Genomic DNA, 452,198 nt, shown 5'->3' with positions numbered 1-452,198 from the left:
GCGGCTCTCCGGCGGTGCGTGGATGGACCCGATCGGCGGCACCGACCAGCTCTACGACGACTGGGACATCTGGGACGCGTGGCCGACCAAGTACACGCAGAACAAGCTGGTCGAGAAGCGCTGGGTGCTGGCGATCGCGCACAGCCCCGAGATCAGCGTCGACACCGCTCAGCCGTGGAGCGAACCGCAGAAGCGCTTCCCGCGCATCAACATGGCCGAGCCGCCGTTCGCCAACCCCGCCAAGGACGTCGAATGGGAGCCGCGCGAGGTGTATGTCGTCGAAGGCACGCCGCCGGCCGAGCACCCGTACAGCAAGAAGGTCGCCTACATCGAGGTCGATTTCCCGCGGCCCTACCTGGGCTACGCGCTCGACCGCAAGGGCGAGTTCTGGAAGATGTTCATCTTCCAGAACCGGCCCGACACCGGTGACGACGGCTACAAGGCGGTCATGCCGGTGGTCGGCCACATCATCGACGTCAAGCGCGGCCACGCGACCAACTGGTCGTCGAACATGAAATCGAACCCGAAAGGCGTGAAGGACACCGACGTGTCGCTGAACGTCCTGGAGGAGGTCGCGACCGGGGCGGGCAGCCGCTGAGGCCGCCTTCCGCCGCCCGCGCCGGTACCGCAGTCTCCCCCTTGGTCCGCCCCAGCCCAACTTCGGGGCGGACATTTTTCTCGCGGGGGCGGGGCCGGCGAAGCGGGCGGTGGCGATCAGGACAAGGGAGCACTTCGACATGCAGACATACCAGGCCACAGGCTGCGAATGGCGCACGACGCAGCTGGCGCAGTTCATCGCGCGCCACGGCGACCGCGACCTCGACGCGTTGCGCGAGCGCGCCGCCCGGGACCCTCGACGCTTCTGGGACCAGGTGCTCGACGCGATCGATCTGCGCTGGGTGACGCCTTACCGGCAGACGCTCGACCTTTCAGGCGGCGTCATGTGGCCCAAGTGGTTCGTCGGCGGGCGGCTGGACCTCGTCGACAACCTCGTCGGCAGGCATGCCCGCGCGACGCCGACGAAGATCGCGATCCGCTGGGAGGGCGACCGTGGGGAACTGCGCACGATCAGCTATGCGGAACTCGCGGCCGAGGTCGAGCGCGTCGCGGCGGGCCTGCGCGCGCTCGGCGTGGGCGAGGGCGACCGCATCGCGCTCTACCTGCCGATGATCCCCGAAGCGGCCGTCATGATGCTCGCGGCGACCCGCATCGGCGCGATCTTCATTCCGTTCTTCTCCGGCTATGGCGCGGACTCGGTGGCGCAGCGCGTGCAGGACTGCGATGCGCGGCTGCTGGTGTGTGCGAACGGCTACTACCGTCGCGGCAAGCGCGTCGACATGCTGGCCGACGCCCGCGCCGCGGTGCGCGAGTGCCCGTCGCTGCGTCACCTGGTGATCGTCGACCGCCTCGGTACGGGGCTCCGCGCGCAGGAGGGCGAGGCGTCGGGCGACTGCATCGAGTTCGACTACCGCCGCCTGCCCGTGTCGGTGTCGACCTGCCCGCTGACGGCCTTTCCCGCCGACCAGACGCTGATGCTGATCTACACTTCCGGCACGACGGGCAAGCCCAAGGGCGTCGTGCACACGCACGCCGGATTCCCGGTGAAGGCCGCGCAGGACCTGATGATGGCTTTCGACCTGCGGGCCGACGACACGCTGATGTGGGTCACCGACATGGGCTGGCTGATGGGGCCGTGGATGGTCTATGGCGGCCTGATGCTCGGCGCGACCCTCGTCTTTTACGAAGGCACGCCCGACTACCCCGACGCGGGCCGCCTGTGGCAGGTGGTCGAGCGCCACGGCGTCACGCACTTCGGCCTGTCGCCGACACTCGTGCGCCTGCTGATGGCGAAAGAGGGCAGCGTGCCGGAGCCGGCCGCGATCGAGCGCCTGCGCGTCTTCGGCTCGACCGGCGAGGCGTGGAACGAGGCGCCGTGGCTGTGGCTGTTCGAGCAGGTCGGTCGCGCGCGCCGCCCCATCATCAACTACTCGGGCGGCACCGAGATCGGCGGCGGCATCCTCGCCGGCTTCCCCGGCCTGCCGCAGAAGCCGGGTTCGTTCAACGGACCGATCCCGGGCGTGGCGGCCGACGTGATGGATGCGGACGGTCGTTCCTTGCGCGGCAGCGTCGGCGAACTCGCGATCCGCGCGCCGTGGCCGGGCATGACCAACGGCTTCTGGCACGACCCCGCGCGCTATCGCGAGGCGTACTGGTCGGTGTGGCCGGACGTGTGGGTCCATGGCGACTGGGCGCGCGTGGATGAGGACGGCCACTGGTTCGTGCACGGGCGCAGCGACGACACCATCAAGGTCGCCGGCAAGCGCGTCGGCCCCGCCGACTTCGAATCGGCGCTGGTGTCGCATCCGCTCGTCGTCGAGGCCGTCGCGGTCGGCGTGCCCGACGAGATCAAGGGCGAGGCGGTGGTGTGCTTCGTCACGGTCGCGGATTGCGCCCGCCCTTGGCCGGAGCTGGAGGCCCAACTCATCGAACACGTCGGCCGCCAGCTCGGCAAGCCGCTGCGTCCGGCACGCGTGCACCGCGTCGAGGCGATCCCCAAGACGCGCAACGGCAAGACGGTGCGGCGCGTGATGCGCGGCGCCTATCTCGGCACGGGACTCGGCGACCTGTCGTCGATCGAGAACCCCGGGGCGATCGACGCGGTGGGGGCACTCGGACGCGCCCTGCGCGAGGCCTCCGCTGCAGTGCAGGCATGAGACATGACTATCAAGAGGAGGACATCATGAGCAAGGTATTTGCGGACGCGGCCACCGCCTTGGCCGACGTCGTGCGCGACGGACAGACCGTCGCGGTCGGCGGCTTCGGACTGTGCGGCATCCCCGAGATGCTGATCCACGGCCTGCGCGACTCGAAGGCGAAGGACCTGACGGTCATCAGCAACAACGCCGGCGTCGACGGCATCGGCCTCGGCCTGCTGCTCGGCACGCGCCAGATCCGCAAGATGGTCGCGTCCTACGTCGGCGAGAACGCCGAGTTCGAGCGTCAGCTGCTCTCCGGCGAGCTCGAGGTGGAGCTCACGCCGCAGGGCACTCTCGCCGAGAAGCTGCGCGCGGGCGGTGCCGGCATCCCGGCCTTCTACACCCGCACCGGCGTTGGCACGCTCGTCGCCGAAGGCAAGGAGGAACGCGACATCGACGGCAAGCGCTACCTGCTGGAGCGCTCGCTCACCGCCGACATCGCCCTCGTCAAGGCGTGGAAGGCCGATCGCGCGGGCAACCTCGTCTATCGCAAGACCGCGCGCAACTTCAACCCGGTCGTCGCGACGGCCGGCCGTGTCACCGTCGCCGAAGTCGAGGAACTCGTCGAAACCGGCACCCTCGACCCCGACCACATTCATACCCCCGGCGTCTTCGTCCAGCGCATCGTCGTCAATCCGCGCCCGGCGAAGCACATCGAACAACGCACCACACGGCAGGAGTGAACCATGGCCTGGACACGCAATGAGATGGCCCGCCGCGCCGCGCAGGAACTGCAGGACGGCTTCTACGTGAACCTCGGCATCGGCATGCCGACCCTGGTCGCCAACCACATCCCCCCGGGCATGAATGTGTGGCTGCAATCGGAAAACGGCCTCCTGGGCATCGGCCCCTTCCCGACCGAAGCCGAGGTCGACGCCGACCTCATCAACGCCGGCAAGCAGACCGTCACGACGCTCGCTGGCAGCAGCATCTTCAGCAGCGCGGACTCCTTCGCGATGATCCGCGGCGGCCACATCGACCTCGCGATCCTCGGCGCGATGCAGGTCAGCGAGCATGGCGACCTCGCCAACTGGATGATTCCCGGCAAACTCGTGAAGGGCATGGGCGGCGCGATGGACCTCGTCGCCGGCGTGCGTCGCGTGATCGTGATGATGGAACACTGCAGCAAGGATGGCGCGCCGAAGATCCTGCGCCGCTGCGAGTTGCCGCTCACCGGCGTCGGCGTCGTCAACCGCATCATCACCGACCTGTGCGTGCTCGACGTCACGCCGGACGGATTGCGCCTCGTCGAGACAGCGCCGGGCGTCGACGTCGCCGACGTCATCGCCTGCACGGGCGCGCCGATCGAGTCGGGCGAACTCGTATCCGGCTGAGCCGTCCGGACGACCGTCCGATTTCCGGACGCCGCCCGGACGAAATCGTCCGGAAATCGGACGGTCACGGCTACAGGAATGCCTCCGCGCGAGCAGGAGTCGCGTCGGGGATGGCTGAAATCCCCCATGTTTGCGTTCCGCCCGGCGGATGAAAAAGAACTTAAGCAAACACTGTTTCTGGCATCCGCTTTGCTATGCTTTGTAGGCGCGAGCATTTGTTGCACGCGCATTCTTGCCGGAGATCTTTCGCACCGCAAAACACACACACACAACGCTTTCGCGAGCAGAACTTACAGGACACCGTCCAACCGGCCGCGCACGACGCGGCTCGCAGCGAACAGCGTCGAAGGAGGAGAGACTAGATGACACGGGTGCCCGAAGGGCCGATGTTTTCCGACCCGGGTAGTGATGCGGCGGTGATGGCCGCGTGGGAACGCTTTCTCGATGGTGAAAGCCGTCCGTCCGATTCATTGCGCGCGCTTGTCGATCGTTCCTGGCAGCGCTGCCAGCAGCACAACGTCGACCCCGACAAACGCAGCGCGCCGCCACCGGTCGGGGAATCCGCACTCGAGTCCCTGAAGGAGCACCACGGCGAACTGCTGCAGGCCAGTGCCCCGATCATGGCCTATGCGCGCGATTTCCTCGCGGAGACCGGCACCGTGATGGCGCTGGCCGACACGAGCTGCACGATCCTGACGATGGAGGGCGACAATCCGACCATCGGGACTGCCGAGAGCATCCATTTGTTGCCGGGCGTCTCCTGGAGCGAACGGGTCTGCGGCACGAACGCGATCGGCACGGCGCTGGCGGTCGGGGAACCGGTGCAGATCCACTCGGCCGAACACTACTGTGCCGGCATCAAGCGCTGGACCTGTTCGGCCACGGTCATCCGGCATCCGCACGACGGCGAGATCATCGGCGTCGTCGACGTCTCGGGTCTTTCCGAGAGCTACAGCCGGCAGAGCCTCGCGCTGGTCGTCACGACCGCCAGCCGCATCGAGAACAAGATCGCGATGCGCGAGATGGAGCGCCGTTACCGCCTCCTCGAAGCCTCGCTGCAGCGCTGGTCCAACGGCACCGACGGCCTCGTGCTGTTCGACCGCCGGGGCTACCCGGTGCGGGCGAACGAGATCGCGCAGGCGGCGATGACCACGCTGGGCGCCGACCTCGACCTGTCCGCGCCGCGTCGTGTCACCGCGCTGGCGATCGGCGAGAACGGCGAGTTTGTACATACGCAGGCCTTGCCTGCCTGGCTGCGTGCCGACTGGCTGGAGCCGGTGTACGGGGCTCAGGGGCAGCGCCTGGGCACACTGCTGGTATTGCCCCTGCCGCGCCTCGGGCGCGCGATTTCCGGGGAAGGCGTGCGTCGCCTCGTCAGCGAGCCGGCAGTGGCGGCGAACGACATGCCCTCCGGCTTCACCTCCATCATCACGCGCGACCCGGCGCTGCGCGAGGCCGTGCGCAAGGCAGACCAGCTCGCGCGCTCCAAGGTTCCCGTGCTGCTGCTGGGCGAAACGGGGGTCGGGAAGGAGGAATTCGCCCAGGGCCTGCACAAGGCCAGCCCCTTCCGCGACGGTCCCTACGTCGCGCTCAACTGCGGCGGCCTGTCGCGTGAGCTCCTCGCCAGCGAGCTCTTCGGCTATGTCGATGGCGCCTTCACCGGCGCGCGCCGCGGCGGCATGGTGGGCAAGATCGAGGCTGCCAACGGCGGCACGCTGTTCCTCGACGAGATCGGCGAGATGCCGCTCGACCTGCAGCCGCACCTGCTGCGCGTGCTCGAGCAGAGCGAGATCTACCGCCTGGGCGAGAACGTGCCGCGCAAGGTCAGCTTCCGCCTCATCGCCGCGACCCACCGCGACCTGCGCCAGGAAGTCGCCGACGGCCGCTTCCGCATGGACTTCTTCTACCGCGTCGCGGTGACCTCGATCCGCATCCCGCCGCTGCGCGATCGCACCGGCGACGTGCGCGAGCTCGCCCGGCACTTCGTCGAACGCTTCTCGAAGCAGCATGAACTCGGGCCGCGCCGTCTCGACGAGGCGCTGCTCGCCCAGCTCGAGAGTTACAGTTGGCCGGGCAACGTGCGCGAGCTGAGAAACGTCGTCGAGAGTGTGTTGCTGATGAGCGAGAGCGAGAGCGTCGGCATCGACGCGCTGCCGCCGGAGTTGCTCGGCATCGCCGATCCCGCCGTCAGCGCGCCGGTCGCGACCGCTCTTGGCGCACTCGCGACGAACGTGCCGGTCGGCAGCATCGCGGAAGGCGAGGCGGAGCTCATCCGCCGCGCGATCGCCGCCACCCACGGCAACCTCACGCGCGCCGCACGCGAGCTCGCCATCGCCAAGAGCACGCTGTACCAGAAGGTGAAGCTGTACGGACTGGAGCGCGATATCGGGCGGGTGCGCGCGGGCTGAGCAGCGCGGCTAGGCCCGGGCCGCGTGGCGGGCATGCAGCGCGCGCAGCATGCGGTGCAGCGCTTCGTCGAGCAGCGCGCGCGGGCAACCGAAGTTCAGGCGCACGAAGCCGGGCATGCCGAAAGGGGCGCCGTCGGACAGGCCCACGCCGGCGTCCTCGAAGAAGCGCATGGGGTTCTCCAGACCGCTGCCGCGGCAGTCGATCCACGCGAGGTAGGTTGCCTCCGGTCGCGTGGTCGTCAGTCCCGGCATTGCAGCGACGGCGTCCATCACGAGGTCGAGGTTGCCGCGCAGGTAGTCGAGCAGGGCGGCGCGCCACGGGCCCCCGTCGCGGTACGCCGCCTCGGCGGCGACGAGGCCGAGCAGGTTGTTGTGCGGGACCACGCCGCGCATCTCGTGGCGGAAGCGCCGACGCAGCACGGGGTCGGGGATGATCGCCAGTGCGCAGTAAAGCGCGGGGATGTTCCAGGTCTTGGACGGCGCCATCAGCGTGATCGTGCGCCGGGCGGTCGATGCGTCGAGCGCGGCGATCGGGATGTGCGGCGTGGCCGGGTCGAGGACCAGGCCGCAGTGGATCTCGTCGGAGCAGATCACCAGGTCGTGCCGCTCCGCGAGGCCGGCGAGCCATTCGAGCTCGTCGCGGTCGAACACGCGGCCGACCGGGTTGTGCGGGTTGCACAGCATCAGCAGGCGCGTGCGCGCGGTGATGGCATTTTCCACGTCCGCGCGGTCCCATCCCCAGCGGCCGTTTTCCTGCCTGAGCGCTCGCGTGACCAGGCGCCGGTCGCTGTTTGCCGGCGCGGTGAGGAAGGGCGGATACACGGGCGTCGCGGTGAACACCTCGTCGCCCGCTTCGCCGGTCGCACGGCACGCCAGGTTGAAGCCGGTGACGACGCCCGGCAGCCACACGATCCAGTCCGCCTCGATGTGCCAGTCGTGGTCGCGGGCGATGCCGTCGATGACAGCGTCCGACAGACCGGGCCAGGGATCGGTGTAGCCGAACACGCGATGGTCAATGCGTGCGCGGATCGCGTCGATGACCGGCGGCGGCGCGGGAAAATCCATGTCCGCAACCCACAGCGGCAGCACGTCGCGTCCGGCGTAGCGGCCCCATTTCTCGCCGGGGACGGCGCTGCGGTCGGGGACGTGGTCGAAATCGAATGACGCGGGGCTCATGGTTGCGGCTCCTTGGTGGCCGGATGGGCAGGTTGGGGAAACCCCGGCGGGAATTGTCCGCGGGCGAGGGATACAATTACACAAAACGTTCCGCTGGCGTTGGAGGAAGACAATCGTGCAACACCTGACGGCCCACCCCGATGGCATTCTCGCGGTGGACTCCGGCTACTGCCACCCCGGCCTTGCGGCCATTCATCTGATCATCCACGACGGGCATGCGGCCATCGTCGATACCGGCACCAATGCCTCGGCGCCGCGCGTGCTGGCGGCGCTGGCCGCCGCCGCGATTCCGCCCGAGCACGTGCAGTGGGTGATTCTGACGCACATCCACCTCGATCACGCCGGCGGCGCCGGCAGCCTGATGTGCGCGTTCCCGAACGCGAAACTCGTCGTCCATCCGCGCGGCGTGCGCCACATGGTCGATCCGGCGAAGCTGTGGGAAGGCACCTCGGCGGTGTATGGCGCCGAGCGCGCCTTCGCGCTGTACGGCCGGCTGGCGCCGGTCGAGGCCGAGCGCATCGTCGCGACCGAGGAGGACATGGTGCTCGAGCTGGGCACGCGCAAGCTGCGCATCCTGCACACCCCGGGGCACGCGAAGCATCACATCTGCATCTGGGACGAGACCGCGCGCGCCTTCTTCACCGGCGACACCTTCGGCCTGTCGTACCGGGAGTTGGACGTCGATGGACGGCCTTCGGTGTACCCGACGACGACGCCGACGCAGTTCGATCCGGATGCCCTGCACGAGTCGATCGACCGGCTGGTGAGCTATCGCCCCGATGCGATGTTCCTGACCCATTACAGCCGCGTGACCGGCGTGGACCGGCTGGCGGCCGACCTGCACCGGCTGATCGACACGCAGATCGCCGTGGCGCGCGCGGCGCGCGGCGAAGGGGTCGCACGTCATGTCGAGATCCTCGCCGGGCTGGAGCAGATCGTGCGCGAGGAGGCCGAGCGCCATGGCTGGCCGCTGCCGGAGGAGGAAATTTTCAACCTGCTGCGGACCGACCTCGAGCTCAATGCCCAGGGCCTGGGGATCTGGCTCGACGACTGCGCGCTGCGCGAACTGAGCACGGCCTGAGCGGGAGCCGGTCCGGGGGCTAGGGTGCGGCGTCGCCGGGCCGGGCCTGCAGTGCTTCGTATTTCGCCTGTGCGGCGATGTCGCCCTGCAGTGCGGCCTGCGCATACCAGTGCTCGGCCTGCCGCAGGTCGGCGGACACGCCGTCGCCCGTTTCGTACATCGAGGCCACGATGTACTGCGCGCCGGCGTGCCCTGCGCGGGCTGCGGCGAGGTACCAGCGCGCGGCCGCGGCGGCGTCCCGCGGCATGCCGTGGCCGACGTAGTACATGGTTGCGAGGCTGACCTGGGCCTCCGTGTGACCCTGTTCGGCCGCACGACGGTACCACTCGGCCGCAGTGGGCAGGGACGTCCGTACCCCGCTGCCGCGGTCGTACAGCAGCGCGAAGTTGTACTGCGCCTGCGCGAGGCCGGCGCCGGCCGCGCGCCGCAGCCAGCGCCACGCGGCATCCGGTTCCGGCGCCACCGTTTCCTTGCGGAACAGCATCATCGCGAGGTTGAACTGCGCCAGGCGGTTGCCCGCGCGTGCGGCGCGATCGAAGAGCCGTGCGGCCTCGTCGAGGTGGCCCGCCTCGTACGCGGTCACCGCGCTTTGTGCGAGCGCGGCGGCCGGCGTGCTGTCGGCTTGGGCGGGCGCGGTCCCGAGCAGGCCGGCGGCCAGCAGCGTACGGCATGCCAGATGGCGCATCGTGAATCCTCCATTGGCCCGTTGGAGCGCCGCCTCGCCGGCGAGTTCATCGCGGCTGCGCTGCGGTAACATCCGCGCTTCTGCGTGCAACGGTAATTACCATGTCCGGCCAGAGTCCCGAATCCCCTGTCGAAGTCGATCGCGAGCGCCGTTTCGGCGGCATCGCCCGCCTGTACGGCGCCGATGCGCCCGCGCGCCTGGAAGCGGCGCACGCGTGCGTGATCGGAGTGGGGGGCGTGGGCTCGTGGATCGCCGAAGCCCTGGCGCGCAGCGGGGTGGGGCGCATCACGCTGATCGATCTCGACCATGTCGCCGAGTCCAACATCAACCGCCAGATCCATGCGCTGGACCCGACGCTGGGGCAGGCCAAGGTGCTGGCGATGGCCGAGCGCATCCGCGCAATCAACCCGCGTGCGTGCGTCGACGTGGTCGAGGACTTCGTCACGCCGGACAATGCGATGGACCTGTTGCAGGGCTTCGATGTCGTCGTCGATGCCATCGACAACGTGCGTGCAAAAGTCGCGATCGTGCTGGTGTGCCGCCGGCGGCGCATCCCGCTGATCGTCGCCGGCGGGGCCGGCGGCAAGACCGACCCGTCGCGCATCCGCGTCGACGACCTGTCGCGCACCGAGCAGGACCCGCTGCTCGCCAAGGTGAGGAAGCGCCTGCGCAGCGAGCATGGCTTCCCGCGCAATCCCAAGCGCCCCTTCGGCATCGAGGCGGTGTATTCGTGCGAGCCGCTGCGCCTCGACGACCTCGCGTGCGACCTGCCGCACGGTCCCCAGGGGCTGGCGTGCGCGGGCTACGGTTCCAGCGTCGCGGTGACGGCTTCGGTCGGCATGTTCGCGGCCGCGCGTGCGATCGAACGTCTGCTCGCGCCGCCGGTCGACGCCACTTCCGAAACTGTCGAGAGCGAAACATGAGCAATGCACATGCGGTGGTGCTGTTCGGGCACGGCGCCCGCGATCCCGAATGGGCGCGGCCGATGCGGCGCACGCGCGACCATCTGCACACGCTGGCGCCCGGGCTGCGCGTCGAACTGGCCTTCCTCGAATTCATGACGCCGACGCTGGACGAGGCAATCGCCGCGCTGGTTCATGACGGCGTCCGGCACATCACCGTCGTGCCGATGTTCATCGCGCAGGGCGGGCATCTGAAGAGCGACGTGCCCCGACTCATCGGCGCCGCGCGAGAGCGTCATGTGGGCTGCGAGATCGCGCTCGCGCAGGCGGTCGGCGAGGCCGACGGCGTGATCGCCGCGATGGCGGAGTACGCGCTCGCGTCCAGCGGGGCATCGGCCGCCTGAGGATTTCCCGCCCCTGCGCTTGACTCGGCTGAATATAAGAATAAACTTATATTCATGACGAGATATTCCATCATCCGGATCGTGTTGCCCGCGCTTGCGCTGGCCATTGCCAACCCCTTGCAGGCGCAGGTTCCGACGCAGCGCATCGAGGCGCGGTCGGTCGGTCTGACCCATCCCGCGGAGGCCACGCTCGAAGCGGTGCGCCAGGCCACGCTCGCCGCTCAGGTGCCCGGCCGCATCGTCGAACTCAAGGTCGATGCCGGCGATCGTGTCGCCAAGGGGCAGGTGCTGCTGCGCATCGACGCGGCCGAGGCGAGCCAGGCCGTCGCCGGGGCGGAAGCCGGTATCGCGCAGGCGCAGGCCAACCAGATCAACGCGAAGGCGGCCTACGAGCGCACGAAGAGCCTGGTCGAGCGCAAGTTCGTGAGCCAGTCGGCGCTCGACCAGGCGAAGGCCTCTTTTGATGCGGCCGAGGCCCAGCTGCGCGCGGCGCGCGCAGGCCGCGGCCAGGCCGCGACGGTGCAGGGCTACACGACGATCGTCGCGCCGCTCGCGGGGCTGGTCGCCGCGCGCCACGTCGAGCAGGGCGAGATGGCCCAGCCGGGCCGCCAGCTCGTGACGGTGTACGACCCCGCCGCGATGCGCGCCGTGGTCGATGTGCCGCAGCAGCGCCTGGCGGGCCTCGCGTCCGGGCAGATCAAGGCGCGCGTCGAGCTGCCCGACACGGGCCGCTGGCTCGAGGCCGCGGGTGTCACGGTGCTGCCGGCCGCCGATCCGCGCACGCACACCGTGCGCGTGCGCGTGGACCTGCCCGCGAACGCCGAAGGGCTGGTGCCGGGGACCTTCGCGCGCGTGTATTTCGCCACCGGCGAGGCGCCGCGCATCGCGGTCCCGGCCGGCGCGATCCTGCGTCGCGGCGAGCTCACGGGGGTCTATGTCGCCGACGGCAAGGGTGGCTTCGCGCTGCGCCAGATCCGCGCCGGCGAGCCGCTCGCGGACGGCAGCGTCGAGGTGCTCGCTGGGCTCGTGGGCGGCGAAGAGGTCGCGCTCGATCCGGTGCAGGCCGGCATTGCCGCGCGCGCGGCGCGCTGACGGAGGGCGACCATGAGCGCTCCGCTCGGCATCTCCGGCCGCATCGCCGGCGCCTTCCAGCGCAACGCGCTGACGCCGCTGCTGGCGCTGATCCTGCTGCTGATGGGCGTGTTCGCGACGCTCATCACGCCCAAGGAGGAAGAGCCGCAGATCGACGTGACGATGGCCAACGTGCTGGTGCCTTTCCCCGGGGCGTCCGCGCGCGACGTCGAGGCGCTGGTGGCGCGCCCCGGCGAGCAGGTGCTCGCGCGCATGGCCGGCGTCGAGCACGTGTATTCCGTGTCGCGCCCCGGCATGGCGGTGATCACGGTGCAGTTCGAGGTCGGCGTGCCGAACCAGGACGCGCTGGTGCGCCTCTACGACACCGTGCATTCGAACAAGGACTGGCTGAGCCCGCAGCTGGGCGTCGGCGAGCCCATCGTCAAGCCCAAGGGCATCGACGACGTGCCGATCGTGAGCCTGACCTTCTGGACCGCCGACTCCGCGCGCAGCGGCTTCGAGCTGCAGCAGGTGTCGCGTGCGGTCGAGCTGGAACTGAAGCGCATCGACGGCACGCGCGACGTGACGACCCTCGGCGGCCCCGGCCACGTCGTGCGCGTGCTGCTCGACACGCAGCGCATGAACGCCCACGGCATCACCGCGCAGGACGTGCGCGCCGCGCTGCAGCTCGCGAACGCCTCGCAGCCGGCCGGCAGCCTGGTCGCGGGCAACCGCGAGGTGCTGGTGCAGACCGGCACCTATCTGGAATCCGCGGAGGACGTGCGCGGCCTCGTCGTCGGGGTGCAGGAGCGCAAGCCCGTGTACCTGCGCGACGTGGCGCGCATCGAGGACGGCCCGGAGCAGGCGACACAGTACGTGTGGTTCGGCACCGGCGCAGCGGCGGCGCAGAAGGGCATCGCCGAGCAGGGCGCCTTCCCGGCGGTGACGCTGGCGGTGTCGAAGAAGCCCGGCGCCAACGCGGCGGACGTCGCCGATGCGGTGCTCGCGCGCGCCGACGGCTTGCGCGGCCAGCTGATCCCCGAGGGCGTCGAATTCACCGTCACGCGCAACTACGGCCAGACCGCCAACGACAAGGCCAACACGCTGATCGGCAAGCTGGTGTTCGCGACGGGCGCGGTCGTGCTGCTGGTGTTCTTCGCGCTCGGCCGGCGCGAGGCGCTGATCGTCGGCGTCGCGGTCGGCCTCACGCTCGCGGCGACGCTGTTCGCCTCCTGGGCGTGGGGCTTCACACTCAACCGCGTGAGCCTCTTCGCGCTGATCTTCTCCATCGGCATCCTTGTCGATGACGCGATCGTGGTGGTCGAGAACATCCACCGCTGGCACACCCTGGAGCCCGACACACCGCTGTGGCAGCTCATCCCGCGCGCCGTCGACGAGGTCGGCGGGCCGACGATCCTGGCGACCTTCACGGTGATCGCGGCGCTGCTGCCGATGGCCTTCGTCACGGGGTTGATGGGGCCCTACATGAGCCCGATCCCGATCAACGCGTCGATGGGCATGTTCATCTCGCTGGCGGTCGCCTTCGTCGTCACGCCGTGGCTCGCGCAGAAGCTGCTGAAGTCGGTGGACGCGCATCACCACGAGGGCGAGGACAGGCTCACGGCCTGGCTCGACCGCCTGTTCCGTCGCACCATGACGCCGATGCTCGACCCGCTCAAGGGCGGCCGCGCGCGGCTCAAGCTGTGGCTCGTGGTGTTTGCGCTGATCGGCGTGTCGGTCGCCTTGCCGGCGGTGCAGCTGGTCGTGCTGAAGATGCTGCCCTTCGACAACAAGAGCGAGTTCCAGGTCGTGCTCGACATGCCGGTCGGCACGCCGGTCGAGGAGACCGCCCGCGTGTTGCGCGAGATCGGCGAGCATCTCGGCACGGTCGAGGAGGTGTCCGACTGGCAGGCCTACGCCGGCACCGCGAGCCCGATCAACTTCAACGGCCTCGTGCGTCAGTACTACCTGCGCAGCGCCCCCGAGATGGGCGACATCCAGGTGAACCTCGTCGACAAGAAACATCGTCACCGCAAGAGTCACGAGATCGCGGTCGCCGTGCGCGACGAGGTCACGCGCATCGCACGGGCGGCCGGCGGCAACGCCAAGGTGGTCGAAGTGCCGCCGGGGCCGCCGGTGCTCTCTCCCATCGTCGCGGAAGTGTACGGGCCCGACTACGCCGGGCAGACCGCCGTCGCCGGCAAGGTGCGCGCCGCCTTCGAGGGCACTGCGGACATCGTCGGCGTCGACGACACCGTCGACGAGGCGGCGCCCAAGCTCGTGCTGCGCGTCGACCAGGCCAAGGCCGCGCGCATGGGCGTCGCGCAGGCCGACATCGTCGAGGTCGTGCGCCTGGGGCTGGCGGGCGAGGACGTCACGCCGATCCATGGCGGCGACAACAAGTACGAGATCCCGGTGCGCATCCAGCTGCCGTCGGAACGGCAATCCAGCGTCGATGCGCTGCTCGCGCTCAAGGTGCGCGCGCGCGACGGCACCCTGGTGTCGGTGTCGGAACTCGTCACCGTGCAGGACACGACGCGCGAGCAGGTGATCTACCGCAAGGATCTGCTGCCCGTGGTGTACGTCACCGGCGACATGGGCGGACGGCTCGACTCGCCCTTGTACGGCATGTTCGACATCCGTTCGCAGATCAACGGCATGGCGCTCGCGGGCGCTCCGGGCCTCGCCGGCACGCTCGGCGAATGGTTCATCCGCGCCCCGGACGACGCCTTTGCGGGCTACAGCGTGAAGTGGGACGGCGAATGGCAGGTCACGTATGAAACCTTCCGCGACATGGGCGCGGCCTACGCGGTGGGCCTGATCCTGATCTACCTGCTGGTCGTCGCGCAGTTCAGGAGCTACCTCGCGCCGCTCATCATCATGGCGCCGATCCCGCTCACCATCATCGGCGTGATGCCCGGGCATGCGTTGCTCGGGGCGCAATTCACCGCGACCTCGATGATCGGCATGATCGCGCTCGCCGGCATCATCGTGCGCAACTCCATCCTGCTCGTCGATTTCGTCAACCAGCAGGTGCGTGGCGGCATGGAACTCGGCGAGGCGGTGATCCGCGCCGCCGCGGTGCGCGCGAAGCCGATCGGCCTGACCGCGCTGGCGGCGATGATCGGCGCGCTCTTCATCCTCGACGACCCCATCTTCAACGGGCTGGCGATCAGCCTCATCTTCGGCATCCTGGTGTCCACGCTGCTCACGCTGGTGGTGATCCCGGTGCTGTATTTCGCCGCGATGCGGGGCCGCATCGCGCAACTGCAAGGAGAAACACCATGACGCTGACCGTCAACCAGTTCGTCCGCATCTTCGCCGGCGCCTTCGTGCTGATCTCGCTCGCGCTCGGCGTCGAGGCCTCGCCGCTGTTCGTGAACAAGAACTTCCTGTGGTTCACCGCCTTCGTCGGCGCGAATCTGTTCCAGAGCGGCTTCACGCGCTTCTGCCCGCTGGAGATCTTCCTGCGCAAGGCCGGCGTGCCGGACGGCGGCAGCTGCCGCTGATCCTCCGCGTGCCCGCAGGGGCTGCGAAAGGAATCGGCGCGGATGACGGCGGGAGGCTACAATCGGCCTGTCATCGAAGCGGAAGCCCCTCCGGCCCATGAACGATCGCGCATCCCACGTTGAACGGCGGCTCGACCGCCGCATCCCGCTCGGCTGTCCGGCGGTGATCCGCCTTAAGACGGGCGAGACGATCCGTGGCGAATGCGTGGAGATCGGCGTCGGCGGGATGACGCTGCGCGCGCCCTACGTGCCCGGGCAGGCCGAGGTGCTGGAGGTGATGGTCTCGGTGCCCGGCAACGGCTCCGTCGCCCGTCCGCCGCTCGTGACGCGGCTGGAGGTCAAGCGCTGCCACGCGCTCGGGCAGGGCATGTACGAGATCGGCGGCACGACCGTGCGCGTCGTCGGCTGAAGCCGCTCCCCACGCTCCCCCGTCAGCCCGTCGCGTGATGGCCCCGTCGGCCGAGGGCGGGCTTTGGCAGTGTCAACGTCCCTTTGCGCGCACGATCACCGTGATCGCCCCGACCGTGACCAGTGTCAGCATCACCAGCGACCAGTTGGCGATCGACAGGCCCAGGAAGCTCCAGTCCACCTTCGAGCAGTCGCCCGCGCCCTGGAAAATCATCGGCAGCGCGTCCGCCAGCGGGAAGCTGCCGAGCATGAATTCGAGGTCCGGCCCGCATTCCGCGACTTCCGGCGGATAGATCTGCATCCACGTCTGGCGTGCGGCGACACCTCCGCCTGCGAGCGCCGCCACGAGGATCAGCCCCGAATAGAGGCGCGTGCCGGTGCGCCCCGGATTGTGGAGGCCTGCGACGAGCGCGAAGAGCGCGATGGCGATGAAGGCATAGCGCTGCATGATGCACATCGGGCAGGGCTCGAGGCCGACGTAATGCTGGAGGTACAGCCCGAACCCGAGCAGGCCGACGCAGGCGGCGAAGAGGCCGAGGAAGAGAGCACGGGAGGGTGGGGTGGATGTATTCATCATGAGTACGGACGGGTGAACGAGGCGCGATTGTAGGTCACGCGTCGCCATTCGTCGCCGGGGGCGGCGAAAAGTTCAACGCCCGCCCCGGTGCCCCTCACACCGTGAAACGCCCCACGGCATCCTCGAGCGCGCGCGACAGCCCGGCCAGCTCGTGCGCGTGGCTCGCGGAGCGCTCGGCCGCCTCGTGGTTGCGCGCGGCCACGTCGGCGACCTGCTCGACGTTGCGTGCGATGTCCTCGCCCGCGGCGTCCTGCTCGTCGAGGGCATGCGTGATCTCCGCGACCGCGCGGGCGGCAGTGCCGGCGACATCGGCGACCTTGCGGATCGCATCGCCGGCGGCGCGCGCGAGCCCGACGCCGTCGCCGACATGCTCGACGCCGTCCTCCATGCAGGCGACCGCGCTGCGCGTGCCGTTCTGGATCTGCGCGACGATGCCGGCAATCTCGCGCGTCGATTGCGTCGTGCGTTCGGCGAGCTTGCGCACCTCGTCGGCGACGACCGCGAAGCCGCGCCCCTGTTCGCCTGCGCGCGCGGCCTCGATCGCCGCGTTCAGCGCGAGCAGGTTGGTCTGGTCGGCGATGTCGTTGATCGCGTGCACGATGCCCGAGATCAGCTGGGCGTCCTTGCCGAGCGCCGCGACCGTCTCCGATGCGCTGCGCACGTCGGAGGCGATGCGCTGGATCGCCTCCGACGCATCGGTCGCGACGGCGACGCCTTCGCGCGACAGGCGATCCGATTCGGCGGCGGCGCCGGCCACCTCGCGCGCGTGGTCGGAGACCTGCCGGATGCTGACCGCCAGCTGCTGGACGGTGGCAGCCATCGCGGAGGCCGCCTCGTTCTGGGTCGCGCTGGTGGCGACGGTCGTGCCCGCGACGTCGACGAGGCGTTCGCTGTGCTCGTGGATGCTGGCACCGCTCGAGCGCACGTCGCGCACGATGGCCTGCAGGTTCTCGAGCAGGTGGTTGAAGGCCGCGACGGTGCGGCCGATCTCGTTGTCGCCGCCCGCAGGCGCACGCAGCGTCAGGTCGCCGCTGGTGCGGATGCCGTGTGCGGTGTGTGCGAGCGCGCTCAGTGGCGGCACGATGTGGCGGTAGGTGAGCCAGCACAGCATCCCGATCACGAAGGTCGCCGCGATCACCGCCGCAGCCATCGCCCACTGGCTGAAGCGCAGCGTGTCGCGCGCAGCCTCCCGCCGGGTCGCGGCCTCCTCCGCGATGTGCGCCGAAAATCGCGCCATCTCGTCCTGCAGCGCGGCATAGTCCTTGGTGAATTCGACCAGCAGCGCGCCGGTGTCGCTGTAGCCGCCGACCAGCTTGCCGACGATGCGCTTGGCGTTGTTGGCGTAGCGTTCCAGGGCCGGGCGCATCGCCTCGATGCCTGAGCGGATCTCGGGGCTGAGTTCCTGCTCGGCAAGCTTGCCGAACGCCTCCTCGAGCAGGGCGACGTCCGCATGGAGCTGACGCCCCGATTCCTCGATCGCGACGTAATCGCGCCGCTCGGTCGCGAGCAGCGTGGTCAGCACGTCGCTGCGCACCGTGCCCCGCAGCAAGTCCGCTTCCATCTGGCGGCCGACTGCGTTCGCCGCCTCCTGCCCGCGCGCGACGGACGCTTCCAGGCTCGCGACACTGCGCAGGCCTATGCCTCCCACGATCGACAGCGTCGTCAGCACGACGAGCGACAGCGCGATCAGGGCAGCCCTGATCGAAAGGGTCTTCGACTGCATGTCTCCTCCGTTCCTTTTCGGATTTTGTGATACGGCTTTCGCGTGTCGCGAACCGTTTTTTGTAGTGAATCGTTAACGTCTCACAAGCGGGGCGACTTGAGGAGAATTTCCCGCCCAAGCGGAACGGCGGGATGGTGTTCCGGTGCGATTGGTGCAGTTCGAGGAACAGTGAGATCCGTGGATGTGGCTTTTTTCGCAATAGTTTGTCCCCTAAGGTACGCACACCAACCGCACACATGGAGATGCCCACGATGAACATCCTGCAAATCAATTCCAGCGCCCGCAGCGAAGGCTCCGCTTCCACCCGTCTCGCCAACAGCATCGTCGTGCGCCTGCGCGCCGAGAACCCCGGTGCCAGCCTGGTCGTGCGCGACCTCGCCCGCAACCCGCACCCGGTCCTTGACGAAGCGGCCCTCGGCGCGCTCTTCACCCCCGCCGAACAGCGCACCCCGGCGCAGGCCGAGCGCGTCGCGCTCGACGACGTGCTGATCGCCGAGATCAAGGCGGCCGACGCCGTTGTGCTGGGCGTGCCGATGTACAACCTGGGCGTGCCGGCGCAGCTCAAGAACTGGATTGACGCGATCGCCCGTGCCAAGGAGACCTTCCAATACACCGCCAACGGTCCGGAAGGCCTGCTGAAGGGCAAGAAGGTGTATGTCGCGCTGACGCGCGGCGGCAAGTATCGCGGCACCGACTGGGATTCGCAGGTGCCCTACCTCAAGATCGTGCTCGGCTTCCTCGGCATGACCGACATCACCTTCGTCTATGCCGAAGGACTCGCGATGGGGCCGGAGGCGGAACAACAGGCCTTCGCCGAGGCCCAACGCGACATCGAGGCCGCCTTCGCGTAAGCGACTCGCAGCCGTGCATACCCGGACGCCGGACGCATCGATCCGGCGCCGGAGGAATACAGAGAGCACCCCCGACCCCGACACGGAGGACCACACCATGTCCGTCACGCAACAGCAACGCAACAGTGAAGACGTCGCCCGCTCGCGCAGCGTCGAGCGTCTCGTGGCCGGGCAGGCCACGTCCGACGGCGCGGGCGTCAAGCTCACCCGCGTGCTCACGCAGCCGCTGCAGCGCCGCCTCGATCCCTTCCTGATGCTCGACGCCTTCGGCAGCAACGACCCGGGCGATTACATCGCCGGTTTCCCGGACCATCCGCACCGCGGCTTCGAAACCGTCACCTACATGATCGCCGGCCGCATGCGCCACCGCGACAGCGCGGGCCACGAGGGCCTGCTCGAGAACGGTGGCGTGCAGTGGATGACGGCCGGCAGCGGCGTGATCCACTCCGAGTTGCCCGAGCAGGAAGAGGGCGTGATGGAAGGCTTCCAGCTGTGGCTGAACCTGCCCGGCGGGGACAAGATGTGCGCGCCCTGGTATCGGGACTTCACCGCCGGCGATCTGCCGTCCTTCACGACCACGGCGGGCGCCGAGGTGACCGTGATCGCCGGCGAGAGCCACGGCGTTGCGGGCGCGGTGAGGCGCGAAGCGACCGCGCCGCTGTATCTCGACATCCACCTGCCGGCGGGCGCGCGTTTCGCGCAATCGCTGCCGGCCGGGCACAATGCTTTCATCTACGTGTATCGCGGCGCGGTCACGGTCGCCGGTACGCCGGTGGCGGTGCAACGCATGGCGATCTTCGCCAATGACGCCGCCGCCGATGGCGTCGTCATCGAAGCGGGCGAGGCGCCGGCGCGCGTGCTGCTGATCGCCGGCCGGCCGCTGGGCGAGCCGATCGCGCAGTACGGACCCTTCGTGATGAACACGCAGGCCGAGATCCACCAGGCACTCGCGGACTACCGGGACGGACGGTTCGCGCCGATTGCCGGCTGACCCGGAACCGTACTGCCCGATCTGCGCCCGACAGGAGAGGCTTCAACTACGGCGGGAGTCTCCCCTCCCTGGGCTTTCGTCGTGGTCGAGGTCTCGCCTGTCGGGCGCAGAGCTTACAGGTCGCGTCAGGCTTCGGTCGCGAGCCGCACGAGCAACGCGGCCTGATCGAGCACCGGTTGCGGCACGGGAACCTTGCCGGCCAGCATCGCCCGGATGAGCGCCGCGTTCTCTTCCACGCCCGGTGCATCCGGCAGCCCCTCCAGCGGCGGCGCGCCGCCTTCCTCCGCGGTCCACGCGAGTTCTGCGGCGCCATCGCGGAACGCCTGCATTGCCGGCCGGCGGCGCGGATTCGCGTAGGCTTCGCCTTCGGTGCCGCGCATCAGCATCGCCCGCCCGCCGTCCGCGACGAGGAACTCGTGCATGCGCTCGAGATACTCCGGGTGCGTCACCGCGACCACCCGCACGCTGCGGCCGATGCACGGGTCGACGAGCTTCGCCATCGTGTGCCCGCTGCCGCGCACGCCCAGGCGCAGGCGCAGGCTCAACAGGGCATCGAGCCCCGGCACTAGCTCGTCGAGGCGCAGGCAGGCGATGCGCTTTTCCGCGAGTTCGCGGTGCGCCTCGCCGACTCCGAGCGCCGGATGGATGCCGAGCGCCGCGAGCAATTCGAACGGACTCACGCGTGACTCGAAATCGTGCCGCCCCTGGATCAGCACCGGCACGCCTTCGCGTGCGAGCAGCAGCGCGACGAGCGGCATCAGGTTGGCCTGGCGGCGCGCGCCGTTGTAGGTCGGCAGGATCACGCAGCGCGGCCCCGGCGGCACCGCGACTTGAGCACAGCGGGCATCCATCGCGCGCTTGAAGCCCAGCAGCTCGTCGCGCGACTCGCTCTTGATGCGCAGCGACACGATGACGGCACCGAGCTCCAGGTCCGGCACCTTGCCGTCCAGCATGTCGCCGAAGAGCGCTTCCGCCTGGGCAGCGTCGAGATCGCGCGCGCCCTTGGCGCCACGGCCGATTTCCTTGATGATGGGGGCGTAGGTCATGGCGGCGATTATGCGTCGCCATGCGCGTTCCAGCCACAGGAGAATCGAAATGGAAGTCGGATTCGTCGGCCTCGGCCTGATGGGGCGCCCGATGGCGCTGAACCTGATGAAGGCCGGGCACAAGGTGCACGTATGGAGCCGTCGGCGCGAGTCGATGCAGCCGCTGCTCGACGCCGGCGCGGGCGACTGCGCGAGCGCGGCGGAGGTGGCGTCGCGTGTCGAGGTCGTCATCACGATGGTCGCGGATGCGCCCGACGTCGAGCACGTCGCGCTCGGCCCGCAGGGTGTGGCCGACGGGGCCCGCGCGGGCCTGATCTTCGTCGACATGAGCACCATCGCACCCGCCGCCGCGCAGGCCATCGCGGCGAAGCTCAAGGCGCGCGGCATCGAGATGCTGGACGCGCCGGTGTCGGGCGGCGAGATCGGCGCGATCAACGCGACCCTGACGATCATGGTCGGCGGCGACGCGGCCGCGTTCGAGCGCGTGAAGCCCGTCTTCGAGGCGATCGGCAAGACGGTGTCGCTGATCGGCGCGAGCGGTGCCGGCCAGGTCGCCAAGGCGTGCAACCAGATCCTCACCGGCGTCGGCGTCGCCGCGGTGGCCGAGGCGATGAACTTCGCGCAGAAGAGCGGGGTGGATGCCGCGAAGGTGCGTGAGGCGCTGCTCGGCGGCTTCGCCTATTCGCGCGTGCTGGAGAACCACGGCCAGCGCATGCTCGACCGCAACTTCAAGCCCGGCTTCAAGGCGTGGATGCACCAGAAGGACCTGCGCATCGTGATGGAAGAGGCGCACCGCCTCGGCCTCGCGCTGCCGACTTCCGCCGCGACCGCGCAGATGCTCAATGCGATGGTCGGCAGCGGCCTGGGCGAGAACGACTCGATCGCGATGCTGAAGCTCCTCGAGCGCATGAGCGGCGGGGAGGGCGACGACTGATGGAGGTCGGATTCGTCGGTCTGGGTGCGATGGGGCGCCCGATGGCGCAGCACCTGCAGCGCGCCGGCCACCGCCTGCACCTGTGGGCGCGGCGCCCCGAAAGCGTCGCATCCTTCGAAGGCACGGGCGCGGTCGTGCATGCGACGCCGGCCGAGCTCGCCGCGGCCACGGACGTCGCCTTCACGATCGTCACGACCAGCGAGGACGTCGAGCGCGTCGCCTTGGGCGAGGGTGGCTTTGTCGAAGGCGCGCGGCCGGGCTGGGTGCATGTGGACATGAGCACGATCGCCCCGGGCACGACGCGCCGCATCGCCGCCGCGCTGGCCGTGCGCGGCGCAGCGATGCTCGACGCCCCGGTGTCGGGCGGATCGGTCGCCGCGGAGGCGGGGACGGTGGCGATGATGGTCGGCGGCGATGCGGCGGTGCTCGAGCGCGTGCGCCCGCTGCTCGCGACCTTCTCCCGCGCAATCGTGCATGTCGGCGACAACGGCGCCGGCGAGGTCGCCAAGGCGTGCAACCAGATGGTGATGGTCGCGGCGATCCAGGCCTGCGCCGAGGCCATGCTGCTCGCGCAGGCGCACGGCGTCGATGCCGCCAAGGTGCGCGAGGCCCTGATGGGCGGCTCGGCATCGTCGCGGATGCTCGACGTCATGGGTGACCGCATGATCCGGCGAGACTTCGCCGCGGGCATCGAGGCGCGCCTGCATCACAAGGATTTCGGCATCCTGATGGACGAGGCCGCGCGCCTCGGCACGCCGCTGCCGGTCGCGGCGCAGGTGTGGCAGCAGCTCAACGCGCTGATGTCACAGGGCGGCGCGCACGACGACACGTCCGGTCTGCTCCGCGTGGTGGAGCGCGCGTCCGGGCGCGGCGCCGATTGACCTGGCCGCTGCCGGGCTGATGCCCGGCTAGGAGCCTGTCTGATTTGCGGAATCGAAGCGAAAATTCGGCTGGGCGAGGACAGATTTTGTCGATATTGCAGGTCAATAGTTATTCTATTGACCAAGAAGGCGGCGAAATATGGACCGCCCAGGCGGACTTGCAGCCGATTTCCTTCGAGTCCCACAGGCTCCTAGGCCGCCCGCGGCTTGCCGTACCAGCGGAAGCGCTCGATGACCTCGGCCATCTCGGCCTCCGACAACAGCACCGGCTCGCCGAGCTGGCGGCTGCGCCAGTACTGTTCGCACAGCGTCTCGAACTCGATCGCGAGGTCGAGCGCGTTGTCGAGATCGCGGCCGAACACCAGCATGCCGTGGTTGGCCATCAGGCAGGCGGAGCGCCCGTCCATCGCGGCGAGGATGTTGTCGGACAGTTCCTGCGTGCCGAAAGTCGCGTAGCGCGCGCAGCGCACGGTGTTGCCGCCGAAGCGCGCGATCATGTAGTGGAAGGGCGGGATCTCGATGCGCTGGCATGCGAGCGAGGTCGCGAAGGGTGCATGCGCGTGCAGGATCGCGCCCGCTTCCGGGCGTCGTGCGTAGAGGTCGTGGTGGAAACGCCATTCGCTCGACGGCGCGAGGCGTCCGCTGGCGCTGCCGTCCGCAGCGACGATCACCATGTTCTCGGGCGTGCAGGCGGCGGGGGGCATGCCGCTTGGCGTGATGAGCATGCCGCCGTCGACGCGCACGCTGACGTTGCCGGCGGTGCCGGTGTTGAGTCCGGCCGTGCTCATCGCGTGCGCGGTCGCGAGAAGTCTTTCGCGTACCGCGAGGTCGACGGAAAGGCTCATCGCGTCGCTTCCGGATACAGGTCGCGCAGTCGTCCGGGGGCGCACACGCCGCGCTCGGTGATGATGCCGGTGATGCAGCGGGCGGGCGTCACGTCGAACGCGGGGTTGGCCGCGGCGGTGGTTTCGGGCGCGAGGCGCAGCGTCTTCACCGCGCCGTCGCCGTCCACTCCGAGCACCGTGCACACTTCGCCCGGGCCGCGGTCCTCGATCGGGATCGCGCCGCCGTCGGCGCAGCCGAAATCCACGGTCGAGAAGGGCGCGGCGATGTAGAAGGGCACGCCGTGTTCGCGCGCGGCGAGCGCCTTCAGATAGGTGCCGACCTTGTTCGCCGCGTCACCGTTGGCGGCCACGCGGTCGGCGCCGGTGATCACGACGTCGACCTCGCCGCGCGCGAGCAGGATGCCCGCCGCGTTGTCGGCGATGAGGCGCAGCGGCACGCCCGCTTCGCGCAGTTCCCATGCGGTGAGCAGTCCCTGGTTGCGCGGGCGCGTTTCGCTGACCCACACCTCGACTGCGAGACCGAGCGCCTTTGCCGCATACACGGGGGCGAGGGCGGTGCCGGCGCCGCAAGTGGCGAGCCAGCCCGCGTTGCAGTGGGTCATCACGCGCAGCGGGCGATCGAGTCCGGCGGCGAGGCGTTCGAGGATCGCGAGGCCGTGTCCGCCGATCGCGGCGCACATCTCGGCGTCGTCGCGGTGGATCGTCTCGGCTTCGCGCCAGGCCGCGGCGTGGCGCTCGGCCGGGGTGACGAGGGACAGGCGTTCGCGCATCTTTCCGAGCGCCCAGTGCAGGTTCACGGCGGTCGGGCGGGTTGCAGCCAGTGTCGTCAGTGCCTGCTCGAGGCGGACATCGCTCGCATCGGCCGCGAGGGCGATCGCGACGCCGTAAGCTGCCGTCGCCCCGATGAGCGGGGCGCCGCGCACCTGCATCGCGTGGATCGCGGTCGCGACCTCGTCGAGCGAGGTCAAGCGGCGCAGCTCGCACGCGTGCGGCAGCAGGGTCTGGTCGAGGATGACGACGGCGTCGCCGTCGCGGCGGATCGTGGGAATGGGCTGGGTAAACATCGCGCCATTTTATCCGCGCGGCGGGTCTGCGAGAATGTGACGCTCCCAGGCCCCAACCGAGTTGCCATGCCCCACTTCCCCGCCCCGCTCGAATCCCGCCTGCCGAATGTCGGCACGACGATCTTCACCGTGATGTCGCGCCTCGCGCAGGAGTGCGGAGCGATCAACCTGTCGCAGGGCTTCCCCGATTTTAACGCCGAGGACGTGTTGTTCGAGCGCGTCGCGCACTGGATGCGCACGGGACACAACCAGTACGCGCCGATGGGCGGCGTCGCGCCGCTGCGCGAGGCGATCGCGCGCAAGGTTTCCACGCTCTACGGCACCGCGTACGACCCCGAGACCGAGGTCACGGTGACGGCCGGTGCGACGCAGGCGCTATTTACCGCGGTCGCGGCGCTCGTGCGACCGGGCGACGAGGTCATCGTGTTCGAGCCGGTGTACGACTCGTACGCGCCGGCAATCGAGCTGCAGGGCGGGCGCGTCGTGCGCATGCAGCTGGCAGCGCCGGACTACCGGCCGGACTGGGGCGCGGTGGCCGAGGCGATCACGCCGCGCACGCGCATGATCATGATCAACAGCCCGCACAACCCGACCGCCACGGTATGGACGGCCGGCGACATGGCGCGGCTGGCGGCGCTGACGCACGGCACCGGCATCGTCATCGTCTCCGACGAGGTGTATGAGCACATCGTCTTCGACGGCCTGCGCCACGAGAGCTGCGCCCGCCATCCGGAACTGGCCGCGCGCAGCCTGATCGTGTCGAGCTTCGGCAAGACCTACCACATCACCGGCTGGAAGGTCGGCTACGTCGTCGGGCCGCGCGAGCTGATGGCGGAATTCCGCAAGGTGCACCAGTTCAACGTGTTCACGGTGAATACGCCGGTGCAGCTCGCGCTCGCGGACTACATGGCCGATGCGTCGCGCCACGAGAAGCTCGCGGCCTTCTACCAGGGCAAGCGCGACTTCTTCCGTGAAGCGCTCGCAGGTTCGCGCTTCGCGCTGCTGCCCTCGTCTGGCACCTATTTCCAGCTCGCGCGCTACGGCGCGATCTCGGACGAGCCCGATACCGTCTTTGCGCAGCGGCTCACGCGCGAGACGGGGGTGGCCGCAATCCCCGTGTCGGCCTTCTTTGCCGACGGGCGTGACGAGCGCGTGATCCGCTTCTGCTTCGCGAAGAACGAGGCGACGCTGGCGGCAGCGTGCGAACGCCTGCAGAAGGTCTGATGCGGAGCGCGTGCTAGACTCTCCCGCTTGGTATTCCCGTAACTGGTCCGGCAACCCGCTACCGTTCGGGCTGAGCCTGTCGAAACCCTGCTCATGCCCTTCGACAAGCTCAGGGCGAACGGTGGTATCTGCCAGCCGTCTTGGTAAATCCGTATCGTGCGAAACCTGCTCCTCTTGGTCCTTGCCCTGGTCGGCATCTGGTGGGTGCGCCGCGCCCTGAACCGGCCGGGCGACGGTGACACGCCGGCAGGCAAGCAGACTGGCGAGCGCCGCAAGGGCGTGCCTGAGCGCATGGTCGCCTGCGGCTATTGCGGCGTCCACGTTCCCGAGAGCGAGGGCGTGCGCGACGGTGAGCGCTTCTTCTGTTGCGAGGAGCATCGCCGGCTAGGCACGCAGCGCCAGGAACCCTGAATATGCGTGCCGCCGCGGACGAACGCCGCGACCTCGCGCGCCGGGGCCCCCTGCGCTACCTGAACCTCTTCCGCCTGATCCTCGCGGGGCTCTTCCTCGTCGCCGGCCTCGAACTCAATCTGGGCGCGGAGGCGCCGCAAGTCTTCAACGCCGCGGCCTTTGCCTACCTCGCCGCGGTGCTGGCGCTGGGATTCCCCGACGCTGCACGCCGCTTCGGCGTAGACCGCATCATCACCGCGCAGGTTGTGATCGACATTGCCGTCCTCGCGGTGATGATGTGGGCCAGCGGCGGCTACCGCAGCGGCATGCCCGTGCTGATGATGGTCGTCCTCGCCGCGGCAGGGCTCGTCGCCGAAGGGCGCATGGTCCTGTTCTATGCCGCGCTCGCGACCGTCGCCGTACTGGGCGAAAACGTCTGGCGTTTCGTTGCCGGCGAGCGCGCGGCGGACTTCCTGCAGGTCGCCTTCGTCTGCACCGCCTTCTTCGGCATCGCGATCACGGCGCGCTTTCTCGCGCTGCGCGCCAAGGCCAACGAATCGCTCGCGGTGCAGCGCGGCGAGGCGCTCGCCAAGCAGCAGGCGGTCAACGAGCGCATCATTCATGACATGCAGGACGGCGTGCTGGTCGTTGCGGCCGACGGCATCGTCCGCCAGGCCAATCCGCGCGCGGCGGAGCTGCTGGGCTTGAGCAGCGTCGACGGCCTGCGCCTGACCGACGTCGATGAGAATTTCGCCGATGTGCCCGCCTGCTGCAGCGTTCCCGAAGGCAGTCTGCGCCGCCTCGGGCCAGCCGGAAAACTGCTGCGCTGCCGGGCGGTCGGCGCGCAGGAGGACGCAGACGGGCGCAGCGCGGAGGGCGGCGAGACGGTGATCTATCTCACCGACTTCGAGGAAATCCAGACCCATATACAGCAGCTCAAGCTGGCCGCCTTGGGACGCCTCACGGCCAGCATGGCGCACGAGATCCGCAATCCGCTGTCGGCCGTCACCCAGGCCGCCGAGCTGCTGACGGAGGAAAAGCGCGGCGACGTCCAGGTCCGCCTCGTGCGCATCATCAACGACAACGCCCGCCGCATCGAGCGCATGATCCGCGACGTGCTGGCGCTCGGGCGGCGCGATGAAATGCTGCCCGAGGCATTGCCGCTGGCGTCCTTCGCGTGCGCGCTGCTGGACGAGTTCGCGCTGCGTGGCGGCGCCGAGCGCGCAGTCTTCGCCCTCGACATCCCCGAGGATGCCAGCTTCGCGATCGACCGCGCGCACCTACACCAGATCCTCGACAACCTGGTCGGCAACGCGCGGCGCTACTGCTCCGGTGCGCCCGGTTCCGTGCGTGTCTTCGCCAGTGCGGAAGCGGGTGGGCGGGTGGCCGTGCACGTCATCGACGACGGCCCCGGCATCGCCGAGTCCGACCGCCCGCGCATGTTCGAACCCTTCTTCACGACGCACCCCAAGGGCACCGGGCTGGGCCTCTACATCTCCCGCGAACTGGCAGAAGCGAATGGCGCGACGCTCGAATTGCGCGACAATGCGCCGGGCGCCCATTTCGTGCTCACCGGACGGAGTCAGCCATGAATACATCCGAACGACGCAACCGCCCCGCGGGAATCGACGTCCTGGTCGTCGACGACGAGGAGGACATCCGCGAAGTTCTGGAACTCTCGCTGCTACGCATGGGCCTCGCCTGCGATAGCGCCGGAACGGTCGAGGATGCGCGCCGCCTGCTGGCCGAAAAGAGCTACCGCCTGTGCCTCACCGACATGCGCCTGCCCGACGGCGACGGGCTCGACCTGGTCGCGCACATCCAGTCGCACTCGCCGGGCCTGCCCGTTGCCGTCATCACCGCCTTCGGCAGCATCGAGACCGCCATCCGCGCCCTGAAGTGCGGCGCTTTCGACTTCGTCACCAAGCCGGTCGAGCTAAAGGCCCTGCGCGAGCTCGTCAGCCACGCGCTGAAACTGCAGACCGCTGCCACCCCGGCACCCGGTGCCGGCGGCGCGACGCGCACCCTCATCGGCAGCTCCCCGGCGCTCGAGCACCTGCGTGCGCAGATCGCCAAGCTCGCGCGCAACCAGGCCCCGGTCTTCATCCAGGGCGAGTCCGGCACCGGCAAGGAAGTGATCGCGCGCCTCATCCACGACCTCGGCCCGCGCGCGTCCGCCCCCTTCGTGCCGGTGAACTGCGGCGCGATCCCGCCCGAACTCATGGAAAGCGAGTTTTTCGGCCACCGCAAGGGTGCCTTCACCGGCGCCGTGTTCGACAAGGACGGCCTCTTCCAGGCCGCGCGCGGCGGCACCCTGTTCCTCGACGAGGTGGCCGACCTGCCGCTGGCGATGCAGGTCAAGCTGCTGCGCGCGATCCAGGAACGCGCCGTGCGTCCCGTCGGCGCCCATGCCGAAGAATCCGTCGATGTGCGCATCCTCTCCGCGTCGCACCGCGACCTCGCCCAGCTCGTGGCAGGCGGCAAGTTCCGCCAGGATCTCTATTTCCGCATCAACGTCATCACGCTGCGTGTGCCGCCGCTGCGCGAACGCCCGGAAGACATTCCCGAACTGGCCGTGCACATCCTCGCGCGACTCGCTGAGCGCGATGGCGTCCCGCCGCACCGCCTCGCGCCCGACGCCGTCGCCGCCCTCAGGCAGCACTCCTTCCCCGGCAACGTCCGCGAACTCGAGAACCTGCTTGAACGCGCGTGCGCGCTCTGCGACGGCGATGAGATCCGTGCCGGCGACATCGACCTGCATCCAACGGAAGGGATTGCCCAGGCCTTGCTTCCGTTTTCCGCAGCCGACTCCTTTGCCGTGGAGACGGACGTCGAGCCCGGCGGGGATGGGGAGGACGAGCGCGTCCGGATCCTGAGGATGCTCGACGAGACGCGCTGGAACCGTTCCGAGGCGGCGCGGCGCTTGGGAATGACGCTCAGGCAATTGCGGTATCGGTTGCAGAAGTGGGGGATGGAGTAGGCCGAGGTGGCGGGAAAGGTAAATCCTTGAAGATAGGATCGGGTAGGCTGCGCAGCGTGTGGGCATAAATATTACACGGACTCACTTACGACAAGACGTGCTGCAGTATCCGGCCCAGCTATCGCTGGAATGTGTTTTCGAACGTTTGCGCGGGCCATGCTATGCGCTCACTTGGCGGTAATTTTTCCTGGTTTTCGGCCCATTCGTTCTTTGCCATCTCGCAAATCTTCGGATGAACTAGTCCGCAGGTGCGACGTAGCCAGTTAATCGCGTCCTGCTTCCTTCCATTAAGCGCATATGCGCTAGATAATTTATAAAGATTCGAGGGGCTCGGAAAATTTGTCGTTGCCTTTCTGACCCAATCTAGCTCTTCGGAACTCATCTCGGAGTGTTCTGCGAATCGGCCGAGCTGGATAGCCTCCCGGAGCTGGGTTAGAAGGAAGATATTTCGTGGATGTTTATCACCTTTCTGGATGCCGGGCCAGCTCTTTTCGAGTGTGAGTTCGGCCATTTCTGCTTCAATTCTGAAATAATCAGATATTGAAAGTGCAAGAAGGCTGCTTGTTACCAGTAGGGCTGTTAGGAATGCGTGGCGCGAGCTGCGAAGAATTATTCCTCGACCATTTTCGCGATTTAACATCCCAATAACCATTCCAGTGGGGAGCAGAAAGTAGGCATAGTGAAGAGGTAACTCCAGTAAGGAATGAACCCCAATAACTATTGCAAAGAGAGCGAGAACCCCGTCCTCTGGTCGCTTGATGGCGCGAACCGATGTCACAAACCAAAGGATTAATAGAACGCTCGCTATGGCTCCGATAGGAACCCCAAACCAGAGCAAGAGGTCAATAAAGATGTTGTGGGAGTGACCGAAAGCAGTGCTAAAGGCTTCAGGGTGCTCGAGCATTTTCTCTGCTTGCGCATGGAGCACCTGATTCATTCCATAGCCCGATAAGGGGTGGACGGATACGGCGTCAATAAACATGCGCCATATTGCCGGACGGAGCATTATTCCTGCGGAGAGACGCTCGGTCGGGTTTTCATCCTGCTCCAGTTGTAAGAACTCGCATGCAGGGGAAATTGAAAAGGCGAATGCTATATAAACGATAGTAAGCGAGAGAGTGGCAATGAAAGTCCTTTGCGGTAGTGAGCGGCGCCAGTAAACGGTTGAGGCAGAGATTATCAAAATGGCGAGGGCTCCCGTGCGGGATTGTGTGAGAGCTATTCCTGCCACGAGAAAACATGCGAGTAAGAAGGCGAAGCTGCCACGCAGGAAGCCACGATAGAAGCCCCATGCGGACGCAAGAACTCCCCAGGTCAAAAGCGTGGAAAGTTGATTAGGTTGCGCGAGATTGCCGTAAGGTCGCGAGCCAATCTGTTGATGCATCCAAAGACCAAGCTGCGAGTCTTGAGTAACCAGTCCCAACCATTGATGAAGCTGTATTCCAACGGACGCCGTTCCGGCTATTCCGATGGACAAAAACAGGATGTCGCCGAGCTCGTCGCGTCTACACTGTTGCCAGCGGTGGCCGGCTTGAACGGACAGCGCTAGTCCGAAAAGATATATTGTGCCAATAAGTGCTGTGCCGGAAAAATCAATTAGTCCGAGCCATAGCTGCGTTATTGGAACAATTGCGAGGGCTCCAATTGCTAAAGTGAGCCAGTGCCAATCCGTGAGTTCGCGGTAAATAAGAAAAGGTAGTGCTGCGAAAACGCAGAGGACAATGGAGACCCACGCCTCGGAGTGGAATGAGACCCAAGGTTGGTAATGATTGGGTAGCAGCCAGCCGAGTGCGAGGATAAAGGACGCAATGACATGGCTTATACTCGAAGGGGAGGCGCTCAATTTAAAAGAGGGGGAAGAAATGGTCACGTTGTGTTCATTGTGCGGTGCTATAGCAGAAATAAAAAGGCCCCTGCAAAGGGGCCTTTTCTGCCAAATCTATACTCGCGCGGGTATCAGCGGCATTCGGAGGGGAGGAACTTGGAGTTGATTGCAGTAGATGCGCAGGCCCATTTCAGTTGACCGCCGCCAACAACCGTCGGCGTCATCGTAAGGTCGCCTGTTGCGCCCGGCACCGTCGAGGTGACGGTGACAACGCCGGTGGTATCGGCAATCGCGATGTTACTGACGTACTTCGTAGCGCCCGGGAAGGTGTATCCGCTATTAGATGCGGTTACAAGGGCAAGTGATCCAAGGGACGACGCCGTTTCCGACACAGCAAGTTTGGCAGGGGCGCTCATAACGATGACTTCGCTGACCTTTGCCCGGGTCGTGTAATCCTGATACGCGGGCAGTGCGACGGCAGCCAAAATACCGATAATCGCCACGACGATCATCAGTTCGATCAGGGTAAAGCCTTGTTGAACCTTTTTCATGATGCGCTCCTTGATGGAAACCACGGAAAATCCGCTTGGATTCCCTGTCGCAATCAGCGTGCCAATTCTTACGGCTTTAACGGCTTGCGAAGCATGCGGTTAGAAGACAAACAAAAACAGTGTCTTACAGAATGTTTACCAAGCCTTCGCCACAGACCTCCACTCCGGCGCGTGACAATTGTCACAAAGTGCGTCAACAGCAGACGCGATGACAACGGAAAATGTCAAATGTTGACAGTGGCGCAGAGGATGGGCGGTGTCATCGGCAACTCATAGGGGCACGGGCGCCGCGGGGGGGCTTGCGCCGCCGCAGTTCCCACTCCTTCACCAGCGCATAGATCGCCGGGATCACCCCCAGCGTCAGCACGGTCGACGACAGCATTCCCCCAACCATCGGTGCAGCGATGCGACTCATGACTTCGGAGCCGGTGCCGGTGCCCCACATGATGGGTAGCAGGCCGGCGATGATGGCGACGACGGTCATCATCTTGGGGCGAACGCGTTCGACCGCGCCTTCCATGATCGCGTGGTAGAGATCGGTGGCGTCGGGCTGGCGGCCTTCGGCGAGGCGCTTGGCGCGGATGGCTTCCCACGCGTGGTCGAGGTAGATCAGCATCACCACGCCGGTTTCGGCCGCGACGCCGGCCAGCGCGATGAAGCCGACGGCGACGGCGACGCTCATGTTGTAGCCCAGCCACCACATCAGCCAGATGCCGCCGACGAGGGCGAAGGGCACGGACAGCATGACGATCAGGGTCTCGGTGAGGCGGCGGAAATTGAGGTAGAGGAGCAGGAAGATGATCGCGAGGGTGAGCGGGACGACGACGACGAGCTTTTCCTTGGCGCGCTCCATGTATTCGAACTGGCCGCTCCAGGTGGCGTAGTAGCCGGGCGGGAAGTCGACCTTCTCGGCGACGGCGCGGCGCGCGTCGGCGACATAGGAGCCGATGTCGCGGTCGCGGATGTCGACGTACACGTAGGCGGTGAGGAGCGCGTTCTCGGTGCGGATCGCCGGGGCGCCCTTGGCGAGCGAGACTTTCGCCAGCTGGCCGAGCGGGAGGTTGCCGCCGGCGGGCAGCGGCACGAAGACTTCCGCGGCGATGCGGCGCGGGTCGTCGCGCAGGTCGCGCGGGTAGCGCACCGTGACGTTGTAGCGTTCGAGGCCTTCGACGGTGGTGGTGACCGGGTCGCCGCCCAGGGCGGTGGCGACCACCATCTGGAAGTCGTCGACGGTGATGCCGTAGCGCGCGAGCTGGGCGCGGTCGGGGACGATGTCGAGGTAGAAGCCGCCGGTGACGCGTTCGGCGTAGGCGCTGGTGGTGCCGGGGACCTCGCGCACGGCCGCTTCGACTTCGCGGGCGAGGCGTTCGATGACGGCGAGGTCCTTGCCGAAGACCTTCACGCCAATCGGGGTGCGGATGCCGGTGGAGAGCATGTCGAGGCGGGCCTTGATCGGCATGGTCCAGGAGTTGGCGACGCCGGGGAATTTCAGCGCGGCGTCCATCTCGGCGATCAGCTTGTCGGTCGTCATGCCCGGGCGCCATTCGGATTCGGGCTTGAGGTTGATGACGGTCTCGAACATCTCCAGCGGCGCGGGGTCGGTGGCGCTGTTGGCGCGGCCGGCCTTGCCGTACACGGAGGCGACCTCGGGGAAGGTCTTGATGATGCGGTCGGTGGTCTGCAGCAGTTCGCCGGCCTTGGTGACCGACATGCCGGGCAGCGACGCGGGCATGTAGAAGAGCGTGCCTTCGTCGAGCGTGGGCATGAACTCGGCGCCGATGCGGCTCGCCGGGAAGATCGTGATCGCCATCGAGATTGCGGCGGCGATCAGGGTGAGCCAGCGGTGGCGCATGACCCACGCGATGATCGGGCGGTAGAGCCAGATCAGCGCGCGGTTCACGGGGTTCTTCGCCTCGGGCAGGATGCGGCCGCGGATGAAGAGCATCATCAGCACCGGCACGAGCGTCACGGAGAGCAGCGCCGCACCGGCCATCGCGAAGGTCTTGGTGAAGGCGAGCGGCGAGAACATGCGGCCTTCCTGGCCTTCGAGGGTGAACACGGGCAGGAAGGAGACGGTGATGATCAGTAGTGAGAAGAACAGCGCGGGGCCGACTTCCTTGCACGCGCGGATCATGGCCTCGGTGCGGTCGGCGCGCGTGGCGTCGTCCGGGAGGTGTTCCAGGCGCTTGTGCGCGTTCTCGATCATCACGATCGCGGCGTCGACCATGGCGCCGATGGCGATGGCGATGCCGCCCAGGCTCATGATGTTGGAGCCGAGCCCGAGCGAGCGCATGGCGATGAAGGCGATCAGGATGCCGATGGGCAGCGTGACGATCGCGACGAGCGCGCTGCGCACGTGCATGAGGAACACGATGCACACGGCGGCGACGATCAGGCTTTCCTCGAGCAGCGTCCATTTGAGGTTGGCGATGGCGCGCTCGATCAGCGCGGAGCGGTCATAGACGGGGACGATGGAGGTGCCTTCGGGCAGCCCCGCCGAGATCTCGGCGATCTTGGTCTTGACGTTGGCGATCACCTCCAGCGCATTCTGGCCGAAGCGCGCCATGACGATGCCGGAGGCGACCTCGCCCTCGCCGTTGAGCTCGGCGATGCCGCGGCGTTCGGCGGGCACCATCTCGACGCGCGCGACGTCGCGCACGAGCACGGGCGTGCCGCCTTCGCTCTTGAGGACGAGGTTGCCGATGTCCTCGGCATTGCGCAGGTAGCCGCGCCCGCGCACCATGTATTCGGTTTCGGCCATCTCGACGACGCGGCCGCCGACGTCGCGGTTGGAGGCGCGGATGACCTGCGCGACGCGGTCGAGGGGGATGCCGTAGCTCGCGAGGCGGTGCGGGTCGACGGTGACCTGGTATTCGCGCACGAAGCCGCCCAGGCTCGCGACTTCAGCCACGCCCTGCGCCTTGGTGAGCTGGTAGCGCACGTACCAGTCCTGCAGGCTGCGCAGCTCGGCGAGCGAGCGGTCCTTGCCGGTGAGGGCGTATTGGTACACCCAGCCGACGCCGGTGGCATCCGGCCCGATCTGCGGTGCGACGCCAGTCGGCATGCGGCCGGCGGCCGACGACAGGTATTCGAGCACGCGCGAGCGTGCCCAGTAGATGTCGGTGCCGTCCTCGAAGATCACGTAGACATAAGACGCGCCGAACATCGAGAAGCCGCGCACGACCTTGGCCTTGGGCACGGCCAGCAGCGCGGTGGTGAGCGGATAGGTGACCTGGTCCTCGACGACCTGCGGCGCCTGGCCGGGGTAGTCGGCGTAGACGATGACCTGCACGTCGGAGAGGTCGGGCAGGGCGTCGACGGGAGTCTTCTTCAGCGCATACACGCCGCCGGCGCTGACGAAGAGCGTCGCCAGCAGGACGAGGAAGACGTTGCGTGCGGACCAGTCGATGAGGCGGTCGAGCATTTTTATTTGTCCGGTAATCGAATAGCTAAGGTCTGCTCGGGCACGAAGTTCCACCCTTTGAAGGGGAGGGGGCGCAGGACTCAAGCTGAAATCAAGTAACTGCTCCCGCGCCCATCAATGTCCCTTGTGCCCTGCCGCAGTGCTCGGCGTGATGCGCGTGATGGCGAATTCGCCCGGCGCGCGCTCCTCGAACTCGAAGCGGATCGCGCTGCCCGGGGCGACGCCCTTCACGACGTCGGGCGAGGCCAGGTTGAAGTCCATCGTCATCGGCGGCCACTTCAGCGCGGGGATCTCGCCGTGGGTGATGCTTGCCGAGTTGGTGGAGAGGTCGATCGCGTCAAGCGTGCCTTCGGCCGCGTAGGCCTTCGCGGTGGCGGCGGCGTCGTCCTTGCCCGCAGTGAAGCTCGCGAGCGCCGTGCGCAGGTTGCTCTCGGCGTCGATGAGGAAGTTGGCCGAGACGACGACGCGCTCGCCCGCCGCGATGCCGTCGAGGATCTCGATGTGATCGCTGCCGCGGCGGCCGACCTTGACGGCCTTGGGCAGGAAGCGGCCTTCGTCCTGAGCGACGAGCACGACCTGGCGTTCGCCGCTGTCGATCAGTGCGGAGGCGGGCACCGTCAGTACGGGGGTCGCCTTGCCGGTGTCGACCTCGGCGTGCGCGAAGAGCCCGGGGCGCAGCAGGCCGTCGGGGTTCGCCAGTTCGAGGCGGATCGGGGTCGTGCGCGTCGCGGCGTCCAGCGTCGGGTAGAGGTAGGCGACCGCGGCGTCGAAGCTGCGCCCGGGGAAGGCGTCGAGCGTCACGGTGGCGTGCTGGCCGGGTTTCACACGCGCGAGGTCGCGCTCGTACACGTCGGCGAGCACCCACACCGTGGAGAGGTCGGCGATGCGGAAGAGGGCGTCGCCGGGCATGAAGCGCATGCCTTCGACGGCCTTCTTTTCCATGACGATGCCGTTGGCGGGCGACGTGAAAGTGAGCCGCCCGCTGCCGGCCTTCGTTCCCTCCGGGAGCTTCATCTGCCAGTTGGAGACGCGCGCGCGGGTCGCTTCCGCGAGGCGTTGCGCGGATGCGGCGGCGGCAGGGTCGCTGCTCGCGTCGCGCTGCAGGCGTTCGGCGATCTGCAGCTCGGAGCCGGCCGAGACGAGTTCGGGGGAATACACGGAGAACAGCGCCTGGCCGCGGCGCACCGGGTCGCCGCTGGCATTGACGTGCAGGCGTTCGATCCAGCCCTCGAAGCGCGGTGCGACGTCGACGACGCGGCGCTCGTTGATCGCGACGCGGCCGACCGCGCGCACCGGTTCGTCCAGCGTGCGCGGTTCCGCGAGCGCGGTGCGCACGCCCAGCGTCTGCAGGCGGGCGGGGCTCACGGTGACCGCGCCGGTGTCGTCGGGGCCGGCGTCCTCGCCCTCATAGACGGGGATGTAGTCCATGCCCATCGAGTCCTTCTTCGGCACGGGTGAGGTGTCGGGCAGGCCCATCGGATTGCGGTAGTAGAGGATCTTCTTCCCGCCTGTGCCTGTGCCTGCGGTGGCGGGGCTCGCGTCAGCGGCGGGGGAGGCAGCGGGATGCCCGGTCTGGCGGGTGCCGGCGAAGTAGCCGGCGGCGAGCGCGAGGGCGACCGCGAGGGCGCCGAGGGTCAGTTGCGCGGCGGGTTTCACAGGGATTCTCCGACCAGTTTTTCGATTTCGAACAGGGCCATGCGGGCTTCGACTTCGGACTGCAGCAGGTTCATGCGGGTGTCGACGAGCTGACGTTCGGCCTCGAGCACGGCGTCGAAGTCGGCGCGGCCGGTTTCGAAGGCGGCGCGGGTCGCGTCGCGCGTAGCCTGTGCCTGCGGCAGCAGCGTGCCGCGGAGGAGGCGTTGCGTCTCCCGCGCGCTGGTGAAGTTCGCCCAGGCGGCGCCGATCTCGCCGGCGAGCCGGCTGCCGGTCGCTGCGCGCCTGGCGTCGGCGGCGGTGACCATGTAGGCGGCTTCGCGCTCGCGCGCGCGGCGGGCAGATTGCTGCAGCGGGATCATGACTTCGAACATCAGGTCCCACGACTGGTCTTCGCCGCGCGGACGGTTGTTCGTGACGCCGATGCTGTAGTCGGGATAGCGGTCGGCCCAGGTGCGTTCGCGTTCGAGGCGCGCGGCCTCGATGCCGCGTTCGTCGGCCGCGAGGGCCGGGTTCGCGGCGCGGGCGCGGGCGACGAGGGCAGCGAGGTCGAGCGCCGCGGGCAGGGCCGACGGTTCTCCGGGTGCCGCGAGCGGTTCGTGCGGGGCACGGGCGAGCAGGCCGTTGAGGGCGGCGACGGCGCCGCGGCGGCGTTGTTCGATGCCGACCTGGGCGAGGCGCTGGCTGGTGATCTCGCGCTGCGCGCGCAGCACCGCCTGCTGCGGCGCGAGGCCCTGGCGGTAGCGCGCGAGCGTGGCTTCCTCGAGGCCGCCGAGGAGCGCGAGGGTTTCGCGTGCGAGCGCGGCCTCGCGGTCGGCGGCGTAATAGCGCAGCCAGGCCTGCTTGATCGTGAGCGCGAGGTCGAGCCACGCGGCATCGAGCCCGGCCGTGGCCTGCTCGGCCTTCGCGGCCGCCGTGCGGGATTGCAGTTCGCGTTTGCCCCAGCCCGGCAGCGGCTGGATGAAGCGGTAGCGCGTCTCGCCGACGCGGCCCGGCACGAGGGTGGTGCCGCCGCCGCGCATCTCGTTGGTGAAATCCATCAGTTCGACCTGGACGTTCGGGTCGGGCAGGGCGCCGGCGGAATCGACGCGCTCGCGCGCGGCCGCGGTTTCGGCACGCTGGGCGGCGAAGGACGGGTTGGTGTTGCGCGCGTGGTCGAGGAGGCCGCCGATGTCGGCGCCGAGCGGGGTCGCGGTGGTTGTCGGCGCCGTGACCGCGGTGGCGTGCGGCAGCGGCGCATCTCCCTGCGCATGCGCCGGGATGCCCGGTATGGCGAGCGCGGCGAGGAGGAGCAGGGAACGCGGGACGTGCATGCGCATTCCGCCCGAGGACGCTTTCATCGTCTGGACTCCGGTATCACGTGTTGTTCCTGGCGGCGGGTGTGTCGCTCGCCGCGAAGCAGGTGTGCGGACGGCCCGGGACGCGTGGCCCCGGTGCGTCTCCCGTTTAATTCACGATCTCGACCTGCTTCACGCCGAATGTGCCGTCGACGCGCTCGGCGACGAAGCGGATCTTGTCGCCGACCTTGAGCTTGTCGAGCACTGCGGCTTCGCTTGCGCGAAACGCCATCGTCATGGCTGGCATGCTGAGGTTCTCGAGCGGGCCGTGTGCGATGGTGATCTTGCCGGCCGCCTTGTCGATCTTGCGCACGGTGCCTTCACTCGGGGACGCGGACTTCGCGGGGGCGTCTGCCATGGCATGCCCGGCGTGGCTGCCGTGGTTCATCTGGGCAAAGGCCGCGGGGGCGGCGAGGGCAATGGTGGTGACCAGGAGAAGGGATTTCATGTTCATGATGCAAGTCTCATTCGTGGGTTCTGCGGGATTCTTGGGGCAAGGTTCAGCGTACGGTTGCGGATTCCTTCGCCAGTGCCTGCGTAAAGGCCGGCTTCACATCGATCGCGCCGATCATCCCCGCTGCAAAATGGCCGGCAAGCAGGCAGGCGAATTCGAACCGGCCCGGGCGGTTGAAGGTCCATACGATCTCGCCGCTGCGTCCGGCGGGCACGTGTGCCATCCAGGGCTCGTCGTGTTCCATGTCGGGAAACCGCTGCATCAGTTCTGCGTGTCCGGAGAGCGCGGTGGAAGTGCCGATCACCAATTCGTGCAGGGCGCCGCCGCCGTTATGCACGACCAGACGGACCGTTTCGCCTTCCCCGACGTCGATGCGGTCGGGCGTGAAGCGCATCCGGTCGTCCATGCGCACCGTGATCGTGCGCGTGACCTCGCGCTGCAAGCCGGCGATCCCCCAGTCCTGCTGTTCGCGCACCGCGGGAACCATGGCGGCGGGGCTGTGCGTGGAACCGCCGTGAGCGCCGGCGGCGAGGGGGAACCATGCGACGATCATGGCGGCGAGCAGTTTTGCGAAGTGGGGCGGCGGTCGGCGCATCGTACTGAATACCCGGAAGGATGGAATGTCTGGAGGCGATGATGAGGGGGGGCTGGCGACGCGATGCTGACGCGGAGATTACATCTTTGTAATCTTGTGCGGGAGTGCCGGGGGCGGGGCACAATGCGGCCGCATGAGGATGCCCGGGACAGGCGCTGGCAGACGGCCGCCGGTGCGGGTGAGGAGTGGACGTGAAAATCCTGATCGTCGAAGACGAAATCAAGACGGGTGACTACCTGCGCCAGGGCCTGGCCGAGGCGGGCTTCATCGTCGACCTCGCGCGCGACGGCATGGACGGGCTGCACCTCGCGCTCACCGGCGACTACGACCTCGTCATCCTCGACGTGATGCTGCCGGGCCTCGACGGCTGGAGCGTGCTGCAGACGGTGCGGCGCGCGGGGCGCGAGATGCCGGTGTTGTTCCTCACCGCGCGCGACCAGGTCGAGGACCGCGTGCGCGGACTCGAGCTCGGCGCCGACGACTATCTGGTGAAGCCCTTCGCTTTTTCCGAGCTGCTGGCCCGCGTCCGCACCCTGCTGCGACGGGGCAAGTCGAAGGAGCCGGACGTGCTGCGCGCGGCCGACCTCGAGCTGGACCTGATGCGCCGGCGCGTGACGCGCGCGGGGCAGCGCATCGACCTCACCGCCAAGGAGTTCGGCCTGCTGGAGCTGCTGCTGCGACGCCAGGGCGAGGTGTTGCCGCGTTCGCTGATTGCATCGCAGGTGTGGGACATGAATTTCGACAGCGACACCAACGTGATCGAGGTGGCGGTGCGCCGCCTGCGCGCCAAGGTGGATGATCCGTTCGAGCCCAAGCTGATCCGCACCGTGCGCGGCATGGGCTACGTGCTCGAGGCGCCGTGATGCCGCGGCTGTCGCTGACGCTGCGCCTGACGCCGTTCTTCGGCGGGCTCTTCGCCGCGGTGCTGCTCGGGCTGGGCACGTACATTTCGGCGACGGTCGAGCGCCATTTCGAGGAAGGCGACCTCGTCGAACTGCACGGCAAGCTCGAACTGGCGCGCTCGGTGCTCGCGCAGGTGCGTGAGGAGGCGGATTTCGCGAACGTCGCGCAGCAGCTCGACGCAGCGCTCGTCGGGCACCACAGCCTGTCGATCGCAGTACTGAGGGGCAGCGGCCGCGGCGAGATCCTGTTCGCGTCGTCGGGGGCGGATTTCCCGGAGCCGGCGACGCGGATCGATCCCGGTCCGGACGTGGCGGCCTTTCCACCGGCGCACACCTGGGAGCAGGGCGACCACGTCTACCGCGGGGTCGTCGCGAACGCACGCACGGGTATTGCCGGTGCGCCCGCGGCCCGCGTCGTGGTGTCCATGGACATCGAGCATCACCGCACTTTCATGCGCGAATTCGAGCGTTCGCTGTGGTTCGCGGTGGCGCTGGCGATCGTCGCGACGGGCCTGCTCGGTGCGTTCGCGGCCCGCGGCGGTCTCGCGCCGTTGCGCAAGATGGCGGAGGTCGCACGCGGCGTGTCGGCGCAGCATCTGACCGCACGCATCGACACGCGCCACCTGCCGGTGGAGCTGGAGGCGCTGGCGGGCGAGCTCAACGCGATGATGGCGCGCCTGGAGGACGGTTTCCGACGCCTGAGCGAGTTTTCGTCGGACATCGCGCACGAGCTGCGTACGCCGGTGAGCAATCTGATGACGCAGACCGAGGTCGCGCTCGGGCGTGCGCGCGACGCCGACCAGTATCGCGAGATCCTGCTGTCGAATCTCGAGGAGTACGAGCGGCTTGCGCGCATGATCGCCGACATGCTGTTCCTCGCGCAGGCCGACAACGGCCTGCTGCCGCGGCCGGCCGAGACGCTGTCGCTCGCCGGGGAGGCGGGCGCGCTGGCGGAATTCTACGAGGCGTTGGCCGAGGAGAAGGGCCTGCGCCTGGAGGTCGGCGGCGATGCGTGCGTGCAGGGCGATCGCCTGATGCTGCGACGTGCGGTGTCGAACCTGCTGTCGAACGCGCTGCGCCACGCGGCACCCGGTGGCGTCGTGAGCATTGCGATCGAGGCGGCCGGGGGCGAGGCGCGGCTCGCGGTGAGCAACCCTGGCGAAACGATCCCGCCGGAGCATCTGGCGCGCGTCTTCGACCGCTTCCATCGCGTCGATCCGGCGCGCACCCGGCAGGGCGACGGCGCGGGGCTGGGGCTCGCGATCACACGCTCGATCGTCGAGGCGCACGGCGGCCGCATCGGCGTGGAATCCGCCGGCGGCCTCACCACTTTCACGCTCTACCTGCCGCGCGCGTCGGCCGATGCGCGCATCGCGGCAGCGGGGACCCGCGGGGCGGACCCTTCGTCTCCCGCGTCGGGCCAAACATCGGCAATCGTCTGATCCAGAGGAAAACATGAAGTCGCACAATCCTTCCCGTTCCGCTCGCCGTCCCCTCGCCCTGGTCGCCACCTTGGCGCTGGCCGCGGTTCTTGCCGCGCCGGTACTCGCGGCCGGCGAGGAGGTGGTGATGTACAAGGATCCCAACTGCGGCTGCTGCGGCAAGTGGGCCGAGCACATGCGCGCGGCGGGTTTCTCCGTGAAGGAGATCAAGAGCACCGACATGGGCGCCATCAAGCGCGCGGCGGGCGTGCCGCAGGCCCTGAGCTCCTGCCATACTGCGAAGGTCGGCGGGTATTTCGTCGAAGGGCACGTGCCGGCCGCCGACGTGAAGCGCCTGCTGGCGGAGAAGCCCAAGGTCGCCGGCATCTCGGCGCCGGGCATGCCGCAGGGCTCGCCGGGGATGGAAGGGCCGTACCCGGCGGACCGCTACGACGTCGTCAGCCTTACTGCCGACGGCAAGACGCAGGTCTTCGCCAGCCATTGAGACTTCGTTGGCCCCGGAGACTCCGGGGCGCGGGAGAACGAAACATGCGCAGGAAGCTTGTCGCCGCCCTGGGGGCGGCCGTGTTGCTGACGACGAGTGCGGGGGTGTCCGCGCAGCAGGCGGGGACCGTCACCGGCGATCGTGCCGGCGACATGACGGCGGATCTGCTCATCGTGCGCCCGCTCGGACTCGTGGGCACGGTGATCGGTGCGGCGGTGTTCGTCGTCGCGCTGCCCTTCACGTTGCCGACGGGCTCGGCGGGCGATGCCGCGCACGAACTCGTCGGCAAGCCCTTCGAATACACCTTCAACCGCCCGCTCGGCGACTTCCAGCACTGTGGGGCTGACCGCCACCCCTGTGGCGACCGGCGTGATCCGTAAGGCAGTCTGCCGTCTGGGTGTCGCTGCGCTCGTCTTCCCTGCCGGCTGTGGTGGCGGGGCCGACGGCAGGATCGACCCGACGGACGGCGCGCAGGTTGCGCTCGGCGAGGAACTGTACCGGAAGCACTGCGCGAGCTGCCATGGTGCGAAGCTCGAAGGGCAGCCGGACTGGCGCCAACGCAAGGCCGACGGGCGGCTGCCCGCGCCGCCGCACGATGCGTCCGGCCATACCTGGCACCATCCGAACGAGCTGCTCGTGAACATCATCCGCGACGGCATGGTACCGCCGTGGGCGCCCGAGGGCTACGCGAGCGACATGCCGCGGTTCGCCCGCGTGCTGTCCGACGACGAGATCCGCGCCACGCTGGCCTTCATCCAGAGCACCTGGCCCGCCCAGGTGTGGGCCGCGCGCGCGCAGATGGCGCAACAGCGGCGCTGATCGCGCGCGGGGCGGTGCGAACATTCCCCGTGCCGGTGCGGTGCCGGGACTGGTATGCTAAAGCGCTTTCCCGTTTCGGGTGAGTTTCCCCAATGAATGAATCCTTCAAGCGCGGCGCCCGTGAGGGCCTCCGGCTGATGCTGCCGATGTCCGTCGGCCTCGTCCCGTGGGCCATCGTGACGGGGGTCGCGATGCGCTCGACCGGCCTGTCGGTGGGCGAGTCGCTGGGCATGAACCTGATTGTCTATGCCGGCACGGCCCAGCTCGGCACCTTGCCCCTGATCGCAGCCGGTGCGCCGCTGTGGCTGATCTTCGTCACCGCGCTGGTGCTCAATCTGCGCTTCGTGATCTTCAGTGCGGCGATTGCGCCGTCCTTCCATGGTACGTCGTGGTCGAAGCGTCTGCTGTCGGGCTACCTGCTGGTCGACGGCCTCTTCGTGCTGTGCGCCGATCGGCTGCTGCGCGCCGACGATCCGCACTGGCGCTGGGGTTTCTATGTCGCGCCGGCGCTGTTGTGCTGGAGCATGTGGCAGCTCGGCGGCATCGCCGGCATTCTGGGTGCGGGTGTATTTCCGAAGGACTGGTCGCTGGAGTTCATGACGACCATCGCGTTGATGGTGATGCTCGTGCCGATGGTGCAGCAGCGCGCGATGCTCGTCGCGACTCTGGTCGGCGGTCTCGGTGCCGTATTGCTGCGCGGCTTGCCGCTGAGGCTTGGCGTCATCGCCGGGATCGCCCTCGGGATTGCGGCCGGATTCCTTGCGGAGCGCTGGACGGAGCAGCGGAGGCAGTCATGGTAGAAGGCACATGGCTGTGGCTGACGCTGCTGGCGATCGGGGCGACGACGATTCTCACGCGCGGCAGCTTCGTGCTGAGCGGGGAAGGGGCGAGGTTGCCGCCGGCACTGCAGCGCGCGCTACGCTATGCGCCCGCAGCGGCGCTGTCCGCGCTGATCATGCCGGACCTGCTGCTCGATGCGGGCGCTTTCGATCCGGCGAATCCCAAGCTTGTTGCGGGCATCGCGGTTGCGTTCGCCGCGCTGCGGTCACGCAGCCCGTGGTTGCCCTTCATTGCGGGAATGGGTGTGTTGCTGGTGCTGAGGAAGGGGCTGGGCTGGTAGCGCGGTGACGGGCGGCGGCGAGCGCAGCGCTGCGGTGATGCAGGGGGCGGGCTCGCTCGAGCGCCGCATGACGGGATACGCCTTCGGCTCCTCCCGCCCCACGATCCGGGGGGCGATCGCGGCGGTCGGGCCCGGCGCTCAGGTCAGCAGGTAGTTCGCGTCGGGGACGGGGGCGGGCGGGGGAATTTCGCCGAGCATTTCGCGCAGGCTCGCGTCGATGCCGGCTACCAGCGCGTCGAGCGCGAGGTCGTTGGCCATCGTCCCGAACGGGTCGTCGATTTCGTCACTGAGGGCCTCCAGCGCGAAGAAGGTGTAGGACACGAAGCACACGATCAGCGGTGTCATCGAACCGATCGAATCGACGAGGCCGAAGGGCAGCAACATGCAATAGAAATACGCGCTGCGGTGGAGGATCACCGAGTAGGTGAAGGGCAGGGGCGTGCCGGCGATGCGCTCGCAGCCGCCCAGCGCGTTGGAGAGTTCGTTGAGGGACTGCTCCATCTGCTGTGCGGTGATGGCGTCGAGTTCATCGGCGGCGCGGCGTTCGCGCAGCCATTCGCCCAGCCACAGCAGGATCAGTGCAGGGCCGAAACGCGCGGTGCCTACGCGTTCGATCAGCTCGGGCGGGAGCAGTCCGGCGAGATCGGTGTCGCGCGGCTGCCCCCGCAGCTGGTTGCGCATCGCGGTGGCAAATCCGACCAGGCCCAGCACAAAGGTGCGCTGCGATTCACGCGGCGTCGCGAGGTTGAGGGCCTGGCGGGCAAGGTTGCGCGCTTCGACGAGGACCGTGCCCCACAGCTTGCGCGCTTCCCAGTAGCGATCGTAGCTCGCGTTGATGCGGAAGCCGAGAAAGATCGCGAATGCGACGCCCATCAGCGAGAACGGCGTCGCCGTCAGCGTGACCTTCCAGTGGAACAGCTGGCCGTGCAGCAGCACGACGGCGCAGGACAGCGCGAAGATGAACAGTTGCTGCGAGAGGATACGCTGGACGAGGGAACCGCGGCGTACGAAGAGCAGGCGAGCCCAGTGAGGGCGGGGGCGGAGGATCACGGCGGGGGCGGGTGGGTCGCGGATGCGACGGGAGGCAAGATTCTCGCAGGTTTTCTGTGCCTCTTGGGTGAAACTTGCTGCAGTGCAGCGAATGTGCGACGGAGCCGTTGCCCACGGTTCCGTCGATGTCCGTTCAGCACACCTTGCAGCGTTCGACCGGCAGGCCGCTTCTGATCCAGCCCGGACCTGCAGTGCTGCCGCTCATGCCTTCGCGCACGCTGACCACGTTCGTGAAACCTTGGGCGGCGAGCAGGCGCTGCGCCTGGCCGCTGCGGTTGCCGCTGCGGCAGATGAAGGCGATGGGCGTGTCGCGCTTTCCGCCGACCTTTGCGACCACTTCCTTGACGAAGCCTTCCGCTCCGCCCGGATGGTACAGGTTGATCGGCGTCGCGCCCGGAGCGACGCCGGTTTCCCGCCATTCGTCCGGGGTGCGCACATCGATGAGCGTGATCCTGCCGGCCTTGGCCTGCGCCTGGGCCTCCGCAGGCGTGATCTCGGGCACGCCGCCCTGCTGGGCGTGGACGGCCGCGAAGGGCACGAGGGCGGCGGTTGCGGCCAGCAGCAGCGCGCGCCGGGTAAAGCGTAGGGCGGGGAATGTCATGACGGACTCCGGGGACGGATGAGGCTGACGGGAGTGTTGGTGAGACCGGCGATCGGCAGCCGAGTTCGTCATATTAGCATGTGCTTTTATTGTGGCGGCGAGAGGGCGATGACGACCGGCCGGTCCGCGACGAGGAGCCGAAGGCGCATCCCGCCAACGATGGTGGGACACATCCAGGCGCGACGTTCGGCGGGATACGCTCCGTTCCTCCCGCCCTGGATCAGCCCGCGAACCACGCCAGGGCGGTGGCGGTTGCGAGGCCGCCGCTCGCCAACAGCGTGAGCCGCCGCGGCGAGCCGTGGAGCCGCCCCCACAGCCAAAACCCGGACAGGCCTAGGAAGGCCAGCCCGAGTGCGGCGGCGTCCGAGAACAGCACCCATGCCGGGCCGGTGCCGATCGACATGTGCAGGCGAGCGAGGTAAAGCCACAGGTTGGGTTGCGTGCGCTTCACTTCGGCCTGGCGGCTGCCGACCCAGTATTCCACCTGCACCGACTCAGACGGCGTGTCGGCGCGGAGCGTCCAGCGCTCGGGCTGGCGGATCTCGCCGTTGCCCCAGCTCACCGCTCGTGCGCCGTCGATCTTGGGCTTGAGCGCGGACGGATCCAGGCCCAGCGCCGGCGCCAGCGCCGCCGCGAGCGCGGTGGGGGCCGCCGGGCTGGCTTCGACGGACAGCAGTTGCGTGACTTCCTTCCGGTCGAGTGCGGGGATTTTCATCACCGCGCGGTGGTTGAGCAGGAAGCCGGTGGTCGCGAACAGCAGCAGCATCGCGGCGAGCGCGAGGCCGAACCAGGCGTGGATGCGGCGCAGCCACTTCTGCGAATTGCCGCGATGGCTGGGGGGGCGGGGGTGGAGGTGGATCACGGCGGGCTCAGAAGCTCAATTTCGCGGAGAGGCGCAGTGTACGCGGCATGCCGACCGCGAGCAGCGGGCTGTTGGAGTTCACGCGGCTGTCGCCGGCCGCGGCCCAGTAGCGCTCGTCGGTGACGTTCTCGAGGTTCGCGACGAGATCGAGCTGCTTGCCGTCGAGCCTGGTGCGGTAGCGTGCACCGAGATCGTAGCGGGTGAAGGCGTCGACCTGGGCCTGGTTGAGCGGGTTCACCTCGCGCTCGCCGGTGTAGTAGGCGCCCGCGGAGAGTGCGAGGCCCGGCAGTGCGGCGAGGCTGTGCTCGACGAACAGGCTGGCGGTGACGCGCGGTGTGTTGGCCGGGCGCTTGCCGACGAGGCGCGGGTCGTTCTCGGCGTCGGTGAATTCGGCGTCGAGCCACTGGGCGGAGGCGAACAGGCTCCAGCGCGGCGCGATGCGTCCGCCGGCGGAGAGTTCGACGCCGCGGTAGCGGCCTTCGCCGAGGCGCTCATACACGTCGTCGGCGGTGCTGGTCGTGCCCTGCGAATTGACGCCGTTCATCGGGCGTTCGATCTGGAACAGCGCGGCGTTGGTCTTCAGGCCCCGCCACTCGCTCTTGATGCCGCCTTCCCACTGGCGGCTGACGATGGGCTTCAGCGAGTCGCCTTCGTTGACCGTGCGCGCCGGCGCGATGCCGCCGTCCTCGAGGCCTTCGAGGTAGCCGGCGTAGAGGTTGGTCGCCGGCGTGAGCTTGTAGACGGCGGCGATGGTCGGCGTGACGCGGCGCTTGGTGTAGTCGAGCGTGGAATCGGTCGCGTGCTCGAATTCGAACTCGCTGCCGCGCGCCCCCGCCATCAGCAGCCAGTCGCCGAGCGCGATGCGGTCGAAGGCGTACCAGCCCTGGTCATAGGTGCGCGAGTGCAGCGCACGGGCGGGATAGCTCACCGCGGTCTCGGGGATGTCGCGCGGATCGTAGAGGTTCTGCGCGACGGTGATCTGGCGCGTCGCGCCGGCCGTCTGGCTGAGCACGTTGCGGGCATAGCCGAAGGTCAGGTCGTGCGTGACGGTGCCCGTCTCGACGCGCCCGGCGAATTCGGTGCGCTGGCTGCGGTTGATGTATTCCTGGCCCTTGGTGCGCGAAATCTGCAGCGTGCCTTCGCCGGTGGCGAGGTTGTAGTTCTGCAGCTGCGAGAAGTTTCGGTCGCGTTCCAGCCAGGAGCGCCCCATCTCAACGGTCCAGATCCAGTTGTCGTTGAGCGCGAAGTCGCTGCGCAGCTGCACGTTCTGTTCCTTGGCGTCGTAGTTCGCCCACTCCGGGGCGATGAGCTTGCGCGGGTCGGGGATCTTCGGCAGCGGGATTTCGCCGTTCACGGCGCGCAGCGCGAGGATGCTCGACTGCTCGACGACGTCCTTGGCGATGTCCTCGACATCGAGCTTGAGCAGCCAGCGGTCGGTGACCTGCCAGTCGAATGCGCCGGCGTAGAGATGGCGGTCGCCACCGGCATCGCGCACCGGGCTCTCGAGCTGCCCGCCGACGATGTTTACGCGCGCGCCGAATTCGCCGTTGGCGCCGAAGCGGCGGGCGACATCGAGGCCGGCGACGGCGCTGCCGTTGTCGTCGGTGGAGAACTGCACGGCGGTGACGGGCGTCTTGCCGGCGCGCTTGGTGACGAGGTTGATGATGCCCGACGGCGGCACGAAGCCGTAGTACAGGCCGCCGACGCCCTTCAGCACTTCGACGCGCTCCTTGTTCTCGAGCGGCAGGTCGATGAGGTTGACGATGGGCAGGCCGCCGTTGAGGCGGTAGTTGGAGCGGTTCTCGACCAGCAGGCCGCGGATCGACAGGTTGTCGTAGGCGGTCGCGCCGAGCTGGGCGCGGGCGACGCCGGCGGTGTTCTTCATCGCTTCATACAGGCCGTTGGCCTGCTGCGCGTCGAGGAGGTCGCGGTCGACGACGTTGATCGTCATCGGCACGTCCTTGGCGGGGGTGTCGCGGAAAGTGCCGACGCCGACGCTGCCGGTACGCCAGCTCGATTCGGTGGCGAAGACTTCGACGGCGTCGAGTTGTTTTTCCTGGGCGTGGGCGCCGCCGTAGGCGGCGAGGAGGGCGGCGGGGATCAGGCGGGCTAGGAGTCGGGTGCGCATGGCTGGCTCGGTCCGGGTGAAGGGGGATCGGATTGCGGGATGAAAAGGGAAACGCAGCCCCGGCCGTCACGTGGCGGCCGGGGAAAGGCGTGGATCAGAAGCGGAAGGTCGCCGTCGCCTGCAGCGTGCGCGGCGCGCCAGGCTGGTTCAGGCCGTTGACGCCGCCGTGGGCGGTCGCCCAGTACTCGCGGTCGAAGGCGTTCTTGAGGTTGAACGCGAGGTCGTAGGCCTTGCTGCGATACAGCAGCGCCGCATCGAACACCGCGAAGCCGGGCAGGCGCACGAGGTTGTCGGGCGAGGCGTATTGCGAGGCCTGCGCGCGCATGCCGCCGCCGAGGCTCCAGCCACGGCCGAGTTCGCGCACGACCCACACGGAGCCGCTGTGGCGCGGCGTCAGTGCGGCGTCCTTGCCTTCGAAGGGGACCGTGACGCGGCGGGTGCCGAAGTTCGCGCCGCCGGTGGCGGTGGACTTCACGATCTCGGTGTCGAGGAAGGCGTAGCCGGCATGCACCTGCCAGCCGGGCGCGGGGCGGCCGGAGATGGAGAGTTCGAGGCCTTCGGTGCGTTGCTTGCCGGCGTTGATCGTCTGGCGCGTCGCCGGGTCGGTGATCTTCATGTCTTCGCGCACGAGCTGGAAGATCGACGCGCCGGCCGACAGCGCGCCGCCGAGGAAGTCCCACTTCGCGCCGATCTCGTGGTTGGTCGTGATCTCGGGATCGGCGTCGACGTTCGACGCCGAGAGCTGGAACTGCTCGGCCGAGGGCTGGAAGGAGCGCGACACCGAGACGTAGTAGGCCTGCGTCGCGTCGGGCTGCCACACCAAGCCGGCGCGCGGGCTCCATTCGCGGTCGGTGCGCTCGAAATCGGGCTTGCCCGGTTCGGTGGTCTTCTGGCGGTACTCGTCGTGCCGCACGCCGACCAGCGCCTTCCATCGCTCGCCGAGCGCGATCTGGTCCTGCACGTAGAAGGCGGTGCTGTCCTGCGTCGTGACGTTGTCGATGGTGCGCGAGTTGGGCGCCGTCGTCGTGTAAGGCGGGGTCGCGCCGCCGGGCGTGTAGAGCGGCACGCGGTCGATGCCGATCCAGTTGTCGATGTCGAGTGCCTTGTCCTGCGTGCCGACCTCGAGACCGTACAGCAGGGTGTGCTGCAGGCCACCGAGCTTGAGTCGTTGCGTGAGTTCGAACTGGTTGAACCAGCCGCCCTCGTCGCGCACGACATGGCCATGGGTGCGCTGCATCATGAGCTGGCCGTTCTGCAGTGTGTAGGCGCTGCCCGAGCGGTACAGCGTGTTGTCGCGGTCGAGCTTGAAGTCGTAGTAGCGCAGCACGTTGCGCAGCGACCAGTCGTCGTTGAATCGGTGCGAGAGCGTCGCCGTCGCGGTGTTCATGGTCGCCGTGGTGGTGTCGTCGCGTTCGGCGTCACCCGAACCGTAGTAGGTGTCGTGGTCGACGTCGAGCGGGCGGCCGTTGTTGTCGGGGATGCCGAAGTCGGTCGGGCGGCGGTCGCGGTTGTGCGCGAGCTGCAGCAGGAGGCGCGTGCCTTCACCGAGCTTGAGGTCGAGCGACGGGGCGATGGCCTCGCGCTTGAGGAAGGATTCGTCGCGGAAGCCGGTCGAGTCCTCGAACGCGCCGGTCAGGCGGAACGAAAGACCGCCCGTTCCCAGCGCGCCGGCGGTGTCGAAGCTGATGCGCTGTTCGCCTTCACTGTCGAGCTGCAGGGTGATTTCGCGGATCGTCTGCGTCGTCGGCAGCTTGCTCACGCGATTGATGATGCCGCCCGAGGAGCCGCGGCCGTACAGCATGGCGGCGGGGCCTTTCAGCACCTCGATGCGCTCGGTGTTCGACAGGTCGCGGTAGTACAGCGCGTCGTCGCGCACGCCGTCGAGGAAGGTGTCGCCGATCGCCGTGAAGCCGCGGATCGCGAACTGGTCGCGCTGGCCGTCGCCCATGTTGAGCGTCACACCGGGGACGTTGGTGAGGGCGTCCGCGAGCGAGCGCACGCCCTGGTCGGCGATCAGCTCGGGGCCGACGACGTTCACGGTCTGCGGGATGTCGCGCAGCGGCGCGGTGCCCTTGGTCGCCGAGGATGAGACGAGCGGGTTGTAGGACTGCCCGGCGGCGCCCTGGTTGGCGGTGACGGTGACGGTCGGCAGGGTGGCCTGGGCAGCGGCGAGGGCGGGCAGCGCAGCAGCGATCGCCACGGCGAGGGTGGTGGGACGCATGGGGACTCCGGTCGGGGAAGGTTGCTGGCTGGCGATCCGGCCGGAGGCGGCGGAGTGGCTGGCTGGGTTTGCGTCGGATTGTATTGCGGTGCGTAAATGCGAATCAATCGCAAATAAGAATCGTTGTATCCGCGCCACACGCGCGTTGGGCAATGTACGCCGATACATTGTGTTGCGAACGCTTCTTATTTACGATGCGAATCGTTCTCAAGTGTGACGTCCGCAAACCGGCGATATCCGATCGGCCACGGCGGGCGCACACCGGGTCCGCAGCGTTCCGAAATTTCTTCCACGGCAAGCCAGGCATCTTCCTACCCAGCCAGCCAGGGTTCATACAGGAGTAGAAAGATGTCCTTCCGTCCCCGGCTGAAGCCGGTCGTGTTTGCCATGCTCGCCGCCAGCGCCTGCGGCAATGTTGCAGTTGCCGCCGATGCGGTGCTTGCCCCGGTGCTCGTCCAGGACCAGGTCGAGCGTGCCGACGGGCCGGTGCAGGGCTACCGCGCCACGCGCTCGGCCACTTTCACGAAGACCGACTCGCCGCTGAAGGAAGTGCCGGCGTCGATCACCGTCGTGCCCGAAAGCGTGATCGAGGACCAGGCGATGCGCAGCATCTCCGACGTGCTGCGCTACGTGCCGGGCACGACCGCCGCGCAGGGCGAGGGCAACCGCGACCAGATGGTGATCCGCGGCAACAACACGACCGCCGACTTCTTCGTGAACGGCATCCGCGACGACGCGCAGATCTTTCGCGATCTCTACAACGTCGAGCGCGTCGAGGTGCTGAAGGGGCCGGGCGGCATGACCTTCGGCCGCGGCGGCGCGGGCGGCATCGTCAATCGCGTGACCAAGCGCCCCGTGTTCGGCCATGTGGGCGAGGCGAGCGTCACGCTGGGCAGCTTCGACCAGTTGCGCGGCACCGTCGACGTCGGCGACAAGCTCGGCGACAAGGCGGCATGGCGGCTCAACGCGATGGCCGAGCGCGCCGACAGCTTCCGCGACGGCGTGGATGCGAAGCGCTATGCGTTCAACCCGAGCGTGACCTTCACCCCCGGCGGCAACACCGCGCTGACGCTTTCCTACGAGCGCCTGTACGACGAGCGCACCGCCGACCGTGGCATCCCCTCGCAGGGCGACCGTCCCTTCGACACGAAGCGCAGCACCTTCTTCGGCAATGCCGACCAGAGCAAGTCGCGTGCGATGGTCGATGCGCTGTCCGCGGTGCTGGAGCACGATTTCGGCGGCGTGCAGCTGAAGAACAGCCTGAGCATCACGCAGTATGACAAGTTCTACCAGAACGTCTTCGCCGGCGGGGCCGTGAATGGCGCGGGCACTGTGCGCATCTCGGCCTACAACAGCTCCAACCTGCGCACCAACGTGTTCAACCAGACCGACCTGACGACGAAGTTCTCAACCGGCACTCTCAAGCACACGCTGCTCGCGGGCATCGAGCTGGGCCACCAGGACAGCGACAACGAGCGCAACACCGGCTTCTTCGGCAATTCGACGAGCGCGACCGTGTCGGCCGCCAACCCGGTGGCGACTGCGACGAGCTTCCGCTTCAACGGCTCGGATGCGAACAACACCGTCACGTCCGACACCGTCGCCGCCTACCTGCAGGACCAGATCGCGCTCACCGAGCAGTGGAAGGTGCTCGCCGGCCTGCGCTGGGACCAGTTCGAGGTCGATCTCGACGACAAGCGCACGACCACGACGCGGCAGGACCTGTCGCGCACCGACACCGAGGTGAGTCCGCGCTTCGGCCTGATCTGGATGCCGACGCCGGCGCAGACCTACTACGCGAGCTACAGCTACGCCTTCCTGCCCTCGGGCGAGCAGCTGAGCCTGGCCGCGAACACCGAAGATCTGAACCCGGAAAAGGCGATCAACCACGAGATCGGCGCGCGCTGGGACCTCAACCCGGATCTGACGCTCTCGGCTGCACTGTTCCGCCTCACGCGCGAGGACGTGCGCACCGCCGATCCCTTGAATCCGGGCTTCTTCGTGCAGACGGGCGAGCAGCGCACCGAGGGCGTCGAGATCGGCCTGCAGGGCAAGATTACGTCCTGGTGGCAGGTGTTCGCGGGCTACGCGAACCTCGAATCGGAGATCACGAAGACGACCTCGAGCGCGCCCAAGGGCCGCAAGGTCGGCCTCGTGCCCGAGCAGATGGCCTCGCTGTGGAACCGCTTCGACCTCGGCCACGGTTGGGGCGCGGGCCTCGGCGTGGTCCATCAGGGCGCGAGCTACACGTCCTTCAACAACACCGTGAAGCTGCCGGCCTTCACGCGCGTCGATGGCGCGCTGTACTACAGCTTCCCGGGCGGCAAGACGCGCGTCGCGCTCAACGTCGAAAACCTCGGCGACAAGGAGTACTTCCCGACCGCGCACAGCGACAACAACATCAGCCCGGGTGCGCCGCTCAACGCGAAGCTGACGCTGACGCACGCGTTCTGATCGCGTGAGGTGAAGGGGACGGGCGCCTCGCCAGGCGTCCGTCCTTTTCCCATCAAGCCTTCAACTGTTCCCCGATCGGCAGCGTGCGGATGCGCTTGCCGGTCGCGGCGTACAGCGCATTCACGAGCGCCGGCGCGATCGGCGGCACGCCCGGTTCGCCGACACCGGTCGGCTTGGCGGCGGAAGGCACGATGTGTACCTCGACCGCCGGCATCTGGTCGATGCGCAGGATCGGGTAGTCGTGGAAGTTCGACTGCTCGACAACCCCGTCCCTGAGCGTGATCGCCCCGGAGAGCGCCGCGGCGAGCCCGAAGCCGATGCCGCCTTCCATCTGCGCGCGGACCACGTCCGGGTTCACGGCGATGCCGCAATCGACCGCGCACACGACGCGATCGACCTTGAAGCTGCCGTCGTCCGCAACCGTGACCTCGACGACCTGCGCGACGTAGGTGTTGAAGGACTCGTGCACCGCGACGCCGCGGCCGCGTTTGCCGGCCTTCGCCGGGGCGAGCGGCTTGCTCCAGCCGGCCTTGTCCGCGGCGAGTTTGAGCACGCCGGCGTGACGCGGATGCGCGCCGAGGAGGGCCTGCCGGTACGCGACCGGGTCGGCGCCCGCGGCCGTGGCCAGTTCGTCGAGGAAGACTTCGGCCGCGAACGCGGTGTGCGTCGAGCCCACCGAGCGCCACCACAGCACCGGCACCTTCACGTCCTTGCTGGTCGTGTGCAGCTCGACCTGCAGGTTGGGGATCGCGTAGGGCAGGTTGGCGGCGCCTTCGACCGAGGTTCCGTCGATGCCGTCCTTGACCATCGCGCTCTCGAACGGCGTGCCGGCGATGATGGACTGGCCGACGACGCGCTGCGCCCACGCGAGCGGCTTGCCCTGCGCGTCGAGCGCGGCGCGCAGGCGGTGCAGGTACAGCGGCCGGTAGTAGCCCGCGCGCATGTCATCCTCGCGCGACCACACCAGCTTCACCGGCGCTTCGCCGCGGATCGCCTTGACGATGTGCGCCGTCTCCAGCACGTAGTCCGCGGCCGGGTTCGCGCGGCGGCCGAAGCTGCCGCCCGCGTACAGCATGTTGAGCTTCACCTGTTCGGGCTTGAGGCCGAAGAAGGCGGCCAGCGTGTATTGGTCCCCGGTCTGGAACTGCTCGCCGTTCCACACCTCGCAGCCCTGCGCGTCGACGCGCATCACGCAGTTGAGCGGCTCCATCGGCGCATGCGCGAGGTAGGGGAAGGCGTATTCCGCCTCCAGCGCCTTCGCGCCTTCGCCTAGCGCCTTGTCCGCGTCGCCGTCGCGGCGCGCCACGAGGCCCGGTGTCGCGGCGAGCTTGCGGTAGTCGGCGAGGATCTGCTCCGAGCTGCCGCGGTAGGCCGCGCTGTCGTCCCACTCGATCTGCAGCGCGTCGCGGCCCTTCTTCGCGGTCCAGTAGTCGTGCGCCAGCACCGCGACGCCCTGCGGGATGCGCGTCACACGAACGACGCCCGGCACCGCGCGTGCCGCCCGTTCGTCGACCGTGCGCACGGTCGCGCCGAAACGCGGCGGGTGCGCGACCACCGCGACCAGCATCCCCGGCAGCTTCACGTCCTGCGTGAACTGCGCGCGGCCGGTGGTCTTGTCGACGCTGTCCTTGCGCGGCACATGGCGTCCGATCAGCGTGAACTCCTTCGGATCCTTCAGGCGCACCTCCTGCGGCACCGGCTGCTTCGCCGCGGCCTCGGCCAGTTCGCCGAAGCTCGCCTTGCGCCCGCTCTTCGCGTGGCTGACGACGCCCGCCTTGACGCGGAGCTCGCCCGCCGGCACCTTCCAGCGTGCGGCGGCCGCCTGCACCACCATCGCGCGCGCGCTCGCGCCCGCCTGGCGCAGCTGTTCGAAGGAGTTGGCGATCGCGGTGCTGCCGCCGGTGCCCTGCGACGGCCCCCACAGCAGGTTGTTGTAGCGTTTCGCGTCGGCCGGGGCGCCCTCGACGACGACCTGCGCCCAGTCCGCGTCCAGTTCCTCGGCAACCAGGGTCGCGAGGCCGGTGTAGGTGCCCTGGCCCATCTCCAGATGCTTGGCGACCACCGTCACCCGGTTGTCGCTGCCGATGCGCACGAAGGCATTGGGCGCGAAGGCGGCTTCGTCGCCATGCGTCTCCTTGGCCGCGGCGGCGAGGGCGGAACCTGCGCCCGGCAGCACCAACCCGAGCGTCAGGCCGGCGCCGGCCTTGAGGAAGTCGCGGCGCGACACGTTCTCGATGCGAGTCTTCATGCCGCGCCCCTCCCCGCGAGATTCGTCGCGGCTTCGTGGATCGCGGCGCGGATGCGCACGTAGGTCGCGCAGCGGCACAGGTTGCCGGCCATCGCCGCGTCGATGTCGGCGTCGCTCGGCTGCGGCGTCTTCGCCAGCAAGGCGGTCGCCGCCATGATCTGGCCCGACTGGCAGTAGCCGCACTGCACCACGTCGAGTTTTTGCCATGCCGCCTGCACGGCGGCGCCGACGCGGTTCTTGTCGACATGCTCGATGGTCGTCACGTGCTTGTCGGCGACGGCCGACACCGGCGTCGAACAGGACTTCACCGCGGTGCCGTCTACATGCACCGTACATGCGCCGCACAGCCCCATGCCGCAGCCGAACTTGGTGCCGGTGAGTTCCAGCCCGTCGCGCAGCACCCACAGCAGCGGGGTGTCGTCGGGCATGGGGGTATTCACCTTCTGCCCGTTGAGGATGAAGCGGGTCATCTGCAATCTCCTGTGGGGGCGGCCCCGGTCTCGCGCCGGAATGCCGATGCCCACAGGGTAGATTATTTATCTTGCAAGATCGACCCTGCGCGCATTACCAGACGTAATACATCAGCACCCAGGGCAGGACTGCCGCGGCGGCGGCGGCGGCGAAGGCGAGCAGGGCGCCGAGCTTGCGCGCCCTGAGTGCCGTGCCGCGGCGGACGTGGATGGCGGCCAGGGTGAGGCTCGCCAGCGTCGCCGCCGCGAGCAGTGTGCCGCGCGCTTCGGGCAGTGCTGTGAGGGTCACGCCCTCGGCGGTGAGCAGGGTCACCGTGAGGCCCGAGAGCCCGAGGAACACGCCGGCGCCGCCGAGCGGGATCAGCGCATAGGCGAGCCGCAGACGCGCGGCCGCATCGCCCAGCAGGCCGGCGGCGGCGCGCAGCCACAGCGTGATCCAGCCGCCCAGCAGCAGCGCGGTGACGCCGATGTAGGCGAGGATCAGGATGCCGTCGAGCCACGTGAACACGTCGTTCGCTTCGGGGTAGTGGGTCAGCAGCCACCACGGGATGTCGTCGCCGAGCAGCGCGAAGGCGTCGCGCTCGACCAGCCACTCGGCCGCGGCGAGTTTCACCCGCACGAACCACGGCGAGGCCGACCACTGGAAGGCGCCGATCGCCGTGCCGATGATGCCGAACACCAGCAGGCGCACTTCCCATTGATCCGCGTCCCGCGCGTCGAGCCGCGCGACCTCGCTGCCGGGCGCGCGCGCGGCGAGGCTCACCGCGTCGCGATGCCCCGCGCAGCGCCCGCACATGTGGCAATCGGCGGCGCTTTCCATGCGCCGGATGTCCACCAGCGGCGCGCAGTTGATCGGGATGACCTTCTTCGCGCCGTAGGCCTCCCAGGCCGCGCGGTCGGTGCGGAAATGCATCGGCGCGAGGCGCGACAGCAGGCCGAACACGCCATTGACGGGGCACAGGTGGCGGCACCACACGCGCTTGCCGCGGCCATAGACCAGGCCCACGGCGATGGCCGCGACGGTGGAGCCGCCCAGCACCAGCAGCGCCGCCTTGGGGTACTCGTACACGCTCACGAGCTGGCCATACACCGTCGTGCCGAGGAAGGCGACGAAGGGCCAGCCGCCCCACTTGATCCAGCGCGGCACCGGGCGGCCCAGCCCGAAGCGCGATACCTGCTCCGAGACGAAGCCCTCCGGGCACATCACGCCGCACCACACGCGCCCCATCAGCATCATCGACACCAGCACGAAGGGCCACCAGATGCCCCAGAACGCGAACTGCGCGAACAGCGTGAGGTTGTTCCACAGGTGCGCGTCCGAATCCGGCAGCGGCAGGAAGGCGGGCGTGATGACGAGGAAGAGGTAGGCGGCGAGGATCGCCCACTGCACGCCGACGATCCACGCACGGTGGCGGCGCATCAGGTCGCCGACCCGGGCGAGGCGCGGGCGGGCGGGAGCGGCCGAGGCAGGCATCGTGCAGGTGTTCATGCCGCGGACCTCCGTTGCAGGCGCCCGAGCAAGGCGACCATCCCCCAGTAGCCGAGCCAGGCGATCAGCACCATCAGCGAAGGTTGCGCGCGATAGCCGGCGAAGGCCGCGGCGATGCCGCCCGCCGTGCTGCCGTCCTCGAGCAGGGCGGAACTGTCCCACACCGGCTCCATGAGCGGCGGCAGCCACTCCAGGTCGATCAGGCGCTCGACTCCGGACACCAGCAGTGCGGCGGCGAGCAAGAGGAGTACGACCTCGCTGGCGCGGAAGAACACGCGCCCGGGCAGCCAGCGTGCCCCCGAAAGGATCAGCCACGCGGTTGCGAGCGCCAGGATGAAGCCGATGCCGGCCCCCGCGAAGAGCTGTGCGAGCGTGCTGCCGGATTGCTCCATCGCCAGCCCGTAAAGGAACAACACGGTTTCGGCGCCTTCGCGCCCGACCGCGATCGCGGCGAGCAGCGCGACGGACGCTCCGCCGGCCGTATCGGCTGCGCGCGCAAGCCCCGCTTCGAGTTCGCGCTTCATGTGGCGCCCGTGCGAGCGCATCCACAGCACCATGTGCGTGATCAAGGCGGCCGCGGCGAACACGATGGCGGTCTGGAAGAGGTCCAGCGCGTCGGCCGCGAGCCAGCCGTGCACCCCCAGCATCGCCAGCGCGATGAAGCCCGCGAGTGCGAGGCCGCCTCCGACCCCCGCCCACAGGTGGCGCACCCCTACGTGCGCATCGTCGCGGTCTCGGATCCACGCGAGCAGGATGCTGATGATCAGAATCGCCTCGACGCTCTCGCGCCACACGATGAACAGTGCGTTGCCCATGATGCCAGCCTCCGGAAAGCCTTACTTCGCGACGAAACGACCCTTCGCCGTCTCGGGATGGAATTCGCCGAAGAAGGGGTAGCTGCCCGGCTTCAACGGCGGAAAGATCGTGCTGCGCGTGACCCCCGGCCCCACCACCAACTCCTTGAACGGCGTGCTCGTTTCGAACTCCTCCGGCCCCACGTTGCGGTTCGTCAGTTGCAGGCGGAAGCGGGTGTTGGCGGGGACCTCGATCGTCTCGGGCGTGAAGCGGCCGTTCTCGGCGACGACCTCGAAGGTCGGCATGTCGGCGCGTGCAGTGACGGGAGCGAGGAGGATGGCAGCGGGGACGACGATGCCGAGGACGGAGGTGATCAGGCTGGCTGGAGTTTTCATGGCTGGCGGGTTCTCACCGTGGACATGCAAAAGCCCCGCCCGGCGGGAAGCCGGGTAGGGCGGAAGGGAGTGTGCGTTCAGAACGCATACAGCGCGCGCACCCCGAACGCGGTCATGTTTTTCGCGTCGCGGTTGGCGGCGGCGCGACGCACGTACTGCAGGTCGGGCGTCAGCGACAGCTGGTCGTTCAGGTGCCAGCGGTAGTACAGCTCGGCGACCTGCTCGGCCCCGCTCGGGGTGTAGCCGAAGAGGAAATTGCCCTCGTCGTCGAGCAGTCCGGCAGCTTCGCGGCGGAAGTCCTTGCTCGCGCGCAGCCAACCCCACGCGAGGCCGATGCTATCGGCGCCGCGGCCCCACGCGTTGCCCGTCAGCTCCGCGCCCACCGTGACGGCGCGGTCGAACGGCGCCTTGCCCGAGGTCGCCTGGCCGTAGCGCGCGAACAGCGTGACGTCCTCATGCACGCGCTGGTCGATGCTCGCGCCCCAGCCGGTGGCCGGGGCGCGCGAGCCGTCGAAGCCCTCGTACTGGCCGTTGCGCCACGCGTACAGACGATAGTTGCCGTCGAAGCCCTGGTCCTTGCGGCCGTATTCGAGCTGGCCGATCACGAAGGGTTTGTCGAAGCTGCGTCCGAACTTCGCGCCTTCGCCGGCGCCGAAGGCCGCGAGCGAGATCTGCCACCAGTCGGGCTCGTCCATCTCGTTGCGGTAGGCGAGGCGCATGCCCGGCGTGAAGCCGTAGTTGTCGGCGCCGACCGCGCCGCCCGAGTCGAGCAGCGGGTTGTGCACGAAGACGTTGTTGAGGAACTTCTCGGCCTCGTTATCGGCGATCGTGTTCTGGTCGAAGAACACGAAGGGGTCCATCTTGCCGGCCGTGAACTGCACGCTATGAGGCGAATTCGCGCTGTCCCCGAGCGGCGTCGTGAGCTGGTACCACGCCTGCGCGACGATCGCGTAGGTTTCCTCCGAGCCGCCCCCGGCCTGGAACGCGAGGCTGTTGAAGGCGCCGGTGAAGGTCGGATTCAGGCGCGTGAAGCTGTCGCCCTGACCCATGCGCAGCTGGGTGAAGAACTCCCCGGTCCCGCGGCCGATATCGCCGGCGGGCAGCGTAATGCCGAGGTCGCCGCGCCACGACAGCTGAGATTCGCGCTCGCCGTTGTCGCGTGCTCGCCCGTTGACCTGCTGGGCCACGGCGGCGACGCTGCCTTCGATCGTGATCCCTTCGAGTGCGCTCGCGAGCTTGGTCGGCGCGCCCATCGAGTTGGTCCGCTCCTCGACGGCCTTGAGCCGGATCGCGAGCTCGGGTTCGTTCTCGCTGATGCGGTCGCTCGCGAGGCTTGCGTTCAGCTCGTGATTTGCCTGCTCCAGCGCCTGGACGCGTTGCGCGAGGGCCGCCGCCGGCGCCGCCGCACCCGCGGCGAGCTTGGTCTCAAGCTCGGTGTTGCGCTTCTCGAGCTTCTCGATGCGCTCGGCCAGACGCTTCAGTTCGGCGAGGAGTTTATCCTGCGCCGTCGGCGCCGCCTGGCTCGCGCAGGACAAACCAGCCACGACGACCGCGATCGCCGTGCGTGCGATGCCTGCGGCCCGCATCAGTAGCCGCCCTTCTTGCCGATGCCGGCGTAGGTGAATTCGTTCTCGACCTCGAAGGCCTTGAACCACGGGCGCACGCCGGTGCCGCGGTCGGTGTGGCGGCCGAAGTGGCTGCCGTGGTTCGCGCCCGGCGGCAGAATCGTGTATTTGACCTTGTACTTGCCCGGGCCGGCGAGCTTGATGTTGTCGCCGTAGTGCGGACCGTCGCTGGCGACCATGGGCATGAACTCGCCGGCGAGCTTCCAGTCGCTGCCGACCTTGGCGATCTCGAACTTCACCGTCAGGTAGGGGATCCAGCTGCCTTCCTCGAAGCCGTTGGGGTTGTTCGCCAGCGCGCGGACGTCAGCCTCGATGTGGATGTCGGACTCCGCCGCCTTCTTCATCATGCCTTCCGGTTCCATGTCGATCGGCTGCAGGTAGACGGCCGCGATCTCCATGCCGTTGCGCTGTTGCGGCGTGCCGATCGGATATTCGAGGGCCTGTGCCGAAAGCGAAAGGGCGGCGAGAGCGGCTACAGTCAAGGGGCGGAGCGGAAGGCGGAACATGAGGTTTCCTCTATCTGGCGGATGCTGGAAATGATCGGGAATACGCTGATTGGTTGAATGCTGTTGCAAATAATAACGACAATGAGAATTAATCGCAATAAAGATTGTGACGACGGCGCGATGGCCGAACGAGATCGGCGTTCGGGCGCTCCGTGGGGCGTGCTGCGAGATGCTCGTCAGTCGTGCATCAGGGCCGGATGGCCTGCCTCGGTCCGTGCGGTCGCAATGGCGTCCGCGCCGGGAACCGGTTCGAGCGTCGTGCCGGATTCGCCGGACGACACGTCGTGGGTGCCGACACGCTCGAGATCCAGGTGCATCAGCACGGCGGGGGCCTCCACGCGCGGGCACTGGCGGACTTCGCCGATGCGGCGGAAGCGGAACAGTCGCTCGTAGAACCCCGCATGACGGGGATTCACCTCGATGAAGGCGTCGCTGACGCGGTGCCGCGTCCGTCCGTACAGGTACGCGAGATGGAACAGTGCGGAGAGCACGCCCTGCGAGCTGTACTGAGGGTCGACCGCGAAGGCCGACAGTTCGCAGATCCGGCGCTTCATCCGGCGGAACACGGCAATCTCCGTGCCGTACAGCTCGTCGACGAGCAGCCCGGCGGGCGAATCGAGCCCCAAGGTGATGGTCGCGATCACCTGCCCGCGGTTGGCGCCGGCGAACACGAGGCGGTGCGCCGAATCCACGTGCGACGTCGTCGAGGACGTCCGATAGCCGCGCCGCGCGTACAGCCGTTCGACCAGGGCGCGCACCTGGGCAAGCACGCTGCATCCGGCGACCCCGTAGCAGTACCGGCCGCACTTGTAGCCGCATACACCGGAACTGATCGCGGCCCGACACGCAACCTTGTGCGCAGCACTCGCCGCACAGGGAACCGGAACGCTGCCCGGCGAATGGTGCGTGCCGCGGTAGCCGGAATCAGCGAAAGCGGATGCCCACATGATGCCCTCCCCATGTGTTCGCAACGCGTGCCGCTGGCCGGTGAGGCCAGGGGCACGCCTACGACCAACAGGGTATGGCCTGGCATGGCTCGCTACAACGGCATATGCTCCCATCTTGTGCATGACAATCGTCATGATCCGCGCCGAAGGCGCGGGGAGCTGGCCGGCCGGGGACGTGCGATCAGCCCGGTACGGACCAGCCGCCGCCGAGCGCCTTGTAGAGGTCCACGGTGCCGGTCAGGCGGGCGAGCCGGAGTTGGGCGAGCTGGTCCTGCGCCTGGAACAGCGTGCGTTGCGCGTCGAGCACCGTCAGCAGCTCATCCGCCCCTTCGCGGTAGCGCAGCTCCGCCAGCCGCAGGCTGCGTGCTGCTTCGCGCCGGATCTCCTGCTGGCTGTCCTCGAGGCGGCGGTCGCGGTCGGCGCTGCCGAGCGCATCCTCCACTTCCTTCAGCGCGACATGCACCGCCGAACGGTAGTTCTCGACCAGCGCGCGTCTCCGCGATTGCGCTGCGTCCACGTCGCTGCGCAGGCGCCCGCCGTCGAACAGGGTGTGCGCGAGCCCCGCGGTCAGGCCGAGGGTGCTGGCGGGATTCGCCAACGACAAGAGGGCGGTGCTGGCCAGGCCGGCAGAGCCGGAAAGTTCGATCCGCGGCAGCAGCGCTGCACGCGCTGCCGCGACGTCGGCGTCGGCCGCGAGGAGCTGGGCCTCGGCGCTGGCGAGGTCGGGGCGGCGCGCGAGCAGTTCGGCGGGCAGACCGGGCGCGACCGACGGCACGGCGAGCGATGCGAACGCTTCTTCCTCGACGTGGAAGTCCTGTGGCGGGCGCCCCACGAGCAAGGCCAGCGCGCTCCGGGTCTGTCGCTCCAGCGTCTCGAGCGGCAGCAGGGCCGCGCGCTGCGCGAGCACGGTGCTGCGCTGGCGGCTCACGTCGAGGGCCGACGCCGCGCCGTTGCGGTAGCGCGTCTCGACGATGCCGAACACGCGCTCGGCGATCGCGAGGTTGTCGCGTGCGATGACGAGCCGCTCGCGCGCGGCCAGCAGCTCGAAATAGGTGTTCGCGACGCCCGCGACCAGCGTCAGGCGCGCCGCATCGTGATCGTGACGGCTGACTGAAAAGCTCGCCTCCGCGCCGCGCACGCCTGCGGCGAGCCGCCCCCACAGGTCGACTTCGTAGCGGATGACGAGGCTCGCACCGGACGATTCGCTATCGACGGCACGCGCGCCGTCGCCCGCATCGCTGCGCCGCCAACCGGAATCAGCGCTCACGCTCGCAGCCGGCAGCAGGGATGCGCCGGCCACGCGCAGCGCGATCTCGGCCTGGCGCACGCGCTCGACGGCGGCGCGGAAATCGGGGTTGTCCGAGACGGCCGTCGCGATCAGCGCGGCTAGTTCGTTCGAGCCGAAGCTGCGCCACCACTGCGGATCGGGGCGCTCGGTGCCGTTGGCGACTTCGCCCCATGCGGCCGGGAGGGCCATGTCGGCGCGCGTCGCCGGCTCGGTGACCGCGCATGCGGACAGGGCGAGGCAAGCTGCGAGCGCCGGCACGAGGCGGCGCGAACGGACGGAAAAGGAGAGGGGGCGACTCATCGAGGGATCACTCCGACGCAAGGGCAACCACCGGGTCGAGGCGGGCTGCCTTGCGCGCGGGCAGGTAACCGAAGATCAGGCCGGTGGCGAAAGCGCAACCGAAGGCGAGCAGTACGGGGGGCAGCGAATACACGACAGGCTTGTCGAAGGCCTCGATCACTGCCGCGGAGCCGAGGCCGACGACCACCCCGATCAGCCCGCCCAGCGCGGACACCACCAGCGCCTCGATCAGGAACTGTTGCAGGATGTTCTTCATGCGCGCGCCGGTCGCCATGCGGATGCCGATCTCGCGCGTGCGCTCGGTGACCGACACCAGCATGATGTTCATGACGCCGATGCCGCCCACCAGCAGGGAAATCGCCGCGACGGTGCCGAGCAGCACGGTCAGGGTGTTCTGCGTTTCCGATACGTTCTCGATCACCTGCGCCATGTTGCGGATCTGGAAGTCCTCGACGCCCGAATGGCGCGTCTGCAGCAGCGCGCGCACGGCCTCCTGCGTGTCGTCGATCTGGTTGACGTCCTCCACCGCGACGATGGCACTGCGCAGGTGGCGCTGGCCCGTGAGGCGCAGGCTGCCGGTGGTGAAGGGCACGAAGATCACGTCGTCCTGGTCGGAGCCCCACGGCGTCGCACCCATCGGCCCCATCACCCCGACCACTTGGAATACGAGGTTGTTCACGAGCACGTATTTGCCGATCGGATCCTCGTCGCCGAACAGGGCCTTCGCCACCGTCTGGCCGATGACGGTGACCGTCGCAAAGCGTCGCTCGTCGGCTGCACTGAAGAAAGTGCCCTGCGCGAGCGGCCAGTCGCGCGCGATCGTGTAGTCGGCGCCCGTCGCCGTGGCGGACGTGCGGTGGTCGGCGTTGCCGTGGCGCACTGTCACGCCGGTGCTCTGTTCCGGCACTGCGGCGAGGACGTTGGGAAGCTCGAGGATGGCTTCCACGTCCTCGCGCACCAGCGTCGCGGTGGTGTCCCGGCCGCGCTGGTTCGGTGCGCCCGGCCGCACCGTCAGGAGGTTGGTGCCCATCGAGCTGATGCGGTCGATGACGTCCTGCTTGGCACCGTCGCCGATTGCGAGCATCGCGATCACCGCGGCGACGCCGATGACGATGCCGAGCAGCGTCAGCGCGGCGCGGAACAGGTTGGCGCGCAGTGCCCGCAGCGCCGTGCGCGTCGCTTCGACCAGGTCCGACAGGTGCGAGGTGCGGTCGATGTGCGGCGCGAAGTCGGGTTCGGGGCCCGCGGGCGGACGCGGGCCCGGGTCGGACACGACGTTGCCGTCACGGATCTCGATGATGCGCTGTGCCTGGTCGGCGACCTCGCGTTCGTGCGTGATCAGGATGATCGTGTGCCCCGCCGCGGAGAGCTCGCGCAGCAGCTGCATCACCTCGGCGCCGCTCTTGCTGTCGAGCGCGCCGGTCGGCTCGTCGGCGAGGATCACGCGCCCGCCGTTCATCAGCGCGCGCGCAATCGACACGCGTTGCTGCTGGCCGCCGGAGAGCTGGCTGGGGCGGTTCTTCGTGCGTTCGCCGAGGCCCAGCGTCGTCAGCAGTTCCGTCGCGCGCGCGTGGCGTTCGGGCGGCGGCATGCCGGAATAGACCGCCGGCACCTCGACGTTCTCGCGCGCACTGGCGCCGCCGATCAGGTTGTAGCTCTGGAACACGAAGCCGAAGGTCTCGCGCCGCAGGCGTGCCAGCTCGTCGCGGTCGAACCCGGCGACGTCCCGCCCCATGAACCGGTAGGTGCCGCTGGTCGGGCGGTCGAGGCAGCCGAGGATGTTCATCAGCGTTGACTTGCCCGACCCCGAGCTGCCAACGATGGCGACGAACTCGCCCGGATAGATCGTCAGGTCGATGCCGTGCAGCACCTCGACGGCAAGCTCGCCGGTGCGGAAGGTCTTGGTGATGCCCGACAGCTCGATCAGCGGCTCGCCTGAGGGCTGGCGCCGTGGCGAATCCGCATCCAGGCCGGCGATCTGCGGTTCGGCTTTCATATGCGTGGCGTGCGGCGCGGCCCGCTGCCGTTGCCGCCCTTGTCCGCGGGGGCCATGCCGGACACCACCCGCTCCCCTTCCTCGAGGCCGGACAGCACCTGAGCATGGATGCGGCTGCGCACGCCGATCTCCACCTGGCGGTCCTGCAGCGGCCCTTCGGCCGGGGCGATCTTGATCGTCACGGTACGCGGCGCGCGCCCTGCGCCCTTCTTCGCGTCGGGCGCTTTCGGCGCGTCCGCCGCGGCCTTGCCGGCACCCGGATCTCCCGCGGAGCGTGCCTCCCCGCCCGTCGCCGCCGTCTTCAGGCGTTCGCCGCGTCCCGCCGCGAGCGCCGACATCGGCACCAGCAGCGTGTCCTTGGCCGATGCGACGATGAAGAACACCTGCGCCGTCATCTGCGTCATCAGCGCCTGGTTGGGGTTGGAGACGTCGAACAGCGCGTTGTAGAGCACGACGTTGTTCTGCACCACCGGGGTGGGTTCGATCTTGCGCAGCTTACCCTCCCAGCGTCGCCCTTCGCCGCCGAGGATCGTGAAGTAGGCGTCCATGCCCAGGCGCAGGCGGCTCACGTCCGCTTCCGATACCTGGGTCTGCACAGTCATGGTCGACAGGTCGGCGACGCGCAGGATGACGGGCGCCTGCTGGCTCGCGATCAGCGTCTGGCCCTGGCGCGCGGTGATTGACACCACGGTGCCCGCCATCGGCGCGTAGATGCGTGCGTAGTTCAGGTTGGCCTCGTCCGCGCGCAGGTTCGACTCGGTCTGGTCGATCTGCGCCTTGATCGACTCGACCTGCGCCTGAGCCGACTGCAGCGCCGCTTCGGCATTCTGCAGACTCTCGCGCGTGGTGGCGTCCTCGGCCATCAGGTTGCGCTGGCGCTTCACCTGCACATCGGCGAGCGTGCGGCTCGCCTCGCGGTCCATCAGCTGCGCGCGCAGGTTGCGCAGTTGTGCGCGGGTCGCATCGACGCGGCTCTGCAGCACGATGGGGTCGATCTCGGCGAGCAGGTCGCCTGCCTTCACCTCCGAGCCGACCTCGACGTGGATCTTCTTCAGCTGGCCCGACACCTGGGCGCCGACGTCGACATAGTCGCGCGGCTGCAGCGTGCCGGTGGCCGTGACGACATCCTCGATGTCGCCGCGCGTCACGGTCGCGAACTGGTAGCGCGCCGATTCGTCCGGTGGCGAGAAATACTTGGTCCATGCAAACCAGCCGCCCGTTCCGAGCACGCCCAGGGTGACCAGGGCAATCACGGCGCGGCGCAGTCGGCGCGGCTTGGACGCGGGGGATGAAGTCATGTTTTCGTTCGACAGGTACTTTGATTGTGGCGGATTGTGGCGCATCGCGGCGAATCTTCCCCCGCTGCGCCACGGGTTGGCAAATGGATATCCGGATATTCCGCTGCGCTGGAGTCGCGGGGATCCGGCATGCAGCTCGGCGCAAGCATAGCGAATGTGCGCTGCTGCTTTGTATCGTATTGCAGCGCAGGGTTCCCGGCAGCAGCTTCTGCTGCGAGACGGGGGCTTGCGGGAGAGGGGGCGGGGGTGAAACGCGCGACGGGGGCCTGGCGGCCCCCGTCGGTTAGTGCTCGGGAACGGTGATGAAACCCATCTTCTGGATGCCTGCGGTGCGTGCCGCCGACATGATCTCGGCCAGTTTCTGGTAGCGCGTCTCGCGGTCGGCGCGCAGATGCAGCTCGGGCTGCACCGGCTGCGCTGCAGCCGCTGCGAGTCGCGCGGCGAGTTCGTCGTCGCCGATCTTCTGGTCGTTCCAGTACAGCGCGCCGGCTGCGTCGAGCGCCAGCGTCACCGTGTCTGGCTTCTCGTTGCTGGCCTGGCTCGCCGCCGTCGGCAGGTCGATCTTGACCGAATGCGTGAGCAGTGGCGCGGTGATCATGAACACGATCAGCAGCACCAGCATCACGTCGATGAGGGGGACCATGTTGATCTCGCTCATCGGGGCTGAGCCGCCCTGCTCGTTGAAGCTGCCGAAAGCCATCACGCCGCTCCCGCGAGCTTGGCCGCGGCGGCGGGCGCCGCGGCGCGCGGAGTCTGTTCGGCCGGCGCGCTCGCAAGGCGCGTCCCGGTCGTGAACCACGCCAGCAGGTCGTGCGCAAAGGCGTCGAGTTCTGAGAGTTCGAGCCGGTTCGCTCGCGTGAAAGCGTTATATGCGAGCACGGCCGGGATCGCGACGAACAGGCCGAAGGCCGTCATGATCAGCGCCTCGCCCACGGGGCCGGCAACCTTGTCGATCGTCGCCGCGCCCGAGGTGCTGATGCCGATCAGGGCGTGGTAGATGCCCCACACCGTGCCGAACAGGCCGATGAAGGGCGCGGTCGAGCCGATGGAGGCGAGCACCGTGAGTCCCGATTCGAGCTGGGCGGTCGACAGGGCGATCGACTTGCGCAGCGCGCGCGTGACGAATTCGTCGGCGTCGAGCTTGCCGCCCAGCGTGTCCGCGGCCGTGTGGCGACGCAGGTGCTCGGCGGCCGCCGCCCCCTGGCGCGCAAGCGCCTCGAAGGGCGAGTCCGGCGCGATCTGCGACACGCGGCGCAGGCCGTCGTCGAGATTGGCCGCGCTCCAGAAGCCCTCGACCGCGCTGTCGAAGCGGCGGGCGCGCAACTGGCGCGTGGTGCGCACGGCGATCAGATACCAGCTCGCCACCGACATCACCACGAGGGTGAAGGCAACGAGTTTGATGACGATATCCGACTGGGCCCAAAGGTGGGACAGCCCGAAAGTGTCGGTGAGCATGTTCAGTTTCCTTCGAGTTTGAAGACGATGGGGACGATGACCGCGGCGGCGACGGGCTGCGCGCCCTGTTTCGCCGGCACGAAGCGCCAACGCTGCACCGCTTCGCGGGCAGCGGCATCGAGGCGTGCGAAGCCGGAACTTTCCGCCAGATCGACCTGTGCGGGCAAGCCCTCCGCCGTGACCTGCACGCGCAGCATCACCTTGCCCTCCTCGCGCATGCGGCGCGACAGGGGCGGGTAGGCGGGGGCGGGGTTGTTCAGGTAGGCGGCGTCGAAGCGCGCGGCGATGACCGCCGGCGGCGCCTCGGGGGCGGGACGCGCCGGTGGCGCGGGCGGCGTCGGCGCGGCAGCCTCGCGAACCGGTTCCGGGGGTGCCAGTGGGGGCGTTTCGGCACGAATCGCAGTCGGCGCCTCCGTCACCACCTTGGGCGCGGGCTTGGGTGCGCGCGGCTGCGGGCGCGGGGTCGGCTTCGGCGGCGGTTCGACGACCGGCCGGGGCGGAGGCGGCGCCACGGTCGGCAAGGGCACGGGCAGTTCGATCAATGCCACCGAGATCGGAGTTTCCTTCACGGTGTCGGGTTGGCGGACAAGCTGCGCCACGGTGGCGAGGCCTGCGACGTGGGCAAGCACGACCAGCACCAGGAGCAGCGTCCGCTCGCGGCGGCCTCCGCGTGCTACGCGCGCGGTGGCGGGTGCAAGGGGCGGCGTTTCGCGCGGCGGCGCGAAGCTGAGCGGCCGACGCCCAGAGGGGGACGCTGGCGGCGTGAAGGGCGCCGAAGGCAGGGCGTGGGAATGGGCCATGTGGTGCTGGACTGGTCCAGCGGTCAGCGGATCAGCTGATCGATGAGCAGCGCTGCGAACGCCACGTACAAGGCCAGGCGGTGCGCGGCAAAGGCGGGGCCGTGCCGCTGCGACGGATCGGTGAATTCACCCCCGGTTCGGGTATGCATGCTTGCCAGTTCTCCGTTCGATCATTGACGCTGGCTCGTTCTGCGGGAGAACTGGCTTGCGGTGTTGGTGCGCGCCGACACGGCGGTGCCGGCGCGCATGGCGGTGCGTCAGCTCGCGTCGCCCATCTGCGACTGCAGGTAATTCTGCAATCCGACCTTGTCGATCAGCTCGAGTTGCGTTTCCAGGTAGTCGATGTGCTCCTCGGTGTCCTCGAGGATCTCCTCGAAGACCTCCCGCGACACGTAGTCCTTACAGGACTCGCAGTACGCGATCGCCTCGATCAGCTCCGTGCGTCCGCCCTGTTCGAGCTTGAGGTCTCCCTGCAGGCATTCGGGAACGTTCTCGCCGATCAGCAGCTTGTTGAGGTTCTGCAGGTTGGGCAGTCCCTCGAGGAACAGCACGCGCTCGATCAGCTTGTCGGCGTGTTTCATCTCCTCGATCGACTCTTCGTACTCGTGATGGCCGAGTTTTCCCAGGCCCCAGTTCTTGTACATGCGTGCATGCAGGAAGTACTGGTTGATCGCCGTGAGTTCGATGGTCAGCTGCTTGTTGAGGTATTGAATGACTTTCTTGTCGCCTTTCATACGGCCTCCACTGCCAGGGAATACGAGGGCACGAACGCGGCGATGGCCGGTTTCGCGGTCGTCGTCTGTTCCGCCATCGCAGTACGCAGGCAGTCGCGCGCGCAGGTTGCACAACGCCCGCATTCGCCTGCGACGCCCAGCCGGGTCCGCAGTTCGCGCAAGGTCGAGACGCCTTCGCTGACGGCCTCGCCGATGTGGCGCTCGGTCACTGCGTTGCAGATGCAGACATACATAGTCTAGCCTCGTTGTTCCGTTTGTCGTGGTGTTGGATGCCGATTACTTCGTCAGGATCAATTTGCCGGCACGCGTCGCGCGCAGCACGTAATGGGTGCCGTCATGGTCGATCGTCACGCAGGACTGACCGAGGAGCAGCCGTTCGCTGGGGATCACCTCGCCGCCAGATTGACGTACGTCGCGGATGTGCGGCGCGGCGTCGGCGGAAAGTGAAGCGGGGCAATGCGGATCGTCCTGTGCCTGCATGGTGTGAGCGATAAAGCAAATAGGAACGATTCGCATTACAACATCGGACGCTTGCCCGGTCAACTCCCCTGTGTTCTGATCGCCACCCGTCATGTGTCGACCCCGGGGCCTTCCATTCTCCGTTCCCCGGTCGGGGGAGGGGGGCGGAAGTCCGCGGCAGATTATGGAGAAACGAGAGATGTCCGAAACCTATGTGATCGAGCCCGCCCCGCGTCCCGCCATACCCGTCGCGGGGGGCGGACTGTTCCCGGTGCGGCGCATCTACTGCATCGCTCGCAACTACGCGGCGCATGCGCGCGAAATGGGCGGGGATCCGACCCGTGAGGCGCCGTTCTTCTTCACCAAGCCGGCCGATGCCGTGTTGCCCGTGGCCGCAGGCAGCTGTGGAAAATTTCCCTATCCGCCGGCCAGCAGCGACGTGCACCACGAAATCGAACTGGTCGTCGCCCTGGGGGCGGGAGGCAGCAACCTGACGTCAGAAGCGGCGCGCGCCTGCATCTGGGGTTACGCCGTGGGGCTGGACATGACGCGTCGTGACCTGCAGGCCGAAGCGAAGGTGCTCGGTCGGCCGTGGGACAGCGGCAAAGCCTTCGACTGTGCGGCGCCGATCTCGCAAATCGTCCCGGCCGCGGGGCGGATCCTCGAGGACGGCGAGATCCGTCTCGACATCAACGGCGAGACGCGGCAGCGCGGCGACCTGTCCGACATGATCTGGACGATCCCCGAGATCATCGCCTTCTTCTCGCGCTATTATCGGCTGGAGGCGGGCGACCTGATCTTCACGGGAACGCCGGAAGGCGTCGGGCCGGTCGTTGTCGGCGACCGCCTGCATGGCGTCGTCGCCGGCGTCGGTGAGTTGACGCTCGAGGTCATCGCGCCGCGCTGATCCGCACGAGCCCCGGCGTCGGGGCGTCCCTGCGGGAAGGTCAGGGCAGGCGCAACAGCACCTTCACGCGCCCGTCCGCGTCGGCGGCGGGCATGTAGCCGATGAGATTGGGCTGCGACGCCAGCCACTGCCGCAATTGCGCCATGCTCTCCGCCTGCTGGGGGGGCAGCGCACGCCCGGTGAACACCATGCGCGACCAGTGGGCGCGAATCTGGCTCGGGTTCTTGCGGGTGAGCTGCTGGTAGAACTGATCGCGGATCGATCCCGGGGGCAAGTCCGCCAGCGTCACGACGCTGCCGTCGGGCAGCGTGTGCCCGTGGCCGAGGTAGAACTGCTCCGCCTGCTCGCGCGTGAGCGCCGGCAGCGGGCTGTGGGCATCCGCGACGATGACAGTCTGGGCGAGCACACAAGGTGCGGTGAGCAGCGGGAGGGCGAGGAGGAAGGCGCGAAACAAGCGAGTCACCGGCTCCCCCTCAGAAACTCAGGTCCAGCGAAAGGCTGAAGGTGTTCAGCGTGCGGCCGCCGATGCGCGTCGTCTGCGCATCGCCCGATGGCGCATACGAGCCCCAGGCGTCATCGTCGGGCGTTGCCCGCGTGACCTCGGCCTTCACCGCGGCGTAAGCGGCGAGTTCCCAGCGTGCGCCCAAGGTAAGGCTGCGCTGCGCGTTGTTGCGCGACCCCAGGAACAGATCCCAAGCGGCTGCGAGCCGCCCTGGAGGCATGCGGGCTTCTGCAAACTGCTCGTCCAGCGTCTGGCGCGCGACCACCACGTAGGGCATCACCGGGCCGAAGCGGCGGCCCAGACTGAGGTACCAGCCGTGCGCGCTCGCGGCATAGCGGTTGGTCTTGCGCCGCGCATACTCGCCGATGAACTGCCAGCTGCCGTCCTCCCATTGCACGCCAACCGAGTCGAAGCTCGTCCGGCCGTGCGTGCCCGACAGGTCGGCGATCACCCCCCCCTGGCCGGTCCGCTGCAGGATGTCCGCAACCGCGAGGAACAGGGTGTCGCCGCGCTCGAGCGTGAAACTGCCTTCACCGTGGCCCAAGTGCAGCGAGAAATCGCCCCGGCTCAACCCGAGATTAACGCCAAGGACTTCCTTCAGCCGCGCCTTGCCCAAGGGAAACGGAATGCGGCCGCCGCCGTAGTAGGGATGGACCTCGATGTCGTAGCTGCCGAGCCGCGCGTGGTAGATGAAGTCGATGCCGTCGAGATCGTTGAACGGATTGAGCCCATACACTTCCACAGGAGGCCGCACCCAGAGGTTCGCGTAATTGACGTAGAGCGAGTCCGACAGCATGAAGAAGGGCACGCGAACCCGGCCGATGCGCATCGAGAGGCCCGGGGCGAGCGTCTGGCGGAAGAAGGCTAGCGTGAGCTGCGGATCCTGGCTCGCGTCGCCGTCCTCGCGCACCAGGCCCTGTAGCGTGATGTCGTTGTAGGGCGTCAGGCGGAGGCTGCCCTGGATGCCGACCAGACTGTCCGGACTGAAATCCGGATCCTTCTCCCCCGGGAAATTCACGCCGTAGCGTGTGAACCAGACGTCCTTGTCGTCCGTGGTCACGGCGCCGAGCGTGCCGAACCCCGAGAGCTCGAAACGCGGTGGGTATGCCGGTTCGTCCGAACCCGCATGCACGCTGGCGACAAACGCCAATGACAACATCGCGGCGCTGCCGCGCAGCACGTTCGTCAAGTTCATGCACGGGCCTCCTGGGCCAACTGGTGGCCGAACAGCAGTTGTTCGACGGCGTCATCATCGAGGGGGCGTGCGAACAGGTAACCCTGGCCGTAATCGCAACCCATCCCGAGCAGCAGCTCGGCCTGACGTGTCGTCTCGATGCACTCCGCGACCACGCGCATCCCGAGGTCGTGGGCGAGTTCGATGCTGCGTGCGACGATCGTGCGCAGGCGCACGTCATTTTCTAGCGAGCGCACGAAGGAGCCGTCTAGTTTCACGAGGTCGCAGGGGATCGTGTGCAGGTAACTCAGCGCCGAGTAGCCCGTGCCGAAATCGTCGATCAGTACGGACATCCCCGCCGTGCGCAACTTTTGCAGGATCTCGGCTGCGGGGCCTTCCGGCTGGGCGAGCACGCTCTCGGTGACCTCGAAGCGCAGCATGTCGCGCGGCAGGCCGTGACGGTCGATCTCGGCGATGATCTCGCCGGCGAGGTCCGGGCGCGCGAACTGCGTCGCCGATAGATTGACGCTGACCATGGGCACGGTGGCGCCGCTGCCGGCACGTTCCCGCCACTGCGCGATGCGCTCGCAGGCTCGCGTCAGCACCAGCATGTCGAGTTCATGGATGAGCCCCAGCGTCTCGGCCAGCGGCACGAAGAGGTTGGGCGGCAGCATGCCGCGGGTTGGGTGGCGCCAGCGCACCAGCGCCTCGAAGCTCTTTATCGATCCGCTGTCCAAGGCGACGATGGGTTGGAAATGCACGCTCAGTTCGTTGCGCGCCAGCGCGTCGCGCAGGTCGCCCTCCAGTTGCAGGCTTTCCAGTGCCTGCGCGTGCATCGAGGCATGAAAGATCGCCACCGAGTCCCCGCCGCGCTGGCGCGTGCGCTGCAGGGCGTTGTCCGCATCGCGCAGCATCGTGTCGCCGTTCTCGCTGTCCTGGTAGTCGCTGCTGAGGGCCATGCCGATGCGGAATTTCGGGTACAGGATCTGGCCGGCGACGCTGGTCGGCTTGGAAAGGCGCTCGCGCAGCCCCTCGGCAAGGCGCAATGCCTCGGCGGGGCTCTCGATGCTGTTGAGCAGCAGCGCGAACTGGTCGCCGCCCACCCGTGCGGCGATGTCGCCGTAGCGCAGCGTTTCCTGGAGCGTGTTCGCGACGTCGCGCAGCAGCGCGTCGCCGGCTTCGTGGCCGAAGCTGTCATTCACCAGCCGGAAGCGCTGCAGGTTGATTGCCAGCACCGCGAAACCCTGCCGGCCGACGCGGCGCTGCTGCCCGAAGGCGCTTCTCACATGCTCCAGGAACAGCGCGCGGTTCGGCAGCCCGGTAAGTCCGTCATGGAGCGCGTCATACTGCAGGCGCACCTGCGCGAGCTTGTGGTCGTGTACGTCGCTGATCGATCCGGCCATGCGCACGGCGCGATCGTCGACGCCGCGGACCGCAACCCCGCGCGTCATGACCCAGCGGTAGCTGCCGTCCTGCTGGCGTGCGCGGTATTCGCACTTGAACTGGGTGCTAAAACCCTTCAGATGCTCGATCATCTTCGCCCGGTAGCCTGGAGCATCGTCGGGGTGGATGCCGGTTAGGACCTCTTCCGGGCTGTAGTAGAGGCGTCCGGCCGTCAGTCCCGCTATCTCGCAGTAGCGCGGCGAACAGTAGACCTGCCCCTCCGCGACGTTCCAGTCCCACAGGCCGTCGTGTGCGCCCTGGATCGCCAGTTCGTAGCGCTGCTCGCTGATCTTCAGGCGCTCGGTCGAGTCCTGCAGGTCGCCGATGCGGTCCTGCAGATTCGCCGCCATCACGTTGAAACGCCGCGCCAGGCGGGCCAGTTCGTCATGGCCGTTCTCGGGCAGGCGGTGGTCCAGCTTGCCTGCGGCGATTGCCTCGCTGCCAGCGAGCAGACGGCTCAGGTTGCGTGTCAGCAGGTAGCCGATGCCCGACAGTAGACCGAAAGTCATCAGGATCTCAGCCAGCGCGATTGCCGCGCCCTGCTCGGTGATCGCCTTTCGTGCCGCTGCCAGCACCGACACGGACACGCCGAATTGCAGGGCCCCGACCTGGTTGCGCTCCAGCAGCAGCGGTCGACGCACGTGCATCACCCCGCCGCCGCCGGCGACGCCGCGGGAGTTGACGTGGTCGACCTCCGGCAATGGCTGCGCCTCGGGCAGACCGGCATTGACGAGCACGCGCCCGTCGGGCGCGACGATGCGCACGTAGATCAGGCCTTCGTCGGCTTCACTCAGCAATTCCCCGAGCACGTCCTGAAGAGCGTCGAATTCGCCCATGTCGCCATACGCCACCGCCATCGCATGCAGCATCGTGGCGTTCTGGTTGACGAGCGTGTTGAGGCTCGCATTCGTCGCCTGGTTCATCAGGCGGACGCTGTTCGCGAGCAACAGGGTCAACAGCACGACCTGCACGACGGTGCTGGCGAGCAACAGCCGCATGCGGATCGAGCTGAAGCGAAGCGAGAATTTCACGATCGCGGCCGGTTCCGTTGCCTATCGTCGAGCGAGGCGTCGGACGCCCGCGGCGGCGTCGATGCGCCCGGTGTCGACGAAGGACTCGACATTATCGACGATGCGGTCCGGGTCGTACAGATAGTTGACCATCATGCCCCAGGACTGGACCAGTCCCTTCTCCGAAGTGTCGGCGAGCCAGTTGAGCCGCTCGACGCGGGCGCCGTTGCCGAGGTGGAAGCGGGCGACGGGGTCGAGCGGCAGCTTGTCGCGCTTGGCTTCGAGCAGGTAGGCGGCGGTCGCCTTGAGCAGTGGATCGCGCAGTGCGCGTGCAAGCACCGGGTCGCCCGACCAATCGGCCTTGCCCGCCAGAATGTCTGCGAGGCGCGGCGATTCGGGTCCCTCGATGCCGGCGACGGCGAGGCGCTTCCAGTCCTCCTCGCCGAAGGCGGCGCTCACTTCTCCGGGATGCTTGTGTGCCCATTTGACCAGGCCCGGAATCGGCGACAGCGTTGCAAAGGTTTTCAGGCGCGGGAAATCGCGCTGCAGGTCGTCGACCACGCGCTTGAGCAGGAAATTGCCGAAGGACACGCCGCGCAGCCCGTCCTGGGTGGCGCTGATCGAATAGAAGATCGCGGTGTCCGCCCGTTCGGTGTCCGCCGCCGGTGCGTTCTCGTCGAGCAGCTTCTGGACGTTGTCGGCGAGGGTGTCGAGCAGCGCGACCTCGACGAAGATCAGCGGCTCCTGCGGCATGCGCGGATGGAAGAAGGCGTAGCAGCGGCGATCCGAGCCGAGACGGTTCTTCAGATCCTTCCACGAGCGGATCTCGTGCACCGCCTCGTACTGGACAATCTTCTCCAGCAATGCCGCGGGCGAGTTCCACGTGACTTGGGTGAGTTCGAGGAAGCCGACGTCGAACCACGCCGTGAGACGCGCCTCGAGCTCGCGGTCGAGCGACTTCAGTTCCTTGTCGTTATCGAGGAAGCGCAGCAAATCGGCGCGCAGGTCCACAAGAAACTTCACGCCTTGTGGGATGGCGTTGAACTGGGTCAGGATGCGGATGCGCGACGAGCGCATCGCCGCGCGCAGTTGGGCCTCGGCATCCCACTGCTTCGGCGTGCCGACGGCGGCTTGATAGGCCTCGTGCGCCTTGGCGATGCGCGCAGGTTCCGGGCCGAACTCGAGCGCGATGATGCGCAGGAAGGCGTGCCGTCCGGCGTCATCGAGCTTCAGGTAGGTGTCGGCCAGGCGTGCCGCGCGGACGCGCGTCGACACCTCGCCGCCCCGGCTCTCCGCACACTCGCGCAGCTGGCGACGGATCCGGTCCAGCTGCTTCTCGGTCGGTTCGCCGTTGCGGCCGGTTGCGCCGGCGACGATTTCGCGGACTTTCGAAAGACTGCGCGATACCAATCCGGGTGCCATCTGCACTCTCCTTTGCGTCATCGTGCCAGAAATGAGCATGTCATCATGCGAACTTTCGCACGCAGTGCGTTCACAGACCATGTCATCCGGTTAACTTGTCGCGCCCGTCTGCGCGGGCGTCGAGCACTTCTCAGTGGGCGCCGGGCCCTTTGTCGCGACTTGCCGCGAGCAGCCACGCTCCGATCGCGAACATCGGCACACATAGCCATTGCGCCGTCGACAATCCCATGGAGAGAATGCCGAAAATCCCCGGATCCGGGGTACGGAAGAATTCCGCCGTGAAGCGCAATACCGCGTATCCGAGCAGGAACATCGCCGATACCGCCCGCGCGGGGCGTGGCTTGGCCGCATACAGCCACAGCAGCACGAACAGCAGGAGGCCCTCGCCGGCCGCCTGATACAGCTGGGACGGATGGCGCGGCAGGTTGTCGACCCACGGGTAGATCATCGCCCAGGGCAGGTCGCCGTCCACCGGTCGGCCCCACAGCTCGCCATTGATGAAGTTGCCGATGCGCCCCGCGGCGAGGCCGGTCGGCACCAGCGGCGCGATGAAATCCGTGACGTTCCAGAATCCCTTGCCGGTGCGCCTGCCATACAGCCACATCGCCACCAGCACGCCGAGGAAGCCGCCGTGAAAGCTCATCCCGCCCTTCCACACGGCGAGGATCTCGGCCGGATGCGCGAGATAGTAAGCGGGCTGGAAGAACAGCACCTCGCCCAGCCGCCCGCCGATCACGACCCCCAGCATGCCGTACATCAGCAGGTCGTCGATCTGCTGCGGCATCCAGCCCATCTCCGGGCGGCGGCGCGCGTGGATGCGCCCGAGCAGCATGAACAGCACGAATGCGGCGAGATACATCAGCCCGTACCAGCGCACGGATAGCGGGCCGAGCGAGAGTGCGACGGGGTCGAACTGCGGATGGATCAGCATCTTATTGCCAGCCGCTCCGGGTCAATCGAACTGGGCGCGGAACGTGTCGAACTCGCTGCGCAATCGATCGAGTTCCTCGCGCAGCCGGCGCACTTCTTCTTCCAGCTCGCTTGTGCGTCCGCGTGCCGCACCCCCGGATGGTGCCCCGGCCAGTGACTCGCCCATCGCCTCGAACGCCGCGGTGCCGCCGAGCAGGTGCGCGTAGCGCGTCTCCTTGGTGCCCGGTGCGCGCGGCAGGGCGTCGGCCATGGGCGGGTATTTCTCCGCGAGATGCTCCAGGACCGACTCGACCGCGGCGATGTCGTCGAAGCGGTGCATGCGTTCGGCACGCTGGCGGATTTCTCCCGCCGTCTGCGCGCCGCGCAGCAGCAACACCGCGAGGACCGCCTGCTCGGCCGGTGGGAGCGAATGGCGCAGGCGCACGAGATGCTCGTATTTCGCCACGCGTCCGCTCGCCTGGTCGCGTCGCGATACCAGCTTGCGCGTCATCAGGCTGTCGACCGCGGCCTGGACTTCTCCGTCCGACAGGCTCATCACCGGGTCCCGCCCGGTCAGCTGGTTGCAGCCGGTGACGATGCCGTTCAGCGACAGGGGGTAGGCGTCGGGCGTAACGAAGGCCTTTTCGATCAACACGCCCAGTACGCGGATTTCTATCGGATCGAAGTCGAAGCCGTCAGTGGCGGAGTCGGGGGCGCTTTGCTCGGTCATGGTTATCGTTGGTGTCGGGAGCTCGGGTGGGCAATGATAGCCGAGCGTCGTTTCCCTTCGGTTAGAATTCCAAGACTTGATTCCGCGTGACGCACCGCCGAAGCAGCGTGCGCCCGAACCCTGAGCCGAGGACACCATGCCCCAATACCGTTCCCGTACCTCCACCGCCGGCCGCAATATGGCGGGCGCCCGCGCTTTGTGGCGCGCCACCGGCATGAAGGACGGCGACTTCGAAAAGCCGATCATCGCCGTCGTCAACAGCTTTACGCAGTTCGTGCCGGGGCACGTGCACCTGAAGGATCTCGGCCAGCTCGTCGCGCGCGAGATCGAAGCAGCAGGGGGCGTCGCCAAGGAATTCAACACCATCGCCGTCGATGACGGCATCGCGATGGGTCACGGCGGGATGCTGTATTCGCTGCCCTCGCGCGAGCTGATCGCCGACAGCGTCGAATACATGGCCAACGCGCACACCGCCGACGCCCTAGTGTGCATCTCGAACTGCGACAAGATTACCCCGGGGATGCTGATGGCTGCGCTGCGCCTCAACATCCCCGCGATCTTCGTCTCCGGCGGCCCGATGGAAGCAGGCAAGGTCAAGTGGGAGGCCAAGGTCATCTCGCTCGATCTCGTCGACGCGATGGTCAAGGCCGCCGACAGCCACTGCTCGGACGAGGAAGTCGACGCCGTCGAGCGTTCCGCCTGTCCCACCTGCGGTTCCTGCTCCGGCATGTTCACGGCCAACTCGATGAACTGCCTCACCGAGGCACTGGGCCTGTCGCTGCCGGGCAACGGCACCGTGCTCGCGACCCACGCCGACCGTGAGCAGCTGTTCCGCAAGGCCGGTCGCACCATCGTCGACATGGCACGCCGCTGGTACGAAAAGGACGACGCCTCGGTCCTGCCGCGCTCGATCGCAACCTTCAAGGCCTTCGAGAACGCGATCAGCCTCGACGTCGCGATGGGCGGCTCGACGAACACCGTGCTGCACCTGCTGGCCGCGGCCCGCGAAGCGCAGGTGGATTTCACGATGGCCGACATTGACCGCGTCTCGCGCAAGGTGCCCTGCCTGTGCAAGGTCGCGCCCGCGGTCGCCGACGTTCATATCGAGGACGTGCATCGCGCCGGCGGCATCATGGGCATCCTCGGCGAACTCAACCGCGCCGGGCTGCTGCACGCCGAAGTGCCGACCGTGCATAGCAAGACCCTGGGCGAGGCGATCGCGCGCTGGGACATCATGCAGGCGCACGACAACGCCGTGTTCGAGTTCTACAAGGCTGCGCCGGGCGGCGTGCCGACCCAGGTCGCCTTCTCGCAGAACCGCCGCTGGAACGAGCTCGACATGGATCGCTCCAAGGGCATCATCCGCGACCGCGCCAATGCCTTCACGCAAGACGGCGGCCTCGCCGTGCTGTACGGCAACATCGCCGAGAAGGGCTGCATCGTGAAGACCGCCGGCGTCGACGAGTCGATCTGGAAATTCACCGGCAAGGCGCGCGTGTTCGAGAGCCAGGAAGATGCGGTCGAAGGCATCCTCGGCGACAAGGTCGCGGCGGGCGACGTCGTGATCATCCGCTACGAAGGCCCGAAGGGCGGCCCCGGTATGCAGGAGATGCTGTACCCGACCAGCTACCTGAAGTCCAAGGGGCTGGGCAAAGAGTGCGCGCTGCTCACCGACGGCCGCTTCTCCGGCGGCACCTCGGGCCTCTCGATCGGCCACGCCTCGCCCGAAGCCGCGTGCGGCGGCGCCATCGCGCTGGTCGAGGAGAACGACACGATCGAGATCGACATCCCCAACCGCAGCATCCGCCTCGCGGTGAGCGACGAGGAGCTCGCGCGCCGCCGCGCCGCGATGGAGGCGAAGGGCAGCCAGGCGTGGAAGCCGGCCAATCGGCAGCGTGTCGTGTCGGCGGCGCTGCAGGCTTACGCGGCGCTCACGACCAGCGCCGATACCGGTGCCGTGCGCGACGTCACCCAGGTGCAGCGCTGACACGATGACCCGGCGTACCGCGGTAGCGACGACCCTCGACGGCGGCAGGTTCTGAGATGCTCGGCTGGCTGAAGCGTCTCTTCGGCATCGAGCCCGGGCCGGCAGCGTTCTCGCCGGCCATTCCCCCTCCGCCGCGCGAGCCGCAGCCGCCGCCCGTGGTCGCGCCCGAGACTCCGCCGCCCGCCGACGTCCCGGCTGCCGCGCATGGCGCGCCGTCCGCCGTCGACGAGGAGCTTCGCAGTGCGAACGCCTCGCTTTCGCTGTTGTGTCGCAGCGAGGTGCTGGACCGCGAGCAGAACCTCACCGGCTATGCCTTTGAACTGCGCGAAGACGTCGCCGGGCGTGTCCGCGCCACCGGGCGTCGCGCGCGCGATTTCATGGACGGCCTGCTGGTCGAGCAGATCGACCGCTACGGGCACGGTGCGGCGCTGAAGGCCCGTCGGCTGTGCCTGAGGGTGTGGGAGGGCTTCCTTGCGCATCCCGCGCTGGCGCGGCTGCAGGGGCTTGATGCGACCCTTCTGGTGCGCCCCGAATTGCCCACGCGCGTGGCTTCCGCCGAAATGCTGGCGAGCGCGGCGCGCCTGCGCGAGGCCGGGGTGCAGATCGTGCTCGATCACGGCGAGCCCGGGCCGTGGCTCGACAGCGCGCTGCCGCAGGCCGATGCGGCACTGTTCCGCATGGGATTCTGTCTGCCCGAAGACCTCGGTCTTTACATCCGTGCGGTGCGGCAGCAGCGTGCCGATCTGCCCGTGTGGGCCTGGGAGGTGGGCACGCCAGACGACTTCGAGCTCGCCGCCAGGCTCGGTTGCACCGCGCTTTCCGGCGCATTCGTGACGCGCCGCGAGGACTGGAAGGGAAACTCCCTGTCGCCGCACGGCATGCGTCTGGCGTCGCTGCTTCAGCGCCTGCGCAGCGGCGTCGACACGCAGGAGATTGCCGTCATCCTCAAGCACGACCTCGCGCTGGCGTATCGCCTGCTGCGTTACGTAAATGCGGCCGCGTGGGGCCTGAACCACCACATCAGCTCGGTCGAGCAGGCAATCCTCGTGCTCGGGCAGCAGCCGCTGCAGCGCTGGGTGTCCATGATGCTGCTGGGAAGTGCGCGCAGCGCGCCGGGAGCGGCGGTGGTGATGGAGGATGCGCTCGTGCGCGGCCGCCTGCTGGAACTCCTGGGTGGGCTGCGCGGCGAACGCGACCCCGCCGCCCAGCTTTTCGTGCTGGGGCTGTTTTCGCTGCTCGACGTCGCGCTCAAGGTGCCGCTCGAGGACGCGATCCGCCCACTCAAGCTGCCCGACGCGATGCAGGATGCCCTGTTGCACCAGCGCGGGCCGATGGCACCGTATCTCGAACTGGTGCTCGCGTTCGAGCGCGGCGATGCGCCGCGCGTGACTTCGTTTGCCGATGTGCTGGGCATCGATGTCGGCGAGCTGAATCGGCTGCAGTTCGAGGCGCTCGACTGGGTGCATTCGGCCGAAGCCTGATCGCATACCGTTTGCCTTGACCGTCCCGCGGTCGGCCTCTACCATCCCGCCGATGGACGCAGAACTGAACAAGCTCGAGAACCAGGTCGAACAGATCGTCGGCCTGCTCGAATCGTGCCGCGCGGAAGGGCGCGAGCTGCGCACGCGCGTCGTGCGCCTGGAGGCGGAAAACCGTGTGCTGGCGGACAAGGTCCGGCTCGCAACGGAAAAACTAGAAGCCCTGCTCGCGCAGTTGCCGGAATCCTGACATGGCCACCGACACCCTCGACATCTCCCTGCTCGGGAAGACCTATTCCGTCGCCTGCCGGCCGGAAGACCGCGAAGGCTTGATCGCGGCCGTCGTCTTCCTCGAAGAGAAGCTCAACAGCCTTGCGGCGCGCACCAATGCGTCCGGCGAGAAGCTGGCTGTCATGACCGCGCTGAATATCGCGCACGAATTTTTGCAGTTTCAGCGCTCCGGTGGGTTTGACATGCAGGCCGCGAAGCGTAGAATCGGTCTCGTGAATGCGCGACTCGATGGAGTCCTTGCGCAGCAGGAAAAGCTTTTCTAACAGGTAGTTAGCGCGGGTTGGCGCGTATGTAAAGTCAATCCCCGCTGTGTCGTCGAAGTCGTAGATTCCTTGGACCAATGTCGAGAGACTTGGTCGCGGACCATGGATGCCGCAGGTGTGCACGCCCCTCGCCGGGTGAGCCTGATGCGGAAGGAAAGCGACCTCCCTGAACCCCAGGTTCAGGATGCCGGCGGAGGCGACACTGCGGGGGCCAAACGAGAGAGGCGCGGATTTCGGTCCGCGCCTCTTTTTGCTTTCGTTCTTGCCTTGTCCGGCCGGGGAGCCGGAGCGCCGCGGAGCGGGTTCCGCGCAGGTTTTGGAAGGAAATTGATGGATTTCGATGTGTGGTGGCTGAGCTACCTCGCGCTGGGGGCCTTCGTGGGATTCTTCGCCGGCCTGTTGGGGGTCGGCGGCGGGGGCATCATGGTCCCGGTCCTGGCTTCGCTGTTCGTCGCGCAGGGGATGCCGCGGGACAACGTCGTGCATCTGGCGCTCGGCACCTCGATGGCGGCGATCGTGATGACCTCCATCGCCAGCTTGCGCGCGCATCACAGGCATGGCGCGGTACGCTGGGACATCGTGCGCTTCATCGCGCCGGGGATTGTTGTCGGCACCTTCGCGGCGACCTTCATCGCCTCGCGGATCGAGTCCAAGCCGCTGGCTATCTTCTTCGCCTGCTTCATGGCCTACGTGTCGCTGCAGATGCTGGCCAACGTCAAGCCCAAGCCCTCGCGCGAGCTGCCCGGGCCGGTCGGGATGAGCGCGGTGGGGGCCGGCATCGGGGGGATCTCCGCGCTCGTCGCGATCGGCGGCGGTTCGTTGTCGGTGCCCTTCATGACCTGGTGCAACGTGAAGGTGCATCACGCAATCGGCACCTCCGCGGCGATCGGCCTGCCGATCGCGCTGGCTGGCACGGTCGGTTATCTGGTGAACGGCTGGGGCAGCACCGGGATGCCCGCGCACAGCCTCGGTTTCGTCTACCTGCCCGCGCTGGTGCTGATCAGCGTCGTGAGCACCTGGACCGCGCCACTGGGCGCAAGGCTCGCGCACCGCTTGCCGGTCGCGGTGTTGAAGAAGATTTTCGCCGGCGTGCTGATGCTGCTGTCGGCGAAGATGTTGCACGCGCTGTTCTTCTGAGCGGCGGCGTGGAAGCTATGGAGCGAATGCAATGAGCTGGAACATGTGGCTGGCCTTTCTTGCCGCGGCAGTCGTGATCGCCGTGTCGCCGGGACCCGGCGCGGTGCTGAGCATGGCGACCGGACTGCGTCACGGCTATGCGGTGGCGCTGCGCGCGATCCTCGGGCTGCAGACGGCGCTGCTGATCCAGCTCGCTATCGTGGTGCTCGGCCTCGGCGCGGTGCTGGCGGCGTCGGCGACGGCCTTCCTGACCGTCAAGATCGCCGGGGCGGCCTACCTGATCTGGCTGGGCGTGCGTAAATGGCGCGCGCCGGTGGAGCTGCTCGAAGAGGGTGCCGAGGCGCGCGAGGCCCGCGGCGTCTACCTGCAGGGGCTGCTCGTGAATCTCACGAATCCCAAGGCGATCGTCTTCATGGTCGCGCTGGTGCCGCAGTTCATCGACCCGCAGCTGCCGCAGTGGCCGCAGTTCTTCATCATCGCGGCGACGATGGTCGGCACCGACATGGTGGTGATGTCCTCCTATGCGCTGCTCGCCGGACGCTGCCGGCGTTGGCTGCGCAGCCCGCGCATGATGAAGGCGCAAAACCGCGTGTTCGGCGGAATGTTTGTCGCGGCCGGCTCGTTGCTCGCCGCGTCGTCGCGCTGAGCCTGTCTGGGCCAGTAGCTGCATCGGTGCGCCCTGAGCCTGTCGAAGGGCGGTGGCAGGGCTTCGACACGCTCAGCCCGAACGGTGCTTGGTTATCGGGTCCTGTCGTCTCGGGGAGTCATTCCGTCCAGCAGGGTGCGCAGGTTGTGGCGCATCATCGCGACGTAGGTCGGGGCCGGCCCGTCGGGGCCCGATAGCGCATCCGAGTACAGCGTGCCGCCGAGGCGCGCGCCGCTTTCCTTGCGGATGCGCTCGATCAGACGCGGGTCGCTGACGCTCTCGACGAAGACGGCGGGCACGTTCTCGCGCCGCAGCTGGCGGATGAGCTGGGCGACGCCCGCCGCAGAGGGTTCCGACTGGTTGCTGACCCCCGCCGGGGCAAGGAAGCGCACGCCGTAGGCGTGGGCGAAGTAGCCGAAGGCGTCGTGGGCGCTGACGACCCTGCGCCGTTCGGCGGGGACCGCGGAAACGGCGGTGCGGATGTCTCTGTCCAGTGTCTTGAGCTCGGCCGCATAGCGGGCGGCGTTGTCACGGTACACCTTGGCGTTCGTCGGATCGGCCTGCGCCAGGGCGTCGGCGATGTTGGCGACATAGCGCAGCGCACGCACGACGTCCTGCCAGGCATGGGGATCGACGGCGTCCTGATGGGAGCCCTTGCCGTGACCGTGCGCGTCGTCGTGGCCGTCGTCGGCGGGGATGGGCTCCACGCCCTGGCTGGCGACGAGGAGCGGGCCCTTGTAGCCGGCGGTCTGGGTGAGCCGTTCGAGCCAGGGGTCGAAGCCCAGGCCACCGACGACCACCAGTTGCGCGGCGCCGATGCGGCGGGCGTCGGAGGGGCGCGGCTGGAAGTTGTGCGCGTCCTGGTCCGCGGCGACGAGCGTCGTGACCTTGACCCGGTCCCCTCCGACCTGGCGGATGAAATCGCCGAGGATGCTGAAGCTCGTGACCACCTCGAGGGGGGCAGCCCGGGCGGGGAGGGAGGCGATGCCGAGCAGCACGAGGAGTGACGCAACGAGAGGGGCAAGCAGGCGCTGGAGGAGGTGGCGCATGGGAAGCGTTCGGAAGGTCAGGATTCGAGGTGGGGGCGGCGGTCGAGGCGTGCACCCAGCATGCCGCCGGGGGCGAGGATGAGCGAGATCACGTACACGATGCCGGTCACGAGGATGATGGCCGGGCCGGCCGGGACGTCGGCGTGAAAGGAGGCAAGCAGCCCGCCGATGCCGCTGGCGAAGGCGATGAGGACTGCGAGGCCGAGCATTGCGGGCAGGCGCTTGACCCACAGGCGCGCCGCGGCCGAAGGCAGGATCATGATGCCGACCGCCATCAATGTGCCCAGCGCGTGGAAGCCGGCGACGAGGTTCAGCACCACGAGCACGAGAAAGCCGTAGTGCGCGATCGGGCTGGCTGCGCTGACGCCGCGCAGGAAGGCGGCGTCGAAGCATTCGAGCACCAGCGGGCGGTACAGCAGCGCCAGCGCGACGAGGGTTGCCGTGGTGATTGTGCTGATGAGCAGCAGCGAGGCGTCGTCGAGCGCGAGCACCGAGCCGAACAGCACGTGCAGCAGGTCGAGGTTGCGTCCGCGCAGCGACACGATCATCACGCCGGTGGCGATGGAGAGCAGGTAGAAGGCAGCAAGGCTGGCGTCCTCCTTCAGGATCGACGAGCGCGCGACCAGTCCTGCCGCGAGCGCGACGACGATGCCGGCGATGATGCCGCCGACGGTCATTGCTCCGAGCGACAGGCCGAAGGCGAGGTAGCCGAGTGCTGCGCCGGGCAGGATCGCGTGCGCCATCGCGTCGCCCATCAGGCTCATGCGCCGCAGCAGCAGGAACACGCCAACGGGCGTCGCGCCCAGCGCGAGCGCGAGGCAGCCCGCGAGTGCGCGGCGCATGAACTCGAAATCGGCGAAGGGGCTGAACAGGGCGTCCGCGATCATGCAGCCTCCGCTTCCGGGCGGTGGCACACCGGAGCGGTGGCGTCGAACTCGCCGGCGAGGCGGCGGGCGGTCGCGAGGCGTTCGGGGGTGAGGATCTCGCCGGTCGCGCCGAAACCGAGGCATTCGCGCGCGAGCAGCAGGGTTTCCGGGAAGTGCTGCCGCACCAGTGTGAGGTCGTGCAGCACCGCGAGGATGGTCCGCCCTTCGGAATGCCACTGCAGGATCAGCGCGATGAGATCCTCGATCGTGCGTGCGTCGATGGCGTTGAAGGGCTCGTCGAGCAGCAGCAGGTTGGCATCCTGCAACATCATCCGCGCGAAGCGTGCGCGCTGCAGCTGGCCGCCCGACAGCGTGCCGATCTGGCGCGCCTCGAAGCCGGACAACCCTACCGCGGCGAGTGCCGCGCGTACGCGTTCCGCCTGGCTGCGCCGAAGTCCGCGGAAGGGGCCGATCTCGCGCCACAGTCCCATCGACACCATGTCGAACACGGACACCGGAAAGCTGCGGTCGAGTTCGCTCTGTTGCGGCAGGTAGGCGATGCCTTCCTTGCTCGTGTGCACGAGGAACTGGCCCTGCAGGGGCTTCAATTCGCCGGTCAAGGCCTTGAAGAGGGTGGACTTCCCGGCGCCGTTGGGGCCGACGATCGCGACCAGCGCGCCGCGGGAGATGCGGCAGCGGAGGTGGTGGATTGCCGGGTGGCGGTCGTAGCCGAGGGTCAGGTTGTCGAGTTCGAGGATGACGTTGGGTGTGGTCATGCGAGCGCCCAGCCTACGGTGAGCCATAGCACGGCCGCGGCAGCGGCCGCCAGGGTGATGCGCGCACCGACGCCGAGTTGCAGCGCGGTGCCGGGGAATGCGGTGGTCGGTGCGGCGCCGTGCGCGTGGTCGCCGTCGTGATCATGATGGTGATGCACATGCGACAGCGCGCTGCTCGATGGGGAGGACATATTCTCTTCGTGTCGGGGCATTATTGTTTTGAGGGGCGAATGCTTGTGGGGCTCAGGCCTTCCCCCCGCGCTGGCGACCGCAATCGGCACAGGTGCCGTGGAACACCAGTTCGGCGCGCTCCGGCTGGAATCCGACCGGCAGCGCGAATTGTTCTTCGGGGCGGATCGATTCGAGGCACAACACGTGCCCGCAGCGGTCGCAGTGGAAGTGCGCGTGCTGGCTGCGGGTCTCCCCGCCCGCCTTGAAGCGGCGTGCGCGGTCGGGGCCGATGACGCGATGCGCGAGCCCCTGTTCGACGAGCCAGTCGAGCGTGCGGTACAGCGTTACGCGGTCGTGCGGCATGCCGTCCGCGGCGAGCTGTGCGGCGATGTCGTCGTGGTTCAGGGAACGCGGGCTGTCCTGCAGGATCTCGAGTACGGCGATGCGCGTGCGCGTGACGCGGCCGCCGCAGGCGGCGATCAGGAGTGCGGCAGGGGGAACGTCGGGGCGGGGCATTGCGGGCAGGAACTGGGGCGGCTAATGCAACATTGTAGCATTAGCCGCCGGTGACCCGCTGTCGCGTTGCTCAGCTTTCCTGCAATGCGCCGAGCTCGCGCTGCAGCAACTCCGCGTCGCCGAGATTGAGTTCCAGCAGTCGGCGCAGGTGGGTGACGCTGTCCAGGTCGATCTCGCGGCAGGCGAGTCCGATGCAACCGCTCCCGGCGTGTGCGACGTCGCCCTCCATGCGGATCGTCGCGCCTTCGTCGTTCAGTGCAATCTCGAGCAGACAGCGTTCGCCGAGGCTTGGGTGCAGGTCGTTGGCGGTCCGGATCAGGGCCCCTTTGAGCGACAGGTCGCTGACTTCGCACGGAGCCTCGCGGTTGCCGACGAGCAGGCGGGCGCCGCAATCGAAGCGGATGCGGGAGAAATGCCGGCGTTGCGCTTGCGGCATGGCAGGGTCCTGGCAAGTAAGATGACGGCGGCACGAAGATGGGTGCCGACGCACGATTCTGGGACGGAGTTGCCCTCCCCGCAAGCAGGAACTGCGACGCGCCCGCCCGCGCCGGTTCCTGCTTGCGCGGTGCGAAGTCTGAGCAGCCTGTCACGTACCGGTTTTTGGGGAGGTGGGAAAATTCACCCGGATGAAGCATCCTGTTACGCTTGCTGAGAGAATGGCTGGCGCGACCCGGTGCGGGTCATCGTGATCACAGGGCGGGAAATTGCGTGGCAGAAGTGTTTGAACTCAACGGCGTGTTCGCGCGCCCGGAAAACGATGCGAAAGAAAGGCGCGCGGACGCCGATGCGCTGCTCGATTGCCTTCTGCTGATTGCGAGGGCGCACGGTGCAGCGACGACGCGGGATGCCGCGCTGGCCGGGTTGCCGCTGGAAGATGGGCGGCTCAATCCCGCCCTGTTCGCGCGCGCGGCGAGGCGTGCCGGGCTGAGCAGCAGGCTCGTCCGCTGCGCGCCTGAGAAGCTGAATCCTTCCCTGTTGCCCGCCGTGCTTCTGCTCAAGGGCGAGAAGGCGTGCCTGCTGCTCGGTTGGAGCGAGGACGGCGAGCGCGCCCGGGTGGTGTTTCCGGAACTGGGTGAAGCCGCAGTGGAAATGACCCGCGCTGAACTCGCCGCGCGGCACGAGGGGCACGCGATCTACGCCCGGCCCACGTTCCGCTTCGACGCGCGTACGCCGGAGGTGAAGTCGGTCAAGCGCCACCACTGGTTCTGGGGGGTGATTGCGGAGAACGGAAGCCTGTACCGCGACGTGCTGCTGGCGGCGTTCATGATCAACCTGTTCGCGATCGCGATGCCTTTGTTCGTGATGAACGTCTACGACAGGGTGGTCCCCAACCACGCGATCGAGACTCTGTGGGTGCTCGGTGTCGGCGTGCTCATCGTGCTTGCCGGCGATCTGATCCTGCGCACGATGCGCGGCTACTTCGTCGACCTCGCGAGCAGCCGCGCGGACGTGAAATTGTCGGCGGCGATCATGGAGCGCGTGCTCGGCCTGCGCATGGAGCAGCGGCCCGAGTCGGCCGGCTCCTTCGCTGCCAACCTGCGCGCCTTCGAGTCGGTACGCGACTTCATCAGCTCTGCGACCGTGGTGGCCTTCATTGACGTGCCGTTCGCGCTGGTCTTCCTGCTCGTCATCGGCTGGATCGGCTGGCCGCTGATGCTGCCCTTCCTCGTCGGCGTCGTCCTCCTGATCGTGTATGCGATGACCGTGCAGGGGCGGATGCATGAGCTCGCGGAAACGACTTACCGCGCGGGTGCGCAGCGCAACGCGACGTTGGTCGAAGGGCTCGTGGCGATGGAGACGGTGAAGGCGGTCTGTGCCGAAGGGCCGATCCAGCGCAAATGGGAGAAGAGCGCGGCCTTGCTGGCGCGCGTCGGCACACAGCTGCGCCTGCTGTCGTCGAGCGCGATGAACGGCGCCGCGTGGGTGCAGCAGGCGGTCAGCGTCGCGATCATCATCCTCGGCGTCTATCTGATTCGCGACAACGAACTCAGCATGGGCGGCCTGATCGCGTGCTACATGCTGTCCTCGCGTGCGATGGCGCCGATCGGCCAGGTCGCGGGTCTGCTCGTCCAGTACCACAACGCCTCGACCGCGCTGAGCTCACTCGACAAGCTGATGAATCAGGAGGTGGAGCGCCCGGACGACACCAGCTTCATCAGCCGCAAGAGCTTTCGCGGCGAGATCGAGTTCCGCAACGTCGGCTTCCAGTATCCCGGCCAGGAAACCCCGGCCCTGTCCGACATCTCGCTGCGCATCCGTGCCGGCGAGCACGTGGGTATCATCGGTCGTGTCGGTTCCGGCAAGACGACGCTGGAAAAACTCATCCTCGGGTTGTACCGTCCGACGTCCGGCGCGATCCTGATCGACGGCATCGACCAGCGCCAGCTCGATCCCGCCGAGCTGCGCCGCCACATCGGTTACGTGCCGCAGGACGTGACCCTGTTCTACGGCACCCTGCGCGAGAACATCACGTTGGCCACTCCGCTTGCGGACGATGCCGAGGTGCTGCGCGCCGCGGAGACCGCGGGCGTCACGGAGTTCGCCAACACCCATCCGCAGGGCTTCGACATGCAAGTCGGCGAACGCGGTGCATCGCTGTCGGGCGGGCAGCGCCAGTGCGTGGCGATCGCGCGGGCGGTGATCCACCAGCCGCCGATGCTGCTGCTGGACGAGCCGACCGCGTCGATGGACTTCACCAGCGAGGAGGAGCTCAAGAGCCGCTTGCGCGGCTTTGCGCAGGGGCGGACGATGATCGTCGTTACCCATCGGACTTCACTGCTGGAGTTGGTCGAGCGCATCGTCGTCATCGACGGCGGGCGGATCGTCGCCGACGGACCCAAGGACCAGGTCGTCGATGCCCTGCGCCAGGGGCGGGTCGGGAGGGCCAAGTGATGAGCGAGATCGGTCAGCGGTCCTTCGAGCGCATCGGGAATGTATCGGAGCGTGTCGGCAAGCCCCTGAGGCCCTGGTTCGACCGGCTGTTCGCGCGCTTCCTTCCCGAGACCTCGGTGAACGGGCGCCTCGACTGGGCAGCGGACGCAGACTGGGCGCTCATCCAGGAGGAGCCGCTGCGCGCGCGCATGCTGCTGCGCGTTGTGGCCGTTGTCCTGCTGCTGTTGCTGCTGTGGTCGGCCTTCGCGCCCATCGATGAGGTCACGCGCGGCGAGGCAAAGGTAATCCCTTCCTCGCAGGTGCAGATCATCCAGAGCGTGGATGGCGGCGTGGTCGAGGAGATGCTGGTGCGTGAGGGGCAGACCGTCGAGGCCGGGGATCTGTTGCTGCGCATCGATTCCACGCGTTTCGTTGCCTCGTTCGCGGAGAACCGCTCGCAGTACTTCGCCTTGCGCGCCAAGGCCGCGCGGCTGGAGTCCCTGACGTCGGGCACCCCCTTGAACATGCCGCGCGACGTCTTGCGCGAGGCGCCCGAGATTGCCGACCACGAGCGGCGCCTGTACGAATCGACGGTCGCGGAGCTTGACGCCCAACTGTCGATCGCGCGACAGCAGCTCACTCAACGCCAGCAGGAGCTCAACGAAGTGCGTGCACGCCACGCGCAGAGCAGCAGCGGCCTCGAACTGGTGCAGCAGGAGTTGAACGTCACCCGGCCGTTGATGAAGTCCGGGGCGGTATCCGAGGTTGAGCTCCTGCGTCTGCAGCGCGACGTCGCACGCCTGCGGGGCGAGCGCGATCAGGCTGCAGCGCAGATGTCGCGCATCCATTCCGCGATCTCCGAGGCCACGCGCAAGATTCAGGAGGTGGAACTGACCGTGCGCAACGTGCAACGCAACGAGCTTTCCGACACGATGGCCAAGCTCGGGGCCCTCACCGAGGGCGGCCGTGCGCTGGAGGACCGAGTCAAGCATGCGGAGGTGCGCTCGCCGGTGCGCGGCACGGTCAAGCGCCTGCTCGTGAATACGGTCGGGGGCGTCGTGCAGCCGGGCAAGGAGGTTGTCGAGATCGTGCCTTTGGACGACGCGCTGATCCTCGAGGCGCAGGTCAAGCCCAAGGATATCGCCTTCCTGCGTCCCGGCCAGAACGCCCTGGTGAAGTTCACAGCCTACGATTTCGCCATCTATGGTGGCCTCGATGCGGTCGTCGAACACATCGGCGCGGATACCGTCACCGACGAGAAGGGCAATGCTTTTTACACTGTACGGGTGAGAACCCTGAAGTCGAGTCTTGGCGAGAGCCTGCCGATCATTCCGGGCATGGTGGCTGAAATTGACATCCTCACCGGCAAGAAGACGATTCTTTCCTACCTGCTGAAGCCCGTCCTGCGGGCCAAGGCCAATGCACTGTCCGAACGATGAGCCAGAACATCTTTCTCTGCTCCGAAACGGTCCGCCCATCGGCGCGTTGGCTGGATGCGTTTCCCGAAGGGGTCTGCCAGGAGCAGGCCGACCTGGTAGCGGCAGTCCGCCCGGGTGACGTGGTCTGGGTCGAGGCGGCCGACGGCGGCTGGCTGGACAGGCTCGGTGCCCTCGTGAAGCTGCTGCCCGATTGTCGCCTCGTCGTCGTCAGCATGACGCCCGACAGCGCGGAGGCGCTGGCTGCTCTCGATCGCGGTGCGCGCGGCTACTGTCATGCGCTGGCGGTGCCATCGATGTTTCGGGACGTCGAACTGGTGGTCCGCCACGGCGGTCTGTGGGTCGGCCCCGAACTGATGGCTCGGGTTGTCGGCGCGGCCGGGCGTGCGCTTGCGCCGCAGGCGACGCTGCAACAACCGCTCCTGTCCGAACGCGAGGCCGAAGTGGCGCGTGAGGTGGCCAACGGCATGAGCAACAAGGAGATCGCCGCGAAACTCGGTATTACCGAGCGCACGGTGAAGGCCCACATGGGCGCGATCTTCGAAAAGCTCGGGGTGCGCGACCGGCTGCAGCTCGTGTTGCGTCTGTCCGAGCATCGTGATGTCTCGCTGCCGGTGCATTGATGATGTATATCAGACGCGATACCGAAGGGAAAATCGTTGCCGTCAGCCGCGAACCGGTCGATGGTGCCGGCTGGAGCGCCGCTGGGGTGGAGGACGCCGACCTGCTCACGTTCGGGCGCGACATCGTCGAAGGCACGAACCCGATGGGGGCCACGGACCTTGGCCTCGTGCGTGTTCTCGAGGATCTGATCGAACTCCTCGTCGAGCGCTCGCTGATCCGCTTCACCGACCTGCCGGCGCCCGCGCAGCGCAAGCTCATGGAGCGCCGCGGCGCCCGCGAGGCGATGCAGCACCTGAGCCTGCTCGACGACGATGGCGTGATCTGAGCCGCCCACGCGGCCCTCGTCCCGTGACCGCGCCTCAAGCGAGGCTATCCCTCGCGCACGGCTGGTCCCGTCATACCGTCGATGCCGAGGTCCGACAAGGCCTCCTGTTCCGCGGCAGACCCCACGCCTTCGGCGATCGTCATCAATCCGAGCGAGTGCGCGATCATGCACAGCCCGCGCAGGAAGGCCTGGTTGCCGGCATTCGTGTCGATGCCGCGGATGATGGCCGAGTCGATCTTCACGTAGTCGAGCCCGAGTTCGTGCAGGTCGCCCAGTTCGCCGAAATGCGCGCCGACATGCTCGATACCGACGCGGCAGCCCAAGGGCTGCAGGGCGACGCACAGCGTGCGGAACTCCGCCAGGTGGCGCAGCGCACCGTATTCCGGCACCTCGATCCAAAGCAGTTTCGCGGTTCCAGCGTCTGCCTGCAGCAGGGAGAACAGTTCCCCGCGGAAGTTTGCGTCGCGCAGCGATTCGGCCGATAGGTTGATCCCGCGCTCCCTGCCGTCCTGCGCAATGGCCCGCAACGCGGCCCGCAGCACCGCGATGTCGAAGCGCGGCATCAGTCCCAGCCGTGCGGCGTGCGGCATGAAATAGCCCGCGGGCTGCCAGGTGCCATCGAGCTGGATGCGAATCGGCGCTTCGTCGTGGAGCAGGCGCCCTCCGTTGGCAACCACCGGATAGGCACCCAGGCGCACGCGGTCGTGCTCGAGCGCCGACAGCAGGGCCACCCGCCAGGACTGGAGATCCGGGTAGGGCGCAGGGGTGCCGCCGCTTTCCACGCGCAGACTGCGATCTCCGGCCTGCTCTGCCGTCGCGAGCGCGCGGTCCGCACGCGCGAGCACCTGAGAGCGGATTTCGCCTGCGGCATAGTTCGTCGCCGCGACGGGCAGCGCTATCCGCACCTCCCAGCGGCGCGCGTCGAGCGTGTCGTAAAGCTCGCGCGTCAACTCGTTTGCCAGCGCATCGGGATCCTCGCGGCCCGGGGCCAGCAATGCGAAGTCGCTGCCGTTCATGCGCCCCGCGTCCCAATTAGCGTTGCCCGCTGCGAAATCGGAAAACCGTCCCGCCAGGTCTCTCAGCAGCCGGTCGGTCGCCTCCCTGCCGATGCGCTGATTCAGCCCCGCCAAGTCGCCCACGCGCGCTAGCAGCAAGGTTCCAGCCGCTTGCGCGTCGTCGCGGGCAAGCGCGGAATCCAGCTGGTTCAGGAACTGGGCTCGGTTCAGCAGCCCGGTCATCTCGTCGTGCTGCGTCTGGCGCCGCAGCTGTTCGAGGCGCCGCGCCTCCTCCGCGAGAATGGTACGCACGCGGTCCGACAGCGTGTTCATCGCCCGCACCACGCTGCGAAACTCGCGCGTGCTGGGTTCGGGGGTGGTGACGAATCGCCGTCCGCCGATCGCTTCCGCCTGTTCGACGACGCGGCCGAGGGGGCGCGTGATGTGCTTGATGATCAGGGTGCCGATCAAGCCGGTCAGTACCCCACCCAGCACGAACCATCCCAGCAGTTGCAGCGTGCCCTGCCACAGGGCCGCATAGGCATAACGTTTGTGGCTTTCCAGTGTCAGCGTGCCGAACTGGCGCCAGCCGTCCTGCACCTGTGCGACACCGGCATGTGCTTTGATCGGAATCAGGCGGATGAACCAATCCGGCGCGCCGTCGAGCGTGCCCGCATATTCGCGCTCCGCGATCATCTCTCCGGTCGGGCTGGTCAGCCGGATCAGGCGGTAGTGTCCGGCGTCGAACTGGGCCGAGATCTGCAACTCCACGGTCACTGCGTCTTTGGGCATCTGCGACAGCGACAACGCGAGCGAGGTCGCATTGTCGAGGTTCTTCACCTGCAGTTGCTGCTCCAGATAATGCCGCGCGGACAGCGTGCTCACGACCAGGCTGCCGCCCAGGGCGATGAGGGTCACGATCGCGATGGCGATCCACAGCTGCTTGATCAGGGACATGACATGGGTTCTCCGGAAATCCTGGCCGAGGCAATCATGGCAAACCGTCCTCGCGCATGCGCTCGAGCACGCTGCGCCAGCGCGACAGCCGCGTCGTCGGGTCGGCGGACGAGCTGCTGGCGCCGCTCACCCACAGGCCTTCCGCATTGAAGCTGAAGATCGGGAACAGGTCGGGCCGGCGCGACGCGGTGCGGATGTCGCCGATGAGGTTGTCGAGCACCAGCGGTTCGTCCGCGGGCGAGGGGTAATAGCCGAGCACCATGTGCGCCTGCGAGATGCCGCTGCCCGGTGCGCCCATGCTGGCGCGGACATAGATCAGGCGCAGCTTGTCGGCCGGGATGCCCAGCAGGCGCAGGCTCATGTACTTGGCGATCGAGAAGTCTTCGCAGTCCCCGGCTCTGCGACCGAGGGTCTCGAGGGGAGTGGCCCAGTAATCCTTCTGCTGCCAGATCACGCTGTCGTCTTCAAAGGCGGTGCGGCGGTTGAAGAAGGTGTTCACGCGTTGCAGTTTGTCCTGTTCGTCGAGTGCGGCCGCGTCGCCGAGCATCTGTCGCCATGCGCCCACCGACTCCGCCGCTTCCGCGCCATAGCGCTCACGCGCTAGCCTCAGCATGCGGTCCAGGTCCGGTGCGGCGAACGACAAGCCGAACACCAGGCTCGCGATCGCCGCGAGGCTGAACACGACTGCAGAGAGCACACCCGGAAAAGCGTGCTGTCTGTGCGGGCAAGAGGCTCCTGTCATCGCGGCGGTGGGCATGGTGTCATGCGCATTATCGGCGACCAATGTCATCGGGCGCGTCGTCTTGCAGACCGTTTGGGCATTTTCCCCCCGCCAGTGTTGCGTATTTGGCGTCCTGCGAGCGTTGGTCGGAAGTAATATTCACTTACAAGATTAATTATGCAGCTGACGCTGCGCAGGCCGGCGAGGAATATGCGTATATTTCATATGCATGCCCGCCCCTCTGACTGGAGAAAATATGAAAAAGTGTCGATCCGTGATTGCGATGGCTGTGCTGGCTGCGCTCCCGTTTGCTGCAACGGCGGCGGGACCGGATGCCCTGCGCGATGCGGCGCGCAAGGCGGTAGTGGCCAATCCAGAAGTTCAGGCAACCTGGAACGCGTTCCGTGCGGCACGCGAAGATCAGGAGGTCGCACGTGCCGGCTACCTTCCTCAGGTCGATGCCGTCGGCAGCATCGGCCGTGAGCAGCAGCATCGCTCGGGCGAAGGCGCCGATGGCACCGATACCTTCACCCACCGCAACCTCACTCTGTCGCTCAACCAGATGGTGTATGACGGTTTCTTCACCCGCAGCGAGGTCGCCCGCTTCGGGTATGCGAAGCTGACGCGCTACTACGAACTGGTCGACGCCTCCGAAGGGGCTGCACTGGAAGCGGTGCGGGCGTATGGCGACGTCATGCGCTACCGTGAGCTCACCCGCCTCGCGCAGGCCAATTACGTCCAGCACAAGCAGATCTACGACCAGATCGCCGAGCGTGCCGGTGCTGGAGTCGGCCGCCGCGTCGACCTCGAGCAGGCGACCGGACGCCTTGCGCTCGCCGAATCCAACCTGCTCACCGAAGTGTCGAATCTGCATGACGTTAGCGCGCGCTACCTGCGCATCGTCGGCGAGGTGCCGCAGGACGCCATGCCCGGCCTGCCGGTCGGTACGTCGCTCGGGCAGATCCCGCCGACCGCCACGGACGCCCTGCGCACAGCCTTCAATACCAGCCCCGCCCTGAATGCCGCGGTCGAGAATGTGCGCGCCAGCCAGGCTCTCATCGATTCGCGCCGTGCCGCCTTCCACCCGCGCCTCGACCTGCGCGCGCGTCAGGCGCTCGACTACAAGCTCGACGGTTTCGACGGCCATTCGCGCGAAGCGGTGGTCGAACTGGTGCTCAGCTACAACATCTTCCGTGGCGGCGCCGACGATGCCCGGCTGCGCCAGGCCGGCGACCTGAGCAATCAGGCCAAGGACCTGCGCGAGAAGGCTTGCCGCGACCTGCGCCAGACCCTCGCCATCGCCTACAACGACGTGCAGCGCCTGCAGGAACAGATGCGCTACCTCGACCAGCATCAGCTGTCGATCGAAAAGGCCCGCGAAGCCTATCGTCGCCAGTTCGACATCGGCCAGCGTACCCTGCTTGACCTGCTGGATACCGAGAACGAGTACTTCCAGGCTCGGCGTGCCTACGTGAACGCGAGCTACGACCAGATCATCGCGCAGGCCCGCGCGCTTTCGGGCATGGGCCAGCTGATGGGCACGCTCGGCGTCGCACGCGAGGATCTGCCGACGCCGGCCGATCTCGGCCAGGACCGTAGCGGCATCGACCCCGAGACGGTGTGCCCGCCTGACGCGCCGGTGCCGATGAGTATCGACAAGGCTGCGTTGCTGTCGGAAGCGATGAAGGCCGTGGGTTCGGCGCCGCCGGCCAGCACCACGGGCAAGTAAGCAGGTAACTGCCGACAGACGCCGATTGTGCCGCCGGCCTCCTCACGGAGGCCGGCGGTTCTGTTTCGCGTGCGGCGCTGCGCGGCGTGCGGCAACGATCCCTCGCGCGCTCGGTCCATCGGGCGCCATCCCGTACAATCCCTCGCATGAATCCTTCCGCACCCCTCGCGCACGGGGCCGAATCTTCGCCGCTGGGCAAGCCGGCCGACTACTGCGACACCTATTCCCCCAGTCTCCTGTTTCCGATCGCGCGCCAGATCAAGCGCGACGAGATCGGCATCGTTCCCGGCAAACTGCCCTTCGTGGGCGAGGACCTGTGGAACGCATACGAATTGTCGTGGCTCAATCCGCGCGGCAAACCCGTCGTCGCGCTCGCGACCTTCCGCGTGCCGGCCGATTCACCGCGCCTGATCGAGTCGAAGTCGCTCAAGCTCTACCTCAACTCCTGCAATCAGACGCGCTTCGAGAGCGCAGAGGTTGTCCAGGCGACCTTCGTGCGCGATCTCTCCGACGCCGCGGGCGCGCCCGTCGCGGTGGAAATACAAGCGCTGGGCACGACGCCCGTGCGCGTGATCGCCCCGCCGCCGGGCGAGTCGCTCGACGAGCTCGACATCGACATCGATACCTACCAGCCCTGCCCGGATTTCCTGTCCGCAGCCACTGGCGGGGAAGAGGTCAGCGAAACGCTGCACTCCCACCTGCTCAAATCCAACTGTCTCGTTACCGGCCAGCCCGACTGGGGGTGCATTGTCGTGCGCTATGTCGGGCCGAAGATCGAACGCGCGGGGCTGCTGCGCTACATCGTCTCGTTTCGCAAGCACAACGAATTCCACGAGCAATGCGTCGAGCGGGTCTTCTGCGACATTCTGCAACGTTGCAGGCCGCAGGCGCTTGCGGTGTGGGCGCGCTACACGCGCCGCGGCGGCCTCGACATCAATCCCTTCCGCTCGACCGGATTCTTCCTCCCGCCGCAAAACGAAGCCGAAATCCGCCAATAATCCCCTGCCTGCCGGTTTCTCGCGGCCGCACGGATCGGCATCGCAAGAGTACGCTAGCATCATGGTTTTCATTCAGGGGGAAGGGTATGGCGAGGGTGCAGAATACCGGACCCAAGGGCGCCGGCATGCGGCAAATCGCGCTTATTGGGGCCGCGCTCATCGTGACTTGCGCAGCCGCTCCCGCACTGGCCGAGCGGCCGATGGCGGTGGACGATGCGGGCACGGGCGAGAAGGGGGGGCGAAGCTCGAATTCGGCTGGGTGCGCGACGACAAGGAGCGCGGCGCCGAGGCGTCGATTGCTTATGTTCCGTTCGGCGGTCTCGAGATCGAGCTCGGCTACGTGCGCACGCGCGATCCCGATCCCGATCCGTCCCTCTGGGCGCACGGCCTGGGCGTGGCGGTGAAATGGGTGCCGCTGCAGGCGGAGTCCGGCCTGTCGGCCGGTCTCAAATACGAGTACGAGCGGGCACGCGTCGATCTGCGCGGGCAGTCGGATGAGATCGCCCGTGCCAACGGCGTGACCGGCCTCCTCAGCTGGGGCTTGGCATCCGGACAGCACGTGCACCTGAATCTCGGTCGCGAGTGGGTGCGTGTCGAGGGCGAGAACGAAGTCGCCAACACCTGGGGGGTCGGTTTGGAGCAGCCACTCGGCGAACGGCTCACGCTTGCTGCCGAGGTGTTCGGTGCCGAGGATGCACGTCCGGATCGCCAGATCGGCCTGCGCTATGAAGTCGTCGACGGCTTCATCGTGTCCGCCGCGGTCGGGCGGGGTAGCGACCGCAGCATCGCCAATGTGGGGTGTGCCTGGGAATTCTGAGGCGCGCGCATTCGTGTCAACGCTCCTTCGTGGAGGGGCGTTAAATGCATGGGTCGGACGATCCGGCGAGGCGGCCCGAGGCGCCAATGTGCAAGAGGCGCTTTCCGGGTAGTCAAGGCGGGGATGCTTGGTTTAATATCCGGCCGGTTCTACACCACCATCTAAAGGAACAGAGCATGAAAGTTTTCGTTGCTGCCGCGGTTGCCGCGGGCCTTCTCTCCGCCGCTCCGGCTTTTGCTTCCGCTGACCTGGCCAAGGCCAAGAACTGCCTCGCCTGTCACGCCGTAGACAAGAAGCTGGTCGGCCCGGCCTACCAGGAAGTGGCCAAGAAGTACGCTGGCGACGCTGGTGCCGTTGCCAAGCTGGCCGAGAAGATCCAGAAGGGTGGTTCGGGTGTTTGGGGCACGATGCCGATGCCGGCCAACCCGCAGGTCAACGCTGAAGAAGCCAAGACCCTGGCTACCTGGGTTCTGTCGCAGAAGTAATCGACTCTGGTCGATGCAAGAAAGCCAGCCCGCGGTTATATGGAGTCACTAAGCACTCATATTTGACCGCGGAAAGTACCGCTTCTGACTTCAGGAGCGGTATTTTTTTGCTTGACGATGTACTTGGTGTGGAGTATTTTTGAACACATTATGAGTGCAGTCAACAATCTTTCCGGCCTGCAGAAGGCGGACCAGAACCTAGCCATCTTCGTCTCCTGGGTCGCCAGCAAGACCGACGCCGACTATCGGGAGATGGTCTTGCGCGGGCAGCTCAACCGCAAGGAGATCGCCAGGGAGTGCCAGTTTGCCAAGAGCGTCTTGCTGCAAAATCCGCGCGTCAAGCAAGCCCTACGCGATCTCGAAGCGCAACTGCGCGAGCGCGGCATCCTGCCGTCCATTGCCGACCCCGCGACGCCTGCGCCGGTGACCGACGCACCCAACCCACGCGCCGCCGCTGACAAGGCCCGTCTGAAACGTCTCGAAGCAGAAAACGCCGCCCTGCGGGCCGAGGTGATCGAACTGCGCGGCCAGCTGGAGCGCTACCGACTGATGGACGACGTGCTGGCGTCGACGGGGAGGCTGCCCCGGTGAGTCTGCCCAGCTTCACCGTGCGCGTCAGCGCCGTGCGCAGCCAGAGTCCACAGGGCCTGGGCGGGGCGATATTCACCGGCGTCGAGGTCGACGCCGGTGGCGGCCGACGCGACGCCAAGGCGCATCTGGTGGTCAAGGCCCCGCACTGGCTGCTCAACACCTCTATCGAAGTCGGCCAGCTCTGGCGCCTCACCGGCGAAGCGACCCCCAACACCATCGTCGTGAATGGCTATCGCCTGACCGAATCGACCCTCACGCCAGAAACGATGGAGCTGCTGCGCCCCTCGGGCGAGCATATCGTCACGCTCCTTGCCGAGTGCAGCGCCTTCGCCGGCATCGGCATGGTCAAGGCACGTCGCCTGTGGGACCGCTTCGGGGAGGACCTGTACGCCATCCTCGATAACGGGGACGTGAAGCGGCTTGAGGAAGTGATGACCGCCGAAGCGGCGGCGAGTCTTGCCGACGCATGGCATCGTTGGGGTGACACCTTCACCCTGCAATGGCTCCAGTCCAAGGGTTTCCCGGTCGCCCTGGGGCGCAAAGTCATCGACCATTTCAGCCCGCACCCCGCCGTCAAAATCGAAGGCAACCCCTATCGACTCATCAGCTTCGCGGCCGATTGGACGGCCACCGACAGGCTCGCTCGAGAGTCGTTCGGCATTGCCGAGGACGATCCAAGACGGCTCGCCGGAGCCGTCGAGGAGGCCCTGTACGGGGCGTTTGATGCCGGACACACCTGCATCACCCGCAGCGAGGCAGCGCAGCGCGTAGGCGGCCTATTGGGTCGTGGTGATGCCAGCCTGATCGACCGCGCGCTCGCGGAGGCCGAAGCGCGGGGATGTTTCCTGCGTCGTGCCGAGCGCCTGCATGCCGTGGGGCCGTATGTCATGGAGCGCGGCATTGCCGAGTCCATCGCCCAGCGCGCGGCACAGCCGGACCCGCTGCTGATGCGTGCTGATCTGTCGGCGCTGCTGGTCGAATATCAGACCGAGTCAGGCATTACGTTGGAGGCAAGTCAGATCGAGGCGCTGGAAGTGGCCAATGCCCACCCCATCGCCGTCATCACCGGCGGCGCTGGCACGGGCAAGACAACGGTGCTGCGCGCCTTCTTCGGCATGTGTGGTGCGGCCGGATGGCCGGTCTGTGCCATGGCGCTCGCCGGGCGTGCCGCACGCCGCATTGGCGAAGCGACCGGGCAGTCCGCGACCACCATCGCCGGCTTCCTGACCCGGTTCGATCCCAGGACCGCCCCCGAGCGTGCCGTCGTCGTCATCGACGAAGCCTCGATGCTCGACCTGCCGGCGGCCTATCGCCTGATCCGCCATCTGCCCGAAGCCTACCGTTTCGTGCTGGTGGGCGACCCGCACCAATTGCCGCCCGTGGGGCCGGGGCTGCTCCTGCACGAACTCGCGCACCAGGCCGGCATCCCGCGCGTCGAGCTGCAACAGGTCAAGCGCTATGGGGGCAGCATTGCCGAAGCCGCCCACGCAGTCCGGCAGGGGCACTGGCCCGACCTGCCCGATGATCCGTGGGGCGACATCGCCTTCCTGCCCTGCGCTCTGGCCGACATCAACGATACCGTGCTGGACCTGCTGAACGACGATCCGGACGCCACGCAAATCCTCTGCGCCACTCGCACGGCAGCAGCGGGAGGCGTGAAGGCGATCAATGCCCTGTGCCTGGCGGCCCGCCATGCCGGCAATGCAGAGCTGCTGCGCTGGAACCCTGAATTCGAGGCCGTGCAGGGCACCGGCTTCCGGCTGGGTTCGCCGGTCATCTGCCTGGTCAACGATTGGGAGAAGAACCTGCAAAACGGCTCACTCGGCGTGATCGTATCGGTGAAGCCACCCTGCCGCGATGCCGAGCCGGGGCAGAGTCTCGGCCGCATCCGGTGGGATGACGGACAGGAGCGCGACCTGACCCCCGACCTGTTGCCGCATCTGGAACTGGCCTACGCCATCACCATCCACAAGGCGCAGGGCAGCCAGTTCCCGCGCATCATCGTGCCGGTGCGCCAATCCCAATTGTTGGATCGCACGCTGCTCTATACGGCGATCACCCGCGCCCAAAAGCAGGTGATTTTGGTGGGCGATGTGGCCGCCGCCAAGGCCGCCGTTGAAGCGCCGCCCCATGCCTCGCTGCGTCAGGTGGCCCTCGGATCGATGCTCACCGACATACTGGAGGGCATGGCGTGACCCATACCGTCGTCCGCTACAAGGTCGTGCGCGACAACACCGGCATCCATGAGGAAATCCCGGTGATCCTCACCGAGTTCGGCCCGCTGCAACCGCTGATCAAATACGTCCTCAGGCAACGGCACCTGATGTCGGAGAGCAGCATCGACAAACTGGTGCAGGCAGTGGGCCTCCTGATCGACTACACGGAGGCCAATCATCAATCCTTCGACGACCCGAAGGAGCTGTTCGAGGTGTTCGTGCAGCGGCTCTACAGCGGCACGGTAGGCGTCGACGGCAATGACCCGAGCGACCTGTACTGGGATGCCCGCTCGCCGGCCGTGGTGCGAGTGCTGGTCAATCACCTCTCAAAATTCAGCGACTGGATGGCGCAGGAGCAAGGGACGACGCCGCTCAACCCGTGGCGGCAGGCGACCCGTGCCGAAGAGCGCCTGGCGTGGGCGGCATGGCACCACCAGCGCAGCCGCGCCTTCCTCTCGCACACCATGAGCGTCGATGTCGCCAGCCTCAAGGTCAGCCGGGCGCGCACGGCCCTGCTCAAGAATACCCCGGTCATCGACCACGGGCCGGTCAAGTATTTCCCGCAGGATCGCATGCACGATCTGCTGTTTCGCGGCTTCATCGTGCCCGGCAAACAGAGGAGCCCGCGCGTCGAGGAGCGGCTGAACCTGCGCGACATCCTCATCACGATGCTGCTGCACTACGGCGGGCTGCGCATGAGCGAGCCCTTCCACCTCTATGTGCATGACGTCATTCACGACGACACCGATCCGGGCTGCGCCCTGGTGCGGGTGTTTCACCCGAGCTACGGCCAGGCGCCCGCCGACCTGTTCGACGCCAAGGGCAAGCCGGTGGCGTGTGACCGCGCCACCTACCTGCGCGACAGGTATGGCCTGCCGCCGCGCACGGAGTACAAGAGCACGCACACCCTGCACGCCGGGTGGAAGGGCAACGCACTCGACAGCAAGCGGCACTTCATGGACGTGCATTGGGTGCCGCGCTGGGCAGGCCGGTTGTTCTGGAAACTGTGGGTGTTCTACATGGCGCAGCGGGATCAACACACCCCGGACCACCCCTACGCCTTTGTGACACGCGAGGGCAAGCCCTACAGCATCGATGCCTTCGAGGACGCGCACGCCAAGGCCGTCAGGCGCATCGGTCTGGTGCCGGCCAAGGCGGCGGGCACCACGCCGCACGGACATCGTCACGCCTACGGCCAGCGATTGTCCGACCTGCACCTCGATGCGACCTTCCTCAAGAAGGCGCTGCACCACAAGTCGCTGGAGTCGCAGGTGGTCTATACCGAGCCGGATCGCGTGAAGCTCAACCGGGCGATTGATGCCGCGCTGGCCCGCGCGGAAAAGGCCGAGGACGGGACGGCCCCGCCGCCGCCCGACTTCCTCGCGTACGGCTTCAAGGACGTCGATCCGCTGGGGCTGCTGTCCGGTCCGAACCGGAGATTGCTGAGGAGAAGTTGATGCCTAAAGGGAAAAGGACTGTCGAAAAAAAATTCGACGCCGACTTCCGCTTCGTGCTCGACCTCGATCAGGCCATGGAAGGTTGGCGCGTGTGGGCGGCGGAGTATTGGGCGGGGCTGCCCAAGACCCGCCCAAACATGATGCAATCCGCCCTGACCGCGTTTCTGGTCCACTACCTGCACGGCCAACAACTGCATGCACCCCCGCTCGACGCGTTTTTTGCCGCTAACCGTTCGCTTCCACCACTCGATACGGCGCTGGGCCTCGAGTTGCTTAGCTCCGAGCGCGTTGCCAACCAGAAGCACGATACCGTTAGCGACTTCCTCGACTGGGTATTGCGAGAAAAGCTCGCCGCACCTGATGCCGACGGCCATCGCGTGGTGCCGCCGCGCCTCGCCCACCCCTTCCCGAGAAGGGGAGCCAAGCGTCACGGCAAGACTTCGGACCTGAGCTTCGCCCATGTGCTCAAGCTCGACCCCAGGCTGGAGGAGTGGCGCCAACTCGCCGCCGACTGGCTCAAGGACCAGAAAGCCGACGTCTCCAACCGCCGCGATTCCCTGGACAGGTTCCTCATTCACTACATCCACGGCCAGAACTTGGAGCACAATTACGGACGCTTTTTCCTGCGCGAGACCGAAAAACCGGACCTGGCTCCGGTGCTCATCAGCGCCAAGCGCAAGGGAGCGAGGAAACTCCTGAGCCAAGACGTGAAAAATAACAACATCATCGCCGACTTCCTCGACTGGGTGCTGGCGACCCGGCTCTGCGATCCCGAGACCGGCGAATGGGATCGCTCGCGCTTTCACAATCCGGTACCGCGTCTTTCTAAAGCCGGGCTGCCGACGAACAGCCAATCCGACAAGGCGTCCCTCTCCATCCGCTACATCCGCGAACTGCGCGGCATGCTGGCCGAGGGGCGGAACCTCCAGGACTGGAAATGGGCGCAGGCGGCGATGGAGGATGGGCGATATGGCGGCGACTGGTTCGTGGTCGATCCGGCGATCATCGACCCCGACGACCCCGATTGCGTGGCCCGGTGCCGCGCCGCGAGCAAGCACGAGATGGAGCATAAGGGCTACCCCGCCGAGGTGTGGGAGATGTGGTCGCCGGTGCGGGCCGTGACCCTGTACCTCAAATTGGAATTGCCCCTGCGCACCTTCCAGGTCCGCATGCTGGATTCTGGGGAAGCCGACACCTGGCGCTACGTCCATGCGCCAGGCGGCGGGGGCTTCATCCTCAACCGCGGCCCGCTCGCCACCGGCAGCGAGCAGCGGCCCTCTCAGCGCGGGGTCTTCCACCGCAGCGCGAACGAGAAGGAAGCCGGCTTCTACATCAACACCAACAAGACCGCCGACATCGACACGACCGAAAACGAGAAGGGCTACGTCATCCCGTGGGCCAACGACGAGGCGCTCTACTGGCTGGAGAAGCTGCGCACCTGGCAGGAGCGCTACAACCCGATCCCGGCGCCGACACCCTGGACGGCGCTGGAAGCCAAACACTTCGGAAGGACGCCCCCCCATGCCGAGGTGCTGGCGCAGCGCGGTTCCACCTGTTTCCTGTTCCGCGACCCGACCGACGGCGAGGGTGACAAGCCGCTCGTTAAAACTGCGCTGGACCGCGTCTGGTACAAGCTGCTCGCCCGGCTGGAGCAGCGCTGCGCCAACCGGGGCGAGACGCTGGATGACGGTACGCCGATCCGCTTTGTCGATCCGGATTCCTCCACAACGACGCGCTTCCCCCTGCATGCCCTGCGCGTGTCGCTGATTTCTTACTACATTCTCGACCTCAAGCTGCCGATCGCCGTGGTGTCCAAGATGATCGCCGGTCACGCGACCATCATCATGACGCTCTACTACACTAAGTTCGGCAAGGCATACATGCGTGAGGTGCTCTCCGAAGCGGAAAAGAGCGACCTCGAAGCCGAGCAGGCCAACCACCGCCGCTTCCTGATGGAAGAGAGCTTCGAGCAGGTCTCCCAGCGCTTTGCTTACGTGTCCGAGGATGCCGTGCGCACGGCGGCCAACAACCGCTCGGCTGCCGCCTTCGTCTTCGACGACAATGGCATCTGTCCCAACGGCGCAACACTGTGCGATGTCGGTGGGGATAAACTCACCGACCGCCAGACTGAGCAGTTCTATGCTCCCGTCCCCGGCTTCCCGCAGGAGCGCAACTGCGTCTGCTGCCGCTTCTTTCTGACGGGCCCCGCTTTCCTGCCCGGCCTGATCGCGCACTTCAACACCGTCAGCGAAAAGACCCACCGCCAGAGCGACCGCTATAGCGCCCTGAATGACAAGCTGGTCGATCTAGAAGACCGCCAGCGGGCCTGCGAGCGCGAAGACCAGCCCTTCCTTCAAGTGCGGGAACTGGATCAATTGTCGAAGTATGTCGAGGCCGAGGCGATCACGCTGAACGGGTTGATGAACACCCTGCAAGCCACGCACCACCTGATCCAGCGCGCCATCCAGATCGCCGGCGACACTCAGAAGGAGGGCGTGAAGCTCGTCGCCAAGGGCAGCATGACCGATCTCAAGGTGGGCTTCATCGAGTCGCAATCGGTGTTGCACCAGCTCGAAGTGGTGTGCGAGAACGCCGTGATCTACCCGTCCATCGATGCCGGCTTCGCCACGATTCGGCGCGCGCAGATGCTCGATGCCATGCTGCGCTACAACGGCATGGATCCAGTGCTGATGTATCTGACGCAGGAGCAGCAGCTGCATGTCGGCAATGCCGTGATGCAGCTCATCCAGGCACGCACCGGCTCGATCGAGGGCGCGCTGCCCTACGCCGAGTGCCGTCTCCGGCTCAAGGACATCGGCCTGCTCAAGGACGAGGTCATGACCGAGATCGCCCACGTCAAGGCCCAGAGCCTGATCGACCATGCCAAGGCCAAGCGGGCGCTGACTCCGCCCAGGGAGGATTCCAATGACCATGCATCCTGACGATCTGCTGGAACAGCTCAAGAAAACCGCCACCGCGCGCAAGAAGCGTAGTCTGGAACTCATCTACGAGATTTGCCGCGAGCAGTACGAGCGTGGCAGTAGGGACTTCTCGGTGGCGACCATCGCCCGGATTGCGGCGGATCGGGGCGGCCCGAGCAAAGGTGCGATCCACAACAAGACTGGCGATGACTACAAGGGCCTGATCAAGGCTTGGGCCGAGCACACGGGTGGCGTGACCCGCAAGGTGCGGCAGGTCAGCGAAAACCCCTACTCTGCCCTGATCGAGAAGATCGAGAACCCGGCGCTGCGCTCCATGATGGCCGGCCTTCTCGCCGAGAACCGGCAGATGCGCCGTGAAATCACGCTGCTCAAGGCCGAAGGCAACCGCGTGATCGACATGCGGCCGCGCTCTGCGGAGCCGCGTGAGGCGATCCAAGTTCTTCCGGCCACGACCGGGCTGTATCCCTCGGAGATCGAGGCCCTGCGCCATGCCGTCAGCGACAGGCTGCTCAAGAATGAGGGCTGGTCCTGCGATGCCGAGGGGCGCGTCCTCAATGAGGCCGGGCGCGTCATCTTCAAAGCCGGCTATGTGTCGGCTATCCGAAAGATCATCGGCGAGAAGGCATCAAGCGAAGGCAGCCCGGCGAACCGGATCGGCGTCAACAACGGCAAGCTCGATGTGACGGACGTTGAATGAGCGGAGGCGGAATGGGGTTAGGTTTTGTACCCCGCCCTTGCCACGCGGCGCGCGCGGGGTTTGGGGCGGAGCCCTGAGGTCTCTGTTCGGCCAATAGCGGCCGTTTAAGCTTATGGCGTCCGTACACTTGCTCAGCCTCGCGGCGTGGCTTACGGTTGGTCAAGTGTCAGCGCCCGTCATTGGACGCGCGCAACCGGACGAGGCCATCTCGCGCGAGTTGTTCGAGCGCGCGGCTTATGAGATTTGCCGCAACCTCGGGCGCACTTTTTTCCGTAGAGCCCCACCGGCACGGGGGGGCGTCAAGGTATTGTTGCATCTGTGGCGGCACGTTCAGAACCAACGTTTCCGAAAGCTGCTACTGCTTAGGACGTGTCACTGTGGATTGCGATGCGAATGAGGGCCAATTATGCGATATGCGTGGCGTTTTTATAGTATCTTTTAGGGATCATGCGAACCCTCGTTAAACGCTTCTGCGAACGTCTCGGTTACGACGGCGACAGCGGCCTGATCGAACCCAAGGAATTTTCACGAGTGGCCGGCGTTGCGCAGGCGCTCTGGGCGGCGCACGATCAAGCGAAATTGCAGGCGTGTTTTGGCGCTTGGGAGGACCATTGGGTCCCGGACAGCTCGCAGCGTTTCACTCCCTTGGTTTACATTGCCTTGGCAGACGATGAGCACGATGCCCGACGCATCCATCGCTGGGTTTGGAGTCAGGGCAAAGCGCCGTGCTTGGTCATCCTCTGTCCCGACGAAGTGATCGTCTGCAGCGGCTTCCACTTTTTGACTGACACTCGCTGGAACGACGCGGTGCAACGGGAGCCGTTGCCTTGGCCGACCGAAGGCGATCTCGCGCCTTTGCTGCGGGACCTTGCGCCCGACCGATTGCATGCGTCCATCACATGGCGGGACTTTACGAAGTCGGGGAAGGTTGGGGTGGATACGGCTTTGCTAGAGGGTCTCGAAGGGCTGCACGAGTACCTTGCGGATAGCATCAAGTCAGAGAAGCTGAAGATCCCGCCAGACCTGATCAATCGACTCATTGGCAGACTGATCTACACGTACTTGCTCACCGACAAGAAGGTGATCGAGGTCGACGGTTGGGAGTGTGATGCTGCGGGCGGCAACAGATTTCTCGAACAGCAGTCGTCAGGTTTTTGGACGCTGCAGGACCGAATTGATGAAATCTTCAACGGCGGAGTTTTCCAGATCAGCGAGCACGAACGTTCACTGATCACGCCTTCCCTTTTGGATCTCGCCATCGGCTTCATCCGAAGAGGCGAGAAGTTCGATGGCAACTATCGACAAACTGCGCTGTTCTCGATCGACCTTTCTGCCATTCGCATCGAGACCCTGTCGGCCGTTTACGAGAAGTTCCTCCGGACGGAGTCCGTCGAAGACGCCAATCGCGACGGCGTCGTGTACACACGCCCGTTCCTAGCGGACTTCATGTTGAATCGGGTCGCAGACAGCTGCAAGTTCAACAGCGACACGAAGGTGCTGGATCCGACGTGTGGCTCGGGTGTCTTCTTGGTTGCAGCGTTCCGCCACATTGTTGAAAGCGAGCTTGCAGGGGGAGTACAGCGGGGCCGTCGATACCTCTCCCTGCGGAGATTGCACGAACTGCTCAAATGTTGCATTTATGGGGTGGAGAAGTCTTCTTCGGCGGCGCAGGTTGCCACGTTCAGTTTGTACCTGAATCTCCTGGACTACCTCGATCCCGCAGATCTTGCGTTCCGCATCAACGGGGGGAGCGCTGAAAAGGTGTTCCCTCCGCTGCTTGGGTCGAATATCCTCGCGGCGGACTTCTTTTCCAAGAAGCGCTTTTTCCCAGAAGTCAGTTTCGACGTCACCGTTGGCAACCCGCCATGGAAGAAGTTGGCCGACGTCACTAAGCACAGCGGCGACGTGGAGAAATACGAGATTGAGTGGCACGACGCCTCCCAGCACGTGGCGTGGGGCCTCGTGAAAAAGTACCTCAAGGTCGGCGGACGGCTTGCTTTGGTGCTGCCAGCCAAATCCTTTGCGGCGCCGGCCGCAGGCCGTTTCGTTACGGCCTTTGCACGAGAGGCCGACATCGATTTGGTTGTGAACATGTCCAGTTGGCGGCGTTACCTCTTCGTGGGCGCTGAGGATCCGGCAGCTCTGATGTTTGCCACCAATCGACCTCCGAAGGCAATGGGACGCACCTGGTTCTACATGCCGCGGCTGTGGTCTCAGCCCTTCAAGCCCGACGCCATGTGGATGCTCGCCGTTGATCGAGCCGACGTGAACAGTTTGCCCAGCGCCATGGCGTTTGCCAACCCCGAAAGCGTGTTTGATGCTTTTGTCCTCAAACCATACGACCGCAGGGTCAAGCAGCGGCTCATCGGCCTATATCACGGAGATAAAGTCACCTCTCTTCGGGGGTTGTTGGACGATGCGGGTTTGGAGCTTGCGCGGGGAGTTACCGCCACAGAATTGCAAATCCCCGGCGCTGCAAGAGCTGCTGCTGGGCAACTTGATCCAAAGCGGCGAGATGAGAGGCGTCCGGTCATCACGGATCTGACGTCCGTCTTTTCCGCGCACCCGGATCTTCAAGACCTGTCGATCAAGCAACTGCCGAAGAACTCCGTCGGTGAACGCTGCAAAGGGCCTCGGCTGATCCTGGCTCGCAGCATGCAGTACTGCTACTGCACCTCGCAGGTTTTTGCGGTCAATCCGACTTTCAATTTGATCTTCTCGATCAAGCCAACGCCCAAGCGCGACGAGGCGGGTCTGCTTGAGCTGCTGTCCCGTCTGGGCCAGTATCTGATGAGCGATTTTGCGCGGTACCAATTCGCGTTGTTCGGCAAGCTTTGGCAGATTGATGGCAAGCGAGCGGAGAAGCTCGATTTGGAACGCATCGTGGTGCCTTCGCTTGCTTCGTTGCAGAGCCATGCCGATTGGGATTGCTCGGACTCCAAAGCGAGAGACGTCCTGAAGCGGATGGAGATGGAGGAATTTCTGGCACCTCTCGAGGACTACGCAAGCTTTCGCAGTGAACTTGAGAACGCTCGCTGGCCCACGCCGCGTCCGCTAGGAGACGCAAGCGTGCCGAAGACCTATTTGGCCATGCTTGGAGACGTGTTGGGTAGCCGCCTGAACGAGCAAGTGGAAGTCAAAGCCGGTAAAGGAAACTCGGTGATGACCGAGATCGTGCTCGGTTTCCAGAGCGACTTGGAAGATTCTGCAATGGGGGCGTTGAGCGATGGTGACGGATTCCAGTTCTTTGACTCGGCAAGACTCAAGCGAGGCAACGGACGATCACAGGTCATCATTTGTAAGCCTAAGGGCTCTGAACACATGACGCTCGAACGCGCGTATGCCGACGGTCTGCACGTGATCAACCGCTTGTTTCTCCATTGACGCGCGATGCACAACCCATTGCTCGTTGACCTTCAGGTGGCGCTTCAAAATTGCGTCCGCGACAAACGCCGGTCTGCCATGATCGGAAAGTTCGTAAGCGCGTGCGTGGGCCTCGCTCATGCTGCTCACGACAACCTGATCGGTCCCAACTGGACCATGTTCTTGACGAAAACGGGGGCCCTTTCCAAGACAAAGACCGGTGCTCCTCGCGTGAAGGAAACGGCGCTGTCCGCCGACATTGCGCTTGAAGCACAGGCGCTGCTAATAAAAGGCTCACAGCAGCAACGCGCAATGGCATCCCCGGGCTTTGTGCCCTCTGATGCGATCTCCTTTGTTCAAGCGGATGCGCTCATGCCCGGCAAGAAGACCACGGGCAACAGTTCAAAGCGTCCCGACCTAGTCTTCATGCCGGCCGATCCCGAACTGAACCTGGCATTCGCAGTTGAGGCAAAGGTCCTTGAAGGTCATAGCGACTGCAAGGATTTGCTCTTGGGGCCCGAAGGGATTGGTTGCTTCACGCGGCCAAATGATCCCTACGAGACCAGCGGTGTCATTGGCTTGTTTGGCTACGCGGACCACGCGTCCGTTGCGCAGCATCAGGCGGCCCTGCACTCGGCCATGACCACTGACACGGTGACGGGATTTCTCAGCGTGGCCACTGCGCAGCGCAGCTGCGTCTGGGACAACGTCACCATCGCCCGAGCAAGTACTTTGGCGACGACCAAATCCTCAGGGTTGCTCTGCTTGGGCGTCGTGTTCGGTTTTCCGAGCATTCGCCAAACCGGCGCAACACCAGCGAAGAAACGAGCAACGACCGCAAAGGCTGGAACAAAGGTTCCCGCAAGAATGACGACGTTGACCTCGTCCGCAACGCACGTTGGACCGGGCACGGTCCGTCCCCCACTGGCGATCAAGCGAAAAACGCCTTAAAGCGCTAACCATACCGTGTCATTGGCCACTCGCCGCAGTCTAGTGTCGAGAACCAAGCGCTTGCCGGGTAGGTGGTGGCCGTCGTGCACGAACGTCGGACCTTTGACTATCGGTGTGTGCAAGACCTGCTGCGAGCGCGGTTCTGCAAAGCCACGAACTTCCGCTTAGGGTCGGGGGCGGCCGGTCAGGCAATGCGATAGCCGGACGAGGTTGCTGCCAGCCAAGCATCAAGAAAAAACGCCCAGGCCAAAGCCTGGGCGCAGTATTACAGTTAACAATCTAAAAGCCTTGCGCTTACTCACTCATGCGCAATTAGTTGCGCTTTTACTCCACATAGTTCAGGGCTGGCTTTTTTTTCGTCCGCCTATCGGGCGCTCAGGACTGCAGGCTGTCCGCGAAGCCGAGCGCGCCGACGATCGCGCGGTTGATCTGCTCGGGCGCGAGCTGCAACTCGGTCGCCTGTATCTGCAGTTCCGTTGCGTCGAAGGACTCGCACAGGCGCGCGAGCTTGAGAAAGGGGGCGTAGGGGCCCTGCTCGAGCAGCAGCGCGTCGGTGATCGCCGAGGGGAGGTGCATCTCCTCGAGCACGCTTTGCATCGAGGTGCCCAGCAGGGCGTTGAGCAGCGAGAACGCGCCGGTGATGAACAGGTTGTCGAGTTCCGACTTGTCGAAGAAGGATGCGCCGATCTGCTCCATGAAGCGCCCGCGCGCGATGGAGGTCTGCATCATCGCCGGCGCGCCCGGATCGCGGCTTGCGCTCACGAGCAGCAGCGACAGCCACTTGTTCAGGTTGGCGTAGCCGAGGATGGTCACCGCGTGGCGGAAGGACTGGATCTCGCAGCTCAGTCCGAAGCCCGCCGAGTTGATGTAGCGCAGCAGCTTGTAAGACACGGCGACGTCCTGCCGCAGCACCGCCTCGATCTCCTTGATGTCCGCGTTGTTGCGCACGAGGTTTAGGAGTCGCACGATCTGCGCGTGCGCGGGTGACAGTTCCTTGGCGGCCGGGTTGCCGTACAGGAAGAACCAGCCCGAGGCGCCGTCGAAGCCTGCCTGCACGGATTCCTGGAAGGCATTGACGTTGGGCAGCCCCCAGGCGAGGGTGATGCCGGGCGAGCCGGCCGGGGTCGCGTGTCGGCGACGATCCATCAGCACGAAGCGCCAGTCGATGTCGGGCGGCAGGGCGGCTCCCGGGGCGTACCAGCTCAGGCACATGCTGACTCCGGCGTCGCGCAGCTGCGGTAGCAGCGCTTGCGTCTGCGGATGCGCGAGTGCCTGCGCGGGGATCTCCACCATCGCGTTGGGGGGCGCCTGCCAGTTCATCAGCTCGGGCGTCGGCACGAGCCGACCGAGACAGACGAATACCGTGTGATGGGTCGGCCAGATGTCCGCGAGGTTGTTCAGGGTCTCGACCACCGCGCCTACGTTTGGCCCGTGGGCGATGAGCCGGTTCGCCGTGATCGCACGATTCCGGTTGACGACGGGTTCGCGGGTAAGGATGGTGGTCTGGGTCATGAGTTCAGGGGGCGTCGGTGGCGAAGGTGAAGGCGTCAGCGAAGAACGCGTCCTGCGGTAGCCCGCACTGTGCGGTAAATTCGCTGCGCGCGGCGTCGATCATGGCCGGTGATCCGCAGGCATAGACTTCGTGCGCGGACAGGTCGGGCAGGTCCTCGATCACCGTGCGGTGCACGAGGCCGGTGCGCCCGTGCCAGGCATCCGCGGGTCCTGCCTCGGACAATACCGGAACGTAGCGGAAACCGGGCAGGGACTGTTCCCACGAGCGTGCGAGTTCGTCCATGTAGAGGCCGCCACGGTTGCGCGAGCCCCAGTAAAGCGTCATCGGCCGCGCGATGCCGGCATGGAGCGCGTGCTCGACGATGCTCTTGATCGGCGCGAAGCCGGTGCCGCCCGCGAGCAGCACGATCGGCGCCCGCGACTCCTCATGCAGGCCGAAGCTGCCGAGCGGCCCCTCGAAGCGCAGGATGTCGCGCTCCTTCATGCCGTTGAAGACGTGTTCGGTGAAGGCGCCGCCGGGCACCAGGCGCACGTGCAACTCCATGGCATCCTCGCGATGCGGCGCGTTGGCGATCGAGAAGCTGCGCCGGCGACCGTCGGCGAGCAGGAAGTCGATGTACTGGCCGGCGCGGAAGCGGAAGGGCTCGCTCGCGGGGAGCTTCAGTTCGATCACCATCACATCCGGCGCGGCACGGGTCAGTCGCTGCACGCGGCACGGAAGTTTCTTGATCGGGATGTCGCCGGCGCGGCTCACATTGCGCGCCTCGAGGACCAGATCCGAATGCGCATGGGCGCTGCAGAAGAGCGTCATGCCGGCGGCGCGGTCGGCGTCGCTGAGCGCGGTCGCTGCGCCGGTGAGGGCGACCTCGCCGCGGATCACCTTGCCCTTGCATGCGCCGCAGGCGCCGTCACGGCAGCCGTAGGGAAGGACGAGACCTGCGGCGAGGGCGGCCTCGAGGATGGTCTGATCCGAATCGGCCTGGAATTGCTGGCCGCCTGGCTCGAGTGAAATCTGGAACGACATCGGGCGTGAGATAATCCGTCGATGAAAAGAATATTGATCGTCGGCAGCGGCGACGTGGCCCGGCGCGCGATTCCGTGGCTCATGCGGCGCTTCAGGGTGTTCGCCCTGGTGCGCAGTGCAGAGGGGCTCGCCGGACTGCGCGCGCTCGGTGCCACACCGGTATTTGCCGACCTCGACGACCGTCGTAGCCTGCGGCGCCTGGCCGGAATCGCGGATGCTGTCCTGCATTTCGCGCCTCCCCCCGACCGCGGCACGCGCGATACGCGTACGGCAAGACTGCTGGCGGCACTTGCGTGCGCGACGAGTCTACCACAGCGCATTGTCTATATAAGTACGACGGGCGTGTATGGCGATTGCGGCGGACGGGCTGTCGACGAGACCCATCCATGCCGTCCGCAGACGGCGCGGGCGCAGCGTCGTGTCGATGCGGAAGGCCGCTTGCGGCGCTTCGGGGCTCGCTGCGGCGTGAGGGTGTGTGTGCTGCGTGCGCCGGGTATCTACGCGAGCGACCGCCTGCCGGTGGCGAGGCTGGGGCGCGGCGATCCGGTGCTGCGCGCGGAAGAGGACGTCCACACCAATCACATCCACGCCGACGATCTCGCGCACCTGGCATGCCTCGCGCTTTTTCGCGCCGGGGCGGGACGCGTCTACAATGCCGTCGATGATACGCGCATGAAGATGGGCGATTATTTCGATTTCGCCGCCGACACCTTCGGCCTGCCGCGGCCGCAGCGCCTTTCGCGCGCGGAACTCGCGTCACGCATTTCGCCGATGGCCCTGTCCTTCATGGGCGAGTCGCGACAACTGGACAATCGCCGCATCCGGCGCGAGCTACGGGCGCGTCTGCTGTACCCGAGCGTGCGCGAAGGTTTCGCCGCGGCGCTCAACGTGAAACATTCAAGCTAGGAGTATTCGATGCTGGTAGTGAAAGCCCTGCACATTTCCTTCGTCGTTGCGTGGTTCGCGGGCCTGTTTTACCTCCCGCGCCTGTTCGTGAATCACGCGATGGTGGAGGACGCGGCGACGCGCGAGCGGCTGGCGCTGATGGAGCTCAAGCTCTACCGCTTTATGACACCGCTGGGGATTCTCGCCGTCGTGCTCGGCTTCTGGCTGTGGTTCGGCTATGCGGACATGATCGTGATCGGCGGCTGGCTCCACCTCAAGACCGCCCTGGTGAGCTTCCTGATCGTCTATCACCTCTACTGCGGCAGGCTCATGCGTGACTTCGCCGCCGGACGCAATACGCGGAGCCACAAGTGGTACCGTGTGTTCAACGAGGTTCCGGTGCTGGTGCTGTTCGCATCCGTGTTCCTTGTCGTGCTGAAGCCCTTCTGAGGCCCCAGGCCTGCGCCGGCATCGCTCCAAGTCAATTCCAAGTCCGTCCGCCTTCCACTCTCTTCGTCCCCTATGTCCGAATCCTTCTTTTCCCCCTGTCCGCGCGGTCTCGAGCCGATGCTTGCCGAGGAACTCGCCGCGCTCGGGGCGCGGGACGTCGAGGCAACACACGGCGGTGTCGGTTTCTCGGGCGACTGGCAGACCTGCTATCGCGCCAATCTTGAGAGCCGTCTCGCCACTCGCGTGATGTGGCGCCTCGCGCAGGGACGCTATCAATCCGAGGAGGACATCTACCGTCTGGCCTACGGAGCGACCTGGGCCAAATGGTTCACCGTCGACGACACGATCCGCATCTACGTGACGGCGAAACAATCGCCGTTGCGCAGTCTCGAGTTCATCACGCTGAAGATCAAGGATGCGGTGTGCGACCACTTCCGCACCGTGACCGGCAAGCGCCCGAGCGTCGATACGGCGAACCCTGCGGTCCGCATCCATGCCTTCCTGACGCGCGACCGTGTCACGCTCTATCTCGATACTTCCGGCGAGCCGCTGTACAAACGCGGCTACAAGCCTGCCGCCGTCGAGGCGCCGCTGAAGGAAAACCTCGCCGCCGGCATCCTGCGCATCAGCGGCTGGCGGCCGGGGGAGGCGCTGATCGACCCGATGTGCGGCAGCGGCACCTTTCTCATCGAGGCGGCGCAGATTGCGCTCGACATTGCCCCCGGACTCGGCCGCAGCTTCGCCTTCGAGCGCTTCCGCCATCTCGACCGCGCAGCCTGGGCGTCGATCCGCAAGGCGGCGGAGGGGCGGCGCAAGCCGGTGCGGCCGCTGCGCATCTACGGCTCGGACGTGGTCGGCGAACAGGTGCGGCGCACGCGCGTGAATCTGCAGTCTGCCGGGCTGGCCGACTGCGTGACGCTGGATCGAGCGGACTTCCTGACGCGCGATGCGCCCGCCCCCGAAGGCGTGATGGTGACGAACCCGCCCTACGGCGTGCGCATCGGCGAGGCGGAGGAGCTGGCGGCGCTGTATCCGCAGTTCGGCGACGCGCTGAAGAAGCGCTGGAGCGGCTGGCGCTGCTACTTCCTGTCGGCGGACCCGGCGCTGCCCAAGCTGATCGGCCTGAAGGCGAGCAAGCGCACGCCGCTCTTCAACGGCGCGCTGGAGTGCCGCGTGTTCGAGTACAAGATGATCGCCGGCAGCAACCGGCGGAAGGCGCCCGACGACGGATCAGAGTTTGTGAAGTAATCGTAGCGAGCGACCCGAGTCCGCTCCGAGAGGCGCAGCCGTACAAATGGTGCGGCGACTTATTTGCCAGCTCCGACAGGGGCGGAATCGGGCGCACAGTAAATTTATTCGCAAACTCAGACGATGTCGAGGTGCTGGATGCCAGACACGAGATCCTTCTCGCCGAGCTTACTGTTGAGCTTGATCTGCAGGCGCAGGTCGTTCACCGAGTCGGCGTTGCGCAGCGCGTCTTCATAGGTGATTCGCTCCTCCTCGTAGAGATCGAAGAGCGCCTGGTCGAAGGTCTGCATGCCGAGTTCGCGCGAGCGCTTCATCACTTCCTTGATGCCCGGCACTTCGCCCTTGAAGATCAGATCCGAGATCAGCGGCGAGTTGAGCAGCACCTCGACGGCAGGCACGCGTCCCTTCTCGTTTTTCTTCGGCAGCAGGCGCTGCGAGATCAGTGCGCGCAGGTTGAGCGAAAGGTCCATCAGCAGCTGCTGGCGCCGGTCTTCGGGGAAGAAGTTGATGATCCGGTCGAGCGCCTGGTTCGCACTGTTCGCGTGCAGCGTGGCGAGGCACAGGTGGCCGGTTTCGGCGAAGGCGATCGCGTAGTCCATCGTCTCGCGGTCGCGGATTTCGCCCATCAGGATCACATCGGGGGCCTGACGCAGGGTGTTCTTCAGTGCCGCCTCCCAGCCGTCGGTGTCGATGCCAACCTCGCGCTGGGTGACGATGCAGTTCTTGTGCTGGTGCACGTATTCGATCGGGTCCTCGACCGTGATGATGTGGCCGTAGGAGTGCTCGTTGCGGAAGTCGACCATTGCCGCCAGCGAGGTCGTCTTGCCGGTACCGGTGCCGCCGACGAAGATCACGAGGCCGCGCTTGGCCATCGCGACGTCGCGCAGCACCGCGGGCATGCCCAGATCGTCGAAGGTCGGGATCTTCTGTGCGATCGTCCGCAGCACGAGGCCGACCTTGCCCTGCTGGATGAAGGCGTTGGCACGGAAGCGGCCGATGCCCGCGGGCGAGATCGCGAAATTGCATTCCTTGGTCGATTCGAACTCGGCCGCCTGGCGATCGTTCATGACCGCGCGCGCAAGCTCGGCGGTGTGCTGCTGCGTGAGCGACTGATTGGACTGCGGGATGACGCGTCCGTCGATCTTGATCGCAGGTGGAAAGCCGGCGGTGATGAAAAGGTCGGAGCCATTCTTCTGCACCATCAGCCTGAGCAGGTCGTGCATGAATTTGAGGGCCTGATCGCGTTCCATGTGTTGCGCTCCAGCGGAATTTCGGGGTGCTGCGAAAGGGAATTATGTTCCTCACGCGCGCCGGGGGGGACGGCGCCGGGGGCGGGATGCGAGGGCGAGCGTGATCTAGTGGACGTCCCGCTGCGCGGGGCGGCGATCAGCCGAAGTTGTCCTTGTTCTGCGCCTTCATCTTGGCTTCGGCGGGCGACACGATGTTGCGGCGCACGAGGTCGAGCAGGCACTGGTCCAGCGTCTGCATTCCGACGTTCTGGCCGGTCTGGATCGACGAGTACATCTGCGCGATCTTGTTCTCGCGGATCAGGTTGCGGATCGCGGGGGTGCCGATCATGATCTCGTGCGCGGCGACGCGCCCCTGGCCGTCCTTGGTCTTCAGCAGGGTCTGCGAGATGACGGCGCGCAGCGATTCGGACAGCATCGAGCGCACCATTTCCTTCTCGGCGGCGGGGAAGACGTCGACGATACGGTCAATGGTCTTGGCGGCCGACGAGGTGTGCAGGGTGCCGAACACCAGGTGGCCCGTCTCGGCGCCAGTCAGCGCGAGGCGGATGGTCTCGAGGTCGCGCATTTCGCCGACAAGGATTACGTCCGGGTCCTCGCGCAGCGCCGAGCGCAGCGCGTTGTTGAAGGACAGCGTGTCGCGCGCGATTTCGCGCTGGTTGATCAGGCAGCGTTTGGACTCATGCACGAATTCGATCGGGTCCTCGATGGTGAGGATGTGGCCGTATTCGTTGTCGTTGATGTGGTCGATCATCGCCGCGAGCGTGGTCGACTTGCCCGAGCCGGTCGGGCCGGTGACGAGCACGATGCCGCGCGGCTGGTTGGAGATGTCCTTGAAGATCTTGGGGCAGTTGAGCTCTTCGAGCGTCAGCACCTTGGACGGAATGGTCCGGAACACGGCTGCCGCACCGCGGTTCTGGTTGAAGGCGTTGACGCGGAAGCGCGCGAGGTTGGGCACCGCGAACGAGAAGTCGCACTCCAGCACTTCCTCGTACTGTTTGCGCTGCTGGTCGTTCATGATGTCGTACACCATGGAGTGCACGTCCTTGTGCTCCATCGGCGGCAGGTTGATGCGCCGCACGTCGCCGTGCACGCGGATCATGGGCGGCAGGCCGGACGAGAGATGGAGGTCAGAGGCCTTGTTCTTGACCGCAAAGGCCAGCAGTTCGGTGATGTCCATGGATTCTTCGAAGGAATTCGGAAGGGTGCGCGCGGAAAGGCAGGTCGGTGCGCGGTGCTATACTCGCCCGGGCCGGATTTCCGAGACCATTGCCGTCGCTATATGACAACAATCGCCGCCAACTTGCAAGCCGTGCGCGAGCGCGTCGCCGATGCCGCGATCGCTGCGGGACGGCGGCCCGAAGAGATCGCGCTGCTGGCCGTCAGCAAGACCTGGCCGGCACATTGCGTGGCCGAGGCGGCCGATGCAGGGCAGCGCCTGTTCGGCGAGAACTATGTGCAGGAAGGCGTGGCAAAGGTCGCCGAACTGCAGGCGCGTGGATTGGAATGGCATTTCATCGGACCGCTGCAGAGCAACAAGACGCGACCCGTCGCGGCGCACTTCGACTGGGTGCATTCGGTCGATCGCCTGAAGCTCGCCGAGCGCTTGTCCGAGCAGCGCGCCGCGGAGTCGGCGCCGCTCAACGTGTGCATCCAGGTGAACGTGAGCGGGGAGGCGAGCAAGAGCGGGGTCGCGCCCGACGAAGTGGCGGCGCTGGCGCGGCAGGTGGCGGCGCTGCCGCGGCTGCGCCTGCGCGGGCTGATGGCGATTCCAGAGCCGGACGGGGACGAGGCGTTGCTGCGCGGCCGCTTCGCGACGCTGCGCCGGTTGCGCGACGAACTCAATGCCGCCGGTTTCGCGCTCGACACGCTGTCGATGGGGATGTCGCACGATCTCGAACTGGCGATCGCCGAGGGGGCGACCATGGTGCGGGTGGGCACCGCGATTTTCGGAACACGCAAGCTGCGTGAGGAACGGATATGACGGGGAAGGACGTGGCGGAACGGATCAGGATCAGTTTCCTGGGGGGCGGCAACATGGCGTCGGCGCTGATCGGCGGCATGCTCGAACGCGGCTTCGCCGCGGCTGACATCCAGGTGGTGGAGTTGCAGGAAGAAGGGCGCAAGCGCCTGGCGGAGCGTTTCGGCGTGCGCACCGTGGGCGCGGTCGATGACGCGCTGCTCGATTGCGACGTGCTGGTGCTGGCGGTGAAGCCGCAGCAGATGAAGGCGGCGCTCGCGCCGCTGGCGGGTCGGCTGGCGCGCCAGGTGGTGGTGAGCATCGCCGCCGGGCTGCGGCTTGCGGACATCGGCCGCTGGCTGGGCGGCTACGCGCGGCTCGTGCGGGTGATGCCGAACACGCCGGCGCTGATCGGGGCAGGCGTGTCGGGCCTGTATGCGGACCCGTCGGTGGACGCCGCCGGGCGCGCCGCGACCGAGCGCGTGCTCGCTGCGGTCGGCAGCACGGCGTGGATCGCCGAGGAGGCGCAGATGGATGCGGTGACAGCGGTGTCGGGCAGCGGTCCGGCCTATGTCTTCCACTTCATCGAGGCGCTGGAGGCGGCCGGCGCTTCGCTCGGCTTCGATGCGGCCACGGCACGCAAGCTCGCGATCGACACGGTACTGGGCGCGGCGAAGCTCGCGGCCGGCTCCGACGAGGCGCCGGGCGTGTTGCGCGAGCGTGTCACCTCGAAGGGCGGCACGACCGAGGCGGCTCTCGCGAGCATGCAGGCATCGGGCTTCTTCGATACGATCGTCGCCGCGGTGAAGGCCGCCGAGGTGCGCGGGCGGGAACTTGGTGAACAACTGGGCAGGGACTGAGCGCGATGCTGGGCAACGTATTGCTGCTGGTTCTCGACACGGCCTTCGGCTTCATCACCCTGATGCTGCTGGCGCGCTTCTTCATGCAGTGGCAGCGCGTGTCGTTCCGCAACCAGGTGGGGGCTTTCGTCGTCGCCACCACCGACTGGCTCGTGCGGCCGCTGCGCCGCGTGATCCCGGGCGTGTTGGGGCTCGATCTTGCGAGCCTGCTGCCGGCGTGGGTGCTGCAGACGCTGTTTGTGTTCATCGAATTGTCACTGCGCGGCGCCGCCCTCAATGGTAATCCCGGCGCCCTGATCCTCGGCCTGTGGGGGCTGGGGCTGCTGGAAGTCGCCCGCATGGCGATCTATCTCGTGTTCGGCGTGGTGCTGATGTCGGCGATCCTGTCGTGGGTGAGCCCGCATGCGCCGGCCGCCCCCGTCTTTCACAATCTCTCCGCGCCTTTCCTGCGTCCGTTCCGGCGCATCCTCCCGCCGATCGCCAATGTGGACCTGTCGCCGCTGGTGCTGCTGCTGGTGCTGCAGATCGTGTTGATGCTGCTCGGCGGGCTGCGCGGGAACTTCGCGTCGCTGCTGGTCGGATGAGCGAGACCGTCTGGCTGCGCGAGGCGGCCGATGGCGGCCTCGTGCTGACGCTGCACATCCAGCCGGGGGCGAAGAAGACCGAATTCGTCGGCCTGCATGGCGAGGCGATGAAGATCCGCCTCGCCGCGCCGCCCGTGGACGGGAAGGCGAATGCGGCGTTGTGCGCCTTTCTGGCGGATTTCTGCGGCGTGCCGAAATCCGCCGTGACACTGATCAGCGGTGAGACCTCGCGCGCGAAGCGGGTGCGGGTGGACGCTGCGAGCGCCGCAGCGCTCGCGCGCATGCGGGCGCTCGGCTGACGCGGGCGGCCCCGCGGGGCGTTTTCAGCCCAGTTCGTGCATGACCTGGCCTTCGACCAGGGTGTAGTGCACGCGGCCGGGCAGTTCCAGCCCGAGGAAGGGCGTGTTCTTGCCCTGGCTGCGCAGGTTGTCGCGGCTCACGGTCGTGTGGGCAGCGGGGTCGAACACGCACAGGTCGGCGCGCGCGCCCGGCGTCAGGTGGCCGGCCTTGGTGATGCCGACGATGCGCGCGGCATCCGAGGTCACCCGCGCCAGCGCCTTCACCAGCGGCAATCCCGTCTCCTGCGCCCACTTGAGGGTGAGCGGCAGCAGCAGCTCGAGGCCTGTCGCGCCCGGCTCCGATTCGCTGAACGGGGTGAGCTTGCCGTCATCGTCCACCGGCGTATGGTCCGAGCAAAGCGCGTTGATGCGGCCGTCGGCGAGCCCTTGGCGCAGCGCGTCGCGGTCGCGCTGGCTGCGCAGCGGCGGCACGAGGTGGCAGTTGCTGTTGAAGTAGCCGATGTCCATGTCGGACAGGTGCAGGTGGTTGATCGACACGTCGCAGGTGATGTCCATGCCTTCGGCGCGGGCCTGTTCGACAAGCGCAAGGCCTGCCGCGCTCGACAGGCGGGTGACGTGGAGGCGTGCGCCGGTCGTGCGGGCGAGCTGGATGTAGGTGTACAGCGCGATCGTCTCGGCGGCGACGGGAATGCCCGGCAGGCCCAGGCGTGAGGCGATCTCACCGTCGTGCGCGACCCCATTGCGACCGAGGAAGGGCGCGAGTGGCTGTAGCCAGACGCGGAAGCCGAAGGTCGCGGCGTATTGCAGCGCGCGCAGCAGCACGTTGTTGTCGACGATGGAGACATTGGCCTGGCTGAAGGCGACACAGCCGGCTTCGACCAGCTCGGCCATCTCCGACAGGCGCTCGCCCTTGAGGCCGATGGTCAGCGCGCCGACCGGATAGACGTGGGCGCGGTTGAGCTTCTTCGCGCGGTAGCACAGCATCTCGACCAGGCCCGGCTCGTCGAGCACGGGGTCGGTGTCGGGCGGGATCGCGAGGCTGGTGACACCGCCGGCCATCGCCGCGTCCATCTCGGATTCGAGGGTGGCGCGGTATTCGAAGCCGGGCTCGCGCAGGCGCGCGGCGAGATCGATGAGACCCGGTGCGACGACGAGCTTGGCGGCGTCGATCGTGCGTTCCGCGGCGAAGCCGTCGGGGGCCTGGCCGGTCGCGACGATCTTGCCGTCGGCGAGATACACGTCGCGCTTGTCGTCGAGGCCGTTCGCCGGGTCGATGACGCGGCCGTTGGTGATGCGGATCTTCATTACTTGTAGCTCCCTTGCTGGCCGGCCAGCATGCTCATGACGGCCATGCGTACTGCGATGCCGAAGGTGACCTGGGGCAGGATCACGGCCTGCGCGCCGTCGGCGACGGAGGAATCGATCTCGACGCCGCGGTTCATCGGTCCCGGGTGCATGACGATGGCGTCAGGCTTGGCCAGCGCCAGTTTCTCGGCGGTGAGGCCCCACACCTTGTAGTACTCCTGCGGGGTCGGCAGCAGCGCGCCGTTCATGCGCTCGTTCTGCAGGCGCAGCATCATGACGACGTCGACGTCCTTGAGGCCTTCGCGGATGTCGTGGAAGACGCGCACGCCCATGCGCTCGACCTCGGTCGGCAGCAGCGTCTTCGGGCCGATCACGCGCACTTCGGGCACGCCCAGCGTGGTCAGCGCACTGATCTGCGAGCGCGCGACACGCGAGTGCAGCACGTCGCCGACGATCGCGACGGTCAGATTGGTGAAATCGCGCTTGTAGTGCCGGATGGTGTACATGTCCAGCAGGCCCTGCGTCGGATGCGCGTGGCGGCCGTCGCCGGCATTGACGACGTGGATGTGGTCGCGCCCGGTGGCGAGCAGGTGCTGTGCGATCAGGAAGGGTGCGCCGCTCGCGGCATGGCGCACGACGAACATGTCGGCCTGCATCGCGCACAGGTTGTCGACGGTGTCGAGCAGGCTCTCGCCCTTGGCGGTGGAGCTGGTCGATACGTTGAGGTTCACGACGTCGGCCGACAGGCGCTTCGCGGCGATCTCGAAGGTGGTGCGGGTGCGCGTGGAGTTCTCGAAGAACAGGTTGAAGATGCTCTTGCCGCGCAGGAGCGGCAGCTTCTTCACTTCGCGTTCGGCGACCTCGGTGAACGGGGCGGCGGTGTCGAGGATCGCGGTGATGACGTCGCGCGGCAGGCCGTCGATCGTCAGCAGGTGCTGCAGTTCGCCGTGTTTGTTGAGCTGGGGGTTATGCATCGATCAGCCTCAGGGTGAAAACGCCGGCAGCATCGGTCTCGAGCTGCAGGCTCTGGCTTGCGGGCAGGGGTTGGGGCAGGGTGAGGGCGCAGTAGCGTGCGGCGATCGGCAACTCGCGGCCGCCGCGGTCGACGAGCACGGCGAGGTCGACGCCGGCGGGGCGGCCGAAGTCGAACAGTTCGTTGATCGCGGCGCGCGTCGTCCGTCCGGTGTAGAGGACGTCATCGACGATGATGACGTGGGCGCCTTCGACGTCGAACGGGATCTCGGTGCGCTTGGGCTGGGGATGCAGGCCCTTGGAGCCGAAGTCGTCGCGGTAGAAGGACACGTCGATCGAGCCGGTCGGGTGCTTCAGGCCCAGGGCCTGCTGCAGACGCTCGGCCAGCCATACGCCGCCCGTGTGGATGCCCACCAGCGCGGTGTCGGGCGTCACGTGCGGCCGCATCTGCTCGACCAGGGTCTGGAAGAGCGCTTCAGCATCAAGCTTTTGCATGTTGGAGGGCGTCCAGGAAGTGTTGCAGGAGGATCTGGGCGGCAACCGCGTCGAGCACCGGTTTGCGTGCTTGCCAGCTGCGCTGCCCCGCTTCCTCCAACGCGGCTTCGGCCGCGGCGGAGGACAGGCGTTCGTCGCTTTCCATGACCGGCAGGCGATAGCGGCCGTGCAGCTGGTTCGCGAAGCGGCGGCAACGTGCGGTCATCTCGTGCGGGGTGCCGTCGAGGTGGCAGGGGATGCCGACGACGAGGCCGACGGGGCGCCACTCGGCGATGAGCTTTTCGATCGCGGCGAAGCGCGGTGCATTGGCCTCGCCGCTGATGGTGACGAGCGCGCTGGCCCGGCCGGTCTCGAGTTCGCCGACGGCGACGCCGAGGCGCACGAGGCCGAAGTCGAAGCCGAGCAGGGTGCCGCGCGCGGGGAGGTCCGGGGTTGGCCGGGGTTCGGGCGCGGCCGCCTCAGGCATGCCCGGCCGTCTCGCTGAGGTTGGTGAAGTCGATGCCGAGCTTCTGCATGGCGGCGGCGAGGCGCTCCTCGGGCGGGAGGTCGAAGACGATGGAGAGATCGGCGCGCACGGTCAGCCACGCGTTGTCGGCGATCTCCTGTTCGAGCTGGCCGGCGGTCCAGCCGGCGTAGCCCAGCGTCACGAGCACGTCGGAGGGCTGGCCGGTGCTGCCGATGGCCTGCAGGATGTCGCGCGAGCTGGTCAGGCCGGCTTCATCGTTCACGTTCAGCGTCGAGTGCCATTCGCCCGCGGGCCGATGCAGCACGAAGCCGCGGTCGGTCTGCACCGGGCCGCCGAAATACACCGGCTGGTCGGCGAAGCCGGCGGCGTCGAGCGGCAGTTCGACGCGCTCGAAGAGCGTGGCGAGCGTCATGTCGATCGGCCGGTTGACGATGATCCCGAGCGCGCCCTGGTCGTTGTGCTCGGCGATGTAGGTCAGCGTGCGCGAGAAATTCGGATCGGCCATGCTGGGCATGGCGATCAGGAAATGATGCGTGAGGTTCGACATGATTTCGCTCATGGCTGCATTTTAGCCTCTCGCGCGCGGCATGGAGCAGGAACCTGCGCGGCATGGGTGCGTCAGAATGCGACTTTCCGAATTCCCGGGTTTCTTCATGTCCTCAGCTCTCGTGTGGTTTCGCCGCGACCTGCGCAGTTATGATCACGCGGCGCTGTATCACGCGCTGCGTCGCTTCGGGCGGGTCCATTGCGTCTTCGTGTTCGATAGCGGGATCCTTGATGCATTGCCGAGCCGCAGCGACCGGCGCGTGGAGTTCATCTGGCGCAGCGTGCAGGAGCTGGACGCTGCGCTCGATGCGGTGTCGCGCCAGGCAGGCGGGAGCGGGGCGGGCTTGCTCGTGCGGCACGGGCGCGCCGACGAACTGATCCCGGCCCTGGCGGTGCAACTGGGGGTGGCGGCGGTGCTGAGCAATCGCGACTACGAACCGGACGCCATCGCGCGCGACCGGCGCGTCGCGGAGCGGCTCGCCGACGCGGGAATTGGCTTCGAGGACTTCAAGGACCAGGTCGTCTTCGAGCGCGACGAGATCCTCACCCAGGGCGGCCAGCCGTACAGCGTATTCACGCCGTACCGGAACGCGTGGTTGAAGAAGCTGGACGGTTTCTACGTGCAGGCCTATCCGGTCGAACGCTACGCCGTGCAGCTCGCGCCCAAGGCCGAGGGCGAGCGCGTGCCCGGCCTCGACGAGCTGGGTTTCGCGCCGACCAATCTCGCCGACTTGCGCATGCCGACCGGCATGAGCGGCGGCCGGTCGCTGTTCGTGGACTTTGCCGTCCGTATCGGGCGCTATCGCGAGGCGCGCGACTTTCCCGCCGTGAAGGGGGTGTCCTACCTGTCCGCGCACCTGAGATTCGGCACCGTGTCAGTCCGCGAACTGGCGGCGTTCGCGTCGGCGGACGGCGGGGCCGGGGCGGAGAGCTGGCTCGGCGAACTGGTGTGGCGCGACTTCTATCACATGATCCTGTGGCACCACCCGCGCGTCGTGACGGCGAGCTTCAAGCCGGAGTACGACCGGATCGTGTGGGACGCGGCGCCGGAGCTGTTTGCGGCGTGGTGCGAGGGGCGCACGGGCTATCCGCTGGTCGATGCCGCGATGCGCCAGCTCCACTCGACGGGCTACATGCACAACCGCCTGCGCATGGTCGTGGCGTCCTTCCTCACCAAGGATCTGGGCATCGACTGGCGGCGCGGCGAGCGCCACTTCGCCGACCATCTGCTGGACTACGACCTCGCGGCAAACAACGGCGGATGGCAGTGGGCGGCGTCGACGGGCTGCGATGCGCAACCTTATTTCCGCATCTTCAATCCGGTGACGCAGTCGGTGCGCTTCGATCCGGAGGGGCGCTTCATCCGCCGCTACCTGCCGGAACTCGCGCGCGTACCGGACAAGTATGTCCATGCGCCGTGGAAGATGGGCGCGGCCGATCAGGCGGCTGCGGGGGTGCGCATCGGCCGCGACTATCCGGGCCCGGTCGTCGATCACGCCACCGCGCGCGAGCGCACCCTCGCGCGCTTTGCCGTGGCGCGAAACTGATCGGCACCGTCAGGCCTCCGCGCGCGCCTTCCCGGTGTAGTGCTGGAGCAGGGCCAGCAGTTCGCCTTCCTCGTAGGGTTTGCCGAGGTACTCGCTGGCGCCGATCTTCTCGGCGAGCTGGCGATGCTTGTCCGCCAGGCGCGAGGTGATCATGATCACCGGCACGTCGCGCGTGCGCTCGTCGGCGCGGATGTTGCGCAGCAGGTCGAAGCCGTCCATGCGCGGCATCTCGATGTCCGACAGGATCACGTCGGGCACCGACTCGATCAGGCGTTCCAGCGCCTCGACACCGTCCTTGGCCGTAATCACGCGATAGCCTTCGCGTTCGAGCAGTCGGCCGGTGATCTTGCGCACCGTCAGCGAGTCGTCGACGACCATCACGGCCGGTTGGTGGACCAGCGCCGCCGCGACCGGCACGGTGGCGCCCGGGGCTTCCGCCTCCGCGAGGCTGCGGCTGGCGAGGGCGACCGGGTTGAGGATCAGCACGATCTCGCCGTCGCCCAGCACCGTCGCGCCGGAGATGCCGACGACGCGCGCGAGCTGCGGGCCGGCGTTCTTGACGACGATTTCCTGGTTGCCGCGCAGCGCATCGACGTGCAGCGCGAGCGTCTGGGCGCCGGCGCGCAGCAGCAGCACCCAGTTGAAGCGCTGCTCCTCGGGCTGCGTCGTCGCGTCGCCGAGCAGGCGCGGCAGGTAGCGATAGTTGAAGTGCATGTCCTGCCAGTCCGTGCCGCCGGCGGCGCGCAGTTCGTGCAGTGCCGCAGCCTTCAGCTCCATGACCTGGGCGACCATGCTCGAGGGGATGGCGTAGGTGCGGCCGCCCGCGCTCACCAGCAGGGCCTGCGTCACGGCCAGCGTGAGCGGCAGGTAGATGCGGAATTCCGTGCCGGCGCCGCGCGTCGAGCGGATGTCGATGCGCCCGCCGACCGCTGCAGTCTCGGACTTCACGACGTCCATGCCGACACCGCGGCCGGACACCGTGGACACGTTGCTGGCGGTGGAGAAGCCGGGGAGGAAGATCAGGTTCGTCAGGCGGCGCTCGTCGGCGATCTCGGCCGGTCCCAGCAGGCCGTTCGCGCGTGCCCGTTCGGCAATGCGCTCGTAGTCGAGGCCGGCGCCGTCGTCGGCGAGGCTGATGGCGATTTCGTTGCCTTCCTGGCTGACGCTCAGGGTGATCTGGCCGATCTCGTTCTTTCCGGCGGCGCGGCGCGTTTCCGGGGTCTCCAGGCCGTGCGCGATGGCGTTGCGCAGCAGGTGTTCGAGCGGCGCGGTGATGTGCTCCAGCACGCTGCGGTCGATCTCGATGCGCCCGCCGCGCAGGTCGAGGTTGGCGCGCTTGCCGAGGTCCTTGGCCGTCTGGCGCGTGACGCGATAGAGGCGGTCGGCGAGGCTGTCGAAGGGCACCATGCGCACCTGCATCAGCGCCTGCTGCAGGTCGCGCGACAGCCGTGCCTGGCTGTTCAGCGCGAGTTCGGCACCGTCGAGGTTGCGCAGCAGGCTCTGCTGCACCGTCGTGACGTCGCCGACGCTCTCCGCCATCATCCGCGTGAGCTCCTGCAGCCGGGTGTAGCGGTCCATCTCGAGCGGGTCGAAGTCGCCCTCTTGGGTGCCGGTATGGGCGATGCGCGACTGCATCTGCACGTCGGCCTGGATCTCGACTTCGCGCAGCTGGTTGCGCAGGCGGATGACGTTTTCCGTCAGGTCCAGCAGCGAGCGGCGCAGCGTGCGCAGCTCGCCGGCGATGCGGGTGCGGGCGATGCCGATTTCGCCCGCTTCGTTGACGAAGCGGTCGACAGTGTCGGCGCGCACGCGCAGCGTCGCCGTCGCGCTGGTTTCGACCTCGGCCGCAGCAGCTTCCGGCACGGTGATGGAGACCGCGGCTTCGGTCGCGCCAACGGCTGCCGGCGCGGGGGGGCCGGTGAGCGTGCCCATCATCTGCTCGGTGCGGTCCAGACCGCCCACGAGTTCGTCGATCATCTCGGCGGCGTCGCGCCCCGCTTCTCGGCCGGCTTCAAGCTGCGATTCGAGCTGGTGGACATGTTCGCCGAGGCTCATTGCCCCGGCCATGCGCGCGCTGCCCTTGAGCGTGTGCAGCAGACGCGCCGTCGCCTTGGCGTGGTCGGCCGAGGCGTCGCCGCTGCTCCAGCGTCGCAGCGTCGCGTGCAGGTCGGCAAGCAGTTCGGCGCCTTCCTCGAGGAACACCGGCAGGAGCTGCTCGTCGAGGTCGTCGGCGACGGTCGCAGCGCGGGCTGCGACCTCGGGGACTTCCGCAGCGGCGGACGGCCGTTCGGGAGCCGTCTCCTCGATGACTGCGCCTTCCGGCTCGAAGCCGATGTCGAGGGCAAGCGTGCGACCGATGCCGTCGAGCTGTTCGATGAGCTCCGGCACCTCGAGCGGCATCTGGCGCAGTCCGACCTGCGCGACCATCGCCTCGAGGGTGTCGTTGGTGCTCTTCATGACCGCGGACTGCTCGGCGGTCGGCGGGTGGGCGCCCTCGCGCAGGCGCTCGATCGCGTGTTCGAGCGCGCGAGCGAGGCCTTGCACGCTCATCAGGCGCGTGGTCCCCGAGATCCCCGCGAGCGTGTGCGCGGCGCGCAGCGCGGCTTCGGCAGGGACCAGGGTGGGGTTGGCCGCAAGGCGGCGGAGTTCGTCGCGCAGGGTGCCCAGGTGGTGCCGCGCCTCGCCGAGATACAGGTCGTAGAGCGGGCGGCTGATTTCGTTGTCGCCGACGTGGACGACGTCGCGTTCGATCGGCACCTCGAGTTCCTCGAGGTCAACAGTCGCCTCCTCGATGTCCTCAGTGGCCGGTGGTGCTTCGCCTGCAGCGGGAACCTCCTCGGCAGGGGGCGTGGCGAGCACGCGGGTCTCTTCCCGTTCGAAGGTTTCGGGGGCGGCTGGCGTCTCTTCTTCGAGCGGAACTTCCAGTTCGATCGCTTCTTCGAGGTCGATCGTGTCCTCGAGATCGATCACCTCCTCGAGTTCGGCCAGTTCCTCGAGCCCTTGCGACTCCGCCTCCATCGGTGCGATGGGTGCCTCGAAATCCGGCGGTTCGGTCGTCGGAGGTCGTTCGACTTCGGGCAGGGCTTCGAGTGTGATCGCTTCTTCGGTCGCGCCGGTGAACTCGATCGCAGGCGGGAGTTCGACCGTCGTCGCGAAGGGCATGTCGCGGGAGGGTTCGGCGGTCGTATCGTCGACGGCGTCGAGCGGGAAGCGGAACTCGTCGCCGATCGCGGCCGACGGCGCCTCTTCCAGATCCTCGAGTGCGAAGGTCTCGGCTGCGGCGGGCTCGAGCGACAGTTCCTCGCCGATCGCGGTCTCATCCGGCCGGGTGGCTGTGCCGGTCGCACCGAACTCATCGAGCGGGCTCGTCTCGGGTGCGTACTCGCCCGCAGCGGCAGCTTCGAAGGCTTGCTCCTCGTCGAGCGCGATTTCCTCGCCGAGGGGCTCGATTTCGAGCCCCTCGAGGGATTCCTCGACGATGATCTCGTCCTCCTCGGGCGCGGGGCGCGCGACGGGCAGGATCTCGCCGGTTGCGGCCTGTTCGAGCGTCGCGAAGGCGAGGGCGGACTCTTCCGTTGCCGCGGGCTCTTCGGGAGACGTCACCACTGCTTGCGGCGCCGGTTCGCTGATCGGTGTGTCGCTGCTGCGCAGGCGCTCCGATTCGGCCATCAGGGCTGTGACGTCGCGAGCCTGGCTGCCTCCGGCCTCCAGATCCGATACCCACTCGGAGAAGGTCCCGTTGGCGTCGCCGATGAGATGGTGAAGGGCCGGCGTCGGCGGCCACTCCAGCTGGAGCCAGCGGTTGAGGGTTTGCTCCAGCTCCCATGCGGCCTCGCCGAGATCGCGCAGGCCGACCATGCGGCCGCTGCCCTTGAGGGTGTGGAAGCCACGCCGGATCGACGTGAGGTGCTCGACGTTGCCCGGCGCGGTGCGCGACAGTTCGAGCTGTTCGGCGATGCTGGCGAGGACTTCGTGAGCTTCCTCGATGAAGATCGCTAGCAGTTCGGCATCGATCTCAGCGGCACTTGGGGCCGGTGCGGCCGGTTTCACCGGCGCAGGCGTCGACGCCGGAGTCTCTTCGGGCGGCAGCTCGATCGGAGCAAACTCGATCTGGATTTCGGGCGGGCTCGGTTCGGCCGGTTCGAGCGGGGGCTGGAAGTTGAGGTCGGTTTCGACTTCCTCGATCGGAAGAGGCTCCTCGTTTGCAGCTTCTTCGATGGCGGGAGCCGCGGTCGCGGGAAGTTCTTCGGGTGCTGCTGTGGCGGGTTCCAACTCTTCGACCGTGGGCGCCGCGGCGGTGGGGGGCGGCTCCGCCGCGGAGATCACCGTCGCTGCGCTGGGCGCAGCGGTCGAGGCGGGTGTCGTGGCCGGCTGAACCACTTCGGCGAAACGCGGCAGCTCGATGGTCAGGGCGGGCGTTTCGATGCTTGCCTGCGGGCGGCGCGCGGTCGGATCGAGGAAGGTCTGCAGGTTCGCCGGGCCGTGCTGCAGGGCCTGGACGTAGAAGCCGAGGGCCGACAGCCGCTGCGCAAGGCCTTCGAACTGGCCGGCTTCAGGTTCTGCGTCGCTCGCTGCGAGTCGGGCAACGGTGCTTGCAGCGTCGTGCACCAGCGCGATCGCGTCGGGGTCGCCGATCAGGGTCAGCGCCCCTTCCACCTGTTTGAGCGGGGTCGCGAGGCTCTCGAGCGGTGCGCGCTTCTGCTGGTTGCGGAAAAAGTCGTCGAGGATCTGTTCGACCTGCGCGAGGCTCGAGAGGATCTCCCGCGTCAGCTGACCGACCGCTTCGCGTTCCTGCAGGCGGCGCGCCGTCTCGACCGTCGGCGAGTGCTCGGCGGGCTCGACCGCTTCGCCGCGCGTGACCGCGCCCAGGCGGCTGATGGTGTCGGCGACCTGCGTCGAGAAGCCCGCGTCGGGGACGACGCGGTCGAGCGCCCCTTCCGCCAGCAGCAGGGCGGTGGCGACCTCGATGGCAACCTTGTCGGTGTTCTGCAGCGGATCCTTGCGCAGCCAGCGGACGAACTCGATCAGGGCTTCGAACAGGCGGTCGAGCGCGGGACGCCCGAGCTGGGGCGCCTGGGCAGCGAGATCCGCGAGACTGCTCGCAAAGCGCGGCAGGGCTGCGGCGTGGCCCTCCGAGAACTCGTCCCACGCGTGCTTGGTTGCGGCCATCGAGGTCTGCAGCGACTTGAGCAGCGGCGCAAGCGGCGTCACGCTGACCGTCGAGCCGGCCTCGGGAATCAGTGCATGCGGGTGCCAGGTGTCGCGCACGGCCTGCTGCTGAGCGGTGCGTGCGGGGGCCTGCGCGACCCAGTACAGCAATTCGCGGATGAAGCGGTCCGGGACGGCCGCGGGGACCTCGGCCAGTCGCTTGAGCTGTGCGTCGAGCTGCGAGCACAGTCGCTTGACCTCCGGCTGAGCCGGCACGTCACCGTGCACCAGGGCTTCGAGGAAGGCCTGCGCGGCGTACCACAGGTTGGTGACGGGGGCGCCGGTATGCAGCACCTCCATGCCCTTCACAGCGTCCAGCATGGCCGTTGGGCCGGCTGCGTCACTTGGCGTGCGCAGCCACTGCAGCAGGCCACGCTGGAACAGGGCGCGCTGCGCCCGCAGCTGTGCCTGGCGGGCTTCGTCGGTCAGCGTGACGCTGGCGATCTGGCGGCGCGGCGGACGTTGCGTGAGATCGGGGAAGAACAGTTCCGCCGGGGCGACCGGGTCCGCGCTGCGGATGGCGTTGATTTCCCGGTACAGCGGCAGCAGGCGCAGCGGCTGGTCGGGCGTGCCATGCACCAGCTCTTCGATGTAGTTGCCCATCGTCGCGAGCGCGCGCCGCGCCAAGGCGATGGTCGCCGCGTCGATGGCGCGTTCGCCGCGGGCGAGCAGCCCGAGCGACTGGTCGAGCGAGGAGGCGAACTGGGTGAGACCGTCCAGGCCGACGATCGAAAGGGCTCCGCGCACCTGGTGCAGGTGGGTCTGCGCGAACTGCACGCGGCTCGGTGCATCGGATGCGGCTAGCGCCTGTTCGAGCGATTCATCGGCGCGCGCGAGAGCGAGGTCGATTTCGTTCTTGACCCAGGTGAGCGGGCCCAAATCCAGTTCTGAAGGGTGCGTCATGGCCGGTTCCCGAGCGAGGGGCGAGTGCGTCAGACCTTGAAGCCCGACACCGAACCCTTGAGTTCGACAGCGAGGTCGGCGAGCTGGCCGACCGATACGGCGGTCTGGCGCGTGCCGGTTGCGGTCTGTTCGGTGATCGCGAGAATTTCCTTCATGGTCGCGGCGACGCGGGTCGCGGTGGCCGCCTGATGTTGCGTGTCGCTGGAGATCTGTTCGATGAGGCGTGCCGCCTCGGTCGACACCTCGCCGATCTCGGCCAGCGCCTGGCCTGCCGCGTCGGACAGCTGCGCGCCTTCGACCACGTCGCGGGTGGCGTTTTCCATCGAGCCGACGGCATCCTTGGTGTCGGTCTGAATCGTCTTCACGATCGCCGCGATCTGCTTGGTCGCCTCGGCGGAGCGTTCCGCGAGGCGCTGAACTTCTTCTGCAACGACGGTGAAGCCGCGGCCCGCTTCGCCGGCGGATGCTGCCTGGATTGCTGCGTTCAGCGCGAGGACGTTGGTCTGCTCGGTAATGTCGGAAATCAGTTCCACGATCTCGCCGATCTCCTGTGAGGATTCGCCCAGGCGCTTGATCCGCTTCGAGGTTTCCTGGATCTGCTCGCGGATGCCGTTCATGCCCTTAATGGTGTTCTCCACGGCACCCGCGCCCTTGCGCGCGGACTCCAGCGAGCGGCGCGCGACCTGTGCGGAGCGCAGCGCGCGTTCGGAGGATTCCGTCATGGTCTTGGCCATCTGCTCGACGGTTGCGCCGACCTCCTCGATTTCGCGCGATTGCCGTTCGGTCGCGCCGAGGAGCTCGGTGGAGGTCTTCTGCGCGGATTCGGTCGCCTGCGTCACGCGCGTCGCGGCATCGTTGATCCGGCGCACCAGCACCGAGAGTTCCTCGATGGTGTAGTTGACCGAGTCCGCGATCGCGCCCGTGATGTCTTCCGAAACGGTGGTGCGTACGGTGAGGTCGCCGTCGGCGAGGTCGCCCATCTCGTTCATCAGGCGCAGGATCGCTTGCTGCGCGAGGTTGCGTTCGTTTTCCGCTGCGCGCTGGTGTTGCTCCGCCTCGAGCTGACGTGCGGCGAGTTCGCGGTTGTTCACCTGCGCCATGCGGCTCAGGGCCATGAGACCGACGATCGCCGCAAGCGCGATGCCGAGCGTTGCCGGCGACAGGCCGCCAGTGGCGCCGGACAGCGCGGCGGAGAGCTCGCTTGCGCTGGTCGACAGCGGCTCGGACGCGCCGAAGATGTCACTGCCGGCCTTCTTCGCCTGCACGAGGGTTTGGATGTGCTGCAGGATGTCGTCGACGGCGTCGAGGGTTTCGGTGGCTGCGGTCGCGAATTCATTGACGCGTCGCCGCCCTTCGGGATCGGCGGTGGTTGCGCGCAGCTCGTTGATCACCTCGGTGAGCGACTTGGCATCCTTGCCCAGCGCGAAGGCCGTTTCCGGGTCGATCGCATTTGCGACCAGCAGCGCGTTGGCGTTCTTGGCGATGCGCTGCGTCAGCACGACGCTGTTGGTGGCGGCGGTGATGTCGCGCGCGTTGCCGCCGACGCGAGTCTGCACGATCTGTCGCGCCTGTTCGTACAGGGACTCGTTCTGCTGGTTGATCGTGGCGACCGAGCGGTTGAGCACGAGGAGATTGTTTTCCTGGGCGATCAGTTGGTTGGCGAGCTCCGCAGTGGGGCGCCATTTCGCCGCGAGGTCGTCCACCCGTGGCTGGGCATCCGTGGGCGCGGCCGGGAGGCTGCGACCTTCGATGTTGCCGCCGTTCGCCACCGCGTCCAGCAGGGCGGTGAAGCGGTTTGTGCTCGTGCGCAGTTCGGCGAAGGCCTGTGCGTTGCCCTGCAGGGAAAGCTGGGCGGCCTTGGCGATGCGCTGCGCGGTGGTTTCCATCTCGCCTGCCGCGGCGATGTAGGCCGTGGCGTTGCCCGACTGGCGGTACTGGTAGTAGAGCAGGCCCAGACCCACCATGGATGCCGCGGCGAAGACCGTGGCGAGCATGCCGAAGCGGTTGGCGGCATTGCCTGCCTGCTTCGCGCCGTTCTTGGCGGCGGCCGGTTCGGGGCTGCGCCGCGGCGGGGCCGCCTCCATGATGGTGGTGGCGAGCGTCTCGCCTTCCGGGTCGGCCTTCTTCTTTTTCGTGAAGTTCAGCGTCGGAAGCTTGAGGGCCATGGTGTGTGCTCCGCGAGATCGGATGATGGGTTGCCGTGAAGGTAGGCGATAAGGGGCGCGTGCGTGCTCACTCGAGGCCGGCCTGCAGGAAGCCGCGGTGGGCGAGCAGCGTCGGCACGTCCAGCCGCAGCCAGTGCTGGTCGCGGCTGTCGAGCAGGCGTTCGGCGACCCAGGGGCGCTCGTCCATGCCGCCGTCGGGATCGGTATGGAAGTCGTCCGGGTTGCGCAGTCCGAGCGCGCTCGAGATCAGCAGCGCGCAGTTCGTGCCGTGGCGTGCACCGACCAGGAGCAGGCGCGCGGGTCCGCCCGGCACAGTGAGCGGTCCGTCATGAAAGGCAGAGAAATCGACCACGCTGAACAGCGTACCGCGCACGTTCGCGAGGCCGCGAAACCAGTCGTGCGTGAGCGGCACGGGCGCCAGCGGCGGGGCAGGCAGGATCTCGCCGCTGTCGGTTAGGTTGACGAGCCAGTTCTCGCGTCCCGCCCGCACGCCCAGCAGTGCGCGGCGGTTGCCGCTCTGTGCTTCGGCAAAGCGCCTCACCAGGTCCTCCTGGAATTCGCGCAGGCTGAGTCGCTTGGTCATCGGGCGTCAACCCAGCGCCTGGATGCGCGCGAGAAGATCTGCGGGATTGACGGGCTTGACGAGGTAGTCGTGCGCGCCCTGGCGCATCCCCCAGATGCGATCGGTCTCGAGCCCCTTGCTGGTGCACATGATGATCGGGATGGCGCTGGTGGCTTCGTCGCGCGAGATGGTGCGCGTGGCCTGATAGCCATTCATGCCGGGCATGACGACGTCCATCAGGATGAGGTCGGGTTTTTCGCTCTTGCTGCGCGCAATGGCGTCTTCGCCGCTTTCGGCGGTTACGACCTGGTAGCCTTTCGCGGTCAGCAGCTCGGTCAGGGCGAGGCGTTCGGTCGGGGAATCGTCGACCACCAGTATCTTCTTGATCGGCATTGCGATGAGTCTCCAGTCAAAGACCCGTGCCGGCCTTGCGCGCGGCATGGGTGGCGACTGCCTTGAGCAGGCTGTCCTTGGTGAAGGGCTTGGTGAGGTATTCGTCGGAGCCGACCATGCGGCCGCGTGCGCGGTCGAACAGGCCGTCCTTCGATGACAGCATGATCACCGGGGTCGCGGCGAGCTGCGGATTCTTCTTGATCAGCGCGCAGGTCTGGTAGCCGTCGAGGCGCGGCATCATGATGTCGACGAAGATCACGTCGGGATGATGGTCGGCGATCTTCGCGAGCGCGTCGAAGCCGTCTTCCGCCAGCAGTACCTGGCAGCCCGAGTTGGTGAGAAAAATCTCGGCGCTGCGGCGGATGGTGTTGCTGTCGTCGATCACCATCACCTTGAGTCCGGTCAGATCCATGGCTTCAATCCTTGCTGACGTGATCAGCGTGGCGGCTGCGCACGCGTTGCAGCGTCGCGTACGCGCTGCGGTACGCCGCGTGCTCCGCTACGGCGACGCATCCACATGTCGATAAGAGCATGCGGCGAAGGCGCGGTCGCGGACGGATGGCATGCCGTCTGCATCCGCGTGTTCTGCCCGGTGGCCGGGGCGCGCCCGCGCAAGGCGGCGTTGCCTCGGGCGCAAGCGCCCCCTTCAGGGTGGCCGATGAGCGCGCGCGCCGGATGCATCCGGTATTGGGGCGCGTGTGGGCCATCTGTAGGCATGCTCCGGGCAAATTGGCTGTAAAATCCGCCGCATCTTACCGCATTTTTCATGCCGTGCCAGAACAGGCATCTGGCGCAACCGGCAGATTCTTTCATGCCCCTCGGATTCACTGCAGTTCCCCCTGTCGTGCTGTGCTTCGCCACCAGCGACGCGACTGGCGGCGCCGGCCTCCAGTCGGATGTCCTGACGCTGGCGAGCATGGGATGTCATCCCCTGTCCGTCGTGGCGGCGATCGCCGTGCGCGACACGCGCGGCGTCGAGGAGCTGCTGGCGCTGGATGCCGATGCGGTCGATTCGCAGGCGCGGGCCTTGCTCGAGGATATTCCGGTGCAGGCCTTCAAACTGGGCCTGCTCGGCAGTGTCGAGAATGTCGCGGCGATTGCCGAAATCCTTTCCGATTATCCCGATGTCCCGCTGGTGCTGGAACCGGCGCTGTCCATCGTCGATGGCGAGGAAGCCTCGGGCGAGGACATGCTGGCGGCGCTCGCCGAGCTGGTGTTGCCGCAGGTGACGGTGCTGGTCGCCAGCCGCAGCGAGGTGCTGCAGCTGGCGGCCCTGACGCCGGAAGGCGACGACGGAGATGACGACGATGAGGGCGGCGAGTTCCTCGATGCCGACGAATTCGATGCGCTCGGCGAGATCTTCGAGGGCGGCGAGGTAGATGAAGCAGACGACGACGGCAGCGAGGAGGACGAGGCCCTGTCGCTGGCGGATGCGATTGCGCGCGTGCTCGGGCGTGGCGTGCAGTATGTGCTGCTGACCGGTGCCGGTGAGCCCGGGCCGCAGCTCGTGAACGTGCTGGTGGGCCGCGAGGGCGTCGTGCGGACCGATGCGTGGGAGCGACTGCCGGGACCCTTCCTCGGGGCCGGGGCGACGCTGGCGGCGGCGCTCGTGGGCGCGCTGGCGCATGGCATGGCGGTGGCCGAGGCGGTGCGCGAGGCGCAGGAATTCACCGTGCAGGCACTGACGAGTGCGTATCGGCCGGGCATGGGCATGGCCATCCCGGACCGTTTCTTCTGGGCGCGGGCAAACGAGGATGACGATGGCAAACCGTGATGGTGCCCTGCGCGGTCTCTATCTGATCACCCCCGACACTGCCGACAGCGCGGCCTTGCTGGCGGGGGTTCGCCGGGCGCTAGCGGGGCGGCCCGCATTGGTGCAGTACCGCAGCAAGCATGCCGATGCGGCCCTGCAGCGCGAGCAGGCGGCGGGCGTTGCCACGCTGTGCCGGGAGGCCGGCGTGCCCTTCATCGTGAATGACAGCCTCGAGCTCGCCCTCGCGCTCGGGGCGGACGGCGTGCATCTTGGCCGCGACGACGGCGACCTGCGCGCGGCGCGCGCGGCGCTGGGGCCGGAACGCATTCTCGGCGTGACCTGCTACAACGAATGGGCGCGGGCCGAGGAGGGCGCCGCGGCGGGGGCCGACTACGTGGCTTTCGGCGCGGTGTTCGCGTCCTCGACCAAGCCCGCCGCGGTGCATGCGCCGCTCGAGCTGCTGACACGCGCGCGGCGCGAGCTTGCGCTGCCGGTTGCGGCGATCGGCGGCATCACGCTGGGCAATGCGCCGCAGGCGATCGCCGCAGGGGCGGACCTGCTGGCGGTGATCGCCGACGTGTTCGACCATCCCGATCCGGGTGCCCGCGCGGCCGCATATCGCGCCGCCTTCGGCCTGCCCGGCTGAATTCTCCGCGCCCGGCGCGGTCCTTCTTTCACCATTGCCACAAGACGAGTGCACACCGACATGACGAGCAAGAACGAAGTCCTCTTTCAGCGAGCCCAGGCAACCATCCCCGGCGGCGTCAATTCGCCCGTGAGGGCGTTCCGCTCGGTGGGCGGTTCGCCGCGTTTCATCGAGCGCGCGCAGGGCGCGCGCGTGTGGGATGCGGACGGCAAGGACTACATCGACTACGTCGGCTCGTGGGGCCCGGCGATCACCGGCCACGCCCATCCGGCCATCGTCGAGGCGGTGCGCGAGGCGGCGCTGCGCGGCTTGTCCTTCGGTGCGCCGACCGAGGCCGAGGTGGAGATGGCGGAGCTCATCTGCGAGCTGATGCCGTCGATCGACATGGTGCGGCTGGTGAGTTCCGGCACCGAGGCGACGATGAGCGCGATCCGTCTCGCGCGCGGCTTCACCGGGCGTGATGCGATCATCAAGTTCGAAGGCTGCTACCACGGCCACGCCGACAGCCTGCTGGTGAAGGCGGGCTCGGGACTGCTGACCTTCGGCAATCCGTCCTCGGGCGGTGTGCCGGCGGACTTCGCGAAGCACACGATCGTGCTCGACTACAACGACCTCGGCCAGGTCGAGGACGCGTTCAAGGCGCGCGGCGGCGAGATCGCCGCGGTGATCGTCGAGGCGGTCGCCGGCAACATGAACCTGATCAAGCCGCTGCCGGGGTTCCTCGAGGGGCTGCGCGAGCTGTGCACGAAGTACGGCGCCGTGCTGATCTTCGACGAGGTCATGACCGGCTTCCGCGTCGGTGCGCAGGGCGTGCAGGGGCTGTACGGCATCACGCCGGACCTGACCACGCTGGGCAAGGTGATCGGCGGTGGCATGCCGGTGGGCGCCTTCGGCGGCCGGCGCGATATCATGAACCACATCGCGCCGCTGGGCTCGGTGTATCAGGCCGGTACGCTGTCGGGCAGCCCGGTCGCGGTCGCGGCGGGCTTGGCGTCGCTGAAGCTGGTGTGCGAGCCGGGCTTCTACGACCAGCTTGCCGCGCGGGCGACGCAGCTCGTCGACGGGCTGTCCGCCGCCGCGCGCGATGCCGGCGTGAGCTTCTGTGCCGATTCGGTCGGCGGAATGTTCGGTCTGTACTTCGCCGCGCGCGTGCCGCGTTCCTACACGGAAGTGATGGCCTCGGACCGCGACACCTTCAACCGCTTCTTCCACGCGATGCTGGAGGCGGGCCACTACTTCGCGCCCTCCGCTTTCGAGGCGGGCTTCGTGTCGGCGGCGCATACGTCGGCCGACATCGACGCGACACTCGCGGCGGCGCGCGAGGTGTTCGCAAAGCTCGGCTGAGCGCTCGGGCGCGAAAAACGAAAGGGGCGCCGCGGCGCCCCTTTTTGTTGTCTTTCCGGCGGGTCAGAGCAGGAACAGCGTCGCCAGCCCGAGGAAAATGAAGAAGCCGCCCGAGTCGGTCAGCGCGGTGATCAGCACCGAGCCGCCCATCGCCGGGTCGGCGCCGAAGCGCAGGCGCACCATCGGGATCAGCACGCCTGCGCAGGCGGCGAGCAGCAGGTTCAGGGTCATCGCGGCGGTCATCACGACGCCCAGCGAGGCGCTGCCGTAGAGGGCCCACGCGAGGATCCCGAGCAGCCCGCCCCACACCAGGCCGTTGACGACGGCGACGCCCATCTCCTTGCGCATCAGGCGCTGCATCGCGGACTGCTCGACCTGGCCCATCGCGATCGCGCGCACGATCATCGTCACCGTCTGATTGCCCGAGTTGCCGCCGATGCCGGCGACGATGGGCATCAGCGCGGCCAGCGCGACGAGCTTCTCGATCGAGCCTTCGAAGGCGCCGATCACGCGCGAGGCGATGAAGGCGGTGACGAGGTTGATCGCCAGCCAGGACCAGCGGTTCTTCACCGAGTCCCACACCGACGCGAAGATGTCTTCCTCCTCGCGCAGACCGGCGTGGCTGAGGATTTCGTGCTCGGACTCCTCGCGGATGTAGTCGACCACGTCGGCGACCGTGAGGCGGCCAATCACGCGCTTCTCGACGTCGATCACCGGCGCGGACACGAGGTCGTAGCGTTCGAAGGCCTGGGCGGCGTCATCGGCTTCATCCTCGGGCTCGAAGCTGATGACGTTTTCCTTGTGCATGACCGCGCCGACCACCATCTCGGGGTCGTTGATCAGCAGCGATTCGAGCGTCAGGATGCCTTTCAGGTGGTCTTCGCGGTCGATCACGAAGAGCTTGTCGGTGTGGTCCGGCAGCTCGTCGAAGCGGCGCAGGTAGCGCAGCACGACCTCGAGCGTGACGTCCTCGCGGACCGTCACCATGTCGAAGTCCATCAGCGCGCCGACCGACTCCTCCGGGAAGGACATCGCCGCGCGCAGCTGTTCGCGTTCCTCGCTGTCGAGGGACTGGAACACGTCCAGCATGACCTCGGGCGGCAGGTCGGGCGCGAGGTCGGCGAGCTCGTCGGCATCGAGGGTTTCCGCCGCGGCCTTGAGCTCGTGCGGGTCCATCGTCTCGATGAGGGACTCCCGCACCGCGTCCGAGACTTCCAGCAGGATGTCGCCGTCGCGCTCCGCCTTGACGAGATCCCAGACGAAGAGACGCTCCTCGAGCGGCAGCGCCTCGAGGATGTAGGCGATGTCTGCGGGGTGCAGCGTGTCGAGCTTGGCCTGGAGTTCGGCGACGTGTTGCTTGTGGACGAGGTTCTCCACCAGCTCGTGGCGGGGCATGTCCTGCCGATGGACGAGATCCTCCACCACCTTGTGGCGTGCGAGCAGCTCCTGGACTTCGCGCAGGTGCTGCTGAACGTCGTCCGGGTGGCGTTCGTCCTGCTCGCTCATCGGCGCCTCCGGGGGTGTGTGGGGTTCGGTCGTAAGGCGCGAATTCTACGGATTTCGCGGTCCTCTTGCGACCCCGGAAGACCGAAAATGTTGCGTCGCGGCAGGCGTGTGGCGTCGCGCCGCCGCGGGGGACGCTTTCAGGGTACCTGCGCGTAGGCCATGCGTCCGCGGATGCGCGCGGCGTGGGCGGCCAGCCGCGGGCCGAACTGCTTCTCGTACTTGCGTGGATTGGGCAGCATCACCGCGAGGCGGGCGGCCTCGTCGGGGCCCAGGCGGCCGGCGGGCACCCCGTAGTAGCGCCGCGCGGCCGCCTCGCAGCCGAAGATGCCGGTGCCCCATTCGACGACGTTGAGGTACACCTCGAGGATGCGGCGCTTGCTCCACACGGTTTCGATCATCACGGTGATGATCGCCTCCTGCGCCTTGCGGAAGTAGCTGCGCGTGGGCGACAGGAACAGGTTCTTCGCGAGCTGCTGGCTGATCGTGGAGCCGCCCGCGACGGCGCGGCCCTTGCGCTGGTTCTTTTCCATCGCGCGCTGGATGCCTTCCCAGTCGAAGCCTTCATGATCGACGAAGCGGTCGTCCTCCGCGGCGATCACGGCGCGCTTCAGATGGATGGAGATGCGTTCGTAGGGCACCCACTCGTGGCGCAGCTCGGCGTTGGGGCGCTTTTCCTGCAGCTCGTCGAGGCGGATGTCCATGAAACTGGTGCTCGAGGGGTTGAAGTGGCTCCACCACAGCACCAGCAGGAAGATCCACAGCTGGTACAGCACGAGCAGCGCGAGGAGCGCCACGCCCACCCAGCCGGCGCGCCGCAGGAGTGCCTTCATCGGCCTTCGATCTGGCGCCGCAGCTCGGCGAGGACCGGTGCGGTCTCGGGCCGCACGCCGCGCCACAGCAGGAAGCTCTCGGCCGCCTGCTCGACGAGCATGCCGAGCCCGTCGGCAAGATGCGCCGCGCCGTCGCGGCGGGCCGCGGCGAGGAAAGCGGTGTCGCCACGGCCGTACATCATGTCGTAGGCCAGCGCGCCGGGCGCGTACAGGCCGGGCGGCAGCGGCGGGGCCTCGTCGGCGAGGCTCGCCGCGGTTGCGTTGATGACGACGTCGAACTGCGATCCGGCCAGGTCGGCGAAGCTGCCGGCGGCGAGCGGCGTGTTGCCGGCGCCCGCGGCGAACTCGGCGACGAGCGCCTCGGCGCGTGCGACCGTGCGGTTGGCGAGCGTGAGGCGCGCGGGGGCGGCGGCCAGCAGCGGCAGCATCACGCCGCGTGCAGCGCCGCCCGCGCCCAGCAGCAGGATGCCGCGGCCGGCGAGCGGGCAGTCGAGGTTGTACGTGAGGTCGCGCACGAGGCCGGCACCGTCGGTGTTGTCGCCGTAGATGCCGTCGGCGTCGAACTTGAGGGTGTTCACGGCGCCCGCGGCCTGCGCGCGCGGCGAGCGGCGCTCAGCCAGCGCGAAGGCCTCGAGCTTGAACGGCACGGTGACGTTGCAGCCGCGCCCGCCGGCGGTGCGGAAGGCTGTGACCGTCGCGGCGAAGCCGTCCAGCGGCGCGAGCAGCGCCTCATAGGCGAGCGTCTGGCCGGTCTGCGCCGCGAAGGCGGCGTGGATCGCCGGGGACTTGCTGTGGGCGACGGGGTTTCCGATGACGGCGTAGCGGTCCATGGACGGGTCTAGTGGGCAGTAAGGCGGTCGGTGTTGGTGAAGGTCCAGGTCCTGACGATCTCGATGATGTCGGTGTCGGCGCGGACGTCGTTCGGGAAACTCGAAAAGGGGGCCGCGAGCGTGACGATGCGTTTGGCGGCTTCGTCGAGGACGGGTTCGCCCGAGGAGCGCTGCACCTCGACGCGCTCCACCGAGCCGTCGGCGCGGATCGCGACGAGCAAGAGCAGGCTGCCGTAGAGGCGACCGCGTGCGGCATCGGGGTAGTTGAGCGTGCCGACACGTTCGATCTTCTGGCGCCAGTCCTCCACGTACTGGGCGAGACGGTATTCCTTCGCCTTCGCGCCGACGAACTTCCTGCGCGGGCGCTTGGCGTATTCGTCGAGCTTGCGGTCGATCTCGGCTTCGAGGCGCGCGGCGGCGGCGACGCTGTCGAGGAGATCGAGTCCCGACGGCTTCGGCTCGACCGCGGCGGGGTCGGGCTGCTGCACGGCGGCGGGGGTCCGGGTCGCGGCCTTGGGGGCGGTCATGACCTCGGGGCGGGCGGCGCTGCGGTCCGAGGTACGCTTGCGTGATTCGGCGAGGGCGTCGCCGTCGCGCTGCGTCGGTTGCGGGGGCAGGGGGGATTTCGGCCGCGCGTTCTGTTCGCTGTTGCCGCCGCCGTCAAGGTTGGCCTGTGCGAGCACATCGGCCTTCTCGGGAGCGCGGGCGTGGCGTGCGTTCACGAGCACGACTTCGAGGCCGCGGTCGAGTTCGCGCGGCCGTGGACCGACGTCCATCGTGAAGCCGACTGATAGCGCCAGCGCATGGATCGCGAGCGACAGCAGGAACGCGATCGCGAGCAGCGGGTCGCCCTTCAGGATGGTGCTGGTGCGCCCAGAGGCGCGGGCGCCGGCCGGCTGCGGGGAACGAAGGTCCTGGTTGCGATCCATGCCGTGTGGCGGTCAGTTGCCTTCGAGCGCCGCGTCGGCCGTGTCGGCGGGGTCGGGTTCGGCGAGCATCTCGACGAAGCGTGCGCTGATGTCGACGTCGAGCAGGTCACTGTGCTCGATCGTCAGGCGCACGCGCGTGCCCGGCAGCATGACCGGCAGCGAGGGTACCTTGACCATCAGCGGGATCGCGTCGAGGCGCACGAGATTGTCGCGCAGCACCTTGCCGTCGATGGCGATGCCGGGCTGTTGGCGCAGCCAGCGCAGGCACCAGTAGCGCTCCATCTGGCGTTGGAAGTCGGCGTAGGCCGCATAGGTGACGTCGAAGTCGCGCAGCGCAGCCATCAGGTCGGTGGACTTGGGCGCGAACGCGGGCGCCTCGTCGCGCAGCACCGAGATGATCTGCCATTGGTTGACCATGTCGACGTAGCGGCGCAGCGGCGAGCTCGACCACGCGTAGCAGTCCACACCCAGTCCGTCATGCGGGCCGGCGGCGGTCGACATGCGCACCTTGCCGCCGCTCTGCACGCGGTACAGGCCGGGGATGCCGGCCTCGTCGAGGAGTTTGCCCCAGGTGGAGTTGGCGAGAATCATCATCTCGGCCACCAGTTTGTCGAGCGGCGAACCGCGCTTGCGCTGGGTGATGGTGACGTAGCCCGGACCGTCCGCGGTGTGCGTCTGCCAGTCCACGTAGAAATTGAAGTCGACCTGGTTGCGGTTGTCCTCGGCCTTGCCGCGGCCGGCTTCGAGCACGCTGGCGAGGTCCCACAGCAGCGTGAGTTCGCGCCTCCATTCGAAGTCGGGGCCGCCGGCGTGATCGTGCAGGACCTGCTCATTGAAGAGCGGCTCGATGTCGTGGTGGCGCAGGTTGGCGACGATGGGCACGCGCTCGACGACGGTCTCGTGGCGCTGGACGGCGAGCGCCGCGGTGACGTCGAGGTACAGCGACACGGCCGGGCAGTCACGGCCCGCGGCGAGCGTGAAGGTCTCGACGACAGCGTCGGGCAGCATCGTGATCTTGTTGCCCGGCATGTACACGGTCGACAGGCGGCGGCGCGCGATCGCGTCGAGCGAGGAACCGCGCGCGAAGCCGAGGGCGGGCGCAGCGATGTGGATGCCGATGCGCCAACCGCCGCCTTCGCGCGGGGTGATCGAGAAGGCGTCGTCGATCTCGGTCGTGGTGGCGTCGTCGATCGAGAACGCGGCGACCTGCGCGAGGGGCAGGTCGGCGGGGTCGAGTGGTGCGTCGAAGGCCGGGAAGGCGGTGCCGTCCTCGAAGTGTTCGAACAGGAAGCGGTTGTAGTGGAAGTCGTAGCTCGACGCGAGTGCGCCGCACTGCAGCAGCAGGCGTGGCGCCGATAGCCCGGTGTCTACGCAGGCGGCTTCGAAGGCCTTGGTCTCGACGCGGTTCCGGTCCGGGCGGTAGAGGAGCTGCGGCAGCATGCCGGCGATCTCGACCGGCATCCGGCCTTCGACCAGATCGGCGCGCATGCGCTCGATCGCCTCGGCCTGCTGGCGCTTCTTCTCCAGGCCGACGAGCGCGGCCTGCAGGATGTCGGCGGGCGCCTTGCGGAAGCGGCCGCGGCCCTTGCGGTGGAAGTAGATCGGCGCCGAGTGAAGGCGCAGCAGGACGCTCGCCGACTCGACCGCGTTCGGCGCGTGGCCGTGGTATTCGGCGGCGAATGCGTCGAAGGCGAATTCGTCGTCACCACACACTTCCCACAGGAAGGCGGTGTCCAGCTCCTCGGCGCCGGCTTCGGCGCGGTTGAGCAGTTCGGCCGGTGCGGGCTCGCGGAAGCGCATCAGCACGTGGCTGCTTTTCAGCTTCACGCGCTTGCCGTGGGACGTCTCGACCTGCAGCGAGGAATCGTTATCAGCGAGGACGGTACCGGCCTTGAAGGCCCCATCCTCTTCGAACAGCACGAACATCGGAACCGCCATACTTGAGCAAGCCCGACAGTTTAAAGGATTCGACCGTCGGGCGCAGAGGGGACCTGCCGACTATGGCGCCGCCCGGTTCGCCCGCAGCATGTCGACCGAATAGACGGCGAGCGCGGCCCAGATCAGCGCGAAGCCGGCGAACTGGCCGGCGTCGAAGGGTTCGCGGAAGACGAACACGGCGAGCAGGAAGTTGAGGCTGGGCGCAAGGTACTGCAGGAAACCGATCGTCGACAGCGGCAGGCGCTGGGCGCCGATCGCGAACAGCATCAGCGGCACGGCCGTGAGCACGCCGGCGAGGGGCAGCAGCGCGTCGGTCGCGAACGCCTGGCCGAACTGCAGCGTGCCGCGGCTGGCGAGCCAGGCGAGCCAGCCGAGCGCGAGCGGCGCCGTGACCAGGGTTTCCACGAACAGGCCGTTGATCGCATCGACCGGGGCGCGCTTGCGCAGCAGGCCGTACAGGCCGAAGGTGCCGGCGAGGAAGAGTGCGATCCACGGCAGCGTGCCGACCTGCCACACGCGCCACGCGACGCCGGCGCAGGCGAGCGCGACGGCCGCCTGCTGCAGCGGCCGCATGCGCTCCCCGAGCACGAGGCGGCCGAGGAGGATGCTCACCAGCGGGTTGATGAAGTAACCCAGGCTCGCTTCGAGCAGCTTGTCGGCAGAGATCGCCCACACGAAGACCAGCCAGTTGCTGCCGGTGAGCGAGGCCGACAGCGCGAGCAGGCCGATCAGGCGCGGCTGGGTCGCGACGCGGCGCAGGCCGTCGAAGCCGCGCCACAGCGCGAGCAGAGCGAGGAGGAAAACGACGGACCACAGTACGCGATGCGCGACGATCTCGCCGGGCGACACGCTGCCGACCGCCTTGAAGTAGAGCGGCATCAGCCCCCACATCGTGAAGGCGATCAGCGTCGCGATGACGCCCTGGCGGCGCCGGAGCGATTCGGCCGCGGCGTCCCTCATGCGGTGGCGGTGGCGACGAGCGCGAGGGCTTCGACGGTGTAGCCGCCGTCGGCGCCGCGGTGGCCTTCGAGATCGGCCGCGATCGCGGCGCGCAGGGTCGCTTGGGTGGCTTTGGGGAGGCGCGACAAGGCCTCGGTCGCTCCGCCGGCGAGATCGAGGAAGGCCTGCCAGTAGCCTTCGGCGTCGGCAAAGTGGCAGCGGAAGGGGCAGGGGGCGATGCGCACGTCCGCGAAGCCCGCGTCATGGAGGATGGCCGTCAGCGCCGCGCCGTCGCCGAAGCGGAACACCGAGGGACGTGCGACCTTGGGCGGCGGCAGCAGCCGCGCGATGCAGTCCTGCGCACGCGCGATCAGCGGCACGGACTCCCGCAGGCCCCACACCGACAGCGCGATGCGCCCGCGGGGGCGCAGCACGCGGCGCATCTCCGCGAGCGCCTGCTGGGGGTGGGGGAACATGAAGAGCGCGAGGCCCGCAAGCACGCGGTCGAAGCTCGCGTCGGGCAGGCACAGGTGTTCGGCGTCGGCGGCGGCGAAGGCGAGCGCGTTGGCCTTGCCCTCGGCGGCGGTGCGGCGGGCGCCCTCGGCGAGCATGCCCTCGGCGATGTCGCTCGCGAGCACCCAGCCGCCCGGCGCGATGCGGGCAGCAGCATCGCGGGCGAGGAGCCCCGGTCCGCTCGCGAGATCGAGCACCCGCTGGCCGGGCGCGAGGTCGGCCGCGTCGAGCAGGGCTTGGGCGAGGTCGGCGCGCAGGTGAGCGCCTTCGGCATAGCGCGCGGCGATGCGGTTGAAGCCGGCGCGCTCCTGCGCCTTGAAGCGGCGCACGTCGAAGCCTGAGGGGATGCTCATCGGGCGATTCCGGCGAAGGCGATCACCTCGTCGAGGTAGTCGGTCCAACGCGAAAAGCCGTGGTCCCCGCCTTCCAGCACGGTTTGGCGTGCACCGGCGTATTTGGCGACGGCGTCGCGGTAGTCCAGCACCTCGTCGCCGGTCTCGACCAGCAGCCAGAAGTCCTGCGGGCGGGTGATCGTCGCGACATCCATGGCGCGCAGTTGCGCGATGTATTCGTGCTTGAAGTCGAAGGATTCGCCGGTGTACAGGTTGGTCTGCACGCCGACGTAGGCCTCCAGTGACAGCGGTGCGACGACCGCCGGGTTGACGAGCGCGGCCCTGAGGCCGTGCTTTTCGGCGAGGTGCGTCGCGTAGTAGCCGCCCAGCGAGCTGCCGACCAGCGTGGGCGGGAAATTGGGGCGCTCCGCACGGCAGCGCGCGATCTGGCGCTCGATCAGCGCAATCGCGGCGTCCGGCTCGGGCGGCAGCTGCTCGCACCAGAATTCCCCTGCGAGCCCCTTCTCGGCCATGTGGCGTTGCAGCGCCTGCGCCTTGATTGACGCGGGAGCCGAGCGGAAACCGTGCAGGTAGATGATCATCGCGTATGCAGTCCGGGGCGGAACCCCTAGTTTAACCACGTCCGGCGGCTTTCCGGTCGCTCAGATTTCGCTCCAGGCGACGAGGCCGAACTTCCACGTCGCCAGCACGACGAGGCCGAAGACGATGCGGTACCACGCGAAGACGATGAAGGTGTGGTTGGAGACGAAGCGGATGAAGGTCTTCACCGCCCACATCGCGGCGATGAAGGAGGCGACGAAGCCGATGGCGAACACCGGCAGGTCGCCGGCGTGGAGCATGTCGCGCGCCTTGTAGAGGTCGTATGCGGTGGCCGCGAACATCGTCGGGATCGCGAGGAAGAAGGAGAACTCCGCAGCCGTCTTGCGCGACAGGCCGAACACCAGCCCGCCCATGATGGTCGCGCCGGAACGCGAGGTGCCGGGGATCATCGCCAGCGCCTGCGCAAAGCCGACCTTCAACGCATCGGGCCAGCGCATCTCGTCGACGGCATTGATGCGCGGATGGTAGCTGCGCTTTTCCAGCCACAGGATCACCAGACCGCCGACGATCAGCGCGGTCGCGACCGTGAGCGGGTTGAAGAGCAGGGCCTTGATCTTCGAGTGGAACATCACCCCCAACACCGCTGCGGGCAGGAAGCCGACGATCAGCAGGCCGACGAAGCGCTGCGCGGCGGGATCGTTGACGACTCCGGTCGCGACGTGCACAAGGCGTTCGCGGTAGTCCCAGCACACCGCGAGGATCGCGGCGAACTGGATCACGATCTTGAACACCTTGCTCGCCTCGTCGTTGTAGCCGAGCAGGTCGCCGAAGATGATCAGGTGGCCGGTCGAGGAAACCGGCAGGAATTCGGTGAGGCCTTCGATGATGCCGAGAAGCAGGGCGACGAACAGCTGGGCGAGATCCATGAGGGGTGGCGGCGTGTGCCGGGGCGATGATGAACGAAAGGCGGGATGATACGCCTCGGCATGTTGCAGGGCCGCACAAATCGTCCCTCAGTCGCAACGGGAAGTAAGTGTCAGGCCGGTGCGGTGAGTTCTTCGAGATCGGCGAGCCACCGTATCGCAGCCTCGCGCTGCGTGCCGCACATCTGCAGGCTGGGAGCGAGGCTGCCGCATACCGCCGGACGACGCGGGTCGCCGAACAGGCGGCAACGGTCGGCCTCGTCGAGCTGGATGCAGCGCACGCCGGCGGGTTTGCCGTCTTCCATGCCGGGGATGGGACTGGAGATGGACGGCGCGATGCAGCAGGCCGCGCAGGCCGGGCGGCATTCCATCGTTCAGTTGCGCGCGGGCAGTGCGCGCCACCATGCGAGGATGTCGGCGACCTTCGGCTCGAGCAGTGTCGACTGACCGCCGGTGAAGTGCTGCCATTCGGCGAGGAAGCGCTCCCCCACCGCGGTGATGACCGGCACGCCGCTGGTCACCGCCATCGCCATCTCCGAGCGCAGGCCCGATCCGCACGCTTCCTGTGCGCCGAATTTGTTGATGAACACTACCTGCGTCCCGCGCTCAAGCGCCCCACGTACCGCGACCGCCGCGTGCGCGAGCGCGTTCGGGTCGAGGCGGCAGGCTTCCGAGCCGCTGCCGAGATCCTGCGACAGGGGGAAGCGCTCGCCAGTCGCGAGGTCTTCGAGTTCCATGCCGCAGGGATCATTGATCGTCGTCGGAATGTCGTGTTGCAGAATGCCGCCCAGCCGCACCCCCAGTTCGGCCAGCGCGCGTGCCGCCTCAAGGAGCACCGGCTCGATATGGTCGGTGGGGCGATAGACGATGGCGGCGATCGGCAGGGACTGGTCGGTGGTCATGGCGGCGGCACGCGTGGGTGATCCGCCATTGTCGCACCCCGGGACGTCCCGGCGAAACTGTCGGCGCCCCGGCACTCACGCGGCCAGCTGGCTCTCAGCGCGTAGCGGCGGCTTCGCGCGCGGCTTTCAGGGCTTCGGTCCGTTGCTTCGCTTGCTCCATCAGCGGCGGATAGGGGCCATAGCGATGCTGCTCGGCCGAGGCACCATCGACATAGGGCGGGAAGGCAGCGTCGACCGGCTTGTTCCAGCGCGCCGGGAAGTCCTTGTCGAGGCCGGCCTTGATCGGGCGCGGCTTGGACAGCACGTAGCCGGCGACGTCGAAGGCTTCGTCGTCGTTCAGGACCGGGGCCGCGTGCGTCGTGCCCTGCGGCATGTTGTGCTTGATGAAGGCGGCTGCGGTGAGCATGCGGTTCATGCCGGCGCCGTTGTTGAAGGTGTCGTTGCCCCACAGCGGCGGGAATACGTAGCCCTCGGCGTCGCCGGCCTTGCCGCGCCGCTGGCCCTGTCCGTCGGCGCCATGGCAGGCCGCGCACTTGGCCCCGTAGATGGCCTCGCCGGCGGCGACGTCGGCACGGCGGTCGGGCACTTTGATCTGCTTCGTTCCGGCCCCCTCGACCCGCGCGCCGACCGGAACGCCGCGCGACATGTAGTGGATGTAGGCCGTGAACGCCTTCATTTCATGCGAGTCCAGCGGCAGCGGCTCGCCATTCATGCTGCGCTCCATGCAGCCGTTCACGCGCTCCTCGACCGTGCTGATCGCGTCCTCGCGTGCGCGGTACTGCGGGAAGGTCGCCGCGACGCCGACCCAGGGCATGGCGAAGGGCTTGGTGGCGTCGTTCTGGTGGCAGGACGTGCAAGCGAGGTTGTTGCCCGCGAAGCGCATCTTGCGGTCCTGCACCTCGGGCCCGATGAACGCGAAGGTACGCGTCGACAGCTCGTGGCCGTAACGTACCAGTTCGCCGTAGGCGTCCTTCGGCAGCTTGTCTAGGGAGGGGGCGGGACGGTCGATCAGGCTGACCTTGGAGGCGTCCTGGGCGAGGGCCGGCGCCGCCGCAAGCAGGAGCGCGAGGCTCCCTGCCGCAATACGTGCATCCATGAATTTCTCTCTCTATTGATGTAAGTAAATTATTATTTGCTTATAGAAAAACTTTACCGGGTCCGGGCGGCCCGTGCAACAGGTCAAAGGCCGCGGCTCCCCGGATTGGGCTCGGGGTTTACCTTGATCCCGCGGAAAGACGTACAAAAGAAACGGGCCGCACTGGGCGGCCCGTTGTCACCTGCCTGCGTTGCAGCGCGGCATCAGAGCTTCTTGTACACCTCGGCGCCGCTCTTCACGAATTCGACCGACTTCACTTCCATCCCCTTCGCGAGCGCCTCTTCTTCCTTGAGGCCTTCCTTCGCGGCGAAGTCGCGCACGTCCTGCGTGATCTTCATTGAGCAGAAGTGCGGGCCGCACATCGAGCAGAAGTGCGCGACCTTGGCGGATTCCTTGGGCAGCGTCTCGTCGTGGAATTCGCGCGCCTTGTCCGGGTCGAGGCCGAGGTTGAACTGGTCTTCCCAGCGGAACTCGAAGCGCGCCTTGGAGAGTGCGTTGTCGCGGATCTGCGCGCCGGGATGACCCTTGGCGAGGTCGGCGGCGTGCGCGGCGAGCTTGTAGGTGATGATGCCTTCCTTGACGTCGTTCTTGTCCGGCAGGCCCAGGTGCTCCTTCGGCGTCACGTAGCACAGCATCGCCGTGCCGTACCAGCCGATCTGCGCCGCGCCGATGCCGCTGGTGATGTGGTCGTAGCCCGGGGCGATGTCGGTCGTCAGCGGTCCGAGCGTGTAGAAGGGCGCCTCCTTGCAGTACTCGAGCTGGAGATCCATGTTCTCCTTGATGAGGTGCATCGGCACGTGGCCCGGACCTTCGATGATGGTCTGCACGTCGTGCTTCCACGCGATGTCCGTGAGCTCGCCCAGCGTCTTCAGCTCACCCAACTGCGCGTCGTCGTTGGCGTCGTAGATCGAGCCCGGGCGCAGGCCGTCGCCGAGCGAGAAGGCCACGTCGTAGGCCTTCATGATCTCGCAGATGTCCTCGAAGTGCGTGTAGAGGAAGCTTTCCTTGTGGTGCGCGAGACACCACTTCGCCATGATCGAGCCGCCGCGCGAGACGATGCCGGTCATGCGGTTGGCGGTCATCGGCACGTAGCGCAGCAGCACGCCCGCGTGGATCGTGAAGTAGTCGACGCCCTGTTCGGCCTGCTCGATCAGCGTGTCGCGGAAGATCTCCCAGGTGAGGTCCTCGGCCTTGCCGTTCACCTTTTCGAGCGCCTGGTAGATCGGCACCGTGCCGATCGGCACCGGGGAGTTGCGGATGATCCACTCGCGCGTCTCGTGGATGTTCTTGCCCGTCGACAGATCCATCACCGTGTCGCCGCCCCAGCGGATCGACCAGGTCATCTTGTCGACCTCCTCGGAGATCGACGAGCCCAGCGCCGAGTTGCCGATGTTGGCGTTGATCTTCACGAGGAAGTTGCGGCCGATGATCATCGGCTCGCTTTCCGGGTGGTTGATGTTGTTCGGGATGATCGCGCGGCCGCGGGCGACTTCCGAGCGCACGAATTCGGGCGTGATCTCGGCGGGGATGGAGGCGCCGAAGTGCTGGCCCGGGTGCTGGCGGGTCAGGAGCTTGGCCATCTTCTCGCCGGTCGGGCCCGTGGCGCGCAGCGTCTCGATGTAGGCGCGGCGATTCATGTTCTCGCGGATCGCGACGTATTCCATCTCGGGCGTGATGATGCCCTTGCGCGCGTAGTGCATCTGGCTGACATTCGCGCCGGCCTTCGCGCGACGCGGGTGGCGGTGCAGGCCGGGGAAGCGCAGCTCGTCGAGCGACTTGTCGCCGGCGCGCATGCGGCCGAACTCGGACGACAGGTCGGCGAGCACTTCGGTGTCGCCCCGCTCCTCGATCCACTGCTGGCGCAGCGCGGGCAGGCCGGAGCGGATGTCGATCTTGGCCGTCGGGTCGGTGTAGATCCCGGACGTGTCATAGACGAAGATCGGCGGGTTCTTCTCGCCGCCGAACGCAGTCGGGGTGTCGGCCTGCGAGATCTCGCGCATCGGCACCTGGACGTCCGGGCGTGAGCCCTCGACGTAGACCTTGCGGGAATTGGGCAGCGGCGCGATCGCGGCCTCGTCGACGTGGGCCTTCGCGGCGATGAATTTTTCAGTGGCGTTCATGCGTTCTCCTCGGTGGGGCAGGGCCGGGCGGACGACCGGAAGGAGGAGGCGCAAGACTGCACCTACGCTTCCCTTCGCCGGAATTACCCGGATCAGGTTCAAAGGGTTTTTCTCACCCGGCAGCCGCACGAAGGCGGATGCAAGGACCCCTAGGTAAGTTGCGACACGTTACGCCAAAGCTTGGCGCGTGTAAATCACCAAAAATCGGGACGAAACATTCGATTAGGCGAAATTTCGCGGAGAGCCGCGTCCTGCCGTGATCGGGGATCAATCGTTCAGGCGGACGGCCACCAGCGGTGGAAGTGATGCACCGGGCCATGCCCGCTTCCGACCGTGAGGGCGCCGGACGCGGCGATCGCGCGCAGCAGGTAATCGCGCGCGTCGCGGACGGCCGCTTCGACCGGACGGAAGCCGCCCGCGTGCTGCGGCAGCAGCGCCGCGATCGCCGACGACAGTGTGCAGCCGGTGCCATGCGTGTTCTTCGTCTCGATGCGTGGCGAGGGCAGCTCGATCATGCGGTCGCCGTCGAAGAGGAGATCCACGACATCGCTGCCGGGCAGGTGGCCGCCCTTGAGCAGTACCCAGCGCTCGCTTGAGAGCGGCAACATCTCGCGCAGGCGTTCGGCAGCGCGGTACATCTCCTTCACCGTCTCGGGCGCGCGCTGCTCGAGCAGCACGCCGGCTTCGGGGAGGTTCGGCGTGATCATGAAGCTGCGCGGCAGCAGCGCCTCGATCAGCATCGCCACCGCGTTGCGCGCGAGGAGATGGTCGCCGCTCTTCGCGACCATCACCGGGTCGCACACGACGAAGGGCGCGTCGAAGTGTGCGAGGCGGTCCGCGACCGTCGCAACGATCTCGGCACTGCCCAACATGCCGAGCTTCACCGCGTGGATCGCGACATCCGCGAACAGGGTGTCGATCTGCAGGCGCAGGAAGTCGGTCGGCGGCGTGTGCACGCCGGTGACGGCCTGCGTGTTCTGCGCGGTCAGCGCGGCGACGACGCCGCAGCCGTAGGCGCCGAGTGCGGAAAAGGTCTTGATGTCGGCGAACACGCCGGCCCCGCCGCTGGGGTCGACGCCGGCGATGCTGACGACGTTGGGGATCGCGCGGCTCATCGGCGCACCACACGCTTGCTGCGGGCGGACGAGCGACTCGAAGCGGGGAAGGACGAAGCGGACTTGCGGGTGTTCATGAATGCGTTTCCCTACGCCGGCGCAACCCGGATCAGGTTCAAAGGGACTGTCTCAGCCCGCGTATCCGATCCATGCGGGCACTGCTAACGGGGGGCTGAAAATTACCGGAGCCGATCCGTGCAGGCAAGCGCTTTTCTGCGCAAAGATGGCTCCGCGCCGTCCTGCGTCTGTCCGCGGTCGATGGCGTTCGAAGACGTCGCGCGCGAGTCGTCGCACTTCGCGTTGCCGCCGACGAACAACGAGCCGAGCCAACCTGCAAACAGCAGCAGTGCCAGCTTCACCATCAGCCAGCCCGCACTCTCCTGCTGATCGACCAGATAGCTGTTGCACACCCGTAGCGGCGCGGCGATGTAAAGCCAGCCGAGCACGGCGAGCATGCTGATGAAGTTGGTCCAGAGAAAGCCGCGCCCGATCGAACCGAGCCGCCGCCACGCGAGCGCGAGCGGCAGGCCGACGAGTGCGGGCAGGCTGACAAATTTCGCCGTTTCGACGAGCGGGCTGGCGAGCGCGTCGTCGAGCGCGCGCGGCAGCATCCACCAGGTCGATGCGAACAGCGCGACGGCGACATGCGGGACCGGACCTCCCGCGGCGGCGAGCAACGCTTCCTGCCATGCCTCAGGCAGCAGGCGGCAGGCGACGAAGCCGAGGGCCGCGAGCAGCGGGATCTGCACCAGCATGTGGCCGCTCATCGTCGCTTCGAGCCATGCGCGCGCCGCCGGCGTCGCGAGCAGCAGGTACAGCGCGACGAGGATGCGCAGGCCGATGCTGGTGCGCGTGGCGGTGTTCATCACAGCGCCTCCCTGAGCCTGTCGGCGAAGCGTATCGGAGCGTCGAGGTCGGCGATCTCCGCGAGCCGGCCATCGCGGCCGACGAGGTGGATCGCGGCGTTGTGCTCGAATCCGCCGAAGCGGTCGGCAATCACGACGATGCCGAAGGCATTGAGCAGCGCCTGCAACTGGTCTGCGTCGCGTACGCGCACGATCCGCCAGTGCTCCCCGTCGGCGTCATGGCGGATCCCGTAGGCCTTCAGGCTCGCCGGATCGTCGTGCTCGGGATCGAAACTGATGCTCAGCAGTGCGACGTCGCGACCGAGCGCGTCGGCGGGCACGCGGTCGCGGATCTTCTTGAATGCCGCGCCGAGGCTGTTGCAGATTGTCGTGCAGCGGGTATAGATGAACTCGACCGCGAGCAGCCGTCCGCGGTAGTCGTCGAGGCCGAAGACGCGGCCGTCCTGGTCCTCGAGGACGGCCGCGGGCAAGGGGCGCGGTGCGCGCAGGATGTCCGCCCGGCGTGCGGCCTCGGCGGTGAAGGCCGTGAACCCGTCGGTGCCCCACCAGAAGGCGCCGGTGCCGAGGACGGTCACCAGCGCCGTGACGGCGACGCTGCGCGCGACGGCATTCATGTGCCGCAGCTCACGCGGTCGCGGGGCGCGCGACCGGCGCACGCTGGTAGTCGTGCCGCGCCAGGCGGATGCGGGCGAAGAAGCGGCCGACGAACAGCAGCGACGAGGCGATCACCAGCACCGCGAACACCGACGCGATGCGGTCGTACGGCACCCACTCGGGCAGGTGGGCGGCGTAGCGGCGGGCGACGCTTTCCTTGCCGGAATACAGGAAGCTCAGCGTGAAGCCGAGCACCGACGACGTGAACAGCCAGAACGCGATGCGGTCGATCAGGCGGTCGTCGGCCTCGTGGTCGGGCTTGCCGAGGTAGTACATGAAGCCGAACACCATCGTCACCATTCCGAGCAGCAGGTAGGTGTGGAAGTGCCCCGGCACCCACAGCGTGTTGTGCATCACGTAGTTCACCGTGATCGTGCCGTCGATGAAGGCTGGCATCGCTCCCGCGGCCCAGCCGAAGAGCGACAGGAACAGCAGCTTCGACGCCATGTCCCAGCGGATGCCCGAGCGATACACGATCATCAGCGCGCCGTAGCCGGTGACGACGAGGATCGGCACGGTGTTCAGGTAGCCGATGATGTGGCCCATGATCAGCATCCACTTCGGGAACGCGAAGTCCATCAGCAGGTGATGCGGGAAGATGAACAGCACCATCAACGTCGACGCGGTCCAGGAGGCGAGGAAGACCTTGTTCGACTTCCACGGCCGCTGCGTGTAACGGGGCAGGATCTCGTACACCGCGATCACCGCCATGTAGATCGTCGCGTTGATGAAGACGTGGCCGAAGAAGTAGATCATTCCCTTCGCCAGCAGCGCATCGATGGTGAAGCCGGGCACGTAGAGGTTCACCAGCATCATCGTCAGGATGCTCGCGCCGACGACCAGGCCGATGACGTTGACGATCGTGACCATCGCGCTCGCGACCACCGTCGGCGGCGGCGCCTTGCCGTCGTCGTGGCCGAAGAGCTGCGGCCAGCCGAGTGCGCGCGCGAAATTGCCATAGCTCGCGACGATCGCGCGGGCGACGTCCAGATGCAGCAGCAGGAATCCGACGCCGATCACCAGCAGGCCGCCCATGAAGAGTGCTGCTGCATCCGCGCTCCACATGCCCATCGACTTGGCCGGCAGCGGGAACAGGAAGGTCCAGGCACCGTGGAAGCGCCCGAGCAGCACGCTCGCAAGGATCATCACGACGCCGGCGAGAAACAGCACGAGGTTCGCGATGAAGATGCGCGACGACAGGTCGACATACTGGCGCAGGAAATGCCACATCACCGACGCGCCGGCGATCGCCGCGATGCCCACCATGCCGGCACCGTGCAGCGTCATCAGCTGGTAGAAACGGTCGGCGCCAATCGAGATCCACTGCGCCTGTTCGAGGCGCATCAGCAGGCCGAAGAGCATCATCAGCAGCAACACCGCCGCCGAGGTCGCCAGATAGGCCAGCACGCCGGCCTTCGCCCCGTGGTCGGGGCGATGTTCGTAGGTGTAGGTCGCCATGTTCGTGTCCCCTTAGCGAGCGTCGACGCGGATTTCGGTCATCATGTTATGGTGGGCGACGCCGCAGTACTCCATGCACAGGATCCTGTAAGTCCCCGGTTCCTCGAAGGTGTGGCGCAGCGTGTTGGTGTAGCCGGGCATCCCCTGCGTCTGCGCGACCAGATGCAGGTTCGCGTCGTAGATGCCGAAGCCGTGGTTGACGTCCGCGCTGGTGACGCGGAACTCGACCGGCTGGCCGGCGGCGACGTGGTCCTGGCTCAGTTCCCAGCGCCACTGGTAGCCGGTCGCGTCGATGACCTGCACGGCGCCCGTGCCGGTCCGGGCACGCGCCGCGTCATAGGGCAGATCCATGAGCGTGTAGATCATGGCCGGTCCGAACACCAGAACGAGGCCCCAGAAGAGGCGGGTGCGCAGGCGGTAGGCGCGCTTCTGCAGCGGCGTGTAGTCGTCCTGCCGTCGGCCGGAATTGATGGCGACAAACGCGAAGCCGAACGCCACGAGCGTCATCAACACGAGTGATAGTTGCCAGGCAATGGGTTGCACGATGGGTTCTCCTGTCCATGTGTTCGCAGTCGGGACATGGGCGTCCCCCTGAACTCCACAGAGCCAGCGCCGTGCCACATTCGCCAACCGATTGATGTCAATCATTTTTCCATTGCGGCGTCGATGTTCAAATGCGTTCATCGATCCATACTGAACGTTCATTGCGAACGTTCAATCTGAACGGAAGGCGATCACTATGCCGAGCCTGGCCACCCTGCGCGTGTTTCTCGACAGCCTCGAAGAGGGCGTCCTGTTTCTTGACGCCGACCGGCGCGTGCTCGAAATGAACAGCGCGGCCGGTCGCATGATCGGGCGCGACAATCAGCGCGTCATCGATGGGCTATGCCCGACGCTGTTTTCCGGTACCGAATGCGCGCGCGCGTGCGAAGACCGCGGTCGATGTTCGCTGACGCCGGCGGCGGGCGAAGATGACAAGGTTCAGGACATCGTCCTCAAGACGCCCGCCGGCCTCGACATGCCGCTACGCATGTGGGCGATGCTGCTGCCGCCGAACGATTCCGGCCTCTACTGCGCGATCATCCTGCGCGACCGCTCACGCGAGGTCGAGCTCGAAGCCGAGGTGCGCGACCGCTGGCAGCTGGGCGGGCTCACCGGCCGCAGCCGTCCGATGCAGGAGCTCTACCAGAAGGTGTTGCGTGTGGCCGCGAGCGACGCCAACGTGCTGATCAGGGGCGAGAGCGGTGTCGGCAAGGAACTCGTCGCCCGTGCGCTGCACGACAACTCGGCGCGCGCGAAGGGGCCTTACGTCGCTGTGCATTGCGCCTCGCTGCCGGAGAGCCTGCAGGAGTCGGAACTGTTCGGCCACGCCAAGGGCTCCTTCTCCGGCGCCACCGGCATGCGGGTCGGCCGTTTCGAAGCGGCCAACGGCGGCACGCTGCTGCTCGACGAGATCGGCGAGATCTCCCCCGCGACGCAGACGCGGCTGCTGCGCGTGCTGCAGGAGCGCGAGGTCGTGCGCGTCGGCGAGAATCACCCGCGCAAGGTGGATGTACGCGTCGTCGCGGCCACGCACCGCGACCTCGCCGACATGGTCACTCGCGGCGAATTCCGCGAGGATCTGTACTACCGCCTGCACGTGCTGCCGCTGCACGTGCCGGCCCTGCGCGAGCGGCGCGAAGACATCGCGCTGCTCGCGAGCACGCTGTTGCACGAGTTGGCTGAACGGTACGGCCGCCCGGACCTGCGCCTGTCGCCGGAGGCAATCACGGAGATGGAGTCGTTTTCGTGGCCGGGCAACGTGCGACAGCTCTTCAATTCGCTCGAATATGCAGTCGTGAATTCGGACGGCTCGTTGATCCTGCCCCGCCATCTGCCTCCCGAGACGTCGATCGCGGCGCCGGACCGCAGGGCGGCTCCGCGCCCGACGACGCGCTACTACACGTCGCCTGCGACCGACGGAGACGAACGCCGCGAGATCCTGCGGGTGCTCGCCGAATCGGGCGGAAACCGGGCGGAAGCAGCACGCCGTCTGGGGATGTCGCGCACGACCTTGTGGAAACGGCTCAACCAGATGTGAGGTTTCGAGACGGAGCCGGCGAACCTATCGTCGCAGTTCGCTCGACATTCGCTTACCGGCGGCCTGAATTGCACCGCCGCGGCTCTCATCGCGACGGCGCAATTCAGGCTCCCATCCTCGTTGTCCTGGCCATCACTCGGGTTTGGAGACCGCCAATTCCCGGGCCCATGGCAAGGCATCCGTCTCAGAGCAGCGCCGGCAGTTGCTGCAGCAGCGCCATCCCCCTGCCGACGTGCTGTCCGGTCACGACGTACCCGACCAGTCGGCCGTCGTCGTCGAGTGCCTTGCCGGTGAGGCCGGTCTCGTCGGAGTCCACCGCCCACTGCAGACCGTCTGCGACTGTGACGCCCGCGAGCTGGATCGGAAGTGCCGGGGTCTTCACCAGCGTCGGCATCGCCGGTAGGCGAAGCGTCGTGCTCTCGCCGGCGAGGGTCTTCGCCAGCGCCTGCGCCGACAGTGCCAGCGGATGCATGAACGGCAGCACCATGCCTTCGATCTCGGCGCAGTCGCCGAGCGCGTAGATGTGCGGGTTGCTCGTGCGCAGTTGCGGGTCCACCTTGATGCCGCGATTCACCTCCAGGCCCGCATCGCGTGCGAGCTCGATCCGCGGACGCAATCCAGCTGTTGCAACGACCGTGTCCACCTCGAAGCGTTCTCCGTTGGAGAGCTGCACGACGACGCCACCGGCACTCGAGTCGATGTGGGCGATACTCTCGCCGAGGTGTAGCCGACACCCCTTCTGTACGAGCCGGTTTTCCAGTTCGTGACTCACGAAATCGGGCAGCAGTTTGGCCAGCGTACGCGGCGCGACGTCGGTGAGCCGCACCTGCAACCCGCTTTCCGCGAGATCGAGCGCGACTTCCGTGCCTGTGAGGCCGGCGCCGATCACGAGCACCCGTTCGCCCTGCGCCAGTTGTTGCAGATACCTTTCGTAATCTGCAAGGTTGTTCAGCGTGATCACCCGGCTCGCGGCACTCCCCTGCAACGGTGGAATCCACGGATCCGCGCCGAGCGCGAGGACAAGGTCGCGGTAGGGCTGGACGTCGTCGCCGAAGCGGACCGTCTTGTTGTCGGGATCGATTGCGTCGACCTGTGTGTATGCGCGGATCGTCACGTTGAACTCGCGCGCGATCTGCTCCGGCGTGCGCTGCACGAGATCCGACGGGCCGAGCTTGCGGCTGAAGCCGTGGACCAGTTGCGGCTTCGGATAGTCCGCTCCGGCGTCGGCGGCGATCACGAGCACCGGCGTGTCCGCATCCTGAGCGCGGAACGCGCGCACTAGCTGGTATGCAGCGCTGCCGCCGCCGACGATCACGACCGGTGCGGGCTGCAACTCGCGGTCCGCGGCAACCTGGCTCGCGGTGTTACCGCGAACGTTCAGCGGGTCGAACTCTGATTTGCCGAGGAGGCATTCGGGGCACAGGAAGGTCTCAGGCACCTCGGACCACGGCGTGCCGGCCTGCACACCCTGTCCCGCTTCGCCCTTCGCTGGATCGTAGATCCAGCCGCAGGCCCTGCACCGCATCGACCCTTGATCGGCGGCCGTGACGGTTCGGTCCGTGGCCGGCGCAGCAGCAGGCTTTGGATCCACACGCTTGGGCCCCACAGGCCGCTTGATCGACGGCGATTGATCCTGTGCGGCGCTCTCGATCGGTTCCCATTCTCCGCGCCATTGACGCGCAATGTCGCGGCCGAATGCGAGGCATTCGTCGAGCGCGCCTTCCGTCGGTTTCCAAAGTGCTTCGATTCCGCCGGTGACGGCGAAGCCCGCCTCCTCGAGCCGCTGGCCGATCCGATCCACGGCGCCGCCCGCCCAGCCGTGAGCACCGAACGGCGCGGCGTGCTTGCCGCGGAAGCGCAAGCCGCGCAATTCCTCCAGTAGCGCTGCGACCTGCGGCAGCATGCCGTTGTTGACCGTGGGCGAGCCGACCAGAATGCCCTTCGACCTGAACACCTGCGTCAGCACGTCGTTCTTGTCGGTGTTCGCGAGGTTGAACATCTTGACCTCGACCGACGGGTCTTCCTGCCGGATTCCCTTCGTGATCGCCTCCGCCATATGGCGCGTGCCGTTCCACATCGAGTCGTAGATCAGCGTGATCTGGTTTTCCTGGTAGTCGTCGGCCCACGCGAGATATTGCTCGACGATCTGTGCCGGATTGTCGCGCCAGATGATGCCGTGTGCGGTGCAGATCATCTCGAGCGGCAGATTGAACGACAGCACTTCGTGAATCTTCGCGGTCACTCGCGAGCTGAACGGCGTGAGGATGTTCGCGTAGTACTTGAGGCACTCAGCGCGTAATTCCTCCTGATCGACGAGGTCGTTGAACATTTTTTCGCTGGCGTAGTGCTGACCGAAGGCGTCATTGCTGAACAGCACCGCATCGCCCGCGAGGTAGGTCATCATGCTGTCCGGCCAGTGCAGCATCGGCGCTTCGACAAAGACCAATTGTTTGCCGTTACCGAGGTCGAGCGTGTCTCCGGTCTTTACGACCTGGAAGTTCCAGTCTTTGTGAAAGTGTCCCTTCAAGGATTTGACGCCGTTCTCCGTGCAGTAAATCGGCGTTCCCGGAATCCTCGCGAGCAACGCGGGCAATGCACCGCTGTGATCGATCTCGGCGTGATTAGCGATGATGTAATCGATCTTGTGGAGGTCGATTTCCCGCTCCAGGTTGTCGACGAATTCCTGCGCGTACGGGGTCCAGACGGTGTCGATCAGCGCAACCTTCTCTTCTCGGACAAGATAGCTGTTATAGCTCGATCCCTTGTGCGTCGAATATTCCGATCCATGGAACTCGCGCAATTCCCAATCCTGCTTGCCGACCCACGTGATGTTACTTTTTACAGCGAACGACATTTCAAACTCCTGATTCAAACACGGTAGCCGCTCCTCAAAAGCGAGGTGCGTCGATCTCAAAGACGTGGTTCCTCCCGGAGATCATGAACCGCCCTGATACAGGCTCTGATGACGCAGTTGCGCTTCGGGGTTGCGTTGGAATTCGGCGAGTTCTTTCAGGACTTCGGCGCGGGTCCTTCCTTTTTCGCGGATACCTGCTCCTGTTTCGAGGATCCAGCCGACCTCACCCCCGACGAAACGCCATCCCCCCGAAAAGCGGGTTTCCTCGGTTTCCTGCGAAGCGGGGGAGACGTTGCCGTGTTCCGCAGCACTCGCGGTATTCGAAGCCGACATCGAAGCAGAATCGGCGACGGCGAACGAGCTTCCGAGAGCGGCGGCAAGCCCGATAACGATGTACTGAATTTGCTTCTGCATTTTCATCTCCTGATTGATGTGGCAATTGCCTGCTTAAATATAAAAGATGCGTTTCAGTTGCATCAATATTTAGTCTAGGCCAGGAGATGAATGAAAAATTTGATCTATGTTGGTTTGCGCAAATATAAATATTCCACTATGGCTTCGCGGGAATTTGTGCGAATCGATTCATTGCAAACGGCAATATGAATGAATCCATGATTCACTCGAAAAATGGATTTCCCGATTCGAGGAAGTGCTTCGCTCGCTTGAAAACGGAAATTGGATGCGTTCGAGATACGGGAATTGTCGGAATGGTCGTGCTGATATCAACTGCAGTGTTTGAACGTTCGACTATTGCTTCCACTGCCGGAGTTTCGCGCGCACGACCCGATGCCGGTTCCAGAGGGAAGACGTCGCGACGTAGCGCTCCTCAGCGAAATCCATGCCAGATTACGCAAGTCGCTGATTGAAAATATATCGCCTCACGCTTGCGGCCGAATGGGCGTATTGCCATTAAGCGCTGAACGTTCAGCTTGAACGTTCAGTTGAACGTTTCGGTTGGTCGGATATTTTCTCGAGCGCATCGCCCGGAGTGGGCTGCGTCAGGAGTTCAACTCTTCGCCGACCTGAAACACCCCGATGCCGGATCGCTCGCGCAAGACGGCGACACGGGCCGCAATTGCGGCCCGTGTCCCGAGGCAACGCCGAATGGCTCACGTCTGCCGATGCACCCTGGCGCTGCCCTTTGAGGATCTGATCACGCTCGGCGGGCCCACTGAATCGCGCGGGTATACACCGTGCAGACCATCGTCGGCGTTGGGAGTCTGGCGCGACGAGGCTTGACCTCGAGGTGGAAAAGGGAACGCGGATGGGGAGCCCAATTACGCTCGCGAGGGCAAGCGGTACCCGCCAGGATGTCAGTCCAGCCCGAAGCCGAGTAGCGCCGCGACGCCCAGCACCGCAAAGATCGACGCCGCCACGCCGTGGATCAGCCGCACCGGCAGGCGCTGTGCGATGCCGTTGCCGGCGAGCACGGCCGGCACGTTCGCGATCATCATCCCCAGCGTCGTGCCGCTGACCACCGCGGCGAAGGCGCCGTACTGCGCGGCGAGCGCCACGGTCGCGATCTGCGTCTTGTCGCCCATCTCCGCGAGGAAGAAGGCCACGACGGTCGTCGCGAACACGCCGAACTTCGGCACGGTGATCCCGTCCTCGTCGAGCTTGTCCGGGATCATCATCCACACAGCCATTGCGATGAAGGACAGGCCGAGCACCCAGCGCAGCACGTCGGGGCCCAGCACCGTCGTGACCCAGGTGCCGACCGCGCCGGCAAAGGCGTGGTTCGCGATTGTCGCGACGAGGATGCCGGCGATGATCGGCCACGGACGGCGGAAGCGCGCGGCGAGCATGAACGCGAGCAACTGCGTCTTGTCGCCGATTTCAGCGAGCGCGACGATGCCGGTGGAGACGGAAAAAGCTTCGAGAGGCAGGTTCATCAGGTTCTCCGGGCCGGCGCATGACCGATGACCGCACGCCTCCCCGGCCCGAACAATCGGAGAGCATGCGGTCAAAAGTCTCGCCAGGTCCGAGGACTGAACACGCCATGCCCGGACGGGCAAGTTTGTTGACGTGGTCCCTCCGAGGGGCTCGGAGGCGGCTACTCCCTAATGACGGCGCGGATTGTAACCGCAAGCCGGCGGCGAAGGGAAGGGTGGGGAGAAGATCGTGCTAAAGATTCGCGGATTGCTGCCGAAGATCCTTCCACGGAGGATCCGGCCATCGCCGGGTCTGTTTATGAATCCCTACGAAATTCCGTTCGGGCTGAGCTCTTCGACAGGCTCAGGGCGAGCGGGGGTATCTGACCGTAAGGTCGATGCATCGCGTTGTCCATTTTCCTGCCCGCCATGACCGCTCGCCTTCCCGTCCGCTACGTACTGCTTGCGGCCCTGCTGCTGCCGGGCCTCGTCTCGGCCGAGCAGACCTGGGACATGGTCGTGCGCGACCGCGAACGCACGGTCGAGATCGACCGCTCCAGCGTGATCCAGTCCGATGGCGGACAGAAGGTTGCGTGGGCGCGCATCATGCTCTCGTCCGAACGCGCCGCGATCGAGGGCTATGCGTCGGTGAAGGCATTGAACCGCTACGACTGCTACAACCGCAGCTTCTTCACGCTAAAGCGGGTCTACATGGACGAACGCCACATCGTCCTGCGCGAGGAGGGCGGGCTCGACGAGAGCCCGGTACTGGCGGCACGCAACAGCGTGGACGAACGCTTGTGGCAGGAAGTGTGCAAACCGCCTTCGGTTTCCGATCTGAAGAAAATCGCGCGCGACGTGACAGCGATCGCCGAGGCTGCAAATGCCGACGCGGGCATCGCCCCGCTTGTGCCGCTCAGCCGTTCGGCGGCCGTGCCTGCCGATACGCCGGCGCGCGAGACCGAGCGCATCTCGCGCCATGCGCGGAGCCGGACGTCGGCTCCTGAGACGAAATCCGCACCTGCGGAATCCTCGCCCTCCGCCAAGAAAGCATTGCCATCGCGACGAAGTGCCGCACTATCCCCCGAGACCGTTGCGGCCCTCGCGCCCACGTCGTCCCGGCTGCCGTCCATCCCCGACTTCGCTCTTCGGCGTCCCGAATGGAGCTACGAAGGCGACACCGGCCCCGACAAATGGGCGGCACTGCGCCCGGAGTGGGCTGTCTGCGCCCAAGGCAAGCGCCAGTCGCCGATCGACCTGCGCAACGGCATCAAAGTTGACCTCGAAGCGCCGCGCTTCGACTACCGCGAAACCGGTTTCCGCATCGCCGACACCGGTCGCACGCTACGCGTACACGTCGGAGCGGGCATGGGCGTGGTGCTGCGCGGCCAGCGTTACGAGCTGGAATCCTTCGAATTCCATCGCCCCTCGGTCGAACGCGTCGGCGGCCAAGCCTCCGACATGGTCGTGCATTTCCATCACCGCAACGCCGCCGGCAACATCGCTATCGTCGCCGTGCTGCTCGAAAGCGGCGAACGTTCCCATCCGCTGATCCAGACCCTGTGGAACAACCTGCCACTGGAGCGCGGCACCGACTACACACCGACGGTCACGATAGACCCCGCCGAGTTGCTGCCTGCAAGCTCGTCGCATTACCTCTTCATGGGCTCACTCGAATCCCCCCCCTGCACTGAGGGCGTGCTGTGGGCGGTGATGAAGGAGCCGCTCTACCTCTCGTCTGAGCAACTCGCGATCTTCGCGCGCCTCTACGCCCGCAACGGCCGCCCGATCCAGCCGCACCACGGCCGACTGATCCTCGAGTCGCGCTGACGGGCGAGCGCGGCAATCGTGCCGGCTTGGCGGGAGGCGACGCGCGCCGCGAGCTCGTGCGGTCGTGGGGACGCTCCCGGACACTGCTGATCGCTCAACCGATCGCCCGCGCGATCAACGTGACCGGCAGCGCGACGCTGCGGCCCAAGAGGTCGAGCACTTCGCCTTGCAGGCGATTCCAGTGCACGCCGGGCGTCACGATCGGCTCGCCTTCGAGATCGGGATCGCAGTGCATCTCGGTCCAGCCTGTGTAGTTCTTCACTTCGGGGACTTTTCGCGGGAGGTTCTGGAATTCGGGCAGGCGATCGAAAACGTGCGTGGGGAGTTCATTGACGGGATCGATGACGTTCCGTCCCCAGCCTTCGCCGAAGGGCTTTGAGGTCATGAACAGGCGGCCGTCCCTGGTTTCGATGAAGGCTTGCTGTTTGACAACGGTAAGAGCGGTGATTTCTTCCACGTCAAAATAGCGAGAGCCGACCCATCGAGCGTTTTCGAAGGTCGCGCCGTTGTCTCTTGAGACTCGGAAAGCCGAGACATCGTCGTAGGGGATAAAAATGAAATCCCCGTCGTTATCCGCATGAATGAAGGTTGGCAGGAACACTTGCGCAAACTGGTGCATAACACGAGTTCTGATTCCACGTTGGGTATCCACGTAATCGATCGCGCCTTCGCAGGTATATCCCTCCAACTCCAGATGCCGGTGGTCGTCGAAGCGATAGATGACCTGCGTCGCGGGCTTTCGCGGCGGCTCGGCGTGGCTCGCGGGCAGCAGCGGGATCAGGCCGGTCGCTGCAAGAGCCGCAGCGAACAGGCGGGCGGGGGGCTTCAAGCGGCCGCGCGCGAGCAGTACGCAAGTCACGGCGAGCGCGAGCGTCCAGGCGGGGATCGACCACATCAGTGCAGTGTTCACGGCGAGTCCTTCATTGTCCGTGGGCGACGGGGAAAAGCGATTGCTCGCGCCGGGCGTTATCGTGCATTTGTTCCAGCGTGTGCCGTTCGCGCTGCAGATCCCGCATCAGCTCGTCCCATTCGCGTGGCGACCACCGGCCGCGCTCGCGTTCGAGGCGGGCGATGCGTTCATCGATCTCCATCAGCGCACGGCTGGAAGAATTTGTCGCTGTACTTACGTTGACGATGCCGGAAATGGCCGAAGGTTTGTTCATCTGGTCTTTGATTGCCTTCGGCAAGAGGCCTTTGGTGTAATAGTCGCGATCCTCCTTGACTGCGCTGAAGCGCCAGTCCGCCAGCCTTAGTAATTCCTGCCAGAACGGCCCGCCGTCCACCTTGCCCTCGTCGTAGCTGCAGCAGCGCCCGACTGCCAGGTCGAAGGACGTGGCGCAGCGCGCGGCATTCTCATCGAGCACGATCGCGGAGTGGTTGGAAATCTCCGTTGTCGTGGTGCGGGCCTTTTCGCGCAACTCCTCGTTGCTCATGTAGCGGGTGATGACCAGGCCGTCACCTGCCTTGATCGCCCGCGTCAGTCGCCAGGGTTTGCCCTGTGCCGTGAAGGCGGCCTCGACTGTTGCGAGTTCGTGAGGCGGCAGTTCATGAGTGCGTCCGGGCAGCGTGGGCGGGATGCCGTGGCGCGGATCGGGTATCGGGCGGGGTTCAGTAATCAGATTGTTGCCAGTCTCGGCGGCCGCAGCCGCGAAAACGTCCCAGTCGGAGGGGCCGAGCGTTGTGCAGCCGGCCGGCAGGGCGAACGTATAACCGAAATCCGGAAGCCCCGGAGCGTTGATGTCGCGCGGGGCGCCGGTAGGAATATCGGCGTTGGTGGCTACCGACTTGGCCCCCTTGCGCTGCAGATCCGGCAGATCGATCCGTCCCGGCGGGGTGTGAAGCGGGCGGCCATGCAGGAAGATGCGCTGCGCGAAGGCGGGGCCGAGCCGTTCGGCGACCTCCGGGGGGACTCCCTGCCAGCCGATGCCCTTCACGTTCCGCAGCGACACGGTCATGTCGTGCGGGCAGAAGTAGTTGAATACCTTGCCGTGGTTGTCGCGCATGTGGGCGACGATCGCGGCGGCGGCACGGCTGGCGATGCCGCCTGCGGCGAGTTGCGTGGCGGCAGGGCCGGGCATGCGCTGCGCGTCGATGAGCCGGCACAGATTGGCGAGGGTCTCGGTGCGGGCGCGCTGCGACTGCTGCGGGCCGAAGGACTGCATCCCCTCGAGACGGGGTGTCTCCAGGCTGTAGGGCGAATGATTGAGGATCAGGCAATCGGCGGGGCGTCTCGCCGGAGTCGCCTGCGTCACGAGGAAATTGGCGAGCAGCGCCACCAGTGTGCCCTGGCTGTGGGCGACGATGTTGATGGAATCGTTCTCGGTCTGCTGCTCACCACGTATCTTGGCGATAAGGTTTGCCAGTCGCTGCGCTGCGTGGATGAAGTAAATGCGGTGCGGATTCTCATACACCGGGTGGCTGAGATCGTCGCCGACATGGCGGGAGGCCCAGCGGGCGAGGCCGAGAATGTCGCCGCCCGGCCCCCACATATCGATGAGGGTGGTCGTGGCGTTGGCGAAGACTCCGCCGTTCTTGGCGAAGTGCTCGTCGAGACGGTTGTTGAAGCAGTCGACATTCTCGTAACCGCGTTTCGGGTCATTGCGGCCTTCGATGTAGTAGGCATCGTAGGGAGCGTCCGCGCCCGCCGGCCCACGTCGGCGGAGCTCTTCGCGGTAGCGAGCCTGGTCGGCGGCGTAGGTGGCCTCGTCGACCGGTCGATAACCCCAATAGAAGGGGATAATCGAGTTGTAGCCCTGACTGTTGGCACGACGCTGGTAGCTGGCGGCGCGATTCTGGGGGCAGGCCTTGGGCGTGTCCCAGTCACCCGGGGTTAGGTCTGTGCGTCCGAGTCGTTGATTCAAGCCTGCGCACAGACCGCGTGCCTGGGTGGCGTAGGCTTCGCCGACGTCATTGACGCCGTGTACCAGAATGATGACGCCGGGCATGGGGCGCGGCATCCTGACGCGTGCCTCGGCCGCGGCAGCTTTCGGGACCGTGGTGGTCGTACGCACGACGTCGCCGTTGCGGCGTGCCTGTTCGATGCGTCGATTGGGTGAGTAATCCTTCATGGCGGCGGGTGGGCTCAGGCGGAAGCGGAGGTGTCTTCAGGCACGATCTCGATGGCGATATGCTGGAAGTGGGCGGCATCGGCGATGTCGGCGTGACCTTGTGCATCGGTCCGCCCTTCGATTACGCGGCCATCCTCCAGAGTCATGCGGAAGCGGCGATTGACGATCGGATCGTCGCTGCCGTCCCAGGTCAGGACCGGACGGCGGTGGAATGCATCCGGTGGCATGAAGGTCGGGGCGTCGTAACTCAGGCTCGTCGGCCCCCCGAAACTCTTCTTCGACGCATGCACCGTGATCGTCCCCGGGCACGCCACAGTGATGCCGCCGTCGATCGTGATGCTGGCGCCGCCTTCCACGCTCAGCACGATCTTCTTCGCCGCGGCGAAGTCGATGTTCGCGCCGGCGCTGACGAGCTTCAAGTCGTCGCGGGCGAGGAGCTTCAGTTCGTCGCTTTGCGCCTGCAGTTCGATGTCGCCCTTGGCGGCGATGAGGCGGATGCCGGTGTGGTCGTCGCCGGGCCGGATGGCGCCGGCGACAAGGCCGATCGCCTGGCCGGCGTGGATGCGCGCGGCTCCGGCCACTGCGAGGTTCGTGTCGGCGCCGCTCATGAGGGTGGCCGTGTCGCCGGCGGCGATCTGCACGCTCTGGCCGGCGACGAGGCCGATGCCGGCACGGGCGGCCTGAAGGATCGCGGGAGCGGCGAGGTGGGGGACGCGTTGGCCGGTGACGGTGGTGTTGCCGGCGTCTGCGTCGGCGGTGGCCTCGGCCGGATCGCGCGCCGAGACCATGCCGGCGGCGATCCGGCTCAGCGCCTCGAGGGGCGGGTGGTCCGGGTCGGCGGCGCTAGCGCGTGCCGCGGTGCTGCCGATAGCGGCGGCGAGCTTCACGGTCTGGTGTGTCGCGGCGGCGCGCGACAGGGTGTCGGCGAGCGTGCAGGCCTGTTTCAGCAGCGCCATGCCGGGCGCAAGGTCGCCGGCCGGTTCGCCCGTGTGGCGGGCGGGCCAGGTGCTCATGACGATGCCGCGGCCGGCGCGCAGCGCCCCCCAGGCGTCGGTGCGCAGTTCGGCGCCGGTGCCACGGAAGGATCCGCGGTAGTTGCCGGCCTGGTGGATGAGGTGGCCGAGGTTGAGCTCCGAGGCATGCTGCGTGCTCTTGAGCTGCACGCGCAACTGCTGGTCGCTGTCGTCGAAGACGAGCTGGTTGTGACCGGCATTGGGTCCGTGGGCGCCGAATTCCTTGCTCTTGAAGCCGCTCAGGGCATCCGGGTGGCGGTGGCTCGACGCAGGCGCGCCGTGCCAGGCGGGGCTGTTGCCTCCTGCGAGGTTGCCCTGTCCGGCGGGGCGGTGGTCCGTCGCGGCGTCGAATACGGCGGTGTCGGAAGCCGGCCCGGTGCGTCCGCCCGGAGTGGGCGCGATGCCGCCTTCGCCACGGCCGTTGTAGAGGGCGCCGAGCACGACGGGGCGGTCGATGTCGCCGCCGAGGAAGCTCACCAACACTTCTTGGCCGATGCGCGGCAGCCACTGCCAGCCCATGCCCGCGCCGGCCTGGCGGCTGGCGACGCGCACCCAGCAGCTCGAGCGGTCGTCCAGGGTGTCCCCCGCCTGCCAGTGAAAGCGCACCTTGATGCGCCCCAGCGCATCGCACCACAGCTCGTCGGCGCCGTTCGGCACCGTTTCGCCCTGCGGGCCGACGACGATGGCACTCATCGGGCCCGGGGCTGTCGGGCGCGGATTGATGCGCAGGCCGGTGTCGTCCGCGAGCGCCGGCCGCCACGGCCGCTCGGCGCGCAGCGCGTCGAAGGCGTTGCCATAGCCGCGGCTGCGCGCGAGTTCGACGAGGGCGGGGGGGAGTTCCGACGGCGCCTTGACCGGCTCGAGCGTGTCGCCGGTGGCGAGCGCCGCGTCCTCTTCGCTTGCGTCGCCTTCGTCGCCTTGCGCCAGCCGCGCCGCGATCGCGTCGATGCGCTCGGCGTCGAGGTTGTTGATGCCGACGTGCAGGACGTCGAGCACGGCGTAGCGCTCGCCGGCGGGGGCAGGCGGTGCCGCCGGGTCGAGCGGCAACCCGCTTACCGCGATGAAGCTGCCGGGGCGCAGGCTGCGCACGGTGCCGTGGCCGAGGAAGGTGCAGGCGCGCGCCTCGACGGCTTCCATGGCGAGGCGCTGGTAGCGTTCGGCCTCGGCCACGTTCGCGTGGGCGTACTGGCCGGCGTAGTCGTAGTGTTCGAGCGGCGGCAGGTCCGCGCTGCCGATGCGGTGTGCGGTCGGCACGCTCGCGGCGATCGAGCGCTTGGCGCGGTAGTCGTAGCCGAGCACGGTGCCGAGGGTGGGCGCGAGGCGGTGCTGCGCGCCGAATGCGACGATGCTGTCCTGGTCTTCCTGCGAATCGGCGCGGTGGAAGCGGATGCCGCGACCGCCGAGGGCGTGCGCCGAGAGGGTGTCTTCCGGGAAGCGCGTGCTGTCGGCGAAGAGGCGCATGCGGTGGCGCGCCGGGGCGTCCGCATCCTCCTCGATGCACCAGCCCAGCCCTTCCTCGGCGAGCAGGCGCGACACGAAGGCGTAGTCCGATTCGCGGTACTGCACGCAGTAGCTGCGCGGGCGGGCGCTCGCGAGGAAAGGGGCGACGTCCTCGTGCCAGTGCCACGCGGCGTGTTCACGGTAGTCGGCGAACACGGCGTCGAGGATCTCGGGCACGGCCTTGTCCTGGAACACGCGGTTGTGGCGGCCGCGCGTGAGGAGCCAGGTCCACGGCACCACGGTGAGGCGGTAGCGGCTCCAACCGCCGTCGCTGCCGATATGCGCGGCGGCCCGCACGAGGCCCGAGCGTTCGCTGCGGCTGCCGTCGGAAAGCGCGGTGCGCAGCGTCATCGCCTGCCCGAGCAGGGGCTCGAGCGCGAGGAAGGCGTCCTGCGACAGGGTGTCGATGTGGAACTCGAAGCCGCCCGACAGGCTTTCGCGCCCGCGCCACACTTCGACCGCGAGCGGCGGGCCGTCCGTGTGCCAGTGCAGGTCGTACAGGCGGGAGTAGGCGGCGAGCGGGAGCATGTCGTCGAACGGGAGCCGGTGGAGGTTTCAAAAGACCAAAAGCATAACAGTTTGACATGTAGCACGTGTTCGATGTGGTAATGGACGCTAGCGACCGAACGCGTGCCCGTCGGCGCCGCGGCAAGGAGATGAATCCTGCGCGCCTTGTATTTGCCCGCGAGACATCCTAAATTACTGACTGGTTAGTCATTAATTCGGCGCCGCAAGCCGGTTTTCCGCCCCCATGTCCGATTCCATCCGCCCGCCCGCACGCCAACGCCGCAAGGAGGCGCGCCCGCAGGAACTCACCGCCGCCGCGCTGTCGCTCTTCGTCGAGAAGGGTTTCGCTGCGACGCGTCTCGATGACATTGCCGAGCGCGCAGGCGTCTCCAAGGGCACCCTGTACCTCTACTTCGAAAGCAAGGACGCGTTGTTCAAGGCCGTGATCCAGGAAGGCATCGTCTCCGCGCTGCACGCGGGCGAAGCGCTATTCGACGAGTACGACGATCCGCTGGACCTGCTGCGTACCATCCTGCAGGGCTGGTGGGATCGCATCGGCAATACCGAACTGGGCGGCATCCCGAAGCTGATGATGTCCGAAGCGCGCAATTTCCCCGACGTGGCCGCCTACTACCAGCAGGAAGTCCTCCAGCGCGGCACCGCGTTGCTGCGCAAAGCCGTCATGCGCGGCATCGAGCGCGGCGTGTTCCGGCAGGTCGACGCCGACGCGATCTGCAGCGTCCTGATCGCGCCACTCGTCTATCGGGCGATGTGGCGACAGTCCTTCGGTCCTGCCTGCGGACAGGAAACCGATACGGCGCAGTACCTGCGCACCTATTTCGACCTGATCCTGAACGGTCTCCTGACCGGGGTGTCCGGGGGAGCTGCACGATGAAGACAAAACTGACGAGCACCGTCCTGCTTGCCCTGCTTGCCGGATGCTCCGGCCCTGCGCCGGTCGACAAGCCTCCCCGCGCCGTTCTGGTGCGCACCATCGGGACTGCCGCCTCCGAGTCGCAGCTGCGGGTCTACACCGGCGAGGTGCGCGCGCGCCATGAGGCGGACATCGGCTTTCGCATCGGCGGCAAGCTGATCGAGCGCAGCGGGGACGTCGGCGCGCGCGTGCTGCCCGGGATGGTGCTCGCGCGCCTCGATCCGCAGGACGTGCAGCTCGCCGAGCAGGCCGCCGCGGCACAGGTGTCGGCGGCGGAGGCGGACGTCGCCTTGGCCCGCGCGGAATTCGAGCGGGTGCAGAACCTGCACGCGCGCAACTTCATCAGCGCCTCCGTGCTGGACAGCCGGCGTACCGCCCTGCAGGCCGCCGAGGCGCGTCTGCGCCAGGCTCGCGCGCAACGCGCCACGGCGCGCAACCAGGCCGATTACGCCGCACTGGCCGTTGCCTACGCAGGCGTGGTCACGGCGGTCCTCGCCGAACCCGGGCAAGTGGTCGCGGCGGGCCAGCCAGTGCTGCGCGTGGCACGTCCGGAACAGCGCGAGGTGTTGATCCACGTGCCGGAAAGCCGCATTGCGGCGCTGCGGCCGGGCCATGCTGCGGCCGTGCGGGCGTGGGCGAATCCTGCGCACGCCTACACTGCCGCGGTGCGCGAGATCGCTCCATCGGCCGACTCCGCGACCCGTTCCTACGCCGTGCGCGTGAGTGTCGCCGATGCCGACGACGCCTTGCCGCTCGGCGCCACCGCGAGCGTCGCCTTTGCGGACCCCCTCGATGCCGCACAGACGATCCTGCCGCTGACCGCGGTGACCCGCGTGGACGGCCGCGCGACCGTCTGGCTTGTCGACGAGGCGTCGCACCTCATGCCGCTCGCCGTCGATACGGGGGCGTTCAGCGAAGACGGTGTCGTGGTCGTCGGCGGGCTGCCCGCCGGCTCGCGCGTGGTGCTCACCGGCGTCCATCGCCTCGTCGCGGGCGAAGCGGTGCGCGCGGTCGACGAAGCCGCGCCGGTTGCGCTGGATGCTCGCAAATGACGACCCCGCGCGATTTCGACGAAGGCCGCTTCAACATCTCCGCCTGGGGTCTGCGCCATCAGGCCCTGGTGCTCTACTTCATGGCCGTGCTTGCCCTAATCGGCCTGTATTCCTACTCGCACCTCGGCCAGTCGGAGGATCCGCCCTTCACCTTCAAGGTGATGGTGATCCGTACCGAATGGCCGGGCACCGCCGCCGAGGAGGTCGCGCGCCAACTCACCGACAAAATCGAGAAGAAATTGCAGGAGGTCGCCCAGGTCGACGTGCTGCGCAGCTTCTCGCGCCCGGGCGAGTCGATGGTGTTCTTCATCGTCAAGGATTCGACCCCGGCACGCGAGATGCCCGAAGTCTGGTACCAGGTGCGCAAGAAGATCGGCGACATCCGCCACACGCTGCCGCAGGGCATCGTCGGCCCGACCTTCAACGATGAATTCGGCGACACCTACGGCAACATCTTCGCGCTGGTCGGGGAGGGCCTCGACTATGCCGAGCTCAAGCGCTACGCCGAGGCGATCCGTAGCGAACTGCTGCGCGTGCCGGACGTCGCCAAGGTCAGCTTCTTCGGCGAGCAGCCCGAGCGCGTATATATCGAACTCTCCAACACCAAGCTCGCGACCTTCGGCCTGTCGGTGCGCGACATCGCCGGCGCGCTCGCGGGGCAGAACGCAACCAGCGGGGCGGGGTTCTTCGATACCACCGACGAGCGCGTGTGGCTGCGCCCGAGCGGCGCGTTCGAGGATCTCGATTCCATCCGCGACACCCTGATCCGCGCCCAGGGGCGCAGCTTCCGCCTCGGCGACGTCGCCGAGGTGCGCCGCGGCTTCGCGGATCCACCGCGCGAGCGCATGCGCTTCAAGGGCGAGGACGCGCTCGGCATCGGCGTGTCGATGCGCGCGGGCGGCGACATCATCGCGCTCGGCCACCACCTCGACGACGCAATCGCGCGCATCGACGCCCAGCTGCCGGTCGGCGTGCGCCTCGAGCGGGTGGCCGACCAGCCGCGTGCGGTGGCGCGTTCGGTCGGTGAATTTGTCCGCGTGCTCGTCGAGGCGGTCGTCATCGTCATGGCGGTGAGCCTGCTCTCGCTCGGCCTGCGCACCGGCCTCGTCGTGCTCGTGATTATCCCGGTCGTGCTCGCGATCACCTTCCTGTTCATGAACCTCTTCGGCATCGGCCTGCACAAGATCTCGCTCGGCGCGCTGATCCTCGCGCTGGGCCTGCTCGTCGACGACGCGATCATCGCCGTGGAGATGATGGCGACCAAGATGGAGCAGGGCTGGGAGCGCGCCAGGGCGGCCAGCGCCGCCTATGTCACCACCGCGATGCCGATGCTCTCGGGCACGCTCGTAACCGCGGCAGGCTTCCTGCCGATTGCCACCGCCGCATCGTCGACCGGCGAATACACGCGCTCGATCTTCCAGGTCACGGTCATCGCGCTGCTCGTGTCCTGGGGCGCGGCGGTGCTCTTCGTCCCCTGGCTCGGCTACCACCTCCTGCCCGATTTCCACGCCCAGCGCGGCAAACCTTCGCCCCTCGCGCGCCTCGTCGGGCGCCTCGCGCCGCGTCTCGGCGCGCGCCTCGCGGAACGCGATGCCCACGCGCACGAAGTGCATGACGAATACTCGATCTACCACACGGCCTTCTACAGGCGCCTGCGCGCGCTGGTCAACGCCTGCGTCGCGCAACGCTGGCTCGTCATCGTGCTGACCCTGCTTGCCTTTGCCGCCTCACTCGTCGCCTTCGGGCGCTTCGTGCCGCAACAGTTCTTTCCGGACTCGACCCGGCCGGAGCTGCTCGTCGACCTGCGCCTGCCCGAAGGCGCCTCGCATCAGGCCACCGAACGCGCGGTCCGGCGCCTGGAAACCTTCCTCGACGCGCAAACCGACATCGAGAACTACGTCGCCTGGGTCGGCGGTGGCAGCCCGCGCTTCTACCTGCCGCTCGACCAGCAGCTTCCGCAGACGAGCTTTGCCCAGTTCGTGATTCTCACCGCAGGCCCGGAGGCGCGCGAAGTCTTGCGCACCAAGCTGATCGCGCTGTTCGACGAAGCCCCGGCCGAACTGATCGGCGTCGTCAATCGGCTGGAGAACGGCCCGCCGGTAGGCTTCCCTGTCCAGTACCGTGTCAGCGGCCAGGGTCCCGACGAATTGCGCCGCATCGCCCACGAGGTCGCGGCAAAGATGCGCGCCCATCCGCAGCTCTCGAATGTCCATCTCGACTGGGAAGAGCCGTCCAAACGCGTACGGCTCAAGGTCGACCAGGACAAGGCTCGGCTCCTCGGCCTCACGACGCAAGACATCGCGACCCTGCTCAATACCTCCGTGCAGGGTTTTGCCGTCACCCAGTTCCGCGAGGGCACCGAGACCATCGACGTGATGCTGCGCGGCGCCGAGTCCGAGCGCGTGCATCTCGGCCTGCTGCCCGATCTCGCGATCCCGGTTGGCGGCGGCCGCAGCGTGTCCCTCGCCCAAGTCGCGACCGCGGAATACGGCTTCGAGCAGGGCGTCATCTGGCGCCGCAACCGCATCCCGACCGTCACCGTCCGCGCCAACCTGTACGGCGGCGTGCAGCCTGCGGTCGTCGTCGGCGAACTCGCGCCGCAGATCGCGTCGATCGAATCCGCCCTGCCGCTGGGCTACCGCATCGAACTCGGTGGATCGGTCGAGGAGAGCGCCAAGGGCGGCAAGTCGGTCGCCGCGGGCATGCCGCTCTTCCTCATCGCCGTGCTCACGGTGCTGATGCTGCAATTGCAGAGCTTCTCCCTCGTCGCGATGGTGGTGCTCACCGCGCCCCTGGGGCTGATCGGCGTGACTGTCTTCCTGCTCGCCTTCGGCAAGCCCTTCGGCTTCGTCGCCATGCTCGGTACCATCGCGCTGTCCGGCATGATCATGCGCAACTCGGTGATCCTGGTCGACCAGATCCGCCAGGACCGCGAACACGGTCGCAGCGCGTGGGACGCCATCGTCGAATCGACCGTGCGCCGCTTCCGCCCCATCATGCTCACCGCCGCTGCGGCGATCCTCGCGATGATCCCGCTCTCGCGCAGCGCCTTCTTCGGCCCCATGGCCGTTGCCATCATGGGCGGCCTCACCGTCGCCACCGTCCTCACTCTCATCTTCCTGCCTGCCCTGTATGCGGCGTGGTACCGCGTGCGCCGCAAACCTCAGGACGCCGGGGCAGACGGGCCGCCTGCGGTGCAGCAAGTGCGCTAAAATGCAAAAGTTTACTTATCGCGCACTAAATTAGCGTGTGCTAATATTTGCACAGGAAGCCAATGCCATGAACTTCGAACGCGCCCGCTTCAACATGGTCGAGCAGCAGATCCGCCCCTGGGATGTGCTGGACATGGACGTTCTCGACCTCCTGATGACGGTCAAGCGCGAGGAATTCGTTCCTCCCGCCCACAAGACGCTTGCCTTTGCGGACGTCGAGATTCCCATCGGCTGCGGCCAGACCATGCTCAAGCCCGTCATCGAGGGCCGCATCCTGCAGGCGCTGCCGCTCAAGCGTTCGGATTCCGTGCTTGAGATCGGCACCGGCTCCGGCTACTTCGCCGCACTGCTCGCCGCGCGCACCGACTGGGTCCGCTCGGTCGAGATCGAGCCCGAACTCGCCCGCTTCGCGACCGACAACCTCAACCGTGCGGGCGTCGAGAATGTCATCGTCGAGGAAGGCGACGCCGCCCGCGGCTGGAGCAGTCGTGCGCCCTACGACGTCATCGTCGTCACGGGCGGCCTGCCGATGATGCCGCAGAGTCTGCTCGACCAGCTCAAGGTCGGCGGCCGCATGTTCGCCTTCGTCGGCGAGGCGCCCGTCATGGAAGGTCGCCTCATCACCCGCGTCTCGGAAGACCAGTACCAGACCGAAGACGTGTTCGAAACCGTCGTCCCGATGCTGCAGAACGTGCAGCGCAAGGACGAATTCCGCTTCTGAGGAACTCCCGCATGCGACAGATCACCGCCACCGAACTCGCCGAACGGCTTGCCGCCCCTGAGGCTGGCAAGCCGTTCCTCCTCGATGTGCGCGAGCCGATCGAGTTCGAGATCTGTCGCATCGAAGGTTCGACGCTGATGCCGATGGCCTCCGTGCCCGCACGCCAGACCGAGCTCGACCCCGACGACGAGATCGTCGTCATCTGTCATCACGGCGGACGCAGTGCGCAGGTGTGCATGTTCCTCGAGCGTCAGGGCTTCTCCAAAGTCATCAATCTTACCGGTGGGGTCGCCGCCTGGGCCGCCCAGGTCGACCCGACCATGCCGCAGTACTGACCTTACAGCGAATTGCACCCGGAGAAGTCAATGAAGCGCGCAATCGCCCTGAGCCTCGTCACCCTCTTTTCGGCCAGCGCCTGGTCGGCCGACCTCCTGCAGGTCTATCGCGACGCGCTCACCAACGACGCGCGCTTCGCCGCCGCCCGCGCACAGTACGAGGCGGGGCAGGAACGGGTCGTACAGGGGCGCGCCGGGCTCCTGCCGGCCATCGGCGCCAATGCCAATACCACCTGGAACGACGTCGACACGCATACCCGGACGTTTGGCACGCGTGAATACAACAGCAACGGCTATGGCGTGCAACTCACGCAACCGCTGTTCCGCTGGCAGAACTGGATCCAGTACAAGCAGGGCGAACTGCAGACCGCGCTCGCCGAAGTCCAGCTCGGACAGGCCCGCCACGACCTGATCCTGCGCGTCTCTCAGGCATATTTCGACGTCCTCAACGCCCAGGACGCCCTCGCGGCGCAGTCCCAGCTGAAAAAGGCCGCCTCCGAGCAACTCGAACTCGCCAAGGCCAGCTTCGAGGTCGGTACCGTCACGATCACCGACGTCCACGAGGCGCAATCGCGCTTCGATCTCGCCTCGGCGCAGGAAATCGCCGCGCAGAACGACCTGGATGTGCGCCGCCAGGCCCTCGTCCAGATCGTCGGCCAGGATCCGTCGCCGCTCGCCGGCCTGCGTCAGGGCGTCTCCCTGTCCCGCCCGCAGCCCGACAGCATCGCGGAATGGGCCACTGCCGCCGAGCAGGGCAGCTACGCCGTGCAGGCGCAGCAGATCGCGCGCGAAATCGCCGAACGCGAAGTCGAACGCAACCGCGCCGGCCACTACCCGACCCTCGACGTCGTCGCCGCCCGCAGCCACAACAGCGCCGGCTTCAGCTCCAGCGCCGCAGGAGGATCGACACGCACCGACGCCAACTCCGTCGGCCTGCAGCTCAACGTCCCGATCTTCGCCGGCGGAGCCGTCTCGTCGCGCGAACGCGAAGCCGCGGCCCTCAAGATCAAGGCCGACGCCGATCTGGACGACGCCCGCCGTTCGTCCGTGCTCGCCGCACGCCAGGCCTACCTCGGCGTCACCAGCGGCATGGCGCAGGTCAAGGCCCTCGAAGCCGCCCAAGTCTCATCGACTTCCGCCCTCGAAGCCAACCGCCTCGGCTACGAAGTCGGCGTGCGCATCAATATCGACGTCCTCAACGCCCAGTCCCAGCTCGCCGACACCCAGCGCCAGCTCGCCCGTGCCCGCTACGACACCATCCTCGCCCAGCTCCGCCTCAAGGCTGCTGCCGGCACCCTTGGCGAAGAAGACGTCCAGCTCATCGACGCGCTTCTGATGAAGTGATTCGGAAGTTCTCAGGGTGGCAATCCAATACAACCGTTCGGGCTGAGTCTGTCGAAGTGCTCCGCAAGGGCTTCGACAGGCTCAACCCGAACACGAATCAGCCCAACGGTAATCGACGCTCGGTTTGCTCTTACGCCCGGATTAGCCGCTCCACAATCTCCATCGTCCGCGCCGTCGCCCCGCGGTGGGCGTTTGCAAACTGCCTTCCGGCTGAACCGACCGCCTCGCGCGCTGCCCCGTCGGCCAGCAGCCCGACCGCCACCCGCATTCCCTCATTGACATCGTCCGCGCGGCGGGCCGCCCCAGCTGCGATCGCCAATTCGGCGACCTGTGCAAAATTGAACGTGTGCGGCCCGAGTATCACCGGCGTTCCCACCGCGCACGCCTCGATGAGGTTCTGCCCGCCTAAGGGCAACCAGCTGCCACCGATCAGCGCCACGTCTGCTGCAGCGTAATAGGCGAACATCTCGCCCATCGAATCGCCCAGCCAGACGCGCGTGTCTGTCGATACGACAGTCTCGTCCGAACGTCGCTGCAGCTTCAGACCGCAGGTTTCAACAAGCCGCGCAACCTCATCGAAGCGCTGCGGATGCCTCGGTACGAGCGCGAGCAGCGCGTCGGCCGGGGCCTGCGCCTGGAACGCCTCGAGAATCAGTGCCTCCTCCCCCTCGCGTGTGCTTGCCGCGAGAAGGATCGGACGCCCGCCAAAGCGTTCGCGGAAACTCGCCCCCAGCGCGATCAGCGCATCCGGCGGCGCGATGTCGAACTTGATGTTGCCCGTCACAGCGACTCCCTCGGCTCCCAACTCGCCGAGCCGTCGTGCGTCCGCCTCGGTCTGTGCGCCGATGGCCGCCAGGGCTCCCAGCGTCATCTCGGTCAGGGCTGGCCAGCGCGCATAGCGGCGCGCGGAGCGCTCGGAAAGCCGCGCATTCGCGAGCAGCACCGGCACCCCGCGCGCGCGACAGCTCGCCAACAGCGTCGGCCAAAGCTCCGTCTCCATCACAATGCCAACGCGCGGCCGAAAGTGCGCGAGGAAGCGTCGGCAAGGTACCCCCAAGTCGTACGGCAGATAGCAGCGCAACACACGGGGCTCGCCGCCAAACAGGCTCTCGGATGTCTCGCGCCCCGTCGGTGTCATGTGCGTCAGCAACACCGTATGGTCCGGCCAACGTGCGAGCAGCGCGCGCACCAGCGGTTCCGCTGCGCGCGTCTCTCCGACAGACACGGCGTGTACCCAGATGACCGGAAGCGGCGCACGAGTCCCGTAGCGCCCGAAGCGCTCTCCCAGATGCCGCAGGTAGGCGGGCTGGCGTCGCGCGCGCCACCCTAGACGCAGGAGCACGAAGGGCAGGGCGCACAGCCAGAGCAGGGTATAAGGGAGTCGGACAAGCATCTAAGGTCGGCTTCGGATGGACGCGGAAGTATATCGTCCGCCGCCCGCCAGGTCCGCCCGCCTAGAGAACGGGGAAGGGGGCATGCGCCCCAATCATTCCTGATGCATGTCGATCAGGGCGAACCCTAACTATCCGTAACAAAATCGTGCGTTGCACGTGCGATAATACGCGGTTGAATTTCCCACGAATGGTCGGAAAGCGTATGAAGATCCTCGTAACCGGCGCAGCCGGGTTCATCGGCATGCACACCAGCGAGGTGCTCCTCGCCCGCGGTGACCAAGTTGTCGGCCTCGACAATCTCAACGACTACTACGACCCGCAACTCAAGCTAGACCGCCTCGCGCGCCTCACTCCTCATCCCGCATTCCGCTTCGTCAAGCTCGACGTCGCGGACCGTGCCGGCATGGAACGCCTCTTCGCCGAGGAAAAGTTCGACCGCGTCATCCACCTCGCCGCGCAGGCCGGCGTGCGCTACTCGCTGCAGAACCCGCACGCCTACGTCGACAGCAACCTCGTCGGCTTCATCAACATCCTCGAAGGCTGCCGCCACCACAAGGTGCAGCACCTCGTGTACGCCAGTAGCTCCAGCGTGTACGGCGGCAACACCAAGATGCCCTTCTCCGAGCACGACAGCGTCGACCACCCCGTCAGCCTCTACGCGGCGACGAAGAAAGCCAACGAGTTGATGGCCCACACCTACAGTCACCTCTACGGCCTGCCCACCACCGGACTGCGCTTCTTCACCGTGTACGGGCCATGGGGCCGCCCCGACATGGCGCTCTTCCTCTTCACCAAGGCTATCCTCGAAGGCCGACCGATCGACGTCTTCAACCACGGCAAGATGAAGCGCGACTTCACCTACATCGACGACATCGTCCAGGGCGTCATCCGCACCCTCGATCGCACCGCAGAACCCGATCCTGCCTTCGATCCTCTTCAACCCGATCCTGGCCGCAGCTCTTCCCCGTACCGCGTGCTCAACATCGGCAACCACGATCCGCTCGAACTGATGAACTTCATCGAGGCGATTGAGAGTGCCATCGGCGCAAAGGCCAAAAAAAACTTCCTCCCGATGCAGGACGGCGACGTGCCGGCGACCCACGCCGCTATCGCCGAGCTCAACGCCTGGACCGGCTTCGCGCCGGCGACCAGTGTCCGAGAAGGCGTCGGGCGATTTGTCGAGTGGTACCGCACGTACTACGCGAAGTGACCGACGTAGTACTGTATTACTTTCGTTCAATATCTTCCTGTCGTGCTGCGGTGCGATAATCCTCGGTTATTCTTAGAATAAGTGCCCCATGTCCGAACGCGAAGCCCCGTCGGTTTATGCCGAAGATGAAATCAGTCTCGTCGATCTGATCAAGATCCTCGTTAGGCGCAAGGCGCTAATCGCTTTGGTTTTTGCGGTTTGCGTTCTCGCCGGTCTTGCGTACGCGTTCCTCGCGACGCCTCGCTATGAGGTCGAAGTGCATGTCGATAAGCCGTTCGCCAGCGAACTTGCGGCGCTTAACGTCGGGAGAAACGGTCCGACCGGGCTCGGTCCATTTTCACCGGAGCAGGTATTCGGCTATTTCACGAATCTGTTGATGTCGGACGTGGCGCTGCAACAGTTCTTTCGCGACGTGTACCTGCCGTCCCTGGATGAGCGGGAACGCGCTCGGTCTGAGGAGCAGCTTTACGAAAAGATGGAGCGTGCCATCAAGGCAATCAAGCCTGACGCGAAGGGGCGCAACTTGTTCACCCTCAAAGTCGAGGCGGATACGGGTGAAAAGGCGGCTCGCTACACATCCGCATTTCTCGATCTGGTCGCGCGCGATGCCGCTGACAAGCTGGTCGGTGATGCCCGCAACGAGATCGATCTGATTGTCCGAAACACCGAACGAGATCTCGGCGAGATTCGTGCGACCGCTGCGAAGCAGCGGCAGGACCGCATGATTCAATTGAGCGAGGCCTTGCAGGTGGCGGAAGCCGTCGGCGTAAAGGAGCCCCAGGTTACAAGTGGCCGTCTGCCGGCGCAGGACAGGCTTACGCCCTTCATGGACGGTACTCAGCTCTACGCCCGCGGTACGAAATCGCTGGCAGCTGAGCTGGGTGTTCTCAAGGCGCGTGAGGGGGATGACGCATTCATCGCCGGACTGCGTGAGGCTGAATCGCGCCTGAGAATGCTCAAGGCAATCGAACTCGATCCGAAAACCTTCAAGGTATTCAACGTAGACGGCGACATCGTCGTGCCCGAAAAGCCGGTTGCGCCAAAAAAATCACTCGTCCTGGTGCTTGCGGCGGTCCTTGGCCTCCTGGGTGGGGTGACGCTCGCCTTTGTGGCGGACTTCGTCACCAAATCGCGTCGAGAGGCCGCAGCCTAGGTTCTGTTAGTTGTTTACGTGGTAGCCAGCATCTGTGTTTGGAATCGTCTTAACCGATTCCAGTAGCTGGCCATGAAATTTCGCGAAATCGGTCATTGTGGAGTCGTTATGATTGTTCCGGTTGTTCTCTCGGGTGGTGCAGGAACCCGTCTCTGGCCAGTTTCCCGTGAGAGCTATCCCAAGCCATTCATGAGTATGGGTGACGGCGAGAGTCTTCTGAGTAAGACGTATATACGTGCGGCTAGTGTGGCCTTTGCCAATGATCAATCTGGCGAAATCGTTACAGTCACAAATCGCGACTACTTCTTCATGAGCAAAGACGAACTGGCGCGAGCCCGACTTGGTGCAGGCCAGGCCGGCGTGTTTATGCTAGAGCCAGTCGGCCGGAATACTGCGCCCGCCGTCGCGTTGGCGGCGCATTACGTTACGGAGAGGTACGGTCGGGATACGCTGCTCCTCATCCTCGCGGCCGATCATCTCATTCAGAACCAGCCAAGGTTCGCCGCTGCGGTTGCTGATGCCGCGGCGTTGGCCTTGCAGGACAAGCTCGTGACCTTTGGGATCGTCCCGGCTGGGCCCGAATCCGGCTATGGCTACATCGAGGCAGGTGAAGCGTTGGATGCAGGAAAACGTGTCGTCCGTTTTATCGAAAAGCCTTCGCTTGAAAAGGCCCGTGAATACGTTTCGGCCGGCAATTTTCTTTGGAACTCCGGTATGTTTTGCTTCAAAGCCGGCGTCGTTCTTGACGAAATGGCCTGCCACGCGCCCGAGGTCGCTATGGCTGCGGAGGCGTGTTGGGCGGTAATGCGCGAAGCCCGTAAGCTCGAAGAAAATATGCTCGAGATTCCGGCTGAGTTTTTTGCCCGCGTCCCGAACATCTCAATCGACTATGCGCTCATGGAGCGATCCGACAACGTTGTTGTTGTTCCTGCTGAGTTTGGCTGGAGCGACATCGGGTCATGGAATGCAATTTGCGAACTGACTCAACCCGATGCGGACAACAACCGTACCACGGGCAAAGCCATCTTCGTCGATAGTAGCAATACGTTTGTGCAAAGTGACAGCCGTTTGGTCGCAACTGTCGGCATCGAAAATCTGATGATCATCGATACCTCAGATGCATTGCTTGTGGCTCATTCTGATAAGGCGCAGGATGTAAAAAAAGTTGTCGCCCAATTGAAGAGCCAAGACCATGATGCCTATCGATTGCACCGCACCGTAGCTCGCCCATGGGGTACCTATACGGTATTGGAAGAAGGGCCGCGCTTCAAGATCAAGCGTATTGAGGTGAAACCGGGGGCAAGCCTAAGTCTGCAAATGCACCACCATCGCAGTGAGCATTGGATCGTGGTAAGCGGCATGGCAAGGGTTCTCAACGGCGAGCAGGAAATCTTCGTTGCGCCCAACGAATCGACCTACATTCCTGCCGGTCACAAGCATCGGTTGGAGAATCCGGGGCTTATGGATCTCGTTATGATCGAGGTGCAGAACGGAGAATACCTCGGCGAGGACGATATCGTTCGTTTCGATGATAAGTATGGTCGGGTAGTCAGCTGATTCAATGAAAGCTAACTTGAAAGTCTATGTTGCCGGGCACCGCGGGATGGTTGGTTCCGCGATTCTGCGACAACTCGAAAGCACCGGATGCGGAAAGTTGGTCACACGTACTCGCACCGAACTTGATTTGACAAACCAAGCCGCGGTCGGCGATTTCTTCAAATCGGAACGGCCTGATTTGGTTTACCTCGCGGCAGCCAAAGTCGGCGGCATTCATGCCAACAACGTGTATCCTGCCGAGTTCATCTACGAGAATCTGATGATCGAGGCCAATGTCATCCATGCTGCCCACTGCAGTGGGGTGCAAAAGCTGCTTTTCCTCGGCTCCAGCTGCATCTACCCGCGCCTCGCGACACAGCCGATGAGGGAGGATGCGCTGCTATCTGGTGCCCTTGAGGCAACCAACGAGCCGTACGCGATCGCCAAGATCGCCGGCATCAAGCTCTGCGAGAGCTACAATCGCCAGTACGGTCGCGACTATCGTAGCGTCATGCCGACCAATTTATACGGTCCGGGCGATAACTACGACTTGTCGAACAGCCACGTGCTGCCGGCGATGATCCGGAAGCTGCATTTGGCGAAGCTCGCGGCCCAAGGGGACGTTAGTGCGATCGTGGCCGACGAGGCCGCCCACGGAGAGATCGCTCAGGACATCAAGGCAATGATCGGGTTGGACCCCGCAGCGCCGATTACCGCCGAAAGCACCGTCAGGACGCGTCCGATCGTGACTCTGTGGGGCACCGGCACTCCGTTCCGCGAGTTCCTGCATGTCGACGATATGGCGTCGGCCTCTGTGTTCGTCATGAACCTCGACAAGGAGGTTTACGACGCTAACACGCATCCGATGCTGAGCCACATCAACGTCGGATTCGGCAAAGACCTGAGCATACGAGAGGTGGCAGTGCTCGTGGCCGAGATCGTCGGTTACCAAGGCCAGATTGCATTCGACTGCAGCAAGCCCGATGGGACACCGAGAAAGCTGATGGACAGCGGCCGCCTCGAGCGGCTGGGCTGGAAGGCCAAAATCGATCTGAAGCAGGGGCTTGAACAGGCCTATTCCAACTACCTGAGCAAAGAATCGAGAAGATGACCAACACTCACCCGAAAGTTGCCCTGATCACCGGCGTGACCGGCCAAGATGGTTCCTATCTTGCGGAGTTCCTGCTCGAGAAGGGCTACGTCGTCCACGGCATCAAGCGGCGCGCGAGCCTGTTCAACACACAACGCGTCGACCATGTCTATCAGGATCCGCATATCGAGAACGCGCGTTTCAAACTGCACTACGGCGATCTCTCGGACACCAGCAATCTTGTCCGGATCGTGCAGGAGACCCAGCCCGACGAGATCTACAACCTCGGCGCACAGAGTCATGTGGCGGTGAGTTTCGAAAGCCCTGAATACACCGCCGACGTGGACGCGATTGGCACGTTGCGCCTCCTTGAGGCGATTCGCATCCTCGGACTGGAGAAGAAGGCTCGGTTCTACCAGGCTTCTACGAGCGAGCTGTACGGTTTGGTTCAGGAAATCCCCCAGAAGGAGACGACGCCCTTCTATCCGCGCAGCCCCTATGCGGTGGCGAAGCTTTACGCGTACTGGATCACCGTGAATTACCGCGAAGCGTATGGCATGTACGCGTGCAACGGCATCCTGTTTAACCACGAGTCGCCTCGACGCGGTGAGACCTTCGTCACGCGCAAGATCACTCGCGGTCTCGCCAACATTGGCCAAGGCCTAGAGAGCTGTCTCTACATGGGGAACCTCAGCGCCTTGCGCGACTGGGGCCACGCAAAGGATTACGTGCGAATGCAATGGCTGATGCTGCAGCAGCAGCAGCCCGAAGACTTCGTCATAGCGACGGGGGTGCAGTACAGCGTACGCCAGTTCATCGAGTGGTCGGCTGCCGAACTCGGGATCGAGCTGCGCTTCGTCGGCTCGGGCGTGGAGGAGCATGCGGTCGTTCAATCGGTCAACAGCGAGAAGGCGCCGGCATTGAAGCGCGGCGACGTCATCGTCCGCATCGACCCGCGCTATTTTCGGCCCACCGAAGTGGAAACCCTCCTCGGCGATCCGTCCCGCGCCAAGGAAAAGCTCGGCTGGACCCCGGAGATCACGGTGCAGGAGATGTGCCGGGAGATGGTTGCCGCGGACCTCGCCCAGGCGCGGCAGCATGCGCTGCTGAAGAGCCACGGGTATCAGGTCAACGTCAGCGTGGAGTCCTGATCGAGCAATGGACTCCGGAATACCGGCGACGGCGAGACGGAGAAGTTGGATGCGGAGTTTAGCACCAGCAGTTCGGCCGCCGTCTTTCTCCAAGGCGCACGGCTGCAGGGACCTGCGAACGGGTGGCCTGGCGCCATGGCGAGCACAGTAACGAGTGATGCAAGAGTTACGAAATGAGAATTGCGTTCGATCACCAGATCTTTGGCTGGCAGGAGTACGGCGGGGTGTCACGCTACGCCTACGAGTTGGCGACCGGCCTCGCCGGCGCCTGCGGCCAAGATGTCAACATCATTTGCCCGCTATACGTCAACCGGTACCTCGCCGAATCGGATGCGGTAGGACTCGTCACTGGAGTTCGGGTGCCTGTCTTTCCAAAGAGCGGAAGGATCTACCGGGCAGTGAACGCGGTGCTCGGGTGGCCGGGGATGAGGAGGTTTCGGCCCGACATTGTGCACGAAACCTACTATTCGACCCGGACCGCGGCGCCCAAGGGCTCGAAGGTCGTGCTCACCGTCTATGACATGATCCACGAGCGCTTTCCCGAGAATTTTTCGATCGCCGATCCGACGAGACGGGAAAAGGCGGCCGCCGTATTGCGGGCCGACCATGTGATTTGCATCTCCGAGCAAACCCGAAAGGATCTCGTCGAATTCCTGGGCGTCCCGCCGGAGAAGACGTCTGTCGTCCATCTTGGATTCACGTTGAGACCCCAGGGCTCGCAGCCGTCGCAGGACGAGGCGTCCGATCGCCCGTATCTCCTCTACGTGGGGAACCGCAGCGGCTACAAGAACTTCGACGGCCTAGTCCGCGCGTACGCGAGTTCGCCGTTCCTGCAAGCCGAGTTCGACCTGGTCTGTTTCGGGGGCGGCGAGTTCAATGCCCGAGAGCGCGACGCGGTCGAGAAACTGGGTGCCGCGGCTTCGCGCGTTCGGCAGGTCGCGGGCGATGATAGCGTTCTGGCGTCCTACTATCGTCAGGCGCGAGCTTTTGTCTACCCGTCGCGCTACGAGGGTTTTGGCATCCCGCCGCTGGAAGCGATGAGCTTCGGCTGTCCCGTCGCATGCAGCAACGTTAGCTCTATTCCGGAGGTGGTCGGAGATGCTGCGGAGATGTTCGATCCGTCCGACACGGAATCGATGTGCGCGGCGATCGAGCGCGTCGCCTCGGATGAGGCGCGGCGCGCAGAGCTGATCGCGCGCGGAAGGGCGCGCCTCGACGTATTTTCGTGGCAGCGATGCGCCCAACAGACGCTCGATATCTATCGAAGGATCGCTGCATGAAGGCACTGATTTGCGGGGTCGGCGGCCAGGACGGTGCCTATCTGGCGAAACTCCTGCTGGAAAAGGGCTACGATGTCGTCGGAACGTCGCGCGACGCAACCTTGAGCCGTTTCGATGCGCTGCGCAGCCTCGGGATTCTCGACCGTATCGAGACCATCTCGATGGCGCTCAATGACTTTCGCAGCGTGTTGCACACGGTCAAGCGCCACGCCCCTGACGAGATCTATAACCTCGCTGGCCAGTCTTCTGTGGGTCTGTCGTTCGAGCAACCGGTCGAAACGATGGAAAGCATCGCCGGTGGGACGCTGAACCTGCTCGAGGCGCTACGCTTCGTCGATCGTCCGCTCCGCTTTTACAACGCGGGATCGAGCGAATGCTTTGGTGACACCGGAAACGCCCCGGCCACGGAATCCACGCCGTTTCAGCCTCGCAGTCCCTACGCCGTGGCCAAGTCGACGGCGCACTGGCTAGTACGCAACTACCGCGAAGCGTATGGTCTGTTCGCCTGCACGGGCGTCCTCTTCAACCACGAATCCCCCCTGCGTCCGGACCGTTTCGTGACGCAGAAGATCGTCCGCACCGCCGCCCGCATCGCCGCAGGCGAATGCGACCGACTGAAGCTCGGCAACATATCAGTCGAACGCGATTGGGGCTGGGCGCCCGACTACGTCGATGCAATGTGGCGAATGCTCAACGCATCCGGCGCGGACGACTACGTGATTGCTACGGGGCGCACCGTGTCGCTCGAATACTTCGTCCGAAAGGTGTTCGATCAATTTGGATTGGATTGGAACCGACATCTCGAAGTCGATGAACAGTTGTTCCGTCCGACCGACATTCCGACGGGACGAGCCAACCCAAGGAAAGCGAGGACGGAACTCGGCTGGAGCCCGACGCTGGATGTCGACGACGTCATCGCGGCGTTGTGCAGCGCCGCGTACGAGGCTGCCAATGGGGGGCGATGACGTGATTCGGGTGGATGATCAATGGCCCGCGCGGCCTGGGGAACTGCATTGAACAAGGTCAAGATATTGGTTCTCGGCGCCTCCGGGATGCTGGGGAACGCGGTTTTCAAGTTTTTCAGCGGCGAAGAAGGCTTCGAGGTCTTCGGCACGCTGCGCTCTGCGCGTTCGGCGCAATTCTTCGACGCGGCCGTTCGCCAGCGCCTGATCGCGGGGGTCGACGTCGAGAACGCGGACGCACTGCTGAGGTTGTTTTCCGACGTTCGCCCGAACGTGGTCGTGAATTGCATCGGGCTGGTGAAACAGTTGTCGGAGGCGGACGACCCGCTGGCCGCCCTTCCGATCAATTCCCTGCTGCCGCATCGCCTGGCGCGGATGTGCGCGTTGGTCGGCTCCCGTCTCGTGCATCTGAGCACCGACTGCGTCTTCGCGGGGACGAAGGGCGATTACACCGAAAACGACCTGCCGGACGCGACCGATCTTTATGGACGCAGCAAGCTGCTCGGTGAAGTGGATTACCCCAACGCCATCGCGCTGCGAACTTCGATCATCGGCCACGAACTGGAAGGGGCGCGCAGCCTGATCGGGTGGTTTCTCGCGCAGGAATCGAAGGTGCGGGGTTTCAAGCGGGCCATCTTCTCGGGCCTGCCGACCGTCGAAATCGCGCGGGTGATCAAGGACTACGTGATTCCGAATCCCGAGCTCCATGGCCTCTACCACGTCTCGGCCGACCCGATCAGCAAGTACGACCTGCTCACATTGGTCGCCAGAGCGTACGGAAAGGCCGTCGACATCGAGCCCGACGAGGTTTTCGTCATCGACCGGTCCTTGAATTCGGAACGGTTCAGGAGTGCGACGGGATTCCGGGCCGAGAAATGGCCCGATCTCGTGACCCGCATGCGGGATTTTGGTTAGAAAGGATTCAAGAATGTTCAAGGGCAAGACTCTGCTGATCACCGGGGGGACCGGGTCGTTCGGCAACGCGGTGCTGCAGCGCTTTATCGATTCGGACATCTCCGAGATACGCATCTTCAGCCGGGACGAGAAGAAGCAGGAGGACATGCGCATCGCGTTGAAGAACGACAAGGTGAAGTTTTATATCGGCGATGTGCGCAATTACGATGCGGTCCACGACGCGCTGCAAGGGGTGGATTACGTATTCCATGCCGCTGCGTTGAAGCAGGTGCCATCCTGCGAGTTCTACCCGATGGAAGCCGTGCGGACCAACGTTCTCGGCGCCGAGAACGTCATGCGCGCTGCGATCGCGCACCAGGTCGAACGCTGCGTCGTGCTGAGCACGGACAAGGCGGTCTATCCGATCAACGCGATGGGCATCTCCAAGGCGATGATGGAGAAGCTGATGGTGGCGAAGTCGCGGCTGTGCGCCGGGGGGCGGACGGTCCTGTCTGCGACGCGCTACGGCAACGTGATGGCGTCCCGCGGCTCGGTGATCCCGCTCTTTCTCGAGCAGTTGCTGGCGCGGAAGCCGGTCACGATCACCGACCCGAACATGACGCGCTTCCTGATGTCGCTGGAGGAGTCCGTGGATCTCGTCCTGTATGCTTTCGAGCACGCCCGGCCCGGCGACATCTTCGTCCAAAAGGCGCCCGCCTCGACGGTCGGCGACCTTGCCGCAGCGATGAAGCGGCTCCTGCACGGCGAGTCGGAAACGCGCGTCATCGGCACGCGCCACGGCGAAAAACTTTACGAGACGCTGGTGTCGCGAGAAGAAATGGCGCGCTCGGAGGACCTCGGCGGCTACTTCCGCATTCCGGCGGATGCCCGGGATCTGAATTACGACAAGTACTTCGTCGAGGGCGAGAAGGAGATTTCCACGCTCGACGACTACACGTCGCACAACACGAAGCGTCTCGACATCGAAGGCGTCATCCGGACGCTGATGAGCCTGGACATCATCCGCGAGGCGCTGAATGGCTAAGCTGAAAGTCATGACGATCGTCGGGACGCGCCCGGAGATCATCCGGTTGTCGCGGACCATCGCCGAGTTGGACAAGTTCTGCGAGCACACCCTGGTCCATACGGGGCAGAACTACGACTACGAGCTGAACGAGGTCTTCTTCAACGATCTCGGCATCCGCAAGCCCGACATGTTCCTCGAAGCGGCGGGTGAGAATGCCGCCGAGACGATCGGGCGCGTCATCATGGCGGCCGACAAGGCGATGACGACCTTCGAGCCCGAGGCGCTGCTGATTCTCGGCGACACGAACAGCTGTCTTGCGGCGATTGCGGCCAAGCGGAAGAAGATCCCGATCTTCCACATGGAGGCCGGCAACCGCTGCTTCGACTTCCGCGTCCCGGAAGAGATCAACCGGCGCATCGTCGACCACACTTCCGACATCAATCTCACGTACAGCGAGATCGCGAGAGAGTATCTGCTCCGTGAAGGCTTGCCCCCCGAGCAGGTCATCAAGACCGGCAGCCCGATGCGGGAGGTGATCGAGCACTATCGCGAGGGCATTGCCGCGTCCGACGTGCTGCAGCGCCTCGATCTCACTGCGGGACGATATTTCCTCGTCAGCTCTCACCGGGAAGAAAACGTGGATTCTCCGGAAAACCTCGCGAGGCTTTTCGGCATCCTGAACCGCCTGGCGGAGGCGTACGGCGAGCCGGTTATCGTGTCCACCCATCCCCGCACCCGCAAGCGGATGGACGCGCTGGGCCTCGAGGCGAACGCCCTAGTCCGCTTCTGCAAGCCGTTCGGGTTCCTCGACTACGTCAGCCTGCAAATCCAGGCGCGCTGCGTCCTCTCCGATAGCGGAACGATCACCGAGGAATCCTCGATCCTGAATTTCCCCGCCCTGAACCTCCGCGAAGTCCATGAACGGCCGGAGGGTTTCGAAGAGGCGGCGGTGATGTTCGTCGGCTTGTCCCAGGAGCGGGTGCTGCAGGCGCTGCAGGTGCTGGACTCCCAGCCCCGGGGAGAACGCCGGGTACTACGGATGGTGCACGATTACCAGCCCGACAACGTCTCCAGGAAGGTACTCCGGATCATCTTGAGCTATACCGATTTCGTCAATCGCAAGGTTTGGCACAAGAGGGGCGTCGATTGATCGAAGCATCCGTCTGCGCTAGGTCGACTCCGCGTCATCTGGCGCCGCCAACCCTTCGCATGCCTCGTCCCGGTGACTCGTGAGCATCCGTAAGTACATCGGGCTGAACTTCGTTGGCAATGCCTGGAATGGTGCGCTGGTCGTCCTCACGACTCCGTGGTACATCTCTATGCTGGGGATGGAGGGATACGGCCTCGTCGCATTCTGGCAGCTCCTGCTGTACATCTTCCTCATCTTCGATTTCGGTCTCGGCGCGTCGCTGCTCAAGGAATTCGCCGCCTATCGGGGAAGCGGCCGCGCGGCGGAAGGCTATCGCGCACTGCTGTCCACCGTCGAGCGGATCTGCCTCGCCGTCGCACTTCTGGTCGGCGCCGCGATCTTCTTTGCAGCATCGTGGATCGCCTCGAGCTGGCTGCGGCTGGAGGTGCTGCAGCCGGAGGAGACGGCTCTGGCCGTCCGGTTCATGGCCCTGTCGGTGGCGGGGCAGATCGTTGGGTCGCTGTACGCCAACGGCCTGACCGGGCTGCAGAATCACGGCGCGATGAACCTTCTGCAGATGCTCGGGCACGGTCTGCGATATCTCGGCGGCGCGCTGATCCTGTATTTCACCGGGGACATCGCGACGTTTTTCGCGTTCCAGGGAGGCTCGTCGCTGACGATGGCGTATGTGACCCGCGGCGTTCTGCTGCGCGGAATAGGCGATGCGCCGGGGCAGGGCGCAGCGCGAGGCGCGGACGTAGGCCGGGCGCTGCGTCGCTATGCCTTTGGAATGTTCGTCACCGCCTTGCTCGGAATGCTGCTCGCCAACACCGACCGCATCCTCCTCAGCAAGCTCGTGGCCACCGAGGATCTCGGTCGTTATTCGCTTGCCTTCGCCGGCGCGGGGTTTCTGCAGATGGTCGTGTTCGCCTTTTACCGATCGTACTTCCCGTTGTTCTCGCAGTTGAAGGCCGGCGGCGACCTCGCAGGCCTGAGATCCGCGTACTACCAGGCCTGCCGCCTCGCGGGCCTTTTCATCGTGCCAGCAGCTGCGATCGGCTGGACCTTCAGCAGCGAATTGATCGTCGTGTGGATCGGCAACCCCGATCCCCTGGCCTCGGAAATCTTCCGGCTGCTGATCCTCGGCACGGCATGTGCGGGCCTGATGTGGCTTCCCGCCGCCTACCAGCAGGCCTCGGGCTGGACCTCGCTCCACAGCGCGCTGATGGCAGCCGCTCTCGCGGTGGGCGCCCCGACGGCGTTCCTGGCGATTCAGAGCTTCGGCGCGGTGGGAGGTACGACCATGATGCTGGTTCACGGCGCCATCGAAATCACCTTCGGATTATGGCTGATGAACCGCGTGCTGTTTCCCGGAGAGACGGTGAGATGGTACCGACAGGTCGTGCTGTTGCCCTTCGTCACGACGCTGCCGGTGCTCCTTGTATCCAAGCAACTGATGCCGGAAGATCTCGCCCGCTGGGGCTTGGCATCCTGGATCGCCGCCACCTGCGCCGTTCTCCTGCCGTGCCTGATGGCTACCTACACAAAACTCCCGCTGAAGAAGGCTGCACTCCGCGCCACGGAGACCCAATGACTACGTCGAAAGAAACCAACCCCCGCTTTACGGTCATCATCCCGACGAAGGACCGGGCCGACTATCTCGGTCACACCCTGCGCACTTGCATGATGCAGGACTACGACAACCTGGAAGTCCTGGTGTCCGACGACGGCAGTACGGACCATACACGGGAGGTCGTCCAGGAGGCGTCGCGTCAGGACCCGCGTATCAAGTACCGGAGCAACGAGAGGAGTCCGGGGATGCGGGACAACTTCGAATACGTCCTCGACTTGGCCGAGCCGGGTTTCGTGATCGCCCTCGGCGGCGATGACGGATTGATGCCGGGCGGTATCAACGGGATGAGGGACGTGCTGCACGACACGCGGCTCGAACTGCTGTCGTGGGCGGCGCCGCTCTACACCTATCCCAAGGTGCGAGGCCCCGAGGGGCAGTTGATGCTTTATCACCCGAAGAAGGACCGTATCGTGGATTCACGGGCTTTCCTGGCGCGGCAGGTCGAGCATCTGAACTACCTCGGCGACATCGAATCGCCGATGTCCTACGTCAAGGGCGTCGCGTCGACGCGGCTGGTCCGGCAGGTGCAGAGCCGCAGCAAGGAAGGGCGCTTCTACAGCTGCCCAACGCCTGACGGCTACTCGGGCATCGTACTGGCGGGGGAGGTCAAGAACTTCGCCTTCTCGGGTACGCCGTTTGCGCTGTACGGACTGTCTCCCACGTCCCAGGGTCTCAACTATCTGGCCAACGAAGAGGCGGCCAAGAAGAACTCCCAATCGTTCTTCAAGGCGGTCGATGCGGTACCGATGCACGACGAGTTGGCCGCGCAACCGTATTCCCCGCTGATTACTCTGATGACCGTGGATTATCTGCTGACAGCGCGGGACCTCCCCGGTTGGGGCGGCGTAGTTCCGCCCATCGATTTCAGGCGCGTCCTCGAAGCGGGAATCAACGAACTAGCGCACGGCCTCTACGGACAGGATCGGCTGCTGCGCGAATTGGGCATTCTCAGGAACATCGCCTTGCGCCACGGCCTCGCGGCACGTTTTGATGCGCTCATGGCGAGATCGCACAGGAAGAAGGAAAAGACGCCGTTCATGGGGAGCGGGATTAACCCCCGCGCCATCTTTCTCGATGCGTCTCGCTACCGGATCGGTAACATCGTCGAAGCCGCCTACGCGGCGGAATACCTAGGGCGGTTCTATCGTGACCTCATGCCAGGGAATCTTCTCAACATCGTCAAGCGGTCTTTGAGTTACTTTCTTGTCTCTTCCGGCAAGGGGCCTTTGTTCCCGAAGCTCGAACAATAGGTTTCCCCCCCCGCTGATGATCGATTTGCAAGTCAAGCCCGAGGCGGTGGATACCGCGACGGCTTCCTCCCTGGTGTCACGAGCCCTCGTCGAACTCGAGGGGCGGATCGCCGTCGTGCTGCTGTCGCTCCTCCTGACTGTCCTCGGCTCCGTTATCTTGTTGTCCGAGCGTCAGCAGGCCGTGGCCCTCCCCGCGCTGGTGATCCTGTTCGCCTTCTTCCTGTTCTGCGTGGTTTTGAGCAGTCGGGTGAAGTCCGGAATTTTTGGTGAGGTCGGATTCATTTTTTCGGGATTTACCGTCGCCTATTCCGTCATCCCGGCACTGAACTTCCTTATCCTGAACTTCAACTTCCCGCCGAATTTCGACGCATTGAACTTTGCAGTGCTGAATCCGCAGCCAGAAGAGTTGGGCCTTCATCTCTGGCGCCACTGCCTGTTTGCCGTCACGGTGATGGGGGCGTACCTGCTCGCGAGGGGGGGCGGCACCGGAGCACCTCCCCGCCCCGGCCCATCCCCGGTCAGCGGGTGGGTCGTTGCCGCCGTGGTGGTGATGGTGTCGTCGTGTATGATCGCCGTGAGTCTGTTGTCGGCCCCGGTCGACGACTACTACGGCCACTACACCCGGTTCGATGCGTTGTCCCCGATGGCAAAGCGTTTCGCATTCCTGTGTCTGATATTGAAAGGCGGGGGCTATTACGTGGCGCTGACTTTGATGTTTTCGGATTATCGCAAGTTCAAGTTCCCGATCGTCCTTTTCGTCATTTTCATTGTCACCTACGAACTGTCGTACTCCCTCGGTTCACGGATCGAGACCTTGTCGATTCTACTTGCGGTTGCATGCCTATATCATTTCAACGTAGCTAAGATAAGGTTCCAGCAGGGCCTGCTGTACCTTGGCGTCTTGCTCGTGTTGTTCACCGCCGTCGAGTTCTATCGAGCCGCCGAGTTCGATATTCATGCGGCACTTAGGGAGTTTTCGGAGCGAGGGCTGAGAATTGCCACTGAGTTCGGCGCCGTGTACTACACAAGCTTCCATCTCTACGTCGAACGTTTGAACGGGATTTTGCCGGAGCGGGACTGGTTGATCTTGTTCAATGACTTCTTTACCGCGGTTCCCTTCTTCGAGCACACGCAGTTCAATTCGCAGTACTGGTACGCGCGCAACTACTTCCCCGATGCCGTCGTGCCGCCGCAGACGATGGGGCCCATCGCCGACAGTGCGATCTGGGGCGGAGAGGGGGATCTCGCCGTGCGCGGCCTAGTGACCGGCCTAGGATTCGGATTGCTCGCGCATTGGGCTCTGGCGCGACGCGAGAAATTCCTGGCGAATGTTGCCTACGTGTTCCTCTTTGCAACCTGTGTCATCGCCCTCAAGTATTCGCTGATCTACCAGGTGTCCCAGATGTTTCGTACCCTGGCTCCGGCCTTGGTGGTCGCCTACTTCATGATTAGACTCCAGCGGGCGGTCCAGCCTGAGTCGTGTCGCCGCCGATCTCCGTCGGGCTAAACCGCTGCGGCTAGCGTTGGGAAGCGCGCGATCAGGGAAGGCGCGATGTTCATGAATAGAGGCAGTGAGACGCCTCATGTTTGAGGTCTAGGGTCTGAATGAAGGTGGTGTTCGTATCGCAGTGGTATCCGCCCGAGCAGGCGCCGATCGGCTACATGATCCGAGAGTTGGCGCAAGCGATGAGTGCGGCGGGTCATGACGTGACGGTCATAACGGGTTTCCCCAACCATCCGTCTGGCGTCGTTTTCGGCGGTTACCGGAAGCGGTTGTACCTGAGGGATGTGGCTGACGGCGTAAAGCTTTGCCGTACCTACCTGTATACGAAGCGGGGCCCAGGAAAGCTCAGTCGAATTCTGACGTTCTTGTCGTTTACGCTGACTTCGGGCTGCGCATTACTGTTCGGCGGACGCTGCGACCTGATTTTCGCCGTCTTTCAGCCACTTTCCGTCGGGATGACACTGCCGATCATCGCAAAGCTGAAAAGTGCGAAATTGATTCTGAACGTGCAGGACCTTCATCCTGACGTCCCGATTGAGCTGGGCCTAGTGAAGAATCCGCTGTTCGTCAGAATGCTGCGGTGGGTGGAAAGACTGGGTTACCGGTCGGCCGCTGGATTGGCGGTCATCTGCGAGCACTTCAAGGCTCATTGCGTCGGCAAGGGGGCGGACGCCGGCGACGTCGCAGTGATTCCGAATTGGATCGATCTCAACGAAGTCGTCCCACACGAGAGGATTAATTCTTTTCGCACTGAGCTCGGGCTTTCTCCCGATCACCTCGTGATTTTGTACGCGGGGACGATCGGGATGGTTTCCGGGGCGGAGGTGGTTTTGAGGGCCGCGTCCGTTCTGGCGACGATTCTGCCGTCGGCTCGCATCGTCTTTGTCGGGGAAGGGCCTTCCGTTGCCGGCTTGCGGACGTACGCAGAAGAAAACGGCCTCGGGAACGTGCTGTTCGTCCCGTTCCAGCCGCGCGAGAGGCTCGCGGAAGTCCAGGCGACCGCGGACATCTCCCTCGTCACGCTGTTGAAAGGGAAGGGCCGTTCGTCGGTGCCAAGCAAGGTTCTCGGATACATGGCTGCCGCGCGTCCTGTGATCGCGTCGGTCGACTCCGATAGTGAAACGGCGTCCTTGGTCAGAAGATCAGGCTGCGGGATGGTGGTCGATGCGGAGAATGGCACGAAGCTGGCCGACGCCATCGTATCTTTGGCCGAAGACCCGGCGCGCAGGATTCGCAGCGGGGAAAGCGGTCGACAACACCTCGAAAGGCATTACGCGAAGGCGACGGTCACGGGAAGGTATATCGAATTCCTCGAGGCGGTCGCCGGTAGAACCTGAATCGCTTTCCCGGGGCCGGTGGTCGAAGCCGGCGGAGGGCGAAGTGCGAGCGCGCTTTGGGCGAACATTTCTTGTAGGTGACTGTGGAGCGGACCCCCGAGGAAATGAAGGGAGTCTTGTCTTGGAAGGACGTGCCGGCCCCGGTCCGTAAGGCGTACAAAGCCTTCCTGAGAATTTGGATTGGCGACTGATATATGATGAAGCGTTATGCACCGCCCGTGTTGCGTGCTGTGAAGCAAACCGACCTGGATCAGGTCGCCGAGATTCATCGCCAGGCATTTCCTGGGTTCCTGATGACCTTGCTCGGGCCAGTTTTTCTCCGGGAATACTATCAGACAGTCCTGGATTATCCCGACAGAGTGTTTCTCGTTGCGTTGGATGAGCGGGAGAGCGTGGTCGGGTTTATCGCTGGCTTCTATAACCCGGGAATATTTTACAGGTTGCTCGGTTCCAGAAGGAAGAGGATGATGTCGGCCGCCGTCCTGCATCTGGTCCTACGTCCCCGCTTGTGGTTACGTGTCCGCGAGAATATGAAGCAAATCGGCGAGCGCTCGGGGGAGTCGCTGGAGACCTGCGGCCGGGTGGAACTGGCGTCGGTCGGTGTCGCGCCCTACCTTCTGCATCAGGGCTGCGGCAGGGCTTTGGTCAGCGAGTTTCTGGCGAGATGTTCGAAATTCCGCGCCGGCGCGGTGGAGTTGACGACCGACGCGATGGGGAACACGAAGGTGAACCGCTTCTACCAGAGCCTGGGGTTCCGGGTGGTTAAGACCAGCGAACGGTCCGGAGGGCGGCGGATGAATCATTATGAGTACGTTCTTTGATTGTCGAAGTTGAAGCCGATTTCCCAGAGAGCCTCTTCCGAAACCAAATTGATTGTTTGGAACCGTCCTTATGAGTCGCGCAGTTGAACAGTTTTTACCTTTTGCCCTGCCGGATATCGGTGAAGAGGAGATCGCCGAGGTTGTCGCATCGCTTCGGTCAGGATGGGTTACGACGGGTCCGAAGGCTAGGCAGTTCGAGGACGATTTCGCCAACTGGCTGGAGGGCGGGGTCGAGGCCATATCGGTCAATTCTGCAACCGCCGGACTGCATCTTGCGCTCGAGGCTCTTGATGTGGGCCCGGGCGACGAGGTCATCACGACGACCCACACTTTTACGGCCACCGCAGAGGTCGTTCGTTATCTGGGTGCCGATCCCGTCTTCGTTGATATCTCCGCAGACACGCTCTGCATCGATCCGGAGGCAGTCGAGCGCGCAATCACTCCGCGGACGAAGGTGATCATTCCGGTCCATTTTGCAGGCCGCAGCGCCGAGATGTCCGAGATTCTCGACATTGCGCGGCGCCACGGATTAAAGGTCGTGGAGGATGCGGCTCACGCCTTGCCCACTACGTCCAACGGAAGGCTTGTCGGCACCTTGGATAGCGATGTGACGGTGTTCAGTTTCTACGCCAACAAGACGATCACCACGGGCGAGGGCGGGATGCTGGTGACTCGCAATCCGGCCATTGCCAAGCGGGCGCGAACCATGCGGCTTCACGGCATTAACCGCGATGCGTTCGACCGGTTTACCGCGACCGTCCCCAGTTGGTACTACGAGATCATCGCGCCGGGCTTCAAGTACAATCTGACCGACATCGCGGCCTCGATAGGAATCCACCAGTTGAGAAAGGCCCGAGCATTTCAGACCCGGAGGCAGCATATTGCGGAGCAATACAACGAGGCTCTTTCCGGCCTTCCACTGATATTGCCGCCCCTCCCGCGCGAGGGCGATCTGCATTCGTGGCATCTCTATGTGGTGCAGCTTGGAGCGGGGGGGGGCCGCGCTCGTGATGCGTTCATCGAAAGGATGTTCGAGCGCGGAATCGGAATGAGCGTTCATTACGTTCCTCTCCACCTCCAGCCTTATTGGCGCGATCGCTACGACTTGAAGCCGGACATGTTCCCCGTGAGCCAGCGCGTATTCGACAGAACGGCGACGCTGCCCCTCTATACGCGGATGACGGACGGCGAGGTTGAGCGCGTCGTGCGGGCGGTCAAGGAATCCCTGGGCTAGGATTTCAAAGTGTTAAAGCGTTGTTTCGATATTCTGTCCAGCGCGTTCGGTCTGGTATTGCTCTCGCCGCTGCTCCTGGCAATCGCGGGATGGATCAAACTGGACTCGGCGGGGCCGGTCTTCTTTCGCCAGGAACGCGTCGGGCGTTTCGGACGGACCTTCCTCATTCACAAATTCCGCACGATGACCGTCAATGCTGAGGCAAAAGGTCCGCAGATTACGATTGGCAAGGACCGTCGGGTGACCCGTGCGGGCCATTTCCTGCGGAAGACGAAGCTCGATGAGCTGCCTCAGTTGATCGACGTCCTATATGGACGCATGAGTATCGTCGGTCCCCGTCCAGAGGTGCCCCGGTATATCGCGTTCTATCCGGAAGAGGTGCGAACGAAGGTGCTCTCTGTTCGTCCTGGCGTCACGGATTGGGCATCGATTCAATTCAAGGATGAGAACGACATTCTTGCTCGGTCGAATAGCCCCGAGGACGCGTACGTTCAGGAGATCTTGCCGATAAAGCAGCGCTACTACGTCGAGTATGTTGCCAACAATAGCTTTCTTGGGGATTTGGGAATTATCGTCGCGACGCTCGGCGCGATCATGAAACGATAGCCAAGCATGCGATTGGGGCAGCATATGCGAGCCGTCATAGCGTGTTACCGAGTGTATTTGCAGTCGCTCCGCCCCGCTGATTCTGCTTCAATGCAACCTGAGATGCGTGTCTCCTCAGTCGGGTGCACGCGTGGCTGACAACTGTCGAACAAGAAGACTCTTCTCATATGATGTCGCCCACGGAATCGATGCATAGGTCCTTACGCTCCCTGCTGGTGTTTCTTTTCGACCTGTTCGCCGTCGTGGTGGCGTGGGTCGGTGGGCTCCTGATCCGCTTTAACTTCGAGTGGCCTGCGGAATACGAACAGCCATTACTTCTGGGGCTTGGGGTTTTGGTGGCGACGCAGGCTGTGGCGTGTCGTTGGGCCGGGCTGTACCGCGGAATGTGGGTGTTCGCGAGCCTGCCTGATCTGAAGCGGGTGCTGACGGCGGTCGCGTTGTCTGCGCTGGTGCTGGTGGTGCTTGTTGCGCTCGACCGCGGCAATCCTGGGATTCCCCGCTCGCTGATGCTCGTGTATCCGGTCCTGTTGCTTGTGGTGATGGGAGGTGGCCGGGCCGCATGGCGTATGTGGAAGGAGCATCATCTGTACGGCGGGCTGATCGCACAGGGGAAGCCCGTGGTCGTGGTCGGAGCGGGGGCCGGAGGCCTGATGCTTGTCCGCGCGCTTGAGCGTAGCGCCGATTGGCGCGTGGTCGCGCTGGTTGATGACGACCGTTCCAAGTGGGGACTGGAGCTTTGTGGTCATTCCGTGGCTGGGTCGGTCGACGAACTTCCTGATGTTCTCGCCGATCACCGGGCGAAGCATGTGATTCTCGCAATGCCCTCGGCAGCCAGCGATGTCCTGCGCCGTGCGACGGATCTTGCCGTCCGTGCTGGTGCCCACGTCTTTACCGTTCCGGGCCTCGAGGATCTGATGAGTGGGCGGGTTGCGATCAACGCCATGCGGCCGGTTGCGATCGAGGATCTGCTTGGGCGCGCACCCGTGCGTATCGATGCTGCGCACGTCCAGGCGATGCTCACCGGCAAGACGGTACTGGTGACGGGAGCAGGGGGCTCGATCGGGAGTGAATTGTGCCGACAGTTGGCGCGTTTTGCTCCGGCGCGGTTGGTGTTGTTCGAAGCGAGTGAGTTTGCCCTATACACGATCGAGCAGTGGTTCACGCTGCATCGGCCGGAGGTCGAGATCGTTTGCTTGGCGGGTGACGTTAAGGATACGGCGCGGCTTGATGAGCTATTTGCAGCCTGGCGCCCACATGCAGTCTTCCACGCGGCGGCCTACAAGCACGTACCGCTAATGGAAGTTCGCAATGCTTGGCAGGCAGTGCGCAATAACGTACTTGGAACCCTGCGGGTGGCTGAGCATGCGCAGCGTTATGGCGCTGAACGTTTTGTGCTGATCTCGACCGACAAGGCGGTGAACCCGACGAATGTGATGGGGGCGACGAAGCGCCTTGCCGAGATGGCATGCGAGGCGCTGCATTCGCGGGGCGGAGTAACTCAGATCGAGATGGTGCGCTTCGGCAATGTGCTCGGCAGTACCGGGAGCGTGATTCCCAAGTTCCAGGAGCAGATCGCACGCGGTGGTCCGGTGACGGTGACGCACCCCGACATCAACCGCTACTTCATGTCTATCCCCGAGGCGGCCCAACTCGTGCTGCAAGCCGCGGCGATGGGGCAGGGGGGGGAGGTGTTCGTACTCGACATGGGCGAGCCGGTAAAAATCGTCGATCTCGCGCGCAACATGATCCGGTTGTCGGGTTACTCGGAAAACGACATCCGGATAGAGTTCTCGGGCCTTAGGCCTGGCGAGAAGTTGTATGAGGAATTACTCGCGGATTCTGAAGTGACACGCGAAACGCCACATCCGAAGTTGCGCATCGCGCGGTCGAGGTCGGTTGCGGCGAGCTTCCTGGCCGAGCTCAATGCGTGGCTCGCACAGCCCGGACCGGTGACCGATGACGACGTGCGCCGGGGGTTGTTGCGGTGGGTTCCGGAGTACGTCCCGATGGGAGGGCGTCCTTCCTTGCGCATCGTAGAGAGCGAGAGCAAATTGGCGCGCGCCGGCGACCGGGCGTAATTGCGGGCGCGACTTCGGCCGCGAACAGAGCCCCGTCACTTGACCGCATGCCGATTCGCGGCCGAAGCCGCCCCTACAAGATAGAATGCCAGGATCTCATTTGGGTTGTGGCGCCGCCGTTCCGTGATACCGGTGAAGCGCCAAGTATGCGATGGCGATTTACGCGGTAGGTGACATTCAGGGGTGTTACTCGGTGCTTCAGCGCCTGCTGGAGCGGATTGCATTCGACCCTGCTGTCGATCGCCTGTGGGTGGTCGGCGATATGGTGAACCGTGGACCGGAGTCGGTGCAGACGCTGCGCTTCCTGCGCGAACTGGGCGACGCTGCCACGGTCGTGCTGGGCAATCACGATCTTTACCTGCTGATGGTCGGTGCGGGCCACAAGCGGCTCGATGACGACGACACCTTGTTCCAGGTGCTGGAGGCACCCGATCGCGACGAACTGCTGGCGTGGGTGGCGAGCCGCCCCTTGGCGCATGTCGAGGGCGAGTTCGCAATGGTGCATGCGGGCATGCTCCCCGGCTGGACGATTTCGCGGGCGCTGCAGCTCGCGGTCGAAGTGGGCGAGGTGCTGGCGGGGCCGGCGGCGAACGATCTGCTGCTGCACCTGGGTGGCAACGAGCCAGAAACCTGGTCGGACGAATTCGTGGGCTGGGATCGCTATCGGGTGATCGTGAATGCGCTGACACGGATGCGTTTCTGTACGGCCGACGGTCGTATGGCGCTGCAGGCGAAGGGGCCGCCGATGAAGGCTCCCATCGGGACGATGCCGTGGTTTCAGGTTCCGGGACGGCGGAGCACTACTCATACCATCGTTTGCGGACACTGGTCGGCTTTGGGGTTTTACCGCACGCCCGGTCTCATCGCTCTCGATTCGGGCTGCGTGTGGGGCGGAAAACTCACCGCCGTGCGGCTCGAGGATGGTGCGGTGTTTCAGGTGCAGGCTTAGCCTGCGAGCAATCGCAGCAGCTCATTGTTGTGGCGCGGGGGCGTCAGGTGATCGTGGCTGGCTGCTCGAGCCCCGAGCCTTCGTCAGCCCCCGCTTGTTCGGGCTTACCCTCAGCGATGCCGGTGGCCCCCATGATCGCCTCGCGCGCGGCGTTCGCGAGTTCGCGACGGTGGACGCCCTGGCTGTCGAGCGACGCTCCCACGTGCAGTCCGGCGACGAGTCCTTGCGTGGCGATGATGTTCGCGATGCACTGTCCCAGAGTGAGATCGCCGTCGTAGGCGGCAGCGCGGGACGGAGAGCCGTCCGGGTGGTGATACGAGATCGCCATCGGCTGGATAGCGTGGCCCGATTCGATCGCCGGCTGCAGCAGGGCAGCGTGGAAGTGCAGGACATGGCTGCCGTCGGTGGTCGTGCCTTCGGGAAACAGTGCGACGTTGCGTCCTGCGTCGAGCAGGGCGCCGATCTCGGCGTTGACGATCTTTGCGTGGCCGCGGCTGCCGCGTCGCAGGAACACGGTCTCGTTCTTCGCGGCGAGCCAGCCTATGAGCGGCCAGGCGCGTACCTCGGCTTTGGAGACGAAGGCGGACGGCGCGATTGCGTTGATGACGAAGATGTCGAGCCACGAGATGTGGTTGGCGACGAGCATGCAGCTAGGCTGCACCGCTACACCCCTCGTTCGCAGTTCGATGCCGAGGATGGCAAGCAGGTGTTGCGACCAGCGCCCGCGCAGCTGGCGGTGTGTGGACTTCTCGGTCAGCGGATAGACCGTCAGGACCGTCAGCAAACCTTGGGCGATGTGCAGGGCGAGCCGCAGGTAGCGCCAGGACCGGACGATGCGTCCGGTCGTCGGTCGGGCGGCAGGGGGCGGGGCAGTGGGATTCAGTCTTTGCGTCCCATGAAGTGTTTGGCGTAACGGCCGTCCACCTTGGTCATCGGCATCAGGATGGGTAGGTCGGCGGTGTTGAAGTCGGGGTCCCATGCAGGTTCGCCGCAGATCCACGCGCCGGCGCGCAGGTATCCCTTGATCAGCGGCGGCGCTTCGCCCGGCAGGTCCGAGCGCAGGTGTTCGAGCGGCAGCGGACAGCGCGGGAACACGCGGTATTCGAGCGGCGAGGCGTGTTCTTCCTTGAGCCGATTGTACAGGCTCGCAGCGATGTGTCCGCCGTCGGCCATGCTGATGGAGGCGCAGCCGATCAGGTAGTCGTAGCCATTCTCCTGCATGTAGCGGGCGAGGCCGCCCCACAGGAGGGCGATGACGGCGCCGCTGCGATAGTCGGCGTCGATGCAGGAGCGGCCGATCTCCACGATGCGGCTGCGCAGGTGGTGCAGGCGGGTGAGATCGAATTCGTTTTCCGAGTAGTAGCCGCCGACCTTGCGCGCGGCGGCAGGCGAGAGGATGCGATAGGTGCCGACGATGCGCCCCGCGGACTCGTCGCGCACGATCAGGTGCTCGCAGTAGGGGTCGTAGATGTCGCGATCGACGCCCGGGGTGCGGCTCGGCAGGCGGGCGCCCATTTCGTCGGCGAAGACACGGTAGCGCAGTTTCTGGGCTTCGAGGATTTCGGTTTCGCAGCCGGCGAGCCCGACGTGCAGGTTGCGGGTGCGGCGTTCCGCGGTATGCGCCTGTTTCTGAAGCATGGCTTTCATCCTTGTTCTGGCGTGTGGCATGCATTGTTGAAATGCTGCGTTGCGGCGCCATGACGAGGACGTTACGATGGGGTGACGAAATCGGATTCCGTCCGTTTGGGGAGATTCAATGGAAAACTGTGTGTTCTGCCGTATCGTGAAAAGTGAACTGCCTGCTTCGAAGGTGTTCGAGGACGAGTCGACGCTGGTGTTCATGGATTTGCAGTCGGTGAATCCCGGGCACATGCTGGTGGCCGTGAAGCCGCATCGCGCGAATATCTACGAACTCGACGACGAGCTGGCCGGCGCAGCTTTCCGTACCGCGGCCCGCATGGCGCGTGCGGTGAAGTCGGTGTTCGGCTGCGAGGGCGTGACCTTGCTGCAGGCGAACGAGAAGGCCGGGGCCCAGACGGTGTTCCACTTCCACATCCACGTTGTGCCGCGCTGGGAGGGTGACGGGATGGGGCTGGCGTGGCCGGCGAAGAATCCCGCGCGCGAGGCCCTGGAGGAGGCGGCGGCAAAGCTCCGGGCGGCGCTGTAGGGGCGATGGCTCCGCACCCTATAATGGCGGAATTTTTCCGACCCGGGTTCCCGAATGTCCATCCTCGTCTGCGGCTCCATGGCTTACGACACGATCATGGTTTTTCATGATCGCTTCAAGCGCCACATCCTTCCTGAACAGATCCACATCCTGAATGTGTCCTTTCTCGTGCCCGACATGCGGCGCGAGTTCGGCGGATGCGCCGGCAACATCGCCTACAACCTGAAACTGCTGGGGGCCGATCCGCTGATCATGGCGACGGTGGGGGATGACGCCGAGCCGTATCGCCAGCGCCTGCAGCGCCTCGGGCTGCGCCAGGATCACGTGAGGCAGGTGCCGGAGAGCTTCACCGCGCAGGCCTTCATCACCACCGATCTCGACGACAACCAGATCACGGCTTTCCACCCCGGCGCGATGAACCACTCGCATCTCAACCGGGTGCAGGACGCGAACGGGGTGAGGCTCGGCATCGTGTCGCCGGACGGTCGCGACGGCATGCTCAACCATGTCGCGCAGTTCGCCGATGCGGGCGTTCCTTTCGTGTTCGATCCGGGCCAGGGCATGCCGCTCTTTTCGGGCGAGGAGTTGCTCCAGTGCTTGAACCAGGCCACCTATTGCACGGTCAATGATTACGAAGCGCGTCTGCTGTGCGAGCGTACCGGGCGTTCCCTGGAGCAGTTGGCGGAAAGTGTCGAGGCGCTGGTCGTGACGCTGGGGCCCGAGGGCTCGCGCATCTATGCGGAAGGACGGTGCGTCGAGATTCCCTGCGTGCCACCCGACGAAGTGGTTGACCCGACCGGTTGTGGCGATGCCTATCGGGCTGGTCTGCTGTACGGAATTGCAGAAGGTTACGATTGGACGCGGACTGGCCGCTTGGCGTCGTTGATGGGATCGATCAAGATCGCCAGTCGCGGGGGGCAGAATCATGCGCCGGATCGCGTGGCGATCGGCGCGCGTTATGCAAAGGCGTTTGGAGAGGCAATATGGTGAGGAGTACGAGGCAGCGTGCCGCTGTGGCGGTATTGGCGGTGACGGTGTTGGGGTTCGGACTGGGCGGTTGTGCGTCCGGACTGGGTGGTGAGACTTACTCGCGCGGCGAGGCGCGTCGGGCGATGACGGTGCAGTACGGCGTTGTCGAATCGGTTCGCTACGTGAAGCTCGAGGGAACCAAGACGCCGATCGGCGCGCTCGGCGGGGCGGCGGTCGGCGGCATCGCGGGCAGCGGCATCGGGGAAGGACGTGGTGCCGCGATCGCGACGGTGATCGGCGCGGTCGCCGGCGGCCTTGCGGGCTCCGCGATCGAGGAAGGCGCGACGCGCTCCCAGGGCGTCGAGGTCACCGTCCGGCTGGAGAACAATCAGCTCATGGCGGTCGTTCAGGACGACAAGGGCGAGGATTTCCGTGCCGGCGACTCGGTGCGCGTGGTGCGCGACGGCTCGACGACGCGCGTGACGCGCTGAGCGCCCCCGCAGGGGATCAGCCGAGCAGGACCAGTCCCCACACGCAGGCCAGATTGACGAGCGCGAGAAGGACGGCGGCGCTGCCGATGTCCTTCGCCCGCTTGGCGAGCAGGTGGTGTTCGAGGGAAACCCGGTCCACCGTCGCTTCGATCGCCGAGTTGATCAACTCCACGATCATCAGGAACAGGACGCTGCCAATGAGCAAGGCCTTGCCCGCACCGCTGACGGGCATGAACAGGGCGAGCGGGATGAGGACTGCGGCGAGGATGCATTCCTGACGGAAAGCGTCTTCGTGCTTGAAGGCCGCACGCAGTCCGTCGAGCGAGTAGCGCAGGGCGTTGAACAGTCGGGTGAGCCCGGTCTTGCCCTTGAACGGGCTTTCGTGATGCTCGCGGTGCGGCTGGGTCATGGAGGCGTCGCGTGAGGGTCAGGGGTAGAAGGCGTAGATCCGGTATCCGGTCGCGCCCAGTCCATCCGCGGCAAAGGGCAGCGTGACGGCAATGTCGCGTCCGGCGGCGAATCCCTGTGCGAGATCGGCGCCCGGGAACCATTCCTGCGGTGCAAGTGTGCGCCTTACGAGAGGACGGTCGCGCGCGTCGGTCAGCGTGAGTTCGAGGTGCGGCCAGGCCAGCGGATGGGGCGCGCGGTTGCGGATCGTCGCGTTCAGTACGAAGCGGGCGGCCTTGCCGGGCTCGGACTGCAGGTCGGAGGATTCGACGCTGATCAGGCCGGCAATGCGCGGCAGTTCAACGGTGCAGCCCAGGGCGTGGCACGCCTTCACCAGCGCGGGGCGCACGGACGGCCATTCTCGCGCGATATCGGCGCGGAATAGATACAGAAACTGTGCCGCGAGCATGCCGATCAGCAGCCCGATGGCAAGGCCCGTGAGGCCGCGGCGGGCAGGGGGCGTCGGCGGTGCGTAGTCGGCAAGCTCGTCCGCGGAATCCGTCCGTGTGTCGGTGGGCGCGGGCGGGGGGGGCTCTTCGGTGGCGAGATCTTCTTCAGGGCACAGGGGTGTCGGGATGCCCGGTTCGATCCGGTCCGGTGACGTGGAACTGCGCATCCCGTTGTCGGGAGCCGCTTCCCCCGCAGGTTCCGCTTCCTCCCCAAGCTCGGTATCGCGCCAGAACGGGCCCTGGGTGTGCAGGTCGGGCGCGCGGGCGGCTTCGTCGATCGGGCCCTCGGGTTCGGGCTCCGGCCTTTCAGGTTCGGTCGGAGCGGGCGTGTGTTCCTCGGGCTCCTGTCGCCGCTCGTTTGAGTCGCGCAGGGTCGCACGCTGCGGGACGAGCGCGTCGGGCAATTCGAAGTCGAGCTGGTCCGAGAGCGTGTCTGCCGCCTTGTCTTCCAGTACGAAGAAGCGATCGGAGCGGTCCGGTGCGGGTTCGGGCGACCTGGACGACGCAGGAGGGACGGTCTCCTCGATCAGGTTGTCCAGTGCGTCGAACGGCACCAGGCAGCTGCCGCAGCGCACCTGCCCGTGGTGTGCGCGCAACTGCTCGCTCCGCACCCGGAATACCGTGTGGCAGGCCGGGCAGCGGGCGAGCATCAGTCCTTGCCGGCCCCGGTGGCGGGCCGGGAGCCTTCCAGTCGCGCCCAGCCCTCGTGAGTTGCGCCGACGCGCAGTGCGATGAAGGGGGCGTAAGCGGCGATGACCTGATCGGTCTGGGTGTCGAGCACGCCTGACAGCGCGATGCGACCGCCGGGCGCCACGCGCGCAGACAGCAGCGGGGCGAGCACACACAGCGGGTTCGTCAGGATGTTGGCGACGACGACGTCGAACTGCGCGTCGAGCGTGTCGCGCGAATGTTGCAGGCGCATCGTCACAGCATTGCGCTCGGCATTGTCGCGCGCGGCTTCGAGGGCCTTGTCGTCGATGTCGATGCCCAGCACGTCGGCGGCACCCAGCTTCGCCGCAGCGATGCCGAGGATGCCCGAGCCGCAGCCGTAATCGAGCACGCTGGCGCCGGGCGCGACCGCATCGCACAGCCATTCGAGGCACAGGCGCGTGGTCGGGTGCGAACCGGTGCCGAAGGCCATGCCGGGGTCGAGCTCGATGTTTATCGCGTCCGGATTGGGCGCGGTATGCCAGGAAGGTACAATCCACATCTGGTCGGTGATGCGGATCGGGTCGAACTGGCTTTGCGTGAGCTGCACCCAGTTCTGTTCCGCGACTTCTTCCAGGGTGAAGGGCGGTACCGCGTCGAAACCTGCGTCGGCGGCCGCCTGTGCCAGGGCGACCGTGAGGTCGGCGTCGGCGCTGAACAGCGCGATCACGCGGCTATGGTCCCACAGGCCCACCGGGTGATGGCCCGGCTCGCCGAACTGCGGTTTTTCCGCCTCGGTGCCGGCGTCGGCGTCCTCGATGCTGATGGACAGCGCGCCGGCCTCCATCAGCGCCTCGGACAGAGCATCGGCCTTGTTCGCCTCGGCCTGCAGGGTCACGGAAATCCACATGCGCAGCGGCTCCGGCTAGTCAGCTCTTCTTGACTTCGTTGCGATCGGCCAGCTTGTGCTCCAGGTAGTGGATGCTGGTGCCGCCTTCGATGAAGCGCGCGTCGAGCATCAGTTCCTGGTGCAGCGGCACGTTCGTCTTGATGCCTTCGACGGCCATTTCCGACAGCGCGATGCGCATGCGGCGGATCGCCTGCTCGCGCGTGTCGCCGTAGGCGATCAGCTTGCCGATCATCGAGTCGTAGTGCGGCGGGATCGTGTAGCCGTTGTAGACGTGCGAGTCGACGCGGATGCCCGGGCCACCCGGTGTGTGCCAGTTGGTGATCTTGCCGGGGCAGGGGGTGAACTTGAACGGATCCTCGGCGTTGATCCGGCACTCGATCGAATGGCCGCGGAAGTGGATGTCCTTCTGGCCGAACCACAGCTTCTCGTTGGCCGCGATGCGGATCTGGGCCTGCACGATGTCGATGCCGGTGATCAGCTCGGTGACCGGGTGTTCGACCTGCACGCGCGTGTTCATCTCGATGAAGTAGAACTCGCCGTTTTCAAACAGGAACTCGAAGGTGCCGGCGCCGCGGTAGCCGATCTTGCGGCAGGCCTCGGCGCAGCGCTCGCCGACCTTGGCGATGGCCTTGCGGTCGATGCCGGGGGCGGGGGCTTCCTCGATGACCTTCTGGTGGCGGCGCTGCATCGAGCAGTCGCGCTCGCCCAGATACACGGCATTGCCGTGTTCGTCGGCGAGCACCTGAATCTCGACATGGCGCGGATTTTCGAGGAACTTCTCCATGTAAACGACGGGATTGCCGAACGCAGCCTGCGCCTCGGCACGGGTCGTTGCGACCGCGTTCAGCAGGGCCGCCTCGGTGTGCACCACGCGCATGCCGCGCCCGCCGCCGCCGCCGGCCGCCTTGATGATTACGGGGTAGCCGACGGCGCGCGCGATCTTGACGATTTCCTTCGATTCTTCCGGCAGTGCGCCGTCGGAGCCGGGCACGCAGGGTACACCGGCCGCTTTCATTGCATCCTTGGCGCTGACTTTGTCGCCCATCAGGCGGATCGTTTCCGCGCGCGGGCCGATGAAGGCAAAGCCGGATTGCTCCACGCGTTCGGCGAAGTCGGCATTCTCCGAGAGGAAGCCGTAGCCTGGGTGGATCGCCTCGGCGTCGGTGACTTCAGCCGCCGAGATGATGGCCGGGACGTTGAGATAGCTCTGTGCCGACGCGGCGGGGCCGATGCACACCGATTCGTCGGCGAGCTTCACGTACTTGGCTTCGGTGTCCGCGACCGAGTGAACGGCGACGGTGCGGATGCCGAGTTCGCGGCAGGCGCGAAGAACGCGAAGGGCAATCTCCCCCCGGTTTGCGATCAGGATTTTTTCGAACATGGCGTGCCGATCAGGCAATGACGAACAGCGGCTGGCCGTACTCGACCGGCTGGCCGTTCTCGACCAGGATCGCCTTGACCGTGCCGGTGAACTCCGACTCGATCTCGTTCATGAGCTTCATCGCCTCGATGATGCACAGCCGGTCGCCCGTGGCGACACTCTGGCCGATGTCGACCAGCGGTTTTGCGCCCGGTGCCGTTGCGCGGTAGAAGGTGCCGACCATCGGCGACTTGACGATGTTGCCCTCGGGCAGGGCATCGGCGACAGGCGCGACGACCACGTTGGTCGCAGGGGCGGCAGCGGGGGCCGCCATCGGTGCTGCGGCCAGATAGGCAGGTGCCGTGGGCGCGGCGATGTGCTTGGCGATGCGTACTTTTTCTTCGCCCTCGGTGACCTCCAGTTCGGAAATGCCCGATTCCTGGACGAGGTCGATCAGTTTCTTCAGCTTGCGCAGATCCATGCTGTTCTCCGGACTATGCGGCGCCCTGCGGGGCCGCCAGAGGGGTTTTGTGTTTAACTTTTCCGCAGTTGCGTGAGGGCGAATTCGAGTGCGGCCATGTAGCCGTATGCGCCCAGTCCGCAGATCACGCCGATGGCGCGATCGGAAAAATAGGAGTGATGCCGGAAGGGTTCCCGCGCGTGGATGTTCGACAGGTGCACTTCCACGTAGGGAATCGCCACCGCGGCCAGCGCATCGCGCAGGGCGACGCTGGTGTGCGTGTAGCCGGCCGGGTTGATGATGATGTAGTCCACCGCTTCCGCCGCCGCTGCCTGGATGCGGTCGATGAGCTGGCCTTCGTGATTGCTCTGGAAGGACTCGACGACGACCCCGGCGGCGCGGGCGCGCGCATCCATCGCGGAATGGATGTCGGCCAGCGTGGTGCGGCCGTAGACATCAGGTTCGCGAGTGCCGAGGAGGTTCAGGTTTGGGCCGTGCAGAACCAGAACGCGGGTCTGCGGAGGCGGCGGGGCCTCGGTGGCTTTGCTGCGTTTTGAGCGCGTCATGACGGCAAGTTTGCCGCAGATCGCTGCACTTTGTCCAGTGAAAGCGCATCGCGCGGCTCACCGCGAAGCGAGGAGTGCGCGAATTTTGCCCTCAAGTTCCGCTGCGTTCAAGGTGCCGAGCTTCACGAGATCCAGTTCTCCCTGCCGGTCGAAGATTGCGGTGAATGGAAGCGCCTGGGACGTGTTTCCGAGCGTGCTCGTGATGGTCAGCGTCTGCAGCGGGGCGATCAGGAGGGGGTAGGGGACCTTGTGCTCCTCGGCGAATCGGCGCACGTTGTCGGGCTGGTCGATGCCGATGCCGACGAATTGCACCGGCGCGTCGGCGAAGCGCCGGCTGACGGCAGCGAAGTCCGGGATCTCGCGCAGGCAGGGCGGGCACCATGTCGCCCAGAAATTGACCACCAGCACCTTGCCGCGCCATTGCGACAGCGCCTGGGGCTGGCCGCTGCTATCTGGCAGGTTCAGCGCGAGGATGGGGGCGCCGGCGTCCCGTGCGACCTGCGTCGTCGCCGGGGTCGAGGGGGGGGAGGCGCGCTGGGCGAAATGGCCGGCCAGCCCTGCCGCTGCCGCGACGGCGAGGATCAGGGCATTGCGGATGAATGGCTTCATGTTGTCGTCGGTTCAGCGCACCGGCTCGGGTTCGCTCCGGTCCTGCGCGAGCAGGGCTTCGACCGCGGGCAGGCGCGCCCGCTCGGCGTGCCGCCGGTTCGAGCGTTCCGAGTCGGCCGGATAGATCGAGAGGCGGATCGGCACCTGTTCCCAGTCGAAGCTGAGGATGGCCTCGGGTGCGTGCGGCGCGGGGCGGCGCGGTTCGCGGTGCTCGTAGGCGATGTCCTGGTTGAGGAAGAAGATTTCCACTTCCTTGGCGCTTTCCGGGAAGAGTTCGATATCGACCTCGGTGTAGCGCCCCGCCGTGCCGTCGAGGGCGCCGCCGGTCAGGTAGGGGCGAAACTCGTCGAGCAGGCGCATCACGCCGACCGCCGCACGCCGCATCTCGAGCAGGCGTTCGGCCTGTTCTTCGTCCTGATACAGCGATTGCCAGGCGCGCAGTTCGGCTTCGATCTCGGCGTTGTTGGGCAGCGAGTCGGTGTCCGAGGCACCAAGCTGGCGGGCGGCCTTGCGCTTGGCAAAGCCGAAGTCGGAGATGCCGTCTTCGGCCATCATGCGGGCCGCCGCGGCGGCGATTTCACGCCTCAGGCTTGCGGAGCGGGAGGGGGGCGCGCGGAAAGTCATGGTCGCGAGTCCGGCTGAGGGTCCGTGTAGAATGCGCACCATTCTACACGGACCGGTTTCAGGCACATTGCAGCGGTCCGTCAGTCCCGGAGTTTCGATGCACATCCACATCCTTGGAATCTGCGGCACCTTCATGGGCGGCGTGGCGCTGCTTGCGCGCTCCGCCGGGCACACCGTCACCGGCTGCGACGCCAACGTCTATCCGCCGATGAGCACCCAGCTCGAGGCGCAGGGCATCGGCCTGACCGAAGGCTACGATGCGTCGCAGATCGATCTCGCACCCGACGTGTTCGTCGTCGGTAACGCCATCTCGCGCGGCAACCCGCTGCTGGAGGCCATCCTCGAGCGCGGACTGCCCTACGTTTCCGGGCCGCAATGGCTGGCCGAGCATGTGCTGCAAGGGCGTTGGGTGCTGGCCGTCGCGGGTACACACGGCAAGACCACGACGACCTCCATGTTGGCGTGGATGCTGGAGGACGCGGGGCTCAATCCGGGCTTTCTGGTCGGCGGCGTGCCGGGCAACTTCGGCGTGTCGGCGCGCCTCACCGATTCGCCCTTCTTCGTCATCGAGGCGGACGAGTACGATACGGCATTCTGCGACAAGCGCTCCAAGTTCGTTCATTACCGTCCGCGCACGGCGATCCTCAACAACCTCGAGTTCGATCACGCGGACATCTTTTCCGACCTCGCGGCGATCGAGACCCAGTTTCATCACCTTGTGCGCACGATCCCCGCCTCAGGGCGGATCGTCGCCAATGCCGGCGAAGAGAGCCTGAAGCGGGTGCTCGCGCGCGGCTGCTGGTCGGAGCTGGAATGGTTCGGCGACGCCGCGCAGTGGGTGGTCGAGGCGGGCGCGGAGGAGGCCGAGGCGGTGTTCCGGCTGCGCGACGAGGAGTTGGGGCGCGTCGCGATGCCGATGTCGGGCAGCCACAATCGCAGCAATGCGCTGGCGGCCGTTGCGGCGGCACGCCATGTCGGCGTGACGCCGGCGCAGGCCATAGCCAGCCTCGCACGTTTCGAGGGGATCAAGCGCCGCATGGAAGTGCGTGGTCGGGTCAATGGCATCACCGTCTATGACGATTTTGCCCACCATCCGACAGCGATCGCGCTGACGGTCGAAGGCTTGCGCAAGCGCGAGACCGGGGGGCGGATCCTGGCGGTGCTCGAGCCGCGTTCCAATACGATGAAGCTGGGCGTGATGAAGAGTCGCCTGCCCGAAAGCCTGGCGCTGGCCGACCGTGTCTACTGCTATGCGAATGGTCTGGGATGGGATGCGAGCGAAGCGCTCGCGCCGCTGGGCGAGCGGGCCGGTGCCTTCGAAACGCTGGAAGAGCTGGTTGCGGCCGTCGTCGCCGAGGCGCGTCCCGGCGATCACGTACTGGTCATGAGCAACGGGGGCTTCGGCGGCGTGCACGAAAAGCTGCTCGCCGCGCTGCGCGCACGGTGATGCTCGGCGCTTGCGGGATAGAGTTTCGCAAGCGCTCGGGCCGGACCTCAGTCGTTCTTGCCTTCGAGCTGGCGCGCCTGCTGGTCGGTGATGTACTCGAACACCTTCACGACCTTGCGCACGCCGTCCGTGCGGCGGGCCACTTCCGTCGCGGCATCCGCCTCGCGGCGCGTCACGATGCCGAGCAGGAACACGGTGCCGGCCTCGGTCACGACCTTGACGTGGTTGGCGCTGAACTGCGCCGAATCGACGAAGCGCGCTTTCACCTTCGACGTGAGCAGCGAGTCATTGCCGCGCGAGGTCAGCGACGAGATGCCGGCCACCTGGATCTCATTGACGATGCCCTTGACGTTGGCGATGCCGCTGGCCACGCGCTCGGCTTCCGCGCGGTGAGCCTCGGTGGGGGCTTCGCCGGTGAGCAGAACGTTGCGGTTGAACGACGTCACGTTGATATGCACGGCATCGCCGAGACGGTCTTTCAGCGCGCTCGCGGTGCGCCACTCGATGCCTTCGTCCTCGACGTAGGCGCCCGAGGTGCGGCGGTCCGCGACCATCGCCGCGCCGGCCCCGACCCCGCCCGCGACGAGCGGAAAGCAGCCCTGCAGCAGCGGCAGTGTCGCCGCTGCGCCGAGGCCGAGAAGCAGGGTGCGCCGGCTGGCTTGAAGGGTCTTGTTGGTCATCAGTCTTCAACTCCGAGTAACAGACAATCGATGCCGTCGCACAGGCAGTGCAGGACAAGCAGATGAACTTCCTGGATGCGTGCCGTGCGGTCGGCGGGTACGCACAGGTGGATGTCGCCGTCGCCGAGCATGTCCCCCATCCTGCCGCCGCCCTTGCCGGTCAGCGCGATGACGCGCATCTCGCGCTCGTGGGCTGCCTCGATCGCCGCAATGACGTTGGGCGAGTTGCCGCTGGTCGAGATCGCAAGCAGCACGTCGCCCGACTGTCCCAGCGCACGCACCTGTTTCGAGAAGACCTGGTTGTAATCGTAATCGTTGGCGATCGAGGTCAGCGTCGAGGTGTCGGTCGTCAGCGCCACGGCGGCGAGCGGGGGGCGCTCCATCTCGAAGCGGTTGACCAGTTCGGCGGCGAAATGTTGCGCATCGGCAGCCGAGCCGCCATTGCCGCACGCGAGGATCTTGCCGTTGTTGAGCAGGCTGCCGGTCATGATCTCCACGGCTCCTGCGATCGGGGCCGCCAGCGCCTCCAGCGAGTCGAGCTTGGTGCGGGCGCTGTCTTCGAATTGTCGGGAGATGCGGTGAATCAGGTCCATGAGGGGCTCGGGTCACTTCTGTCGGGGGCAAAAGTCTAGCACGAGGCGAATGCCGGACCCGCCGTGCAGTGCTAGTGTGCCGCGCTGCGCGCTGCTGCGGCGGGTTGCTTTACAGACGCTTACCATGCATCGGCGTCGAACGCGCCGCGCAACCATTCCACCGTTGCTTCGTCGAGCGCGCTCATCAGCACCGCGTCGAAGCGGCAGGGGCGTTCAGCGAAGCGTCGGCCGGCGCCCGCGAGCCACCAGCGTGCGGCCAGCACGACACGCCGGCGCTTTGTCGCAGTGATGCTCGCCGCGGCGCCGCCGAAGCCCGGATTGCTGCGCAGGCGGACTTCGACGAATACCACGGTGCCGCGGTCCAGGCACACGAGATCCACTTCGCCGCCGCGGCAACGCACGTTGCGGGCGAGCGGGCTGAGGCCACGGCGCGCGAGGAAGCGCTCGGCCAGTTCCTCCCCGGCCTTGCCTCGCGCTTGCGTGCGAGACACCGGCCGCCCGACAATGCCTTCCCTTTTGCTGCGCTCCCCGATGTCCATGTCGACCAGTCCATCTCCGCTCTCAAGTACGCCGTCATTGTATGTGGTGGCGACGCCGCTCGGGAACCTCCAGGACATAAGCATCCGCGCGCAGGCTGTGCTGAGCGAGGTCGGTGCCATTGCCGCCGAGGATACGCGCCACAGCCAGCGCTTGCTCGACGCGTTGGGCATTCGTACCCGCCTTTTTCCGCTGCACGAGCACAACGAGCAGACCGCCGTCGGCCAGGTGATCCGGATGCTGGAGACGGGGCAGCACGTCGCGCTGATCAGCGATGCCGGCACGCCGGCGATCTCGGACCCCGGTGCGCGGGCGGTCGCGCGGGTCCGCGAGGCAGGCTTTCCGGTGGTGCCTGTGCCCGGCCCTTGTGCGGCCATCGCGGCGCTGTCCGCGTCCGGTTTCGTGGACGACGGTTTCCGCTTCGTCGGCTTTCTGCCGGCCAAGCAGGCCGCGCGGCGTGCGCGCATCGGGGAACTGCGCGGGCAGGAGGTGCCGCTGGTGTTCTACGAATCTCCGCACCGCATTGCCGAATCGGTCGAAGACCTCGCGGCGGTGCTGGAGCCTTCGCGCGACATCGTCATCGCGCGCGAAATCACGAAGATCTACGAGCAGATCGCGCGCATGCCGCTGGGCGAGGCGCCGGCGTGGCTGGCGGCCGACGCGAACCGTTGTCGTGGTGAGTTCGTGCTGATCGTGTCCGGGGCTCCCGCGGTGGAGGGTTTGCCGCCGGATGCCGAGCGAACCCTCGCGCTGCTGCTGGAGGAACTGCCGGTCAAGAGCGCGGCGCGGCTTGCGGCGGACATCACTGGAGCGGCGCGCAAGTTGCTGTACGCGCGAGCGCTGGAGCTGAAGGGCAGTTGAGCCTGCATATATAATCGGCGCGACGAACGGCGCCCGCATTCCGACCCTGGAGCCCCATGCACACCCTATCCCTCATCCGCCCCGACGACTGGCACCTGCACGTGCGCGACGGCGCCGCGCTTGCGGCCGTCGTGCCGCACACGGCGCAGCGTTTCGGTCGCGCGCTCATCATGCCCAACCTGCGCCCGCCCGTGACGACAACGGCGCAGGCCCTTGAATACCGCGAGCGCATCCGCGCGGCGGTGCCGGTCGGCATCGATTTCGAGCCGTTGATGAGCCTCTATCTCACGGACAACATGGCGGCGGACGAGATCGACCGCGCCAAGGCGAGCGGCGCGGTGGTGGCAGCGAAGCTCTACCCAGCGGGTGCGACGACCAATTCCGATGCGGGAGTCACTGCGATCGAGAAGGTCTGGCCGGTGCTGGAGCGCATGGAACGCGTCGGGATGGTGCTGTGCGTGCATGGCGAGGTGACGCAGGGCGACGTGGACGTCTTCGACCGCGAGCAGGTGTTCATCGAGCGCGTGCTCGCCCCGCTGACTCAGCGCTTTCCCGGGCTGCGTGTCGTGTTCGAGCACATCACCACCGCTGATGCCGCCGAGTTCGTGAAGGCGGCGGGCGACACGGTCGGCGCCACGATCACGGCTCACCACTTGCTGCTGAACCGCAACGCGATCTTCGCCGGCGGCATCCGTCCGCATCATTACTGCCTGCCTGTGCTCAAGCGCGAAACCCATCGGCGCGCACTGGTCGAGGCTGCGACCTCCGGCAGTGCGAAGTTCTTCCTCGGCACCGACTCCGCGCCGCATGCGCGCTCGACGAAGGAGGCCGGCTGCGGCTGTGCGGGATGCTACACGGCGCATGCGGGAATCGAGCTGTACGCCGAAGCCTTCGAGCAGGCCGGTGCGCTAGATCGCCTCGAGGCTTTCGCGAGCCTTAACGGCCCCGCGTTCTATGGCCTTCCGCCCAATTCCGGCCGCATCACGCTGGCCAAGCAGGTTTGGGAGGTTCCGGCCGCGTACGACTATCTGGCTGGCGATCCGCTGGTGCCTCTGCGTGCCGGCGAGACGATCGCCTGGCGTCTGCTCTGATAGGGAGTCTTTATGCGGAGTGCCCGGACAAAAGCGATTGCCGCTCTGGCGATGTTGCCCATGCTTGCGGCGTGCGAGAACAGCGCCACCGCCTTCATGATCGAGGGTAGCCAGCATGCCCTGATCCTGGTGCGCGAAAAACCTTATTTCTGGCAGGGCACTGTCAACCAGGCGGTGATCGCGTCGCGTCTGCCGCACTGCCAGAACCGCGTCCCGATCCACCCGGACGGTACCGAACTGACGCCGATGGAAGTGTTCGAGGCCGGCGAGCGTCTGTGGGCGCTTCATCAGGGCAGGCGCTGGTACCTCGTCGGGACCGACAAGTGCCAGGTGCAGGACTGGGACAACGCCGCCGGCTCGGCGCCGGGGCCGGCGCTCGGCACTTTCCGCTTCAAGGACGGCGTGGCGACCTTCATTCCGGCAGGCAGGTGAGCGCGCGTCGCGTATAATCGGCGGCGGGAAGTTCGCCAGGCAATCGCTGCGCACCTCGTGTGCGTGGAGGAAAGTCCGGGCCCCGCAGAGCAGGATGCCGGCTAACGGCCGGGCGCCGCGAGGCGACGGAAAGTGCAACAGAAAGCAAACCGCCGATGGCCTGTTCGCAGGCACAGGTAAGGGTGAAATGGTGGGGTAAGAGCCCACCGCAGTCCTGGTGACAGGACTGGCACGGTAAACCCCATCCGGGGCAAGGCCAAATAGGGGAGCAATGGCGTGGCTCGCGCTGCTCCCGGGTAGGCTGCTAGAGCGCCGTGGCAACACGGCCCCCAGAGGAATGATTGCCCGGCGGCTGCGGCGAAGGTCGCGGCCGTTCGACAAAACCCGGCTTATCGGCGAACTTCCCATTTCGCGCCGAGCCGTTTTTCCCCACTTCGGTGTGCGTTTTCCCACAGTTCCCCACTTCGGGCTCGTTCTGCGCCCGATTCTCCACGCTTTTCTCATGAAGTTGCGCTATCTGCCTTGATTTTTCAGGGTTTATGGCGACGCTTCGCTCGTTCATAAGTCATTGTGTAGCAACGGAAAACTTCCTGTGTTCGGCTTGACCCCTCATTTCCTTTACTCTAAAGTGGGGGCTGGTGGTAAAAAGTGGGTCAAGGTGGCATATGCATGTCGCCTCGGCGGGCAAAATCAGGGGGTGGAATGTTCCAGGGAGCCGCTGCGCTCAGTCTCGATGCCAAGGGTCGCGTTGCGATCCCTGCGCGGCATCGTGACGCCCTCGTTCCCGACGGGGCGCCGCTGGTGGTCACCGCTCATCCTCACAAGTGCCTGCTGGTTTATCCGCAAGCTGTCTGGGAGCCGATCCGCGCGCAGGTTGCGGCGATGCCCGGCCTCGACCCCGCCGCTGCGGCCCTCAAGCGTCTGCTGATCGGTTTTGCCCAGGAGGAAGAGCTCGATGGCGCGGGGCGCGTGCTGATCGCCCCGTCGTCGCGTCAGTGGGCCGGGTTGGACAAGCAGGTATGGCTGGTCGGCCAGGGAACCCACTTCGAGTTGTGGTCGGATGCCGGATGGCAGAAGCAGCAGGAGGCGATGCTCGCGCTTTCCGGTGCCGCGTTGCCGGCAGGATTCGAGAGCCTCGCGCTGTGAGCCTGTCCTCCCGGCACGTTACCGTGCTCCTGTCCGAAGCTGTCGATGCGTTGGCGATCCGGTCCGGCGGCGTCTATGTGGACGGTACCTTCGGTCGCGGTGGTCACAGCCGGGCGATTCTCGCGGCACTCGGGTCGCAGGGGCGGCTCATTGCCTTCGATCGCGATCCCTCGGCGATCGAGGCCGGTCGCCAGATCGCCGATCCCCGTCTGACCCTCGTGCATGCGCCTTTCAGTTCGTTTGCCGGCGAGCTCGACGGACTCGGCGTCAGCCGGGTCGATGGCGTACTACTCGATCTTGGCGTGTCCTCTCCGCAGCTCGACGAGCCGGAGCGGGGCATGAGTTTTCGGTTCGATGCGCCGCTCGACATGCGCATGGATACGAGCCGCGGGCAGACCGTGGCGCAATGGCTGGCAGAAGCGTCTGTCGCGCAAATCACGGAGGTGCTCAGGGATTATGGGGAAGAACGGTTTGCTCATGCGATTGCAAAGGCGATTGCAGCTGCTCGGACAGGGGGGGCTGTTGCAACCACTCGACAGCTTGCCGCGATCGTGGAAAAAGCGGTCCGCACACGCGAGCCGGGGCAGCACCCGGCGACGCGCAGTTTCCAGGCTCTACGGATTTTCATCAATCAGGAGCTCGAAGAGCTGTCGCTGATCCTGCCTGATACGGTCGCACGGCTGAAGCCGGGCGGACGGTTGGCGGTTATCAGCTTCCACTCGCTCGAAGACCGCATCGTCAAGCGTTTCATGCGTGACGAGTCGCGTCCGCCGCAGTTGCCCTCTCGCCTGCCGGTGCGTGCAGCGGATCTGCCCAAGCCGCGTCTGGCGCTGGTCGGCAAGGCCGTGCGTCCGGGTGAGGCGGAGGTTGCGGCGAACCCGCGTGCCCGCAGTGCCGTGATGCGCGTGGCCGAGCGCACGGAGGCGCAGGCATGATCCGGGCCGACGCCTTCCTCGTGGCGGTGGTGGTGGCGAGCGCACTGGGCGTGGTCGCATCGCAGCACCAGGCCCGCAAGCTGTTCTCCGAGCTCGAGCGCGAGCAAGCGCGCGCTCACGGCCTCGAAGTGGAGTGGGACCAGCTGCAACTCGAGCAGAGCACCTGGGCCGCGCACGCGCGTGTCGAAAAGATCGCCCGCGAGCGCATCGGAATGCGCGCGCCGGTGCCGGGGCAGGTCTTCTCGATCGAGGGGGTCAAATGAGCAAGCAGCGAACGGTGACCTTCAATCACAACCCCCTGCTGCGGCACGGCCTTCCAACCTGGCGTCCGCGCGTGGTGGTGCTGGGCCTGATGGCGTGCTCGCTGGCGCTGGTCGGGCGCGCGATGTACCTGCAAGGGGTCAATAACGAATTTCTGCAGGCTAAGGGCGAGTCGCGCTATGCGCGCGTGCTCGAGGTGCCGGCGACGCGTGGTCGCGTCACGGATCGGCACGGCGACATGCTGGCGGTGAGCACCCCGGTGCGTTCGATCTGGGCGATTCCGACCGATGTGAATCTCACCCCGCCCGATGCGCGCAAGCTTGCCGGCCTGCTCGAAATGGACGTGCAGGAACTCAATCATAGGCTCGCCGCCGGTCGCGACTTTGTCTATTTGAAGCGCCAGGTGTCGCCCGAGACCGCCGAGCAGATCGCAGACCTGAAGCTGCCTGGCGTCCATCAGCAACAGGAATACCGCCGCTACTATCCCGGCGGCGAGGTGATGGCCCACGTGCTGGGCTTCACCGGGGTGGATGACAAGGGACAGGAAGGTGTCGAGCTCGCCTTCGAAGGCGTCCTCGCCGGCAAGCCGGGCGCACGGCGCGTGATCCGCGACCGCCGCGGGCAAATCATCGAGGATGTCGAAGCCATCCGGGCGCCGCGCGACGGGCAGGATCTCGCGCTGTCGATCGACGCCAAGATTCAGTATTTGGCGTATTCGTCCTTGCGTCAGGCGATGCAGACGCACAAGGCGAAGGCTGGTGCAGCGGTGGTGCTCGACGCGCGCACCGGCGAGGTGCTCGCGCTGGTCAATGCGCCGACCTATAACCCGAACAATCGCTCCAACCTCAGCGGCGCCCAGCTGCGCAACCGCGTCCTCACCGACGTGTACGAGCCGGGCTCGATCATGAAGCCCTTCATCGTCGGCCTCGCGCTGGATCGGGGTAAGGTGCAGCCCGGCACGATCATCGATACGGCGCCGGGGCGTATGACGATCGGGCGGGCGACGATTTCGGATTCGCACCGCAACGGCGCACTGACCGTCGCGCAGGTGATCCAGAAGTCCTCCAATATCGGCACGGTCAAGGTGGCGATGCATTTCTCGCCTGAGGAAATGTGGCGCCTGTACGACGAACTGGGCTTTGGCAAGCCACTCAACCTGGGATTCCCCGGTGAGGCGGGTGGGCGCCTGCGTCCGGCGAAGACGTGGAAGCCAATCGAACAGGCGACGATGTCCTACGGTCACGGCGTTTCCGTGACCCTCATTCAGATGGCGCACGCTTACCTCGCGTTCGCCCGCGACGGCGAGCTGGTGCCCTTGTCGCTGACCCGTCTCGATGCGCCGCCCGCCGGCGGCAAGCGCATCTTCTCGGCCGCCGCCGCGCGTGAAATGCGCGGTATGCTGGAGCTGGCATCCGGCCCCGGTGGTACAGCGCCCAAGGCTCAGGTCGCGGGCTACCGCGTTGCCGGCAAGACCGGCACCGCGATCAAGCTGGAAGGCGCGCACTACACGAACAAATATGTTTCGTCCTATGTCGGATTAGCTCCGGCATCGGATCCGCGGCTTATCGTTGCCGTGATGATCGACGAACCCTCTGCGGGACAGTATTACGGCGGTGCAGTAGCGGCGCCGGTGTTTGCCCAGATTACCGAAGGAGCGCTGCGAGCGCTCGGCGTGGCGCCCGACGCTCCGTTGGTGCCGCTGCAGCTCGCGCAGAAGCCGGCGGCGGTCGTGCCCGCGCGGGAGAACATGTGAGCCTCGAACTCGCATCCGCGATCCTCGAACGCCTTCATGCGGCCGGTGTCGTGCCCGCCGGCATTACCGCCGATTCTCGCCGCGTGACCGCCGGGGATGTCTTCGCGGCGTGGCCAGGGCTGGCCTCGGACGGACGCAAGTTCATCGGTGCCGCCCTGGAGCGCGGCGCGGGCGCCGTGCTGTGCGACGATCGCGACGGATTCCGCGCGGAAGGCTTGCCGGTCCCGACCATTCCCGTGGCCGAGCTGCGCCGCCTCGGCGGATATCTCGCCCACCTGATCCATGGCCGCCCGTCTGACCGGCAGTGGGTCGTCGGGGTGACCGGTACCAACGGGAAGACGACCGTCACGCAGTGGCTGGCTGGGGCTCTTGCCCGGTTCGGCGAAAAATGCGGCGTGATTGGGACCTTGGGGAACGGCTTTCCAGGGCAGCTTGCCGATACGCTGAATACGACCCCCGACGCCCTCGAGGTTCATCGTGTCCTGCGGGACTTTCTTGCTGCGGGCGGGACTGCAGCGACGATGGAAGTGTCGTCGATCGGCCTCGATCAGGAGCGTGTGAATGCGGTGGCCTTCGATGTGGCCGTGTTCACCAACCTGAGTCGCGACCATCTCGACTATCACGGAACGATGGAAGCGTATGGCGCTGCGAAGGCCCGGCTGTTCGACCAGCCCGGTCTGGGCAGCGCCGTGATCAATCTGGACGACGCCTTCGGTTTGGGGCAGGCACGGCGCTTGGCCGTTGCCGGGCTGCCGGTGATCGGCTTTACCCAGGCTGCGGCGGAGCCAGTGCGTGGTGTGCGCCTGCTGAGTGCACAGGATGTCCGCATGTCGGCATCGGGTCTGCGCTTCACCATGGCCTTTGACGGTGTGCGACGCGAGCTGGACGTGCGCATGGTGGCACGGTTCAACGTCTCGAACCTGCTGGCGGTTGCCGGTGCGCTGCTTGCGCGCGGTTTGCCGCTGGACGAGATCGTGCATGCAGTCGCGCATCTGAACTCGCCGCAGGGGCGCATGCAACTCGTGGGCGGTGTCGCCGAGCCGCTCGTTGTGGTCGACTACGCGCACACGCCGGACGCGTTGGCGAAAGTGCTCGAATCGGTGCGCGCGACGGTCGCGACGCGTGGCGGGCGTCTTGTGTGCGTGTTCGGTTGCGGCGGCGATCGTGACCCCGGCAAGCGTCCGCTGATGGGTGAAGCCGCACGCCAGCAGGCCGACCGCGTGATCGTGACCAGCGACAACCCGCGCTCGGAGGATCCCGCGAAGATCATCGACGCCATCATGCAGGGTGCCGGCCCGCAGGCCGAGCGCGTGATCGATCGGGCGCAGGCGATCCGCATCGCCGTCGGCGAAGCAGGCGTCAATGACGTGGTCGTGCTCGCCGGCAAGGGGCATGAGCCTTATCAGGAGATCCTGGGCGTGCGCTTGCCCTTTTCTGACGTCGAGCAGGCGCAGATCGCCCTGCGCGAATGGAATCTGGCCAAGGGAACGGGCGCATGCTGAGCCTCATGGAAGCAGCAACGATCGCGGGCTTCCGCCCAGTGGGCGACGCCACCTTCTCCTGCGTGGGAACCGATAGCCGTCGCATCCGCTCCGGCCAGCTGTTCGTCGCCCTGCGCGGCGAGCATTTCGACGGGCATGACTTCGTCGAGCAGGCCGCGGCAGCAGGTGCCGCGGCTGCGTTGGTCGACGAGGCATGGCAGCGCGAGCATGAGGACATCCCGTTTCCCCGTCTCGTTGTCGGCGACACCCGCCTTGCACTCGGTGTGCTGGCAGCGCACTGGCGCAGTCGCTTCGACATCCCGCTGATCGGTGTGACCGGTAGCAACGGCAAGACCACGGTCAAGGAAATGTGCGCGGCGATCATGCGCGCCCAAGCACGACATGACGGCCATGCGCCGGACTGCGTCCTCGCCACGAGCGGCAATCTCAACAACGACATCGGGCTGCCGCTGACCCTGCTCGAGCTGCGCGCACATCATCGCGCGGCGGTGATCGAGATGGGCATGAACCATCCGGGCGAGATCGGCTACCTGACATCCCTTGCCCGACCGAGCGTGGCGATCGTCACCAACGCGCAGCGCGCCCATCTGCAGGGCATGGGGTCGCTGGTCGAGATTGCCAGAGAGAAGGGGGCCATCTACGGCGGCTTGGGGGACACGGGCGTCGCCGTCGTGAACGCCGATGACTCCCACTGCGAACTCTGGCGGGAGCTGAATCGCGGCCGTAGCGTCGTCACCTTCGCCGTCGATCATGATGCTAACGTCAAGGCACAGGCGGATCTGCACGGGCTGGGCGCGCGTTTGACGCTGAATACTCCTGCGGGCAGCACGGCGTTTGACCTGCCTGTTCCGGGCGAACACAACGTGCGCAATGCCGCCGGCGCGGCAGCGGCCTGTCTTTCCGCCGGGGCGTCGCTGGCGGCAGTCGCCGAAGGGCTGTCGGGGTTCAGCGGTGCACCGGGTCGCCTGCAGCGCCGAACCGGCCTGAACGGAGCGCTGGTGATCGACGACACCTACAACGCGAATCCCGACTCGGTGCGCGCGGCGATCGATGTGCTGGCCTCGACTGCCGGACACACGGTGCTGGTGTTGGGCGACATGGGCGAAGTCGGCATGACCAGCGCGCAACTGCATGACGAGGTCGGCGGCTACGCCAAGAGCAAGGGTGTGGACGAGCTCTACGCATTGGGAGAAATGAGCGCTGTCGCGGCGCACAACTTCGGCGACGGTGGGCGGAAGTTCGCCTCCGCCGAGGCTCTGCTCGCAGCGCTGGCGCCGCGCCTCGATGCAAACACGGTGGTCCTGGTGAAGGGGTCGCGTTTCATGCGGATGGAGCGGGTGGCGAACGGACTTGCGGCGGTGCACAATGGCGCCCCCTCACAGGAGTCTCATTAGTCCATGCTGCTCGAACTTGCCCTCTGGCTGGGTCAGGATATCCGCACCTTCAACGTGTTCGGTTACATCACGCTGCGCACGGTCCTCGCCGCGCTCACCGCGTTGATCATCTCCTTCGTCTTCGGCCCTTCGCTGATCCGCTGGCTCGCGGCGAAGAAGATCGGCCAGGCCGTGCGCGATGACGGCCCAAAGTCCCATCTCACCAAGGCTGGCACGCCGACCATGGGCGGCGCGCTTATCCTCATCGCGATCGCAGTCACAACGTTGCTGTGGGGCGACTTGCGCAACCAGTACGTGTGGGTGGTGCTGCTCGTCACTCTCGGCTTCGGCGCGGTTGGCTGGGTGGATGACTGGCGCAAGGTCGTGCACCGCGACCCGAAAGGGCTGCCGAGCCGCTGGAAGTACCTGTGGACCTCGCTGATCGCACTGGGTGCTGCGCTGTTTCTCGGTCTCACGGCACATGAACCGGCTCAGACCGAGCTGATCGTGCCCTTTTTCAAGGCTGTGTCCTACCCGCTGGGGATTTACGGCTTCATCGCGCTCTCATATTTTGTCATCAACGGCACGAGCCACGCGGTGAACCTCACCGACGGCCTCGACGGCCTCGCGATCATGCCGACCGTAATGGTGGCCGGTGCGCTCGCGATCTTCGCCTACGTTGCGGGCCACGCCGGTTTCTCGAAGTATCTGGGCGTGCCCTACATCAATGGCGCCGGCGAGCTCGCCGTGTTCCTGGGCGCGCTTTGCGGCGCGGGCCTCGGCTTCCTGTGGTTCAACGCCTACCCGGCGGAAGTCTTCATGGGCGACGTCGGTGCGCTCGCGCTGGGGGCTGCGCTCGGAACCGTCGCCGTGGTCGTGCGCCAGGAAATCGTGCTCTTCATCATGGGCGGCCTCTTCGTTGCCGAGACGATGTCGGTCATGGCGCAGGTGCTGTACTTCAAGTACAGCGGCGGCAAGCGCATCTTCCGCATGGCGCCCCTGCATCACCACTACGAGCTGGGCGGTTGGAAGGAAACCCAGGTTGTGGTGCGCTTCTGGATCATCACGATCATGCTCGTGCTGTTCGGCCTTTCGACCCTGAAACTGAGATGAGCGCTGCATCCGACAAGCTCGTACTGGTACTTGGCCTCGGCGAGTCCGGTCTTGCGATGGCGCAATGGTGCGCACGGCAAGGTGCGCGCGTGCGCGTGGCAGACAGCCGCGCCGAACCGCCGGGCCTCTCCGTGCTCGAGGCGAGCGTGCCGGCGGCCGAGGTCGTGGTTGGCGGATTTGCGGACAGGCTCCTCGACGGCGTCGCCCGGATCGCGCTCAGCCCGGGCATCGATGCGCGCACCCCGCTGCTCGCCGAAGCGCGTCGTCGCGGCATCGAGATCGTCGGCGAGATGGCCCTGCTGGCCGAGGCCCTCGCGGGACAGCAGCGTGCCCGTACCCGCATCCTTGCGATTACCGGAACGAACGGCAAGACCACTACCACTGCCCTGACCGCGGCACTGTGCCGCGCGGCCGGATTGGACGCCGTTGCTGCGGGGAATATCAGTCCCGCAGCGCTGACGGTGCTCATGGAGCGGCTCGATCGCGGCGCCGCGCTCCCCGAGTGCTGGGTGCTGGAGCTGTCGAGCTTCCAGCTCGAAACCTCCTCGGGCCTGAATGCGGAAGGCGCGACGGTTCTGAATGTCACGGACGATCATCTCGACCGTCATGGTGACCTCGGCAGCTACGCAGCAGTCAAGGCGCGCATCTTCGAGGGCGACGGTGTCCAGGTGCTCAACCGCCAGGACGTGCGCGTGATGGCTATGGCGCAGGCGGGGCGGCGTGTGGTCTCCTTCGGTACGGATGCCCCAAAGGGCGCCGAAGATTACGGCATCGTCGCCGATGCCGACGGCACCACATGGCTCGCCTGTGGCGAAACCCGTCTGCTGCGCATCGCCGAACTGCCGATCGCCGGTGCGCACAACGCGGCGAACGCGATGGCGGCGCTGGCGCTTGCCGGCGCGATCGATCTTCCCCGTGCCGCGCTGATCGACGGGCTGAAGGCCTTTCGCGGGTTGCCGCACCGTGTTGAGCCCATTGCGCGGCGCACCGACGGCGTGGTGTTCTACGACGACTCCAAGGGCACTAACGTGGGGGCGACCCTGGCGGCGCTGGAAGGCCTGGGCCGCAAAGTCGTCCTGATCGCCGGCGGCGACGGGAAGGGGCAGGACTTTTCGCCCTTGCGCGACGCCGTGGCGCGCCATGCCCGTGCCGTGCTGCTCATCGGCCGCGACGCCGCGCTGATCGACGCTGCGCTTGCCGGCTCCGGCGTGCCGACCGAGCGTGCGGCCGACATGGATGTGGCCGTTTCCCGCGCGGCAGCGCTCGCGCAGGCGGGCGACGTGGTGCTGCTCTCGCCGGCCTGTGCAAGCCTCGACATGTTCCGCAATTACACCCACCGTGCCGAGGTTTTCGTCGCGGCGGTGCTTCGTCAGCCGGGGGTGAGCGCGACATGAAAATCGTGACAGCCCTCAGTGGCTGGATCGCCTCGCACAACGCCGGCGTCGTCGGTTCGGACTCCAACCGCGCGGTCGATCGCCTGATGCGTCCCCAGACGCCCGCCCGTGACCTCGATCCGCTGCTGATCTGGTCCGCGGCGGCGCTGCTGCTGATCGGTCTCGTGATGGTCTATTCCGCGTCCATCGCGATCGCCGAAGGCAGCAAGTTCACCGGCTACCAGCCTTACTACTTCGTGCTCCGCCACGCCGTCTTCCTCGCGATCGGCGTGGTTGCCGGACTGATGGCCTTCCAGGTGACGATGCGTCAGTGGCAGCAGTTTGCCCCGCTGCTGTTCCTCGCTGGCCTCGCGCTGCTGATCGTGGTGTTGATTCCCGGCGTTGGCCGCGAGGTCAACGGCGCGCAGCGCTGGCTGCCGCTCGGTCCCGTCAATCTTCAGCCGTCCGAGCTGATGAAGCTCTTCGCCGCACTGTATGCCGCGGACTACACGGTGCGAAAGCTCCCAGACATGGGCAGTTTCCGTCGCGGGTTCCTGCCGATGGCGATCACCATCGTGCTCGTCGGTTTCCTGCTGTTGCGCGAACCGGACTTCGGCGCTTTCGTCGTCGTCGCCGCGATCGCGTTCGGGGTGCTGTTCCTTGGTGGCATCAACGTGCGCGCCTTCGTGCTGCTCGCCGTCGTCGCGGTGATCGGCCTCGCCCTGCTGGTGTGGCTCTCGCCCTACCGCCGTGACCGCCTGTTCGGTTTCATGGATCCGTGGCAGGACGCCTTCGGCAAGGGTTACCAACTCTCCCACGCGCTGATCGCATTCGGCCGTGGCGAGTGGTTCGGCGTCGGGCTCGGCGCGAGTGTGGAGAAACTGTTTTACCTGCCCGAGGCGCATACGGACTTCCTGCTAGCCGTGATCGCCGAGGAACTCGGCTTCGTCGGGGTGCTGACCATCGTCGTGCTTTTCGCGATCCTCGTGCACCGCGCGATGCTGATCGGGCGCGAGGCGATCAAGCTCGAACGCTATTTCTCGGGCCTCGTCGCGATGGGAATTGGACTGTGGATCGGCGTGCAGTCTTTCATCAACATGGGCGTGAACATGGGCCTGCTCCCGACCAAGGGCCTCACGCTGCCGTTGATGAGCTTCGGCGGCTCGGGCATCGTCGCGAACTGCATCGCGCTGGCAATCCTGTTGCGGGTGGATTGGGAAAACCGCCAAGTCATGAGGGGGCGTTCATGAAGACCCTCCTCGTGATGGCGGGCGGCACGGGCGGTCACATCTTCCCCGGCATCGCCGTGGCCGAAGTGCTGCGCGCGCGCGGCTGGCGCATCGTGTGGATGGGCAACCCCGACGGCATGGAAGCGCGCATCGTACCCGAGCGCGGCTATGAGACCGCGTGGGTGCGCTTCACGGCGCTGCGCGGCAAGGGCATCGTGCGCAAGCTGCTGCTGCCGCTGAACCTGCTGCGCGGGTTCTGGCAGGCGCTGCGCGCGCTGGGTCGCATCCGGCCCGACGTGGTGCTCGGGATGGGCGGCTATGTGACCTTCCCGGGCGGCATGATGGCTGCGCTTACCGGCCGTCCGCTGGTCCTGCACGAGCAGAACTCCGTCGCGGGGCTCGCGAATCGCGTGCTTGCCGGTGTCGCCGACCGCGTCCTGTCCGGCTTCCCGAAGGTCCTGAAGAAGGCCGCCTGGATCGGCAACCCGGTACGCGCCGACATTGGCACCATCGCACCTCCGGCCGAGCGCTTCGCCGGTCGCAGTGGCGCGCTTCGGGTGCTTGTGGTTGGTGGCAGCCTTGGCGCGTCGGTGCTCAACGAAACGGTGCCGCAGGCATTGGCGCGCATGAAGCCGGCCGAACGCCCAATCGTCACCCACCAGGCCGGCACGAAGCAGATCGACGCGCTGCGCAGTGCATACGCCGCAGCGGGCGTCGAGGGCGAACTGCTGCCGTTCATCGAAGACATGGCGACGAAATACGCCGGGGCCGACCTGGTCATCTGCCGTGCCGGGGCACTCACGGTCGCGGAGCTGGCGGCTGCGGGCGCGGCGAGCCTGCTGGTCCCCTTTCCGCATGCGGTGGACGATCACCAGACCGGCAACGCGCGCTTCCTCGCCGACCAGGGAGCGGCATATCTGCTCCCGCAAACCGAACTCAGCGCCGAGCGGCTGGCGGGCATCCTGGCTAGTCTCGATCGCTTGCGCCTGCTCGACATGGCCACGAAGGCGCGCGCGCTCGCCAAGCCGAACGCCGCAGAGGCGGTCGCGAAAGTCTGCGAAGACCTCGCGGCAGGGAGAAAACAATGAAGCACAAAGTCAAACACATTCATTTCGTCGGCATCGGTGGCGCCGGCATGAGCGGCATCGCCGAGGTGCTGGTAAACCTCGGCTACACCGTGAGCGGTTCCGACCTCGGCGAGAACGCCGCGACGCGCCGCCTGCGTGCGCTTGGTGCCCAGGTCGTGTCCGGCCATGCCGCCGAGAATGTCGTCAAGGCCGACGCGGTTGTGATCTCGACCGCAGTGCGCAACGACAACCCCGAAGTGATGGCCGCACGTGCGCGCCACATCCCGGTCGTGCCGCGCGCCCAGATGCTCGCCGAGCTGATGCGCCTCAAGCAGGGCATCGCCATCGCCGGAACCCACGGAAAGACGACGACGACCTCGCTCGTCGCCAGCATCCTCGCCGAAGGCGGGTTGGACCCCACCTTCGTGATCGGCGGCAAACTCAACGCCGCGGGCGCCAACGCGCGCCTCGGCAAGGGCGATTTCCTCGTCGCCGAGGCGGACGAGTCCGACGCCTCCTTCCTGCTGCTCACCCCGGTGATCTCGGTCGTCACCAACATCGACGCCGACCACATGGACACCTATGGGCACGACTTCGCGCGCCTCAAGCAGGCCTTCGTCGACTTCCTCCAGCACCTGCCGTTCTACGGCGTCGCGGTCCTGTGCGAGGACGACCCGCACGTGCGCTCGATCATGCCGCTGGTGTCGAAGCAGATCGTCCGCTACGGCCTGTCCGAGACGGCGAACATCCGCGCCGAGAATATCCGCGCCGAAGGGGGCCGCATGCTGTTCGATGCCGTGCGCGTGAATGGCACGATCAGCCGCCTGCCGATCGAGTTGAACCTGCCGGGCCTGCATAATGTGCTCAATGCGCTCGCTGCGATCGCCGTCGCGACCGAGGCGCAGGTGCCGGACGAGGCGATCATCAAGGCGCTCGCCGAGTTCAAGGGCGTCGGCCGGCGCTTCCAGCGCTACGGCGAGATCCCGCTGCGCGGCGAGGACGGCAGCGAGCGTGGCAGCTTCACGCTGATCGACGACTACGGTCATCACCCCGTCGAGATGGCGGCGACGCTGGCCGCGGCGCGCGGAGCGTTCCCCGACCGCCATCTGGTCCTCGCCTTCCAGCCGCACCGCTACACGCGCACGCGCGACTGCTTCGAGGACTTCGTCAAGGTGTTGTCGACCGTCGACGCCCTGTTGCTGGCCGAGGTGTACGCCGCCGGCGAGGCGCCGGTCGTCGCTGCAGACGGCCGCTCGCTCGCGCGCGCAATCCGCGTCTCGGGCAAGGTCGAGCCGGTCTTCGTCGAAGACATCGGCGACATGCCGGCGACGATCCTGTCGGCGGCGCGCGATGGTGATGTGGTGATCACGATGGGGGCCGGCTCGATCGGCGCCGTGCCGGGGAAACTGGCTAACAGCGAGGAAGTGGCGTGAGCAGCGAAGTGACGGACAAGGTCGTGGTCGATCCGGCCATGCGCGCGAAATTCGGCAAGGTCGCGGTGCTGCTCGGCGGCACCTCGGCCGAACGCGAGGTCTCGCTGATGTCGGGTGGTGCGGTGCTCGCCGCCCTGCGCGCTGCGGGTGTCGACGCTCACGGCTTCGACCCTGCCGAGCTCGACCTGCACATCCTCAAGGAGCAGGGTTTCGTCCGCGCCTTCATCACGCTGCACGGCCGCGGCGGCGAGGACGGCACGGTGCAGGGCATGCTCGAACTGCTGAAAATCCCGTATACCGGCAGCGGCGTGATGGCGTCCGCGCTGGCGATGGACAAGTGGCGCACAAAGATGGTCTGGGCGGCCTGCGGCCTGCCGACCCCGCGCTACGCGATCCTGAACGTTGACACCGACTGGGATGCGGTCGTGGCCGATCTCGGCCTGCCGATCTTTGTCAAGCCGGTGCATGAAGGTTCCAGCATGGGGGCAACCAAGGTCACCGAGGCCGGACAGCTGAAGGCTGCATGGGAGCTTGCCGCCCGTTTCGACGATCTCGTGATCGCCGAGGAGTTCATTTCGGGCGCCGAGCTGACCGCTCCCTTCCTGCAAGAACGGGCGTTGCCGTTGATCCGCATCGAAGCGCCCGGCGGCAACTACGACTACCAGCATAAGTACTTCACCGACGATACGCGCTACCTGTGTCCGTGCGGACTCCCCCCCGCGCAGGAGCAGGCCCTGCAGGCCCTGATCATGAAGAGCGCGCAGGTGCTCGGCTGCCGCGGCTGGGGCCGCGCCGACCTGATCCTGACCGAGGACGGGCGGCCCTATTTGCTGGAAATGAACACCAGTCCGGGGATGACAGGGCACTCGCTGGTGCCGATGGCGGCGCGCGTGGCCGGCATGGACTTCACCCAGCTGTGCCTCGCGATCCTGGAGGATGCCCGCCTTGGCTGACTTCCGCCTGCCCTCTCCGCTTGCCGCACGCGGGCTGTCCGGCACCAGCCGGATGCCCGGTCGCGCGCATGAGCGTGAGGGCGTGTGGCACCGGCCGGCCGTGCTGAACCTGTTCTCGGACCTCCTGATGCTGTTCGCGGCAGTGGTTATCGGTTACGCCTTCGTCGCGTGGTTCCTTTCGCGCCCGCTCTTTCCGCTGCGCGAGGTGGTCGTGCTGACGCCGCCCGCCCAGGTGACCACGGAGCAGCTCGAATACGTGGCCCGCAGCGCGATTCGCGGCAATTTCTTCTCGGTGGATCTCGAAGGCGTGCGCGAAACCTTCGAGAAGCTGCCCTGGGTCCGCCGCGCCGAAGTCCGGCGCCGTTGGCCCGACGTGCTGGAACTGCGCCTCGAGGAGCATCAGGCGGCGGCTTACTGGACGGTTTCGGAGAGCGGCGACTCGCAACTCGTGAACCGCCACGGTGAGGTGTTCGTCGCGGCGAGCAATGGCGATATGCCGTCCTTCTCCGGGCCGCAGGGCTCGGCTGCCTACATTCAGGCGAAGCACCGCGAGTTCAGCGCGGCGCTCGAACCGCTCGGCCGCCGGCTCGTCGGCCTCGCGCTTTCCGCGCGCGAGGCGTGGCAGCTCAAGCTCGATGACGGCATGGTGATCATGCTCGGCCGCGACCAGGAAAAGGCGCCGATCGGCGAGCGTCTCGGGCGCTTCGTGAGCGCCTGGCCGCAGGCGAAGGAAAAGGTTGGTGTGCAGGTGGCGGTAGCGGATCTCCGTTACCCGAGCGGATTCGCCCTCACTCCGGTGGGGGACTTCAAGGCAGCGAAAGGCAAGCAATGAGCAAGGAATACAAGGACCTGATCGTCGGGCTGGACATCGGTACCGCCAAGGTCACGTGCATGGTCGCCGAAGTGCGTCCCGATGGACGCCTCAACGTCGTCGGCGTCGGCACGCAGCCGACGAGCGGACTGAAGCGCGGCGTGGTGGTGAACATTGAGGCCACGGTCGATGCGATCTCGCGCGTGATCCAGGAAGTCGAGCTGATGGCCGAGTGCAAGATCCGCGACGTCTATACCGGGATCGCGGGCAGCCACATCAAGAGTTTCAACTCCAACGGCATGGTCGCGATCAAGGACAAGGAGGTCACGCCGCTCGACGTCGAGCGCGTGATCGAGGTCGCCCGCGCGATGCCGGTGCCGGCCGAGCAGCAGATCCTGCACACGCTCACCCAGGAGTTCATCATCGACGGGCAGGGCGGGGTGCGCGAGCCGATCGGCATGAGCGGCGTCAAGCTCGAGGTCAAGGTGCACATCGTCACCGGCGCCGTGTCGGCCGCCCAGAACGTGATCAAGTGCGTGCGCCGCTGCGGCCTCGAGGTCCTGGACCTGATCCTGCAGCCGCTTGCGTCGAGCTACGCGGTGCTGACCGAGGACGAGAAGGAACTCGGCGTTTGCCTGGTCGACATCGGCGGCGGCACCACCGACATTGCGGTGTTCACGCACGGCGCGATCCGCCACACCGCGGTGCTGCCGGTCGCGGGCGACCAGATCACCAACGACATCGCGATGGCACTGCGCACGCCGACCTCGGAAGCGGAGGAAATCAAGATCCGTCACGGCGTCGCCATGCACACGCTGGCCGACCCCGAGGAGATGATCGAGGTGCCCGGCGTCGGCGACCGCCCGCCGCGTCCACTGTCGCGCCAGCGCCTCGCGGACGTGATCGAGCCGCGCGTGTCGGAACTGTTCGAGCTCGTGCAGGCCGAGCTGCGCCGCAGCGGCTACGAGGAGCTGCTCTCCTCGGGCATCGTGCTGACGGGCGGTTCGTCCGTGATGCTCGGCATGGTCGAACTCGGCGAGGAAGTGTTCCACATGCCGGTGCGCGTCGGCGCGCCGCAGTACTCGGGTGGCCTGGCGGATGTCGTGTGTCACCCGCGCTATGCCACGGCCATGGGTTTGGTCATGGAAGGCCATGCCCAGCGTCGTCGCGGCATGCTGGCGCGCGAGACGCGCAGCGTGAAACAGGTGTTCGGACGCATGAAGGCGTGGTTCGAAAAGAATTTTTGACGTAACGGCGTGGAATTTTTCAGCCAAATTGAATGAGTTGTTGATCTGACTCCCTTATTTAGTTGTAAACTTTTGATTTATTACTAAATGTAGGTTTGGCGGCAGCTCGGTGCATATCGGGGTTGTTTTTCTGGAGGCGAGGCAAATGTTTGAAATCGTTGAGAAGGAGCAGACCGGCACGATCATCAAGGTGATCGGCGTCGGCGGTGCCGGCGGCAATGCCGTCGACCACATGATCAGGGAAGGGGTGCAGGGCGTCGAATTCATCGTCGCCAACACCGATGCGCAGGCGCTCAATCGCTGCCTCGCCCCGAACAAGATCCAGCTGGGCAGCTCCGGCCTGGGTGCGGGTTCCAAGCCCGAAGCCGGCCGCGCGGCCGCGCAGGACTCGCGCGACGCGATCGCCGCGGCGCTCGATGGCGCCCACATGTGCTTCATCACCGGCGGCATGGGTGGTGGCACCGGCACCGGCGCAGCGCCCGTCGTGGCGGAGATCGCCAAGGAGATGGGCGTGCTGACCGTCGCGGTGGTGACCAAGCCCTTCGACTTCGAGAACCGCCTGCGCGTTGCCGAAAGCGGTGTCGAAGAGCTGACCCGCTACGTCGACTCGCTGATCATCGTCCTCAACGACAAGCTGCTCGAGGTGTATGGCGACGACGCCGGCTTCGAGGACTGCTTCCGCTCGGCCGATAACGTGCTGCGCAGCGCCGTCGGCGGTATCGCCGAGATCATCAACGTGCCTGGTCTCGTGAACGTCGACTTCCAGGACGTGCGCACCGCGATGGGCGAGATGGGCCGCGCAATGATGGGGTCCGCCGAAGCCTCCGGCATGGACCGTGCGCGCATCGCCGCCGAGCAGGCCGCCGTGAGCCCGTTGCTCGAGGGCACCGAGCTGTCCGGCGCACGCTGCGTGCTGATCAACATCACCGCCAGCCGTTCGCTGAAGATGTCGGAAGTGCGCGATGCCGTGAAGACCGTCCAGGCCTTCGCCGCACCCGAAGCCTTCGTCAAGTACGGCACCGTGTTCGACGAGTCGATGGAAGACCGTGTCCGCGTCACCGTCGTCGCCACCGGCCTCGGCGTGCCCCGTGCCGCGCGCCAGCCGGTGATGCAGGTTGTGCAGGGCACCGGTACCTACGGCCCGTCGGTCGGCGGCATCGACCTGACCAATCTGGACGTGCCGGCGGTCATCCGCACCAATCGTCGCACGCAGGTCGAGGCGATGAGCGCCAACGGCATGGGGACGTACGACATCCCGGCCTTCCTGCGCAAGCAGGCCGACTGAGCATTACCGGCTCCGCCCATAACGGGCGCGTGCTGCGGACCGTCGCCTCCGGTCTGCGGCACGCGCCCGTTTCCGTTCCCGCGCCGGGCACGGAGGCGTGACGGCAATCCGCGGCAACGCTGTGTTGCATGTTGCGTTGCAACCAAGCTTACCGTGTGATCGTTGCTGTGCGTGCTAAACTGCTGTCGTGTAACGGGAATTCAACAATGATCAGGCAGCGCACCCTTAAATCGCTCATCAAGGCCACCGGCGTCGGGCTGCACGGCGGACGCAAGGTCCAGCTGGTGCTGCGTCCGGCTGCGCCCGATACCGGCATCGTCTTCCACCGCGTCGATCTCGATCCGGTCGTGGATTTTCCGGCCGACCCGTATTCCGTGTGCGACACGCGCATGTGCTCGGGTCTCGAGCGTGACGGCGCCAAGGTCGGCACCATCGAACACCTCATGTCGGCCCTTGCCGGCCTTGGTATCGACAACCTGCACGTCGACGTCGACGCCCCCGAAATCCCGATCCTCGACGGTAGTGCGGGTCCGTTCGTGTTCCTGCTGCAGTCCGCGGGCATCGAGGAGCAGCAGGCGCCCAAGCGCTTCCTGCGCGTGAAGAAGGCCGTCGAGTATCGCGAGGACGACAAGTGGGTGCGCCTCGAGCCCTACGACGGCTTCCGGCTGGATTTTTCCATCGTGTTCAACCACCCCGCGATCGACAAGACCTCGACGCAGGTGAGCATCGATTTTGCCGAGCATTCCTATGTCCGCGACGTCGCCCGCGCGCGCACCTTCGGATTCATGCAGGACGTGGAGTTCATGCGTGCCAACGGCCTCGCGCTCGGAGGCAGCCTGGATAACGCGATCGTGATGGATGAATACCGCGTGCTCAATGCCGAGGGCTTGCGTTACGTCGATGAGTTCGTCAAGCACAAGGTCCTGGATGCGATCGGCGACCTCTACGTGTGCGGCCATCCGCTGCTCGCCCGCTATTCCGCGCACAAGGCCGGCCATGCGCTGAACAACCAGGTCCTGCGCGTGCTGCTCGAGGACAGCAGCGCCTGGGAGATCGTGACGTTCGAGCAGGACGCCGCGACCCCGGCGGCGGTCAGCCACCAGTTCGAACTCTCGCTCGCCGCCTGAGTCGCCTGCGATGCTGGTGATCCGGCTGTTCGCCATCCTCGCCGTGATCGGCATCGGCGGGTCGCTCGTCGCGTGGCTGCTCACCGGCAATCCCAGGTATCGACTGTGGGCGTGGAACTGCTTCCGTGCCGGTATCGTCGTGCTGTTCGTGTTCCTCGCACTATTCGCGCTCGAACGGGTGTTCGTCCCGTTCGCGTAGCCGTCGCCCGCGCGCCTCAACGGCGCGCGTGATTGTCTGGACGAAAGTCAGTCGCGGCGGCTGCGCCGCACCAGGCGCTCGAGCGACTCGCGCAGCGGCGAATCGGCCGGGAGCGTCGCCGAAAAATCCTCGATGCTGCGGCTGCCGCCTTCGGAGATCGTGCGTTGCGGCGGCGGGCGCCGCTCCTCGCGCGTCTCCAGCACCTTCACCTTCACCTGCACAGTCTTGATCGGCAGCCCTGCCGCTGCAAACTGCTCCACCAGTGACGGTGCGATCTGTTTGAGGCGCGCGGCCGCAGCGCCCCCATTGGCGAGCAGGACCAGCGTGTCGCCCTTCAGGTTGGCGACCGAGCAGGCCGACGAGAGCGCGGGCGGGAGGTGCTGCTGGAGCAGCGTCTGCAGGCGCATCAGGCGCGCCGCGTGGTCCTTCAGGCGAGCGAGCGCGTCGCCGGTGCCCAGGAAGCGCTGGATGAGCTGGGTCATGGTGATGCCGTAGTCGGAGTGCGCCCTGATGGTAGGTCGCACGTGCCCGGGCCGCAAGCGCGATGTTCCCGGCTGATCAGGCGGGTGGTCGCCGCATCCCCTGCGGGGGCTTGCGGCCGGCATGCTAAACTTCCCGCTTTGCCGAATCGGTCCCACCAGATACCCACATGATTTCCGGCCTGCTCAAGAAAATTTTCGGTAGTCGCAACGACCGCCTCATCCGCCAGTATTCCCAGACGGTACGCACCATCAATGCCCTGGAGCCGACGATCTCGGCCCTGACGGACGAGGCCCTGCGGGCCAAGACGGAAGAATTCAGGCAGCGCGTCGCGAACGGCGAAAGCCTGGACAGCCTGCTGCCGGAAGCCTTCGCGGTCGTGCGCGAAGCGGCGAAACGCGTCCACGGCATGCGCCACTTTGATGTGCAGTTGATCGGCGGCATGGTGCTGCACAGCGGGAAAATCTCCGAGATGCGCACCGGCGAAGGCAAGACGCTGGTCGCCACCTTGCCGGCCTACCTCAATGCGCTGACGGGCAAGGGCGTGCACGTCGTGACCGTCAACGACTACCTCGCCAGCCGTGACGCGGACTGGATGGGGCGCATTTACGGCTTCCTCGGGCTGACCACCGGCTGCAACCTGTCGCGCATGACGCACGAGGAAAAGCAGGCCGCCTACGGCGCGGACATCACCTACGGTACGAACAACGAGTTCGGCTTCGACTACCTGCGCGACAACATGGTGTATTCCACCAGCGAGCGCGTGCAACGTGGCCTCAATTTCGCGATCGTCGATGAAGTGGACTCCATCCTCATCGACGAGGCGCGCACCCCGCTGATCATTTCCGGCCAGGCCGAGGACCACACCGAGCTGTATCTCAAGCTCAACCAGGTGGCGCCGATGCTCACGCAGCAGGAAGGTGAGGGCGAGGACGTCACCAAGCCCGGCGACTACACGCTGGACCTCAAGGCGCGCCAGGTGCTCCTCACCGAGCAGGGTCACGAGAACGCCGAGCAGATCCTCACGCGCATGGGACTGCTGGCGGAGGGATCGAGCCTGTACGACCCGGGCAACATCCTCCTCGTGCATCACCTCTATGCGGCGCTGCGCGCGCACGCACTGTACTTCAAGGACCAGCACTACGTCGTGCAGAACAACGAGGTGGTGATCGTCGACGAATTCACCGGCCGCCTGATGGCCGGCCGCCGCTGGTCCGAGGGGCTGCACCAGGCGGTCGAAGCCAAGGAGGGCGTGCGCATCCAGGCCGAGAACCAGACCCTCGCCTCGATCACCTTCCAGAACTACTTCCGCATGTACGGCAAGCTCGCCGGCATGACCGGTACGGCCGACACCGAAGCCTACGAATTCCATCAGATCTACGGCCTGGAAACGGTGGTGGTGCCGACCAACCGTCCGATGCAGCGCCGTGACGACAACGACAAGGTCTATCGCACCGCCAAGGAAAAGTGGGATGCGGTGATCGCCGACATCCGCGAGTGCGTCGGCCGCGGCCAGCCGGTGCTGGTCGGCACGACTTCGATCGAGATCAACGAATTCCTCTCCGGGCTGCTGCAGCGCGAGAAGCTGCCGCATCAGCTGCTCAACGCCAAGCAGCACGAACACGAGGCGGAGATCGTCGCGCAGGCGGGCCGCCCCGGTGTGATCACGATCGCAACGAACATGGCCGGCCGCGGTACCGATATCGTGCTCGGGGGCAGCATCGAGCGCCAGCTTGCGGCGATCCGCGACGACGATGCGCTGGCGCAGGACCAGAAGGACGCCCGCATCGCCGCGATGCGCGAGGAGTGGCAGAAGGTGCACGATCAGGTGCTCGCGGCGGGCGGCCTGCACATCGTCGGCACCGAGCGGCACGAGTCGCGCCGCATCGACAACCAGCTGCGCGGTCGCGCGGGCCGTCAGGGCGATCCGGGCAGTTCGCGCTTCTACCTGTCGCTCGAGGATCCGTTGATGAAGATCTTCGCCGGCGAGCGCCTGAACGCGATCATGGTGCGCCTGAAGATGCCCGAGGGCGAGGCGATCGAGCATGCCATGGTCACCCGCTCGCTCGAGTCGGCCCAGCGCAAGGTTGAGCAGCGCAACTTCGACATCCGCAAGCAGCTGCTCGAATACGACGACGTCGCCAATGACCAGCGCAAGGTGATCTACCAGCAGCGCAACGAGCTCCTTGAGAGCGAGGACATCTCCGACACCATCCACGCCATGCGCCAGGGCGTGCTTCACGACGCCTTCCGCATCTACGTGCCGGTCGACAGTGTCGAGGAGCAGTGGGACATCCCCGCGTTGGAGCAGGCGCTCGCTGCAGAATTCCAGCTCCGCCTCCCGGTGGGCGAGTGGCTGAAGGCCGAGTCCAACCTCGACGACGAAACGATCCTGAAGCGCATCCTCGCCGCGGCCGACGAGGCCTATGCCGCGAAGGTCGCGCTGGTCGACGCGGGCGCGTGGCACAAGTTCGAGCGCGACGTGATGCTGCAGAGCCTCGATACGCATTGGCGCGAGCACCTGGCCGCACTCGATCATCTGCGGCAGGGCATCCATCTGCGCGGGTACGCGCAAAAGAACCCGAAGCAGGAATACAAGCGCGAGGCCTTCGAGCTGTTCGAAGGCCTGCTCGAGACCGTGCGCAGCGAAGTGTCCAAGCTGCTGATGACCGTGCAGGTCCGCACCGAATCGCAGCTGGAGGAGGCTGAGCACCCGCCCGAGCTGGATAATGTCCAGTATCACCACGCCGACTACGACGAGGCGCTTGGCGCCGCATCGCAGGCGCAGGAGGGCGGCACGGCCGTTGCGCAGGCTCCGAAGGTCGGACGCAACGACCCCTGCCCCTGCGGCTCCGGCAAGAAGTACAAGCACTGCCACGGCAAGCTGAGCTGAGGCAGGATGGGCGGTCAGACGCTTTCCCGCCGCGTCCCTGAACGGCCCCGAGCGGGCCGTTCCTGGCTTTGCATGCGGCTTTTACGCGCATGACCGGGCCGACTGATCCCAAGGGCAGGTGCTCCGGTGAGTCCATCCTGTTTCCGGAGCTGCGCCTCGGCGTTCCGGAGGAGGCGGCCGGGCCGGCGGGGCGCGAGCCGCGCGGCCTCGGGGAGTGGGTCGCGTTCATCCGCGATCAGGAGATGCCCGCTCTCGGTGCAACGGTAGCGCTGATTCACGCCGTCACCGAGGATGAAAAATCCCCGACCGGCAAGCTTGCTCAGGCCATTCTGCAGGACGCGGCAATGACCGCGAAGGTGCTCAAGCTCGCCAACAGCGTCCTGTACAACCCCTCGCGCCAGGCGGTGAGCACCATCAGCCGCGCCATCGTCGTGCTCGGCTTCAATGCCGTCGCTGAAATAGCGATCGCGATCCGCGTGATCGACGCCCTCTTGACGGGCGGCATCCGACAGCGTGTTGTGGCCGAGATGGCGCGTGTGTTCCATGCCGCGGTGCAGGCGCGCGCCTTGGCGGCCCTGCGACGCGACGGACGCTCCGAAGAGGTGTTCATTGCCGCACTGTTGTCGCGGGTCGGCGAGATGGCCTTCTGGTGTTTCGGCGGCAAACTTGCGCAGCGGCTGGACGAGGCCCTTGCCGCCGGCCAGTCGGATGACGAGGCCCAGATGAGCGTGCTCGGCTTCCGCTTGCGGCAGCTCTCGCAGGGGCTGGCGCGCGAGTGGAAGCTGGGCTCATTGCTCCAGTCCGTGCTCGATGGCAGCGCCCGCGCGGGCGTGCCCGAGCAGGCCATCCACTTCGCCCACCGCTTCGCGGCGGAGGTCGAGAACGGGTGGGATACCCCCGGGCTGGACAAGCTCGTGCGCGGCTTGGCGACCTTCGCCGGGATTTCGTCCGAGGCGATGCGCGAGGAACTCGCCATCAACAGTGTCGAGGCGGCGCGCATCGCGGGTTATTTCGGCGCTGCCGAGGTGGGCGAACTGATTCCGCGGCCGACTCCCGCCGCAGGCGTCGTGGAACCCGCCGAAACGGAAATGGCCGAGGCTCCCTCGATGGAGCCCGACCCCAATCTCCAGCTCAGGATCCTGCGGGAGATCTCGGGCCGCATTGCGGCGGGGGCGAATCTCAACGAAATCCTGCAGCTCGTGCTCGAAGGCATTTATCGCGGTGTCGGTTTTGACCGCGTGCTGTTCGCGCTGCTGTCGCCGAACCGCCTGCAGCTCATCGGCAAAACGGCACTCGGGGGGAGTGCCGAGGGATTGCGGCAGGCGTTCATCTTCTCGCTCGACGGCACGCCTGGCGATCTGTTCAACGAATTCTTCCGCAATCCGCGCGCGATGCGCTTCGGTCCCGGCCAGACGCCGCCCGGGATCCGCGTCGATCGCCTGCAGCTTGCGGCTGATCCCGCGAATGCCTGCATTGCGCCCATCCTCGCACAGGGACGCCCGATCGGCCTCTTCTACGCCGATCGCACCCACGCGGCAAAGGGTGTCGACGACGAACGTTTCGAAGCCTTCCAACTGTTTGCCCAGCAAGTCTCGCTCGCCGTCACCGCGGCCTCGTCGTCACGCCAGAACGGATGATGCATGACCTTGCAGCAATGAGCTTGCCGACATCCGATGAACCCGCGGCGGCTCCCGCCGCCCTTTGCCCGATGGAGATCCGTCATGCCCGTTAACCTCTCCACCCCGGTTGCCTCGGAACTGCGCCCGGTCGCAGGCGTCCGCCTCGGGGTTGCCGAAGCCGCGATCCGCAAGCAGAACCGTCGCGATCTGACCCTCATCGAAGTGGCGCCCGGCAGCCGTGTGGCAGGGGTGTTCACGCTCAACCGATTCTGCGCCGCACCCGTGCAGGTGTGCAAGGACCACCTTCCGGGCGGCGACATCCGCGCGCTCGTGATCAACACCGGCGTCGCAAACGCGGGAACGGGCGAGGCGGGGCTCGCGAATGCCAAGACGACCTGCGCGGCCGTCGCCGCGTTGTTCGGCGTCGCGCCCGAGCAGGTCCTGCCGTTTTCGACGGGTGTGATCCTCGAGCCGCTACCCGTCGATCGTCTGGTGGCCGGGCTTCCCGCCGCTCAGGCCAACCTGTGCGCCGACGGATGGTTCGATGCCGCGCATGCGATCATGACAACCGACACCATCGCCAAGGCGCTGTCGCGCCAAGTGACGATCGCGGGGCGCACGGTCACGCTGACGGGCATCAGCAAGGGTGCGGGCATGATCAAGCCGAACATGGCGACGATGCTCGGCTTCCTCGCCTGCGACGCAGCGATCTCGCAGCCGCTGCTCGACGCACTCGCGCGTGAGGCTGCAGACCTGTCGTTCAATAGCATCACCGTCGATGGCGATACCTCGACCAATGACTCCTTCATCATCATCGCGACCGGCAAAGCGGGCAACCCCGAGATCAACGATCCGCTGGGCGAAGACTTCCGCGCGCTGCGCGAAGCGATTGTCGACGTCTCGATCCGGCTCGCCCAGGCGATTGTGCGCGACGGCGAAGGGGCGACCAAGTTCATGACGATCGCCGTCGAGGGCGGCAAGGACCGTTCGGAATGCCGCAAGGTGGCCTATGCGATCGGTCATTCGCCGCTGGTCAAGACCGCCTTCTTCGCTTCCGACCCCAACCTCGGACGCATCCTGGCCGCGATCGGCTATGCCGGCATCGACGACCTCGACGTGAGTGGGCTGCGCGTCTGGCTGGGGTGTGCCAGCGAAGAGCTGCTCGTGGCCGAGAACGGTGGGCGGGCAGCGACGTATCGCGAGGAGGCGGGGGCGCGCGTGATGAAGGAGTCCGAGATCACCGTGCGCGTCGATCTCGGGCGTGGCCTCGAGCGAGCCACGGTGTGGACTTGCGATTTCTCCTACGATTACGTGAAGATCAACGCTGACTATCGTAGCTGACGCGAATCGCGCACTGGCCGCATTCCTATGCTGAACGTATAATCCGGAGAGCGGCTCTTCCCGGACCAAGATGGCAGACAATCAGCAGTCAAAGCGCGAATTGCAGGGTCAGGAAGGCCTCTCGCCCCTGTTCGACATCATGCTCGAAGGGGTTGTCGTGCGTGACGGTGCAGGGCGCATCACTGCATGCAACCGCACGGCACAGCAGATCTACGGTCTGTCGGCGGCGGAGCTCGAAGGGCATACGCCCGAGAACCTGCCGGTCGACTTCCTGAACGAGGACGGGTCCTCCTGCCCGCCGGATCAACATCCGGCGATGGTCACGCTGCGTACGGGCCTGCCGCAGCGTGGCGTCGTGATGGGCATTGCCCATCCGGGACGGGATCCGGTGTGGATCCAGGTCAATAGCCAGCCGATCGCCGATTCCGCCGGGCGCATCTCCTCGGTGATCACGAGCTTCGCCGACATCACGCCGATCAAGCGCGCGGAGGATGCGCTACGGGCGAGCGAGGCGCGCAACCGTACGCTTGCCGAAGCGATCGCACAGTCCGGCTGTTCGGTCATCATCACCGACAGCGCGGGGTGTATCGAATACGTCAATCCCGCCTGCTGCAAGGCCTATGGCTATTCGGAGGAAGAGCTCATCGGGGCGCGGCCGAGCATCTTCAAGTCGGGCGAAACGACCGATGCGGAGTATGCGGGACTGTGGCGGACGATTCTCGCGGGCGAGACCTGGCGCGGCGAGATGTCGAATCGCAGCCGCGACGGTCGGCTGATCCGCGAAGCGGTCTCCGTGTCGCCAGTGCGCGACGAGAGCGGAGAAGTGCGGCATTTCGTCGCACTGAAGGAGGACATTACGCAGCTGCGCGAGGACGAGCGCAGACGGCACGAACTGTTCGAGCGCGTTGCGCGGCTCGAGCGCATGGAGCTTGTCGCCACGCTGGCCGGTGGCATCGCGCACGACTTCAACAACGTACTCGCCGCCATCCTCGGCTATTCGCAACTGGCGGCCACGCAGCTGAAACAGGACGGTGGCGGCGCACGCGCACTGAAGTACATCGACGAGATCCGCGCCGCCGGTCAGCGCGCGCGCGAACTGATCCAGCAGTTGCTCAGCTTCCGCCGCGGCGGCGCGGTGCAGCCGGGCAGCGCCGCACTTGCCGCGATCGGTCGCGAGGCCGTCGGTCTGCTGCGCGCGACTCTTCCGGACACGCTCGCGGTGGTTGCCGACATCGATGCCGGCCTGCCGCGCCTGGCCGTCGATCCGGCGCACCTCCATCAAATCATGATGAACCTGCTGATCAATGCGCGCGACGCGATCGCGGGCATCGGCACCATCCGGCTGACGGCTCGCCGCGTGTCCATTGGCGACGCGCAGCGTTGCGATTCCTGCGGCCACGAGTTCCGTGGGGAGTATGTCGCAATCACGGTCACCGACGTCGGTGTCGGCATTGCGCCCGAGCACCGCGAAAAACTGTTCGAACCCTTCTTCACCACTAAGGATGTCGGGCAGGGTACCGGCATGGGGCTCGCGGTCGTGCACACCATGACCCACTTGTACGACGGTCACGTCCGGGTGGAATCGGAGCCCGGCAAGGGCACTGCGGTGCAGGTCGTCCTGCCGGCGCGTCTGCTTCAGGAGGGCGCCGCGGCGTAGTGCGGCGTCTCAGTGCAAGACGCGCGGCATCGCGAGCACGAAGGCCGGGATCTCGGCGTCGAAGCGGTGTCCGTCCGCGGCGACCATCTGGTAGCTGCCCTGCATGGTCCCGACCGGGGTTTCCAGTACCGAGCCGCTCGAATAGCTGAACTGCTCTCCGGGGGCGAGCGCCGGCTGTTCGCCGATCACGCCCTGGCCGCGCACTTCCTGCACCTTGCCGGCACCGTCGGTGATGATCCAGTGACGGCTCAGAAGTTGTGCGCCGACCGTGCCGACGTTGGTGATCGTGATGTGGTAGGCGAACACGTAGCGGTCTTCTTCCGGCGCTGATTGACCGGGCACGTATTCCGCTACCGCGCTCACCTTGATCCGGTATTTTTCCGATTGGCTCATTGATGGGTCTCTGTGGTGGGTGCCGCTGTCGGGGGCGCGTTCGGGACAGCGGAACACGCGAAGGCGGCGCAGGAGGTTAAAATAGCACTTTTGTCCGGAAATACCGCCATGTCCGTTTCGCCCCTGACCGCTCTCTCCCCGCTCGACGGCCGCTACCATGAAAAGGTCGCGGGTCTGCGCGAGCACTTCTCCGAGCATGGTCTGATCCGCAATCGCGTGCGGGTGGAGATCGAATGGCTCAAGACCCTGGCGGGTGAGCCGGCGTTGGCCGAGATTGCGCCGTTCTCGGCGGCGACGGTGGCGGAGTTGGACGGTGTCGTCGCGACATTCTCGCCGGCCGACAGCGCCGCGGTGAAGGCCATCGAGGCGACCACCAATCACGACGTGAAGGCGATGGAATACTGGCTCAAGGAGCGCCTGGGTCATAACGCCGAAGTCACCAAGGTGTCCGAGTTCATCCACTTCGCCTGCACCTCGGAAGACATCAACAACACCTCGCACGCGCTGATGCTGCGCGAAGGCCGCGACGCCGTGCTGCTGCCCGCGCTCGACAAGGTGATCGCGCGCTTCCGTGAGCTGGCGCACCTGCTCGCCGACCTGCCGATGCTCTCGCGCACGCACGGACAGCCTGCCAGCCCGACCACGCTGGGCAAGGAGATGGCCAACATCGCCGCACGCCTGTTGCGCGCGCGCTCGGCCATCGCCGCGGTGTCGCTGACCGCCAAGTTCAATGGCGCGGTGGGCAACTACAATGCGCACCTGTCGGCCTGGCCGGCCTTCGACTGGGAAGGCTTCAATCGCCGCTTCATCGAATCGCTGGGGCTGGAGTTCAATCCCTACACCATCCAGATCGAGCCGCACGACGCGATGGCAGAGCTCTTCGACGCCATCGCGCGCACCAACACGATCCTGATCGACGCCTGCCGCGACATCTGGATGTATATCTCCTTCGGCTACTTCAAGCAGAAGCTCAAGGAGGGCGAGGTCGGCTCGTCGACGATGCCGCACAAGGTGAATCCGATCGACTTCGAGAACGCTGAGGGCAACCTCGGCATCGCGAACGGCGTGCTGCGCCACTTCACCGAGAAGCTGCCGGTGTCGCGCATGCAGCGCGACCTCACCGATTCGACCGTGCTGCGCAACATGGGCGTCGGTTTTGGCCACACGGTGCTGGCACTCGATTCCTGCCTGCGCGGACTGAACAAGCTGGAAGCCGATCCGGCACGCCTCGCGGCCGATCTCGACGGAGCATGGGAAGTGCTCGCCGAGCCGGTGCAGACGGTGATGCGCCGCTTCGGTATCGAGAACCCGTACGAGCAGCTCAAGGCGATGACCCGCGGCAAGGGCATCACGCGCGAGGCGCTGCAGGATTTCGTCCGTACCCTGGCGATTCCCGAGGCGGATCGCCAGCGCCTGCTCGACATGACCCCGGCGAGCTACGTCGGCAAGGCTGCCGAGCTCGCGAAGCGCATCTGAGCGTGGGCCGGCTGCGGCCGGCACGGGCTGCGACGACGAACGCCACCTGCGGGTGGCGTTTCCATTGCAACATTCGAAAGGAAACAGGAATGGCGTTTGCCGACAATCTCAAGCAACTGCCCAAGGTGTCGCACCTCGCGGCCCTCAATCTTCTCGATGCGGAGGGCGCGACCGTCGCCACCATCGAGAACAAGCCGGGGCAGGCCGGCTCCCTGGCGGTGTACAACCACCTCGCCCAGCTCTATGGCTCGATCAACGGCGAAGCGGCGAAGAAGGGACTGGAGTTGTACGCGGAGCACGCAGAGGACGCGCGCCTGAATCCGGGCAAGCATCCGAACATCGACCGGCTGACCGGGGTCATCGAGCGCGGCGAGGTGCTGCGGGTGAAGCAGGTGTTCGCGGTCTGAACCGGAAGTTGGTACTCCGTGCGCCGTGAGCCTGTTGAGGCCGTGCTAGTGCCCTTCGACAGGCTCAGGGCGGACGCTGGTTGTTTCTTCGTCTCGCTCAGGCGCCGCCCAGGCCGAAGAAATCGCGGATGCCCAACATGCCGATCTGGAAACCGATGGCCACCAGGATCAGGCCCATGAAGCGGGTGAAGATGCGCTCGACGCGCGGCGTGGCCAGGCGCTGGCGCACGAGCGCGAGACGCAGTGTCGCCCACAGCACGGCCGCGGTGGCGACTGACGCGAGCAGGGCAACGACCGGCAGGTAGAGGCGGGACGGGTAGGCCACCGACAGCGTGATGGCCGTCGTGATGGCGCCCGGTCCCGCGACCAGCGGCATTGCGAAGGGCACGACGATGCGGTCCTCAGCGTCCTCGGGCGAGGCCTCGTCGCGCTGAATGCCGCTCGGGCTGCCGCGCAGCATCTCGAGGCCGACGAGAATGATGACCAGTCCGCCGGCGGTGCGGAAGGCGTCCAGCGAGATGCCGAAGAGCTCGAGAATGTAGCGGCCGCCGATGGCCGCGCCAGCGAGGATCGCCAGCACGGCCATCGCGGCCTGGCCGGCGGCGCGCCGGCGTGCCGCGATCGGCATGCCGGAGACGATGCCAAGGAACATCGTCGCGGCGATGATCGGGTTCGTGATCGCCAGGAGACTGACGAAGGCCTGCAGGAACTCGTTCATTGCCGCGCGGGGGAGGGGTCAGACGACCGCCTCTTCCTTTTCCTTCTTCGGCTTGATGAACTGTTCGCGCGACACGCCCAGCCACATCACGAGCGGGCTCGCGACCAACACGGAAGAGTAGATGCCGAAGCAGATGCCGATGGTCAGTGCCATCGCAAAGTAGTGCAGCGTTTCACCGCCGAACAGCAGCATTGCCAGCACCATCATCTGCGTGCTGCCGTGGGTGATCACCGTACGCGAAATGGTCGAGGTGATCGCGTGGTCCAGCACTTCCGGCGTCGTGAGGCCGCGCTTCTTCTTGAAGGTCTCGCGCACGCGGTCGAACACGACCACGGATTCGTTGACCGAGTAACCGAGCACGGCGAGTACCGCCGCGAGCACCGGCAGCGAGAACTCCCACTGGAAGAAGGCGAAGAAGCCCAGGATGATCACGACGTCGTGCAGGTTCGCGATGATCGCCGACACCGCGAAGCGCCACTCGAAGCGCATCGCGAGATACACCACGATGCCGAAGATCACCAGCAGCAGCGCCATCGCGCCGTCCGACGCGAGCTCCTTGCCGACCTGCGGACCGACGAATTCGACGCGGCGCAACTCGGGCGCGCCGCCCACCGCCTGCAGCGTCGCCATCGTGCGCTCGGACACTTTGGTAGTGTCGAGATCCTCGCGGTTCGGCAGGCGGATCAGCACGTCGCGCGAACTGCCGAAGTTCTGCACCTGCGCGTCCGGGTAGCCGCTGGTGGCGAGCGCGCTGCGGATCGGCTCGAGTTGCGGCGCTTCGGCGTAGGCGACCTCGACCAGCGTGCCGCCGGTGAATTCCACCGACAGGTGCAGGCCGCGTGTCGCGAGGAAGAACACCGCCAGCACGAACGTGATCAACGAGATGATGTTGAACGTCAGCGCATGGCGCATGAACGGGAGATCTTTCTTGATGCGGAAGAATTCCATGATTCAGCCTTCTATTCAGCCTTGTGCGTGCGCGGCGGTCAGTTGCCCGGCTTCCAGATCTGCCCGATGGACACCGATTCGAGCTTGCGGCGGCGGCCGTAGAGGAGGTTCACCAGCATGCGCGAGATCAGGATCGCGCTGAACATCGAGGTCAGGATGCCCAGGCAATGCACCACCGCGAACCCGCGCACCGGCCCGGAGCCGAACACCAGCAGCGCGATGCCGGCGATCAGCGTCGTGATGTTGGAGTCGAGAATCGTGTCGAAAGCGCGTTCGTAGCCCGCGTGGATGGCGGCCTGTGGTGAGACGCCGTTGCGTAGCTCCTCGCGGATCCGTTCGTTGATCAGCACGTTGGCGTCGATCGCCATGCCCAGGGTCAGCGCCATCGCGGCGATGCCGGGCAGTGTCAGTGTCGCCTGCAGCAGCGACAACAGGGCGACGAGCAGCAGCAGGTTGGCGGCAAGCGCGATCACCGACACCAGGCCGAACAGCATGTAATACACGCTCATGAAGATCGCGATCGCGACGAAGCCCCACAGGGTCGAGTGGAAGCCCTTGGCGATGTTCTCGGCACCGAGGCTCGGGCCGACCGTGCGTTCCTCGATGATCTCCATCGGGGCGGCGAGGCTGCCGGCGCGCAGCAGCAGCGCGACGTCGCTCGCTTCCTGGGTCGTCATGCGGCCCGAGATCTGCACGCGCCCGCCGCCGATCTCGGTGCGGATCACCGGCGCGGTCACGACCTCGCCCTTGCCCTTCTCGATCAGCAGGATGGCCATGCGCTTGCCGACGTTCTCGCGCGTGACGTCGCGGAAGATGCGGCTGCCGGCGGCGTCCAGCGTGAGGTGCACGGCGGGCTCGTTGGTCTGGCCGTCGAAGCCGGGCTGGGCGTCGGTGAGACGGTCGCCAGTGAGCACGACCTGGTTGCGCACCAGGATGGGCGAGCCGCCGCGTTCGTTGTAGAGCTCGGTGCCGAGCGGCACGCTGCCGGCAAGGGCGCCTTCGAGCGCCCCCGGGGTCTCGTCGACGAGGCGCACTTCGAGGGTCGCGGTGCGACCGAGGATGTCCTTGGCCTTGGCGACGTCCTGCACGCCGGGCAGCTGCACGACGATGCGGTCGAGGCCCTGTTGCTGGATCACCGGCTCGGCGACGCCCAGCTCGTTGATGCGGTTGTGCAGCGTGGTGATGTTCTGCTTGATCGCGAAGTCGCGGATGTTCTTCTGCGCGTTCTGGCCCAGGGTCGCAACGAGCTTCAGGTCGTCCGATGCGTCGTCGCGATCGGTGAGCTGCAGGTCCGCGGTGCTGGCGGAGATGGCCTTGCGCGCGGCTTCGCGCTGCTCGGCGTCGCGGAAGCGCAGCAGCACGTTGTTGCCTTCGCGCGTGATGCCCGCGTGGCGGACGTTCTTGTCGCGCATCAGCGTGCGCAGGTCGGCGGCGGTTGCGTCGAGGCGCTTGGTGATTGCGCCGGGCATGTCGACCTGGAGCAGGAAGTGCACTCCGCCGCGCAGGTCGAGCCCGAGGTACATCGGCAGCGCGTTGATCGAGGTGAGCCAGTTCGGTGAGGCGGACAGGAGGTTCAGCGCGACGACATAGGAGGGGTCGCGCGGATCGGGGTTCAGGCGCTTCTCGATGGCGTCCTTTGCGCGCAGCTGAACGTCGGTGCTGGCGACGCGCACACGAATGCTGTTGGCGTCGCTGAACAGCCCGGTGTGCTCGATGCCGGCATCCTTGAGCGCCTGTTCGATCGTGCCGTTGAGGGAGGCGTCGAGCTTGAGCGTGGCTTTGCCGCTGGAGACCTGAACTGCGGGCACTTCACCGTAGAAGTTGGGAAGGGTGTAGATCAGGCCGAAGAACAGGACCAGACCGATAAGAATGTTCTTCCAGAGCGGATAGCGGTTCATGACTTGAATGGGCTGGAAAGGGGATGCGGCAGGTCAGTGCGGCGTGGGGCGGGCAACAGGCCGGCGCGCCCCGCGCGGGGAACCTCAGAGAGTCTTCAGCGTGCCCTTCGGCAGCACCGTGGCGACGGCCTGGTTCTGCACAAGGATATTGACGTTGTCCGCGATTTCGATGCGCAGGAAGTTGTCGCCGACCTGGGTCACGCGACCGGCGATGCCGCCCTGGGTGACGACCTCATCGCCCTTTGCGAGCGCGGAAACCATCGCCTTGTGCTCCTTCGCGCGCTTCATCTGCGGACGGATCATCAGGAACCACAGGACGATGAACATCAGGATCAGCGGCAGCATGCCCATCAGGCCGCCGGTGGGATCGCCGCCGGCCGCGGCCTGGGCGTATGCGTTGGAAATGAACACGGGTGAGACTCCGGGTGGTTGCTTAAAGCGGTCGATTATAGCAGCAGGGTTTCGCGTGCCTGTGGCAAGCAGGCGCGTCCCGGCGCAATCCCACGCAACCGCGCTTCCCCGAACGGTTCCGTGATAACACGGACGAAAAGCGCTGTCGTGCGATTGCCCTGGCCGGAGACGTCATTGCGTCCCGGTACTGCGCTCGCTGCGGAAGCGCCCGAGGTAGGTGTCGAATTGGCCCGCGGCGATCGCCGCGCGCAGCTCTGCGGTGAGAACCTGGTAATAGCGCAGGTTGTGGATCGTGTTGAGCATGCTGCCGAGGATCTCGCCGGCGCGGTGCAGGTGGTGCAGGTAGGCACGGCTGAAGTTGCGGCAGGTGTAGCAGTCGCACGAGGGGTCCAGCGGGCGGGTGTCCTGCTTGTGGATGGCGTTCTTGATCTTGATGTCGCCGAAGCGCGTGAACAGCCAGCCGTTTCTCGCGTTGCGCGTGGGCATCACGCAGTCGAACATGTCGATGCCGGCGGCGACGCCCGCGACGATGTCCTCGGGGGTGCCGACGCCCATCAGGTAGCGCGGCTTGTGCCGCGGCAGGCGCGGGGCGGTGTGGGCGAGGATGCGTTCCATGTCTTCCTTGGGCTCGCCGACCGAGAGGCCGCCGATCGCGTAGCCGTGGAAGCCGATGTCCTCGAGCGCGGCCAGCGACTCGTCGCGCAGGTCCTCGTACATGCCGCCCTGCACGATGCCGAACAGCGCGTTGGCGTTACCGAGGCGGTCGAACTCGTCGCGCGAGCGCCTGGCCCAGCGCTGCGACAGGCGCATCGACTTGGCCGCCTCGTCGCGCGTGGCCGGATAAGGCGTGCATTCGTCGAAGATCATCACGACGTCGGAGTTCAGCGTGTGCTGGATCTGCATCGAGATCTCCGGCGTGAGCAGCAGCTTCGCGCCGTCGATCGGCGAGGCGAACTTCACTCCTTCCTCGCTGATCTTGCGCAGCGCGCCCAGGCTGAACACCTGGAAGCCGCCCGAGTCGGTGAGGATGGGCTTGTTCCAGCCCATGAAGCCGTGCAGGCCGCCGTGCGCGGCCACGACTTCGAGGCCGGGACGCAGCCACAGGTGGAAGGTGTTGCCGAGGCAGATCTGCGCGCCGATGTCGTCGAGTGCGGCCGGCGTCATCGCCTTGACCGTGCCGTAGGTGCCGACCGGCATGAAGACGGGAGTCTCGACGACGCCGTGGGCGAGGGTGAGGCGGCCGCGGCGGGCGGAGCCGTCCTGGGTGATCAGGTCAAATTGCATCGTTGCGGCGGGTGATGAACATGGCATCCCCGTAACTGAAGAATCGGTAGCCTTCGCGCACCGCGTGGGCGTAGGCGCGACGGATGGGCTCCATGCCGGCGAAGGCGGACACGAGCATCAGGAGCGTCGACTTCGGCAGATGGAAGTTGGTGATCAGGGCGTCGGCGACGCGGAAGCGATAGCCGGGAAGGATGAAAAGCTCGGTCTCGCCCACGCCGGGGCCGAGATCGCCGTCCTGTGCGGCGCCTTCGAGCGCGCGCAGGCTGGTGGTGCCGACGGCGATGACGCGCCCGCCGGCGGCCTTCGTCTTCGCGATCGCATCGACCGTTTCCCGCGGGATCACGTAGCGTTCCCGGTGCATGCGGTGTTCGCCGAGGTCATTTACGCGCACCGGCTGGAAGGTGCCTGCGCCGACGTGCAGGGTGACCCAAGCACCATTCACGCCCTTGCGCGCGAGGTCGGCGAGCATCTGCTGGTCGAAGTGCAGCCCGGCGGTCGGTGCCGCGACCGAGCCCGGCTCGCGTGCATAGACGGTCTGGTAGCGCGATTCGTCGTGATCGTCCGCGGCGCGGTCGATGTAGGGGGGCAGGGGCAGTTTGCCGTGCTTTTCCAGCAGTTCGTGGAGGTCTTCGTCCTCGGGGAAGCGCAGGTGGAAGAACTCCCCGGCGCGGCCGAGCACCGTGACATCGAAGGCGTCGGCCAGGCGCAGGTGTGCCCCGGCGCGCGGCGACTTGCTCGAGCGCACCTGGGCAAGGGCCTCGTGCGGGCCGATCGCGCGCTCGATCAGCACTTCGATCTGGCCGCCGGTCTCCTTGACGCCGTAGAGGCGGGCATGGATCACGCGCGTGTCATTGAACACGAGCAGGTCTCCGGGCTCGACGAGCGCGGGCAGGTCGCAGAAGCCGCGGTCGGCCAGTTCGTCGCCGGCAAGCACGAGGAGGCGGCTCGCGCAGCGTTCCGCAAGCGGCGCCTGGGCGATCTGTTCGGGGGGGAGCAGGTAGTCGAAATCGTCGAGAGTTAGTGACATGCGCTTGCCGCTGGCTGGGGCTTTCATGGATAATGCGGCGCTTCCCGTGCCGGGATGGCGGAATCGGTAGACGCAGCGGATTCAAAATCCGCCGCCGCAAGGTGTGTGGGTTCGAGTCCCACTCCCGGCACCAGTCTTTCTTCAGCGGAAAGCGCAGCAAGGTCGCGGATTCTAGCAGAGTTCGCAGGTCGCCAAAGTCCGCTCCGTCCACTCCCGCACCTCCGCTCCGGTCCGCCATCACTCGGCGTGGATGGGGCGCGCAGAGCCCTTGTCGGCGCATTTCCCCGGCGCCACAGTGCGGCGTTGGCCCTGCGCCAGACGGGGCGTTTTACTTCAAGTTCGAAAAAAACTGAGCATTGTTCATCATTGATCTTCTTTTTTGGAAGCGACAGGGTGGCCATACTTCTTCTGCGGGCCGGCTTGCCGGCTCATCACGAAGGAGAAGGTGCAATGCGAATCGATCTGCAATGTAACGGTGTCGAACCCCCTGCCGGTCTGCGCGAGTACGTCGCACGGCGGATGAAATTCGCAATCGGTCGCTTCCGCGACCAGATCAAGTGGGCGCGGATCAAGGTTGCCGACGTGAATGGGCCGCGGGGCGGCGTGGATAAGCGTTGCGTGGTGCAGCTGCGTCTGCGCAACCTGCCCGACGTGATCTTCGCGATCACCGAAGTCGAGGCGCGTTCCGCGATTGACCGTGCCGCCGACCGGGTGTCGCAGGTGCTGGCGCGCCGGCTCGAACGCCAGCGCCGCATCGTGCGCGAGTTCTTGCCGGAACCCGTGCCGGCCGGAACCTGACGGATTTCACGCAGGTCTCATTCAAAACTCGAACAAAGGAGGTAGTCGCTCGATGGAAAACCGTATCGCAACAATGACCCGCTCGGAGGCCTCGGTCCTCTCGACCAACCGGGTCATCCGCAACACCTACATGCTCCTGTCGATGACGCTGGCCTTCTCGGCGGCGACCGCGGGGCTGTCGATGGCGCTGGGCCTGCCCCATCCGGGGCTGATCATCACGCTGGTGGGCTACTTCGGCCTGCTGTTCCTGACGACGAAGTTCCGCGACAGCGGGCTCGGCGTGCTGTTCGTGTTCGCGCTGACCGGCTTCATGGGCTTCACGCTGGGGCCGATCGTGTCGAAATACCTGGCGCTGCCCAACGGTCACCAGATCGTCATGCAGGCGATGGGCGGCACGGCGGCGATCTTCCTCGGCCTGTCGGCCTACGCGGTGACGACGCGCAAGGACTTCTCGTTCATGGGCGGCTTCCTGACCGTCGGCATCCTCGTCGCGTTCCTCGCGGGCCTCGGCGCCGTGTTCTTCGAGATGCCGGGGCTGTCGCTGGCAGTGTCGGCGATGTTCGTGCTGCTGATGTCGGGGCTGATCCTCTACGAGACCAGCAACATCATCCACGGTGGCGAGACGAACTACGTGATGGCGACGGTGACGCTGTATGTGTCGATCTACAACCTCTTCACCAGCCTGCTGCACCTGCTGGGGGTGATGAACGACGACTGATCCCTTGAGCCAAGGCAGGGTTCGGGCAAGGAGAACGGGGCGGCCTGCGGGTCGCCCCGTTTTCATTCGCGGTCGCGGTTTCAGGCGCGGATCGGCACTGTCGTACGTAACCTGGCCCTTTCGCGGCCGATGCTGCACCCCACAGCGCGCAACGGGGAGGCGTCCAGGCTAGACCGGGCGATATCTTCCTGCGATTCGCAGCAGCAGTTTACGGGCTTCGTCCAGCAGCAGCACGCTGGATGCGACGAGGGCCGAGCGCAGCCAGTCGGCTCCGGAGAGCGCGACAGTGCCGAACACGGTCTGGGCGACCGGCCAGTTCACGACCACCGCCTGCAGCGCGAGCACGCCGCCGAGTGCGATCCACAGTCGGACGTTGCGCAGGAACTGGCGGTTGAAGGCGCTGCCGTGTTCGCTGCGGGCGTTGAAGACGTTGAAGAACTGGAACAGCACGAAGGTCGTGAAGGCCAGCGTGAGGGCGTATCGCTCGCCGTGCGTGTCGAGCGCGGAGTGGAACAGCCACAGCGTGCCGACCATCATCGTGGCGCCGTACAGGGCGAGGCGGCCGAGGCGGGGTGCGGTGAGGATATGGGCCGCCTGCGGGCGTGGCGGCGCGCGCATGATGCCGGGGCGTGCGGGCTCGACACCCAGGGTCATTGCCGGGGGGCCGTCCATGATGATGTTGATCCACAGCAGCTGGATCGCAGTGAAGGGCGAGGGCAGGCCGGCGAGCGTCGCCGCGAGCACCGTGAGAATCGCGCCGATGTTGGTCGACAGCTGGAAGCGCACGAACTTGACGATGTTGTCGAAGATGACCCGGCCTTCCTCGACGGCGCGAACGATGGTGGCGAAGTTGTCGTCGGTGAGCACCATCGTCGCCGCTTCGCGCGTGACGGCGGTGCCGGTGATGCCCATTGCGATGCCAATGTCGGCGGCCTTGAGCGCGGGCGCGTCGTTGACGCCGTCGCCGGTCATCGCAACGACCTGGCCGTCGGCCTTGAGCGCCTTGACGATGCGCACCTTGTGGGCGGGCGAGACGCGCGCGAAGACTGCGATGGCATCGATGCGGCGGGCAAGCGCGGCATCGTCCATCGCGTCGAGTTCGGCGCCGCTCGCGACCTCGCCCTGCAGGCCCAGTTCGCGTCCGATCGCCGCGGCGGTGGCCTTGTGGTCGCCAGTGATCATCTTGACGCGGATGCCGGCCTGGCGGCAGCGCCGGATCGCCGCCGCGGCTTCGGCGCGCGGCGGATCCATCAGGCCGGCGAGCCCGACGAAGGTCCAGTCGTGCGCCCAGGCCCACAGGTCGCCGGCGGGGTCGAAGTCGTGAGCGGGGATATCCCGTCGCGCGACCGCGAGCACGCGTAGCGCCTGATCGGCGAGATGATAGTTCTCGGCGGCGATCGTGGCGCGCATTTCGTCGTCGAGCGGGCGGGTGTCTGTGCCATCCGCTGCGCCGCAGTGCCACGCGGAAGAGCGCGTGAGCAGCACGTCCGGGGCTCCCTTGATGCACATCTCCACGCGATCGCCCCGGTGGTGGAAGGTCGCCATGAACTTGTGCGCCGAGTCGAAGGGAATTTCGGCGATGCGCGGGATACGTTCGCGCTCGGCAAGCGGGTCGATGCCGCCCTTCTGCGCCAGCACCCACAGTGCGCCTTCGGTGGGGTCGCCGACGAGGGTCGCCTCGCGCACGCTGGAGTCGGAGCACAGCGCCATCGGCATTAGGAGAGGGTGCAGGTCGGCGAGCCCTTCGCCGCAGATGCGGCCGGTGGGGTGATAGCCCTCGCCGTCCACGGTGAAGCGGCAAGCTGCGAACCAGCCGGCGCGGGCGGTCATCTGGTTGAGCGTCAGGGTGCCGGTCTTGTCCGAGCAGATGACGGTGGTCGAGCCCAGGGTCTCGACCGCGGCGAGTTTCTTGAGGATGGCGCCATTCTGCGCCATGCGCCACATGCCGATGGCGAGGGTGACGGTGACGACCGCCGGCAGTCCTTCGGGAATGGCCGCGACGGCGAGGGCGACGGCGGTCATCGTCGCCTGGACCCAGGGCAGACCGCGCGCGGCATCGAGCGCGAAGATCACGGCGACGACGATGCTGGCGATCAGCGCAAGGCGCTTGCCGAGGACGTCAAGCTGGCGCTGCAGGGGCGTCTCGCCGCTGGCGGTGCTCGCGATCATGCCGGCAAGCTTGCCCATCTCGGTCGCCATGCCGGTTGTGACGACCAGCATCTCCGCGCGGCCGCGGGTGACGACGGTGTTCATGTAGAGCATGTTTACACGGTCGCCGAGGGCGAGTTCGGGGGTGTCGAGCGTGTCGGTGATCTTGCCTACCGCCTGGGATTCGCCGGTCAGTGCCGCTTCGTCGACCTCGAGGTTGTGTGCAGCGAGCAGGCGCCCGTCGGCGGGAACGCGGTCGCCGGCCTCGAGCAGGACGACGTCTCCGGGTACGAGACTCGTCGCATCGACCTCCATCTGCCGGCCGTCGCGGCGCACGCGGGCGCGCGCGGCGAGCATGTCCTTGAGTGCGGAGAGCGTGCGTTCGGCACGGTGCTCCTGCCAGAAGCCAAGACTGGCGTTCAGGACGACAACGGTCAGGATAACGAGCGCATCCTTGAGTTCGCCGATCGCCCAGGCCAGTGCCGCGGCGAAGATCAGCACAACGATGAGGAAGCTGCGGAACTGGTCGAGGAACTTGAGCCAGGCGGGCCTGGGCGGTGCCTCGGCGAGCCGGTTCTCGCCTACCCGTGCGAGGCGCTCCGCGGCGTCCGTGCCCGAGAGTCCGTGTTCAGGGGCGACTTCGAGGGCGGCCGCGGTGGCGGCCTTGCCGAGGGTGTGCCACCGGGTGTGCCAAGGCGCTTCGGTGTTCATCGCCGGGGTGTCCTCGCAGGGAGCAGGGCGGCGCGCGATGGCTGCCGCGTTGCCGTCAATCGGAGGGCGGCGTGTCGGCCTGCGAGGGGGTTTCCTGTTCGGCGGAGATCTCGACGAGGCGCGTTGCGAGCACCTTGTCGATGCGTTTGCCGTCGAGGTCGACGACTTCAAGTCGCCAGTCTTCCCAGGTCGTAACGTCGCCGGTGTGGGGGATGCGGCCGAGGAGCCACATGACCATGCCGCTGAGCGTGTGGTAGCGGCCCTTGTCTTCTTCGGGGACGGCCCTGATCTCGAGGCGGTCCTTGAGCTCGGGGATGGGAATCATGCCGTCGAGCAGCCACGAGCCGTCCTCGCGTTGCACCGCCCATGCCTCGTCGAGGCTGGACGGGCGGAACTCGCCGGTGACGGCTTCGAGCACGTCCTGCAGCGTGACCACGCCCTGTATCTCGCCATACTCGTCGATCACGAACACCATGTGGGTGCTGGAGGCGCGGAACTGGTCGAGGAGTTCCATGCCGGTGAGCGACTCGGGTACGTAGATCGCAGGCTCGAGCTGTTTGGTGAGGTCGGGCGTGCCGCCCTTGAGGGTCTGGTTGAAGAGCTGTTTCGACGAGATGATGCCGAGGATGTCGTCGAGGCCGCCGCGGCACACGGGGAAGCGCGAGTGCTCGGATTCGGCCATGCGCGCGAGGTTGTCATCGAGCGGCAGGTTGATGTCCAGCCATACGACGTCCGAGCGGGGGACCATCAGCGAAGCGATCTGACGTTCGTCGAGGCGGAAGACGTTGCGCACCATCTCGTGCTCGTTCTTCTCGATGACACCGGCTTCCGAGCCTTCCTCGAGCAGCGCGTGGATCTCTTCTTCGGTGACGCCGGGAGCGGCCTCGTCGCGCTTGCCCATCAGCGTGAGCAGCAGCGCGGTGGACCAGCTCAGCAGGCGCACGAAGGGGCGCGATGCGACGGAGAGCGCGTTCATCGGCCGCGCGACCAGACGCGCGATCCCTTCGGGGTTGATCTGTCCGATGCGTTTCGGGACGAGTTCGCCAACCACGATGGAGACGTAGGTGATGACGACGACGACCAGCACGGTCGCGCCGATTTCGCTCGGGTGCTGTGCAAGGCCCAGTTCCTGCAGCCACATCGCGAGCGGAGCGGCGAGGGCGGCTTCGCCGACGATACCGTTGAGGATGCCGATCGAGGTGATGCCGATCTGGATCGTCGACAGGAAGCGCGTCGGTTCCTCGCCGAGCTTGATGGCGACCGCGGCCGATGCGTCGCCGTCCTCGGCAAGGCGTGCCAGACGTGCACGCCTTGCCGTGACGAGGGCGATCTCGGACATGGCGAAGACCCCGTTAATCAGGATCAGGGCAACAAGTACGATGATTTCCATTTTCGCGGTCTATGCGTGACGGGGGCGCGCGCTGCGTGCCGGCACGCCCGGGGAAGGTGTGCGGAAGACCGACTGATGCGCCGGTGTCGCGACTGGGCGCGAGCGACCAGTCATCGTGAGGAGGTGCCTGCGGTGCGCAGGGCTGGGGGGCAGTCGGCGTGCCCGGGCGAGTCGGATGGCGGGTTGCGCAGGGCAACATCGACCCGGCGAGGTGCGGGCGCATGCGCCCGGATGGCTCGTCAGGCGGGGCCTGTGGCGCGGATGAGGCGAAGTTCGACTACCCATAGCGCGGGGTTCGTGCAGACCCCGCTACTCCTTCCTTGTGTGCTGGATTCCAACATGATGCATCACTGATGCAGTCGCTGTCACGCACCCCCGGTGAAGGCCGCGATGCGATGGCGGCGCACGAAGCGTTACAATGGCGCGTTTTGGTTACTTGGAACGGGTCGGATGAAGACCACCTTTCTGGATTTCGAACAGCCGATTGCCGATCTCGAAGAGAAGATCGAGAAGCTGCGATTCGTGCAGGACGACTCGGCGGTGGATATCTCCGAGGAAATCGCTCGCCTCGAAGCCAAGAGCGAATCACTGACGAAGGATCTGTACGGCAAGCTCACGCCCTGGCAGATCGCGCAGGTCGCGCGTCACCCGCAGCGCCCCTACACGCTGGACTATGTGCGCCACATTTTCACCGATTTCCAGGAACTGCACGGTGATCGCGCGTTTGCCGACGACAAGGCGATCGTCGGCGGGCTGGCGCGCTTCAACGGCCAGAGCTGCGTCATAATCGGCCACCAGAAAGGGCGCGACACCAAGGAAAAGATCCTGCGCAACTTCGGCATGCCGCGCCCGGAGGGTTACCGCAAGGCGTTGCGCCTGATGCGCACGGCGGAGAAGTTCGGTTTGCCGGTGTTCACCTTCGTCGATACGCCGGGTGCGTATCCGGGCATCGGCGCGGAGGAGCGGGGCCAGTCCGAGGCGATCGGGCGCAACCTTTACGTGATGGCCGAGCTGAAGGTGCCGATCATCGCAACGGTGATCGGCGAGGGCGGATCGGGGGGCGCACTGGCGATCGCGGTGGGTGATCAGGTGATGATGCTGCAGTATTCGACCTATTCGGTGATCTCGCCGGAAGGCTGCGCGTCCATCCTGTGGAAGAGCGCCGAGAAGGCCTCCGAGGCGGCCGAGACGATGGGGATCACGGCGGCGCGGTTGAAGTCGCTGGGTCTGATCGACCGCGTGGTCAACGAGCCGGTGGGCGGCGCGCACCGCGACCACCGTGCGATGTCGCAGTCGCTCAAGCGGGCGCTGCAGGATGCGCTGCGCCAGGTCGCGGACCTGTCGCCGGCCGAACTCGTCGAGAAGCGTTTCGAGCGGCTGATGAGTTATGGCCGCTACAAGGAACAGAACGCCGCCTGAGGCGGTTGCCGAGGAGGCCGTTGCCGGCGCGCTGGCGGCGGCCGGCGTCGCGCCGGGCGAGACCGTGTGCGTGGCTCTGAGCGGCGGGGTCGATTCGACCGTGCTGCTGCATAGCCTGGCGCGTCTGCGCGGGCGCGGCGGCTTCACCCTCGTGGCCGCGCATGTCCATCACGGCCTGAGTGCCCACGCCGATGCGTGGCTGGAGGCATGCCGCGCCGCGTGCGACGCCCTGGGCGTCGTATTCCATCCCTTCCGTGTGCAGGTGCGGTGCGACGATCCGGCCGGCCTCGAGGCCGCCGCCCGCGTTGCCCGCCACGCCGCCCTTGCACGCGTGCCGTGCGACTGGCTGGCCTTCGGGCACCATCAGGACGATCAGGCGGAGACGCTGATGTTCCGCTTGTTGCGGGGGGCCGGCGTGCGCGGGGCGGCCGGGATGATGGCGGTCGAGCCGGGGATGCCGGGGCGGCTGCGGCCGCTGCTGGGGCTGCGGCGCGCGCACGTCGTCGCCTATGCTCGGGCGCACGGGCTGACCTGGGTCGAGGACGAGAGCAACGCCGACGAGCGCTTCGCGCGCAACTTGCTGCGGCACCGGGTGATGCCGGTGCTGGAGGACGCTTTCCCCGCCGCGGTGCCGGCGCTCGCGCGTGCGAGCGCGCAGTTCCGCGAGGCGGACGTGCTGCTCGGGGAGCTGGCGCAGCTTGACCAGGCGGCCTGCGGCGGAGCTGCGCTGGAGCGCAAGCAGCTGTTGGGCCTGTCCGACGAGCGTGTGCGCAATCTGCTGCGTTGGCGCATCCGCGCGATGGGGCTGGAGGCACCGGCGCGCGCGCGGCTGGTCGAGGCGGTGCGCCAGTTGCGCGTTGCGCCGGAGGAGCCGTTGCGGCTGCCGTTGGGTGGCGTCGCCTGCTGTGCCTATCGCGGCCGGCTGTGGCTGGAGGCGGAGGCTGAAATCCCGGTCCCGCAGGCGACGGTCTGGCACGGCGAGGCGGAGTTGCCGTGGGGGGCGGGCAAGGTGGTGTTCGTTGAGGCGGTCGGCGAAGGACTGAGCCGGGCTGCGCTCGAGCGTGCGCAGGAGGTGCTGCTGGGGCCGCGCTGGGCAGGGCTCGCCCTGCGTGAGGGCGCCGGCCGGCCGCGCCGCAGCTTCAAGAACCTGTGCCAGGAGGCCGGAATTCCGTCGTGGCTACGCGATAGCCTGCCGGTGCTGCGGGTGGATGGTGCGGCGGCATGGGTGGGAGAGATCGGCACCGCGGCGGAGTTCCGCTGTGCGCCGGGCGAGCCGGGGGTCGTTCCCACCTGGGAGCATTGAATCGCACGGTGGCCGGCTGCGATTCGGAAAGCCAGTCACCCTGAGCCCTTCGGCACGCTCGGCCCGAGCGGACGGATATCTGATCGGGCTGCCGTTCTAATTGAAACCTTCGCTGAAGCCGCGCATCTGGCGGCGGGCTTTCTTCGTCGGGCGGCCACGCAGGTCGCTGCCGGGCGGCGGCGCGAGGCGCCGCTCTTCCTTCTCGGCGCTGCGGCGGGCGCTGCTATCGGGCGTTTCCTCGTACAGCTGTTGTGCCTCGACGGCGGGGCGGCGCTGTTCGTTGAGACCGCGCACGATGACGGTCCAGTGTGCGCCGCCGGCGACGATGTCGAGGCTGTCACCAATACGCAGTTCGCGTGCGGGCTTGACCGCCTGGCCGTTGAGTTTGACGTGACCGCCTTCGATGGCCTGGTTGGCGAGCGAACGGGTCTTGAAGAAGCGCGCGGCCCACAGCCATTTGTCGATGCGCATGCGTGCGGCGTCGTGAGGTGCGGGGGCGTTTCCGGTGTGCGACACGGTGCGGCGGTTCCTGCGCGGGATTCAGTGGGGGGGGCGGTTGCGCACCAGGTTCACGAGTTGTGCGAGCTCGACGGCCGAGCGCACTTCCATCTTCTCGAAGACCTTGGAGCGGTGGGCTTCGACGGTGCGCATCGAGATGCACAGGTCGTCGGCGATGACCTTGTTGAACTTGCCCGCGAGGATCAGTTCCATGACTTCCTGCTCGCGCGCGGTGAGCAGCGCGAGGCGCGTCTCGACCGTCTCGCGCGTCGTTTCGGCGCGGTGGTTATTCGCGTCGATTTCCAGCGCACGCGTGACGATGTCGACCAGATCGCTGTCGTTGAACGGTTTTTCGATGAAATCGAACGCCCCCTTCTTGAGCGCGGCCACGGCCATCGGGACGTCGCCGTGGCCGGTGATGAAGATGACGGGGAGCTGGTTGCCGCGCTGGCGCAACACGTCGAAGCATTCCAGGCCGCTCATGCCTTCCATGCGGATGTCGAGCACGACACAACCGCGCCAGCCGGGCTGGAGCGCTGCGAGAAAATTCTCGGCGCTCGGCCAGGTGGCGCACGCGACGTCGCGCGTCTTGAACAGCCACTGCAGGGCGTCGCGGATCGCTTCGTCGTCGTCGATGATGTGGGCGCAAGGCTGGGTCATGGGGTTTCCACGGGTAGCGACAAGGTGAAGATGGTACCGCCGTCGGGGTTGGTTTCGAAACCGAGCCGGCCGTGGTGCAGTTCGGCGATGGAGCGGCAGATGTTGAGGCCCATGCCCATGCCTTCGGCCTTGGTGGTGAAGAAGGGCTCGAACAGGCGGCGGCCGGTTTCGGCATCGATGCCGGTGCCGTTGTCGGCGACGCGCACGACGAGCGTGTCGCCTTCGCGCCGGGTGCTGACGCGCACCGTGCGGCGGGCGGGCGGGTTGTCGCGCATCGCGTCCATGCCGTTGCGCACGAGATTCACGATGACCTGCTCGATCATCACGGGGTCGGCGGCGACACTCGGCAGCGCTTCCTCGAGCTCGGTTTCGATGCGCATGCCGCGCTTGGTGGAGTCGGCTTCGATCAAGCCGATCGCTTCGCGGATCATCAGGTTGATGTCGAGTGGCTCACGCTTGGGTTCGGAGCGGCGGACGAAGTCGTGCACGCGGCGGATGATGTCTCCGGCGCGGCGGGCCTGGCGGCCGATGCGGTCGAATATGTCCTTCAATTCGCTGCGGTCAATCTCGGGCTGCTCGAGGCGGTTGATGCAACCGGTGTTGTAGCTGGCGATCGCGGCGAGCGGCTGGTTGAGTTCGTGCGCGAGCGTCGAGGCCATCTCGCCCATCGTGATCAGGCGTGAGGTGGCCTGCAGCCGTTCTTCCTGCTGGCGCGCGAGTTCTTCGGCGCGCTTCTGTGCAGTGATGTCGAGCATCGAGCCCATCCAGCCGGTGTGTCGGCCGGCGGCGTCGATCAGCGGGGCTTCGAAGATCAGCGCGTCGAAGCGTTCCCCGCTCTTGCGCCGCAGGCGGATCTCGAAGCCTTCCGGAGAGGCGTCGCCGCGCAGGACGCGGTCGTGGATGTCCTGCGTCTGTTGCAGGAACTCGGGATCCCAGTAAGGCATGGGCGGGGTGCGGCCGATGAGCTCTTCGGCGCTGTAGCCGACCATCCTGCAGAAGGCGGGGTTGACATACGTAATGCGCCCGTCGAGGTCGCGCGCGCGCAGGCCGGTGAGCATGGAGTCTTCCATGGCCCGCCGGAACAGGGATTCGCTGCGCAGCGCCTGCTCGGCCCGGTGGCGGCGCTGCAGTTCGCGGCGCAGCTGCAGTACGCTCCAGACGAGGATGCCGCCGAGCAGCAGGATGGAGCCGATCAGCAGCACCTGCACCCAGCGCGTTTCGCCCTGGTAGGCGGTGACCTGCAGGGTGAGCCCGCCGCCGGGCGGGTCGAAGGCCATCGTGTAGCTCTGGCGGTCGGACAGCGGGGCGACCTTGGATTTCGCGACGAGTTCGTGTCCGTCGCTGTCGAGCACGCTGACGCGATAGCGCTCCGCAAACCACCACGGCAGGTCGTGGGTGACGAGATCGTGGAGCGAGTACACGCCGATCATGGCGCCGACAAAGCCATTTTCCGCGTAAATGGGGACGTGCACCTCGAACTGCAGGCGGTCGCCCGCAGCGGCGTACACCTGGCCGTAGACGCGTCGTTCGAGGGCCTGTGCGAGCCGCAGGTTGGCGGCCGACTGCTCCCCCAGTTGCTCGCCGAGCATCTCGCCTTCCCCGATGGGTGGAAGGGCACCTTTCAGGCGGCCTTCGGCGTCCAGCCACATGACCCGCACGAGGCCGTTCTCGGCGCGCACGAGCTGGCGCAGTGCGGCAGACGTTTGTGGTAAGTGGCGGTCGGCGGCGAGGATCTCCTGGCCGATCTGGGCGAGCTGCGAGGCGTTGCGTTCGAGCTTGAACTGGAGGTTCTGCTCCATCCACAGGACGTCGCTGATGAGGGTGGCGCGCTGTTCCTCCTCGTCGTAGCTGCGCGTGAACCAGACCAGCGCGGCGATCACGACGAGGAACAGCAGCACCGTCAGGTAGGGTACGGCGGTGAGCCAGCGCTGCCGGACGGAGAGGGCGGTCGTCTGCGGGGGGCTCATGGACGGGTGTCGGTGCGGGGTGTTGTGGATGTCCACAATGTAATGGATGCGCGCGGCTTCATAGACTGGTGAAAGTGTCCGGCGCCTCTGGTTGCTGCACGGCACCCGCCCGGACATGGGTCAGGTAAAAAACTATGCAATTTGGAGGAGATAGTGGAATGAAGATTCGCGCCCTTTTCATCGGTCTTGTCGCCATGGGGTTGTCCGCCGCTGCGGTCGCCGCCGATCCCGTCGTAATCAAGTTCAGCCACGTCGTTGCCAACGACACGCCCAAGGGCAAGGCTGCAGACAAGTTCAAGGAACTTGCCGAGAAGTACTCCAAGGGAGCCGTCAAGGTCGAAGTCTACCCGAACAGCACGCTGTACAAGGACAAGGAAGAGATGGAGGCGCTGCAGCTGGGCGCCGTGCAGATGCTCGCTCCGTCGCTGGCCAAGTTCGGGCCGCTGGGCGTGAAGGAATTCGAGGTCTTCGATCTGCCCTACATCTTCGATGGCTACGACGACCTGCACAAGGTGACGATGGGGCCGGTCGGCCAGAAGCTCCTCGGCAAGCTCGAGGCTCGCGGCATCAAGGGCTTGGCGTTCTGGGACAACGGCTTCAAGTCGCTGTCGGCGAACACGCCGATCAAGGCGCCGGAGGACGTCAAGGGCAAGAAGCTGCGCGTGCAGTCGTCCAAGGTGCTCGAGGAGCAGATGCGTGCGCTCGGCGCGATCCCTCAGGTGATGGCCTTCTCCGAGGTGTATCAGGCGCTGCAGACCGGCGTCGTGGATGGCACCGAGAACCCGCATTCGAACCTGTACACGCAGAAGATGCATGAGGTGCAGAAGCACATGACCCTGACCGACCACGGTTACCTGGGTTATGCGGTGATCACCAACAAGAAGTTCTGGGACGGCCTGCCGGCCGAGGTGCGCGGCCAGCTCGAGCAGGCGATGAAGGAGTCGACCGAGTTCGCGAACAAGATTGCCAAGGAAGAGAACGACAAGGCCCTCGAGGCAGTGCGCGCATCGGGCAAGACCGCGATCTACAAGCCGACCGACGCCGAGAAGCTGGCGTTCAAGAAGGCGCTGGTGCCGGTGCATAAGAAAATGGAATCGCGCATCGGTGCCGAGACGATCCAGTCCATCTACAAGGACACCGGGTTCGACCCGTCCAAGCTGTAAGTCGGCGTCGTAACGTCACGACCACCATCTGATCCCGCTTCGTCCCCGCCGCGTTTTCGCGTGGCGGGGGCGTCGTCGCGCGACGGGAGAACCCCATGCTTAAAGTGCTCGATCACCTCGAGGAGTGGCTGATCACCTTCCTCATGGGCGCGGCCACGCTCATCATCTTCGTGTCCGTCGTCCACCGCTATGGCTCCGGCCTGTCGATTCCGGGCGTGCAGGACTGGCTGCTATCGCTGAACCTCGGCTGGGCCCAGGAGCTCACCATCATCATGTTCGTGTGGATGGCGAAGTTCGGCGCCGCCTATGGCGTGCGCACCGGCATCCACGTCGGCGTCGATGTGCTGATCAATCGTCTGTCGGATGCCAACCGCGCCAAGTTTGTCGTCATCGGCCTCGGGGCCGGCGCGCTCTTCACCGGTATTGTCGGCACGCTGGGCCTGACCTTCGTGCTCGAGAACGGCGCGCATTACCAGTTTCTCACCTGGTTCGGCATGGACGTCGGCGATCTGTACGAAGGCCCGACCACGCCCGACCTGGAGTGGCCGACCTGGATCGTCTATTCGGCGATCCCGCTCGGCTCGTATCTGATGTGCTTCCGCTTCCTGCAGGTGATGGCCGCCTTCATCCGCACCGGCGAGCTGCCGCACCATGACCACGGCCACGTCGACGGCATCGACGAGGAGCACCTGCCGGTGGATGCCAACTACCTCGACATGGATGACAACCTGCACCCGCACGATCTCGTGCATAAGCAGCTGGGCGAGCACGGCAAGGGAGACAAGAAATGAGCGCCGCAATCATCTTCGTTCTGCTGCTGGTGCTGATGCTCACCGGCATGCCGATCTCGATTTCGCTCGGCCTCACCGTCCTGACCTTCCTGTTCACGATGACCCAGGTGCCGATCGAGTCGGTCGCGCTGAAGCTGTTCACGGGCATCGAGAAGTTCGAAATCATGGCGATCCCGTTCTTCATCCTCGCGGGCAACTTCCTCACGCACGGGGGCGTGGCGCGGAGAATGATCAACTTCGCGACCGCGATGGTCGGCCACTGGCACGGCGGCCTGGGCCTTGGTGGCGTGGTGGCGTGCGCGCTGTTCGCCGCGGTGTCGGGCTCGAGCCCCGCGACGGTGGTCGCGATCGGTGCGATCCTGCTGCCGGCTATGGTCAAGCAGGGCTTTCCGAACAAGTTCGGCGCGGGCATCATCACGACGTCGGGCGCGCTGGGCATCCTGATCCCGCCCTCGATCGTGATGGTCATGTACTCCGTGTCGACCAACACGTCGGTCGGCGCGCTGTTCATGGCCGGCGTGGTGCCCGGCCTGTTGCTGGCGGCCTTCCTCGGCTTCACGACCTGGCACCGGGCGCGCAAGTTCGGCTATCCGCGCCAGCCGAAGGCGAGCGGGGGTGAGCGGCTGCGCGCGTTCAAGGAGTCGGCGTGGGGCCTGTTCCTGATCGTGGTCGTGATGGGCGGCATCTACACCGGCATCTTCACGCCGACCGAGGCCGCCGCGATGAGTGCGGTGTATGCGTTCTTCGTCGCGGTGTTCGTGTACAAGGACCTCGGCATGAAGGACGTGCCCAAGGTGCTGCTCAATTCCGCAAACATGAGCGCGATGCTGCTCTACATCATCACCAATGCGGTGCTGTTCTCCTTCCTGCTCACGCACGAGAACATCCCGCAGCAGATGGCGGACTTCATGATCGGCACTGGCGTGGGCGTGGTCGGCTTCCTGATTATGGCCAACATCCTGATGCTGATCGCGGGCAATTTCATGGAGCCGTCGTCGATCGTGCTGATCCTCGCCCCGATCCTGTTCCCGATTGCGGTGAAGCTCGGCATCGATCCGGTGCACTTCGGCATCATCATGGTCGTGAACATGGAGGTCGGCATGTGTCATCCGCCGGTGGGCCTGAACCTCTACGTCGCGTCGGGCATCACTAAGATGGGCATCACTGAACTCACGGTCGCCGTGTGGCCATGGCTCGTGTCGATGCTGGTGTTCCTCGTGCTTGTGACCTACGTGCCTTGGATCTCGCTGGTGCTGCCGCGGGCGCTCGGCATGATGTAGTTCCCGGCGCACTGCAAAAAAAGCCCGCCCGTCCATTATTCCTCCCAGGGGGGAATACATCGTAAGAGGTTTTTTACTCAGTTTTCTCTCAAGCCCCCCTCTCGCAGGGGTGTTTTTTGCCTTGCTTTGCATATAGCTATATCTTATTGTGGCATCGTATGTAAAAAGGATGGCATACGATGAATGGGCAAGAGCGCGCGGAGCAGAACTTCCTGGCCTTCCAAACTTGGGCAACATCCAAGACCGATGCCGACTTTCGGGAGATGGTCACGCAGGGGCGACTGAACCGGGGTGAAATCTGTCGGGAGTGCGCCTTCGGCCGTTCGACGCTGGTGCAGAATCCGCGCATCAAGGAAGCCCTGCACGAACTCGAGGAGCAGCTTCGGTCACGAGGCGTCCTGCCGGCACAGGCACCGGGCGATGCCGTGCCGCTGCGTGCGAAGGGTCAGCTGCAGGCCGCGACCGAGGCGGAGCGGCTGCGCAAGCTCGAAGCCGAAAACGCCGGCCTGCGGGCGGAGCTGGCCGAGCTGCGACGCAGACTCAATCGTTTCGAGTCGATGGAATCGCTTCTCGCCGAAACCGGACGGCTCGCACGATGAGCGAGGCTATCCTCCTGCGGGTGCTGCGCGTGCGTCGTCGCTCGGCCAGGGCAACGGTCTTCTCAGGGTTAGCGATTGACGAAGAGGGCCGGCTGGTGGCCGGCGCTCCACGGTACGCCGTGACGTTGCCCTCGCGCCGGGCGGTCGCCGAGGTCGAGCAGGGCCAGTGGTGGCGGCTGACTGGCAAGGCGGTGCCGACGGAATACGCGGTGGACGGCTATCGCGTCATCGAGCACCGCATCACCGCGACCGATGCCGAGCTGCGGCGACCCTGTGGGGAGCACATCATCCAGTTGCTGTCGACCAGTCCGGCGTTCCCGGGCATTGGCGAAGTCAAGGCACGGCGGCTGTGGGAGCGGCTGGGCGAATCGCTGTACGACAGCCTCGACCAAGCCGACGCCGACACCCTGGCCGGCGTGGTCGGGGCAGAACTGGCGCAGGGGCTCCTCGCCGGCTGGCGCCAGTACGGGGATGCAGCGGCACTGCGCTGGTTCCAGCGCGTCGGCTTGAGCCTGTGCCTGTCGCGCAAGCTCCTGGACGTCTATGAGGGCGAGGCGCTGGCCGCCGTGCAAGCCGACCCCTATCGGCTGCTGGCGTTCGGGATGAACTGGATTGCGGCGGACACCCTGGCCCGGCAGCACTTCGGGCTTCCCGCTGACGACGAGCGCCGCCTGGCGGCTGCCGTGGAGGCCGTGATGTATCAGGCGTTCGATGCGGGGCACACCTGCTGCGCGCGCCAGGCGGTGGAGGCCGCGCTGGCGCGGCTAGTCGGCAAGGCACAGGCGGCTACTGCCATCTCCTTCGCGCAGGCACATCACTTGGTCCAGGTCTCTGGTGACCGGTTCCATGCCCTGGGCCCACGCCTCATCGAACAGGGCGTTGCAACTGCGCTTCGGGCCCGGCTCGGACGGGAAGCTGTACTCGCGGACCCGCCGGACGTGGAGGCGTTCCTCACCCGCTTCGAGCGAGACGAGGCCGCCGCGCTCGGCATGCCCGCCTTCACACTGAACGCCGCACAGCGCGAGGCCGTGCACGCGGTGGCGCGCCTTCCTCTCGTGCTCATCACCGGCAGCGCGGGGGTCGGCAAGACCACAGTGCTGAAGGCGGTCGAAGCCCTGCTGGAGCAAAGCGGCCAGCACATCTACGCGATGGCGCTCTCCGGTCGCGCGGCCAAACGGCTGACCGAAGCCACGCACCGTCCGGCGATGACGATTGCCGGGTTTCTGCGCAACGTCGCACCGCATGGGTTGCCCGAGAGTAGCGTGCTCGTCGTCGATGAGGCGAGCATGCTCGACATCCTGCTGGCCTATCGACTGCTCAATGCCATACCCGCGTCGTGCCGCCTCGTCTTCATCGGCGACCCATTCCAGCTTCCGCCGGTGGGGCCGGGCCTGACCCTGCACGCGCTGGTCAGCGTTCCGACAGTGCCGCGGGTCGAGCTCACCGAAGTGAGGCGCTTCGGCGGTGCCATTGCCACCGGGGCCCGGGCGGTACGCGACGGACAATGGCCGTCACTGCCCGACACCGCGGACGAGGCGCTGGCCTTCCTGCCCTGCGCACCCGATGCGCTGGCCGACGCGGTGCTGCGGCTGTATCTGGCAGACCCCGTACATACGCAGGTGCTGACCTTCACCCGCGAGCGCGGTGTGGCTTCAGCCAAGGCGCTCAATGGGCTGTGCCAGAGTGCCCTGGCCGGAACATCGCGTCGTCTGTTCGTCTGGAGCGAAGAGCGCGAGCGCCGCGAGGATACCGGGTTGCGGCTAGGCGAGCCGGTCCTGTGCACCCGCAACCTGCACGAGTGGGGCCTGCAGAACGGCAGCCTCGGGCACATCGAAACCATCGAGGACCCGCCGCAGCCGCTCTTTGGGGCCGACGGCGAGCCGAAGGGCTTGACGCTGGCGTGGGTGCGCTGGGACGACGGCGAGCGCCGGCCGGTGACCGAGGAGGTCCTTGATGCGCTGGAACTCGGCTACGCGGTGACGGTGCACAAGGCCCAGGGCAGCCAGTTCCCGCGCGTGCTGATTCCGGTCTATGCGGCGCGCAACCTGGACCGGACGATGCTCTACACGGCCATGACCCGCGCGAAAACCCAGGTCATCCTGGTGGGCGACGTGGAGGTGGCCCACCGTGCCGTCGAGGCCCCGCCGCATGCCTCGCACCGCCAAGTCGCCCTGGCCGAGTTGATGACGGAGTCCGCCGCATGTTCGTGACCGTCAAGGCCCGCGTCTACACCGATGCCACGGGCGTCTATACGGAGCTCCCCGCCTTGCTGACGCCCGCCGGCGTGCTGGAGCCGCTACTCGATTACTGCCTCCATCGCAGCCACGACCGCAGCCTCACCTGGATGACGAAGGTGAACCGCTCGGTGCGGATGTTCCTCGAATACCTGCAGACCAACCCGGCCGAGCGTGACACCTACCGCCTGTTCCAGAACTTCGCCCAGCGGCTCTACACCGGGACCTTCGACCGCCAGACAGGCCTTGACCCGAGCGGCCTGTGCTGGGCGCCGCGCTCACCGCAGGACGCCTCGCACATCGTCACCCACCTCACCGACTTCTTCGACTGGCTGAGTGAAATGCGCCCCGAGGCCGCCAAGGTGAATCCGCGCTATGCGGGGGGCGCCTTCGACCGGCAGGCCGACGAGGCCGCCTACCAGTACCGGCGCAGCAAGGCCTTCCTCGGCCACACGTGGGCGGCGAACGCCTCTCCCGCCGAGACCGGACATCGCGTGCGGGGCCAGCGCCTGCCCAAGGTCGAAAATGGGGAGCCGCCGGCCTTCCCCGAAGAGCGCTTCGAGGAACTGCTCGTCAAGGGCTTCTGTGCGGCCGGGCGCACCGACTATCGCGGCATGCTCATCACCTTGCTGCTGCATGGCGCGGGATTCCGCGAGTCGGAGCCCTTCCATCTCTACATCCCGGATGTGTTCCCGGACCCCGCCAACCCGCGCCAGGCCCTGGTCCGCATCCACCACCCGAGCCACGGCACCGCGCCCGCCGATTGGCGTGACGAGCGGGGACGACCGCGCAAGGGCAACCGGGCGGAATACCTCGCCCAGCGCTTCGGCCTCGTACCCCGCACGGAACTCATGGACAGCCGGCACGCCGGCTGGAAGGGCGGCATGCACGATGGCCCCTACTACAAGCAGGCGTACTGGTTCGTGCCGGAGTATGGCGAATGGTTCCTGCAGCTGTGGCACCGCTACCTCGAACAGGTCGCGCGCCTCGACCGCGACCACCCCTTCGCCTTCGTCAATCTGGGCCGCGAGCCGGTCGGCGGGATGTACTGCCTTGGCCAGTACAACAAGGCGCTTGCCGCCGCCTGCGAGCGCATCGGGCTCACGGTGGGCAAGGCGCTCGGCACGACGGCGCACGGCCACCGCCACGCTTATGGCCGGCGGCTCAAGAACGCCGGTATCGACAAGGCGCTCATCCGCCGCTGCATGCATCACGCCTCCATGGAAAGCCAGGAGGTCTATACGCAGGCCAACACCCGCGAGGCGTTTGCGGCGCTGGAGGCAGCAGCGCAGCGGCTGCGGGGCAAGCACGCCGGGACACTGCCCGCGTCCGGCCTGTCGCTGCCCGGCATCGAACACAACGACTGAGGAATCCTCATGAGCGAAAAGAAGAAAACAAGCGCGTCCGGAGCATCCGCCGTCCCGGCCCCCAGGGAGAAAGGGGTGACACGGGAAACAGATGCCACCCTCGGCTGGGTCGAACGCGGCTATCCGCAGCTCGCCGCGTGGCGAGCGCTGGCGGTGGAGTGGATGAAAGGCGAAACACGCGGGGTCGACATGAGGCTCCACGCCTTGGTGGCCTTCTTCGAACGTTATCTCATCATGCAGGGCCTGCCGCTCGACCCGGCGGTGTTCCTGGCGCGCACCACCGTCCTGCCCGACTTCTATCGAACAGCCTGTCCGGATTCCGCGAAGGGTATCAAATACAACAACGTCATCCACGCCTTCCTGCATTTCGTGCTGCTGCGCGAGTTCAGCGAAGCCGCCGACAACGGCCAGCCGGTGGTGTCACCCGCCTTCCACAACCCCGTGCCCCGGCTGACCAATAGCGGGCTGCCCGACCACGACGAGAGCGTGCATTCGCCACTGCCCTACGGCTACATCGACGAGCTACGGCAGATGCTCGCGGCCGGGCCGCACTTCCGTGACTGGCAGTGGGCGCAGAACGCACTGGGGGCCGAAATCGGTCAACGCGGGCATAGCGCGCCCGACTGGTTCGAGGTGACCGAAGAGCAGATTGACGGGAAGGACCCGGACTGCGTGTGGCGTGAGCGCCCGCTAAGCACGGGAACGCGTCTGGAGATGTGGAGCCCGGTGCGCTGGGTCGCCCTGCTCGTGAAGCTCATCCTGCCGCTACGCACCTTCCAGGTGCGCATGCTCGACTCGGGCGAGGCCGACACCTGGCGCTACGCGGGCGGCTCTTGGACGCTGAACCCGAGTCGGCTCGCGCAGGGCAGCGAAAGGCGGCCGCTGCAACAGGGCGTGTTTCGCCGCACCAACCCGCTCGCCGATGGCGAGGCGGTCTCGACCGTGCTCTACATCAACACCAACAAGACCGCCGACATCGCCAAGTCCGGCGCCGAGAAGGGCTACGTCCTGCCGTGGGCCTTCGGCGGACCGGTACATCAGGACGGCTGCTACTGGCTGGAGAAGCTGCGCAACTGGCAGGCAAAGTACAACCCGGTCTCGCGGCGCACGGCCTGGACGGAACTGGACGCTCGCCACGTCCAAGCGAAAAGCGAGGTGCAACTGGCGGGCTACCCCGACACCTGCTTCCTCTTCAGGCTGCCGGAGGCACGAGACGGGGGCTACCATCTGCCAGTGACCCGGAATATGCCGGACAGGCTATGGTTCTCCCTGCTCGAAGCGCTGGAGCAACGGCTCGCCGACCGGGGCGAGACCCATCGCAACGGTACGCCGATTCGCTTCCTGCCGCAGCCGGAAGAACGGGCGACAAACTCGTGGGCGACACTCTTCCCCTTGCACAGCGTGCGCGTCTCCCTCATCACCGCGCTGGCGCTCGAAGGCCAGGTGCCGTTCCCCGTGCTGCAGAAGCTCGTCGGGCACAGCCGCCTGCTGATGACGCTCTACTACACGAAGCCCGGCGCGACGTACATCCGCGACGAGCTGCTCGGCGCCCGCGAGCGGCTGGAGGCGGCCAAGGAGGCGAGCATCCAGAACTTCCTCCTCGACACCGAGCACGAGGAACTGCTGCAAACGGCCATCTGCAACAGCGTGACCAGCCTCGCCGCTGCTGTCCCGCCGCATCCGGCCGCGCGCAACCCGGTGGGCTGGATGCCGATGCACCACGGCCTGTGTCTCGTCGGCGGCAACACCAGCGAGGTCGAGGACAACGGCGCGGTGGGGGGCTGCCACAACGGCGGGCCAAACCTGGGCTCGGCTTCAACGCCTAAGTACGGGCCCGTTCCGGGCGGCAGCCGCAACTGCGTGCGCTGCCGCTGGTTCGTGACCGAGCCGCACTACCTGCCGGCGCTGGCCGCCCACTTCAACGCGCTCGCCTACCACTTCGACGAGGCGCGCAATGCCTGTCTCAACCGTGAAAACGAGCTTCAGGACCTGAAGAGGCAGAAGGCGGACGCCGAGGAGGCCGGCCAGCCCTTCACCCGGCTCGACGCCTACCACCAGGCCGAGCGGGTGTGGGAGAGCGCCATGAAGCGCTTCAGCGACTTCGCGGAGGACCTGGTGGCCTGCTGGCGTCTCATCGAACGCTGCAAGACGGCGCTCGAAGCGCCGCAGGGCGACGGCACGCCGCTGGTGGCGGCCGGCACGGCGGGCGATGTGAATATCGCCTTCGAGGAAACGGAGTCCGAACTGCTCCAGCTCGCTGGTGTGTGCGAAAACGTCGAGGTCTATCCCGACCTCGAGCCCGGCAAGGCGGTGTTCCGCCGCAGCCAGTTGCTCGACGCGGTCCTCTACCGCGACGACCTGCCGCCCGTGTTCATGCTGTTGAGCGAACAGGAGCAGCTGCTCGCCGGCAACGCCTTCATGCGGCACCTTGCCCAGCAGATGAACCCGGTGAATCCCGCGCTCGGTCAACGCGAAGTGATTCGCCTGATGGACGCCGGCGCGCGTCTCAGCCAGCACTTCGACATGGACCTCGCCTCGCTGCTACCCACGCCTCATCCGGTTTCAGCGATGCCTGGCGGCCGACAGTCTCTGCTGGAAGATGAAGCATGAACGGCGCGACCGACATCCACCCGGACGCGGTCCTGCAGTCCCTGCTTGCCAAGGCCGCGCGCTCGAACCGGCGGGGGAACCTCGAGAAGATGCACGAGCTCTGTCGCAGGCAGCATGCGACCGGCTCGCGCGATTTCTCGCTTGCAGCCATCGGCCGCCTGGCCGAAGCCGAAGGCATCATGAAGGGCCGTGCGCTCTACAACGCCCAGTCGGCGGACTACAAGGCGCTCATCGAAGCCTGGGGTGCCTACGCCGGACCGCCCGCACCGAAGCCCCCGAAGACCCTGGCGAGCCATGACTACTTGATGCGCATCGAGGACCCGGCCCTCCGCTCCATCATGCAGGCCATCATCGCCGAGCGCGACAAGCTCAAGGCGCAGCTCAACGTGCTGAAGGCCAACACGCAGGTCACTGTCGACCGCCGCCCGTTAGGCGCAACCGTCTCATCCGCGCCCGGGGCGCAGCCGGTGGCCGTCCTCGCCCTGTCCGCGCAACTGACCCCGTCCGAGCGCGTCGCTTTACAGAAGGCGGTGTCGGCTGACTACCTCGACGAGCGGGGCCTGAAGGAAGGCAGCCATGGCGAAATCCTCAACGAGCGCGGCCGTACCGTGTTCGAGGTGGGCTTTGCCCGGGCGATTCGCAAGGTCCTAAACGACTGACCCGCCGCGCCAGTTGCGAAATCGCATGCAGATGGCCACTGAATCGCGTCCGACCTGACTGGCTCAAAACGACCCAAAGCGGCCCCATGAACTGAGTAGCCGTCCGGCAATCCCATACCTAGCCGGGGGGTGGCGCGGCTGCCCTTTCTTTGACTCAGTCCTGGCCGTTGATCTCGTCGGTGAAGAGCTCGTTATCGTAGGCACGGGCGATGGCGTCATCGAGTCGGACGAGCAACTGATGCAGACTCTCGCCGGGACGACGCTGCAGCATCGCGAGGCAGTTGTCCTCGTCGGTGGCGACAGCGACTTCATGCCCGTGCCCCAGAAGATCAAGGCTGCAGGCCGGACCCTCATCGGCATCGGCAACCGCCGCAACACCAACAAGCACTGGGCCAAGAGCTGCCACGAGTTCCGCTACTACGACAGCCTGGTCGAGCCCGAGGCGCCAGCCGAAGGCAAGCTAGCAGAGGCCAAGGACACCACCCCTCCCCCACCCGCCAACTCAGCTGTCGACATGCTGAAGCGCGCGCTGGATGCGGGCGACATTTGCCGCCGATGAAGACACCGTGATGGTTGCCCACGCCGGTCAGCCGCCATTCATCCCGCGGCCGCCACCACCGTCATTTCCACCAGCAACGCTGGGCTTGCCAGTCGCGCCTCGACAGTCGTTCGCGCCGGCGCTGTTCCTTTCGCGACCCAGCCTTCCCAGACGGCGTTCATCGCCGCAAAGTCGTTGATCGATTTGAGATGAATCAGCACCGACAACAACCTCGATTTGTCGGTTCCGGCCTCAGCCAGCAAGGCGTCGATCCGCGAAATCACCTCAGCAGTCTGCCCCGCTATGTCGGTGACCTCGGAATCCGACGACGTCTGGCCGCAAAGGTATACCAGGCCGGCATGGCGCACGATCTTGCTCATCCGGGGACCAGTATGCTGGCGATCGATGGACGAAGTCATTTGTAGATCTCCTGAGTCGCTTGTTTGCATTGCACGGTACCGGCAAGCCGGCATTGCCGCTACGCCATTGCCGGGTCGGCCACAGGCCGGCGTGCAGCCTGGAATCGGTTGACGCTGAAAGGGCTGATATCGATGGTCGGCACGCGGCCTGCCACCATATCGGCCACTAGGCGCCCGGTCTTGGGCCCCGCGGTGATGCCCACATGTTGATGGCCGAAGGCGAAGAATACCGACTCGAAATGCGGTGAGCGGCTGATCACTGGCAAGCTGTCCGGCAGCGATGGCCTGTGCCCCATCCACTCGGTGTACTTCTCTGTCGACACCCCAGGAAAGAGGTTCTTCACATGCTTGAGCAGGCGCAGCGTCATGTCCGGCTTTGCTGGTGCATCAAGGCCACCGAATTCGACGATTCCGGCAGCGCGCAGGCCGCAGGCCATCGGTGTCGCAACGAACTTGCCGCCGGTCGACATGATCGGGTAACGCGGCATCAGCCCCGGCTCTTGCAGGGTGACGTGGTAGCCACGCTCGCTTTCCAGCGGCACCGGGCTGCCGAGCCGCGCAGCCAGGCGGCCGGACCAGGCACCGGCGCTGATCACCAGCCGCCCGATATCGACCGGGCCTTGATCGGTGAGCAGCCGGGTGGGGCCGTCGGCGCCAATCTCGATATCCTTGACTTCACGCTGCAAGACGGTGCCGCCTTCGCGGACGAAATGCGCCGCCAAAGCCGTGACCAGTTGCAGCGGGTCAGGCGTATAGCCGTGGCGCTCGAGTACCACCGCAAATCGGTAATCTGAGCCCAGAGCCGGCTCGAACTCGCGTACTGCGTCGCCCCGCAGCGTGGCCCACTTCACTCCACGCGCGCGCCGCAGTCCCCAGGCATAAGACTCGGCCAAGAACGCAGCTTCGTCCGCGTAGACATAGAGATAAGGCGACGGCCGCACCCATTGCTCGGCCCCTGTGCCGGCCGCCAAGGCCAGATGATCCTCGACGCTGCTGCCGACGAGCGCGCTCATGGCGTCGGCAATCCGCTCCACTGCCTGCGGTGAGCTGTTTCGAAGGAAGCTGACCAGCCATGGAATCATCCGCGGCATATACGACCATCTGAGCGATAGCGGGCCTAGTGGGTCCATCAACATGCCTGGTGCTTTCCATGCGAAGCCCGGTGTCGCTACCGGGACGAACCCGCAACTGGCAAATACGCCGGCATTCCCCATGGAGGTTCCCTCGCCAGGAGGACCGCGGTCGACGACGGTGACCTTGCAGCCATCGCGCTGCAAATTGATGGCGGCCGATATGCCGACAATGCCGGCGCCGACAATCGTTACCTCGCGCCGTGCGCCAGATCCTGCAGACATCTCTTGCTCCTTTTTGTCACCGGCTCAGCGCGGCCATATTCCGCTGTACGGCTGACGGTTGACCGCTTCGCCGACCATGTTCGTCAGCGTGGAAAGATCAAACACCGGCAATCCCGTTTGCTGCTGAATCCGGTGCGCAAACGGCGGCATGTCGGTGCACTCAAGCACGATCGCGCCGACCTCCGGCTTGGCCTTCGCTAGCAAGACCGCAACCTCGACTACTTCTGACTCCACCTTGGCAAGATCCATCGAATGGCGCTTGCCCTCCAGAATGACGTCGCTGAACTCGGGCTGTCCCTCCATGCCCGACAGGCAGACCATGCCCTCGTCAACACCGACGGCGCGCAGGTGCGCCGGTGTCAGGCTCGCCTTGTGGGCAGTCAAGACGCCCACTTTCTGGTCCGGTCGCAGCATCCGACGAACCAATGGCACCTGCAACAGGCTGGAAGCAAATACCGGCACCTGGACCGCGGCTGCCAGCTCCTGCTGGTAAAGCGCCAGAAAGCCGCAACTGCCGGTGATCGCGCGAACACCTTCGGCTTCGAGCTCTCGCGCTGCGGCGATGAAATGATCCAGCTGCGCTCCACTGGGCTCACGCAGCAGCTTCGCGACCGTCACACCGTTGATGACCTTGTAGGCAATCGGAAAGCGAAAGCTGCTGGGGCACTTGATATGCCCTGGCGGCTTCGGGAAGTACGACTCCAGGCACAGCACGCCAATCGGGATGCCACAGATGTTTTGCCCGCCTTGCATTTGCATCAAACTGCTCCTTTACCTATCTCACAGTACCGCCCGGCCGTTTCGAAGTACTGAGGTCCCTCGGGGGAGCGCAGCCAACGAAGTGAGCGTGGCGGGGTCATTTCAGGCCGGCTTGCTGCCGCGCCGCTGCAGCCCGGCCGATGCCAGGATCAGCACAGTCATGAATGCCAGCAACAGGGTGGCCACCGCGGCGAGCATCGGGCTGACCTTGAGCAGCGCGTCGTCCCACATCAGCTTGGGCAAGGTAGTTATCTCCCCTCCGGTCAGGAACAGCGCAATCGTCAATTCGTCGAACGAGGTGATGAAGGCGAACATGAACGCGGCGATCAGGCCGGACTTCAGAACCGGTATGGTGATGTGCCAAAAGGTCTTGACACGGGATGCCCCCAGCGTCCAGGCCGCATGATCGAGGCGGATGTCATAGCCTTTGATCACGGCCATCACTGTGATCACCACATAGGGAATCGTCAGCACGGTGTGCCCCAGCACCAGGCCAAACGTGGTCCCGATCAAGCCGATCTGAGAGAAGACATAGAACAGCGCGACGGCAACGATGATGTGCGGCAGGATCATCGGCGCCATCAAGAAGGCGAGCAGCGCAGTCTTGCCCGCCATGCGCTGGCGAACGAGGAAGAATGCAGCGGGCACGCCGATCAGCGTCCCACCCGCGGCTGCCAGCAACGCCACGATGAACGAACGGCCTGCAGCCCCGCCCCAGCGACCGTCGGCGAAGACGGCTTGATACCACTTCAAGGTGAAGCCGTTCGGCGGCCAGGACAAGAAGCTGTCTTGCGTGAACGAGATCGGGATGACGAACAACGCCGGCAAGACGAGGAAGCCGATCGCCGCCAAACCGCCGATCCACAGCAATCTGGCACCTTGCTGCTTGCGCGGCTTGTCGCCGCGCGCAGGCATCATCTTGTCGAACAAGGCGCCGGCGCTGTCGAAGATCCAGGCCAGAACCGAGAGGATCTGGCCACCAACCTGAGATGAAATCCGACCGATCAGGTTGGCACGCGCCCCGCCTGACTCACCCGACAGAGTGGACAGGCCAAGCAAGGCGTCATAGATCACGAAGACGATCAGTGCCGAAACCAGCAACAGCACCGACACCGCGCCCGCAAAGCGCCAATTCAGCATGTTCTGCACCTGGAAGATGATCTCTTGCACGATCATCGTCTCGCCCGCGCCGCCGAGCAGGGCCGGCGTCATGAAGAAGCCGAGCGAGGTGATGAACACCAGCAGACCACCGGCGGCTACGCCAGATAGCGACAACGGGAAGTAGATCTTCCAAAATATCGAGCCCTTGCGCGCGCCGAGCGTCGAGGCGGCCTTCATCAGGTTGCCATCGATCTTCTCCATCACCGACAACATCGTCAGCACACACAGCGGCATCATGGCGTGCACCATCCCGATCAATACGCCGGTGAAGTTGTAGATCATCGAGATCGGCGCGTCGACAATCCCGAGAGCCGTCAGCAAGTCGTTGATCGCGCCATGGCGTCCGAGCAGCACCATCCACGCGAAGATGCGCACTAGAAAACTGGTCCAGAACGGCATCAGCACCAGGACGATCAGCAACTTGTAGATGCTTGGCCTGGCGGTGGCGATCAGGTAGGCCACCGGGTAGCCGGCAATCATCGCAATCACTGTGGTCCAGCCGGCCGTCTTGAAGGTGATGGCCAGAACCTTGGCATACACCGGGCTTGAAAGCAGGCGCGAATACTGCTCGAAGCCCGCAACCCCCGCATCGCTGGCAAAGCTCATGCTGAGCAACACCACGATCGGGTACACGAACAGTATCGCCAGGAACAGCAGGGCCGGGTAGATCGGCCAGGCCTTGCGCCAGGTCGAGTTGCGGCGCTTCGTCCCGCCGGGCGTCTGTGCCGGCAAGGCCGCCGCGATCTTTTGCGGGCTCATGATGCCAACTCCCGCTTGTTCGCCAGCACCACCGTGCGATCGGCCGACCAGCCCAGGCGCACCTTCTGGCCTTTCGCCAAACCGTGAACCGGCCCGCTGGTCAGTTGTGTCAGCTTCATCTCGGCGCCGCCGGCGAGTTCGACATAGCACTTGATCACCGGCCCGGACAGGATGATCTCCTTGACGCTTGCCTGGACCTGGTTTTCTTCAGCTTCGTCGGCGCGAAGCAGCCGGACACTTTCCGGGCGGACCATGGCAATCGCGCTTTCGCCGACTCTGAAGGTGGCCTGCGCGTGTCCGCAGACCGTGCTGCCGTTGGTTGCCGTCACCTTGATGCGTTCCCCCTCAATCTCACTCACAACGGTGTCGATCAGATTGGACTCACCCAAAAAATCCGCGGCAAAAACGGTCTTCGGCCTGAAGTACAGATCCTGCGGTGTGCCGATCTGTTCGATTGCAGCGTGGTTCATCAGGCAGATGCGGTCGGACATCACCATCGCCTCTTCCTGGTCGTGGGTGACGTAGAGCACCGTCATGCCCATTTTTTCGTGCAGGTGCTTGATCTCGAGCTGCAGGGCGTCACGCAGTTTCTTGTCGAGCGCGCCGAGCGGCTCGTCCATCAGGATGATCGAAGGCTCGTAGACGAAACAGCGCGCCAGTGCAATGCGCTGTTGCTGGCCGCCTGACAACTCACGCGGAAAACGCTGCGCAACATGGCCAAGTTGCACTGTCTCGAGCACGGCGGCCACACGCGACTTGATCGCGGCAGCATCGACCTTGCGCATGCGCAGCGGGAAGGCGACGTTGTCGAAGATCGTCATGTGCGGGAACAACGCATAGTTCTGGAACACCATGCCGATATCGCGCTGGGATGGCGGCAGATAGGTGGCCAGCTTGCCGTCGATCCAGACTGCGCCGCTGTCGGGATTGTTGAGGCCGGCAATCGCCATCAACAGCGTCGACTTGCCAGAGCCAGAGGGCCCGAGCAGGGTCAGGAATTCGCCCTGACGCATTTCCAGGCTGGTGTTCTCCAGTGCAATCACCGGCCCGTAGGTCTTGCGGGCATTGCGAATCTGGAGCTTGAAATTTTCGGAAGTCAGCATTGCAATATCCAATCAGGTTCGAGCGTTGCGGCTCGGGGCGAACGAGCGCATCGGCACGCCAAGCGCCGTTTCTTCGATCAGCCCCGACTGGGTGGTCAGTGTGTCAGGACAGCAGCCAGGCGTTGAAGCGTTCGGTGATCGCGCCCTGATTCTTGCCCCAGTACTCGGAGTTGACCTGGATCATATTGGGAAGATAGTCCGGGTTCGTCGGCAGCAGTTTGGCGCGCTCGGGCTTGATGAACTTGAACGCATCGGGTGCCGTCGGGCCGTAGGCGATGTCGTCTGTGAACAGGGCCTGCTGCTGCGGCTGGGCACAGAACTCGATGAACTCCCGGCACATCGCTACGTTCGGACCACCCTTCAGTATGGTGAAGCCTTCGAATGTCCACAGCGACTGGTTCCAGACGAGCTTGACTGGTGCACCATCGTCAATCGCCACTTGGGCACGGCCATTCCATGCCGGCATCGCGTCGACTTCACCGGTGCGCAGCAACTGTGAGCTCTGCGCACCGTTCTCCCACCACACCGCCACGTCGCGCTTAATTTGGTTGAGCTTGCGAAACGCACGGTCAAGGTCCAGCGGGTAGAGCTGAGCCGGCGCGACGCCATCAGCCAGCAAGGCCTCTTCGATCGTGTCGAACGGGTTCTTGCGCAGCGCGCGCCTGCCCGGAAAGCCCTTGGTGTCGAAATAGTCGGCCCAGCTGGTAGGCGCCTTCTTCATGCTGTCGGTGCGATAGGCCAGCACGGTCGCGTAGACGTCGATGCCCAAGATGAACTCGCCGCGCATGTTTGCGGGAATCTTGCTCAGGTTGGGGCCAGCACCGGCTGCCGGCGCGATCGGCTCGAGGTAGCCGATTTCGGACAGCGACATGGAAGTGGACTTGCTTAGGTGCGCCATGTCCCAGGTGTAGTTCTTGGCCTCGACCATCGCCTTGGCCATGCCAGCAGGCTCCGACGTCGAAGGGATGCCGATCACGGTGATGCCGGTAGCCTTCTTGAAGGGCTCGTAGAACGCCTTGGCAAAACCCTTGCTGAACGGGCCACCCGGATCGCGCGTGACAATCTTGCGGTCCTGCTGTGCGCGGACGATGGCGGGTGCGCCAAGGACGGCTGCCCCGGCAACCGCGACCGACGCCTTAAGCATCTGGCGTCGACTGGCATTCGATGGGGATTCAATGGGCTTGGTCATCTCTAGTCTCCTTCAGCCGATATTGATGAGGGTTTGCCTGCCGGGCATCGGTAGCGTGGCGCTTCCGGGGCCGATTTGCATACGCCGGGTCATCAGTTGATTTCGCTTTCTTGCATGAGCGAGTGAGCGGAATCGTACTGGCACCGATGAATAATTTCCAATAATTCTTTATGTGTCATGTATAATGCAAAGTTATGAACATTCGAATAGAGCAACAGCAGCCGCGAGCATCATGAACGTCCGTGAACTTCAAGCCTTGAGGGCCGTTATCGCTAGGGGCACCGTTACCAGGGCTGCGGAGCACCTGGGTGTTTCGCAGCCGGCGCTCAGCAACCTGATCGCCAATCTGGAACGCCGCATCGGCATCAAGCTTTTCGAGCGCGCCGGCGGGCGCTTGTCGCCGACGGCAGAAGGCATACACCTGTCGGATGAAGCGGAGAAGCTTCTTATCGGCCTAGACAAGTTGTCCCACTTGGCGCAAGACTTGCGCGAACAGAAGGCTGGCCTGCTTAGGGTGGGGTGTCTGCCCGGCTTGGGCATCGACTTCGTACCCCGCTTGCTGGCCGGCTTTTTGGCAGATCGGCCGAACGTCAAGGTGATGCTGCAAGTCAGGACCTCGGCAGAAGTCAAGGAATGGATCGCCGCCAGGCAGTTCGATGTGGGCATCGCGGAGCTTCCGGCCGACGACGCAGCAATCGACGTTGATCCGTTCAGCGTGCGGTGTGTCTGCGTGATGCCGCAGGGCCATCCGCTTACCGCCAAGAAGCGGATCACCCCAAAGGATTTGAGCGGTGTTCCGATCGTAACGTTGAATCGCGATCACATGACCTTTTTCCGCGTCACCAGAGCCTTTGAGCAGGCGCGCGCCAAGCTCAATGTGTGCGCAGAGATGCATATGTTCGCGCCGGCCTGCACGATGGTGGCAAGCGGCATCGGCGTGTCGATCATTGAGCCGATCACCGCCAGCACATACGCCGATCGCGGCCTAGAGTGCCGACCGTTCGATCCGCCGATCCCCTTCGATCTGGGCATCATGTACCCGGCGAACCGGCCGCGCTCCCTGTTGGCTCAATCGTTTGCAGAGGTGCTCAAGGACGCGATGTCACCATACGTCCAAGCATAGAGCTCCGATGAAGTGCGGCAAATATCGCCCCTAGGAGTATTCAACCGGCGATGACGGATGCGGGCGCCGCTGCACGAAGGGGGGTCAAGAGGACCCTGGAATAAATGGAGGGGACCCCGCGCAGCGGGGAGGACGCCGTTTATGCCGCGAAAACCTCTTGAGGCCCTGTAGGGCTCCCACGCTCCCGGCTGCTGCCGGGGGAATAGGAGCGAAGCGACGTCATCCCCGGCGGTTGCCTCACGGCGAGTGCGGGGTCTGGGGCAGCGTCCCAGGGAGTCCGATGCGCGTAAAGAAAAGCGCCGACGTTGCCGCCGGCGCCTTAAAGTTATGATGCATTACGATGCATTTATACATCGCAAGACTGTGACGCTGAAACACCTGTACTAACTGGGCTCCTGAGTCACTCACTCACGAACGATGTACCCTTAGGGTATAAGTCCGCGCAGGGCGGGCTTTTTTTCGCATGCACCAGTCTGGAGTAGACTGATCCATCGGCCGAGCGCGGCCCCATCGCTAAAGGACGACTTCGCGTAAATGACGATCTACCTGAAGGAACACGAGGTCGGCAGCCTGCTGGACATGCCGGTGGTGCTGGAGGCAATCGAGCAGGTCATGGCCGCGCACGGGCGCGGCGAAACCGTGGATTATCCGCGCCAGCGCGTGCGTCTGCCGGCGTCGATGACGCACCTGTTGCAGGGTGGCGTGCCGGAGCTGAATCTCTCCGGTCTCAAGGTCTACACCTCGGCGGGCGGGCGCAACCGCTTCTGGGTCCATCTGTTCGACGCGACCAGCGGCGACCCTGTCGCAGTGCTGGAAGCGGACCGCCTCGGCATGATGCGCACCGGTGCGGCCGGGGGGATTGCAGCGAAGTGGCTGGCGCGGCCCGATTCACGCGTGGCCGGAGTGTTCGGCTCGGGCTGGCAGGCGCAGGGGCAGGTGCTCGCCTTGTGCGCGGTTCGGCCGATCGAGCGCGTCAAGGTGTTCGCGCGCAACGCGGAGAGGGTGGCGGCGTTCTGCGCGCAGATGAGCCGCGAAACCGGGCGCGAGGTCGTGCCGGCGGCCAGCGCGGAGGAAACGGTGCGCGGGTCGGACGTGGTCGTGACGATCACCACCTCGCCCAAGCCGCTCTTCGATGCGAACTGGCTCGAAGCAGGCACGCACGTCACCGCGGCGGGCTCGAACAGCCTGGCTCGTCAGGAACTGTCCGAGGCGGCGGTGCGGCGCGCCGATGTGATCTGCGTCGATTCGCGCGAGATTGCGGTGCGCGAGGCGGGCGACCTGATGCCGCTGCTGGAGAAGGGGCGCACCCAGCCGGGTCGCTGGGTGGAGCTCGGCGAAGTGATTGCCGGCGTGCGCCACGGGCGCACCGGCTCCGGCCAGATCACGCTGTTCGAATCACAGGGCATGGCGATCCAGGACATCGCCGTGGCGGCACGCGTTGTCGCCCTTGCGCGCGAACGCGGCCTCGGCTGCGAGTTGCCGTACTGAGGCCGCGTCGGGCGTCGCCTGGTCATGGGCTCCGTTGCGCCGATCCGCCTGGAGTTCTGCTCACGCAGCGATGTCGGGCGGGTGCGCAAGCGCAACGAGGATTCGCTCGCGGTCGACAAGGACCGCGGGTGGGCGGTGCTGGCGGACGGCATGGGAGGGTATCGCGGGGGTGACGTCGCGTCGCGGATCGCCGTGGAGGTGACCATGCGGCGGCTGCGGCAGGACCTGGGCGCCTCGGGCGCGGATGAACCCGCGCACATCGCGGCCGTGCTCGAAGCCGCCGTGCGCGAGGCCAACGCCGAAATCCGCGCTGCCGCAGTGCGCGATCCCAACGTCGCGGGCATGGGATCGACGCTGGTCGTCGGAACGTTTCTTGCCGACCGCGTACTGACGGCGCACGTCGGCGATTCGCGCATGTATCGGCTGCGTCACGGCGTGCTGGAGCGGCTGACGCGCGACCACACGATGCTGCAGCAACTGGTGGACGCCGGCATCCTCGCGCCGGAGGACGTCACGCACTCGCAGTTCCGCGGCCTGCTGACCCGAGGCCTGGGTGTCGCCCCGGTGGTGGTGCCCGAGTCGGGAACCCATTCCGCCGGTCCGGGCGACGTCTTCCTGCTGTGTTCCGACGGCCTCACGGACATGCTCGATGATGCGGCGATCGCTGCCGCCTTGCGGCCCCTTGCTGTGCAGGAAATTCAACCTGATGAAGCCGCCGACCGTCTGCTGGCGCTGGCCAACGCGCAGGGCGGGCGCGACAATATCTCCCTGATTCTGGTGCGCATGGCGGCATGAGCGCCGCATGGACGAAGGAAAGAAACGATGCCGAAGCTCATCCTCAGCATGGACGGTCTGGTGCTCAAGGAAATCGCCCTCGACAAGGAGAGGATCTCGATCGGACGGAAACCCAACAACGACATCCAGATCGACAATCTCGCGATCAGCGGCCAGCACGCGCTGATCACGACCATCCTCGACGACTCCTTCCTCGAGGATCAGAACAGCACGAATGGCACCTACCTGAACGGCCAGCCGGTGAAGAAGTGCGTGCTGCACAACAATGACGTGATCGAGCTCGGCAAGTACCGCCTCAAGTTTCTGTCCGACGTGAAGCGTCGTCCGCGCGGCGATCGCGTGGAGCCGTCGGATGCGCTGCGCTCCTCTGCGGGGGCGTTCGCCGACCAGCGCAGCGACGCGGCGCAGATGCTGCCGCCGGATGTGCTCGCGAGCGTCACGGCCGAACAGGAGGACGACGACCTGCGGCTGGGGATCGTCAAGGTCCTCACCGGCCCCACCGCCGGCCGCGAGTTGCGGCTGGCGAAGGCGATGATCACGCTCGGCAAGCCTGGCGTGCAGGTTGCCGTGATTACGCGGCGGCCGCAGGGCTATTTCATCGCCCATGCCGAAGGCGGCACCTTTCCGCAGGTGAACAACCGCCCGATAGAGGCCGGTGCGCATCCGCTCAACAACGGGGACATCCTCGAAATCGCCGGTGTGCGCATGGCGTTCTCGCTCGCCGACTGAGCCTGGTCGTGTGCTTTAGTGCACGACGTTTCCCGAGGGGGGGTGCTAGCGTATCGGGAACGAAAAACCAGCTGCTGAGCCATCGGGTCGGGCGGCGCTGCAAGCGCGGGGGATGATGAGGCTGAAGGTGCTGGGCTGCAGTGGAGGCATTGGCGGGCCCGAGGCCCGCACCACCGCCTTCCTCGCCGACGATGACGTGCTGATCGATTGCGGCACCGGGGTGGGCGACCTGGCGTTGGAGGAGCTCGCGGCCATCGATCACATCTTCGTCACGCACTCGCACATGGACCACATCGCGGCAATTCCGCTGATCGTCGATGCGGTCGGCGAAATGCGCGGTGTGCCGATCACGGTGTATGCGATCCCCGAAGTGTTGCGCATCCTGCGCGCCCACATCTTCAACTGGCTGATCTGGCCCGATTTCACCGCCATTCCCGATCGCCGCCGGCCCTTTCTCCGACTGCAGCCGATCAAGATCGGTGAGGAAGTCCGCCTCGGAGACCGCACCATCACGCCGCTGCCGGCCCTGCACAGCGTGCCGGCGGTGGCCTACTGCCTCGACGGCGGGAAGGGGCAGCTCGTGTATTCGGGGGACACGACTTACTCGCCGGAGCTCGTGAGCGCAATCAATGCCTGCCCCGACCTGCGCCACCTGATCATCGAATCTGCGTTTCCCGACGAACAGCACGGACTTGCGCTCGCTTCCCGCCACCTCAGCCCCGCCATGGTGGCGGCCTTTCTCGACGAGATCGCGGGCACCCCCCAGGTGCATATCAGCCACATCAAGCCGGGGCAGGGCGAGCGCGTCATGGCGCAGCTCGCCGCGGCCGGTGCGCGGCTGCACGCCTCGGCCCTGCGCCAAGGGCAGGTTATCGAGTTCTGATTCTCCCGCTGCGCGGCTGCCGCTAGAATGGCCGGTTCAGAATGTTTGCCATTCAAACGTCCCGCACAGCAGGTACCCGCATGCCCACGAGCACGACGCAAGCAAGACCCGGAGTCGGGGGGGAGGTCGCCTCGCGGCTCGCCTTCTTCAAGGGGCTCCAGGCGATCACCGCACGCATCCATGCGAGCAAGGATATTGACGAAATCGTGTCCGAGCTGTCGTCGGATCTGTGCGCGTTGTTTGCCGCGGAGCACCTGTCGTTTTTCGTCGTGAATCAGAGCGGCACGCACCTGGTGGCACGGGTGAAGACCGGCCGCGGAGCAGCGCCGGGGGCGAGGCTGCCTGTCGACGAGAGCAGCATCGCGGGTTATGTTGCAATGACCGGCGAAGCGCTGAACCTGCACGACGTCTACGATGCCGCCGAACTCGCGGCGATCTCGCCGAATCTGCGCTTCCGCACGACCAGCGACACCCTTTCAGGCGCGCGCACGCGGCAGATGCTGTGCGCGCCGATCGTGGATCCGAACAGCGGCACACTGCATGGCGTCATCCAGGTCTTGAATCCCATCGACGGCAGCGATTTCTCGCCTGTTGCCAAGGAAGGGCTGCTGGGGCTGGCGCAGACCCTCGGGGTGGCATTCGCGCAGCGCAGCAATGCGCCCGCGGCGCTGCGTTCGCGTTATGACGCGCTGATCGCCGACGGACGCATCGTCACGGGCGAGATGGACGATGCGATGCGCATTTCGCGCGAGACCGGCGCGCATGTCGAGGACGTGCTGGTGGAAAAGTACGGTCTCAGCTTGCCGCAGATTGGCGACGCGGCGGCGCGCTTCTTCAATGTCGCGTACGAGCCTTTCCGCTCCGACCGCGTCAAGCAGATGGACCTGCTGCGCAACATCAAGCGCGAATACGTGCAGCAGAACCAGTGGTTGCCGCTGGAAGAGACCAACGAAGGTGTCGTCCTGCTCACCTACGATCCCGAGCAGGTGCGCGTGTCGCGCGTCGCCGAGAACGTGTTTCCGAGAAAGAAGCTTGCCTACCGCGTCACGACGCATTGCGAGTTCGAGCAGACCGTCGACCAGTACTTCGAGCCGACGATCGAGAGCGGTTCGGTCGATGACCTGCTGCACGACCTCATGGACGACGAGCAGGACGGTTCGGTCGCCGACGACGTCTCCGCGGCAGCCGACAACGAGCTCGTCAAGCTCGTGAACAAGATCATCATCGACGCGCACCGCCAGGGCGCTTCCGACATTCATATCGAGCCGCGGCCGGGCAAGGAAAAGACGCTGATTCGATTCCGCAAGGACGGCACGCTGGTGCCCTATATCCAGATCCCCGCGAGCTACCGCAGTCCGCTCGTGACGCGCATCAAGATCATGTGCGATCTGGACATCTCCGAGCGCCGCCGGCCGCAGGACGGCAAGATCAAGTTCCGCAAGTTCGCACCGCTCGACATCGAGCTGCGCGTCGCCACTGTGCCCACGGCCGGCGGAATGGAAGACGTCGTGATGCGCCTGCTCGCCAACAGCGAGCCGCTGCCGCTCGACAAGCTGGGGCTCAGCCCGCATAACCTCGCGCGCCTGAAATCGGTGATCGTGAAGCCCTACGGCCTGTTCTTCGTGTGCGGCCCGACCGGTTCGGGCAAGACGACCACGCTGCATTCCATCCTCGGCCACATCAACACCCCCGAGACCAAGATCTGGACCGCCGAGGATCCGGTCGAGATCACGCAGAAGGGCCTGCGCCAGGTGCAGGTAAACCGCAAGGCGGGGCTGGATTTCGCGACGATGATGCGCTCCTTCCTGCGCGCCGACCCGGACGTGATCATGGTCGGCGAAATGCGCGACAAGGAGACGGTCTCGGTCGGCATCGAGGCCTCGCTTACCGGTCACCTCGTGTTTTCGACGCTGCACACCAACAGCGCGCCGGAGTCCATCGTGCGCCTGCTCGACATGGGCATGGACCCGTTCAACTTCGGCGACGCCCTGCTCGGCGTACTCGCGCAGCGTCTCACCAAGCGCCTGTGCAAGTGCAAGGAGGCCTATCACCCCGACGAGGCCGAAGTGCACCAGATCCTCGACGAATACTGCGAGGACATGGCCGCGACCCCCGACTTCCGGGCCGATCCGGTCGCGGCCCGCGCCGCGGTGCTGGCGCGGCTGAAGGCCGAGCATGCGGGGGCGGACGGCCAGTTCACGTTGTACCGCCGGGTGGGCTGCACGGAGTGCAACGGCGGCTACCGCGGGCGCGTCGGCCTGCACGAGCTGATGGTCGCCTCCAATGAGGTTAAGCGCCTGATCCAGGAGCGCGCGCGCGTCGCGCAGCTGCTCGCGCTGGCGCTCGACGAAGGCTTGCGCACGCTGCGCCAGGACGGCATCGAGAAGGTGTTCGCGGGCGTCACCGACATGGAGCAGGTGCGGCGAGTGTGCGTGCGTTGATCGTGCGCGCCCCACGGGAACCGGACTGCGCGCAGCTTGCCTGAGTGCTTGGCGGTCCGGCCATCAAATACATCCGTTCGCCCGGAGCTTGGCGAAGGGCGGTGGCGGGGCTTCGACAGCCTCCGCCCGAACGGTATTCGACCGCCGGATTCATGAATAGAATCGCGGCTGCCCAACAGGAGAACGCAACAATGTACCGCATCGCCCCCAGCCTGCTCTCGGCCGACTTCGCCCGCCTCGGCGAGGAGGTGCGCAACGTCATCGCCGCCGGCGCCGACTGGATCCACTTCGACGTGATGGACAACCATTACGTGCCGAACCTGACGATCGGTCCGCTGGTGTGCGAGGCGATCCGCCCGCATACCGAGGCGCCGATCGACGTGCACCTGATGGTGAAGCCGGTCGACCGCATCATCCCGGACTTCGCCAAGGCCGGCGCGAACGTGATCACCTTCCATCCGGAGGCCTCCGATCACATCCACCGCACCCTCGCGCTGATCCGCGATCACGGCTGCAAGGCGGGGCTGGTGTTCAATCCGGCCACGCCGCTGCACTACCTGGATCACGCGCTCGACGATATCGACATGGTGCTGCTGATGAGCGTGAACCCCGGCTTCGGCGGGCAGAAGTTCATTCCCGGCACGCTCGGCAAGCTGCGTGCGACGCGCGAGCGGCTCGACGCCTACGAGGCGGTCACCGGGCGCCACATCCTGCTGCAGGTCGACGGCGGTGTGAAGGTCGACAACATTGCCGAGATCGCCGCAGCGGGGGCCGACACCTTTGTCGCCGGCTCGGCGGTGTTCGGTGCCGGGCGCGACGCCGACCCCCACCGCTACGACAGCGTGATCGCCGCGCTGCGCGCCGAGCTCGCCAAGGTCAAGCAGTGAGTGAAGCCGTGAGCCTCATGCGTTTCCCGGTGCGGGCGGTGCTGTTCGATCTCGACGGCACGCTGCTCGACACCATCCACGACCTGGCCGACGCAGCCAACCTGATGCTCGCGGAGATGGGCCGTGCGGCGCGCCCGCTCGAGCAGATCCATTCCTTCGTCGGCAAGGGCATCCCCAACCTCGTGCGCCGCTGCATGACAGAGGACGCCGGGGCGGGCGACGACGAGATCGAGCAGGCGGTCGTCGTGTTCAGGCGTCACTACGCGGTCGTGAACGGCCGCAGCACGCGTATCTACCCTGGCGTCGTCGAAACGCTGGAGGCGATGCGCGCGATGGATCTGCGCCTGGCCTGCGTCACCAACAAGGCGGAAGCCTTCACGCTCCCGCTGCTCGAGCGCATGGGCCTCGCACCGTACTTCGGCGCAGTGGTGAGCGGTGACACGCTGCCGGTGAAGAAGCCCGACCCGGCCGTGCTGCACCACGCTTGCGAGTTGCTGGGGGTGCCGTCGCCGCAGGCGCTGATGATCGGCGATTCGGCCAATGACGCGCTCGCCGCACGCGGCGCGGGCATGCCGGTGCTGCTCGTGACCTATGGATATAGCGAAGGCATGCCGGTGGACACCATCGAATGCGATGGGCTACTATCGGTCGCTACCGGGGCACTCGACCGCATCGCAGCGGCGTGACGCGCCTGGCTGAAAAGGCGGCGATCAGGCTTACCGTTCGCCCTGAGCTTGTCGAAGGGTTTCGACAGGTTCAGCCCGAACGGTATTTTGTTGCCCCGAGTACTATCCGCACACTCTCCATCGAGACATCGTGACCCACAGGAACCGGGATTCGGTAAAGGAAAGCATCCAGTTTGTCGCCGCGCATCTGCGCTGGCGCGGCTGGCGCTCGTGGCCTGCGGGCCACTAATACGCGAAGCTTCGCGGGCCACGACTTGCCCGCACCCCCTTGCCGAATCGAACCGTCTTCTGTGGAGTCTCCATGCTTGAGCAGGAATTCAACGCGCTGGCCGCGCGGGGCTACAACCGCATCCCGGTCACGCTCGAAACCTTCGCCGACCTCGACACGCCGCTGTCGATCTACCTGAAGCTCGCCAACGAACCGTATTCCTACCTGCTCGAATCGGTGCAGGGCGGCGAGCGCTTCGGTCGCTACTCGATGATCGGGCTGGCGGCCTCGACGCGCATCGAGGTCTATGGTCGCTCGGCGCTGCTGCTAACCGGCAACCGCCTCGTCGAGCGGCGTGACTACGGCGACCCGCTGAACTACGTCGCCGAGTTCATGGAGCGCATCAAGGTGCCGCCGCGCGACGGCCTGCCGCGCTTCGCGGGTGGCCTGGTGGGCTGCTTCGGCTACGACACCGTGCGCTACATCGAGCCGCGCCTCGCGCACGAGCAGAAGCCGGACACGATCGGCACGCCCGACATCCTGCTGCTGCTGTCGGAGGAGATCGCGATCGTCGACAACCTCTCCGGCAAGCTTACGCTGGTCGTGTATGCCGAGCCCGAAGTGCCGGGCGCCTTCAAGCGCGCGAAGAAGCGCCTGCGCGAACTGCTCGCGCGGCTGCGTGCGCCGGTGCAGATCCCCGAGGACAACCATGCCGAGCCGCAGCCGGCGGTGTCGAGCTTCGGCGAGGAGGCCTTCAAGGCCGCGGTGAATCGCGCCAAGCAGTACATCGTCGACGGCGACATCATGCAGGTCGTGCTGTCGCAGCGCATGAGCAAGCCTTATGCGGCGAGCCCGATGGCGCTGTACCGCGCGATCCGTTCGCTGAACCCCTCGCCCTACATGTTCTACTTCAATTTCGAGGACTTCCACGTCGTCGGCGCCTCCCCCGAAATCCTCGTGCGCCTCGACGAGGACGGGCAGGGCAAGCGCGTCACGGTGCGCCCGATCGCCGGCACACGCCCGCGCGGCGCCACCCCGGCCGAGGACGAGGCGCTGGAAGCCGACCTCCTCGCCGACGAGAAGGAGCGCGCCGAACACCTGCAGCTGCTGGACCTGGGGCGCAACGACGCGGGCCGTGTCGCCGAGACCGGCAGCGTGCGCGTGACCGACCAGTTCACGATCGAGCGCTATTCGCACGTGATGCACATCGTCTCCAACGTCGAGGCGAGGCTGAAGGACGGACTCAATGCGTTGGCGGTTCTGCGCGCGACCTTCCCGGCCGGCACCGTGTCGGGGGCGCCGAAGCTGCGTGCGATGGAGATCATCGACGAGTTGGAGCCGGTCAAGCGCGGCATCTACGCCGGGGCGGTGGGCTACATCGGTTTCCACGGCGACATGGATCTGGCGATCGCGATCCGCACGGCTGTGCTCAAGGATGGTCACATCCATGTGCAGGCGGGCGCCGGCATCGTCGCCGACTCCAACCCCGATTCCGAATGGGCGGAGACGCAGAACAAGGCGCGCGCGATGCTGCGCGCCGCGGAAATGGCCGAGTCCGGCCTCGACACCCGGATCGACTGAGGAACGCACCATGCTGCTGATGATCGACAACTACGACAGCTTCACCTACAACCTCGTGCAGTATTTCGGCGAGCTCGGCGCGCAGGTGAAGGTGTATCGCAACGACGAAATCACCCTTGAACAGATTGCGCTGATGAAACCCGAGCAGCTCGTGATCTCGCCGGGGCCGTGCACGCCCGCCGAGGCCGGCATCTCGGTGCCGGCGATTCGCGAGTTCGCGGGCAGGCTCCCCATCCTCGGCGTGTGCCTGGGCCACCAGAGCATCGGCGCGGCCTTCGGCGGCAGGATCGTGCACGCCAAGCGCCTGATGCACGGCAAGACCTCGCCGGTCCATCATCTGGACATCGGCGTGTTCAAGGGGCTGCCCAATCCGGTGACCTGCACGCGCTACCATTCGCTGGCGATCGAGCGCGAGAGCCTGCCCGACTGCCTGGAGGTGACGGCATGGACCGACGACGGCGAGATCATGGGCGTGCGCCACAAGACACTCGCGGTCGAGGGCGTGCAGTTCCACCCCGAATCGATCCTGACCGAACACGGCCACACGATGCTGCGGAACTTCCTCGACCAGCACCGCGCGAACTGACCAAGGACTTGCCATGACCATTACTGCCCAGGAAGCGCTCCAGCGCACGATCGATCACCGCGAGATCTTCTACGACGAGATGCTGTCGCTGATGCGCCAGATCATGGAAGGCGAGATCTCGCCCGTGATGACGGCCGCGATCCTCACCGGCTTGCGCGTGAAGAAGGAGACCATTGGCGAGATCACCGCCGCGGCGACTGTGATGCGCGAGCTTTCGACCAAGGTCGTCGTCGCCGGACCGGACCAGAACTTCCTCGACATCGTCGGCACCGGTGGCGATGGGGCGAACACCTTCAACATCTCGACGACGACGATCTTCGTTGCCGCGGCGGCCGGCGCGCGCGTGGCCAAGCACGGCGGGCGCAGCGTGTCGTCGAAGAGCGGTGCGGCGGACGTGCTGGAGGCGCTGGGTGCGAAGCTCGGCGCGACGCCGGAACAGGTGGCGGCCTCGATCGAGGCGACCGGCATCGGCTTCATGTTCGCGCCGGCCCACCACAGCGCGATGAAGAACGTCGCGCCGGTGCGCCGCGAGATGGGCGTGCGCACGATCTTCAACATCCTCGGCCCGCTGACGAATCCCGCCGGCGCGCCGAACACGCTGATGGGCGTGTTCCACCCGGATCTCGTCGGCATCCAGGCGCGCGTGATGGAGCGGCTCGGTGCGAATCACGTGCTGGTCGTCTACGGCCTGGACGGCATGGACGAGGTGAGCCTGGGCGCCGCGACCATGGTCGGCGAACTGAAGGACGGCGAGATCCGCGAGTACCAGATCCATCCCGAGGACTTCGGTATGGCGATGGCGGGCACGCGCAACCTGCAGGTGCAGAGCGCCGAGGAGTCGAAGGCGGTGCTGCTCGGCGTGCTCGACAACAAACCCGGCCCGACGCGCGACATCGTGATCCTGAACGCGGGGGTGGCGCTGTACACTGCGAACCTCGTGGACTCGATCGCTGACGGCATCGGGCGTGCGCGCGAGATCATCGCCAGCGGTGCGGCGCGGGCGAAACTCGAGGAGTTCCTCGCCTTCAACCGCCAGTTCGCGTGAGGCAGGCATGAGCGACATCCTGAACAAGATCCTCGCCGTGAAGGCCGAGGAAGTGGCTGCAGGCAAGGCGGCGCGTCCGCTCGAGCGCGTGCGCGCGGAGGCGGAGATGGCGCCCGCGGCGCGCGATTTCGTCGGCGCGATGCGCGCGAAGATCGCCGCCGGCGAGGCGGCGGTGATCGCCGAGGTGAAGAAGGCGAGCCCGTCCAAGGGCGTGATCCGGGCGGACTTCCGCCCGGCCGAGATAGCCGTGCAGTACGAGCGCGCCGGGGCGGCCTGCCTGTCGGTGCTGACCGACCGGCAGTTCTTCCAGGGCGCACCCGAGTACCTGCAGGCGGCGCGTGCGGCTTGCGCACTGCCGGCACTGCGCAAGGACTTCCTTGTCGATGCGTGGCAGGTGTACGAGGCGCGCGCGATGGGCGCGGACGCGATCCTGCTGATCGCCGCGGCCCTGGATCTCGCGCAGATGCAGGAGATGGAGGCGATCGCAACGAGCCTCGGTATGGCGGTGCTGGTCGAGGTGCATGACGCGGCCGAGCTCGACGTCGCGCTGCAACTCGCGACCCCGCTGGTCGGCATCAACAACCGCAACCTGCGCAGCTTCGAGGTCAGCCTGCAGACGACGCTGGACCTGCTGCCGCGCATCCCCGCCGGGCGCATCGTGGTCACCGAGTCCGGCATCCTCAAGCCGCAGGACGTGGCGTTGATGCGGTCGAGCGCCGTGCATGCCTTCCTCGTCGGCGAAGCCTTCATGCGTGCGCCGGATCCGGGCGAGGAGCTGCGCGCACTGTTCGGCTGAGCGGGGCGACGCATGACGTCGCCACCAAGCTCCGATCAGGCCGCTCGCCCGCGCCGGCGGGCGGCTCGTCTGTGGCTGGCGGCGCTTGCGCTGCCGGCGCTGTTCGTCGTCGCGGCGGCGTGGTTGGTGCTGACCGAGTCCGGCCTGCGGGCGGCGGTCGCCCTTGCGGGAATCCTGAGCGGCGGCCGGGTGGTGCTGGAATCCCCTGCCGGTCGCCTCGCCGGGCCATTGCGCGTCGGGGTGTTGCGCATCGACAGCCCGGACCTGCGCGTGCGAGTCGAGGGGTTCGCGCTGGTCTGGCGGCCGGGCGCCCTGTTCGACGGCGGCATCGCCATCGATGAGCTCTCGGCGGAGCGGGTCGACTTCGCCTCACGTCCGCAGGATCAAGCTCCAGCGCCGACTCCGCCCGCGTCCCTCGCACTACCGTTTTCCGTGGCGGCGCAATCGCTCAGCGTCGGCCGGCTCGCGCTGCGCGAATGGACGGACGGCGAACTTGCTGCTGCCGAGACTGCCTTCGAGCTTGCCGACCTCGCGGCCCGTGCGCGCAGCGATGGCGGCCGCCACCATATCGAAACCCTCGCGGCGACCTTGCCCTTCGGGCGGGCCGAGGTCGCAGGCGAAATCGACGGGAGCGCACCCTTCGCGCTGTCGGCGAGCGCGGCGCTGATCGGCGCGAACAAGGGGCACGAATACCGCTTGAAGCTCGCTGCGACCGGCGACCTGCTTGCGCCGCAACTCAGGATCGAGGGTGAAGGGGCCGGCTTGCGCGGCGACGGCGAAGTGCTTGCGTCGCCGTTCGCGGCGGTGCCCGTGCGCCGGCTGCGCATCGCACTCGGCGATCTCGACCCTGCAGCGTTCGAACCTTCCGCACCGCGCGCGGCCTTGCGCATCGCGGCGGACCTGTCGGCGCAGGACGGGACGCAGGGCGCCGGGGGTTTGTCGGGGCCGATATCGGTCGAGAATGCTCGGCCCGACGCGATCGACCGGCAGGGCCTGCCTTTCACGAAACTCGCCGCACGGCTGCAGTGGACGCCGGAGCGGGTGCGGGCCGAAGCGCTGGTGCTTCAGCTCGCGGGTGCCGGGCGGGTCACGGGCGACGTGGACTGGCAACCGGGACGACGAGGAGCTGCGCCGGGAGAAGGCGCGGACGAGGCAACGCCGGCGCCTGCAGCAGCCGATCCGCTCGGGCGTCTGAGCGCCACGCTGCAGTTGGCGGGCATCGAGCTGCAGCGCCTGGACGGACGCCTGCCGCCCTCGGTACTCGCGGGCCGGCTGCAGGCAGATGGAGATCGCGAGCGCCAGAGCGCGGAGCTTGACGTGAAGGTGCAGGCGACGCGTGTGCGTGCCAAGGCGGTGGTGACCGCGCAGGGCGAGGCCGGGGTGCGCAGCCTTGCAGCGAGCGGCGAAGTGTCTTCCTTCGATCCCCGCCTCTTCGTTGCCGGGGCCCCGGAGGCCAAGCTGAATCTGGATTTCCGTCTCGCCGCGAGCCTGGGCGAGCTGTCCCGCTACGAGACCGCCGTCGACTTGCGCGACGGCCAGTTGCGCGGCAAGGCGGTGCGCGGGAAGCTGCGTGCGGTGGTGGAGGGCGCGCGTCTGGCCGATGGCGACCTGGACCTGGACCTCGCCGGCAATCGCATTCGCGCGCGCGGCGCCTGGGGTGCGCCTCGCGACGTGCTGAAGCTGGATGTGGACGCCCCGGCGCTCGCGGCGCTCGATGCGCGCCTCGGTGGCCGGCTGACCTTTGCGGGAAGCCTTTCCGGAGGGGCGGAACTGCCGTCCGGCAGCGTGAAGTTCGCCGCCGAGGGGCTGCGGCTGCCGGGCGATATCCGTATCGCTGCGGCCGACGGCGAGGGGTTGCTCGGGGCGGGGGCAGATGGCGAGGTCCGTCTCGCACTGGGCCTGAGAGGGCTGAGAGCGGTCACTCGGGATGCGGACAAGCCACCGGTCCGCGGGCGGGCCGCCGAAGAGCCGGACTGGGTGACGCAGGCGAACCTGCGGGTCGGGGGAACTCGGCGTGCGCATGCCGTCGATGTCGTCGCCACCGGTCTGGGAGGTGACAGTCTGCGCCTGCGCTTGGAAGGGGGCCTGTTCGGTGATGCCCTGAAGGCGGGGGTGGCAAACGGCGTTGCCGAATGGCGCGGCCGCGTGACCGCTCTGGAGACGGCAGGGCGCTGGCCCACGCGACTGACCGCGCCGGCGCCGCTGGAACTCGGATCGCAGCGCGTGCAGCTCGGTGCCGCGGCGCTGGATGCCGGCGAACGCGGCCGCATCCGGCTGGACGAAACGAGCTGGTCGCCGCAGCGCATCGTCGCCCGCGGCTCCCTGACCGGGCTGGCCTTCGGCCTGATCTCGCGTCCAGACGGGCGTCCGCGTCGCGGCCCGGGCCCGCTGGTGCTCGGGGCGGAATGGGATCTGACGCTGGGCGAGGTGGCGCAGGGCTCGGCCCGTGTGTTCCGCGAGGCAGGGGACCTCACCGTGACCGGCGAGATTCCGGCGCGCCTGGGACTGGAGCATTTCGAGGCCCGCCTCGGCGCCCACGACAACCGCCTTGCGCTGGCGCTGGAGGCGCGCGGCAGCGAGCTGGGCGAACTGGCCGGCGCCGCGACCGCTCTGGCGGAGCGGACGCCGGACGGCGGCTGGCGGCTTGCGCCCGATGCGGCGCTGCTCGGATCTGCACACCTCGCGATGCCGTCGATCGCCTGGGTCGGGCGGCTGATGCAGGAAAACGTCGTGACCGGTGGCCGCCTCGGCGCGAGCGTGGCGCTTGCCGGCACGCCGGCCGCGCCGCGCGCGAGCGGCACGATCACCGGAGGGGAGTTGTCGCTGGCGTTGGTCGATCAGGGACTGCAATTGTCGGGTGGTGAGCTGCTTGCGCAATTCGATCGCGACCGGCTGCGGCTAGAGCGCCTCGAGTTCATCTCGCCCAACCGGGTGCGTCCGCGGGACTCCCGCCCGCCGGTGGCGCGGCTGACGGCCACGCCGGGGCGCCTCAGCGCGAGCGGCGAGATCGCGCTGGACAGCGGCAAGGGCGGTTTCGATTTTGCCGCCGAGCGCCTGCCGATCCTGCAGCGCAGCGACCGTTGGCTGATCCTGTCCGGCGTCGGTGCGGCCAACAGCACCTGGACACACGTGGATCTTGCGGCAAACCTGAACGCCGACGCCGGCTATGTCGAACTGGCGGAAACGCCCGCACCGAGCCTCTCCGACGACGTCGTGATCCTGGGGCACGAGCGGCGCGCCAACGGCGGGCTGCGGGTCGCCGCGGACGTGGCGGTCGCACTGGGGGATCATTTCTATCTGTCGGCACTGGGCATCGATACGCGCCTGACCGGTGGATTGCGCCTGCGTCTGCGCGACGGGGCGCCGCCGAGCGCGATCGGCACGATCGCCACGGCCGGGGGCACGTATCGCGGCTACGGACAGATGTTGGCGATTGAGCGCGGCCTGATCAACTTTCAGGGCGCGCCCGACAATCCCGGCCTGAACGTCGTCGCGCTACGCAAGGGTTTGCCGGTCGAGGCGGGGATCGAGATCGCCGGCAGCGCGCGGCGTCCCCGCATCCGCCTGGTATCGGAGCCGAATGTGCCGGATCCCGAAAAACTGTCCTGGATCGTGCTCGGGCGTGCGCCGAGCGCGGGCGGTGGCGGGGACATGGGCTTGCTGTTGCCCGCGGCGCAGGCCCTGCTCGGCGGGCCGGGCGGCGGGATGACGGACCAGTTGTCCCGCAGCCTGGGCTTCGACGAATTTTCGATCGGGCAGGGAGAAGTTGGCGGTGTCACCCGAACCGCCACCAGCCGCGTTGTCGGAGAGGGTACCATCGTAACTGGTGGCGACAACGTCGCCGGCCAGGTTCTGACGCTGGGCAAGCGTCTTTCATCGGATCTGGTCCTGTCCTTCGAGCAGAGCCTGGGCGGGGCCGAAAGTCTCGTCAAGCTGACCTACCAGCTCAGCCGCAGGGTTTCGCTGGTGGCGCGCGGCGGCAGCGACAATGCCGCCGATATCTATTACACGATCTCGTTCGAATGACGGGAATCGCGGCCCGACGATGCTGTCTTAATCGCGGGCATCCACGGAGACACATGCATGACGAAGAACGAAGCACCCGCAGCACGCGAGACCGCCATTCTCGCGGGGGGATGTTTTTGGTGCCTGGAGGCCGTCTTCAAGGAAGTCGATGGTGTGGAGTCGGTGAGTTCGGGCTACATCGGCGGGCGTGTCGAGGCGCCCACCTACCGGCAGGTCTGCGACGGGGGCACCGGCCATGCCGAGGCGGTGCAGATCGTCTTCGACCCGGCGGTGGTGAGCTATCGCGAGCTGCTCGAGATCTTCTTCGTCATCCACGACCCCACCAGCCTGAATCGCCAGGGCAACGACATCGGCACGCAGTACCGCTCGGCGATCTTCGCGGTGAGCGACGAGCAACTGCACACGGCGCTGGATCTCATCGAACACATGGGGGAGGCGCGCGTGTATCCGAGCGCGATCGTCACCAAGGTCGAGCGTGCCGGAACCTTCTGGCCGGCCGAGGACTACCACCACGACTATTACGCGAACAACTCCGACCAGCCCTACTGCCAGTACATCGTCGCACCGAAGATCGCGAAGTTCCGCGAGAAGTTCGCCAACCGACGCAAGCGGGGCGGGTAGAATCGGGTTTTCAACCCCGCAGGAGAGTTCCAATGTCCCAAACCACCACCGCCAGCGGCCTCGTCATCGAGGATCTGGAAGTCGGCAGCGGCGCCACCGCCGCTGCGGGCAAGCGCGTGTCGGTGCACTACACCGGTTGGCTGACCGACGGCAAGAAGTTCGATTCGAGCAAGGATCGCAACGACCCGTTTGACTTCCCGCTGGGTGCCGGTCACGTGATCCGCGGCTGGGACGAGGGCGTGCAGGGCATGCAGGAAGGCGGCAAGCGCAAGCTGACGATTCCGCCGGAGCTGGGCTACGGCGCACGCGGCGCGGGCGGCGTGATTCCGCCCAACGCGACGCTGGTGTTCGAGGTCGAGCTGCTGAAGGTTCTGTAAGCGCGTAGAACGAGAAGGGGCCACGCATAGGCCCCGGCTTCGCGTCGCCGGGCGCTCGTCCGGCACGCGGCCACGGGCGCCCGTTCGCCCGTCACGACAGGAAGAGGGGAGACATGAAACTCGATCCGGTCCAGCGGCGCATCCTCGCGCTGCTGCAGAAGGATTCGACGATCAGCACGCAGAACCTCGCCGAAAAGGTGGGACTGTCCTCGTCGCCGTGCTGGCGGCGTGTGCGCGAACTGGAAGAGGCGGGGCTCATCCGCGGCTACGTCGCGCTGCTGGATCGCAGGAAGCTCGGGCTGGAGACCTGCGTGTGGGTGCGCGTAAAGCTCAAGAAGCACAGCGCCGACGTGCTCGACCGCTTCGAGCAGGCGGTGAAGGGCTGCGACGAGGTCGTCGAATGCTACGAGCTCCTCGGCGAGACCGACTGCCTGCTGAAGCTCTACCTGCCGAACCTGGAGGCGCTGTCCTCCTTCATGCACAACTTCCTGCTCAAGATCCCCGAGGTCGACGTCACGAACTCCAGCGTTGCGCTGCGCGAGATCAAGAACGAAACAGCCCTGCCGCTGTGAGGCGGCAGGGCTGTGCTTGCCCGAAGCGGGGCGCAAGGGATCAGAGGCTGTTCCAGAACACCGCGAGAACGCCGATCGGCGCGACGTAGCGGGCGAGCAGGTTCCACAGGCGGAAGCCGGTTGTGCCCAGTCCGAGATCCTTGCGCACGCTTTCGCGGTCGAGGCACCACGCGACGAACACGATCGCGCCGAGTCCGCACAGCGGCAGCATGAACTTGCTGGTCAGCTTGTCGAGCAGGTCGAAGATGTTCTGGCCGAAGATCAGCACGTTGCTCCACTCGTTGAACGACAGCAGCGCGGCGATGCCCAGTGCCCAGGTCGCGAGGCCGGCGACCACGGTTGCGCCCACCCGGCCCAGCGGCGTGCGCTCCTCGAGCAGCTCGACGGCCGGCTCCAGCAGCGAGATCGACGAGGTCAGGGCGGCAAAGATCAGCAGCGCGAAGAACATCACGCCGAGGATCAGCCCGCCCGAGATCTTGCCGAAGGCCAGCGGCAGCGTCACGAACACGAGGCCCGGGCCGGCTGCGGGGTCGAGGCCGTTGGCGAACACAATCGGGAAGATCGCCATGCCCGCACCCAAGGCGATCACGGTGTCGGAGATCGCGACGGTGCGCGCCGCGCGCAGCAGGTTGATGTCCTGCCCGAGGTAGGAGCCGTAGGCGATCATCACGCCCATGCCGAGGGACAGGGTGAAGAACGCGTGGCCGAGCGCGGCGAGCACGACGCCGCTGTTGAGCTTGCTCCAGTCGGGCGTGAATAGGTAGGACGCCGCGGCGCCAAAGCTGCCGGTCGTCATGCCGTAGCCGACCATGATCAGCAGGATCACGCCGAGCGCTGGCATCAGGATCTTGGTGGCGCGCTCGAGGCCGCCCGACACACCCATCGCGACCACGCCGATCGTCAGGGCCATGAACACCGAGTGCCACAGGAGCAGCTTGGCCGGATCGGCGAGCAGGCCGTTGAAGAGGGCTCCGGCGGCGTCCTTGTCAATGCCCGAGAAGCTGCCCGTGCCGGCTTCGACAAGATAGGACACGGCCCATCCGCCGATCACGCTGTAGAAGGACAGGATCAGGAAGGCGGCAAGCGTGCCACCGATCCCGAGCAGGGCCCAGTTGCGGCTGCGTCCGTTCTTCTTCGCCAGTTCGACCATCGTGTTGACCGGGTTCTTCTGCCCGCGGCGGCCGATGAGCCACTCCGCGACGATGATCGGCAGGCCGATCAGGGCGATGCAGGCGAGATAGACCAGCACGAAGGCGGCGCCACCGCTCTGGCCGACCATGTAGGGAAACTTCCAGATGTTGCCGAGACCCACCGCCGAACCCACCGCGGCGATGATGAAGCCCATGCGCGAGGACCAGTGGTCGTGAACCTTGACCGCCCCGGCGGCCATCGTTGCGGTTGCGGACTGGATGCCGGACATGTCAGCGCACCCCGCAAGCGGTCATTGACGGTGCCCGGGTCTGCGCGTTGCGCGCGGTCGTGCGGGCGTGTGTGGTGAAATTCATCTGCGTCTCCTCCGGATTGCATTGCCTTGTGGGCAGTCGGCGCAAGGGAAGACGGCAGCGGACGACGTGCGGGGCGGCACGGCGCACACGGCTCCACGATGAGTTGTCTCCACCTTGCGTTGTTTTTGCGTTGGCGCCGCTCGTGGGCCGGCGCAACGGAATGCGCATGTTAAAGAGAGCGTGGGGAATTGTTTTGCGGGTTTTGCGGTTTTTACGGACGCTTCGCGGAATATTCTGCCCCGGTCGCGCCTGTTTCGACGGAATTCGTACCGGAACGGTGTGGCGCAGTGCAACAAGCGGGCCTGATGCCAGCGATTTTCGAGTCCCGAAGTTTCCTGCCGGGGCGGCGCTCCGGTAGCATCGCGACCCCATCCCGCGGATACTTGCCTCATGGACCAACCCGCTCGCGCCTGCGGCATCGATTTTGGCACCTCCAACTCCACGGTCGGCTGGGTACGGCCGGGCGCGGCGACCCTGCTCGCGCTCGAGGACGGCAAGCCGACGCTGCCTTCTGCGGTGTTCTTCAACGCCGACGAGGAAACCACCGCGTTCGGTCGGGCTGCGCTGGCGGAGTATCTCGAAGGCTACGAAGGCCGCCTGATGCGTGCGCTGAAGAGCCTGCTCGGCAGCAGCCTCATCGATGGTCAGACGGAGGTGCAGGGGCGGGCGCTGCGCTTCCGCGACCTGCTCGCGAGTTTCATTGGCGAGTTGAAGTCGCGCGCGGAGGCGCAGGCCGGACGCAGTTTCGACAAGGCGGTGTTCGGGCGGCCTGTGCGCTTCGTCGACGACGACGCGGACGCCGACCGCAAGGCACAGCAAACGCTCGCCGAGGTCGCCGCGCAGGTCGGCTTCCGCGACGTGAGCTTCCAGTTCGAGCCGATCGGGGCGGCGCTGCACTATGAACTTTCGCTCGCGCGCGAGGAGCTGGTGCTGATTGCCGACATCGGCGGCGGCACGGCGGACTTCTCGCTCGTGCGCCTGTCGCCCGCGCGCGCGCGGCGATCGAATGATGAGCACGACCGCCGCGAGGATCTGCTCGGCAACGGCGGCGTGCATATTGGCGGCACCGATTTCGATCGCGCGCTGAGCCTCGAATGCGTGATGCCGCTGCTGGGCTATCGCAGCCGCATGAAGAGCGGCGCCGAGATTCCCGCCAGTGTCTATTTCCAGCTCGCGACCTGGCACACGATCAACTTCGCGTACACGCGTCAGGCTTGGGCGGACCTGCAGAATGTCTATCGCGATGCCGCCGCGCGCACCGAGCTCGACCGGCTGGCGAAGCTGATCAACCGGCGCGAGGGGCACTGGCTCGCGCTGCAGGTGGAGCAGGCGAAGATCGACCTGTCCGCGGCGCCGGCGGCGGTCATGGACCTCGACCGTCTGGAGGCCGGCCTCGGTCACACGATCACCGATGCGGACTTCGCATCGGCCACGCTCAACCTCGTCGACCGCGTCGCGGCCTGCGTGCGCGCGCTGCTCGACGAGGCGGGCGTGCGGCGCGAGCAGGTTGATACGATCTATTTCACCGGCGGCGGCAGCGCGGTGCCGCAGCTGCGTGCGCGCATCTCCGCCGAACTGCCGCAGGCGCGCAGCGTCGAGGGCGACCTCTACGGCAGCATCGGTGGGGGGCTGGCGGTGGAGGCCGCCCGGCGCTACGGCTGAGCGGGGCAGGTTTGCCCGGGCTGGGGCCGCAGCAGAAATAGTCCTTCAGCGCAGCGCGCGCGGCGGGCAATGTTCCCCGTGGGACATACCTGCCACATCGTCGCCGGAATGCCGTAGTCCGCAGGGTATTTTTCGCGCTCGGGCACCCTTGCAGGGCCGCGATGCTGCGGTGCACTGCCTGCAATTCGGGCGACATTCCCGAAAAACGCGCGCCGGGGAAAAATTTTTCCTGCGACGCGTGATTTCGCCTGCAACGAGAAAAAACTCCCCGACCCCGTCTCCTTACGATGCTCACTCGCGTTCGATGCCGCGGACGCACACAACAGCAACCATACAGGAGACAACGTCGGCAGGCCGGACACGGGCGTCACGAGCGCCGCGCGTCCAGGGACTGCGACGGATCATGCGCCATGTCGAATACCCATTCGAGCACCCCCTCCCCGCAGGCCCTCGCGCCCGTTTCTCTCGACGACAAATACACGCTGACTTCCGGCCGCGCCTATATGACCGGCATCCAGGCGCTCGTCCGCCTGCCGATCATGCAGCGCCTGCGAGACCAGGCCGCGGGGCTCAATACCGCGGGCTTCGTCACCGGCTACCGCGGATCGCCGCTTGGTAACGTCGACCAGGAATTCTGGAAGGCGAAGAAATACCTCGAACCGCAGCACATCCGCTTCCAGCCCGGCCTCAACGAAGACCTCGCCGCGACCGCCGTGTGGGGCACGCAGCAGGTGAACCTCGATCCGAATGCGATGTACGACGGCGTGTTCTCGATCTGGTACGGCAAGGGCCCGGGCGTGGATCGCACCGGCGACGTCTTCCGCCACGCCAATGCCGCAGGCACCTCGAAGCACGGCGGCGTGCTTGTGATCGCCGGTGACGACCACGGCGCCAAGTCGTCCACGCTGCCGCACCAGACCGAGCACATTTTCAAGTCGATGATGATGCCGGTGCTCGCGCCCGCGGGCATCCAGGACTACCTGGAATACGGCCTGCACGGCTTCGCGCTGTCGCGCTACTCGGGCTGCTGGGTCGCCTTCAAGGCGCTGACCGACACGGTGGAAACTTCCGCATCCGTCGACATCGATCCGTTCAAGGTCCAGACCATCATCCCGGCGGACTTCCCGATCCCGGCAGACGGTCTCAACCTGCGCTGGCCCGATCCCCCGCTGGTGCAGGAAAAGCGTCTCGTGCATCACAAGCTGTACGCCGCGCTCGCCTACTGCCGCGCGAACGGGCTCAACCGCACGATCATCGACAGCCCGAACGCCAAGCTTGGCATCATCACTTCCGGAAAGAGCTATCTCGACGTGCGCCAGGCGCTCGAAGACCTTGGCATCGACGAGCAACTCGCCGCCGAGATCGGCATCCGCCTGTACAAGGTCGGCATGGTGTGGCCGCTCGAAGCTGAAGGCGTGCGCGAGTTCGCGAACGGCCTCGACGAGATCCTCGTCATCGAGGAGAAGCGCCAGTTCCTCGAATACCAGCTGAAGGAAGAGCTCTACAACTGGAACGAGAACGTGCGTCCGCGCGTCATCGGCAAGTTCGACGAGAAGGGCGAGTGGGCGCTGCCGCATAGCGACTGGATGCTGCCCGCCGCCGGCGACCTCACGCCGGCGATGATCGCCCGCGTGATCGCTGCCCGCATCGCGCGCTTCTACACCTCGGACAAGGTCAAGGCCCGCCTCGCCTTCTTCGACGCCAAGGAAGCCGCGCTCGCCAAGCCGCGCCTGTCGATCCAGCGCGTGCCGCACTACTGTTCCGGCTGCCCGCACAACACCTCGACCAAGGTCCCGGCCGGTTCGCGCGCCATCGCCGGCATCGGCTGCCATTACATGGCGACCTGGCTGTCGCCGGAGACGACGCAGACCTTCTGCCAGATGGGCGGCGAAGGCGTGCCCTGGGTCGGCCAGGCGCCCTTCACGAAGACCCCGCACGTCTTCGCGAACCTCGGCGACGGCACCTACATGCACTCGGGGATACTGGCGATCCGCGCGGCCGTCGCGGCGAAGGTGAACATCACCTACAAGATCCTCTACAACGATGCCGTGGCGATGACCGGCGGCCAGCCGCACGACGGCACGCTGTCGGTGCCGATCATCGCGCGCCAGCTGCAGGCCGAAGGCATCCACAACATCATTGTCGTCAATGACGGCCCGCGCGCCTACGGTCCGGCGGACCTGCCGCACGGCGTGCCGATCCGCCACCGCGACGAGCTCGACGCCGTGCAGCGCGAGCTGCGCGAAGTGCCGGGCGTGACCGCGATCATCTACGATCAGACCTGCGCCGCCGAGAAGCGCCGCCGCAGGAAGCGCGGCAAGTTCCCGGATCCGGCGATGCGCGTCGTGATCAATGACCTCGTCTGCGAAGGCTGCGGCGACTGCAGCGAGAAGTCGAACTGCATGTCCGTGGCCGCCGTCGAGACCGAGTTCGGCAGGAAGCGCACGATCGACCAGTCCGCGTGCAACAAGGACTTTTCGTGCGTCAAAGGTTTTTGCCCGAGCTTCGTGACGATCGAAGGCGGCAAGCTCAGGAAGGGCAAGGCCGCGACCGCGGCGGCGGACGTCTTCGCGTCGCTGCCCGAGCCGACGCTGCCGGCGACGAACGCTCCCTGGGGCATCCTCATCACCGGCGTCGGCGGCACCGGCGTCGTCACGATCGGCGCGCTGCTCGGCATGGCCGCGCACCTCGAAGGCAAGGGCGTGTCCATCCTCGACATGGCCGGCCTCGCGCAGAAGGGCGGGGCGGTGTGGTCGCACGTCAAGATCGCCAACCGGCCCGAAGACATCTTCGCCGCCCGCGTCGCCGCAGGTGAAGCGAACGTCGTGATCGGCTGCGACCTCGTCGTGTCGGCGAGCGACGAATCGCTCGCGAAGATGCGCACCAATCACACCCGCGTCGTCATCAACCGCGATCAGACCAACACCAGCGAATTCGTCCGCGGCTTCGCGGCCCAGGCCCGCACCGGCAACGTCGCGAAGCACCCGGACCCGCAGTTCCCGGCCGGCTCGATGGAGTCCCAGATCGTCGACGCCGTCGGGAACCAGAACGTCGAGTTCCTCGAAGCCTCGCGTCTTGCAACGGCGATTCTCGGCGATTCGATCGCAACCAACCTCTTCATGCTCGGCTTCGCCTGGCAGCGTGGCCTCGTGCCGCTGACGCGCGACGCGATCCTGCGGGCGATCGAGCTCAACGGTGCCGCGATCGAGGCCAACAAATCCGCGTTCCAGTGGGGCCGCCGTGCCGCCGTCGATCCGGATGCGGTCGCGAAGGCCGCGAAGCCGCAGCACGGCACGCCCGAGCATCACAAGCTGTCGGCCTCGGTCGACGAGGTGATCGCCCGCCGCAAGGCCTTCCTCGCCGACTACCAGGACGCCGCCTACGCCGAGCGCTACGCGAAGTTCGTCGAGCGCGTGCGCGCGGCCGAAGCCAAGGTCGAGCCCGGCGTGACGCTGCTGACCGAAGCGGTCGCACGCGGTTACCACAAGCTGCTCGCCTACAAGGACGAGTACGAAGTGGCGCGCCTCTACACCGACAGCGACTTCCTCAAGCGTGTCGAGGAGCAGTTCGAGGGCGACTACAAACTCGTCTTCCACCTCGCGCCGCCGACGCTTGCCGACAAGGACCCGCAGAGCGGCGAGCTGCAGAAGAAGAAATACGGCCCGTGGATGCTGAAGGCGATGCGCCAGCTCGCGAAGATGAAGGGCCTGCGCGGCTCGATGCTCGACCCCTTCGCCCGCACGCACGACCGCAAGCTCGACCGCCAGCTGATCGCCGACTACGAGCGCATCGTCGAGGAGATTCTCGCCGGCCTCGAGAAGGCGAACTTCGAGACCGCCGTCGAACTCGCCAGCCTGCCCGAGCAGATCCGCGGCTTCGGCCACATCCGCGAGCGCTATCTGCGCAACGCGCGGATGCGCGAAGCGGAACTCCTCGCGGCCTTCCGCCGCAAGGAGCGTCCGGCCGAGGTGACCAACGGCAAGGTGCGCAAGACCATCGCCGTCATACCGGGCTAATTACCGATCCGGCGATCAAGTATGTGAGGTCTGCCCCGCACGGAGTTCATCCCCCTTGAAGGGGAGGGAGCAAACGTGCGGCACTCAACGTGACTTCACGTAATTGCCTGCCGGTTAACAGCTTCCCCCCCTCGCAGCAAACCTTCCGCCACGGCCACGAGCCGTGGTGGAGGGGGCGTTGCACCCTTTCCAGACCAATGAAGGAGACATCATGAGCGTATTCAACCTGAGCGATTTTGCCGACCACGAACAGGTCGTGTTCTGCAGCGACGAAAAGAGCGGCCTCAAGGCCATCATCGCGGTGCATAACTCCAACCTCGGCCCGGCGCTGGGCGGCTGCCGCATGTGGCCCTACGCCAGCGAAGAGGAAGCGATCCGCGACGTGCTGCGCCTGTCGCGCGGCATGACCTACAAGTCGGCGATGGCCAACCTCAAGCTCGGCGGCGGCAAGTCCGTGATCATCGGCAACCCGCGCACCGACAAGACGCCCGAGCTGCTGAAGGCCTTCGCTCAGGCCGTCGAGCGCGTCAATGGCCGCTACATCGCCGCGGAAGACTCCGGCACCGGCGTCGACGACATGAAGTTCATGTCGCAATTCACGCAGCACGTCGCGGGCATCGTCGACAAGCCGTCCGAGAACGGCACCCGCAGCGGCGATCCGTCGCCGGCGACCGCGTACGGCACCTTCGTCGGCATCAAGGCCGCGGTCAAGGAACGTCTCGGCCGCGACTCGCTCGAAGGGCTGAAGATCGCCGTGCAGGGCCTGGGCAACGTCGGCTTCGACCTCGCGCGCCAGCTGAAGGCCGCGGGGGCGCAATTGTGGGTCACCGACATCCATCGCGAACCGCTGCTGCGCGCCGCGAAGGAGATCGAGGCGACCGTCGTCGCGCCGGAAGAGATCTTCGGCCTCGACGTCGATGTGTTTGCCCCCTGCGCGATGGGCGCGATCATCAACGACCAGACGATCCCGCTGCTGAAGGCGAAGATCGTCGCCGGCGCCGCCAACAACCAGCTCGCCGAGCCGCGCCACGGCCTCGCGCTGATGCACAAGGGCATCCTGTACGCCCCCGATTACGTCATCAACGCCGGCGGCATCATCGACGTCTACTACGAGCGTACCGGCAACTTCGACCGCGCCGCGCTGAAGTCCCACATCGAGCGCATCTATGACAACCTGATGGAAATCTTTGCGCGCGCACGCAAGGAAGAGCGTCCGACCGGAGAGGTCGCCGACGCGATCGCCGAGGAGCGCTTCAAGCGCTGAGCGCCGCACAGCGGCCACCGGCCGGACACCCTTCCGTTCTCCTCTCGGATCGGCGTTCGGCTGGCAGGCCGCTCTCCATGGTTTAAGATGTCGGCAAACCGCTATTTGCCGACATCATGCGCACCATCAACCCCCAGCAGGCGCTGCTGCTCTCCCTGGCAGCCGCCCTCACGACCATTGGCATGAAAACGGGCGCATGGTGGCTGACTGGATCGGTCGGCTATCTCTCCGACGCGCTCGAATCCTTCGTCAACCTCGCCGGAGCATCCTTCGCGCTGTTGATGGTGTCGTTCGCACGGGCGCCGGCCGACCCGGGGCATCCCTACGGGCACGGCAAGGCCGAGTATTTTTCCGCCGCCTTCGAAGGCGTGATGATCTTCATCGCCGCGCTGGCGATCCTGTTCGCGGCCGGCGAGCGCCTGCTCCATCCGCAGCCGCTGGGGGCTCTGGGCGTCGGCACCGCGCTGTCGGTCGGGGCCAGCCTCGTCAACTTCGTCGTCGCGCGCGTCCTCTTCCAGGTCGGGCGCGCGCATCGCTCGCTGGCGCTGGAGGCCGACGCGCGCCACCTGATGACGGACGTGTGGACCACCGCCGGGGTGGTGGTCGGCGTCGGGCTTGCGAGCGCGAGCGGCTGGGTGTGGCTCGATCCGGTCATCGCCGCCGCCGTTGCGCTGAACATCCTGCGCGAGGGCTGGAGCCTGATGCAGCGTTCGGTCGACGGATTGATGGATCGGTCCCTCGCCGCCGCGGACATCGAACGCATCGAGACGGTGTTGGCGACGTTTACCGCGCGGGGCTGCAGTTTTGCGAACCTGAAGACGCGCGTTGCCGGCGCCATGCACTTCGCGCACGTGGACATCCGCCTGCCGGGTGATTGGTCGGTCGCCCGCGCCCATGCGCTTGCCGATGAGGTGGAGCGGGCAGTGGAGGCGCAGGCCGATGCGCGGCTGACGACCCACGTCGAGCCGGCTGACTAGCGTCTTCAACGGCGTCGGGAAGGCGCTGCTGGGCAGCCCCTCCTGCGGGTTGGAGGACGCCTCCTCAGTCGCGGGCGCGACGGCGGCGGGCGCGTTCCTCGGGCGTCCAGATCTCGCCCGAGCCCTTGCGATGCTCGCGCCGCGTAAAGGCCGACTTGTAGCCGGTGAACATCGCGAGCACGTAGTTCTGGCGGTGCCACCAGGACGACCACAGCACGCCGGCGAGGTGGAAGCCCGCGAGCGTGAGCAGGGCCTTGGCCATGAACTTGTGCACCACTTCGAGGTTTTCGTCCCAAATCGTCGGCACGATGTCCGCGAGCGGGCCTTCGAGTTGCTGCGCGCCATAGAGCATGGTGCCGATCACGGTATTGAATAGCAGCATCGTCAGCAGCAGGAACACCATGAGGGCGCCCATGGGATTGTGGCTGAGATATTCGCGCGCCTTGCCCATGCGCAGCGCTGCGAGCAGGTACTGCACCGTCTCGTTCACGCTGTACGTGAAGGCAGAGAAGCGAGCGTATTTCGTGCCGACAAACCCCCAGATGATGCGGATCACGACGAGCGTGAAGATCGTGTAGCCGGCGTAGGCGTGCAGCGGGAACTTGTCGGTGATGAGGTAGCCCGTCGTGAACGACACCACGAGGGTCCAGTGAAAGATCCGAACGAGGATGTCCCAGACCTTGATCCGGGTGGGCGTGGAAATCGTGCTTGCCTGCAGGCTGGCTGCGCGCGGGTCGTTCATGGCTTGTGTGCGTCGTTCGTCGCCGCATGCGGCGACCGGGATGGGAAACCGGTTCTGAAACATAATTTTACCAGTCGAGTTCGCGGCCCCGGATGATCCGGGTCAATCCAGCCGTTAACAAGTTGGCAATGCACTGTTGCGCAATGCGTACGCGAGCGAGGGCTTCCCCATCACTGGTGGGGAATATCACCTGAATTGCTGTCGGCGACTCGGTAAATTTGCGGTCGCTGTCGGCCTGGGGCCGGGTTGGCGCGTTATTCCACAGGAGGCACGAGTATTGCTCTACATGGTTGCGGATACGATTCTCGTCCGCGAAGGAGGCTGCCATGAAGTCCCGCGACGACGTCTTTCTCGCACGCCAGCCGATTTTCGACCGGCAGCGCAAGCTTGCCGCCTACGAACTGCTCTTTCGCGAAGACGACTCGGGCGAAGCCCGTGTCACCGACGATGCCTTGGCGACCGCGCAGGTCATTGCGCGCACCTTCGGCCGCCTGGGGCTGAACAGCGTGATCGGCGGCAGTGCGGCCTTCGTCAATGTGGACGCGGAAATGCTCATGTACGGCCGCATCCAAAGCCTGCCGCACGATCGCGTGGTGCTGGAGTTGCTGGAAACCGTCACGGTCGATTGTGCCGTCGTGGATCGTTGCTCCGAATTGAAGCACCTCGGCTACCGCCTCGCCCTCGACGACGTCTGCCGCGTGAGCAACGAGCTGGAGCCGCTGCTGGACATCGTGGATGTCGTAAAAATTGACATTTTGCAGCTCGAACCTGCTGCGCTCGAGTTGCTTGTGCGCCGCCTGCGCCTGCATCCGGCCAAGCTGCTGGCGGAAAAGGTGGATACGCTGGAGCGTGCCCGCCATTGCCTGACCCTCGGCTTCGACTTCTTCCAGGGCTATTTCTTCGCTCGCCCAGCCCTGCTGACGGCCTGAAAGTCGCGCGGGATCAGACTTCGCGCGCGATTTCGGCGATGATTGCCGTGCCGTAGGCCTCGAGCTTGCGGTCGCCGATGCCGGACACGTGCGCCAGTTCCTCGATGGATCCCGGCCGCGCGAGCGCGATTTCGCGCAGCGTGGCGTCGTGAAAAATTACATATGCGGGCACGTTGCGTTCGCGCGCAGTGGCCGCACGCCACGCGCGCAGGCGATCGAACAGCGTGAGCGGCACGCCGTCGAGGATCTCCATGCGGGTGCCGCGCATGCGCTTCGTGCGCCGCTTCTCCGGCGCGAGCCGCAGGGAGAACTCCGCCTCGCCGCGCAGCAGCGGTCGTGCGAGATCGGTCAGCGTCAGCGCGTTGTGGCGGTCGTGGTCCACGGCCAGCAGGCCGCGGGCGACGAGCTGGCGGAACAGCGTGCGCCAGGTCTTTTCCTCCACGTCGGCACCGATGCCGAAGGTGCTCACCTTGTCGTGTTCCCAGTCGCGCACCTTGTCCGTGAGTTCGCCGCGCAGCACGTCGATGACGTGGCCGGCACCAAAGCGTTGCCCCGTCCGGAACACGCCCGACAGCGCCTTGCGTGCTGCGTCCGTCGCGTCCCAGGTGCGCGGCGGCTCCAGGCAGTTGTCGCAGTTGCCGCAGTGTTCGCCCTGCTCGCCGAAGTGCGCGAGCAGGTGCTTGCGGCGGCAGCCGGTCGTCTCGACCAGCCCGACCAGCGCGTCGAGCCGGGCGCGGGCGCGGCGCTTGAAGTCCTCGCTGCCCTCGGATTCGTCGATCATGCGTCGTTGCTGCACGATGTCCTGCGCGCCCCAGGCCATCCACGCCTGCGAGGGGAGACCGTCGCGACCGGCGCGGCCGGTTTCCTGGTAGTAGCCCTCGATCGAGCGCGGCAGGTCGAGGTGGGCGACGAAGCGCACGTCCGGCTTGTCGATGCCCATGCCGAAGGCGATGGTCGCGCACATCACCAGCCCGTCCTCGCGCAGGAAGCGGCTCTGGTTCGCCGCGCGCACGTCCTGGGGCATGCCCGCGTGATAGGCGAGGGCGCGGATGCCCTGTTCCTCCAGCCATGCGGCGGTCTCCTCGACCTTGCGCCGTGACAGGCAATAGACGATGCCGGCGTCGCCCGCGTGGTCGTCGCGAATGAAGGCGAGCAGCTGGTTGCGCGGGTTGTCCTTGTCGACCATGCGATAGCGGATGTTCGGCCGGTCGAAGCTGGAGATGAAGCGGCGTGCGGTGGCGAGCCCCAGGCGCTGGGCGATCTCCTCGCGCGTGTCGGCGTCGGCGGTGGCCGTCAGCGCGATGCGCGGCACGCCCGGATAGCGCTCCGGTAGCACCGACAGTTGCAGGTACTCGGGGCGGAAGTCGTGCCCCCACTGCGACACGCAGTGCGCCTCGTCGATCGCGAACAGCGCAATACGGCCCGCCTCGTGCAGGCGATCGAGCGTTGCGAGCATCCTGCCGGTGAGGAGTCGCTCGGGTGCCACGTACAGCAGGTCCAGTCGGCCGGCGACGAGGTCGCGCTCCACCGTGACGGATTCGTCGGCTGCCTGGCTGGAGTTCAGGTAGGCTGCCGCCACGCCCGCTTCCCGCAGCGCGCTCACCTGGTCCTGCATCAGTGCGATCAGCGGCGACACCACCACGGCGGTGCCGGCGCGCAGCAGCGCCGGTACCTGATAGCACAGCGATTTGCCGCCCCCGGTGGGCATCAGCACCAGCGCGTCGCCACCTGCGCTCACGTGCTCGACGACAGCCTGTTGTTCGCCGCGGAAGGCGGTGTAGCCGAAGACGTGCTCGAGGACGTGCAGGGGGGAAGAGGGGGCGTGCGCGGTCATTGCCGTCATTCTACCGGTGCGGCCCCTGCAGATACAGGGCGGGAGGGTGCTCGCGAGGTTCGTGTGCGATGCGTACGGCATTATTGCGCGCCGGGCCTCGATTCGACGCCGCCCGATGACGGTGTTATCGTTCGACTATTACGAAAGTTGCAGGTTGTGCGTGGCCGGGAGATTCCATGCGGAAGACCGACGTTTCAAAGCTATACGAGGCCTACCCTCACCTCGGGAGGATCGATGAACTGTGGGGAACGCGCGATTGTCGCGAGTTCATCAACCGGCTCATGAACGACACGCGCGAGGGTCAGCGGCGGGGTTTTCCGGGAGACCACGCGCGTACCATCTTGCGTCTGTTGCTGGAGCACGATCGCGAGTTCCCGCAGTTCGAGGAGAGCATCACGTCCGACTGGCGCAACTCCGTGGCCCCGTCGCGGCGCGGAATCCAGGGGTGACTCGGCGTAGATGAACCTGCCCGACGACGATCTGCTCGAATTCGCATCGGAGACTCCGCTCGCGCAAGCCAACACGACGACGTGCTGGAAGGTTGCGATCGTCGATGACGACGACGATGTCCACCGCAGCACGGAGCTGAGCCTCGCCGACACCGAGATCCTGGGGCGTCCGCTTGCCTTCCTGCATGCACGTTCGGCCGCCGAGGCGCGTGCGCTGTTCGCCGCGGAGCGCGACATCGCGGTGATCCTGCTCGACGTCGTGATGGAGACCCAGGAGGCCGGCTTGCTGCTGGTCGACGAGATCCGCCACCACTTCCGCATGCAGGACGTGCGCATCATCCTGCGCACCGGCCAGCCCGGGTACGCGCCGGAACTCGAGGCGATCCGCGACTACGACATCAACGACTACAGCAACAAGTCGGAACTCTCCCGCACTCGGCTGTATGCGGCGCTCACCGCGGCGATCCGGGCTTATCAGCAGATCCGCATCGTCAACGCGAGCCGGGCAGGGCTGGCGCACATCGTGCGCGGCAGCGCCGAGCTGTTGCGCAGCGAGGGGCTCGGCGAATTCGCCGCCGGCGTCATCACGCAGATGGCCGGACTGCTCGGCCTGCCGCCCGAAGGGCTGGTGTGCGCGCGGCGCGATGCCGGCGCGCCGTGCGAGGTGATCGCGGCGGCCGGGCGTTTCGATCATGTGTCGCGCCAGCCGCTCGCGGCGTTGCACGATGCCGGCATCCGCGCGATCCTCGAGCACGCGCTCACGCAGCGCACCAACGTCGTCGAGCCGGGGCAAGGCATTGCGCTGTACTTCGGTTCACGCCCCGGGCGCGACCTGGCCGCGTATGTGGAGACGGGCTACCCCGCGGACGAACTCGATCCCAGCCTGCTCGAGGTGTTCTGCGCGAACGTGTCGGTGTGCCTCGACAACATCGAGCTCGTGCAGCGGCTCAATGAATACTCGTACTTCGACCCTCTGGTGCATCTGCCCAACCGCCGGCAGCTGCTCGAACTGCTCGACGCCCACCTGAACGAGCGCGAGGGCCGTCGCGGGGTGTTGGCCGTGGTGGATATCGACCACTTCGGCGAGATCAACGGTGCCTTTGGCTATCACTATGGCGACGCGCTGCTGAAGGGGGTCGCCGCGCGCATCGTTGCCGGCTGCGGCCCGGCCGCCCGGGTCGCGCGGGTCGGCAGCGACAGCTTCGCGGTGTTCTGGAGCGCACACGACGCCGACGTGAGCTGCCTCGACGGCCTCTTTTCCGAGCCGCTCGAGGTCGAAGGCGACAGCATCATCGTGTCGGTGACCGTCGGCGTTGTCCGTCTCGACGACGTCGGCGGCGACGGCAGCGAGGCGCTGGAGGATGGTTACCTGGCCCTCAAGCGTGCCAAGCAGGCCGAGCGCGGTTCGGTGGCGCGCTACAACCGGGGTGTCAGCGAGGAGATCCGCGGGCGCGTGAACCTGCTGCACAACTTGCGCGGCGCCTTCGGTGCGAACGAACTCTTCCTCGTGTTCCAGCCGCAGATCGATCTTGCGACCGGGCGCTGCGTCGGGGCGGAGGCCCTGCTGCGCTGGCGCACCGGCGACGGGGCAATGATTCCGCCCGACCACTTCATTCCACTGGCCGAACGCTCGGGCCTGATCGTGTCGATCGGCGAGTGGGTGCTGCGGCGCGCCTGCGAGGAGGCCGCACGCATGGCGCAGGCCGGCCACGCCTCGGTACGCATGGCGGTCAACGTCTCGGTGATCCAGTTCCGCGATCCGCACTTCCTCGGGCGGCTGCGTGCCGCAATCGAGGACAGCGGCGTGTCGCCACGGCAGATCGAGCTGGAGATCACCGAGTCGGTTGCGATGGGCGAGGGCGACCGCATGATCGAGCTGTTCGGGCGCGTCAAGGCGATGGGGCTGGATATCGCCATCGACGATTTCGGCACCGGCTTCTCGTCGCTGAGCCAGTTGCAGCGCATGAACGTCGACCGCCTGAAGATCGACCGCGCCTTCATCAACGACATCGGCGGCGCCGGCAAGGGGGGCGATATCGCCGGGCTGGTGTGCGGGCTGGGTGACCGGCTGGGCATCGAGCTGATCGCGGAAGGCATCGAGCAGGCCGAGCAGGCCGGGCGTTTGCAGGCCATGGGCTGCCAGCTCGGGCAGGGCTATCACTTCGCGCGGCCCATGCCCGCCGAGGACTGGCGCGCCTGGCTGGCCGCGCACTCGTCGGGGTCGGGCGCGCAGGGCGGATGTTGAGCGCACGCGGCCTGTCGCACCGTGCCCCGCGCGCGACGACGGGCGCCGCCCGCAGCCACTCGTCCACCGGATCCGCCGCGCGCCCGGCCTGATGCGTCCGGTCCGCCTGTCCCGGCTGCTGTTCCTGCGTTCGCTGATGGTGGCGACGCTGACCTTCGCGGTCGTCTATGGCTTGATGGAATTCTGGCTGCTGCCGCAGATCGACCGCGACACAACGTTACGCCAGCATCAGATCGCGCACGCGGTCGCAGCCCAGATCGAGGCGCAGGTCACCCATCCGGAAGCGGCGGTGCGCGCGATTTCCCAAATCCTGGTGACGGGCGGCCCGTGGAGCCCCGACGCGGTCTCGGCGCTGCTCGACCGCCTCGTCGACAGCAACGACGGCCTGGCGGCCGTGTATGCGATCGATGACGCCGGCAGGATCTTCGCCGCGGGTTTGCCGCCGGGGCTGCGCCCAATGCGAGGGGAGCAGCGCACGCGCGACGTGTCGGCGCATCCGCTGGTGGCAGCGATGAAGCAGGCACCAGGTGTGCATTGGTCGGATGTCGTGCTGTCGCCGGCAGGCGGCGATGCGCTCGCGGTGGTCGCTGTCCGCCACGCGGGAGTGACGCTGTTCGGGGAGTTGGCGTCCGCGCCGCTGCTGCATGCGGTTGCCGGCGTGATGGACGACGGCGGTCTGCGCACGTTGCTGCTGGACCGCCGTGGAGCGCTGCTCGGCGACACCGCCGGTCTGAAGGCCGGCGCGGTGCCCGCGCTGGCGGACGTGCCGCACGACATGCACCACGATCACGACGACGGCAGCCGCCAGGTGTTGCTGAAGGTGGACGGTGTGGACATGATCGGCAGCAGCGTACCGGTGTCGCCGCTGGGCTGGCAGGTGCTCGTCATCCGCCCGCAGTCGGAGGCGTTTCGCGCGTCGCGCACGGCCGAGCTCATCACGCTTGTTGGCCTAGCGACCGCGTGGATCGTGGGCCTGATCGGTGCAGCGATCCAGGCGGGCTATTTCGGGCGCTTGTTCCGCGACCTGTCGATCTTCGCGCGCGGTGTCGAGCGGGGGCGTTACGACCTCGAGTGGCGCCCGTCGCGCGTGCGCGAGTTCAACCGCCTAGCCGCCGCCTTCGAGCACATGGGGCAGGCGATCCGTGAGCGCGAAGGGGCGATCGTGGCGAGTCAGGCCGCGCTGCAGGAACTCAACCAGACGCTCGAGGCGCGGGTCGCCGAGCGCACGGAGGCGCTGCACCAGAGCAACGGGGAGCTCACCGAGGCGCTCGACAGCCTGCGTCGGACGCAGGAAGAGCTCGTGCAGTCGGAGAAGATGGCCGCGCTCGGGGCGCTCGTCGCGGGCGTCGCGCACGAGCTCGGTACGCCCTTGGGCAACAGCCTGATTGCGGCCAACACGGTGCGCGACCATACGCGCAGCCTGCGCCGCGAGCTCGAAGCGGGGCTGCGTCGCTCCACGCTGGAGCGCTATCTCGAGGACACCGAGGCGGCCAATGCGATCATCGAGCGCAACCTCGAACGTTCGGCTGCGCTCGTCGCCAGCTTCAAGCAGGTGGCGGTGGACCAGTCGAGCGCGCAGCGACGCGAATTCACGCTCGGCGAGGTCGTCGATGAGCTGGTCATGACCTTGCGGCCCTCGCTGAAGCGGCTGCCCTTCCGACTCACGACCGACGTGGATGCGTCGCTGCGGCTCGACAGCTATCCGGGCGCGCTCGGCCAGGTGCTCGCGAACCTCATCAACAACGCCGTGTTGCACGGGCTGGAGGAGCGCAGCGAAGGCGAGGTGCGCATCGTCGGACGCGCCGGCGAGGCCGACTGGATCGAGCTCGAAGTAGCCGACGACGGGCGCGGCATCCCGGAAGCGCTGCAGGGGCGCATCTTCGAACCCTTCTTCACGTCCCGCCTCGGCAAGGGCGGCAGCGGCCTCGGCCTGCACATCGTGCACAACTTGCTGTCGAACGTGCTTGGCGGCACGATCAGCGTCGATAGTCGCCCGGGCGAGGGCACGAGGATGCAGGTGCGTCTGCCGCGCGTCGCGCCGGTGACCGCTCAGGTGGCCGCTCAGGTGGCAGCTCAGGCGGCTGCGAGCGCCGCGCCGCTGGCCGACTGAACGCCGCGGCGAGCCTTACAGGCTGCGGATGCGTCCGAGCAGCGCGGTCGTCGAACGGTCGTGCTCGAACGGGATGGAATGCACGATGCCGCCCCAGCCCTGAACTTCCGCGGCGCCGACGATCCGGTCCACCGGCCAGTCGCCCCCCTTGACGAGGATCTCCGGGCGCGCCTCGAGGATGCGCTGCAGCGGTGTGTCCTCGTCGAACCACGTGACGAGGTCCACGCATGCCAGCGCCGCCATGACGGCAGCGCGGTCCTCGAGCGGGTTCACCGGACGGTCGTCGCCCTTGCCGAGGCGCTTCACCGACGCGTCGGTGTTCAGCGCGACGACCATCGCGGCGCCCAGCGCGCGGGCCTGCGCGAGGTAGGTGACATGCCCGCGGTGCAGGATGTCGAAGCAACCGTTGGTGAACACGAGCGGACGTGACTGGGACGCTGCGCGCGCGCGTAGCTCGTCGGGGGGGCAGATCTTGGCTTCGAAGGCGGGGCGAGGGTAGGACATCGGTTCCGGATGACGAATTGGAGGCCGCGTGCGGCCGGGTGAGACGGGATTCTAGCGCGCGCACCCCGCATCGGCCGCGCGGCGCGTCATGCCGGATGTCCCGCGCGCCACTCGGCGATGGCGGCGATGGCGTCCGGTAGATCCGCGATCACGCGGATTCCCGGCAGCTTGCGCTGCTGCTCGCGCACGGCGTGGCCGCCGGCCCACAGCGCAACGCGGGCGGGCAGGCGCGCGCGCAGCGTGTTGAGGCCTTCGACCGCCTGGCGCGCCGGGTAGGCGGAGCTGAAGGACAGCGCGACGACGTCGATGCCGCCCTGCGTGGCCGCACGTTCGATGTCGGCGAGCGGCGTCTGGGTGCCCAGCGAGGTGCATTGCGCGCCCTCGGGCGCGACCATCGCTTCGGCCATCAGCAGGCCGAGCGAGTGCAGTTCGTTCGGGAAGGTCGTCAGCAGGATGGACGGCGAGCCGCCGTGACCGCCGTGGTTCGCAATCGCGCCGCGCAACACGTTGTGCACCTGCTCGGTGTAGAGGTGCTCGCCGGCTACACTCAACTCGCCCTTCAGCCAGGCCTGCCCGACCGCATCGGTGAGCGGAACGAGGGTGTCGGTGAGGAAGCGTTGCAGGCCGTTCTTCAACAGGTTCTGCTGCAGCGCGCGCTGCAGGGCCGCGCCCTCCTGTCGCTGCATGAGGCCGAGCAGCGTGCCGCAGTCTGCGGGTGCGGTGGCCACCACTGCCTCGGGCGCGGCCGCCAGCATCTGCGCGAGCTCCTCCGTGGTGGCGGCGACGATGCGCGAGGGGCGCAGGCCCTGGTCGAGGAGGCGGCGGATCAGGCGTAGCTTGTCCACCTGTCCTGCGGGGTACACGCGTTCGCCGTTGGCGTCGCGCAGCGGGCGCGGAAAGCCGTAGCGGCGCTCCCAGACGCGCAGCGTGTCTTTCGGCAGTCCGGTGTCGCGCTCGACGGCGGCGATGCCGAGTCCTTCCGGCGGGTCGTTAAGAGTTTTCATTTGTCGTGGACAAAAACTTGACGTAATCGGCGAATGATTCTAAGTTAGGGCTGTGTACTTAATTTGTCCAGGACAAAATGAAAACCAAAGCCCTGCAATCATCGTTCGTGCAGCGTTCCTTCCTGCTTGCGGCGACCGTCGTTGCAGGCGCTGCGTTGTTCATGTACCTGACTGCGCCGCGCGCCGCTGCGGCGACGGCAGTTGAGGTGCCGGCTACGGCGTCTGTCCAGGACAATTATGCCGTGGATGAGACGCTTGCACTGAAGCTCTTCGTGCATCGCGGGGATTACGCGCCGATGCCGGCACAGGGGCGTTCGTCATGAACATGCGTGACGCCTTTCCGTGGGAGCCGCGGCGGCCGCGGCGCATCGCCGTCGTCGGGGCGGGGATCTCCGGACTCGCCTGCGCGTGGATGCTGGCGCGCGAGCATCAGGTTACGGTCTTCGAAGCCGGCCAATGCGCCGGTGGGCACACGAACACGGTGGACGTGACGGTGGATGGGGTGACCCATCCCGTCGATACCGGCTTCCTGGTCTTCAACCGCCGCACCTACCCGAACCTGATCGCGCTCTTCGGCCTGCTCGGCGTCGAGGCGGTCGAAACCGAGATGTCGTTTTCCGTGAGCCTCGCGCAGCCGGACCTGGAGTGGTCGGGAACCAGCTTGCGCAGCCTCTTCGCCCAGCCGGGCAATGCGGCACGGCCGGGCTTCTGGCGCATGCTGGGCGACATCCTGCGCTTCAACCGCGAAGCGACGCGGCTCGCCCGGGATGGCGACGGGGGCGGGCTTGCGCTGGGCGAGTACCTGGCGGCGAACGCATACAGCCGCGAGTTCCGCGACTGGTACCTGCTGCCGATGGCGGCGGCGATCTGGTCCTGCCCGACGCGCACCATGCTCGACTATCCGCTCCATACCTTCGTGCGCTTCTGCGACAACCACGGCCTGCTGCAGATCGCCGACCGTCCGCGCTGGCTCACGGTGCGGGGCGGCGGGCGCGAGTACGTGCGGAGGATGTGCGCGCAGCTCGACGATCTGCGCCTCGACACGCCGGTGCTGGGGGTATTCCGCGACGCCCACGCGGTGTGGGTGCATACGCCGAAGGGGATCGATCGCTTCGACGAGGTCGTGTTCGCATGCCATAGCGACCAGGCGCTGGCGATTCTGGGGGGCGACGCGTCGAGCGACGAGCGCGCGATCCTCTCGGCGGTACGCTATCAGCGCAATTGCGCGGTGCTGCATACCGACGCCGCCCTGCTGCCGCGCCGGCGTGCGGTGTGGGCGGCGTGGAACTACGCGGCGGCACCGGGCAACGAGAGCGCGGAGCGCGCGGTGGGGGCGGTTTCGGTCAGCTACCTGATCAACCGCCTGCAGCCGCTGCCGTTCGAGACCCCGGTGGTGGTCACGCTCAATCCCCTGCGCGAGCCGGATCCGGCGCGCGTGTTGGCGAGCTTCGACTACGCCCATCCGGTGTTCGACACGGCGGCGATCGCGGCGCAGCGCGCCTTGGGCGGCATCCAGGGCGTGCGTCGCACGTGGTTTGCGGGCGCATGGACCGGCTACGGGTTTCACGAGGATGGCCTGAAGTCGGCCATCCCGGTCGTCGAGGCGCTGGGTGGCAGCGTGCCGTGGCGCGGGGGCGCGCGGGTGGCGGAGGCATGCGGCGCATGAACGCGGTGCATGATCCGCTGATGCCCGCGGCGTGCTTCGGCACGGTGTTTCACGAGCGCCACGCGCCCGTGCGCAACCGTTTCGTGTATCCGCTTGCCTTCCTGCGCCTGCCCCTGTCGCGGCTGGGCGAGCTGGGCGTGCCGCTGCTCGGGATCGAGCGTGCGAACGTGTTCACATTCTTCAGCCGCGACCACGGTCCGCGCGACGGCACACCGCTGCTGCCGTGGCTGCGCGCGCTGCTCGGGCGGCACGGGCTCGACGAGGTTGCCGACGGCGAGGTCGTGCTGCAGACGATGCCGCGCATGCTGGGCCATCTCTTCAATCCCGTGAGTTTCTGGTTCTGTCACGATCGCGCAGGGGCGCTGCGAGTGGTTCTCGCCGAGGTGAACAACACCTTCGGCGAACATCACAACTACCTCGTCCATCACCGCGACCTCGGCCCCATCCTCCCCGGCGACGAGCTGCGCGCGAACAAGGTGTTCCACGTCTCCCCCTTCTTCCCCGTGGCGGGCGAGTACCGCTTCCGCTTCCATGCGGCAGGCGCGGCGCCGAGCGTGGCGATCGACTACTGGGAGGGCGGCGAGCGCCGCCTCAGCACCGCCGTGGGCGGCCGTGCCCGCGCCCTCGATGGCCGCGCGATGTGCGCCTGGCTCCTGCGCTATCCCTTCATGACCCTGGGCGTCGTCGTGCGCATCCACCGGCAGGCGTTGCGCCTGTGGTTGAGACGGGTCCGCTTCTTTCACAAACCGTTGCCCCCGCTGGAGGAAACCACGCGATGAATCCGCTCGAAAACACGCTCGCAAAGCCGGCTGCGTGGTCCCCCGCGCGCGCGCCGCGAGCGACCCGGCTTGCGCTGGAGCTGCTCGAATCGCTGGAGGGCGGGGCGCTCGTGCTCGAACTGCCCGGCGGCGAGACCGTGCGCGCAGGGCATGGCCCGGTCCGCGCGCACTGGCGCGTGCAGGATCACGAGACCTTCGCCGCGACGCTGGCGCGTGGCGACATCGGCCTCGGCGAAACCTATTTCGCGGGACTCTGGGATGCCGACGACCCCACCGCGCTGCTGACGCTGCTGGCGCAGAACCGCGAACGGCTGGGACGCGCGGTGTATGGCCGCCTGCTGCCGCTGGCGGGCTACCGTCTGTGGCACGCGCTGCGCGCCAACACGCGCAGCGGGGCGCGGCGCAACATCGAGGCGCACTACGATCTCGGCAACGACTTCTACGCGCTGTGGCTCGATGACACGATGAGTTATTCCGCCGCGGTGTTTGCCGATGCCGCGGAGCCCCTCGAGGCGGCCCAGCGGCGCAAGTACCGCCGCATCCTCGAGCGCCTCGGCGCGCGACCGGGCCAGACGATCCTCGAGATCGGTTGCGGTTGGGGCGGGTTCGCGGAGATTGCGGCCAAGGAGTTCGGCTGCCTTGTGTTCGGCATTACGCTTTCGCCCGCGCAGCTCGCCCATGCGCGCGCCCGCGCCGAGCGCGAAGGCTTCGCCGACCGCGCGACGTTCGCGTTGTGCGACTACCGCGATGTGCTGGGGGAATACGATCACGTCGTGTCGATCGAGATGATCGAAGCGGTCGGGGAACGCTTCTGGCCGACCTATTTCGCCACGCTCGCGCGTCGCCTGCGGCGCGGCGGCCGCTGCGTCGTGCAGGCGATCACGATCGACGAGGCGCTGTTTCCGCGCTACCGGCGGGGAACGGATTTCATCCAGCGCTACGTCTTCCCCGGCGGAATGCTGCCGACGCCAGCCATCATGCGCCGCCAGGCCGAAGCGGTCGGACTCGTGCCGGTCGGCGATTTCGCCTTCGGTCGCGACTACGCGCGCACCCTGGAGCACTGGCGCGTGCGCTTCGACGCGAGGCATGCCGACATTGCGGCGCAGGGGTTCGACGCGCGCTTCGTGCGCCTGTGGCGCTTCTATCTCGCGTATTGCGAGGCGGGCTTCCTCGCGGGCGACATCGATGTCCATCACTTCGAATTCGCCCATCGCTGAGCGGGCTGGCGTGCGCTCGCTGCTGCGGGCCTGCGCGCTCGCGTGCATGCTGGCAGGCGCCCACGCGAGCGCGGGTGAGCGCGAGGTGTCGACCGACCTGCCGCCCGCCCTGCCGGTCTCCGCGCTCGACGGTGGCTGGGGCGTCGTGGGGCAGGGGACGATGCGCTGGTTCGGCCTTCCGCTCTACGAGGCGAGCCTGTGGACGCGCGGCGCGGAGCCGTGGCGGGCGGAGCGCCCCTTCGCCCTGGAGATCCGCTACGCGCGCTCCATTCGCAGCGAGCGGCTGGTGGCGGCCAGTCTCGACGAGATGGAGCGCCTCGGGTTCGCGGACGCCGCGCGGCGCGAGCACTGGCGCCCGCTGCTGGAACGGGCCTTTCCCTCGGTCGAGGCCGGCGACACGATCGTCGGACTGGCGCAGCCCGACGGCAGGGTGGTCTTCTACCATCGCGGCGCGCCGACCGCCGAATTGCGCGACGCCGCCTTCGCGCGCGCATTCTTCGCGATCTGGCTGGATCCGCGCACGCGTGAGCCGGGCCTGCGTGCGCGCCTGCTGGGGATCGGCGATGAGGGTTGAGCGCGAGCCGGCGCTGGCCTACGGCGTCCTCGGCCTGCCGCTGGCGTTTGCGGCACTGCCGATCTACGTGCACGCGCCCAAGCTCTACGCCGACGGCCTGGGGCTCCCGCTTGCGGCCGTCGGCGCCGTCCTGCTCGGCGTGCGCGTCGTCGATGCGATCACCGATCCGCTCATCGGCTGGGCGAGCGACCGCTTCGTCGCGCGCCGCGCGTGGATCTTCGCGGCCCTGACTCCGCTGGCTGCGGGGTTCCTCGCGCTGTTCGGTCCGCCGGCGGACGCGGGCCTGGCATGGCTGGCGGTGTCGCTGCTGCTCGTCACCTTCGGCTATTCCCTCGCCACCATCAACTACGCCGCGTGGGGGGCAGAGCTCGCGGACACGCCGGACGCGCGCACGCGCCTCGTCGCCAGCCGCGAGGGTTTCGCGCTGGCGGGCGTCGTGCTTGCGGCCGCGCTGCCCTCGCTGCTCGGGAACGATTCCGTCGTTGGCGCGGCGCAGCTCGGTTGGGTATTCCTCGTCGTCCTTGCCCTCGGCGCGGGCCTCACCCTGCATTTCGCGCCGGCCGCGACGAAGACCGCCGGCGGCATCGTGACGCTGCGCTCGGCCCTGCGTGACGCGCTCGCCAGCCGGCCCTTCGTGCGACTGCTCGTGGTGTTCGCGGCCAACGGCATCGCCGCCGCGATTCCCGCCGCGACGGTGCTGTTCTTTGTCTCCGACGTGCTGCAGGCCGAGTCCGCTTCCGGCCTGTTCCTGTCCCTGTATTTCCTCGCCGGGGCTGCGAGCATGCCGTTGTGGGTGCGCTGCGCCGCCGCGATCGGCAAGCTCCGGGCCTGGCTGGTCGGCATGCTGCTGGCGATGGCGGTGTTTGCCTGGGCGGGCACGCTCGGCGCCGGCGACGTGGGCTGCTTCGCGCTGATCTGCGTGCTGTCGGGCGTGGCCCTTGGGGCGGATCTCGCTCTGCCGGCCGCCATGCTCGCGGACCTGCTCGCGCGCGAACGTTCGGCCGGCCCGCGCGCGGGCGCCTGGTTCGGCTGGTGGAACCTCGTCGCCAAGGCGAACCTCGCGCTGGCGGCCGGCCTCGCCTTGCCGCTGCTCGACAGCTTGGGCTATGCGCCCGGCACACGCGATGGCGATGCGTTGGCGACCCTCGCGGGCGTGTATGCGCTGCTGCCAGTGGCCCTGAAGGCGCTCGCCGCGACCCTGCTGTGGCGCTGCCGGCGCGATCTTGTTTCAGAGGAGGAGCGGCGATGCGCCGAATGCTGATGACCCTGGCGATGGCCACGGGGATCGCCGGCTGTGCCGGCATCGACGTGCAGGACTACGCCGCCGAGACCCCGGCGCTCGACCTGCGCAATTATTTCAACGGCACGCTCGACGCCTACGGCATGTTCCAGGACCGCTCGGGCAAGGTCGTGAAGCGCTTCCATGTCGTGATCGAGGCGAGCTGGCGCGGCGAGATCGGCACGCTCGACGAGCGCTTCACCTATTCCGACGGCACGACCCAGCAGCGCGTGTGGACGATCACCCGGCACGACGCGCACCGCTACGCGGGCGTCGCGGCCGATGTCGTCGGCGAGGCGCAGGGCGAGGCGCGCGGCAACGCGCTGCGCTGGCGCTACGTCCTCGCCTTGCCCGTCGGCGAACGGGTGTGGCACGTCGATTTCGACGACTGGATGTTCCTGATGGACGAGCGCGTGATGCTCAACCGCTCGGTGATGAGCAAGTTCGGCGTGCGCCTCGGCGAGGTCACCCTGTCGTTCGTGAAGCGCAATGCCCATCCTTGAGCCGCTCAACCCGCCGATCCGGGACTGGCGCGGCCTGCGCGTCTGGCTGGTCGGTGCGTCGACCGGCATCGGCGCGGCCCTCGCGCGCAATCTTGCCGCACGCGGCGGACGACTCGCGATCTCGGCGCGCGACGAGGAGCGGCTCGTGGCGCTTGCCGCGGACTGCCCCGGCAGCCTCGCGCTGCCGATGGACGTCACGCGCGGCGTGGTGGAGTTCGCGCGCGTGCGCGACGAAATGCTCGCCGCGTGGGGCGGCATCGATGTGGTGATCCTCAACGCCGGCACCTACCGGCCGATGCGCGCGTGGGAGCTCGAGCCGGAGGCGGTGCGCGCGACCCTGGACGTCAATCTGCTCGGCGTCATCGACGGTGCGACCAGTGTCGTGCCGACCCTGCTCGCGCAGCAGCGCGGCGCCCTCGCGATCGTCGGCAGCGTCGCCGCCTACCGCGGACTGCCGCAGGCGGCGGCCTACGGACCGTCAAAGGCCGCGCTCGTCAACTTCGCCGAGTCCCTGTATCTCGACCTCGCGCCGCGCGGCGTCGCCGTCCACCTTGTCAGCCCCGGCTTCGTCGCCACCCGCCTCACGGCGCAGAACCGCTTCGCGATGCCGGCCCTGATGCAGCCCGAGGACGCGGCGGCGGAAATCGTCGCCGGATTCGCGCGCGGCGACTTCGAAACCCACTTCCCGCGTCGCTTCACGTGGCCGATGAAGCTGCTGCGAGCCCTGCCCTACCGGCTGTACTTCGCCCTGGTGCGGCGGGTGATCGGGCGATGACGCACGCAGCCGCGGAAAGCCTCGCCGATTTTTACGCGACGCTGACGCCGCGGTCGCTCGCGCGCCTCGCCGACTTCTATGCGCCCGACGCGCGCTTCGTCGATCCCTTCAACGACGTCACCGGCGTGGATGCGATCGAACGCATCTTCCGCCACATGTTCGCGACCGTCGACGACCCGCGCTTCGAGGTGACGAGCTGTCTCGCGCGCGACCAGGAGGCCATGCTTGCGTGGACCTTTCGCTTCGGCTCGGGGCAAGCACAGTGCGAGATCCGCGGCGTCACGCAGCTGTGTTTCGATGGCGCCGGGCGGGTCGTCGAGCACATCGATCACTGGGATCCCGCGCGTCAGCTCTACGAACGGATCCCGTTCGTCGGAGCCATCCTCCGTGCATTGCGTCGCCGCCTCTCCGCGCCCTGAAGAGCGTGCAGATATCACATATTGCGGTGCAATATATTGATAAATCTCAAAATCCGTGTTGCGGGTGGTATTTTTACTATGGCATGATCCATTCGGGTTCGCTGAAATACGGCTCTCACGAGCTTGCGCATTCGATGGGGGTTGGGACATGAGTCTTGCCGGTCGTCATGCAGTCGCCGTATCCCTGATGCTCGCGTCGCCAGCCCTCCTGGCCCAAAGCCGCTACAACCTCCAGTCCCCTGCCACCGGCATCGCCGCGCAGATCTACGACATGCACACGCTCATGTTGCTGATCTGCCTGTTCATCTTCGTCATCGTCTTCGGCGTGATGTTCTGGGCGGTGATCCACCACCGCAAGTCCAAGGGCGCGGTCGCCGCGCACTTCCACGAGAACACCGCGGTCGAAATCGCCTGGACCGTGATCCCCGTCCTCATCCTGCTCGGCATGGCCTGGCCGGCGACCAAGACCGTGCTGGAGATGAAGGACACGCGCGACCCCGACATCACCATCAAGGCCACCGGCTACCAGTGGAAGTGGGGCTACGATTACCTGCAGGGCGAAGGGCAGGGCATCCGCTTCGTCTCCAACCTGTCGACGCCGCGCGAACAGGTGGACGGCCGCGCAGCCAAGGGCGAACACTACCTCGTCGAGGTGGATCACCCGGTCGTCGTCCCCGTAGGCAAGAAGGTGCGCATTCTCACGACTGCGGCCGACGTGATCCATTCGTGGTGGCTGCCGGCCTTCGGCGTCAAGCAGGACGCCATCCCCGGCTTCATTCGCGACAGCTGGTTCCGCGCCGACAAGGAGGGCGTCTACCGCGGCAACTGCGCCGAGCTGTGCGGCAAGGACCATGGTTTCATGCCCATCGAGGTGCATGTCGTGTCGCCGCAGGCCTACAGCAAGTGGGTCGCCGACCAGCAGGCCGCGATAGCCGCCGCCGCGAGTGCGGGCGCGCGCGAGTGGGCGCTCTCCGAGCTTCTCGAACACGGCGCCAAGGTCTTCGCCACGAACTGCGTCGCCTGCCACCAGGCCGACGGCAAAGGCCTGCCGCCGGCCTTCCCGCCGCTGGACGGTTCGAAGGTCGTGCTCGGCGAGGCCGCCGGGCAGATCGCGGTCGTCCTCAACGGGCGCCCCGGCACGCCGATGGCGGCCTTCGGCACGCTGCTTTCCGACGCCGACATCGCGGCGGTCATCACTTACACGCGCAATTCCTGGAGCAACAAGACCGGCGAAGCCATTCAGCCCTCGCAGATCGCGGCGGCGCGAGGCAAGTGACAGCAGCCGGATAGCCGAAGCAGTCCGAAGGTCCGATTCGTCAAGGAGGCAGCATGGCGGCAGTCATGTCCGATCACGCGCACGGCGACCATCACGGCCCCACCGGCCTGATGCGCTGGATCACGACGACCAACCACAAGGACATCGGCACGATGTACCTGATCTTCAGCTTCATCATGTTCCTCTCCGGGGGCGTGCTGGCGCTGACGATCCGGGCCGAATTGTTCCAGCCAGGGCTGCAGGTCGTGCAGCCGGAGTTCTTCAACCAACTCACGACCATGCACGGCCTCGTGATGGTGTTCGGCGCCATCATGCCGGCCTTCGTCGGCTTCGCGAACTGGCAGATCCCGCTGATGATCGGCGCCAGCGACATGGCCTTCGCGCGCATGAACAACTGGAGTTTCTGGCTGCTGCCGCCGGCCGCGATCCTGCTCATCGGCTCCTTCTTCGTCCCCGGCGGTGCCACCGCGGCGGGCTGGACGCTCTACGCGCCGCTGTCGGTGCAGATGGGAATGGGCATGGATATGGCGATCTTCGCCCTCCACATCATGGGGCTCAGCTCCATCATGGGCGCGATCAACATCGTCGTCACCGTCCTCAACATGCGTGCGCCGGGCATGACGCTGATGAAGATGCCGCTCTTCTGCTGGACCTGGCTCATCACCGCCTACCTGCTCATCGCGGTGATGCCGGTGCTTGCCGGGGCCGTGACGATGGTCCTCACCGACCGCCACTTCGGTACCAGCTTCTTCAGCGCCGCGGGCGGCGGTGACCCGGTCATGTATCAGCACATCTTCTGGTTTTTCGGCCACCCGGAGGTCTACATCATGATCCTCCCGGCCTTCGGCATCATCAGCCAGATCATCCCCACCTTCGCGAGGAAGCCGCTCTTCGGCTACGCCTCGATGGTATACGCCACCGCCTCGATCGCCATCCTCTCCTTCAGCGTGTGGGCCCACCACATGTTCACCACCGGCATGCCCGCCGTCGGTCAGCTCTTCTTCATGTACGCGACCATGCTCATCGCCGTGCCCACCGGCGTGAAGGTGTTCAACTGGGTCGCGACGATGTGGCGCGGCTCGATGAGCTTCGAGACGCCGATGCTCTTCGCCGTCGGCTTCATCTTCGTGTTCACCATGGGCGGCTTCACCGGCCTCATCTGCGCCATCGCCCCGATCGACATCCAGGTGCAGGACACCTACTACGTCGTCGCCCACTTCCACTATGTGCTCGTCGCCGGCAGCCTCTTCGCGCTTTTCGCCGGCGCCTACTACTGGCTGCCGAAGTGGACCGGCCACATGCCCGACGAGCGCATCGGCAAGCTGCACTTCTGGTGCTCCATAGTCTTCTTCAACGTCACCTTCTTCCCCATGCACTTCCTCGGGCTCGCCGGCATGCCGCGCCGCATCCCCGACTACGCGCTGCAGTTCGCCGACTTCAACATGCTGGCCTCGATCGGCGCCTTCGGCTTCGGCCTCTCCCAGCTCATCTTCCTTTTCGCCGTCGTGAAATGCGTGCGCGGCGGCGAAAAGGCCGCGGCTCGCGCCTGGGAGGGTGCCGAAGGGCTCGAGTGGACGGTCCCGTCGCCCGCGCCGCACCACACCTTCGAAGAAGCGCCGGTGGTGAAATGAGCAGGCGGTCAGCTTTCCCCGCTGCGAGCGCCGGATGGGGTATCCGCGGCGCAGGCGAGGACTGTCTGAGCCCGCAGGGCGAGTTCCGCAGCCTGCAGAGCGGATACCTCGTCCGGTGCGGATCGAAGGCCAGGACGCCGTGACCCGCAGCGAAGACCCCGTCCGCCGCGCCGCGAACCGACGTACCGCCCTCGTCCTGGCGGCCGTCGCGCTCGCGTTCTTCGTCGCCGCACTGTTCAAGTTCAAGGGGCTCACGCCATGAGCGCAGCAACCCGCATCGCCGCGGAAAACCGCCGCCTGCTCGTGCGCCTCGCCGTCGCCGCCGTCGTCATGTTCGGCTTCGGCTTCCTGCTCGTGCCCTTCTACGAAAAAATCTGCGAAGTCACCGGCATCAACAACCTGCTCAAGCCCGACTCCGTCGCCAACACCCAGATCGACCTCACGCGCACCGTCACGGTTCAGTTCGACGCCAACACCCACGACCTGCCGTGGCAGTTCCGCCCCCTGCAGACCCAGATCAGCATCCACCCCGGCGAACTGGCCACCGTCGCCTACGAAGTCTCCAACACCCGCAGCGAGCCGGTCACCGGTCAGGCCGTCCCCAGCTACGGCCCGCAGCTCGCCGGCCAGTACTTCCGCAAGCTCGAATGCTTCTGCTTCGCCAAGCAGACGCTTGCCGCCGGCGAAAAACGCACCATGCCCGTCGCCTTCGTCGTCGACCCCGGCCTGCCCGCTGACGTCAAGGTCATCACCCTCTCCTACACCTTCTTCGAGATCGCCGGGCGCCGCATCGCCGGTGATGGCGCGGGAGACCGTTCGTGATCGCCATGCAAAACCAAGACTCGCGCCAACCACCACCCGGCGATCCCGCCACCCCGCCACGCGCAGGCTTCCTCGAGACGCTGCGTGCCGTGTTGTGGTCATTCATCGGCATCCGGCGCCGCCGCGACTACGAACACGACGCCCGCTCGCTCGATCCGCGCGCGGTCGTCGTCGCCGGCCTGCTCGCCGGACTCGCCTTCGTGCTCACCATCGTTGCCGTCGTGCGCCTGGTGGTCGGTTCATAAGGTTTGGGAGAGGAAGGAGTACGCACATGACGCAGACCTTCGAGAAGTACTTCGTCCCCGAGCCGTCGAGGTACCCCATCTTCGGCTCGGTCGCGCTGCTCCTCTTCACCGGCGGCGCCACGATGTGGCTCAACGGCATCAAGGCCGGGCCGTGGATCTTCTTCCTCGGCATCGCCGTGCTCGTCTTCATGCTGTTCGGCTGGTTCGGCCAGGTCGTGCGCGAATCCGAAGGCGGCAAATACGGCCGCAAGGTCGATCGCTCCTTCCGCTGGTCGATGGGCTGGTTCATCTTCTCCGAAGTCATGTTCTTCGCAGCCTTCTTCGGCGCGCTGTTCTACGCCCGCGTCCTCTCCGTCCCCTGGCTCTCCTCCGGTGATACCCTGGAACTGCTGTGGCAGGGCTTCACCGGCGGCTGGCCCACCGCAGGGCCCGACAAGCCCGACCCCTTCACGCCGATGACCGCCTGGGGCATCCCCGCGATCAACACCCTGATCCTGCTCAGCTCCGGCGCGACTCTCACCTGGGCGCACCACGGCCTGCGCCACGACCGGCGCGGCCAGCTCAAGCTCGGCCTGCTCGTCACCATCCTGCTCGGCGTCCTCTTCCTCAGCTTGCAGATCTACGAGTACCGCCACGCCTACGCCGAACTCAACCTGCGCCTCGATACCGGCATCTACGGCTCCACCTTCTACCTTCTGACCGGCTTCCACGGCATGCACGTCACCGTCGGCGCCATCATGCTCACCGTGATGCTCGGCCGCGCGATCGCCGGTCACTTCAAGCCGGACGACCACTTCGGCTTCGAGGCCGCCGCCTGGTACTGGCACTTCGTCGACGTCGTGTGGCTGCTCCTCTTCCTCGTCGTCTACCTGTTGTGAGCCATCTGCCCGCATGAGCCTGCGCCGCAACACCCGTCTCCATCCCGTGCCGCTCCTCGTGGGCATCGCGCTCGCGCTGCTCACGCTGCAACTGGGCAACTGGCAGATGCGCCGCGCCGCGGAGAAGGCCGAACTGCAGGCCGAATACCGTGCCGCCGCCGAGCGTCCCGCCCGGCCCATCGACTCAACCCCGCCGTCCGAGTGGCTCCTCGTCGAACTCCGTGGCGAATGGCTCCCCGGGCGCAGCATCCTGATCGACAACCGCGTGCATCAGGGGCGTGCGGGCTACCACGTGTTCACCCCGCTGCAGCTCAAAGGGCAGGGGACCGTCGTGCTGGTCAACCGCGGCTGGATCGGGGCGGGTGGAGATCGCTCGCAGCTGCCTCCGAGGATCGCCAATCCACCCGGCGAAACCGTCGTCACCGGCCGCGTGCGCCATCCCGTGGAAAAACCCTTCATGCTCGCCGCAGACTCGCCTTCGGGCATGGTGCGGCAGTCGCTGGACCTCGCGCGCTACCGCGCTGATACCCGTCTCGCCGTGGCGGACTTCTACGTGCAGCAGACCAGCCACGCCGACGACGGCCTGATCCGCGACTGGCCCGAGCCCGACGCGGGCATCGACCGCCACCGCGGTTACGCCCTGCAGTGGTATGCACTCGCCGTCCTCGCCACGGGTTTGACCCTGTGGTACCTGTGGAACGCATTCCGGAGGTCTCGCCATGACGAGCGCCAGCCTGTCTGAGCTCCCGCCGGCAGCCGCCCGCACGCGCTCTGGGCGCCGCACGCTGCTGCTGCTCGCGTTCGTCTGCGCGCTTCCCGTCCTGGCGTCCTATTTTGCCTACTACGTGTGGCAGCCAGACGGCCGCAGCAACTACGGTGAGCTGCTTGTGCCGACGCCCCTCCCCGGAGCCCCTCTCGCTGGCGACGCAGGCCAGCCAGAGTTCAACCCTTCCGAGTTCGCGGGCCGTTGGACCTTGCTGCTTGCGGCGCCCGGCACCTGTGAGCGGTCTTGCACCGAAGCGCTCTACCTGATGCGTCAGGTGCGTCTCGCGCAGGGCGAGGCAATGGACCGCGTTGGCCGCCTGTGGCTGGTGTCCGACGCGGCCACGCCGGCGTCTGCCACGCTCGCCTCGCACGAGGGGCTGCGCGTGGCCCGCGCCGCGCCGGCCTGGCTCGCGCAATTGCCTGGCGCCGAACACGGGCGCCACGTCTATCTGGTCGATCCGCGCGGGCAGGTCATGATGCGCTTCCCCGAGAACGCCGACCCGCGCCGCGTGATCAAGGATCTGCAGCGTCTGCTCAAGTACTCTGCGCTCGGACGCGGTGAAGTCGCGCCTTCCGCGGGGATGCGCGAGGAACGGACCGGGCAATGACCGCCTACCGCCGCCTGATACTCCTCGCTCTCGCGCTCACGACCCTCGTCGTCGTCTTCGGCGCCTACGTCCGCCTCTCCGATGCCGGCCTCGGCTGCCCCGACTGGCCGGGCTGCTACGGGCAACTCAGCCCGCACCACGCCGCCGACGAGATCCTCGAAACCCACGCCGTCGATCCGCACGGCCCGGTCAGCCTTCCCAAGGCGTGGAAGGAAATGATCCACCGTTACCTCGCCGCCAGCCTCGGCCTGCTGATCCTCGCCATCGCCTTCCTCGCCTGGCGCCGCCGCGGCGCCCCCGGCGTCGCTCCGGGACTTGCCGCGGCCCTGGTCGGCGTGGTGATCTTTCAGGGGCTGCTCGGCAAATGGACCGTCACGCTGCTCCTCAAACCTGCCATTGTCACTGCCCACCTCATCGGCGGACTCACGACGCTCGCGTTGCTCGCCTGGCTGGCCCTGCATGCCCATGCACCGGCGCGCACCGAAAGCCCGCGCCGCTACCTTGCCCTCGCGCGTACCGCGTTCATCCTGCTCGCGCTGCAGATCGCGCTGGGCGGCTGGACGAGCACGAACTACGCGGCACTCGCCTGCACGGACTTTCCTTCCTGCCAGGGCAGCCTGTGGCCGCCGGCGGATTACGCGAACGCCTTCCACGTCCTGCGCGAGCTCGGCATGACCGCCGACGGCGACGCGCTTCCGCTCGCCGCGCTCACCGCAATCCACTGGTCGCATCGAGTCGGTGCCGCGCTTGCCGGTACTGCGCTGCTCGCGCTTGGCGCCGCCCTGCTGCGGCGCGCGGGGACGCGCCGTTTCGGTGCCGCGCTGCTGGTCGCGCTGGCTGTGCAGCTCGCCCTCGGGGTCGCCAACGTCCTGCTCAGTCTGCCGCTGCCGCTCGCCGTCGCCCACAACGCCGGAGCGGCGGCGCTGGTCATCGTGATGGTCTGGATCAATCATGGCCTGCGCGGGGCCTGTCTCCCCGCACCGGTCGCGCAGAGGAGGGCAGGCCATGCGGGCCGCGAAAACTCTTACGCCTGAGGTGCATGCCGCATCAGCGCGTGTGCACGCCTTCTACGTGCTGACGAAACCGCGCGTGAATTCCCTGATCGTGTTCTGTGCGATCATCGGCATGTTTCTCGCCGTTCCGGACGGCCTGCCCGCGCCCGCGATCGTGCTCGCCGCCACCGTCGGCATCGCCTGCGTCGCCGGCGCTGCGGCCGCGATGAACTGCCTCATCGAAGCCCACATCGACGCGCGCATGAGCCGCACCCGCGGGCGCCCCCTGCCGCGCGGCGAACTCACCCCGCGCGAAACCCTCGCCTTCGCCGCCGTCCTGGGCGGCAGCGGCCTCCTGATCCTGCACCAGCTCGTCAATCCGCTGACCATGTGGCTCACGCTCGCCACCTTTGTCGGCTACGCGGTCGTCTACACCATCTTCCTCAAGCCGCACACGCCGCAGAACATCGTCATCGGCGGCGCCTCCGGCGCCATGCCCCCGGTGCTCGGCTGGGCCGCCGTCACCGGCGAGGTCAGCGCCGACGCGCTGCTCCTCTTCCTCATCATCTTCGCGTGGACCCCGCCGCACTTCTGGTCCCTCGCGCTCTACCGCAGCGCCGACTACGCGCGCGCAGGACTACCCATGCTGCCGGTCACCCATGGTTCCGAGTTCACGCGCCTGTCGGTGCTGCTGTATACATGCATCCTCTTCGGCGTCACGCTGCTGCCGTTCGCAACCCGCATGAGCGGCGTCGCCTACCTCGTTGCAGCGGTCCTGCTCGGCGGCTGCTTCCTCGGCCGCGCATGGCGCCTGTACGCGGACTACAGCGACACCCGCGCGCGACGCACCTTCCGCTTCTCCATTCTCTATCTTTTCTTGCTCTTCGCGGCTTTGCTGGCGGATCATTACCTGCGTTACTGACCTTCGCCATGTCCCGGTCCCAGGAAAGATGCTCCGCACTCTGATTGTCGCCGCAACACTCGCTGTCGCAACGCTCGCCGCCTGTTCCAACCCGTCAGCCACCATTGCCTTCCGCGCCACCGATATCACCGGTGCCGACTACGGCAAGGGCCTCGCGCTCTCCGACCACACCGGGGCTCCGCGCACGCTGGCCGATTTCCGCGGCAAGGTCGTCACCCTATTCTTCGGCTATACCCAATGCCCGGACGTGTGCCCGACGAATCTCTCCACCATGGCCGAGGTCATGCGCCAGCTCGGCCCGGACGCCGAGCGCGTGCAGGTCCTGTTCGTCACCGTCGATCCTGAACGCGACACGCAGCAACTCCTCGCTCAGTACATCCCGGTGTTCGATCCGCGCTTCATCGCCTTGCGCGGCGATCCCGCACAAACCGCAGCGGTCGCCAAGGAGTTCAAGGTGTTCTACCAGAAGAGCGGTGATACTTCGGGCGCCAACTACACCGTCGACCACTCCACGGGAACCTATGTCTTCGATCCGACCGGCCGCGTCCGTCTCTACGTGAAGCACGGCGAGACCGCCGACAACATCGCGGCGGATGTGCGCACGCTGCTGGCCGGGAAATGAAAACGGCAGCCAGTGGCTGCCGTTCGCACGTCGCTTGAGAGTCGCTCAGGCTCAGGCGGTGAGCAGCCCGCGCATCTTCTGCATCGCCTTCGCCTCGATCTGGCGAATGCGCTCGGCCGAAACCCCGTACTCCGCCGCGAGCTCATGTAGCGTGGCACTGTCGCCTTCCGTCAGCCAGCGCCGCTGGACGATGGTGCGGCTGCGCTCGTCGAGGCTTGCGAGTGCTTCGTGCAGCCCGACGTCGTGCAGGCGGGCGAGCTCGGCGCGCTCCAGCACCTCCGACGGCTCCGCATGCGGGTCCGGCAGATAGGCGATCGGTGCAAAACGATCGTCATCGTCGTCGCTATCCCCCTCGAGCGGGATGTCACGCCCGGTCAGGCGCGTCTCCATCTCGACGACTTCCTCCGGCTTCACGCCCAGCTGCGCCGCCACCGCGTGGATTTCGTCGCCGCTCAGGGTCGTCGAATCCTGTTTGAGGCTGCGCAGGTTGAAGAACAGCTTGCGCTGCGCCTTCGTCGTCGCGATCTTCACCAGCCGCCAGTTCTTCAGCACGTATTCGTGGATCTCGGCCTTGATCCAGTGGATCGCGAACGACACCAGGCGCACGCCGCGCGCCGGGTCGAAACGCTTTACCGCTTTCATCAGGCCGATGTTGCCTTCCTGGATCAGGTCCGCATGCGGCAGCCCATACCCCAGGTAGCCGCGCGCAATTGCGACCACCAGGCGCAGGTGTGACATGACCAGTCGCCGCGCCGCTTCCACATCGCCCTCGTCGCGCAGGCGCGTCGCCAATTCCACTTCCTCGCGTTCCGAAAGCATGGGAATGCGATTCACCGATTGGATGTACTGATCGATGCTGCCGACTGCGGACGGTACGGGGAAGGACAGGGCCTGGCTCATGTACGGGAATCCTCCATTCGCGTGATATTAGCACTCAATGCCTCCGAGTGCTAAGGGTGCGAAAGAGTTCCCCAAATGTTGCGCGTACTATGCCGTTCACCTGAAAAAGCTGCCTTGCCCTATCCGCACCGGATTGCCTTCCCGCCTAAACCGGCTCGGGGCGGGCTCTCTCGCCGGCCCGTGTTCACGTACCGACAAGTACAGGCGGCTGCGCGATTCCCCTCTTGTTGCACCCATGCAACAACTTTTATCTATTTGCCGTGTTCCGAGCGAACGCATCTTGCACCGCTGCCGGCCCGTTGCGCACAATCGTGGCAACTTCTCGCTTGAGAGGTAAGTCGGGCCGGGGTCACGACCGCGGCTTCAGCTTCAATTAGAGGAGAAATACATGCAAAAGAAACTGATCGCTCTGGCTATCGCCGGCCTGGCGTCCGCTCCGGTTTTCGCGCAGACCAACGTCACCATCTACGGTGTCGCCGACGCTGCCATCGGCGCTGGCCACTCGGATGACAACGATTTCCGCGGCGTGGTCGGCGGCGTTCTGTCGGGTAACCGTATCGGCTTCCGCGGCACGGAAGACCTGGGCAACGGCCTGAAGGCTGTCTTCACCCTGGAGCAGGGCTTCAGCATCGACAACGGCACCGAGCACATCAACGGCCTGGCCTTCTCGCGTCAAGCTTTCGTCGGCCTGCAGGGCTCGTTCGGCACCGTCAGCCTCGGCCGTCAGTACGCGCCGGGCTACTTCGCCAACTACGACGCCGCGCTCTCCGACCTGATCTCGCCGCAGTCGACCCTGACCAGCGGTGCTGGCCTGTCGATCACCCCGAACAGCGCCGCTCGTTGGGACAACTCGATCGCCTACACCGGCACCTTCGGTGGCCTGACCGCGCGTGCGATCTACTCGGCTCAAACCGAGACCGAAGTCGCTCTGGGCGAGAACCAGAACAACGACGACCGTTGGGGTGCGAGCCTCGACTACGCGAACGGCCCGTTCAAGGCCGGCGTGACCTATCACTTCGTGAAGGAAACGGGCGCGAACAACGACGCACGTAAGGAACTGTACGTCGGTGCCGAGTACAACTTCGGCGTGCTGACCGTGGCCGGTTCGTGGCAGAACGCTCGTGACTTCACCAACGCCGCTGGCATCCTCGCTGGCGAGTCGGATCGTGACCTGCGCGTGTGGCAACTCGGCGTGATCGTTCCTGTGACCGCCGCCGGCAAGGTGCATGTTGCCTACGGCAAGCTGCAGGACCGCGATCTGAACGACGCCGACGCGAAGAACTGGGCGATCGCCTACACGCACGCCCTGTCGAAGCGCACGACCGCGTATGCTGCGTACAACAAGACGCAGAACGACGACAACGTCGCTATCGGCGCGCTCAATGGCACGCTGGTTCCGGCTGCTGGCGAGAACGCCGGCATGGCCGTGGTCGGTATGCGTCACACCTTCTAATCGTCTCTCGGGACGGTTCGAAGAGCCTGCGGGGCGCCTTGGCGCACTGCAGGCCAGAAACGACAAAGCCTCCAGAAATGGAGGCTTTGTCGTTTCTGGCGGCAGGAAATCACATTGCCTCGGGTTCCGTTGGACTGGGGCGCAAGTGGCGCGGCTAAAGCGCGGCCCGTCGAGCCTTCCGCCACGCCTCCCGGGCCGTGTTGCACGCATGCGACAGTGCCGCGACGATTCCATGAGCTTCTTCTTCCCGCCCTTGTCGGTCCACCTATAATCGCCGGGCGCTTCTGTAGCGACCTCGCATCCCCATACGGGATGCGCGTGGGAGGGCTGCAGAAAGCCGACAATTAATCCATTACAAGTGGGGAGTCGAATCAATGCAGAACGTCAAGACGCTGGCCATCGCGCTGGCCGCCATCGGAGTTGCCGGCGCTGCCCAGGCGCAGTCCAATGTGACCATCTACGGTCGCGTGAATACCTCGGTGGAGCAGACCAAGGTCCAGGGCGAGGATAGTGCCACGCAAGTCGTCAACAATGCCTCGCGTTTCGGTTTTCGTGGTACCGAAGACCTGGGTAACGGCCTGTCGGCCCTGTTCCAGATCGAGACCGGCTTCGCCTCCGATACCGGTGCGGGCGACTTCGCCAGTCGCGACAGCTTCGTCGGCCTGAAGGGTAATTTGGGCACGGTCAAGCTCGGCTTCATCACCAGCCCGCTGTACTACGCGACGCACGACTACCTCGGGATGCACAACCACGACACCGGCTTCTCGTCGGACGCATTCCTGTGGGTGCCGGCGTATGACCCGGAGAAGTTCTTCGTTCGCAATTCGGTTACCTACGCCAGCCCGACCTTCGGCGGCGGCTTCACCTTCGAAGCCCAGTATGCGGCGCTCAACGAGCAGGTCGCTGACATTGGCGGGAACGATGCAAATGCCCGCAACGATAATCCCTCGCACTACTCGGCCACGCTGAGCTACGACAACGGCCCGCTGCACGTCGGCTTCGGCTACGCCCAGACGAACCGTTTTTACAATTTCGACGACGGCAAGAGCAAGGACAGCGCGTTGGTGTTGGCCGGCGTGTATGACTTCAAGACGGTGGTCGTCGGCCTGCTCGCCGAGCACAACAAGTCCGACAATGGCGGGCTGCAGGCGATCACGGGCCTGACCGGCGATCACGACCGCAATCATTATCGTGTCGCGGTGATGATGCCGGTGGGGGCCAGCGAGTTCCACGTGAACTACGGCGTCGCGCAGGATTGGAGCAGCACGGACGACACCGGTGCCCGGCAGCTGACACTGGCTTACAACTACAACCTGTCGAAGCGTACCAAGGTCTATGCACAATGGACCAAGATCGACAACGACAAGCAGAAGGAGTCGATCGGCAACGGTGGTGCCTATGACGGCGGCGGTGCGTACAGCTTCCTGGGCTCGGGCCTGGGGCTGGACAACACCTCCTTCGGTGTCGGCCTGCGACACAACTTCTGATCGTTGCTTTCCGGCATGATGAAACGGGCGCCTCGGCGCCCGTTTTTGTTTCAGGCTGATCCGCGGAAGGAGTCGGCGGGTCGGTTCAGGCCCTCAGCCCGCGTATGGGCGGTGCAGCGAATCGAGGACGGTGCGCTGTTCCGACGGCGACAGGAATAGCTGATACAGGTTCCGGCTGTGCGTTCGAGCACTGCCGCCGTAGCGCAGGGCTTGCTGCTCGGCGTGTGAAAGCGGCAAGTGCATGAGGACGGCGGGGGCGCCGACGCGGGGGCAGGTGAGATGCGGGCCCGCAACACGGTAGCCCAGCGTGCGGCGGTAGTAGGAGGTGTGTCGCGGGTGAACCTCGATGTAGCTGTCGGTCATGCCGTGCACGAGGCGGGCAATGATGAAGCCGAGGTGGAAGATCGCCGCCATCGTCTCGGGTGTGCTGTGCTCGGGGTCCATGGCGAGTCGCGTCACTTCGCACACCTGTCCGCCTCGGCTTCGCGTCGAGTCGATCTCCGTGCGATACAACGTGTCCGCTAGGAGGCCCTTGCCGAGGTCCATGCCCACCGTCAGGGTTCCGAACGGTCGATCGCCCTTGCACGCCACCAGCGTGGTCTGGATCGGTTGTCCCGCGGAGTCGTGTCCTTGGTAAGGCGTCAGTCCGCGCCACGAGTACATCCGGTGAATCAGGCGGTCGACGTCTGCGCGGAGCGGGCCGTGCGGTGGAACGATTCTCAGATGGTAGCCGTTGCGCCGCAAGGCGAAATCGTGGTGGAGAATTTCTCCACGGAAGGCGCGGCGAGTGTGCGTTGCCCCGCTCGGGCTGCGCACGCTCTGCTGGCGCGCTTCATGAATGCTGGCGGCACTGTTCATCGTTTCCGTGCTGGTCCTGATAAGTCAATACTCGTGGGGAAACTATCCGTTCCCGGGTGTGAAAACTTTAACGGCGAGACTGTTTAAGTGCTGTAAGCGGTTGTGTAATTGTTCCTGTTGGGACGTGCCCGAAGTCACCTAGCATGTGCAAAGGCTCGCTATGCTTGTTCGACGCCGATGAACGTGGGAGGTATTCAGACATGAATTTCGGTGCATCGAAGTTGGGGGCCCGGATCGGCAACCTGTGCGCGCTGTCGCTGGTCGTCGGGGTGCTGGCCGGTTGTGCAACATCCGCCCATCCGCCCGCTCCGGCCGGCGCGGCGGAAGCCGAATACAACTACGTGATCGGGCCGGGCGACTCGGTGAATATCGTGGTGTGGCGGAACGCCGAGCTTTCGATGTCCGTTCCGGTGCGGCCCGACGGGAAAATCACGACTCCGCTGGTCGAGGATCTGCCCGCGCTGGGCAAGGATGCATCGACCTTGGCGCGCGATATCGAGAAGGCCCTGTCGAAGTTCATCCGCGAGCCGGTGGTCACCGTGATCGTGACGTCCTTCGTCGGGCCGTACAGCGAACAGATCCGCATCGTGGGCGAGGCTGCCAACCCGCAGACGCTGCCCTATCAGCAGAAGATGACCCTGCTCGACGTGATGATCAAGGTCGGTGGCATCACCGAGTTTGCGGACGGCAACGCGGCGACGATCCTGCGCACGGCGGAGGGGAACAAGCAGTACAGCGTGCGCCTGAAGGACCTGGTGAAGCGGGGTGACGTGTCGGCCAATGTGGAGATGCGTCCGGGAGACGTCCTGATCATCCCGCAAAGCTGGTTCTGATCCGTTGCCGACTTCCCAGGTAACCGCGTGACTCCGGTCGCGGGAACTTACAGGTAGATCCATGGAAGAGCTTCTGACCCGGTTGTACGGCTACCTGCGTGGAATGTGGCGCTTCCGCTGGTGGGGGCTGGTCGTGACATGGGTGGTGGGCGTCGTCGCCGGATTCGTCGTCTATTCGATTCCCGACCGCTTCGAGTCTTCTGCCCGTATCTTCGTCGATACGCAGTCGGTCCTGCGGCCGCTGATGTCCGGTTTGGCCGTGCAGCCGAACGTCGATCAGCAGGTAGCAATCCTGAGTCGTACGTTGATCACGCGTCCGAATGTCGAGAAGCTGATCTCGATGGCCGATCTCGATATCACGACACGTACGCCAGCCGACCGCGAGTCGCTGATCACGTCCTTGATGAGTGATCTGGAGATTAGGAGTACGGGGAGGGACAACCTCTTTACGCTGGCCTATCGCGATCAGGTGCCCGAACGCGCACACCGGGTGGTCCAGGCGCTGGTGTCCCTCTTTGTCGAGTCGGGGCTCGTCGGAAAGCAGCAGGACTCTAGTTCGGCCCGTCGCTTCATCGATGAGCAGATCGCAAATTATGAGGTGAAGCTGACCGAGGCCGAGAATCGCCTGAAGGAGTTCCGTTTGCGCAACATGGCTCTGCTCGGCGATGGGGGAAAGGATTACGTTTCGCAGATCGCGGAGTTGATGAATCGCTTGAACGACGCCCAACTGGAGCTGCGGGAGGCGGAGAACTCGCGCAGTTCGCTCGAGCGTCAACTCGCGGTGGAGGACCCGATGCTGCGGACGGATCCGCCGGATCCGTCGATGGTTTCGGTCCCGGAGGTGGATGCGCGGCTCGCGGTGCTGAGGAAGAATTTGGACGAGATGATGCTCCGTTACACCAACGAGCATCCGGACGTGATGGGGGTGAAGCGCGTCATCGCGCAACTCGAAGCCGAAAAGCAGCAGGAAATCGAATCGATGCGCAAGGCCGGGGGCGGGCAGGGCGCGGCGCCCGGCGCCAATCCGGTCTTCCAGCAAATGAAGATGGCGCTTTCCGAAGCGGACGCGAAGGTGGCGTCACTTCGTGCCCGTCTCGCGGAGTTGAGTTCGCGGTTGGCGCAGTTGCGTTCGCAGCAGGAGCTGTTGCCGAAGATCGAGGCGGAGCAGACCCAGCTGAACCGGGACTATAACGTCCATCGGCAGAACTACGAGTCGCTCGTGCAGCGCCGCGAGTCGGCCGCGATGTCGGTCGAGATGAGCGCCCAGGGAGGGATTACCGAGTTCCGCGTGATCGATCCGCCCACCGTGCCGCGTACGCCGGCTGCGCCGAACCGGCTTCTGCTGATGCCGCTCGCCGGTATTCTGGCCCTGGCGGCAGGCATCGCCGTCACTTTTCTGATCGCGCAGTTCCGGCCTGCGTTCGTCGAGCCCCGTGGTCTGCGTGAAGTAACCGGTCTTCCCGTGCTGGGGGTGATTTCGCTCTTGCCCGATCCAGCCAGGGAAAAGACAGAACGGCGCCGGTTGATGATGTTCGGCGGAGGTGTTGCGAGTTTCGCGGTTGCAGTGGGGGCGATGACGGTGCTGCTCAAGTGGCTGCAGACGTGAGCCGCACCCGGGAGGTCGTTTTATGAGTCTGATCGAGAAGGCGGTCGAACGGCTGGACCAGCTTAAGCGGGCCGAGCAGGGACTTGCCGAGGGGGATGCGTCCGCCGCGGCGAGTGCCGTGCAGGAGTCCGATGGGGGTGCGCAGCGTGCCAGTGCCGCGGCAACGCGGGAGACCGGTGTCACGAGCCGGCGCGATTCCGGGGGCGCTCACGCGGATGGCGTCGGGGCTGGGCACGCAGTGGTCCTTGACTTGGCGCGCTTGAAGCGGATGGGCATGGTCACCCCCGATTTGCCGCAGTCGGCGATTGCCGAAGAGTACCGGGTGGTGAAGCGGCCGTTGATACACAATGCGCAGGGGCGGGGGGCTGCGCCGGTCGAGAACGGCAACCTGATCATGGTCACGAGCGCCTTGCCGGGCGAGGGCAAGTCGTTCACGGCGATGAACCTCGCGATGAGCATCGCAATGGAGCTCGACAACACTGTCTTGCTCGTGGATGCGGATTTCGCCCGTCCGTCGATCCTCCAGCGCCTGGGGCTTCCCCCGCGCAAGGGGTTGATGGATGTGCTCGTGGGAGACGTCCCGGATCTGTCGGACGTGATGCTGCGCACCAACGTGGAGAAGCTGTCGATCCTGCCGGCGGGCATGACGCATCAGCGATCGACGGAATTGATCGCATCGGATGCGATGACTCGCATGCTCGAGGAGATGGCTACCCGCTACGCGGAGCGCATCATCGTGTTCGACTCTCCCCCCCTGCTATCGACGACCGAGGCGCGGGTGCTCGCGTCGCACATGGGGCAGGTGGTGGTGGTGGTCGAGTCCGGGCGGACGACGCATGGCGCCGTCAAGCAGGCATTGGGCACGATCGAGAATTGTCCGGTGAAGCTCCTGGTCCTGAACAAGGCGAAGGAGGGCGCGCGCGGTGGCCTTTACGGCTATGGATACGGTTACGGATACGGCTACGGATACGGACGGGGTCATGGTTCCGATGCGCACCCGGATGCTGCGGCCTGAGTTGAAGCCTGTCGCCACGGCCATCGGCGTCGGATTGGCGCTGGCGGCGATTTCCTTGCCGGGCGTGGCGAATGCCCAGAGCGTCGAGGTTCGGCCCTACGTCAGCGCGACGGTGACGTACTCGGACAATGTCGGCGCCGATGCACAAGGAGGCGACGGCGACCTGAGCCTCGAGGTGGCGCCAGGGGTATCCGTGTTGCGCAATAGCGGACGCTTCCGTGGCAACCTGAACGCCATGGTGCGCAATATCGCGTACATGAGCGAAACAGATCGCAACGACTCCTTCCTGGCGCTCAACGGGCATGGGCAGTTCGAAGCGGTGGAAAAGACCTTGTTCATCGACATGGATGCATCGATGAGCCGGAACAACCGTTCGGCGTTTTTCGGCCGCGCCGCAGGTGATCCGCAGGACATCTCGAGCGACAACGAAACGCGCATGTACGGTATCGGCCCTCGGTTGAATTTCAGACTTGGGCCGGAGACGAGCGGTACGGCCAGTTACATGACGCGCTGGATGAGCGGGGGCGGGGGACTGGGTAACCGACGGGAATCTGATCTGAATGCCCAGATTTCCAATCCGGTGCAGTTCGGGCGGGTCGGCTGGGGGCTGTCGTACAGTCGCTCGGAAAACGACACAGGGCAAGCCGGGACTGCCGAGAGTTCGTCGGAAGAAACGATGCGGGGAACGCTGTATGTGACGGTGACGCCGCAATTCCGCTTGCGCGGAATCGTTGGCCACGAGCGAAACGATTACGACACGGCCTCAGGCGACAGCAATTCCATCGTGGGTGGCGGCTTCGACTGGAATCCGACCGAGCGCACGACGATTTCGGGCACGACCGAGAAGCGGTTCTTTGGCCGCGGCTACGACTTCCAGTTCAACCATCGCCACGCGTTGTCGAACTGGAACCTTTCGTATTCGCGGGACAGTTCTTCCTCGCTCGAATTGCTGGGTGTCGATGTGTTCCGGGATCCTGAGTTTCGTCTGCTTTACGACGCCCTCGAGCGTGTCATTCCCGATCCCTTCTTGCGCGAGGCCGTCGTGCGTCGGCTGCTTGGCTATCCGGCGATCGGCCCGCGCGACATGTTCCTGTCGAATGCGCGTTTCGTCACGCGCAACCTGACCGGGAGCGTGTCACTCATCGGGGTGCGCAATGTGCTGACCTTCTCGTTGCAGCAGTCCGAGCGTAGTCGTCTGGGGGCGGAGGTGGCAGGGAACCCGCAGGACGATTTCGCACGCTTCGACAATGTGAAGACGCGCTCTGCGACGGTTGCGCTGAGTCACCGGCTTGCACCGCAGACCTCGCTCAGTGCGAGCCTGACGCGCTCACGTTCGACCGGAAGCGGGACGGATGGATCCGAGACGGAGCGGACGGCGTTCAGTCTTGCGCTGTCGAAGCAACTCGGGCCGAACACCTCGGGCGGGCTGACCTACCGCTACCAGCGCTCGGAAGGTTTGAGCGACTTCATCGAGAACGTGATCACGGCGACGATTTCGGTGAGTTTCTGAGCTGAACTTGCATGTACGAATCCTATTTCAGGCTGCGCGCGAAGCCCTTCCAGCTCAATCCCGATCCTGCCTTCTTCTTTGGCAGTCGCGGGCATCGGCGGGCGATGGCCTATCTGGAATACGGCCTGCACCAGAACGAGGGCTTCATCGTCGTGACCGGCGAGATCGGCGCGGGCAAGACGACGCTCGTGCGCAGCCTGCTCGAGCGTCTCGATGCTGACAAGGTGGTTGCTGCGAATCTGGTGAACACGCAGGTCGACGAGAGCGACATCCTGCGCATGATCGCCGCGGCGTTCGGTGTCCCGAGCCGCAGCCTCGACAAGGCCGGTCTGCTGCTGGCGCTGGAGACGTACTTCGTGTCCTTGGCGGCGGCGGGCAAGCGCGCCTTGCTGATTGTCGACGAGGCGCAGAACCTGAGTCCGCATGCGGTGGAGGAGCTCAGGATGCTGTCGAACTTCCAACTCGAAGACCACGCCCTGCTGCAGAGCTTCCTGGTCGGCCAGCCGGAGTTCCGCGACACCATGCAGGGGCCGCAGATGCAGCAGTTGCGCCAGCGGGTGATCGCGTCGTACCACCTGGGGCCGCTGGATGCGGCCGAGACGCGCGCCTATATCGAGCACCGCCTTCGCCATGTCGGCTGGCAGGGCGACCCGAGCTTCGACGACGGCGCGTTCGCGCTCGTCTACGCCAATACGGGCGGCATTCCGCGCCGCATCAATTCGCTGTGCGATCGCCTGATGCTGGCGGCCTACATCGCCGAGCGACACACCATCGGCGAGGCGGATGTGCGCGAGGTGGTGAGCGAGTTGCAGGACGAGTTCGCTGCCCGGCGACCTCCGGCCGGGCTCAATGGCAGCGCGCATGCGTCCCTGGCCGCCGGTGCGATCGATCCGCGGGGCTTGCAGGTTCCGGGGGCGTTGGCAGATCGCGTGGCCGGAATGGTGGCGAATTTCGACGTGCAGCGCATCGAGGCGCGCATCGCGGGTCTGGAGCAGTCGATGGCGGCGACGCTGGACGTGCTGAATCAGCTTCTTCAGGCTGTTCGCCGCGACGACGGCGAGGGCGGGACGCCCGATGGACGCTGACACTTTCCTTCGCCCCGTGATCTGCGTGGTCGGAGCGCGGCCGAATTACATGAAGATGTCGCCGATCATCCGGGCCTTCAGGGCGCACGCGCCCGCGGTGCCGGTGCTGCTCGTCCATACCGGGCAGCATTACGACGTGGCGATGAATGATCGCCTGTTTGCGGATCTCGAATTGCCGCAGCCGGATGTGAATCTCGGTGTCGGTTCGGGCAGCCATGCGATGCAGACAGCGGAGGTGATGAAGCGCTTCGAGCCGGTGATCGAAGCGCATGGAGCGCGGGCGGTTCTGGTGGTGGGGGACGTGAATTCGACGCTGGCTTGCGCGCTGGTTGCGTCGAAGCGGGGCGTCCCCGTCGTGCATGTGGAGTCGGGCCTGCGCAGCTACGACCGGACGATGCCGGAGGAAATCAATCGTGTGCTGACCGACCAGATTTCCGACCTCCTGTATACGACCGAGCGCAGCGCCCATGCGAACCTCGTGCGCGAGGGCATCGCGCCGCAGCGGGCAGTGTTCGTCGGCAACGTGATGATCGACAGCCTGCGTGCGAACCTGTCGAAGGCGCCGGCGGCGTCCGATCTGATCGTCGCGTCGGGGTTCGGGGGCGAGCGCTTGCGCAGGGGATATGGCGTGGTCACGCTGCATCGCCCGTCCAACGTGGATCATCCCGATACGCTGGGTCCGATCGTCGATGCGTTGCGGAAGATCAGTGCGCGCCTGCCGCTGGTGTTCGCGCTGCACCCGCGTACGCGTGCGAATCTCGAGCGCTTCGGCCTGCTGGACCGGCTCGATGCGCCGGGTTTTCTGTTACTGCCGCCGCAGGGCTATCTGGAGATGCTCGGCCTGATGGCGGGCGCGACGATGGTGCTCACCGATTCGGGCGGAATTCAGGAGGAGACCACCGCGCTGGGCGTGCCGTGTCTGACGATCCGCGAGAACACAGAGCGGCCGATCACGGTGGAGCAGGGCACGAACACCGTGGTGGGCATCGACCCCGCGGCATTGCGTGCGGCCGCTGACGCCGTGCTGGATGGCGGAGGCAAGCGCGGTCGCGTGCCCGAATACTGGGATGGCCATGCCGCCGAGCGTATCGTCGCCCACCTCGCTGCGTGGCTGCGCGAGCGCGAGTCTGCGGGAGGTGAGTGACATGGACGAGCGGATCGTCAATGCATTGACCATCGACGTCGAGGATTACTTCCACGTGTCCGCGCTCGCGCCCCATTTTCCGCGCACTGAATGGGAACAGGTGCCGTGCAGGGTTGAGCGCAACGTGAATCAGATCCTGCAGTTGCTCGATGACCATGATGCACGGGCAACCTTCTTTGTGCTGGGCTGGGTTGCGGAGCGCTACCCCGAACTGGTCCGGCTGATCGTTTCGCAGGGCCATGAGATCGCCAGTCACGGCTACGAACACGAGCGTGCAAGCGCGCAGTCGTGCGATCGCTTCCTGGCGGACATCGTGCTTGCGAAGGCGGTGCTGGAGGACATTGGCGGCGAACGGGTGGCCGGCTACCGGGCGCCGAGCTTTTCCATCGGCAAGGCCAACCTTTGGGCGCACGACTGCATCGCCGAGGCGGGCTATGCCTACAGTTCCAGCGTTTATCCGGTGCATCACGACCATTACGGCATGCCGGACGCGCCGCGTTTTCCGTACCGCCTGGACTGCGGGCTGCTCGAGGTGCCGGTCACGACGATGCGCTGGATGGGGCGCAACTGGCCGGCGGGCGGCGGGGGGTTCTTCCGGCTGTTGCCCTATGCGGTGTCGCGCTGGCAGATCGCCCGGGTGAATCGCGAGGATGCCCAGGCGGCAATCTTCTACTTCCACCCCTGGGAGATCGATCCGGAGCAGCCGCGCGTGAACCGTGCGTCGATGAAGACGAGATTCCGTCACTACGTGAATCTCGAGCGCACCGAGGCGCGGCTGCGCTGCCTCCTGCGCGACTTCGCCTGGGGGCGCGCCGACCGGGTCTTTGCGGATTTCTGAGACGGCCGGGGAGGGCAAACACGATGGACCGTCCGCCCTTGCGGGTCAAGCGACTGGACGATGCCGACCGTCGGCGCTGGGATGCATTCGTGTACGCCTGCCCGGAGGCGACCTTCTTTCATCTGGCGGCCTGGCAGGACATCGTGCGTGAGGTGTTCCGTCACCGGACGCATTTCCTGTTTGCGGAGCGGGCCGGCGAGATCGTCGCGATCCTGCCCTTGGCGGAGGTCAGGAGCCGCCTCTTCGGCCATGCGCTCGCGTCGCTGCCCTTCTGCGCCTACGGTGGCGCGGCGGGTGCTGCGGATGCGGTGGCGATGCTGGAGGCGGAAGCCGACGAGCTGGCACGGCGGCTCGACGTGCAGCATCTGGAGTACCGCAACCTGCATGCGCGGCACGTGGATTGGCCGCGCCAGGACTTGTACGTGACCTTCCGCAAGGAGATCGCGGCCGAGGACGAGGCCAACCTGTTGGCGATCCCCCGCAAGCAGCGCGCGATGGTGCGCAAGGGGATGCGCAACGGCCTGGTCGCGGGCATCGACGACGATGTGGAGCGCTTCTTCCCCCTGTATGCGGGGAACGTGCTGCGCCATGGCACGCCCGCGCTGCCGAAGGCCTTCTTCGCGCGATTGCTGCGCGAGTTCGGCCCGAACTGCGAGGTGCTGACGATCACCGACCAGGCGGGCAGGCCGATGTCGGGCGTGCTGAGCTTTTACTTCCGCAATGAGGTCCTGCCCTATTACGCCGGCGATGCGCCAGCGGCGCGCGATCTGGCGGCGAACGACTTCAAGTACTGGGAGCTGATGCGGCGGGCCGCGGGTCGCGGCGCGACCCTGTTCGACTTCGGCCGCAGCAAGCTCGGCACCGGCCCCTACAGTTTCAAGAAGAACTGGGGTTTCGAACCGCAGCCGTTGGCGTACGAGTATCGCCTGTACAAGCGCGATGCGGTGCCGCAGAACAACCCGATGAATCCGAAGTATCGGACGCTGATCGCCTTGTGGCGAAGGCTTCCCCTGCGGGTGGCGAACGCGCTGGGGCCGCACATCGTGCGCAACCTGGGGTGAGCATGGACACCCGTCCGCCGCTGCTGTACCTGGTGCATCGGATCCCTTACCCGCCCAACAAGGGCGACAAGCTGCGGTCGTTTCATATCCTGCGCCATCTGGCGCGAACGCATCGCGTTTATCTGGGGACTTTTGTCGATCGTGCCGAGGATGCTGCCCATGTCGACACGCTGCGCGAGTGGTGCGCGGACGTCTGTGCGATCCCGTTGTCGCCCGCGCGCGCGCGGCTGGCCAGCCTGAGGGGGCTGCCGGGCGGCGAGGCGCTGAGCCTGCCCTACTACCGCAGCCGGCGCCTGCGGGACTGGGTCGATTGCACCGTTCGCGCTCACGCAATCCGTCGTGCGGTGGCGTTCTCCGGACCGATGGCGCAATACCTCGACCACGCCGGCCTCGAGCGCCGTGTGGTGGATTTCTGCGACGTCGATTCCGCGAAATGGGCCGACTACGCGCGTGCTCGCACATGGCCGATGTCGTGGCTGTACCGGCGGGAAGGTGAGAAACTGCTGGCGTTCGAGCGCGGCGTGGCCGCCGCGACGGATGCCTGCATCTTCGTGACCGACGCTGAGGCGGCTCTTTTCCGCCGGGCAGCGCCGGAAGCGTCGGGGCGGGTCGTGGCGATGCCGAACGGGGTCGATTCCGGCTTCTTCGCGCCCGACGCGGTCCATGCAAACCCCTATCCGGGCGGTGGGCCGGTCGTCGTGTTCACCGGGGCCATGGACTACTGGCCAAACGTCGATGCGGTCGTGTGGTTCGTGGGCGAGATCCTGCCCCTGCTGCAGCGTTCGTGTGCAGGCTTGCGTTTCTACATCGTCGGCATGAATCCGGCGCCGGCAGTTCTGGCGCTGGCCGGTCCCGCGGTGGTGGTGACCGGCAGCGTGCCCGACGTGCGGCCGTGGATCGGGCATGCGCAGGTCGTGGCCGCGCCGCTGCGGATCGCGCGCGGCATCCAGAACAAGGTGCTGGAGGCGATGGCGATGGCGCGCCCGGTGGTGGTGTCGGCATCGTCGGCCACCGGCTTGGCGGGTGAGCCCGGACGGGACTTCGAGGTGGCGGCCACCGCCGAGGAGTTTGCCGCACGGATTTCCGGCCTGCTGGGCGACTCCGCGCTGGCGGCGCGAATGGGTGCATGCGCGCGTGCCCGTGTGCTGGCCGCGTACAGTTGGGATGCCCACCTCGGCCGCCTGGATGCCTTGCTCGACGCGGGAAGCGTTCCCGCAGTCGCGCTGCGGGACCGGGCAGGTGGCGCTTGCGACGACGACCCGCGGCCGCTGGTCGTGCATGTCGTGTATCGCTTCGATGTGGGGGGGCTGGAAAACGGCGTGGTCAATCTGATCAACCGGCTGCCGGTCAGCCGTTTCCGGCACGCCGTCGTCGCGCTGACCGAATGCGAGCCGGCATTTTGCAGGCGCATCGTCCACGACGACGTCCGTTTCGTTTCGCTGCACAAGCCGCCGGGGCACGGCGTGAAGGTCTACCCCGCCCTGTTCCGCTTGTTCAACGAGCTGCAGCCTGCAGTGGTGCATACGCGCAACCTCGCCGCGCTGGAAGCTGTCGTGCCCGCGTGGGCCGCGGGGGTGCCGGTGCGGGTGCATGGCGAGCACGGATGGGACGTGTCCGATCCCGACGGAACGCGGCGGCGCTTTCAGTGGATGCGTCGGCTGTATCGGCCGTTCGTGACCCATTACATACCGCTGTCCGACCATCTCCTGAGATATTTGAATGCGTCGGTCGGGGTGGGCGCGGCGCACATGACCCGCATCTGCAACGGGGTCGATACGCAGCGTTTCAGGCCGGGCGTGCGGGGACGCGAGGCATTGGCGGGGTCGCCGTTCGAGGGCGACGAACTGTGCGTGATCGGCACGGTCGGCCGGCTCGAACCGATCAAGGATCCGCTGAACCTGCTTCGCGCGTTCGTCCTCCTGCTTCGTCGGGCACCGGAACTTGCCGGACGTCTGCGTCTGATGTTCGTCGGCGACGGCTCGTTGCGGACCGAACTCGAGGCGGAGGTTGCCCGGGCGGGCGTGGGCGCTTGCGTGTGGCTGGCCGGCGAGCGGCGTGACGTGCCGGAGGCGCTGCGGGCAATGGATGTGTTCGTGCTGCCGTCGCGTGCGGAAGGCATCTCCAACACCATCCTCGAGGCGATGGCCTGCGGTTTGCCGGTGATCGCGACGCGAGTGGGTGGAAATGCCGAGCTCGTGCTTGACGGCGAGACGGGGATGCTGGTGCCGGCGTCGGACAGCGACGCACTGGCCGACGCGCTGGCGCGTTACGTCGGTGACGGCGGGATGCTGCGGCGGCAGGGCGATGCGGGACGGAAGCGGACAGAGGTGGAATTCAGCATCGACGGCATGGTGGCCCGCTATGCGCAGCTGTACGAGTCCTTGTTGAGTGCGGCGGGGCGCCCGGTGCCGGCGACCTGAAGCGGGAGAAACGTGGATGTGCGGAATCGCCGGACTGTTCCACACGCGCGACAAGCGGGAATTTCCGCGCGATCTCGTGCTGCGCATGAACGACGTCCAGTTTCACCGCGGGCCGGACGAAGGCGGGCTGCATTTCGAGCCGGGCCTTGCACTGGCCCATCGGCGCCTGTCGATCATCGACCTCTCCTCCGGTCAGCAACCGCTCTTCAACGAGGACGGTTCGGTCGCCGTCGTGTTCAACGGCGAGATCTACAACTACCAGGAGCTGGTGCCCGAACTGGAGCGCTGCGGCCACCGTTTCCACACGCGCAGCGACACCGAGGTGATCGTGCATGCGTGGGAGGAGTGGGGCGAGGAGTGCGTGCTCCGCTTCCGCGGGATGTTTGCGTTCGGACTGTGGGATCGCACGCGCGAGACGCTGTTCCTCGCGCGTGACCGTCTGGGCGTGAAGCCGCTGCACTACGCGTTGATGCCGGATGGAACGCTGGCGTTCGGATCGGAACTGAAGGTGCTTATGCAGCATCCGGCCCTGGACCGGCGCATCGACCCGTGCGCGGTCGAGGAGTACTTCGCGCTCGGCTACGTCGCGGAGCCGCGTACGATCTTCGTCGGCGCGCGCAAGCTCGGGCCCGCCGAGACACTCACGATCCGCCGCGGCGAGCCGGTGCCGGCGCCGAAAAGCTACTGGGACGTGCGATTCACGCTCGACAACCCGATCGGGCTGGCCGACGCGGCCGCCGAGCTGACCGACCGCCTGCGCGAGTCTGTGCGCCTGCGCCTGATTGCGGAAGTCCCGCTCGGCGCCTTCCTCTCCGGCGGCGTGGATTCGAGCGCCGTGGTGGCGACGATGGCGGGGTTGTCCAATGAGCCGGTCAATACGTGCTCGATCGCCTTCGACGACCCGGCCTTCGACGAGGCCGCCTTCGCGCAGCAGGTCGCTGCCCGCTATCGCACGAACCACTACGTCGAAACGGTGCAGTCCGACGATTTCGACCTGATCGACAAGCTCGCCGTCCTGTACGACGAGCCCTATGCCGACAGCTCCGCGATCCCCACGTGGCGCGTATGTCAGCTCGCGCGCAGGAAGGTCACCGTGGCGCTCTCGGGCGACGGCGGCGACGAGAGCTTCGGCGGTTATCGCCGCTACCGCCTGCACATGATGGAGGAAAAGCTGCGCGCGAGCCTGCCGCTGGGCGTGCGCCGGCCGATGTTCGGCATGCTCGGGCGGCTGTATCCGAAGGCGGACTGGGCGCCGCGCGTGCTGCGCGCGAAGACGACCCTCCAGGCGCTGGCGCGCGATTCGGTGCAGGCCTATTTCCATTCGGTGTCGATCCTGCGCGACGACCTGCGCCGCCAGCTCTACTCCAACGCCTTCAAGGCGCAGCTCGGCGGCTACAACGCGCTCGACGTGTTCCGCCGCCACGCGGCGAACGCGGGTACGGACGATCCGCTGGCGCTCGTTCAGTACCTCGACCTGAAGACCTACCTCGTCGGCGACATCAATACCAAGGTCGATCGCGCGAGCATGGCGCATTCGCTGGAGGTGCGCGAGCCGCTGATGGATCACCCGCTGGTCGAATGGCTTGCGACGCTGCCGTCCGGCCTCAAGGTGAAGGGCAATGAAGGCAAGTACCTGTTCAAGAAGGCGATGGAGCCGCTGCTGCCCCACGAGGTCCTGTACCGGCCGAAGATGGGTTTTGCCGTGCCGCTCGCGCGCTGGTTCCGCGGGCCGCTGAAGGCGCGGGTGAGGGACGCGATGCTGGGCGGCACGCTCGCATCCACGGGACTCTTCAACGCCGACACCTTGCGCCACCTGGTCGATGCCCATCAGTCGGGCGTACGCGATTACAGCGCGCCGTTGTGGACCCTGTTGATGTTCGAGTCCTTCGTTCGCCACAGCGGTGCCCTCGCGGGGCAGGGCGAGGCGCCGAGAGTGGCGGTCTGAGTGGCGACCTTGGTGGCGACCTGAGCGATGAAAATCCTGCACGTCTTCGATCATTCGATCCCGCTGCACAGCGGTTACACCTTCCGCTCCGCGGCCATCCTGCGCGAGCAGCGTGCGTTGGGCTGGGAGACCTTCCACCTGACTTCGCCGAAGCAGGGCGTGACGGCGGCGCTGGAACAAGACGTCGACGGCCTGCGCTTCTTCCGCACGCCGCCCGTCTCCGGGGCGACTCCGGTGCTGCGCGAGACGGCCCTGATGCGTGCGTTGCGGGGGCGGATCGTCGAGGTGGCGGCGCAGGTGCGGCCGGACCTGATCCACGCGCACTCGCCGGTGCTGAACGTGCTGCCGGCCCTGAGCGCCGGCCGCCGGCTGGGCATCCCCGTCGTCTATGAGATCCGCGCATTCTGGGAGGATGCCGCGGTCGACCACGGGACCGCCCGCGAGCGGGGGCTGCGCTACCGCATGACTCATGCGCTGGAAACCTGGGCAATGAGGCGCGTCGATCACGTGTTCACGATCTGCGAGGGATTGCGCAACGACATCGTCGGACGCGGTATCGCGCCCGAGCGCGTCACCGTGATTCCCAATGCGGTCGATATCGAGTCCTTCCAGCTCTCGGGCGAGCCCGATGCCGCACTGAAATTGCGTCTCGGGCTGGAGGGCAAGACGGTCGTCGGCTTCGTGGGCTCGTTCTACGCCTACGAAGGGCTGGACCTGCTGCTCGACGCGGTGCCGGCCCTGCTGCAGCGCCTGCCCGAGCTGCGCGTGCTGCTGGTCGGCGGCGGACCGCAGGAGGCCAGCCTCAAGGCCCAGGCCGAAAGGCTGGGGATCGCCGACCGCGTCATCTTCGCCGGTCGCGTGCCCCATGGCGAGGTGAGTCGCTACTACGACCTCATCGACCTGCTCGCCTACCCGCGTCACTCGATGCGCCTGACCGAACTGGTCACGCCGCTCAAGCCGCTCGAGGCCATGGCGCAGGGGCGCGTCTTCGTCGCCTCCGATGTCGGCGGTCACAAGGAGCTCGTGCGTGACGGCGTGACCGGCCGGCTGTTCCGCGCAGGCAGTGCGCAGGCCCTCGCCGAAGTGGTCGTGGACATGCTGAGCAAGCGGGGGCTGTGGGGCGACTATCGGGCCGCGGGAAGGCGCTTCGTCGAGTCCGAGCGCAACTGGCGCAACAGCGTCGGGGCGTATCGTGCGCCCTATGCGCGATTGGCGGGGGCCGCATGAGCGCCCCCGAGGACGAAGTGAGGCGGCAGGCCGACGGTGTTGCGGCTGCGCTGCCGACCGCGGGTGTCCCGCGCGCCACGATGATTCGTCTCGCTGTGCTGGCGGTGGGGCTCGTCGCGCTCGTCGTGACCTACCGCGGCACGGTCGGGGCGATGGTCGAGATCTGGGGGCGCTCCGACACCTTCGCTCACGGCTATCTCGTCGCACCGATCACGTGCTGGCTGATCTGGCGCGAACGCGCACGACTGCGCGAGCTGCAGATGGCCCCTTCGCTGGTCGGGATGGCGGCCGCGGCGGTGGCCGGTTTCGCCTGGCTGCTCGGCGAACTCGCGAGCGTCGCGAGTGTGTCGCAATTCGCCTTTGTCGGCATGGTCGTCGCGCTGGTGTGGGCCGTCATGGGAACGCGTGTCGCGCGCGCATTGGCCTTCCCGCTGGGTTTCCTGTTCTTCCTCGTGCCCTTCGGTGAGTTCCTGTTCCCGGCGATGATGGATCGGACCACCGATTTCATCATCTGGGGGCTGCGCGGTTCGGGCGTGCCCGTCTACGCGGAGGGGCGCAGCCTGGTGATTCCGTCGGGACATTGGGAGGTCGTGGAAGGTTGCAGCGGAGTGCGTTACCTGATCGCGTCCGTTGTCGTCGGCAGCCTTTACGCGTATCTGACGTACCGGTCGCCCTTGCGGAGGACCGTCTTCGTCGCATTCTCGGTGGTGCTGCCGGTGTTCGCGAACTGGCTGCGCGCCTACGGCATCGTTTTTCTCGCGCACGTAAGTGACAACAAGATCGCGGCGGGAGTCGATCACCTCATCTACGGCTGGGTGTTCTTCGGGCTGGTGATGATGGCGCTGTTCTGGGTGGGCGCGCGCTGGCGCGAAGATGAGCTCCCCGGCGCTCCGGCAGGAGATGCGGCCGTCTCCCGTGTGCCGACGCACCCGGGCACGCCCGGGGCCTTCGCTGCCGCCGGCGTTGCGGCGATCCTCATCGTGTTGATGTGGCAGCCGGTGCTGGCTGGGCTCGATGCACAGGGCCGGCGGGGCTCGGTCACGCTCGCCGGGCTGAATGCCGGTGGAGGGTGGGAACGGGTTGCTGACACGCGCCTGCCGGACTGGAAGCCGCATTTCTTCGGCATGAATCGCGAACTGCGCGAGGTCTGGTCGAACGGCGGGCCGCCGGTGGGCCTCTATCTCGCGTATTACCGGGGGCAGGGGCCCGGCCAGGAACTGGTGAATTCCGAGAATCGCGTGCTCAAGCACAAGGACCGCCAGTGGACCATGACGGCCGAAGGGGCGCATTCGACGAAGATCGGTGCCGAGGCCGCGTCGGTGCTGAGCACGGAGATCGCCGATGCCGCGTCGGGACGCCTGCTGGTGTGGCATTGGTACTGGATCGACGGTCGCTGGACCGCAAGTGACTACGTGGCCAAGGTCTACCAGACGCTCGCGCAGTTGCGCGGCCGCGGGGACGATTCCGTCGCCGTGATGGTGTACACCCCGGTGCGCGAAGGGGCGCGCGGCGCGGCGGAGGCCGTGCTCGCGGACTTCCTGCGCGTGCGGGGCGGCGAATTGTCCGCGGCCCTGGCGCGGGCACGGGAGCGCTAGCATGACCTGGGCGGGCAAGCGCATCGCACTGGTCGGCCCGCTGCCGCCGCCCGCGGGTGGTATGGGCAATCAGACGCGCCAACTCGGGGAGCTTTTGCGTGCCGAAGGCGTTGATGTGGAGCTCGTACAGGTGAATGCACCTTATAGGCCGGCCTGGGTTTGCAGCGTGAAGGGCCTGCGCGCGGGATTTCGGCTGGTTCCGTACCTGGCGCGACTGTGGGCGGCCGCAGGGCGGGCTGATCTGATGCATGTGATGGCCAATTCGGGCTGGTCGTGGCACCTTTTTGCAGCGCCCGCGGTGTGGGTTGCCGTATTGCGCGGCGTGCCGGTGGTCGTGAACTACCGTGGCGGCGAGGCGGGCGATTTTCTCTCGCGCTCGGCTCGTTGGGTCAGGCCGACGCTCCTGCGGGCCGGTGGTGTACTGGTGCCGTCGGGCTTTCTGCACGAGGTTTTCTCGCGTTACGGGGTCGAGACCTATATCGTGCCCAACGTCGTCGATCTTGCGCGCTTCAGGCCTGGATCGTCACAGCAAGCTGGAGCGGATGCCCCACATATTGTGGTCGCGCGCAACTTGGAACCGATCTATGGAATTCCAGTGGCCTTACAGGCGTTTGCGCGAATTCTTGCGGATTACCCACGGGCGCGGCTTTCCGTGGCCGGCTCGGGCCCGCAGGCTGGTGAGCTCGAGCGTCTGGCTGCGCAGCTGGGCTTGGGAGATCATGTGCGTTTCACCGGTCGGCTCGATCGCGACGAAATGGCCAGGCTCTATCGTGACGCCGATGTGATGCTCAATCCGTCACGTGTCGACAACACGCCGAATTCCATACTGGAAGCGTTTGCGAGCGGTGTGCCCGTCGTGAGCACCTCGGTCGGAGGCGTGCCGTATATCGTCGAAGACGGCCGCAGTGGGCTGCTGGTGCCGTGCGATGATGCGGCGGCAATGGCGTCCGCCGTGACGCGTCTGCTGCGATCGCCGGAGCTTCGCCAGCAATTGGTCGAGTGCGGGTTGCGCGAGGTGCGGCGCTATACCTGGGCGGCTGTGCGTGACACCCTGTTCGCCGGCTACACGGCCGCCGTGCAGAATGGTGTGGCCCCGATGGCGACGCGGTGACCTGGAGATATCGATGAGCCTGCCCGCCCGACTGGTCAGTGATGCGTTGTTTCCGCTCCACGAGCGCTTGATGGGGCGCCCCACCTTTACGTATCTCGACGAGCTCGAACAGAGCCAGTGGTTGTCTCGCGACGAGGTCGAATCGCTGCAGGCCCGCAAACTCTCCGCATTGTTGTGCGCGGCACGCGCGCACAGCCCGTGGTTCGCCCGGCGGATCGACGAGGCCGGGTTCGACCATCATGGCCGCGAGTTCACGCTTGCCGATTTGCGCAAGCTGCCGACGATGGACAAGGCGGACGCCCGCGCCAATCGCGACGAGATCGTCTGGCGTGACGCGCCCGGGGGTGTATTCGCCTACAACACCGGTGGCTCCAGCGGCGTGCCGCTGTCCTTTTACTTCGGCCGCGCACGTCAGGCGTCGGACGCCGCGGGGCGCATGCGCGCGCGGCGTTGGTGGGGGGTGGAAGTCGGCGAGCGCGAGGTCTATCTGTGGGGGGCTCCGGTCGAGTTGAACAAGACCGATGTAGTCAAAGTCGTCCGTGATCGGCTGCTAAATCAGCTCGTGCTGAATGCGTTCAATATGTCCGAAGCAGCGATGGATGGCTATCTCGAGGCCATCCGGGCCTACCGGCCTGCGTGCGTGTATGGCTACGCGAGCTCGATCGCCCTGCTGGCGGCCCACGCCCAGGATCGCGGGGTGACGATGCGTCTGCCGTCGCTGAAGGTCGTGTGCACCACCGGCGAGCCGCTGTTCGAGCACCAGCGGGCGCTGATCGGGTCGATATTCGGAGTGCCGGTCGCCAACGAATTCGGCAGCCGCGACATTGGATTCACCGCGCATGAGACGCCGGAAGGGCAGATGCTGCTGATCAGCGAGAGCATTGTGCTGGAAGTGCTGGACCCCCAAGGGCAACCCGTCGCCATGGGCGAAACGGGCGAGGCGGTCATGACGGGCCTGTGTTCGGAGGCGCAGCCCTTCATCCGCTACCGGACCGGCGACATGCTGCGACTGTCGGCAGAGGCCTGCCGAGCCGGGCGCGGTCTGCACGTCATCGATCAGGTGGAGGGGCGTCAGACGGACTTCGTTGTGCGCTCGGACGGCACGGTCATGCACGCGCTGGCGGTGATCTATGTGCTGCGTGCGGTCGACGGCATCAAGCAGTTCAAGTGTATCCAGCATGCTCCGGATGTGATCGAAGTCCAGGTGGTCCCGGATCGCGCCTGGTCGCCGGAATGCGAGGCGCGCATTGCGATGGGGCTGAGGGCACGCCTGGGGGCCGACTCGCGCGTGGAATGCCGGCTGCTCGACGAGATCCCCCCCGAGGCATCCGGCAAACATCGGTATGTGGTCAGTCATGTCGAATTGGCGCCCCGCCTCCAATCGGCGACAGGGGTCACAGCATGAATGCGCTCGCGGTCCTGCGTCTGCCCCTGCGCTACAAGCCGTGGTCGCCGCGCCACGCACGCCTGATCCTCAACGACCTTGGCGGCGCCGCACGTCAGCCAGAGCGCGAGCACCGCACGCACCTGCAGGCGGCCATCGACTGGTTATGCCGCGCGCAGGATGTGCGCATGTGCGAGTCCGACGCGGGAGGCGTTTCGGCCGGGTGGAGCTTCGAGGACGGCTGGTTGCCCGGCTACCCCGAGACCACCGGCTACATCATCGAAACCTTCATCGCTGCCGCCGAACTCCTCGAACAGCCCGAACTCGTGGAGCGGGCGCGGCGCATGATCGACTGGGAGATGTCGCTGCAGCATGAGGATGGTGCCTTCCCCGGGCATTTCGGCGAGCCCGGTAGCCAACCGGTGATCTTCAATACCGGCCAGATCATGCACGGCATGATCGCCGGGGCGGTGAGCCTGCAGCGCGCGGAGTGTCTCGACGCGGCGGTGCGTGCGGGCTGGTGGCTCATTCGCCAGCAGGACGCGGACGGTTGTTTCCGGCGCTCGGAGCATAACGGTGTGCCGCACGTCTACAACACGCGGGCGACCTGGGCGCTTGCCGCGACCGGCCTGCTGTCGGGTGAGCCGCGCCTCGTCGATGGCGCGCGGCGCAATCTCGACTGGGCGCTGACCCAGCAGACCGAAAGCGGCTGGTTCCGGACGAATGCCTTCACTGCGGGTCAGGATCCGTTCACGCACACAATCGCCTACGCGATCCGGGGATTCCTCGAATGCGGTGCATTGCTCGACGATGAGCACTACCTGCTGGCCGCGGAGCGCGCAGCGCGCGGAATGATGGGCGTGCTGCGCGACGACGGCTGGCTTGCCGGACGCTATGGCGACGGCTGGGTCACGACCTGCTCCTACGCCTGCGTGACCGGCGTGGCGCAGATGGCATTGAATTGGCTGCGTCTGGGCCAGATGACCGGTTTGGGCGAGTTCACCGCAGGCGCCCGCCGGGCCATCGGCTACGTGAAGAGGACGCAGCGCCTCGCCGACGACGACATCGTGCGTGGCGCAATCCCGGGCTCGGCGCCGATCTGGGGGGACTATTCGCGGTTCGAGTTTCCGAACTGGGCGACCAAGTTCTTTGCCGATGCGCTGATGATGGACGAGACTGGCCGCGCGCTTCCGCCGCTTGCGGCGCGCCGCGAGTGCGAGGTTCCCGCATGAGCCGGCTGCGACTGCTGATCCTGTGCGGCGGAGCGCCGCGCCATCGGTATTTCGCGAATGCCCTGTGCCGGCGCGCCGAGGTCCTCGCGATCGTTCAGGAGAGCGGAGGGGAGTGGAGCCGCGAGAAGATCCTGCGGGTGCTGCGCCCGAAGACGTTGACCAGCAAAGCCTGGCGCTGGCTGCGCGACCGGAGGCGCTACACGGGCGACCGTGAGTCGCAGTTCTTCTTTGGCGATGCGCCAGCCACACTCGATCGCGCTGACCTCGTTCGCACCTTCCCGACCGTGAATCATCCCGGCGTGGCCGATCTCGTCACGGCGCTGTCGCCCGATCTCATAGCCGTTTTCGGTACCTCGCTGATCAAGGGAGCGTTGCTCGAGGCGGGCCGTCCGCGACTCGTCAACCTGCATGGCGGTCTTTCGCCGCAATATCGTGGCGCCGACTGTACGTTCTGGGCACTGTACAACGGCGAGCCCGAACAGGTGGGCTGCACCATCCATTACATCGATCCCGGCATCGACACCGGGGGCCTCATCGCCCACTCCAGCCCCGAAGTCAGGCCCGGTGACGACGAACTCATGCTGTTCTGGCGCGCGGTCGCCCACAGCACCGATGTCTTCGCGGAATTTCTCGATCGCGTCGCCGCGGGCGAGCGCTTTGGCCAGCAGCAGCCGGGCCGGGGGCGGCTCTATCAGGTCAAGGATCGCCTGTTGCGGCACGAGCGTGCACTCGCCAGGCGGATGCCGCATGGCATTCCGGCCGACATCCGCTTACCAGCGCGTACCCGTTGGTTTCCTGCGGACGAGACGGAAGATATTCGTGAGGTCGACATCGCATGCGCGATATCGCGGTAACGTTAGCGGTCTTCGCGACCCTGCCGTTCATCCTCAGGTGGCCGTGGATCGGCATCCTGGTGTGGACGTGGCTCGGTTTCATGAATCCACATCGTCTTGCGTGGGGGTTCAGCACGACGATGCCCTTCGCCTACATCGTCGCGCTAACGACGCTGATCGCGCTGTTGCTGTCGAAAGAGCCAAAGCGCATCCCGTGGGAGCGAGAGTCCATTGTGCTGCTGCTTTTTGTCGGGTGGATGCTTGTCACGACGATCTTTGCAGCCTATCCGACCTTAGCCTGGCCACAGTTCGAGAAGGTCATCAAGATCCAACTGATGATCTTCGTCGCGATGATCGTTATCAACACCCCCGAGAGGCTCAAAGCCCTCGTTTGGACAATCGCCTTGTCCTTGGCGTTCTATGGCGTCAAGGGCGGCATTTTCACGATCGTCAATGGCGGGGTGTACCGTGTGCAAGGGCCGTCGGGCACCTTCATCGAGGGCAACAACGAGCTTGGTCTGGCCCTAGCGATGACCGTGCCTCTGCTGTACTTGCTTGCGCGCAGTACCATACATCGCTGGCTGCGGCCCGCCGTATACCTGGCGACCGTGCTCACGGCGACCGCGGCGATCGGCACGCAGTCGCGCGGCGCGTTGCTGGGCATGGCCGCGATGGGGGTGGTGTTCTGGCTCAAGGCGCGCCACAAGTTTCTCGTCATCGTACTTGCGGGACTGTCGATACTGATGATCTGGCTGATCATGCCGGAGGCGTGGTACGAGCGCATGGCGACGATCAATACCTATCAGGAGGACCAATCCGCGCAGGGGCGCATCAACGCGTGGTGGATGGCGTTTCATCTTGCGATGGACCGGCCGCTGGGCGGCGGTTTCGAGACCTTTCAGCGCGACATGTTCTATCTGTATGCGCCTGATCCATCGAACGTTCGCGACGTGCATTCGATCTATTTCGAGGTGCTGGGCGAACACGGCTACGTCGGCCTGTTCCTGTTCCTGCTGCTGGCGGTATTTACCTGGCGGTCGGCGGGCGCCGTCGCGAGGGCTGTCAAATCGAATGCCGAGCATGCCTGGCTGGGCGACCTTGCCGCGATGGTGCAGGTCAGTATCGTCGCGTATCTCGCGGCGGGCGCCTTTCTCGGCATGGCGTACTTTGATTACTACTACAACCTCGTGCTGATCGTCGTAGTCGCGAAAGTATTGGTGCGTGAAGCCGAAGCCGCCGGGAAGCGTGCTCTTGATGTCGCTGCGCCGGCGGTGGGGTTGCCCCGTGTGCGCGAGGCTGTGCCGGTCAATGTTCGGCCGGACCGTCATTCCGCTGCAGCCAGAGTTCCAGTTGGGTCAGTACCCAGATCATGACTCCGTAATAGCTCGCATGGCCCGATGAATGTTCCCGCCACAGCTTCTGCAGATAGTCCGGACGAACGATCCCGCGACGGGCGAGGCTGCCCAGGGCTGCGACGGCCTGCGAACGCAGCGGGCCGTCAGTGGCCAGCCACAGGCCGAACGGCAGGCCGAAGCCATGCTTCGATTTTGTGATCGTCTCGCCCGGCAGGAAGTCGCGCAGCGCCTGCTTGAAAAATACTCGCAGGCGGGTGCCGCTCACCTTCTGGCGTACGGTCAGCGTGCCGGAGAAGGTAATCAGGTCCTCGTCGAGGAAGGGAAAGCGCACCTCGACCCCCGCGGCCTCGCACATTCGCGACACCTTGCGCAGATCGTTGTCGGCCAGCGTGATCTTGTGATCCAGATGCATCATGCGATCGACCGGCTCGGGCGATGCGGCGCGAAAGTACGCCTCGCGCATCAGTGCCAGTGGACGCTCGGTGTCGATCGCCGCGAGAAACTCGCTCTCGAAGATTGTCGCCAGCGGGTCGCGATGCAGGAAGTTGTAGGTTTCCAGACGGTCAGGCAGCGGGATGCGCGCCTGCCGGACGTAGCTCTGTGCCTTGCGTACCGGCATCAATGCCGATCCGAGCGGAAAGTTCAATACGAGCGGTTCAAGCATGCGCCGCAGCCCCGGCGCGAGCGAGTGGTAGTGCTCGAACACTCCCTGCTTGGCATAGCGCGCGTTGCCGCCGAAGAACTCGTCGCCGCCGTCACCCGCCAGCATCGCCTCGATGCCATGTTCATGCGCGATGCGTGCGCAGAAGTAGGTCGGAACGGCGGACGCGTTGCCGAAGGGTTCGTCATAAGCGGCGGCAATGAGCGGCAATGCCTCGGCGACATGTTCAGGCGTGACATAGAATTCGGTCGCGTCGGCACCGAAGTGGCGCGCAGTGATTCGCGCGTAATCGAGCTCGTCAAAGCCCTCGGCGTCGAAGCCAATCGAGAAGGTGCGTGCCGGCTTGCCGCTGACCTCGCCGAGCAGACCGGTAACCGTCGAGCTGTCTGTTCCACCGGAAAGGAAGGCGCCGACCGGCAGCTCATCCACGTGGCGCTGCACCGACTGACGCAGGAGCTGCCTGAACGTTTGCTCCTGGTGCGCCTCGTCTGCCCCCGTGTCCGGCGCAAAGGGCATCGCCCAGTAGAAGTGCCGCGTCGCGGCTGCCCCGGTCGCTACCAGACATTGCGCCGGGAGCAGCTTCTCGACCGCGCGAAATGCGGTATCGGGACTGGGCACCATGTGGCAATAGAGATATTCGTACAGCGCCTGGCGGTCGAGTGCGGCATTGACCGCCGGATGTGCGGCGACGGCGCGCGCGCTGGTGGAAAAGACCAGCAGGGGCCCCAGCCGCGCGAAACACAGCCGCTCGATGCCAGTGCGGTCGACGGCCAGCAATGCGCGGCCCTTCGCCAAGTCGACCAGGACCAACGCGAAGTTGCCCTGGAGATCCTCCAGGAGTCGATCGCCGACTTCACCGTAACGCCGGATGGCGGCCGCAGCGTGGCCGTGCTCACGTGCGTGGGCCGCGGTTGCCGCGTCCGTCCAGCGCGGTCGGCCAAGCAACGCCGCCACATGGCGTGCGCCAGCGTGCTGTGCCAGCCAGCTCGTCGTCGGCCCCGTCCCGATGCAGCCCGCGCCGTGCATGTCGAGCAGGCCTCCGGGCTCGCCCGCCCCATCGGCAGCGAACATTGCCTGCAGTACCCCCGGCGGGGCTGCATCCGCCACCGCGAGATTTACCCAGCCGCACAGTGTCCGTCGAGTGTTCGTGAGCATGCCGTCATCCGGTTGATCGGGGCTGCGGCAATGGTAGCCGATGCAGTGTGGCGGGAATGCCGCAGAGGTCACGCTTGCGCATGCAAACGTCCGAGGGCATCGCGATGAAGCGGGCATGGTTGCGTCCCGGAGCAGGGATCGCCGTGGCGATCGTGCTGTTGCTGGCGGCCGAGGCCCTGCTGCATTCGGACGCGGTCCTCCATCGGTTTCGCGCCGTGTTTGCGGCGGGGCGGGCGATGGACAAGCTCTTGCATGTCGAGCGCAATCCGCCACGCCTGCTGCTGTTGGGAAACAGCCGCGTCGACAACGGCTTCGATCCCGTGACGGTCGTCGAGCATGCCGGTGGCCGCTCCGGCCCGTCGGCCTTCAATCTCGGCCTGCCCGGCGCCAATGCGAGCGTACTCTATGGCATCGTCCGCCGGCTGGACTCCGCGCGGCTGTTAAGGCCGGGGGCGATCGAGCAGATTGTCATTGGACTCGATGAGGGGCTCGTGCAGGCCGATGACTCTCTGGGCTATCTCGTGTTCTTCGGCGACCGCGAGCGCATGCTTGCGCACGGTGACTACGCGAATCTTGCGCGAAGCATCCTGCGTGGATGGGGTTATGCGGGGAATCTCAAGCAACTGCGCGAACCGGCAAAACTGGAGCAACTGGTTCGTGCCGTGATCGGCCCGGTCGAGCCGGTCGGCGGCGGCGCCGCGCGGCGACAGGGCTATCGGCCTGGTTTCGGCGCTGCGGCACAGGATGCCGAGCAGGTCATGCGTCAGGAGGCAGGATCCACCGCACCGCCTGACCGCATTGCCGAGGCCGACCTGCTGGCAATGCTGGACCTGTTCCGTCAGCGCGGAGTAAGGGCGAGCGTAGTGTTTCCCCCGCTGCTGACGCGTCAGGTGCTCTACCTCGATGAGGCACACCCGGCGGCAGTGCCATACCTGAAAATTCGTTCCGAGCTCGCCGCGCGCGAGGTGCCCATGCTGGCACTTGGCGCCGGCGAGCGTCGTGATTCAGCCGAGTTCGTCAACGCCGGTCACCTTAACGACCGAGGCGCGCAGCGCTTCAGCGCCCTGCTCGGGCGTGCGCTTGCCGATGACAGTGCCCGAACCGTGAGGGTGGGTGCGCGATGATCTTCAGCAGTGTGTCCTTCGCCGTGTTTTTCGCCGCGGTCCTGGCGACGTACCTGCTCGCCCGTTCGCCGACGCAGCGTGCCACGGTGCTGCTCATGGCTAGCCTGATCTTCTACGCGTCGTGGAAGCCGGTCTACCTGATCCTGCTCGGCGCGTCAGTGACGGCGAACTGGTTCGTGTATCGGGGCATGCTGGCGACACGCTCGCGTGCGCTGATGATCACCGCGATCGCAGGCAATCTGACGGTACTCGGTTGTTTCAAATACCTTGCGCTGATGATCGAGTCCGCATTATGGCTTGCGCGTGTTGCGGGGGCTGCGGTGGCTGTCGTGCGCCCGGCTTGGATCGACTGGGTGCTGCCGCTCGGCATCAGCTTCTACACCTTCCACATGCTGAGCGCGATGATCGACGTCTATCGGGGCGACTGCACGCGCCACATCAGCTTCCGCCACTGGTGCCTGTTCGTCAGCTTCTTCCCGCAGCTGATCGCAGGCCCCATCGTACGTGTTCATGAGCTTGTGGCACAGCTCGAAGACCTGCAGCCGGTGAGCTGGCGCAATCTCAAGATCGGCGCCTTCATCTTTGCCGGCGGCCTGATCAAGAAGGCGCTTCTGGCCGACAATTTGGCCCCGCTGGTCGATGCCCTGTTCGCACAACCGGCGAAACTTGATTTCCTGTTGGCCTGGCTGGCCACGCTGGGCTTTGGCATGGAGATCTATCTCGATTTCTCCGGCTACAGCGAGATGGCCCTCGGCCTTGCCTGCATGTTCGGCGTCACCTTGCCGCTGAACTTCCGTTTTCCCTATCTTGCTCGCAGCGCGACCGAATTCTGGCACCGCTGGCACATGTCGCTGTCGCGATGGCTGCGCGACTACCTTTATATCTCGATCGGCGGCAATCGCGGCGGCCGTTTCAACGGTTACCGCAACCTGATGGCGACGATGCTGCTCGGTGGCCTGTGGCATGGAGCGAACTGGACCTTCGTGTTCTGGGGATTCCTCCATGGCGCCCTGCTGATCGCGCACCGTCTGCTCAATGCTGGGCTGCGTATGGCGGGCATCGCGGAAGATTCATTGGTCGATCGCGCCTTGTCCTGGCTGGGCTGGCCGGTGACCTATGTTGCGATGCATTTCACGTGGGTGTTCTTCCGTGCGCCGAATTTCGCCGATGCGTGGGCCGTGTGTGCGGCGATGCTTGGCCTTGCCGCCCCGTCCACCGCTGTGGCCGTGCGCCTGTATGAAGTTATCGGCGTGCTTGCGACGGTCGTGCTGGTCTTGATCGAGCCGCGCATCGTTGCATTTTTCGAACGACGTGGCGTGGAGTGGTGGTGGCGGGTGCCGTTCCCGCTGCGTGGCGTTGCGTATGCCTCGCTGGTGCTGGCGATCGTCCTCTTTGGCGGTCCGACCCAGAAGTTCATATATTTTGATTTTTGATGGAAACACTGCTCGTCCTGATCGTTGTCTGGTTCGGTGCCTCCGTGGGCTTGCTGGTCTTGCTGTACGGGCGCTCGCTCGCCGCCGCGTGGCGCGAGCCGGTCCTTGGGTTTCCAGTGTTGATCTTCGAGAGTGACGACTGGGGTCCCGGCCCGGACGATGACGCCACGGCCTTGCGCAACCTGGCGGCCACGCTCGCAGAGGTTCGCGACAGCACCGGCCGACCGGCGGTGATGACTCTCGGAATCGTAGCCGCTATTGCCAATGGTCCTGCGATCCTCGCGTCCGGGAATTCCCGGTATGTTCGCCGCACGCTCGCAGATCCCGATTTCGCTGCAGTGCTTGGGGCGATGCGTGCCGGTTGCCGGAGCGGCGTGTTCGCGCTGCAGCGCCATGGACTGGAGCATTTCTGGCCGGCTTCCGTGCTCGCCCGCCTGGCGGGCGACTCGGGTGCAGGCTCCGGCGAAGCCGATGTTCTGCAACGGTGGTTGCGTGACGTCTGGGCGCGTAGCGAGGATCTTCCCGCGCCCCTGCAGAGCCGCTGGGTTGATTGTGCGCATTTGCCAAGTACTGCGCTCGCTCCGGCCGAGATTGACCGTGCTGTATGCGAGGAAGCCGACCTGTTGCGGCAGGTGTTCGGGGCCACGCTGCATGTGGCGGTGCCCAACACCTTCGTCTGGGACGACAACGTGGAACGGGCCTGGGTTGCGAGCGGAGTGCGTTGCGTCGTGACGCCCGGCTGCCGGTACGAAGCGCGGGATGAGGCCGGGAAGCTTGTCGCGCCGACACGTCGCATGCACAACGGCGCGCGTGGTTGCGGAGACGTCTGCTATGTGGTGCGCGATGTGTATTTCGAGCCGATGCGGGGTCACCGCGCGGAGCGGGTGTGGGAGGCGCTGGCGGCGAAGGTCGCCGAAGGCCGACCGACCCTGCTTGAAACACACCGGGCGAATTTCATCGGGCCGGCCGCCACGCGCGAGGCGGCCTTGGCCGAACTCGAGCGTGCCTTGCGCGGGGCGCTGTTGCGACATCCCGACCTGCGTTTCATGAGCACGGCGGAACTTGCCGATGCCTTGTGCGATGTAGACTCACCGGGCCGCGTGCGAATGTGGCGGCGACGTCTCGCAGCGTGGTGCGTGCGTGTGGGACACGAGCCGGGGATGGCTCGACTGCTTAGATTCAGCGGCTTGGGTGCGATCCTCCAGGCCGCCGGATATTTGCTCGGCGACGTGACATTCCGACGCTCGCCGGATCCCTCCCGTTGCTAGACTTTCTGACGATTCGGGACGAATGAGACGATCGATGAAGGCGGGCTATCTCGTCATTACCGAGCTGTTCCTGCCGACCAAGGGCGGTACTGCCATATGGTTCGATGAGGTGTATCGGCGCTTGGGCGGGAAGGAGATCGCGATCGTCACCGCGGCCGTGCCTGGGGACGCTGCGCATGACATCGATCACCCGAACACGGTCCATCGCGTTGCCCTCCGTCGCGTGCCTTGGTTGAAACCCGAGTCGCTCGGTATGTACGCGACGCTGTTCGCCCGATCTATCTTGCTCGCCTTGCGTCAGCGCTTTGGGGCTATCCACGCCGGCCGTGCCTTGCCCGAAGGACTGGTCGCCTGGGCGGTTGCACGGCTTACAGGGAGGCCTGTGGTGGTGTATGCGCATGGCGAGGAACTCACTGGTTGGGGGCGGGGGAACAAGTACAAGGTGATGTGCTTCGTTCTGCAGCATGCCGATCGCGTCATCGCCAACAGCGATTTCACCTGCGAGGTGCTCGCCGGGATGGGGGTCTCCCGCGAGCGAATCGTCATCATCCACCCTGGGGTCGATATCGAGCGGTTCCGCCCTGGCCTCCCGTTCCAGGATCTCCGTGACAGCATCGCGCTGCCGCATGGCGCGCGCCTGCTGCTGTCGGTGGGACGGCTGAGTCGGCGCAAGGGTTTTGATACGGTGATCCGCTGCCTGCCGACCCTGCGCGCTGCGGGGCGTGACGTGCATTACGCGATCGTGGGCATCGGCGAAGATCGCGCCTATCTTGAAAGTGTGGCACGCGATGCCGGCGTGCACGAACGCGTCCACCTGCTGGGACACGTGGCAATGGACGATCTGCCGCGCTGGTACAACGCGTGCGACCTGTTCTTGCTTGTCAATCGCGATATCGATGGCGATACGGAGGGCTTCGGACTCGTCTTTCTCGAGGCAGCTGCCTGCGGCAAGGCCTCGATCGCAGGCAAGGCTGGTGGTACTGGATCCGCCGTGCTTGACGGGATTACCGGAATCCGGGCGGACGGAGACGATCAGGCTGCCGTCGCGGAGGCGATCCGTCGCCTGCTTGAGGATGGGACGCAACTCGACGCGCTGGCGCGGCAGGCGATGCAGCGCGCGCGCGGGGAGTTCGCTTGGGATGCGGTGGCAATCCGGACCCGGGCTGCCCTTTAGGGCCGGCGGGGTGCAGGACTTTGGAGGAGCTGACGACGATGCTGGACGGAAGGAAGCTTGGGGTGCTGCTGGCGCTCGCGGTCTTGGCCTATGGCGCACCGGCAGGGGCCGTCGAGGCGTTCGGCAGAACTCCGCAGGAAGAAGCGCTCTGCTCCACCTACGTGTATGGGGCCGGAGCCAAAGACCTGGGTAATCGACGCGATTGGCAGCACATGCACCACTATTGCGACTGCGTACGGTTCCGCTATCGCGCGATTCGCACCATGGGTGACAAGGCGACGTTCCGGTACAACCTCGAGAGCGCGATCGATGGTTGCGACTATGTTCTTCAGCATACGACTAAGGCATTCATCATGCGGCCCAAGGTCCATATCGACAAGGGCAGGGCGTTGAAGCTCAAGGGTGACAAGGCGTTGGCCGCGCAGGAGTTCTCTACCGCGATCGAGACCGATCCAACGGAGGTCAATGCCTTCAACGAACTTTCGCTGCTTCAGGAGGAAGGCGGAAAGAAGGCGGAGGCGCGCGAGACCATCGCACGCGGCCTGCGACACAACCCCGATTCCATCCAGCTGCAGAAGCGCTATCTGGAACTCGGTGGAACGAAGCCCTTCCCTGAGCCGATTGCGCGCGTCGAGCCCGCCCCGGAAGAGAAGGCCGTGGAACCGGACTTGCCGGAGCTTCAAGGGTTGCGGCCCGTCGAGCCGGTCATTCAGGTTGATGCAGTTACAGAACACCAGGATAAGTCGTCAGAGGGGGATCAGGCTGGGCCGCCGGATGCAGCGAGCGCAGGTCGCTCCTGTCGGTTTTGCCCGCCGGAGGAGGTCCATCGGCGCTGGGTGGAGTCCTTCAAGTCAAGGCAGGAGAAGAAGCCGGAGTAGGCGCAGGCGTGCTGTGGTGAGTACGCAAATGGCGGCGAGCGACGGGGTCGCGTTCGATCCAGTTGCGCAATTCGTGCCACAGCAGTTCCACCTGCTCGGCGTTGACCGCCGAGATGTCGTGGGTGCAGTCCGGGTCGGTCTCCACGTCGAACAGCGCCAGCCGCATGCCGCGTTCGAGAGGCTGATAGACGAGTTTCCACCGTCCGTGGCGCATCATGCGATCCTTGGCGATGATCACGCGATCCTTGTATTCCTGTCTGATCGATAGCGATCCACTCGTTTCATTGGGAATATCGAGCAACTCAAGCAGGTCCGGGTAGCTCAGATGATCCGGCGGCAACCCAGGAACGTGGGCGATCCAGATGCCGGTTTCGTTGAACGCCTTCAGACCGAGATCCAGTTGCGGGTCGTCCATCGCGGCGGCCAGCGAGACGCCGTCGCATTTCACCGAGGGCGCTTCCAGGAGGTCGAGAAGTGTTGGCAGCAGGTCGATCGAGCGCACCACCTGATTGACCCGCAGGTGCCGCTTCTTGCGCGGATCGGCAATCACGAGCGGCACCCGTGCGCTGAAATCGCCCACCGCCGAGTTACCCTGGCCCCAGGTGTCGTGTTCGAAAAACTCCATGCCGTGATCGCTGTAAAGGACGACGATCGTGTTGTCGGCGAGGCCGCTGCTTTCCAGATGGTTCATGATCTTGCCAACTTCATCGTCGAACTGCGATACGCATCCGTCGTACAGCGCGAGGATCTGGTCGAGGTCGAATTCCTCGCGCGGCTCGCCTTGCCGCCGAATGATCTCGAACGGGTCCGTCAGTCGTGCCATGGCGAATTTCGACGCGCCGGTATAGCCGGGATCGGCATGGCGCAGGTAGAACGGGTACTCCGAGGCGAAAGGGGGGTGCGTTGTCGAGTAGAAGACGTTAAGCATGAACGGTTCGGCGGTGCTCGCGAGGCGCGAGATCAGTCGGCGGGTGCGTTGGCCCAACTGGGTCGTCTGCGGCGTGCCGCCGAGATAATGGATCTCCGGGACAAGCAGACGGCCGATCCGGTTGTGCAGGAACACCGACAGGAACAGACGGATGTCCTTCGGGCCCTGTCGGATCAGGTATTTCAGGTTCCACTGGTCCTCGGGGAGGTCGAGGACGTCGAAACCGAGCGAGAATTTCCCGAGGTCCGCACCGCACCAGTCGGAAACAGCCGCCGTGCGGTATCCGAGCGCACGCAGGATCATCGGCAGCGCCTGGATTTCGAGCTTCGTCTCGTCGTCCGCGACGAAATTGTCGCGTATGCCATGCGTGTGGGGCCAAGTCCCGGTAAGAAGCGAGATCAGACTCGGTGCCGTCCGGGCACAGGGCACGTAGCAGGTGTCGAAGCGCGTGCCACGTTTGGACAGTGCGTCGATGTGCGGTGTCAGAGACTGACCGTTCCGCAACGCGCCGACGCGATCGGCGCGAAGCGTGTCCGAGCCGATCAGGAGCAGATTCGGACGAGCGCGCTGACGCTGAGCGGGCGTGGTGCCCTCCGGCTCCCACAGGGCGAACACGAAAACACCCCAGTAGCCGATCGCAAGGCTGGTCGAGGCCGCGGCGGATTCCCCGTGGCCGGTAACGGCGAGTGCAAGCACCAGCGCCGCGACCAGTCCTGCGACGCCGACGGCTCCGAGCGACGCGGTCCTGCGGAGGCCGTCTACCGACAACAGGCGCCACAGACGATGCAGACGATCGGTTCGGTACTGCCATGAAGCCACGATCAGGCCCGGGTTATGCACGAGGGTGCGGCAGGTAAGGTAGCCGCTCGCGAGTGCGAGCGTCAGTAGCGCGCCCAGCCCCGCCCCCCACGGGGCATGCGGTATCCCCAAAACATCGGCCGAAGCGGTCGCGACGACCGCCCCCGGCAGTGCGCAAAACAGGCCGACGGCGAAGGTCCATAGGCCTAGGCGGGCCATCGCAAACGGGAAATAGGCGCGGTAGCGTTTGACGATTTCCTCGCGCAACTGCGGCCCGGTCTGCGAGAAATCGACGGCCGATTTTACGACCAGCGACAGAGCCAGCACGACTGCGACCAGCGCTGCTGGTAACAGCGCGTCCATCACGCGGTGCCAGGCAAGGCTTGCGGCGAGCACGAAGCCCGTAATGCACAGCAGCGCTGCCAGCGCAAGGCTGCTCTGCACCGGCAGCCACGGGAGACGCGCGCGCCGGCGCCGATGCCGCGCGGCCTCGTGCATGCCACTCACCTCTCCAAAGGCCGAAGCAATCCGCACGAGGTAGAAGCGCCGCGCCTGCGCGTTCAGCGCGAGTGCGCAGCCGCTTGCATAGCCGGCAACCTTGCGCCACATGTAAAGCGGTACGCCGCTTTCCGTGCGGCGAAAGCGCATCACCGACTTGGAGCGGTGGAAGCCCTTTCGCATCAGGTAGGGCAGCGTCAAACGCTCGCCATCGACGTAGTGGTACTGGACGATCGCCGGCGCGTAGCGCAGGGTCGCTCCGCCACGCAGCGCCCGCCGGATCCACTCGAGATCCTCGGCCCCGCCAAGGTCGTGCCCGGTCGGACCCAGTTCGGTCAGGAACGGCCCTGTCGCGCGGATCACATCGGTATGCGCGACGAGATTGCCTCCTCCGGGAATCGCGCCGTCGAGATCGACCTGCATCGGCGTGTCGCCCTGGTCGTAACGCGGCACCGGGAGTGGATAGATGCGATAAGGGCCGTCGTCGTGCACCCACTCGGGTTCGGTGCCGTCCCAGTCCGGAAGGATGCGTCCGCAAATCAGACCCGCCTCGGGCCACTTGCGCACCGCATTCGCAATCTCGACCAGATAACCGCTGTCCACCCGGTGATCGTCATCGACGAAGGCCACGACCTGACCGCTCACCTGCGGCAGCGCCCGGTTGAGAGCGTGGGATTTGCCGGGAGTTGGTTCGGCGATCCAGTCGAGCGGCAGGCGATCGTCACCGATCTGATAGTTGGCGAGGAGGTCATGTGTGCCGTCGGTGCACGCATTTGCCACGACCAGCAGTCGCACGTCGGTATCGGCCGGCCGGTAAGCCGCATTCAGAGAGGCGATGACCCGCTCCAGCAAGTCGACGCGGTTGTGCGTGCAGATCAGGACCGTCAGGCTCATCCCCGCCGTTGTTGCCGAACCTCCGCTTGCCATGTCCGCTTCACTCATTTCGCCGATTCACGCATCAGATCCGTTGTCTCGCCAGCATCGCCAGTGCGAGACTGATCGCCAGTCGACCGCGTTCGAGCGGCGACACCCACAGGGCGGTCAGGACGTCCCGCAGCGCAGCGCCCCGTCGCCCGTCGCGATAGGCCCACTTTGCATAGTCGCAGAGCGTTCCTGCATAAACCTTGCGCCAGAACGCGTCGCGCAAATGCTCCGGCAGCAGATTGCGATTCTTGCCGATCATCGTCAGGGCGCCGCGGCGCATTGCCTCGAAATTGCGGCTCACGCTGTCGGGGCGGCGCAGCACCACGACCAACGGTTCGTCGATGCAGACGAAGCCACCGTGCGCGGCAAGACGGATCCAAAGATCGGTATCCTCGGCGCCGGCGAGTGTCTCATCGAAGCCCCCAAGCCTTGCGACGAGATCACGCCGCGCCAGCACGGCGGATGCCCCGCCCGCCACCGCGGCATGATTCTCGAACACCTCCGCGACGTCTGCTGGCTGGCCTCGCGCACCACGCCACTCGCCGAGTGTCCTGCCCTGCAGGTCTTCAAAGGTCGCGACCGCGGCGCAAAACGCCAAGTCCGGATGTCTGTCGAGCATTGCGACCTGGCGAGCGAGCTTGTATGGCAGCCACCGATCATCGGCGTCGAGAAACGCGAGGTAGTGTCCCCGTGCTTCGCGGATTCCCGCATTGCGTGCACTGCTCATGCCGCCGTTCGATTTCGTGACGACCTTCAGTTGGCCCCCGTACGTCCCTAGCACCACAGCCGTATCGTCCGTGCTGCCGTCATCCACGACGATCAACTCGAAATCGCGATACGCCTGCGCGAATACGCTGTCGATGGCTCGCCGGATGCACCATGCGGCGTTCCAGGTCGGGATGATCACACTGACCGTCGGCGCTTCAGTCGCTCCGTGCAAGATTGTCGTCATTGGCTTGTCGAGCCATCCGTGTCGACGGTGGAGTTCTTTAAAGGCGTCAGGAGATAGCTAAAAAAGAGTTTCAGGTGGCGGGGTCGGGGACATAATCGAAATGAGCTACCTAGCGCTCGAATGCCCGACGGTTTGTCCTTGTCACGAAGGAAATAGGCCTTGGAGAAATACGACTCCGCCAAGTGAATTTCGATCAGCCGCAGTTGCCTCGCCAGCGCGGCTTCTCTGCGCTTGAAGTCATCGGTAAGTGAGCGGGTTGTAATCAATCCATTATCAAGTTGCCGCAGAATCGCTAAATTCCTATCACCACCGCTTTGCCAGCCGAAATTCGAGTCATGGATACGCCACCGAGTTAATGCGGCTCTTGTTAGACCAATGCGACATAGCGTGGAGGCCTTTATCGTCCAGCTGGATTCTGAAAATAAACCGTTTTCATCGAGGCCTCCGACGATGTTCCACGCGCCTCGGCGGGCCGCGGGGCGTTGGAAATCGATCGGGACTGACCGGAGAAATTCGCTGAAAAGGTTCTCGCCAAAGCGATAGATTCCTTCGATCTCGATAGGCCTAGTGCGTTGCACTATGCTGTCAATCGCCGCCTTACGGTTGGCGGCAGGATTCGACGCATATGGACCAAATGGTTCGACACCTAGAAACAGGCAATCGAGATCCGGCTGGCGGGAGAAGGCGATGGCTATCGTCTCCAGCGCCGTCTCCATCAAAAGGTCATCATCGTCGAGGATGGTGATGATTTCGCCTGTGGCGGCGGCGATGCCGACATTCTTCGTTCGTGAAACGCCCTGCGCCGTCTCATGGCGTAGATAGAGGGCGTTTTTTCCGAGGACCGGTTCGAGCCGATCAAATGGCAGGGGAGGCGACGAGCCGTCATCGATGACGACGGCCTCCCACTGCGTGTAAGTCTGTGCTGCGAGGCTTGCAGCCGCCTCGAGCAGGAAATCGGGGCGATTGTGCGCAGGAATTACGACGGAAATTTTCATGTATGCCCGCCTCCGTTGGGTGGATGCTTTTGCGTCTTGGCGGTGATCACTCCTCCGGCCGCGAGGACGCGGCGGACGGGAAGCCGATTGCCTGATTTCGAACGAGTTTCCTGCCGAGGTCGGTCGTTCGCGTCCGCTCGAGGCGGCAAGGATTTAGATGCGACCAGAAAAACCGAGTCGGGCCTTCGGCGCCTAGCGTAGGCTCCTCAGTCATTCGGGTCATAGCCCATTTCCCGCATCAGTGGCGCAATCAGCGGCAGGATTCGCTCAATCGCCTCCGGATTGTGTTCCTTCCACTTTTGTGGGCTCGGCGCACCCTTCACGATGCTCGTCGGTCGGCCTGCAAGACTCGCACATCGGGCACGCATCCGCTCGTCGAAGGGGATGTCCAGGCGCGCGAAGGCCTCGCGAAACATCTCCACGGGGCGCTCGAACAGATCCTCGTAGCGCAGCCGGATCCATTGTGCAGGCGGGATTGCGCGCGAAGCGTCGAGCGCCAGCCGATTCGCCGTCACCCACTGCCAGGCGCACACTTTCTCCAGGCTTGCAGTGTTGTACTTACGCCAGCCGGGCGGGATGAAGAAATGCCATTCATGGAACTCGCCGCCGTTGATCGCTACCGGCTCCGGCGACGGCCCGAAGTTGCGTTCCAGCCCGAAGCCGCCATCGACGCGCCCGAGGCGCCAACCATCGATCATGGAGCTCACATTGTCTCGTCCGTCGCGCTGGATGAAGATGAACTTTGCTTGCGGGAACAGTGCATGCAGGTAGGGGACACGCAGGGTGTTGATGCAGGTCTTGTCGAGCACCGGTCCGGCGCCAAGCCGGGCATAGAAATACGCCAGAGCGCGGTCGTGGTGCTCCGGTCTGGCGTCAGACGCATCGGCTGCCTCCGACTGCCAGCCGTTGTTGAGGGGGCCATACAGACTGTTCCAGAACTGTGGAATCTCATAATCGAAATGCAGGAAGTGGCCCGACGCGGCGATGGTCTCGAAAGTCACTGTCGTGCCCGAGCGCGAGCAACCAATGATGAATACCGGATCGGGCATTGCTGGTCGCAACACTGACCAGGCGAATTCCTTCGCCCGCCAGCCGAGCAGGCGCAGGTTCTTGTCGCGCACCTCGCGATCGAGAATCTTGGGCAGGCTGGAAAGGTGGGGCAGGGACATGACGAAAGGATCCCGTGTGATTGCGCGCTCAGTTCCGATGATGCCGAGCCTGCCACAGCCCCTGGAATACGCCGAGGAAGTGGCACACGACGATCTCGCGATTGAAGGCCTCGTCGCTCTTGGCGGTGAAACGGCCAGCGACGGCGCGCCCGAGCGCGCGCAGGAACTGCGGGAAAAGGTAGAGCGGAATATTGAACAGCCTGCGGTTGCCGGGCATGCCGAGGTGAAGCGCCTGATTGCGGCTGTTATGCAGCCGCCAGCGACGGAAATAGCGCTTCGTCAAGCGGAAGGCCTCGACCTTGTGGTGCACGCGCGACTGGCCGAGAAACACGACCTTGAAACCCGCCTCCAGGATCCGTGCGAAAAGTTCGCCGTCCTCGCCCGCGGCCAGCACCGCCCCCTTGCGCCCGCGTCCCGTATCGAAGCCGCCGACGCGCTCGAACACGCTGCGGCGGACCGCCATGTTCGCGCCGAACGGCGCGTCGGCTGCGCGTGTGATGGGGTATTCGTCGCTGCGCTCGGCACGGATCGCCAGAAAGCCGTGGAATCGCTCGGTCAGCCAGGGCGGCGGTGGCGCTCCCCAGATGGGGGCGACATATCCTCCACACGCGTCGACCCGATGCCGTTCCAGTCCGTCCAGCGTCGCTTCGAGCCAGTCCGGCTCGGGCAGCACGTCATCGTCGGTGAAGAGCAGCACGTCGCCGCGGGCGGACGCGATACCACGGTTGCGTGCGTGGGAAAGCCCCTGCAGCGGTTCGAACTCGTAGCGCAGCAGGGGCCAATCGCGTTGCATGGTTTCGACGACCCGACGAGTGTCGTCATTGGAATTGTTGTCGACGACCACGACCTCCCACTGACGGCTTTGCGAAACCCGCAGTCCGTGCAGTGCCTGCAGCGTGTCGTGCAGCGAGGCTGCGCGGTTGAAGGTGCAGACAATCACCGAGGTGTCGAGCGTTTCGACCCCCCCGTCCGTTCGTGGAGCCGCGGTCGCCGTCGCGCGATCGGGCTTCATCGTGCAGTTCCTGCCAAGCGGTTCGCCACGCGTCGCAGTCGATAGCCGAGCATATTGCCCAGACTGCCGTCATTGCTTCCGAGGCGGATCTTGCGCAGCAGCATTGCAGCCGTGTCTGTGCCGAACACGTCCAGGCGACGAATCCGGTAACGGTTGACTTCGGGCCGGTTGAACCCCGGTTGCGTGGCGAAGGCCGCCGTGTAGCCGGCGCTGTGGGTTGCCGCCTCGACACGTTCGTCGGCTTGCCCGAAGGGGTAGGCGAGATAGCGTACGTCGTCGTCGAGCAGTGTCGACAGTCTTTCGCGCGATCCGCGCAACTCCTCCAGCAGTGCGCCATCATCCAGCGTGGGCAGCCTGACGTGGCTGCGGCTATGCGACTGAAAACTGCAGCCACGTTTCTGCATGTCGCGAATTTCGTCCGCGCCTAGCAGGGGATAGGTGTCGGCGTGCGGATTCGTCCCACGAGTCCACACGTTCTCCCCGCCAATCTGGTCGCTCACGAGGAATACCGTGAAGGGCCAGCCCAATTGTTCGAGCACCGGCAAGGCGTGTTCGCGAACGCCACGGAAGCCGTCGTCGAACGTGATCAGTAGTGCCCCCTCGGGAAGCGAGCGCTCCCCCTGAAGCCACTCGATGAATGCGTCGATGCCGATCGCACGGTAGCCTGCCTGCGCGGCGGAATGCATGTGAGCGGCGAAGTTGGCGGCCGAGATCGCATAGCGGGCCTCCTGTGCGTCACGGGCTTCGCCGACGCGGTGATACATCAGCACCGGAACACGCACTGCCTCGCTCATGGGCTCCCCCGGTCTGCGAGCCGTGTGACCCAGCGGTAAAGCGGCAGCGGTAACAGTGCGCTGACGATGTGGCGCAGGTCGGCGGCCCTGAAGGTGTGTGCGGCCGCTGCATGGCGGAAGAGGTGTTGTGCCGACACCAGATCACGCTTCCAGAACGCCCGGTAGGCCTGTTCGAGCACGCGCCCCTCGGTCAACGCGCGCAGTCGATCCTGCGGTAAATGGGCGACCAGTTGCGGGTTCGCGCGGATGAATCCCTGCTGTGCAGCGAGCGCATCGAGGACTTGCCGCCATTTCACTGCCGACACCTGGTCTGCGCCATGCCAACGGTAGTACGCGAGCACTTCCGGCACGCGCACGATGTTGCGCGTCGCGGCGAGCGCCCGCAGCCAGAAGTCGTAATCCATCGACGAAAAGCGATGCTCCGAAAAGCCTTGCAGTGAGTCCACCAGAGCGTGCCGGACCAGCGCCGCGTGGATCGGCCACGGGCAGGTGCGCAGGAAATGCGCGACCGGATCCTCGCGTTCGTATTCCGGCGGGACATGTGGTGGCGACTGGACCCCATCGCCGACGTTCTGCCAACCGCAATAGGCGACCTCGGCCGCATCGGAAACCAGCGCGCGGTGCAGCTTCTCGATGCAATCAGCGTCCCAGTAGTCGTCCGCGTCGAGAAAAGCGACGAATTCGCCGCGCGAATGTTGAAGGGCGAGGTTCCGCGCCGGGTACGGACCCTTGCGCACCTGGCGGTAGAGCCGAACGCGTTCAGGATGCTCCGCGACCAGTCGCTCCACAATCTCGGCGCTGCCATCGCTCGAACCGTCATCGACGACGACCACCTCAAGTTTGCCGTATGTCTGCCGCAGCGCCGACGCCACCGCTTCGGCGACGAAGGGGGCGGCGTTGAAGCACGGCATGATGACGGACACGAGGCCCGGAATGATCGCAGCGCTCATGGCGTGGATATCGGCGTCGATAAGGTCTGAAGATAGGCTTTCATGGCGGCATCCGCCACTCTCGCCCAGGTGAAGCGGCGGGCGAATACGCGGCAGCGTTCGGCGTCGAAATGCACCGTCCCGGCAAGGAAGGACGCCAGCGCCGCTTCGATCGCATCCGTCTCGGTCGTTTCGACAAAGTAGCCCGACTCTCCTTCCTCGACCGCTTCGACCGCGCCTGCCAGACGTGCGGCAAGGCTCGGCACGCCGCTGGCGGCCGCTTCCAGATAGACGATGCCGAATCCCTCATGGCTGGCCGGAGTCACCGATGCCGTTAGCACGAAAAGGTCCGCGGCGGCATAGAGCCGTCGCAGCTCGGCATCGTCCACTCGCCCGACGAAGCGCACCCTCGTTGCCAGCCCGAGTTCGGCGGCCAGCCCTTCGAGTTCCGTGCGTAGCGAACCATCCCCGGCGACAACGTATTCGAAGTCGAAGCTGTCCTTCAGCGCACCAAGCGCACGCAGCACCCGGTCCACGTTTTTGCGCGCTTCGGATAAGCGGCACACCGTCAGTAGCTGCGGTACTCCATCTCCCACGCCGCGCGGTACGTCGAAGAACGCCGTATCCACGCCCACGCCTGCCACCGCGATCCGTTCGTTGCAACCTGGTACAAGTCCCTGCAGCACGTCGGCGGTGTAACGGCTATTCGCAATGATTGCCCCGCAGCGCGGCAGTGCGCGCCTGAGCATCTGCGCAGTCGTGCGGCGCCACAGCGGTTCGAGTTCCTTCCATGCCAATCCGCGCAGGCGCCACATTCCGGGCAGCGCGAGGGCCGGCCGCATCGTCGTGGGATAAGGCACGAGAAAATCGTTGCCGTGCACCGACACGACCGTCGGCCGGCCTTTCAGCGCAAGCCAGCAATGCGCCGCCGACAAGGCATGCCACACGTCGATCGGCTCGTCCTTCAGTCGCGCCCAGTCGAGTTCCATGCAGCTTGTCAGCACCGGCCGGATGGTGACATTGGGTGGCGGAACGACGTCTCGTGCCGTCGGCGGTGCAAACACCGTTACTGCCACGTCGTGCCGGCTGCCCAACTCGCGGGCGAGCTGCCATGAATAGGTCTCGACGCCGCCAAGATCGGGAGGAAATTCGGATGTCACGAGGCCGATGCGAAGTGTCATTGCTCAACCCGTATCCAGCCACCCGGGGCCAATTCGCGCGAGGGAACCTGCCAGCCCTCGGAAAGCGGAGCCAACGCTTCAGGCAGCTCCAGCGAGCGCGTGCCGGTATTCACGATGAGGCAGGCAACCCGGTCGTTGCGGGACAGGTCGGCGACGACGATCCCCGGCTGTGCACCCTGCGGCAGCCTGCCGGCGCGCACCTCCTGTGCCTCGCCGTTCGCGCCCAGCAGCGACGGCGGCAAGCCAAGTGAGTGGCGGGCGCACAGCACCAGACTGTCGGCAAGCATCGCGTCGAATTCCGCGCGGGACTGTTGGCGACACAGCAAATACATCGCTTCGGCAAGAAACCCGACCGCGTAGGCGCGCGGGGCCTGCTCAAGCCAGCGCACGGCGATCCGCGTGCGCGTGCAATAGGCCACGATCCCCTCGACGAAGGGCCCGAAAATCGCGCGTCGATTGCCGTCCGCGGCACGCACGAGATCCATCAGATTGACCGCGAGGTAGTCGTGCGCCCAGCCTTGCAGGCTCAACTCTCGGTCGACATAGCCCCCAGGCATCGTCAGGCGGGGATAGCGCGTCTTGATGCGTGGCAGCCACGGTACGAACACCTTCCAGCCGATGCGTTTCCACATGCGTTTCCATGCCGGAAGGGCTGCAGCCTGTGCCGTCGGCAGCAGCGTCAGGTCGATCGCGGAAAACAGGATGCGATACAGCCATTCCATCGGACGCAACGCCAGCACCGCCCACGCCGCCTCGAAACCGGAGTCGACGAGCGTGGTGAAACGGCCATCGCCGCTCAGTCGGCGGTAGCGATCCAGCGCGATCAGCGCACCGAGGTGGGTATTGAGTACCAGCATGTTCTGCCGCGCCTTGCCCAGGGCGGTTCCCGGCCACCATCGGAACGGCCCGCGAGCCATCCCGTCCGCGCTGCACTCCAGTTCGTCATGGTAGAACCACACGCCGACGCTGGTCCGGTCGTGCTTGTCGGCGATGAACTGCGCCGCCCGCCGGAGTGCCTCGGTAACGGCCGTGTCGCCGCGGTCGCCGAGTGCATCCATCATCAGGTGCATCGCAGAGCAATGCAGGCGGAAGTGCGACTCCATTCCGTCGCTCCATTCGCCGTGGCGAAACCCGCCGTCCTCCGACTGGCGCGACAGCACCGACAGCAACAGCTGATCCTGCAGCAACCGATAGATCCGCTTGCCGGTCGCTCGCTGCAGCCCGCAGAACACCAGATGCAGGGCGTGTGCGTCATTTTCCGAGCAGATGCGCCGCTTGTGAGGCCAAGCATAGCGATCTTCATACACAAAGCCGTGAATCAGGTGGCGATAGAGATCCGCGGGTCTGTCATAACGTGTGTGGGAACCAAGCAGGAAATAGCCTTGTGTCTCAATTATGCCAAGTTGCGACAGCTCGTTGGCCAGCAGCGGGTCGCTCAGCTTCCAAATTATCGTATCCAGCACCCAACCGTCCGCCGCGGCAGGGAAGGTAATCTCGATTCCGTTATCGTCTACTGCGAATCCGGACCATTGGGCGGGCTGTTCTTCTAGGATATGGCCGTGGCAGTTGAGGAGGCGGCGCATTACCGTGGTTGGGGCCCAGTAACTCGCATTATCTGGCGAGTGCGAACGCAGTAACCACCCCCCCGCCGGGCAGTGCAACAGCTGGAATTCGCCACGCAAACAGAATGTATGTCCCCCGCCCGTTACGCGAATGGACAGGCAGTCGCCGCCTTCAAAACGGTCGATCCAATACGACTTACTCCGGTATGTCGTTCTTTCTCGTCGGCAACTTCCGATTTCGAGCAATGGAGAGTCACCAACAAACAATATATTCAGGGCAATCGCATTTGACTGTTCCGTGTTCGGTTCGTCTGCGCACCTCGTGAGTGTTTCAACGTCCAGCCCGCGCGCTTCATGCGCCGCATCGACGGTCGGAGAAAGTTCAATCCGTTGGCGATTCACTCGGACTCCCGGTAGGGTGTTCAAATATGAGCGCGCGCTGGTGGATTCTGCTCGATGTGCGCGTGTGCAACTCTTTGTATTCTCCTATGCAAGGTGTAGCCGCTCCTTCCAGCGTCGTGATTCGTTGGAAAGATCCCCGGGGGGGAAATACAAGAAGGAAATCGTGTAGGCGAGCGCGCCAGAGATGGTGCTCACGAGCAGGTATAATGTCTGCGATTCATTTCGGAGCGCCGTCGGAAATATCATGCTGACGAATGCGAGGGTCGCAATCAGCACTGCGTTGAGCATGAGGCCTGGAACCATGGCTGCTATTAGTTCCCGCAGCTTCGCGCGGATGCACCTGCTGGCCAGGAAGTACATATGTATTGTCGCGTAGATCTGCGAGATCACGATCCCGAACGCTACGCCGGCGAGCCCCCACTCGAGGCCGATATAGCAGCCGATCGCCACGATTATTAGGGTGATTGCCTGAACAACGACTTCCCGTCCGACCCAGTTCATTGCGGCAAGAACCGCTCCGCACGGGTGGCCAATGCAGTAAAGCAGACCTAGTGGCGCAAGGATTTCGAGTGGTACGGCTGATGCTGCCCACTTCGGCCCATATAGCGTTTGGATGAATGGATCGGCAAGCCACCACAGCCCGACATAAATCGGGAGTGTATAAACCATCAACAGCGAAATCATCCGGAAAAAAAGATACTTGACGCGATCCGGGTCATCCTGGTTCTCCGCCATGGTGCGAAGGACCGGCTGATAAATCGGGCCGCTTATCGCTGTGAAGGGGAGCTTCGAGAGACTTTCGCCTTTGTTGAAAAGTCCCACCGTGCCAGCACCTGCGAGCTTTGTGATGATCAGATTACATATCTGTTGACGCATGTAACTGATAAAGTCATTGAGGGTGATCTTGATCCCAAAAGTACTGTGCACACGGGCAATCCTACGGTCGAAATTCAGTCGTGGCTGCACCGGAGTAAGTGGGTAGAGAAGGGCAATCTGGATCACACTCCCGAGCAGTCCGCCAACGACAAGACTCCAAACCCCAAATCCGCTGGCAGCCATGGCGATGCTGATCAGGTTGCTCGCGATGCTGGCGATTAGTCCGCGGGTAGTCGCCTCCTTGAAGCGCATTTCGCGGTTGAGCCAGATGGTCTGCATGTTCAGGAACGGGCGCATCAGAAAACTGAGCGCCGAGACCCGTAGCAGGCTCTCGTAGATTGGATCGTGAAACCATTCTGAGAATAACGGTGCAATAGCAAAAAACGACGTGAACACTGCAATCCCGATTGCCAGTTGCAGGCTGAACACCACATGCCAATCCGCGTCTTCAACCAACTTCGCGCGAATCAGTGCCTGTCCCATTCCACCGGACGCAAACAGACCGACAAAACCGGTGAAGACCTGGATCGTGACGATCTTTCCAAAGTCGGCGGGGACAAGTAGGCGTGCGAGCACAATGCCGAAAGCGAACTGGAGCACTTGGCCAGTGAGATTACTGCCGACCAGCCACATCGAACTGCTGTGAATTGACTGACGAAGACTCATATCGTTCGATGGGCCCCACGTTCCCCCTTGAGCGGAGGTTGTACCGAGCAACTATCATCGGCGAAACAATGCGCCACGCGGTCCCATCGTTCCTTGTACTAAGCGTGCTCGGGTTTGTACGATAATTTGTCGTCCACTGCCTGAAGGATGACTATCCGTCTCGTTTCACCGTCTCTGCAATGACAGTCAGACGCCGGAACGCGCTGCACCATGGGAGAGCGCCTAATTCTTGCACTGAACCGATGGCGGCTCCGTGAAATATGACTCCGTTGCAGAAGCTGAGGTCCGATCGCGGCTTGATGCCTCCGACACGGCCTGTTGAAATGGATCCTCGTCGGATCGGCGAGTCACGGGGGCATTCGATGGGCCGTAATCGCGAAGCGGGTGGATTCCACCGCGCCCTGCCTGCGCTGGCGGTGAACAGTTATGTGCTGCTGATCGCGTACGGAAGCCTGTTTCCCTTTGCCGACTGGCGCCAGGGTTTGGTGCAACCGTTTGCCTTTCTCGCATCCGGCTTTCCGCGCGAGGTGTCTGCCTCGGATCCGTTCGTGAATATCGTCGTGTATATCCCTTTTGGGGGGCTGTTCTGGCTGTGGCCGGGGCGCGCTTTTCCGCGGGTGGTGGCGCCGATTCTGGCTGTCCTGCTCGGTGCGATGGTCAGCATCGCGATGGAGTCGACCCTGAGATAGCTGCCCTCGCGTGTGGCGTCGGTCGAGGATGTGCTGGTCAACCCCGTGGGGTCCGCGGTCGGCGCCTTGGGGGCGTGGTTGCTTTCGTCGCGCTCCGGGGGGGGGCAGCGTTCACCGTTGGCGCGAAACCTTGTTGTGCCCCGGCTTACAGGCCGAGATCGCGTTCGCAACGGCTTGTCTCACAATGTTAGTGCTATTGGGAGCACCTCTGCCGACGGTGCTGCGCAGGGTCACGAAGATGGCCACCAGCACGATGGGCTGAGCACCGCCCACAGAATGTCCATGTAGGATTGCTTGTGGCGTACAGCGATGTTCCTCCAGGCAAGCGCCGTGATCAGTGCGCGGCAGGCGCTGAATTCCCTCAGACCATTTATCTGCCCCATCAGCTCCGGGCAAGGCCTCGTGTTCAGATGACTCGCAGACGGCGCTTCCGGCGTCGTGCTTTGGGCGACCGGGCAGAGCGCCGCGAGCGTCCACGCAAAGGGTGGTGGCACACTATTAATATAATTATCTCAGCCCACCCGGGATCGGACAGCGATATTTCACACTGTCGACGTGCCCCTGTGCTCGTCCCGGCGCACCTTCAGCGGCCTGGCGCGAGGCGGCCTAGCAGGCGCTGCAGCCATGAGGGGCTACCCGCTGGTGATGCGTCGTCTTCGTCCTGCAGCTGGTAAATTGTGGCGGAGGGCTGCTCACCTACCTCGATGCGTACACCGAGCCCGCCCGGCGTGAACCACCATCGCGTGGTGCGATGCGGACCCGCGATCTCGCAGCCCACTTGGGTGCCTTGCCTGAGGAGGCGTACGCGATGGGGCGGCCGCGCGTCGGCCCGCGTCGGCAACAGGACCACGAGGAATTGGTCGTCCTTCGCGTCGCGCGAGGGCATGAGCTCGACGCGCCATCCGCCGGCTTCGGGCGCGAGAGGCGGGCGCCGTATCGCGTCGACGAGCTTCCCTTCGTCGTCGTAGTTCCGCCCGTCGACGAAAAACTCTAAACCGTGCCCGCCGATCGGCAGCAGGCGTCCGTCCTGCGGGAGCAGCACCTTCGCCTCGAGCCGTCCGCCCGTTGTCGCCGCCCCCCGCCGCGGGGCCGTCACGATGAAGCTGTTTTCGCCGATCTGCGGTGCATCGATCGTATGCAGCAGCCAGCGTTTGCGAAAGGCTGAGTCGGTGGCGCGCACGTCGTCGTAGATCACGATGACGTCGTCGATCCGATCGTAGCCGAACACCCGCCATGCGCGTTCGACGCGGCGGCTGCGGTGCGAAGCTTCGCCAGGGGCGGAGTGGGAGTTCGTGTAGGCTGGGGTGAGGTCGGCGACCGCGACGGTGAGCGCATCCTCGTCCAGGAACCGGGCGATGCGTCCGGTGTGATAGAGCTCGCGCTCCAGCTCCCATTCGCCGCGGTCGATGGGCGCCGGGGCGACATGCCAGCCGGAGCCGACGCGCCGCTGTCCGCCGTCGTTCGCGATCGGCCGCGGGCCCTCCGGGGTCGGCAACGGAGCGTCGTCGGCCGGGTCGGTGACCGTGAGGGCGTTGTGAGCCACGGTCTGGTAGGCGTAGTTCATGTGGTGGTCCGACCCGTAGCGCGGTCCGTAGATGCCGCTGTCGACGGCGAGCGGGCCGCCCTTGTCGATGGTGAAAGCGCCCTGGTCGAGATGGCTGTGCGACCAGAAGTTGTCGCCGGCCTTGAACGTGACGTAGGTGGCGTCGGGGTTCCAGTCGCTGCGGGCGACGATCAGGCCGATGCCGTCGAAGTGCCGCGACAGGGGGAGCGCTGCGACTGCGCCCGTATCGGTGAGCGTGGCGTCGGACAGCGGGCCCCAAGGCCAGCCGGTGGGCGTCGGGGCCACGGGCGGTGCGGCAAGACCATAGGCCGCGGCGTGGCGGTAGTGCAGGGCGAGCGGCGCGGCGTCGGGCGGGTGCCGCTGCAGGTTGCTTGCGTCGCCCCAGCGGATCTGGGTGCCGTCGGGGCGCGTGCGGTAGACGAGGAAATCGAGGAAGCCGCGCAGCCCGGTCTCGGACGCGAAGAGGTCCTCGCCGGTCGCGGCGAGCCACATCGCGGGGAGCGTGTAGACCGCTTGGCCGATGCCGACCGCGACGTATTCGCCGCCTTCGTGCCAGCCGCCGTGCGTGCCGAACACCTGGCGCCACACCGGCAGCACGCGCCGCGTCCACAGGTCGTGAGTGAAGGCCATGAGGGCCTCGCCGCGCGGGTGTTCGCGGTATAGGGCGATGGAGCACGCCATCAGCGCCTGCAGCGGGCTGTTATAGAGGACGGCGTTGTACGGCGAGAGGCGTTCGCGGCGGATGAAGTCGATGACGTACTGGCAGCCTTCGCCGAGCTTGTCCTGCAGGGCGATGCGCTCGGCGTAGCTCCACTGAGCGTGCAGCCAGTCGTAGGCGAGTGCGAGTGCCTTGACCTGGTCGTCTCCGCGATCGGTGAAGCGCATGTCCATCAACCGGCGGTGCAGCAGGCCGAGATCCTGGCTGTCGGGTGCGGCCAGGGCTGCGAAGGCGACGGCATCGACCGGCCCCTTGCCTCCGCCTGCGGCATTGCGTCGTGCTGCAACGTAACCCGGATTGAGTGCCGCAAGCTGCGCCAGATCGGCCGCCGAGGGGTGCGGAAGCCGCGGATGGGCGTTGCGGAAGCCCGGCAGCGCGACGACGGGCAGGGCTTCGGGGGGCGGGAAGGTGGTGTGCGCGCCGTTGTCGGCGGGCGACCAGGACGCAGGCGGGCGGGTTGCGATGACCACGGCACCGAGCACCGCGACCGGGAGCGCGACACCCAGGGCGAATCTCCGCAACGGCGTCGGCCCGCGGAGGGGCGATGGCGCGGCGGTGGAGCTTGCGTCCTGCATGCGGCGCAACACGCGGCTCGCCAGGCCATGGGTGAGCCACACGCTCGTGCCTGCGATCAGGAGATTGGTCGGGTCGGGGTGCTTGGCGGCGGTGAAGAGTTTGAGGACTTCGATGCTGAGGCAAAGGGCGACTGCGAGCAGGATCGCCGCGAGGGCCGCTCGCCGTCGGGCGGGAAAGGCGAGGGCGGCGGCGAGGCCGATCGGCGCGTAGCTTCCGGCAATTGCGAGCACGCTGCGTACCGCGGCCGTTTCGGAGGTGTAGTAGTGGTAATAAAAGGGCAGGAAGCGCAGTGCGGCGAGTTTTTCATTCGCTGCCCACAACGGCTGGAGTCGCAGGGGCAGCACTTCGTTCAGGGCGAGTGCAAGCAGCAGGTAAAGCGGAGCGCCCAGAAACACCGCGCGGCGGGCGGCTCCCGGTTCGATACGCAGTCGCCCCGTGATGGCGCTCTGCGCGAGGGATGCGCCCCACGCCGCACCGAGTCCGCGCGTGAGCACCGAGATCCCTTGTGTCGTGCCCGAGGCGAGCAGGATCTGCACGAGTTCGATCGCCAGGCCGAGGCAGACTCCCGCGATGAGGCCACCGATCGCGCCAGCCCGGGGGTGGTGCGACGAGCCCGCCCCGATCACCAGCAGCGCGCCGAACGGCATGACGAGCACGGCCTCGGCGAGCAGCTTGGCGCCGCAGTTCAACCCGGCGCCGCAGCCGGCCGCTGGCCCGAGTGCAATCGCGCCGTCGGTGGCCAGCTTGGCGGCGAGTTCGGTGGCGGAAACGAGGAAATCGTACGGGAAGAGGCTGAATGCGACATAGCCGGTCGCGTAGAGCGCCAGCAATGCGCGTAGACTGTGCGTCCCTCCGCCGACAAAGCGGTCCCACATCGCGCCGAGTCGACGTCCCGATGCGAACCACAGGCCGCAACCCAGTCCGGTGCCGAGGAATTCCGCCACGAGGTCGTTGAGCGAAACGGTGCGCGGGGGGAAATGGAGTTGCAGGAACTCGATGCCCACCGCGAGCGCAAGGCAAGTGCTCAAGGCGGCAGCCAGGCGCGCGATTCGCGGTGCCCGCCTGTCGTCCTGGATTGCTCCCGTCGCAAGGTAGGCAAGGACCAGATACAGCAGGATGTTCGCCACCCAGTCCGCGCGGGACGCCACCCCCAGCGAGAGATAGGGGATTGCGAGAAAGGCCTGCCAGGCATCGGGCCGGGGCCGAAAGTCGAGTGGAACCAGGCTACCGTAGATCACGAACAGCGCCCATGCGAGCGTCGCTGCCGCATAACGATTTCGCGCGACGGGGGCGGAAGCGGGCAAGGCGTGCTCCGGCGGATGGCGGACGCAGGGACTGGCGCCCCGGTCGCCGCGACAAGACTGGACCGTATTATCGGCCGCGCCGTCCGGGCGGACAATCGACGTGATCGAATGCACGCGTGCTACACGTCACGCAGGCGAGCGATCTGGTGCCGGTCTACACTGATTTGGTCATGACCCTGCCGCGACCTCATGCGTGCGGCGCATTTGCATCCGGAGGACCTCCATGAAGTGCCTGCTCGTTTCTGCTGCGCTTTCGCTTGTGCTGATGCCCGTCATTGCCGGTGCCGCATGTACCGCGGCTTCCCAGGTTACGGGCGCTACCACCCTGAGCAACCTGTTGGCGAATAAGACGCTTTGTGCGCTGCGAGGGGCCGACCGATGGCAGGAGTTCCACCAGGCCGGGGGCGCCCTGATCGACTACAAGAAGGGGCCGAGCGACCCGGTCGACCCAACGAAGCAAGTTGGTACCTGGACCGTGACCGGCAACGGTTCCGGCACGCAGGTGCGCTACAACTACGGCCAGGGCGCGAGCTACACGTACAAGGTTCACACCATCGTCCAGGACACCAGTTACAGCCTGTGCAGTGGGGCCGAGGATCTCGTGGTTTCGATGCGCGCCGGTCAGGGCCCCTGCTAGACCAGCACCTCGACCACCGCCGGATGCCCGAGGAAAGCCTGCGGGCTCGCGCTCGCGCCGTACGCGCCGGACTGGAAGATGACGACGAGGTCGCCGACCTGCGCGTCCGGCAGCGGCATGCGCTCGGCCAGGAGGTCGAGCGGCGTGCACAGCGGCCCGACCGCCGTTGTCACCGTGGCGGCGGGCGCGTCGGCGCGATTGCCGATCGCCGTCGGATAATTCTTGCGGATGACCTGGCCGAAGTTGCCCGAGGCGGAGAGGTGATGGTGCAGGCCGCCGTCGCACACGAGGAAGACCTGTCCGCGCGAGACCTTGCGATCGACGACGCGGCTGACGTAGATGCCCGCTTCGCCGACGAGGTAGCGCCCCAGCTCGATGACGAGGCTCGCATCGGGCATGCGGCTTTGCGCAGCGTGCCCGATTTCCGCGAGATTCGCGCCGATCGGCGCAAGATCGAGCCGTGTTTCGCCGGGAAAGTAGGGGATGCCGAAGCCGCCGCCGAGGTTCAGTACCCGCACCGGTGAAGGTGCCGCGTCGGCGAGGCGCAGCGCGAGTTCGAAGCTCTTCTGCTGCGCCTCGACGATCGCTTCCGCGCGCAGGTTCTGGGAGCCCGCGAAGAGGTGGAAGCCCTCGAAGGAGAGCCCGAGACGGCCGACCTCGGCGAGCAGTTCCGGCACCGCCTCGGCATCGACGCCGAAGGGCTTGGGGCCGCCACTCATCTTCATGCCCGAGCTCTTCAGCTCGAAATCCGGATTCACGCGCAGCGCGACGCGCGCGGGCCAGCCGAGACGGGCGGAGATGTCGGCGAGCCGGCGCAGCTCGCCTGCCGATTCAACGTTCAGCAGCACGCCGGCCGCGACCGCCTGTTCGAGCTCGCCGTCGCGCTTGCCGGGGCCGGCGAAGCTGATGTCGGCCGGCGGGCAGCCCGCGTCGAGCGCGACGCGCAGCTCACCGGCCGAAGCCACGTCGAGTCCGTCGACGAGTTCGGCCATGAACCCGACCAGCGCAGGCATCGGATTGGCCTTCACGGCATAGTGGAGGTCGATCGCATCGGGTAGCGCCTCGCGCAGTTCGCCCACGCGCGCGCCCAGCAGGTGCCGGTCGTAAGCGTAGAAGGGCGTCTGTCCGACGCGCGCGGCAAGACGCGTGAGCGGCACGCCACTGACGGTGAGCTCGCCGTCGCGGATCGGGAACTGCGCCATCGGCGCATGGACGGGAGCTGGTTTGGCGGCCGTGTTCACTGCGCGGGTTCCTGTCGCTGGGTTTCGGTGGCAAGCAGCTTGCGATCGATCTTGCCGTTCGGGTTGCGCGGCAGCGGGCCGCTGCGGACCTCGATGCGCGCCGGCACCATGTAGGCGGGCATGCGGCTGCGGCAGTCGGCGAGCAGCGCGGCCGTGTCGAGCGTGGTGCCCGGCGCGGGGGTGGCGACCACGCAGATCGCCTGACCGAGTGCCGGATGCGGCAGGCCGAAGGCGACGCATTCGCCGACGCGGCCCGTGCCATAAACGATCTCTTCGACCTCCGTGGGGCTCACCCGGTAGCCGGACGTCTTCATCATCTCGTCGCGCCGGCCGATGAAGTACAGGAAGCCGTCCTCGTCGCGGCGCACGGTGTCGCCCGAGAACACCGCGATTTCCGGTATCTGTAGCCCCGTTTCGCGTCCGCCGATGCCCGCGGGCAAGGGCTTGTAGCGTTCGGCGGTCTTTTCCGGATCGTTCCAGTAGCCCATGCCCACGAGGGCGCCGCGCTGCACCAGTTCGCCCGGTTCGTTCGGCGCGCATTCGCTGCCGTCCTCGCGCAGCACCAGCACTTCGGCGTTCGGGATCGCCTTGCCGATCGAGTCCGGGCGACGGTCGATCTCCTCGGGCGGGAGATAGGTCGCGCGGAAGGCTTCGGTGAGCCCGTACATCAGGAAGGGGCGCGTGCGCGGCAGTTTCGCCCGCAGCGTCTTCAGCGTCTCGAAGGGCATGCGCCCGCCGGTGTTGGCGATGTAGCGCAGGTGTTCCCCGACGGTTTCGGGCCAGTCGAGACCGGCGAGCTGGATCCACAGCGGCGGCACCGCGGTGAGGCCGGTGACGCGCTCGCGCACGACCGCGTTGAGCACGTCGCGCGGCAGAAGGTAGTCGATCAGCACGGCGCGCGCGCCCGCGTGGAAGGCCGTCGTGAGCTGGGAGAAGCCGGCGTCAAAGGACAGCGGCAGGGCCGCGAGCAGGGTGTCGCCCGCGTGGTTCTCGAGGTACTGCGCGACGCTGCGGGCGCCGGTGACGACGTTGCGGTGGGAGAGCACGACGCCCTTGGGACGGCCGGTGCTGCCCGAGGTGTACAGGATCGCTGCCATGTCCGTGTCGATCACACGGTGCCCGGCGCGCGTGGGAGCGACGGCAAGATCGCTCCAGCGATGTACGGTCGCGCCTTCCACCGTCGGCAGCTCCGCCGGCGTGCCGACGAGCACGATCTGGCGCAGATCATGGCATTGTGCGAGCACCGTCTGCAGCAGCGGCAGGCGCTCGGCGGTCGTCACCAGCACGCGCACGCTGCAGTCGCGCAGGATGTGTCCGACCTGTTCGCCCTTCAGGAGTGGATTGACCGGAACGAACACCCCGCCGGCGGCACTCGTCCCGAAGGCGGCTGCGACGAATTCGACGCGTTTTTCGAGGTAAATTGCGACCCGTTCGGCGCGCGCGAGGCCCAGTCCGAGCAGTCCCGCCGCGAACGCGTCGCATTGCGTTTCGAGTTCCGCGTAGGATAGGGTTTGTGCGCTGCGGGTCAGCGCCGCTTGCGCGGGATTGCGTGCGACGGCGGCGCGGATCAGGTCGTGTAGCAGGGCGGTCGGCATCATTGCGGTGGTCTGGGCTCGGCGTTGCGCATTCTTTCTCGCGTGCAGGCGGGACGGGCGAGTACGGACCGGAAGTATAATGCGCCGCTCTGCGCCCGCAGCCTGCGGACGCTTGTGATCGTAAAGTGTGTTGGTTGGTGCTGTGAGGTTTTTGCCTTGAACATCCAGGAACAGGTTTTGGCCCTGCTCGACGAAGTGTTGAGCCTCGATGGCCGCGGTTTGCAATTCGATGCCGACACGGCGCTGCTCGGCAGCGTGCCCGAACTCGACTCCATGGCCGTGCTCGCGGTCATCCACGCGATCGAGGAACGCTTCGGCATCGAGGTGCCCGACGACGAGATCGACGGTAGCTCCTTCGCGACCGTCGGCACCGTCGTCGATTTCGTCGCTCGCCTCAGCGCGCGCTGAATCGTCTCCGAGCTTGTGAAAGAAATCGTCGCGAGCGGCCCGAGTTCGGTTCGAGAGGCGCAGCCGTACGAGTGTGGTACGGCGAGCATCGCAGGTGCGAATCGGGTTGCGCAGTAGATTGATTCACGCGCTCTCAGAACGGGAAGAAGACCGGCACCAGCAGCAGGACCGCTGCGGAATAGGTCAGGCTGACCGGCAGGCCGATGCGGAAAAAGTCCAGCGTGCGGTATCGGCCCGGCGACATCACCATCAGGTGGGTCTGGTAACCGAAGGGAATCAGGAAGCCCGCGCTCGCACCGTAGGCGATCGCCATCACGAAGGGCATCGGATCGACATCGAACGCGCGGGCGGTCGATAGCGCAATCGGAAACGCCAGCGCAGCGGCGGCATTGTTCGTGATCACTTCGGTCAGCACGACGGTAATCAGGTAAACGCCGATGAATGCGCCGAGGACGCCGTGCCCGTCGAACAGGCTGCGCATGCCGTCGGCGACCAGTTCCGCTGCGCCGGAGGATTCCAGTGCCTTCGCGATCGCGAGTGCCGAGCCTATCGTCACCAGCAGGTCGAAGGGAAAGCGCCGGCGCATCTCGCTCACCGACAGAATGCGAGTCGCGAGCAGGGTCGCGAGCAGCACCAGCAGGCAGTTCAGCAGCGGCCACACGCCGACTGCGGACAGCGCGATCGCGAGCGCGAAGCCGCTCAGCGCGAGCGTGCTCTGGCGCGGCGTCAGCCTCGGGCGCAGCACGCCGGTGTCGAGCAGGTGGAAGTTGCGGTCGATGTTGCGGTGCTGGGCAAAGTCGGGGCCGACGGCGAGCAGCAGCGCATCACCGACGCGCAGCGGGATCCGCCCGAGCTGGCCGGTCAGGCGCTTGTCGCCGCGCCGGATGCCGACGACCCCGGCATCGAACTGCAAGCGGAAATCCACATCCCGCAGCGTGCGGTTGGGCAGGATCGACTCGTTCGAGATCACCACCTCGACGAGGTTGGATCCCAGCAGCGCGTCCGCGCGCGTGCCGAACACCTGCAGGCCTGGAATCTGCTGCAGCGCCTGCACTTTTTCGACCTGCCCGGTGAAGACCAGTATGTCGCCTTCCGCGAGGATCTCGTCCGGCCCCACCGGCGAGATCAGCCGCCCCTCGCGCTCGAGTTCCAGCAGGAACAGGCCGTCGAGGTTGCGCAACCGGTTCTGCTCGATGCTGCGGCCGGTCAGAGGCGAATCGGGTGTGACCTGCGCCTCGAGAAAGTAGCTCTGGCGGCTTTCCCGCTCGGCCGGTTCGTGCGCCGGCAGCAGGCGCGAACACAGCACAATCACCGCAATGCACGCGAGCGCGAGCGGGATGCCGACGAGGCTGAACTGGAACATCTCCAGCGCCGGCAGGCCGGCGTCGATGACGAAGGAGTTGACGACGAGGTTGGTTGAGGTGCCGATGAGGGTGGTCACTCCGCCCAGGATCGCGGCGTAGGAAAGCGGAATCAGGAGCTTGGACGGCGCCACGTGGCGCTGTTTGGAGACCACCCCCAGCAGGGCGCCGACGACGGCCGTGTTGTTGAGGACGGCCGAGAACAGGGTCGTCACGACCGACAGCCGCAGGATCGCGCGTGCGGGTCCGCCCTTCAGTACGAGGTCCGAAAAGCGGTCCAGCAGCGGCGAGCGCTCCAGCGCCAGCGACACCAGCAGGAGCAGGATCAGCGTGGTGAGCGCCGAATTCGTGTAGCCGGCGAGCCACTCGCGTTCGCTGACGAATCCAAGGAGGTAGTAGGCAGCGGCCCACACCGTGAACAGGATCGCGGGTGTCGTGCGTCCCCGAATCAGGAGGGTCAGCAGCGCGACGATGGACAGCAGGACGAGGTAGGGCGTCATGCGGCTCGGAGGGGCGCGCCTTCTTCAAGGCCCCAGGCGGCGAAATGGGGATTCTCGAAGCCCTGCTTGGCATAGACAAGCGGGCGCCCGTCCAGTCCGGTGACCCGTCCGCCGGCCGCAGCGAGCACTGCATGGCCGGCGGCGATGTCCCATTCCATCGTGCGCCCGAGGCGCGGGTAGAGGTCGGCTTCGCCCGCTGCGATCAGGCACAGCTTGAGCGAGGATCCGGCGCTCGCGAGCCTGGCGACCTTGCGTCCCGCGAGAAAGGCGTCGAGCGCCGCGGCGTCGCCGTGCGAGCGGCTGGCGAGCACGGTGAGACCTTCGGCTGGCGGCACCCGGCAGCGGATCGTCCGGCGACCGCTGGCATCCTCGACGAAGGCGCCGACGCCCGCTGCCCCTGCGTAGAGCTTGCCGAGTGCGGGCGCGAGAACCACGCCCAGCAGCGGCCGGCCATCCTCGACGAGGGCGATATTGACCGTGAATTCGCCGTTGCGCCTGATGAACTCCTTGGTGCCGTCGAGCGGGTCGACGAGCCAGAATCGCCTGCCGATCTCCGGAACACGTCCCGCAGCGACCGCTTCCTCGGCCACGACGGGGATCTCCGGCGCGAGCGCGGCGAGCCCGCCGAGGATCACCTGCTCGGCGCGTTCGTCCGCCTCGGTGACCGGCGATGCGTCATCCTTGCCGCGCACCGAAAAGTCCGTCGCGTAGACCGACATCACGACATCCCCTGCGTCGTGCGCGATCGGCAGCAGTCGCTCGATTAGACCGGAAAGGGGAAGCGCATTTGACACAGGTGTGACTCCAGCCGGTTGGTATACTTGTCGACCCGGCATTGTAGGCCCGAACAGGCCGGCCGACCGTGCAATTCATCGTCATCACGAGGACCTCGATGTCTCTTACCCACCTGCAGCGGCTCGAAGCCGAAAGCATCCACATCATGCGCGAGGTGGTCGCCGAAGCGGAAAACCCGGTGATGCTGTACTCCATCGGCAAGGACAGCGCGGTGATGCTGCACCTCGCGATGAAGGCCTTCCACCCGGCGCGCCCGCCCTTCCCGCTGCTGCATGTCGATACGCGCTGGAAGTTTCGCGACATGTATGCCTTCCGCGACGAGATGGTGAGCAAGCTCGGCCTCGACCTGATCGTGCATATCAACCCCGAGGGCGTCGCGAAGGACATCAACCCCTTCACCCACGGCTCCGCAATCCACACCGACATCATGAAAACCGAGGGCCTCAAGCAGGCACTCGACAAGTACGGCTTCGACGCAGCCTTCGGTGGCGCACGCCGAGACGAGGAAAAATCGCGCGCCAAGGAGCGCATTTTCTCCTTCCGCACCGCGCAGCACCGCTGGGACCCCAAGAGCCAGCGTCCCGAGCTGTGGAAGCTCTACAACGCCAGGAAGCACAAGGGCGAGTCGATGCGCGTCTTCCCCTTGTCGAACTGGACCGAGCTCGACATCTGGCAATACATCTACCTCGAGAAGGTGCCCATCGTGCCGCTCTACCTCGCCGCCGTGCGCCCGGTCGTGGAGCGTGACGGCGCGCTGATCATGGTCGACGACGAGCGCATGCCGCTGCATCCGGGCGAAGTGCCGATGATGAAGAAGGTGCGCTTCCGGACGCTGGGCTGCTACCCGCTCACCGGCGCAGTCGAATCCGAGGCCGACACGCTGCCGGCGATCATCCAGGAGATGCTGCTGACGAAGACGTCCGAGCGCCAGGGCCGTGTCATCGACCACGACTCCGCCGCGTCCATGGAAAAGAAGAAGCAGGAGGGGTACTTCTAAAATGGCCCACATCTCGGATCTGATCGCCACCGACATCGAGCAGTACCTGCAGGCGCACGAGAAGAAGAGCCTGCTGCGCTTCATCACCTGCGGCAGCGTCGACGACGGCAAGAGCACGCTGATCGGTCGCCTGCTGTACGAATCGAAGATGCTCTTCGAGGACCAGCTCGCCGCCATGGAGGCCGACTCGAAGAAGTACGGCACGCAAGGCGAGAATCTCGACTTCGCGCTGCTCGTCGACGGCCTCGCCGCCGAGCGCGAGCAGGGCATCACGATCGACGTCGCCTATCGCTTCTTCTCCACCGACAAGCGCAAGTTCATCGTCGCCGACACGCCGGGGCACGAGCAATACACCCGCAACATGGTCACCGGCGCTTCGACCGCCGACGCGGCGGTGCTGATGGTCGATGCGCGCCGCGGTGTGCTCACGCAGACTCGGCGACATAGCTACCTCGTGTCGCTGCTGGGCATCCGCCACATCGTCGTCGCGATCAGCAAGATGGACCTCGTCGACTACGCCGAGCCCGTGTTCCGGCGCATCTGCGAGGACTATCGCAGCTTCGCCGCACAGATCGGTCTCGATGAGGTGACCTTCATCCCGATGTCCGCCTACAAGGGCGACAACATCATCGAGCCCAGCGCCAGCATGCCCTGGTATCACGGCACGACGCTGATGGGCTACCTCGAAACCGTCGAGGTCGACGACGAACGCCTGCAGAAGCAGCCCTTCCGCCTACCCGTGCAGTGGGTTAACCGCCCGAACCTCGACTTCCGCGGCTTCGCCGGCACCATCGCCGGCGGCATCGTGAAACCGGGCGACCGCATCCGCGTCCAGCCCTCGGGCAAGGAAAGCACGATCGCGCGCATCGTTACGCGCGACGGCGACGTGGAGCAGGCCGTCGCCGGCCAGTCGATCACGCTGACCCTCGCCGACGAGATCGACATCTCGCGTGGTGACGTCATCTCGACCGCCGACTCGCCCGCTGGCTCGGCCGACCAGTTCGAGACGACCCTGGTGTGGATGCACGACGAGCCGCTCCTGCCTGGTCGCCCCTATCTGCTCAAGATCGGCGCGAAGACCGTCACTGCGACCGTCACCCACATCAAGTACCAGGTCAACGTGAATACCCTGGAGCATGTGGCCGCGCGCACGCTGGACCTCAACGCGATCGGCGTGTGCAACCTCAGCCTCGACCGCCCGATCGCCTTCGATCCCTATGACGAGAACCGCGACACCGGCGGCTTCATCCTCATCGACCGCCTGAGCAACAACACCGTCGGCGCGGGGCTGATCCACTTCGCACTGCGTCGCAGCCAGAACATCCACATGCAGCACGTCGATGTGGACAAGGCTGCGCGCGCCGCGCTCAAGCACCAGAAGCCGTGCGTGCTGTGGTTCACCGGCCTGTCCGGCGCCGGCAAGTCAACGGTTGCCAATCTCGTCGAGAAGAAGCTGCACGCACAGGGTTATCACACCTACCTGCTCGACGGCGACAACGTGCGCCACGGGCTCAACAAGGACCTCGGCTTCACGGAGGCCGACCGCGTCGAGAACATCCGGCGCGTGGCCGAAGTGGCGAAGCTGATGGTCGATGCCGGCCTCATCGTCATCACCGCCTTCATCTCGCCCTTCCGTGCCGAGCGCCAGATGGCGCGCAGCCTGGTGGCCGAAGACGAATTCCTCGAAGTATTCATCGACACGCCGCTCGAGGTCGCCGAAGGGCGCGACGCCAAGGGGCTGTACAAGAAGGCAAGGCGCGGCGAACTCAAGAACTTCACCGGGATCGACTCCCCCTACGAGGCGCCGGAAGCGCCCGACGTGCGCATCAACACCGTGACGATGAGCGCCGCCGAGGCGGCCACCTACCTCGTGCTGGAGTTGCAGCGCCGCGGCGGTCTGGGCGACTGAGGGCAGCAAAAAGCCGGAACTCCCTTGCGGGCAGTTCCGGCTTCCTTGGGCGTGATCCGCGGGCTTACTTGCTCTTGATCATCGTGCCGACGCCGTGGTCGGTCAGGATTTCCAGCAGCAGGCAGTGTTCGACGCGACCGTCGATGATGTGCACCGACTTCACGCCGTTGCGCGCCGCATCCAGCGCCGAGCCGATCTTCGGCAGCATGCCCCCCGACAGCGTGCCGTCCTCGACGAGACCGTCTATCTGGCGCGGCGTGAGGCCGGTGAGCAGATTGCCGTCCTTGTCCAGCACGCCCGGCGTGTTCGTCAGCAGCACCAGCTTCTCGGCCTTGAGGATCTCGGCGAGCTTGCCGGCCACCACGTCGGCGTTGATGTTGTAGGTCTCGCCCTCCTCGCCGACACCGATCGGCGCGATCACCGGAATGAAGTCGCCTTGGTCGAGGAAGGAGATCAGGCTGGGGTCGATCTGCGTGATCTCGCCGACCTGACCGATATCGACGAGGTCTCCCGGCGGTGCGTCCTTCTTCTGCATCATCAGCTTCTTCGCGCGGATGAAGTTCGCGTCCTTGCCGGTCAGGCCCACGGCCTTGCCGCCCGCCTGGTTGATGAGATTCACGATCTCCTTGTTCACCTGCCCGCCCAGCACCATCTCGACGACTTCCATCGTCTCCGCGTCGGTCACGCGCATCCCCTGCACGAACTCGCCCTTCTTGCCGACGCGTGCGAGCAGGTTCTCGATCTGCGGGCCGCCGCCGTGCACCACGACCGGATTCAGGCCCACCAGCTTCAACAGCACGACGTCGCGCGCAAAGCAATCCTTCAGCTTCGGATCGGTCATCGCGTTGCCGCCGTACTTGATGACGATCGTCTTGTCGAAGAAACGCTTGATGTAGGGCAGGGCCTCCGCGAGGATCTCGGCCTTGAGGGCGGGCGTCACCTTATCGGTGTCGGGGGAGTCGGACATGGCAGCTTCCTGGATGATTGTGCGCCGCCATTTTAAAGAGTCATGCTGCAAAGCAGAAGCCGCAATCCCCCTTTGCGGAGGATTGCGGCTTGCCGGACGCGCAGCAGTGGGGACGTCAGTCGATCGTCAGCCGCTTCACCTGCTCATGTGCCTTCTTGGGCAGGCTCAGCTCGAGCACGCCATCCTTGAACTTGGCGCTCGACTTGGCTTCGTCGATTTCCTGGCCGAGCTGGAAGCTGCGCGACACCTTGCCGAAATACCGCTCGGTGCGCAGCACACGCTCGCCTTCCTTGACCTCCTTCTCCTGCTTGCGTTCGGCACTGATCGACACCACCGGGCCGTCGATGTGCACGTGAATATCCTCCTTCATGATGCCCGGCAGCTCCGCGTGGACCTGGTAGGCGTCGTTGTCCTCCTTCACATCCACGCGCATCTGGGGAGCTTCGCTGACGCCGCCGCCGAAATCGACCGGACGGACGAAGAAACCGCGCAGCAGGTCATCGAAAGGATCGCGACGAATCAGGTTGGCCATGGCCTTCTCCTCTTTAACAACATGGTCTTCTCATCCCAAATATAGATACGGAATGGGGCATTGCAAGATCAAAGAGGATCTCCGGGGGTACAATCGCCAGTTCAGCGGAGCGGCTCCTCGATGACTGAAAGAAATCCGAATTTATCCGAGCCGACGAGCGTCACTTCAACCTGTCCGCGCTGTGGGGCCGTCTTTACCTGCGGGATGCAGGCAGGCGAACCCGTGTGCTGGTGCGCGGTTCTGCCGCGTCTGGTCACAGTTCCGGACGAAGGCGCCGGTTGCTATTGTCCGGCTTGCCTCAAGGCGCTGCTTGAAGCGTCGCAGGGCTGAGCGAGCCCGACCGAAGGGCAGGGCTTGCTAGCGCCTGCGGCCCGCCGGGAAATGATCGGGCAGTTGCAGGATCGCGTCGCGATTGGTCCACGAGAAAACTTTCGCCGCAGCCGCGTCGTGAGGCAGCCAAAATGTCGCGTCGTGCTCGTCGGGTGCGAGCGTGACCGGCTGGCCGTCGGGCACGCACAGGCTGAAGACGTGCTCGAGATTGTGGGACACCTCGGGCGCATAGCGGTGGCGCCATTCCTCGCGGATCGCGAAGCGGTTGCAGCGTCGCCAATCGACAAGGTCTTGTGGTCGGGCCGCGATCCCCGTTTCCTCGCAAATCTCCCGCAGCGCCGCCTCCGCAGGCGATTCGCCCGGCTCCAGGCTTCCGGTGACCGACTGCCAGAAGCCCGGCGGTGACACGCGCTGCAGCAACAATACGTCGAGCGCTGCCGTATGTACGACAACGAGCACGGACACAGGCAGCTTGTAGGCCATCATTCGCGTCAGAATCGTCGTAGATGGGCGACCCCGTCGGCGGTCAGTCCGACGAAGATCCAGAAGGGAACGTCTTGCGTGGCCCAGTCGCCGGCCGCCTCCCCGAGAATCTCGAGCGCCTCGAGAAAGTCTCGTTCCGCCGCGATGCGAAATCCATCGGCGTGCTCGAGGATCAGTACATGGCCCTCGTCCGGCCACCAGCTCATGTCCGACACACAGTCCGCAAGGGCGTCCCAATTGTGGCCGAACCAATCGGGAAAACGCAGTGCCGCAGCGACCCGGCGCAGGAACTCGGCTTTGTCCCGGCAATCGGACAGGTCGGCATGCGCCACCCCGAGGCCGGCGGCGGCGGCGGCGGCGGCAATGGCTGCCCCGCCGTCCTGAGGCAGGTGATACACGCCGGCACCGGAAGCCTTGCGCAGCCTGTCGGCGACTCGATCAAGCTCGTCCATCCCTTCCTCCCGCTTCAGCGCCGCGGATCGATGCGGCGGAAACTGCGATAGTGATCGGCGGTGTAGTAAATCACCTCGGGAGGCTCCCCTCCCGTGACAATACGGCGTGCCCCGCGATCGTTCTTGCCGGGCGTCGGCACGGTGTATTCGCGGTAGTAACCGCGCGGCTTTTCGGGCAACAGGCGCTCGCGGTTCTGGAACACCGTGCCGTCCTTGCGATACGGAAAAGGTCCGCCACGGTCGATGAGCGCGAGCGTGGCCAGAGCCTCGCGCGGCAGCGCGTCGGTCGTCGCGCTGTCCGGTCCGCGGCCGCATCCCGGCAAGGCTGCGAGCGCTGTTGCAGCGAACAGCGTGAATCTCAGTATCAGTGCTCGCAAGTCGGTCTCCTGAGGCCGATCCGCCGCGGGATTTCGTCCAAATCGTTTATCCGGCGGTCAGGCGCCCCGGCGCGGATTGTATTTCCGGACCAGCTGCTGCATGAAGCCGCTCAGTGCATCGAGACGCGGATTGCTGGGGTCGAGGCGCCGCGTACGCGCAATCAGGCCGCGTGCCTGCGAGGCAAGACGCTCACTCCAGCCGCGGTTCTCGATGTGTCGCAACAGTGCGAGCGCTGCGTTGAAGAGGACGTGGGGATTTCCGGGCATCTTCTGCACGGCAGCCATCATTTCCCGCACGGCGCCGTCGAAGTCGCCCGCCTTCACCATGTCGGCACCCGCCGCGATGAGTCCGCGCACCTCCACGTGCACGCGCTCCTCGAGTTCGTCCGACAGATCGCCGTGTCCGCGTTCCTGAAGGATCGCGCGGGTTCTCTCGACGGTGCGTTCGTCCGCGGCATTGCGCAGAATGTCGATCACCAGCTGACTGCCTTCGGCCTCCATGTGATTGTCCAGGCAGGTCTTGACCAGTTCCTGCTTCATGTCGATGGACAGGGACGAGACGGCGGTGCCGGCCTGCAGTGCATCCCGCAAGGCGGCCTGCGCGAGTTCCTCCGCTCCGGTACTGGTGTGGTAAAGGGCCTTGGACAGCGACGCGCAGACGGGCGTCGCCGGCATCCCCCCCATGCTCGACTCCAGATCGCGGATTGTCGCCTGCGCTTCGTCGGTACGGCCCTGCTTGAGCTGCGCCCGGACGAGCAGCACGTGGTCCTCCGGATCGCGAAAATCGGAGTATTTTCCTTTCCGCACCACCTCTGCCAGCGTTCGCTCGGCGGCGGCGCCGTCTCCGGCAGCAAGCTGGACGTTGCCGAGATGGCGCAGTCGCCCGAGACGATGGGGGGAAAGGGCAACCGCACTGGTCAGGACCTCGCGTGCCTCCGCCATGCGGCCCGTTTCCTCGCGCGTTCGCGCCAGCCAGTCGTAGGCGTCAACATAGCGGCTGTTCTCGGCAACCAGTGCGCTGAGAATCTCCTCCGCGCCTGCGTAGTCCTTCTTCGCGAACAGCATCTTCGCCAGGCCGAGCCGCGCCCACGGTATCGCCTTGGCGGCGAGGATCTCGCGGTAGATGCTCTCCGCCTGGTCGGTGTGCCCGAGCGCTGCGTGGAGTTCTGCTTCGAGGCGAAGGAAGTCGATGCGGTAGCGCGGGTGGCTCTCGGCCCGGGCCGTGCAGGCGTCGATCGCCTGCTGCGTCTCCCCCGCCTCGATCAGCCGATAGACTGGCAGGAAGGTGTCGCGCTTCTCGAGCGAGCGCAACAGCCGCATGTGCAGCATGTCGGGGGTGAGCGGTTTCAGGATGTAGTCGTTTGGGGCGAGCTCCGCAGCGCTGACCACTCGCTCGTAATTGCGCTCGCCAGTGATCATGATGAACAGCGTGTCGAGCGGGATGATCTCCTTGGTGCGAAGATCCTCCAGCAAGTGCTGTCCGTCCTGGCCGTCGCCGAGACTATATTCGCTCAGGATGACGTCGTAGCGCTGGTCGCGCAGACGAGTGATGGCTGCGCCGGCGGAGGGCGCAAACCTGACATTGGCAATCCCGAAGCTGTTGAGCATCGATCGCAATTGGCTGCGCATGCCCTGATTGCTTTCGATGATGAGGAGAGTCAGGCGTTCGAGGTCTGCCATGGTTTCGTTACGGGCCGTACAGGGGATGCCGCGTCGGGGCGTTATCCAAGCTTACGGCATTGCCGGGGAAATTCTGTAGCTTTTCCGCGTATGTCGTTGCTCACGCTACGCACGTCTCGAAGAAAAAGGGCAGATGGTCGCCCATCTGCCCTTCGATGATGTTGCGCGCGTGGGCGGTCAGGCCTTGGCGACTTCCACCTGCGTCTCGACCTTCTGGCGCAGACGGATGTGCAGTTCGCGCAGTTGCTTCTCGTCGACCGCGCTCGGCGCGTCGGTGAGCAGGCACTGCGCGCGCTGGGTTTTCGGGAAGGCGATCACGTCGCGGATCGATTCGGCTCCGGTCATCAGGGTCACGATGCGGTCGAGGCCGAACGCAAGACCTCCATGCGGCGGCGCGCCGTACTTGAGCGCGTCGAGCAGGAAGCCGAACTTGACCTGCTGCTCCTCCGGACCAATGTTGAGCGCCTCGAACACGCGGGACTGCACCTCTGCGCGATGGATACGCACCGAGCCCCCGCCGATTTCCCAGCCGTTGAGTGCCAGATCGTAGGCCTTTGCGAGGCACTCGCCCGGATTCGATTCGAGCAGCTCGACGTGGTCGTCCTTCGGGCTCGTGAACGGATGGTGGCAGGCGACCCAGCGCTTGTCGTCCTCGTCGTACTCGAACATCGGGAAGTCGACCACCCACAGCGGACGCCAGGCGTCGCCGGTGACATAGCCCTTCTCGTGGCCGAGCTTGATGCGTAGGGCACCGAGAGCGTCGTTGACGACCTTGGTCTTGTCGGCGCCGAAGAAGATCAGATCGCCGGATTGGGCACCGGTGCGCTCGAGGATCGTGCGCAGCGCGGTCTCGTGCAGGTTCTTGACGATCGGCGACTGCAGGCCTGCTTCATTCGGCTGGCTGGCGTCATTCACCTTGATGTAGGCGAGACCCTTGGCGCCGTAGATGCCGACGAACTTGGTGTACTCGTCGATTTCGCCGCGGGTGAGGGAGGCGCCACCCGGCACGCGCAGCGCAGCGACGCGGCCGCCGCTGGTCGCAGGACCGCTGAACACCTTGAACGCCACGTCCTGCACGGCGTCGGTGACTTCCGTGAGCTCCAGCGTCACGCGCATGTCCGGCTTGTCGGAGCCAAAGCGGCGCATCGCCTCGGCATACGTCATGCGGGGGAACGGATTCGGCAGCTCGACCGCGAGCGCTTCCTTGAACACGAAGCGGATCATGTCTTCCATGATCGCGGTGATCTCGGCCTCGTTCAGGAACGAGGTCTCGATATCGACCTGGGTGAATTCCGGTTGGCGGTCGGCGCGGAGGTCTTCGTCGCGGAAGCACTTGGTGATCTGGTAGTAGCGGTCGAAGCCGGCCACCATCAGCAACTGCTTGAAGAGCTGCGGCGACTGGGGCAGCGCGAAGAACTGGCCCGGATGGACGCGCGAAGGCACGAGGTAGTCGCGCGCGCCTTCCGGCGTGCTCTTCGTGAGCATCGGCGTTTCGATGTCGATGAAGCCCTGCCCGTCGAGGAAGCGGCGGAAGGCCATTGCCACCTTGTAGCGCAACATCATGTTCTTCTGCATCTGCGGACGGCGCAGATCGATGACGCGATTGACGAGCCGCACGTTCTCGGACAGGTTGTCGTCGTCGAGCAGGAAGGGCGGTGTCGCGGATGCATTGAGCACTTCGATCGTGTGGCACAGCACTTCAATTTCGCCGGACACGAGGTTGGCGTTCTCGGTACCCACGGGGCGGCGGCGTACCTTGCCGGTGAGGTTGATCACATATTCGTTGCGGATCGACTCCGCGGTACGGAAGGTGTCGGCACGGTCCGGGTCGCACACGACCTGCACCAGACCCTCACGGTCGCGCAGGTCGATGAAGATGACCCCGCCGTGGTCACGGCGTCGGTGGACCCAGCCGCACAGGGTCACGGTCTGGTCGAGGTCGGCGGCGGTTACCTGTCCGCAGTACTTGGTTCGCATGGTTTCAGTTCCGAAACGAAGGCGCGGCCGCTGCGGGCCGCGAGGTTACTCATTCAGGAGCGCTGGGCGCGCTGGGGCGATGTGCGGGGAGGGGGCCACCACGCCCATCGAGATGATGTACTTCAGGGCTTCATCGACACTCATGTCGAGTTCGATCACATCTTCCTTGGCCATCATCAGGAAGAAACCCGAGGTGGGGTTGGGCGTCGTCGGCACATACACGCTGACATGTTCGCCCTTGAGATGGTTGACTGCATCGCCGCCGGGCTTGCCGGTGAGGAAGGCGATCGTCCACGACCCCTGACGCGGGTACTGGACCAGTAGCGCCTTGCGGAAGGCCTGTCCGGAGCTGGAAAACAGCGTATCCGAAACCTGCTTCACGCCGTAGTAAATCGACTTCACCACCGGGATGCGGGCGAGGAGGGCCTCCCAGTAGCGGACGAACTTCTGCCCGATGACGTTGGCCGCAATCAGGCCAGTGCTGAGCAGGATGACGAGGCCGACCACCAGGCCGGCGCCTGGAATGTCGAAGCCGAGCAGGTTCCGCGGCTGAAGGCCGTTAGGCAGCCACTCGATGATCTGATCGAGCGTGCCGACGATCCACGCCAGAACCATGAAGGTGATCGACAGCGGGATCCAGATCAGCAGTCCGGTGATGAAATACTTTTTCACGTGCCGCGATCGCCCTCAGCCCGGGTGGCAGGCGCATGCGCCGCCACAGCCGGCGGGTGCAGCGGCAGGTTCGGCCTTCGCCGGGGCAGACGAACCGCTGCCTTTGAAATCCGTCGCATACCAGCCGGTGCCCTTCAGCTGGAAGCCTGCTGCGGAGAGTTGCTTCTGATAGCTGTTGGCGTTGCATGACGGGCAGACGGTGAGCGGTTCGTCGCTCATCTTCTGGAGGTGTTCCTTCTGGAACCCGCAGCTGTCGCAACGATATTCATAAATGGGCATGGCAACCTCCGGAAATCAAGCTTCGAAGTCTAGCGCAACGCAGCATTGGCGAGAAGGGAGCCGCCAGCCGCGCGCATGGCAACCCTTGTCATATGGGGGCTGGCGGGCAGCTTTCAAGCCCGCGTCAGAAGGTGCCGAGGTACAAGCTCGTCAGGCCCTGTCCCCAGAACATCGCCAGCACGCCGGCCGTGGCGAGATAGGGGCCGAAAGGGATGGGGACGTTGCGACCGTGGCGCGCGAACACGATCAGGCTGATGCCGACCAGCGCACCCACCAGCGACGAGAACAGGATCGTGAGGGGCAACATCTGCCATCCCAGCCACGCACCGACGGCGGCGAGCAACTTGAAGTCGCCATAACCCATGCCCTCCTTGCCGGTCGCGAGCTTGAACATCCAATACACCGACCACAGCGCAAGATAGCCGGCCATCGCACCAATCACGCTGGCGGAAATGTCCGCGTAGGTGCTGTCGAGGTTGAGTGCGAGTCCCAGCCAAAGCAGGGGCAAGGTCAGACTGTCGGGCAGGAGTTGGGTGTCGAGATCGATGAAAGCTAGCGCGATCATCGTCCAGACGAAAGCCAGGGCGCCAAGGCTGGCGAGGCCGAAGCCGAAATGCCAGGCCGTGTAACCCGACAGGACCGCCGTCAGCATCTCCACCACGGGGTAGCGGCGGCTGATGGGGGCGCTGCAATGCCGGCAACGGCCCCTTAGCATCAGGTAGCTGACGACCGGGATGTTCTCCAGTGCGGTGATCAGGTGTCCGCAGTGCGGGCAGCGCGAGCGGGGGGTCGCGAGGTTGAAGGTTTCCTGCTGCGGCGGCGGTTCGTTGCGCAGTTCGGCCGCCTGCGCATGCCATTCGCGCTCCATCATTTGTGGCAGGCGATGGATCACGACGTTCAGGAAGCTGCCGACGAAGAGGCCAAGGAGCGTAGCGAGGAAGGTGAAGACGATGGGGTCGCGGAGAAAGTCGGGCATGGTCGTGCTTGCGTTGCGCCACCCGGCGCGTCGGGGTCGGGCGGCAGGAAGGGGGTCAGACGACCTGGCCGAGCTTGAAAATCGGCAGGTACATCGCGACGACAAGGCCGCCGATGACTGTACCCAGGAAGACCATGATGAGCGGCTCGAGCAGGGTGGACAGGCCGGCCACGGCATCGTCAACTTCCTGCTCGAAGAAGTCGGCGACCTTGCCGAGCATCGAGTCGAGCTGGCCAGACTCCTCGCCGATCGACACCATCTGCACGACCATGCTGGGGAAAACGTTGGAGTTCTGCATCGCCACCGTCAGGCTGGTGCCGGTGCTGACTTCTGTCTGGATCTGCTTTGTCGCCGTCTGGTACACGTAGTTGCCCGAGGCTCCGCCGACCGAATCGAGGGCTTCGACAAGCGGCACGCCGGCTGCGAACATCGTCGACAGAGTGCGAGTCCAGCGCGCGATCGTCGCCTTCAGCACGATATTGCCGACGACGGGCAGCTTGAGGATTATCCGGTCGAGTGCAATCTGCATCGCTGTCGAACGCTTGTAGCTGTAGCCGATTCCGGTGATCACCGCCGCAATGATGCCGAATATGATGTACCAGTACTCGACGAAGGCGTCGGAAATGCCGATCACCATCATCGTCGGTGCCGGCAGTTCGGCGCCGAAGCTCTCGAACACCTTCTTGAACTCGGGCACCACGAAAAGCATGATCACGGTCACGACGATGGCCGCAACCACGATGACGGCCATTGGATAGAACATCGCCGACTTGATCTTGCTCTTGATGGCGAGAATCTTTTCCTTGTAGGTCGCAATGCGGTCAAGTAGCCCGTCGAGGATACCTGCCTGCTCGCCGGCTCCGACCAGATTGCAGAACAGCTTGTCGAAATACACGGGGTGCTTGCTGAAGGCCTGGGAGAGGCTGGAGCCGGTTTCAACGTCGTTGCGCACCTCATTGAGCAGACGCGCCAAGCTCGGGTTGCCGGAGCCCTTGATGCCGATGTCGAAGGCCTGCAGCAGCGGGACGCCGGACTTCATCATCGTCGCCAGCTGACGCGTGAATAGCGCAATGTCCTTGTCGGTGATCTTGTGGCCACGCGACATCTTGGCCTTCTTGACCTTGAGGACCTGCACGCCCTGGCGGCGCAGCGTGGCCTGTACGACCGATTCGCCGCTGGCGCGCATTTCTCCGCGCACCTGTTTGCCGTTCTTGTCCTTGCCTTCCCACGTATAAAGGGTTTCCTTGGGGCCGGCAGCGGCTCCCCTGGCTCGGGTGGTGGTCGCCATGAGCGTTCGATGTTCCCTATTCGTTGGTGGTGGCGAGCACTTCCTCGAGCGAGGTCGCACCCTGTTTCACTTTCAGCAGGCCGGACTGGCGCAGGTCGCGCACGCCTTCGCGTTGGGCCTGTGCCGCAATATCCATCGAATTGCCGTTGGTCATGATGATATGGGCAATTTCCGCGGAAATGGGCATGACCTGATAGATACCCAGTCGCCCCTTGTAGCCGCTGCCCTTGCATCGTTCGCAACCGACGGGGCCGTATGGGCGCCAGCTGCCGTCGAGATCCTCGCCGCTGAAGCCTGCATCGAGCAAGGCTTCCACGGGGATATCGACCGGTTGCTTGCACGTGCACAGGCGCCGCGCCAAGCGCTGGGCGGTGATCAGGATCACCGAGGAGGCGATGTTGAACGGCGCGACGCCCATGTTGCGCAGGCGCTCGAGTGTCGTCGGCGCGTCGTTGGTATGCAGCGTCGACAGCACGAGGTGGCCCGTCTGTGCCGCCTTGATGGAGATCTCGGCAGTTTCGAGGTCGCGGATTTCGCCGACCATGATCACGTCCGGATCCTGGCGCAGGAAGGCGCGCAGCGATGCGGCGAAGGTCAGGCCGGCCTTGTCGTTCACGTTGACCTGGTTGATGCCGGCCAGGTTGATTTCCGCGGGGTCCTCGGCCGTCGAGATGTTGACGCCCGGCTTGTTGAGGATGTTGAGGCAGGTGTACAGCGAGACGGTCTTGCCAGAGCCGGTCGGCCCCGTTACGAGGATCATTCCGTAGGGGCGCTCGATCGCATCGAGCAGCACCTTTTTCTGCTCCAGCTCGTAACCGAGGGCGTCGACCCCCAGCATCGCCGACGATGCATCGAGAATACGCATGACGATCTTTTCGCCATGCAGCGTCGGCAGCGACGATACGCGGAAGTCGATCGACTTGTTCTTGGACAGGACGAGCTTCATGCGCCCGTCCTGCGGGATGCGTTTTTCCGAAATGTCGAGACGCGAAATGACCTTGATGCGAGCGGCGATCTTCTCCTTGAGGATCAGCGGCGGCTGCGCGATCTCGCGCAGGATGCCGTCGGTGCGGACGCGGATGCGGTAATACTTTTCGTACGGTTCGAAGTGGATGTCGGACGCGCCCTCGTTGATCGCGTCGATCAGGACCTTCTGGATGAACTTGACGACCGGGGCGTCATCGACTTCTGCGGAGGCGTCCTCGCTGGCCTGCTCCGTGGCCTCCTGATCCTGCAGGAGGTCCATGTCGAACTCTTCGCCGGTCAGGTCCTTGAGCGTGTCCTCGGTCGATTCCGACAGGGTTTCTGCAAGGCGGGCGAGGCGATCGGCTTCGACGACGATGAGGTCGACCTGCATCCCGGTCTGGAAGCGGATCTCGTCGAGTGCGCGCATGTTGGACGGGTCGGCCGTCGCAACGGTGAGGCGGTTCTGGCGTTTCCCCAGGGCGACGACCTGGTGCTTGGCCATCAGCTTGCGGTCGATCGCATCGCGGGGGATGCTGGCGCGGTCGACGGACGAGATGTCGAGCAGCGGGTAGCCGAAGGTTTCGGCAGCAAACCAGGCAACTGCCTTGGTGGTCAGGAGCTTGCGCTGGGCAAGTTCGAGGATGAAGCCGTTCGGGACGTTTGCCGCGCTCTTCGTGCACGCGGCCGCATCGGCTTCGGAGAGCCGGCCATGCTGGATCAGTGCTCGCGCGAGTCCGCTCAGGGCGGTCTGGGGGTTTGCTGCCATGTCCCGGTCTTAGCTAACTGACATTTGATCTTGCCCGCCGCGTAAGGAATTGTAAAGGCCGCGGTCGATTCGTCCGGCGGAAGTCGGGGCCGCCTGCCCGGAGTCAGGTGGTGCGCCCGAGCAGCACCTCGATCACGAAACGACTGCCGACGTATGCGAGCACCAGTGCAACGAAGCCTGCCAGCGTCCAGCGCAGTGCGACGCGGCCACGCCAGCCCCATGCACGCCGCCCGACCAGAAGGGCCCCGAAAAGCAGCCATGAAACGATTGCAAAGACGGTCTTGTGGTCGAGGCGGAAAGGCTGTCCGAACAGCGCTTCCGAGAACACGACGCCGGAACCCAGCGTAAGGGTCAGAAGGATGAACGCAATGCCGATCAGCCGGAACAGCAAGGTCTCCATCGTGAGCAGCGGGGGCAGGCTTGCGAAGGTCTTGGTGAGCCGCCCGCTGTGCAGTTGCCGCTCGGCGATGGCCATCAGCATCGCGTGCAGCGCGGCCAGCGTGAAAACGCTGTAGGACAGCATCGCGATGATGAAATGCGCCCGGAACCCGGGGCTGCCGGCATTGACGAGGAGGTGCTGTCCGGGAAAGCCGAGGGGCAATAGGCTGCCCGCGACGCCCGCGGCGACGACGAAGCCGTGCAGGCCGTCGAGGCGGGCGTAGAAGGTTTCTATCCAGTAAAAGCATACCGCCAGCCAGATGACGAGCGATACGGCGAAGCCAAAGCCGAAGCGCATGCCTTCGCCGGGGAACAATTCTCCCTGCAATGCCCAGCCGTGGGCGAGGATCGCACCGAGCATCGTGAGGCGTTCGGCGGTGGACATCCCGCGACGCGGCTGGTTTGGCGCTGCTCGTGCCGTGACTCGCCAGAAGTGGACACCCAGGACCGCGTAGAGCGTCGCGGCGAACAGATGAAGTAGAATGGTTTGCATAGTTCCCTGCAGTTTACTCCAAGGCCTAGGGCCCCAGCCAATATGCTCGACAATCTCACTCAGCGTCTGTCCAAGGTCGTCAAGACCCTGCGCGGCCAGGCACGCCTCACCGAAGACAATATCCAGGATGCAATGCGCGAGGTGCGCCTTGCGCTCCTCGAGGCGGACGTGGCCCTGCCCGTGGTCAAGGATTTCATCGCCCGGGTGAAGGAGAAGGCTGTCGGACAGGATGTCGTAGGTTCGCTGACGCCTGGCCAGGCGCTGGTCGGCGTCGTGCACGACGAGCTCAAGGCGCTGATGGGTGGAACCCACTCAGGCCTGAATCTGGCGACGCAGCCGCCGGCCGTGATCCTGATGGCCGGCCTGCAGGGCGCCGGCAAGACGACCACCACCGGCAAGCTCGGCAAGCTGCTGCACGAGCGGATGAAGAAGAAGGTGCTCGCGGTCTCGGCGGACGTCTACCGGCCCGCCGCGATCGAGCAGTTAAAAGCGGTGTCGGCGCAGGCGGGAATCGATTTTTACCCGACGACGCCTGACCAGAAACCGGTGGATATCGCGCTCGCGGTTGTCGACCATGCGCGGCGCCACTACTACGACGTGGTGCTGTTCGATACGGCCGGGCGACTCGCCATCGACGCTGCGATGATGGACGAGATCAAGGCAATCCATGCCGCGATCAACCCGGTGGAGACACTGTTCGTGGTCGATGCGATGCTCGGCCAGGACGCGGTGAATACGGCGCGGGCGTTCAACGAGGCGCTGCCGCTCACCGGTGTCGTGCTGACCAAGCTCGACGGCGATGCGCGCGGCGGCGCGGCGCTGTCGGTCCGCCACGTAACCGGCAAGCCGCTCAAATTTGCCGGTGTCGGCGAGAAGCTCACCGGTCTCGAGGAGTTCCACCCCGAGCGCATGGCCAGCCGGATCCTCGGCATGGGCGACATCCTCGGTCTGGTCGAGGAGGCGCGGCGTGGGGTCGATGAGGAGAAGGCGCGCGCTTTCGCCGAGAAGCTCAAGACCGGCAAGGGTTTCGACCTCAACGACTTCAAGGAGCAGATCGCCCAGATGCGCAAGATGGGCGGGCTCGCTTCGATGATGGACAAGCTGCCGGCGCAGTTCTCGCAGATGGCCGGAAAATTGCAGGGCGGCGTCGAGGAGAAGACCATCGGGCGCATCGAGGGCATCATCAATTCGATGACGCCACTGGAGCGTGCCAAGCCGGAGCTCCTGAAGGCGAGCCGCAAGCGGCGCATTGCGGCGGGGGCGGGCGTGACGGTGCAGGAAGTCAATCGCCTGCTCAATCAGTTCGAGCAGACGCAGAAGGTGATGAAGCAGTTCTCCAAGGGCGGCATGCAGAAGATGATGCGCGGCATGAAGGGCATGCTGCCCGGGATGATGCGCTGAAAGGGGCTGGCGATGCGCGAGATCCTGCTTGCGTTCGGACGGGCGCTGCGCAGCCTTGGGCGCAAGGGGGTGTTCGTCCACCTTGTGTGGCCGAGCCTGTTGGCCGTCGTCGTTTGGATGACGGTTGCGGTCCTGACATGGTCCACGCTGGTCGAGACGGTCGTGGCTTGGATTCAGAGCTGGGCCTTCGTCGGTGAATGGATCGCCGCGTCCGAGATCGGCGCCACCGCCACGCTGATCGTCGTCGAGATCGCGCTGGCGCTGGCCTTCCTGCCGCTGATCTACGTCACGGCGGCCCTGCTGGTCGCCGTGATCGCACTGCCGATGATGCTCGAGCAGGTGGCGCGCAAGGATTATGGCGAACTGGAGTTGCGTCGCGGCGGCTCGAACTTGGGCAGTGCGTGGAATGCGATCGTCGCGGGGCTGCTGTTTCTGATCGGCATGGTTGTTTCGCTGCCGCTGTGGCTGATTCCCGGGGCGGGCCTTGTCGCGTCCGTGGTGCTGACCGCATGGCTGAACCAGCGAGCGTTCGGTTATGACGCTTTGATGCTGCATGCCGACCCGGAGGAACTCCGGCGGCTGCCTCGGGTGCAGCGGACGTCGATGCTGCTGCTTGGCGGCGCTTGCGCCCTCCTTGCCTATGTACCGTTCGTCAATCTCGTGGCACCCGCGTTCTGCGGCCTGGCCTTTGTCCATTTCATGCTCGAGGCGTTGCGGCGCGAGCGCATTGAGCGGGGCGTAACCGTCCTCGACGCCCTGTCGGTGCCGCAGGCGCGGGAGTAAGGCATGGCGTTCGGCGCGATCATCATCGGTGACGAGATCCTGTCCGGCCGGCGCAGCGACAAGCATCTGGTGAAGCTCGTCGAGATGCTCGGTGCGCGCGGACTCAGGCTCGCCTGGGCGCGTTACGTCGGCGACGACGCGCAGCGGCTCGTCGCGACGCTGCGCGAAACCTTCGCGAGCGGTGATGTGGTGTTCAGCTTCGGAGGCATCGGCGCCACGCCGGACGACCGCACGCGCCAGAGCGCGGCGGCCGCGCTCGGCGTCGAACTTGCGCTGCACCCCGAGGCGGAGGCGATCCTGCGCGAGAAATTCGGCACCGAGATTACGGCGCATCGCCTGGAACTCGGCACCTATCCGCAGGGCAGCGCGATCATCCCGAATCCGTACAATCAGGTACCGGGCTTCTCGATTCGCGGGCATTACTTTGTGCCCGGCTTCCCGGTGATGGCATGGCCCATGGTCGAATGGGTGCTCGATACACAGTTCCGCCACCTCCACCATGCCGATGATTTCGCCGAAGCGGCGATCACGGTGCTGGATGCCATGGAGGGAAAGCTGGTCGATCTGATGGAGGCCGTGACCGCGGCGTTTCCCGAACTGGAGCTGTTCAGCCTGCCCAGCGTGCCGACGGCACCGGGCGAGCTGCGGACCATCGAGTTGGGTGTGAAAGGCCCCGCCGCGAGTGTCGCGACCGCGATGGAACGCATCTGCGCAGAGGTTGGAGCGCGCGGGTACGAATGGCAGGTGAAGGCGTGAGCCGAGCCGCGGGGCTGTCGCGCCCGTCGCGGCCGGCGACCGAGGAGTCCCGCAGCATCCGTCTCGGCGAGCAGGACCTCGACTATGTTCTGCGGCGCTCTCCGCGACGCAGCTTCGCGCTGCAGGTCGATCGACGCGGGGTTCGCGTCGCCGTCCCGTGGCCTGCGACGCAGCCCGAAATCGACCGCTTCATCCGTAGCCACCATGACTGGCTGCTGGGGAAGCTCGCCGCACGGGTGCCGGCCGCGGCGATGGCAGTCGAGGATGGCGCGCTGTTCCCGCTGCTGGGCGAGACCTGCCGCCTGCGCCTTGCGGGCGGTGTCCGTTCGGCGCGCTGGCGCTTGGGCGCGGATGGTGTCGAAGAGCTGGTACTGCCCGACGGCGGGGGCGCCCGCAAGGCACTCATCCGTGCGCTGCGCGCTCGCGCCCTGCCGTGGTATGGCGAACGTGTCGCGGAATTCTGCTTCCGGCTCGGCCACGCCGTGCCGCCGGTACGCCTGTCGTCGGCACGCACGCGCTGGGGGAGTTGCAGCAGCCGCAGCGGTATCCGACTGCACTGGCGCCTGATCCACCTGCCGCCGGCACTCATCGACTACGTTGTCGCCCATGAGGTGGCACATCTCGCCGAAATGAACCACTCGCCGCGTTTCTGGGCCGTCGTGGGCGCGCTCTACCCGGACTGGAATGCGGCGCGCGTGAGACTGCGCGACGCCGGGCGGGCGCTGCCCGTCATCGATGGCGCCGACGCGGCGCTTCTTGCTGAAGACTGATGAGGACCGTTGAAATGAGACTGCTTCATACCATGCTGCGCGTTGGCGATCTCGATCGTTCGATCAAGTTCTACACCGAGGTCCTCGGGATGCGGCTGCTGCGCCGCCACGACTACCCGGAGGGGAAGTTCACGCTGGCTTTCATCGGTTACCAGGACGAGTCCGCGGGGGCCGTCATCGAGCTCACGCACAACTGGGGCATGGATTCCTACGAGATGGGCAATGCCTTCGGCCACATCGCGCTGGCGGTTCCCGATGCCTACCGCGCGTGCGACGAGATCCGTGCGCGTGGCGGCAAGGTGGTGCGCGAGGCGGGGCCGATGAAGCACGGCACGACCGTGATCGCGTTTGTCGAGGATCCGGACGGCTACAAGATCGAGCTCATCCAACACGCCTGAAAGTATCCTTCAATGCTGTCAGGGTAATTTCATCGTCATGTAAAATGGCGGCTTGGCCTGAACCGGAACCGCCCATGGATTTTGCTGCACTGCTTCGCCCGCTGGCCGGTAATCGCTGCGGCGAGGACCTCACCTTCTCTGCGCTGTTCGACGAGATCCAGGAGGCGCGCCGCTGCGACGACCCCTCGGTGAGTCAGGGCGAATGGGTGAGGCCGCTCAAGGAGGCCGACTGGGCGCGCGTTGCCCGCCTTTGCGAGGATGCGCTGGCATCCAGGGCGAAGGATGTCCGTCTCGCCGTCTGGTTGACCGAGGCTGTGGCGCGAACCCGCGGATTCGCCGGCCTCGCCGATGGCTACCGCCTGGTGGCCGGCTTGTGCGAAGCGTATTGGGATGACATCCATCCGCTTCCCGACGACGGTGACCAGGAGATGCGCGCCGGCAATCTCGACTGGCTGGTGGCCCAGTCCCGCCGCATCGTGCGCGATACGCCGCTTACCGATTCGCCGCGCGGATCCTTCTCGATGGGTGATCTCGAATCCGCGCGTAATCTGGCCGCCTGCCTGGAGCGGAACCCTCAGGAAGCCGAGTTCCTCATGCGTGCCGCGCCGGTGACGCTCGATCAATTCGAGGCCGCGCGCCGCGACACGTCCCGTGATTTTTTTGGCCGGATTGCCACCGAGGCGGAAGCGGCGCGGGGGGCGCTGGACGAGCTGGAGCGGGTCGTGGACGCCAAGCTCGGTCTAGATGGCCCGGGATTCGCCGATGCACGCCAGGCGCTCATCGAGGTGCTGGACACCGCGCGGCGGTTCGGTGGCGAGGCACCGGCCCCCACCCCGACTCCGAACTTCCTCGCGGCCTCGCCCGCAGGTGGCGGACGCAGCCGCGGGGGTGAGCAGGCGCCGGGGACAGCGGGTCAGGGGGTGATCGCTACACGGGCCGATGCGATAGAGCGCCTCCGTGAGGTGGCGGACTTCTTCCGGCGCACCGAGCCTCACAGTCCGGTGGCCTACCTCGCCGACAAGGCGGCACGTTGGGGCGAGATGTCGCTGCACGAGTGGCTGCGCACCGTGGTCCGCGACGACGGGGCGCTGTCGCATGTGGAGGAACTGCTCGGACTCGTGCCCCAGGATGCGCCCGGGCGCTGAACGGCTGGGCCGGGGTCACTCGGCGAGCCGGAATTCGATCCGGCGATTGCGCGCGCGACCCTCCGGCGTGTCGTTGGGAGTCACGGGACGGTCGGGGCCGGCGCCCCGCGCGCTCAGTCCTGCCGCGGGAATGCCCTTGGCCGTAAGGTAGTCCTTCACCGTGTCAGCCCGGGCGAGACTCAATGCGATGTTCGTTGCCCGATTCCCGGTGGAGTCCGTATGTCCGATGATGTCCACGCGGGGGCGGTCGAGCCTGGCAATGGCTGCCGCCATTTCGTCGAGGATGGCAACACCCGTTGGCGTCAGGATCGCGGATCCGCTCTCGAACTCGACCACGCGATCTGCAAGCGTCTGATCGAGCAGTGCCTGCGCCCCGGCCGGCACGCGCAGACCATTATTGACCGTGTAGGTCGGATTGAGCACTGTCGCAATCTCGCTGGCGACCTGTTGCCGCCGGGTTTCGTTGGCAACGTTGCCGGTGATCGTGACCTGGGTGCCGTTGACCTCCAGTTGGCCCTGGCGGACGTCGCGGATGCCGTTGCCAAGGGTCTTGACAACGTGGCCGCTCCAGCCCGGTGGGGCGACGACGCCCCCCGAGTCCAGACGGTCGACAACCTTCTCCGCGCCATAGAGTTCGCGCAGGCGGGAAATGATGGCCACTCGGGCGCTTTCGTCCGGTACCGTGCCGGTGACGTGCACCAGACCGTCCGACGCGGAGTTTTGCGGTGGCGGTGCGCTCATGCCGGCCGCGGCATAGAGCAGCCCCGCCGCGAGTGCGAAATTGAGCTTCAAGATCATTCTCCGAAAAAGACTTCCCTGAAGGTGGCGAGCCCCATGGTGAGGGACGTCCCGGGCTGGGCGAGATAGCTAGACAGCTTGGCGACTCCGTAGTCGCCGACCAGGTCCGGGTGCGTGTCGATCCACTCCGGATCCTCCAGGTTGACGACGGCGTCGGGTGCGCTCGCCGGCGAGATCAGGCTGACGAGGGGCTGTGGCGTGGCCCCGTTGAAGCCGACGATCAGCGTGTTGCGTCCTGCAACCGGTGCCTGCAGCAGCTGGAGTTCGCAGGGGGTGCTGCGGAGAAAGCCGCCGATGAGGTTTACCCAGACCTGCGCCAGCCCGTCCCGCAGCCCGACGTCGTCCGGAAGGGGCAGCCGCAGGCCGCGTTCGATCGCCGGCCGGTTGCTTCCGAGCAGCGGCCGCAGCAGCACGCCGAGGGCGAGGATGATGCGGCGGGCCTGTCCGGTGCCGCTGTCGTGGCCGAGCAGCCGGTCGAGGTCAGCCATCGTCGTTGCGTCGGGCATTGCACCGCTGTCGGACGGTTGTGCGATGTGCGCGAGCTCCCCGCTGCAGTCTATGCGCGCGAGGGCGTGCAGGACCGACGCGGGTTCGTCGGTCGTTCGAGCCAGGCCGACCAGGTGCCCGAACTTTGCCCACAGCGAGGACAGGGCCAGTGGCCCGGGCGGGGCGTGTCCGGCCTCCGACTCGATCGTCGACGCGACGAGAAAGGGGAAGCGGCGCGACGATGAGTCGTGGCTCGGCTGCAGGTGGCCGACGACGGAGAGGCGGCTGCGCGGACCGACGAAGGTGAAGTGCACCGGACTCATGCCGTCGTAGGGAATGCGCCAGCGCGGATCTGCCGACAGCAGGTTCATGCTTTCCGAGATCCAGCGATCGAGCATCGCGATGAGTTGCGTCGATCCGCCTCCCTTCACGAAGTCGCCACGTGCGGGCAGCTTGCCGAAATATCCTGTGGCGTGGATGGCAGTCCCCTTCATTGCACCCCCCCGCGCTCCTGTCTCGTGGCTGCGAGCGTGGCCGCGCCGCCGGGGGCGATGGCGGCCTGGGTCTTCACGTCGTCGCCCGCCACGCTGGCAGGGAGCGGGGCGTTGCGGCTGCCCCTGGGGCTGGCCCCGTTGCCCGTCTGCACGTCCGGGCTGCTCACGATCTTGAGCGTGACCGGCACCGACAACTCGCCCGTCTGCCAGGCGAGGTTGAACGAGCCGTCGGCGTTGCGTGTGCGCGTGGCCGAGTTGATCAGCTTTTCGAGCCCGAAGCGGCCGCTGAAGTTGGCGACCTCGATTTCCTGTCCGTCGAAGGTCGTCGCGACGACTCGCGCGCCCGGTGTTCCCGCCGGATTGGGCCACACGAAGGTGGCCCACTGGGCGGCGCCGTTGCGGTAGCGCAGCCTTTGTCCGTCGATCTCGATCGTGTATTCGGTCGTGCCCGGCGAGGGCAGCGGCAGCAGCCGGAAGCTCGTCTGCCCAACCGGTGCGGACGGGGCGGCGCTGCCGCCGTCCAGGGGGGCGACCCAGCCCGGGAAAGCTGCGAGGAATTCGGGGCGCAGGCGGATACCGAGTTCCCCCCACGTCCGCGCCTCGATATAGTCGCCGCGCCTCACCATCAGCGACCCGATGCTGGTAGCCGCGTACTTCGAGATCGCACCTTCCGGGCCGAAGATCTGCGCGATCTCGGCCGGCGTCGCTTCTATGCCCGACGCGGCGTCGAACGGGTACTTCCCGGCGAGCTGCCGGCCGAAGGGCTCATACACGTTCGCGATCCAGCTCTTGTCGAGCTCGCGCTCGGCCGGACCGATCAGGGCCGCGAAGGTCTGCAGCAAGGGGCGCACCAGCAGCGGGCGGAGCACTTCACGCTGACTGTCGGGCATGCCCGTCAGCATTTGCTCGTCCACGAACCGCAGGGTGTCGGCAAGTTCCGAGCTGCCGCCTTCGATCGTTTCGCTCATCAGCTTTACGGCGCCCGGACCCGGGTCGCCCTGGTTGGCGAGGAGATTGAGGCGCGTCCGCAATCCCGAAAGCCGACGCAGGTACAGGTCCAGTATCGATTCCCCGTTGTCCCGGCGCGCGATCAGGCGATCGACTCCGGCGAATTCCTGGCCGATGGTGCCCATCGGGCTGACCGGTGTCGTCGCGGTGGAGGAGACCTGAAGAGTGACCGGTGCGGGCGACATGCGCAGGATCGACTGCTTGAACCATTCGATGAAGCCTTTTTGCGCACGCTCGGCCACCGCATGGCTGACGCCGGGGCTGTCCCAGGCGGTCTGCTCATGCACGGTGCGCAGCAGTTTCCCCAGGGGGGATGCGGTCACGTCGCCGAGGCGATTCATGGCTGTCACGGCGGCGGGGAAACCGTCGAATCCGCTGACCCCGATACCTGTGACGAATTTCTGCCATTCCTGAACATATTCCTTCTTGTACTTTGCTACGAGCATTTTCTGGATCTGCTCGGGACTGCCGGCGAGGGAGAGGTCGTCCTTCGCGCTGGTGTCGAGGACCCAGTCTGTGCTGCGCAGCTCTCCCGTCGCAGCATCCTTGATGGCGGCCTCGACATAGCTGCGCCACGCTTCGGCGGTGAATGCACCGGATATCGCATGGCTGCCGCCGATCAGGCCGGTGTCGTCCGGGCCGACGAGGTTAGCGACCGTCACGGGGGGGAAGCGGGTGGCCGCCCGCGCCTTGATGTCGCCATAGACGCGCTCGATCGCAGGCATGCCCCGCACCACACGGCGCAGCGTTGCACGCGTCTCGTCGATCAGCGAGAGCTTGCCTGCGATGGTCGGCCAGCCGGGATCGTTCGCATGCCGCAGATGGAAACTGATGATCCGCTCGGCGCTGCGCATCATCTCCTCGCGCGGCATGGCGCCGCGATTGGTGTCCAGCCAGGTCCGCCAGTAGCGGCTGAGCTGATCGGAGAGATGGCCGACCTCGGTATGCGCCCGGTCGCCCAGCATGAGATAGGTCTTCAGGGCGTTGTAGGCGTCTTCGACGTTGGTCGGCGACGTTTCCTTGTACCGCTGCCCCTCCGCAGGCGTCTCGTCCACAACCGCCTGCTGGCCGCGGTTGTCGGCCGGCTGCAGCCGGCCGGCATTGCGATTGACGGCGGCAAGGAAAGCTTCGATGCTCTCGCCGACCGGGCGGAGCATGATTTCCCCGACGCCCCGGTAGTACTCCTCGAGCAATCTGGATTTCACTTCCCTGCCTTGGAACAGCCCTAGGCCGAGGGAACGCGACGGTTCCATGTCGAAGCGTTCGAGCTGTGCGATGCGCTCCTGGAGGAGTTCGAGCGCCTCGAGCCGCGACTGCAGGTCGACGCGGTCTTCCTGAATGCGGACGGCGCGTTCGAGGTCGGCGCGGACGTTATCGACGAGGCTGCGGTTGTTCGCATAGGACCAGCTCCATCCCGCCAGCGAAAGGCCCAGTAGGGCCGCCGCGGCCAGCGAGGTGGCGTGATGCAGGCGTTTCTTGCGCCGGCTCGCATAGTGCCGTACCAGGTTGCGGTCGGCGAAGATCACCTTCGAGAAGAGATCCTTCAGGAAAAAGCCGTTGCTCGAGGCGATCCGTGCGGCAGTCGGACCGTCGCCGGCAAGCCCGAAGCGCTTTTCCACCCGCTCGCTGGAGCTGCTGGGGGTCTCTCCGCTCTGGATCGCCGAGGTGATGTAGAAGCCGCGGAAGATCGGCTTGAATTGGAAGGGGTTCTCCTCGAACAGCGTGGCGATGAAGGATCGCAGGACCGGCCTGATTGCGGCGAACTCGAGCGGGAACGTGAGCAATCCGGGCGGCATCCGCTCGCCGCGGGCAATCGACATCTGCGCCACGCTCATTTCGCGCAGCCCTTCATACAGTTCGTCGAAGTGGCGGTCGAACAGCCCGATGGCGTCGCTGCATCCGGTGGTTTCGTAGGGCAGGGTCGCGCCCCACACGCGGTCGCGCTCGTTCCAGTCCACGTCCTGGAAGAACTCGTTGAACCCCGCGATGAGGTCGGCCTTCGAGAACATCACGTAGATCGGCGCGAACACTTCGAGCCGTTCGGTAAGTTCCTGAACCCGTTGTCGCAGATTTTTTGCCAGTGTGATTGCGAAGCCCGGCGGATTGCGGAGCAGCTCGCCGATGCTCACCGTGACGATGATGCCGTTGATCGGCGCGAGCGGACGATTCTTCTTCAGCAGGTCCAGAAAACCCAGCCATTCCTCGCGGTCCTCTTCGTGGACGGAGTAGCGGCCGGCCGTGTCGAGGAGGATCCCCTCCGTCGTGAAGAACCAGTCGCAGTTGCGGGTCCCGCCCAGCCCCTGCACGACGCTGCCGGCGGCATCGCCGAGAGGGAAGGTGAGCCCCGAATTGACGACGGCCGTGCTCTTGCCCGCCGCGGGGTTGCCAATCGTGATGTACCACGGTAGTTCGTACAGTGCGGCGCGCCCGGAGACCAGTCCCAGCTTCGATGTCTTGATCGTGCGGATGGCTTCCTTCATGCGCCGGCGCACGGTTTCGATCTCGCCCTTCGTCCGGCCTTCGCCATCGCCGGTGCGCGGGTCGAGCATCCGTTCGAGTGCGGATTCGGCGAGACCGGCCCGGCGTCGCCGCCAGGCCCACACGGCGACCCAGAGCGCGAGAAGGGCGCACGAGGCGATCGCCGCCCAAGTCAAGGCGAGTTCAAGCGTTTCGGCGCCCAGCATCAGGAAGCCGGCGAGGGCCAGTACGCCGATGAAGGACAGGGTGCGCGAGTCGGTGAGAAAGGTGCGGAGAGAAGACATCGGTCAGGTGGCGTCAGGAGCAGGGTCTGGCGTTGGCGTGGGGGACAAGGCCGACGGCGGGCGGGCGTCGATGACGATCGCTGCGCGGGCGTGGGGGGATTGGCAGGTCAGGCACAGTGCGACGCCTTCGGTTGCGCTGGCGGCCTCGGCCGCACAGAGCAGCGTCACGAGTCCGCCGATCGGTGCAGTAAAGCCTGTCGCGTTCCCGAGGTTGAGCATGTCCGACAGCGGCTCGAGCGTCGGGAAGCGTTCCGAGAGCGTTCGCAAGAGATCCCTCGTCACCGGAGTTCGGTGGTCGGCGTCGGCAAGCACACTCGACACACGCGCCGCGTCGACCTGCGTGTCCGTCAGGATGGTGTCGATGAGTCTGCCCAAGAGGGGCGTGACGGTCTTTGCCCGGAAATCATCAGCGGGGCTGAACCTGCCCGATGCAGAGTGCGACAGGCGGGGAGACGACAGTCGCCGGACGAGAACCGCTCCCTCCCGGTTCGCCAGCACCAGCACTGCTGCCGCCTCGCCCGGAATCCGGCCGTCCTGCGTGTTCGCCGTGAACAGGTGTGATGCAGCCTCCCAGGCCGCAACCGTCCTCTCGCCGACATGTGACACGGCGGCCAATACCAGAGCAAGGGCCGGGGACGACAGGCGGTCGAGGTCGGCAGCCAGAGCGTCGATGAGTTCGAAGGAATGGGCGTCATCCCGCGGGTGGTGGAGGCAAACGTTCGTCGCCGCAATGCCGCGCGGAGCGAGGTGCTCGCGCCGTAGCCAGGTGGCAAGGCGGGCACCGTGTTCGTCCGGCCGATCCCGGTCCGCGAGCCAGAGGACCGTCCGGACGACCGCGGGGTCGGGAGCGACGAACTCGGCAAGCTCGTCGAGCGCACGGGGGAGCGCGCCGTGAAGCATCTCCAGCGCACGCGTGTCCTCTTCGCCGTCGGTCAGGCCAATGTCGATGGCGCTCTCGTTCGGCGTCCTGTCCGCATCCCCGGGTGAAAGATCTGCAACGCGCGCGGCGAACACGGGAAAGCCATGCGCATCACGGAGGTCGTCGTCGAGCGGCGGCATGCATCCTTGCCGGGCTGCATCGAGTACTTCCGCCGCGTCGGTACCGTGCGCGCACTGCAGTGCGAAGGCGATCAGGAACGTTTGTGGGTGGCGCGTTGGGGCGGATGCAACTGCTGGCAGGGGGGCGTTACTTCCCCTTTCATGGGACACCGTCGCGGCGGGCGGCAGTCGGAGGTGCTCGATGAACGTGCGCAGGAGCCAGAAGCCGGCCAAGAGCGTTCCCGGCAGGAGGAGCAGGTGCGTGGCGAGTTCAATCGTTCCGGGTTCGTATCCGACGGCACGCCACCAGCCGAGGACGAGCGCCCAGACCAGTGCGGTCGCGAAAACTCCGAGGACGACGGGCCTCAGTGTAAAGGCGAACATGGGATCGCGACCCGGTGTCAGTCGACGGTGAGCGCCTGCGAGGCGATCAGGATTGCGCCGCAGGCCGTCTTGTCACCATGGCGCGCGGCCGGACGCCCGTCGATGAGTGTGGTTGGATCACCGGTCGCGATGACGGTCACGCGACCGTGCCCCTTGCGCGGGCAGGTAACCTGGTCCCCGACTCTTGCGATGCCTTTGCCGTTGCAGTCGCTATTGAGCGAAGCGCCGATCACGGTGCCGCCGTGATCGGTCCGGTCGCCGATGACGATGAACGGACGTGCCATGGAAATGGTTCCTCGTGGTTGCGGGTGGGGTTTGCGGACCGGCCTGTGCCTCAGGAGCGGCCGTCGGGAAGGGCTTCGCGGTGGTGCAGTTCGACGTGCCCGAAATCCATCATCTTCCAGCGTCCGCCCCACGTCAGGCCCGCAGCCTCGGCTAGTGCGCCGTAGCGTTCGTAGCCGCGCATGGCCCAAGGGTCGCGTTCGGAGATGACGAGCCTGCCGTCTCGCAGGAATGCGACATCGGCGGCGAGGCCGTGCTGGTGATAGCTCATGTTCGGGGCTGCCTGGGTGACGGAGGGGCCGCGCAACAGGAGCTCCGCCTGACGCTCCGGGCTGCGATAGCCTTCGAGCAGCACTGCCTGGTAGCCGTGCTGCTCCTCGAGCAGTTTAAATACGGTGAGCAGGCGTTGCCGGAACTCGCCATCAAGCAGATTCCAGTCCCGACTTGCAGTCCCGATCGACGGTCTGAGCATCTCGACTTCTGTCGTGGCAAACACGGCAGGCGGAAGTGGAGGCGGGGGGGTGAGGTGCTCTCCGGCCAGCAGTGCGGCGATCTTGCGGTCGGGCGGCGCGTCGTCCGGAGCGAACTCGAAGATTGTCCGTTGCGACAGTGCGAGTACGGCCAAGGGGGGCAGGAGGGCGAGTGCGATGGCGGATATCACGATCGGGCGGTTCTCGATCAACGGAATCGAAATCCCCGCGCTCCCGTCCCGCACGAAGCCGAGACCGGTCGCGACCAGCCTGATGGCGGCTCGGAACATGCCTTGCAGGGTGTTGATGAACCCATGAATGCGTGCCGAACCGCCGGCAAAAACCGTGCGTCTACGCGCTGGATAGCGGATCAGCACCAGTCCGATGCAGACGAGCGCGAAGTATGCGACTGGGGCGGCGAACAATATGGGTCGATTCACAGTGCGTGGGACTGGGCACGAAAATGCCTGTGTCGTTAAAATCGGCTATTGTATATGAATATGGCAAATGGATCGGCGCTTGTAATGTCGGATGCATCTTACGGAACGGCCGCCGCGGTGGCGGCTCGGCCTCTGCCCAGCCTCTTTGCGCCGAGTCTGCGCGTGCAGGGTCATGATGATGTGCGAATTCTCGAAGAGCTTTCCGCTGGCAGAGGAGTGGGGACGGGAGGAGGAAGGGTTGACATGGTTCTGGCTGCCGGGGTTGTGCTGGCGGTCGCGGGGTTGCTTGTTTTTGTGATGCAGAAGCCCTGGCGTTCGACCGGCGGCGAAGGCGCAGTTGAACCGGAGTCGGTGGATTTGGTCGGGATGAGTGCTCCGGTGGTGACGGATGTCCGCCAGGAGCGCCTGCCCGAGGTGCGGGCGCCTGTGATGCCGCCAGTGCAGGAGTTCCGTGCGCCGGCAGCGACCATCGTCGAGATGCCCGTGCAGCGCGTTGAGCTGCCGAATAAGGTCGACAGTCCGCCGGGCGTGGCGAATGTGAGCGTGGCCGGGGGTAGGCGGCCGAGCGAGGCTGCAGGTCGCGGGGCGATGCGTGTTGCGCCCCGGGAGGTGGCGCGCACCTCGACGGCAAGCGCGAAGTCGAAGCCGGGAGGGGGGCGCAAGGCGGATGCGCGACGTGGTGCTCCGCCTGTGCGCACACAGCCGGGCGGGCCGAAGCATGTTGAAGAGCGGGTCGATGCAGACGTCCAGGTGATCGAGGCGATCGTTACCCGCACGCGCTGACATCGGTACCGCCGTCCCCATCGACTCATCTGCCCCACGCGCGGGGCAGGATCCCCGTGCGGGGGCGAAGATTGGTGCGGCCAAAATGAAAACGCCAAGACAAGTCATTGTCTTGGCGTTGAATTGGTGGAGCCGGGGGGAATTGAACCCCCGTCCGCAAGCCCTCCACAGACAGATCTACATACTTAGCCCACCTATTTGGATTTAACTCCTGTCTTAGCCGGTCGGCAGGCCGGACAGAAGCGAGTCACCTTACCTTTAGCTGTTGCGCCAAGTGGCCCGGCGCAACTCGCGAGTCTCTGTAAATGACACTGCAGCGGCTCAGCTTACGCTGAGACCACCCGGCCCAGAGACCTGCCGGTGCAGCGCCCGCCGGGATTAAGCGGCGAGAGCGAAACGCTCGTCGTTGGCGTTTGTTTGTTTCCAGATGGATTTACGAGGTGACTGGTCCTCGGTATGCACTGCGCTGCTTTGCGACCCACGTCGAAGCCAGGTCGGCCCCCTTGTGTATCACGGTTCGAATCTGGTGGCGGTACACCCGATTTCAAGTGGCAGTCTAGCACTTTTTGCGCTGGCGGCCGAAAAGTTTCGATTTCCGGTCGCGTGAGCGCATTCTTGCGCCAGCGTCAGGCTTCGCGTCGCGCCTGAAGCATGTAGTTTACGCTCGTATCCTGTCCCAGGGAGTAGGTCTGGGTGAGGGGGTTGTAGCTCATCCCGAGGAGTTCTGCGCTCTCCAGGTCGGCATTCCTGCAAAAGCGTGCAAGTTCCGACGGCTTGATGAACTTTGCGTACTCGTGCGTTCCGCGCGGCAGCAGGTTCAGGATGTATTCCGCGCCGACGACGGCAAACAAATACGACTTGAAGTTGCGGTTGAGCGTGGAGAAAAAGACTTGTCCGCCCGGCTTGACGAGTTTAGCGCAGGCAGCGACGGTGCTGGCGGGGGCAGGGACGTGTTCGAGCATCTCCATGCAGGTCACGACGTCGAATTCGCCAGGATGTCGTGCGGCGAACTCCTCCGCACTGCAGTGCTGGTAATCCACCTTGTGCCCCGATTCGAACAGGTGCAGTCGGGCGACTCCCAGGGCCTTTTCCGACAGATCGATCCCGGTGACCTGGGCTCCCAGCGCAGCCATGCTCTCGGACAGGATGCCGCCCCCGCAGCCGACGTCGAGAACGCGTTTGCCCGCGACATTCGCGTGGCCGTCGATCCAGCGCAGCCGTAGGGGATTGATTTCATGCAGGGGTTTGAACTCGGACGTCGGGTCCCACCAGCGGTGGGCGAGGTCGCTGAACTTCTGCAATTCGGCCGGATCGGCGTTTGTATTCATGGCTCGGGTCTCGACGTTGTGCGGGCGAAGACGCAATTGGAGCAAAGGTCAGGCGGAAATGAAAAGGCCCTGCCGAAGCAGGGCCTTTGACCGAGTCAGGCAGGATTACTTCGTGCCGACCAGTTCGATTTCGACGCGACGGTCGGGTTGCAGGCACTCGATCAGCTTCTTGCGGCCCAGCTTGTCGGAGCAGTTCTTGCCCGTAACCGGTTGGCGCTCGCCCTTGCCTTCCGTGTAGACGCGGTTGGCTTCGATACCCTTGCTGACCAAGTAAGTCTTCACGGCGTTGGCACGACGCTCGGACAGCTTCTGGTTGTAGGAGTCGGAGCCCAGGCGATCGGTGTGGCCGACGGCGAGGATCACTTCGAGCTTGATGCCCTTTGCCTTGGAGGCGAGGTCGTCGAGCTTGGTCTTGCCTTCGGGCTTCAGCACGGCCTTGTCGAAGTCGAACAGGGCGTCGGCGGACAGCTTGATCTTGTCGGCGGTGGGCTTCGGCGTGGCAGCGGCGGGTGCCGGGGCAGCCGCGGGAGCGGCGGCCGGAGCCGGCGCGCACTTGTCCTTCGGCACGATGTCGCTGTCGCACTCGCAGCCGACCGGCAGTTGGCCGGCCATTGCGGTGCCGGCAGCCGCCGGGCTCCAGTAGCCGGTGCGCCAGCACAGGCCGGCGCCGCTGCGGGCGACGACATTGCGGCCGTCGATCAGGTAGGGGATTTCACCCTTGCCATCCACCACGACGTCTTTTACCTGCGCAAAGACAGTGGATGCGGAGAGGCCGATCGAGGCGATGGCGGCCAGTGCGAACATCTGCTTTTTGGTCTGTTTGGTCATAATTTCCTCGTCGATTGGCAAGAGGATGAATAGGGTAACGATTAAGCCTGCCAAGGCTGATGCGTTGATTCTCGCGACAGCAACTCGCAGCACATATCCAGTTCAGTTACTAAGCTTAGTTTGCCACAGCGCGGCAAACCCAAGCAATTCCGTGTCGTTTAATTGCAACACTGTATTCCCTTTATCCACGCGGATCTCGCCGGAAACCCATACGTGGGAGACATGTTCGCGGCCTGCTACGTGCACGAGGTGGGATGTCGGGTTGAAGCACGGGCGGGTCTCGAAGGTGTCGAGGGCGATCGCGCAGAGATCGGCTTCCTTTCCGGCTTCAATGGACCCGACGCGGTCGCCCAGGCCAAGGGCTCGCGCACCGTTCAGGGTGGCCATGCGCAGTGCTGCGTGTGCGGGCAGGGCGGTGGCGTCGAGGGTCGATACCTTGGCGAGCAGGCTCGCGTGGCGGAGTTCCTGGAACAGGTCCAGGCGGTTGTTGCTCGCGGCGCCGTCGGTGCCGAGGCCGGTGAGGATTCCCGCCGCCTGCAGCCTGGCGACCGGCGCGATGCCGCTCGCGAGTTTCATGTTCGAGGTGGGGCAGTGCGCAATGCTGCACTGGTGGCGCTGCAATAACTCGATGTCGGAGTCGTCGAGGTGCACTGCATGCACTCCGATGAAGTTTTCGCCCAGCAGGTCGAGTCCGGCCAGCCTCGCTAGCGGGCGCTTGCCGAATTGGGCGATGGAGTCGGCGACTTCCTGTGCGGTTTCGTGGATGTGCGCGTGAATCGGGATGTCGAGCTCTGCGGCAAGGGCTGCGATGCGCACGAATGTGGCATCCGAGACGGTGTAGGGCGCATGCGGCGCGAGGGCGAAGCGGATCAGCGGGTGGTTCTTCCACGCGTCCCTCGCAGCGAGTCCCTTGCGCAGATAGTCGTCGGCGTCGCTGGCGTAGGGGGTCGGGAATTCGAGCGTGGTGAGGCCTATGACGGCGCGCATGCCGAGCAGGTCGAAGGCCTCGGCGGCCGCGGCGGGGTGGAAGTACATTTCATTGCAGGTGGTGATGCCGCCGCGCAGCATCTCGGCGATCGCCAGCAAGGTGCCTTCGCGTACGAAGGTGCTCGAGACGTGCTTCCCTTCGGCGGGCCAGATCGCTTCCTGCAGCCAGCGCATCAGCGGAAGATCGTCTGCGATGCCGCGCATCAGCGCCATGGGGCTGTGTGCGTGGAGGTTTACCAGGCCGGGAATGAGAACGTGGTCGGGCAGGCTGATGCTGCGGTCCGCGTGGTAGCGGGTGCGCGCGAGCTCCTGCGGGAGCAGGTCCGTGATCGTTCCGTCGCGGATCACTACTGCGTGGTGTTCCAGCGTCAGGTTCGCGGGTTCGACGGGAATGACCCAGCGTGCATTGATCACGAGGTCGGCGGGTTGGCTCACCGTGCAGTCTCCATGTGGTGGTCGGGCGGCATGCTGCCCGCCTGCCAGTCGGTCCGGGGGCGGGGAATCGTGGATGGCGCGGTTTTCGCGACGCGCGGGCGGTTGCCGGACGGCTGTGCTTCCGATTTAAGCACATGGGTCGGGGGGGAACAATTGCGCACCTGAACGGCGCGGGCGGGAGCTGCGGTCGGCGTGTTAAGATTTAACGTTTTTACCTCGCCGTTTTTGCCGTCGCCGCCAAATGACTTCGTTTGCCAAGGAAACTCTGCCCATCAGTCTCGAAGACGAGATGCGGCACTCCTATCTGGACTACGCGATGAGCGTGATCGTCGGGCGTGCTCTGCCCGACGCCCGCGATGGTCTGAAGCCGGTGCATCGACGCGTGTTGTACGCGATGCACGAGCTGTCGAACGACTGGAACAGGCCGTACAAGAAGTCGGCCCGTATCGTCGGCGACGTGATCGGCAAGTACCATCCGCACGGCGATTCGGCGGTCTATGACACGATCGTCCGCATGGCGCAGGATTTTTCGCTGCGCTACATGCTGGTCGACGGTCAGGGCAACTTCGGTTCGGTCGACGGCGACAATGCCGCGGCGATGCGTTACACGGAAATCCGGATGGCGCGCATTGGCCACGAGCTGTTGGCCGACATTGACAAGGAGACCGTGGACTTCGGGCCGAACTACGACGGCTCGGAGAAGGAGCCTCTGATCCTGCCGGCGAGGATCCCGAATCTGCTGATCAACGGGTCGTCGGGGATCGCGGTCGGCATGGCGACGAACATTCCGCCGCACAACCTCGGTGAGGTGATCGATGCCTGCCTGATGTTGCTGAATGAGCCGGCGACCGATATCGAGGATCTCATCCGTGTCGTGCAGGCGCCGGACTTCCCCACCGCGGGCCTGATCTACGGTCTGTCCGGAGTGCATGACGGATATCGCACGGGGCGCGGGCGCGTGGTGATGCGCGCGCGCACGCACTTCGAAGATCTGGAAAAGGGAAACCGGCAGGCGATCATCGTCGACGAGCTGCCGTATCAGGTTAACAAGCGCACGCTGCTGGAACGGATCGCCGAACTCGTCAACGAGAAGAAGATCGAGGGAATCAGCGAGATTCGCGACGAGTCGGACAAGTCCGGCATGCGCGTCGTGATCGAGCTCAAGCGCAACGAGGTGCCCGAGGTCGTGCTGAACAACCTGTTTAAGCAGACGCAGCTGCAGGACACCTTCGGCATGAACATGGTGGCGCTGGTCGATGGCAAGCCGCGCACGCTGAACCTGAAGCAGATGCTGGAGTGCTTCCTCGCGCACCGGCGCGAGGTCATCACCCGGCGTACGGTGTTCGAGCTGCGCAAGGCGCGCGAGCGCGGGCATATTCTGGAAGGCCTCGCGGTCGCGCTGTCGAACGTCGACGAGATCATTGCGCTGATCAAGGCGGCGCCGACGCCGGCGGACGCAAAGCGCGAGCTGATGGCGCGGCAGTGGCGTTCTGCGCTGGTCGAGGAGATGCTGACGCGCGCGCTGGCCGATAGTTACCGGCCGGAAGGACTGGCTGCTGAGTTCGGGTTGTCGGCACAGGGCTACCGCCTCTCGGAGGCCCAGGCTCAGGCAATCCTGGAGTTGCGACTGCAGCGACTGACCGGTCTGGAGCAGGACAAGATCGTCGCGGAGTATCGCGAAGTCATGGACCTCATTACGGATCTGCTGGACATCCTCGCGAATCCAGCGCGCATCACCGCGATCATCGTCGAGGAGCTGGGCGCGATCCGCAACCAGTTCGGCGACCCGCGCCGCTCCGAGGTCGTGCTCAACACCGGCGAGATCAATATCGAGGATCTGATCGCGCCCGAGGACATGGTGGTCACGCTGTCGCACGGCGGCTATTTCAAGCGCCAGCCGCTTGCGGATTATCGGGCGCAGCGACGCGGCGGGCGCGGCAAGCAGGCGACGGGGATGAAAGACGACGATTTCATCGATCACCTCTTCGTCGCCAATACGCACGACTACATCCTGTGCTTCTCGAGCCGGGGGCGGGTGTATTGGCTGAAGGTATATGAAGTGCCGGAAGGCACGCGCAATTCGCGCGGGCGACCGATCGTGAATCTCTTCCCGCTGCTCGAAGGGGAGAAGATCAACGCGGTCCTGCCGGTGCAGACCTTCGACGACAATCACTTCGTGTTCATGGCAACTGCGGAGGGTACGGTGAAGAAGACGGCACTGACCGCCTTCGCCAATCCGCGCAAGGCGGGCATCATCGCTGCGAGCCTCGACGATGGCGATCGCCTGATCGGTGTTGCGATCACCGACGGAGAGAGCGACGTGATGCTGTTCTCGGATGCCGGCAAGGCGGTGCGTTTCCCGGAGTCCGATGTGCGGCCGATGGGGCGCGAGGCGCGCGGGGTGCGCGGCATGACACTGGAAGAAGGGCAGCAGGTGATCGCGATGCTCGTTGCCAAGCGCGAGGATCTTTGCGTGCTGACGGCGACCGAGAACGGCTACGGCAAGCGCACGCCGGTGGCCGAGTACACGCGCCACGGCCGCGGCACAAAGGGCATGATTGCGATCCAGACGTCCGAGCGCAACGGCCGTCTGGTCGGGGCCTGTCTGGTCGAGGAAACCGACGAGGTGATGCTGATCTCGACCGGGGGGGTGCTGATCCGCACCAAGGTGCAGGATATCCGCGAACTCGGGCGGGCGACGCAGGGCGTCACGCTGATCAACCTCGACGAAAGCGACACGCTGGCGGGAATCGAGAAGGTGGCCGAGTCGGAAGCCGACGAGGTGACGCTCGGCGAGCAGGGTGACGTCGCCGATGCCCAAGACGAGGCGGGCGACGACGCGCCCGCCGAATGAGACGCGCACAAGGAGTGACTCGAGCATGACCCGGGTGTTCAATTTCAGTGCCGGTCCGGCGGCCTTGCCGGAGCCAGTATTGCGTCAGGCCGCCGAGGAGATGCTCGATTGGCACGGCGCTGGCTGCGGTGTGATGGAAATGAGCCATCGCGGCAAGGAATTCATGTCCATCATCGAACAGGCCGAAGCGGACCTGCGCGAGCTGATGGCGATTCCACAGAACTACCGCGTGTTGTTTCTGCAAGGCGGGGCCACACAGCAGTTTGCGCAGCTTCCGATGAATCTGCTGGGCGGCCGTTCGGCGGACTATCTCGTGACGGGTACCTGGTCGCAGAAGGCGTACAAGGAGGCGCATCACCTCGCCGGGGCGATTGGCGGCAAGGTGCGTCTCGTTGGCAGCACGGAAGCGTGTGGCTTTACTCGGGCATTGCGGGCCGACGAGCTCGCGCTGGATGCCGATGCCGCCTACGTCCATCTGTGTACAAACGAGACGATCCACGGCGTCGAGGTCGGTGACGATGGTTTGCCTCGATCCGCGGCTCCGCTGGTCGCTGACATGTCCTCGCACATCCTGTCGCGGCACACCGATGTGAGCCGTTATGGCCTGATCTATGCCGGCGCGCAGAAGAATATTGGTCCCTCCGGGCTGGTCATCGTGATCGTGCGCGAGGATCTGCTCGGACGTGCAAGCCCGCTGACACCGACCGTGATGGACTACAAGGTCATGGCGGACAACGGTTCGATGCTCAATACCCCGCCGACCTACGCCATCTATGTCGCAGGGCTCGTGTTCCGGTGGCTAAAGGCCCAAGGCGGGCTGGCTGCGATGGAACAACGCAACATTGAGAAGGCGGCGCTTCTGTACGACTTCATCGACGACAGCGGCTTCTATCGCAATACGGTCGAAATCGGGAGCCGCTCGCGCATGAACATCCCGTTCCTGCTCCCGGATGAGGCGCTGAACGATGCCTTCCTCACGGGCGCGAAGAGCGCGGGGTTGACGCAGCTGAAGGGGCACAAATCGGTAGGCGGCATGCGTGCCTCGATCTACAACGCGATGCCGGTCGAGGGCGTGCGGGCGCTGGTGGAATACATGCGCGGATTTGCCGCGCAACATGGCTGAAACGGCTTGAGCTGCCCCGGGCGGGGTGAAGAGGCGAGCATGAGCGACGAACTGCAGAATCTCAGGAACGACATCGACCGGCTTGACGAGGAGATCCTCGCGCGCCTTGCCGAGCGCGCGCGCAGCGCGCAGCGTATCGGCGTGATCAAGCAGGGCAACCTGTATCGTCCCGAGCGCGAGGCGCAGGTGCTGCGGCGCCTTGCTGCCGTGAACCCCGGTCCCTTGCCCGGCCAGGCGGTGCAGCGGATCTTCCGCGAGATCATGTCGGCCTGTCTGGCTCTGGAGCACCCGACCAAGGTCGCCTACCTCGGGCCGGCGGGGACCTTCTCCGAGAGTGCCGCCCGCAAGCATTTCGGCGGTGCCGCGGCGCTGATGCCGACGGCGGCGATCGACGACGTGTTCCGTGCGGTCGAGGCGGGGAATGCCGATTATGGTGTCGTTCCTGTCGAGAATTCGACCGAGGGAGCGGTGGGAGGGGCGCTGGACCTGCTGCTCGCCAATCCCCTGAAGATCTGCGGCGAGGTGAACCTGCGCATCCATCAGCACCTGCTGTCCAAGGCCGAGGGGATCGGTGCGGCAAAGCGCCTGTATTCCCACGCCCAGTCCCTCGCGCAGTGCCACGAATGGCTCAACCGCAATCTCGCGCATCTGTCGCGGGTGCCGGTGGCGAGCAATGCCGAGGCTGCACGGATGGCGTCCGAGGATCCGGAATCGTGCGCCATTGCCGGCGAGGCGGCTGCGGAGCTGTACGGGCTCAACGTGCTGGCTGCTAACATCGAGGATGATCCGAACAACACGACGCGATTCGTGGTGATCGGTGATCATGATGCGGGCCCGTCGGGTCAGGACAAGACCTCGCTCGTGTGTTCGGCGCTGAATCGTCCGGGGGCGATGCATGCGCTGCTCGAGCCGTTGGCGCGGCACGGCGTGGATATGACCAAGTTGCAGTCGCGCCCGGCGCGCGGCGGGCTTTGGGAATACGTGTTCTACGTCGATATCGACGGTCATCGCGAGGATGCGCACGTCGCAGCGGCGTTGCAGGAACTCAACGAGCGCGCCGCGTTCGTCAAGGTTCTGGGCTCCTATCCGGTGGCCGCGATCTGACGCGGCCCCTCGGGCGCGGGGCAAGCGGCTCTCGTGCCGGTCGTTCGGCGGGGCGTGCGTCTGCCTCGTCGGCAAGTCAAGGATGAGGGACGCAGGTCCCCGGAGTTTCGTGCATGGGTGTTATCGACAAGCTGGTGGTATGCGGCGTCGGCCTGATCGGCGGGTCCTTCGCGCTGGCGCTGCGGCGCGCAGGGATGGTGCGGCGTATCGTCGGCATCGGGCGTAGCAAGGAATCCCTCGCGCGCGCGGTCGAACTGGGGGTCATCGACGAGGCTTGTGGCGACTGGGCGTCGGCGCTCGATGGCGCGGATTTCGTGCTGCTTGCCCCGCCGGTCGGTCAGATGGACGCCGTCATGGCAGCCATGGCGCCGCATCTGGCGCCGGGCGCGGTTGTGACCGATGCCGGCAGCACGAAGCGCGATGTGATCGAGGCAACCTATCGCCATCTTGCTGGCCATCTCGCCTACACGGTGCCGGGACACCCGATTGCCGGTGCCGAGAAGAGCGGCGTCGAGGCGGCTTTCGCGAGTCTGTACGACGGTCGTCGGGTGGTTGTTACGCCGCTGCCGGAGAACGAGCCGTCCGCCATCCTGCGCGTCCGCGAAGCCTGGGAGGCCTGCGGCGCCGTGATCCACGAGATGCCGCCGCAGGAGCACGACCGGGTGTTCGCCGCGGTCAGCCACCTGCCGCACCTGCTCGCGTTCGGGTTGGTGCACGACCTTGCGGGGCGGGCCAATGCCGAGCAGCTGTTCAGCTTTGCTGCAGGTGGATTCCGCGACTTCACCCGCATCGCGGCTAGCCATCCGGAGATGTGGCGTGACATCTGCATTGCGAATCGCCAGGCGCTGCTCGCCGAGCTGGACCAGTACCTCGCCGAACTCGCCTACATGCGCGCCTTGCTCCTGTCGGGCGATGCGGCCCGTCTCGAACAACTGTTCAGCGAAGCGCGCCTTGCGCGCAACGTGTGGGGCGAGCAGTTCGCCAATTCCGCCAACCCTGCTGCAAGGTCGGAGTGACCATGGAATTTCTTGATTTGCCGCCGCTGCTCGGCGCGAGTGGGTGTGTCCGTCTACCCGGATCGAAGAGCATCTCGAACCGTACGCTCCTGCTGGCGGCTCTGGCCGAAGGTGAAACCGATATTCGCGACCTCCTCGCCTCGGACGACGTCGAGCGCATGCTCGAGGCGCTGCAGGCGCTTGGCGTCGAGTGGTCGCGCGAAGGCGAAAGCGACGACTACCGAGTGCGTGGTGTCGGCGGTCCCTTCCCGGTGAAGGCCGCCGAGTTGTTCCTCGGCAACGCGGGGACCGCTTTCCGTCCGCTTACTGCGGCACTGGCGCTGTCTGGCGGCGAGTACCGGCTGTCCGGTGTTGCGCGCATGCATGAGCGCCCGATCGGCGACCTGGTTGATGGTCTGCGCCAGATCGGTGCCGATATCACCTATACCGGCAATGAAAACTTTCCGCCGCTGCATATTCGTCCGGCCGCGATCCGTTCGGGCGGCGTGGTGCGTGTGCGCGGCGACGTCTCGAGCCAGTTCCTGACGGCTCTGCTGATGGCGCTGCCGCTCACGGGCGTCGAGACCACGGTCGAGGTCGTCGGCGAGCTCATATCGAAGCCCTATATCGGCATCACCCTCGACCTGATGGCGCGTTTCGGTGTCGTCGTCGCGCGCGAGGGTTGGCAGCGTTTCACCGTTCCGGGCGATGTCCGCTATCGCAGTCCCGGAGTTGTCTTTGTCGAAGGCGATGCCTCGTCGGCCTCGTATTTCCTCGCGGCCGGGGCGATCGGCGGTGGGCCGGTGCGCGTGGAGGGGGTCGGGCGCAGCAGCATCCAGGGGGACGTGCGGTTCGCCGAGGCGCTCGAGCAGCTCGGCGCCCGCATCGAAATGGGTGACAACTGGATCGAGGCGCGTTCACCGCAGAATGGGTGCCTTAAGGCTTTCGATCTCGACCTCAATCACATCCCCGATGCGGCAATGACGCTGGCGGTCGCCGCCCTTTTTGCCGACGGTCCGTGCCGACTGCGCAATATCGCGAGCTGGAGGGTCAAAGAGACCGACCGCATTGCCGCGATGGCCAACGAGCTGCGCAAGGTCGGTGCGACGGTCGAGGAAGGGGCCGACTATCTGTGCGTGACGCCGCCCGTGCGGCTCGTCCCCGCGGCGATCGATACCTATGACGACCACCGCATGGCGATGTGCTTCTCGCTCGTGTCCCTGGGCGATTGCCGCGTGCGGATCAATGATCCGAAGTGTGTGAACAAGACCTTCCCGACCTATTTCGAGCGTCTTGCTGAAGTTACCCGCCCGGTTCCGGTCATTGCGATCGACGGGCCGTCGGCCTCGGGCAAGGGCACGGTGGCGGCGCGGGTGGCCGAGGCTCTTGGCTACCATTGTCTCGACAGCGGCTCGCTGTATCGGCTGGTCGCCCTCGCTGCGATGCGGGCAGGGGTGTCCTTCGACGACGAGCGCGCTCTGGCGTGTCTGGCTTCCACGCTACCCGCGCGATTTGCCGACGGACTCGTCTTCCTTGATGGCGAGGACGTCACGGATGCGATCCGCACCGAGGCCGCCTCCGCCGGCGCATCCCGGGTGGCCGTCCTGGCGGACGTTCGTGCGGCCCTGCTTGACCGGCAGCGTGAATATCGTCATTCGCCCGGCCTGGTCGCCGAGGGGCGCGACATGGGCTCCGTGGTCTTCCCCGATGCCGAGGTCAAGATCTTCCTCACGGCGACTACCCAGGCGCGCGCGGAGCGGCGCTATAAGCAGTTGATCGAAAAGGGAATGGCTGCTAACATGCAAAGTCTTCTAAAGGATCTTCAGGATCGGGATGCGCGTGACGCCGCCCGGCCCGTAGCGCCCCTGCAGAAGCTGCCGGATGCGGCGCTTCTCGATACCACCGAAATGGACGTCGAGCAGGCCGTCGGCTTTGTGCTTGACCGGGTTCGTTCCTGACGGGGCGTTTCCGTTGAAGGTGGGTCGCCGGCTCCGGATTCCGGGGCGATCCGTTCTTATCAATCTACCGCTGGTGGCCGCTTTCGGGCGGCTTTTGGATTTCAACTCCTTATGACCTCTGTTTCCTCCGTTTCCGATTCCATGGAAAATTTCGCCGCGCTGCTCGCCGAGAGTGAGGCCCGTCAGGACATGCGTCCTGGTGAAGTGATCACCGCCGAGGTGGTCAGCATCGACCACAACTTTGTGGTCGTGAATGCCGGCCTCAAGTCCGAGAGCTACGTTCCCATCGAGGAATTCCGCGACGACCGCGGTGAGCTCGAAGTCCAGGTTGGCGACTTCGTGCACGTCGCCATCGACGCCCTGGAAGACGGTTACGGCGAAACCCGCCTGTCGCGCGAGAAGGCCAAGCGCATCGCCGCGTGGAACGACCTCGAGAAGGCGCTCAACGAAGGCTCGCTGGTCAAGGGCCTGATCTCCGGTCGCGTGAAGGGCGGCCTGACCGTCATGACCAACAGCATCCGCGCCTTCCTTCCGGGTTCGCTGGTCGACATGCGTCCGGTCAAGGACACCACGCCGTACGAAGGCAAGGAATTCGAATTCAAGGTCATCAAGCTCGACCGCAAGCGCAACAACGTCGTCGTGTCCCGCCGTGCGGTGCTCGAGGAGACGATGGGCGAAGAGCGCGAAAAGCTGCTGGCCAACCTCAAGGAAGGTACGGTCGTCAAGGGTATCGTCAAGAACATTACCGACTACGGTGCGTTCGTCGACCTGGGCGGCATCGACGGCCTGCTGCACATCACCGATCTGGCGTGGCGTCGTGTGCGTCATCCGTCGGAAGTGCTCAACGTCGGTGACGAGATCGACGCCAAGGTCCTCAAGTTCGACCAGGAAAAGAACCGCGTCTCGCTGGGCCTCAAGCAGCTGGGCGAAGATCCGTGGGTCGGCATCGCTCGCCGCTACCCGCAGGGCACCCGTCTGTTCGGCAAGGTCACGAACATCACCGACTACGGCGCGTTTGTCGAAGTCGAGCAGGGTATCGAGGGCCTGGTCCACGTGTCCGAAATGGACTGGACCAACAAGAACATCCACCCGACCAAGGTTGTCCAGCTGGGCGACGAAGTCGAAGTGATGATCCTCGAGATCGACGAAGACCGTCGCCGCATCTCGCTGGGCATGAAGCAGTGCATGTCGAACCCGTGGGACGATTTCGCGATCAACCACAAGAAGGGCGACAAGGTGCGCGGCCAGATCAAGTCGATCACCGACTTCGGTGTGTTCATCGGTCTGGATGGTGGCATCGATGGCCTGGTGCACCTGTCGGATCTGTCGTGGAGCGATGCGGGCGAAGAGGCCGTGCGTCGCTTCAAGAAGGGCGACGAGGTCGAGGCCGTGGTGCTGGCGATCGACGTCGAGCGCGAGCGCATCTCGCTGGGCGTCAAGCAGCTGGAAGGCGACCCCTTCACCAACTTCATCGCCACCCACGAGAAGAACAGCCTCGTGCGCGGCACCGTGAAGTCGGTTGACGCTCGTGGCGCCGTGATCGCGCTGAACGAGGACGTCGAAGGCTACCTGCGTGCTTCGGAAGCAGCCGCTCACCGTGTCGACGATTTGACCACGGTGCTCAAGGACGGTCAGGAACTCGAGCTGATGATCATCAACGTGGACCGCAAGACCCGTTCGATCAACCTCTCGATCCGTGCCAAGGACCAGGCCGAACAGAGCGACGCGATGCAGAAGCTGGCTTCGGATACCGCCTCCAGCGGTACGACCAACCTGGGTGCGCTGCTGAAGGCCAAGCTGAACGAGCAGAAGCAGTAAATCTGATCGGTCATGACCAAATCGGAGCTGATTGCGAGGCTCGCGGCGCGTTTTCCGCAGCTCGTCGCAAAGGATGCCGATTACGCGGTCAAGATGGTGATCGATGCGATGTCCGATGCGCTCGCGCGCGGGGATCGCATCGAGATCCGCGGGTTTGGCAGCTTTGCGTTGAATTACCGCCCGCCGCGTGTCGGGCGTAATCCGAAATCGGGTGACAAGGTGCACGTGCCGGAGAAGTACGTGCCCCATTTCAAGGCAGGCAAGGAACTGCGCGAACGCGTGGATATCGCGGGTTGAGCGTGAAGTTTCTGAATTTGCCTCGTGATCGACAGGAAGGCGGCGTGAGCCGCCTTCTTTTTTGTCATCTGCTCGGGGATAATTCGAACCATGCGTATCCTCATGTGGTTCTTCCGCCTTCTGCTGTTCTTCCTGCTGTTCGGATTCGCAGTGAAGAACGACCATCTCGTCGGCCTCCAGTTCTTCTTCGGAAGTGCCTGGCAGTTGCCGCTCGTTTTCGTAATCCTGGTGACCTTCATTGCGGGCGCGCTGCTGGGGGTGACTGCCACCTTTGGTTCGCTGCTGCGCCAGCGCCGCGAGATCGGTCGCCTGCGCCGCCAGCTTGCCCGCGCCGAGCGGGACCGTCAGGCGGCCCCGAGCGTCACCGCCCCGCCCGCGTCCGACATGCAGGCACCGGAAACCTTCTGAAGCCGATGGACATTGAACTTTGGTGGTTTCTTGCCCTGCCGTTGTTTTTTGCGCTGGGCTGGCTGGCCGCGCGCATCGACATCCGTCAGGTCGTGCATGAGTCGCGCGCGCTGCCGCGATCCTACCTTTCGGGCCTGAACTTCCTGCTCAACGAACAGCAGGACAAGGCCATTGATGCGTTCATCGAGGCGGTGAAGATCGATCCACAGACGATCGAGCTGCACTTTGCGCTCGGCAGCCTGTTCCGGCGGCGCGGCGAGACCGACCGCGCGATACGCATGCACCAGAATCTCGTCGATCGCGAGGACCTGTCCGAGGAGCAGCGCCTTCAGGCCCTGGCCGAACTGGGTCAGGACTATCTCAAGGCGGGCCTGCTCGATCGCGCGGAAGCCGTGTTCGCGCAGTTGCGCAATTCCCGCCTCAACGATCTCGCTCTGCGTTATCTGCTGGAGATCTACCAGCAGGAGAAGGACTGGGCAAAGGCCGTGGAAGCGGCCAAAGCGCTGCCGGACCACGAGAGCGTGATGTGGCGCAAGGAGGTGGCGAACTTCTACTGCGAGCTCGCGACGTCGGCCCTCGCAAGTTCGAAGTGCGATGACACGCAAAAATATCTAGATGAGGCGTTCTCGATCAATCGCCGCTGTGTGCGCGCGAGCCTCGTCCAGGGGGACTTGCTGGCCGCGCAAGGGCGCTACGAGCAGGCGATCGACGTATGGAAACGCGTGGAGAGCCAAGACCCGATCTATCTGGCCCTTGTCGCCGAGCGCGTGATGGACGCACACGCGAAGCTGGGACGGGTCGAGCAGGGGCAGACGTTGTTGCGTTCCTGGCTTGAGCGGCATGCATCGCTGGATCTCCTCGACGAGGTCTTCCACTGGGAGCTGGAAAAAGAGGGGTCGCGCGCCGCCTACGATCTGGTGCGCGAGGAATTGCGTCGCAATCCGACTTTGCTGGGTCTCGACAAACTCCTCGAGGCCGCGCTGCTGCATGCGCCATCGGAGCAGCGCGGCGACATCGAGTTGGTGAAGCAGCTCATTCACGGCCATACGCGCAGGGTGGCGCGCTACCGTTGCGCCGAGTGCGGCTTCAAGGCGCGCCAGTTTCAGTGGCGTTGCCCTGCTTGCGGCGGTTGGGAGACTTACCCGCCGCGGCGTACCGAAGAGTACGATCTGGCGCCGTGAGCGCCGCGCTCTGATCTTGGTTTCCGGCGGTTCGCGCGATGCGGGCCGCTTTTGCATTTCGCGTGGGGTAAATTGATGAAGATCACCGTCGTCGGTACCGGCTATGTGGGGCTCGTCAGCGGGGCCTGTCTGGCCGATGTGGGTAACGACGTGCTGTGCCTGGACGTCGATCCAGCGAAGATCCGTACCCTCGAGGAGGGTGGGATCCCGATCCACGAACCTGGCCTGCTGGAGATCGTGCGGCGCAACGTCGCAGCGGGACGCCTTTCGTTTACGACCGATGTGGAATATGCGGCCAGGTTCGGCGCGATCCAGTTCATCGCGGTCGGCACTCCTCCGGACGAGGACGGCTCGGCGGACCTGCAGTACGTGCTGGCTGCGGCGCGGAACATCGGCCGTCACATGGACGGTTATCGGGTAGTGGTCAACAAGTCGACTGTGCCGGTGGGCACGGGTGACAAGGTTCGTGCTGCAATCGCCGCGGAACTCGGGGCGAGGGGAGCCGACCTTTCGTTCAGCGTCGTGTCGAACCCGGAGTTCCTGAAGGAAGGGGCTGCGGTCGAAGATTTCATGCGCCCGGACCGCATCATCGTGGGCGCGGAGGACGAGCGCGCGATCCAGTTGATGCGGGAACTCTACGGGCCGTTCCAGCGCAATCACGAGAAGCTGCTGGTGATGGACGTGCGCAGCGCCGAACTGACCAAGTACGCCGCGAATGCGATGCTTGCGACCCGCATCAGTTTCATGAACGAGCTGGCGAACTTGGCCGAGGTGCTGGGGGCCGACATCGAGTTGGTGCGTCAAGGCATAGGCTCGGATCCGCGCATCGGCTGGCACTTCCTGTACGCCGGCTGCGGCTATGGCGGGTCGTGTTTTCCGAAGGATGTGAAGGCGCTTGTCAGCACCGGACGCGAGCATGGGCGCGACCTGTTGATCCTGAACTCGGTCGAGCAGGCGAACGACGCGCAGAAGCTGCGATTGGTGGACAAGATCGTGGCGCGCTTCGGGCCCGATCTTTCGGGAATGCATTTTGGTTTGTGGGGGCTCGCCTTCAAGCCCAATACAGACGACATGCGCGATGCACCGAGCCGGGTTGTGATCGGCGAGCTGTTCCGCCGCGGCGCGACGGTCGCGGCCTACGATCCGGTGGCCATGAGCGAGGCGCGCCGCATTTTCGGCGACGACCCGCGGCTGCGGTACGTCGATCGTCCAATGGCGGCGCTCGAGGGGGCCGATGCGCTGGTGATCGTCACCGAGTGGAAGGAATTCCGGAGCCCCGATTTCGTCCGAGTCCGTGAGCTGCTGCGTCATCCGGTGGTCTTCGACGGTCGCAACATGTACGAGCCGGTGACGATGAAGCGTGCCGGCCTCGAATATCACGGGATCGGTAGAAGCTGACAGTTGCGTGCACCGACGACGCTATAAGCTTATACCGCGACGCAGGTTATCGATTCGGTGGGCGGCGGCTTAAGATCGGGGCGGATCAACCATTCCGGAACAAGGCAAGATGGAATTCAAGACGCTCGATGATTATGTAGGTCAGACTCCGCTGGTGCGCCTGCAGCGCATCGGCGCTGGCCGCAACAACGTGATCCTGGCCAAGCTCGAAGGCAACAATCCTGCCGGATCGGTGAAGGATCGTCCGGCAATGTCGATGATCGTGCATGCCGAGCGGCGCGGCGACATCCGTCCCGGCGATACCTTGATCGAAGCGACGAGCGGGAACACCGGCATCGCGCTCGCCATGGCGGCGGCAATCCGGGGCTACCGCATGATCCTCGTCATGCCGGAGAACCAGAGTGTGGAGCGTCGCCAGACGATGCGCGCCTTCGGCGCCGAACTGGTGCTGACACCTCGCGAGGGAGGCATGGAGATGGCGCGCGACGTCGCCGAGCGCATGCGTGATGAGGGCAAGGGCATCATCCTTGACCAGTTTGGCAATCCGGACAATCCCTTGGCGCATTACGAGGCGACCGGACCGGAGATCTGGGAGCAGACGGGCGGGCGTATCACCCACTTCGTGAGCAGCATGGGAACGACGGGTACGATCATGGGTTGCTCGCGCTTCCTGAAGGAAAAGAATCCCTCGACCAGCATCATCGGTTGCCAGCCCGAGGAGGGATCGCAGATCCCCGGCATCCGCAAGTGGCCGGAGGCCTATCTGCCGCGCATCTACGAGAAACCGCGGGTTGATGCGCTGGAGTACGTGAGCCAGGCCGATGCCGAGGAGATGACGCGGCGGCTCGCGCGGGAGGAGGGCATCTTCGCGGGGATTTCGTCGGGTGGGGCGATACACGTGGCCGTGCGTCTCGCCGCCAGGCTGGAGAATGCCGTGATCGTCTCAATCGTCTGCGACCGCGGTGACCGTTATCTGTCGACGGGCGTGTTTCCCGGCTGACGATCTTTCTGGAGACCAGCGCATGCCGGTGCTCGTGTTCGATATCGAAACCATTCCGGATGTGGCCGGCATCCGCGTGCTCAACGGGCTGCCCGATGAGCTCAGCGACTACGAGGTTGCCGAATTCGCTTTCCAGCAGCGCCGCGCCGTGGGCGGGAGCGATTTCCTGCAGCATCACCTCCAGCGCGTGGTGACGATTTCCTGCGCGTTGCGCGATGCGAATCAGTTCCGCGTGTTTTCGCTGTCGGAGCCGGACAGCTGCGAGGGAGAGATCATCCAGCGCTTCTTCGACGGCATCGAGCGTTACACGCCGCAGATCGTGTCGTGGAATGGCGGCGGGTTCGATCTGCCGGTCTTGCATTACCGGGGATTGCGACATGGGGTGTCCGCACCGCGCTACTGGGACCAAGGTGAAGGTGATTACCATGACTCGCGCGATTTCAAGTGGAACAACTACATTGGCCGCTATCACAGCCGACATCTAGACTTGATGGATTTGCTGGCGATGTACCAGCCGCGTGCGAATGCGCCGCTGGATGAGCTCGCCAAACTGATGGGATTCCCGGGCAAGCTCGGAATGGATGGTTCGGCGGTGTGGCCGGCCTGGCAGGAGGGGAGAATTGCCGAAATCCGCGACTACTGCGAGACCGATGTCGTGAATACCTATCTCGTGTATCTCGGTTTCCAGCGCATGCGTGGCCAGCTCGACACCGCGGCCTACGAGGCCGAGCTGGATGTCGTGCGCCAGTCCCTCGCGCGCATCGATGCGCCGCACTGGAAGGAATTTCTCGCCGCCTGGCCGGCGGCTCGCACATAGGGAGGTATCCGGATGTCCCTGATCGCCACCATCGTCATCGGTTTCATCGTCGGCTTGCTTGCCCGCCTGCTGCATCCGGGGAGGGACGGCCTCGGCATCATCATGACGACGCTGCTCGGAATTGGCGGCGCGATGCTCGCGGGCTACGGCGGCCAGTTTCTCGGCCTCTACCGCCCGGGCCAGCCCGCCGGCTTCGTCGGCTCGGTCATCGGCGCGATCGTGATCCTGTTTGTCGTCTCGCGCCTGAAGAAGTAAACGGCTGAATAAAAAAACGGCCAGCGCGAGGCTGGCCGTCGGTGTCGCTGACAGAAGCGGCCAGGCCGCCTCCCGCGCTTAGTAGACGTCGTGTTGCGTGTTGTACACGTTGAAGTGGCCCGTCGGTGTGATCAGCTTGGGATCCTTGATCACGGTCTTCAGCTCCAGGGTCTTGTCATCGACGATGACGATCGCCGACTCCTTGTCCTTTGCCGACCACACCGAGAACCAGACCTCGTTGCCGTCCTTGTTGTACTCGGGCTGCACCACGCGCTTGGCACCGTCGTCCTTCAGACCCGCCCAATCGCCGATCGGCAGAACCTTGTAGCCGCCCTGCAGGTTCTTCAGATCATACACGGCGACCGACTGGCTGACCTTGGCCTCCGGATGCAGCGGGTTATCCACATAAAGGTGGTTCGACTTCGGGTGCGTCTTGATGAACAGCGAACCGCCGCCCTGGCTCTTCAGGTTCTCGACGAGCTTCCACGCGTATTGCTTGTGGTTCTTCGGGTCGGTGCCGATCAGGGCGATCGATTCGTCGCCGAGGTGGCCGGTCGCCCACACCGGGCCATACTTCGGATGGACGAAATTGGCGCCGCGTCCCGGGTGCGGGATCTTGCCCACTTCAACCATGCCGGCGAGCTTGCCTTCCTTGGCGTCGATCGCGGCGATCTTGTTCGACTGGTTCGCGGCTACCATGAAGTAGCGCTTCGAGAGATCCCACCCTCCGTCATGCAGGAAACGTGCGGACCCGATCTCGGTCATCTTCAGGTTGGTGATGTCCGAGTAATCGACCATCATCGTCTTGCCGGTTTCCTTCACGTTGACGACGAACTCGGGCTTGAAGTGCGAGGCGACGATCGAGGCCACGCGCGGTTCGGGATGATATTCCTGCGTATCCACCGTGAGGCCGCGGGTGGACACGATCTTGAGCGGCTCGAGCGTGTCGCCGTTCATGATCACGAACTGCGGCGGCCAGTACGCGCCGGCGATCGCCAGCTTGTCCTCGTATCCCTTGAACTTCGACGTGTCCACCGAACGCGCTTCGAGACCGATGCGGATTTCGGCAACGTTGTCGGGCTTTTCCATCCACAGATCGATCATATTGACGCGGGCGTCGCGACCGATCACGAAGAGGTAGCGACCTGATGCCGAGATGCGGGAGATATGCACCGCATAACCGGTCTTGACGATATTGATGATCTTCTTCGTGTCGCCGTCGATCAGCGCCACTTCCCCACTGTCGCGCAGCGTGGTCGAGAAGATGTTGGAGATGTTGTAGTTGTTCATCTTCTTCTTCGGCCGCTGCTCGGGCGGAACGATGACCTTCCACGTCTGTTTCATGTCGGCCATGCCGAACTCCGGCGGGGTGGGCGCCGTCTGCTGGATATAGCGCGCCATCAGGTCGACTTCGTCGTCGGTGAGTTCGCCGGAGGTGCCCCAGTTTGGCATGCCTGCCGGCGATCCGTACTTGATGAAGACCTTCAGGTATTCGCTGCCGCGCGCCAACGTGATGTCGGGTGTAAGCGGCTTTCCGGTCGCGCCCTTGCGCAACACGCCGTGGCAGCCGGCACAGCGCTGGAAGTAGATGTTGCGGGCCTTGTCGAATTCGGCCTTGCTCATCTTGGGAGCGTCAGGGTTGCTGTCCTTGTACAGGTCCACATCGGCCAACGGCGAGCCGCCAGCCTGATACTTGGCCTCAGCCTCGCCGATGTGCTTTGGCTCTTCCGCAAAGGCCTGTGCGATGGCCAGCGGCATGCTGGCGAGGATGATTGCGCCGGACAGCCATTTACCTTGCTTACTCATTGCGATCTCCCTTCTGAAAGATGTCGTGTGGAAAGCCTTGCAGAAGCGAAGACTGATCCTCATCCGACTGCAAATCCTTAACCTCGATCAAATTGGGGTCTTAGTCAATACGTCTATGACGTGATCACTGTGCGCGGGCCGTTCAAGCCGTGAGCGCGAGTTCCTCGTGCTGCGAAATCTGGCCTAGGAGACCATGCAGTGAAACGATAGAGCCGACCATGATCAGCGCAGGTGACTTTATTCCGGCGCGCTTCACGGCTCCCGCAAGACGATCGACCCGGTCCGTAAGCGTGATCTGGCGACTGGTCGTGCCGGCGTGGACCACGGCGGCCGGCGTGTCGCGTGGAAGGCCGTGGGCGATGAGTTCGCAGCAGATGATGTCGAGTGCGCCCAGACCCATGTAGATGACCACCGTCTGATTTGGGCGTGCGAGTGCTGGCCAGTCCAGGTTCACGCTACCGTCCTTGAGATGGCCGGTCGTAAACACCACCGAGCGCGCGTGATCCCGATGGGTCAGGGGCATGCCCGTACAGGCAGAGATGCCGCAGGCGGCCGTGATGCCCGGCACGACCTCGCACGCGACGCCGTGGTCGACCAGTTCCTCCATCTCCTCGCCGCCGCGTCCGAACATGAAAGGGTCACCGCCCTTGAGCCGCACGACATCGACGCCGGAGCGTGCGAGTTCGACGAGAAGACCGTTGATCTGGTCCTGTGGCAGTGCATGGTTACCCGATTCCTTGCCCACGTATATAAGCCGTGCGTTGCGATTGACCAGTGCAAGGACGCCTTTGCCGACGAGATGGTCATAGACGACCACTTTCGCATGTTCGATCAGGCGCGCCGCCTTCAGTGTGAGCAGGTCCGGATCGCCGGGGCCGGCGCCGACCAGGTAGACCTTGCCGACGGAGCGGAATGCGTTGCCGACGCTGCACTGCCTCGGGTCGGTGACGCCGTTGTGCGTGCTCATGGGTGGCTCTCCAGGATGCCGCGTGGATCAGTGCCCGCGCGGCAGGTTCTTGTTGGCAAACAGCTGAATCGCGCCGACACTGTATCCCTACGTCTCGTCCGGGAAATTAACCGATATCAAGGATCGCAGAATGCCGTGCGCTTGATACTTGCCTCGCCGATTCTGATGCCGGTCCCTTTGATTCGGGAGCGTGGGATAAGGCGGGTGTGCCAATTTTCAGGAGTTCGCGGCGTGATGAGTTGGGTGTTCCGGACGATGACCTTCGCATTGGTGGTGTCGATGCCGACCATGCCCGCATTCGCTCAGCAGACGGCACCTCAGCCAGAGCGGGTGCGCGAATTGGTGCATCTGGTGCGCCAGGACTGCGGCTCCTGTCACGGACTCACGCTGCAGGGCGGATTGGGACCGGCGCTGACGGTGGCGGCCCTGCGCGAGAAGCCGCGCGACAGCCTTGTCGCCACCATCCTTGGCGGCCGCCCCGGCACGCCGATGCCGCCCTTCCGAGGCATCGTCGTGGAGGACGAGGCAGCGTGGATTGTCGAGCGACTTCAAGAAGGTTTTCCGGTAGATGCGGGTGCCGCGCGTTGAGCGGGGTTCCAGCATCCCTGCGTTTCGGATATGAGATGAGGGACCAATGCTGCATCTGATCGTGAAATACATGTGGTGGATTCCGGTAGTGGTGCTCTTGTCGGCATGTGCGACGCAGCCGCCGCTGCGTGGCACTGGCGACCTCGGGATCGTAATCGAGCGCGCGACGGGGCAGGTGCAGGTGATCGAGACATCCGGCCGCAGCTCGCTCGCGCAGGTTTCGGGACTCGGCGACCTCTCGCATGCGTCGGTCGTCTTTTCCCGCGACGGGCGATATGCCTATGTGTTCGGGCGCGACGGCGGGCTCACCAAGGTCGATCTGCTCACCGCCAGGATCGTCGGGCGCGTCGTGCAGGCGGGCAATTCGATCGGCGGGGCCGTCTCGCAGGATGGTCGCCTGGTGGTGGCGCAGAATTACGAACCCGGTGGGATCAAGGCCTTCGACGCCGACACGCTGGAACTCGTGGCCGACGTTCCGGCCGAATTCGGTTCGGAGGGCAAGCGCTCGAAAGTGGTCGGTCTCGCCGACTTGCCGGGCAATCGCTTCATCTATTCGCTCTTCGACGCGAACGAAATCCGCGTCACCGATCTCTCCGACCCGAGGAATCCGAAGACGGAGCGCTATCCGGCCGGAAAGCAGCCCTATGATGCCTTGGTCACCCCGGACGGCCGCTACTATATTGCGGGCCTGTTTGGTGAGGACGGCCTGTCCATGCTTGATCTCTGGCAGCCCGGGCAGGGCGTGCATACGATCCTGCCCGGCTACGGTCGCGGTGAACAGGCGCTGCCGGTGTACAAGATGCCGCATTTGCGCGGCTGGGCGGTCGCCGCCGGACGTGCCTATCTGCCGGCGATCGGCCGGCATGAGGTCCTCGTTGTCGAGCTCGGGAGCTGGAAGGAAGTTGCCCGCATTCCGGTGAAAAGCCAGCCCGTGTTCGTCATGGCGCGGCCGGACGGGCGCGAGGTGTGGGTGAATTTCGCCTTTCCGGACAACGGCTGGATGCAGGTCATCGACACCTTCACTAACCGGCTCGTAGATAGTTTCCAGCCGGGCCGCGCGATCCTGCATCTGGAATTCACGCCCAAGGGCGAGGCGGTATGGATCTCCGCGCGCGACGACAACAAGGTTGCGATATACGACACCCGCAGCCGTCAGAAGATCACTGAACTTCCCGCTGCCAGTCCGAGCGGAATTTTCTTTACCAGCCGCGCGTTCCGCACGGGGTTCTGATATGGGTTGTCATGGCGCACATGCGGTCGAACCCGAAGCGACGCAGATCCCCGTTACCGTAGCCGGTTCAAGCATCTTCCGCCTCCTCAACGACTTCCAGCGCGGTTTTCCGCTTGTAGATCGACCCTTTGCGGCGCTTGCGGCCGCATGTGGCCTGCGCGAAGACGAGGTGTTGGATGCACTTCACGCATGGCGGGCGTCGGGCGTCATCAGTCGCGTCGGCGCGGTGTTCGCTCCGCGCCGCATCGGCGCCAGCGCCTTGGCTGCACTCGCCGCACCGGCCGAAAGGCTCGAGGAGATCGCCGCTCGCGTCAGCGCGGTTGCCGAGGTCAATCACAATTACCAGCGCGAGCACGCGTACAACCTGTGGTTCGTCGTCACCGCGGCATCGTCGGGACGGTTGCAGGACATCGTCGCCGGCATTGAGCGGGACACGCGCTGTGGCGTGATCGTGTTGCCGTTGGAAGAGGAGTTCCACATCGATCTCGGCTTCGATCTGACTGGTGGCGGCGCGGCACGCGGGGGAAGCCGGGACGCGGTCATCTTGGCGCAGCCGATTGCGACGGAGGCTTGTGCGTTGCCGGGGCTGGAGCGCGAGCTGATGCGCGCGCTGCAGGACGGCCTGCCACTCGAGTCGCGTCCGTTCGATGCGTTGGGGCGCAGGGCCGGGATCAGCGAGGCGATGGTCATCGAATTGCTTGAGCGCTGGCTCGCCGAGGGCATCGTCAAGCGCTTCGGGATCGTCGTGCGCCATCACGAACTCGGTTTTCATGCCAACGCAATGTGCGTCTGGGACGTTCCGGACGAGGGGGTGAGCCGCGTCGGCCGCCTGCTCGCAGCCGAGCAGGCGGTCACGTTGTGCTATCGCCGCCGGCGTGTGCTGCCCGGCTGGCCTTACAATCTTTTCTGCATGATACATGGGCGTTCGCGCGAGGCCGTCCACGCGGCACGTGCCGACATTGCGGCGCGGCTCGGCCTCGACCGCTGGGCGCACGATGTGCTCTTCAGTTGCCGCCGCTTCAAGCAGCAGGGGGCCTGTTACCTGACGGACGCCAGTCGATGAGCGAGCGCCGCACTTCTCGCGCGACGTCTGTGGTGCTCGACAACATCGACCGCGCGCTGATCAACGCGCTGCAAGGCGATTTCCCGCTATCACAGCGA

At 66.0% G+C, this 452,198-nt stretch carries 398 protein-coding genes, 1 tRNA gene, 2 other RNA genes and 2 riboswitches (2 of these 403 cut by a window edge); of the genes, 231 read left to right on the top strand and 170 right to left on the bottom strand.

The window, feature by feature from the left end:
- From ToN1_RS09350 to ToN1_RS09335, 5 genes are all read left to right on the top strand, one after another.
- Positions 1 to 598, top strand: partial view of a DUF1329 domain-containing protein gene (locus ToN1_RS09350; RefSeq protein ID WP_169206197.1) — the 3' portion only. It extends 731 nt beyond the left edge of the window; 598 of the gene's 1,329 nt are visible here — the last part of the coding sequence; its start codon lies beyond the left edge, outside the window; the stop codon is at positions 596 to 598.
- A 139-nt stretch (positions 599 to 737) separates the two neighbouring features.
- Positions 738 to 2,714: an AMP-binding protein gene (locus tag ToN1_RS09345; protein WP_169206196.1), complete on the top strand. Its 1,977-nt coding sequence runs from the start codon at positions 738 to 740 to the stop codon at positions 2,712 to 2,714.
- Between the two features lie 26 nt (positions 2,715 to 2,740).
- Entirely contained in the window at positions 2,741 to 3,439 is a 699-nt protein-coding gene (locus ToN1_RS24740; RefSeq protein WP_169206195.1) for a CoA transferase subunit A, read from the top strand.
- 3 nt (positions 3,440 to 3,442) lie between these two features.
- A complete protein-coding gene (locus tag ToN1_RS24735) occupies positions 3,443 to 4,090 on the top strand; it encodes a CoA transferase subunit B (protein ID WP_169206194.1) in 648 nt (215 codons plus the stop codon).
- Between the two features lie 362 nt (positions 4,091 to 4,452).
- Positions 4,453 to 6,498 carry a sigma-54-dependent Fis family transcriptional regulator gene (locus ToN1_RS09335; RefSeq protein WP_210148077.1) on the top strand — a complete coding sequence of 682 codons (2,046 nt, stop codon included), beginning with the start codon at positions 4,453 to 4,455 and terminating at the stop codon, positions 6,496 to 6,498.
- A gap of 9 nt (positions 6,499 to 6,507) precedes the next feature.
- Here the strand turns inward: ToN1_RS09335 and ToN1_RS09330 are convergent, their stop codons facing one another.
- Positions 6,508 to 7,674 carry a MalY/PatB family protein gene (locus ToN1_RS09330; RefSeq protein WP_169206193.1) on the bottom strand — a complete coding sequence of 389 codons (1,167 nt, stop codon included), beginning with the start codon at positions 7,672 to 7,674 and terminating at the stop codon, positions 6,508 to 6,510.
- 115 nt (positions 7,675 to 7,789) lie between these two features.
- On the opposite strand from ToN1_RS09330, the gene ToN1_RS09325 reads away from it, so the two are divergent.
- Complete coding sequence (locus ToN1_RS09325) at positions 7,790 to 8,755, top strand: MBL fold metallo-hydrolase (protein ID WP_169206192.1); 966 nt, start codon at positions 7,790 to 7,792, stop codon at positions 8,753 to 8,755.
- A 19-nt stretch (positions 8,756 to 8,774) separates the two neighbouring features.
- Here the strand turns inward: ToN1_RS09325 and ToN1_RS09320 are convergent, their stop codons facing one another.
- Entirely contained in the window at positions 8,775 to 9,512 is a 738-nt protein-coding gene (locus ToN1_RS09320; RefSeq protein ID WP_244861011.1) for a tetratricopeptide repeat protein, read from the bottom strand.
- A 29-nt stretch (positions 9,513 to 9,541) separates the two neighbouring features.
- Between ToN1_RS09320 and ToN1_RS09315 the strand changes: the two genes are divergently transcribed.
- The 6 genes from ToN1_RS09315 (at position 9,542) to ToN1_RS09290 (ending at position 15,735) form a co-directional block, all read left to right on the top strand.
- On the top strand, positions 9,542 to 10,363 hold the full coding sequence (locus tag ToN1_RS09315) for a tRNA threonylcarbamoyladenosine dehydratase (protein WP_169206190.1): 822 nt from the start codon (positions 9,542 to 9,544) through the stop codon (positions 10,361 to 10,363).
- Positions 10,360 to 10,746 (top strand): sirohydrochlorin chelatase, encoded by a 387-nt coding sequence (locus tag ToN1_RS09310; RefSeq protein ID WP_169206189.1) that lies wholly within the window; start codon positions 10,360 to 10,362, stop codon positions 10,744 to 10,746. The genes ToN1_RS09315 and ToN1_RS09310 overlap by 4 nt, the downstream gene beginning before the upstream one ends.
- 54 nt (positions 10,747 to 10,800) lie before the next feature.
- Positions 10,801 to 11,838: an efflux RND transporter periplasmic adaptor subunit gene (locus ToN1_RS09305; protein ID WP_169206188.1), complete on the top strand. Its 1,038-nt coding sequence runs from the start codon at positions 10,801 to 10,803 to the stop codon at positions 11,836 to 11,838.
- 12 nt (positions 11,839 to 11,850) lie between these two features.
- Positions 11,851 to 15,105: an efflux RND transporter permease subunit gene (locus ToN1_RS09300; protein ID WP_169206187.1), complete on the top strand. Its 3,255-nt coding sequence runs from the start codon at positions 11,851 to 11,853 to the stop codon at positions 15,103 to 15,105.
- The gene (locus tag ToN1_RS09295) at positions 15,102 to 15,326 is read left to right on the top strand and encodes a YgaP family membrane protein (protein WP_210148076.1); all 225 of its coding nucleotides are present in this window, start codon (positions 15,102 to 15,104) and stop codon (positions 15,324 to 15,326) included. Before ToN1_RS09300 ends, ToN1_RS09295 begins: the two co-directional genes overlap by 4 nt.
- A 97-nt stretch (positions 15,327 to 15,423) precedes the next feature.
- Positions 15,424 to 15,735, top strand: a complete 312-nt coding sequence (locus ToN1_RS09290) for a PilZ domain-containing protein (protein WP_169206186.1) — start codon at positions 15,424 to 15,426, stop codon at positions 15,733 to 15,735.
- 72 nt (positions 15,736 to 15,807) lie between these two features.
- Here ToN1_RS09290 and ToN1_RS09285 read toward each other — a convergent pair whose 3' ends face one another.
- Positions 15,808 to 16,311, bottom strand: coding sequence for a disulfide bond formation protein B (locus ToN1_RS09285; RefSeq protein ID WP_169206185.1), 504 nt, complete (start codon positions 16,309 to 16,311; stop codon positions 15,808 to 15,810).
- A 94-nt stretch (positions 16,312 to 16,405) separates the two neighbouring features.
- Positions 16,406 to 18,034 (bottom strand): methyl-accepting chemotaxis protein, encoded by a 1,629-nt coding sequence (locus ToN1_RS09280; RefSeq protein ID WP_169206184.1) that lies wholly within the window; start codon positions 18,032 to 18,034, stop codon positions 16,406 to 16,408.
- 251 nt (positions 18,035 to 18,285) lie between these two features.
- On the opposite strand from ToN1_RS09280, the gene ToN1_RS09275 reads away from it, so the two are divergent.
- Both ToN1_RS09275 and ToN1_RS09270 read left to right on the top strand, forming a co-directional pair.
- On the top strand, positions 18,286 to 18,885 hold the full coding sequence (locus ToN1_RS09275; protein WP_169206183.1) for an FMN-dependent NADH-azoreductase: 600 nt from the start codon (positions 18,286 to 18,288) through the stop codon (positions 18,883 to 18,885).
- Between the two features lie 97 nt (positions 18,886 to 18,982).
- Positions 18,983 to 19,876: a pirin family protein gene (locus ToN1_RS09270; RefSeq protein WP_169206182.1), complete on the top strand. Its 894-nt coding sequence runs from the start codon at positions 18,983 to 18,985 to the stop codon at positions 19,874 to 19,876.
- A 125-nt stretch (positions 19,877 to 20,001) separates the two neighbouring features.
- On the opposite strand, the gene ybiB is transcribed toward ToN1_RS09270, so the two are convergent.
- Complete coding sequence (gene ybiB / locus ToN1_RS09265) at positions 20,002 to 20,922, bottom strand: DNA-binding protein YbiB (protein WP_169206181.1); 921 nt, start codon at positions 20,920 to 20,922, stop codon at positions 20,002 to 20,004.
- A 49-nt stretch (positions 20,923 to 20,971) separates the two neighbouring features.
- Between ybiB and ToN1_RS09260 the strand changes: the two genes are divergently transcribed.
- The gene (locus ToN1_RS09260; protein WP_169206180.1) at positions 20,972 to 21,856 is read left to right on the top strand and encodes a 2-hydroxy-3-oxopropionate reductase; all 885 of its coding nucleotides are present in this window, start codon (positions 20,972 to 20,974) and stop codon (positions 21,854 to 21,856) included.
- Positions 21,856 to 22,737 carry an NAD(P)-dependent oxidoreductase gene (locus tag ToN1_RS09255; protein ID WP_169206179.1) on the top strand — a complete coding sequence of 294 codons (882 nt, stop codon included), beginning with the start codon at positions 21,856 to 21,858 and terminating at the stop codon, positions 22,735 to 22,737. Before ToN1_RS09260 ends, ToN1_RS09255 begins: the two co-directional genes overlap by 1 nt.
- A gap of 191 nt (positions 22,738 to 22,928) precedes the next feature.
- Here ToN1_RS09255 and ToN1_RS09250 read toward each other — a convergent pair whose 3' ends face one another.
- Together ToN1_RS09250 and mtnA are read right to left on the bottom strand one after the other, a co-directional pair.
- Positions 22,929 to 23,582: a class II aldolase/adducin family protein gene (locus ToN1_RS09250; protein WP_169206178.1), complete on the bottom strand. Its 654-nt coding sequence runs from the start codon at positions 23,580 to 23,582 to the stop codon at positions 22,929 to 22,931.
- Complete coding sequence (mtnA, locus tag ToN1_RS09245; RefSeq protein ID WP_169206177.1) at positions 23,579 to 24,646, bottom strand: S-methyl-5-thioribose-1-phosphate isomerase; 1,068 nt, start codon at positions 24,644 to 24,646, stop codon at positions 23,579 to 23,581. The genes ToN1_RS09250 and mtnA overlap by 4 nt, the downstream gene beginning before the upstream one ends.
- Positions 24,647 to 24,712: 66 nt before the next feature.
- Between mtnA and ToN1_RS09240 the strand changes: the two genes are divergently transcribed.
- The 4 genes from ToN1_RS09240 (at position 24,713) to ToN1_RS09225 (ending at position 29,240) form a co-directional block, all read left to right on the top strand.
- Entirely contained in the window at positions 24,713 to 25,870 is a 1,158-nt protein-coding gene (locus ToN1_RS09240; RefSeq protein WP_169206176.1) for a pyridoxal phosphate-dependent aminotransferase, read from the top strand.
- Positions 25,871 to 26,026: 156 nt separating this feature from the next.
- Positions 26,027 to 26,281 (top strand): PP0621 family protein, encoded by a 255-nt coding sequence (locus ToN1_RS09235; protein WP_169206175.1) that lies wholly within the window; start codon positions 26,027 to 26,029, stop codon positions 26,279 to 26,281.
- A 2-nt stretch (positions 26,282 to 26,283) separates the two neighbouring features.
- Positions 26,284 to 27,852: a sensor histidine kinase gene (locus tag ToN1_RS09230; protein WP_169206174.1), complete on the top strand. Its 1,569-nt coding sequence runs from the start codon at positions 26,284 to 26,286 to the stop codon at positions 27,850 to 27,852.
- Positions 27,849 to 29,240, top strand: coding sequence for a sigma-54-dependent transcriptional regulator (locus ToN1_RS09225; RefSeq protein WP_169206173.1), 1,392 nt, complete (start codon positions 27,849 to 27,851; stop codon positions 29,238 to 29,240). Before ToN1_RS09230 ends, ToN1_RS09225 begins: the two co-directional genes overlap by 4 nt.
- Before the next feature lie 118 nt (positions 29,241 to 29,358).
- On the opposite strand, the gene ToN1_RS09220 is transcribed toward ToN1_RS09225, so the two are convergent.
- The 7 genes from ToN1_RS09220 to ToN1_RS09190 form a co-directional block, all read right to left on the bottom strand.
- The gene (locus ToN1_RS09220; protein WP_169206172.1) at positions 29,359 to 31,110 is read right to left on the bottom strand and encodes a PglL family O-oligosaccharyltransferase; all 1,752 of its coding nucleotides are present in this window, start codon (positions 31,108 to 31,110) and stop codon (positions 29,359 to 29,361) included.
- An 86-nt stretch (positions 31,111 to 31,196) separates the two neighbouring features.
- Positions 31,197 to 31,616, bottom strand: coding sequence for a pilin (locus tag ToN1_RS09215; RefSeq protein ID WP_169206171.1), 420 nt, complete (start codon positions 31,614 to 31,616; stop codon positions 31,197 to 31,199).
- A gap of 259 nt (positions 31,617 to 31,875) precedes the next feature.
- Positions 31,876 to 35,040 (bottom strand): efflux RND transporter permease subunit, encoded by a 3,165-nt coding sequence (locus ToN1_RS09210; protein ID WP_169206170.1) that lies wholly within the window; start codon positions 35,038 to 35,040, stop codon positions 31,876 to 31,878.
- 114 nt (positions 35,041 to 35,154) lie between these two features.
- Positions 35,155 to 36,696, bottom strand: coding sequence for an efflux RND transporter periplasmic adaptor subunit (locus ToN1_RS09205; protein ID WP_210148075.1), 1,542 nt, complete (start codon positions 36,694 to 36,696; stop codon positions 35,155 to 35,157).
- The gene (locus tag ToN1_RS09200) at positions 36,693 to 38,033 is read right to left on the bottom strand and encodes a TolC family protein (protein WP_169206169.1); all 1,341 of its coding nucleotides are present in this window, start codon (positions 38,031 to 38,033) and stop codon (positions 36,693 to 36,695) included. The genes ToN1_RS09205 and ToN1_RS09200 overlap by 4 nt, the downstream gene beginning before the upstream one ends.
- 106 nt (positions 38,034 to 38,139) lie before the next feature.
- Positions 38,140 to 38,484 carry a copper-binding protein gene (locus tag ToN1_RS09195; RefSeq protein ID WP_425305829.1) on the bottom strand — a complete coding sequence of 115 codons (345 nt, stop codon included), beginning with the start codon at positions 38,482 to 38,484 and terminating at the stop codon, positions 38,140 to 38,142.
- Between the two features lie 46 nt (positions 38,485 to 38,530).
- Positions 38,531 to 39,079: a cupredoxin domain-containing protein gene (locus tag ToN1_RS09190; RefSeq protein WP_210148074.1), complete on the bottom strand. Its 549-nt coding sequence runs from the start codon at positions 39,077 to 39,079 to the stop codon at positions 38,531 to 38,533.
- Between the two features lie 191 nt (positions 39,080 to 39,270).
- Between ToN1_RS09190 and ToN1_RS09185 the strand changes: the two genes are divergently transcribed.
- From ToN1_RS09185 to ToN1_RS09155, 7 genes are all read left to right on the top strand, one after another.
- On the top strand, positions 39,271 to 39,942 hold the full coding sequence (locus ToN1_RS09185) for a heavy metal response regulator transcription factor (RefSeq protein ID WP_169206168.1): 672 nt from the start codon (positions 39,271 to 39,273) through the stop codon (positions 39,940 to 39,942).
- Positions 39,942 to 41,423: a heavy metal sensor histidine kinase gene (locus ToN1_RS09180; RefSeq protein WP_210148073.1), complete on the top strand. Its 1,482-nt coding sequence runs from the start codon at positions 39,942 to 39,944 to the stop codon at positions 41,421 to 41,423. Before ToN1_RS09185 ends, ToN1_RS09180 begins: the two co-directional genes overlap by 1 nt.
- Before the next feature lie 13 nt (positions 41,424 to 41,436).
- A complete protein-coding gene (locus ToN1_RS09175) occupies positions 41,437 to 41,907 on the top strand; it encodes a DUF411 domain-containing protein (RefSeq protein WP_169206166.1) in 471 nt (156 codons plus the stop codon).
- Between the two features lie 44 nt (positions 41,908 to 41,951).
- On the top strand, positions 41,952 to 42,287 hold the full coding sequence (locus tag ToN1_RS09170) for a hypothetical protein (RefSeq protein WP_169206165.1): 336 nt from the start codon (positions 41,952 to 41,954) through the stop codon (positions 42,285 to 42,287).
- On the top strand, positions 42,277 to 42,726 hold the full coding sequence (locus ToN1_RS09165) for a c-type cytochrome (protein ID WP_244861010.1): 450 nt from the start codon (positions 42,277 to 42,279) through the stop codon (positions 42,724 to 42,726). Before ToN1_RS09170 ends, ToN1_RS09165 begins: the two co-directional genes overlap by 11 nt.
- A gap of 92 nt (positions 42,727 to 42,818) precedes the next feature.
- On the top strand, positions 42,819 to 43,526 hold the full coding sequence (locus ToN1_RS09160; protein ID WP_169206164.1) for an AzlC family ABC transporter permease: 708 nt from the start codon (positions 42,819 to 42,821) through the stop codon (positions 43,524 to 43,526).
- On the top strand, positions 43,520 to 43,846 hold the full coding sequence (locus ToN1_RS09155; protein WP_169206163.1) for an AzlD domain-containing protein: 327 nt from the start codon (positions 43,520 to 43,522) through the stop codon (positions 43,844 to 43,846). The genes ToN1_RS09160 and ToN1_RS09155 overlap by 7 nt, the downstream gene beginning before the upstream one ends.
- 138 nt (positions 43,847 to 43,984) lie before the next feature.
- Here ToN1_RS09155 and ToN1_RS09150 read toward each other — a convergent pair whose 3' ends face one another.
- The 5 genes from ToN1_RS09150 to ToN1_RS09130 all read right to left on the bottom strand — a co-directional run bounded on the left by ToN1_RS09150 (position 43,985) and on the right by ToN1_RS09130 (position 50,708).
- The gene (locus tag ToN1_RS09150) at positions 43,985 to 44,896 is read right to left on the bottom strand and encodes a bestrophin family protein (RefSeq protein ID WP_210148071.1); all 912 of its coding nucleotides are present in this window, start codon (positions 44,894 to 44,896) and stop codon (positions 43,985 to 43,987) included.
- Between the two features lie 133 nt (positions 44,897 to 45,029).
- On the bottom strand, positions 45,030 to 45,497 hold the full coding sequence (locus ToN1_RS09145; RefSeq protein ID WP_169208954.1) for a rhodanese-like domain-containing protein: 468 nt from the start codon (positions 45,495 to 45,497) through the stop codon (positions 45,030 to 45,032).
- A gap of 220 nt (positions 45,498 to 45,717) precedes the next feature.
- Positions 45,718 to 46,359, bottom strand: coding sequence for a PepSY-associated TM helix domain-containing protein (locus ToN1_RS09140; RefSeq protein WP_210148070.1), 642 nt, complete (start codon positions 46,357 to 46,359; stop codon positions 45,718 to 45,720).
- Between the two features lie 7 nt (positions 46,360 to 46,366).
- The gene (locus ToN1_RS09135; RefSeq protein WP_169208523.1) at positions 46,367 to 48,487 is read right to left on the bottom strand and encodes a TonB-dependent siderophore receptor; all 2,121 of its coding nucleotides are present in this window, start codon (positions 48,485 to 48,487) and stop codon (positions 46,367 to 46,369) included.
- A 94-nt stretch (positions 48,488 to 48,581) separates the two neighbouring features.
- Positions 48,582 to 50,708 carry a TonB-dependent receptor gene (locus ToN1_RS09130; RefSeq protein ID WP_169208524.1) on the bottom strand — a complete coding sequence of 709 codons (2,127 nt, stop codon included), beginning with the start codon at positions 50,706 to 50,708 and terminating at the stop codon, positions 48,582 to 48,584.
- A 348-nt stretch (positions 50,709 to 51,056) separates the two neighbouring features.
- Between ToN1_RS09130 and ToN1_RS09125 the strand changes: the two genes are divergently transcribed.
- Positions 51,057 to 53,162 (top strand): TonB-dependent receptor, encoded by a 2,106-nt coding sequence (locus ToN1_RS09125; protein ID WP_169208525.1) that lies wholly within the window; start codon positions 51,057 to 51,059, stop codon positions 53,160 to 53,162.
- A gap of 52 nt (positions 53,163 to 53,214) precedes the next feature.
- Here the strand turns inward: ToN1_RS09125 and ToN1_RS09120 are convergent, their stop codons facing one another.
- The 18 genes from ToN1_RS09120 to ToN1_RS09040 all read right to left on the bottom strand — a co-directional run bounded on the left by ToN1_RS09120 (position 53,215) and on the right by ToN1_RS09040 (position 70,081).
- Positions 53,215 to 55,410, bottom strand: a complete 2,196-nt coding sequence (locus ToN1_RS09120) for a xanthine dehydrogenase family protein molybdopterin-binding subunit (protein ID WP_169208526.1) — start codon at positions 55,408 to 55,410, stop codon at positions 53,215 to 53,217.
- Positions 55,407 to 55,880, bottom strand: a complete 474-nt coding sequence (locus ToN1_RS09115; RefSeq protein ID WP_169208527.1) for a (2Fe-2S)-binding protein — start codon at positions 55,878 to 55,880, stop codon at positions 55,407 to 55,409. The genes ToN1_RS09120 and ToN1_RS09115 overlap by 4 nt, the downstream gene beginning before the upstream one ends.
- Before the next feature lie 94 nt (positions 55,881 to 55,974).
- The gene (locus ToN1_RS09110) at positions 55,975 to 57,369 is read right to left on the bottom strand and encodes a 4Fe-4S binding protein (protein WP_169208528.1); all 1,395 of its coding nucleotides are present in this window, start codon (positions 57,367 to 57,369) and stop codon (positions 55,975 to 55,977) included.
- Positions 57,366 to 58,184, bottom strand: a complete 819-nt coding sequence (locus ToN1_RS09105) for an FTR1 family iron permease (RefSeq protein WP_169208529.1) — start codon at positions 58,182 to 58,184, stop codon at positions 57,366 to 57,368. Before ToN1_RS09105 ends, ToN1_RS09110 begins: the two co-directional genes overlap by 4 nt.
- Positions 58,185 to 58,205: 21 nt before the next feature.
- Positions 58,206 to 58,559, bottom strand: coding sequence for a cupredoxin domain-containing protein (locus ToN1_RS09100; RefSeq protein WP_169208530.1), 354 nt, complete (start codon positions 58,557 to 58,559; stop codon positions 58,206 to 58,208).
- 77 nt (positions 58,560 to 58,636) lie between these two features.
- On the bottom strand, positions 58,637 to 60,145 hold the full coding sequence (locus ToN1_RS09095) for a carbohydrate porin (RefSeq protein ID WP_169208531.1): 1,509 nt from the start codon (positions 60,143 to 60,145) through the stop codon (positions 58,637 to 58,639).
- Positions 60,145 to 60,690 (bottom strand): iron transporter, encoded by a 546-nt coding sequence (locus ToN1_RS09090; RefSeq protein ID WP_169208532.1) that lies wholly within the window; start codon positions 60,688 to 60,690, stop codon positions 60,145 to 60,147. The genes ToN1_RS09095 and ToN1_RS09090 overlap by 1 nt, the downstream gene beginning before the upstream one ends.
- A gap of 176 nt (positions 60,691 to 60,866) precedes the next feature.
- Entirely contained in the window at positions 60,867 to 61,637 is a 771-nt protein-coding gene (locus ToN1_RS09085; protein WP_169208533.1) for an N-acyl amino acid synthase FeeM domain-containing protein, read from the bottom strand.
- Between the two features lie 181 nt (positions 61,638 to 61,818).
- On the bottom strand, positions 61,819 to 63,225 hold the full coding sequence (locus tag ToN1_RS09080; protein ID WP_169208534.1) for an efflux transporter outer membrane subunit: 1,407 nt from the start codon (positions 63,223 to 63,225) through the stop codon (positions 61,819 to 61,821).
- Between the two features lie 7 nt (positions 63,226 to 63,232).
- Positions 63,233 to 65,221, bottom strand: coding sequence for a MacB family efflux pump subunit (locus ToN1_RS09075; RefSeq protein WP_244861009.1), 1,989 nt, complete (start codon positions 65,219 to 65,221; stop codon positions 63,233 to 63,235).
- On the bottom strand, positions 65,218 to 66,519 hold the full coding sequence (locus ToN1_RS09070) for an efflux RND transporter periplasmic adaptor subunit (protein ID WP_169208535.1): 1,302 nt from the start codon (positions 66,517 to 66,519) through the stop codon (positions 65,218 to 65,220). Before ToN1_RS09070 ends, ToN1_RS09075 begins: the two co-directional genes overlap by 4 nt.
- Before the next feature lie 283 nt (positions 66,520 to 66,802).
- The gene (locus ToN1_RS09065) at positions 66,803 to 67,219 is read right to left on the bottom strand and encodes an ExbD/TolR family protein (RefSeq protein ID WP_169208949.1); all 417 of its coding nucleotides are present in this window, start codon (positions 67,217 to 67,219) and stop codon (positions 66,803 to 66,805) included.
- The gene (locus ToN1_RS09060) at positions 67,219 to 67,974 is read right to left on the bottom strand and encodes a MotA/TolQ/ExbB proton channel family protein (RefSeq protein ID WP_169208950.1); all 756 of its coding nucleotides are present in this window, start codon (positions 67,972 to 67,974) and stop codon (positions 67,219 to 67,221) included. Before ToN1_RS09060 ends, ToN1_RS09065 begins: the two co-directional genes overlap by 1 nt.
- A gap of 2 nt (positions 67,975 to 67,976) precedes the next feature.
- Positions 67,977 to 68,774, bottom strand: coding sequence for an energy transducer TonB (locus ToN1_RS09055; protein WP_210148069.1), 798 nt, complete (start codon positions 68,772 to 68,774; stop codon positions 67,977 to 67,979).
- Positions 68,775 to 68,797: 23 nt separating this feature from the next.
- Positions 68,798 to 68,923 carry a hypothetical protein gene (locus tag ToN1_RS24895; RefSeq protein WP_280516668.1) on the bottom strand — a complete coding sequence of 42 codons (126 nt, stop codon included), beginning with the start codon at positions 68,921 to 68,923 and terminating at the stop codon, positions 68,798 to 68,800.
- A 108-nt stretch (positions 68,924 to 69,031) separates the two neighbouring features.
- The gene (gene bfr / locus ToN1_RS09050) at positions 69,032 to 69,508 is read right to left on the bottom strand and encodes a bacterioferritin (RefSeq protein WP_169208714.1); all 477 of its coding nucleotides are present in this window, start codon (positions 69,506 to 69,508) and stop codon (positions 69,032 to 69,034) included.
- Positions 69,505 to 69,741, bottom strand: coding sequence for a (2Fe-2S)-binding protein (locus tag ToN1_RS09045; RefSeq protein WP_169208713.1), 237 nt, complete (start codon positions 69,739 to 69,741; stop codon positions 69,505 to 69,507). The genes bfr and ToN1_RS09045 overlap by 4 nt, the downstream gene beginning before the upstream one ends.
- Positions 69,742 to 69,784: 43 nt before the next feature.
- Positions 69,785 to 70,081, bottom strand: a complete 297-nt coding sequence (locus ToN1_RS09040) for a hemin uptake protein HemP (RefSeq protein ID WP_244861008.1) — start codon at positions 70,079 to 70,081, stop codon at positions 69,785 to 69,787.
- A gap of 85 nt (positions 70,082 to 70,166) precedes the next feature.
- Here ToN1_RS09040 and ToN1_RS09035 point away from each other — a divergent pair, with 85 nt between their 5' ends.
- A complete protein-coding gene (locus ToN1_RS09035; protein WP_169208712.1) occupies positions 70,167 to 70,874 on the top strand; it encodes a fumarylacetoacetate hydrolase family protein in 708 nt (235 codons plus the stop codon).
- Between the two features lie 40 nt (positions 70,875 to 70,914).
- On the opposite strand, the gene ToN1_RS09030 is transcribed toward ToN1_RS09035, so the two are convergent.
- From ToN1_RS09030 to ToN1_RS09005, 6 genes are all read right to left on the bottom strand, one after another.
- Entirely contained in the window at positions 70,915 to 71,337 is a 423-nt protein-coding gene (locus ToN1_RS09030) for a DUF1153 domain-containing protein (RefSeq protein ID WP_244861007.1), read from the bottom strand.
- A gap of 10 nt (positions 71,338 to 71,347) precedes the next feature.
- Entirely contained in the window at positions 71,348 to 72,571 is a 1,224-nt protein-coding gene (locus tag ToN1_RS09025; protein WP_169208711.1) for a hypothetical protein, read from the bottom strand.
- The gene (locus ToN1_RS09020) at positions 72,568 to 75,024 is read right to left on the bottom strand and encodes an EAL domain-containing protein (RefSeq protein ID WP_169208710.1); all 2,457 of its coding nucleotides are present in this window, start codon (positions 75,022 to 75,024) and stop codon (positions 72,568 to 72,570) included. The genes ToN1_RS09025 and ToN1_RS09020 overlap by 4 nt, the downstream gene beginning before the upstream one ends.
- A 21-nt stretch (positions 75,025 to 75,045) precedes the next feature.
- Positions 75,046 to 76,425, bottom strand: coding sequence for a malonyl-CoA decarboxylase (locus ToN1_RS09015; protein WP_169208709.1), 1,380 nt, complete (start codon positions 76,423 to 76,425; stop codon positions 75,046 to 75,048).
- A 130-nt stretch (positions 76,426 to 76,555) separates the two neighbouring features.
- Positions 76,556 to 77,356, bottom strand: a complete 801-nt coding sequence (gene lgt, locus ToN1_RS09010; protein WP_169208708.1) for a prolipoprotein diacylglyceryl transferase — start codon at positions 77,354 to 77,356, stop codon at positions 76,556 to 76,558.
- A 21-nt stretch (positions 77,357 to 77,377) separates the two neighbouring features.
- A complete protein-coding gene (locus ToN1_RS09005) occupies positions 77,378 to 78,064 on the bottom strand; it encodes a YceH family protein (protein ID WP_169208707.1) in 687 nt (228 codons plus the stop codon).
- Between the two features lie 136 nt (positions 78,065 to 78,200).
- Between ToN1_RS09005 and ilvD the strand changes: the two genes are divergently transcribed.
- From ilvD to rhtB, 6 genes are all read left to right on the top strand, one after another.
- Positions 78,201 to 80,051, top strand: a complete 1,851-nt coding sequence (gene ilvD / locus ToN1_RS09000) for a dihydroxy-acid dehydratase (protein ID WP_169208706.1) — start codon at positions 78,201 to 78,203, stop codon at positions 80,049 to 80,051.
- A gap of 56 nt (positions 80,052 to 80,107) precedes the next feature.
- Positions 80,108 to 81,532: an EAL and HDOD domain-containing protein gene (locus ToN1_RS08995; protein WP_169208705.1), complete on the top strand. Its 1,425-nt coding sequence runs from the start codon at positions 80,108 to 80,110 to the stop codon at positions 81,530 to 81,532.
- Between the two features lie 52 nt (positions 81,533 to 81,584).
- Entirely contained in the window at positions 81,585 to 81,779 is a 195-nt protein-coding gene (locus ToN1_RS08990) for a hypothetical protein (protein ID WP_076603233.1), read from the top strand.
- A 1-nt stretch (position 81,780) separates the two neighbouring features.
- Positions 81,781 to 82,083: a cell division protein ZapA gene (locus ToN1_RS08985; protein ID WP_169208704.1), complete on the top strand. Its 303-nt coding sequence runs from the start codon at positions 81,781 to 81,783 to the stop codon at positions 82,081 to 82,083.
- 330 nt (positions 82,084 to 82,413) lie between these two features.
- A complete protein-coding gene (locus ToN1_RS08980; RefSeq protein WP_169208703.1) occupies positions 82,414 to 83,220 on the top strand; it encodes a sulfite exporter TauE/SafE family protein in 807 nt (268 codons plus the stop codon).
- Positions 83,221 to 83,251: 31 nt separating this feature from the next.
- Positions 83,252 to 83,866: a homoserine/homoserine lactone efflux protein gene (gene rhtB / locus ToN1_RS08975; RefSeq protein ID WP_169208702.1), complete on the top strand. Its 615-nt coding sequence runs from the start codon at positions 83,252 to 83,254 to the stop codon at positions 83,864 to 83,866.
- Positions 83,867 to 83,958: 92 nt separating this feature from the next.
- Here the strand turns inward: rhtB and ToN1_RS08970 are convergent, their stop codons facing one another.
- The 6 genes from ToN1_RS08970 to ToN1_RS08945 form a co-directional block, all read right to left on the bottom strand.
- The gene (locus tag ToN1_RS08970) at positions 83,959 to 84,915 is read right to left on the bottom strand and encodes a metal ABC transporter substrate-binding protein (RefSeq protein ID WP_210148068.1); all 957 of its coding nucleotides are present in this window, start codon (positions 84,913 to 84,915) and stop codon (positions 83,959 to 83,961) included.
- Between the two features lie 17 nt (positions 84,916 to 84,932).
- Positions 84,933 to 85,802, bottom strand: a complete 870-nt coding sequence (locus tag ToN1_RS08965) for a metal ABC transporter permease (protein WP_169208932.1) — start codon at positions 85,800 to 85,802, stop codon at positions 84,933 to 84,935.
- Positions 85,799 to 86,557: a zinc ABC transporter ATP-binding protein AztA gene (aztA, locus tag ToN1_RS08960; RefSeq protein WP_169208933.1), complete on the bottom strand. Its 759-nt coding sequence runs from the start codon at positions 86,555 to 86,557 to the stop codon at positions 85,799 to 85,801. The genes ToN1_RS08965 and aztA overlap by 4 nt, the downstream gene beginning before the upstream one ends.
- Complete coding sequence (locus ToN1_RS08955; RefSeq protein WP_169208934.1) at positions 86,554 to 86,748, bottom strand: hypothetical protein; 195 nt, start codon at positions 86,746 to 86,748, stop codon at positions 86,554 to 86,556. Before ToN1_RS08955 ends, aztA begins: the two co-directional genes overlap by 4 nt.
- Before the next feature lie 52 nt (positions 86,749 to 86,800).
- Positions 86,801 to 87,244, bottom strand: a complete 444-nt coding sequence (locus ToN1_RS08950) for a Fur family transcriptional regulator (RefSeq protein WP_210148067.1) — start codon at positions 87,242 to 87,244, stop codon at positions 86,801 to 86,803.
- Positions 87,245 to 87,314: 70 nt separating this feature from the next.
- Positions 87,315 to 87,680, bottom strand: coding sequence for a PilZ domain-containing protein (locus ToN1_RS08945; protein ID WP_169208930.1), 366 nt, complete (start codon positions 87,678 to 87,680; stop codon positions 87,315 to 87,317).
- Positions 87,681 to 87,979: 299 nt separating this feature from the next.
- Here ToN1_RS08945 and ToN1_RS08940 point away from each other — a divergent pair, with 299 nt between their 5' ends.
- The 4 genes from ToN1_RS08940 to ToN1_RS08925 are packed head-to-tail and all read left to right on the top strand — an operon-like array spanning position 87,980 to position 92,500.
- Positions 87,980 to 90,136 (top strand): type I secretion system permease/ATPase, encoded by a 2,157-nt coding sequence (locus tag ToN1_RS08940; RefSeq protein WP_210148131.1) that lies wholly within the window; start codon positions 87,980 to 87,982, stop codon positions 90,134 to 90,136.
- Entirely contained in the window at positions 90,136 to 91,554 is a 1,419-nt protein-coding gene (locus ToN1_RS08935; RefSeq protein ID WP_169208281.1) for an HlyD family type I secretion periplasmic adaptor subunit, read from the top strand. The genes ToN1_RS08940 and ToN1_RS08935 overlap by 1 nt, the downstream gene beginning before the upstream one ends.
- Positions 91,551 to 92,174: a LuxR family transcriptional regulator gene (locus ToN1_RS08930; RefSeq protein WP_169208279.1), complete on the top strand. Its 624-nt coding sequence runs from the start codon at positions 91,551 to 91,553 to the stop codon at positions 92,172 to 92,174. The genes ToN1_RS08935 and ToN1_RS08930 overlap by 4 nt, the downstream gene beginning before the upstream one ends.
- The gene (locus ToN1_RS08925; RefSeq protein ID WP_169208278.1) at positions 92,174 to 92,500 is read left to right on the top strand and encodes a hypothetical protein; all 327 of its coding nucleotides are present in this window, start codon (positions 92,174 to 92,176) and stop codon (positions 92,498 to 92,500) included. The genes ToN1_RS08930 and ToN1_RS08925 overlap by 1 nt, the downstream gene beginning before the upstream one ends.
- Before the next feature lie 44 nt (positions 92,501 to 92,544).
- On the opposite strand, the gene ToN1_RS08920 is transcribed toward ToN1_RS08925, so the two are convergent.
- Complete coding sequence (locus ToN1_RS08920) at positions 92,545 to 94,452, bottom strand: bifunctional diguanylate cyclase/phosphodiesterase (protein ID WP_169208277.1); 1,908 nt, start codon at positions 94,450 to 94,452, stop codon at positions 92,545 to 92,547.
- Positions 94,453 to 94,486: 34 nt separating this feature from the next.
- The gene (locus tag ToN1_RS08915) at positions 94,487 to 95,149 is read right to left on the bottom strand and encodes a transglutaminase-like cysteine peptidase (RefSeq protein WP_244861006.1); all 663 of its coding nucleotides are present in this window, start codon (positions 95,147 to 95,149) and stop codon (positions 94,487 to 94,489) included.
- A 280-nt stretch (positions 95,150 to 95,429) separates the two neighbouring features.
- On the opposite strand from ToN1_RS08915, the gene ToN1_RS08910 reads away from it, so the two are divergent.
- The 11 genes from ToN1_RS08910 to ToN1_RS08860 all read left to right on the top strand — a co-directional run bounded on the left by ToN1_RS08910 (position 95,430) and on the right by ToN1_RS08860 (position 111,419).
- Positions 95,430 to 96,902, top strand: a complete 1,473-nt coding sequence (locus tag ToN1_RS08910; protein WP_169208276.1) for a TolC family outer membrane protein — start codon at positions 95,430 to 95,432, stop codon at positions 96,900 to 96,902.
- 146 nt (positions 96,903 to 97,048) lie between these two features.
- The gene (queF, locus tag ToN1_RS08905; protein ID WP_169208275.1) at positions 97,049 to 97,900 is read left to right on the top strand and encodes an NADPH-dependent 7-cyano-7-deazaguanine reductase QueF; all 852 of its coding nucleotides are present in this window, start codon (positions 97,049 to 97,051) and stop codon (positions 97,898 to 97,900) included.
- A 259-nt stretch (positions 97,901 to 98,159) separates the two neighbouring features.
- Complete coding sequence (locus ToN1_RS08900; protein ID WP_244861005.1) at positions 98,160 to 98,717, top strand: porin; 558 nt, start codon at positions 98,160 to 98,162, stop codon at positions 98,715 to 98,717.
- Positions 98,718 to 98,893: 176 nt separating this feature from the next.
- Positions 98,894 to 99,202, top strand: a complete 309-nt coding sequence (locus ToN1_RS08895) for a c-type cytochrome (RefSeq protein ID WP_050417422.1) — start codon at positions 98,894 to 98,896, stop codon at positions 99,200 to 99,202.
- A 150-nt stretch (positions 99,203 to 99,352) separates the two neighbouring features.
- Positions 99,353 to 99,793 (top strand): VPA1267 family protein, encoded by a 441-nt coding sequence (locus tag ToN1_RS08890; RefSeq protein WP_169208274.1) that lies wholly within the window; start codon positions 99,353 to 99,355, stop codon positions 99,791 to 99,793.
- Entirely contained in the window at positions 99,790 to 101,988 is a 2,199-nt protein-coding gene (locus tag ToN1_RS08885) for an AAA family ATPase (protein WP_169208273.1), read from the top strand. Before ToN1_RS08890 ends, ToN1_RS08885 begins: the two co-directional genes overlap by 4 nt.
- The gene (gene gmtY / locus ToN1_RS08880; RefSeq protein WP_169208272.1) at positions 101,985 to 103,466 is read left to right on the top strand and encodes a gamma-mobile-trio recombinase GmtY; all 1,482 of its coding nucleotides are present in this window, start codon (positions 101,985 to 101,987) and stop codon (positions 103,464 to 103,466) included. Before ToN1_RS08885 ends, gmtY (ToN1_RS08880) begins: the two co-directional genes overlap by 4 nt.
- A complete protein-coding gene (gmtZ, locus tag ToN1_RS08875; protein ID WP_169208271.1) occupies positions 103,466 to 106,408 on the top strand; it encodes a gamma-mobile-trio integrase GmtZ in 2,943 nt (980 codons plus the stop codon). The genes gmtY (ToN1_RS08880) and gmtZ (ToN1_RS08875) overlap by 1 nt, the downstream gene beginning before the upstream one ends.
- A complete protein-coding gene (gmtX, locus tag ToN1_RS08870; RefSeq protein ID WP_210148066.1) occupies positions 106,392 to 107,105 on the top strand; it encodes a gamma-mobile-trio protein GmtX in 714 nt (237 codons plus the stop codon). Before gmtZ (ToN1_RS08875) ends, gmtX (ToN1_RS08870) begins: the two co-directional genes overlap by 17 nt.
- Before the next feature lie 447 nt (positions 107,106 to 107,552).
- The gene (locus ToN1_RS08865) at positions 107,553 to 110,489 is read left to right on the top strand and encodes an HsdM family class I SAM-dependent methyltransferase (RefSeq protein ID WP_169208270.1); all 2,937 of its coding nucleotides are present in this window, start codon (positions 107,553 to 107,555) and stop codon (positions 110,487 to 110,489) included.
- 78 nt (positions 110,490 to 110,567) lie between these two features.
- Positions 110,568 to 111,419, top strand: coding sequence for a hypothetical protein (locus ToN1_RS08860; RefSeq protein ID WP_169208269.1), 852 nt, complete (start codon positions 110,568 to 110,570; stop codon positions 111,417 to 111,419).
- A gap of 375 nt (positions 111,420 to 111,794) precedes the next feature.
- Here ToN1_RS08860 and ToN1_RS08855 read toward each other — a convergent pair whose 3' ends face one another.
- Positions 111,795 to 112,931, bottom strand: coding sequence for an EAL and HDOD domain-containing protein (locus ToN1_RS08855; RefSeq protein ID WP_169208268.1), 1,137 nt, complete (start codon positions 112,929 to 112,931; stop codon positions 111,795 to 111,797).
- A 4-nt stretch (positions 112,932 to 112,935) separates the two neighbouring features.
- Complete coding sequence (locus tag ToN1_RS08850) at positions 112,936 to 113,955, bottom strand: CDP-6-deoxy-delta-3,4-glucoseen reductase (RefSeq protein WP_169208267.1); 1,020 nt, start codon at positions 113,953 to 113,955, stop codon at positions 112,936 to 112,938.
- A gap of 21 nt (positions 113,956 to 113,976) precedes the next feature.
- Between ToN1_RS08850 and ToN1_RS08845 the strand changes: the two genes are divergently transcribed.
- From ToN1_RS08845 to ToN1_RS08835, 3 genes are all read left to right on the top strand, one after another.
- The gene (locus ToN1_RS08845; RefSeq protein WP_169208266.1) at positions 113,977 to 114,861 is read left to right on the top strand and encodes an NAD-dependent epimerase/dehydratase family protein; all 885 of its coding nucleotides are present in this window, start codon (positions 113,977 to 113,979) and stop codon (positions 114,859 to 114,861) included.
- A 9-nt stretch (positions 114,862 to 114,870) separates the two neighbouring features.
- Positions 114,871 to 115,290, top strand: a complete 420-nt coding sequence (locus tag ToN1_RS08840) for a CopD family protein (RefSeq protein WP_169208265.1) — start codon at positions 114,871 to 114,873, stop codon at positions 115,288 to 115,290.
- Positions 115,291 to 115,362: 72 nt separating this feature from the next.
- Positions 115,363 to 116,538, top strand: coding sequence for a THUMP domain-containing class I SAM-dependent RNA methyltransferase (locus ToN1_RS08835; protein ID WP_169208264.1), 1,176 nt, complete (start codon positions 115,363 to 115,365; stop codon positions 116,536 to 116,538).
- 116 nt (positions 116,539 to 116,654) lie between these two features.
- Here the strand turns inward: ToN1_RS08835 and ToN1_RS08830 are convergent, their stop codons facing one another.
- Positions 116,655 to 117,788, bottom strand: a complete 1,134-nt coding sequence (locus tag ToN1_RS08830; RefSeq protein WP_169208263.1) for a PilT/PilU family type 4a pilus ATPase — start codon at positions 117,786 to 117,788, stop codon at positions 116,655 to 116,657.
- A 136-nt stretch (positions 117,789 to 117,924) separates the two neighbouring features.
- Positions 117,925 to 118,965 (bottom strand): type IV pilus twitching motility protein PilT, encoded by a 1,041-nt coding sequence (locus ToN1_RS08825; protein WP_169208415.1) that lies wholly within the window; start codon positions 118,963 to 118,965, stop codon positions 117,925 to 117,927.
- A gap of 102 nt (positions 118,966 to 119,067) precedes the next feature.
- Here ToN1_RS08825 and ToN1_RS08820 point away from each other — a divergent pair, with 102 nt between their 5' ends.
- Genes ToN1_RS08820 through ToN1_RS08805 form a run of 4 tightly spaced genes read left to right on the top strand, consistent with a single transcriptional unit; the run spans position 119,068 to position 121,488 of the window.
- Positions 119,068 to 119,769, top strand: a complete 702-nt coding sequence (locus tag ToN1_RS08820) for a YggS family pyridoxal phosphate-dependent enzyme (RefSeq protein WP_169208414.1) — start codon at positions 119,068 to 119,070, stop codon at positions 119,767 to 119,769.
- Positions 119,770 to 119,792: 23 nt separating this feature from the next.
- Positions 119,793 to 120,605 (top strand): pyrroline-5-carboxylate reductase, encoded by an 813-nt coding sequence (proC, locus tag ToN1_RS08815; RefSeq protein WP_169208418.1) that lies wholly within the window; start codon positions 119,793 to 119,795, stop codon positions 120,603 to 120,605.
- Positions 120,606 to 120,610: 5 nt separating this feature from the next.
- Positions 120,611 to 121,189 (top strand): YggT family protein, encoded by a 579-nt coding sequence (locus ToN1_RS08810; RefSeq protein WP_169208413.1) that lies wholly within the window; start codon positions 120,611 to 120,613, stop codon positions 121,187 to 121,189.
- Positions 121,186 to 121,488, top strand: a complete 303-nt coding sequence (locus tag ToN1_RS08805; RefSeq protein ID WP_169208412.1) for a DUF167 domain-containing protein — start codon at positions 121,186 to 121,188, stop codon at positions 121,486 to 121,488. The genes ToN1_RS08810 and ToN1_RS08805 overlap by 4 nt, the downstream gene beginning before the upstream one ends.
- Before the next feature lie 24 nt (positions 121,489 to 121,512).
- Here ToN1_RS08805 and ToN1_RS08800 read toward each other — a convergent pair whose 3' ends face one another.
- The 5 genes from ToN1_RS08800 to ToN1_RS08780 are packed head-to-tail and all read right to left on the bottom strand — an operon-like array spanning position 121,513 to position 125,285.
- A complete protein-coding gene (locus ToN1_RS08800) occupies positions 121,513 to 122,793 on the bottom strand; it encodes a dihydroorotase (protein ID WP_169208411.1) in 1,281 nt (426 codons plus the stop codon).
- Entirely contained in the window at positions 122,793 to 123,767 is a 975-nt protein-coding gene (locus tag ToN1_RS08795; protein ID WP_169208410.1) for an aspartate carbamoyltransferase catalytic subunit, read from the bottom strand. Before ToN1_RS08795 ends, ToN1_RS08800 begins: the two co-directional genes overlap by 1 nt.
- Positions 123,760 to 124,260, bottom strand: coding sequence for a bifunctional pyr operon transcriptional regulator/uracil phosphoribosyltransferase PyrR (gene pyrR, locus ToN1_RS08790; RefSeq protein WP_169208409.1), 501 nt, complete (start codon positions 124,258 to 124,260; stop codon positions 123,760 to 123,762). Before pyrR ends, ToN1_RS08795 begins: the two co-directional genes overlap by 8 nt.
- Complete coding sequence (ruvX, locus tag ToN1_RS08785; RefSeq protein ID WP_169208408.1) at positions 124,247 to 124,726, bottom strand: Holliday junction resolvase RuvX; 480 nt, start codon at positions 124,724 to 124,726, stop codon at positions 124,247 to 124,249. Before ruvX ends, pyrR begins: the two co-directional genes overlap by 14 nt.
- Entirely contained in the window at positions 124,719 to 125,285 is a 567-nt protein-coding gene (locus ToN1_RS08780) for a YqgE/AlgH family protein (RefSeq protein ID WP_169208407.1), read from the bottom strand. Before ToN1_RS08780 ends, ruvX begins: the two co-directional genes overlap by 8 nt.
- Before the next feature lie 94 nt (positions 125,286 to 125,379).
- Between ToN1_RS08780 and ToN1_RS08775 the strand changes: the two genes are divergently transcribed.
- Positions 125,380 to 126,819 carry a cryptochrome/photolyase family protein gene (locus ToN1_RS08775; RefSeq protein WP_169208406.1) on the top strand — a complete coding sequence of 480 codons (1,440 nt, stop codon included), beginning with the start codon at positions 125,380 to 125,382 and terminating at the stop codon, positions 126,817 to 126,819.
- Positions 126,820 to 126,828: 9 nt separating this feature from the next.
- Here ToN1_RS08775 and ToN1_RS08770 read toward each other — a convergent pair whose 3' ends face one another.
- The 5 genes from ToN1_RS08770 to ToN1_RS08750 all read right to left on the bottom strand — a co-directional run bounded on the left by ToN1_RS08770 (position 126,829) and on the right by ToN1_RS08750 (position 136,462).
- Positions 126,829 to 132,930: a hybrid sensor histidine kinase/response regulator gene (locus ToN1_RS08770; protein WP_169208405.1), complete on the bottom strand. Its 6,102-nt coding sequence runs from the start codon at positions 132,928 to 132,930 to the stop codon at positions 126,829 to 126,831.
- A gap of 29 nt (positions 132,931 to 132,959) precedes the next feature.
- Complete coding sequence (locus ToN1_RS08765; protein ID WP_169208404.1) at positions 132,960 to 135,095, bottom strand: methyl-accepting chemotaxis protein; 2,136 nt, start codon at positions 135,093 to 135,095, stop codon at positions 132,960 to 132,962.
- Between the two features lie 67 nt (positions 135,096 to 135,162).
- The gene (locus tag ToN1_RS08760) at positions 135,163 to 135,678 is read right to left on the bottom strand and encodes a chemotaxis protein CheW (protein WP_169208403.1); all 516 of its coding nucleotides are present in this window, start codon (positions 135,676 to 135,678) and stop codon (positions 135,163 to 135,165) included.
- A gap of 6 nt (positions 135,679 to 135,684) precedes the next feature.
- A complete protein-coding gene (locus tag ToN1_RS08755; RefSeq protein WP_169127403.1) occupies positions 135,685 to 136,050 on the bottom strand; it encodes a response regulator in 366 nt (121 codons plus the stop codon).
- A gap of 16 nt (positions 136,051 to 136,066) precedes the next feature.
- The gene (locus ToN1_RS08750) at positions 136,067 to 136,462 is read right to left on the bottom strand and encodes a response regulator (RefSeq protein WP_169127401.1); all 396 of its coding nucleotides are present in this window, start codon (positions 136,460 to 136,462) and stop codon (positions 136,067 to 136,069) included.
- Between the two features lie 399 nt (positions 136,463 to 136,861).
- On the opposite strand from ToN1_RS08750, the gene thiD (ToN1_RS08745) reads away from it, so the two are divergent.
- Genes thiD (ToN1_RS08745) through hemL form a run of 3 tightly spaced genes read left to right on the top strand, consistent with a single transcriptional unit; the run spans position 136,862 to position 139,793 of the window.
- Complete coding sequence (thiD, locus tag ToN1_RS08745) at positions 136,862 to 137,824, top strand: bifunctional hydroxymethylpyrimidine kinase/phosphomethylpyrimidine kinase (RefSeq protein ID WP_210148065.1); 963 nt, start codon at positions 136,862 to 136,864, stop codon at positions 137,822 to 137,824.
- A complete protein-coding gene (gene thiE / locus ToN1_RS08740; protein WP_169208402.1) occupies positions 137,805 to 138,449 on the top strand; it encodes a thiamine phosphate synthase in 645 nt (214 codons plus the stop codon). The genes thiD (ToN1_RS08745) and thiE overlap by 20 nt, the downstream gene beginning before the upstream one ends.
- Positions 138,450 to 138,509: 60 nt before the next feature.
- Positions 138,510 to 139,793: a glutamate-1-semialdehyde 2,1-aminomutase gene (hemL, locus tag ToN1_RS08735; protein ID WP_169208401.1), complete on the top strand. Its 1,284-nt coding sequence runs from the start codon at positions 138,510 to 138,512 to the stop codon at positions 139,791 to 139,793.
- A gap of 63 nt (positions 139,794 to 139,856) precedes the next feature.
- Here hemL and mgtE read toward each other — a convergent pair whose 3' ends face one another.
- From mgtE to ToN1_RS08645, 18 genes are all read right to left on the bottom strand, one after another.
- Positions 139,857 to 141,299 carry a magnesium transporter gene (mgtE, locus tag ToN1_RS08730; RefSeq protein WP_169208400.1) on the bottom strand — a complete coding sequence of 481 codons (1,443 nt, stop codon included), beginning with the start codon at positions 141,297 to 141,299 and terminating at the stop codon, positions 139,857 to 139,859.
- A 137-nt stretch (positions 141,300 to 141,436) separates the two neighbouring features.
- The gene (gene mtgA, locus ToN1_RS08725) at positions 141,437 to 142,129 is read right to left on the bottom strand and encodes a monofunctional biosynthetic peptidoglycan transglycosylase (protein WP_169208399.1); all 693 of its coding nucleotides are present in this window, start codon (positions 142,127 to 142,129) and stop codon (positions 141,437 to 141,439) included.
- Positions 142,126 to 142,959: a shikimate dehydrogenase gene (gene aroE, locus ToN1_RS08720; protein ID WP_169208398.1), complete on the bottom strand. Its 834-nt coding sequence runs from the start codon at positions 142,957 to 142,959 to the stop codon at positions 142,126 to 142,128. The genes mtgA and aroE overlap by 4 nt, the downstream gene beginning before the upstream one ends.
- A gap of 8 nt (positions 142,960 to 142,967) precedes the next feature.
- Entirely contained in the window at positions 142,968 to 143,888 is a 921-nt protein-coding gene (locus ToN1_RS08715) for an energy transducer TonB (RefSeq protein ID WP_210148064.1), read from the bottom strand.
- Between the two features lie 12 nt (positions 143,889 to 143,900).
- Positions 143,901 to 145,814, bottom strand: coding sequence for a ribonuclease catalytic domain-containing protein (locus ToN1_RS08710; RefSeq protein ID WP_169208378.1), 1,914 nt, complete (start codon positions 145,812 to 145,814; stop codon positions 143,901 to 143,903).
- Positions 145,815 to 145,886: 72 nt separating this feature from the next.
- On the bottom strand, positions 145,887 to 146,786 hold the full coding sequence (gene rarD, locus ToN1_RS08705) for an EamA family transporter RarD (protein WP_169208377.1): 900 nt from the start codon (positions 146,784 to 146,786) through the stop codon (positions 145,887 to 145,889).
- Positions 146,783 to 147,631, bottom strand: a complete 849-nt coding sequence (locus ToN1_RS08700) for a methyltransferase domain-containing protein (protein WP_169208376.1) — start codon at positions 147,629 to 147,631, stop codon at positions 146,783 to 146,785. The genes rarD and ToN1_RS08700 overlap by 4 nt, the downstream gene beginning before the upstream one ends.
- Positions 147,628 to 148,212, bottom strand: a complete 585-nt coding sequence (locus ToN1_RS08695; protein WP_169208375.1) for a YqiA/YcfP family alpha/beta fold hydrolase — start codon at positions 148,210 to 148,212, stop codon at positions 147,628 to 147,630. Before ToN1_RS08695 ends, ToN1_RS08700 begins: the two co-directional genes overlap by 4 nt.
- Before the next feature lie 60 nt (positions 148,213 to 148,272).
- Positions 148,273 to 149,097 (bottom strand): undecaprenyl-diphosphate phosphatase, encoded by an 825-nt coding sequence (locus ToN1_RS08690; RefSeq protein WP_169208374.1) that lies wholly within the window; start codon positions 149,095 to 149,097, stop codon positions 148,273 to 148,275.
- A 110-nt stretch (positions 149,098 to 149,207) separates the two neighbouring features.
- Positions 149,208 to 149,465 (bottom strand): YkgJ family cysteine cluster protein, encoded by a 258-nt coding sequence (locus tag ToN1_RS08685; protein WP_169208373.1) that lies wholly within the window; start codon positions 149,463 to 149,465, stop codon positions 149,208 to 149,210.
- A 3-nt stretch (positions 149,466 to 149,468) separates the two neighbouring features.
- Complete coding sequence (locus ToN1_RS08680; protein WP_169208372.1) at positions 149,469 to 149,996, bottom strand: DUF2478 domain-containing protein; 528 nt, start codon at positions 149,994 to 149,996, stop codon at positions 149,469 to 149,471.
- A gap of 94 nt (positions 149,997 to 150,090) precedes the next feature.
- Positions 150,091 to 151,092 (bottom strand): c-type cytochrome, encoded by a 1,002-nt coding sequence (locus ToN1_RS08675; RefSeq protein ID WP_169208371.1) that lies wholly within the window; start codon positions 151,090 to 151,092, stop codon positions 150,091 to 150,093.
- A gap of 203 nt (positions 151,093 to 151,295) precedes the next feature.
- Complete coding sequence (thiC, locus tag ToN1_RS08670) at positions 151,296 to 153,212, bottom strand: phosphomethylpyrimidine synthase ThiC (RefSeq protein ID WP_169208370.1); 1,917 nt, start codon at positions 153,210 to 153,212, stop codon at positions 151,296 to 151,298.
- 52 nt (positions 153,213 to 153,264) lie between these two features.
- Positions 153,265 to 153,373: riboswitch (TPP riboswitch) on the bottom strand.
- Between the two features lie 114 nt (positions 153,374 to 153,487).
- Positions 153,488 to 154,327, bottom strand: a complete 840-nt coding sequence (thiD, locus tag ToN1_RS08665) for a bifunctional hydroxymethylpyrimidine kinase/phosphomethylpyrimidine kinase (RefSeq protein WP_169208369.1) — start codon at positions 154,325 to 154,327, stop codon at positions 153,488 to 153,490.
- Between the two features lie 179 nt (positions 154,328 to 154,506).
- Positions 154,507 to 155,193, bottom strand: coding sequence for a hypothetical protein (locus ToN1_RS08660; RefSeq protein ID WP_244861004.1), 687 nt, complete (start codon positions 155,191 to 155,193; stop codon positions 154,507 to 154,509).
- The gene (locus ToN1_RS08655; RefSeq protein WP_169208368.1) at positions 155,193 to 155,807 is read right to left on the bottom strand and encodes an SCO family protein; all 615 of its coding nucleotides are present in this window, start codon (positions 155,805 to 155,807) and stop codon (positions 155,193 to 155,195) included. Before ToN1_RS08655 ends, ToN1_RS08660 begins: the two co-directional genes overlap by 1 nt.
- A gap of 10 nt (positions 155,808 to 155,817) precedes the next feature.
- Positions 155,818 to 157,305 carry a cbb3-type cytochrome c oxidase subunit I gene (locus tag ToN1_RS08650; protein WP_169208367.1) on the bottom strand — a complete coding sequence of 496 codons (1,488 nt, stop codon included), beginning with the start codon at positions 157,303 to 157,305 and terminating at the stop codon, positions 155,818 to 155,820.
- Between the two features lie 12 nt (positions 157,306 to 157,317).
- Entirely contained in the window at positions 157,318 to 157,848 is a 531-nt protein-coding gene (locus ToN1_RS08645) for a cupredoxin domain-containing protein (RefSeq protein ID WP_169208366.1), read from the bottom strand.
- A 196-nt stretch (positions 157,849 to 158,044) separates the two neighbouring features.
- On the opposite strand from ToN1_RS08645, the gene ToN1_RS08640 reads away from it, so the two are divergent.
- Positions 158,045 to 159,385, top strand: coding sequence for a sigma-54 interaction domain-containing protein (locus ToN1_RS08640; RefSeq protein WP_169208365.1), 1,341 nt, complete (start codon positions 158,045 to 158,047; stop codon positions 159,383 to 159,385).
- Between the two features lie 184 nt (positions 159,386 to 159,569).
- Here ToN1_RS08640 and norV read toward each other — a convergent pair whose 3' ends face one another.
- The 3 genes from norV to ToN1_RS08625 form a co-directional block, all read right to left on the bottom strand.
- A complete protein-coding gene (gene norV, locus ToN1_RS08635) occupies positions 159,570 to 162,239 on the bottom strand; it encodes an anaerobic nitric oxide reductase flavorubredoxin (protein WP_169208364.1) in 2,670 nt (889 codons plus the stop codon).
- 81 nt (positions 162,240 to 162,320) lie between these two features.
- On the bottom strand, positions 162,321 to 162,653 hold the full coding sequence (locus ToN1_RS08630) for a hypothetical protein (protein WP_169208363.1): 333 nt from the start codon (positions 162,651 to 162,653) through the stop codon (positions 162,321 to 162,323).
- 899 nt (positions 162,654 to 163,552) lie between these two features.
- Positions 163,553 to 164,131: a TMEM165/GDT1 family protein gene (locus ToN1_RS08625; RefSeq protein WP_169208362.1), complete on the bottom strand. Its 579-nt coding sequence runs from the start codon at positions 164,129 to 164,131 to the stop codon at positions 163,553 to 163,555.
- 1 nt (position 164,132) lies between these two features.
- A riboswitch (yybP-ykoY riboswitch) is annotated at positions 164,133 to 164,313 on the bottom strand.
- A 226-nt stretch (positions 164,314 to 164,539) separates the two neighbouring features.
- Between ToN1_RS08625 and ToN1_RS08620 the strand changes: the two genes are divergently transcribed.
- On the top strand, positions 164,540 to 165,940 hold the full coding sequence (locus tag ToN1_RS08620) for a carbonic anhydrase (protein ID WP_244861003.1): 1,401 nt from the start codon (positions 164,540 to 164,542) through the stop codon (positions 165,938 to 165,940).
- A 94-nt stretch (positions 165,941 to 166,034) separates the two neighbouring features.
- On the opposite strand, the gene ToN1_RS08615 is transcribed toward ToN1_RS08620, so the two are convergent.
- Genes ToN1_RS08615 through ToN1_RS08605 form a run of 3 tightly spaced genes read right to left on the bottom strand, consistent with a single transcriptional unit; the run spans position 166,035 to position 172,049 of the window.
- Complete coding sequence (locus ToN1_RS08615) at positions 166,035 to 166,850, bottom strand: T6SS immunity protein Tli3 family protein (protein WP_169208360.1); 816 nt, start codon at positions 166,848 to 166,850, stop codon at positions 166,035 to 166,037.
- 10 nt (positions 166,851 to 166,860) lie between these two features.
- A complete protein-coding gene (locus tag ToN1_RS08610) occupies positions 166,861 to 169,008 on the bottom strand; it encodes a T6SS effector phospholipase Tle3 domain-containing protein (RefSeq protein WP_169208359.1) in 2,148 nt (715 codons plus the stop codon).
- Between the two features lie 14 nt (positions 169,009 to 169,022).
- The gene (locus ToN1_RS08605; RefSeq protein WP_244861002.1) at positions 169,023 to 172,049 is read right to left on the bottom strand and encodes a type VI secretion system Vgr family protein; all 3,027 of its coding nucleotides are present in this window, start codon (positions 172,047 to 172,049) and stop codon (positions 169,023 to 169,025) included.
- A gap of 223 nt (positions 172,050 to 172,272) precedes the next feature.
- On the opposite strand from ToN1_RS08605, the gene ToN1_RS08600 reads away from it, so the two are divergent.
- The 6 genes from ToN1_RS08600 (at position 172,273) to ToN1_RS08575 (ending at position 179,626) form a co-directional block, all read left to right on the top strand.
- On the top strand, positions 172,273 to 172,923 hold the full coding sequence (locus tag ToN1_RS08600; RefSeq protein WP_169207957.1) for a TetR/AcrR family transcriptional regulator: 651 nt from the start codon (positions 172,273 to 172,275) through the stop codon (positions 172,921 to 172,923).
- Positions 172,920 to 174,014 (top strand): efflux RND transporter periplasmic adaptor subunit, encoded by a 1,095-nt coding sequence (locus ToN1_RS08595; protein WP_169207958.1) that lies wholly within the window; start codon positions 172,920 to 172,922, stop codon positions 174,012 to 174,014. Before ToN1_RS08600 ends, ToN1_RS08595 begins: the two co-directional genes overlap by 4 nt.
- Positions 174,011 to 177,226, top strand: a complete 3,216-nt coding sequence (locus ToN1_RS08590; RefSeq protein ID WP_169207959.1) for an efflux RND transporter permease subunit — start codon at positions 174,011 to 174,013, stop codon at positions 177,224 to 177,226. Before ToN1_RS08595 ends, ToN1_RS08590 begins: the two co-directional genes overlap by 4 nt.
- Before the next feature lie 67 nt (positions 177,227 to 177,293).
- Complete coding sequence (locus ToN1_RS08585) at positions 177,294 to 177,947, top strand: protein-L-isoaspartate O-methyltransferase family protein (RefSeq protein ID WP_169207960.1); 654 nt, start codon at positions 177,294 to 177,296, stop codon at positions 177,945 to 177,947.
- Between the two features lie 11 nt (positions 177,948 to 177,958).
- Positions 177,959 to 178,282: a rhodanese-like domain-containing protein gene (locus tag ToN1_RS08580; protein WP_169207961.1), complete on the top strand. Its 324-nt coding sequence runs from the start codon at positions 177,959 to 177,961 to the stop codon at positions 178,280 to 178,282.
- A gap of 30 nt (positions 178,283 to 178,312) precedes the next feature.
- The gene (locus ToN1_RS08575) at positions 178,313 to 179,626 is read left to right on the top strand and encodes a TolC family outer membrane protein (RefSeq protein WP_169207962.1); all 1,314 of its coding nucleotides are present in this window, start codon (positions 178,313 to 178,315) and stop codon (positions 179,624 to 179,626) included.
- A 130-nt stretch (positions 179,627 to 179,756) separates the two neighbouring features.
- On the opposite strand, the gene waaA is transcribed toward ToN1_RS08575, so the two are convergent.
- Positions 179,757 to 181,019: a lipid IV(A) 3-deoxy-D-manno-octulosonic acid transferase gene (gene waaA / locus ToN1_RS08570; RefSeq protein WP_169207963.1), complete on the bottom strand. Its 1,263-nt coding sequence runs from the start codon at positions 181,017 to 181,019 to the stop codon at positions 179,757 to 179,759.
- Positions 181,020 to 181,222: 203 nt separating this feature from the next.
- Between waaA and ToN1_RS08565 the strand changes: the two genes are divergently transcribed.
- From ToN1_RS08565 to ToN1_RS08475, 19 genes are all read left to right on the top strand, one after another.
- Positions 181,223 to 182,230 (top strand): NAD-dependent epimerase, encoded by a 1,008-nt coding sequence (locus ToN1_RS08565; protein ID WP_169207964.1) that lies wholly within the window; start codon positions 181,223 to 181,225, stop codon positions 182,228 to 182,230.
- 88 nt (positions 182,231 to 182,318) lie between these two features.
- Entirely contained in the window at positions 182,319 to 183,383 is a 1,065-nt protein-coding gene (locus ToN1_RS08560; protein ID WP_169207965.1) for a Wzz/FepE/Etk N-terminal domain-containing protein, read from the top strand.
- A gap of 72 nt (positions 183,384 to 183,455) precedes the next feature.
- Positions 183,456 to 184,940 (top strand): mannose-1-phosphate guanylyltransferase/mannose-6-phosphate isomerase, encoded by a 1,485-nt coding sequence (locus tag ToN1_RS08555; RefSeq protein WP_210148063.1) that lies wholly within the window; start codon positions 183,456 to 183,458, stop codon positions 184,938 to 184,940.
- A 4-nt stretch (positions 184,941 to 184,944) separates the two neighbouring features.
- Complete coding sequence (locus ToN1_RS08550; RefSeq protein ID WP_169207966.1) at positions 184,945 to 186,030, top strand: GDP-L-fucose synthase family protein; 1,086 nt, start codon at positions 184,945 to 184,947, stop codon at positions 186,028 to 186,030.
- On the top strand, positions 186,027 to 187,160 hold the full coding sequence (gene gmd, locus ToN1_RS08545) for a GDP-mannose 4,6-dehydratase (protein WP_169207967.1): 1,134 nt from the start codon (positions 186,027 to 186,029) through the stop codon (positions 187,158 to 187,160). The genes ToN1_RS08550 and gmd overlap by 4 nt, the downstream gene beginning before the upstream one ends.
- A gap of 173 nt (positions 187,161 to 187,333) precedes the next feature.
- The gene (locus tag ToN1_RS08540; RefSeq protein WP_169207968.1) at positions 187,334 to 188,440 is read left to right on the top strand and encodes a glycosyltransferase family 4 protein; all 1,107 of its coding nucleotides are present in this window, start codon (positions 187,334 to 187,336) and stop codon (positions 188,438 to 188,440) included.
- A complete protein-coding gene (locus tag ToN1_RS08535) occupies positions 188,437 to 189,405 on the top strand; it encodes a GDP-mannose 4,6-dehydratase (RefSeq protein WP_169207969.1) in 969 nt (322 codons plus the stop codon). Before ToN1_RS08540 ends, ToN1_RS08535 begins: the two co-directional genes overlap by 4 nt.
- Positions 189,406 to 189,426: 21 nt before the next feature.
- Complete coding sequence (locus tag ToN1_RS08530; RefSeq protein ID WP_169207970.1) at positions 189,427 to 190,317, top strand: dTDP-4-dehydrorhamnose reductase family protein; 891 nt, start codon at positions 189,427 to 189,429, stop codon at positions 190,315 to 190,317.
- A 13-nt stretch (positions 190,318 to 190,330) separates the two neighbouring features.
- Positions 190,331 to 191,341 carry a polysaccharide biosynthesis protein gene (locus tag ToN1_RS08525; RefSeq protein ID WP_169207971.1) on the top strand — a complete coding sequence of 337 codons (1,011 nt, stop codon included), beginning with the start codon at positions 190,331 to 190,333 and terminating at the stop codon, positions 191,339 to 191,341.
- A complete protein-coding gene (wecB, locus tag ToN1_RS08520; RefSeq protein WP_169207972.1) occupies positions 191,334 to 192,473 on the top strand; it encodes a non-hydrolyzing UDP-N-acetylglucosamine 2-epimerase in 1,140 nt (379 codons plus the stop codon). Before ToN1_RS08525 ends, wecB (ToN1_RS08520) begins: the two co-directional genes overlap by 8 nt.
- 79 nt (positions 192,474 to 192,552) lie before the next feature.
- Positions 192,553 to 194,046 (top strand): lipopolysaccharide biosynthesis protein, encoded by a 1,494-nt coding sequence (locus ToN1_RS08515; protein WP_169207973.1) that lies wholly within the window; start codon positions 192,553 to 192,555, stop codon positions 194,044 to 194,046.
- Positions 194,043 to 195,335 carry a glycosyltransferase family 2 protein gene (locus tag ToN1_RS08510; protein ID WP_169207974.1) on the top strand — a complete coding sequence of 431 codons (1,293 nt, stop codon included), beginning with the start codon at positions 194,043 to 194,045 and terminating at the stop codon, positions 195,333 to 195,335. Before ToN1_RS08515 ends, ToN1_RS08510 begins: the two co-directional genes overlap by 4 nt.
- A gap of 16 nt (positions 195,336 to 195,351) precedes the next feature.
- On the top strand, positions 195,352 to 196,842 hold the full coding sequence (locus ToN1_RS08505) for a hypothetical protein (protein ID WP_169207975.1): 1,491 nt from the start codon (positions 195,352 to 195,354) through the stop codon (positions 196,840 to 196,842).
- 98 nt (positions 196,843 to 196,940) lie between these two features.
- A complete protein-coding gene (locus ToN1_RS08500) occupies positions 196,941 to 198,176 on the top strand; it encodes a glycosyltransferase family 4 protein (RefSeq protein ID WP_169207976.1) in 1,236 nt (411 codons plus the stop codon).
- 194 nt (positions 198,177 to 198,370) lie between these two features.
- Positions 198,371 to 198,997, top strand: a complete 627-nt coding sequence (locus ToN1_RS08495) for a GNAT family N-acetyltransferase (RefSeq protein WP_169207977.1) — start codon at positions 198,371 to 198,373, stop codon at positions 198,995 to 198,997.
- 70 nt (positions 198,998 to 199,067) lie between these two features.
- On the top strand, positions 199,068 to 200,231 hold the full coding sequence (locus ToN1_RS08490) for a DegT/DnrJ/EryC1/StrS family aminotransferase (protein ID WP_169207978.1): 1,164 nt from the start codon (positions 199,068 to 199,070) through the stop codon (positions 200,229 to 200,231).
- 9 nt (positions 200,232 to 200,240) lie between these two features.
- On the top strand, positions 200,241 to 200,837 hold the full coding sequence (locus tag ToN1_RS08485; protein WP_169207979.1) for a sugar transferase: 597 nt from the start codon (positions 200,241 to 200,243) through the stop codon (positions 200,835 to 200,837).
- 167 nt (positions 200,838 to 201,004) lie between these two features.
- A complete protein-coding gene (locus tag ToN1_RS08480; RefSeq protein WP_342344167.1) occupies positions 201,005 to 202,915 on the top strand; it encodes a polysaccharide biosynthesis protein in 1,911 nt (636 codons plus the stop codon).
- A 151-nt stretch (positions 202,916 to 203,066) separates the two neighbouring features.
- Positions 203,067 to 203,864 carry a symmetrical bis(5'-nucleosyl)-tetraphosphatase gene (locus ToN1_RS08475; RefSeq protein WP_169207980.1) on the top strand — a complete coding sequence of 266 codons (798 nt, stop codon included), beginning with the start codon at positions 203,067 to 203,069 and terminating at the stop codon, positions 203,862 to 203,864.
- 43 nt (positions 203,865 to 203,907) lie between these two features.
- Here the strand turns inward: ToN1_RS08475 and ToN1_RS08470 are convergent, their stop codons facing one another.
- Complete coding sequence (locus ToN1_RS08470; RefSeq protein ID WP_244861001.1) at positions 203,908 to 204,648, bottom strand: lysophospholipid acyltransferase family protein; 741 nt, start codon at positions 204,646 to 204,648, stop codon at positions 203,908 to 203,910.
- 95 nt (positions 204,649 to 204,743) lie between these two features.
- The gene (locus tag ToN1_RS08465; protein WP_169207982.1) at positions 204,744 to 205,502 is read right to left on the bottom strand and encodes a GNAT family N-acetyltransferase; all 759 of its coding nucleotides are present in this window, start codon (positions 205,500 to 205,502) and stop codon (positions 204,744 to 204,746) included.
- A gap of 118 nt (positions 205,503 to 205,620) precedes the next feature.
- On the opposite strand from ToN1_RS08465, the gene ToN1_RS08460 reads away from it, so the two are divergent.
- From ToN1_RS08460 to ToN1_RS08450, 3 genes are read left to right on the top strand one after another with little or no spacing between them, the layout of a single operon-like run.
- On the top strand, positions 205,621 to 206,031 hold the full coding sequence (locus ToN1_RS08460) for an HIT family protein (protein ID WP_169207983.1): 411 nt from the start codon (positions 205,621 to 205,623) through the stop codon (positions 206,029 to 206,031).
- A 54-nt stretch (positions 206,032 to 206,085) separates the two neighbouring features.
- A complete protein-coding gene (locus ToN1_RS08455) occupies positions 206,086 to 207,021 on the top strand; it encodes a carbohydrate kinase family protein (RefSeq protein ID WP_169207984.1) in 936 nt (311 codons plus the stop codon).
- Positions 207,015 to 207,491 (top strand): outer membrane lipoprotein, encoded by a 477-nt coding sequence (locus tag ToN1_RS08450; RefSeq protein WP_169207985.1) that lies wholly within the window; start codon positions 207,015 to 207,017, stop codon positions 207,489 to 207,491. Before ToN1_RS08455 ends, ToN1_RS08450 begins: the two co-directional genes overlap by 7 nt.
- Positions 207,492 to 207,507: 16 nt before the next feature.
- Here the strand turns inward: ToN1_RS08450 and ToN1_RS08445 are convergent, their stop codons facing one another.
- The 8 genes from ToN1_RS08445 to ToN1_RS08410 are packed head-to-tail and all read right to left on the bottom strand — an operon-like array spanning position 207,508 to position 213,495.
- On the bottom strand, positions 207,508 to 207,900 hold the full coding sequence (locus ToN1_RS08445; RefSeq protein ID WP_169207986.1) for a diacylglycerol kinase: 393 nt from the start codon (positions 207,898 to 207,900) through the stop codon (positions 207,508 to 207,510).
- A gap of 18 nt (positions 207,901 to 207,918) precedes the next feature.
- Complete coding sequence (locus ToN1_RS08440) at positions 207,919 to 209,037, bottom strand: zinc-ribbon and DUF3426 domain-containing protein (RefSeq protein WP_210148062.1); 1,119 nt, start codon at positions 209,035 to 209,037, stop codon at positions 207,919 to 207,921.
- Positions 209,037 to 209,945 carry a 50S ribosomal protein L11 methyltransferase gene (gene prmA / locus ToN1_RS08435; RefSeq protein ID WP_169204944.1) on the bottom strand — a complete coding sequence of 303 codons (909 nt, stop codon included), beginning with the start codon at positions 209,943 to 209,945 and terminating at the stop codon, positions 209,037 to 209,039. Before prmA ends, ToN1_RS08440 begins: the two co-directional genes overlap by 1 nt.
- A 19-nt stretch (positions 209,946 to 209,964) precedes the next feature.
- Complete coding sequence (gene accC / locus ToN1_RS08430; protein ID WP_169204943.1) at positions 209,965 to 211,326, bottom strand: acetyl-CoA carboxylase biotin carboxylase subunit; 1,362 nt, start codon at positions 211,324 to 211,326, stop codon at positions 209,965 to 209,967.
- Positions 211,327 to 211,336: 10 nt separating this feature from the next.
- Positions 211,337 to 211,786, bottom strand: coding sequence for an acetyl-CoA carboxylase biotin carboxyl carrier protein (accB, locus tag ToN1_RS08425; protein WP_169204942.1), 450 nt, complete (start codon positions 211,784 to 211,786; stop codon positions 211,337 to 211,339).
- 53 nt (positions 211,787 to 211,839) lie between these two features.
- The gene (gene aroQ, locus ToN1_RS08420; protein ID WP_169204941.1) at positions 211,840 to 212,331 is read right to left on the bottom strand and encodes a type II 3-dehydroquinate dehydratase; all 492 of its coding nucleotides are present in this window, start codon (positions 212,329 to 212,331) and stop codon (positions 211,840 to 211,842) included.
- 57 nt (positions 212,332 to 212,388) lie between these two features.
- Positions 212,389 to 212,940 carry a TlpA family protein disulfide reductase gene (locus ToN1_RS08415; protein WP_169204940.1) on the bottom strand — a complete coding sequence of 184 codons (552 nt, stop codon included), beginning with the start codon at positions 212,938 to 212,940 and terminating at the stop codon, positions 212,389 to 212,391.
- Between the two features lie 12 nt (positions 212,941 to 212,952).
- Positions 212,953 to 213,495, bottom strand: a complete 543-nt coding sequence (locus tag ToN1_RS08410) for a hypothetical protein (protein WP_210148130.1) — start codon at positions 213,493 to 213,495, stop codon at positions 212,953 to 212,955.
- Between the two features lie 166 nt (positions 213,496 to 213,661).
- On the opposite strand from ToN1_RS08410, the gene mpl reads away from it, so the two are divergent.
- A complete protein-coding gene (gene mpl, locus ToN1_RS08405) occupies positions 213,662 to 215,011 on the top strand; it encodes a UDP-N-acetylmuramate:L-alanyl-gamma-D-glutamyl-meso-diaminopimelate ligase (RefSeq protein ID WP_169204939.1) in 1,350 nt (449 codons plus the stop codon).
- Between the two features lie 47 nt (positions 215,012 to 215,058).
- Here mpl and ToN1_RS08400 read toward each other — a convergent pair whose 3' ends face one another.
- The 3 genes from ToN1_RS08400 to ToN1_RS08390 all read right to left on the bottom strand — a co-directional run bounded on the left by ToN1_RS08400 (position 215,059) and on the right by ToN1_RS08390 (position 216,823).
- Positions 215,059 to 215,691, bottom strand: a complete 633-nt coding sequence (locus tag ToN1_RS08400) for a BON domain-containing protein (protein ID WP_169204938.1) — start codon at positions 215,689 to 215,691, stop codon at positions 215,059 to 215,061.
- Positions 215,691 to 216,284, bottom strand: coding sequence for a phosphoheptose isomerase (locus ToN1_RS08395; RefSeq protein ID WP_169204937.1), 594 nt, complete (start codon positions 216,282 to 216,284; stop codon positions 215,691 to 215,693). The genes ToN1_RS08400 and ToN1_RS08395 overlap by 1 nt, the downstream gene beginning before the upstream one ends.
- A 119-nt stretch (positions 216,285 to 216,403) precedes the next feature.
- On the bottom strand, positions 216,404 to 216,823 hold the full coding sequence (locus ToN1_RS08390; RefSeq protein ID WP_169204936.1) for a YraN family protein: 420 nt from the start codon (positions 216,821 to 216,823) through the stop codon (positions 216,404 to 216,406).
- 37 nt (positions 216,824 to 216,860) lie between these two features.
- On the opposite strand from ToN1_RS08390, the gene rsmI reads away from it, so the two are divergent.
- From rsmI to ToN1_RS08285, 21 genes are all read left to right on the top strand, one after another.
- Positions 216,861 to 217,682: a 16S rRNA (cytidine(1402)-2'-O)-methyltransferase gene (rsmI, locus tag ToN1_RS08385; protein WP_169204935.1), complete on the top strand. Its 822-nt coding sequence runs from the start codon at positions 216,861 to 216,863 to the stop codon at positions 217,680 to 217,682.
- A gap of 56 nt (positions 217,683 to 217,738) precedes the next feature.
- A complete protein-coding gene (gene pyrC / locus ToN1_RS08380) occupies positions 217,739 to 218,773 on the top strand; it encodes a dihydroorotase (protein WP_169204934.1) in 1,035 nt (344 codons plus the stop codon).
- 60 nt (positions 218,774 to 218,833) lie between these two features.
- Positions 218,834 to 219,205, top strand: coding sequence for a hypothetical protein (locus ToN1_RS08375; RefSeq protein WP_342344166.1), 372 nt, complete (start codon positions 218,834 to 218,836; stop codon positions 219,203 to 219,205).
- Positions 219,206 to 219,232: 27 nt separating this feature from the next.
- An RNA gene (gene rnpB / locus ToN1_RS08370) (RNase P RNA component class A) lies at positions 219,233 to 219,613 on the top strand.
- A 294-nt stretch (positions 219,614 to 219,907) separates the two neighbouring features.
- A complete protein-coding gene (gene mraZ, locus ToN1_RS08365) occupies positions 219,908 to 220,351 on the top strand; it encodes a division/cell wall cluster transcriptional repressor MraZ (protein ID WP_018988057.1) in 444 nt (147 codons plus the stop codon).
- Positions 220,348 to 221,286: a 16S rRNA (cytosine(1402)-N(4))-methyltransferase RsmH gene (gene rsmH / locus ToN1_RS08360; protein ID WP_169204932.1), complete on the top strand. Its 939-nt coding sequence runs from the start codon at positions 220,348 to 220,350 to the stop codon at positions 221,284 to 221,286. The genes mraZ and rsmH overlap by 4 nt, the downstream gene beginning before the upstream one ends.
- Positions 221,283 to 221,549 carry a cell division protein FtsL gene (gene ftsL, locus ToN1_RS08355; protein ID WP_169204931.1) on the top strand — a complete coding sequence of 89 codons (267 nt, stop codon included), beginning with the start codon at positions 221,283 to 221,285 and terminating at the stop codon, positions 221,547 to 221,549. The genes rsmH and ftsL overlap by 4 nt, the downstream gene beginning before the upstream one ends.
- A complete protein-coding gene (locus ToN1_RS08350; RefSeq protein ID WP_169204930.1) occupies positions 221,546 to 223,300 on the top strand; it encodes a peptidoglycan D,D-transpeptidase FtsI family protein in 1,755 nt (584 codons plus the stop codon). The genes ftsL and ToN1_RS08350 overlap by 4 nt, the downstream gene beginning before the upstream one ends.
- Positions 223,297 to 224,802: a UDP-N-acetylmuramoyl-L-alanyl-D-glutamate--2,6-diaminopimelate ligase gene (locus tag ToN1_RS08345; RefSeq protein ID WP_169204929.1), complete on the top strand. Its 1,506-nt coding sequence runs from the start codon at positions 223,297 to 223,299 to the stop codon at positions 224,800 to 224,802. The genes ToN1_RS08350 and ToN1_RS08345 overlap by 4 nt, the downstream gene beginning before the upstream one ends.
- On the top strand, positions 224,796 to 226,196 hold the full coding sequence (locus ToN1_RS08340) for a UDP-N-acetylmuramoyl-tripeptide--D-alanyl-D-alanine ligase (protein WP_169204928.1): 1,401 nt from the start codon (positions 224,796 to 224,798) through the stop codon (positions 226,194 to 226,196). The genes ToN1_RS08345 and ToN1_RS08340 overlap by 7 nt, the downstream gene beginning before the upstream one ends.
- Positions 226,197 to 226,199: 3 nt before the next feature.
- Positions 226,200 to 227,288, top strand: coding sequence for a phospho-N-acetylmuramoyl-pentapeptide-transferase (gene mraY / locus ToN1_RS08335; protein WP_169204927.1), 1,089 nt, complete (start codon positions 226,200 to 226,202; stop codon positions 227,286 to 227,288).
- Positions 227,285 to 228,682 (top strand): UDP-N-acetylmuramoyl-L-alanine--D-glutamate ligase, encoded by a 1,398-nt coding sequence (gene murD, locus ToN1_RS08330; RefSeq protein ID WP_169204926.1) that lies wholly within the window; start codon positions 227,285 to 227,287, stop codon positions 228,680 to 228,682. The genes mraY and murD overlap by 4 nt, the downstream gene beginning before the upstream one ends.
- On the top strand, positions 228,679 to 229,911 hold the full coding sequence (gene ftsW / locus ToN1_RS08325) for a putative lipid II flippase FtsW (RefSeq protein WP_169204925.1): 1,233 nt from the start codon (positions 228,679 to 228,681) through the stop codon (positions 229,909 to 229,911). Before murD ends, ftsW begins: the two co-directional genes overlap by 4 nt.
- On the top strand, positions 229,908 to 230,978 hold the full coding sequence (gene murG / locus ToN1_RS08320; RefSeq protein WP_169204924.1) for an undecaprenyldiphospho-muramoylpentapeptide beta-N-acetylglucosaminyltransferase: 1,071 nt from the start codon (positions 229,908 to 229,910) through the stop codon (positions 230,976 to 230,978). The genes ftsW and murG overlap by 4 nt, the downstream gene beginning before the upstream one ends.
- On the top strand, positions 230,975 to 232,390 hold the full coding sequence (gene murC / locus ToN1_RS08315; protein ID WP_169204923.1) for a UDP-N-acetylmuramate--L-alanine ligase: 1,416 nt from the start codon (positions 230,975 to 230,977) through the stop codon (positions 232,388 to 232,390). The genes murG and murC overlap by 4 nt, the downstream gene beginning before the upstream one ends.
- Before the next feature lie 38 nt (positions 232,391 to 232,428).
- A complete protein-coding gene (locus tag ToN1_RS08310; RefSeq protein ID WP_169204960.1) occupies positions 232,429 to 233,343 on the top strand; it encodes a D-alanine--D-alanine ligase in 915 nt (304 codons plus the stop codon).
- Positions 233,327 to 234,175 (top strand): cell division protein FtsQ/DivIB, encoded by an 849-nt coding sequence (locus ToN1_RS08305; protein WP_169204922.1) that lies wholly within the window; start codon positions 233,327 to 233,329, stop codon positions 234,173 to 234,175. Before ToN1_RS08310 ends, ToN1_RS08305 begins: the two co-directional genes overlap by 17 nt.
- Positions 234,172 to 235,401: a cell division protein FtsA gene (gene ftsA / locus ToN1_RS08300; RefSeq protein ID WP_169204921.1), complete on the top strand. Its 1,230-nt coding sequence runs from the start codon at positions 234,172 to 234,174 to the stop codon at positions 235,399 to 235,401. The genes ToN1_RS08305 and ftsA overlap by 4 nt, the downstream gene beginning before the upstream one ends.
- A gap of 145 nt (positions 235,402 to 235,546) precedes the next feature.
- The gene (ftsZ, locus tag ToN1_RS08295; protein WP_169204920.1) at positions 235,547 to 236,686 is read left to right on the top strand and encodes a cell division protein FtsZ; all 1,140 of its coding nucleotides are present in this window, start codon (positions 235,547 to 235,549) and stop codon (positions 236,684 to 236,686) included.
- A gap of 206 nt (positions 236,687 to 236,892) precedes the next feature.
- Positions 236,893 to 237,813: a UDP-3-O-acyl-N-acetylglucosamine deacetylase gene (gene lpxC / locus ToN1_RS08290; protein WP_169204919.1), complete on the top strand. Its 921-nt coding sequence runs from the start codon at positions 236,893 to 236,895 to the stop codon at positions 237,811 to 237,813.
- A 10-nt stretch (positions 237,814 to 237,823) separates the two neighbouring features.
- Entirely contained in the window at positions 237,824 to 238,012 is a 189-nt protein-coding gene (locus tag ToN1_RS08285) for a hypothetical protein (RefSeq protein ID WP_169204918.1), read from the top strand.
- A gap of 47 nt (positions 238,013 to 238,059) precedes the next feature.
- On the opposite strand, the gene ToN1_RS08280 is transcribed toward ToN1_RS08285, so the two are convergent.
- On the bottom strand, positions 238,060 to 238,494 hold the full coding sequence (locus ToN1_RS08280; protein ID WP_169204917.1) for a DciA family protein: 435 nt from the start codon (positions 238,492 to 238,494) through the stop codon (positions 238,060 to 238,062).
- Between the two features lie 167 nt (positions 238,495 to 238,661).
- Here ToN1_RS08280 and secA point away from each other — a divergent pair, with 167 nt between their 5' ends.
- The 4 genes from secA (at position 238,662) to ToN1_RS08260 (ending at position 246,002) form a co-directional block, all read left to right on the top strand.
- Positions 238,662 to 241,385, top strand: a complete 2,724-nt coding sequence (gene secA / locus ToN1_RS08275) for a preprotein translocase subunit SecA (RefSeq protein ID WP_169204916.1) — start codon at positions 238,662 to 238,664, stop codon at positions 241,383 to 241,385.
- An 89-nt stretch (positions 241,386 to 241,474) separates the two neighbouring features.
- Positions 241,475 to 243,022: an HDOD domain-containing protein gene (locus ToN1_RS08270; protein ID WP_169204915.1), complete on the top strand. Its 1,548-nt coding sequence runs from the start codon at positions 241,475 to 241,477 to the stop codon at positions 243,020 to 243,022.
- An 84-nt stretch (positions 243,023 to 243,106) separates the two neighbouring features.
- A complete protein-coding gene (gene argJ, locus ToN1_RS08265) occupies positions 243,107 to 244,345 on the top strand; it encodes a bifunctional glutamate N-acetyltransferase/amino-acid acetyltransferase ArgJ (RefSeq protein ID WP_169204914.1) in 1,239 nt (412 codons plus the stop codon).
- Between the two features lie 70 nt (positions 244,346 to 244,415).
- Complete coding sequence (locus tag ToN1_RS08260) at positions 244,416 to 246,002, top strand: PAS domain-containing sensor histidine kinase (RefSeq protein ID WP_169204913.1); 1,587 nt, start codon at positions 244,416 to 244,418, stop codon at positions 246,000 to 246,002.
- Positions 246,003 to 246,011: 9 nt separating this feature from the next.
- Here ToN1_RS08260 and apaG read toward each other — a convergent pair whose 3' ends face one another.
- Entirely contained in the window at positions 246,012 to 246,395 is a 384-nt protein-coding gene (apaG, locus tag ToN1_RS08255) for a Co2+/Mg2+ efflux protein ApaG (protein WP_169204912.1), read from the bottom strand.
- A 108-nt stretch (positions 246,396 to 246,503) separates the two neighbouring features.
- On the opposite strand from apaG, the gene purB reads away from it, so the two are divergent.
- The gene (gene purB, locus ToN1_RS08250; protein ID WP_169204911.1) at positions 246,504 to 247,871 is read left to right on the top strand and encodes an adenylosuccinate lyase; all 1,368 of its coding nucleotides are present in this window, start codon (positions 246,504 to 246,506) and stop codon (positions 247,869 to 247,871) included.
- Between the two features lie 89 nt (positions 247,872 to 247,960).
- Positions 247,961 to 248,278, top strand: coding sequence for a DUF2322 family protein (locus ToN1_RS08245; protein WP_169204910.1), 318 nt, complete (start codon positions 247,961 to 247,963; stop codon positions 248,276 to 248,278).
- Positions 248,279 to 248,375: 97 nt separating this feature from the next.
- Here the strand turns inward: ToN1_RS08245 and ToN1_RS08240 are convergent, their stop codons facing one another.
- From ToN1_RS08240 to queA, 6 genes are all read right to left on the bottom strand, one after another.
- Entirely contained in the window at positions 248,376 to 248,996 is a 621-nt protein-coding gene (locus ToN1_RS08240) for a MarC family protein (protein ID WP_169204909.1), read from the bottom strand.
- Between the two features lie 18 nt (positions 248,997 to 249,014).
- The gene (gene secF / locus ToN1_RS08235; protein ID WP_169204908.1) at positions 249,015 to 249,944 is read right to left on the bottom strand and encodes a protein translocase subunit SecF; all 930 of its coding nucleotides are present in this window, start codon (positions 249,942 to 249,944) and stop codon (positions 249,015 to 249,017) included.
- Positions 249,945 to 249,982: 38 nt separating this feature from the next.
- Complete coding sequence (secD, locus tag ToN1_RS08230; RefSeq protein WP_169204907.1) at positions 249,983 to 251,842, bottom strand: protein translocase subunit SecD; 1,860 nt, start codon at positions 251,840 to 251,842, stop codon at positions 249,983 to 249,985.
- An 84-nt stretch (positions 251,843 to 251,926) separates the two neighbouring features.
- Positions 251,927 to 252,253 carry a preprotein translocase subunit YajC gene (gene yajC / locus ToN1_RS08225; RefSeq protein ID WP_169204906.1) on the bottom strand — a complete coding sequence of 109 codons (327 nt, stop codon included), beginning with the start codon at positions 252,251 to 252,253 and terminating at the stop codon, positions 251,927 to 251,929.
- 171 nt (positions 252,254 to 252,424) lie between these two features.
- A complete protein-coding gene (gene tgt, locus ToN1_RS08220; protein WP_169204905.1) occupies positions 252,425 to 253,537 on the bottom strand; it encodes a tRNA guanosine(34) transglycosylase Tgt in 1,113 nt (370 codons plus the stop codon).
- Positions 253,527 to 254,564: a tRNA preQ1(34) S-adenosylmethionine ribosyltransferase-isomerase QueA gene (gene queA / locus ToN1_RS08215; RefSeq protein ID WP_169204959.1), complete on the bottom strand. Its 1,038-nt coding sequence runs from the start codon at positions 254,562 to 254,564 to the stop codon at positions 253,527 to 253,529. The genes tgt and queA overlap by 11 nt, the downstream gene beginning before the upstream one ends.
- A 48-nt stretch (positions 254,565 to 254,612) precedes the next feature.
- On the opposite strand from queA, the gene ToN1_RS08210 reads away from it, so the two are divergent.
- From ToN1_RS08210 to ToN1_RS08200, 3 genes are all read left to right on the top strand, one after another.
- Positions 254,613 to 254,697, top strand: a tRNA-Leu gene (locus ToN1_RS08210).
- A 317-nt stretch (positions 254,698 to 255,014) separates the two neighbouring features.
- Positions 255,015 to 255,362, top strand: coding sequence for an HPF/RaiA family ribosome-associated protein (locus ToN1_RS08205; RefSeq protein WP_169204904.1), 348 nt, complete (start codon positions 255,015 to 255,017; stop codon positions 255,360 to 255,362).
- Positions 255,363 to 255,414: 52 nt separating this feature from the next.
- Positions 255,415 to 256,080 carry a Bax inhibitor-1/YccA family protein gene (locus ToN1_RS08200; RefSeq protein ID WP_169204903.1) on the top strand — a complete coding sequence of 222 codons (666 nt, stop codon included), beginning with the start codon at positions 255,415 to 255,417 and terminating at the stop codon, positions 256,078 to 256,080.
- A 168-nt stretch (positions 256,081 to 256,248) separates the two neighbouring features.
- On the opposite strand, the gene ToN1_RS08195 is transcribed toward ToN1_RS08200, so the two are convergent.
- Positions 256,249 to 258,939 (bottom strand): cation-translocating P-type ATPase, encoded by a 2,691-nt coding sequence (locus ToN1_RS08195; protein ID WP_169204902.1) that lies wholly within the window; start codon positions 258,937 to 258,939, stop codon positions 256,249 to 256,251.
- Positions 258,940 to 258,994: 55 nt separating this feature from the next.
- Positions 258,995 to 260,329: a hemolysin family protein gene (locus ToN1_RS08190; RefSeq protein ID WP_169204901.1), complete on the bottom strand. Its 1,335-nt coding sequence runs from the start codon at positions 260,327 to 260,329 to the stop codon at positions 258,995 to 258,997.
- Positions 260,330 to 260,779: 450 nt separating this feature from the next.
- On the opposite strand from ToN1_RS08190, the gene ToN1_RS08185 reads away from it, so the two are divergent.
- A complete protein-coding gene (locus ToN1_RS08185) occupies positions 260,780 to 261,748 on the top strand; it encodes an acetyl-CoA carboxylase carboxyltransferase subunit alpha (RefSeq protein ID WP_169204900.1) in 969 nt (322 codons plus the stop codon).
- A complete protein-coding gene (tilS, locus tag ToN1_RS08180; protein WP_169204899.1) occupies positions 261,717 to 263,051 on the top strand; it encodes a tRNA lysidine(34) synthetase TilS in 1,335 nt (444 codons plus the stop codon). The genes ToN1_RS08185 and tilS overlap by 32 nt, the downstream gene beginning before the upstream one ends.
- A 96-nt stretch (positions 263,052 to 263,147) precedes the next feature.
- Here tilS and ToN1_RS08175 read toward each other — a convergent pair whose 3' ends face one another.
- From ToN1_RS08175 to ToN1_RS08165, 3 genes are all read right to left on the bottom strand, one after another.
- Positions 263,148 to 263,522, bottom strand: a complete 375-nt coding sequence (locus ToN1_RS08175; RefSeq protein WP_169204958.1) for an RNA-binding S4 domain-containing protein — start codon at positions 263,520 to 263,522, stop codon at positions 263,148 to 263,150.
- A 69-nt stretch (positions 263,523 to 263,591) separates the two neighbouring features.
- Positions 263,592 to 264,209 carry a response regulator transcription factor gene (locus tag ToN1_RS08170; protein ID WP_169204898.1) on the bottom strand — a complete coding sequence of 206 codons (618 nt, stop codon included), beginning with the start codon at positions 264,207 to 264,209 and terminating at the stop codon, positions 263,592 to 263,594.
- Complete coding sequence (locus tag ToN1_RS08165; RefSeq protein WP_169204897.1) at positions 264,206 to 266,176, bottom strand: PAS domain S-box protein; 1,971 nt, start codon at positions 266,174 to 266,176, stop codon at positions 264,206 to 264,208. Before ToN1_RS08165 ends, ToN1_RS08170 begins: the two co-directional genes overlap by 4 nt.
- Before the next feature lie 158 nt (positions 266,177 to 266,334).
- On the opposite strand from ToN1_RS08165, the gene ToN1_RS08160 reads away from it, so the two are divergent.
- From ToN1_RS08160 to ToN1_RS08120, 9 genes are all read left to right on the top strand, one after another.
- A complete protein-coding gene (locus tag ToN1_RS08160) occupies positions 266,335 to 267,339 on the top strand; it encodes a TRAP transporter substrate-binding protein (protein WP_169204896.1) in 1,005 nt (334 codons plus the stop codon).
- A 95-nt stretch (positions 267,340 to 267,434) separates the two neighbouring features.
- Positions 267,435 to 268,130 carry a TRAP transporter small permease gene (locus ToN1_RS08155; protein ID WP_169204895.1) on the top strand — a complete coding sequence of 232 codons (696 nt, stop codon included), beginning with the start codon at positions 267,435 to 267,437 and terminating at the stop codon, positions 268,128 to 268,130.
- Positions 268,127 to 269,410, top strand: coding sequence for a TRAP transporter large permease (locus tag ToN1_RS08150; protein WP_169204894.1), 1,284 nt, complete (start codon positions 268,127 to 268,129; stop codon positions 269,408 to 269,410). The genes ToN1_RS08155 and ToN1_RS08150 overlap by 4 nt, the downstream gene beginning before the upstream one ends.
- Before the next feature lie 179 nt (positions 269,411 to 269,589).
- Positions 269,590 to 270,009 (top strand): VPA1267 family protein, encoded by a 420-nt coding sequence (locus ToN1_RS08145; RefSeq protein ID WP_169204893.1) that lies wholly within the window; start codon positions 269,590 to 269,592, stop codon positions 270,007 to 270,009.
- On the top strand, positions 270,006 to 272,219 hold the full coding sequence (locus tag ToN1_RS08140) for an AAA family ATPase (protein ID WP_169204892.1): 2,214 nt from the start codon (positions 270,006 to 270,008) through the stop codon (positions 272,217 to 272,219). The genes ToN1_RS08145 and ToN1_RS08140 overlap by 4 nt, the downstream gene beginning before the upstream one ends.
- The gene (gmtY, locus tag ToN1_RS08135) at positions 272,210 to 273,610 is read left to right on the top strand and encodes a gamma-mobile-trio recombinase GmtY (protein ID WP_169204891.1); all 1,401 of its coding nucleotides are present in this window, start codon (positions 272,210 to 272,212) and stop codon (positions 273,608 to 273,610) included. The genes ToN1_RS08140 and gmtY (ToN1_RS08135) overlap by 10 nt, the downstream gene beginning before the upstream one ends.
- 75 nt (positions 273,611 to 273,685) lie before the next feature.
- Complete coding sequence (gene gmtZ / locus ToN1_RS08130; protein WP_210148061.1) at positions 273,686 to 276,220, top strand: gamma-mobile-trio integrase GmtZ; 2,535 nt, start codon at positions 273,686 to 273,688, stop codon at positions 276,218 to 276,220.
- Complete coding sequence (gene gmtX / locus ToN1_RS08125) at positions 276,217 to 276,879, top strand: gamma-mobile-trio protein GmtX (protein ID WP_169204889.1); 663 nt, start codon at positions 276,217 to 276,219, stop codon at positions 276,877 to 276,879. The genes gmtZ (ToN1_RS08130) and gmtX (ToN1_RS08125) overlap by 4 nt, the downstream gene beginning before the upstream one ends.
- A gap of 238 nt (positions 276,880 to 277,117) precedes the next feature.
- Positions 277,118 to 277,438 carry an NYN domain-containing protein gene (locus tag ToN1_RS08120; protein WP_210148060.1) on the top strand — a complete coding sequence of 107 codons (321 nt, stop codon included), beginning with the start codon at positions 277,118 to 277,120 and terminating at the stop codon, positions 277,436 to 277,438.
- A gap of 38 nt (positions 277,439 to 277,476) precedes the next feature.
- On the opposite strand, the gene ToN1_RS08115 is transcribed toward ToN1_RS08120, so the two are convergent.
- From ToN1_RS08115 to ToN1_RS08090, 6 genes are all read right to left on the bottom strand, one after another.
- Positions 277,477 to 277,836: a RidA family protein gene (locus ToN1_RS08115; protein ID WP_169204888.1), complete on the bottom strand. Its 360-nt coding sequence runs from the start codon at positions 277,834 to 277,836 to the stop codon at positions 277,477 to 277,479.
- Between the two features lie 59 nt (positions 277,837 to 277,895).
- On the bottom strand, positions 277,896 to 279,191 hold the full coding sequence (locus ToN1_RS08110; RefSeq protein ID WP_169204887.1) for an NAD(P)/FAD-dependent oxidoreductase: 1,296 nt from the start codon (positions 279,189 to 279,191) through the stop codon (positions 277,896 to 277,898).
- A 24-nt stretch (positions 279,192 to 279,215) separates the two neighbouring features.
- Positions 279,216 to 279,950, bottom strand: coding sequence for an aspartate/glutamate racemase family protein (locus ToN1_RS08105; protein WP_169204886.1), 735 nt, complete (start codon positions 279,948 to 279,950; stop codon positions 279,216 to 279,218).
- A 102-nt stretch (positions 279,951 to 280,052) separates the two neighbouring features.
- Positions 280,053 to 281,870 carry an ABC transporter permease subunit gene (locus ToN1_RS08100; RefSeq protein WP_169204885.1) on the bottom strand — a complete coding sequence of 606 codons (1,818 nt, stop codon included), beginning with the start codon at positions 281,868 to 281,870 and terminating at the stop codon, positions 280,053 to 280,055.
- Positions 281,867 to 282,973 carry an ABC transporter ATP-binding protein gene (locus ToN1_RS08095; protein ID WP_169204884.1) on the bottom strand — a complete coding sequence of 369 codons (1,107 nt, stop codon included), beginning with the start codon at positions 282,971 to 282,973 and terminating at the stop codon, positions 281,867 to 281,869. The genes ToN1_RS08100 and ToN1_RS08095 overlap by 4 nt, the downstream gene beginning before the upstream one ends.
- A gap of 103 nt (positions 282,974 to 283,076) precedes the next feature.
- Positions 283,077 to 284,162, bottom strand: a complete 1,086-nt coding sequence (locus tag ToN1_RS08090; RefSeq protein WP_169204883.1) for an ABC transporter substrate-binding protein — start codon at positions 284,160 to 284,162, stop codon at positions 283,077 to 283,079.
- A gap of 232 nt (positions 284,163 to 284,394) precedes the next feature.
- Between ToN1_RS08090 and ToN1_RS08085 the strand changes: the two genes are divergently transcribed.
- From ToN1_RS08085 to ToN1_RS08010, 16 genes are all read left to right on the top strand, one after another.
- Positions 284,395 to 285,285 (top strand): LysR substrate-binding domain-containing protein, encoded by an 891-nt coding sequence (locus ToN1_RS08085; protein ID WP_169204882.1) that lies wholly within the window; start codon positions 284,395 to 284,397, stop codon positions 285,283 to 285,285.
- 534 nt (positions 285,286 to 285,819) lie between these two features.
- A complete protein-coding gene (locus ToN1_RS08080) occupies positions 285,820 to 286,773 on the top strand; it encodes an ornithine cyclodeaminase family protein (RefSeq protein WP_169204881.1) in 954 nt (317 codons plus the stop codon).
- A 24-nt stretch (positions 286,774 to 286,797) separates the two neighbouring features.
- Complete coding sequence (locus ToN1_RS08075; protein ID WP_169204880.1) at positions 286,798 to 287,568, top strand: PP2C family protein-serine/threonine phosphatase; 771 nt, start codon at positions 286,798 to 286,800, stop codon at positions 287,566 to 287,568.
- A gap of 27 nt (positions 287,569 to 287,595) precedes the next feature.
- Complete coding sequence (locus ToN1_RS08070; RefSeq protein ID WP_169204879.1) at positions 287,596 to 288,297, top strand: FHA domain-containing protein; 702 nt, start codon at positions 287,596 to 287,598, stop codon at positions 288,295 to 288,297.
- Positions 288,298 to 288,412: 115 nt separating this feature from the next.
- Positions 288,413 to 289,180 carry a 3',5'-cyclic-nucleotide phosphodiesterase gene (locus ToN1_RS08065; RefSeq protein ID WP_169204957.1) on the top strand — a complete coding sequence of 256 codons (768 nt, stop codon included), beginning with the start codon at positions 288,413 to 288,415 and terminating at the stop codon, positions 289,178 to 289,180.
- Between the two features lie 80 nt (positions 289,181 to 289,260).
- Positions 289,261 to 291,621: a GspE/PulE family protein gene (locus ToN1_RS08060; protein WP_169204878.1), complete on the top strand. Its 2,361-nt coding sequence runs from the start codon at positions 289,261 to 289,263 to the stop codon at positions 291,619 to 291,621.
- A 191-nt stretch (positions 291,622 to 291,812) separates the two neighbouring features.
- On the top strand, positions 291,813 to 292,508 hold the full coding sequence (gene rpe / locus ToN1_RS08055; protein WP_169204877.1) for a ribulose-phosphate 3-epimerase: 696 nt from the start codon (positions 291,813 to 291,815) through the stop codon (positions 292,506 to 292,508).
- Positions 292,509 to 292,525: 17 nt separating this feature from the next.
- On the top strand, positions 292,526 to 293,194 hold the full coding sequence (locus tag ToN1_RS08050) for a phosphoglycolate phosphatase (protein WP_169204956.1): 669 nt from the start codon (positions 292,526 to 292,528) through the stop codon (positions 293,192 to 293,194).
- Positions 293,195 to 293,495: 301 nt separating this feature from the next.
- Entirely contained in the window at positions 293,496 to 294,983 is a 1,488-nt protein-coding gene (trpE, locus tag ToN1_RS08045) for an anthranilate synthase component I (RefSeq protein ID WP_169204876.1), read from the top strand.
- A gap of 10 nt (positions 294,984 to 294,993) precedes the next feature.
- A complete protein-coding gene (locus ToN1_RS08040) occupies positions 294,994 to 295,569 on the top strand; it encodes an aminodeoxychorismate/anthranilate synthase component II (RefSeq protein WP_169204875.1) in 576 nt (191 codons plus the stop codon).
- Between the two features lie 13 nt (positions 295,570 to 295,582).
- Complete coding sequence (trpD, locus tag ToN1_RS08035; RefSeq protein WP_169204874.1) at positions 295,583 to 296,614, top strand: anthranilate phosphoribosyltransferase; 1,032 nt, start codon at positions 295,583 to 295,585, stop codon at positions 296,612 to 296,614.
- A gap of 7 nt (positions 296,615 to 296,621) precedes the next feature.
- Positions 296,622 to 297,410 carry an indole-3-glycerol phosphate synthase TrpC gene (trpC, locus tag ToN1_RS08030; RefSeq protein ID WP_169204873.1) on the top strand — a complete coding sequence of 263 codons (789 nt, stop codon included), beginning with the start codon at positions 296,622 to 296,624 and terminating at the stop codon, positions 297,408 to 297,410.
- 12 nt (positions 297,411 to 297,422) lie between these two features.
- Positions 297,423 to 301,436, top strand: coding sequence for a translocation/assembly module TamB domain-containing protein (locus tag ToN1_RS08025; protein WP_169204872.1), 4,014 nt, complete (start codon positions 297,423 to 297,425; stop codon positions 301,434 to 301,436).
- Positions 301,437 to 301,493: 57 nt separating this feature from the next.
- Complete coding sequence (msrA, locus tag ToN1_RS08020; protein WP_169204871.1) at positions 301,494 to 302,057, top strand: peptide-methionine (S)-S-oxide reductase MsrA; 564 nt, start codon at positions 301,494 to 301,496, stop codon at positions 302,055 to 302,057.
- A 32-nt stretch (positions 302,058 to 302,089) separates the two neighbouring features.
- On the top strand, positions 302,090 to 302,434 hold the full coding sequence (locus ToN1_RS08015; protein WP_169204870.1) for an FKBP-type peptidyl-prolyl cis-trans isomerase: 345 nt from the start codon (positions 302,090 to 302,092) through the stop codon (positions 302,432 to 302,434).
- A gap of 113 nt (positions 302,435 to 302,547) precedes the next feature.
- Positions 302,548 to 303,006: an Lrp/AsnC family transcriptional regulator gene (locus ToN1_RS08010; RefSeq protein ID WP_169126686.1), complete on the top strand. Its 459-nt coding sequence runs from the start codon at positions 302,548 to 302,550 to the stop codon at positions 303,004 to 303,006.
- Positions 303,007 to 303,046: 40 nt separating this feature from the next.
- On the opposite strand, the gene ToN1_RS08005 is transcribed toward ToN1_RS08010, so the two are convergent.
- On the bottom strand, positions 303,047 to 304,426 hold the full coding sequence (locus ToN1_RS08005; RefSeq protein WP_169204869.1) for a sodium-dependent transporter: 1,380 nt from the start codon (positions 304,424 to 304,426) through the stop codon (positions 303,047 to 303,049).
- A 475-nt stretch (positions 304,427 to 304,901) separates the two neighbouring features.
- Between ToN1_RS08005 and ToN1_RS08000 the strand changes: the two genes are divergently transcribed.
- The 4 genes from ToN1_RS08000 to ToN1_RS07985 all read left to right on the top strand — a co-directional run bounded on the left by ToN1_RS08000 (position 304,902) and on the right by ToN1_RS07985 (position 312,430).
- Positions 304,902 to 306,173: an Hsp70 family protein gene (locus tag ToN1_RS08000; protein WP_169204868.1), complete on the top strand. Its 1,272-nt coding sequence runs from the start codon at positions 304,902 to 304,904 to the stop codon at positions 306,171 to 306,173.
- Positions 306,174 to 306,583: 410 nt separating this feature from the next.
- The gene (locus ToN1_RS07995; protein WP_169204867.1) at positions 306,584 to 310,189 is read left to right on the top strand and encodes an indolepyruvate ferredoxin oxidoreductase family protein; all 3,606 of its coding nucleotides are present in this window, start codon (positions 306,584 to 306,586) and stop codon (positions 310,187 to 310,189) included.
- Positions 310,190 to 310,400: 211 nt separating this feature from the next.
- Positions 310,401 to 311,453 (top strand): Glu/Leu/Phe/Val dehydrogenase, encoded by a 1,053-nt coding sequence (locus ToN1_RS07990; RefSeq protein ID WP_169204866.1) that lies wholly within the window; start codon positions 310,401 to 310,403, stop codon positions 311,451 to 311,453.
- Positions 311,454 to 311,569: 116 nt separating this feature from the next.
- Positions 311,570 to 312,430: a cation diffusion facilitator family transporter gene (locus ToN1_RS07985; protein WP_169204865.1), complete on the top strand. Its 861-nt coding sequence runs from the start codon at positions 311,570 to 311,572 to the stop codon at positions 312,428 to 312,430.
- Between the two features lie 64 nt (positions 312,431 to 312,494).
- Here the strand turns inward: ToN1_RS07985 and ToN1_RS07980 are convergent, their stop codons facing one another.
- Complete coding sequence (locus ToN1_RS07980) at positions 312,495 to 313,172, bottom strand: cytochrome b/b6 domain-containing protein (protein ID WP_169204864.1); 678 nt, start codon at positions 313,170 to 313,172, stop codon at positions 312,495 to 312,497.
- A gap of 326 nt (positions 313,173 to 313,498) precedes the next feature.
- On the opposite strand from ToN1_RS07980, the gene ToN1_RS07975 reads away from it, so the two are divergent.
- Complete coding sequence (locus ToN1_RS07975; protein ID WP_169204863.1) at positions 313,499 to 314,101, top strand: EAL and HDOD domain-containing protein; 603 nt, start codon at positions 313,499 to 313,501, stop codon at positions 314,099 to 314,101.
- Positions 314,102 to 314,114: 13 nt separating this feature from the next.
- On the opposite strand, the gene recQ is transcribed toward ToN1_RS07975, so the two are convergent.
- Positions 314,115 to 315,944: a DNA helicase RecQ gene (gene recQ / locus ToN1_RS07970; RefSeq protein WP_169204862.1), complete on the bottom strand. Its 1,830-nt coding sequence runs from the start codon at positions 315,942 to 315,944 to the stop codon at positions 314,115 to 314,117.
- Positions 315,945 to 316,111: 167 nt separating this feature from the next.
- On the opposite strand from recQ, the gene ToN1_RS07965 reads away from it, so the two are divergent.
- From ToN1_RS07965 to ToN1_RS07955, 3 genes are all read left to right on the top strand, one after another.
- Positions 316,112 to 316,384: a hypothetical protein gene (locus tag ToN1_RS07965; RefSeq protein ID WP_169204861.1), complete on the top strand. Its 273-nt coding sequence runs from the start codon at positions 316,112 to 316,114 to the stop codon at positions 316,382 to 316,384.
- Positions 316,385 to 316,394: 10 nt separating this feature from the next.
- Positions 316,395 to 318,629, top strand: a complete 2,235-nt coding sequence (locus ToN1_RS07960; RefSeq protein ID WP_169204860.1) for a putative bifunctional diguanylate cyclase/phosphodiesterase — start codon at positions 316,395 to 316,397, stop codon at positions 318,627 to 318,629.
- Between the two features lie 91 nt (positions 318,630 to 318,720).
- Positions 318,721 to 320,739: an ATP-binding protein gene (locus ToN1_RS07955; protein WP_169204859.1), complete on the top strand. Its 2,019-nt coding sequence runs from the start codon at positions 318,721 to 318,723 to the stop codon at positions 320,737 to 320,739.
- Positions 320,740 to 320,754: 15 nt separating this feature from the next.
- Here the strand turns inward: ToN1_RS07955 and rfaE2 are convergent, their stop codons facing one another.
- Positions 320,755 to 321,243 carry a D-glycero-beta-D-manno-heptose 1-phosphate adenylyltransferase gene (rfaE2, locus tag ToN1_RS07950; RefSeq protein ID WP_169204858.1) on the bottom strand — a complete coding sequence of 163 codons (489 nt, stop codon included), beginning with the start codon at positions 321,241 to 321,243 and terminating at the stop codon, positions 320,755 to 320,757.
- A gap of 86 nt (positions 321,244 to 321,329) precedes the next feature.
- The gene (locus tag ToN1_RS07945; RefSeq protein ID WP_169204857.1) at positions 321,330 to 322,247 is read right to left on the bottom strand and encodes a MerR family transcriptional regulator; all 918 of its coding nucleotides are present in this window, start codon (positions 322,245 to 322,247) and stop codon (positions 321,330 to 321,332) included.
- A 77-nt stretch (positions 322,248 to 322,324) separates the two neighbouring features.
- On the opposite strand from ToN1_RS07945, the gene ToN1_RS07940 reads away from it, so the two are divergent.
- The 20 genes from ToN1_RS07940 to ToN1_RS07845 all read left to right on the top strand — a co-directional run bounded on the left by ToN1_RS07940 (position 322,325) and on the right by ToN1_RS07845 (position 338,220).
- Complete coding sequence (locus ToN1_RS07940) at positions 322,325 to 322,570, top strand: hypothetical protein (protein ID WP_169204856.1); 246 nt, start codon at positions 322,325 to 322,327, stop codon at positions 322,568 to 322,570.
- Positions 322,567 to 323,913: an NAD(P)/FAD-dependent oxidoreductase gene (locus ToN1_RS07935; RefSeq protein WP_169204855.1), complete on the top strand. Its 1,347-nt coding sequence runs from the start codon at positions 322,567 to 322,569 to the stop codon at positions 323,911 to 323,913. Before ToN1_RS07940 ends, ToN1_RS07935 begins: the two co-directional genes overlap by 4 nt.
- On the top strand, positions 323,910 to 324,692 hold the full coding sequence (locus tag ToN1_RS07930; protein ID WP_210148059.1) for a DUF1365 domain-containing protein: 783 nt from the start codon (positions 323,910 to 323,912) through the stop codon (positions 324,690 to 324,692). The genes ToN1_RS07935 and ToN1_RS07930 overlap by 4 nt, the downstream gene beginning before the upstream one ends.
- A complete protein-coding gene (locus tag ToN1_RS07925) occupies positions 324,689 to 325,909 on the top strand; it encodes an SAM-dependent methyltransferase (protein ID WP_169204854.1) in 1,221 nt (406 codons plus the stop codon). Before ToN1_RS07930 ends, ToN1_RS07925 begins: the two co-directional genes overlap by 4 nt.
- A complete protein-coding gene (locus tag ToN1_RS07920) occupies positions 325,878 to 326,483 on the top strand; it encodes a chalcone isomerase family protein (protein ID WP_169204853.1) in 606 nt (201 codons plus the stop codon). Before ToN1_RS07925 ends, ToN1_RS07920 begins: the two co-directional genes overlap by 32 nt.
- The gene (locus tag ToN1_RS07915; protein WP_169204852.1) at positions 326,473 to 327,744 is read left to right on the top strand and encodes an MFS transporter; all 1,272 of its coding nucleotides are present in this window, start codon (positions 326,473 to 326,475) and stop codon (positions 327,742 to 327,744) included. The genes ToN1_RS07920 and ToN1_RS07915 overlap by 11 nt, the downstream gene beginning before the upstream one ends.
- Positions 327,744 to 328,265, top strand: coding sequence for a DUF3833 domain-containing protein (locus ToN1_RS07910; RefSeq protein ID WP_425305834.1), 522 nt, complete (start codon positions 327,744 to 327,746; stop codon positions 328,263 to 328,265). The genes ToN1_RS07915 and ToN1_RS07910 overlap by 1 nt, the downstream gene beginning before the upstream one ends.
- Positions 328,252 to 329,040 (top strand): SDR family NAD(P)-dependent oxidoreductase, encoded by a 789-nt coding sequence (locus tag ToN1_RS07905; RefSeq protein ID WP_169204850.1) that lies wholly within the window; start codon positions 328,252 to 328,254, stop codon positions 329,038 to 329,040. Before ToN1_RS07910 ends, ToN1_RS07905 begins: the two co-directional genes overlap by 14 nt.
- The gene (locus ToN1_RS07900; protein WP_169204849.1) at positions 329,037 to 329,459 is read left to right on the top strand and encodes a nuclear transport factor 2 family protein; all 423 of its coding nucleotides are present in this window, start codon (positions 329,037 to 329,039) and stop codon (positions 329,457 to 329,459) included. The genes ToN1_RS07905 and ToN1_RS07900 overlap by 4 nt, the downstream gene beginning before the upstream one ends.
- A gap of 148 nt (positions 329,460 to 329,607) precedes the next feature.
- The gene (gene coxB / locus ToN1_RS07895; protein WP_210148058.1) at positions 329,608 to 330,735 is read left to right on the top strand and encodes a cytochrome c oxidase subunit II; all 1,128 of its coding nucleotides are present in this window, start codon (positions 329,608 to 329,610) and stop codon (positions 330,733 to 330,735) included.
- Between the two features lie 53 nt (positions 330,736 to 330,788).
- Positions 330,789 to 332,366 (top strand): cytochrome c oxidase subunit I, encoded by a 1,578-nt coding sequence (ctaD, locus tag ToN1_RS07890; RefSeq protein ID WP_169204848.1) that lies wholly within the window; start codon positions 330,789 to 330,791, stop codon positions 332,364 to 332,366.
- Positions 332,367 to 332,505: 139 nt separating this feature from the next.
- The gene (locus ToN1_RS07885) at positions 332,506 to 332,628 is read left to right on the top strand and encodes a cytochrome oxidase small assembly protein (protein ID WP_210148057.1); all 123 of its coding nucleotides are present in this window, start codon (positions 332,506 to 332,508) and stop codon (positions 332,626 to 332,628) included.
- Positions 332,625 to 333,188, top strand: coding sequence for a cytochrome c oxidase assembly protein (locus ToN1_RS07880; protein ID WP_169204847.1), 564 nt, complete (start codon positions 332,625 to 332,627; stop codon positions 333,186 to 333,188). Before ToN1_RS07885 ends, ToN1_RS07880 begins: the two co-directional genes overlap by 4 nt.
- Positions 333,189 to 333,193: 5 nt before the next feature.
- On the top strand, positions 333,194 to 333,433 hold the full coding sequence (locus ToN1_RS07875; protein WP_169204953.1) for a DUF2970 domain-containing protein: 240 nt from the start codon (positions 333,194 to 333,196) through the stop codon (positions 333,431 to 333,433).
- A gap of 26 nt (positions 333,434 to 333,459) precedes the next feature.
- Positions 333,460 to 334,311: a cytochrome c oxidase subunit 3 gene (locus tag ToN1_RS07870; RefSeq protein WP_169204846.1), complete on the top strand. Its 852-nt coding sequence runs from the start codon at positions 333,460 to 333,462 to the stop codon at positions 334,309 to 334,311.
- 13 nt (positions 334,312 to 334,324) lie between these two features.
- Positions 334,325 to 335,053, top strand: coding sequence for an SURF1 family protein (locus ToN1_RS07865; RefSeq protein WP_169204845.1), 729 nt, complete (start codon positions 334,325 to 334,327; stop codon positions 335,051 to 335,053).
- Positions 335,031 to 335,684, top strand: coding sequence for an SCO family protein (locus ToN1_RS07860; protein WP_169204844.1), 654 nt, complete (start codon positions 335,031 to 335,033; stop codon positions 335,682 to 335,684). The genes ToN1_RS07865 and ToN1_RS07860 overlap by 23 nt, the downstream gene beginning before the upstream one ends.
- Complete coding sequence (locus ToN1_RS07855) at positions 335,681 to 336,718, top strand: COX15/CtaA family protein (protein WP_169204843.1); 1,038 nt, start codon at positions 335,681 to 335,683, stop codon at positions 336,716 to 336,718. The genes ToN1_RS07860 and ToN1_RS07855 overlap by 4 nt, the downstream gene beginning before the upstream one ends.
- Positions 336,690 to 337,598 carry a heme o synthase gene (gene cyoE, locus ToN1_RS07850; RefSeq protein WP_210148056.1) on the top strand — a complete coding sequence of 303 codons (909 nt, stop codon included), beginning with the start codon at positions 336,690 to 336,692 and terminating at the stop codon, positions 337,596 to 337,598. The genes ToN1_RS07855 and cyoE overlap by 29 nt, the downstream gene beginning before the upstream one ends.
- Positions 337,599 to 337,626: 28 nt before the next feature.
- Positions 337,627 to 338,220, top strand: coding sequence for an SCO family protein (locus ToN1_RS07845; protein WP_169204842.1), 594 nt, complete (start codon positions 337,627 to 337,629; stop codon positions 338,218 to 338,220).
- 51 nt (positions 338,221 to 338,271) lie between these two features.
- Here the strand turns inward: ToN1_RS07845 and rpoH are convergent, their stop codons facing one another.
- Positions 338,272 to 339,120 (bottom strand): RNA polymerase sigma factor RpoH, encoded by an 849-nt coding sequence (rpoH, locus tag ToN1_RS07840; protein ID WP_169204841.1) that lies wholly within the window; start codon positions 339,118 to 339,120, stop codon positions 338,272 to 338,274.
- A 388-nt stretch (positions 339,121 to 339,508) separates the two neighbouring features.
- Here rpoH and ToN1_RS07835 point away from each other — a divergent pair, with 388 nt between their 5' ends.
- Together ToN1_RS07835 and ToN1_RS07830 are read left to right on the top strand one after the other, a co-directional pair.
- Positions 339,509 to 340,573, top strand: coding sequence for a porin (locus tag ToN1_RS07835; protein WP_210148055.1), 1,065 nt, complete (start codon positions 339,509 to 339,511; stop codon positions 340,571 to 340,573).
- Between the two features lie 374 nt (positions 340,574 to 340,947).
- Entirely contained in the window at positions 340,948 to 342,060 is a 1,113-nt protein-coding gene (locus tag ToN1_RS07830; RefSeq protein WP_169204839.1) for a porin, read from the top strand.
- 93 nt (positions 342,061 to 342,153) lie between these two features.
- Here the strand turns inward: ToN1_RS07830 and ToN1_RS07825 are convergent, their stop codons facing one another.
- Positions 342,154 to 342,918, bottom strand: a complete 765-nt coding sequence (locus ToN1_RS07825) for an N-acyl amino acid synthase FeeM domain-containing protein (RefSeq protein ID WP_169204838.1) — start codon at positions 342,916 to 342,918, stop codon at positions 342,154 to 342,156.
- A 200-nt stretch (positions 342,919 to 343,118) separates the two neighbouring features.
- Between ToN1_RS07825 and ToN1_RS07820 the strand changes: the two genes are divergently transcribed.
- The 17 genes from ToN1_RS07820 (at position 343,119) to ToN1_RS07740 (ending at position 365,130) form a co-directional block, all read left to right on the top strand.
- A complete protein-coding gene (locus ToN1_RS07820; RefSeq protein ID WP_169204837.1) occupies positions 343,119 to 343,751 on the top strand; it encodes an XrtA/PEP-CTERM system exopolysaccharide export protein in 633 nt (210 codons plus the stop codon).
- 61 nt (positions 343,752 to 343,812) lie between these two features.
- Complete coding sequence (locus ToN1_RS07815; protein WP_169204836.1) at positions 343,813 to 345,357, top strand: XrtA system polysaccharide chain length determinant; 1,545 nt, start codon at positions 343,813 to 343,815, stop codon at positions 345,355 to 345,357.
- Between the two features lie 22 nt (positions 345,358 to 345,379).
- Positions 345,380 to 346,372 (top strand): XrtA-associated tyrosine autokinase, encoded by a 993-nt coding sequence (locus tag ToN1_RS07810; protein WP_169204835.1) that lies wholly within the window; start codon positions 345,380 to 345,382, stop codon positions 346,370 to 346,372.
- Positions 346,338 to 347,882, top strand: coding sequence for a TIGR03016 family PEP-CTERM system-associated outer membrane protein (locus tag ToN1_RS07805; RefSeq protein ID WP_169204834.1), 1,545 nt, complete (start codon positions 346,338 to 346,340; stop codon positions 347,880 to 347,882). Before ToN1_RS07810 ends, ToN1_RS07805 begins: the two co-directional genes overlap by 35 nt.
- 11 nt (positions 347,883 to 347,893) lie before the next feature.
- Positions 347,894 to 348,967 (top strand): XrtA/PEP-CTERM system-associated ATPase, encoded by a 1,074-nt coding sequence (locus tag ToN1_RS07800; protein WP_169204833.1) that lies wholly within the window; start codon positions 347,894 to 347,896, stop codon positions 348,965 to 348,967.
- The gene (gene wecB / locus ToN1_RS07795) at positions 348,957 to 350,111 is read left to right on the top strand and encodes a non-hydrolyzing UDP-N-acetylglucosamine 2-epimerase (protein ID WP_169204832.1); all 1,155 of its coding nucleotides are present in this window, start codon (positions 348,957 to 348,959) and stop codon (positions 350,109 to 350,111) included. Before ToN1_RS07800 ends, wecB (ToN1_RS07795) begins: the two co-directional genes overlap by 11 nt.
- A gap of 1 nt (position 350,112) precedes the next feature.
- Complete coding sequence (locus tag ToN1_RS07790; protein ID WP_169204831.1) at positions 350,113 to 350,949, top strand: XrtA system polysaccharide deacetylase; 837 nt, start codon at positions 350,113 to 350,115, stop codon at positions 350,947 to 350,949.
- Between the two features lie 23 nt (positions 350,950 to 350,972).
- Positions 350,973 to 352,010, top strand: coding sequence for a FemAB family XrtA/PEP-CTERM system-associated protein (locus tag ToN1_RS07785; RefSeq protein ID WP_169204830.1), 1,038 nt, complete (start codon positions 350,973 to 350,975; stop codon positions 352,008 to 352,010).
- A 2-nt stretch (positions 352,011 to 352,012) separates the two neighbouring features.
- Positions 352,013 to 354,430, top strand: coding sequence for a TIGR03087 family PEP-CTERM/XrtA system glycosyltransferase (locus tag ToN1_RS24960; RefSeq protein ID WP_342344165.1), 2,418 nt, complete (start codon positions 352,013 to 352,015; stop codon positions 354,428 to 354,430).
- A 16-nt stretch (positions 354,431 to 354,446) separates the two neighbouring features.
- Entirely contained in the window at positions 354,447 to 356,375 is a 1,929-nt protein-coding gene (locus ToN1_RS07775) for an XrtA/PEP-CTERM system amidotransferase (RefSeq protein WP_169204829.1), read from the top strand.
- A 27-nt stretch (positions 356,376 to 356,402) separates the two neighbouring features.
- Positions 356,403 to 357,602 (top strand): TIGR04063 family PEP-CTERM/XrtA system glycosyltransferase, encoded by a 1,200-nt coding sequence (locus ToN1_RS07770; RefSeq protein WP_169204828.1) that lies wholly within the window; start codon positions 356,403 to 356,405, stop codon positions 357,600 to 357,602.
- Positions 357,599 to 359,197 carry an exosortase A gene (gene xrtA, locus ToN1_RS07765; protein ID WP_169204827.1) on the top strand — a complete coding sequence of 533 codons (1,599 nt, stop codon included), beginning with the start codon at positions 357,599 to 357,601 and terminating at the stop codon, positions 359,195 to 359,197. Before ToN1_RS07770 ends, xrtA begins: the two co-directional genes overlap by 4 nt.
- A gap of 1 nt (position 359,198) precedes the next feature.
- Complete coding sequence (locus ToN1_RS07760) at positions 359,199 to 360,308, top strand: glycosyltransferase family 4 protein (RefSeq protein WP_169204826.1); 1,110 nt, start codon at positions 359,199 to 359,201, stop codon at positions 360,306 to 360,308.
- A 13-nt stretch (positions 360,309 to 360,321) separates the two neighbouring features.
- On the top strand, positions 360,322 to 361,713 hold the full coding sequence (locus tag ToN1_RS07755; protein ID WP_169204825.1) for a phenylacetate--CoA ligase family protein: 1,392 nt from the start codon (positions 360,322 to 360,324) through the stop codon (positions 361,711 to 361,713).
- Positions 361,710 to 362,924, top strand: a complete 1,215-nt coding sequence (locus ToN1_RS07750; RefSeq protein ID WP_169204824.1) for a prenyltransferase/squalene oxidase repeat-containing protein — start codon at positions 361,710 to 361,712, stop codon at positions 362,922 to 362,924. The genes ToN1_RS07755 and ToN1_RS07750 overlap by 4 nt, the downstream gene beginning before the upstream one ends.
- Positions 362,921 to 363,778, top strand: coding sequence for a formyl transferase (locus ToN1_RS07745; RefSeq protein WP_169204823.1), 858 nt, complete (start codon positions 362,921 to 362,923; stop codon positions 363,776 to 363,778). Before ToN1_RS07750 ends, ToN1_RS07745 begins: the two co-directional genes overlap by 4 nt.
- Positions 363,760 to 365,130 carry a putative O-glycosylation ligase, exosortase A system-associated gene (locus ToN1_RS07740; RefSeq protein WP_169204822.1) on the top strand — a complete coding sequence of 457 codons (1,371 nt, stop codon included), beginning with the start codon at positions 363,760 to 363,762 and terminating at the stop codon, positions 365,128 to 365,130. Before ToN1_RS07745 ends, ToN1_RS07740 begins: the two co-directional genes overlap by 19 nt.
- Here ToN1_RS07740 and ToN1_RS07735 read toward each other — a convergent pair.
- Complete coding sequence (locus ToN1_RS07735) at positions 365,063 to 366,928, bottom strand: asparagine synthetase B family protein (RefSeq protein ID WP_244861000.1); 1,866 nt, start codon at positions 366,926 to 366,928, stop codon at positions 365,063 to 365,065. The genes ToN1_RS07740 and ToN1_RS07735 overlap by 68 nt on opposite strands.
- A 143-nt stretch (positions 366,929 to 367,071) precedes the next feature.
- Between ToN1_RS07735 and ToN1_RS07730 the strand changes: the two genes are divergently transcribed.
- The 5 genes from ToN1_RS07730 to ToN1_RS07710 are packed head-to-tail and all read left to right on the top strand — an operon-like array spanning position 367,072 to position 372,805.
- Positions 367,072 to 368,052: a hypothetical protein gene (locus tag ToN1_RS07730; RefSeq protein WP_244860999.1), complete on the top strand. Its 981-nt coding sequence runs from the start codon at positions 367,072 to 367,074 to the stop codon at positions 368,050 to 368,052.
- Positions 368,049 to 369,485, top strand: a complete 1,437-nt coding sequence (locus ToN1_RS07725) for an MBOAT family O-acyltransferase (protein ID WP_169204821.1) — start codon at positions 368,049 to 368,051, stop codon at positions 369,483 to 369,485. Before ToN1_RS07730 ends, ToN1_RS07725 begins: the two co-directional genes overlap by 4 nt.
- The gene (locus ToN1_RS07720; RefSeq protein WP_169204820.1) at positions 369,485 to 370,753 is read left to right on the top strand and encodes a hypothetical protein; all 1,269 of its coding nucleotides are present in this window, start codon (positions 369,485 to 369,487) and stop codon (positions 370,751 to 370,753) included. The genes ToN1_RS07725 and ToN1_RS07720 overlap by 1 nt, the downstream gene beginning before the upstream one ends.
- Before the next feature lie 34 nt (positions 370,754 to 370,787).
- Positions 370,788 to 371,927, top strand: a complete 1,140-nt coding sequence (locus tag ToN1_RS07715) for a glycosyltransferase (protein WP_169204819.1) — start codon at positions 370,788 to 370,790, stop codon at positions 371,925 to 371,927.
- 38 nt (positions 371,928 to 371,965) lie between these two features.
- Positions 371,966 to 372,805 (top strand): tetratricopeptide repeat protein, encoded by an 840-nt coding sequence (locus tag ToN1_RS07710; RefSeq protein WP_169204818.1) that lies wholly within the window; start codon positions 371,966 to 371,968, stop codon positions 372,803 to 372,805.
- Here the strand turns inward: ToN1_RS07710 and ToN1_RS07705 are convergent.
- From ToN1_RS07705 to ToN1_RS07660, 10 genes are all read right to left on the bottom strand, one after another.
- Positions 372,774 to 375,971 (bottom strand): sulfatase-like hydrolase/transferase, encoded by a 3,198-nt coding sequence (locus ToN1_RS07705; RefSeq protein WP_244860998.1) that lies wholly within the window; start codon positions 375,969 to 375,971, stop codon positions 372,774 to 372,776. The genes ToN1_RS07710 and ToN1_RS07705 overlap by 32 nt on opposite strands.
- Positions 375,972 to 375,987: 16 nt before the next feature.
- Complete coding sequence (locus ToN1_RS07700; RefSeq protein WP_244860997.1) at positions 375,988 to 376,905, bottom strand: glycosyltransferase family 2 protein; 918 nt, start codon at positions 376,903 to 376,905, stop codon at positions 375,988 to 375,990.
- On the bottom strand, positions 376,902 to 377,900 hold the full coding sequence (locus ToN1_RS07695) for a glycosyltransferase family A protein (RefSeq protein ID WP_169204817.1): 999 nt from the start codon (positions 377,898 to 377,900) through the stop codon (positions 376,902 to 376,904). Before ToN1_RS07695 ends, ToN1_RS07700 begins: the two co-directional genes overlap by 4 nt.
- Before the next feature lie 206 nt (positions 377,901 to 378,106).
- Complete coding sequence (locus ToN1_RS07690) at positions 378,107 to 379,021, bottom strand: sulfotransferase family protein (protein ID WP_244860996.1); 915 nt, start codon at positions 379,019 to 379,021, stop codon at positions 378,107 to 378,109.
- Positions 379,022 to 379,097: 76 nt separating this feature from the next.
- Positions 379,098 to 380,081 carry a glycosyltransferase gene (locus ToN1_RS07685; protein ID WP_169204815.1) on the bottom strand — a complete coding sequence of 328 codons (984 nt, stop codon included), beginning with the start codon at positions 380,079 to 380,081 and terminating at the stop codon, positions 379,098 to 379,100.
- Positions 380,078 to 380,875 (bottom strand): polysaccharide deacetylase family protein, encoded by a 798-nt coding sequence (locus ToN1_RS07680; protein WP_244860995.1) that lies wholly within the window; start codon positions 380,873 to 380,875, stop codon positions 380,078 to 380,080. Before ToN1_RS07680 ends, ToN1_RS07685 begins: the two co-directional genes overlap by 4 nt.
- Positions 380,872 to 381,825 carry a glycosyltransferase family 2 protein gene (locus ToN1_RS07675; RefSeq protein WP_244860994.1) on the bottom strand — a complete coding sequence of 318 codons (954 nt, stop codon included), beginning with the start codon at positions 381,823 to 381,825 and terminating at the stop codon, positions 380,872 to 380,874. Before ToN1_RS07675 ends, ToN1_RS07680 begins: the two co-directional genes overlap by 4 nt.
- Positions 381,822 to 382,985, bottom strand: a complete 1,164-nt coding sequence (locus tag ToN1_RS07670) for a glycosyltransferase family 4 protein (protein WP_169204814.1) — start codon at positions 382,983 to 382,985, stop codon at positions 381,822 to 381,824. Before ToN1_RS07670 ends, ToN1_RS07675 begins: the two co-directional genes overlap by 4 nt.
- Entirely contained in the window at positions 382,982 to 384,568 is a 1,587-nt protein-coding gene (locus ToN1_RS07665) for a hypothetical protein (protein ID WP_169204813.1), read from the bottom strand. Before ToN1_RS07665 ends, ToN1_RS07670 begins: the two co-directional genes overlap by 4 nt.
- A gap of 465 nt (positions 384,569 to 385,033) precedes the next feature.
- Positions 385,034 to 386,458, bottom strand: coding sequence for a lipopolysaccharide biosynthesis protein (locus ToN1_RS07660; RefSeq protein ID WP_244860993.1), 1,425 nt, complete (start codon positions 386,456 to 386,458; stop codon positions 385,034 to 385,036).
- Positions 386,459 to 386,853: 395 nt separating this feature from the next.
- Here ToN1_RS07660 and ToN1_RS07655 point away from each other — a divergent pair, with 395 nt between their 5' ends.
- Positions 386,854 to 387,180: a VanZ family protein gene (locus tag ToN1_RS07655; RefSeq protein ID WP_169204811.1), complete on the top strand. Its 327-nt coding sequence runs from the start codon at positions 386,854 to 386,856 to the stop codon at positions 387,178 to 387,180.
- 583 nt (positions 387,181 to 387,763) lie between these two features.
- Here the strand turns inward: ToN1_RS07655 and ToN1_RS07650 are convergent.
- On the bottom strand, positions 387,764 to 391,342 hold the full coding sequence (locus ToN1_RS07650) for a VanZ family protein (RefSeq protein ID WP_210148054.1): 3,579 nt from the start codon (positions 391,340 to 391,342) through the stop codon (positions 387,764 to 387,766).
- Positions 391,343 to 391,565: 223 nt separating this feature from the next.
- On the opposite strand from ToN1_RS07650, the gene ToN1_RS07645 reads away from it, so the two are divergent.
- Positions 391,566 to 391,979 carry a hypothetical protein gene (locus tag ToN1_RS07645; protein WP_169207724.1) on the top strand — a complete coding sequence of 138 codons (414 nt, stop codon included), beginning with the start codon at positions 391,566 to 391,568 and terminating at the stop codon, positions 391,977 to 391,979.
- Here ToN1_RS07645 and ToN1_RS07640 read toward each other — a convergent pair.
- Complete coding sequence (locus ToN1_RS07640) at positions 391,976 to 393,181, bottom strand: pyridoxal-dependent decarboxylase, exosortase A system-associated (protein WP_169207761.1); 1,206 nt, start codon at positions 393,179 to 393,181, stop codon at positions 391,976 to 391,978. The two genes, ToN1_RS07645 and ToN1_RS07640, sit on opposite strands and share 4 nt — an antisense overlap.
- Positions 393,182 to 393,216: 35 nt before the next feature.
- Positions 393,217 to 394,818 carry an acyl-CoA ligase (AMP-forming), exosortase A system-associated gene (locus ToN1_RS07635; protein ID WP_169207725.1) on the bottom strand — a complete coding sequence of 534 codons (1,602 nt, stop codon included), beginning with the start codon at positions 394,816 to 394,818 and terminating at the stop codon, positions 393,217 to 393,219.
- 153 nt (positions 394,819 to 394,971) lie between these two features.
- On the opposite strand from ToN1_RS07635, the gene ToN1_RS07630 reads away from it, so the two are divergent.
- On the top strand, positions 394,972 to 395,223 hold the full coding sequence (locus ToN1_RS07630; RefSeq protein WP_169207726.1) for an acyl carrier protein: 252 nt from the start codon (positions 394,972 to 394,974) through the stop codon (positions 395,221 to 395,223).
- A gap of 133 nt (positions 395,224 to 395,356) precedes the next feature.
- Here the strand turns inward: ToN1_RS07630 and ToN1_RS07625 are convergent, their stop codons facing one another.
- Both ToN1_RS07625 and cysQ read right to left on the bottom strand, forming a co-directional pair.
- A complete protein-coding gene (locus tag ToN1_RS07625; protein ID WP_169207727.1) occupies positions 395,357 to 397,084 on the bottom strand; it encodes an SLC13 family permease in 1,728 nt (575 codons plus the stop codon).
- Positions 397,081 to 397,878 carry a 3'(2'),5'-bisphosphate nucleotidase CysQ gene (gene cysQ / locus ToN1_RS07620; RefSeq protein ID WP_244860992.1) on the bottom strand — a complete coding sequence of 266 codons (798 nt, stop codon included), beginning with the start codon at positions 397,876 to 397,878 and terminating at the stop codon, positions 397,081 to 397,083. The genes ToN1_RS07625 and cysQ overlap by 4 nt, the downstream gene beginning before the upstream one ends.
- A gap of 98 nt (positions 397,879 to 397,976) precedes the next feature.
- Here cysQ and cysD point away from each other — a divergent pair, with 98 nt between their 5' ends.
- Together cysD and cysN are read left to right on the top strand one after the other, a co-directional pair.
- Positions 397,977 to 398,876: a sulfate adenylyltransferase subunit CysD gene (cysD, locus tag ToN1_RS07615; protein ID WP_169207729.1), complete on the top strand. Its 900-nt coding sequence runs from the start codon at positions 397,977 to 397,979 to the stop codon at positions 398,874 to 398,876.
- A 1-nt stretch (position 398,877) separates the two neighbouring features.
- Positions 398,878 to 400,785 carry a sulfate adenylyltransferase subunit CysN gene (gene cysN, locus ToN1_RS07610; protein WP_169207730.1) on the top strand — a complete coding sequence of 636 codons (1,908 nt, stop codon included), beginning with the start codon at positions 398,878 to 398,880 and terminating at the stop codon, positions 400,783 to 400,785.
- 64 nt (positions 400,786 to 400,849) lie between these two features.
- On the opposite strand, the gene argB is transcribed toward cysN, so the two are convergent.
- Positions 400,850 to 401,752, bottom strand: a complete 903-nt coding sequence (argB, locus tag ToN1_RS07605) for an acetylglutamate kinase (RefSeq protein ID WP_169125953.1) — start codon at positions 401,750 to 401,752, stop codon at positions 400,850 to 400,852.
- Positions 401,753 to 401,867: 115 nt separating this feature from the next.
- Entirely contained in the window at positions 401,868 to 402,284 is a 417-nt protein-coding gene (locus ToN1_RS07600; protein WP_169207731.1) for an Hsp20/alpha crystallin family protein, read from the bottom strand.
- A 120-nt stretch (positions 402,285 to 402,404) separates the two neighbouring features.
- Here ToN1_RS07600 and ToN1_RS24955 point away from each other — a divergent pair, with 120 nt between their 5' ends.
- Positions 402,405 to 402,614, top strand: a complete 210-nt coding sequence (locus ToN1_RS24955) for a cysteine-rich CWC family protein (protein ID WP_169207732.1) — start codon at positions 402,405 to 402,407, stop codon at positions 402,612 to 402,614.
- Positions 402,615 to 402,641: 27 nt separating this feature from the next.
- On the opposite strand, the gene nudB is transcribed toward ToN1_RS24955, so the two are convergent.
- From nudB to ToN1_RS07540, 11 genes are all read right to left on the bottom strand, one after another.
- Positions 402,642 to 403,100, bottom strand: a complete 459-nt coding sequence (gene nudB, locus ToN1_RS07590) for a dihydroneopterin triphosphate diphosphatase (RefSeq protein ID WP_342344164.1) — start codon at positions 403,098 to 403,100, stop codon at positions 402,642 to 402,644.
- 5 nt (positions 403,101 to 403,105) lie between these two features.
- Positions 403,106 to 403,549: a barstar family protein gene (locus ToN1_RS07585; RefSeq protein ID WP_169207733.1), complete on the bottom strand. Its 444-nt coding sequence runs from the start codon at positions 403,547 to 403,549 to the stop codon at positions 403,106 to 403,108.
- A gap of 14 nt (positions 403,550 to 403,563) precedes the next feature.
- Complete coding sequence (locus ToN1_RS07580; protein ID WP_169207734.1) at positions 403,564 to 403,926, bottom strand: guanyl-specific ribonuclease; 363 nt, start codon at positions 403,924 to 403,926, stop codon at positions 403,564 to 403,566.
- Positions 403,927 to 403,983: 57 nt separating this feature from the next.
- Positions 403,984 to 405,606, bottom strand: a complete 1,623-nt coding sequence (locus ToN1_RS07575; protein ID WP_169207735.1) for a response regulator — start codon at positions 405,604 to 405,606, stop codon at positions 403,984 to 403,986.
- 177 nt (positions 405,607 to 405,783) lie between these two features.
- The gene (aspS, locus tag ToN1_RS07570) at positions 405,784 to 407,583 is read right to left on the bottom strand and encodes an aspartate--tRNA ligase (protein WP_169207736.1); all 1,800 of its coding nucleotides are present in this window, start codon (positions 407,581 to 407,583) and stop codon (positions 405,784 to 405,786) included.
- Positions 407,584 to 407,628: 45 nt separating this feature from the next.
- Entirely contained in the window at positions 407,629 to 408,255 is a 627-nt protein-coding gene (locus ToN1_RS07565; protein WP_169207737.1) for a DUF502 domain-containing protein, read from the bottom strand.
- A gap of 15 nt (positions 408,256 to 408,270) precedes the next feature.
- Positions 408,271 to 408,534 (bottom strand): FmdB family zinc ribbon protein, encoded by a 264-nt coding sequence (locus ToN1_RS07560; RefSeq protein WP_169125945.1) that lies wholly within the window; start codon positions 408,532 to 408,534, stop codon positions 408,271 to 408,273.
- Positions 408,535 to 408,658: 124 nt separating this feature from the next.
- Positions 408,659 to 409,510, bottom strand: coding sequence for a prepilin peptidase (locus ToN1_RS07555; RefSeq protein ID WP_169207738.1), 852 nt, complete (start codon positions 409,508 to 409,510; stop codon positions 408,659 to 408,661).
- 55 nt (positions 409,511 to 409,565) lie between these two features.
- Complete coding sequence (locus tag ToN1_RS07550) at positions 409,566 to 410,798, bottom strand: type II secretion system F family protein (protein ID WP_169207739.1); 1,233 nt, start codon at positions 410,796 to 410,798, stop codon at positions 409,566 to 409,568.
- 16 nt (positions 410,799 to 410,814) lie between these two features.
- A complete protein-coding gene (gene pilB / locus ToN1_RS07545; RefSeq protein WP_169207740.1) occupies positions 410,815 to 412,530 on the bottom strand; it encodes a type IV-A pilus assembly ATPase PilB in 1,716 nt (571 codons plus the stop codon).
- Positions 412,531 to 412,633: 103 nt separating this feature from the next.
- The gene (locus ToN1_RS07540; RefSeq protein ID WP_169207741.1) at positions 412,634 to 413,461 is read right to left on the bottom strand and encodes a cytochrome C assembly family protein; all 828 of its coding nucleotides are present in this window, start codon (positions 413,459 to 413,461) and stop codon (positions 412,634 to 412,636) included.
- A gap of 42 nt (positions 413,462 to 413,503) precedes the next feature.
- Between ToN1_RS07540 and ffh the strand changes: the two genes are divergently transcribed.
- From ffh to tssA, 6 genes are all read left to right on the top strand, one after another.
- On the top strand, positions 413,504 to 414,862 hold the full coding sequence (gene ffh / locus ToN1_RS07535; RefSeq protein WP_169207742.1) for a signal recognition particle protein: 1,359 nt from the start codon (positions 413,504 to 413,506) through the stop codon (positions 414,860 to 414,862).
- A 12-nt stretch (positions 414,863 to 414,874) separates the two neighbouring features.
- On the top strand, positions 414,875 to 415,645 hold the full coding sequence (locus ToN1_RS07530; RefSeq protein ID WP_169207743.1) for an EI24 domain-containing protein: 771 nt from the start codon (positions 414,875 to 414,877) through the stop codon (positions 415,643 to 415,645).
- Positions 415,646 to 415,648: 3 nt separating this feature from the next.
- Positions 415,649 to 416,401 carry a competence/damage-inducible protein A gene (locus ToN1_RS07525; protein WP_169207744.1) on the top strand — a complete coding sequence of 251 codons (753 nt, stop codon included), beginning with the start codon at positions 415,649 to 415,651 and terminating at the stop codon, positions 416,399 to 416,401.
- Complete coding sequence (locus ToN1_RS07520; protein ID WP_244860991.1) at positions 416,398 to 417,171, top strand: M48 family metallopeptidase; 774 nt, start codon at positions 416,398 to 416,400, stop codon at positions 417,169 to 417,171. The genes ToN1_RS07525 and ToN1_RS07520 overlap by 4 nt, the downstream gene beginning before the upstream one ends.
- A 14-nt stretch (positions 417,172 to 417,185) precedes the next feature.
- Positions 417,186 to 417,569 carry a lactoylglutathione lyase gene (gene gloA / locus ToN1_RS07515; protein ID WP_169207746.1) on the top strand — a complete coding sequence of 128 codons (384 nt, stop codon included), beginning with the start codon at positions 417,186 to 417,188 and terminating at the stop codon, positions 417,567 to 417,569.
- Between the two features lie 74 nt (positions 417,570 to 417,643).
- Positions 417,644 to 418,714: a type VI secretion system protein TssA gene (tssA, locus tag ToN1_RS07510; protein ID WP_169207747.1), complete on the top strand. Its 1,071-nt coding sequence runs from the start codon at positions 417,644 to 417,646 to the stop codon at positions 418,712 to 418,714.
- Between the two features lie 15 nt (positions 418,715 to 418,729).
- On the opposite strand, the gene ToN1_RS07505 is transcribed toward tssA, so the two are convergent.
- The 6 genes from ToN1_RS07505 to ToN1_RS07480 form a co-directional block, all read right to left on the bottom strand.
- Entirely contained in the window at positions 418,730 to 419,512 is a 783-nt protein-coding gene (locus tag ToN1_RS07505) for an OmpA family protein (protein ID WP_169207748.1), read from the bottom strand.
- Complete coding sequence (gene tagF / locus ToN1_RS07500; RefSeq protein ID WP_169207749.1) at positions 419,509 to 420,492, bottom strand: type VI secretion system-associated protein TagF; 984 nt, start codon at positions 420,490 to 420,492, stop codon at positions 419,509 to 419,511. Before tagF ends, ToN1_RS07505 begins: the two co-directional genes overlap by 4 nt.
- The gene (tssM, locus tag ToN1_RS07495; protein ID WP_169207750.1) at positions 420,489 to 424,262 is read right to left on the bottom strand and encodes a type VI secretion system membrane subunit TssM; all 3,774 of its coding nucleotides are present in this window, start codon (positions 424,260 to 424,262) and stop codon (positions 420,489 to 420,491) included. Before tssM ends, tagF begins: the two co-directional genes overlap by 4 nt.
- A 3-nt stretch (positions 424,263 to 424,265) precedes the next feature.
- The gene (locus ToN1_RS07490; RefSeq protein ID WP_210148053.1) at positions 424,266 to 425,534 is read right to left on the bottom strand and encodes a hypothetical protein; all 1,269 of its coding nucleotides are present in this window, start codon (positions 425,532 to 425,534) and stop codon (positions 424,266 to 424,268) included.
- Positions 425,535 to 425,701: 167 nt separating this feature from the next.
- The gene (locus ToN1_RS07485) at positions 425,702 to 425,968 is read right to left on the bottom strand and encodes a PAAR domain-containing protein (RefSeq protein ID WP_169207752.1); all 267 of its coding nucleotides are present in this window, start codon (positions 425,966 to 425,968) and stop codon (positions 425,702 to 425,704) included.
- Positions 425,969 to 426,018: 50 nt separating this feature from the next.
- On the bottom strand, positions 426,019 to 426,861 hold the full coding sequence (locus ToN1_RS07480; RefSeq protein WP_211162217.1) for a M15 family metallopeptidase: 843 nt from the start codon (positions 426,859 to 426,861) through the stop codon (positions 426,019 to 426,021).
- A gap of 258 nt (positions 426,862 to 427,119) precedes the next feature.
- On the opposite strand from ToN1_RS07480, the gene ToN1_RS07475 reads away from it, so the two are divergent.
- Complete coding sequence (locus ToN1_RS07475; protein WP_169207753.1) at positions 427,120 to 427,659, top strand: hypothetical protein; 540 nt, start codon at positions 427,120 to 427,122, stop codon at positions 427,657 to 427,659.
- A gap of 124 nt (positions 427,660 to 427,783) precedes the next feature.
- On the opposite strand, the gene ssrA is transcribed toward ToN1_RS07475, so the two are convergent.
- From ssrA to ToN1_RS07455, 4 genes are all read right to left on the bottom strand, one after another.
- Positions 427,784 to 428,161, bottom strand: a transfer-messenger RNA (tmRNA) gene (gene ssrA, locus ToN1_RS07470).
- A gap of 124 nt (positions 428,162 to 428,285) precedes the next feature.
- Positions 428,286 to 428,987 (bottom strand): bifunctional 2-polyprenyl-6-hydroxyphenol methylase/3-demethylubiquinol 3-O-methyltransferase UbiG, encoded by a 702-nt coding sequence (ubiG, locus tag ToN1_RS07465; RefSeq protein ID WP_169207754.1) that lies wholly within the window; start codon positions 428,985 to 428,987, stop codon positions 428,286 to 428,288.
- Between the two features lie 105 nt (positions 428,988 to 429,092).
- Positions 429,093 to 429,815, bottom strand: coding sequence for an OmpA family protein (locus ToN1_RS07460; RefSeq protein ID WP_169207755.1), 723 nt, complete (start codon positions 429,813 to 429,815; stop codon positions 429,093 to 429,095).
- Between the two features lie 102 nt (positions 429,816 to 429,917).
- Positions 429,918 to 431,237 (bottom strand): TRZ/ATZ family hydrolase, encoded by a 1,320-nt coding sequence (locus tag ToN1_RS07455; protein ID WP_169207756.1) that lies wholly within the window; start codon positions 431,235 to 431,237, stop codon positions 429,918 to 429,920.
- 241 nt (positions 431,238 to 431,478) lie between these two features.
- Between ToN1_RS07455 and gyrA the strand changes: the two genes are divergently transcribed.
- The 13 genes from gyrA to ToN1_RS07390 all read left to right on the top strand — a co-directional run bounded on the left by gyrA (position 431,479) and on the right by ToN1_RS07390 (position 446,445).
- A complete protein-coding gene (gene gyrA, locus ToN1_RS07450; protein WP_169207757.1) occupies positions 431,479 to 434,091 on the top strand; it encodes a DNA gyrase subunit A in 2,613 nt (870 codons plus the stop codon).
- Positions 434,092 to 434,116: 25 nt separating this feature from the next.
- Positions 434,117 to 435,214: a 3-phosphoserine/phosphohydroxythreonine transaminase gene (gene serC / locus ToN1_RS07445; RefSeq protein WP_169207758.1), complete on the top strand. Its 1,098-nt coding sequence runs from the start codon at positions 434,117 to 434,119 to the stop codon at positions 435,212 to 435,214.
- A gap of 39 nt (positions 435,215 to 435,253) precedes the next feature.
- The gene (pheA, locus tag ToN1_RS07440) at positions 435,254 to 436,318 is read left to right on the top strand and encodes a prephenate dehydratase (RefSeq protein WP_169207759.1); all 1,065 of its coding nucleotides are present in this window, start codon (positions 435,254 to 435,256) and stop codon (positions 436,316 to 436,318) included.
- Between the two features lie 113 nt (positions 436,319 to 436,431).
- Positions 436,432 to 437,334, top strand: a complete 903-nt coding sequence (locus ToN1_RS07435) for a prephenate dehydrogenase (RefSeq protein WP_169207760.1) — start codon at positions 436,432 to 436,434, stop codon at positions 437,332 to 437,334.
- Between the two features lie 2 nt (positions 437,335 to 437,336).
- Positions 437,337 to 439,271, top strand: a complete 1,935-nt coding sequence (locus tag ToN1_RS07430; protein ID WP_210148052.1) for a bifunctional 3-phosphoshikimate 1-carboxyvinyltransferase/cytidylate kinase — start codon at positions 437,337 to 437,339, stop codon at positions 439,269 to 439,271.
- 141 nt (positions 439,272 to 439,412) lie between these two features.
- Positions 439,413 to 441,089: a 30S ribosomal protein S1 gene (gene rpsA / locus ToN1_RS07425; RefSeq protein ID WP_169207839.1), complete on the top strand. Its 1,677-nt coding sequence runs from the start codon at positions 439,413 to 439,415 to the stop codon at positions 441,087 to 441,089.
- A gap of 12 nt (positions 441,090 to 441,101) precedes the next feature.
- Positions 441,102 to 441,386, top strand: a complete 285-nt coding sequence (locus ToN1_RS07420; RefSeq protein WP_015437141.1) for an integration host factor subunit beta — start codon at positions 441,102 to 441,104, stop codon at positions 441,384 to 441,386.
- A gap of 90 nt (positions 441,387 to 441,476) precedes the next feature.
- Positions 441,477 to 441,794: a LapA family protein gene (locus ToN1_RS07415; RefSeq protein ID WP_169207840.1), complete on the top strand. Its 318-nt coding sequence runs from the start codon at positions 441,477 to 441,479 to the stop codon at positions 441,792 to 441,794.
- Positions 441,795 to 441,799: 5 nt separating this feature from the next.
- Entirely contained in the window at positions 441,800 to 442,975 is a 1,176-nt protein-coding gene (gene lapB / locus ToN1_RS07410) for a lipopolysaccharide assembly protein LapB (RefSeq protein ID WP_169207841.1), read from the top strand.
- Between the two features lie 75 nt (positions 442,976 to 443,050).
- Entirely contained in the window at positions 443,051 to 444,373 is a 1,323-nt protein-coding gene (locus tag ToN1_RS07405) for a UDP-glucose dehydrogenase family protein (protein ID WP_169207842.1), read from the top strand.
- Positions 444,374 to 444,482: 109 nt separating this feature from the next.
- A complete protein-coding gene (cysM, locus tag ToN1_RS07400; protein WP_169207843.1) occupies positions 444,483 to 445,373 on the top strand; it encodes a cysteine synthase CysM in 891 nt (296 codons plus the stop codon).
- A 22-nt stretch (positions 445,374 to 445,395) separates the two neighbouring features.
- Complete coding sequence (locus ToN1_RS07395; protein ID WP_169207844.1) at positions 445,396 to 446,190, top strand: 3'-5' exonuclease; 795 nt, start codon at positions 445,396 to 445,398, stop codon at positions 446,188 to 446,190.
- 12 nt (positions 446,191 to 446,202) lie between these two features.
- Positions 446,203 to 446,445, top strand: a complete 243-nt coding sequence (locus tag ToN1_RS07390; protein ID WP_169207845.1) for a GlsB/YeaQ/YmgE family stress response membrane protein — start codon at positions 446,203 to 446,205, stop codon at positions 446,443 to 446,445.
- A gap of 78 nt (positions 446,446 to 446,523) precedes the next feature.
- Here ToN1_RS07390 and ToN1_RS07385 read toward each other — a convergent pair whose 3' ends face one another.
- Together ToN1_RS07385 and cobA are read right to left on the bottom strand one after the other, a co-directional pair.
- The gene (locus ToN1_RS07385; RefSeq protein ID WP_169207846.1) at positions 446,524 to 448,251 is read right to left on the bottom strand and encodes a nitrite reductase; all 1,728 of its coding nucleotides are present in this window, start codon (positions 448,249 to 448,251) and stop codon (positions 446,524 to 446,526) included.
- Positions 448,252 to 448,393: 142 nt separating this feature from the next.
- On the bottom strand, positions 448,394 to 449,218 hold the full coding sequence (gene cobA / locus ToN1_RS07380; RefSeq protein WP_169207847.1) for a uroporphyrinogen-III C-methyltransferase: 825 nt from the start codon (positions 449,216 to 449,218) through the stop codon (positions 448,394 to 448,396).
- Positions 449,219 to 449,497: 279 nt separating this feature from the next.
- On the opposite strand from cobA, the gene ToN1_RS07375 reads away from it, so the two are divergent.
- The 4 genes in view from ToN1_RS07375 to ToN1_RS07360 are tightly spaced (at most 46 nt apart) and all read left to right on the top strand, a layout consistent with a single transcriptional unit that may run on beyond the window.
- A complete protein-coding gene (locus ToN1_RS07375; protein ID WP_244861041.1) occupies positions 449,498 to 449,806 on the top strand; it encodes a c-type cytochrome in 309 nt (102 codons plus the stop codon).
- Between the two features lie 46 nt (positions 449,807 to 449,852).
- Positions 449,853 to 451,037, top strand: a complete 1,185-nt coding sequence (locus ToN1_RS07370) for a cytochrome D1 domain-containing protein (protein ID WP_169207849.1) — start codon at positions 449,853 to 449,855, stop codon at positions 451,035 to 451,037.
- 1 nt (position 451,038) lies between these two features.
- Positions 451,039 to 452,100 carry a siroheme decarboxylase subunit beta gene (gene ahbB / locus ToN1_RS07365; protein ID WP_169207850.1) on the top strand — a complete coding sequence of 354 codons (1,062 nt, stop codon included), beginning with the start codon at positions 451,039 to 451,041 and terminating at the stop codon, positions 452,098 to 452,100.
- Positions 452,097 to 452,198: the 5' end (the start) of an Lrp/AsnC family transcriptional regulator gene (locus tag ToN1_RS07360; protein ID WP_169207851.1), read on the top strand. Its footprint extends 381 nt past the window's final position; the window shows 102 of its 483 coding nt (coding positions 1–102); the start codon lies at positions 452,097 to 452,099; the stop codon falls past the right edge of the window. The genes ahbB and ToN1_RS07360 overlap by 4 nt, the downstream gene beginning before the upstream one ends.

Origin of the sequence: Aromatoleum petrolei (assembly GCF_017894385.1) — a bacterium.
Classification (GTDB): domain Bacteria; phylum Pseudomonadota; class Gammaproteobacteria; order Burkholderiales; family Rhodocyclaceae; genus Aromatoleum; species Aromatoleum petrolei.
The sequence above is the reverse complement of the archived record's forward strand: the minus strand, read 5'-3'. Positions and strand labels throughout refer to the sequence as shown.

What these genes read in the sequence shown, in the direction of transcription:
- ToN1_RS09345 (WP_169206196.1), top strand. Translation starts at nt 738, where the DNA reads ATGCAGACATACCAGGCCACAGGCTGCGAATGGCGCACGACGCAGCTG.
- ToN1_RS24740 (WP_169206195.1), top strand. Translation starts at nt 2,741, where the DNA reads ATGAGCAAGGTATTTGCGGACGCGGCCACCGCCTTGGCCGACGTCGTG.
- ToN1_RS24735 (WP_169206194.1), top strand. Translation starts at nt 3,443, where the DNA reads ATGGCCTGGACACGCAATGAGATGGCCCGCCGCGCCGCGCAGGAACTG.
- ToN1_RS09335 (WP_210148077.1), top strand. Translation starts at nt 4,453, where the DNA reads ATGACACGGGTGCCCGAAGGGCCGATGTTTTCCGACCCGGGTAGTGAT.
- ToN1_RS09330 (WP_169206193.1), bottom strand. Translation starts at nt 7,674, where the DNA reads ATGAGCCCCGCGTCATTCGATTTCGACCACGTCCCCGACCGCAGCGCC.
- ToN1_RS09320 (WP_244861011.1), bottom strand. Translation starts at nt 9,512, where the DNA reads ATGTTACCGCAGCGCAGCCGCGATGAACTCGCCGGCGAGGCGGCGCTC.
- ToN1_RS09315 (WP_169206190.1), top strand. Translation starts at nt 9,542, where the DNA reads ATGTCCGGCCAGAGTCCCGAATCCCCTGTCGAAGTCGATCGCGAGCGC.
- ToN1_RS09310 (WP_169206189.1), top strand. Translation starts at nt 10,360, where the DNA reads ATGAGCAATGCACATGCGGTGGTGCTGTTCGGGCACGGCGCCCGCGAT.
- ToN1_RS09305 (WP_169206188.1), top strand. Translation starts at nt 10,801, where the DNA reads ATGACGAGATATTCCATCATCCGGATCGTGTTGCCCGCGCTTGCGCTG.
- ToN1_RS09300 (WP_169206187.1), top strand. Translation starts at nt 11,851, where the DNA reads ATGAGCGCTCCGCTCGGCATCTCCGGCCGCATCGCCGGCGCCTTCCAG.
- ToN1_RS09295 (WP_210148076.1), top strand. Translation starts at nt 15,102, where the DNA reads ATGACGCTGACCGTCAACCAGTTCGTCCGCATCTTCGCCGGCGCCTTC.
- ToN1_RS09290 (WP_169206186.1), top strand. Translation starts at nt 15,424, where the DNA reads ATGAACGATCGCGCATCCCACGTTGAACGGCGGCTCGACCGCCGCATC.
- ToN1_RS09285 (WP_169206185.1), bottom strand. Translation starts at nt 16,311, where the DNA reads ATGATGAATACATCCACCCCACCCTCCCGTGCTCTCTTCCTCGGCCTC.
- ToN1_RS09280 (WP_169206184.1), bottom strand. Translation starts at nt 18,034, where the DNA reads ATGCAGTCGAAGACCCTTTCGATCAGGGCTGCCCTGATCGCGCTGTCG.
- ToN1_RS09275 (WP_169206183.1), top strand. Translation starts at nt 18,286, where the DNA reads ATGAACATCCTGCAAATCAATTCCAGCGCCCGCAGCGAAGGCTCCGCT.
- ToN1_RS09270 (WP_169206182.1), top strand. Translation starts at nt 18,983, where the DNA reads ATGTCCGTCACGCAACAGCAACGCAACAGTGAAGACGTCGCCCGCTCG.
- ybiB (WP_169206181.1), bottom strand. Translation starts at nt 20,922, where the DNA reads ATGACCTACGCCCCCATCATCAAGGAAATCGGCCGTGGCGCCAAGGGC.
- ToN1_RS09260 (WP_169206180.1), top strand. Translation starts at nt 20,972, where the DNA reads ATGGAAGTCGGATTCGTCGGCCTCGGCCTGATGGGGCGCCCGATGGCG.
- ToN1_RS09255 (WP_169206179.1), top strand. Translation starts at nt 21,856, where the DNA reads ATGGAGGTCGGATTCGTCGGTCTGGGTGCGATGGGGCGCCCGATGGCG.
- ToN1_RS09250 (WP_169206178.1), bottom strand. Translation starts at nt 23,582, where the DNA reads ATGAGCCTTTCCGTCGACCTCGCGGTACGCGAAAGACTTCTCGCGACC.
- mtnA (WP_169206177.1), bottom strand. Translation starts at nt 24,646, where the DNA reads ATGTTTACCCAGCCCATTCCCACGATCCGCCGCGACGGCGACGCCGTC.
- ToN1_RS09240 (WP_169206176.1), top strand. Translation starts at nt 24,713, where the DNA reads ATGCCCCACTTCCCCGCCCCGCTCGAATCCCGCCTGCCGAATGTCGGC.
- ToN1_RS09230 (WP_169206174.1), top strand. Translation starts at nt 26,284, where the DNA reads ATGCGTGCCGCCGCGGACGAACGCCGCGACCTCGCGCGCCGGGGCCCC.
- ToN1_RS09225 (WP_169206173.1), top strand. Translation starts at nt 27,849, where the DNA reads ATGAATACATCCGAACGACGCAACCGCCCCGCGGGAATCGACGTCCTG.
- ToN1_RS09215 (WP_169206171.1), bottom strand. Translation starts at nt 31,616, where the DNA reads ATGAAAAAGGTTCAACAAGGCTTTACCCTGATCGAACTGATGATCGTC.
- ToN1_RS09210 (WP_169206170.1), bottom strand. Translation starts at nt 35,040, where the DNA reads ATGCTCGACCGCCTCATCGACTGGTCCGCACGCAACGTCTTCCTCGTC.
- ToN1_RS09200 (WP_169206169.1), bottom strand. Translation starts at nt 38,033, where the DNA reads ATGAAAGCGTCCTCGGGCGGAATGCGCATGCACGTCCCGCGTTCCCTG.
- ToN1_RS09195 (WP_425305829.1), bottom strand. Translation starts at nt 38,484, where the DNA reads ATGAACATGAAATCCCTTCTCCTGGTCACCACCATTGCCCTCGCCGCC.
- ToN1_RS09190 (WP_210148074.1), bottom strand. Translation starts at nt 39,079, where the DNA reads ATGCGCCGACCGCCGCCCCACTTCGCAAAACTGCTCGCCGCCATGATC.
- ToN1_RS09180 (WP_210148073.1), top strand. Translation starts at nt 39,942, where the DNA reads ATGCCGCGGCTGTCGCTGACGCTGCGCCTGACGCCGTTCTTCGGCGGG.
- ToN1_RS09175 (WP_169206166.1), top strand. Translation starts at nt 41,437, where the DNA reads ATGAAGTCGCACAATCCTTCCCGTTCCGCTCGCCGTCCCCTCGCCCTG.
- ToN1_RS09170 (WP_169206165.1), top strand. Translation starts at nt 41,952, where the DNA reads ATGCGCAGGAAGCTTGTCGCCGCCCTGGGGGCGGCCGTGTTGCTGACG.
- ToN1_RS09160 (WP_169206164.1), top strand. Translation starts at nt 42,819, where the DNA reads ATGAATGAATCCTTCAAGCGCGGCGCCCGTGAGGGCCTCCGGCTGATG.
- ToN1_RS09155 (WP_169206163.1), top strand. Translation starts at nt 43,520, where the DNA reads ATGGTAGAAGGCACATGGCTGTGGCTGACGCTGCTGGCGATCGGGGCG.
- ToN1_RS09145 (WP_169208954.1), bottom strand. Translation starts at nt 45,497, where the DNA reads ATGACATTCCCCGCCCTACGCTTTACCCGGCGCGCGCTGCTGCTGGCC.
- ToN1_RS09135 (WP_169208523.1), bottom strand. Translation starts at nt 48,487, where the DNA reads ATGCGCACCCGACTCCTAGCCCGCCTGATCCCCGCCGCCCTCCTCGCC.
- ToN1_RS09130 (WP_169208524.1), bottom strand. Translation starts at nt 50,708, where the DNA reads ATGCGTCCCACCACCCTCGCCGTGGCGATCGCTGCTGCGCTGCCCGCC.
- ToN1_RS09125 (WP_169208525.1), top strand. Translation starts at nt 51,057, where the DNA reads ATGTCCTTCCGTCCCCGGCTGAAGCCGGTCGTGTTTGCCATGCTCGCC.
- ToN1_RS09120 (WP_169208526.1), bottom strand. Translation starts at nt 55,410, where the DNA reads ATGAAGACTCGCATCGAGAACGTGTCGCGCCGCGACTTCCTCAAGGCC.
- ToN1_RS09115 (WP_169208527.1), bottom strand. Translation starts at nt 55,880, where the DNA reads ATGACCCGCTTCATCCTCAACGGGCAGAAGGTGAATACCCCCATGCCC.
- ToN1_RS09110 (WP_169208528.1), bottom strand. Translation starts at nt 57,369, where the DNA reads ATGAACACCTGCACGATGCCTGCCTCGGCCGCTCCCGCCCGCCCGCGC.
- ToN1_RS09105 (WP_169208529.1), bottom strand. Translation starts at nt 58,184, where the DNA reads ATGGGCAACGCACTGTTCATCGTGTGGCGCGAGAGCGTCGAGGCGATT.
- ToN1_RS09100 (WP_169208530.1), bottom strand. Translation starts at nt 58,559, where the DNA reads ATGAAAACTCCAGCCAGCCTGATCACCTCCGTCCTCGGCATCGTCGTC.
- ToN1_RS09095 (WP_169208531.1), bottom strand. Translation starts at nt 60,145, where the DNA reads ATGCGGGCCGCAGGCATCGCACGCACGGCGATCGCGGTCGTCGTGGCT.
- ToN1_RS09090 (WP_169208532.1), bottom strand. Translation starts at nt 60,690, where the DNA reads ATGTTCCGCCTTCCGCTCCGCCCCTTGACTGTAGCCGCTCTCGCCGCC.
- ToN1_RS09085 (WP_169208533.1), bottom strand. Translation starts at nt 61,637, where the DNA reads ATGTGGGCATCCGCTTTCGCTGATTCCGGCTACCGCGGCACGCACCAT.
- ToN1_RS09080 (WP_169208534.1), bottom strand. Translation starts at nt 63,225, where the DNA reads ATGAGTCGCCCCCTCTCCTTTTCCGTCCGTTCGCGCCGCCTCGTGCCG.
- ToN1_RS09075 (WP_244861009.1), bottom strand. Translation starts at nt 65,221, where the DNA reads ATGAAAGCCGAACCGCAGATCGCCGGCCTGGATGCGGATTCGCCACGG.
- ToN1_RS09070 (WP_169208535.1), bottom strand. Translation starts at nt 66,519, where the DNA reads ATGACTTCATCCCCCGCGTCCAAGCCGCGCCGACTGCGCCGCGCCGTG.
- ToN1_RS09065 (WP_169208949.1), bottom strand. Translation starts at nt 67,219, where the DNA reads ATGGCTTTCGGCAGCTTCAACGAGCAGGGCGGCTCAGCCCCGATGAGC.
- ToN1_RS09060 (WP_169208950.1), bottom strand. Translation starts at nt 67,974, where the DNA reads ATGCTCACCGACACTTTCGGGCTGTCCCACCTTTGGGCCCAGTCGGAT.
- ToN1_RS09055 (WP_210148069.1), bottom strand. Translation starts at nt 68,774, where the DNA reads ATGGCCCATTCCCACGCCCTGCCTTCGGCGCCCTTCACGCCGCCAGCG.
- ToN1_RS24895 (WP_280516668.1), bottom strand. Translation starts at nt 68,923, where the DNA reads ATGCATACCCGAACCGGGGGTGAATTCACCGATCCGTCGCAGCGGCAC.
- bfr (WP_169208714.1), bottom strand. Translation starts at nt 69,508, where the DNA reads ATGAAAGGCGACAAGAAAGTCATTCAATACCTCAACAAGCAGCTGACC.
- ToN1_RS09045 (WP_169208713.1), bottom strand. Translation starts at nt 69,741, where the DNA reads ATGTATGTCTGCATCTGCAACGCAGTGACCGAGCGCCACATCGGCGAG.
- ToN1_RS09040 (WP_244861008.1), bottom strand. Translation starts at nt 70,081, where the DNA reads ATGACGGGTGGCGATCAGAACACAGGGGAGTTGACCGGGCAAGCGTCC.
- ToN1_RS09035 (WP_169208712.1), top strand. Translation starts at nt 70,167, where the DNA reads ATGTCCGAAACCTATGTGATCGAGCCCGCCCCGCGTCCCGCCATACCC.
- ToN1_RS09025 (WP_169208711.1), bottom strand. Translation starts at nt 72,571, where the DNA reads ATGAACTTGACGAACGTGCTGCGCGGCAGCGCCGCGATGTTGTCATTG.
- ToN1_RS09015 (WP_169208709.1), bottom strand. Translation starts at nt 76,425, where the DNA reads ATGGCACCCGGATTGGTATCGCGCAGTCTTTCGAAAGTCCGCGAAATC.
- lgt (WP_169208708.1), bottom strand. Translation starts at nt 77,356, where the DNA reads ATGCTGATCCATCCGCAGTTCGACCCCGTCGCACTCTCGCTCGGCCCG.
- ToN1_RS09005 (WP_169208707.1), bottom strand. Translation starts at nt 78,064, where the DNA reads ATGACCGAGCAAAGCGCCCCCGACTCCGCCACTGACGGCTTCGACTTC.
- ilvD (WP_169208706.1), top strand. Translation starts at nt 78,201, where the DNA reads ATGCCCCAATACCGTTCCCGTACCTCCACCGCCGGCCGCAATATGGCG.
- ToN1_RS08995 (WP_169208705.1), top strand. Translation starts at nt 80,108, where the DNA reads ATGCTCGGCTGGCTGAAGCGTCTCTTCGGCATCGAGCCCGGGCCGGCA.
- ToN1_RS08990 (WP_076603233.1), top strand. Translation starts at nt 81,585, where the DNA reads ATGGACGCAGAACTGAACAAGCTCGAGAACCAGGTCGAACAGATCGTC.
- ToN1_RS08985 (WP_169208704.1), top strand. Translation starts at nt 81,781, where the DNA reads ATGGCCACCGACACCCTCGACATCTCCCTGCTCGGGAAGACCTATTCC.
- ToN1_RS08980 (WP_169208703.1), top strand. Translation starts at nt 82,414, where the DNA reads ATGGATTTCGATGTGTGGTGGCTGAGCTACCTCGCGCTGGGGGCCTTC.
- rhtB (WP_169208702.1), top strand. Translation starts at nt 83,252, where the DNA reads ATGAGCTGGAACATGTGGCTGGCCTTTCTTGCCGCGGCAGTCGTGATC.
- ToN1_RS08970 (WP_210148068.1), bottom strand. Translation starts at nt 84,915, where the DNA reads ATGCGCCACCTCCTCCAGCGCCTGCTTGCCCCTCTCGTTGCGTCACTC.
- ToN1_RS08965 (WP_169208932.1), bottom strand. Translation starts at nt 85,802, where the DNA reads ATGATCGCGGACGCCCTGTTCAGCCCCTTCGCCGATTTCGAGTTCATG.
- aztA (WP_169208933.1), bottom strand. Translation starts at nt 86,557, where the DNA reads ATGACCACACCCAACGTCATCCTCGAACTCGACAACCTGACCCTCGGC.
- ToN1_RS08955 (WP_169208934.1), bottom strand. Translation starts at nt 86,748, where the DNA reads ATGTCCTCCCCATCGAGCAGCGCGCTGTCGCATGTGCATCACCATCAT.
- ToN1_RS08950 (WP_210148067.1), bottom strand. Translation starts at nt 87,244, where the DNA reads ATGCCCCGCCCCGACGTTCCCCCTGCCGCACTCCTGATCGCCGCCTGC.
- ToN1_RS08945 (WP_169208930.1), bottom strand. Translation starts at nt 87,680, where the DNA reads ATGCCGCAAGCGCAACGCCGGCATTTCTCCCGCATCCGCTTCGATTGC.
- ToN1_RS08935 (WP_169208281.1), top strand. Translation starts at nt 90,136, where the DNA reads ATGAGCGAGATCGGTCAGCGGTCCTTCGAGCGCATCGGGAATGTATCG.
- ToN1_RS08930 (WP_169208279.1), top strand. Translation starts at nt 91,551, where the DNA reads ATGAGCCAGAACATCTTTCTCTGCTCCGAAACGGTCCGCCCATCGGCG.
- ToN1_RS08925 (WP_169208278.1), top strand. Translation starts at nt 92,174, where the DNA reads ATGATGTATATCAGACGCGATACCGAAGGGAAAATCGTTGCCGTCAGC.
- ToN1_RS08920 (WP_169208277.1), bottom strand. Translation starts at nt 94,452, where the DNA reads ATGTCCCTGATCAAGCAGCTGTGGATCGCCATCGCGATCGTGACCCTC.
- ToN1_RS08910 (WP_169208276.1), top strand. Translation starts at nt 95,430, where the DNA reads ATGAAAAAGTGTCGATCCGTGATTGCGATGGCTGTGCTGGCTGCGCTC.
- queF (WP_169208275.1), top strand. Translation starts at nt 97,049, where the DNA reads ATGAATCCTTCCGCACCCCTCGCGCACGGGGCCGAATCTTCGCCGCTG.
- ToN1_RS08895 (WP_050417422.1), top strand. Translation starts at nt 98,894, where the DNA reads ATGAAAGTTTTCGTTGCTGCCGCGGTTGCCGCGGGCCTTCTCTCCGCC.
- ToN1_RS08890 (WP_169208274.1), top strand. Translation starts at nt 99,353, where the DNA reads ATGAGTGCAGTCAACAATCTTTCCGGCCTGCAGAAGGCGGACCAGAAC.
- gmtZ (WP_169208271.1), top strand. Translation starts at nt 103,466, where the DNA reads ATGCCTAAAGGGAAAAGGACTGTCGAAAAAAAATTCGACGCCGACTTC.
- gmtX (WP_210148066.1), top strand. Translation starts at nt 106,392, where the DNA reads ATGACCATGCATCCTGACGATCTGCTGGAACAGCTCAAGAAAACCGCC.
- ToN1_RS08865 (WP_169208270.1), top strand. Translation starts at nt 107,553, where the DNA reads ATGCGAACCCTCGTTAAACGCTTCTGCGAACGTCTCGGTTACGACGGC.
- ToN1_RS08860 (WP_169208269.1), top strand. Translation starts at nt 110,568, where the DNA reads ATGATCGGAAAGTTCGTAAGCGCGTGCGTGGGCCTCGCTCATGCTGCT.
- ToN1_RS08855 (WP_169208268.1), bottom strand. Translation starts at nt 112,931, where the DNA reads ATGACCCAGACCACCATCCTTACCCGCGAACCCGTCGTCAACCGGAAT.
- ToN1_RS08850 (WP_169208267.1), bottom strand. Translation starts at nt 113,955, where the DNA reads ATGTCGTTCCAGATTTCACTCGAGCCAGGCGGCCAGCAATTCCAGGCC.
- ToN1_RS08845 (WP_169208266.1), top strand. Translation starts at nt 113,977, where the DNA reads ATGAAAAGAATATTGATCGTCGGCAGCGGCGACGTGGCCCGGCGCGCG.
- ToN1_RS08840 (WP_169208265.1), top strand. Translation starts at nt 114,871, where the DNA reads ATGCTGGTAGTGAAAGCCCTGCACATTTCCTTCGTCGTTGCGTGGTTC.
- ToN1_RS08835 (WP_169208264.1), top strand. Translation starts at nt 115,363, where the DNA reads ATGTCCGAATCCTTCTTTTCCCCCTGTCCGCGCGGTCTCGAGCCGATG.
- ToN1_RS08830 (WP_169208263.1), bottom strand. Translation starts at nt 117,788, where the DNA reads ATGGAACGCGATCAGGCCCTCAAATTCATGCACGACCTGCTCAGGCTG.
- ToN1_RS08825 (WP_169208415.1), bottom strand. Translation starts at nt 118,965, where the DNA reads ATGGACATCACCGAACTGCTGGCCTTTGCGGTCAAGAACAAGGCCTCT.
- ToN1_RS08820 (WP_169208414.1), top strand. Translation starts at nt 119,068, where the DNA reads ATGACAACAATCGCCGCCAACTTGCAAGCCGTGCGCGAGCGCGTCGCC.
- ToN1_RS08810 (WP_169208413.1), top strand. Translation starts at nt 120,611, where the DNA reads ATGCTGGGCAACGTATTGCTGCTGGTTCTCGACACGGCCTTCGGCTTC.
- ToN1_RS08805 (WP_169208412.1), top strand. Translation starts at nt 121,186, where the DNA reads ATGAGCGAGACCGTCTGGCTGCGCGAGGCGGCCGATGGCGGCCTCGTG.
- ToN1_RS08800 (WP_169208411.1), bottom strand. Translation starts at nt 122,793, where the DNA reads ATGAAGATCCGCATCACCAACGGCCGCGTCATCGACCCGGCGAACGGC.
- ToN1_RS08795 (WP_169208410.1), bottom strand. Translation starts at nt 123,767, where the DNA reads ATGCATAACCCCCAGCTCAACAAACACGGCGAACTGCAGCACCTGCTG.
- pyrR (WP_169208409.1), bottom strand. Translation starts at nt 124,260, where the DNA reads ATGCAAAAGCTTGATGCTGAAGCGCTCTTCCAGACCCTGGTCGAGCAG.
- ruvX (WP_169208408.1), bottom strand. Translation starts at nt 124,726, where the DNA reads ATGCCTGAGGCGGCCGCGCCCGAACCCCGGCCAACCCCGGACCTCCCC.
- ToN1_RS08780 (WP_169208407.1), bottom strand. Translation starts at nt 125,285, where the DNA reads ATGAGCGAAATCATGTCGAACCTCACGCATCATTTCCTGATCGCCATG.
- ToN1_RS08775 (WP_169208406.1), top strand. Translation starts at nt 125,380, where the DNA reads ATGTCCTCAGCTCTCGTGTGGTTTCGCCGCGACCTGCGCAGTTATGAT.
- ToN1_RS08770 (WP_169208405.1), bottom strand. Translation starts at nt 132,930, where the DNA reads ATGACGCACCCTTCAGAACTGGATTTGGGCCCGCTCACCTGGGTCAAG.
- ToN1_RS08765 (WP_169208404.1), bottom strand. Translation starts at nt 135,095, where the DNA reads ATGGCCCTCAAGCTTCCGACGCTGAACTTCACGAAAAAGAAGAAGGCC.
- ToN1_RS08760 (WP_169208403.1), bottom strand. Translation starts at nt 135,678, where the DNA reads ATGACCAAGCGACTCAGCCTGCGCGAATTCCAGGAGGACCTGGTGAGG.
- ToN1_RS08755 (WP_169127403.1), bottom strand. Translation starts at nt 136,050, where the DNA reads ATGCCGATCAAGAAGATACTGGTGGTCGACGATTCCCCGACCGAACGC.
- ToN1_RS08750 (WP_169127401.1), bottom strand. Translation starts at nt 136,462, where the DNA reads ATGGATCTGACCGGACTCAAGGTGATGGTGATCGACGACAGCAACACC.
- thiD (WP_210148065.1), top strand. Translation starts at nt 136,862, where the DNA reads ATGCCCCTCGGATTCACTGCAGTTCCCCCTGTCGTGCTGTGCTTCGCC.
- thiE (WP_169208402.1), top strand. Translation starts at nt 137,805, where the DNA reads ATGACGATGGCAAACCGTGATGGTGCCCTGCGCGGTCTCTATCTGATC.
- hemL (WP_169208401.1), top strand. Translation starts at nt 138,510, where the DNA reads ATGACGAGCAAGAACGAAGTCCTCTTTCAGCGAGCCCAGGCAACCATC.
- mgtE (WP_169208400.1), bottom strand. Translation starts at nt 141,299, where the DNA reads ATGAGCGAGCAGGACGAACGCCACCCGGACGACGTTCAGCAGCACCTG.
- mtgA (WP_169208399.1), bottom strand. Translation starts at nt 142,129, where the DNA reads ATGAAGGCACTCCTGCGGCGCGCCGGCTGGGTGGGCGTGGCGCTCCTC.
- aroE (WP_169208398.1), bottom strand. Translation starts at nt 142,959, where the DNA reads ATGGACCGCTACGCCGTCATCGGAAACCCCGTCGCCCACAGCAAGTCC.
- ToN1_RS08715 (WP_210148064.1), bottom strand. Translation starts at nt 143,888, where the DNA reads ATGGATCGCAACCAGGACCTTCGTTCCCCGCAGCCGGCCGGCGCCCGC.
- ToN1_RS08710 (WP_169208378.1), bottom strand. Translation starts at nt 145,814, where the DNA reads ATGTTCGTGCTGTTCGAAGAGGATGGGGCCTTCAAGGCCGGTACCGTC.
- rarD (WP_169208377.1), bottom strand. Translation starts at nt 146,786, where the DNA reads ATGAGGGACGCCGCGGCCGAATCGCTCCGGCGCCGCCAGGGCGTCATC.
- ToN1_RS08700 (WP_169208376.1), bottom strand. Translation starts at nt 147,631, where the DNA reads ATGAGCATCCCCTCAGGCTTCGACGTGCGCCGCTTCAAGGCGCAGGAG.
- ToN1_RS08695 (WP_169208375.1), bottom strand. Translation starts at nt 148,212, where the DNA reads ATGATCATCTACCTGCACGGTTTCCGCTCGGCTCCCGCGTCAATCAAG.
- ToN1_RS08690 (WP_169208374.1), bottom strand. Translation starts at nt 149,097, where the DNA reads ATGGATCTCGCCCAGCTGTTCGTCGCCCTGCTTCTCGGCATCATCGAA.
- ToN1_RS08685 (WP_169208373.1), bottom strand. Translation starts at nt 149,465, where the DNA reads ATGGAATGCCGCCCGGCCTGCGCGGCCTGCTGCATCGCGCCGTCCATC.
- ToN1_RS08680 (WP_169208372.1), bottom strand. Translation starts at nt 149,996, where the DNA reads ATGACCACCGACCAGTCCCTGCCGATCGCCGCCATCGTCTATCGCCCC.
- ToN1_RS08675 (WP_169208371.1), bottom strand. Translation starts at nt 151,092, where the DNA reads ATGGATGCACGTATTGCGGCAGGGAGCCTCGCGCTCCTGCTTGCGGCG.
- thiC (WP_169208370.1), bottom strand. Translation starts at nt 153,212, where the DNA reads ATGAACGCCACTGAAAAATTCATCGCCGCGAAGGCCCACGTCGACGAG.
- thiD (WP_169208369.1), bottom strand. Translation starts at nt 154,327, where the DNA reads ATGAGCCGCGCGATCCCCAACGTCGTCAGCATCGCCGGCGTCGACCCC.
- ToN1_RS08660 (WP_244861004.1), bottom strand. Translation starts at nt 155,193, where the DNA reads ATGAACACCGCCACGCGCACCAGCATCGGCCTGCGCATCCTCGTCGCG.
- ToN1_RS08655 (WP_169208368.1), bottom strand. Translation starts at nt 155,807, where the DNA reads ATGAATGCCGTCGCGCGCAGCGTCGCCGTCACGGCGCTGGTGACCGTC.
- ToN1_RS08650 (WP_169208367.1), bottom strand. Translation starts at nt 157,305, where the DNA reads ATGGCGACCTACACCTACGAACATCGCCCCGACCACGGGGCGAAGGCC.
- ToN1_RS08640 (WP_169208365.1), top strand. Translation starts at nt 158,045, where the DNA reads ATGCCGAGCCTGGCCACCCTGCGCGTGTTTCTCGACAGCCTCGAAGAG.
- norV (WP_169208364.1), bottom strand. Translation starts at nt 162,239, where the DNA reads ATGTCGTTCGCTGTAAAAAGTAACATCACGTGGGTCGGCAAGCAGGAT.
- ToN1_RS08630 (WP_169208363.1), bottom strand. Translation starts at nt 162,653, where the DNA reads ATGCAGAAGCAAATTCAGTACATCGTTATCGGGCTTGCCGCCGCTCTC.
- ToN1_RS08625 (WP_169208362.1), bottom strand. Translation starts at nt 164,131, where the DNA reads ATGAACCTGCCTCTCGAAGCTTTTTCCGTCTCCACCGGCATCGTCGCG.
- ToN1_RS08620 (WP_244861003.1), top strand. Translation starts at nt 164,540, where the DNA reads ATGACCGCTCGCCTTCCCGTCCGCTACGTACTGCTTGCGGCCCTGCTG.
- ToN1_RS08610 (WP_169208359.1), bottom strand. Translation starts at nt 169,008, where the DNA reads ATGAAGGATTACTCACCCAATCGACGCATCGAACAGGCACGCCGCAAC.
- ToN1_RS08605 (WP_244861002.1), bottom strand. Translation starts at nt 172,049, where the DNA reads ATGCTCCCGCTCGCCGCCTACTCCCGCCTGTACGACCTGCACTGGCAC.
- ToN1_RS08600 (WP_169207957.1), top strand. Translation starts at nt 172,273, where the DNA reads ATGTCCGATTCCATCCGCCCGCCCGCACGCCAACGCCGCAAGGAGGCG.
- ToN1_RS08595 (WP_169207958.1), top strand. Translation starts at nt 172,920, where the DNA reads ATGAAGACAAAACTGACGAGCACCGTCCTGCTTGCCCTGCTTGCCGGA.
- ToN1_RS08590 (WP_169207959.1), top strand. Translation starts at nt 174,011, where the DNA reads ATGACGACCCCGCGCGATTTCGACGAAGGCCGCTTCAACATCTCCGCC.
- ToN1_RS08585 (WP_169207960.1), top strand. Translation starts at nt 177,294, where the DNA reads ATGAACTTCGAACGCGCCCGCTTCAACATGGTCGAGCAGCAGATCCGC.
- ToN1_RS08580 (WP_169207961.1), top strand. Translation starts at nt 177,959, where the DNA reads ATGCGACAGATCACCGCCACCGAACTCGCCGAACGGCTTGCCGCCCCT.
- ToN1_RS08575 (WP_169207962.1), top strand. Translation starts at nt 178,313, where the DNA reads ATGAAGCGCGCAATCGCCCTGAGCCTCGTCACCCTCTTTTCGGCCAGC.
- waaA (WP_169207963.1), bottom strand. Translation starts at nt 181,019, where the DNA reads ATGCTTGTCCGACTCCCTTATACCCTGCTCTGGCTGTGCGCCCTGCCC.
- ToN1_RS08565 (WP_169207964.1), top strand. Translation starts at nt 181,223, where the DNA reads ATGAAGATCCTCGTAACCGGCGCAGCCGGGTTCATCGGCATGCACACC.
- ToN1_RS08560 (WP_169207965.1), top strand. Translation starts at nt 182,319, where the DNA reads ATGTCCGAACGCGAAGCCCCGTCGGTTTATGCCGAAGATGAAATCAGT.
- ToN1_RS08555 (WP_210148063.1), top strand. Translation starts at nt 183,456, where the DNA reads ATGAAATTTCGCGAAATCGGTCATTGTGGAGTCGTTATGATTGTTCCG.
- ToN1_RS08550 (WP_169207966.1), top strand. Translation starts at nt 184,945, where the DNA reads ATGAAAGCTAACTTGAAAGTCTATGTTGCCGGGCACCGCGGGATGGTT.
- gmd (WP_169207967.1), top strand. Translation starts at nt 186,027, where the DNA reads ATGACCAACACTCACCCGAAAGTTGCCCTGATCACCGGCGTGACCGGC.
- ToN1_RS08540 (WP_169207968.1), top strand. Translation starts at nt 187,334, where the DNA reads ATGAGAATTGCGTTCGATCACCAGATCTTTGGCTGGCAGGAGTACGGC.
- ToN1_RS08535 (WP_169207969.1), top strand. Translation starts at nt 188,437, where the DNA reads ATGAAGGCACTGATTTGCGGGGTCGGCGGCCAGGACGGTGCCTATCTG.
- ToN1_RS08530 (WP_169207970.1), top strand. Translation starts at nt 189,427, where the DNA reads ATGGCCCGCGCGGCCTGGGGAACTGCATTGAACAAGGTCAAGATATTG.
- ToN1_RS08525 (WP_169207971.1), top strand. Translation starts at nt 190,331, where the DNA reads ATGTTCAAGGGCAAGACTCTGCTGATCACCGGGGGGACCGGGTCGTTC.
- wecB (WP_169207972.1), top strand. Translation starts at nt 191,334, where the DNA reads ATGGCTAAGCTGAAAGTCATGACGATCGTCGGGACGCGCCCGGAGATC.
- ToN1_RS08510 (WP_169207974.1), top strand. Translation starts at nt 194,043, where the DNA reads ATGACTACGTCGAAAGAAACCAACCCCCGCTTTACGGTCATCATCCCG.
- ToN1_RS08505 (WP_169207975.1), top strand. Translation starts at nt 195,352, where the DNA reads ATGATCGATTTGCAAGTCAAGCCCGAGGCGGTGGATACCGCGACGGCT.
- ToN1_RS08500 (WP_169207976.1), top strand. Translation starts at nt 196,941, where the DNA reads ATGAAGGTGGTGTTCGTATCGCAGTGGTATCCGCCCGAGCAGGCGCCG.
- ToN1_RS08495 (WP_169207977.1), top strand. Translation starts at nt 198,371, where the DNA reads ATGATGAAGCGTTATGCACCGCCCGTGTTGCGTGCTGTGAAGCAAACC.
- ToN1_RS08490 (WP_169207978.1), top strand. Translation starts at nt 199,068, where the DNA reads ATGAGTCGCGCAGTTGAACAGTTTTTACCTTTTGCCCTGCCGGATATC.
- ToN1_RS08480 (WP_342344167.1), top strand. Translation starts at nt 201,005, where the DNA reads ATGATGTCGCCCACGGAATCGATGCATAGGTCCTTACGCTCCCTGCTG.
- ToN1_RS08475 (WP_169207980.1), top strand. Translation starts at nt 203,067, where the DNA reads ATGGCGATTTACGCGGTAGGTGACATTCAGGGGTGTTACTCGGTGCTT.
- ToN1_RS08465 (WP_169207982.1), bottom strand. Translation starts at nt 205,502, where the DNA reads ATGCTTCAGAAACAGGCGCATACCGCGGAACGCCGCACCCGCAACCTG.
- ToN1_RS08460 (WP_169207983.1), top strand. Translation starts at nt 205,621, where the DNA reads ATGGAAAACTGTGTGTTCTGCCGTATCGTGAAAAGTGAACTGCCTGCT.
- ToN1_RS08455 (WP_169207984.1), top strand. Translation starts at nt 206,086, where the DNA reads ATGTCCATCCTCGTCTGCGGCTCCATGGCTTACGACACGATCATGGTT.
- ToN1_RS08450 (WP_169207985.1), top strand. Translation starts at nt 207,015, where the DNA reads ATGGTGAGGAGTACGAGGCAGCGTGCCGCTGTGGCGGTATTGGCGGTG.
- ToN1_RS08445 (WP_169207986.1), bottom strand. Translation starts at nt 207,900, where the DNA reads ATGACCCAGCCGCACCGCGAGCATCACGAAAGCCCGTTCAAGGGCAAG.
- ToN1_RS08440 (WP_210148062.1), bottom strand. Translation starts at nt 209,037, where the DNA reads ATGCTCGCCCGCTGCCCGGCCTGCCACACGGTATTCCGGGTGCGGAGC.
- prmA (WP_169204944.1), bottom strand. Translation starts at nt 209,945, where the DNA reads ATGTGGATTTCCGTGACCCTGCAGGCCGAGGCGAACAAGGCCGATGCT.
- accC (WP_169204943.1), bottom strand. Translation starts at nt 211,326, where the DNA reads ATGTTCGAAAAAATCCTGATCGCAAACCGGGGGGAGATTGCCCTTCGC.
- accB (WP_169204942.1), bottom strand. Translation starts at nt 211,786, where the DNA reads ATGGATCTGCGCAAGCTGAAGAAACTGATCGACCTCGTCCAGGAATCG.
- aroQ (WP_169204941.1), bottom strand. Translation starts at nt 212,331, where the DNA reads ATGACGCGCTCAAAACGCAGCAAAGCCACCGAGGCCCCGCCGCCTCCG.
- ToN1_RS08415 (WP_169204940.1), bottom strand. Translation starts at nt 212,940, where the DNA reads ATGAAGCCATTCATCCGCAATGCCCTGATCCTCGCCGTCGCGGCAGCG.
- ToN1_RS08410 (WP_210148130.1), bottom strand. Translation starts at nt 213,495, where the DNA reads ATGATGGCCGAAGACGGCATCTCCGACTTCGGCTTTGCCAAGCGCAAG.
- mpl (WP_169204939.1), top strand. Translation starts at nt 213,662, where the DNA reads ATGCACATCCACATCCTTGGAATCTGCGGCACCTTCATGGGCGGCGTG.
- ToN1_RS08400 (WP_169204938.1), bottom strand. Translation starts at nt 215,691, where the DNA reads ATGACCAACAAGACCCTTCAAGCCAGCCGGCGCACCCTGCTTCTCGGC.
- ToN1_RS08395 (WP_169204937.1), bottom strand. Translation starts at nt 216,284, where the DNA reads ATGGACCTGATTCACCGCATCTCCCGACAATTCGAAGACAGCGCCCGC.
- ToN1_RS08390 (WP_169204936.1), bottom strand. Translation starts at nt 216,823, where the DNA reads ATGGACATCGGGGAGCGCAGCAAAAGGGAAGGCATTGTCGGGCGGCCG.
- pyrC (WP_169204934.1), top strand. Translation starts at nt 217,739, where the DNA reads ATGCACACCCTATCCCTCATCCGCCCCGACGACTGGCACCTGCACGTG.
- ToN1_RS08375 (WP_342344166.1), top strand. Translation starts at nt 218,834, where the DNA reads ATGCTTGCGGCGTGCGAGAACAGCGCCACCGCCTTCATGATCGAGGGT.
- mraZ (WP_018988057.1), top strand. Translation starts at nt 219,908, where the DNA reads ATGTTCCAGGGAGCCGCTGCGCTCAGTCTCGATGCCAAGGGTCGCGTT.
- ftsL (WP_169204931.1), top strand. Translation starts at nt 221,283, where the DNA reads ATGATCCGGGCCGACGCCTTCCTCGTGGCGGTGGTGGTGGCGAGCGCA.
- ToN1_RS08350 (WP_169204930.1), top strand. Translation starts at nt 221,546, where the DNA reads ATGAGCAAGCAGCGAACGGTGACCTTCAATCACAACCCCCTGCTGCGG.
- ToN1_RS08340 (WP_169204928.1), top strand. Translation starts at nt 224,796, where the DNA reads ATGCTGAGCCTCATGGAAGCAGCAACGATCGCGGGCTTCCGCCCAGTG.
- mraY (WP_169204927.1), top strand. Translation starts at nt 226,200, where the DNA reads ATGCTGCTCGAACTTGCCCTCTGGCTGGGTCAGGATATCCGCACCTTC.
- murD (WP_169204926.1), top strand. Translation starts at nt 227,285, where the DNA reads ATGAGCGCTGCATCCGACAAGCTCGTACTGGTACTTGGCCTCGGCGAG.
- ftsW (WP_169204925.1), top strand. Translation starts at nt 228,679, where the DNA reads ATGAAAATCGTGACAGCCCTCAGTGGCTGGATCGCCTCGCACAACGCC.
- murG (WP_169204924.1), top strand. Translation starts at nt 229,908, where the DNA reads ATGAAGACCCTCCTCGTGATGGCGGGCGGCACGGGCGGTCACATCTTC.
- murC (WP_169204923.1), top strand. Translation starts at nt 230,975, where the DNA reads ATGAAGCACAAAGTCAAACACATTCATTTCGTCGGCATCGGTGGCGCC.
- ToN1_RS08310 (WP_169204960.1), top strand. Translation starts at nt 232,429, where the DNA reads ATGCGCGCGAAATTCGGCAAGGTCGCGGTGCTGCTCGGCGGCACCTCG.
- ToN1_RS08305 (WP_169204922.1), top strand. Translation starts at nt 233,327, where the DNA reads ATGCCCGCCTTGGCTGACTTCCGCCTGCCCTCTCCGCTTGCCGCACGC.
- ftsA (WP_169204921.1), top strand. Translation starts at nt 234,172, where the DNA reads ATGAGCAAGGAATACAAGGACCTGATCGTCGGGCTGGACATCGGTACC.
- ftsZ (WP_169204920.1), top strand. Translation starts at nt 235,547, where the DNA reads ATGTTTGAAATCGTTGAGAAGGAGCAGACCGGCACGATCATCAAGGTG.
- lpxC (WP_169204919.1), top strand. Translation starts at nt 236,893, where the DNA reads ATGATCAGGCAGCGCACCCTTAAATCGCTCATCAAGGCCACCGGCGTC.
- ToN1_RS08285 (WP_169204918.1), top strand. Translation starts at nt 237,824, where the DNA reads ATGCTGGTGATCCGGCTGTTCGCCATCCTCGCCGTGATCGGCATCGGC.
- ToN1_RS08280 (WP_169204917.1), bottom strand. Translation starts at nt 238,494, where the DNA reads ATGACCCAGCTCATCCAGCGCTTCCTGGGCACCGGCGACGCGCTCGCT.
- secA (WP_169204916.1), top strand. Translation starts at nt 238,662, where the DNA reads ATGATTTCCGGCCTGCTCAAGAAAATTTTCGGTAGTCGCAACGACCGC.
- ToN1_RS08270 (WP_169204915.1), top strand. Translation starts at nt 241,475, where the DNA reads ATGACCGGGCCGACTGATCCCAAGGGCAGGTGCTCCGGTGAGTCCATC.
- argJ (WP_169204914.1), top strand. Translation starts at nt 243,107, where the DNA reads ATGCCCGTTAACCTCTCCACCCCGGTTGCCTCGGAACTGCGCCCGGTC.
- ToN1_RS08260 (WP_169204913.1), top strand. Translation starts at nt 244,416, where the DNA reads ATGGCAGACAATCAGCAGTCAAAGCGCGAATTGCAGGGTCAGGAAGGC.
- apaG (WP_169204912.1), bottom strand. Translation starts at nt 246,395, where the DNA reads ATGAGCCAATCGGAAAAATACCGGATCAAGGTGAGCGCGGTAGCGGAA.
- purB (WP_169204911.1), top strand. Translation starts at nt 246,504, where the DNA reads ATGTCCGTTTCGCCCCTGACCGCTCTCTCCCCGCTCGACGGCCGCTAC.
- ToN1_RS08245 (WP_169204910.1), top strand. Translation starts at nt 247,961, where the DNA reads ATGGCGTTTGCCGACAATCTCAAGCAACTGCCCAAGGTGTCGCACCTC.
- ToN1_RS08240 (WP_169204909.1), bottom strand. Translation starts at nt 248,996, where the DNA reads ATGAACGAGTTCCTGCAGGCCTTCGTCAGTCTCCTGGCGATCACGAAC.
- secF (WP_169204908.1), bottom strand. Translation starts at nt 249,944, where the DNA reads ATGGAATTCTTCCGCATCAAGAAAGATCTCCCGTTCATGCGCCATGCG.
- secD (WP_169204907.1), bottom strand. Translation starts at nt 251,842, where the DNA reads ATGAACCGCTATCCGCTCTGGAAGAACATTCTTATCGGTCTGGTCCTG.
- tgt (WP_169204905.1), bottom strand. Translation starts at nt 253,537, where the DNA reads ATGCAATTTGACCTGATCACCCAGGACGGCTCCGCCCGCCGCGGCCGC.
- queA (WP_169204959.1), bottom strand. Translation starts at nt 254,564, where the DNA reads ATGTCACTAACTCTCGACGATTTCGACTACCTGCTCCCCCCCGAACAG.
- ToN1_RS08205 (WP_169204904.1), top strand. Translation starts at nt 255,015, where the DNA reads ATGCGAATCGATCTGCAATGTAACGGTGTCGAACCCCCTGCCGGTCTG.
- ToN1_RS08200 (WP_169204903.1), top strand. Translation starts at nt 255,415, where the DNA reads ATGGAAAACCGTATCGCAACAATGACCCGCTCGGAGGCCTCGGTCCTC.
- ToN1_RS08195 (WP_169204902.1), bottom strand. Translation starts at nt 258,939, where the DNA reads ATGAACACCGAAGCGCCTTGGCACACCCGGTGGCACACCCTCGGCAAG.
- ToN1_RS08190 (WP_169204901.1), bottom strand. Translation starts at nt 260,329, where the DNA reads ATGGAAATCATCGTACTTGTTGCCCTGATCCTGATTAACGGGGTCTTC.
- ToN1_RS08185 (WP_169204900.1), top strand. Translation starts at nt 260,780, where the DNA reads ATGAAGACCACCTTTCTGGATTTCGAACAGCCGATTGCCGATCTCGAA.
- tilS (WP_169204899.1), top strand. Translation starts at nt 261,717, where the DNA reads ATGGCCGCTACAAGGAACAGAACGCCGCCTGAGGCGGTTGCCGAGGAG.
- ToN1_RS08175 (WP_169204958.1), bottom strand. Translation starts at nt 263,522, where the DNA reads ATGCGCATCGACAAATGGCTGTGGGCCGCGCGCTTCTTCAAGACCCGT.
- ToN1_RS08170 (WP_169204898.1), bottom strand. Translation starts at nt 264,209, where the DNA reads ATGACCCAGCCTTGCGCCCACATCATCGACGACGACGAAGCGATCCGC.
- ToN1_RS08165 (WP_169204897.1), bottom strand. Translation starts at nt 266,176, where the DNA reads ATGAGCCCCCCGCAGACGACCGCCCTCTCCGTCCGGCAGCGCTGGCTC.
- ToN1_RS08160 (WP_169204896.1), top strand. Translation starts at nt 266,335, where the DNA reads ATGAAGATTCGCGCCCTTTTCATCGGTCTTGTCGCCATGGGGTTGTCC.
- ToN1_RS08155 (WP_169204895.1), top strand. Translation starts at nt 267,435, where the DNA reads ATGCTTAAAGTGCTCGATCACCTCGAGGAGTGGCTGATCACCTTCCTC.
- ToN1_RS08150 (WP_169204894.1), top strand. Translation starts at nt 268,127, where the DNA reads ATGAGCGCCGCAATCATCTTCGTTCTGCTGCTGGTGCTGATGCTCACC.
- ToN1_RS08145 (WP_169204893.1), top strand. Translation starts at nt 269,590, where the DNA reads ATGAATGGGCAAGAGCGCGCGGAGCAGAACTTCCTGGCCTTCCAAACT.
- ToN1_RS08140 (WP_169204892.1), top strand. Translation starts at nt 270,006, where the DNA reads ATGAGCGAGGCTATCCTCCTGCGGGTGCTGCGCGTGCGTCGTCGCTCG.
- gmtY (WP_169204891.1), top strand. Translation starts at nt 272,210, where the DNA reads ATGTTCGTGACCGTCAAGGCCCGCGTCTACACCGATGCCACGGGCGTC.
- gmtX (WP_169204889.1), top strand. Translation starts at nt 276,217, where the DNA reads ATGAACGGCGCGACCGACATCCACCCGGACGCGGTCCTGCAGTCCCTG.
- ToN1_RS08120 (WP_210148060.1), top strand. Translation starts at nt 277,118, where the DNA reads ATGCAGACTCTCGCCGGGACGACGCTGCAGCATCGCGAGGCAGTTGTC.
- ToN1_RS08115 (WP_169204888.1), bottom strand. Translation starts at nt 277,836, where the DNA reads ATGACTTCGTCCATCGATCGCCAGCATACTGGTCCCCGGATGAGCAAG.
- ToN1_RS08110 (WP_169204887.1), bottom strand. Translation starts at nt 279,191, where the DNA reads ATGTCTGCAGGATCTGGCGCACGGCGCGAGGTAACGATTGTCGGCGCC.
- ToN1_RS08105 (WP_169204886.1), bottom strand. Translation starts at nt 279,950, where the DNA reads ATGCAAATGCAAGGCGGGCAAAACATCTGTGGCATCCCGATTGGCGTG.
- ToN1_RS08100 (WP_169204885.1), bottom strand. Translation starts at nt 281,870, where the DNA reads ATGAGCCCGCAAAAGATCGCGGCGGCCTTGCCGGCACAGACGCCCGGC.
- ToN1_RS08095 (WP_169204884.1), bottom strand. Translation starts at nt 282,973, where the DNA reads ATGCTGACTTCCGAAAATTTCAAGCTCCAGATTCGCAATGCCCGCAAG.
- ToN1_RS08090 (WP_169204883.1), bottom strand. Translation starts at nt 284,162, where the DNA reads ATGACCAAGCCCATTGAATCCCCATCGAATGCCAGTCGACGCCAGATG.
- ToN1_RS08085 (WP_169204882.1), top strand. Translation starts at nt 284,395, where the DNA reads ATGAACGTCCGTGAACTTCAAGCCTTGAGGGCCGTTATCGCTAGGGGC.
- ToN1_RS08080 (WP_169204881.1), top strand. Translation starts at nt 285,820, where the DNA reads ATGACGATCTACCTGAAGGAACACGAGGTCGGCAGCCTGCTGGACATG.
- ToN1_RS08075 (WP_169204880.1), top strand. Translation starts at nt 286,798, where the DNA reads ATGGGCTCCGTTGCGCCGATCCGCCTGGAGTTCTGCTCACGCAGCGAT.
- ToN1_RS08070 (WP_169204879.1), top strand. Translation starts at nt 287,596, where the DNA reads ATGCCGAAGCTCATCCTCAGCATGGACGGTCTGGTGCTCAAGGAAATC.
- ToN1_RS08065 (WP_169204957.1), top strand. Translation starts at nt 288,413, where the DNA reads ATGAGGCTGAAGGTGCTGGGCTGCAGTGGAGGCATTGGCGGGCCCGAG.
- ToN1_RS08060 (WP_169204878.1), top strand. Translation starts at nt 289,261, where the DNA reads ATGCCCACGAGCACGACGCAAGCAAGACCCGGAGTCGGGGGGGAGGTC.
- rpe (WP_169204877.1), top strand. Translation starts at nt 291,813, where the DNA reads ATGTACCGCATCGCCCCCAGCCTGCTCTCGGCCGACTTCGCCCGCCTC.
- ToN1_RS08050 (WP_169204956.1), top strand. Translation starts at nt 292,526, where the DNA reads ATGCGTTTCCCGGTGCGGGCGGTGCTGTTCGATCTCGACGGCACGCTG.
- trpE (WP_169204876.1), top strand. Translation starts at nt 293,496, where the DNA reads ATGCTTGAGCAGGAATTCAACGCGCTGGCCGCGCGGGGCTACAACCGC.
- ToN1_RS08040 (WP_169204875.1), top strand. Translation starts at nt 294,994, where the DNA reads ATGCTGCTGATGATCGACAACTACGACAGCTTCACCTACAACCTCGTG.
- trpD (WP_169204874.1), top strand. Translation starts at nt 295,583, where the DNA reads ATGACCATTACTGCCCAGGAAGCGCTCCAGCGCACGATCGATCACCGC.
- trpC (WP_169204873.1), top strand. Translation starts at nt 296,622, where the DNA reads ATGAGCGACATCCTGAACAAGATCCTCGCCGTGAAGGCCGAGGAAGTG.
- ToN1_RS08025 (WP_169204872.1), top strand. Translation starts at nt 297,423, where the DNA reads ATGACGTCGCCACCAAGCTCCGATCAGGCCGCTCGCCCGCGCCGGCGG.
- msrA (WP_169204871.1), top strand. Translation starts at nt 301,494, where the DNA reads ATGACGAAGAACGAAGCACCCGCAGCACGCGAGACCGCCATTCTCGCG.
- ToN1_RS08015 (WP_169204870.1), top strand. Translation starts at nt 302,090, where the DNA reads ATGTCCCAAACCACCACCGCCAGCGGCCTCGTCATCGAGGATCTGGAA.
- ToN1_RS08010 (WP_169126686.1), top strand. Translation starts at nt 302,548, where the DNA reads ATGAAACTCGATCCGGTCCAGCGGCGCATCCTCGCGCTGCTGCAGAAG.
- ToN1_RS08005 (WP_169204869.1), bottom strand. Translation starts at nt 304,426, where the DNA reads ATGTCCGGCATCCAGTCCGCAACCGCAACGATGGCCGCCGGGGCGGTC.
- ToN1_RS08000 (WP_169204868.1), top strand. Translation starts at nt 304,902, where the DNA reads ATGGACCAACCCGCTCGCGCCTGCGGCATCGATTTTGGCACCTCCAAC.
- ToN1_RS07995 (WP_169204867.1), top strand. Translation starts at nt 306,584, where the DNA reads ATGTCGAATACCCATTCGAGCACCCCCTCCCCGCAGGCCCTCGCGCCC.
- ToN1_RS07990 (WP_169204866.1), top strand. Translation starts at nt 310,401, where the DNA reads ATGAGCGTATTCAACCTGAGCGATTTTGCCGACCACGAACAGGTCGTG.
- ToN1_RS07985 (WP_169204865.1), top strand. Translation starts at nt 311,570, where the DNA reads ATGCGCACCATCAACCCCCAGCAGGCGCTGCTGCTCTCCCTGGCAGCC.
- ToN1_RS07980 (WP_169204864.1), bottom strand. Translation starts at nt 313,172, where the DNA reads ATGAACGACCCGCGCGCAGCCAGCCTGCAGGCAAGCACGATTTCCACG.
- ToN1_RS07975 (WP_169204863.1), top strand. Translation starts at nt 313,499, where the DNA reads ATGAAGTCCCGCGACGACGTCTTTCTCGCACGCCAGCCGATTTTCGAC.
- recQ (WP_169204862.1), bottom strand. Translation starts at nt 315,944, where the DNA reads ATGACGGCAATGACCGCGCACGCCCCCTCTTCCCCCCTGCACGTCCTC.
- ToN1_RS07965 (WP_169204861.1), top strand. Translation starts at nt 316,112, where the DNA reads ATGCGGAAGACCGACGTTTCAAAGCTATACGAGGCCTACCCTCACCTC.
- ToN1_RS07960 (WP_169204860.1), top strand. Translation starts at nt 316,395, where the DNA reads ATGAACCTGCCCGACGACGATCTGCTCGAATTCGCATCGGAGACTCCG.
- ToN1_RS07955 (WP_169204859.1), top strand. Translation starts at nt 318,721, where the DNA reads ATGCGTCCGGTCCGCCTGTCCCGGCTGCTGTTCCTGCGTTCGCTGATG.
- rfaE2 (WP_169204858.1), bottom strand. Translation starts at nt 321,243, where the DNA reads ATGTCCTACCCTCGCCCCGCCTTCGAAGCCAAGATCTGCCCCCCCGAC.
- ToN1_RS07945 (WP_169204857.1), bottom strand. Translation starts at nt 322,247, where the DNA reads ATGAAAACTCTTAACGACCCGCCGGAAGGACTCGGCATCGCCGCCGTC.
- ToN1_RS07940 (WP_169204856.1), top strand. Translation starts at nt 322,325, where the DNA reads ATGAAAACCAAAGCCCTGCAATCATCGTTCGTGCAGCGTTCCTTCCTG.
- ToN1_RS07935 (WP_169204855.1), top strand. Translation starts at nt 322,567, where the DNA reads ATGAACATGCGTGACGCCTTTCCGTGGGAGCCGCGGCGGCCGCGGCGC.
- ToN1_RS07930 (WP_210148059.1), top strand. Translation starts at nt 323,910, where the DNA reads ATGAACGCGGTGCATGATCCGCTGATGCCCGCGGCGTGCTTCGGCACG.
- ToN1_RS07925 (WP_169204854.1), top strand. Translation starts at nt 324,689, where the DNA reads ATGAATCCGCTCGAAAACACGCTCGCAAAGCCGGCTGCGTGGTCCCCC.
- ToN1_RS07920 (WP_169204853.1), top strand. Translation starts at nt 325,878, where the DNA reads ATGTCCATCACTTCGAATTCGCCCATCGCTGAGCGGGCTGGCGTGCGC.
- ToN1_RS07915 (WP_169204852.1), top strand. Translation starts at nt 326,473, where the DNA reads ATGAGGGTTGAGCGCGAGCCGGCGCTGGCCTACGGCGTCCTCGGCCTG.
- ToN1_RS07910 (WP_425305834.1), top strand. Translation starts at nt 327,744, where the DNA reads ATGACCCTGGCGATGGCCACGGGGATCGCCGGCTGTGCCGGCATCGAC.
- ToN1_RS07905 (WP_169204850.1), top strand. Translation starts at nt 328,252, where the DNA reads ATGCCCATCCTTGAGCCGCTCAACCCGCCGATCCGGGACTGGCGCGGC.
- ToN1_RS07900 (WP_169204849.1), top strand. Translation starts at nt 329,037, where the DNA reads ATGACGCACGCAGCCGCGGAAAGCCTCGCCGATTTTTACGCGACGCTG.
- coxB (WP_210148058.1), top strand. Translation starts at nt 329,608, where the DNA reads ATGAGTCTTGCCGGTCGTCATGCAGTCGCCGTATCCCTGATGCTCGCG.
- ctaD (WP_169204848.1), top strand. Translation starts at nt 330,789, where the DNA reads ATGGCGGCAGTCATGTCCGATCACGCGCACGGCGACCATCACGGCCCC.
- ToN1_RS07880 (WP_169204847.1), top strand. Translation starts at nt 332,625, where the DNA reads ATGAGCGCAGCAACCCGCATCGCCGCGGAAAACCGCCGCCTGCTCGTG.
- ToN1_RS07875 (WP_169204953.1), top strand. Translation starts at nt 333,194, where the DNA reads ATGCAAAACCAAGACTCGCGCCAACCACCACCCGGCGATCCCGCCACC.
- ToN1_RS07870 (WP_169204846.1), top strand. Translation starts at nt 333,460, where the DNA reads ATGACGCAGACCTTCGAGAAGTACTTCGTCCCCGAGCCGTCGAGGTAC.
- ToN1_RS07865 (WP_169204845.1), top strand. Translation starts at nt 334,325, where the DNA reads ATGAGCCTGCGCCGCAACACCCGTCTCCATCCCGTGCCGCTCCTCGTG.
- ToN1_RS07860 (WP_169204844.1), top strand. Translation starts at nt 335,031, where the DNA reads ATGACGAGCGCCAGCCTGTCTGAGCTCCCGCCGGCAGCCGCCCGCACG.
- ToN1_RS07855 (WP_169204843.1), top strand. Translation starts at nt 335,681, where the DNA reads ATGACCGCCTACCGCCGCCTGATACTCCTCGCTCTCGCGCTCACGACC.
- cyoE (WP_210148056.1), top strand. Translation starts at nt 336,690, where the DNA reads ATGCGGGCCGCGAAAACTCTTACGCCTGAGGTGCATGCCGCATCAGCG.
- ToN1_RS07845 (WP_169204842.1), top strand. Translation starts at nt 337,627, where the DNA reads ATGCTCCGCACTCTGATTGTCGCCGCAACACTCGCTGTCGCAACGCTC.
- rpoH (WP_169204841.1), bottom strand. Translation starts at nt 339,120, where the DNA reads ATGAGCCAGGCCCTGTCCTTCCCCGTACCGTCCGCAGTCGGCAGCATC.
- ToN1_RS07835 (WP_210148055.1), top strand. Translation starts at nt 339,509, where the DNA reads ATGCAAAAGAAACTGATCGCTCTGGCTATCGCCGGCCTGGCGTCCGCT.
- ToN1_RS07830 (WP_169204839.1), top strand. Translation starts at nt 340,948, where the DNA reads ATGCAGAACGTCAAGACGCTGGCCATCGCGCTGGCCGCCATCGGAGTT.
- ToN1_RS07825 (WP_169204838.1), bottom strand. Translation starts at nt 342,918, where the DNA reads ATGAACAGTGCCGCCAGCATTCATGAAGCGCGCCAGCAGAGCGTGCGC.
- ToN1_RS07820 (WP_169204837.1), top strand. Translation starts at nt 343,119, where the DNA reads ATGAATTTCGGTGCATCGAAGTTGGGGGCCCGGATCGGCAACCTGTGC.
- ToN1_RS07815 (WP_169204836.1), top strand. Translation starts at nt 343,813, where the DNA reads ATGGAAGAGCTTCTGACCCGGTTGTACGGCTACCTGCGTGGAATGTGG.
- ToN1_RS07810 (WP_169204835.1), top strand. Translation starts at nt 345,380, where the DNA reads ATGAGTCTGATCGAGAAGGCGGTCGAACGGCTGGACCAGCTTAAGCGG.
- ToN1_RS07805 (WP_169204834.1), top strand. Translation starts at nt 346,338, where the DNA reads ATGGTTCCGATGCGCACCCGGATGCTGCGGCCTGAGTTGAAGCCTGTC.
- ToN1_RS07800 (WP_169204833.1), top strand. Translation starts at nt 347,894, where the DNA reads ATGTACGAATCCTATTTCAGGCTGCGCGCGAAGCCCTTCCAGCTCAAT.
- wecB (WP_169204832.1), top strand. Translation starts at nt 348,957, where the DNA reads ATGGACGCTGACACTTTCCTTCGCCCCGTGATCTGCGTGGTCGGAGCG.
- ToN1_RS07790 (WP_169204831.1), top strand. Translation starts at nt 350,113, where the DNA reads ATGGACGAGCGGATCGTCAATGCATTGACCATCGACGTCGAGGATTAC.
- ToN1_RS07785 (WP_169204830.1), top strand. Translation starts at nt 350,973, where the DNA reads ATGGACCGTCCGCCCTTGCGGGTCAAGCGACTGGACGATGCCGACCGT.
- ToN1_RS24960 (WP_342344165.1), top strand. Translation starts at nt 352,013, where the DNA reads ATGGACACCCGTCCGCCGCTGCTGTACCTGGTGCATCGGATCCCTTAC.
- ToN1_RS07775 (WP_169204829.1), top strand. Translation starts at nt 354,447, where the DNA reads ATGTGCGGAATCGCCGGACTGTTCCACACGCGCGACAAGCGGGAATTT.
- ToN1_RS07770 (WP_169204828.1), top strand. Translation starts at nt 356,403, where the DNA reads ATGAAAATCCTGCACGTCTTCGATCATTCGATCCCGCTGCACAGCGGT.
- xrtA (WP_169204827.1), top strand. Translation starts at nt 357,599, where the DNA reads ATGAGCGCCCCCGAGGACGAAGTGAGGCGGCAGGCCGACGGTGTTGCG.
- ToN1_RS07760 (WP_169204826.1), top strand. Translation starts at nt 359,199, where the DNA reads ATGACCTGGGCGGGCAAGCGCATCGCACTGGTCGGCCCGCTGCCGCCG.
- ToN1_RS07755 (WP_169204825.1), top strand. Translation starts at nt 360,322, where the DNA reads ATGAGCCTGCCCGCCCGACTGGTCAGTGATGCGTTGTTTCCGCTCCAC.
- ToN1_RS07750 (WP_169204824.1), top strand. Translation starts at nt 361,710, where the DNA reads ATGAATGCGCTCGCGGTCCTGCGTCTGCCCCTGCGCTACAAGCCGTGG.
- ToN1_RS07745 (WP_169204823.1), top strand. Translation starts at nt 362,921, where the DNA reads ATGAGCCGGCTGCGACTGCTGATCCTGTGCGGCGGAGCGCCGCGCCAT.
- ToN1_RS07740 (WP_169204822.1), top strand. Translation starts at nt 363,760, where the DNA reads ATGCGCGATATCGCGGTAACGTTAGCGGTCTTCGCGACCCTGCCGTTC.
- ToN1_RS07735 (WP_244861000.1), bottom strand. Translation starts at nt 366,928, where the DNA reads ATGCTCACGAACACTCGACGGACACTGTGCGGCTGGGTAAATCTCGCG.
- ToN1_RS07725 (WP_169204821.1), top strand. Translation starts at nt 368,049, where the DNA reads ATGATCTTCAGCAGTGTGTCCTTCGCCGTGTTTTTCGCCGCGGTCCTG.
- ToN1_RS07720 (WP_169204820.1), top strand. Translation starts at nt 369,485, where the DNA reads ATGGAAACACTGCTCGTCCTGATCGTTGTCTGGTTCGGTGCCTCCGTG.
- ToN1_RS07715 (WP_169204819.1), top strand. Translation starts at nt 370,788, where the DNA reads ATGAAGGCGGGCTATCTCGTCATTACCGAGCTGTTCCTGCCGACCAAG.
- ToN1_RS07710 (WP_169204818.1), top strand. Translation starts at nt 371,966, where the DNA reads ATGCTGGACGGAAGGAAGCTTGGGGTGCTGCTGGCGCTCGCGGTCTTG.
- ToN1_RS07705 (WP_244860998.1), bottom strand. Translation starts at nt 375,971, where the DNA reads ATGAGTGAAGCGGACATGGCAAGCGGAGGTTCGGCAACAACGGCGGGG.
- ToN1_RS07700 (WP_244860997.1), bottom strand. Translation starts at nt 376,905, where the DNA reads ATGACGACAATCTTGCACGGAGCGACTGAAGCGCCGACGGTCAGTGTG.
- ToN1_RS07695 (WP_169204817.1), bottom strand. Translation starts at nt 377,900, where the DNA reads ATGAAAATTTCCGTCGTAATTCCTGCGCACAATCGCCCCGATTTCCTG.
- ToN1_RS07685 (WP_169204815.1), bottom strand. Translation starts at nt 380,081, where the DNA reads ATGAAGCCCGATCGCGCGACGGCGACCGCGGCTCCACGAACGGACGGG.
- ToN1_RS07680 (WP_244860995.1), bottom strand. Translation starts at nt 380,875, where the DNA reads ATGAGCGAGGCAGTGCGTGTTCCGGTGCTGATGTATCACCGCGTCGGC.
- ToN1_RS07675 (WP_244860994.1), bottom strand. Translation starts at nt 381,825, where the DNA reads ATGAGCGCTGCGATCATTCCGGGCCTCGTGTCCGTCATCATGCCGTGC.
- ToN1_RS07670 (WP_169204814.1), bottom strand. Translation starts at nt 382,985, where the DNA reads ATGACACTTCGCATCGGCCTCGTGACATCCGAATTTCCTCCCGATCTT.
- ToN1_RS07665 (WP_169204813.1), bottom strand. Translation starts at nt 384,568, where the DNA reads ATGCGCCGCCTCCTCAACTGCCACGGCCATATCCTAGAAGAACAGCCC.
- ToN1_RS07660 (WP_244860993.1), bottom strand. Translation starts at nt 386,458, where the DNA reads ATGTGGCTGGTCGGCAGTAATCTCACTGGCCAAGTGCTCCAGTTCGCT.
- ToN1_RS07655 (WP_169204811.1), top strand. Translation starts at nt 386,854, where the DNA reads ATGGGCCGTAATCGCGAAGCGGGTGGATTCCACCGCGCCCTGCCTGCG.
- ToN1_RS07645 (WP_169207724.1), top strand. Translation starts at nt 391,566, where the DNA reads ATGAAGTGCCTGCTCGTTTCTGCTGCGCTTTCGCTTGTGCTGATGCCC.
- ToN1_RS07640 (WP_169207761.1), bottom strand. Translation starts at nt 393,181, where the DNA reads ATGGCGCAGTTCCCGATCCGCGACGGCGAGCTCACCGTCAGTGGCGTG.
- ToN1_RS07635 (WP_169207725.1), bottom strand. Translation starts at nt 394,818, where the DNA reads ATGATGCCGACCGCCCTGCTACACGACCTGATCCGCGCCGCCGTCGCA.
- ToN1_RS07625 (WP_169207727.1), bottom strand. Translation starts at nt 397,084, where the DNA reads ATGACGCCCTACCTCGTCCTGCTGTCCATCGTCGCGCTGCTGACCCTC.
- cysD (WP_169207729.1), top strand. Translation starts at nt 397,977, where the DNA reads ATGTCTCTTACCCACCTGCAGCGGCTCGAAGCCGAAAGCATCCACATC.
- cysN (WP_169207730.1), top strand. Translation starts at nt 398,878, where the DNA reads ATGGCCCACATCTCGGATCTGATCGCCACCGACATCGAGCAGTACCTG.
- argB (WP_169125953.1), bottom strand. Translation starts at nt 401,752, where the DNA reads ATGTCCGACTCCCCCGACACCGATAAGGTGACGCCCGCCCTCAAGGCC.
- ToN1_RS07600 (WP_169207731.1), bottom strand. Translation starts at nt 402,284, where the DNA reads ATGGCCAACCTGATTCGTCGCGATCCTTTCGATGACCTGCTGCGCGGT.
- ToN1_RS24955 (WP_169207732.1), top strand. Translation starts at nt 402,405, where the DNA reads ATGACTGAAAGAAATCCGAATTTATCCGAGCCGACGAGCGTCACTTCA.
- nudB (WP_342344164.1), bottom strand. Translation starts at nt 403,100, where the DNA reads ATGATGGCCTACAAGCTGCCTGTGTCCGTGCTCGTTGTCGTACATACG.
- ToN1_RS07585 (WP_169207733.1), bottom strand. Translation starts at nt 403,549, where the DNA reads ATGGACGAGCTTGATCGAGTCGCCGACAGGCTGCGCAAGGCTTCCGGT.
- ToN1_RS07575 (WP_169207735.1), bottom strand. Translation starts at nt 405,606, where the DNA reads ATGGCAGACCTCGAACGCCTGACTCTCCTCATCATCGAAAGCAATCAG.
- aspS (WP_169207736.1), bottom strand. Translation starts at nt 407,583, where the DNA reads ATGCGAACCAAGTACTGCGGACAGGTAACCGCCGCCGACCTCGACCAG.
- ToN1_RS07560 (WP_169125945.1), bottom strand. Translation starts at nt 408,534, where the DNA reads ATGCCCATTTATGAATATCGTTGCGACAGCTGCGGGTTCCAGAAGGAA.
- ToN1_RS07555 (WP_169207738.1), bottom strand. Translation starts at nt 409,510, where the DNA reads ATGCCCGACTTTCTCCGCGACCCCATCGTCTTCACCTTCCTCGCTACG.
- ToN1_RS07550 (WP_169207739.1), bottom strand. Translation starts at nt 410,798, where the DNA reads ATGGCGACCACCACCCGAGCCAGGGGAGCCGCTGCCGGCCCCAAGGAA.
- pilB (WP_169207740.1), bottom strand. Translation starts at nt 412,530, where the DNA reads ATGGCAGCAAACCCCCAGACCGCCCTGAGCGGACTCGCGCGAGCACTG.
- ToN1_RS07540 (WP_169207741.1), bottom strand. Translation starts at nt 413,461, where the DNA reads ATGCAAACCATTCTACTTCATCTGTTCGCCGCGACGCTCTACGCGGTC.
- ffh (WP_169207742.1), top strand. Translation starts at nt 413,504, where the DNA reads ATGCTCGACAATCTCACTCAGCGTCTGTCCAAGGTCGTCAAGACCCTG.
- ToN1_RS07530 (WP_169207743.1), top strand. Translation starts at nt 414,875, where the DNA reads ATGCGCGAGATCCTGCTTGCGTTCGGACGGGCGCTGCGCAGCCTTGGG.
- ToN1_RS07525 (WP_169207744.1), top strand. Translation starts at nt 415,649, where the DNA reads ATGGCGTTCGGCGCGATCATCATCGGTGACGAGATCCTGTCCGGCCGG.
- gloA (WP_169207746.1), top strand. Translation starts at nt 417,186, where the DNA reads ATGAGACTGCTTCATACCATGCTGCGCGTTGGCGATCTCGATCGTTCG.
- tssA (WP_169207747.1), top strand. Translation starts at nt 417,644, where the DNA reads ATGGATTTTGCTGCACTGCTTCGCCCGCTGGCCGGTAATCGCTGCGGC.
- ToN1_RS07505 (WP_169207748.1), bottom strand. Translation starts at nt 419,512, where the DNA reads ATGATCTTGAAGCTCAATTTCGCACTCGCGGCGGGGCTGCTCTATGCC.
- tagF (WP_169207749.1), bottom strand. Translation starts at nt 420,492, where the DNA reads ATGAAGGGGACTGCCATCCACGCCACAGGATATTTCGGCAAGCTGCCC.
- tssM (WP_169207750.1), bottom strand. Translation starts at nt 424,262, where the DNA reads ATGTCTTCTCTCCGCACCTTTCTCACCGACTCGCGCACCCTGTCCTTC.
- ToN1_RS07485 (WP_169207752.1), bottom strand. Translation starts at nt 425,968, where the DNA reads ATGGCACGTCCGTTCATCGTCATCGGCGACCGGACCGATCACGGCGGC.
- ToN1_RS07475 (WP_169207753.1), top strand. Translation starts at nt 427,120, where the DNA reads ATGGTTCTGGCTGCCGGGGTTGTGCTGGCGGTCGCGGGGTTGCTTGTT.
- ubiG (WP_169207754.1), bottom strand. Translation starts at nt 428,987, where the DNA reads ATGAATACAAACGCCGATCCGGCCGAATTGCAGAAGTTCAGCGACCTC.
- ToN1_RS07460 (WP_169207755.1), bottom strand. Translation starts at nt 429,815, where the DNA reads ATGACCAAACAGACCAAAAAGCAGATGTTCGCACTGGCCGCCATCGCC.
- gyrA (WP_169207757.1), top strand. Translation starts at nt 431,479, where the DNA reads ATGACTTCGTTTGCCAAGGAAACTCTGCCCATCAGTCTCGAAGACGAG.
- serC (WP_169207758.1), top strand. Translation starts at nt 434,117, where the DNA reads ATGACCCGGGTGTTCAATTTCAGTGCCGGTCCGGCGGCCTTGCCGGAG.
- pheA (WP_169207759.1), top strand. Translation starts at nt 435,254, where the DNA reads ATGAGCGACGAACTGCAGAATCTCAGGAACGACATCGACCGGCTTGAC.
- ToN1_RS07435 (WP_169207760.1), top strand. Translation starts at nt 436,432, where the DNA reads ATGGGTGTTATCGACAAGCTGGTGGTATGCGGCGTCGGCCTGATCGGC.
- ToN1_RS07430 (WP_210148052.1), top strand. Translation starts at nt 437,337, where the DNA reads ATGGAATTTCTTGATTTGCCGCCGCTGCTCGGCGCGAGTGGGTGTGTC.
- rpsA (WP_169207839.1), top strand. Translation starts at nt 439,413, where the DNA reads ATGGAAAATTTCGCCGCGCTGCTCGCCGAGAGTGAGGCCCGTCAGGAC.
- ToN1_RS07420 (WP_015437141.1), top strand. Translation starts at nt 441,102, where the DNA reads ATGACCAAATCGGAGCTGATTGCGAGGCTCGCGGCGCGTTTTCCGCAG.
- ToN1_RS07415 (WP_169207840.1), top strand. Translation starts at nt 441,477, where the DNA reads ATGCGTATCCTCATGTGGTTCTTCCGCCTTCTGCTGTTCTTCCTGCTG.
- lapB (WP_169207841.1), top strand. Translation starts at nt 441,800, where the DNA reads ATGGACATTGAACTTTGGTGGTTTCTTGCCCTGCCGTTGTTTTTTGCG.
- ToN1_RS07405 (WP_169207842.1), top strand. Translation starts at nt 443,051, where the DNA reads ATGAAGATCACCGTCGTCGGTACCGGCTATGTGGGGCTCGTCAGCGGG.
- cysM (WP_169207843.1), top strand. Translation starts at nt 444,483, where the DNA reads ATGGAATTCAAGACGCTCGATGATTATGTAGGTCAGACTCCGCTGGTG.
- ToN1_RS07395 (WP_169207844.1), top strand. Translation starts at nt 445,396, where the DNA reads ATGCCGGTGCTCGTGTTCGATATCGAAACCATTCCGGATGTGGCCGGC.
- ToN1_RS07390 (WP_169207845.1), top strand. Translation starts at nt 446,203, where the DNA reads ATGTCCCTGATCGCCACCATCGTCATCGGTTTCATCGTCGGCTTGCTT.
- ToN1_RS07385 (WP_169207846.1), bottom strand. Translation starts at nt 448,251, where the DNA reads ATGAGTAAGCAAGGTAAATGGCTGTCCGGCGCAATCATCCTCGCCAGC.
- cobA (WP_169207847.1), bottom strand. Translation starts at nt 449,218, where the DNA reads ATGAGCACGCACAACGGCGTCACCGACCCGAGGCAGTGCAGCGTCGGC.
- ToN1_RS07375 (WP_244861041.1), top strand. Translation starts at nt 449,498, where the DNA reads ATGCCGACCATGCCCGCATTCGCTCAGCAGACGGCACCTCAGCCAGAG.
- ToN1_RS07370 (WP_169207849.1), top strand. Translation starts at nt 449,853, where the DNA reads ATGCTGCATCTGATCGTGAAATACATGTGGTGGATTCCGGTAGTGGTG.
- ahbB (WP_169207850.1), top strand. Translation starts at nt 451,039, where the DNA reads ATGGGTTGTCATGGCGCACATGCGGTCGAACCCGAAGCGACGCAGATC.